We start from the raw sequence: 458,980 nt of genomic DNA, 5'->3' as shown, positions 1-458,980 counted from the left end.
TCGGAGTGTTTCGGTGGTTATAGCGTCAGGGAAACGCCCGGTCCCATTCCGAACCCGGAAGCTAAGCCTGACAGCGCCGATGGTACTGCAACCGAAGGGTTGTGGGAGAGTAGGACACCGCCGAACTCAACCAAAGGAAAGGCCCCGGTCGAGAACCCAACGGTTCTCCCGGGGCCTTTTCGCACGCCCGAAAACCCGAGCTCCGCCCTCGATCACGCGAGATCCGGCCCCGATCACGCGAGTCACGGGGCCGGTCACGCGAGATCGGCCTACGAAGCCGGCCGGCGGAGCAGGTAGGTGTCCATGATCCAGCCGTGGCGTTCGCGGGCTGACGCGCGGGTCGACCGGATCTCCGCGGCCAGCGCCGGGGTCAGAGGGCCCGAGATCAGGATCTCGTGGGGCGTACCCACGTACGCGCCCCAGAAGATTTCGAGACCGGACGACGTGAAGCGGTCGAACGTCGTGTGGGCGTCCAGGAGGACGAAGACGTCGTCCACGTCGGAGGGCCAGCCCGAAGCGAGCCGGCGGCCCGTGGTCAGCTGGACCGCCCGGCCGATCTGGTTCATCGTCGTGCGGTGACGGGCCACCAGGGCCGAGATGCTGCTGATCCCCGGCACCACCTCGTACTCGAACTCGACGTTCCCCCGCGCCAGCACCGCCTCGATCAACGCGATCGTGCTGTCGTACAGCGACGGGTCGCCCCACACCAGGAACGCCCCCACCTCGGACGGCCCCAGCGACGACTGGATCAGCGACTCGTACACCGACGCCCGCGCCTCGTGCCAGTCGGCCACCGCCGCGCGGTAGTCCGCCGGGGTGCGGTCGCGCGGCGGGTCGGGCGCCACCACGACCCGGTACGAGCGCGTCACGAACCGGTCCAGGATCTCCTGCCGCGCCCGCACCAGATCGGCCTTCTCGGACCCCTTGTCGAGCACGAAGAAGACGTCGACGCGGTTGAGGCGGTCGATCGCCTGGACCGTGAGGTGCTCCGGGTCGCCCGCACCGATCCCGATCGCGTAGAGCTTGCGCATTCCGCGAGTCTGGCCGCCCCCGATGGAGAACCCCTACCCCCGATGGGTATAAAGGAAGGAGACGAAAGGAGCGGGAAATGGCCGAAACGACCTACACCGTCGAGGGCATGACCTGCGGGCACTGCGCCACCTCGGTCCGCGAGGAGGTCTCCGAGCTCGCGGGCGTCCGGCAGGTCGACGTCGACGTCGAGAGCGGCCGCGTGACCGTGACCAGCGACACGCCCTTGACCACCGACGCGGTCGCCGCCGCCGTCACCGAGGCCGGCTATCGCCTGGTCGCGTGAGCGCCCCCACCGCGGCCCGCGTCGAGCTCGCCATCGGCGGGATGACGTGCGCCTCCTGCGCCGCCCGCGTCGAGCGCAAGCTCAACAAGGTCGACGGCGTCACCGCGACGGTCAACTACGCCACCGAAAAGGCGCAGGTCAGCTACCCCAGCCGGCTATCGGTCGACGACCTCAGGGCCGTCGTCGAAGCCGCCGGCTACTCCGCGCGCCTCCCGGAGCCGCAGGTGCGGGAGGCGGAGACGCCGCGCAAGCGTTTGCTCCTCTCCGCCACGCTCACCGTCCCGCTGATCGCGCTCGCGATGGTCCCGGCCTGGCAGTTCCCGGGCTGGGCGTGGGTCGCGCTCGCGCTCGCCGCCCCGGTCGTGACCTGGGGCGCCTGGCCCTTCCACCGCGCCGCCGCGGTCAACCTGCGGCACGCGACCGCCACGATGGACACGCTGATCTCGCTCGGCGTCGTCGCTTCCGTGGCCTGGTCGCTGTACGCCCTCGTCTTCGGCGGGGGCCACCACCACCTGTACTTCGAGGTCGCCGCCGCCGTCACCACGTTCATCCTGGCCGGCCGCTACTTCGAGACGCGGGCGAAGCGCCGCGCCGGCGCCGCCCTGCGCGCGCTCATGGATCTCGGTGCGAGGGACGTCACCGTGCTGCGTGACGGCGAGGAGCACCTGGTCCCCGTGGCCGGTCTTCACGTAGGAGACGTCTTCGTCGTCCGGCCCGGCGAGAAATTCGCCACCGACGGCGTGATCACCGAAGGCGGCTCCGCGGTCGACACGAGCATGCTCACCGGCGAGCCGGTGCCGGTGGAGGTCGGCCCGGGCGACGCGGTCACCGGCGCCACCGTCAACGTCGGCGGGCGGCTGGTCGTGCGGGCCACCCGCGTCGGCGACGACACGCGGCTGGCGCAGATGGCGCGGCTCGTCGAGGCCGCCCAGAACGGCAAGGCCGAGGTCCAGCGGCTCGCCGACCGCGTCTCGGCGGTGTTCGTCCCGCTGGTCGTCCTCGCCGCGCTGGCCACGCTGGTGGTCTGGCTCGCCACCGGCGGACGCCCGGACCAGGCGTTCACCTCCGCGGTCGCCGTGCTGATCATCGCCTGCCCGTGCGCGCTCGGCCTTGCGACTCCGACGGCGCTGCTGGTCGGCACCGGCCGCGGTGCCCAGCTCGGCATCCTCATCAAGGGACCCGAGGTGCTCGAGTCCACCCGCCGCGTCGACACCGTCGTCCTGGACAAGACCGGCACCGTCACCACCGGCCGGATGACGCTGGTCGAGGGCGACGGCGAGGCGCTGCGGCTGGCGGGCGCCGTCGAGGCCGCTTCCGAGCACCCGATCGGCCGGGCCATCGCGGAGGCGGCGAAGGAGCGCTTCGGCACGCTTCCCGTGGTCACGGACTTCCGCAGCACGCCGGGCGTCGGCGTGACCGGCGTGGTCGAAGGACGCGCCGTCAGCGTCGGGCGCGCCGAGGGCGGCGCGGCGACGACCGTCGGCGTGACCTGGGACGGCGAGGTCCGCGGACGGCTGGTCGTCGCCGACACGATCAAGCCGACGTCCGCGCGGGCGGTCGCCGAGCTGCGCGAACTCGGCCTGACGCCGGTGCTGCTGACCGGCGACAACGCCGGCGCGGCGCACGCTGTCGCCGCCCAGGCCGGGATCGACGAGGTCGTCGCCGAGGTCATGCCGGAGGAGAAGGTCGCGGTCGTCAAGCGCCTGCAGGCCGAGGGCCGGGTCGTGGCGATGGTCGGCGACGGCGTCAACGACGCGGCCGCGCTCGCCCAGGCCGACCTGGGCCTCGCGATGGGCACCGGCACGGACGCGGCGATCGAGGCGAGCGACCTGACGCTCGTGCGCGGCGACCTGCGCGTCGCCGCCGACGCGATCCGGCTGGCCCGGCGCACGCTGGCGACGATCAAGGGCAACCTGTTCTGGGCGTTCGCCTACAACGTGGCGGCGCTCCCACTGGCCGCGCTCGGCCTGCTCGACCCGATGATCGCGGGGGCGGCGATGGCGTGCTCGTCGGCGTTCGTGGTCAGCAACAGCCTCCGCCTGCGCCGGTTCCGCTGACACCCCGGGAGGGTATAGTCGGCGGCAGGGAAGCCGACAACGGGGACAGGTGGGCGATGACGGGTTACGGCAGCGAGCGGGACGCCTATCTGAAGCGCCTGCGCCGGATCGAGGGGCAGATCCGCGGGTTGCAGCGGATGGTCGAGCAGGACAAGTACTGCATCGACATCCTCACCCAGGTCTCCGCGGCGACGAAGGCGCTGCAGTCGTTCTCGCTGGAGCTGCTGGACGAACACCTGGCGACGTGCGTGGTCCAAGCCGCCGCGGCGGGCGGCGAGGAAGCGGACTTGAAGGTGCGCGAAGCCTCGGACGCGATCGCGCGGCTGGTGCGTTCCTAGCGCACCAGCACCGCCAGCGTGAGGCCACCGGCGTTGGTCGTGAAGTGCACGATCACCGACGCCAGCACGCCCCGGCCCGTGTGCCGCCACCAGTGCAGGAAGATCCCCGCCGCGCCCGCGGCCGCCATGGCCAGCACCTGCAGCACCACCGCCGGTGTCGAGCCGAACACCGCGTGAACGGCCGCATTGCGGCCGATCGCCAGCGCCGGGAGCGCGTGCCACAGGCCGAACAGCGCCGCCGCGGCCAGGATCGGGCGCCAGCGCCACCGCTCGTCGCTCGCGCCGAACAGCGCGGGCAGCACCCCGCGGAACGCCACTTCTTCGATCAGCACCGTGCCGAACAGGATGCGGCCGCAGGTCAGCCACAGCAGCTGGCCGAAGTCCGGGTCGCCCACCCGGCCGTCCTGGTACACCGTGCGCAGCGCGGGCACCGCCAGCGCGACGCCGAACACGACGGCGACCAGCGCCGCTCCGGCCAGGCCGGTCAACGCGGGACGGCGGAGGTGGCGCAACCCCAGGTCACCCCAGGTGCACCCGGCCGCGCGGGCCAGTGCCACCAGCACCACCGCGGCCACCAGGCCGCACAGCGGGTACGCCCAGCCCGGCAGCACGCGGTTGGCCAGGGTGGTCGACGCCGCCAGCGTCACCACCGCCGCGGCCACGACCGGCGCGCGCCGGACCGCAGCGGCGTGCGTCAACCGACCGCCAGGTCGCCGGCCGGTGACCGGCGCTGGACCGGCACCCTCTTGGACATCGGCAACGTCGCTTCGGGGTCGAACGGGCCCGGACGTTCGTCCAGCGCCACCGCCGCGTCGGCCAGCAGCGCGCGGCAGCCGGTCAGGCTCGCCTGGAGCTTGTCGCGGACTTCCTGCAACGCCGTGACCTCGCGTTGGGCCGCCTCGACCAGCGTTTCGCCTTGGCGGGTGGCTTCGCTGATGAGCTGGGCGGCCTGCTCCCGTGCGGAGGCGAGTTCGCTTTCGCCGGTTGCGACGAGCGTTTCGCCTTGTCGCTTGGCGTCGCTGACCAGTTGAGCGGCCTGCTCACGCGCCGAGGCGAGCTCACTTTCTCCGGTCGCGACGAGCGTTTCGCATTGCCGCTTGGCGTCGCTGACCAGCTGAGCGGCCTGCTCGCGAGCCGACGCGAGTTCGCTTTCGCCGGTGGCGACGAGCGTTTCGCATTGCCGCTTCGCGTCGCCGACCAGCCGGGCTGCCTGCTCCCGCGCCGAAACGAGCTCGCTCCGGCCGGTCGCGACCAGCTGGGCGGCCTTCGCCCGGGCGGCGGCCTCCTGCTCGGCCAGCTCGCGCATCGCGTCGGCGCGCCGGACCGTCATCGCGCGTGTGTGGTCCTCTTCCAGCTGGGCTCGGCGGTGTGCCGCCGTCTCGTCCAGCTCGCGGCGGCGCTGCTCGGCCGCGCGCACGAACTCCTCGTGCTCGGCGCGCTGCCGCTCGCGCTCCGCCTCGGCCTCGGCGACCAGCCCGCGTTCCTTCTCGGTCAGCCGGACGGCCTCCGCTTCGGCTTCGCGGCGGATCCGCTCGGCCGTTTCCCTTGCCTGCGCGGTGATTTCCGTCGCTTCCTCGCGGGTCAGCTCGATCATCCGGCGCGAGCGCTCCTGCAGCGCGTCCGCCGGGATCGGGGTCATGCTGATCCGGTCGATCTTCACGCGGAGCTCACGGTTCTCCTCGGCGAGCACGGCCCCGCGCCGGCGCGCCGCGTCGCGTTCGGCGGTGAGTCTGCTGATCTCGGCCTCGGCCCACGCGACGTACTCGGTGACCTGTGCGCGCTGGAAACCGCGCCACGCCAGGTCGAACTCGGGCTGGGTGTGCGCCACGTCCTCGCCGCCGCCGGGGGCCATGCCTCACCTCCGAATTGGATGGTTTCTCCCCGGCCGCGCGTTTTCGTTGCGGCACCGGGGAATTTTCACGTCCACCCCAGTGTGCCGCAAACTCGCCGCCGCGCGCCCCCCGGGCGGGCGATCATTCGTCGAACGGTTCCCCGCGGCCGGTGGACGTGCTCCGGACGCCGGGCAGTTCCGCCAGTTCCCCGGCGAGGTCGTAGAGATCACCGCGCCCCTCCAGGCGCAGCGTCACGACCGCGATCCGTTGCCCCTCTTCGGAAAGCTGCTCGTGGTCGACGTCGACGTGGTGCACCGACCAGCCGCGCCCGGTGCAGGCGGCCAGCGCCGCGCGCAGGACGCCGTGCCCGTCGAGGTAGCTCAGCCGGACCACCGGTGGCTCGCGCCGGTGCCGCGCGACGAACCGCTGCAGCGGCGGCAGGCCGCGCGTCACGACGAAGTGCCCGACCGTCGTACCCGCGGCGAGCACCGGCAGCCCGGCGCCGCACGCGGTGCCGACGGCGGCGGTGACCCAGATCGTCGCCGCCGTGGTCAGCCCGCGCACCGCGTCGCGGCGGACGAAGATCAGGCCGCCGCCGACGAAGCCGATCCCGGACACGATCTGCGCGGCGATCCGCGACGGGTCGAGCGAAACGTGGTCGAGGCCGAGCAGGTCGGCGAAGCCGTACTTCGAGACCAGCATGAACACGGCCGAGCCGACGCCGACCAGTGCGTGCGTGCGCAGGCCGGCGGCCTTCATGCCGGCTTCGCGCTCGAGCCCGATGGCGACGCTCAGCACGAGCGCGAGCAGCACCGGCGGCAGCAGCTCCCACTGCGCCGGCGTGGACCACAGCGTGGGCAAGGTCACGACCTCCAGGTGTCCCGGTGGCGGCAACCGGGAAGAACCGCGGGGCCCGCCACCAGGTCATACTGGGCCCGACGCACCGATCGTGCCAGGGTGAGGTGGAACGGGTGACAGCGGCGCCGGACTTCGTGGCCTACCCGGAAGTGCGCCGCGCCGTCCGCGCGCTGCTCGAGGGGCGGCCGGGCACGTACCGCCGCCCGGTCCCGGCGTGTCCGGAGTGGACCGTCACCGACCTGCTCGGCCACCTCACCGCCATCGCCTCGCGCGTCCTCGCGCGCCACGGCGGCACCCCGCCGGCCCCGGCCGGGACGGTGCCGGAGCTCCTCGACCGCTGGGACGACCTCGGCGAGGAGCTCGACCGGCGGCTCGCCGAGGCGGGCGGGCGCAGCGGCGAGGTCATGGTGATGGACGCCTACACGCACGAACTCGACTTGCGCGCGGCACTGGGGGTGCCGCCGCCGGTGGAGCACCTGGCCTGGGCGCCGAGCTTCGACGTGCTGGTCCGCGGCTTCTCCGCCTCGGTGGCGGGCCGCGGGCTCCCCGCCGTCGACCTGCGGACGACGGGCGGATCGAGGTGGACGGCGGGCACGGGCCGGCCGAAGGTGTCGGTCACGGCCCCGGCGCACGACCTGTACCGGGCATTGGCGGGCCGGCGCTCGCCGGCCCAGCTGGCGGCCCTGGAGTGGAGCGCCGCACCGGAGCCGTGGCTGGCCGCGTTCACCTGGGGACCGTTCACCCCGCCCACGCACCCCGGCGTGTGAGCGGGCCAGGAGGAGTGCCGCTCAGCCGCCCGGTGCGGTGACCGTCAGCAGCGCCGCCAGGGCCAGGACGACCACGCTCAGCAGCACCTCCACCGCCACCGCTTGACGCAGTTTTCGCAGGTCGGTCGTGATCGTCGTGCCGCTGCTCGGGCCCGGGACCGCCAGGCCACGCTGCACCACCCGGCGGGACCGGCTCGCCACCGCCAGCAGCAGCGCGAACCCGGCCGCCTTCAGCAGCACCAGCAAGCCGAACTTGGTCGTCCACAGCGACGTCAGCGACGGCATGATGCGGATCGCCAGCACCGCGCCGCTGACGGCGATCGCCGCCACCGAGCTCGCCGCGATGCGGGAGAAGCGGGTCGCGACCGGGCCGAGGTCTTCGTCCGGGGCCGGGCGGTACAGGCACAGGGCCAGCTGGACCAGGCCGCCCGCCCAGACCGCGATCGCGCCGAAGTGCACCAGGTCCGCGCCGACCGAGAAGAACAGCACCGGGTCCGTGACCGGGTGGCCGGTCGCCGAGAACGTCAGGAGCAGGACGAACCCGGTCACCACGGCGAGGTTTTCGTGGCGGGACCGCAGCCGGTCCGGCAGGTCCGGGCGCAGCAGCCGCGGCACCAGCAGCGCGAACGCCGCCACCGCGGCCAGCCGCAGGAGGAGCAGCTTCCCGTACGCCACGCGCAGGGTGTCCGCCAGCAGGCCGGTGTCGAACACCGCCTCGATGTTCCGGCCGGCCGCGTACGGCCCCTGCAGCACGAACGCGGCCACGGCCGTCACCGCCACCAGCCCGGCGCCGGCGGTCAGCAGGCGACGGGCCCGTCGGTCGGTGCGGGCCGCCGGGCGGCACAGCACCACGAACGCCAAGCCGCCGAGGAGCACGACGCCGAGGTAGGCCAGCCAGCGGGCCGCGGTCGCCGTCGCGTCGACCACCGGGTCGGTGCCCGTCGCCGCCGACACCGCGCCGGCCGACGTCACCAGCGGCCCGGCGCCCACCACGAACGCCAGGGTGCCGCGCACCGGGTGGGAGTCGGCCGAGACGAAGGCGTACTCGACGAGGTAGCTGCCGTCCGGCAGGTCCGGCCGCAGCCGGACGCCGACCTGCTCCGCCACGGCACCGGGCTGGAACACCGGCCCGGAGTCCACCTGCCGTCCTTCGAGGTCGACGACCTTGATCGACCTGGGCTGGATCCCGATGTTCTCCGACAGGGTGATCGACACCAGCGACGGCGCCGCGGTCAGGCGGGCGCCGTCCGCCGGGGTCGAGGAGGTGATTTCGACGTGCGCCGACGCCGGGGCGGCGGTGACGAGCAGCCAGCCGGCGAGCAGTGCCAGCAGCGCCAGCGCCCGCTTCACGACGCGGCGAGCGCGGGGTGCCTCGGCACACCGCAGAAGCAGCCGGTCAGCTCGCGCTCGGCGGCCGAAGCCCGCCGGTGCAGCACGACCGCGACGATCATCGGGATGGTGACGATCGTGTTGTAGAACAGGTGCAGTTCCACCCGCGGCACCAGGAGCTGGATGATGCTGGTGGGCACCTTCTGCCCGGCCAGCCGCCAGCCGCTCTGCGCCTGGATGAACAGCAGCAGGTGCTCGATGTGGTGCCAGAACTGGATGCCCAGCGCGAGGTTCCACCACTGCCGCGACCGGCCCGCGAACCCGCGCCGGAGGGCCCAGAGGAACACCAGCATGACGAGCGCGTAGCCGTAGTGCAGCCATTCCTGCGAAATGAGCCAGGGGAACGGCATCCCGAGCACACCGCGGGCGCGGGAGGTCGGCCAGCCGAGACCGTAGATCTGGATCGCCTGCACGACGTGCTCGGCCCAGTGCGCCAGCACGATGACCATGAACACCGCGAGGGCGCGGTGGTGGTGGCGGCTGTTGAGCCCGCCGAGGAACCCGCCCGGCCGGGCGATTTCGGACGTCGACATGCTGACCCCAGGGTTCGTGAAAACGGCAATCGGTGTGTGTCGACGATATCCGCCCGCGGTCGGCCGCAGATTACTCCAGAATGCTGATTCCGGAGCGGGAATTGCGGCACCCGGCGGATTGCGCGCGGTTCCGCGTCGTCCCGCCCCGGAACGGAGCGCGGATCAGTGGAGCGTGAGGCCGGTCGAGCGTTCCGGCGCCGGCGGGATGTGGAACAGCTTGGTGAACACGTCGAGGTGGGCGGGGTCGCCCTCCAGCCGCACCTTGCCGCCGTCGATCGCGTCCTGGGCCGACAGGCTGCCGGTGAACAGGTCGAACAACGCCGGTCCCTGCGGTTCGATCACCAGGTCGGCGTCGGGCAGCGCGCCGGCGGACGCCTTGAGCGCGCCGTCGTCGACCATCGCGTGCACGATCATCTCGCCGCCGAGGTGGTGCAGCTCGTAGTTGAGGCGGACGCCCGCGGCGGCTTCCTCCTGGAAGGTCGCGTACAGCGAGATGATCGCCGTGTCCAGCGTGAACGCGTCGTCCGGCTTCGGGTAGCTCAGCGACCGCGCGCCCCACAGGCCGAGGTCGAGCACGATCTGGTCGAGTTCGCCGCCGTACTCGGTGAGTTCGTAGACGACGCCGGCGTCCAGCTGCGACAGGACCCGGCGCCGGATGACACCCGCTTCCTCGAGCTCGTTGAGGCGCGAGGTCAGGATGCTCACCGGGATCCGCGGGAGGGTCCGCTGCAGGTCCGTGAACCGCTTCGGGCTGAGCATGAGGTCACGCACGACGAGCAGCGACCACCGCTCACCGACGATCTCGAGTGCCCGGGCGAGGCCGCAGAACTGTCCGTAGGTGCGAGCAGATGTTGGCATACTCGGGTCCTCACTTGTGTCGGAGTGCCGGCCGCGGAGCGGTCCGATTCGCGCAGGGCCGCGAGTTCGGTTACGGTGCGCCGTGCCGCGCGGGCGTCGCTGTCTACGGTGACGGTTGCCCGCTGCGCCCGGCCAGTGAGCCGTGCACTCCCACCCCGTGCGTTTCCCAGGTCCGGCCGTGCGTTTCGCACGTTTTCGTCGTGCGCACGGCACTGGCCGCGAGGTCACCGGGGGGAGCAGGATTCGGATTTCCCGTCCTGCCCACCCGGTGACCGACAGGAGAGCGCATGCGCAATTCAGCGGTGGACGCGAGGGTTCCGGACAACGAGGGCGACTCCGCGGCGGCGATCGCCCCGGCTCCCGCCTTCCGGCGGCACCTGCGGGCGGAGGTGCGGGCGGGCAAGGGCGCGTACCTGTTTTCCGAGCAGGGCGTCATCGCGATGCGCGGCGCCAAGATCGAGTCGCTGGCGGCGTTGCTGGACGGCACGCACGACCTCGAGCGGCTGCTGCGCGGCCGTCCCGGCGGGATGGCGCCGGAGGAGGTCGCCGCGCTGCTGACGCAGCTGGTCGACGCCGGGCTGGTGACGATGCGCAGCCGGCCCGCCGAACCACGCGTCGGTGACGAGCGCGCGCTGGCCTACTGGGACGCCTGTGGCGTCGACGCCGACGTCGTCGCCGCGCGGCAGGGCACCGTGCGGCTGGTCGCGGTGGGCGACACCGCCGACGGTGTCGACCGCGGCGCGGTCGAACGGGCACTGGACGGCGCCGGCCTCGAGGTGGTGCCCCCGGACGCCGGCCCGGCCGAGCTGACGGTGGTGCTGTGCGCGGACTACCTCGACCCGCAGCTGGCCCGGATCGACGCGGAGCACCGGCGGGCCGGGCGGCCGTGGCTGCTGGCGCGCCCGTTCGGGGCCCAGGTGTGGATCGGGCCGCTGCTGCAGCCCGACGGCGCCTGCTGGCACTGCCTGACGCACCGGCTGTGGGGCCACCGGCACGCCGAGGCGTGCGTCCAGCAGGAGCTCGGCCACGCCGGTCCGGCCCGCCGCCCGATCTCGGCGCTGCCGCCGCTCACGGCGGCCGCGGCGCACCTCATCGCGCTGGAGGCGGCCAAGTGGGTGGCCGGGTACCGCCACCGCGGCCAGCAGTGCGTGTGGACGCTCGACACGCTCGACCTGCAGGGCAGGTTGCACGAGCTGCGCCGCCGCCCGCAGTGCCCCCGCTGCGGCGACCCGTGGCTGGTGGCGTGGCGTTCGATGCGCCCGGTCGTGCTGCAGCCGGCCCGGAAGGCGACCACCGGGGGCGGCGGACACCGCACGGCGACGCCGGCGCAGATGCTCGAACGGCACCGGCACCTGGTCAGCCCGGTCACCGGGATCATCAAGGAGATCCAGCCGGACCCGGCCGCGCCCTGGTTCGCCAACGCCTACCGCTCCGGGCCCAACCTCGCCAGGGGCGTCACCGGGATGGCCGGGTTGCGCGCCGGGCTGCGGTGCGAGAACGGCGGCAAGGGCGTCAGCCCGCTCGACGCCGAGGTCGGCGCGCTCTGCGAGGCCGCGGAACGGTTCTCCGGCAACTTCCAGGGCGACGAACTGCGGATCCGCGGGTCCTACGACGAACTGGGCGAGGAAACCCTCCACCCCAACGAGTGCATGCTCTTCGCGGACCGGCAGTACGCCGAGCGCGCGGTCTGGAACCGCGAGCACGCGGACTTCCAGCACGTCGGCGAACCGTTCGACTGCACCGCCCGGATCGACTGGACGCCGGTGTGGTCGCAGTCCGGCCGCCGCCGCCTGCTGCCGACTTCCTACCTGTACTACGGCACCCCGCGGGAGGGGTCGGCGCGCGGCGTGCTCGCCGACTCCAACGGCGCCGCGGCCGGCAGCAGCCTGGAGGACGCGATCCTGCAGGGCGCGCTCGAGCTCGTCGAGCGCGACGCGGTCGCGCTGTGGTGGTACAACCGCACGCCGGTGCCCGGCGTCGACCTCGCGTCCTTCGCCGACCCGTGGCTGCCGGAAATGACCCGGAACTACACGGCGATCGGCCGCGAGCTGTGGGTCCTCGACGTGACGTCGGACCTGGGTGTCCCGGTGGCCGCCGCGGTGTCCCGGCGGATCGACAGCCCGCACGAGGACATCATGCTCGGCTTCGGCGCGCACCTCGACCCGCGGATCGCGGTGCGCCGCGCGGTGACCGAGCTCAACCAGATGCTGCCCATCGTGCAGGTCGCCGGCCACGGCCTCGAAGACCCGGACGCGCGCCGCTGGCTCGCGCACGCCACCGTCGCGAACCAGCCGTACCTGCGGCCCGCGGCGGGACAGCGGATGCGGACCGCCGCGGACTTCCCGTTCGTCAGCCGGGCCGACGTCCGCGACGACGTCGAGGCACTGGGCCGGGTGTTCGGCCGCGCCGGGCTGGACCTGCTGGTGCTCGACCAGACCCGGCCGGACGTCGGGATCCCGGTGGTCAAGGTGCTCGCGCCGGGGCTCCGCCCGTTCTGGGCCCGGTTCGCGCCGGGACGGCTCTTCGACGTCCCGGTCCGCTTGGGCCGGCTCGACGCGCCGACCCCGTACGAGCGGCTCAACCCGTTCCCGATGTTCCTGTGAGGCGCCCGCGGGCGCGGTGTTCGCTGTTCGCTTGAGGAGTTGGCCTTGCCTGCTGACCGCCCGGAAGGGATCCCGGAGACCGTCCGGCTCTGGTCCCTCACCGAAGACACCTTGCTGGAGGCGGGCGACGACGACACGGTCGTCGCGATCACCTGGTGGGGCGAGTACGAGCTGGCGGGGATCCCCCGCCCGGTCCGCGAGTCGCTGAGCCGGATGGTGCTCGGGCCGGTGTCGATGGGCAACCTGGCGTCGTCGGTCAGCGGCGGCGCGGAAGCCTGGGCGGCCCCGCTGCGCAAGGTGCTCAACCGGCTGTCCGGCTCGGTCGTGCATTCGCTGGCGCTCAACGACGGCCGCGGGCCGGTGCTCTCGGCGATCCCGGTGACCCAGTTCCCGGTCTTCCCGGCCGGTCCGGTGCCCGCCGGACGGCTGATCAAGCTGTCCCGGTTCTCGGCGATGCGCCCGGACGACGGCGGCCTGCTGCTCGAGTCGCCCCGCGCCCGGTACCGGGTCGCGCTGCTGCGGCCGCCCGCCATGACCGTGGCGTCGTCGCTGGCCGGTCCGGTGACGGTCGCGCAGGTCGCCGAGGCCACCGGGCTGGCCGAGCCGCTCGTCGCCGACGTCGTGGGGTTCCTGGTGGCCGCGGGTGTGGTGCTGGTGGCCGACGACTGGGCGTCGTTCGCCGAGGACACCGACGCGGAACTGGCCGTCTGGTCGCCGGAGGACCTGCGGTTCCACACCCGCAGCCGGACGTGGCAGAAGGGCCCGCCGCCGGACCGCGAGGCCCGCCGGGCGGGCGCGGAACCGCCGGTGGTCAAGCAGATCACCGCCGGCCCCACCTTCCCGCTCCGCCGGCCCGACCAGGCGGCGATCGACGCGACCGATCCGCCGCTGAGCACCCTCCTCGAGCACGACCACACGTGCCCGGAGGTCACCGAGCGCGCGTTGTCCGCCGAACAGGTCGGCGAGCTGCTCTACCGCGCGGCGCGGGTCAAGTCGGTCGGGCCGGCCTACCTGCCCGGCGGCCCCGGCCACGAGGCGTCGCAGCGGCCGTACTTCAGCGTCGCCTGCCTGTACGAGCTCGAAATCTACGTCGGGATCAACCGGTGCGCGGGACTGGCCAGGGGGATCTACCACTACGACCCGCTGTGGCACGCGCTGACGCTGATCAACGACGACATGGGCGTCCTGGACGGCATGCTCGACCTGGCGATGATCGGCGCCGGCAGCCGCCGCCGGCCCTCGGTGCTGCTGACGATGACCGCCCGGATGTCCCGGGTCGCCTGGGTGCTCGGCAACGCCGCGTACGCGACGACCCTGGTGCACGTGGGCGCCCTCCAGCAGGTCCTCTACCTGGCGGCCAAGGCGATGGGGCTGACCGCGCACGCCGTCCCGGTCGACGCCGGTGATCGGGTGGACCGCTCCTTGAAACTGGAGTGGCCGGCGGAGGTGAGCGTCGGGGAGTGCGTGCTGGACTTCCCGATCGCCCGGTAGGGCCGGTCCTCGAAGCCGGCGGGGTGCCGCCGGCGCGGGCCGGAGCGGACGCCCCCGCCGGAGCAGCCCTTGTCCGCCGCGGCCGGGCTGGTGCGGTGGCGGGCTCTTCGTCCCATCAGACGCGAGGAAGGGCACCATCGGCCCACCCCGGCGCGGCCACCGGACGATTTCGGTACGAGCCCCGGCGGAGCGGCCCGCCCGGAACGTCCTGTCCTGTTACCTTTGTAACCACTGGGGCATGGGGGCTTGCCGGGAGGGTGCCGTGGTTCGGCCGCTGCGCATTCGCGGTGCAGGGTTCCGGGGACGGGACGACGGGCAGGTCTCTCCGTTCAAGCGGGAGCGGCCGGGTATCCGCGCGCTCGTGCTCGGCGCGCAGGCGGCGGGGGCGGGTGGCGTGGCGCTGCTGGCGTTCCTGCCCGTGCTGATCGGCGGCGGGTCGTGGTTCGCGCGGCTGGCCGCGCTGGCCTGCGCGGTGGCCCTGTCGGGCGGGCACCTGGCCTGGTTCGCCTACGGCAGCGTGGCCCGTCCCGCGCTGGTCCTCGTCGTCCAGGCCGCGCTGAGCTTCGGGCCGTTGCTGCAGTTCGGCGGCTCGTGGAGCCCGGCGATCGGGTTCTTCGCCGGCGGGCTGCTGCTGGTGCACCCACCGGCGAAGGCGGTGGCCGGCGCGCTGCCGGCGTGCGCCGTCGCCGGGCTCGTGACGGCCTGGCCCGGTGCCTCGGTGGAGACCGGCGTGGCGGCCGCGGTGACCGCCGGGGTCGCCGCCCTCACCCTGTTCGGGCTGGGCACGGCCGCGCGGCTGGTGGACGAACGGGACGACGAAGTGCGCGAGCTGAAGCGGCAGTCCATCGCCGAAGAGCGCAAGCGGTTCTCCCGCGACCTGCACGACCTGCTGGGACTCAGCCTTTCGGCGATCACCCTCAAGGGTGAACTCGTCGACCGGCTGCTGGCCACCCGGCCCACGCAGGCGAAGGAGGAGCTGGCCGAGCTGCTGGTGATGTCGCGGCGCGCGCTGGCCGACGTTCGCACGATCGCCGCCGGGTACCGCCAGTTGTCGCTCGAGGAGGAGTGCCGGGCCGCGGCCGACGTGCTGAGCGCGGCCGGGACCCGCGTGACCGTGGCCCGCTCCGGTGTCGACGACCTGCCGCCGCGGGTGGCCACCACGCTGGTGACGGCGCTGCGCGAAGGCGTCACGAACGTGGTCCGCCACAGCACCGCGAGCTGGTGCGCGTTTTCGGTGAGCGCCGAGGACGGGACGGCGTGGCTGGAGATCGTCAACGACGGGGCGACCGGCGCGGCCGACGGCGGCGTGGACGCCGGCTCGGGGCTGCGCAACCTGCGTGACCGCCTCGACGTCCTGAACGGCACGCTGACGGCCGAAGCGGGGCCCGACGGCACCCACCGGCTGCTGGTGGCGATCCCGCTGGGACACGGCGCGGTCTAGGCGTCCGGTCGTCCGGAAGCGCTTTCTCGACGGCGGTGGCGGACGTCCCGGGCGGCCCCGCGGATCAGAGCCACTCGGCCTCGGTGGCGATGCGGATGGCGTGGACCCGGTTGCGGGCGTTCAGCTTCGTCACGACGGACGCCAGGTAGTTGCGGACCGTGCCGGCCGAGAGGAACAGCTCGGAGGCGATGTCGGAAACCGTGCGCCCCTTCGCGGCCAGACCCAGGATCTCGACCTCGCGCGGGGTCAGGGGGCAGTCGTCGGTCTCCCAGGCGGCCAGGGCCAGCTCGCTGTCGATGACCCGGCGGCCGATGGCGACCGACCGCACGGCGTTCGCGAGCTTGTCCGACGGCGCGTCCTTCAGCAGGAAGCCGTTCACCTTGGCGTCCAGCGCCCGGCGCACCGTGCCCGGGCGGCCGAGGCTGGTCAGGATGAGCGTGTGGCAGGCGGGCAGGCTTTCGTGGATCTCGATCGCCGCGGACAGCCCGTCCTTGCCCGGCAGGTCGATGTCGATGATCGCGACGTCGGGCTGGGCCGCCTTCGCGGCCGGCAGGATCTGGTCGCCCGAGGACACCTCGGCCACCACTTCGATGTCCGACTCGAGGTTCAGGAGGGCGACCAGGGCGCCGCGGACCATGTGCATGTCCTCCGCCAGCAATACCTTGATCACGACCGTACCTCGCACCCCAGTTCGGCGACCCCCGAACGGCAATTGTACGCCATGGCGTGCCGGTGCCGGTGTTTCCGCACGATGACGACCGCGGTAATACCGAATTTCCCGGCGCACCACCGGAGTTCTGCCGGTGCGGCAATGCGGCCCGGCAATGCCGGCCGGTGCGCCGAATGGCTGCTTGCCACCCGAACCGGTGAGTCCGCCGCCCGTGGATTAACGGACGGCGGATTCGGCGGGCCGCAATTGCCCGCTCAGCTCGCCAGCGGGCGGGAGACGGCGGCCTGGCGCAGGTCGGGCAGCGCCAGCAGGACGGGCGGGTCGAAGCCGTGCCGCGGCCGCAGCCGGACGTCGGCCAGGCTCGCGGCGACGCCACGGTGGACGGTCACCGGACCGGTGAGGCCGGTGAACGGCCGCAGCCCGTGGTTGTCGAGCGGGGTGGTCCCGTAGGCGTGCGTCAGCGCGTACCAGGAGCCCTGCGGGACGTCGGCCAGCGCGTACGGTCCCGGTCCGGGCAGGATCGCGTACCGGGCCGGCGCGCCCTCGGCGATCCGGGCGGCGAAGAGCCCGACGAACACCGGGCCGATGTCGGCGGGGCAGGAGACGCGCAGCTGCCCCCGCACGGTGGCGCCGGAGCCCGGTGCCTGCCGGTCGGCGATCCGCGGCGCCGTGCCGTGCAGGTGGCGGTACCCGGAGGGCGAGACGCCGACGCTGCCGCTGAACCGCGCGCTGAACGTGCCGACGCTGTTGTAGCCGACCTGGTGGCTGATGTCGGCCACCGAGATCACGGTCGTGGCCAGCAGGCGTTTGGCCTCCGCCAGCCGCAGGGCCGACAGGAACCGCCCCGGTGACAGTCCGGTGACCCGCAGGAACACCCGGGTGAAGTGGAACTTGCTGAACATGGCCGCGCGGGCGAGGTCGTCGATCGTGAGCCGCTCGCCCAGGTTGTCTCGCATGGTCACGATGGCGCGTGCCACGGCTTGCCGGACGATCTCATCCATGGTGGCCGTCCCCTCCAGTCGACGGTGCGGAATTTGATTCCGCCTAAGACTGTAGGTCCGCGGGCGTCTACTTCTTAAGTGCTCTGTGCACCGGCGCGGATGGATTTCACCGATGGTCGACATGCGTTTTGCACATGCGTGATTAGCCGGGTGTCGAACGGGGTATTCCGGCATGTGACGAATGCACACGGCCCTCGTCGACGGCAGCGTACCGCGGTCAGCTGATCGCGCGCGGTGACGAAACGGCCGTGATTTGCCGGGCTCCACCGGCTTGTTAGCCCGTTCGGAGCCGGTCATTAAAACCTACGGACCATTTGTAAACCACAGCTTCACGGTGATGCGGGCACTGGTTGTCAACGGGTTGCCGGGCGACGATTTACGGCACCTGAAGCTTTTATCTTCGCCACTGGGGAGTACAAATGTCCGAGCAGGTTTCCGCGAACGTACGCGCTCTTTTTTCCGCAATGGGTGTCTCGTGCTCCGGTGCTGAGGCGGCCGGGGTTCTGGTCATCGACCGGTTCGAGCACTGGAGCAATCCGGCCGGCGGCCCGTCCCGTCCCTGTGCCACCACCATCACGCGCATCGACGAAGCCTGGCTCGACGCGGCCTGAGGCTCACCAGGTCGTTGCCGCCGGTGCGCTGGTCACCGGCGGGGCGGTCGGTCCGGTGGTGACCGGCTCGGCGACCGCGGCGGATCGGCTGCCGCGGTACCCCGGACGCCGGCCGTTGCCCGGCCGGGTGGCCCAGTACGACAGGTAGTCACACGATCGCCGGTTGATGGTTTTTAACCGCCGTCTTACTTTCCGTCCGCGCATTCGACGTGGCAAGCACCGAATGCTGCCCGGATGGTGCAACCGATTCGACGAACACAATGTCAGAATCGACTTCTGGGGAATCGTGAGCACGGAGGCACCTGTGATCAGAGTGCTCGTTGCCGAGGACATGCACATCGTGCGGGGCGCATTGGTGGCACTGCTCCGGCTGGAACCCGACATCGACGTCGTCGCCGAGGTCGCCTCCGGCCTCGAGATCCTCCCGGTCGCCCGCGCCGAGCAGGCGCAGGTGGCCATCATCGACATCGACCTGCCCGGCAAGGACGGCCTGACCGCGGCCGGTGAGCTGCACGGACAACTGCCGGGGTGCCGGACCCTCATCCTCACCAGCCTGGGCCGCCCGGGGACGCTGCGGCGCGCCCTGGACGCCCGGGTCGGCGGGTTCCTGCTCAAGGACGCCCCGCCCGACAAGCTCGCGAACGCCGTGCGGGGCGTGCACGCCGGCCGCCGGATGGTCGACGGCGACCTGGCGCTGGCCGCCTGGGACTCGGCCGACTGCCCGCTGACCTGCCGGGAACTCGACGTGCTGCGCTCCACGGCGCAGGGGTACGGGACGGTGGACGTCGCCGCACGGCTCTACCTGTCCGCGGGCACGGTCCGCAACTACCTCACGACCGTCGTCGCCAAGCTCAACGCCCGCAACCGGGTGGACGCCATCCGCATCGCGGAGGAGGCCGGCTGGCTGTGACGGCCGACGGTCCGGACCGCAGTGCCGGTCCGGACTCCGCCGTCAGACCGGTACGGCTGCGCGCAGCCGGAAGCGGCCGTCCGGCTCCACCCCCGCGGTGAGTTCGCCGCCGAGGTCGGCGACGCGGTGGGAGAGGTTGCCGGTGCCGGTGCCGGGTGATGTGTCGCGCGGTACCGCTCGGCGGTCGGCCGGGCAGTTGCTCTGCCGGTGCCTCGGAGGCCGCCCGCTCGACGCCGTCGTTGACGATGCCGAGGCTGACTCCGTCGTCAGACCGGTACGGCCGCGCGTAGCCGGAACCGGCCGTCCGGCTCCACCCCTGCGGTGAGTTCGCCGCCGAGGTCGGCGACGCGGTGGGAGAGGTTGCCGATGCCGGTGCCGGGGGAAGTGTCGCGCGGTACCGGACGGTGGACCGCCGGCGGTCGGCCGGGCAGTTGCTCCGCCGGTGCCCCGGAGCCCGCCCGCTCGACGCCGTCGTTCACGATGTCGAGGCTGACTCCGCCGTCCGTGCGGCGCAGCGCGATCTCGCAGCTTTCGACGTTGCTGTGCCTGAGCACGTTCGTGACCCCTTCGCGCAGCACGACGGCCAGGACCGTCCGCACCGGCGACGGCAGCTCGTCGTCGAGCATCTCCATGCGCACGCGGACGTCCGCCGCCGTCAGCACGGACCGGGCCGTCCGGGACTCGCTGTCCAGCGACAGCTCGCGGTAGCCGCTGGCCACGGAACGGACGTCCGACAGCGCCTGGTGCGTCAGCCCCAGCACCTCACGCAGCTCCTCCGCCGCGCGGTTCCGGTCGACCGGCAGCATCCGGGCGGTCAGCTCGCTCTTGAGGGCGATCGCCGACAGGCTCATCCCGAGCAGGTCGTGCAGGTCGCGGGCGAAGCGCAGGCGCTCTTCGGCGACCGCCATCTCGGCCAGCCGCCGCCGGGTGCTGTCCAGCTCCGCGACCAGCCGGACCAGCCAGAGCAGGCTGAACACGATCACGCTGGCGATGATCGTGCCGGTGGTGTAGAAGATCGCGCTCTCGAGGCCGAGCTCGCCCACGTGCTGCATCCAGGCGTAGAAGGCGACGTTCAACGCGAAGAACGGCCAGCCGGCCGCCGGGGGCATGACCAGCAGCGCGCTGCCGATCAGCAGCGCGGGCATGGAGACCCAGTGGTCCTGCAGCGCCAGCAGCGGCAGGTAGATCAGGCACGCCTGGACGAACAGCATGCCGTAGCTCTGCGCCGAGCGCAGCCGGGTGGTGGGCCGGTCGAAGTAGGAGAACTGCAGGACCAGCAGGCCGACGACCGCCCCGGCGTTCAGGGCGATCTCCCAGGCCGCCGTGGTGATCAGCATCGCGTGCACGACCGCGACGACGCCCATCAGGCCGAACACCGCGGGCAGCAGCCTGCCGACCCACTTGGACTCCGCCCGCGACTGGCGGCCGACGTCGTCGACCGTGGTCTCCGGTGCGGTGACCACCGGCAGTTCCACGTGCAGCCGGAACCGGCCGTCCGCGGCGGTGCCGATGTGCACCCGGCCGCCGAGCGCCTTCACCTCGTCGGGCAGCCGGGTCAGCAGCTTCCCGGACTCCGGTGGCAGGTCGCCTGCCGTCACGCCGTCGTTGACGATGTCGAGGGACACCGTGCCGCCCTGCTGGCGGACGTCGATCTCGCAGTGTTCGACGTCGCTGTACCGGAGCACGTTCGTGACGCCTTCGCGCAGCACCTTGGCCAGCAGCGTCCGGGCCTGGACCGGCAGGTCGGACTGGTCGAGGTGGACCTTGACGGCGATGTCCGACGCAGCCAGCAGCGACTCGGCGGTCCGCGACTCCCGGGTCAGGGAGAGCTCGCGGTACCCGTGGGACACCGCACGCACGTCGGTGAGCGTGCGCTGCGCCGTCGCGGTGATCTCGGCGAGCTCGGCCTTGGTGCCTTCGTCCGACCTCCGCAGGAGGCGGGACGCGAGCTCGCCCTTGAGCGCGATCTCGGACAGGCTGATGCCGAGCAGGTCGTGCAGGTCCCTGGCGAAGGCCAGCCGTTGTTCGGCGACCGCGTGCCGGGCGAGCTCGGTGCGGGCCCGGTGCAGCTCGCTGACCATCCGGACCAGGCGGGCGAGCAGGTAGAAGACCAGGCCGTACAAGACCGTCGCGACGGCCGTGTAGACGGTGGTCAGCAGGGTGTCGTACAGGCTGTAGAGCCAGGCGGTGGTGACGGTGACGAGCGCGAACAACGGCCAGGCCAGCAGGGGGCGCAGTGTCAGCAGCCCGCTGGCGGCGACGAAGGTCGGCATCGCCAGCCACGGCGCGCCGAAGGTCAGGACGGGCACGTAGGCCAGCAGCGCCAGGACGACCAGCAGCACCTGGCTCGTCGTCGAGTGCAGCCGGGTGGTGGCCCGGCTGAAGTGGAACAGCTGGATGGCCAGGATGGCGGTCGCCGCCGCGATGCCGTAGGCGCCGGTGACCAGGCCGACCGGGGTCGCCAGGATCGCGCTGTACGCGCCGGTCACGCAGAAACCCGCGATGACCACGGCGATGACGGCGCCGGCCAGCCGGGAAGCCAGCCGCGGGCGCCGGTCGATCCCGGTGGTACCGCGGGGTTCCGCGGTGGCGGACAGCTCCGTGGCAGGCTCGAGCGTGGCGACCGGAGACATCAGTGTCGACCCCCTGGCGTCTCGACGGTAACCGGGCGCCCCAGCGGCCCGGCCGACGTGTGTGCGTGGCGATCCTAACTCACAAAAGGTGCGTTGCCGTGGGCCGAAAAGAGGCGAAACCGCGCGTGACCGGGCGGAACCGGCGGCGGGGACGGCGAGGAACGCGGAATCAGCAGTGGCCGGGTTCCGTCCCGAGGCGGTCGGGGACGCCGAGCAGGCGCAGGAAGTCCAGCCGGGTCAACGCGACCGATCCGGTGTGCACGACGGAACCGGGCTGCTGCCGGAAGAAGCTGAGCCCCGCCTCGGCGAACTCCCAGGAGTCGCCGCCCGCCGTGCCGGGCAGCCGCCGGGACGCCGGGAAGTCTTCGGCGAACGCGCTGCCGGCCGCCGAATACGTGGGCAGGCTGCGGCCGAAGTGCCTGCGGTACCGCTCGAGCTTGGCGTAGGGCGCACGGGAAACGAGCACCAGGCGCAGGCCCGGGTCGTGCAACGCCGCGGCGACGTCGGCGACCGGCACGACGTCGTCGGGGCCGCTGTGGTCGGGCATGGCGTGGTGCACCGCCAGCAGTGGCCTGCCCTCGAAGAGCTCGCTCAGCGAAACCCGGCCTCGCGGGCCTTCGAACAGGTACGTGAACCCGGCGACGACACGGGGGCGCTCGAGTTCCGGCACGGTCAGCTCCATCAGACTGGCCTCCCTGGCTGTGGTTCCCCTGCGGATTGTGGGCCGCATCGGGGAGCCGGCCCAGCATCCGGCCCGGGTACCGCAAGCTGGGAGACGCCCCGGGGCCGCCGTGCCGGGTCGCGCCGCCGACCCTAGGCTCTGCCCATGGCACGCTATTTCGACCTGCACCCGGACAACCCCCAGAAGCGGGCGCTCGGCCAGGTCGTCGAGATCCTGCGGAACGACGGGCTGATCGCCTACCCGACCGACTCGTGCTTCGCACTCGGGTGCCGGCCGGGCAACCGCGACGGGCTCGACCGCATCCGGTCCATCCGCAAGCTGGACCACCGCCACCACTTCACGCTGGTCTGCCAGGACTTCGCCCAGCTCGGGCAGTTCGTGCACGTCGACAACGCGGTCTTCCGCGCGATCAAGGCGACGACGCCGGGCAGCTACACGTTCATCCTGCCGGCCACCAAGGAGGTGCCGCGGCGGCTGATGCACGAGAAGAAGAAGACCGTCGGCGTGCGCATCCCCGACCACCGCGTCACCCAGGCCCTGCTGGCCGAACTCGGCGAGCCGCTGCTGTCGAGCACGCTGCTGCTGCCGGGCGAGGGCGAGCCGATGACGCAGGGCTGGGAGATCAAGGAAGAGCTGGACAACCAGCTCGAAGCGGTGCTCGACTCCGGGGACTGCGGTGTCGAGCCGACCACCGTCGTCGACTTCTCCTCCGGGGAGGCGGAGATCCTGCGCGTCGGCGCGGGTGATCCGGCGCCGTTCGAGTAGGCGCTCAGCGTTCCAGCAGTTCCAGCCAATCGGCGGTGTGCCTGCCGGAGAACACCAGCGAAAGGTCTTCGGCGAAGCGGCGGCCGGTCACCAGCAGGCAGAAGTCCTCGGCCGGACCGGTGACGCGGTCGGTCGCGCCCGCCGGGCCGAAGTTCCACCGCGTCCCCGACGGCGCGGCCAGTTCGAACCGGAACAGCTTGGCCGGCGGCGTCAGCTGGTGGCGCCGGTAGGCGTGGTCGCGGGTCCGGACGCCGTAGTAGGCGACGTGCCCGATGGCGTCGTCGCGGCGGACCGGGACGCCGAGCGCGTCGGCGACGTCCTGGCCGCAGGCGAACAGTTCGGTCAGCGCGGCCGCGGCGAGCACCGACGGGCGCAGCGGGCCGTCGCTCCACGGCAGCAGCAGCTCGGCCGGGGCCGAGGCGAGCAGGGCGTTGGCCTTCCGCTGTTCGATCAGCCAGGTCACGACCGCCTCGTCGAGCGAGGTGTAGGAGATCTGCGGGGTGACGCCGAACGCGTCCGGCTTCTCGGCGCTGAGCGCGATCAGCCGCGCGGTCGACGTGAGCCGGGCGAAGGGCGCGGTGAGGCCGGGACCGCCGTCGTGGCCACCGGCCAGGTCGGCCAGCGCTTCGGTCTCGGTCTGCAGGTCCGTGAACACGTCGGCCACCGGTCCGCACCTCCTGGTTCCGCGTCCGCCCCGCTCCAGGCTGGCAGCCGGCGGCGGGGTGGCTCCACTCCGCGCTTGCGCCGTGGTCGGCTATGTTCGGCCCCGGACGCGGCGAGGGTGGTCGAAGGGAGCCCGGACGTGAAGTACCTGCTGGCGATGTACCTGGACCCCGAGGTGATGGCGAACCTCTCCGAGGCCGAGATGAACACCATCATGACCGGGCACCAGGACTTCATCCGGACGATCCGGGAGTCCGGCGAGATGATCAGCACGCAGGCGCTCGGTGCGGTCGGCGACAGCAGCGTCGTGCGCGTGCGCGGCGGCCTGCCCGCCGTCACCGACGGCCCGTTCCTGGAGACGAAGGAGTTCCTGGCCGGGTACTACCTCGTCGAGTGCGCGAGCAAGGAGCGCGCGGTCGAGCTCGCGGCGATGATTCCCGACGCCGCCGTCGAGGGGCTCGGCATCGAGGTCCGCGAGGTGGTCTTCTTCGCCGGCGCCGAACCGGAAGCGCCCATGGCGTGACCGCGGTCGCCGAGGTGCTGCGGCCGCTCGTGCCGCAGGTGCTGGGCGTGCTGGTCCGCCGGTACGGCCAGTTCGACGCCTGCGAGGACGCCGTGCAGGAGGCGCTCCTGGCGGCGAGCGAGCAGTGGCCCGCCGAAGGCGTCCCGGACAACCCGCGCAGCTGGCTGGTCACGGTCGCCACCCGGCGGCTCACCGACCACTGGCGCAGCGAAAGCGCGCGACGGCGGCGCGAGGAGTCGATCGCCGTGCGCGAGCCGGTGACGGTCGTCGCCGGGCCCGGCGAGGAGCGGCCGCCGGCCGAAGACGACACGCTGTCGCTGCTGTTCCTGTGCTGCCACCCCGAGGTGTCGCCGCCGTCGCAGGTCGCGCTGACGCTGCGCGCGGTCGGCGGCCTGACCACCGCGCAGATCGCACACGCGTTCCTGGTGCCCGAGGCGACGATGACCCGGCGCATCACGCGCGCGAAGGAGCGCATCGCCGCGGCGGGGTCGACGTTCAGCGAGCCGTCGCCGTCGGACTTCCCGGCGCGGCTGCGGGTGGTGCTCCAGGTGCTGTACCTCATCTTCAACGAGGGGTACACGGCGACGTCGGGGGAGAACCTGCTGCGCGAGGAGCTGGCCGCGGAGGCGATCCGGCTGGCCCGTGCGGTGCACGCGCTGCGGCCCGGCGAGGGCGAGGTGACGGGCCTGCTCGCGCTGATGCTCCTGACCCACGCGCGGCGGGCCGCCCGCACCGGCCCGGACGGCGAGCTGGTGCCGCTGCCGGAGCAGGACCGGGGCCGCTGGGACGCGGCGATGATCGCCGAGGGGGTCGCGCTGGTCCGGTCGGCGCTGGGCCACGGCCCGGTGGGGCCGTACCAGGTCCAGGCGGCGATCGCGGCCCTGCACGACGAAGCGCCCAGCACGGAGCGGACCGACTGGCGGCAGATCGCGGAGCTCTACGGCGTGCTCGGCGAGCTGATGCCGGGCCCGGTGGTGACGATGAACCGGGCGGTGGCGATCGCCCAGGTGGCGGGTCCCGACGCCGGCCTCGCGGTCCTGGACGGGATCGACGCCGAGCTGGACGTGGCCCGCCGGATCGACGCGGTCCGGGCCCACCTGCTGGAGGACGCGGGCCGGGCCGCGGAGGCGCGGGAGCACTACCTGAAGGCGGCGATGCGGACACAGAGCGGCCCGGAGCGGCGGTACCTGGAGGCGCAGGCGGCACGGGTCGAGGCGCGGTTGCCCCGGTCCTGAGGAGGGCACTTTCACGTGAAAGTGCCCCCGGCCCGATCGGGCCGAGGGTGGCCGGGCCTGCCGCGGCAGGCCCGGGCCCCGCCTCAGCGGACCACGATGCCGGTCGCCGGCTCCGGGGCCGCCGGGACGTGGAACAGCTGCGCGAACAGCTCGAGGTCCGCCGACTCGCCCTCGATGCCGAGCTTGCCCGTGCGGACCGCCTCGGCGGCGGTGAGCTGGCCGCTCATCAGGTCCAGCAGCGCGGCGTTGTGGCCGGTCCGGATCACCAGCTCGGCGCCGGGGAAGCGGCCTTCGCCCACCTTGACCGCGCCGTCCTCGACGAGGGCGTGCACCGTCATGCGGTCGTCGTAGCGGATCTCGAAGGTGATCTGGACGCCTTCGGCCTGCTCCGGGCGGAAGGTCGTGTAGAGCGACAGGATCGCCGCGTCCAGGGTGACCACGTCGTCGGCGGCCGGCTTGCTCAGCGAGCGGGCGCCCCAGAGGCCGAGGTCCAGCAGGATGTGGTCGAGTTCGCTGCCGTACTGGGTCAGCTCGTAGACCAGGCCCGCGTCGAACTCGGCGCGGACGCGGCGGCGGATCACGCCGGTGGCCTCCAGCTCGTTGAGCCGGGCGGACAAGATGGACGGCGGGATCTTCGGCAGGCCGGCCTGCAGCTCGTCGTAGCGCTTCGCGCCGAGCACCAGGTCCCGGATGATCAGCAGCGACCAGCGCTCGCCGATGATCTCGAGCGCGCGGGCGACGCCGCAGAACTGGCCGTAGGCGCGGGTGTGCGGAGTGGGCATCGAACTTCCTCGCTTCTTCTTCGGGGCGGTGCAGTGGCCCGGCGGAACGCCGGAAGGCAGCGGGCGGCTCAGCGGTGGTCGCCCTCGGAGATCAGGTCTCGGTGCAGCAACTGCAGGTCGTCACACGGTTCGACGCCGAGCTCGCCGGCCAGCCGCGTGCGGAGCGTGCGGTAGACGGCCATCGCGTCGGACCGCCGTCCGCTGCGGCCGAGCGCGCGCATCAGCTGCCCGTGCAGGGTTTCGTCGAGGGGGCTGCCGGTGGTCAGCGAACGCAGCTCGCCGATCAGCTCGCGGTGCCGCCCGCTGACGATCTCCGCTTCGATCCGCAGGTGCAGGACGCTGCGCCGCAGCTCGAGCAGCTCGGTCCGGTACGCGGACAGCACCGGTCCACAGTGGATGTTCGCCAGCGGCGGTCCGGTCCAGAGGTCGAGCGCGGTGCGGCAGGCTTCGGCGGCACCGGTGTGGTCGCCGGCGCCCTGGCGCTCGTACCCGGCCTGCTGCAGCCGCACGAACCGGTGGATGTCCACTTGGGACGGATCGATGTTGAACGTGTAGCCAGACTGCTTGGTCACCAGCAGCTTCTCGGCGTCGTCGGCGAGGTCGTGCTCGACGATGCACCGGCGGAGGTGGTAGACGTAGGTGTGCAGCGTGGTCCGCACCGTCCGGGGCGGGTTGTCCGACCACAGCTCCCGGATCAGGGTGTCGATGTGTACCATCTTGCCCGGGCGCATCACGAGCACGGCGAGCAGGGAAAGCACTTTCGGTGCGCTCGGCGCGTAATCGACGCCGTCGCGCAGCACTTCCAGTGGGCCGAGCACGCTGAAGTGGACGGCGCCGTCGGCCGGCTCGTCGGTTCGCTGCGGTTCGGAGTACATGGCTGGCCTCCAGCATCGTCAAAACGCGTCCTCGCGCTCCCCAGGTCATGCCGCGCGGGGTCGGTGGACGGCGCCGAACTCCGGGCTCTATCCGAATGTGACAGGAAGTCGTCCCGGCGGCCAGTGAGCCGCCCACCGGACCCGGCGTGCATCGCTCCCGTCCCGGCGTGCGTTCCGCAGGTTCCGCGGGTGCGGATCGCACCCGCCGCCATCTGGTGGAGCCCGCTCCTCGCCCGGAAGGGGTGTCCCCGGATCGGACCAGACGCGCGTCCCGCGGGACCGCCGACGATCTTGGCGGCAGGCGTCCGGCACACCGCACCCGGGCGTTCCGCACGAGCCGGCCGGGTGAACCACCCGGCGGCTACCGGGTGTCCCGCGGACGGGTGAATTGGAGCGTGGCACTTCTCCATCGCGCGTCAATCGATCTCCGAGAAACGGCGTCTTCCCTGGCAGCAGGAGAACCGCCACAAGGGGATTCGAGGTTGGACTGATGATGTTGCGGTCAATTGCGGCTGTCGGGGACGACAGCGCGTTCGACGCCCAGGCTCGCGAGCCGGCCCTCGAGCGAGTGGACAGGTCGGCCCGGCCCGCTGTGCTGCAGGCGATCTCGACGATCCGGGAGCGGTACTTCGAACCGATCACCCTCGCCGCACTGGCCTCCGAAGTGTTCGTCAGCCGGTTCCACTTCTCCCGGATGTTCACCGACGCCACCGGCGTGACACCCGGGCGGTTCATCACCGCGGTGCGCCTCTTCGAGGCCAAGCGCCTGTTGCTGACCACGTCGCTGAACGTCTCCGACATCGTGTGCACCGTCGGCTACAGCAGCGTCGGCACCTTCACCAGCCGCTTTTCGCGGGCGGTCGGGATGACCCCGACGCAGTACCGGGAACCGCAGGTCGCCGAGCTGCTGGTGGCGATCTCCCCGACGCTGCGGCGGCTCCCGCCGTTGCGGACGCTGCGCGCGGCCGGCCGCAGCTGCGCGTCGCTGCAGGCGGGTTCGGGCGAGCTGGTGATCCAGCTGGACCTGCCCGGTGGCGCGGCACCGGCGGACACGCTGGTCGGGCTGTTCGCCGACCCGGTGCCCCAGTGCGGGCCGGTCGCCTTCAGCGGCATGGCGAACATGAACTCCGGCGAGCTGACCATCCACGGCGCGCCGGCGGGCCACTGGACCGCGATCGCGGTCGCGCAGCACCAGCCGGGCACCGCGGGGCCGCGGTTCTCGATCGCCCAAGCGCCGGTGTACGTGGCGGCGGAAGGCCGTTCGAACGCCCGGATCGCGTTGCGCGCCCCGGCGCCGACCGACGCGCCGATCGCGATCACGCTCGCTTCGAAGCAGTCGCCATACACCCAGCGCATGCTCGCCGCCTCGCGGCCGCACCTGCGCGCCGTCGCTTGATCCGCCGATCCGCCACGAGCCGAGGGACGAAACGACGATGGCCACGTTAGCCGGAGTTCTGCGCAAGCGTTTTCTCGCTCCACCACTGGGCTCGGTCGGGTTCGCCGAACGCGGCTTCCCGGTCACCCGCACCGACGCGACGGCCCGGCTGGAGGCGGTGCCGCAGGCGGTGGTGTGCGGGTTCGAATGGGCCATCGAAGGCGCACCGCTCTGGGAGCTCGAGCGCCGGCTCGCCCTGATCGAACCGGAACAGCGCGGGTTCGCCTACGAAGGCGCGACGATGGGCTACACCATCCTCGACGCGATGCCCGGCGGCGGCCGCGACCGCACGCGCGAGCTGCTGGAGGGGCCCGCGCGCCCGTACATCTTCCTGACCTACATCGGGATCGGGTTCGCGATGGCGCGGCTGCCGCGGCCGCTGTGGAAGAACATCCTGCCCGAGCTGACCGGGGTGGCCTACCACCCGACGATGAGCTGGCTCGCCGTCGACGGCTACGGGTTCGACCGGGCCTACTTCGACACGGAGAAGTGGGTCGGCGAGCAGGCCGAGCCGGTGCCCTACCCGTGGGACGGCCGGCCCGAGTACTTCGCCCGCGCCTTCGACCAGGGGGTCGGCCGGGCGCTGTGGTTCATCCACGGCGGCGACCCGGCCGCGGCCGCCGCCGCGGTCGGGCGGTTCGCCGAACACCGCCGGGCGGACCTCTGGAGCGGGGTCGGGCTCGCCTCGACGTTCGCCGGCGGGGCCGACCAACGGGGCCTCGGGGTCCTGCGGCGCGCGGCGGGCGAGTACCACGACCAGCTCGCCTTGGGCGTGGTCTTCGCGGTCAAGGCGCGCACCTACGCCGCCTACGTGCCCGCGCACACGCACCTCGCCGCCGAGGTGCTCACCGGGCTTTCCGTGGCCGAGCTGCGGAACATCTCCGACCGGACCGAAGCCGCCGTCGGCGACGACGGAACGCTCCCGCTGTACGAGGTCTGGCGCACGCGGATCCGGGCCGAATTCTCCTCCGGAACACAGCGCCTGGCGAGCTGAACCGCCGGTCCGCGGCCCGGCGGCAAACGTGGAGTAGAGCTTCCGGTGCGGAATCTGTGACCGTGGAACCATCGGCAAAAGAATACGCGACCCGTAAGGGGGAAGTGCGTGGGCGACGGTTGGCGCGCGTTGAGGCGCCGCATCCTGACACCGGACGTCTCCGAGACGTCGCTGGACAAGCGTGGTTTCCACAAGAAGAGCCCGCAGGCTCAGGAATTGCTGGAAACGGTGGGCGAAAAGTTCCTGCTCGGCTACGCACACGCCGTGGAAGCGCGGACCCCCGCCCAGTGCGAGGAATGGCTGGGTCGCATTCCGGAACAGTTCCGCGGATTTGCATACGAAGGCGCGGGAATGGGTTACGCGATGCTCGACGGCCTGCCGTTCGGCGGCCGCCGGCACATCGACGACTTCGTGGCCGGTCCCGGCGGCACGAGCCAGCACTACATCGTCCTGGTCGGCGTCGGCTGGGCGATGGCGCGGCTGCCGCGGTTCGCCTGGCCCAAGGCCGACCGGTTCGACCCGCTGCTGCGCTGGCTGGTGCTCGACGGCTACGGCTTCCACCAGGCGTACTTCAAGACCGGGAAGTACGTGCGGCAGCAGTACCAGGAGCCGGGTTTCCCGTGGCCGTCGCGCGAGTACAGCCGCTACTCGCTGCGGGCCATGGACCAGGGCATCGGCCGGGCGCTGTGGTTCATCTGCGGCACCGACGTCGACCTGGTGACGAAGACGATCGCCGGGTTTGACCCGGCCCGCCACGGTGACCTGTACGCCGGGGTCGGCCTGGCGTCGACGTACGCGTGCGGCGTCGACGAAGCCGAACTGACCGAACTCGCCGAGCGCGCGGGCGAGCACCGCGGTCAGCTCGCCCAGGGCAGCGCCTTCGCGGCCGACGCCCGGGTGCGCGGCGGCGTGCTGATCCCCCAGACGGAGGTCGCCACCCGGGCGATCTGCGGGCTGCCCGCCGAGCGCGCGGCGGCGATCACCCAGGAAGTGCGCCCGGCGGAGGTCGTCGACGGCGAGGTCCCGGCATTCGAAGCCTGGCGGCAGCGGATCGCCGGCGAAGTGCTGACCCATGGAGGAGTGAACAAATGACCGCGACCACACGCTGGCTGCGTCGGCAGCTCGCGGGCCTCGTGGCGATCGCGCTGGTGCTGACGTTGTTCTTCGTCGCGCGCCTGCCGAGCGTCTCGGCCGCCGAGCAGGACCAGCTGGCAGGCAAGTTCCAGTTCACCCCGATGACGATCGCGCTGCCGGCGGCGGCGAAGTCGCAGTACGTCCGGACGCTGAACAAGCAGTACGAGCACATTTCGGCCTGGATGTCCTCGACCGGTGCCGCCATCGCGATGAACGACCTCGACGGCGACGGCCTGGCCAACGACCTGTGCCTGGTCGACCCGCGCAGCGACCAGGTGGTCGTCACGCCGACGCCGGGCAAGGGCCAGGAGCGCTACGCCCCGTTCGCGCTCGACCCGGCGCCGCTGCCGACGTGGCAGTACATGGCCCCGATGGGCTGCGTCCCCGGTGACTTCAACGAAGACGGCCGGATGGACGTCCTGGTCTACTACTGGGGCCGCACCCCGGTGGTGTTCCTGCAGAAGGCCGGCGCCACCAAGCTCTCGCCCGCGGCCTACGAGCCGGCCGAGCTGGTGCCGGGCGACAAGCGCGGACCCGACGGCGAGTACAACGGCCCGCTGTGGAACAGCAACGCGGCCACCATCGGCGACTTCGACGGCGACGGGCACGTGGACGTCTTCGTCGGCAACTACTTCCCGGACAGCAAGGTCCTGGACCCGAACGCCGACGGCGGCATCACGATGAACCAGTCGATGTCGCACGCGAAGAACGGCGGCGGCAAGTACCTCTACCGCTCGACGGGCGGCACCGGGGGCACGCACCCGACCGCGTCCTTCGCCGACGCCTCGGACGCGATCCCGGCCGACGACCGCTCCGGCTGGACGCTGGGCGCGAGCGCCACCGACATCGACGCCGACGGCCTGCCCGAGCTCTACATCGCCAACGACTTCGGGCACGACCACCTGCTCTACAACAAGTCAACGGCGGGGCACGTGGCCTTCGGCGAGGTCACCAGCGTCCGCGGGGTCACCGAACCGAAGTCGAAGGTGCTCGGCAACGACTCCTTCAAGGGCATGGGCGTCGACTTCGGCGACTTCAACCACGACGGGCTCTACGACATCTTCGTCAGCAACATCACGACGTCGTGGGGTGTCGAGGAGTCGAACCTCCAGTTCGTCAACACCGCCAAGGACCTCACGGACCTGCGCACCCAGCTGAAGGACGGCGTGGCCCCGTTCCACGACGAGAGCGGTGACACGCGCACGGCGTGGTCCGGCTGGGGCTGGGACCCCAAGATCGAGGACTTCAACAACAGCGGTGACGTCCAGATCGCCCAGGCCACCGGGTTCATCAAGGGGCAGATCAACCGCTGGCCGCAGCTGCAGGAGCTGGCGGTGGCCAACGACGGCGTGACGTCCAACCCGTTCTGGTGGCCGAACGCCCGGCCTGGCGACGACCTCGCCGGCGACCAGACGCTGCACTTCTTCGTGAAGCGCTCGGACGGCACCTACGTCGACCTGGCGCCGAAGCTCGGCCTGGCCGTGCCGGTGCCCACCCGCGGCATCGGTGTCGGTGACGCCGACGGCGACGGCCTGCCCGAGTTCGCCGTCGCGCGGCAGTGGGAACAGCCGGTCTTCTACCACAACGACAGCCCGAAGAGCGGCAAGTTCCTGCAGCTGAAGCTGAGCACCGATGCCCCCGTGGCGCCGGGCCCGCTGCCGTCGGCCGGTTCGCCGGCGATCGGCGCCGAGGTCACGGTGACCGCCGCGGACGGCAAGAAGTACGTGGGCCGCGTCGACGGCAGCAGCGGGCACTCCGGCCGCCGCAGCTTCGACGTCCAGATCGGGCTGGGCGAGGGCGTCTCCGGTCCGCTGGCCGTGCACCTGCAGTGGCGGGACCGCACCGGGCAGCTGCGCACGCAGGACCTGCAGCTCGCCCCCGGCTGCCACATGTTCCAGCTCGGTTCCCAGGCGAAGGAAGAGATGTGACGTCATGGCGACGCCCATAACGACCAAAGTGGACAGTGCCCCGCCGAAGCGGACCAACAAGGTCATCACGGCCCTGCGCCGCTTCGCCATCTCGATCACGATCTTCAACATCCTCGGCTACACCGTGCTCGGCTTCGAGCAGCCGTGGCTGTACCCCTTCATCGCCGTGGGGACCGCGTACACCACGGAGATCCTGCTGGAGATCATCAACGCCCGGGTCACCCACCGCGAGGTCCGCTTCCGCGGCAACGGGTTCCGGGGCCTGGTCGAGTTCCTGTTCCCCGCGCACATCAGCGGTCTCGCGCTGAACATGCTGACCTACGTCAACGACCACGTCTGGGCCATGATCTTCGGCGTGGTCGTCGCCGTCGGCGCGAAGTGGGTGCTGCAGGCGCCGGTGTACGGCCGGATGCGGCACTACATGAACCCGTCGAACTTCGGCATCACGATCATGCTGCTGGTGTTCCCGTGGGTCAACATGACGCCGCCGTACCACTTCTCGGAAAAGGTCGACACCTGGGTCGGCTGGCTGATCGTGGCGGTCATCCTGGTTTCGGGCACGGTGCTCAACTCGCTGCTGACCGGCCGGATGTGGCTGATCTTCGGCTGGTTGTCGTTCTTCGTCATCCAGGCCTTCCTGCGCGGCGCGCTCTTCGGCACGGCCATCCCGGGGGCGCTGGCGATGGGCACCGGGATCGCGTTCGTGCTCTACACGAACTACATGGTGACCGACCCGGGCACGTCACCGTCGAAGCCGTTTTCGCAGTTCGCCTTCGGCGGCGGGATCGCGCTGATGTACGGGTTCTTCACCGCCGCCCACATCGCCTACGGGCTGTTCTTCGCCACCGCTTCGGTGTGCCTGATCCGCGGGTTGTACCTGTGGGGCCTGCACTTCTCGAACAAGGCGCGGATCAAGTTCGAGGCCGAGCAGGCGGCGCAGAAGGTGCAGCTCGCCGCGGCACCGCCGGCCGGCCCGGCCGGCGACGAAAAGCCCCTGGCCGCTTGAGCGTCCTGCGGAAAACAGTCTGGTGAGGAGGTAGGCCGGTGGCAAGCGAAGAAGAGGTCCAGGTGCTGACCCTGGAGGCGTACGCCGACACGATCGTGCCGGGGGAGAAGCGGTACCCGGAGGACCACGCGGTGGCCGGGGCCGCACCGGGCCCCGGCGCGGTCGCGGCGGGTGCGCTGGAACTGCTCAACTACGACGCCACCGGCATCACCGCCGGCCTGCCCTACCTGGTGCAGTCGCTGAACGACCACGCGAAGTCGTACGCGGGCGAGGTCGAGCTGGAGCTCGACAGCGACGTCCCGCCGTTCGTCGCGTTGCCGTACGCGCACCGGCGGGCCCTGGTGACCCGGCTGACCAAGCCGGGGCACCCGGAGAAGGAGGGGTGGGTGAGCCTGGCCCTGTTCTGCAACATGGCCTTCGACACCGCCCCGCACCGGCACACCAAGGAGGCGCTCGAGAACGGGCACCCCGGGCTGCTCGCGCTCGGCTACCGGCTCCCGGACGCCGACGGGCTGTGGCGGTTCCCGAAGTTCTCCTACGGCCGCAAGCTGGCCGATCTCCATCCCGACACCACACCTTCGGGGAGCCCGGCATGAGCGCGATCGAAAAAACCGACGTCGTCATCGTCGGGAGCGGCTTCGGCGGTTCGATCCCGGCGTACCACCTCGCCGCGGGCGGCGCCAAGGTGGTCGTGCTCGAACGCGGGCCGTGGCTGGCCGCGGAGGACTTCGAACACGACTACCTGCTGGGCTCCTCCTACACGCGGGTGTTCGACTTCGTCGCCGGCGAGGGCATGAGCGTGCTCGGCGGCAACTGCGTCGGCGGCGGCAGCGTCGTCTACTTCGCCGCGATGCCGCGGGCGCCGAAGTTCGTCTTCGACCGCCACGGCAGCATCGGCCGCCGGATGTGGCCGGCCGAGATCAGCCGGGACTCCCTCGAGCCGTGGTACGACCGGGTGGACGAGTCGATCCCGGTGTCCAAACAGGACTGGAACGACGTCTCGTACGCGGGCGGGCTGTGGGCCGCGGCCTGCAACCACTCGGGCCGCACGGCGAACCCGGCCCCGGTCGCGGTGGACAACGACCGGTGCACCAACTGCAACTTCCAGATGGCGGGCTGCCGGTTCGACGCCAAGCGGTCGATGCTGACCAACTACCTGCCGGCCGCGCTGGCGCACGGCGCGCAGATCCGGCCGCTGCACGAGGTCGAGCGGCTGGAGCGCACCGAGGACGGTGGCTACCGCGTCCACTTCGACCTGATCGACGAAGAGGACTACCGGATCCACACCGGGTCCGGCGTGCTCGAGGCGAAGATCGTCATCATCGCCGCGGGGGCCGGGGCGACCCCGGTCATCCTGCAGCGGTCCGAGGCGGACCTCGGCAAGATGCCGCACGGCGTCGGCCGGTACTTCTCCGGCAACGGCGAGCGGCTGAACACCGCGATCATCGACGAGGACCGGGTGCGCGAGGTGCTCGGGCTGTCCCGTGAGGACGGTGCCGTCTACGCGGCCAACCACATCGGCAAGGGCCCGACGGTGGCGAACTGGGACAAGCTCGACGGCTCGCTGCCGGAGTACGAGCGGTACTCGCTGGAGCAGCTGTACTTCCCGCCCGGCCTCGGCACGATCCTCGCGCAGGCACCGGGCGGCGAGGAGCCGCGGTGGTTCGGCGCGGAGAAGAAGCAGATCCTCGAGAAGTGGGCCAACTGGCTGACGATCTTCCTCATGACCGAGGACGACAACGAGGGCGTCTTCGGCACCCCGCCGCCGACCGGCAACGCCTACCGCATCTCGCAGCAGATGCTCGGGCGCGGGCCGCTGCGCTACGAGCCCACCGAGAACACCCTGCGCGGCTGGGCACTGGCCGACGCCGACTGCAAGGCCATCATCGAAAAGGACGGCCTGGCGAAGGTCTCGCCGTGGACCAACGACGTCGTCGGCGCGTACACCGTGCACCCGCTGGCGTCCTGCCGGATCGGGGACGACCCGGCGACGTCCGCGCTGCACCCCAGCCACGAGCTGCGCGACCACGCGGGCATCTTCGTGACCGACAGCGCGTCGGTGCCCGGTGCGCTGACGGTGAACCCGGCCATGACGATCGCCGCGCTGGCCGAGCGGGCCGTGCCCGGGATCGTCCGGGCGCTGCAGGAGCGCGGGGTCGACGTCAAGTACGGCGCTCCGGCGCCGGACGGTTCCATCACCGGCCGCCGTGCGGTGTCCAAGCTGGACCTGGTGGCCGGCAGCTGAACGAGGGGCCGGGTGCACCGCACCCGGCACGAGAAGACCCCGGTCGTCGCGGGACGTGCCGACCGGGAGGCAGATCGGGCGCCGGGGCCGCGCAGCCCCGGGACAACCGACCCCGAGTCCGGGTCCGGCCGCCGCCCCGGTGCACCCGATCCGCCGTCCCCCGGTGGCCGCGGTGGCGGTACCCCCGCCCCGCGGCCACCGCGGGCAGACCAGGCACATCCGATGTTCGAGAGGACGGCACAGGTGACTGACACGACGGGCGTGATCGCCGACTTGACCGCCGAGGCCGCCGCGGTCGACGAGCTCGTGGCGCGCCTCGCCGAAGCGGAGTGGGAGACGCCGACGCCCGCGCCGGGCTGGCGCGTGCGCGAGCAGATCGCCCACCTGACGTTCATCCTCCGCATCGCCGGGCTGGCCGCGGCCCAGCCGGAGACCTTCGTCGCGCTGACGAAGTCGCTGACCGGCGGGCTCGACGTGGCCGTCAACGCGGCGCTGAAGGAGTTCGAGCACGACCCGGCCGAGGTGCTGCTGACGAAGTGGCGGGCCGACCGCGACCAGGCCATCAAGGCCCTTGCCGCGGTGCCGGGCGACCAGCTCGTGCCGTGGCTGGTGCGGCCGCTGCCGCCGTACGTGCTCGCGTGCGCCGGGATGATGGAGCTGTTCGGGCACGGCCAGGACATCGCGGACGCGCTCGGCGTGCGCCCGGAGCGCACGGACCGGCTGGCCCACCTCGTCGGCTTCGCCGTCCGCGTCCGGGACTTCGGCTACGAAGCGCACGGGCTGACGCCGCCGGAGACCGAGTTCCGGTTCGAGATCACCGGGCCGTCGGGCGCGGTCTGGGCCTTCGGGCCCGAGGACTCGCCCGAGCGGATCACCGGCTCCGCGGAGGACTTCTGCCTGCTGGTCACCCGGCGGCGGCACCGCGACGACCTCGACCTGCGGGCCGAGGGGGCACTGGCCGACGCGTGGCTCGACATCGCGCAGGCCTACCGCGGCCCGGCCGGCGAAGGACGGCGGCCGGGACAGTTCGCCGACTGACCAGCGTCTGTCCATTGTGGAACATGAGTTGTCGCTGCGTGCGGACAAAGTGGCCGCGGGCATGGAGAAAGAAGACGTGACCGGCGAGCGGAGCCATGCTGGACCCGGATCGGTTACCGGGACCGTGATATCCGGGGGCTCCGCCACCCGGGACCCCCGAAAGAAACAAGAGCCAGTGGGAGTGCGTTGGCATGAGCGGTGAGCGGATTTCGATCGTGGGTATCGGCCTCCGGTATCCGGACGCAAGTTCCCCGGAGGAGCTCTGGGAGAACGTGCTGGCCGGTCGCCGGGCCTTCCGTCGGCTGCCCGACGAGCGGATGAACCGGGCGGACTACTACTCGCCCGACCCGAAGGCGCCGGACCGGTTCTACGCCCAGAACGCGGCGGTGCTGCGCGACTACGAGTTCGACCGGGTCGCCCACAAGGTCGCGGGCAGCACCTTCCGCGCCACCGACACGACGCACTGGCTCGCCCTCGACGTCGCCGAGCAGGCGCTCGCCGACGCCGGCTTCCCCGAGGGCGAAGGGGCGCCGAAGACGGCGACCGGCGTCGTCATCGGCAACAGCCTGACCGGCGAGTTCTCCCGCGCCAACGTGCTGCGGCTGCGCTGGCCCTACGTCCGGCGCACGGTCGCCGCGGCGCTGGCCGGGCGCGGCTGGGCCGACGACGAGACCGCGGACTTCCTGCGGGAGCTCGAGGTCCAGTACAAGGAGCCGTTCCCCGAGATCAACGAGGACACCCTCGCCGGCGGCCTGGCGAACACCATCGCCGGGCGCGTCTGCAACCACTTCGACTTCGCCGGTGGCGGCTACACCGTGGACGGCGCCTGCTCGTCCTCGCTGCTGTCGGTGGTCAGCGCCGCGAACGCGCTGGCCCAGGGCGACCTCGACGTCGGCATCGCCGGCGGTGTCGACCTTTCGATCGACCCGTTCGAGGTGATCGGCTTCGCCAAGACCGGCGCGCTGGCCAAGCGCGAGATGAAGGTCTACGACGCCGACTCGAACGGCTTCTGGCCGGGCGAAGGCTCCGGCATGCTCGTGCTGATGCGCGAAGCCGACGCGATCGAGCAGGGCAAGCGGATCTACGCCACGGTCGCCGGCTGGGGCATCTCCTCCGACGGCAAGGGCGGCATCACGCGGCCGGAAGCCGCCGGGCACCAGCTCGCCCTGAAGCGCGCCTACACCCGCGCGGGTTACGGCGTCGAAACCGTGTCCTACTTCGAGGGCCACGGCACCGGCACCGCGCTCGGCGACGCCACGGAGATCGAGGCGCTGTCCACCGCGCGCCGGGAGGCGGACCCGCTGGCCAAGCCGGCGGCGCTGTCCACGATCAAGGGCAACATCGGGCACACCAAGGCCGCGGCCGGCGTCGCCGGGCTGATCAAGGCCACGCTGTCGGTCTACCACCAGGTGATCCCGCCCGCGACCGGGCACTACGTGCCGCACGAGTCGCTGACCGGTGACTCCGCCCGGATGTTCGTGCCCCGCGAGGCCACGCTGTGGCCGTCGGACCAGCCGGTGCGCGCCGGCGTGTCCGCGATGGGCTTCGGCGGGATCAACTCGCACGTCACGGTGGCCGAGGCGCCGAACGCGGCGCGCCGCGCCGACCTCGACGAGCGCTCCCGCACCCTGGTGGCCGGCCGCCAGGACGCCGAGCTGCTGCTGTTCGACGCCGACGACGTCGCCACCCTGCGCGGCCGGATCGCCGCACTGCTCGAGCTGGTGCCGAAGCTGTCCTTCGCCGAGCTGACCGACCTGGCCGGCTCGCTGGCCGGGGAGCTCTCGGGCAAGCCGGTGCGGGCCGCCGTCGTCGCCGCCAACCCGGAGCAGGCCGAGCGGAAGCTGACCCGGCTGCTCGAACTGCTCGAGGAGGGCCCGTCGGTCTTCGACGCCGCCGACGGCGTCTTCGCGAGCTCACGCCCGTCCGCGCCGAAGATCGGGTTCTTGTTCCCCGGTCAGGGTTCCGGCCGGGGCGGCGAGAGCGCGCTGCGCCGCCGGTTCGCCGCGGCCGCCGAAATCCACGACGCCGCGGGGCTGCCGGTCACCGCCGACCAGGTCGCCACCGAGGTGGCGCAGCCGCGGATCGTCACCGGGTCGCTCGCCGGGCTGCGTGTGCTGCGCGCGTTCGGCATCGAAGCCGACTCGGCCACCGGGCACAGCCTCGGCGAGCTGACCGCCCTGCACTGGGCCGGCGCGGTCGGCGAGCGGGACGTGCTGCAGCTGGCGAAGATCCGCGGCAAGGTGATGGCGACCGAGGTCGGCCCGGGCACCGGCGCGATGGCCAGCGTCGCGGCCTCGCCCGGCCGGACCGAGGAGCTCGGCCTGGGCTCGGACGTCGTCATCGCCGGCTACAACGCACCGCAGCAGACGGTGATCTCCGGGCCGGCCGCGTCGGTCGACCGGGTGGTCGACCGGGCGAAGGCCCAGGGTGTCAGCGCGGGCCGGATCAAGGTGTCGCACGCCTTCCACTCCCCGGAGGTCGAGCCGGCGGCGACGGCGATGATCGAACGGCTCGCCGAGTTCTCCTTCGCGCGGCTCGAGCGTCCGGTGGTCTCCACGGTGACCGGCGACGTCCTGCACGCGGCGGAGAACCTGCCGGAGCTGCTGCGCGACCAGATCGTGCTGCCGGTCCGGTTCCGCGAAGCGGCGGCGAAGGTCGCCGAGCGCAGCGACCTGGTGATCGAGGTCGGCCCCGGCCGGGTGCTGAGCGGGCTGTTCGAGGAGATCGCGCCGGACACGCCGGTGCTGGCGCTGGACACCGACAACGCCTCGCTCGCCGGGGTGCTGCGGGTGCTGGGCGCGGCGTTCGCGCTGGGCGCGCCGGTCACCGCCGAGCGGCTGTTCGCCGGCCGCGTGGTCCGGGAACTGCCGGCCGACGGCGTCTTCCGCTTCCTCGCCAGCCCCTGCGAGGCGGCGCCGGCGATCGACGCCGACCTCGCCGCCGAGCTGGCCGCGGAGCGGGCTCAGGCCACCGAGGCCGAGGTCGACGGCACCGCCGACAGCGGGAGCACGCTCGACCTGCTCCGCAAGCTCGCCGCCGAGCGCGTCGAGCTGCCGCTGGAGTCCGTCACCGCCGACACCCACCCGCTCGACGACCTGCACCTGTCGTCGATCACCGTGGGCCAGCTGGTCAACGACGTCACCCGCGCGCTGGGCCGCCCGGCGCTGGAGGGCATGCCGAACTTCGCCACGGTCTGCCTCGGCGAGCTCGCCGAGATGATCGACGAACTGGCGCAGACGGCGAAGCCGGACGACAACGCGGGCAAGGGCGAGGCGCCCGGGATCGGGCCGTGGGTCCGCCCGTTCGCCGTCGAGTACCTGCCCGCGGCCCGCCCGGCCGCGGACCTCACCACGGGTACCGGTTCGGCGGAGTGGCAGCTCTTCGCCACGCCGCGCAACCAGCTCGCCGAGCCGCTGCGCGCGGCGCTCGCCCGCAGCGGCGCCGGCGACGGCGTGCTGCTGTGCCTGCCTGCCGACTGCGATTCGAGCCACGTCGGGTTGTTCCTCGACGCGGCCCGGACTCTGCTGTCCGCGCCCAACGGCACGCGGTTCGTCGTGGTGCACCACGGTTACGGCGCTTCCGGCCTGGCGAAGACGCTGCGGCTGGAAGACCCCTCGGCGAAGACCACGATCGTCGACCTGGCCGACCCGACGCCCACCGACCCGGCGGCGATCGAGGCGGCGGTGGCGGCGGTCGTCGCCGAGGTCGCCGCGACGACGGACTTCACCGAAGCCCGCTACGACGGCCAAGGCGGCCGCACGGTCCCGCGGCTGGTCGGCCTCCCGGCCGCGCCGGCCGGGCCGAGCCCGGAGACCCTCGACCGCACCGACGTCCTGCTGGTCACCGGCGGTGGCAAGGGCATCACCGCGGAGAGCGCGCTGGCGCTGGCCAAGGACTCCGGCGCGAAGCTCGCCCTCCTCGGCCGCAGCGATCCCGAGCAGGACGCCGAACTGGCGGAGAACCTCGACCGCATGGAGGCGGCCGGCGTCCGGTACCGCTACGAGCGGGCCGACGTCACCAACGCGACGCAGGTCGCCGAGGCCGTCGCCCGGATGCAGGCCGACCTCGGCCCGGTCACCGCGGTGATGCACGGCGCGGGCCGCAACGAGCCGGCCGCGTTGTTCAGCCTGACCGAAGACACCTTCCGCAAGACGCTCGCGCCGAAGATCGGCGGCCTCAACGCCGTGCTGGCCGCGGTCGACAAGACCCGCATCAAGCTGCTGGTCACCTTCGGCAGCATCATCGGCCGCGCGGGCCTGCGCGGTGAGGCGCACTACTCCACGGCGAACGACTGGCTGACCGAGGCAACCCTGCGCTTCGGCCGCGAGTACCCGCAGGCGCGGGCGATCGCGCTGGAGTGGTCGGTCTGGTCCGGGGCCGGCATGGGCGAGAAGCTCGGCGTGGTCACCGCCCTGCAGCGCGACGGCATCACGCCGATCCCGCTCGACGACGGCATCGCCATCCTGCGCCGCCTGCTGTCGGACCCGGCCACCCCGCCGGTGCTGGTGATCTGCGGCCGGATGAACGGCCTGCCGACGCTGCCGATCCAGCGGCGCGAGCTGCCGCTGACCCGGTTCATCGACCGGGCGGTCGTGCACTACCCCGGCGTCGAGCTGATCACCGAGGCCGAGCTGTCCGCGGGCAGCGACCCGTACCTGGTCGACCACCTGCTCGACGGCCAGCTGCTCTTCCCGGCGGTGCTGGGCATGGAGGCGATGACCCAGGCCGCGACGGCCACGCTCGGCCGCGGCGGGACGCCGGTGCTCGAGAACGTCGAGTTCCTGCGGCCGATCATCGTCTCGCCCGGCCGGTCGACGACGATCCGGCTGGCCGCGCTGGCCCGGGACGCCGACACGGTGGACGTCGTCCTCCGCAGCGACGAGACCGGCTTCAGCGCCGACCACTTCCGCGCCCGGCTGAACTTCGCCCGCCCGGCGGAGCTCGGTGAAGCGGTGCGGCGGGACGTCCCGCTGCCGCCGGTCCCGGTGGAGCCGATCAGCGAGCTCTACGGCACGGTCCTGTTCCAGGGCAAGCGGTTCCAGCGGGTCGTCGGCTACCGGCGGGCCAGTGCCCGGCACGCCGTCGCCGAGATCGCGACCACCGCGAACGTCAACTGGTTCGCGCCGTTCCTGCCGCAGGAGCAGCTGCTCGCCGACCCGGGCACCCGGGACGCGATGATGCACGCGATCCAGTGCTGCATCCCCGACGCGACCCTGCTGCCGCAGAGCATCGAGAAGCTGTACCTGGCCGAGCCGGGGGCCCAGCACGACGAGTACGTCCTGCTCGACGCCCGCGAGCGGTACCAGGACGACGACAGCTACGTCTACGACCTCGACGTCCGCAACCCGGACGGCACCCTGGTCGAACGCTGGCAAGGGCTGATGCTGCGCGCGGTCCGCAAGCGCGACGGCGCGGGCCCGTGGGTCCCGTCGATGCTCGGCTCCCACGTGGAGCGGGCGTGCGAGCGGCTGCTCGGCGGGACGCGGTCCGTGGTCGTCGAGCCGGACCCGGTGGGCAGCCCGGCCGAAGGCATCGCCGAACGGCGGGCCCAGACCGCGCTGGCCGCGAGCCGGAGCCTCGACCGCCCGGTCGAGATCCGCTACCGCCCGGACGGCAAGCCGGAATCGGACGGCGTCGAGGTGAGCGCGTCGCACACGGCGCAGCTGACCCTGGCCGTCACCGGCCGCGGGCAGCTGACCTGCGACATCGAGACCGCGATCGAGCGGACCGACGAGGACTGGGCCGGGCTGCTCGGCGAGGAGCTCGTCGCCGTCGGCCGGCTGCTGGCCGCGGACACCGGAGAGCCGCTCGCGGTGGCCAACACGCGGGTGTGGAGCGCGCTGGAGTGCGTCCGCAAGACCGGGCTGATGACCCAGGCGCTCACCGTCCGCCGGGTCGAGCCCGACGGCTGGGCCCTGCTCGCCTCCGGCAGCGCCCTGATCGCGACCTGGTCGACCACGGTCAACGACCGGCCGGACCCCGTGGTCTTCGCCGTGCTCCAGGCAGAGGGGAACTGAGATGACCGACTACTACGAGATCCGCCACACGGTCGGCTTCGAAGAGACCAACATGGTGGGCAACGTCTACTACGTCAACTACGTCCGGTGGCAGGGGCGCTGCCGCGAGATGTTCCTCGTGGAGAAGGCTCCGGCCGTCCTGGAGGACATCCGCGGCGACCTGAAGCTCTACACGCTGCGGGTCGAGTGCGAGTTCTTCGCCGAGATCACCGGGTTCGACCAGCTGTCCATCCGGATGCGCCTGGAACAGCTGACCCAGACCCAGCTGCAGTTCACGTTCGACTACGTGCACCTGCACCCGGACGGTGAGCGGCTGGTGGCGCGCGGGCGGCAGCGGATCGCGTGCATGCGCGGCCCGAACAACGCGACCGTGCCGTCCCGGGTGCCCGAGGCGCTGCTGGAGGCCCTGAAGCCGTACACGGTGGCTTCGGCGCTCAACGGCAAGGGAGCGTGAAGTGGCCCAAGCAGGAGGCAACTCCGTCGAACGGCGGCCGCTGAAACGGCTGCCGAAGCCGGCGGGCCGGCCCGAATTGTCGCCGCAACCCGCGCTGCGGCAGGTGATGGCGCGGTTCGCGACGGGCGTCACGGTCCTCACCGTCGGCGGCGAGGGCGCCCACGCCATGACGGCGAACGCGTTCACGTCGGTGTCGCTGGACCCGCCGCTGGTGCTCTGCTGCGTGTCGAAAGCGGCCCGGATGCACTCGTCGATCGTCGCGGCGGGCTCGTTCGCGGTGAACATCCTCGCGTCCGACCAGCAGGCCCTGTCGAAGTACTTCGCCGACTGGCGGCGTCCGGACGGCATGGCCCAGTTCGAATCGGTGAACTGCACCTTCGGCGCGCAGACCGGCGCGCCGCTGCTCACCGGCGCGCTGGCCTGGCTCGAGTGCGAGGTGGCGCAGGTGCTCCAGGGCGGTGACCACTCGATCTTCCTCGGCCGGGTGGTCGCGGCCAACTCCGGGCCCGGCGAGCAGGCGCTCGTGTTCTACGGCGGTGGCTACCACGACGTGGACGCCCGGGCCCGGGCGGCGTGAGGACGTCCCACACGAGGAAGGGCGGCCCCGGACGAGCCGGGGCCGCGTCGACGGAGGAGGTTTGCCCGTGACCGCCAGTGAAGCAAGGCGCCCGGAGGCCGGCGCGGCGCCGGTGCGGTTCGTGCCCGCGGCGAACCCGCCGGACGAGGTGATCACCCACCCGATGCCGCGGCTCGGCCGGGGCATCGTGTGGTCGGACATCGTCGCCGAGATCGAGCGCGACCGGGAAGAGCGGATGAGGGATGCCGCGTGAGCGGTCCCGCCGGCCGCGGTGCCCAGCGCGCGGACGGGACGGACGTGGTACCCGTCCCGGCCGAGCTCCGCGCCGGGCGCCGCCGGCTCGGCCGGGGCGGGGAAACCGGCGACGCGCAGGTGATCGCCCTCGCCGCGGCCGCCGAGGCCGCGCCCGCGCCGCCGCCCGGCATGCCGCTGCTGCGGCAGCGGCGGCGTGAGCTGCGCGGGCACATCGCCGACGGGAAGCTCGACGCGGTGCGGCGCCAGCATTCGCTGGGCAAGCTCACCGCGCGGGAACGGCTCGCGCTGCTGCTGGACGAAGACTCCTTCCTGGAGCTCGAGCCGTACCGCCGTCACCAGGCCACCGGGCCCGGGCTGGCGGCCAACCGGCCGTACACCGACGGCGTCGTCACCGGCTCCGGCACCATCGACGGCCGCCGCGTGTTCGTCTACGCCCAGGACTTCACGCTCTTCGGCGGGTCCTTGGGGCAGGCGCACGCGGCGAAGATCCAGAAGGTGCTCGACCTCGCGGTGGCCAACGGCGCCCCGGTGATCGGCCTGAACGACAGCGGGGGCGCGCGCATCCAGGAAGGCGTGCTCGCGCTCGACGGCTACGGCGGGATCTTCCGCCGCCAGGTCGACGCCTCCGGCGTCGTCCCGCAGATCAGCGTGATCCTCGGGCCGTGCGCCGGGGGCGCCGCCTACTCGCCGGCGCTGGCGGACTTCACGTTCATGGTGCGCGACACCGCGCGGATGTACCTGACCGGCCCCGACGTCGTCGAAGCCGTGACCGGGCGGCGCGTCAGCCACGAGGAACTCGGCGGGGCCGACGTCCACGGGTCGCATTCCGGCGTCGCCACCGTCGTGCACGACGACGAGCAGGAGTGCCTCGCCGACGTCCGGCACCTGGTTTCCCTGCTGCCGTCGAACTACCTCGAGCCACCGCCGGTGACCGCCCCGACCGGCGCGGCCGACGACTACCGGCCGAAGCTGGCGGACATCGTCCCGGCCGAGCCGAACCAGCCGTACGACATGCGGGACGTGTTCGCCGAAATCGCCGACGACGAAGAGTTCTTCGAGCTGCACGCGGGCTGGGCCCGCAACGTGCTGTGCGCGCTCGCCCGCGTCGACGGCCGGGTCGTCGGGCTCGTCGGGAACCAGCCGGTGGTGTTCGCCGGGGTGCTCGACGGGCCGGCGTCGCAGAAGGCCGCCCGGTTCGTGCGGTTCTGCGACGCCTTCGGCATCCCGCTGGTCAGCCTGGTCGACGTGCCGGGGTTCCTGCCGGGTGTCGAGCAGGAGCGCGCCGGGATCATCCGGCAGGGCGCGCAGCTGCTGCACGCCTACTGCGAAGCGACGGTGCCGCGGATCCAGGTCATCCTGCGGAAGGCCTACGGCGGCGCGTACATCGTGATGGACTCGCGGTCCATCGGGTGCGACCTGTCGCTGGCCTGGCCGACGAACCAGATCGCGGTGATGGGGGCCGAGGGCGCGGTCAACGTGCTGCACCGGCGGGACCTCGCGGCCGCGGCGGACCCGGCGGCGTTGCGCGCCCGGCTCGTCGCGGAGTACACGGAGGAGTACCTCAACCCGCAGTACGCCGCCGAGCGCGGCCTGGTCGACGACATCATCGACCCGGCCGACACCCGGGCGGCGATCGCGCGTGGGCTGGCGATGTTGCGGGACAAGCGCCGTCCCGGGCCGGCTCGCAAGCACGGCAACCTGCCGATCTGACGGGGTGGCGGTGATGGAGGACCTGGTCGTGGTCGTGCGGGGTGGCGCGGATGACGTGAGCCTGGCGGCGCTGGTGACGGTGCTGGCCGGGCTTGCGGCTGCTGCGGTGCCTTCGCCGGTGGTCGTGCGTTCGGTGTGGGCCGGGGAGACCTGGGGGAATGGGCGCGGTGCCTGGCGGCGGTCGGGGCTGCCGCGGTGATCCGACCCTCTGGGTACGCGCGCTGACTGTCTGGGTACGCCAGCCGACCCTGTGGGTACGCGGGCCGACCCTCTGGGTACGCGGGCCGACCCTCTGGGCACGCCAGCCGACTGTTTTGGTGTGTCGGCTGACTTTCTTGGGACGTGGGCTGACTTTTTTGTTGTGTGGGCTGACTTTTTGGAGGCTGCCGCCACCCCGAAGCCTAATTGTGACTACGGCCGGCGGCATGTTGTCAAGGCGGGAAAGCGTGCCTTGACAACATGTCGCCGGCCGTGTTCTGGCTTCGGATCGGGGTTGCGGGGGGTCTGGGTGGTCGTGTGGTTCCGTTCCGTTGTCGGCTGCCGGTGGGGGTCGTGTGGTTCCGTCCCGTTGTCGGCTGCCGGTGGGGAGTTGTCGTGTGGTCCGTCTCGTTGCCGGCTGCCGGCTGCCGGCTGCCGGCTGCCGGCTGCCGGCTGCCGGTGGGGTGGATGGGTGGGTTCGGCTTTCGGCTGCCGGTGGGTTCTTGGTCAGGGTGAACTCGCGTGTCGTGGGACCACGTTGTCCGCTCCGGCACGCGAGTTCACCCGGTCTGGTGCTTGCTCACGCGGGGTCCAGGCTGCCCGCCAGCCATGTGCTGACGCGGCGGGCTGCCGCCATGCTTGCCCATGCCGCCAGCTCCACCAGCGTTGCGTCGGCGGGGGCCTCGGCCGTGGCGCGGAAGGCGTCCACCAAACCCTCGTCGACCTGGTAGGACGCCAGTGCGATCGCCAGGGCGAGGCGGCCGGCTGGGCGGTCGGCCTCGGCGAGCCCGGCCACTGCCTCTTCCAGCCAGGCGCGGCTCAGGCCCGGTGGCTGCCCGTCCCATGTGGACAGCCGGTCCTGCAGCAACGTGCGTACGGCGGGAGGCACCGAACGGGCTCCCGCGGCCTCCGTTGCCGCGTAGGCGCGGGCGAATGCGTCGGCCACCGTTGCGTTCGGCCTGGCCCAGCCCAGGTCCTGCGGCAGGGGTGCCTCCGGCAGCAGCTTCAGCGAGTCGCCCGGTTGCGGGCCCGGTCCGGACGGCGGCCGCAGGACGCCGCCGAGTACGCGTCGGGCCTGGGGCTTGGCCGACTCCGGTACGTGGGACGGGAACGGTGAGTCGCGCAGGAACACGTTCACCATGCGGTTGTAGTACTGGAACGCCACGGCCACCCCGATCAGCTCGGGCGCCTGCGCCGGCGGGAACGGCGGTGCGTCCGCCGCTCCCGCCGCGGACGCGCGCGCCCAGTTCTCGAGTGCCTCGCGGTCTCCGTCGGGGCCGGCCGGGATCGCCGCCAGCGTCATGCCGTGGACGTCGACGCAGTACGGGCAGCTGTTGGCCGCCGACACCCCGGTCGCCACCGCCTCCTTCGCGGCGCGGCCGGCCACTCCCTGCGCCAGCAGGGTTTCCCGCAGGACCGACCACGCGGCGGCCATCGCCTCCGGGGCCGCCGAGTGCAGTGCGACCGGCGGGGCGAGCATGCTGAAGTCGCGCTCCACCTGCCGGTACACCTCGGCGACCAGGCCCGTGGCGCGGCGGCGGGGCACGACCCCGACGTACCGGGTGTCCCGCAGCGAACGGCGTACGGCGAACCGGACCAGTCCGGCGACCATCGCGGGCTCCCTCACCGCGCCGCGCGGGCGACGACCGCGCCCACGACGAAGTCGGGGTACTCCTCGGCGATCGCGTCCACGTCCGGGAGCACCGTCACGTCGGCGAGGCCGGCCGCTTCGAACGTCGCGCGCCAGGCCGCCGGGGTCAGGAAACCGTGCGTCGGGCGCTTCACCGGGTCGGTGATGACGTCGGTGAAGCTGTCCAGGAAGTCGAAGATGATCTCGGCGTGGATCGGCCGCGCCAGCTTCGTCGGACGCACGCACTCCGACACGACGACCGCGCCGCCCGGCTTCAGCGCCTTCGCCGCCTCGGCCACGACGAAGTCGAGGTCGGGCGCCACGTGGAAGCAGTTGACCGCGTACACCGCGTCGAACGTGCCGGGCTCGACGCCCTGCGCCTGCCACGGCAGGGTCATGTCGATGCGGGCCGACTCGACCGTCGTCGTCGGGGACGCGGCCGCCGCGGCCGCCTTCTCGCCGTGGCGGGCGAACGTCTCGGCGACCTCGGTGAACCGGTAGCGCTTGACGTCGGAGCCGAGCGTGCGCAGCACCTGCTCGGCGCCGCTGCCGCAGCCGCCGCCGATCTCGAGGATCTCGATCCCGCCCTCGGGCACGAGCCGGGACAGCGCTTCCGCGCCCACCTTGTTGTTGATCGAGTACAGCAGGTTGTCGTTGGAGAAGTACTTGAGCCACAACGGGAGCTGCGCGGGCGCGAAGAGGATCTCGTCGCCCGTCGCCTCGCCGGCGAAGAACTTCTTCGCCTCGTCGACCAGCGTCTGCAGGATCCGGGTGGCCACCGCGGCCCCCGGCTCGCGCGCGGCGAGCTCGGCGGCGACGTCGTCGAACACCGGGACGGTCGCCGGGCCCGGGACGTACCGGCCGCCCGCGCGGGTGAAGATCCCCGAGTCCGACAGCTTCTCGTAGAGGAAGTGCAGCGGGATCGTCCGGCGCCAGGGGATCGACAGGTCCCGCTTGGCCTGCTGCACCGAAATGCCGTCGGCGGACGGCAGGGCACCGATCGACCCGAGGATCCGGTACGCCGTCGCGTCCACCAGGCGGGCGAACGTCTCGTTGGCCGCCAGGAACCGGAACGGGAAGTGCGCGCGGACGCCTTCGTCGGCGATGGCGGCGCGCAGCTTCGCGAAGTCGGCGGCCTTCGGGTGCTCTTCGGGACGGCCGTAGGGGTGCTCCGCCTGATCACTCATGGTTTTCACTCACTTTCGCGACGTCGGATGAGGTCAGGCCGCGCGACGGCCGGCGTCCGGGAACGAACGGACGGTCAGGGGGAGCCCGCCGCCGAGGCGCAGCGACATCATCGGCTCTGGCACGACGGTCCGGCCGGGCACGGCCTCGAAGCGCAGATCGCGCAGCAGCGTGGAAATGATGAAGGTGGCCTCCATCATCCCCAGGTGGTTGCCGACGCAGAACCGGGGACCGGCGCCGAACGGGATGTGGGCGTACCGCGGCCGGTCGACGGGCACGTCCGGGTCGAACCGCTCCGGGTCGAACCGGTCCGGCTCCGGCCAGTACCGCGGGTGCCGGTGCAGGGTGTACGGGCAGATCAGCACTTCGGCGCCGGCCGGCACGTGGTAGCCGCCGACCTCGTCGTCGGCGACCGCCCGGCGCGGCAGGATCCACACCGGCGGGTTCAGCCGCATGGCCTCCTGCAGCACCATGTGCGTGTAGCGCAGGCGCGTGAGGTCCGCGTACTCCGGACGGCGGTCGCCGTAGACCGCGAGCGCCTCCTCGTGCAGCCGGTCCCGGACCTCCGGGTGCCTGCTCACGTGGTCCAGCGTCCAGCCGACGGTGCTGGCCGTGGTCTCGTGCCCGGCCAGCAGCAGCGTCACCAGCTCGTCGCGCATGCGGCGGTCGGCGACCCGCTTGTCGGTCTCCTTGGCGGTGGAGGCGATGAGCCGGGTCAGCACGTCGTCGCCGGCCGCGGACGGCTGGGTCTTGCGCCGCTCGACGAGGACCCCGACGACCTCCTGCAGGTGGTCGCGCGCCGACCGGAACGCCCGCTGCCCCTTCAGCGGCAGCCACCGCGGCACCAGGCCCAGGGTTTCCATCTCGAACATGGCCTGGTCCTGGACGGCCTCGAAGGAGTGCTCGACGCTGTCGAACTCGCCGAGGTCGGTGTCCAGCAGGGTGCTGCCGAGCACGCCCAGGGTGAGCGCGGTGACCTCGGTCAGCACGTCCACCGGCCGGCCGGTGTCCCGGTGCGCCCGGAGCCGCCCGGCGAGGCCGAGCGCCTCGTCGATGATCACGTCGGCCTGCGCGGCGATCCGCTTGTGCTGGAACACCGGCTGGATGGTGCGCCGCTGCTCCTTCCACAGCGCGCCCTCCGACGTCAGCAGCCCGTCGCCCAGCGCGCGCTTGGCCTCGGTGTACCCGATGCCCTTGTGGTAGTTGGCCGCGTTGTCCGCGAGCACGTGCTTGGCGTGGTCCGGGTGGTTGAAGATGTAGAGCGTCTTCGGGCCGATCGCCACCCGGACCGCGTCGCCGTACTCGCGGACCGCCTCGTTCATCAGGCCCAGCCGGTCCGCGCGCAGCTTGCGCAGGATGCCCGGGGCGGCCCGGCGCGGCGGCCCCGGCGGGACGCGGCGGACGGCGCCGGTCATGCCGCGGAGGTCGTGCCGGAGACGGGCCGGGGGCGCCGCTCGGACCGGCCGCGCCGGACCGGCGTGCCGTCCTCGGTGGACAGAGCGGCGCTCGACGCGGCGTCCTGGTGCACCCGGGCCGCGGAGAGCCGATTGGGGAGCGCTGCGACGGCCGCCTGGTCGGCGGCAGGCACCTCGGTCGTGGTCATGGTGCTTCCTTTCGGCGCGAGCGAGAAGAAACCGCGGGCGGCGGACGGAAAACCGGCCCCGAACGCGGACACTCGTCTCCCAGCCGGCCCCTCCACGTTCGCACCGGCGCTCCGCCACCCACGTCTCCCGCAGTGCGGAGTGCGTCTCGTTCAGGCGGCCGTTCCTCGCGCCCGCGCCGCCGCGGCCGGGCCGGCCAGCCGCGAGCCGGCCAGCCGCTCCCGGGCCGAGGCGTGGGTGCTGTGGCCGGAATGCACCGCGACGTAGCGGATTTCGCCGTCGATCAGCACTTCGAGCCCGGTCCGCTCGCCGGAGGCGAACGGACCGCCGCACACCGCGCAGGTGCGCTGGCGGGCGGCCGCGCCGGCCGGGGTCTGCGGGTGCGGGGCGGGCTTCTCGGTCATGGGGCACCTCCTGTGCGGACGCCGGTGCTGCCACCGGGCGGTGTGCGGAACTCCGGTCCGGCCAGTGCACACCGCACGGCTTCGGTGGGACGTCTTGTGCGCTGCGCATACTTGCGGTACGGCGGGCCGCACGGTCGGAGATGCTCCCGCCGCCGCGGCCGGGCCAGACTGGAGGCTGTGTGGGCCGGGGTGTCACCGAGCCCGGCGCGGACCAGGCCCGCGACCCGTCCCGGGTTCCCGACGCCACGTCTGATGGGGAGGCCCGGCTGATGGCGATGCGCCTCCAGCTCACCGAGGGATCCGAGTTGCTCGAAGCGTGGGCCGAATCGGCGTCACAGGCCGAGCGGAACGTCATGTACGAAGCATTGTTCGCGGTCGGCGACGGTTCCGCGTTCCTGATCTACGACATTTTCGGCGATCCGCGGGACCGGAGCAATTTCATTGTCTCGGTAAAACCGAATCTGGTGCTGAAAGTGCTTTTGCGGCGTGCGGATTCTTCGTTCGAGATCCGCTACCTCGGCGCCCCGGACGACGGCCGCGACGACGCCGCGGAGGCCGCCGGACCGGCCCGCGAGGAGCCGAGCAGCTCCGAAGGCCCCTAGTCCGAACGGGGTAGTGCGGGCGTGGCGACGAGGGCGCGCCGCCGATCGTGTATTCCTCACCTTGACGTCTCTCGCGGCATGTGAAAGCCTTTTTGCGTTTGCTGGTCAGCCCGCATAACTGGGGTCTTCAACATAGGAGGCTGCACCATGTCATCACCAGAATTGCCGGGGTTGGACGTCTCCGGCCGCGTACGGGCCCGCGACATTCAGATGACCGGTGTGGCCGATCTGGGCCGCCGGGTGTTGATGATCACCGGCGCGATCGACACGACCGATCACGACGTCGCGGTCAACGTGACCCTGCCCGAGCCCGGGCGCTGGCAGGTCATCAAGGCCGAAACGAACCTCACCGACCGGACCTGGGTCGCCATGCAGGCGGTGCTGGACGAGGACTCGACCTTCGTCGACAGCCCCGCCTCCGCGGTGATGTCCCCGCAGTTCGCGAAGAGCTTCATGACGCCGGACCAGCGGCGGCTCACCTTCTACGACGGCGAAGTGCGCCCGGGCGAGTCGGTGCTCAAGATGTATTCGATGGAGACCAGCGGCCGCAAGCCGGGGTACTTCTACTCCCGCTACAGCCCGATCGCCACCGACAGCGCCGAGCAGTCGCAGGCGACGCTCGAACAGCTGGTCAGCGACGGGATGCAGCAGCGCCCGGTGATCGAGCTGATCGTGCCGATCACCGTCGTCGACTGAGCCCGGCAGGGGCCTCGTGATCAAGTTCGTGCCGGAGCCGCACCTGCTCGAATCACCTCGCGGCCGCGACTGGCCGCGCCTGACCGCACCGGTCTTCCCGGGTGCGGCCCCCGGGAACGCGGCCGACGTCGTCATCGTCGGGGCCGGCCCGGCGGGGCTCGCGGTCGCTTCCGCTCTGTGGCACCACGGCGTCCGCGACGTCGTGGTGCTCGACCGGACCGGCCGCCCCTGCGGGCGGTTCTTCGACCGGATCGACCGCCTCGGCCAGCGCGTGCTGCGCTCGCCGTACGAGCACCACCCCGGCGTCGAGGGGTTCCGCGACTGCGAGCTGCTGGACTTCGCCCGGCTGCACTGGTCGCGGTTGACCCGCACCGAGCGGCGGGAGATCCGGATGGCGCAGGCCGGCCACCGCTCGGTCGTGCCGGTCGACGTCTTCGATGCCTACTGCGACCACCTGGTGACCAGCCACCACGTCGCGGAGAAGACGTGGCAGGCGTCCGTGCGCGAAGTGCTGCCGACGGCGGACGTGGTGACGGTGCGCGCGAACCGGTTCACCGTCACCGCGCAGCACGCCGTGCTCTGCCTCGGCGAAGAGCGCCGCCCGGCCCCCGAAGCCTGGTGGGGCGGGGGCACGCCGCCGCGCGGAGTGTCCTATTGGGACGAACCGGTGCCCGCGGGCGGGCAGCGGCAGATCGTCGTCGGCGCGGGGCTGACGGCGGCGCACCTGATCGCCGGTGCGCTCGAGGCGGGCCGCCGGGTGCACTGGGTGGTCCGGGAAACCGGCGAGCGCTACCAGTGCGCCGACGTCAATTCGTCCTTCTTCCGGCCGGAGGGCCGGGCCCGCTTCGACGGTGTCGACCGGGCCGGCCGGCTGGAGCTGATGCGCCGCTACCGGCGGGCCTCGATCATGTTCGAGTTCCGGCCGCTGCTGCAGCAGGCCGAGGCCGACGGGCGGCTGGTCGTCCACCGCGGCGAGTCGGTGAAGGAGATCGGCGAGGGCGTGGTCTGCCGGCTGGAGAGCGGCCGCCTGGTCGAGGCGGACACCGCTGTGCTGGCCCTCGGGACGACCCCGTCGAGCGGCGCCGGGCTGCTGCCGCCGGACCTGGTGGGCGAGCGGGACGGCTGGCCGGACCTCGACGAGCGGACGCTCCGCTACACCCGCGCGCCCCGCGTTTCGGTGGTCGGCGCGACGGCCGGCCTGATGCTCGGCCCGGCCGCGCGCAACATCGACGGCCACCGCGTGGCGACGGCGCGGGTGGCGGCGGCGGTTGCGCACAGCCTGCGGCATGATCGCGTTCCGGTGGTGGCCGGTGTCTGAGGTGTGCAGCGTGGACGGGCATCGGGTGGTGGCCGCGGCGGTCGCGCACAACATCGACGGCCACTTCCCGGTGGGGACCGGTCCGGCGGCCGGGCGGTTGCTCGGCCGGGCCGCGTGCAACATCGACGGCCACCGCGTGGCGACGGCGCGGGTGGCGGCGGCGGTCGCGCATAGCCTGCGGCATGATCGCGTTCCGGTGGTGGCCGGTGTCTGACACGCGGTTCGCCCTGCCCGCGATCGACGACCCGGGCTCGACCGAGGTCGGGGTCATCCTGCTCGGCCTCGACGCCGAGCGCCTGCTGGCCGGCGTCGGGTTCGCCCGGCTCGCCGACGACCCGGCCCTCGTGACGCAGGCGGTCGACCAGGCCCGGCACGGCGTGGCCGGGTTCGGGCTGGCCGGCCTGGTCGCGGCCGGCTGCGCGCGCTGGTGCGCCGTCCGGGACGCCATCGGTGATGCGCCCGGCACGTCGTCCCCCGCCGCGCTGCGGGGGGCGTGGGCCGAGGCCGCCGGGCGCGTTGCCACCGCCGTTCCCGAGGCCGGCCCGGCCTCGGTCGCCTACTTGACCGCCTGTTCGCTGCGTCGCGGGGAAGTCGACCGGCTGGCGGGTGGAGACGGGGAGCCCGATGTCGTACCTGAAGTCCCTGCCCGCTGAAACCCGGCTGCTGCACGTCTTCGAGGCCTACCCCGGCCCGGCGCGGCCGCTGCTGGACCTGCACGAGCAGGTGATGCGCGCCGAGTCCCCGTTCACCCCCGGCGAGCGCGAGCTGATCGCGGCGTACGTGTCCGGCGTGAACAGCTGCGGCTACTGCCACGGGATCCACACGATCACCGCGGAGGCGTTCGGCGTCCCCGAAGGCCTGCTCGCCGCCGCGGTGCTCGACCTCGACACCGCCCCGGTGGACGACAAGTTCCGGCCGGTGCTGGCCTACGTCGGCAAGCTCACCCGGACGCCGTCCCGGATCACCGGTGCGGACGCCGAGGCCGTGTTCGCCGCGGGCTGGGACGACCGGGCCCTGCACGACGCCATCCAGGTGTGCGCGCTGTTCAACTTCATGAACCGCGTCGTGGAGGGCATCGGCCTGCGTGCCGACGACGCCTACGCGACGACGTCCGGTCTGCGGCTGCGCGAGATCGGGTACGCGGGCCTGGCGCAGTTGCTTCCGCCGGCGAGCTGAACCGCCTGTCCCGCAGGCGTTCCGCACGGTGTGCGCAACCGTGAGGACGCTGGTTGCCGCCGCCCGGCCGGATGCTCGATCCGGCAGCAGACCCGCCGGCGTCCGCCGGCCGGTCGAAGCGGAGCGGTGGAGGGTGCGGGACTTATGGTCATCGTCATGGCTGTCGATGCCACGGCCGGGGACGTCGAAGCGATCGTCGACCGGGTGACGGCGGCGGGCGGCGAAGCCTTCGTCAGCCGGGGGGTGAGCCGGATGGTCATCGGGCTGGTCGGCGAGATCGACCGGCTCGAAGCCCTCAACCTCGGCGGGATGCGGGGGGTGCGCAGCGTCACCCGGATCTCCGCCAAGTACAAGCTGGTGAGCCTGGAACACCACCCGGAACGGTCCACGGTGCACGTCCGCGGCGTGCCGATCGGCCCGGACACCGTCACCCTGATCGCCGGTCCGTGCGCGGTGGAGACCCCGGAGCAGACCCTGGAAGCGGCGCGGATGGCCCAGGCCGCGGGCGCGACGCTGCTGCGCGGTGGCGCGTTCAAGCCGCGTTCGTCGCCGTATGCGTTCCAGGGGCTCGGTGAGCTCGGCCTGAAGATCCTCGCCGACGTGCGGGCCGAGACCGGCCTGCCGGTGGTCACCGAGGTGGTCGCGGCGCACGACGTCGAAATGGTCGCCGGGTACGCCGACATGCTCCAGATCGGCACCCGGAACATGCAGAACTTCGGGCTGCTGCAGGCCGTGGGCGAGGCGGGCAAGCCGGTGCTGCTCAAACGCGGGATGAGCGCCACCATCGAGGAGTGGCTGATGGCCGCGGAGTACATCGCCCAGCGCGGCAACCTCGACATCGTGCTGTGCGAACGGGGGATCCGCACGTTCGAGACCGCCACCCGCAACACCCTCGACATCTCCGCCGTGCCCGTGGTCCAGCGGCTCTCGCACCTGCCGGTGATGATCGACCCGTCCCACTCCGGCGGGCGGCGCGATCTCGTGCTGCCGCTCTCGCGCGCGGCGGTCGCGGTGGGGGCCGACGGCGTGCTCGTCGACGTCCACCCGCACCCCGAAGAGGCCCGGTGCGACGGCCCGCAGGCGCTGGTCGCCGACGACCTGCGCGTCCTGCAGCGCTCCCTGGAGGACCTCGCCGCCGTGCTCGGCCGGAAGCCGCCGACGTGGTGGAACCGGCGGCTGCTGGCCGGGTGAGGAACCCGCCGGTCCCAGGTTCGCACGCTCGAATGTTCCGCACCGGCCGGAATTCCGGCTAACTTGCGGTGACAGTTCCCCTCGATACCCGCGGAGATGTCGTGACGATCAAGCCGAAGCACACGATGTACCAGACCACCGTGCTCGACGCCGAGCCGGACGCGGTGTGGGCCGAGGTCCGCAACGTCCTGAACCTGGTGAAGATCCTGTTCGGGGACACGGTGGGAAACCTGCAGTGGGTCGAGGACGGGACGCCGGACCGGGTGCCGGCGCGCTACGAGTTCCTGATGCTGCAGAACCAGGGTCTCGTGCAGCAGGAGGTCGTCGGCCGCAACGAGGTGGAGCGGTCGCTGACCTACCGCACGGTGGCCCCGGTGCTGTGCCTCTACGACTACGTCGCCACCTACCGCGTTTTCCCGGTGACCAACGACCCCGGCCGCAGCTTCCTGGAGTACCGCCGGGAGTTCATGGTCACCGACGACGCCGCGCCCGAGATCGTCGAGGCGCTGATGTCCATGATGGACAACCAGATCAGCGTCGTGCGGGACTACTTCGCCGCTCCTCGGCAGTAGCACGCGCATGTCGAACACAGTGGACAGTGGTACGCCGTCCGGTGCGGTGCCCTTCCTGGACGTCACCGCGCCCGGGTTCGGCTTCGGCACCCCGGAGGTGGCCGAGGCGCAGGCGAAGAACTGGTACGCGGAAAGCCCGGTGGGCCTCCTCGTCCTGCGGTACGCCGAGGGGCACGCACTGCTGCGCGATCAGCGGCTCGACCACAACGGCAAGCGCTTCATGGAGATGAACGGCGTCACCGGCGGGCCGATCCACGACTGGTTCGTCCCGATGATCATGAACCACGACGGGGCGCACCACCGCCGCCTGCGCGGCCTGGTGGGCAAGGCGTTCACGCCGAAGACGATCGCCGGGCTGCGCCCGTTCATCCGGACCCGGGCCGAAAAGCTGGCCGGGGACCTCGCCGCGGCGGGGGAGTGCGAGTTCATCGAGGACTTCGCCAACCCGCTGCCGCTCGCGGTGATGAGCGAGATGCTCGGCGTGCCGCCCGAGGACCACGACGTCTTCCACACCTGGACGACGGACGTCGGCCTGGTCTTCAGCATCGCGCTCGGCGGCGACGTCGTGGCCCGCGTGGAGGCCGCTCTCGTCGGCCTCGGCGAGTACATCGACGCGCTGGTGGCGCGGAAGTCGGCCGAACCGGCCGGCGACCTCATCTCCGCGCTGGTCGCCGCCCAGCGGGACGACCCGCTGGTCAGCCCGGCCGAGCTGCGGAACCTCATCGTCACCACGGTGTTCGCCGCACACGACACGACCCGCCACCAGCTCGCCAACGCGATGGTCGCGTTCGCCCGGCACCCGGACCAGTGGCGGCTGCTGGGCCGCCGCCCGGAGCTGGCGGACCAGGCGGTCGACGAGGTGATGCGCTGGCTGCCGTCGTCGCCGACGATCTACCGGTTCGCCGCGGAGGACTTCGAGTACCAGGGCCTGCCCATCGCCAAGGACACGTTCCTGACGGTGTGCGTGACGGCCGCCCAGCGCGACCCCCGGGTCTTCTCGGGCGCCTCGGCCTTCGACATCGAGGTGCCGTGCGAGGCCCCGCTCCTGCAGTTCGGCGCGGGACCGCACCACTGCCTCGGCATCGCGCTCGCCAAAGCCGAACTGGCCGAGGCCCTGCCCGCGCTCGCCACCCGGCTGGGTCCCCCGGCCGTCGACGGCCCGTTGACCTGGCGTCCCCCGATCGGCATCCACGGGCCGAACTCGCTCCCCCTGCGCTTCGGCTGAAGCCACGACGACAACGGCACGCCCGCCGTCCTGCACACGCAGGGCGGCGGGCGCAGTCGTTTGCACCGTGGCTCGAGGACATCGGTGGCGCACAGACGAACGGTCCCGCACCCCGGCCGGGGTACGGGACCGTTCGCCGCCGGGCTCAGCGCAGCTGGATGCCGGTGCCGTCGAGGGCGGACAGGAACTCGCCCTTGGCGATGGCGGCGGCCACCCGCTCGATGTCGTCGGCCATGTAGCGGTCCTGCTCCAGCGTCGGCACCAGCGACCGGATCTTGTCGTAGGTCAGCCGCGAGGCCGGGCTGAGTCCCGCGTGGCGCCCGGACACGTCGACCGCCTGCGCCGCGGACAGGAACTCGACCGCGAGGATGTAGTTGTTGTTCGACAGCACCCGTCGCGCGTTGCGGCCGGCGATCAGGCCCATGCTGACCACGTCCTGGTTGTCACCGTTGGACGGGACGCTCTGGGTGCTGGCCGGGCCGATGGTCCGGTTCTCCGCGACCAGCGCGGTGGCCGGGTACTGCGCGCCCGCGAACCCGCAGTTGAGGCCCGGGTCGGCGGCCACGAGGAACTCGGGCAGGCCGGACAGGTACCGGTTGAGCAACCGGTTGGTGCGGCGCTCGGAGAACACGCCGAGCTGGGTGAGGGCGATCGTCACGAAGTCCAGCACGAACGCGACCGGCTGGCCGTGGAAGTTCGCGCCGTGGAAGATTTCCTTGCCCTCGAAGAACAGCGGGTTGTCGTTCGAGGAGTTGAGCTCGGTCTCGATCGTCTCCGCCGCGTGGTACAGGGTGTTCCGCACCGCGCCGACGACCTGCGGGATCGCGCGCAGCGTGTAGGCCTTCTGCAGGTAGACGTCGGTGCGCGAGACGTCACCGTCGCTCTGCTGCTCCTTGGCCTGGCGGCGCAGGTCGGCGTGCTCGACCGCGAGCGCGCTGCCGCGCAGCAGTTCCCGCATGTTGGCCGCGTTGTCGATCTGGCCGCGGTGCGGCCGGGCGAGGTCGTGGCCCTCGGCCTGGAACGGGCTGGTGGAGCCCTGCATCGTCTCGACGACCAGCGCGGTGACCAGCTCCGCCTGGCGCACCTGGTCCAGCGCGCGGCCGACCACGAGCGCGCCGAGGCCGGTCATCGCGGAGGTGCCGTTGATCAGCGCCAGGCCCTCCTTGAACTTCAGGTCGAGCGGGGTGATGCCGTGGCCGGCCAGCACCGGGCCGGTGCCCGTCTTGCCGCCTTCGCTCAGCACGTAGCCCTCGCCGATGACCGTGGACGCGATGTGCGCGAGCGGGCCGAGGTCGCCGCTCGCCCCCAGCGAGCCGATCTCCGGGATGGCCGGGACGATCCCGAGGTTGAGGTAGAGCGCGAGCCGCTCGAGCAGCTCGGGCCGCACCGCGGAGTAGCCCTTGGCCAGTGCGTTGAGCCGGGCGGCCAGGATCGCGCGGGCCTCGTCTTCGGCGAAGATCGGGCCGACGCCCGCGCTGTGGCTGCGGACCAGGTTCGTCTGCAGCTCGGTCTCCTTGGAGACGTCGACCAGCATGTAGATCATCTCGCCGTAGCCGGTCGTGACGCCGTAGACGGGGACGCCGTCCCGGACCGTGTCCTCGAAGATCACCCGGCTGCGCGCGGCCCGGTCCAGGGCGGAGGCCGCCACCTTCACCGGTGCCCGGTCCTCCGCGACCCGCCGGATGCCTGCGATGTCGAGTTTGTAGCCGTCGAACTCCAGCGACGGCGTCGTGCTGTCAACAGGGGCCACGCTTCTCACCCAATCCTGGTTTCGGGAACTGCTTGTACTCTCACTCGGCGAACCGGCCCGGGCCGAAAGGCCCGTGATCGTGGGGTCGGCAAGGAACTCCCGCAGCGGCACCTCGATGCCCACCCGCTCGCGAACCCGGCCGAGCAGAACGGGTACGAGGAGAGAGTGGCCGCCGGCGGTGAAGAAGCTTTCGTCCGCGCCCGCCGGTGCGGCGCCGAGCACGCCGGACCAGACCGCGGCGAGCGTCTCGTCCACAGTGGACGCAGGCGTCCCGGCCGGCGCCGCCGTGGTGGCGGCGGGCACCGGCAGCCGGCGGCGGTCCACCTTGCCGCCGAGGTTGCGGGGCAGCCCGAGCACGGTGTGGAACGACAGGGGGTACTTCGACCGGCCGAACCTCGCCCGCACCGCGGCGCGCCAGTCCGCGGCGGAGCCGAGCGCCGCCCCCGTCTCGTCCCGCGCGGGCACGATGTGGGCGACCAGGCGGGTCACCAGCCCGTCCGCGCCCGCGACCGCGGTGACGGCGCACTCGGCGACGGACTCGCACTCGGTGAGCGCGGTCTCGAGGTCGGTGAGCTCGACCCGGACGCCCTGGAACTTCACCTGCGAGTCCCGGCGGCCGATGAACTCCAGCGAGCCGTCCCACCGGAGGCGGCCGAGGTCACCGGTCCGGTAGCAGCGGACGGGGGCGATGCCGTGCGCCGCCGGATCGGCGGGCGGTTCGAACGCCGCGCGCTCGCCGGCCGCCGCACCGGTGTACCCGGTCGTGACGTGCGGGCTCAGGACGACGATGTGCCCGGTGACCCCGTTCGGGCACGGGCGGTCCCGGTCGTCGAGCACGAGGACCTGCCGGCCCGGGATCGGCCGTCCGATCGGGACGACCCCCGCCGTCTCGCCCGTGACCTCGTGCCAGGTGGCCAGGATCGTCTCGGTGGGTCCGTAGAGGTTGACCAGCCGGGCCCGCGGCAGCACCGCGCGCGCCGCGTTCGCGAGCGCGCCCGGCAGCGCCTCGCCGGCCAGCAGGAGGTGGTCGATGGCGGTGAGGGAGCCGGCCGCGTCGGCGGCCGTGACGGCCTTGAGGATCTCCCTGGCGAAGGTGGGCACGGTCTGGAAGGCCGTGATCCCTTCGGTGGCCAGCCAGCCGACGATCTTTTCCGGGTGCGCCCGGATCCGGTCGGGCACCAGGCACAGCGTCGCGCCCGCGGTGAGGGCGGCGAAGGTCTCGATCAGGCCGGCGTCGTAGCCGGCGGCGGCCCACTGCGCGAGCCGGGAACCCGGGCCGATGCCGAACTCGCCGGCGAACCAGCCCACGAACTGGGCGAGGCTCGCGTGGGTGGTGGGGATCCCCTTGGGCCGTCCGGTCGAGCCGGAGGTGTAGGCGACGTAGGCGCGGGCGTCCGGCCGGGCGCGCACGGGGACCGCCGCGCCGGGCTCGCCGAGGTCGCCGGTGTCCAGCACCCGGCCGCCCAGGTCGTCGCGGAACCACCGGGCGAGGTCGTCCGCTCCCGCGTCGCCGCGCACCAGCAGGCAGACCGGCCGCAGTTCGGCGAGGACGGCCCGGCCGCGCTCTCCCGCGTCGCCGGTGCCGAGGCACACCAGGTGCGCACCCGCGTCGAGGACCCCGAGCAGCGCCGCGACCTGGTGCGGTCCCTGGGGCAGCCGCACCGCGACCGCGGCGCCGTCGGGGTGGTGGCGCCGCAGCGCTCTGGTGACCGCGCCCGCGGCCGCGACCAGTTCGCCGTAACTCACCGTGGCACCGCCGAAGGACACGGCCGGTGCGTCCGGGTGCGCTTCGGCGAACGCGTGTACCCGTGCGCTCACGCTGGTCCCGCGGGCCGCCTCGGTGGTCAGGTCCGCGGCGCGGGTGGCGGCGCGGAGCCGGTCCGCCGGCACGAGCGGCAGTTCGCCGACCGGCCGGGCCGGCCGGTCGAGCGCGGCGGTGAGCAGCGTGTGGAGCTGGTCGAGGAGCCGGCGGGCGGTGCCCGGGTCGAACAGGCTCGCGCGGTAGGCGAGCGAACCGGCGACGGCGTCGCCGGCCCGGTGGACGGTCAGCGTCAGGTCGGCCGTGACCGTCGTGCGGTCCACCGCGACGGCGCGGACCTCGGTGCCGGCCAGGCGCAGCACCGGCCGCGCCGCGGGTACCAGCACGGCGTCCACCAGCGGCGTCCGGAGCGGGTCGCGGTCGGTGCACACCGCCCGCACCACCCGGTCGAACGGGACGTCCGCGTGGGCGCGGGCGGTGCGCGCGGTGGCCGCGACCCGGCGCAGGTGCGCATCGAACGCCGGCTCGTCCGCGAAGCCGGCACCGAGCACGACGAGGTTCTCGAACACGCCGACCTGCCCGGCGTCACCGGGCCGGCGGAGGTCGACCGGCACGCCGACCGACACGCGGTCCGCGCCGCTCAGCCGGTGCAGCAGCACCTGGAACGCGGCGAGCAGCACGACGTCGTCCGTGGTGTCCTCGGCCGCGGCGAGGGCGGAGACCGCGGTGCCGACGCCGTCCCACGCGAACTCCAGGACGCCGCCCGGGCCCGCGGGGCCGTCCCGCTCCGGCCGATCGGCCGGCAGGTTCAGCGGCGGAGGCGGCGGGGTCAGCGCCGAAGTCCACCAGTCGAGTGCGCGGCGCGCCTCCGGTGCCTCGGCGTGCGCCCGCTGCCACCGCGCGAAGTCCGTGTACCCCTGGGCGGGCAGCGGCGGCAGGGCCGGCCGCACGCCCGCGACGATCGCGGTGTAGCACGCGGACAGCTCGTCGAGCAGGATGGCCGCGGACCCGTGGTCCACGACGGCGCGCTGGGCGTCCAGCACCAGCAGGTGCTCGGCGGGACCGCGGGCGACGGCGGTGAGCCGGACGAGCGGCCCGGTGCCGAGCTCCGTGGTCTCCGGCGCCGCGTCGGCCACGACCCGCAGTTCGGTGGTCGCCTCGGTGCTGACCTGCCGCAGCGGGACGCCGTCGGGTGCGGGCAGCGTCGTGCGCAGTGCTTCGTGCCGGTGGGCGAGGACGCGCCACGCGTCCCGCAGGGCCCCGAGGTCGAGCGGGCCGGTGACCCGGTGGGCGAGCCGGATCGCGGGACCGTGACCGTCCACCTGCGACAGGTACCACCAGCCGTCCTGTGCGGGCGAGGTGACGGAACGGGAGACGTCCGGGTCGAGCGCCATCTTCTTCACCCGGCCCTCCGTCTCGTGTGCTCGCGGCGTTGATCAAGGATCCACAGTTCCGTACGATTCAGGATCACACTCGCCGGATGGCCGCCGCATCTCCTGTCATGCGCCGAGGTTGTCTCGCGGATTGCTTGCGGCACAACAGGAAAAGAATGGCCGGGCCGCATCGCGACCCGGCCGTTCGTCCACATTGGACTTTTGACGCTCAGCGGTACGGCTTGCGAGCCGCGATGATCACGTAGCCGACCTGGTCCTTGCGGGGAGCGAAGAAGCCGTGGTGCTGCTCGGCGAACTCGCTGAGCGCCGCCTCGCCGAACTTGGCGGCGATCTCCTGGCGGCGGACCAGCGCGGCCTCGATGTACTTCGCCTTGCGGCCGAGCACCCGGGGCCCGCACTGGGTGAACTCCTCGATCTGGAAACCGGCGGCACGCAGGTGCTCGCACCACTGCTCGAGACTCGGCAGCCTGCTCAGCCGCAGCGTCTCCATGAACTTCGCCAACCGGTCCGGCGGGCCGGGCGCACCGGCGCTGAAGTCCGAGAAGGACAGCCGCCCGCCCGGCCGCAGCACCCGGTACAGCTCCCGGATCACCTGGGCCAGGTCCGGCGCGTTCTGCAGCGACTCGAGCGCGAGCACGGCGTCGAACGTGCCTTCCGGGTACTCCAGCGCCATGAAGTCGCCGTACTCGAAGGTCACCAAGTCGCCGGCCTCGCTCGCCCGCGCGCGTTCGGTGGCCCGGTCGACCTCGAACCGGCTGACGGTGACGCCGGTGACCCGGGCGCCGAACCGTTCGGCCATGCCGATCGCGGTCGTGCCGGGGCCGCAGCCGGCGTCGAGCACCGACTCGCCGGGCCGCAGCCCGAGCGTGTCGGTGACCTTCCTGGTGATCCGGCCGACCGCCTCGGCCAGCGGAGCACTGTCCTCGCGGTCGTAGAAGTACCACATGTGCAGCTGGCCATCGCGGAACTCGTCGCCGATGGGGGAACGCTCGTCGTAGTGCTTGCCGATCTCGGCCGCTTCGGCGGCGTCGTCACCCATTGCGGTCATTCGGCACCTCTAACGCTTCCGTCTAGTCCGGGGACAACACTGACTTCTTCAGCACCTGCTGGAACTGGGACACCATGGTCCGCACGGTGCTCGCCTCGAAGAGGTTGCTGTTGAACTGCATCTGGCCGATCATCTCGTTGCCGGCCGGGTCGATGTCGAGTGTCCACAAAGCACCGTCGGGGATGTCCGTGCTCACCTCGGCCGGCAGCAGGCGCTTGCGGATCTCGGAGTACTCCAGGTCGCCGACCCGCTGCGCGGCCATCACGAACGGGAACTGGAAGACCTGGAACGCGACCACCGCGGCGTCGTCGGCGGCGTAGGGGGCGCCGAGCTCCGGCGCGTCCGACAGGAGCCGGAGGAACGGGATCTGCCGGGTGAGCGCGCTGATGCAGGTCTTGCGCGTCCGCTCGACGACCTCCCGGAAGCTGCCGCAGCCGGTCAGGTCCGTCCGCAGCGGAACGAGGTTGAAGAACGAGCCGATCGTCTCCTCGAACCGGGCCTGGCCGCGGCCCGACATGATCGTGGTGACGGTGATGTCGTCGGTCCCGGTGATCTCCCGCAGCAGCACCTTGTAGGCCGCCAGCAGCACCATGAACGGGGAGCTGCGCATCGACCGCGCCAGCTCCAGCGTCGCGGCCGTCACGTCCGGGTCGACCAGGTAGCGCTCCACCGAGGTGTTCTTCGGCAGGTCGTCGGAGCGGCGGAAGTCGGTCGGGACCGCGGTGATCTGGGCGCCGGCGAGCTTGTCCAGCCAGAACTCGCTCGGCTTGGCCAGCGCCTCGTCGGTGGTGGTGGTCGCCTCCCAGCGCGTGTACTCCTGGTACTGCCTGACCTCCGGCAGGTCGGGTGCGCGGTGCTCGCTCCTGGCCGCGTAGCACTCCGCGAGCTCCTTGATGATCAGCTGCATCGACCAGCCGTCGGAGACCGTGTGGTGGGCGATGAGCGCGAGCACCGAGTCGTGCTCGTCGAACCGGCCGAGCACGGCGCGCAGCAGCGGCAGCTCCCGGATGCTGTACTCGTCGGCCTCGACCTCGATCAGCAGTTCCTCGGCGGCCCGGTCCCGGTTGTCCGGCGCGACGCCGGTGAGGTCGCGCACGACCAGCTCCGGCGAGCTCGGCTCGTGGATCCGCTGGTGCTTGGGCTCGGCGTCCCGGACCACCTCGGTGCGCAGCACCTCGTTGCGGGCGACCACGTCGTCCAGCGCGCCCTGCAGCAGGCCGAGGTCGACGGCGCCACGGACGCGCCAGCCGTACACGATGTGGTAGCGGGGGCCGAAGGGACCCTCGTCGTCGCCCTTGTCGAACATGCACATGAATTCTTGGTTGACCGAAAGCGGGATCCGGCCCGCGCCCGCAGTCTCGTCTCTCATCGCTCCACCGTTCGGTTCCGCTTGGACAGGCTCACGCCGGGTACGGGCTCACCGTGACCGGAATGCCGTTGAACACCGCGTTGCCGGACGGAACGTCCACGACGAACTCGTCGGTCAGCGCGTTCGCGTTGACGCCGGAGGTCGCCACCGCGACCCGCTGCCGTCCGCCGGCGTGCCCCCACCCGTGCGGCAGGCTCACCACGCCGGGCCTGATCGCGTCGTCGGTCTCGACGTCGACGACCAGCTCGCCCCTGGCCGAGCGCACGACCGCGCGGTCGCCGAGCCCGAACTTCGCCACGTCGGCCGGGTTGACGCGCAGCGTGCAGCGGTTGCTGCCGCCGACGAGCGACTCGACGTTGTGCAGCCAGCTGTTGCTGGAGCGCAGCTGGCGCCGCCCGACCAGCACGACCTCCGGCGCGGGCGCGGCGAGGTGCGCGCGGAGCCGCGCGAGGTCGTCGACGATGGCCGGCGGGGCGAGCTCGACCCGCCCGGACGCCGTGCACAGGATCTCCTTGAGCCGCGGCTCGAGCGGGCCGAGGTCGATCCCGTGCGGGTTCGCCTTGAGCTCGGCCAGCGACAGGCCGTGGCCGCCGAACTTGAGCAGCACGTCCAGGAGCAGCTCCGGGCCGCTGTCGCCCTCCAGCGTGGCCCGCAGGACCGCCGGGTCCATGCCCGCCACCGGCGAGCCGGGCATCTGGACGGCGCCCTCGAGCAGCTGGCCGATGATCATCTCGTCGACACCGGCCGGATCGGCCGCCGCGCCGGCGCCGGCCGCGATCAGCGTCAGCCGGCCCATGATCTCGGCTTCGGACCGCTGGCCGGGGTCCAGCGGCAGCACCGGAGGGGAGTACCGGGCGTAGTTGCGGACCGTGACCATCGAGAGCAGGAAGTCGTAGTGCGGCATCTGCGTGATGCGTGGCGGCGGCAGGATCACGTTGGCGTGCTTGGTGGTCTCGTTGAGGTACGGGTCGACGCAGACCATGAAGTCGAGGTCCTCGAGCGCCCGGTCGAGCCGGGGGCCGTTGGGCGCGGCGAGCACCGGGTTGGCCGCGAGCGTGATCAACGCCCGGATCTGCCCTTCGCCCGGGGTCTCGATCTCGTCGGCCAGCGTGGCGGCGGGCAGCTCGCCGAGCGCCTCCGGCAGGCCGCGGACCCGGCTGTGGAAGTTCCCGGTCCGGAAGGGCTGGCCGGTGCGGTACACCTCGAGCGTCGCCGGCCGGGCGAACATGGCGCCGCCGGTCGAGTCCAGGTTGCCGGTCAGGACGTTGATCACTTCGACGAGCCAGTGCGCCAGCGTGCCGAACTCGACCGTCGAGGCGCCGATGCGGGCGTACACGACAGCCGTCGGCGCCGCCGCCAGCTCACGGGCGATCCGGACGATGTCCTCGGCCGGCACTCCGCAGATCCGTTCCGCGACCGGTGCGGGGAACTCCGCGGCCAGCTCACGCAGCTCGCCGAGGCCGTTGACGTCCAGCGTGACGGTGGCCAGGTCCTCGGTGAGCAGCGTGTCGACGATGGCGAGCAGCAGGCAGGGGTCGGTGCCCGGCCGGATGGCGAGGTGGTCGTCGGCGAACGCGGCGGTCCTGGTGCGGCGCGGGTCGACCACGACGAACTTGCCGCCGCGCGCACGCAGCTCCTTGAGGCGGCGGGGGTAGTCGGGTGCCGCGGCCAGCGATCCGTTCGACTCCAGCGGGTTCGCGCCGATGATCAGCAGGTAGTCGGTGCGGTCGAGGTCGGGCACCGAGATGGCGAACGGGTCGCCGTACACGTGCCCGACGGCCACGTGCTTCGGCATGTGGTCGAGCGTGCCGGACGAGTAGACGTTGCGGGTGTTCAGCGACTGGATCAGCGGCATCCGGTACAGGAAGCCGGCCATGGTGTGGTAGGTCGGGTTGCCGAAGAAGACGGCGACGGCGTCGCGGCCGTGCGCCTCGGTGACGCCGGTGAAGCCGCGCTCGACCTCGGCGAACGCCTCGTCCCACGAGACTTCGCGCCACTGTTCGCCGGTGCGGACCATCGGCCGGCGCAGGCGGTCGGGGTCCTCGTCGATCCGGCCGAGGCTGGCGCCCTTCGGGCAGATGAAGCCCTTCGAGAACGGGTCCTCGCCGTCGCCCTTGACGTTCGTGACGTGCCCGGCGTCGTCGAGGGTCAGCCGCAGCCCGCAGACGGCCTGGCAGAGCGGACAGGTGCGGTGCGCGGTGGTCATCGAAACTCCAGGATGGTTGCGTGCGGTGCCGGCCGCGCTCGTCGGAACCGGTTGCCGGAGCGGAGGTCCGATCGGGTGCACGACCACTGGTGGTCCCGGCGTTCGGCACGGCCGGGACCACCCGGGTCCTTCATGTCCAGTGTGGACAGTGGCCGATCATCCGGCCTTGTGCGCCACGACGAGCACGTAGCCGATCTCCTTCAGCCGTCCGGCCGGGTCGCGGACGACGTCGAGCAGCGGGATGATCTCCTCGGAGTAGCGGGCGACCAGCTCGTCGTACCGCTCGTTCACCGTCTCGTTCATCCGCAGCCCGGTGCGGTGGGTCTGGGCGCTGATGTCCTTCAGCTCCCGCAGCTCCAGGCCCGAACTGGCGATCACCTCGCGGTACTCGTGCTCCAGCAGGAACGGGCTGAACGCGTTCGTCGCCTCGTGCTCGCGCACCAGCGCGAGGTCGTGCTCGTTCGGCTGGGCGTTGAGGTAGATGTCGCCGATGACGACCCGGCCGCCCGGCTTGAGCACCCGGTTGACCTCCTTGAGGGCCGCCAGCCGGTCCAGGTGCGGCAGCGTCTCGAACACCCACACGATGTCGAACGAGTCGTCGGCGTAGGGCATGGCGAGGGCGTCGGCCGTGTCGAACGTGATCCGGTCGGCGAGACCGAGCTCGGCCGACCGGCGGTTGGCCTCGTTCACCTGGGCGGCGTTGTTCGACAGGCCGACGACCGTCACCGTCGGCGACTGCCCGGCCAGCCGGAAGACCGGCAGGCCGATGCTGCAGCCGACGTCGAGCAGCCGGGCGCCGTCGGTGTCCCCGGACCGTTCGATGACCAGGTCGGTCAGCTTGTCGCACGCTTCCCGGTTGGAGCTTTGATCCTCGTCGGAATCCCAGTAGCCGTGGTGGAAGTTCTCGTCCCACAGCTCGGCGAAGATCTCGTTGACGACGTCGTAGTACTGGTCGGTCTCTTCGGCGTCCGGTATCCCGTGGTCGTTGCTCATGTCAGCTCCGTAACTGGTCGGGCGACGACCGTCAGGCGGCCTTGGGCGCGGCCGGCGTGTAGATGTCCTCGAACACCGGCTCGACGCCCGCCGGCGCCTGGTAGACGTAGGGCTGCTGGCTCTCCTTCGACGGCCCGCGCAGCGACTTCAGCAGCACGCGGAGGATGAAGCCGGGCTTCATCAGCGACTCCTGCGGCGCCATCAGGCCGGCCACCTGGTAGTACTTGGCGGTGATGTCGCGGTCGTGGGTGGCGGCGATCTGGATCTTCTTCAGGAACCAGTTGGCGAACTTCAGCTTGAGCGGCCGTTCGCCCTTCACCCCGGGGAAGCTCAGGTCGACGGTGTTGGTCAGGTCCCACGACGCGTCGATGGCGTCCGCCGCCAGATCGCGGAAGTAGTCCAGCGGCACCGGAGCCGCGCCGCTGTGCAGGTGCTGGCGCATGGTCATCGCGCACAGCGCCGCGACGCTCATGCCCTGGGCGTACACCGGGTTGAAGCAGGTGATCGCGTCGCCGGTGACCAGCAGGTTGTCCGGGAAGCGGGTCAGCTTCTGGTAGTGGCGGCGCAGGGTGGTCGGGAACCGGTACAGCACCGGCTTGTCGACGGGGTCGGCGTAGCGGAGCGTCTCGTAGACGTCCTTGGCCGGCAACGACTTGAGCCACCGGTAGAGGCCGTCCTGGTCGGCGGGCGGGTGGTCGCCGAGCAGACCGTAGGTGGTCAGCTCAAGCTGGCCGTCGCTGGTCTTGAAGAAGACGTTTCCCCGGGGGTTGGCCGGGAACGCGATCTGGTTGATGGCCACGTCGCCCTGGAAGGGGTCCGCGCCGGGACGCAGCTTGTAGTGCTGCGTCACGTAGACCAGGTCGATCTTCTTGCGCTCTTCCTCCGGGCGCTCGTAGCCGAGCTGCTCCAGCCAGACCGGGGTCCGCGAGCCGCGCCCGGTCGCGTCGACGACGAGGTCGGCGTCGATGACCTGGTCGCTCTTCGAGCCGCGGGCCTGGACCCGGGCGCCGATGACCTTGGTCTTGTCCGGCGTCGTGACGATGCCGACGATGTCGTGCTGCTCGACGAAGACCACGTTGGGCAGCGCCTGGACCCGCTCACGGATGTAGAACTCCAGCACCGGCCGGAGCACGCCGAGGGTGATCAGGTCGCCGTCCTTCTGCGCGAGCCGGTTGCCCTGGGCGTACCAGCGGCAGCTGCCGGACAGGTCACCCTTCGGGATGCCGTCGTCGACCAGCTGCTGGACGATACCGGGGAACAGCTCCTCCATGATGTGCACGCCCCTGGCGAGCAGGCCGTTCGCCTGGTAGCTCAGCGGCAGGGTCTTGCGTGGTCCCCTCAGGCCGACGATCTTGTCGCGGTCCACGATCCGGACCTCGTCGTAGGCGTCCGCGAGTACCCTGGCCGCGAACAACCCGGCAATGCTGCCACCGAGCACCACCGCGCGGGTCCCAGACTCCTGGGCCATCGCGGTCACCTCCTTGTTACGTGGGTTGACATTCCGGAACGGGCGATGGCTCGAGGCCGTCACGCCGGGAAGGAGCTCACCAGGCCGCCGTCGACGCCGAGGTCCTGACCGGTGATGAAGGAGGCGCGCTCGGACAGCAGGAAAGCCACCGCCTCGGCGACGTCCTCGGGCTTGCCGAGCCGGCCGAGCGGGTGGAGGCCGCGGATCATCTCGCGGGCCTGTTCGACCGGAGCCACCTCGTCGAACATGTCGGTCTCGATGAACCCGGGGCTGACGGCGTTGACGCGGATGCCCCGGCCGGCCAGATCGGCGGCGAGCGAGCGGGTCAGGTTCGTCACGGCGGCCTTCGTCGCGGCGTACACCGACGCCGGTGCCATGCCGCGGTGGGCGAGGCAGGTGCCGTTGACCACCACGGCGCCGCCGCCGTCGAACAGGGTCAGCGCTTTCTGGATGGTGAAGAACGCGCCCTTGAAATTGATGCCGACCACGCGGTCGAAATCGGTTTCGGTGACCAGGGCGCTCGGGGCGGAAAAAGACACGCCCGCGTTCGCGAAAATGCCGTCCAGGCGGCCGAAGCCGTGCCGGATGCGGCCGATCAGTTCGTCGATGTCCTCGGTGCGCGACACGTCGGCCGCCACGGCCAGCACCCGTGCCCCGGTGGGGTCGAGCTCCTTCGCCGCGGCGTCGATCTTTTCGACGCGGCGACCGGCGAGGACCACGTTGGCCCCGAACTCGACCAGTTGCCTCGCGGTGGCGAGACCGATACCGCTCCCACCGCCGGTAATGAGGACGGTTTTGCCGTCGAATTCAGCCATGCAGCCAGCCTCACACCCGCCGACCTGCACTTCATCTCCCGCATTGCGGTTCGGAAGCGCGGTGGACGAATGTGAGGCCGGCCGCGGCTCAGCGCACCACGCGGAACGTCAGGTGGGTGACCGCGGGGGAGCTGACCACCGCGGCCTGCTCCAGCCGGACGTCGGGGCCGAGGTTGGCGAACAGCCGCTGCCCGCCGCCGGTGAACGCCGGCACGACGTGGATGGTCACCTCGTCGACCAGGCCGGCCTTGAGGAACTGCTGGGGGACGTCCGCACCGCCCATGATGCGGACATCCTTGTCACCGGCGGTCTTCGTGGCCAGGTCGTGGGCGCTCTGGATGTTGTCGACGAACGTGAACGGCTTGCCTTCCGCGAGGCCGTCCTCGTGGACGCTGTGCGACACGACGAAGACCGGCGTCTTGCCGTGCGGCCCGCCGTCGCCCCAGTACTTGAGGCTGTTGTCGTAGGTCCGCCGCCCGCAGATCAGGGCGCCGAGGTTCTTCTCGGACTCGTCGATCAGGCGCGTGTCCTCCTCGGTGCTGTGCAGGTACCAGTCGTGCAGCACGTCACCGCCCGCGCCGAGGCCGTCTTCCGGGTTGTCGTTCGGACCGGTGACGTACCCGTCCAATGACACCGAGATATCAATGACTACTCGTCCCACTGCGCTTCTCCAGTTTCGTGGTGATGGGGTCGCGTCGGCCGTTCAGGAGGTGGCGGCGCAACCCCTTCGACGTCACGACACGTTACTCGTAAGTGCGAATGGCGTACCGCCGACGTGACCGTACTTCCCCTGTTCGTGAGGTGCTGCGAACGGAACTGAGCAATTTCGGAGAAATCCCGGCTCGCCGTCGCGGGTCATGGCGTCGGTGACGCCGGAACGGCGATCGCGACCGCATCCGTGAAGAATCGCCGGGCAGCCGCCGGCGGCACAATGGGATTTCCGCGAGCGAGGTCTCATCGAGAGGATGTCCGATGGCCGAACCGGAGCACGGTCCCGCCGGTGGCGACGGCCCGTCCAGTGCTGGAACGCGTCCGCTCAACGGCGCCGAGTACCTGGAGAGCCTGCGCGACGACCGCGAGATCTACCTCTACGGCGAACGCGTCAAGGACGTCACCGCGCACCCCGCGTTCCACAACCCGGCCAGGATGGTGGCCAGGCTCTACGACGCGTTGCACGACCCGGCGACCAAGGACGTCCTGACCTGTCCGACCGACACCGGCAGCGGCGGGTACACCCACCGCTTCTTCACCACCCCGCACAGCGCCGAGGACCTCGTCGCCGACCAGAAGGCCATCGCGGCGTGGTCGCGGATGAGCTACGGCTGGATGGGCCGCAGCCCCGACTACAAGGCGGCTTTCCTCGGCACGCTCGGCGCGAACGCCGACTTCTACGCGCCGTACCAGGACAATGCGCGGCGCTGGTACAAGGAGTCGCAGGAGAAGGTCCTCTACTGGAACCACGCGATCGTGCACCCGCCGGTGGACCGCAACCGCCCGCCGGACGAGGTGGCCGACGTGTTCGTCCACGTGGAGAAGGAAACCGACAGCGGACTGGTCGGCAGCGGCGCCAAGGTGGTGGCCACCGGGTCGGCGTTGACGCACTACAACTTCATCGCCCACTACGGCCTGCCGATCAAGGACCGCAAGTTCGCGCTGGTCGCCACCATCCCGATGGGCGCGGCCGGCATGAAGCTGATCTGCCGGCCGTCGTACGCGGCGACGGCCGCGGTGATGGGCAGCCCGTTCGACTACCCGCTCTCGTCCCGGCTCGACGAGAACGACACGATCCTCGTGCTGGACAAGGTGCTCATCCCGTGGGAGAACGTGTTCATCTACGGGAACCTCGGCAAGGTGCAGCTGTTCACCGGCCGGTCCGGCTTCCCGGAGCGGTTCACCTTCCACGGCTGCACCCGCCTCGCGGTGAAGCTCGAGTTCATCGCCGGGCTGCTGGCCAAGGCCGTGGAAGTGACCGGTGTCAAGGACTTCCGCGGCGTGCAGACCCGGCTCGGCGAGGTGCTGGCCTGGCGCAACCTGTTCTGGGGGCTGTCCGACGCCGCCGCGCGCAACCCGGTGCCGTGGACCGGAGGAGCCGTGCTGCCCAATCCCGCCTACGGGCTGGCGTACCGGTGGTTCATGCAGATCGGGTACCCGAGGGTCAAGGAGATCATCGAGCAGGACATCGCCAGCGGCCTGATCTACCTCAACTCCGGCGCGGACGACTTCAAGAACCCGGAGATCCGGCCGTACCTCGACAAGTACGTCCGCGGGTCCGGCGGCATCGAGGCGGTCGAGCGGGTCAAGCTGATGAAGCTGCTGTGGGACGCCGTGGGCACCGAGTTCGGCGGCCGCCACGAACTGTACGAGCGCAACTACGCCGGCAGCCACGAGAGCACCCGCATCGAGCTGCTCTCCGCGCAGCTCGCCAGCGGTGAGGTCGACGGGTACAAGGCGTTCGCCGAGCAGTGCATGGCCGAGTACGACTTGGACGGTTGGACGGTGCCCGACTTGTCCTCGTTCGAGCACCTGCGAGACCTCCGCAACGGCATGCTCAACGGCTGACGGCTCCGCCGCGCGCCACCGAGCAATCTGGAACAAGACACCGGTCCACCGCGGTGGAATCTTGTGCAGTACATCACAAATCGTCGCTTATCACTGGGGATCAGATGCTGAACAGGCGAAAACTGCTGGTTGCCGGGGGTGCCGCCGTCGGCGGCGCCTTAATCCTCCCGAAGGGCCTCAAGAACCCGTCCGCCTCGGCGACCGGCCTCGGCCCGATCGGCGACCCGCACGGGCACCAGTTCTACGGCAGCACGGCGCGTCCGCACGTGAAGGGGGCCGCGTTCAGCGTGCCGATGCCCGTGCCGCGGGTGCTGACCCCGTTCAAGGGCGACCCGGACGTCGACTTCTACCGGGTGCCGATCAGACCGGCGAACGTCGAGATCCTGCCCGGCGTGCAGAGCCCGCTGCTGACCTTCGACGGCGGCCTCGTCGGCCCCACGATCAAGGCCAGGACCGGTCGGCCGGTGTCGGTCACGTTCACCAACCAGCTTTCCGAGGCGGCCAACGTGCACCTGCACGGCGGCCACGTCCTGCCCCAGGACGACGGGCACCCGATGGACGTCATCGCCCCCGGTGCCTCGCGCAGCTACTCGTACCCGAACACCCAGCAGGGCGCCACGCTGTGGTACCACGACCACAGCCACCACACCGAGGCGCGGCACGTCTACCACGGCCTGCACGGCTTCTACCTCATCGAGGACCCGGCCGAACAGAGCCTCGGCCTGCCGAGCGGGCAGTACGACGTGCCGATCATGCTGCGTGACGTGCTGATCGACGAGACCGGCAACCTGGTGGACGGCGCCGAGCCCGACCAGGTGAACACGTTGCTGGCCAACGGGAAGCCGCAGCCCTACTTCCAGGTCGCGGCGCGCAAGTACCGCTTCCGGCTGCTGAACTCGGCGATCCACCGCCAGTTCAACCTGAACCTCGGCGGCGTCCAGATGCTCCAGATCGCCACGGACGGCGGCCTGTTGCCGGCGCCGGTGCCGCGCACGGAGATCGAGCTCACCGCGGCCGAGCGCGTGGAGATCGTCGTGGACTTCTCCCGCTTCCCGGTCGGCACCCAGATCGTCATGAACGACACCATCGGCCCGGTGCTCCGGTTCGACGTCGTGCGCACGGCCCTCGACACCAGCCGGGTGCCCAGCACGCTGCGTCCGCTGCCGGCCCTGCCGCCCGCGACGGTCACCCGTGACATCCGGCTGTCCTTCGACGTCTCCGGCCCGGTCCCGGTCGGTCTGGTCAACGGCAAGCCCTACGACCCGACGCGCGTCGACATCCAGATCAAGCGCGGCACCACCGAGATCTGGAACGTGACGAACGCGGACCCGATCGAGTTCGACGCTGCGCACAACTTCCACATGCACCTCGTGCAGTTCCGCGTGCTGTCGAGGGACGGCGGCCCGCCGACGGTGAACGACATGGGGCGCAAGGACACCGTGTCGCTGCCGCCGACCAAGTCGGTGCAGCTGCAGGCCACCTTCGGCGACTACCTGGGCCGCTACGCCTACCACTGCCACTTCCTGGAGCACTCGGCGCTGGGCATGATGGGGCAGATGGAGATCGTGGCCTAGCGCCGTCGTTCGCGACCGAAGTCCGGCGGGGTGCCGGCGTCCATCGACGCCGGCACCCCTTTCGCTTTGCGCACCGCCGCGATGACGGTGCGCCCGCCCGGCGCCACCCCGCGTGAGCACCGCTTTTCCCGTGCCGCCGCTAGCGCACGCAGGGAGGGGACGGGGTGGGGGACCGGTGTGACGATGGGACCGGGCGTTACGCCCGGGTTCACCGACTGGAGCAACGGATGAGCCGACGAGGCGACCCCCGCGCCCACGCCGTGCTGTCGGCGGCCCACTTTCCCGGCGCGCGCGATGTCCTGCGTCTCCCATCCTGCAAGGAGCAACAATGACACTCAACATCGAGGACGTCGACGAACTCAAGGCGCCGGAACCGGAGCGGCCGCGGACTCCGCGGGCCGAAGCTCCGTCGAAGCCGTTCTGGCGGCGCCCGTGGATCCTGCCGCTGTTCGCCATCACCGCGTTCTGGCTGTACATGCAGATCGAGCCGGTCGCCGGGGTGCCGGAGGACCAGCTGCAGATTCCGCCGCACGAGAACTTCCCCGCCTACTACCCGCTGCTGATCACGCACATGTCCTTCGGCACGCTGACGGTGCTGACGGTGTGCCTGCAGCTGTGGCCGTGGCTGCGGATCAACCACCCGAAGTGGCACCGGGTGAGCGGGCGGCTCTACATCGTCGGCGCGGTGGTCGCCGCGATCTCGGGTCTCATCATCGTGTGGTGGGCGCCGATCCCGGGTCAGCTCGGCGGTGCGGCCATGCTGCTGTTCTGGCTCGGCATCACCACCGCCGCGTACGTGACGGTGCGCCGCGGGAACTACGTGCTGCACCGCCGGTTCATGCTGTACAGCTTCGCCGTGCCGGCCAACAACTTCCTCGCCTTCTTCACGTACCTCGCGATCGACAAGTTCCAGATCCAGATCGACTTCGCGTACTTCCTGGAATACGCGCGCTGGGTGCCGTGGGTCCTCAACCTGATGCTCATCCAGGCCTGGCTCTACCACACCGAAAAGCGCCCGGTGACGGGGCCGTCCGCCGTGCGCCCGCGGCGCTGACCGGCACCGGAATGTTTTGCTCGACTGGAGGATATGATGCGCCGAAGCCGGTTACTCGCCGCGACCTCGTTCGCCGCTGCCGTTTCGCTCGCCCTGGTCGCTTCCGGCGCGGCCGCCGGCGCGCCGGCGAGCGGCCGGAAGATCGTCATCAACACCCTGTTCTCGATCTACGACTTCCCCGGCCTCGACACCACGCTGATCAAGCGCGGCAAGGAGTTCGAGAAGGCGCACCCGCAGTACGAGGTGAACGTGAAGTTCGCCTACTACCAGCGGTTGCCGGAGGACGTGGAGAAGGCGGCGCTGGCGGGGGAGACGCCCGCCATCGCCTCCTACAACATCTCCGGCACCCAGTACGCGCTGGACACGCTGGACCAGAACGGCAAGCCGGCGTTCACTTCGGTGAACAAGGCGATCGCCGGCCGCAAGAAGATCCTCGGTGAACCGGTCGTCGTCGACGACCTGGTGCCCGCCGGCCGCCGGTACTACAGCAGATCCGGCGACCTGTTCGCCCTGCCGCTGAGCCTGTCGACGCTGCAGCTGTACGTCAACAAGACACTGCTGGACAAGGCCGGTGTCAAGACGGTGCCGCGCACCTACGCCGAGATGAGCGCGGCCTGCGCGGCGCTCAAGAAGGTTCCCGGCGGCCCGAAGAGCTGTATGGCCCTGGCGAACGAGGGCAAGCTGTACATGCAGGCGCTGGCGCAGCAGGGCGTGAACTTCGCCAACAACGACAACGGGCGCTCCGGGCGGGCGACGACCGTCGCCCTGAACTCGCCCGCTCTCGTCGACTACGCCACGTGGTGGCAGCAGATGCACCGCGACGGGAACTTCCTCTACTCCGGGCAGATGGAGGACTGGGGCGGCACCTTCGGGGCGTTCGCCTCGCAGGAGGTGGCGTTCACGGTCACCTCGTCGTTCGCGATCAACTACGGCGTCGACGCGGCGAAGGCGGCGAACTTCGAGTTCGTGGTCGCTCCCTCCCCGGCCAAGCAAGTGCCCTACGCGGGCGCGTGGCTCGGTGGTGAAGGCATGTACCTCGCCGCCGGGCTCGACGACGCGACCCGGGACGGCGCGCTCGCGTTCATGCAGTTCGTGGACAACCCGAAGAACGGCGCCGAATGGCACCGGGCCTACGGTTCGTCCCCGGTGACCAACGGCGCCTACAAGGAGCTGAAGGCCGAGGGTTACTACAAGGACCACCCGCAGCACCTGGCGACCGTCGAGCAGATCAACGCGACGACGGCCGTCCCGGGTGGACAGAGCCCGCTGGTCGGTGGTTTCGCGGGGATCCAGCAGGCGCTGATGCGCGCCGTCGACGACATCCTCGAGAAGAACGCCAACCCGTGGCAGCGGTTGACCCGGGCGGACTCCATCGCCCAGGAGCTGCTGACCGACTACAACGACCACTGCGTCGGACCGGGTCTGCGCCCGACGACCTGTTTCCTCCTGGACAGCTGACGCTGACGACGTTTTAAGGGCCGGCCGGGACAACTCCCGGCCGGCCCTCACGTGTCTCCGGCGACCATCCGGCTGCCCCGTCGTCAACCGTTCGGGGCGGGGGAGCGCACCTTGAAAGATGCTCCCGTGCGCCGGCAGAGAGGACTCTGTGGCAATAAGTGCACGAAGAGCAACGAAGTGGACGCGAAGCGATCGTGCTCGTGCGTGGCCACGATCACCAGAGGAATGAAGGGATCAGCAAGTGACCACCCTTGATGACGCACCGACGAAGGCCGGGAGGCGGGAGTGGCTCGGGCTGGCAGTGCTGGCGTTGCCCACTTTCATCGTGGCCATCGACCTTTTCGTGCTGCTGCTCGCCCTGCCGCACCTGGCGTCCGATTTGCACGCAGGCGCGAACCAGCAGCTGTGGATCACCGACATCTACGGTTTCGTGCTGGCCGGCTTCCTCGTGACGATGGGCACGCTCGGTGACCGCATCGGCCGTCGCAAGCTGCTGATCATCGGTTCGCTGGCGTTCGGCATCGGGTCGGTCGCGTGCGCGTACGCGCCCAACCCGGAGACCCTGATCGTGGCGCGGGCGGTGCTGGGCGTCGCCGGTGCGACGCTGATGCCGTCGACGATGGCGCTGATCGCCACCCTGTTCACGAACCCGAAGCAGATGGCCACCGCGTTCGGCATCTGGGCGGCGACCTTCACCCTCGGCGCGATCTTCGGCCCGGTCATCGGCGGGGTCATGCTGGCCCACTTCTGGTGGGGTTCGGTGTTCCTGCTCGGCGTTCCGATCATGCTGGCGCTGGTGATCGTCGGTCCGAAGCTGCTGCCCGAGTTCAAGAATCCGGCGGCAGGCAAGATCGACCCGACCAGTGTGGTGTTCTCCCTGCTGGCGTTGCTGCCGACGATCTACGGCATCAAGCAGCTGGCCAAGGACGGCTTCGAGCTGTTCCCGACCGCGTCGCTGCTGATCGGCATCGGGTTCGGCGTCGCGTTCGTCCGCAGGCAGAACCGCATCGAGAGCCCGCTGCTGGACATGAGCCTGCTCCGCAACCGCACCATCGGCGGCAGCATCGTGGGCATGCTCTGCTACACCAGCTTCGGTGGCGGCCTGCTGATGCTGATGCTGCTGTACTTCCAGCTGGTCGGCGGCCTTTCGTCGGTCCAGGCCGGCGCCGCGCTGGTGCCCGGCATGATCACCGGTGCGATCGGCTTCCAGGTGATGCCCAAGCTGGCCGCGCGGTTCCGCCCCTCCTACGTGATGGCGGGCGGCATGATCGCCGCGGCGATGGCGTTCGTCACCATGACCCAGATCGACGCCAATTCCGGGAACGCGCCCCTGATCATCGCGTTCGCGGCGTCGTCACTGGTCGGTGTGGCGATGCCGGGGCTCGGCGCCAACCTGATCGTCGGGTCGGCTCCGCCGGAGCAGGCCGGGTCGGCGGGCTCCCTCGCCCAGATGGCCAACGAGTTCGGGTCGACGCTGGGCCTGGCCATCTACGGCACCATCGGCGCCGCGGTCTACCGGGCCGTGGTCGAGCTGCCGCCCGGGCTGCCGGCCGGCACGGCCGCCGAGGCCGGCGACAGCGTCTCCGGAGCGGCCGCGTCGGCGGCCGCGCTTTCCCCGCAGGCGGCCGACGCGCTGATGGCCCCGGCCAGGCAGGCGTTCGTGACCGGGCTGAACACGGTGGCCACCATCGGCATCGCCGTGCTCCTGGCGGCCGCGGCCTTCGTCGGCATCCGGATGCGGCACGTGCCTCCGTTCGGTCAGGCGGAGGCCGTACCGGCCGAGTCCTGACACTTCCCGGACAGCGGCGGCGGGTTGCCACAGCGGCAGCCCGCCGCCGCTGTCGTGCGTCGCCGACGCCGGCGCGGCGGTTCCGCACAGCGCGAGACGCGGTCCGCTGCGGGCCGGAGCCACGATGGAGCGGTGAGTCCGTCGGCTCCGTTCCTCGAGTCACTGTCCCTTCCGGACGGTTGACCCATCGGCAGGACAGTGGAGGAAGTGCATGAGCAGCAATATCGCGCAGAAGATCGAGGAGATCTGGCGGGCTGTGCTCACCGTGCCGGCCGGGCAGGAGGACGCCACCTTCTTCGAATTGGGCGGCGAGTCCATCTCCGCGGTCCGGATCGCCTCCCGGATCGAGGAGGAGCTCGACATCTGGATCGACGTCGGCGACTTGTTCGAGGACGACCCGAACCTCGCGACGCTCATCCGGAGCGCGACCGCCAAGGCCGAGGACGCGTCGGCGGCCTGACGGTGACGCAGAAAGGAAACACGATGAACTCCCAAGCCAGGGCCCGGGCGGTCGTCCTCGGTGGCAGCATCGCCGGCACGCTCGCGGCGCGCGTTCTGTCCGAGTCCTACCAGGACGTCGTGGTCGTCGACCGGGACAAGGTGCTCGGCGTGCGCGTGGCCCGCAAGGGTGCGCCGCACGCCCACCACGCCCACGGCCTGCACGCCAGGGGCCACCTGATCCTCGAGGACCTGTTCCCCGGCCTCACCGACGAAGTCGTCGCGGCGGGCGCGTTCACCACCGACCTCGGCCGGATCAGGTGGATCTTCAACGGCAGGCGGGTGCAGCCGGCCGACACCGGGCTCGTGACGGTGGCCCCGTCCCGGCCGGTGCTCGAGAACCACGTGCGGAACCGGGTCGCGGCGCTGCCGAACGTCACCTACCTCGAGGAGCACGACATCCTCCGCCTGGTGACCACCGGCGACCACCGGCGGGTCACCGGTGTCGTGGTGCGCCGGCAGGCCGACGACACCGAGGTCGTGCTCGACGCGGACGTGGTCGTCGACACCACCGGCCGCGGTTCGCGCACCCCGGCGTGGCTCGACGAACTCGGCTACGACCGCCCGGAGGAGGAGCGGGTCAAGGTCGGCCTCGCCTACACCACGCGACACTACCGCGTCGGCCCCGAGTCGTTCCGCGGCGCGCAGTCGATCGTCCCGGTGGCCTCGCCGGCCCATCCCCGCGGCGCTTTCTTCGGCCAGCTCGGCGGCGGCGTCTGCGTCCTGTCGCTGACCGGGGTCCTCGGCGACCACCCGCCGACCGACCCGGCGGGCTTCCTGGAGTTCGCGCGGACGCTGCCGGTGCCCGACGTCTACGACGCGGTGCGGGACGCACCCGCGCTGGAGGATCCGGTGAGCTTCCGGTTCCCGGCGAGCGTGCGCCGCCGCTACGAGCGGCTGACGCGGTTCCCGGACGGCCTGCTCGTCCTCGGCGACGCGTTCTGCAGCTTCAACCCGGTCTACGGTCAGGGCATGACCGTCGCCGCGCTCGAGGTGCTGGCGCTGCGGGAGCTGCTGCGGGCCGGCGACGTCACGCCGCTGCCGTTCTTCGCCGCCATCTCGAAGGTCATCAACGCGCCGTGGGACATTTCGGTCGGCGGCGACCTGGCCTACCCCGGCGTCGAAGGACCCCGGCCCGCCAAGGTCAAGATCGCCAACGCCTACATGGCGCGGCTGCAGTACGCGGCGACCAAGGACCCGAAGGTGACCGAGGCGTTCATGCGGGTGGCCGGCCTGATCGACCCGCCCGAGGCGTTGTTCAAGCCGGGGACCGTGCGGCGGGTGCTGCGCCACGCGTTCCGCACCCCGGAGCCGGGCCCGTCCTGGCTCGACACCGCGCCGCCGGCCGGCGCGGGGCCGAAGGATCTGCCGAAAGCTGCCTGACCCACGACAAAGGCCGGGTCACCTCGATCGAGGTGACCCGGCCTTCGCGTGCGGCTCAGTACTCGATGACGGCGCGGAAGCGCACCTCGCCCTTGCTGACCTTCTCGACGGCCTCGGCGATGTCCTCCTTGGCGAAGGTCTCCACGAGCGGGGTGACCTTGCCGCTCGCGGCGATGTCGAGCGCCTCACGGAGGAACTCGGGGCCGTTGTGCGTCGCGCCGAGCACCTTCTGGTCCAGCGCGAAGAACGGGTGCGTCGCCGCGCTGGGAATGCCGAACGCGTTCTGCCCGTCGATGCCGGCGAGCACGAGCCTCCCGCCGACGCGGAGCCCGGCGAGCGACTCCGCCGCGGCGACGTGGGACGGGTTCGTGGCGATGATGACGTCGGCCCCGCCCGCTTCACGCAGCTGCCCGCCGTCGGCGACGACCAGGTCCGCGCCGAGTTCGCGGGCGAGGTCGTGCTTGTCCGGCGACGTCGTGATCGCGACGGTCTCGAAGCCGCACGCCTTCGCGTACTGCACGGCGAGGTGGCCGAGCGCGCCGATGCCCGCCACGGCGATCCGTTCGTGCGGCTTCACCTCGGCCGCCCGGATGGCCGACCAGCTGGTGTAGCCGGCGCAGAGCACCGGCGCGGCCAGCACGTCGCTCAGGGCGTCGGGGATGCGGACGGTCTGGTCCGCGGCCACGACCAGGTACTCGGCCTGGCCGCCCTGGACGGTGAAGCCGGTCGAGACGGGCGCGGCGCACAGGAGCGCGGCCGTGCCGCTCACCGGCCTGCCGAGCCGGCAGTAGTCGCACCGCCCGCAGGTGCCCCGGATCCAGGTGACGCCGACGCGGTCGCCGACCGCGCGGGAAGTGACGCCCGCGCCGGTTTCCACGACCTCGCCGACCGGTTCGTGGCCGGGGATGGCCGGGGAGATGGCCGGGAACGGGATGAAACCCTTGGAGGCGGCGACGTCGTTGCCGCACAGCCCGGACGCCCGCACCCTGATCAGCACCTCGCCGGGGCCCGGCGCCGGGGTCGGCACGTCCTGGAGCACCCACTCGGCGTTCACTTCCGGAATGACCGTTGCCTTCATCCGACCTCCTAGTTCGAGAACCCGGGAGCAGACCGACACGGCGTCCCGGCCGCCTCGGGGTACGGGGGTCTTCCGGCACGCGAGCCCGTCAGGCGACGCACCCATCATCACCACACCGGCGTAGGAATGGGTCTTTCACCGTGCGGATCCGGGCACGGGCCGGTGGCGCCTCAGCGCGAGTGCACAACAGCAGGCCACGGAGCACGCTGGAAGAGGTCGGCGGGCAAAGCCGCGAGGAAGAATGCACAAGACATCGAAATGTTGTCTGTCGCGTTGGCATTTCGCACAACGCCGGATTCGTGGGTTGGCGGTCACCAACCAGACGCCGACGAGTCACAGCGTAACACAACTTGGCAGCGCGTGACTAATCGGCGACGGACAGTTCGTGAGAAATGGAGACACGCCAGATGGACAGAACGACGAAGGGTGACGGGGGTCCGTTACGCACCGGATCCCGGCCGGCGCAGCTGCGGTCGCTGACGGGCATGCGGTTCATCGCCGCGTTCATGGTCTTCGCCTTCCACACCGGGTTCATCGGCATGTACCCCGGTGTGCAGGCCACGATGAACAAGGTCCTGTGGCAGGCGGGCTTCCTCGGCGTGGGCTTCTTCTTCCTGCTCAGCGGGTTCGTGCTGACCTGGTCGTTCCGGCCCTCCGACACGACGCGCGCCTTCTGGCGCCGGCGGATCTTCAAGATCTTCCCCAACCACCTGACCACCTTCATCGCCGCGGCCCTGCTGCTGGCGTTCGTGGACGACGTCGTCCTCAACGGACGGGACGCGATCCTCAACGTCTTCCTGCTCCAGGCGTGGGCGCCGGACATGAACGTCCGGGGCAACTACAACGGCGTGGCGTGGTCGCTGTCCTGCGAGCTGCTGTTCTACATCTCCTTCCCGCTCGTGGTGCGGTGGATCGGCAAGATCCGGCCGAACCGGCTGTGGGCCTGGGTCGGCGCCCTCGTGGCGGTCATCTTCACCATCCCCTTCCTGACCACGCTGTTCCCGTCGGCGCCGCTGCTGGACTACTCCGACGTGACCGACCTGGAGATCTGGAGCATCTACCAGGCTCCGCTGCCGCGCATGCTGGACTTCACCGTCGGCATCCTGCTGGCCCGCATCGTCCTGACCGGGCAACGGCTTCCGCTCGGCCGGGCGGGCTCGGCCGTGCTGGTCGCCATCGCCTACGGCGCGTCGCAGTTCGTGCCGCACACCTTCGGGCTGGTGGCGCTGATGGTCGTGCCGCTCGGACTGCTCATCGCCGCGACGGCCAAGGCGGACGCGGAGGGCAAGAAGAGCTGGCTCGGCAGCAGGCCGATGGTCTGGCTCGGTGACGTGTCGTTCGCCTTCTACATGTGGCACAGCCTGCTGCTGTGGTACGGCTACATGACGGTGTTCGGCCCGGCCACCACCCTCGGCGGCGCGCTCGCCGAGATGGCGGCGATCTTCGTGGTCACGCTGTTCGTCGCGTGGCTGCAGTACACGCTGGTCGAGCACCCGATCATGCGGCGCTTCTCGGTGTCCAAACGGGACAAGGAGAAGAAGGCGAAGGAGCGCGCGGGCACCGTCGTCGCGATCAAGCCGCCGGACGACGACCGGGCCGCGGCGTAGCCGTCACGGAAAAGGAGAAGCCCTCGCCGGCCGACCGGCGGGGGCTTCGCCACGACACCGCACGTCGAAAGGTGCGGCCGGCGGTGACCGGGCCGGGTCGTGGCCGGACGCGCCCGCCGGGCAATCGGGGAGATGCGCCCGGTGCCGGGCGAATGTGATGATCCGAGGCAGGATTCGGGTGCGCCCGCGCGGAATGGACGGCTTTCGCACAGCATTGCCCCTCGAGAAAAGGATCGCGCAGCGATGACAGTGACGGCGATTAATCCTGCCAACGGATATCCGCTGCCGCCGGAGCCCGATCTCACCCCGGCGGACGTGATCGCGCGGGCCGAGGCGATCGCCCCGACGCTGGTCGCGCGGCAGGCCGAGGTCGAAGAACGGACCTACTACGCGGCGGACGTCCACGAGGCTTTCTCGAAGGCCGGCTTCTACCGGATCCTGGTGCCCCGCCGGTACGGCGGCTACGAGTTCGGCGTCGACACGTTCTTCCAGGTCGTGCGGACGCTCGCACGGGGCTGCCCGTCGACCGGGTGGATGTACTGCCTCGGCGCGGTGCACGCGGTGTTCGCCGCGACCGTGTTCCCGGAGCGGGTGCAGGAAGAGATCTTCTCCGGCGGTGACTTCATCGCGCCGTCGACGGTGCTGCCGTGCGGCACCGCGGAGCGCCACCCCGACGGCGGCTGGGTCGTCGACGGCACGTGGGGCTACTGCTCCGGCGCGCCGTACGCCACCCACTTCATCGGCCACACGCTGGTCGCGCCCGAGGAGGGCGACGAGCCGGAGGTGCTGCTGTTCGTCGTGTCGAGCGACCAGTTCCGCCGGCTCGACGACTGGGGCAGGCAACTCGGCCTCAAGGGCAGTGGCTCGCACAGCCTCGTGATCGACAACGCGCACGTGCCCGACGACCAGACGCTGCCGATCCACCAGAGCCAGTACCAGGTCACCCAGGACACGCCGGGCGTGCGGCTGCACATCAACCCGCAGTACGGCGGCGGCCCGGTCAGCTTCGCCTTCCTCGAGGCGGCCTTCCTCGCGGTCGGCATCGCCCAGGGCGCGCTGGACGAGTACGAGCACCTGATGCGCACCCGCACCACCATGTACCCGCCGATCGTCAGCCGGGCGGCGGACCCGGACTTCCAGCGCTGGTACGGAGAAGCCACCGGCAAGCTGGCGACCGCGGAGGCCGCCGTCGCCGGGACGGTGTCCCGGTGGCAGGACCTGTGCGCGGAGGGGCCGCAGGCGTTCACCGCCGAGCAGGACTGGCGCATCGCCACCATGTGCCGCGAGGTGATCCGCCTGAGCTGGGCGGCGGTCGAGCAGCACGTGTTCCCGACCGCCGGTTCGAGCGCGGTGACCAGGGGCCAGCGCATCGAACGGGTGTGGCGGGACCTGTCCACGCTGCAGAGCCACGCCGGCATCGCCGTCGCGATGAACACGATGGTCAACCGTGAGCTCGCCAAGGCGCGGTTCGGCCTCGAAGACCACCACTGACTCGCGTAATCCGTCGCCTCGGACCGGAACCGCAAGTCCGGAGACGCACCGGCCCCTCCGCCCGGGAGAGGCTCGAACCGAAGACCTGCGGATGCCGGCCGAGCTTCGCGACCAGTTGTCCGTTCTCGTCCGCTTCCGTTGCTTGGAGGATATCTTGGCTACCACGATCCCCGCGCGCGAGGAACTCGTGCGCAAGGCGTCGGATCTGATCCCGCTCCTGCGCAAGCACGCGTCCTGGGCGGAGGAGAACCGGCGGCTGCACGACGAGTCCATCGAGGCGCTCGCCGACGCCGGTGTGTTCAAGTTCCGCCGCCCCAAGCACTACGGCGGGTACGAAGTGGACAGCCAGACGTTGTTCGAGGTCGGCACCGCACTCGGGCAGGGGTGCGGCTCCACCTCGTGGGTGGCGTCGGTGTACTGGATCCCGACCTGGATGGCCTGCCAGTTCCCCGACCAGGTGCAGGACGAGGTGTTCTCGACGCCGGACGTGCGGGTGTGCGGGACGCTCAGCCCGTCGGCGATGGCCAAGCCGGTCGACGGCGGCATCCTCGTGAACGGCAAGTGGGGCTTCATCAGCGGAGCGCACCACGCGCAGTGGCAGGAGATCATCGCCATCCTGGTCCCGCCGGACGGCGAGCCGTACCCGGTGATGGCGCTGGTGCCGCTGTCGGACCTGCTGGTCATCGACGACTGGCACACGTCGGGCCTGCGGGGCACCGGCAGTGTCAGCACGGTGGCGCGGGACCTGTTCATCCCGGCGGAGCGCGTCCTGCCGCTGCCGGCCGTGCTGCAGGGCCAGATCGCCTCCAAGCGCAACGCGTCGTCGCCGGTCTACCGCGCGCCGCTGCTGCCGGTGGCTTCCGCGGCGTCGGTCGGCACGCTGGTCGGCATGGCCAAGGGCGCCCAGCACGCGTTCATGAGCCGGATGCCGGAGCGCAAGATCACCTACACCGCCTACGAGAGCCAGCGCCACGCGCCGATCACCCACTTCCAGGTGGCCGAGGCGGCGAACAAGACCGACGAGGCGGAGTTCCACGCGCAGCGCCTCGCGAAGCTGGTCGACACCAAGGCGGAAGAGGGCACCGAGTGGAAGCTCGAGGAGCGCGCCCGCTCGCGTGCCGACGTCGGCGCCACCGTCCGGCTGGCCAAGGAGGCGATCGACATCTACGCCACGGCGAGCGGCGGGTCCTCCATCTACAGCGGGATCCCGATCCAGCGGATCAACCGGGACATCCAGGCGGTCAACCAGCACGCGCTCATGCACCCGAACACCAACGCCGAGCTCTACGGCCGGGTGCTGTGCGGGCTCGAACCCAACACCCTCTACATCTGATCCGGTTCGTCGACCACCAGAGAGGAATTCCAGTATGACCACCGATTCGGACGCAGCCGCGATCGCCGCGCTGACCCAGCGCATGGTGGCCGGGTGGGCCTACGGGGAGGCGGACACGATCGCCGGCCTGTTCGTCGAGGACGGCACCCTGATCCTGCCCGGCGTGTTCTGCAACGGCAAGGAGGAGGTCTGCTCCTACTTCGCCGACGCGTTCGAGGGCCGCTACAAGGACACCCAGGTCGTCGGCAAGCCGATCAGCATCCGGGTGCTCGGGCCGGACGTCGCGATCCTGCTGAGCCACGGCGGCGTGCTGGAGAAGGGCGAGACCGAGGTCTCCGAGAGCAGCGCGATCCGGGCGTCCTGGCTGGTCGTCCGGCACGACGGCGAGTGGCGGCTGGCCGCGTACCAGAACAGCCCGCGCCACGACGCGAGCGCGACCCGCGGGAGCGCCGCCGACCGCGCCGCCTGACAGCGGGAAGCGGAGCACGGGGCCGTTGTCCGTCGACCGGGCAACGGCCCGTTCGGCGTGTCGACGGCCCGCGATGCTGGTCTGGTCGGGTGCTTCCGCTCCGCCACCTCCGAAGCCGACGGGTCAGGCGGAGGTCACCTCTTCGAGCCGCCCGGCGAGGAACGCTCGTTCCGCGTCGTTGCCGGCGAGGTCCAGTGCCGTGCGGTACGCGGCCGCCGCTTCGGCGGAGCGGCCCAGCCGCCGCAGCAGGTCGGCCTTCGCCGCGGCCAGGTAGTGGTAGCCGTCGAGCCTGCCGTCCTCCTCCAGGGCCCGCACCTCGCGCAGCGCTGCCCCGGGACCGTCCACCATGGACACCGCGACGGCGCGGTTGAGGGCCACCACCGGAGACGGCCAGACCTGCAGCAGCTGGTCGTAGCGCACCACGATCTGCGCCCAGTCGGTCTCGGCGTAGCTCGGTGCCCGCGCGTGCACGGACGCGATGGCCGCCTGCAGCACGAACTTCCCCGGCCGGCCCGCTCGCATCGCGTCGAGGACCAGCCGGTGGCCCTCGGCGATGGCGGCCCGGTCCCACCGCGAACGGTCCTGCTCTTCCAGCAGGAGGATCCGGCCACCGGCGTCGGTGCGGGTGGCGCGCCGGGCGTCGGTGAGCAGGAGCAGCGCGAGCAGTCCCCAGACCGCGCGTTCGTCCGGCATGAGGTCGCGCAGCAGCCGGGCGAGGCCCAGCGCGCGGTCGACGAGGTCCTCGCGCACCAGCGCGTCCCCGGACGGCGCGGTGTGCCCGGTGGTGAACAGGAGGTGGATGACGGTGAGCACCGCGTCCAGCCGGTCCGGCAGCTCGCTCGCCGCCGGGACGCGGGAGGCGGCACCCACGGCGGAGATCTTCTCTTCCGCCCGCCTGATCCGGGCGGCCACCGTCGCTTCCGGTACGAGGAACGCACGCGCGATGTCGCCGGTACCGACTCCGCACACCAGCCGCAGCGTCAACGCGATCTGCGCCTCGCGCGGCAGCACCGGGTGGCAGCAGGTGAAGATCAGCCGCAGCCGGTCGTCCATCTCGCTTCGCGGCATCGGTGCTTCCCTCACTCCGGCGGCCCGCACACGGTGTTCACGTTAGCGCGCTGCCGTCGCCGGACCGGGAAAGCGCGCACGCCGGGAGAAGGTGCCCGAACTCCGCCGGCGATCGAACGCCGGGGCCGTTGCCGAGCGCGGCGGTGGCGGCGGAGTCCTGGTCGGACGGTCCACACGGGACTCATCGGGTCGAGCGGAGCCGCACTGCGCGAGAAGCCAGTCACTCGGTCGCGAAGCTACGGTGTGTCCAGGCGGTGCCCGGGCCGGGCACCGCCGAAGTCCGAAATGGACTTCCCGTGGGGGAGCTGGGGTGACTGGTTGGCGCGCGACCGTGGTCGCCGCGCGCCCGGCTGGGTTGGAGAGCATTGTGCCGTATTCGCGTTCGCTGCTCGGCTGTCTGGCCGACTTCGCCCGCAACCGGCCGGAGTCGACCGCGCTGGTGATGGGCGGCGACCGGGTGTCGTACGCCGAACTGTGCGCCATGACGATGTCGGCCTACAACGGGCTCGCGGCGCTGCAGCTGCCGTCCGACGCCCGCGTCGCGCTGCACGCCGCGAAGACTCCGCGCACCGTCGCGCTGATCGTCGCCTGCCTGCTCGCGCGCCGCCCGTTCATGCTGCCGTCCACCGAACTCGGTGCGACGGCGCTGGAAGAGCTGCTGGAGAAAGCGGACTGCACCGACGTGCTGACCGCGGAGCCCGCCGCGGGCGTCGGGGGGCTGCGGGTGCACAAGATCGACACGACCGCCGTCCCGCCGGACGGTGACCTCGCCGGGCTCGACGGCATCACCGGTCCCGACGTCAGCCCGGACGCGACGTCGTTCATCTTCACGACGTCCGGCTCCACCGGGCTGCCGAAGGTGGTGCCGCTGAGCTTCCAGGCGGTGGAACGGTTCACCGAGTGGGCGGTCACCAAGTTCCGCCTCCGGCCGGGCACCGTGGTGCTGAACTACGCGCCGTTCAACTTCGACCTGTGCCTGCTCGACCTGCGCGCCACCTTCAAGGCCGGCGGTACGACGGTGCTGGTCGAGCCCGAGCGGGCGACCAACGGCAAGCACCTCGCCGAGCTGATCCGCACCGAGGCCGTCGAGGTCGTCCAGTCCGTCCCGATGCTCTACCGGCTCCTGGCCGACGCCCACGACGGCGAGCCGTTCGAGACGGTGACGCACGTGATCGTGACGGGCGACAAGATGCCGGCGAAGCTGCTGCCGGAGCTGCCGCGGCTGTTCCCGAACGCCCGGTTCTACAACATCTACGGTGCCACCGAGACCAACGACAGCTTCATCCACGAGATCATCGGCGACCCGGCCGCCGCGGGCCCGCTGCCGATCGGCCGACCGCTGCCCGGCGTCGCCGCGCTCGTGCTCGACGCCGACGACGTTGTCGTCGACGGCCCGGCCACCGGTGAGCTGCTCGTGTCCACGCCGTTCCAGACGGCCGGGTACGCCGTCGGCGGCGGGGCGGACAAGTTCGTCGAACGCGCCGACGGCCGTGTCTACTTCCGCTCGGGTGACCTCGTCCACCGCGACGCCGACGGCGTGTTCACCCTCGTGGGGCGCACCGACTCCCAGGTCAAGGTCCGCGGCGTGCGGGTCAACCTCGAGGAGATCGAGCAGGTCCTGCTCGGGCACGAGCGGATCGCCGGCGCGGCGGTGGTCGCGGTGCCCGACGACGTCGCCGGGCTCGTCATCCACGCGGTCGTCCGCCGCGACACGACCGAGCCGCTCGGAGTGCTCGCGCTGCGGCAGTTCTGCGGTCAGCGGCTGGCGCGGGCCGCGCTGCCCACCACGATCCGCGTGGTCGACGACCCGCTGCCGACGACGTCGACGGGCAAGACCGACCGCAAAGCCGTCATCCGAGACCTGTTGAACGGGAGCTGACATGAGCAGTGCCGACCGGATCAAGCAGTACGTCCTCGACGAGTTCCTGCCGGGGGTCGCCCCGGAGGAGCTGGAGGCCGACTACGACCTGCGCGCCAACGGCGTGATCGACAGCCTGGGCCTCCTGCGCGTGGTCACCTGGCTGGAGGCCACGTTCGAGATCCCGATGGAAGAGGTCGAGATCGTCGAGCAGGACTTCACCTCCCTCACCTCGATCACCCGGTTCGTCGAGCTGCACTCGGCGGCCGGCCGGTCCGGCTCGGACCAGCTCGGAAAGGCGGCCTGAACGATGATCATCCGCAAGCTTTCGGAGACCGAAGGCGTCGAGTGGGGCAACGGCCTGAGCCACCGCTTCCTCACGCTTCGGGACGGCATGGGCTACACCGTCACCCACACCGTCGTGCGGGCCGGCACCGACTCGGCGCTGGAGTACAAGAACCACCTCGAGGCGTGCTACTGCATCGCCGGCAGCGGCAAGGTCATCGACTCCGCGGGTGACGAGCACGTCATCGAGGTCGGCACGATCTACGCCCTCGACAAGCACGACCCGCACCACCTGATCGCGTCGCCGCACGAGGACATGGTGCTGGTCTGCATGTTCACGCCGGCCCTGATCGGCGACGAATCGCACAACCTCGACGACGAATACTCGAACTACTGAGCCGGAGCTCCCCCGATGCAGCAGTGGACCGACAAGCAACAGGCGCTGCGGGACGGCTACACCGAGGCGTTCCAGGCCTGGGGTGCCGACCACCTCCGGCGCGACCGCGAGGCGGAGTTCCCCGCCGGGCTCTGGCCGGAGATCGGCGCGTCGGGGCTGTTCGGCCTGCCGTTCGGCACCGAGTACGGCGGCGGCGGGCACGACCTGCCGACCACCATGCACGTGCTGGAGGGCCTCGGCTACCACTGCCGCGACGGCGGGCTCGGCTTCTCGATCTCGACGCAGCTGGTCAGCACCGGCGTGCCGATCCACCGGTTCGGCACCGACGAACTGAAGCACCGGCTGCTGCCGAAGGTGTGTGACGGCTCGGTGATCTGCGCGCACGCGATCACCGAGCCGCACGGCGGCTCCGACGCGGCGGCCATGCAGACCACGGCCGAGCTCCGCGGCGACGACTACGTCATCAACGGCAGGAAGTTCTTCATCACCAACGGCCCGGTCGCCGACGTCGTCCTGGTCTACGCCCGGACTTCGCCCGGCACCGGCCCGCTCGGCATCAGCGTGTTCGCCGTCGAGCGGGGCACGCCGGGGTTCGAGACCGGGCCGCCGGTCGACAAGATGGGCCTGCGCACGTCGCCGCTGGGGAACCTGACGTTCACCGACTGCGTGGTGCCCGCGGCGAACATGGTCGGGCGCCGGGGCAAGGGCTTCCTGCTGCTCGACTACGTGATGAAGTGGGAGGTGCTCCTGTCCTTCGCGATCAGTCTGGGGGCCATGGAGTTCCGCCTGGAGCAGAGCATCGACTACGCGAAGACCCGCAAGCAGTTCGGCGCTCCGATCGCTTCCTGCCAGCTGATCGCGGCGAAGATCGTGGAGATGAAGATCGACCTGGAGACCACCCGCAACTGGTTCTACGACACCGCGCGGCGGTTCGAGGCCGGCGAAGACGTGATGGTGGCCGTGGCCATGGCCAAGGTGCTGGCCAGCGAGGCCAACGTCCGGTCGGCGACCAACGCCGTGCAGATCTTCGGCGGCCGCGGCTACCTCAGCGAGTTCGGGATCGAGAAGGAACTGCGCGACGCCACCGGCGGCACGATCTACTCGGGCACGTCGGAGGTCCAGCGGGACAAGGTCGCCAGAATGCTCGGAGTGCGCTGACCAGCGCCGTGAACCGGAAGAAGGACGACATGGTGGCCGAGACGCCTCCGCAAGACCTGCTCGGGGTCACCCCGTTCCTCGACCACGACCACCCGGTCGTGCAGGAGTTCGTCGGGCAGGCGCTCGACGGCACGGAAACCACGCCGACCGAGAAGGCGGTCGCGCTGTACTACGCGGTGCGCGACAAGCTGCACTACGAGGTCTACGGCGCGGCGCTGAGCCGCGCCGGCCTCCAGGCCAGCGCGATCATCGCCCGCGGCCGCGGGTTCTGCGTGCACAAGTCCATCGTGTACGCCGCCGTGTGCCGCGCGGTGGGCGTGCCGAGCCGGATCGCGCTCACCGACGTCCGCAACCACCTGGCGTCGCCGCGCCTGCGCGAGCTGGTCGGCGGCGACGTCTTCCGCTTCCACGCGCTGAACTCGGTGCACCTGGACGGCAAGTGGGTCCGCGCGACCCCGGTGTTCACCAAGCTGCTGTGCCGGCTCTACGGCATCACGCCGCTGGAGTTCGACGGAACGGCCGACAGCATGTCGCACCCGTACGACAGCAAGGGCCGCCGGTACATGGAGTTCCTCCACGACCACGGCGACTTCGACGACTTCCCGTACGAGCTGGTGGTCGACGGCATCCGCGCGGCCCACCCGGCCCTGTTCGCGAGCCGCTACGAGACGGCGGGCGGCTCGCTCGTCGCCGAGGCGGCCGACGAGACCGGGGTCGGCAAGGCGGCGTGATCACCCGGGCACGGAGGGAGATGCGGTCCGCCGTCGCGCGGGAGGACGGTGGACGCACGACCCGGAAGGAGCAGTGATGGTGGATCTGGCGCCCGGTTCCGTCCGGAGCCGGTGGCAGCAGTCGGTGCTCGGCCGGTTCCCCGGCCTGGGCAAGCTCACGGTGAGCAGCCTGCTCTCGGAGACCGCCGACGAGTTCGCCTCCGTCGCCCTGATCTGGATCGTGCTGGTGGAAACCGGCTCCCCGGCGCTGGCCGGCCTCGCGGTGCTCTTCCGCCGTGCTCCGGAAATCGTCTCGGGTCCGCTGCTGGGCGCGTGGTTCGACCGCTGGTCCCCGGTGAAGCTCACCGCGATCGGGTTCGCCATCCGCGGCATCGCGATCGGCGGGATCGCCCTGCTGTCGGTGGTCGGCACGTTCAGCGTCCCCGTGGTGCTCGGCCTGTGCCTCGTCATGGGCGTCACCAACCCGCTGGCCAAGGTCGGCACCCGCGTGATCACGCCGCTGCTCATCCCGCGCCGCGAGCTGCAGGTGGCCAACGGCGTCCTGACCATCGGCGACCAGTTCCCCTACCTCGTCGGCCCGGTCCTCGGCGGCTCGCTCGCGGGCTTCATCGGGATCTGGTCGCTGTTCATCCCGGCGATCATGTGCCTGGTCGCGACGGCGCTGGTGCTCGGCGTGCGGGTGAACCCGGCGCTGGTCGTCGTCCCCGCGTCGCCGTCGCGGTCGCCGAAGAAGAACAGCTTCGTGGCCGGGTTCGGCCCGCTGATCACCGTGCCGGTGGTCCGCGCGATGATGATCCTGACGATCATCTACTTCCTGTCCTACGGCCCGTTGCTGACCGCGATCCCGGTGTTCTCCGAGCAGAACCTCGGCGCCGGCGGCGCGGGCTACGGCGCGATGTGGTCGGCGATGGGCGTCGGCGCGCTGCTGGGCCTGGTGATGGTGCCGCGGCTGGCCCGCTTCCGCCCGGCGGTGGTCAACGCGGTCGGCGCGACGCTGTGGGGCCTGATCCTGCTGCCGCTGGTCTTCGTGCACGCACTGCCGCTCGCGCTGGTGATCATGTTCGTCGGCGGGTTCGTGTGGGCACCGTACGCGTCGACCGAGATCAGCGTCATCCAGAACGCGGTCACGTCCGAGCAGTACGGCGCGGTGTTCGGCGCCCGGCGCTCGGTGATCGTCGCGTCCTCGCCGACCGGCGCCGCACTCGGCGGCCTGCTGCTCGAGCACTTCACCGGCTCGCAGGTGGTCGCGCTGTCGGGCGTCGCCTGCGTCCTCGGCGGTGTGTTGTGCCTGTGCCTGCCGTCGGTCCGCGCGGAGAAGCCGGTGCAGCCCCCGCCGGCGGTGGAACCCGAGCCCGAACCGGAACCGGTCTGAGCCCCTTTCAGGAGTGACCAGCGAAATGGCGCCACGCATCCTGCTCATCGGCGGCAACCCCAAGCACTTCCACGCGGCGAAGGCGGCCGGCCTCGAGGTCGTGTACGTCCAGTTCCCGGCCGAGTTCAAGCCGGAGTACGGCTCGCAGGTGGTGGGCGCGGTCCTCGCGGACTACACCGACTGGGAGACCTTCCGCCCGCTCGCCGAGGCGGCGCACCGGGCGTGGGGCTTCACGGAGGTCGTGTCGCTGACCGAGCCCGGCCTCGACCCGGCGGGCCGGGTCCGCGACCTGCTCGGCCTCGGCGGCCCGTCGTACGAGGTGAGCCACCGGTTCACCGACAAGTACGTGATGCGCCGCAGGCTGGCGGAGGTGGCCGACCCGGACGTCCCGGTGATCGGCGCGGAGGTCATGACGGACAGCGCCGGCCTGACGGCGTTCGGAGCGTGCTACGGCTACCCGTTCATCGTCAAGCCGGGCGCGGGAACGGCGAGCTTCGGCGTCCACCGCGTCGACAGCGCCGCCGACGTTCCCGCGGTGTACGAAGCGGTTTCGAACGAGCGCGACGTTTCCGGCCACCCGTTCCTCGGCCAGTACGACCTCGACGAGTACATCATGGAGGAGTACGTCGACGGAACGCTGTACAGCGCCGAAGCGTTCTCGTTCGCCGGCCGCCACACGGTCCTGGCGATCACGGAGGCGGTGACGCTGCCGGGAACGGTGGTCCACGCGGGCCACGCCGTCCCGGCCCGCCTGTCCGCGGCCGAGGTGGCCGCGGTCGAGCGGATGATCCCGGCGTTCCTGGACGCACTGGGCTACCCGGACGGCCCGAGCCACACGGAGTTCAAGTTCGGCCCCCGCGGCCCGGTGGTGATCGAGTCCCAGAACCGCATCGGCGGCGCGCTGATCAACGAGCTGGTGCACGAGGTCCACGGGGTGGACATGCACGAGCTGACGATGAAGTGGCCGCACGGCCTGGTCGAGCCGGTGTCGCCGGCCCCGCCGGCCGAAGGCGCGGCGGCGAGCTGGCTGGCGGTGGCCCAGCCGGGCGAGATCGTGGAGATAGCGGGAGTGGAAGAGGTGACCTCGGACCCGGCAACGCTGGCCGTGGACCTGGGCGGAGCAGCCGCGGGCGACGTGGTCCGCTCACTGGACGGCTCCTGGGACGGCTTGGGGCACGTAGCGGTCCGAGCCCCGGACACCACGGCGGCGATCGAGTACAGCCGCGCGCGGGTGGCGGACATCAAGGTCCACACCCGCGAGGTGGCCGACTGAACCTGCTTCGTCCGCGAACGGGCTCCCGTGCCGGCACGGGAGCCCGTTCGCGCGAAATCCTCCGGCTGCGCGGGATCCTCCGGCTGCGCGAAATCCTCCGGCCGCGCGAACGAGAACGGGCCCGCCCCCGGCTGGGAGCGGGCCCGGTCGCCGGGTGCGGGGATCACGGCACGCCGACGACTCCGGTGCAGTAGTCCTCGATGTACGTGCGCTTCGCCGCTTCGTCGCGGTCCGAGCGCAGGAAACGGGCCCAGGCGCGGCGCTCGTGGGCCGTGGCGTCCAGCTCCACCACGTTCTGCGTGGCCCGGAACGCGCCGGGCTTCACCGGGTAGCGCTTGAACTCGTCGCCGTCCAGGAAGAAGATGCCCGTCCAGAGCTCGTCCTTGCGCCACAGGCCGACGATCAGGTAGTAACCGCCGTCGTGGTGGAGCATCGCGTAGCCGAGTTCGTTCTGGAACTCCAGTTCGCCCGCCTCCGCCTGGTCGCGCAGGTACTGCCGCGCCTGTTCGCTGATCGACGGCGCGGCCTCTTCGCCGGCCTCGCGGATGTCGTACCACTTCAGGTACGCCCCCGGCAGCCGCAGGTCTTCGCCCGGGTGGATGCGCTTCTCGACGTGCACCCACTCCGCCGGGATGTCCGCCAGCTCGCCGATTTCCGTGATCGCCTTGGTCACCTGGTCACCTCACCTGTGTAGAGCCCGTTCAGTTCGTACTCACGCAGCTGCTTGTAGTCCCGCTCCACCTGCTCGGGGTCGTCCGCCTCGAGGTAGACGTAACCCACCGAGGTGGCGAGGTCGACCGTCCGCTGCACCCGGCGGCCGGCCGGGGTGGTCAGCACCAGGTCGACGAACGACGGCAGCGCGCGCACCGCCGCGAACCCCGCTTCGTCCGGCACCACGCCGTCGCCCGGGCTGATCAGCGTGACGTAACGCAGGAACGACCGCGGCCGGTACGTCGGCAGCCGCGTCACCCCTTCGGCCACCGCCCGTGCCAGGCACTCGACCTGGTTGGTCCCGATGCACCGCGAGATCACCGACGGCTGGTGCGAACCACCCATCCGTGCCCCGGACTCGACCAGCACCGGCCCGGCCGGGGTGAGCATCACCTCGGTGTGCCCGGCGCCGTTGCGGATCTCGAGCGCGTCCAGGACGCCCAGGGTGTACTCGGCCAGGCCGGCCACCTGCGGGTCCTCGAGCGGCACCGGGTGCTCGTAGTCGTACATCCAGCGATCGCCGTCGATGGCCTGCTTGTGGTAGCGCCACACCTCGACGACGTGGTGCACACCGTCCCGGCTGACCGTGTTGACGAAGTACTCGTCGCCGTGCAGGTATTCCTGCGCCAGCACGGTTTCGTTGCGCGCCCCGTACCGCGTGGTGCTGGCCAGGATCCTCGCGTGCTCGGTGCGCACCTCGGCGGCCGAGCGGCAGATCCGGACGTTGTCGGTGCCGGCGCTGGCCAGCGGCTTCAGCACCACCGGCCAGCTGCCGAGCGCGGCCGCCCACGCGGCGACCTCGTCGCCGGACGGCGAAGCGAACGACGCCGCCGTGGCCAGTCCCGCCTCGCGCACCGCCGCCACCATCTCGTGCTTGTCGCGGCGCGCCCGCGGCCGGGTCATGCCGTTGCCCGGGGTGCCGAGCGCCGCCGACAGCTCGTCGGCGAGCAGCACCCCCGACTCGGTCCCGGCCAGCACGAAGCCGACGTCCAGGCGCCGCAACGCCTCCGCGGTCCCGGTGACGTCGCCTTCGTGCCGGACGTCGGCGGCCGCCGAGCCGGTCAGGTGGATGTCCGGCGCCTCGGACCGGACGAGCACCGTCTCCAGCCCGTGCGCGGCCAGCAGCGCGGGCAGGTGCGCCGCGATGCCGTCCGCGTCGACGACGGCCACCCTCACGACGTGGCCCCGTCCAGCCGCGGGATCGTCGCCGCCGCGAGGTCGAGCGCGGCTTCGTCGACGACCTCGTCTTCGAGCGTGCCGGCGAAGTACTTGTCGTAGGCGACGAGGTCGAAGTGCCCGTGCCCGGACAGTCCGAAGAGGATGGTCCGGCTGACCCCCTCGGCCCGGCACTTGAGGGCTTCGTCGATCGCGCCGCGGATGGCGTGCGTCGACTCCGGGGCCGGCAGGATGCCCTCGCTGCGGGCGAACTGCACGCCCGCCTCGAAGCACCCGGTCTGCCCGACGGCGATCGGCTCGATCAGCTTGTCCTCGACGGCACGGCTGACGAGCGGCCCGATGCCGTGCGCGCGCAGCCCGCCGGCGTGCACGGGCGGCGGGATGAACTCGTGGCCTAGGGTGTGCATCCGGAACAGCGGCCCGAGCCGTCCGGTGTCCGCGTAGTCGTAGGCGATGCTGCCGCGGGTCAGCGTCGGGCACGCGGCGGGCTCGACGGCCAGCACCCGCACCGCGGGGCCGCCGCGCAGCTGCGCGCCGATGAACGGGAACGTGAGCCCGGCGAGGTTGCTGCCGCCGCCGGAGCACCCGACGATGACGTCCGGGTAGTCCCCGGCCAGCTCCATCTGCAGCAGGGCCTCCTGCCCGATGACGGTCTGGTGCAGCAGCACGTGGTTCGCCGCGCTGCCGAGCACGTAGCCGAGCGACGGGTCGGTGGCCGCCGTCTCCAGCGCTTCGGAGGTGGCGATGCCGAGGCTGCCGGGGGAGTCGGGGTCTTTGGCCAGGATGGCCCGTCCCACCGCGGTTTCCGGACTGGGGCTGGGGACGCACTCCGCGCCGTAGGACTCCATCAGCGCCCGGCGGTACGGCTTCTGCTGGAAGCTGACCTTGACCATGAAGACCTTGGCGGTCAGCCCGAACAGCGCGGCCGAGAGGGCCGTCGCGCTGCCCCACTGCCCGGCGCCGGTCTCGGTGATCAGGCCGGTCTTGCCGGCCTGCTTGTTGTAGTACGCCTGCGGGATCCCGGTGTTCGGCTTGTGGCTGCCGGACGGGGCGACGCCCTCGTACTTGTAGTAGATCTTGGCCGGGGTGCCGAGAGCCTGCTCGAGCCGCCGCGCGCGGTAGAGGGGGCTGGGCCGCCACTGGGTGTAGAGCTGCCGCACCGGCTCCGGGATTTCGATGTCCCGCTCGGTGCTCAGTTCCTGGTCGATGAGGGGCTCCGGCATCGTCGCGCCCATCTCGTCGCGAGTCAGCGGTTTCCCGGTCGCCGCGTTGAGCGCGGGCGCCGGCGGGGCACCGGGCAGGTCGGCGGCAATGTTGTACCAGGTGGTCGGAATCTGGGACTCGTCGAGCTGGAACTTCGTTCTCTCCATCGCGGAGCCTCTCGTCTGTGCAGGACCGATCCGGCGCACGCCAGCACCGGCCGGCACGCCCGATGCTGCCGTTCCAGCCCGCTCGCGCACATCTCCCGAAGTGCGCGCTCATCCCGCGGGACGTCATCCGTCCACAGTGGTGGCCCGGCTCAAGCCGCGGTGTCCGTCGGCGGTGCCGGTACGGCCGGCGCCGTCGTCCGGATCGCCCTGAGGGGCGCTTCCGCAGTGCGCGGCGGCGCTTCCCGTTTGGACGAAGGCAGGCCGCCGGGCGCCGGGCGGACCGGTTCGGCGAGTGGTCCGGTCCCGCCGGTGCGTGACCGGTCGGTCAGGTGCCGCAGCTTCGTCAGGTGCCGTTGGACGAGCCCGGCCCGCCGGGCCTCGTCCAGGACGGCGCGGGCGGCGCTGTTGGCGCGGCGGCGCCGGTGCCGTCCGCCGGAATCGTCGGGGTCCACGGTGTCTCCGTCTCCTTCGTCTGGGGTGCCTCGCTCGATCGGGTCGGCGTGTCGCTGTTGCACGCTCGCGCGAGGAGGGTTGCTGGGGGTGATCGCCCGGTTGCGGGAAAGCGCAACCGGCGGATTTGCCACCGGAGGTAACAAGATTGTCTCGACCGGAAATCGGCGGAGAACCGTTGCGCCACTTGGCCGCTCCGGCGATACGACTTCCGGCGCTGCGCACTCGCAGGCCACCGTCCACAGTGGGAGCCGCCACGGTGCCGGCGGCGTGGCGCCCGGTCACGTGGCCAGGGATCGCCGTGCGCGGTCGCGCACGGCGTCTTCCCTGGTGGCGCCCCCGGCAGGACTCGAACCTGCGACCTAGAGATTAGAAGGCTCTTGCTCTATCCAGCTGAGCTACGAGGGCCCGCGCCGACGGCAGCTGCCGGTGACCCGGCACTGGCAGCTTAGTCGTTGCCACCCACTCGATCGTTCGACACCGGCGAATCGTTTCAGGTCTCGTTCGACGGAATTTGTGATTTTCGTGCGCGCGCCGGGGCGACCGGCCTGGTGCTGCCTGAAAGCGGGGGCGATCCCTCCTCCTGTATCCGGGGAAGTGCTGAGCGTGACCGAGTGGGCTTCGCCGCGCGGCCGGAACCTGTAATCTGACCATCAGAAGGCTCTTGCTGTGTTCAGCCAGAACCCTGCTCGCCCGCTCCGCACGCGGCCGGGCAGGCAGCGCCGTGAGCGTCCGCGCGCCGCTGCCTGCCCGCCGCAGCGGGTGGCGAGCCGGTCCTGGACGCCTGCCCGGAACATCCGCGCCCGGCAAGGCGCGAACACCCCCTCCCGACCATGCCCGCAGGGCTGCTGAGCCCCCAGGCGCGCTCCGGACGGAACCAGAGCCCGGAAAGGCCGCCAGTGGGCGTGTGGGGCTTCTCAAGGGCAGCAGCGAAGCCCCACACGCCGGGCGAGCACGCGCCGGACCCCAGGGGGCTCGCCGGGGCGGGCGAGCAGCCGGTGGTCCGGCGTCCGCGGAGCCTCCGGCCTGGTGTCCGTGTGCGTGCCGCCACCCCCGGGCGCCCTCGGCCCGGCCCGGGGGGCGGACCTGACCGAGGGCGGGGGCCCGTGGGCGCGCCCCGCCGCTGAGGCGCGCCCACGGGTGGGGCCGCTTCGGGAAGCGGCCCCGGTCGGGCCCGGCCGCCGCCGCGAGCCGGCTCACCCCTGGAGCGAGCGGCGACGCGGACCCGGGTCATCCGGCTACTCCCAGATCTGGATGCCGCGGACCAGGAACGGCGCGTTCGGGACGTACGTGCCGCCACCCGGGTAGGTGACGAAGTCGCCCTCGGTCGAACATTCCTCGTCCTGGTACACCGTGACATCGCGGGTCATCAGATTCGCGAACGACGACCCGTCGAATCCTTCCGGTAGTGGCAGGCATTCCTCGGTATTGGCCGTGCGCAGGTCGAACCGCTGGATCTGCCCGCCGTAGCCGTCGGACGGCCACACGCAGAACTCGCCCTTGCGGCAGCCGGGATCCGTGCTCGCCTGGGCGGCTCCGACGCTGGTCAGCAGGCCGACCATGGCCAGGACCACGATGTGCGGCAGACGGGAACGAAGACGACGTGAAGACATGGTGGATTTCCCCTTCGGAATCGCGGCCGGGCCGCGGTGGACTGTGATTCCAGATTGGCGGGCGGTGGAAGATTTGTCAGCCCGCAATTTCGATTCTGTGGACAACTGCCCGGCAAGGGAATGGTTGTCCACAGATCCGGGAACGGCCTTGCGGGAAGACGGCGACGGTGCTAGCCGGGGCCCGTGCTGCCGCGCACGACGAGCGAAACCGGCACCTCGACCGGCGCCGGCGCCGAACCGCCGTCCAGCACCGCCAGCGCCAGTTCCCCGGCGATCCGCCCCTTGGTCGCGAGGTCCTGCCGCACCGTGGTCAGCGGCGGCGAAGACCACGGCGACGGCGGGCTGTCGTCGAAGCCGGCCACCGACAGCTCGCCCGGTACGCCGATCCCCAGCTCACGGGCCGCGGCGAGCACCGCCAGCGCGAGCTGGTCGGACATGCACAGCACCGCCGTCGGCCGCGGCGACGCCCCGAGCAGCGCGAACGCCCCCGCCATCGCGCTCTCCGCGCTCAACCCGCCGGCCTCCTCGACGACCACCGGGCACGACCCCAGCTCGTCGAGGTACCCGCCGAGGCGTTCCCGGACGTCGTGGAACGGCGATGCCGCGGCCTCCGCCACGGTCAACCGGCCCCCGCCGGGCCGCACGTGGCTGCACGCGGCGAAGATCCCGAACCGCCGGTGCCCGAGGTCCAGCAGGTGCCGCGCGGCCAGCGCGGCACCGGCCCGGTCCGCGCAGCCGACCAGCGCCGTCCCCGGCAGCAGCGGCTGGTCGACCACCACGAGCGGCAGCCCCCGCGCGCGCACCGCGTCCAGGGCAGGCGCACCGTCGGGCAGCGAATACGCGATCGCGACGTCGGCCTGCGCGGTGCGCACCCGCTCGGCGGGCGGGCCGCCCGGCAGGAGCAGCAACGCGTGCCCGCGCGGGTCGATCACCCGCGTCAGCGCGTCCAGCGTCAGGTACAACGCCGGGTCGGAGAACGCCATCGACAGCGACGTGTCCAGCAGGACCGCGACCGCACCCGTGCGGCTCGTCGCGAGGCTCCGCGCGGTCGGGTCCGGGCCGGGGTAGCCCAGCTCGCCGGCGACCCGCAGCACCTCGTCGCGCAGCCGCGCGGACAGCTGGTCGGGCCGGTTGTAGGCGTTCGACACCGTGGCCCGCGAGACGCCGACGGCCGAAGCGACGTCGTCGAGCGTGGGACGGCGGCGCCGGGTCATCGGCACAGTCTAGTGGACTTTCTGAAGCGCTTCAGTCACGCTGGGAGCACGAGAAGGGGGATGCCATGCGGGACCGGATCGCGGTGTTCACCGTGTTCGCCCTCAACGGCCTCGCGCTGGGCTCGTGGGCCTCGCGCACGCCCGCGCTGACCGCCCAGGTGCACGCCTCGCCGGGGACCTTCGGCCTGGCCCTGCTCGGCGCCAGCGTCGGGATGCTCGCCGCCGCTTCGGTGTCCGGACGGCTGATCGAGCGGGCCGGCGCCCGCGCGGTCGTGGCCGGCAGTACCGCGCTGGCCGCCGGTTCGCTGGTGCTGGTCGGGTGCGCGCCCACCGTGCCGCTGCTGGCCGGGGCGCTGCTGGTGATCGGCGCGAGCGTCGGGATGCTCGACGTCGGGATGAACGTCGCCGGCGTCGCCGTCGAGCGGCGGCTCGGCAAGCCGGTGATGTCGGTGTTCCACGCGGGGTTCAGCTTCGGCGCGCTCGCCGGCTCGCTGGCCGCGGGCCTCGCCGCCGGCCACGGCTGGTCCCCGGCGCGCCACCTCACCGTCGCCGCCGTCGTCGCGGTCATGGTGCTCGTCCTGGTCATCCGCGACGTCCCCGGCATCCGGCCGGAGCACACCGAAGAACCCGTCGCCACGCCGGCGCGGGCGCCGATCCGGCGTCCGGTGCTGTGGCTGCTCGCCGCGGTCGCGCTGTGCTCGGCCATCGCCGAGGGGGCGTCGTCGGACTGGTCCGCGCTGCTGATGACGGTCGAGCGCGGGGTCGGCCAGGGCGCCGCGGCACTGGCGTTCGCGGGGTTCCAGCTGGTCATGGCGCTGAGCCGGCTCGCGGGTCCGCTCGCGCAACGCCGGTTCGGCCCCACCCGCTGCCTCGCCGCGGGTGCCACCCTCGCCGCCGCCGGGCTGGTCGCCGCGGCCACGATCCCGGTGGCCGCCGTCGGGTACGCCGGGTTCGCGCTGGCCGGCGCGGGGCTCGCCGCGTCCTTCCCGCTGGCGCTCAGCCTGGCCGGGGACGCCGGGAAGCGCGGCGACGGCACCGGCGGCGAACGCGAGATCGGGTTCGTCACCGCCGTCGCCTACACCGGCTTCCTCGGCGGTCCGCCGATCGTCGGCGGGATCGCGCAGGCGACGGATTACGACGTGGCGTTCGTCTTCGTCGCGCTCGTCGCGGCGTTGATCCTGCCCGCCGCGGTCGCCGCCCGCCGGTCGCGGCGGCGGGAGGAAGCGGCGGCGATGGTCGGCCGATAGGCGTTCCGCCTGCGAATTCCGTGGCGACATCGGCTTTTCCGCCACGACCCGGGCGTTGACAGTCTCCTGGTGCGCCAGGCAAGCTGAGCCCGTCGGTAAACTGAAATGAATACGGCGACGTTGCCATTTCAGGTCGGCTGATCAAGGTAGGGGCCTTGATCCGGGGAGGACGTCGTGAGGGTTGTGCTGCTCGGCGGCGCGGGGGCGCTCGCCGGCCGGAGCGGGCGGTTCGGCGGGACGGGGCTGACGCTCGTGCGGGACGCCGTGCCGCGGCTGGTGCTGGTGCCGGTCGCCTTCCGGCTGGCGCTGTTCCTGCAGGCCGTGTGGTCCGGCGGTCCGCTGACCGCGCCCGTCCTCTGGATCGCGGTCGCGTTCTACCTCGTCCCGAACCTCCTCGAAGTGGCCTGGGTGTTCCGCCGGGCCACCGGCATCCGGCCGGTCCTGGCCGCCGATACCGCGTACACGCTCGTGACCAGCTTCGCCGCGGCGATCTTCGCGGTGCATTCACCGGCGCTGCCGACCCTGGCCTGGCCGAACATCATGGGCACGGTCATGGTCTGGACCTTGCTGCGCGGCGCGCCCGCCGGGGCCGTCGCGATCGCCGGCGCGCTGCTGCTGCGGTACGGCATGGCCGCGGTGTCGGGCACGTCGGCGCCCGCGACGTGGATCCTGCTCGCCCTGGTCGCGGCCGCGGTGACGGCGCTGGCCATCGTGCTGCTCGTCGCCGGCTCCATGCGGTTCGCCCTCGGGCTGGGTGAGCAGCGCGGCCGGGCCGCCGAGCGGGAACGCCACCGCCGCGACGTCCACGACACCGTCCTGCAGGTGATGGAGTCCCTCGCGCTGCCCGCGCCCGGGGACGCGCTGGATCCGCAGGGCAGCCTCGACCAGGTCCGCCGCACCGCCCGCGCGCACGCCCTGCGCCTGCGGCTGAGCCTCGACGGCGACGCGCCCGCCGAGCCGGGCGGGATCGAACACCGCCTCGGCGCACTGGCCGTGGAGATGACGGCCGACGGCCTCCGCGTCGACCTCGTCGTGCTCGCGAAGCCCGCCGACGTCCCCGAGGCCGTCATCAACGCCCTTCACGACGCAACCCGCGAAGCACTGCGAAACACGTTGAAGCACGCGAAGACGGCGAAGGCCGTGGTGTGCCTCGAACAACGCGAAGGTGTCGTCACGGTGTCCGTGCGCGACCACGGCACCGGCTTCGACCTCGGCGCGCGCCGCGCCGGGTTCGGCATCGAAAACTCGATCCACGCGCGGATGGCCGAAATCGACGGCGCCGCGCGCATCGACTCCGCGCCCGGCCACGGCACCCGCGTGGTGCTGACCGCGCCGCTAAAGCTGGGTTTCCCCGTCGGGTGAGTTCCGCCACTGGGCGAACGGGCGGTCGAGCGTCCACTTGCCGTCCTGCTCTTCGACGACGCGGTATTCGCAGGTCGCCGGGTTGGACAGGGACTCGAACAGCTCGATGCTCCAGCCGAAGAGCCGGCGGCACAGCAGCCGCAGCGTGAGCCCGTGCGAGATGATCAGCACCGTCTCCGGGTGATTTTCCTCGCGCACCCGCAGGTCCGAAAGGAACGCCGCGACGCGGTCGTCGACGTCCGCGCCCGATTCGCCGAACGGCAGCCGGTAGAAGAAGTGCCCGAACTCGTGCCGGCGCGCCTTCTGGATCTCCTGCTCGGCCGGGTCTTGCAGGTTGCCCCAGTCCTGTTCGCGCAGCCGCGGTTCCGGCACCAGCCGCTCGCACGCGGCCTCGATGTCCAGCAGCCGCAACGTCTCCCGGGTGCGCAGGTACGGGCTGACGTACACCGCGGGCCGCGTCCCGCCGAGCAGCTGCTCGATCTCCGGCGCCACCGCGCGGGCCTCCCGCTCGCCCTTGGCCGTCAGCGGCAGCGCGTGGTCGGGGATCCGCGTGTAGGCGAGCTCGTCGACGTTGCCGAGCGACTCGGCGTGCCGCAGCAGGATCATCTTCACGGCGCCCATCCTGCCCGTCACACGGGCCTGACCGGGGCGGGGCATACCCTCAGGGGCGTGTCCGCGACGAAATCCGACGTCCCCACCCGGCGCCGGGCCAGTGTGCTCCCCCTGCTCGTGGTCGGCGTCCTGCTGGCCGCCGTCGTCGCGATCGGCCTGATCGCGCTCACCGGCGGGGCCGGCTACGCCATCGCCGGCCTGCCCGACCCGGGGCTGGTCACCAAGTACGGCATCACGGTCGTGCGCGTGCTGTCCGAGTCCGCGTCGGTGATCTGCGTCGGGTCGCTGCTGCTGGCCGCCTTCCTGGTGCCGCCGCAGAAGTCCGGGACGCTGGGGCCGGAGGGCTACGGCGCCTTGCGCGCGGCCGGGATCGCCGCCTGGGTGTGGTTCGCCGCCGCCCTGCTGTCGGTCGCCTTCACCGCCGCCGACACCGCGGGCAAGCCGTTCGGCGACGTCCTCGACCCGCAGACGCTGCTCGACCTCGTCGGCGCCATCGAACAGCCGAAGGCCTGGCTGTGGACGGCGCTGATCGCGGTCCTCGTCGCGCTCGGCTGCCGGCTCGCGCTGTCCTGGGGCTGGACGTCGGTGCTGTTCGTCCTGGCCGTGGCCGGGCTGGTGCCGGTCGCGGTCACCGGGCACTCCGCCAGCGGCGGCTCGCACGACGTCGCCACCAACAGCCTGCTGTTCCACCTGGTCGCGGCGGCCCTGTGGGTCGGCGGCCTGGTCGCGCTGCTCGCGCTGGGGTACCGGCGCGGGAGCCACCTGAGCCTGGCCGCGCAGCGGTTCTCGAAGCTGGCGCTGGTCTGCTGGATCGTGATGGCGCTCTCCGGCGCGGTCAACGCGCTGGTCCGGATCGGCCTGAACGACCTGTTCACCACCGACTACGGCCTGCTCGTCGTGGCCAAGACGGTCGCGCTGCTGCTGCTCGGCGTCTTCGGCCACCAGCAGCGCGAAAAGGGTGTCGCGAACCTCAAGGACGGCACGGACGGCAAGGGCGGCGCCCAGCTGCTGCGCCTGGCGTCGGTCGAGATCCTGATCATGTTCGTCACCATCGGCATCGCCTCCGGGCTGGCCAGGACGCCACCGCCGGCGGACGCGATCACCCAGCCGTCCACCACCGAGCTGCTGATCGGCTACGACCTCGACGGCGCGCCGACGGTGTGGCGGCTGCTCTTCGACACCCGGTTCGACCTGGTCTACGGCACGCTCGCGCTGGTGCTCGGCGGCCTGTACCTGGCCGGGGTCCGCCGGCTGCTGCGCCGCGGCGACACCTGGCCCGTCGGCCGTACGATCGCCTGGATCGCCGGCTGCGTGGTGCTGCTGATCGCGACGTCGTCGGGGGTCGGCCGGTACGCGCCCGCGATGTTCAGCGTCCACATGGGCAACCACATGCTGCTGTCGATGGTGGCGCCGGTGCTGTTCGTGCTCGGCGGGCCGGTGACGCTCGCGCTGCGCGCCCTGCCGGCCGCGGGCAAGGACGCCCCGCCCGGGCCGCGCGAGTGGCTCGTCGCTTTCGTGCACTCCCCGGTGTCGCGGTTCCTGACCCACCCGGTGGTCGCGCTGCTGCTGTTCGTCGGGTCGTTCTACGCGCTGTACTTCTCCGGCTTGTTCGACAACGCGCTGCAGTACCACTGGGCGCACCTGGTGATGAACGGGCACTTCCTGCTCGCCGGGTACGTCTTCTACTGGCCGGTGATCGGCGTCGACCCGTCGCCGCGGCGGATCCCGTACCTCGGCCGGCTCGGCATGATGTTCGCCGCGATGCCGTTCCACGCGTTCTTCGGCGTGATCCTGATGAGCAAGCAGACGGTGATCGGCCAGTCCTTCTACAGCCAGCTGCACCTGCCGTGGGTCACCGACCTGCTCACCGACCAGCGGCTCGGCGGCGGCATCGCCTGGGCCGCGGGCGAGGTGCCGGTGCTGCTGGTGCTGGTCGCGCTGCTGGTGCAGTGGGCGCGTCAGGACGAGCGCGAGGCGAAGCGGAGTGACCGGCGCGAAGCGGCGACGGGCGACGAAGAGCTGAACGCCTACAACGCGATGTTGAAGAACCTCGCCGAGGGCAAGCGACCCTCGGGTTCCAGTTGAGGTTGAGCCGCTGTCCGGGTGCCGGGAAAACGGCCGTTTCGGTAGCCTCGGCGTGACCTCGGGCTGACTTTCGGTAGTCCGGTGGTGACCGGCGTCGAGCCGCGATCACGTGCGCTCTACGATCGTGGGTATGGCCGAGTTCATCTACACCATGAAGAAGGTGCGCAAGACCGTCGGGGACAAGGTCATCCTCGACGACGTCAGCACCGCGTTCTACCCCGGCGCCAAGATCGGCGTGGTCGGGCCGAACGGTGCCGGTAAGTCCACCGTTCTCAAGATCATGGCGGGGATCGAGCAGGCCAGCAACGGCGAAGCGTTCCTCCAGCCCGGCGCCTCCGTCGGCATCCTCATGCAGGAGCCGGAGCTCAACGAGGAGAAGACGGTCCGGCAGAACGTCGAGGAGGGCCTCGGCGAGATCAAGACCAAGCTCGACCGCTACAACGAGATCGCCGAGCTGATGGCGACCGACTACAGCGACGCGCTGATGGAGGAGATGGGCCAGCTCCAGGAGGAGCTGGACCACGCCGACGCCTGGGAGCTCGACTCGACCGTCGAGCAGGCCATGGACGCGCTCCGCTGCCCGCCGCCGGACGAAGGCGTCTCGCACCTCTCCGGTGGTGAGCGCCGCCGGGTCGCGCTGTGCAAGCTGCTGCTGTCGGCGCCCGACCTGTTGCTCCTCGACGAGCCCACCAACCACCTGGACGCCGAGAGTGTCCTGTGGCTGGAGCAGTTCCTCTCCCGCTACGCCGGCGCCGTCCTCGCCGTCACCCACGACCGGTACTTCCTGGACAATGTGGCCGAGTGGATCATGGAGATCGACCGCGGCCGCGTCGTCGGCTACGAGGGCAACTACTCGACGTACCTGGAGAAGAAGCGCGAGCGCCTCGAGGTCCAGGGCAAGAAGGACCAGAAGCTCGCGAAGCGCCTGAAGACCGAGCTCGAGTGGGTGCGGTCGAACGCCAAGGCGCGCCAGACCAAGTCCCGGTCGCGGCTCGACCGGTACGAGGAGATGGCGGCGGAGGCGGACAAGCACCGCAAGCTCGACTTCGAAGAGATCCAGATCCCGCCGGGCCCGCGGCTGGGCAACATCGTGGTCGAGGTCGAAAAGCTCAAGAAGGGCTTCGACGACCGCGTCCTCATCGACGGCCTGTCGTTCGACCTGCCGCGCAACGGCATCGTCGGTGTGATCGGCCCGAACGGCGTCGGCAAGACGACGCTGTTCAAGACCATCGTCGGGCTCGAGGAGCCGGACGACGGCGTGGTCAAGATCGGCGAGACGGTCAAGCTGTCCTATGTGGACCAGAACCGCGGCGGGATCGACCCGAAGAAGACCGTCTGGCAGGTCGTCTCCGACGAGCTGGACTACATCCACGTCGGGCAGACCGAAATGCCGTCGCGGGCGTACGTCAGCGCGTTCGGCTTCAAGGGCCCGGACCAGCAGAAGCCGGCGGGCGTGCTCTCCGGTGGTGAGCGCAACCGGCTCAACCTGGCGCTGACGCTCAAGCAGGGCGGGAACCTGATCCTGCTCGACGAGCCGACGAACGACCTGGACGTCGAGACGCTGGGCTCGCTGGAGAACGCGCTGGAGCAGTTCCCCGGCTGCGCGGTCGTGATTTCCCACGACCGGTGGTTCCTGGACCGGGTTGCGACGCACATCCTGGCCTGGGAAGGCACGGACGAAGACCCGGCCAAGTGGTTCTGGTTCGAAGGGAACTTCGAAGGGTACGAGAAGAACAAGGTGGAGCGGATGGGCGCCGAGGCTGCCCGCCCGCACCGTGTCACCCACCGCAAGCTGACCCGCGACTGAGGGGGCGGGTTTCCCCGTGGAAGCCAGCAAACAGCACCGGACGGGCCCGCTCTCAGCCGAGAGCGGGCGCTCCGCCAATGCCGGGGGAACCCTCTCCGCAGTCGGCCGGCTGATCGAGCGGGCGGACGCCCTGCACCTGCGGGCGCCCGAGCTCGCGCTCGTCCTCGGTGAACGCGCGGCCGCGCTGGCCGAGGCCGCCAGTGCCGACGAGCAGTGGATCCGCGCCGAGAGCCTGGTCGTGTCCGCACGCGTCCGGCTCGGGATGCGCCCGGCCACGGTCGGGCGCGCGGTCGCGGCGTTGCGCGCGGCGGAGCACGCGGGTTACGGCGACATCGCCGCGCGGCTGCGCATCGACCTCGCCGTCTGCGCTCGCAGCCTGGGCGTGCCGCTGACCGGCCTCGCCGCGTTGCGGCCGGTGCTGACGGCTCCGGTGGTTTCGCCGGTGCACCGCGCGGCCGCGTTGTGCCACCTGGTGGGCTGCCTCGGCCAGCTCGGGCGCAAGTCGGAGCTGGACCGCGTGCTGGTGGAGGCGGACAAGCTCGTCGTCGGCGACGACTCGCTGAGTGCGGACACGCAACTGCTGGTCCGGGCGCTGCTGCGCGTCGGCACGGCGGCGCACCGGCGGCGCCACGGCGACCTGACGGCGGCCGCCGACGCGGCCCGGACCGGCCTCGGCTTCCTGGAGAAGCTCGACAACCCCGCGGACGAGGGCGGCCTCGTCCGCATCCGGCTGGTGCTGCTGCTGGTGAGCACGCTGCTCGACCGCGGCGACACCGAAATGGCGTACGAGATCGCGGAGCCGGTGCTGACCGAGCCGGTGCGCGCGGCGGGCGTCGCCCCGATGGGCTGGCTGCGGCTGGCGGTCGCAACGCGCGTCCACCTGCCCTCGGGCGCGGGCGAAGCGGCGATCGAGCTGGTCCGGGAAGCCGTGGCGAGCACGGACCGGCACGGGCTGTCGTCGATCAGCGCGCGCCTGTGGCTCGAGCTGGCCCAGCTGGAGGAGCGGTTCGGCCAGGCAGAGGAGGCCATCGCGAGCCTGTACCGCTCCCGGGCGGCCGAGCAGCTGCACGCCCGCGCCCGCCGGCAGGCGTGCAACGTCCTGGCCGGCGAGTTCGGCAGCGGCGAGCCGGCGTCGATCGACTTGGACGAGGTGCTGAAGGCGGTCCCGTCACGCCCGGTCCCGGTGGTGGCGGCCGAGCCGGTTTCGGAGCCGGAGCCGCGCACGCCGGCGTGGTCGTTCGGACGCGAGGAAACCCCGGCGCGTCCGTCGGCCCCGGCGTGGTCGTTCGAGCGCCCACGGGCGACGGCGGACGTGGCGGAGACGACGCTGATGCCGGCGATCCGCGACGAACTCGAGCCGGTTCGTCAGCCGGAGTCCCGCGCGGACTCGCGGCCGGCACCGGAGGCCGGTGATGCGCGGCCGGGCCGGCGTTTGGAGCGCGGCCGGGAGGCGGCTGAGGGGCGGTCGGGCCGTTCGGGGCTCGAGCCGGAGTTTCGGTCGGGCCGGGCGGGGCACCGTTCCGAGCGTGAGCCGGAGCCGGTCGAAGGGCGGTCGGGCAGTTCGCGGCTTGTTGAGCGCGGGCGTGAGCCGGAGTCCCGGTCGGAAGCGGCTGAAGTGCGGTCGGGCCGGGAGCAGGAGTTCCGCTCGGGCCGGGAGTTGGATGGCCGTTCCGAGCGTGGGCGCGGGCCGGACTTCGGGTCGGAGTCGGTGGACGTGCGGTCGAGCCGTTCCGGGCGTGAGCCGGAGTTCCGGTCGGAGTCGGCGGAGGTTTGGTCGGGCCGGGATGCAGCGCGCCGTTCGGAGCGTGAGCCGGAGTTTCGGTCGGAGTCGGCCGAGGTGCGGTCGAGCCATGCGGAGCGCCGTTTCGAACGTGAGCCGGACTTTGGTTCGGAGCCGGTGGATGTGCGGGCGGGGCATGCGGAGCGCCGTTCCGGGCTTGAGCCGGACTTTGGGTCGGAGTCGGTGGAGGGCCGGGCGGCGGAGCGCCGTTCCGGGCTTGAGCCGGAGTTTCGGTCGGAGTCGGCTGAGGTGCGGTCGAGCCATGCGGAGCGCCGTTTCGAACGTGAGCCGGACTTTGGGTCGGAGCCGGTCGAGGTGCGGGCGGGGCATGCGGAGCGCCGTTCCGGGCTTGAGCCGGACTTTGGGTCGGAGCCGGTGGAGGGCCGGGCGGCGGAGCGTCGTTTAGAGCGCGGGCCGGACCTCGGGTCGGAGCCGGTGGAGGTGCGGTCGAACCAGGAGGCTGGGCGCCGTTCCAGGCGTGAGCCGGACTTTGGGTCGGAGTCGGTGGAGGTCTCGTCGGGCCGGGAGGCTGGGCGCCGTTTCGAGCGTGAGCCGGAGTCGGCCGAGGTGCGGTCGAACCGGGAGGCCGAGCGCCGCCCCGAGCTTGAGCCGGAGCCGACCGGGATGCGGTCGGACGGCCGCTCCGGAAGCGGGCGTGAGCCGGACTTCCGATCGGAGCCGGCCGAGGTGCAGCCGGACCAGCCGCTCGAGCGCGCCCCCGCCGCGCGCGAAGTGCCGTCGGAACGCCGTCCGGAGGGCGCGCCGAGCGCCGAAAGCGGCAAGACCAAGTTCTCCTGGGCCGCGCTCGCCGAGGCCCGGCTGCGGGAGACCGCCGCCGAGCGGGAGTCGGCGCCCACCCGGGTCACGCCGGCGCTGCCGCTCGCGCCCGAGCCCGCCGCCGAGCGGGAGCCGTGGGAGCCGGAAGAGCGGCAGCCGCAACCGTCGACGCGTCACGACGCCGAGCACGGCTCGGTGGCCGCCCGGTCGGTGCTGGACCGCCTGGGCATCTCCGCGTCCGGGGGAGCCGGCGGCCGTCGGCGGGCGGAAGACGCCGACAGCCCGCGCGCCGCGGAACCGGCCCGTCCCGAACCCGAGCTCGCACCCCCGCCGCGACCGGAGGACGAGCCGCCATCGGTGCCGGACTACCGCGACGAAGCCGAGCCGTGGCTGCCGCGGCTGCGGATGCCCCCGTCGCTGGAGCCGATGGAGGATTTCGGCCACTGGACGCCGGCGACGGCCCCGTTCCCGGAGAGCTACGCCCGCGCGATAGCGGAGGACGAGCCGCCCCCGGACGCCGGCCTCGCCGACCTGCTCGCCCGAGCGCTGGCCGAGCACCAGGCAGGCACGGCCAGCGCGGCAGCGCTGGTCAAGCAGCTCGGCCCGAAGGACACGGGCCGCCGCAACGGCCACGGCCGCAACGGCCACGGCGCAGAGGTCCCGGACTCCCGCGGCCACGGCTCCCGCGACTGACCCACACCCAGCGGCTCACGACTGAGCCGCGCCGGGCTCGCCCCTGAGCTGAGGCTAGTTCCGACGGCGGCCCGGCCAGCTCGCGACTGAACCGCCTCGGGCTCGCGAGGCGGGCGGCCGGGAATCCCCGGCCTGAGTGGTCCGGCGCAGGCCGTTTCCACGCTACCGACGGGTGGAGACACCTTCGATGGGTGGCCAAGCCACAACCCCCGCGCGGGGGCGCCCCCCCGTCTTCCACACTACCGGCGACCACCGACAGTTTTCCCGCCCCAGCAACCTCCCACCCGACCCCACCCCCACGGTTCACCCCAACGAGCACCCCGTCGGCGAAACCCGCCGATCCATCGCCGACCTGCCCACCCCTCGCCACAGTGGCATCCATCGCACCCCGACGTCGCCGACCGGCCGACAGCGTTCGCCGAACGGCTTCCGGCCCGATCAACTGAACCGATCACGTTGACCTCGACCCGCGCAACACCCCCCCGAGCACGGCTGGTCAGGGCCGCGTACCACCGCGCTACGCAACCCGTCAGTAGCTTGACCGATCCCGCGATTTCCAGGCCCAGAAAGGGTTTTCGGGTCTCGCGGAACCCCTGGGTCTTCATGTGATCCGCCGTCGCGGCGCATTAGTGTGGGGTGGCCGGCTCAACGTCGAACCGGCGCGGTGCCACCTCACGCAAACTGGAGTGTTGTCTCACATGAGCTCGACCGGAGTCTCGTCCCTACCCGGAACCGGAGCCGACGCCGAACCCGAATTCGGTGCCCCGCGCTCCCCGGCCAGCCCGGAGCAGATCAGGGACGACCTGATCGACGCCGCGGCCGGGCTGGCGCCGGAGATCGGTGAGCTCATCCGGCTCTACTACCGGCACATCCCGCCCGAAGAGATCGTCGGCGACGAGCCCGTCAACCTGGTCGGCGCCGTCCGGTCGCACCTGCAGCTGGCCAAGTCGCGGATGCCCGGCCGCCCGGCCGTGCGGCTGCTGAACCCGACCGTCGCCGAAGACGGCTGGGCGCGGGAAGCCACCGTCGTGCAGGTCGTCACCGATGACATGCCCTACCTCGTCGACTCCATCGCCGCCGAATTCGCCCGCGACGGCGTGCAGGTGCAGCGGATCGTTCACCCCATCGTGGTGGTCAGCCGCGACCTCACCGGCGAACTCCTCGAAGTCCACCCCGATGCCGACCCGGCCGAGCCGCCCGCGAACTCGGCCGCCGAGTCGTGGATGTACATCGAGATCGACTTCGTCACCGACCGCAACCGCGCCCGCGAGCTCGACAACCGGCTCTCCAGCGTGCTGGGCGACGTCCGCGAGGTCGTCGAAGACGCCGACAAGATGGCCCAGACCGCCTGCCAGCTCGCGAGCGAACTGGAGACCGACCCGCCACAGCTGCCCGAGGACGAGGTCGCCGAGGGCGCCCGCCTGCTGCGCTGGCTGGCCGACGGCCACTTCACCTTCCTCGGGTACCGCCGCTACGAGATCGTCGACAACCCGCACCCGGACTCGGACGAGCCCGCGCTGCGCGCCGTCCTGGCCTCCGGCCTCGGCGTGCTCCGCCAGGACAGCCTCGCCGCCCGCGGCCTCACCGCCGGCCCGGACACCGCCACCACCGCCCTCGCGCCGAAGCTGCTGGTGCTGACCCAGGCGAGCGCGCCTTCGACCGTGCACCGGCCGGTCTACCCGTACTACGTCGGGGTGAAGACCTTCGACACCGAGGGCAACGTCACCGGCGAACACCGCTTCCTCGGCATGTTCACGACGACCGCGCTGCACGAGAACGTCCTGGACATCCCGGTCGTCTGCAAGCGCGTGCGCGAGGTCATCCACCGCGCCGGCTTCCCGATCGAATCGTTCTCCGGCCAGCGGATGCTCGAAATCCTGCAGAACTGGCCGCGCGCCGACCTGTTCTCGGCCGACACGGACTCGCTCTACTCGACGACGACCGGCGCGATCACCCTGGCCGACCGCCGCCGGCTGCGGCTGTTCCTGCGCCGCGACCCCTACGGCCGCTTCTACTCCTGCCTCGTCTACCTCCCGCGCGACCGGTACACCACGCGCTCGCGGCTGGCGATGCAGGAAGTCCTGCTCGAAGAGCTCGAAGGCACTCAGCTCGAATACAGCGCGCGGATCGGCGAGACCGTCCTCGCGCAGGTGCACTTCGTCGTCCACACCGACCCGGCGCGCCGGCTCGACCCGGACACGCTGAAGATCCAGGACCGGCTGAACAACGCCGTCCGCACCTGGGACGACCGGATGGTCGAGGCGGTACTCGACGAACGCCGGGAGCGCGCCGACGGCGGCGTCGCGGTCGGGATCGTCGGCGAGGAATCGGCCACCGAGCAGGGCCAGCGCTTCGCGATGGTCTTCCCCGAGGGCTACAAAGAGGACTTCACCGCCGAAGAGGCCCTCGGCGACCTCCGCTCGCTGGACTCGCTGACCGACGAAGGCGACCTCGCGCTGTCGTTCTACCGGCCGGCCGACGCCGGCCCGGGGGAGCGGCGCTTCAAGCTCTACTTGCGCGGCGAGGGCGTCACGCTCTCGAAGGTGCTCCCGGTGCTGCAGGCCATGGGCGTCGAGGTGGTCGACGAGCGGCCGTACGAGCTGCACCGCGAGGACGGCGGCGCGTGCTGGATCTACGACTTCGGCCTGCGCGTCGACCAGAAGATGCTCGACGAGTCCGACGAGGACGCCGTCGACGAGTTGCGCGGGCGCTTCCAGGACGCCTTCGAGGCCGCCTGGCGCGGTGACGCCGAGGTCGACGGCCTCAACGGGCTCGTCCTGCGCGGCGGGCTCACCTGGCGCCAGGCCGCCGTGCTGCGCGCCTACTCGCGCTACCTGCGCCAGGCCGGCAGCGCGTTCTCGCAGGACTACATCCAGAACACGCTGCTGAACCACACGCAGATCGCGACCAAGCTCCTGCGGCTGTTCGAGGCCCGCTTCGACCCGAAGCTCGCCGACGCCGACCGCGAGGCCGCCACGGAGGCACTGGTCTCCGAGCTGAACGCGATGATCGACGAGGTCACCAGCCTCGACGAGGACCGCATCCTGCGCCGCCTGATGGCCGTTATCCGGGCCACCCTGCGGACGAACTACCACGTCATGGGCACCGACGGGCGGCCGCGGACGTTCCTGGCGATCAAGCTCGACCCGGCCGGCGTGCCCGACCTGCCCGAACCGCGGCCGAAGTTCGAGATCTTCGTCTACTCGCCGCGCGTCGAGGGCGTGCACCTGCGCTTCGGCGAGGTCGCGCGCGGTGGCCTGCGCTGGTCCGACCGGCGCGAGGACTTCCGCACCGAAATCCTCGGCCTGGTCAAGGCGCAGGCGGTGAAGAACGCGGTGATCGTGCCGGTCGGCGCGAAGGGCGGCTTCGTCGTCAAGCGCCCGCCGGCCCCCAGCGGCGACGCGAGCATCGACCGCGACGCCCAGCTCAACGAGGGCATCGCCTGCTACCGCATGTTCATCTCCGGCCTGCTCGACCTGACCGACAACCGCATCGAGGGCAAGACCGTGCCCGCGCCGGGCGTCGTCCGGCACGACGCCGACGACTCCTACCTGGTCGTCGCGGCCGACAAGGGCACCGCGAAGTTCTCCGACATCGCCAACGAGGTCTCCGCGCAGTACGGCTTCTGGCTGGGCGACGCCTTCGCCTCCGGCGGCTCGGTCGGCTACGACCACAAGGCCATGGGCATCACCGCCAAGGGCGCCTGGGAGAGCGTCAAGCGGCACTTCCGCGAGCTGGGCAAGGACACCCAGACCGAGGACTTCACCGTCGTCGGCATCGGCGACATGATGGGCGACGTCTTCGGCAACGGCATGCTGCTGAGCGAGCACATCCGCCTGGTCGCGGCGTTCAACCACATGCACGTCTTCCTCGACCCGGACCCCGACGCGGCGACGTCGTACGCCGAGCGGCGGCGGCTGTTCGACCTGCCGCGCAGCTCCTGGGACGACTACGACCGCTCGCTGATCAGCGAAGGCGGCGGGATCTACCCGCGCACGGCGAAGTCGATCCCGATCAGCCCGCAGGTCCGCACGGCGCTCGGCCTCGAGGACATCGTCACCGCGCTGGCGCCGATGGACCTGATCCAGGCGATCCTGCTGGCGCCGGTCGAGCTGCTGTGGAACGGCGGCATCGGCACCTACGTCAAGGCGGAGACCGAGAGCCACGCCGCGGCCGGCGACAAGGCCAACGACGCCATCCGCGTCGACGGCAAGCAGCTGCGCGTCAAGGTCTTCGGCGAGGGCGGCAACCTCGGCCTGACCCAGCTGGGCCGGATCGAGTTCGCGCGGAACGGCGGCAAGATCAACACCGACGCGCTCGACAACTCCGCCGGCGTCGACTGCTCCGACCACGAGGTCAACATCAAGATCCTGCTCGACCACCTCGTGCAGACCGGCAAGCTGGAGCGCGAACAGCGTAACGAGCTGCTGGAGGAGATGACCGACGAGGTCGGCGCCCTGGTGCTCGAGGACAACTACCGGCAGAACGCTGTGCTCGGCGTGAGCCGGGCGCACGCCGCGCCGATGGTGTCGGTGCACGCGCGCCAGGTGCAGGCGCTGGTCTCCGCCGGCGCCTTCGACCGCAAGCTCGAAGCGCTGCCCAGCAACTCGGAGTTCCGCGAGCTGGAGAAGGCGGGCAAGGGCCTCACCTCGCCGGAGCTCGCGACGCTGCTGGCCCACGTCAAGCTGGACTTGAAGGACGAGCTGCTGGCCAGCGACCTGCCCGACTCCAAGGTCTTCGCCGCGCGGCTGCCGGAGTACTTCCCGAAGCCGCTGTGCGAGCGGTTCCCGGACGCGATCGGCGAGCACCCGCTGCACCGCCAGATCATCACCACGATGATCGCCAACGAAGTGGTCGACGGCGGCGGCATCTCGTTCGTCTACCGCCTGATGGAGGAGATGAACGCCACGGCGACGGACGCGGTGCGCGCGTACGCGGTCGTGACGCAGGTGTTCGACCTGCCCGCGCTGTGGCAGGAGATCGACGCGCTCGACAACGTCGTGCACACCGACGTCGCCGACGCGATGGTGCTGGAGACGCGGCGGCTGCTCGACCGGGCCGCGCGCTGGTTCCTCACCAACCGGCCGCAGCCGCTGGCCCCGCTGTCGGAGATCAAGCGCTTCCGCCGGGTGCTCGACAAGCTGGTGCCCAAGCTCGGCGACCTGTTGCGCGGCCGCGAGGCCGAGTCCGTGCAGAAGCACATCGACGAGCTGATCGCCGCGAACGTGCCCGAGGGCCTCGCGCGCCGGGTGTCGCTGCTGCTGCACACCTACGGCCTGCTCGACGTCACCGAGGTGGCCGAGCTCGCCGAGCAGCAGATCGGCGTGGACGCCGTGCACAGCCCGGCCGAGACCGCAGAGCTGTACTACGCGCTCTCGGCGCACCTGGACATCGACCAGATGCTCACCGAGATCAGCAAGCTCGAACGCGGCAACCGCTGGCACGCGCTCGCCCGGCTTTCGCTGCGCGACGACGTCTACAGTTCGCTGCGGGCGATCACGCTGGACGCGTTGCGCCACAGCGATCCCGGGTCGTCCGGGGACGCCAAGATCGCGCAGTGGGAGAAGACGAACGCCTCCCGGCTGCAGCGGGCGCGCGTCGCGCTCGACGAGATCACCAAGTCCGGCCGGCTCGACCTGGCGACGCTTTCGGTGGCGGCCCGCCAGATCCGGAGCACGGTGCGGTGACCTACGTTGCGCACGTCCGCCCGCGCTGGACGGACATGGACGTCTACGGCCACATCAACCACGCGAAGCTGGTGACGCTGCTGGAAGAGGCCCGCATTCCGCTGCTGTTCGAGGCGGCGGTCGAGGCGGGGCTGGAGCAGCTGCCGAAGGGCATCGTCGTGGTGCGGCTGGAAGTGGCCTACAAGGCGCCGATCGTGGTGTCCGGGCAGCAGCTGCGGATCGAGATCGACCTGACCGAGCTGCGCGCGGCGAGCTTCACGCTGGCCTACCGCGTCCGCGGCGGCCCTTCTTCGGACGACCGCGTGGCGGTCACGGCGGAGACGGTGCTGGCGCCGTACGACACGGTCGAGCTGCGGCCGCGTAGGCTCACCCCGGCCGAGTCGGAGTTTCTGAAGCAGGGGTTCGCGGATGCCTGAGTTGTTCGTGCCGGACGCGGCCGACCGGGAGACCCTCGGCGCGTTCGTCGCCCGCGCGGTCCGGCTGGACGGCCAGACGGCCGTCCGGCTGCGTCAACGCGGCGACGGCGTGGTCGAGGCCTGGACGGCGACGCCGTTCGAGTGCCTGGCCACCCGCGCCGTGGCCGGCGACGTGACCCCCGGCGACGTCACGGTGTCCGGCAACGAGCTGCTGGCGGCGCTGACCGTGGCGGGCGGCCCCCGGATGGACCCGGGCCCGGCCCGCGACCTGCTCTGGCACGGCGAGCTGCCGCCGCCGGGCCGCTGGCCGCTGGTCGACGAGCTCCCGGCGCGGGTGGTGTCCGAGCTGGCGGACCGCGGGGTGACGCTGGCCAGGGACAACGTGGGCCCGCACGGCACGCCGCCGGCGTCCCTGATGGACCAGGCGGTCCTGACGGTGACCGGCGGGTCGGTCGAGGTCAAGGTCCAGATGCGCTGCCTGTTCGCGATGTCGGGCATGGGTTTCGTGGATTCGGACGTTTCCGGCGACGTCGTCCGCGTGACGGCGACGGACTCGTGGCTGCGCCTGGACGCCCGTTACGGCGCGATCGTCCGGCGCCGCCACGCGCTCCTGCCGCTGCTGTTCTGACGAAGTCCTTACGGCGGCCGCCGGTGCCGCCCATCGGTGGCAGTCTGGAGTCATGAGCCCGGACGAAGACCCGACCGCGGACTTCCTCGACGACGTGCGCGCCGAGGAGACCCCGTGGCGCCGGGACCGTCCGGCGGGCGCGCGGGAGACGCCGCCCGCGGAGAGACCTGAGAGGTGGGGCCGCACGCGAGCGGCGGGCCGGGCGGCCGCCCAAGCGGCGCCCTACCTCCAGGCCGCCGCCCTGGTGGCGTGGCTGGCCAGCGGCGCCTTCGACGACGGCTCGGGATCGGGCGACCAGTCCGGCTGACCGCGCGCACCGCACACGCCTCGCCCTCGCAAGGCCCGCCCTCCCTGGGGGCTGCCCCCGCTTCCAGCGTATCGGCGGCCACCGACAGAAAAGGCCGCCCGAAAGGCCCCTACCCGGAGTTATCCACACCCAACACAGGCTGTGGAAGCCTCACACCAGCCAAGCGGCCGAATCCGCAGGCAGCTTCCCCCCAACGAGCGGACTGCTCGACAACAACACCTCACCCGGCGGCAAGGCGATCGGCGAAGCGGAAGTATTCAAAGCACAAACCAACCCACCCCCACGCCGCCGGAAGGCGAAGCACCCCGCCGGTGCCCCGTACCACTCGAGCTCGTCCCCGCTGAACGCCGGATGCGTCTTCCGCAACTCGATCGCGGCCCGGTACAGCGAAAGCGTCGAGTCCGCGTCCTCGATCTGCTTCTCCACCGTCAACCCCGCCCACGAAGCCGGCATCGGCAGCCACGTGCGCGGGTTCCGCGAAAAACCGAACGGCGGCAGGTCGCCCTCCCACGGCAGCGGGACCCGCGAGACGTCCCGGCCGAACTCGGCTCCGCTCGTCTTCGCCCGCGGATCCGCCATGTCCGAAGGCGACAGCGAAACATTCGCCAGCCCCAATTCCTCGCCGTTGTACAGGTACACCGCGCCCGGCAGGGCCAGCTCCACCAGTGCCATCGCCCGCGCGCGCCGGACCCCCGTGTCGCCGCCGCCGTAGCGGGTGACCTGGCGCCAGACGTCGTGGTTGCCCAGCGTCCAGGTCGCCGGGGCGCCCGTGCGGGCCGGGACCGCCAGGGACCGCTCGATGGCCGTGCGCATGGCGTCGGCGTCGAAGTGGGTCAGCACCAGCCGGAAGTTGAACGCCAGGTGCAGCTCGTCCGGCCGCAGGTAGCGCGACAGCCGTTCCTCGTCGGTCACCCAGATCTCGCCGACCGCCATCGCGTCCGGGAACTCGTCGAGCACCTTGCGGATCATCTGGTGGATCTCGTGGACGCCGTCGTGGTCCCACCGCGGGTCGTAGTAGTGGTTCGGTCCGATGCCGTTCGCGCGCGGGTCCATGTCCGGCAGGCCGGGTGGCTTGGCCATGCCGTGGGCGACGTCGATGCGGAAGCCGTCGACGCCGCGTTCGAGCCAGAACCGCAGGGTGCGCTCGAGGTCGGCGGCGACCTCCGGGTTGGCCCAGTTCAGGTCCGGCTGCTGCGGCGCGAACAGGTGCAGGTACCACTGGCCGTCCGGCACCCGGGTCCAGGCCGGGCCGCCGAACGCGCTGACCCAGTTGTTCGGCGGGTCCTCGCCCCGGGGGCCGACGCCGTCGCGGAAGACGTACCGGTCGCGCTCCGGGCTGCCCGGTGCGGCGGCCATCGCCGACTTGAACCAGGCGTGCTGGTTGCTGGTGTGGTTCGGGACCACGTCGACGGTGACCTTGATGCCCCGCTTGTGCGCTTCGGTGAGCAGCACGTCGAAGTCCCCGAGGGTGCCGAACATCGGGTCGACGTCGCGCGGGTCGGCGATGTCGTAGCCGTGGTCGGCCATCGGGGAGCGGTAGAACGGCGTCAGCCACAGCGCGTCGACGCCCAGCAGCTCCAGGTAACCGAGCCGGGAGTGGATGCCTTCCAGGTCTCCGACGCCGTCACCGTCCGAGTCGGCGAACGAGCGCACGTAGACCTGGTAGAAGACGGCATCGCGCCACCAGGCTGGCTCTCTCATACGAAGCTGTTCATCATGCTGTGCGCAGCCATCTCCAGGTAGGCCCAGAGCTGCCCGCGGTACGGCTCTTCCAGGTTCTCTTCGTCGACGGCGATCCGGATGCACCGCAGCCAGGCGTCCCGCTCGATCGGCCCGATCTTGAACGGCCCGTGCCGCATCCGCAGCCGCGGGTGCCCGCGCTGGTCGGAGTAGGTGTGCGGGCCGCCCCAGTACTGGATGAGGAACAGCCGGAAGCGCTCCTCGGCCGGCCCGAGGTCCTCTTCGGGGTAGAGCGGACGCAGGACCTCGTCGCGCGCGACCTCCTCGTAGAAGCGCCCGACGATGCGGCGGAACGTCGGTTCGCCACCGATCGCTTCGTAGAGGTTCGCCGGTTCGCTCACTGCAGACACGCCTTCCATTTTGCCCCTGGGGTCCGGGTTCCCCGACGCCCGGTCCGCTCATGCCGGATGGTCGCAAACCCGTTTCCCAGCGTAACCGTGCCCGCCACGGCGACCGTCCGCGAAGACCGGCCGCTCGGTCACTTCTTGTCGGCGACCGCCGGAGCCGCGGGCGGGAACAGCCGGCCGAGCGGCGGTTCGAAGCCCGCCTCCTCCAGGGCCGCCAGCAGCTGCGCGCGCAGGGCCCGCTGCACCGCCCACTGCTTGCCCGGGCGCACCTTCACCGTCAGCCGCAGCTGGATGCCTTCCGGTGTGACGCTTTCCACACCCAGCATCTCCGGCGGCTCGAGGACGTTGTCCTTCAGCGCGTCACCCTCTGTGGCCGCGGAGGCCGCGTCGGCGAGCACCGTCGCCGCGCGCTCGACGTCGGCGGTGTAGCCGAGGGGGACGTCGACGACCGCGACCGCGAAGCCCTGGCTCGAGTTGCCGACGCGCAGCACCTCACCGTTGCGGACGTACCAGACCGTGCCCTTGACGTCACGCAGCGTGGTGATCCGGAGGCCGACGGACTCGACCGTGCCGGAGGCCTCGCCGACGTCCACGACGTCGCCGACGCCGTACTGGTCCTCGACCATCATGAAGATGCCGGACAGGAAGTCCTTGACCAGGTTCTGCGCGCCGAACCCGATCGCGACGCCGATGATGCCGGCCGAGGCGATGATCGGGCCCAGGTTGATGCCGAGTTCGCCCAGCACGAGGATGAACGCCAGGCCGTAGATCAGGAACGTCGCCATCGACTTCAGCACCGAGCCGATGGTCATGGCGCGCTGGCGGCGCCGTTCGATGACGGCCGCGCCGAGCACCTCCGGGGCGCGCTCGCGCAGGGGGCGCAGCAGCGACGGGAGCTTGCCGCCGGACTTCGGCAGCGTCGTGACGCGGTTGATCAGCCTCCTGACGAGCAAGCGGACCACGAACGCGATCACGATGATCATCAGGATCTTGACCGGCTTGGTGATCAGCCAGTTCGCCGAGCCCGCGAGCCACTCGTTGTGCGTCACGGCGAACACCTGGGCGCAGAACGTGCTGGGGTCCTTCAGGCACGGCGGGGGGTCGGCGGGGAGCAGGGGGAGCACGGCGGTTCGTTCATCCTTCCGATCGGGTCGGCTGCCCCAACGGCGAGTGGATGTTGGGTCGCGCGGATGTGACACGTCTTGTAACACACGTGCGCTGGGGGCCTGTTCTGTGGTCGACTATGCCTACGCCCCTGGAGGTGGTCGAGTGCCAGACCGACAACCCAGCCCCCGCGGCGCCTCCGGCCGAGCCACGGCCGACGAGGCGCCAGAGGTGGTTCTGCGTGCCTATCCGGGGGGTTCCGCATCCGGCGGAACCGTCCCGGCCGGGCCGGGGACCCGCCCAGGGGGAGTGACCCGCCCGCCCGGACAGCGTAGTAGAGGCCGGGATCCGGCCGCCCCGGCCTGGGGCCGACGCCGGGTGCTCCTGCTCAACGCCACCTTCGAGCCGCTGACGGCGCTGCCGCTGCGGCGCGCCGTCGTGCTCGTGATGTGCGGCAAGGCCGAAGTGGTCCACGGTGACCCCGGCGGCACCGAACTGCATTCGGCGAAGGTGTCGTTGCCGGTGCCCTCGGTGATCCGCCTCAGCACGTACGTACGCGTACCGTATCGGGCCCAGGTGCCGCTGACCCGCGCGGGTCTCATGCACCGCGACCGGTACCGCTGCGCCTACTGCGGAGGGCGGGCCGAGACGATCGACCACGTCCTCCCGCGCAGCCGGGGTGGCCCCCACAGCTGGACGAACTGCGTCGCCTGCTGCGCCAAGTGCAACCACCGCAAGGCGGACCGGCTGCTCTCGGAGATCGGCTGGCGGTTGCGCGTGGTCCCGCGCGCCCCGCACGGTCCGCACTGGCGGCTGCTCGCCCACTCCAAGGAGGCCGACCCGCTCTGGCGGCCGTACCTCGGCTCCGCAGCCTGATCGTGGCGGCGGCACGGGTCGCGAAGCCCGCGGACGACCCCGCCTGAGGCGGCTGAGGGAGCCTGGACAAGCCGGCGCCCCGGCTGCCTTGCGGCGGCCGGGGCGAGCCGGGTGCTTGCGCGAAGTGCTCAGGTAGTGCGCGGCCCTGGAGTACGGGGTCAGGCGGCGAGCGTGTAGTCGCTCTGGCAGGTGACGCGGGTGCCCATGGTGACGCGCGTGCCGCGGGTGACCCGGGTGCCTCGCGTGACGCGGGTGCCGCAGGTGACTCGCGTGCCGGCCGTCACACGCGTGCCCATCGTGACGCGGGTGCCACGCGTGACCCGGGTCCCTCGGGTGACTCGCGTGCCCGCCGTCACCCGGGTGCCCGCCGTGACGCGCGTTCCCGCCGTGACACGTGTACCGCGAGTGACACGTGTACCCCGGGTAACCCTTGTGCCCGCCGTCACACGCGTTCCGGGGACGAATTCGATGTCGCTCAGTGACGACAAGGTCTCGGTGATCGCCTGTGCGGGCGTGTGGACGCTGTTCATGGCAAGGCCTCCTGGGACCGGTGCGTTACCTGCTGGGGCTGAGGAGCGGGGCGCAAGGCCCGTACAGGTGAAAAAGCTACGAGGATTTCAAGGCCCGGACAAGACGACAGCGGCGGGTGCGGCCGCCTGTACGTTGAGTTGCAACCTTTCGGCCCGACGGTCTTCGCCCCAACGTGCCAGTGCCCGCGAGCCAAGCGGCGGACGGCACTCGGCTTACGACGAACGGTCGAGTGCGCCGCGCGCGGTGGGCGCGGAGGTCATCCGATACGCTCAGCGCCGTGAACGTTGTCGAGACGATCGTGGTCTTCGCCGTGATCCCGCTGGCCATCTACGGCCTCGCCGGGCTGCTGACGCTCCGGCGCAGGTCCGGCGGTGCCTCGCGGCCCCGGTCCGGCCAGGCCTGGGAGTACCCGGCCATGTGGTGGAGCGCCAACCCGGAAGGTGCCGGCACCGCGCACGGGCACGCCGGTACCGAGAACAGCGCGCCCGAGGGCGCCCCGACCGCGGCGGGAGGCGCTCGTGGCAACTGGTGAGCTGACGAAGCGCGTCGACGAGTCCGAACTGGGCTACGGCGAGGCACTGATGGCGAGCGGCCGCGTGTCCGCGGCCAGGATGTACGAGCCGGAGGCGCCGTCCGGGCCGTTCAACACGCGGCAGCTGGCCCGCCTCGACGAGGCGCTGACGTTCGCGAGCCGGGAAACCGGCCTGGACTTCAGCCTGTACCTCGGCGAGCTGGGGGCGGAAAGCCGCGCGACGGCGGAGCGGCTGCACGCGACGACGGCGAACCCGGCGAACGCGGTGCTGATCGCGGTTTCCCCGGGCGAGCGGCTGATCGAGATCGTCACGGGCCGCACGGCGCACCTGCGCCTGCCGGACCGCGGCGCCAAGCTCGCGGTGGCGAGCATGGTGGCGTCGTTCAAGGAGGGCGATCTGGTGCGTGGGCTGGTGAACGGCCTGGTGAACGCGCTGCGGATGCTTTCGGACCAGGCTGGTCCGGCGCCTCGGTAGGTTTCTGACGTGAGGCGGCTCCGTACCTTGGTGCGGGGCCGTTTTCGCGCGCCTGCCGACCATGGCGACCCCGAACCGGCTGGAACTCGAGCTAGGTTTTCCGCCTGGCCGCCCGGCGCACTCCGGCCTTGAGCTTGCGCCCGGCGAACAACGCCGGCCACGCCGCCGCGATCCCGGCGCCGAGCGGGAGCCCGCTCTGCCAGGCCGGCGCCCCGAGGGCGACCGGCTGCGCCGACTCCTGCGGGTTGTGGTCGGTGATGCCGCCCCAGCGGCTCGGCGGCAGGACGATGATCCGCGCCTTGCCGATGATGTTGTCCACCGGAACCGCGCCGTTCACGCCGCCACCACCCTGGAACCGGGAGTCGAGGGAGTTGTTGCGGTTGTCGCCCATGACCCACACCATCCCGGCCGGGACCTTGACTCGGGCGAAGGGGTGTTCCGCCTGGTCCGACGGGTCTTCCCAGTGGACGTAGGGCTCATCGAGCCCCTTGCCGTCCACCACGACCCGGCCCTGCTTGTCACAGCATTCGACGGTCTGGCCGCCGACCGCGATCACGCGCTTGACGAAGTCGCGCTCGTCCGGCGGCGCGAAGCCGACCAGCGAACCGAGACCGCGCAGGCCGCGGACGACGATGTTGCCCGACTCCTGCGGCGCGACCTCGTTGTTCACCCACGGCGGCGGGCCCTCGAACACCACCACGTCACCTGGGGAAGGCTCGGTGAAGTCGTAGGTGACGCGGTCGACGAGGATCCGGTCGCCGGTGCACCCGGGGCACCCGTGCAGGGTGGCCTCCATCGATCCTGACGGGATCATGAAGACCTTCGCCAGGAATGTCTGGATCAGGATCGTGAGCACCAGGGCGATCACGAGCAGGATCGGCAGTTCCTTCCAGAACGACCGTTTCTTGGCGGGTTTGGCTCGGCGACCGGATCTGCCGCGCTCCTCGGAGCGGGACAGCCGGGGCTTGTCTTCCTCGGAGAGGTCGGGGTCATTCCCGGCAGCGTTCTGGGACGCGGGCTCGGCCACTTCGTCAGGCTACCGGTCGGAGTCGGCGCGGAGCCGGGTGAGCTCTGTCGGAAGGGAGGTGTGGCCGGTTCGGCTGCCTGGTTGGTGGGCTGCCGGATGACCTCGCTTGCCGAGCCGGTGGCGGGCCGTGCGTCAAGCACGGCCCGCCACTCGAAACTCATGCCTGTGCGTCGAAGTCCCGTGCCGCCAACGCCCGCACGATTCCCGCCCGGCCCTCTGACACCAAGCGGCGCAACGCCTGCGGGTGCTCGCCCGCCAGCCACTCGTCCGAGGCCGTCACCGTCTCCGGGGCCACCGCCCACGACGGGTACAGGCCGATCGCCATCGGCTGGGCCCGCTCGCTGGACCGTCGCTGCCACACCTCGTCGATGACCTCGAAGTACTTGGCCACGTACTCGCCCAGCAGCGCCTTTTGGCCCGGGTGCGAGAAGCCCGAAATCAGCGAGTCGCTCACCGCGTTCGGCAGCTCGTCGTCGTACACCGCTCGCTGCCACGCGTCGGCCTTGGCCTCCGCCGTCGGGCGCAGCGCTCGGGCGCGCTCTGCCTGACGACGGCCCGTTGCCGTGTTGTCGCGGGCCAGCTCGGCGTCGATCTCCGTTGCGTCCGCCTTGCCGTGGGCCACCAGTGCGTGCAGCAGGCGCCAGCGCAGGTCCGTGTCCACCGTCAGGCCCTCGAGCGGGGCCGACTCGTCGAGCCAGCCGGCCAGCACCGCCAGCAGGTCCGCGTCCAGCACCGAGCCGGCCAGCGAGTTCACGAACGCCAGCTGGTGGTCCGACCCCGGCTCCGCGGCCCGGACCAGCTCCAGAAGCCGCGCGGTGAACGCCGGCCAGCCCGTCGAGGTCGCCCACTCCTGCTCCGCGTAGGAGTTCAACGCCGTCTGGGCCTGCAGCAGCAGCCGCTGGACCACGCCGACCTCGGTCTCCGTGTGGATTCCGCGCTGCACCAGCGTGACGAAGTCGCGGGCCTTCAGCTCGGCTTCGCGGGTCATCTCCCACGCCGCCGACCAGCACAGCGTGCGGGGGAGCGGCTCGGTGATGTCGGCGATGCGGTCGATCAGCGTCGTCAGCGACGCCGGGTCGAGGCGCATCGTGCAGTACGTGAGGTCGTCGTCGTTGACCAGCACCAGCTTGCCCGCGGGCCGGCCGACCAGGTCCGGGACCTCGGTGCGCTCGCCGTCGACGTCCAGCTCGACCCGCTGGGTGCGGACGATCTTGCCGTCCTGCTCGTCGTAGACGCCGACCGCGACGCGGTGCGTGCGCAGCTCACCGGCGCCCGGCTTGGCCCCGGACTGCACGACGGCGAACGACGTGAAGCTGCCGTCCGCGCCGACCTCGTACCGCGGGCTCAGCGAGTTCAGCCCGGTGGTCTCCAGCCACTGCGCGCTCCACCACGACAGGTCGCGCCCGGACGCCTCCTCCAGCGCGCCCAGCAGGTCGGCCAGCGTCGCGTTGCCCCAGGCGTGCTTGCCGAAGTACACCTTCAGGCCGTCGAGGAAGTGGTCCAGCCCCACGTAGGAGACGAGCTGCTTGAGGACACTCGCGCCCTTGGCGTAGGTGATGCCGTCGAAGTTGACCTCGACCGCGTGGAGGTCGACGATGTCGGCCGCGATCGGGTGCGTCGAGGGCAGCTGGTCCTGCCGGTAGGCCCACGACTTCTCGATGTTGGCGAAGCTGGTCCACGCGTTCTTGTACTCGGTGGCCTCGGCCTGGGCCAGCACGCTCGCGAAGGTCGCGAACGACTCGTTCAGCCACAGGTCGTCCCACCAGCGCATGGTGACCAGGTCGCCGAACCACATGTGCGCCATCTCGTGCAGCAGCGTCTCGGCGCGCCGCTCGTAGGCGTAGCGGGTGACGCGGCTGCGGAAGACGTAGTCCTCCAGGAACGTCACCGCGCCGGCGTTCTCCATCGCGCCCGCGTTGAACTCCGGCACGAACAGCTGGTCGTACTTGGAGAACGGGTAGGGCGTGCCGAACTTCTCGTGGTAGAAGCCGAAGCCCTGCTTGGTTTCGGTGAACAGCCGGTCGGCGTCCATGTGCTCGGCCAGCGACGCGCGGCAGTAGATGCCGAGCGGGATGGTCTTGTGGTCGTCGGTGTACTCGTCACGCCACTCGGCGTACGGGCCGGCGACCAGCGCGACGAGGTAGGTCGAGATCCGCTCGGACTCCTTGAAGACCGTGCGGACGGCGCCTTCCGGCGTCTCCTCCGCGGACTCGACGATCGCGTTGGACACGACCTTCCAGTCCTTCGGCGCGATGACCGTGAGCCGGTAGACCGACTTCAGGTCCGGCTGGTCGAAGCAGGCGAACATGCGCTTGGCGTCGGCCGTCTCGAACTGCGTGTACAGGTAGACGCCGTCGTCGACCGGGTCGACGAACCGGTGCAGGCCTTCGCCGGTGTTCATGTACCGGCAGTCGGCGGTCACCGTGAGCTCGTTGGACTCGGCCAGCCCGGCCAGCGCGATGCCCTTGTCCTCGACGTACGCGCTGACGTCGACGTCCGCGCCGTTCAGGGTGGCCGAGTGCACGCGGTCGGCGACGATGTCGACCCACGTCGATTCGCCGGCCCGGGCGCTGGAGAACCGGACGGTCGTCGTCGACGCGAAGGTCTTCTCCCCGGGTCCGCCGTGGCCGTCGGTCAGATCGAGCTCGATGTCGTAACCGGTGACGTCGAGCAGATCCGCGCGCAGCTTGGCTTGATCACGGGTCAGGTTGGGGGCGGGCACAGGCACCTCTGGTCGTTGGTATCGGTTTTCAACTCCCCGCATCCAATCATGGGGACGGGGTGGCGGGCGATAAGGGAACAACCCCGCGTTTCCCGGTGTTGGCTCGTCCTGTGGGGGTCCGCCCACATCGAGACGGAACTCAGGAGTGCCCGCATGACCGCTGCCGAGCAGCCCACGAAGGTCGATTTCTACTTCGACCCGATCTGCCCGTTCGCGTGGATCACCTCCCGCTGGATCCTGGAGGTGGAGAAGCACCGCAACCTGGACCTGCACTTCCGGATCATGAGCCTGGCGGTGCTGAACGACGGCCGGGATGGGCTGCCCGAGCAGTACAAGGAGCTGCTGGCCAAGGGCTGGGGTCCGGTGCGCGTGGCCGTGGCGCTGTCGCAGCTCAAGGGCGAAGAGGTGCTGCGCGAGTACTACACCGAATTCGGCACCCGGTACCACAACCAGGGCCTCAAGGACTACGACACGGTCATCAAGGAGGCGCTGGCCACGATCGGCGCGCCGGCCGAGCTGGCCGAGGCCGCTCACTCGACCGAGTACGACGAGGCGCTGAAGAAGAGCCACCACGAGGGCATGGACCCGGTCGGCCAGGACGTCGGCACCCCGACGATCCACATCGACGGAGTGGCGTTCTTCGGCCCGGTCCTGAGCTCGATCCCGCGCGGTGAGGACGCCCTGAAGGTGTTCGACGGCGCCGTCGCGCTGGCGAGCTACCCGGACTTCTTCGAGCTCAAGCGCACCCGTACCGGTGAGCTGAACTTCGACTAGGGGAGCCAGGCGAAGGGGCGGTGGCGCAGAGGGCCACCGCCCCTTCGCCGTTCACGGCGTCGCGAGGGCGGCGAGGGTGACGTCGCCGGGGTAGGGGGACGCGGCCACGGCGGCGGCCTCGGTCGTCTCGCCGCGGCCCATCGCGGCCTTGAGCGCGATCAGCTCGTGCAGGCCGTGCCGGTGGTAGCGGACGAAGCCGGCGTCGACCGGGTCGCCGTGACCGGGCACGATCACCCGCGGCTGCAGCGCGAGGAGCCGGTCGAACGTGTCCGGCCAGGCGGTCAGGTCCGAGCCCGCGCTGAAGGAGAACGCGCTGAAGCCGTGTTCGGCGTTCTCGACGACGTCCCCGGCGAAGAGCACGTCCGCGTCCGGCACGTGCACGACGACGTCGTGGTCGGTGTGGGCGCGGCCGGGGTGCAGCAGGACCGCCGAGCGGCCGCCGAGGTCGAGCTCGGTGCGGTCGGTGAACAGGTGATCCGGCAGCACGAACGTGGTGCGCGCGATGGCGTCGGCGACGCCGGCCTTGCCCTGTTCGCGGTAGTAGGCGATCCACTGGTCCCGGGCGGCCTCGGCGGTCTCGGCCAGCTCGGCGCGGCAGCCCTCGTGGGCCCAGACGGCGCACGGGCCGAAGGCCTCGGTGCCCCAGGCGTGGTCGAAGTGCGCGTGCGTGTACACCACCGCCCACGGCAGCGGCGTCAGCTCCCGGACCGCCGCGGCGAGCTCGGCGCCCTGCTCGAGGTCGCCGCGCGTGTCGACGACCAGGCAGCGCTCCGCGCCCACCACCAGCCCGACGGTCAGGTCCAGCTCCTCGTAGCGGCGGGCGTGCACGCTTTCGGCGAGCTCGATCCAGCGGCCGGTCATGCCAGTACTCCTCCGGTCAGGACGGGAGCGGCGTCGCTCACGTCGGTTTGAGTGGCCAGCACGACGTCGCCGTCGTGGCCGGCTTCGCGCAGCTCGCGCGCCGAAACGCAGGCCGCCAGGGCCGTGACGTCGGCGGACCGCGCGGCGAGCGCGGCTTCGGCGGACAGCGACAGCCCCTGCTCGGCCAGTGCGGCGGCGATCGCCCCGGCGCCGACCTGGTCCTCGACGCAGGGCCGCAGCGGCCCGAACGTTTCGCCGTCACCGAAAACGTTCACGCCCCAGCGTTCCCCGGCCGCGATGAGCCCGACCGGGCCGCCGAGCGAAGCGGCCTTCGCCGCGACGGCGGTGGCGTTGCGCAGACAACCCGCGAGCACGTGCGCTCCGGTCGCCGCGGCGGCGTCGCACAGCGTCGCGCCGTTGGGCGAAGGGAGCGCGAGGAGGGTGCCGGGAGGGATTTCCGTCACAGAAGACGGCCGCAGGGTGAAACCGCCCTCGCCGGCGATGACCGCCCCCGCGGCCCGCGCCGCCGCGATGCCGCGCTCGTCGCGCCACCGCACCGGCAGGACGCGGCCGCCGCGGCCGACCACGAGATCCGTGGTCGTGCCGAAGGAAAGCACGTCGACGACCACCAGCACCGCGCATTCCCGGCCCAGCGCCGCGACGCCTTCGGCGCCCCACTCGAGCCGCACGTCGCTGCCGGACTGCTCCCAGATGCCCACCCCCGGAGCATGCCCGACACCGGCCGTGGTGGCAGACTCCTGACCGTGCGTGTCTACTTGGGATCCGACCATGCCGGTTTCGAGCTGAAGAACCACCTGGTGGCTCACCTGGAGAAGCAGGGCCACGAAGTCACCGACATCGGTCCGCAGGTCTACGACGCGGAGGACGACTACCCGGCGTACTGCGTCGAGACGGCGCTGCGGGTGGTGGCCGACGAGGGCAGCCGCGGCATCGTCGTCGGCGGCTCGGGCAACGGCGAGCAGATCGCCGCGAACAAGGTCCCCGGTGCCCGGGCCGGCCTGGCCTGGAGCGTCGAGACCGCCAAGCTGTGCCGGGAGCACAACCACGCCCAGCTGATCGGCGTCGGCGCCCGGATGCACACCGCCGAGGAGGCGACCGAGATCGTCGAGGCGTTCCTGGCGACGGAGGTCTCGCCGGAGGAGCGGCACGCCCGCCGCGTCCAGCAGCTGCTCGACTACGAGCGCACCGGGACCCCGCCGGCGTTGCCGGAGGCCTGATGCCCGAGGGGCACACGCTCCACCGGCTCGCGCGGCTGCACAAGCGCCGGTTCGCCGGCGCACCGGTCGAGGTGAGCAGCCCACAGGGCCGGTTCGCCGCCGAAGCGTCCCGTTTGGACGGTCGGGTGTTCGTCGGCGCCGAGGCGTACGGCAAGCACCTGTTCCACGACTACGGCCCGCACGGCGTGGTGCACATCCACCTGGGGCTCTACGGCACCTTCGGGGAAGCCCCGCTGCCCGCGCCCGAGCCGGTGGGCCAGGTCCGGCTGCGGCTGGCCGGCCGGACGCACTGGACGGACCTGCGCGGGCCGACGAAGTGCGAGCTGCTGGACGTCGCCCAGGCCGACGCGATCAAGGCCCGGCTCGGTCCCGACCCGCTGCGCCGCGACGCGAAACCGGAGCTGGCCTGGGCGCGGATTTCGCGGTCCAAGACCTCGATCGCGGCGCTGCTGATGGACCAGGCGGTGCTGGCCGGGGTCGGGAACGTGTACCGCGCCGAGGTGCTGTTCCGCCACGGCGTCGCGCCGCTCACCCCGGGCCGGTCACTCGATCGGGCGCTGTGGGACGCGATCTGGGCCGACCTGGTGACCCTGATGCGCGACGGCGTCCGCGTCGGCCGCATCGACACGGTCCGCCCGGAACACCTGCCGGAAGCGATGGGTCGCGCGGCCCGGGTGGACCGCCACGGCGGCGAGGTCTACGTCTACCGGCGCACGGGTGAGCCGTGCCTGGTGTGCGGGACACCGGTGGCGCACTCGGAGCTGGTGGGCCGCAACCTCTACTGGTGCCCCCGCTGCCAAACCGCCTGAAGCGCCCCAATGTGGCCTTCGGTGCTCCATCCATGCCCCCGCCGCCACCCTCAACGGAGGCGCTCCGCGCCGCAGTGCTGATTCAACGCACCCAATGTGGCCTTCGGTGCGTGAGACGCACCCAATGTGGCCTTCGGTGCGTGAGACGCACCGAAGGCCGCCTTGGGGCGCTTGAAATCAGGGGTCAGAAGTCGAAGCCGCCGCCGTCGAAGCCACCCCCGTCGAAACCCCCGCCGTCGAAGCCGCCGCCGCCCCAGTCGCCGCCGCCGGAGTCTCCGCCCCAGTCACCGCCGCCGTCGCCGCCGTCACCGGTGAAGTCGTCGCCGCCGCCCACGTCGCCGGAGTCGAGGGCGTCCTGCTGGCCCGCGTCGTAGCCGGACTCCCAGGCCGAGGCGCTCGCGATGCCGCTCATGCCGGAGAACATCGCGCTGAACAGGAACATCGACCCGAGGCCCCAGGCACCGGCCACGAGCGCCGGCTTCCACCACGGCTCGCTGTACCAGCCCTGCGGCACCGGACGGCCCGCGACGCGGCCGCCGGGGTAGTAGTACGGCGTGTCCTGGCCGGGGTCCGGCGAGGCGGAGTAGTGCTGGCCCTCGACGTCGACGTCACGGCGTTCGGTGACCTTGCCGGCGCGCTCGCGCTCGGCCTCCTCCGGCAGCTGCGGGCCGGGGTCCATGCCCATCGCGACCCGCGCGGCGCGGACGTAGTAAAGGCCTTCGAGGGCGGTGTCCTTGACCAGCCGGGCCTGTTCGACCGTGCGGGCCTGCTCCAGCTGCGAACCGGCGGCGTTGTAGCGCTCGCTCGCGTCGGCCATCGCCTGCTGCGACGCGGTGTCCGTGCCGTTGAGGTTGAGGACCTGGCCGCCGAGCCGCTCGACCAGGCGGCGGGCGTCGGCCTTGGCGTCGTCCAGCTCCCGCTGCCGGGCCGCGGCGCGCTGCCGCGAGAAATAGAGGCCGCCACCGACGATCACGACGACGAGCACGATCAGGAAGATCGCGGTGCCCATGGACCACTCCTGGAAGTTCGGGGCTCGGTGACCGGTGGTCACCTTGTGAAACGGACAACGCGGACGCTACGCGGTGGGTTCCCGGAGCGTGACCGGGCCCACCGCGAGCCCTGGCCGAGCAAACTAGAACACGTTATAGTTCAGCTATGAAGTTCACCCTGTCGATCGCGATGAACCCCCTCGATCAGCTGGGCGAGCTCGCCCGGGCCGCCGAAGAGGCCGGCTTCGCCTCCATCGCCCTGCCCGACTCGCTCTTCTACGCCGAAACGGTGGACACGGACTACCCGTACACCCCCGACGGCAGCCGGTTCTGGACCGCGGAGACGCCCTGGGTGGACCCGCTCGTCGCGACGGCGTCGATGGGCGCGGTGACCAGCCGCATCCACTTCTACACGTCGGTGCTCAAACTCGGCTCGCGCAACCCGGTCCTGCTGGCCCGCCAGGTCGGCTCGGCGGCGGTGCTCACCGGCGGCCGGTTCGGCCTCGGGCTCGGCGTCGGCTGGCTGCCCCAGGAGTTCGAGTACTGCGGCGTGCCGTTCGAGCGGCGCGGCAAGCGCGTCGACGAGGCCATCGACGTGCTTCGGCTCATCCTCGACGGCGGGATGGTCGAGTACCACGGCGAGTTCTACGACTTCGACAAAATTCAGATGAGCCCGGCGCCGCCCTCGCGCGTGCCCTTCTACATCGGCGGCCACACCGAAGTCGCGCTCAAGCGCGCCGCCCGGGTCGCCGACGGCTGGTCGTCGGCGATGATGAAGCTCGACGAGCTGCGCGACACGATCGCGCGGCTCAAGGAGCTGCTGGCCGAGCAGGGCCGCGCCGACGTCCCGTTCGAGTACCAGGCCGTCTGCATCGACCGCTTCGGCCTCGACGGCTACCGCGAGCAGGCCGAGGTGGGCGTCACCGACGTCATCACGATGCCGTGGGTGTTCGACGGCGTCGGGTTCGACGCGCCGGTCGAGCCCAAGCTCGAAGCGATCCGCAAGTTCGGGGCCGAGATCATCGCGAAGTTCGAGGAGTGACTGCCGTGGGCGTGCAGGTCAGCTGGGACACCGAGCAGGAGCAGCCGGCGGCGCGGCGCGCGGCGTTCGCCTCGATGACGGCGGTGGCCGCGGGCGACAAGGAGGGCTGGCTGGCCCTGTTCGCCCCGGACGCCGTGGTCGAGGACCCGGTCGGCCCGTCGTTCTTCGACGAGGCGGGCAAGGGCCACCACGGCCGCGACGGCATCGGCGCCTTCTGGGACAAGACGATCGCGAACGTCGAAAGCTTCGAGTTCACCATCCGGGACTCCCACGCGGGCGGCGACGAGGTGGCCAACGTCGGCACGATCACGACGTTCCTGCCGGGCGGCTACCGCGTGGACACCGACGGGGTGTTCGTCTACCGCGTCGGCGAGGACGGGCTGATCCGGTCGGTGCGCGCGTTCTGGGAGACCGAACGCGCGATGGCCACGGCACGCCAGGTGTAGGACGGCCGAGCGGGCTCAGGCCGGCCGGGCCTTGCTGCTCAAGTAGGCCAGCACCGCCAGCACGCGCCGGTTGTCGTCCCCGTGCTGGGCCAGGTCCAGCTTCGTGAAGATGCTCGCCGTGTGCTTGCCGACCGCGGCCTCGCTGATCGTCAGCCGCTGGGCGATGGCCGCGTTCGACCGGCCCTCCGCCATCAGCTCCAGCACCTGGCGCTCGCGGGGCGTCAACGCGTCCAGCGGGCCGCGGCGGGCTCGGCTCGCGAGGAGCTTCGTGATGACCTCGGGGTCCATCGCCGTCCCGCCCGCCGCCACCATGCGCAGTGCGTCGACGAACTGGCCCGCGTTCAGCACCCGGTCCTTCAGCAGGTAGCCGATCGCGCCCGCGCCGTCCGCCAGCAGCTCGCGGGCGTACGTCTGCTCGACGTGCTGGGACAGCACCAGCACCGGCAGACCCGGCCGGCGGCGGCGAGCTTCCAGGGCCGCCTTGATCCCCTCGTCGCTGAAGCCCGGCGGGAGGCGCACGTCCACCACCGCGACGTCCGGTGCTTCGTCGTCGATCGCCTTCAGCAGCTCCGTCGCGTTGCCCACCGCGCCCACCACGGTGAACCCGTGGGCTTCCAGCAGTCGCGTCATCCCGTCTCGAAGCAGGTAGAGATCCTCCGCGAGGACTACGCGCACGAATCGCTCCTGGGACTCCGGGCCGGGCTGGGCGACGCCAACCGTACCGGGTTCCTCGCGCGGTCCCGGACCGCTGCGGTCCTTCCCTCAGGCGGCCGGACCAGCGGGTCAGGAAGCGGGCTCGAGGTGCCGCTCGAGCTCGTCGGCCGCGCGCACCGCGCCACCGGCGGCGCGCACCCGCGCGCCCATCGCCGCGACGGCGGACCGCACGCGCTCGTCGGCCGCCGTCGTCTCGACGGCGTCGCGCAGCAGCTCCGGTGTCGGTTCCCGGCCGGCCAGGTTCGTGCCGAGGCCGAGTTCCGCGACCCGGTTCGCCACGGCGGCCTGTTCGACGCTCTGCGGCAGCGCCACCATCGGCGTGTCGAAGTGCAGTGCCTCCATCGTCCCGCCCATGCCCGCGTGGGTGACGAAGGCCGAGGCGTGCTCCAGCACCGTCAGCTGCGGCAGGTGCGCGTGCGCCTCGATGTTCGGGGGCAGCTCCCCGAGCGAAGCGGGGTCGAGGCCGCCGATCGACAGCACGACGTGCCACTCGGAGCCGGCGAACGCCGTCACGGCGGCTCGGAAGAACTCCGGCCGGTCGTTGAACGCCGTGCCGAGCGACACCAGCAGCACCGGCCCGCCGTCCGACGGCGGCTGCCATTCGCCCTGGAACCTCCGGTCGCCCAGGCACGGGCCGACGAACGCGAAGCGGTCGTCGAACGTGTCGCCTTCGTACTGGAACTCCCTGGCCACGAACGCGAGCGCGAACTCCTCGCGGCCGACGGCGAAGTCCGCCGGCGAGATCGCCGGGACGCCGTGGGCCCGCGTCAGCTCGGCGAGCTTCTCCCGGAACGCGACGCGGGCGGGGTGTGCTTCGCTGAAACCGTTTTCCTCGTCGAGGAACTTCGCCAGCGACCAGTGGTCGTTGTAGGCGAAGGACGGGAACAGCTCCACGGCGGGCACGCCCCACTTCGCCGCCAGCACCCGTCCGGTCGCGTACACGGTCCGGTCGTACAGGACCAGATCCGGTGCGTCGGCGGCGAAACCGATCTCGAACGCCGGGATGGTCGCCGCGCTTTCCACGACCAGCACCAGCGGCAGCCACGCGGCGAAGTCGGCGGGCGGGTCCTCGGTGCGCGGCTTCGGCGTCAAGGAGGACTCGTACCGCAGCACCCGCGCCCCGGTCGGGGCCACGAGGTGCGCGAACCGGTCCGTCGTGGCGAAGGTGACGCGGTGCCCGCGGCGGACCAGTTCGGCGACGACGTCCAGCGTCGGCATCACGTGCCCGTACGCGGGGATGGTCAGCAGTGCGATGTGTGCCATGGGAAAGCTCCTCGGAGTGCGGTGGTCGGCCGGAGGCCCTCAGGCACGCAGGTCGTGCTTGCGGCTGTAGCAGGCCATGAAGCCGATGAGCCCGCCGAGGACCACGATCCACTGCACGGTCGTCACCAGGTTGATGTCGTCGAGCGGCAAGGTGTAGGCGAGCACGACGCGGACGACCGCGTCCACGATCATGCCGACGCCGAAGACCACCGTCAGCAGGCGCAGCCCGTGGCGCATCCGCGGTTCGGTGTCCCAGCGGCGCTCCCACACCTCCGCACCGGCACCGCCGCGCTTGGTGCGGGCGATGCTGACCCCGGCGTGCAGGAAGAACGGTTTTTCGAAGAACAGCGTGAGCAGCATCCAGACGCCGAACGCGGCGGTGAGCCAGCCGTCCTTGGCGAAGAAGAAACGGGCGTCGCCGGAAACGAGCGAGACCGCGGTGCCGACGACCACCATCGTCACCGTGAAGAGACCGAGCCCGTCGATCTTGCGGTAGCGGGCGAAGACGTACCCGGTGCGGACGACCGGGACGATGCCGCCGACGATCGCGGCGGTCAACAGCGGAACGCCGTTCTGGCGCAGGATGTAGTAGACGGCGAGCGGGACGATCAGGTCGAAGGCCGCGGAAGCGAACAGTGCCAGTCGCGGATTGCGCGGTTCGGCCCGGGTACGTCGAAAGCTGGTTTCGTTCATTTCTGCTCCTGATTGGATGACGAATTCTTTCGCTGACGCCATTCGCTGATTTCGTGGCGCTGCTGAGGAGAACGGTAATGTCCGGTGGCCGTCCGCGTGAGCCGGTTGGGCCGAGTACGGGGGTATGGCTTCCCATACCCCCGTCAGGGGGCTTGGTCACCCTGGAGACGAGGGGGATGCGAAGTGCCGGGCGGGAAGTATGCTCGGCCGATGTCGACGATTCCGCGGCGCAGCGCCTCCGCCGTCCGGCGGGGTGTCGCCGGAATGGCGCGGCTGGTCGTTTTCGTGCTGTTCGCGGTGGTGCAGGTCGGCGTGCTCACCCTGCCGGCGCTGTTCCGGCTGCCGGAATACGTCGCCGCCGCGGGACTCACCGTCCTGGTCGCCATTCCGGCGTGCCGCCTGCTGCCGGTGCTTTTCCGCTACTGGGCACCGGCGCTCTACGGCCGCGGCATCGAATCGCCGTACCTGCCGTTGCCGTCGCTCGAACGCACCGAGAACGGCTGGTACTGGAACGGCTACGACTTCCACAAGTTCCGCTGGATCGCCCTGGCCCAGCGACGCGGCCGCTGGTTCTTCACCGACCCGGCCACCTGGCGGGACCTCGGCTGGCTGGTGGTCAACCCGCTCTCGGGCGGCCTGCTGGCGGCCGTCCCGGTCGCGCTCGCCGGGTTCGGGGCGTTCCTGCTCGCTGCGCCGCTGACCGCGCCGCACCTGACGGCCGGGGCGTGGTACTTCCCGCTGCCGGTGGACACCCCGGCCGGACTCGCCGCGACGGTCGCCGCCGGAGGGGTCCTGCTCGTGCTGGGACTGGTGGCCGCGCCCGGCGCGGTCGGCCTGCACGAGGCCTGGACGCGGTGGCTGCTGGCGCCCGACGAGCGGGCGCTGCTGGCCCGGCGCGTGGAGCGGCTGTTCGCCACGCGGGCCGCGGCGATCGACGCCCAAGCCGCGGAGCTGCGGCGGATCGAGCGCGACCTGCACGACGGCGCCCAGGCGCGGCTGATCGCGATCGGTATCTCGCTCGGCACCGCGGAGATGCTGCTCGACACCGACCTCGACGAGGTCCGGCGGCAGCTGGCCGGCGCGCGAGAGCTGTCCGCCGCGGCGTTGCGGGAGCTGCGCGGGCTCGTGCACGGCATCCAGCCGCCGATGCTCGCCGACCGCGGTCTCGGCGCCGCGCTCGAAGACCTCGCGATGGACGCCCCGGTGCCCACCGACGTCGAAGTCGGACTGGTCGGCCGTCCCGACGCGGCCCTGGAGTCCGCGGTCTACTTCTCGGTGGCCGAACTGCTGGCCAACGCGGCCAAGCACGCGGCCGCCAAGCGCGTGCGGGTCAGCGTGACCCAGCGGCCGGGCGCGCTGCAGGTCGTCGTCGCCGACGACGGCAAGGGCGGCGCCGATCCCGGCCGCGGAACCGGGCTGGCCGGCGTCCAGCGGCGGGTCGCGGCGTTCGACGGCGTGGTCGAGTGCGTCAGCCCGCCGGGCGGCCCGACCGAAATCACCATTGTCATTCCGGGTGTCCTGCCGTCGGGATGACGGGGATCGGCACGCAACTGCCTGCCTCGTGCCGGTGACCGGGATGATCCGACGTCATATCTGATGTTTCGTGCATCAAGCCTTGACGGCTCGATCGGAAGGAACTTTTACTGACCGGAGGTCCGCCACCCTCACCTCCGGGAGCACGCATTCCTCACTCCGGCGCACCGCGAGCGCGGCCGCCGCGCTCACGATCGCGGCCAGCGGTCTCGTCCTGGGCGCGCCCACGGCGTCGGCCCTCGAAAACGGTCTGCTGCGCACACCGCCGATGGGCTTCAACAACTGGAATTCGACGCAGTGCCGCGCCGAATTCGACGAGGCGATGATCAAGGGCATCGCGGACACCTTCGTCAGCAAGGGCTTGAAGGACGCCGGCTACACCTACGTGAACATCGACGACTGCTGGGCGCTGCCGTCGCGCAATTCGGCGGGGGACCTGGTGCCCGACCCGGCGCGGTTCCCGAACGGCATCAAGGCCCTCGCCGGCTACGTCCACGCGAAGGGCCTCAAGTTCGGGATCTACACCAGTGCCGGCACGAAGACCTGCAACAAGGCCGGCTTCCCCGGCGCGCTGGGCCACGAGCAGCAGGACGCGAACCTCTTCGCCTCCTGGGGCGTCGACTACCTGAAGTACGACTTCTGAAACCGTGGCGCACCGACCTGGGGACTTTCGGCGTGCCGGGCGTTTGACCTGCTTCTTTAGGCTGGTTGGGTCCGGTTGCGTCCGGTTAGGTCCGGTCGTCCCACGGCCTGATGACGGCCTGGCGGCCTGGGCCTGCTCGGTCCAGCGGGCTACCTGGTAGCGGCTGAACAGTGCTGTCTGATTGGGGCTGATTTGGCGGCTGGCGGGCTTGATCGTCACTGTCGGCTCCCTGGGACTGAGGTGGTGGGCTGTCTGCCCCCGTCTTCCTCGTCCCTGCCACGCGTTAGCACCGGTGTGGTGGTGTCAAGGGTGAGCGGAGCTCATCGCGCAGCGACGCCGCAGGCGCCCTTGATAGCGCCGCGCCGGTGTTAAAGGATCAACGGCGAGGTTGCGGGCCACCTGCCGGTGATGAGTCGTTGTGCGATTTCGGAGAGCGGTGCGCGGTGAACGGTCCGAGTGCCCACGCCTCAGGCTGGAGAATGGGTGTCGTGGGGTTGAGGTTCGGCGGCGGCGCGCGCACGGGCCGCGACCGCTCGGCGGGCTCGCCCGGCGGCCGGCCGGAGCGGAGCGGGAGGCCGGTCCGCCATGGGGCGGAGCCCGCCGAACGGAAGGTGACTCCTGCGCGCCGCCGCAGGCGGCGCCTTGATCCCATAGAGCCAAATTCGGCAGCAGGTTGCGGGTGGGTAAGCACCGGTGCGCGTTTTGGCGCGGCGTGAAATATCGCACATGTGTTCGATTGCGTGGATGGCGAGCTGGCCGGTAAGGGCCGTAGCGCACTTTTAGTGCGAGGTGGTACTCTATGTACTGATCTGTTGAGTGATTGGAGAGCTGTCATGTTCGCACTTGCTGTGCGGTTCTATTTGCGCGACGAGGAAGCCGCCCAGGGCTTTGACGAATTGGTCGACGAAACTGCACCGAGTATCCGCGACAAAGAGCCGGGAACGCTGATTTACGCGGTGCACAAAGTAAAGGATGCTCCTCTCTCGCGAGTGTTTTACGAGCTTTACGAAAGTCGTGAAGCGTTTGACGCGCATGAGCAAAGCGAGCACACAAAGAAGTTCCTGGCGGAACGCGAACAGTATCTGACGGGTGTTCGAGTGGAGTTCTTGGACCCGCCGACCGGCAAGGGGTTCTAATGACGGTCCCCACCGATGCGAACTCGCTGGGGAGACGAGTTGCAACGTTTCGTTCTCGAAAGGGGCTTTCGCAAAAGGAGCTGGGTGCCCGTATATCTCGCTCCGAGAGTTGGGTTAGTCAGGTTGAACGGGGGGCTCGACGTGTTGATCGCATGTCGGTTTTGGAGACTTTGGCCGAAGCCCTGGAAGTCCCTCTAGCTGAACTTGCCCCGGATGAGGGCGTCGTGGCAGCAATGGCTACTCGGCCGCGTGCGGCGAGTAGCTTGAGTTTGGCGTTGTCTTCCAGTGATGCTCTGCAGGCAGTGCTGTCCGACAAGGCGCCCGTTGATGTCGATGGACTTGGCGCGCGGGCGGAAGAGGCGTGGGATTACGCGCATGGTTCCGAATATGAAAACTTGTCCGATCTCCTCGGGTCGTTGATCCCGGAGCTTGAGTATGCGGTGCGTAAAACCACGGGGATCGATCGTCGCCGTGTGTGCATCGCAAAAGCTAAGGCTTATCACGCTGCGGCTGGCGTCCTTTCGAAACTTGGCGAACCGGGCGCAGCGTGGGTTGCGGTCGACCGTTCAATTGCTGCCGCCGAAGACGCTGACGATCCACTGTTGATGGCCGCTGGCGCATTTCGGCTGGCAATTGTATTTCAGAATTCCCGGCGCCCCGATCTTGCGGCACAATCGGCGCGGACAGCGGTGAATGCGTTGGGGCGGCTAATTGAAGCTGGTGAGCCTGAGGCTATTGCGCTCCGCGGTGCGCTATACCTGCAATTGGCCGTTGCTGCTGCGCGGATCAATGATGCGGATGAAGCATATGATAATTTGGATAGTGCGCGGGAGGCCGCGAAATCCCTGGGCGTGGACCGCAACGATTACAACACGGAGTTCGGCCCGACAAACGTGTTGCTGCACGAGGTGAACGTTGCCGTTGAGTTGGGCGACGCCGGTCGTGCCCTGAGGGTGGCCGCGAAGGCTGACGTATCGAACCTATCGCCCGAGCGGCAGGCGCGCTTGTTGATCGACGTGGCGCGGGCGCACGCGCAGAGGCGCAACGCTGACGGTGTGAACGACGCGCTTCGTCGTGCACTCGACGTCGCACCGGAGCAGGTGACCACGCATCCGGCAGTGCAAGAGCTGCTTGCCGATGCCCTGCGCAGCGACTACGGCAACACGCCTGACCTGCGGGAACTGTCTGAAGCTATCGGCTCGAAGGGGCTGCCTCAGCAACGACGCGACGCCTAACCCGCACTTTTTCTGCGGTACCCGCACCTTTAGTGTTTACACGCACTAAGAGTGCGGGTACTCTCATCTGCGAGCCCGGCTGATGGGCTTGCTAGATGACACGCAGTGAAGGGCTACTAACAGATGGCTATCGACAAGGGTCACAGGTTCGCGGTGCCGTTCGACGAGGCGTTCCCGCAGGGGCTTGTCATGGTGGGCGAGGTGTCGCCGGACAACGAGTACCAGTCGAGGGAAGACAAGGCGGCGGGGCGTCCGGTGCGGCAGCGCGTGGACGAAGTCACGGGTAAGCGGCAGTGGAAGTTTTTGGCAACTGACCTGGGGGAGACTCGCGCGAAGCGGGCGTCGTTCGAGGTGACGTTGCTGGCCGACGTTCAGCCGGTGCCGTCTTCGGCGGAGGTGATGCCGGGAATGCGTCCGGTGGAGCTGGAAGGGTTGACGGCAGAGCCGAAGGTGGCTGGTCAGGGCGAGTACAAGTACCAGTCCTATGTGTACCGGGCGACGGGTTTCGCGGCTGCCGGGTCGGGTGCGGCGGGTAAGTCGTCGCGTTCGGGATCGTCGGCGTCGGGTGCTGATAATCCCAAGGCGGCGTAGGGATGTTGACGGTGGCGACTTCGGATGAGGCGAGTCCGGCTTCGTATGAGCGTCTGACGACCGAGTGGGAGCGTGCGTACGCCGATTACCGGGTGGCGTATGCGGTTGCTGCGGAGACTCCGGGACGGCCGGATCTGGCGCAAGGCGTGTCCTACGCGGCTCGGCGGGTCGCTCGGTGCTGGCATGAGCTGTCGCGGGTGCCGGGGCTGGAGTACTGGGTCGTGGCGGCGTTGGCGGCGGCCTCAGAAGGGATGACAGAGGTAGCGCAGGAATGGGCGGTGCTGGCTGGTCATCCGGCCGGCCAGTCTCCGGCGGAGCAGACCATCACGGGCTTGGTTCCGGTGCTGCCTGTGCAGGGGCATCGGGTTCATCCTTCGCCGGTGCGGCGGCCTCGACCTCGGCCCCGTGGACAGGGTGCGTGATGGCGGCGGTGGAGCCAGTGGAGCCGGTGCGGTTCGACGATGTGGACGCCGGGGTGTTCGTGCCGGTCGGGGTCCTGCTGCGGCGGATGCGTGACCTGAAGGGTTGGAAACAGAGGGATCTCGCGCAGCACTCGGGGTTCTCGCTGTCGTTCGTGGCCGGGCTGGAAGGCGGCTCACGCTCGGTGCGGCGGGTCCCGATAATCATGCGGCTGGCGGACGTGCTGAGTGTTCCGCGTGAGCAGTTGTTCGCCTGGGTCGTGGCTGAGATCGAACACCACGAGAAGGTGTTGAGGGGTGACGGGAAATGAGCCGGAAGGCGGCCAAAGCAGCGAAGCCGCTGTACCCGGTGAAGCTGAGCGACGCCCAGGCGGACATCTTTTCGCGGATGCCGCGCAAGGAATCGCCGCTGTCGGAGTGGGTGGAGTTCCACCGTCACAACGCGCGGATGTTCAAGGCGGTTTCGGAGACGGACCCGGATCACAAGTGGGAGGCGCTGGCCAATCATGGGATTCAGTTGCGGTGTGTGGAGCGGCTGACGAAGCGTCCGGAGTGGAGCGAGGACTACACCAACGGATCGAGTGAGCCGGATTCCGCGGAAACCGAGACGGGCAGCGCGAACAACGGGAAGGGGAAGTGATGGAGTCCGGCTGGCCGGAGCTTGATCCGCGGATCGCGCCGGGGCTGGTCCCGGACGTTCAGTATATGCCGCGGGTGGCGCCGTTCCGGTTCGGGTTGTGGCTGCAGGGGATGTGTGCGGATCGTGACGTGAGCGTGCGGGAGCTGGCGGAGCGGGCGGGAGTGCCGCTGCGGAGGCTCAAGCGCGTGTGCCTCGGTCATGAGCCGGTGCGGTCGCTGGCTGATGTGGCCGCGTTGGCAGATGCTCTGGGCGTGGGTCGGGACGTGGCGGCGCTGGTGGCCGTGCGGGACTACATGGAGGGGCGCAATGGGTGGCCACAGGCAATTCGGAACTAGCACCGAAGACGCGGTGCGGATGATGTGGGCGGTGATCGGCCGCCCCCATGAGAAGGTGCCGGACACCCGGCTGTCCGGTGGGTGGTTGCGCTACATGCGCGCGAGGAAACGCATGTCGGTTACCAAAGTTGCCGCCAAGGTCGGCGTGGGGAGTGCATACCTGCGGAGTGTCGAGCTCGGCCGGCGGGCGTTGGTGTCGGTGGAGTTGGTCGCGCGGCTGGCGGAGGCAATCGGGGTGTCGCCGGAGGTGCTGGTCATGCGGGTGGTCTACGACTTCCGCCCCCTCGACGACCGCCACTCGAACAAACGACCATCCGAGGGTGACAGGCCGGAGGTGAACGGCCGGGAGTGATCGACTGATCGAAAACTTAATATCGGGAACTGTTCGCACGTGGGGACGTGTGATGGATAAACGCGTCCCTGCGTGCATTCTTCGACCGCTTTATTTGTACGCGCAGAACCGGCCCACCTGGGGCCTGGAAACCTTTACGGGCCGGTTCTGCGCCTGTCCACTGGAGTTCGTGAACAATGCAAACGATAAACGATGACAGTCAATGGCAGTCAACCGGGGTCACCCGGATGCGCTGCACAGAATGTAAGAAGTTCGCTCGGCTGCTGCCGGGTGAGGACCGGTGCGGGCCGTGCATGGGGATGTTGCCGCTGGTCCTGACGCTGCCCACCGCTGGTGTGCGGGGTGGTGCCCGATGAGCGCACACGCGGTGATGACGCTCGTGCTCGGCGCTGGCGGCCTGGCGGTGGTGCTGTGGGTGCTGGCCAAAGTCGGACGTGCCTTGGCCGGGATCGTGGAGGCGCTGGCCGCGATTGCGGTGGTCGGGATGGCGTTGTGGGGCCTGGTTCGCGTGGTGGGCTGGGTTGTTCGGCAACTGGTGACGCACTGGCGAACCTGTTTGACCCTGGTAGCCGGTTGGGCCTGGTGCCGGTACCTCGGCTGGGTCTCGCTCGTGGTGACCCTCGGCGTCCTGGTCATGGTTCAGCTCGTGTGGTGGCGCCTGGACGCGGTCGGCTATGACCAATGGTGCGGCCGGTGGTTACGCGGCTGGTGGCTGCGGTGGGCGCTGTATGGCCGCAAGCTCGGCGGGTGGCTGACTGCCTGCGGGCTGGTGGTGCGGGACGCGGCGGTGCCGGTGGATGTGACGGTGTCGCTGGTGGGTCGTCGGCGCAACGCGGTGTCGCGCAGTGATCGGGCGGCGGCGGTGGCGGTGCCGCGCCTGCTGTCGGTGCGGTCGGGGGCGTCGTGGGATGAGGTGCGGGTGCGGCTGGTGGCCGGCCAGACCCCGGAGGAGTTCGACGACGCCGCCCGTGCGCTGGCCGTGGCCCGCAAGGTGACCCGGTGCCAGATTCGGGAGCTGGAGCCGGATGTGGTGTCGATCGACTTTATGCGCCGGGATCTGCTGGCGGACCCGGTGGCGTGTCTGCCGGTGCCGGATCTGGTGGCCGTCGACGGCACGGGGGTGGATCTGCGGGCGGTCTATGCGGGGTCGACCGAGTACGGCAAGCCGTGGCGGCTCCCGCTCGTGGGTACCGGTTCTCACACGCTGGTGGCGGGGGCGACCGGGTCGGGGAAAAACTCGGTGATGTGGTGCCCGCTGGTGGCGGCGGCGTCGGCGATCCGGGCCGGAGTGATCCGCTGTTCGGGGATCGACCCGAAGGCGATGGAGCTGTCCTACGGGCGCGGGATCTTCGCCCGTTACGGCCAGTCGGGCAGGGATGCCCTTGCGGTGTTGGATGCGTTGCTGGATGAGCTGGAGCGGCGTAAGGCGGAGTTCGCGGGGCTGACCCGTCAGGTCCCGATCTCGACGGAGTGGCCGGTGGAGCTGCTGGAGTTCGACGAGATCGGGGCGCTGACCCGCTACACCGACCGCAAGACCCGGGACCTGATCGTGGAGAAGCTGGCCGTGCTCACCACCCAGGGCCGGGCGCTGGGGTTCACGGTGCGCGGCTATGTGCAGGAGCCGACCAAGGACACGGTGCCGGTGCGGGAGCTGCTGCCCCGCCGGATCGCGATGCGGCTGACTTCCAAGACTCAGGTTCCGATGGTCCTGGGTGACGGGGCGTTCGAGCGTGGCGCGTGGGCGAACCGGATCCCGGAGGACGCGGCCGGGGTCGGCTACGTGTGGGGCGAGGGCATCCGCGAACCCCTGCGTGTCCGCGCCGGGTGGGTGCCGGACCAGACGATCAAGGCGCTGGAGCACTACGTCACCAACGGCGGCGCTCAGGTCGTCAACCTGGCCGATCGACGCGCGAACGAGAGGGGGTCGGCGTGACCACCACGATGAGCGAAGGGCAGCAGGATCGGCTGGCCCCCTCGGTTGAGCGCATCCGCGGTGCTCTGGCGGCGGAGGTGGTGAAGGCGACGGCGGAAAAGCACGGGGTGTGTGTGCGTCCCTTCACCATGGAAGTCGGCGACACTGAAACCGGGGAGATCCGGTATGTGCCGGTGCCGTGCGGGTCCACTGTGGAATCGGTCTGCTTGCCGTGTGCGCGGAAGGCGAAAGCGTTGCGGCAGGCCCAATGCCGCGAGGGCTGGCACCTGACCGAAGAGCCGGTGATCACCCGCGAGACGCCTTCGGAGACGCAAACGGAGCTGCTGACCTTCCGGGCCGATCTCGCGGCGCATTACCGGGAGGTGATGGCGGTCGGGGACCAGGCGGAGGCGGAGGAACTGCGCGCCGAAGTGGCGACCGTGGACGCGGAGTTGCGGGCGTCGGGGATGACGGGGCGGCTGCCCGCTCTCGACGTTCCGGAGCGGAAGGCGGTGAAGCGGTCGACCAAGCGGCGGCAGGACGCCCCGAACCTGCCCCGGCGTAAGGTGGCCAAGACGACGGTGGGGCGGGAGTTCGCGGGGAAGTTCCGGCCGTCGATGTTCGCCACGCTGACGTGCGACACCTATGGCCCGGTCCGTCCGGATGGGTCGCCGGTGAGCCCGGCCACCTACGATTACCGGCGGGCGGCGCGGGATGCGGTGCACTTTGCCGCGCTGGTGGATCGGTGGTACCAGAACCTCCGTCGGGTCGTCGGGTGGGACGTGCAGTACTTCGCCACGGTCGAACCGCAGAAACGGGCTGCTCCGCATCTGCACGCGGCGCTGCGCGGGGCGATCTCGCACGAGACCATCCGGCTGGTCACCGCGGCTACCTATCATCAGGTGTGGTGGCCTGCGCATGACGAACTGGTCTACACGGACCGCAAACCGTTGTGGGATCCGGACAGGCGTTCCTTTGTGGACCCGGAGACGCGGGAGCCGTTGACGGCGTGGGATGACGCGGTGGCGGCGGTGGAGACTCCGGCGCATGTGGTGCGGTTCGGGGCGCAGGTGCACTCCAAGGGCATCTTGGGCGGTACGGAGGAAGCCGGGCGGCACATCGGCTACTTGACCAAGTATCTGACGAAGTCCACCGGTGAGGTGGTGGAGGCGGACACGGCGGCGCAGCGGGATCACCACGACATGTTGCACGCGCACTTGTCGGTGACGCCGTGCTCGCCCCGGTGCGCGGTGTGGCTGCTGTACGGCATCAACCCGAAGGGCGCGAACAGCAAGACCACGCCGGGGCACTGCAAGGGGCGGGCGCATCGCCGGTCCACCCTCGGGCTGCCCGGCCGGCGGGTGCTGGTCTCGCGCAAGTGGTCGGGGAAGACGGTGGCCGATCACAAGGCCGACCGCCGGGCGTTCGTGCTCTCGGCGCTGGCTGCCTACGGGATCAGCAAGCCGGAACCGGCGGCGGACCGGTTCGTGTGGCGCAAGGTCGAACCCGGGGACACCCACTGCCCGCCCCGGGATCACCTGGTTATGCGGGCGATCTCGGAGCGGATCACCTGGCAGGCCGAATACGCCGCCGCGATGCTCGCCGCGCAGGGGCCGCCAGGGGAAGAAAGTTCGGCAACTGCGGTTCGGGAGGCTGCTTGACCCAACGGGGAGGGGAGGTCACGGGGATGACGGTGCGAATCCGGGTGGTGGAACTGGAAGGACTGTGGGGGCCGGAGGAACTGGGGGCGTTCCTCGGCATCCCGGAAAAGACGCTGCGGGACTGGCGGCTGAAGAACTACGGGCCGCCGTTCATCAAGCTGGGCAAGCACGTGCGTTACGACCCGGTCGCCGTGCGGGCGTGGATCGCGGACGTGGGCCGTGACGGCGGGGACGATGTTTCGGCAATTCCGACGATGCGAGAAGGGTAGGGCGCGTGGGTCATATTCAGGACCGGTGGTTTCGGGACCAGGTCGACCCGGCCACCGGTGAGGTTGTGCTGAACAAGCGGAACAAGCCGGTTCAGGAACGAACCGACCTCTATGGAAAGGGGCTGCGGTACAAGGTCCGGTACCTGGACCCGGACAAGGTCGAGCGGTCCAAGTCGTTCCCGGACGGGAGACTGACCGAAGCGCAGAAGTATCTGACGAAGATGGAAAACGCCGTCTATGACGGCACCTACGCCGATCCGAAAGCAGGAGAGGTCCAGTTCGGCAAGTACGCGTGGGAGGTGCTGGCCGGCCGATCCCGGGACGAGTCGACCGTAGCCACGGTCAAGGACCGGATGGACGGCCAGGTCATTCCGTTCCTAGGCCGGAAGCTACTGCGGTCGTTCACCACTCCGGAACTGATCCGGAAGTGGTTGGCGTGGATGGCCGAACAGGACAACCCGGTGTCGGTGAACTACCAGCGGCAGGTGTTCGACCTCGTGTCGTCGATCCTGGATGCTGCGGTCGCTGACGGGAAGATCAAGAAGAATCCGTGTCGGGACAAGTCGATCAAGGCGCCGGTGCCGGTGGCGCGGAAGGTGACGCCGTGGAAGGAATCGCGGCGTCACCGTGTTGAGCTGGCGTTGCCTGCCCGGTACAAGCCGTGCGCGACGCTCGGGGCCGGACTCGGGCTGCGGCAGGGGGAGATCTTCGCGTTCAGCCCGGACAACATCGATCGGGAGCGGATGGAGTACCACTGCACGCGTCAGATGGTGACGGTGAACGGGGTGCGGAAGTTCAAACTGCCCAAGGGACACAAGACGCGGGTAATCCCGCTCGGGTACGGCGTGCTGAACACGATCGACGCCTATATGGAGAAGTTCCCGCCGACGGCGGTCACGCTTCCCTGGGCAGAACAGGACGCGAAAGAGTTCGACACGGTCAACGTGCTCATGGTCAACAGTGATGGGGAGCTGTACACCCGGCAGGCATTCAACAACGTCATTTGGCGGCCGACGTTCAAGCGGGCCAAACTGTCCTATGAGGACCGTGAGGACGGGATGCACGCGATGCGGCACCTGTTCGCCTCGGCCATGCTCGAACGCGGCGTTTCGCTCAAGGAGCTGGCGGCGTTCCTCGGCCACGCGTCGGAGGCGTTCACGCTCAAGGTGTACACCCACCTCATGCCCTCCAGCCACGACCGTGCCCGCGCAGCGATCGATGACCTGATCAAGCCCCGTCGCAAGCCTCAGGCCGCCGGAGAGACGGCCTGACGGCCTGGTGACGGCCTGGCCTACTGATACCCCATCCAGGCAGGCCGAGATCCCCAGGTCATAGCGCATTTCGGTTTCATTCGTACGACAACTGCAACAACCAGGGCGTGGACGCGCAGCAGCGCTACGAGGCAATGCGTGACGCGCTCGCGAAGTCGGGCCGCCCGATCGCGTACTCGATCTGCGAGTGGGGCCAGAACCAGCCGTGGACGTGGGCGGCGCCGGTCGGGAACCTGTGGCGCACCACGGGCGACATCTCCGACAAGTGGTCGAGCATGATTTCGAAAGCGCAGACCAACCGCAGCCTCGCGCAGTACGCGGGCCCCGGCCACTGGAACGACCCGGACATGCTGGAGGTCGGCAACGGCGGCATGACGGCGGCCGAGTACCGCACGCACTTCAGCCTGTGGGCGATGATGGCCGCGCCGCTGCTGATCGGCAGTGACCTGCGCAAGGTGTCGGACGACAACCTCGCGATCTTGGAGAACACCGACGTCATCGCCCTCGACCAGGACCCGCTCGGCAAGCAGGCGAGCGTGCTGAGCGCGAACGCGGGCCTGGTCGTGTACAGCAAGGTGCTGGCGAACGGCGACCGCGCGGTGGCGCTGTCCAACGAGACGGCCGCGACGGCGACGATCGGCACGACCGCGTCCGCCACGGGGATCGGCAGCGCGTCCTCCTACGCGCTGAAAGACCTGTGGAGCAAGGCGATCCGGACGACGTCCGGCACGATCAGCGCGTCGGTGCCTTCGCACGCGACGGTGCTGTACCGCGTGTCCCGCGCCGGAGGCGCGACGCGCTACGAAGCCGAGTCCGCCACGCTGTCGGCGGGCGGCACCATCGACGCCAACCACGCGGGCTTCTCCGGAACCGGCTTCGCGAACGGCGCCAACGCCGTCGGCAGCTACGTCGAATGGCCGGTGACGGGCCCGGTGTCGGCGCTGGCGTTCGGTTACGCGAACGGCACCACGGCGGCGCGCCCGGTGGACCTCTCGGTGGACGGCACGGTGGTGGCCGCCGGCGTGCCGTTCCCAGGGACCGGCGCTTGGACGACGTGGCGCACGGTGACCAGGGCGTTGTCGTTGCCGGCGGGCCCGCACACGATCCGCCTGACCGCGACGACGGCCGACGGCCCGGCCAACCTCGATTACCTGGACGTCTCGCCGTAGCAGCCGTGCCGCGGGGAGAAGCTACTTGGCGGAGCTGCGTTCGTCGTAGCTCCGCCGGGCCGCGTCGACCTTCTCGAGGTTGCCGGACCATTCGGACAGGCTGGCGAACAGCGGGCCGAGGCTCCGGCCGAGCTCGCTGATCTCGTACTCGACGCGCGGCGGGACCTCGGCGTGGTAGGTCCTGGTGATCAGGCCGTCCCGCTCCAGTTGCCGCAGCCGCTGGGTAAGCACCTTCGGCGTGATGGTGGTGATGCGGCGCTGCAGTTCGACGAACCGCTGACGGCCGTATTCGTGCAGGGCCCACAGGATCGGCGTGGTCCAGCGGCTGAACACGATGTCCACCACCGGGGCGATCGGGCACGCCTGTTCGGGTGTGGTCTCGGTCACTTCGCCGCCTCCCGCCAATACTTTCCTCTAGGTACCTACTATACCGGCGAAGGTACCGTCGTTCCCATGATCATGGTTGTGGGAGCGACGGGAAACGTCGGAGAACCGCTGGTGCGGCTGCTGGCCGAGGCGGGGGAAGCGGTGACGGCGGTGTCCCGCCGGATCGCGGCGGCACCGCCGGGAGTCGTTGTGCGGCAAGGAGATCTGGCATCGCTGTCCTTTGCCGGAGCGGCGGCGGCGTTCTTGATGGTGCCGCCGGGCTTCGAGGGTTCGCTCGAGCCGGTGCTCGGCCGGGCGCGCGAGGCCGGCGTCGAGCGGGTGGTGCTGCTGTCCTCGCAGGGCGTCGGAACGGGACGGCACCCGGCGGTGTCCGAGGCGGCGGTGCGGTCGTCGGGTCTGAAGTGGACGGTGCTGCGCCCGGCCGGGTTCGCGTCGAACGCCCTCCAGTGGGCGGAAAGCGTGCGGGTCGCGCGCGAGGTCGCCGCACCCTTCGGCGATGTCGCGCTGCCGGTGGTCGACCCGGAGGACATCGCCGCGGTGGCGGCGGCCGCGCTGCTGGACGCGTCGCACGAGGGCCGCACCTACGTCCTGACCGGCCCGTCGCCGGTGTCCCCGCGCGACCAGGCGGCGGCGATCGGCGAAGCGGTGGGCGAGCCGGTGCGGTTCGTGCCGCGGACGCGGGAGGAAGCGCGGTCCGTCATGTCGGCCTTCATGCCTCCGGAGGTCGTGGAAACGACCCTGGACATCCTCGGCTCGCCGACACCGTCGGAGCAGCAGGTGAGTCCGGACGTCTCGCGCGTTCTGGGCCGCCCCGCGCGTCCGTTCGCCGAATGGGCGTCCCGCTTCGCGGAGGCGTTCAAGTGACGCAGCTGGCCTACCGCTCGTCGGGCACCGGCGCGCCGGTGGTGTTGCTCCACGGCAACCCGACGTCGTCGTACCTGTGGCGCAACGTGATGCCGTCCCTGCCGGGGTGGCGCCTGGCGCCGGACTTGATCGGCATGGGCGGTTCCCCGCGGCCGGACATCGCTTACACGTTCGAGGACCACGCCCGCCACCTGGACTCGTGGTTCGACGCCTTGGAGCTGGACGACGTGGTGCTGATCGGCCACGACTGGGGTGGCGCGCTGGCGGCGGACTGGGCGTCCCGCCACCCGGCGCGGGTCCGGGCGTTGGCGTTCACCGAAGCGGTGCTGAAGCCGATGACGTGGGAGGAGTTCCCGCCGGCGGGCGCGGAGGTGTTCCGCGCGATCAAGAGTGCGGGCGAGTTCCCGGCCGAGTTCCTTTCCGGCCTTCCGCCGGAGTACGCGACGACGTTCGACCGCCCGCTGCTGCAGTGGGCCCGTTCGATGCCGCTGGGTGGCTCGCCGACCTCGGTGGTGGCGCGGATCGAGGCGTTCGGCCGCTGGCTGGGATCGTCGCCGTCGGTGCCGAAGCTCCTGGTGACGTTCGAGCCGGGCTTCGACACGATGCTGACCCCACCGGTGGTGGCGTGGTGCGCGGCGAACTTCGCGGCACTGGAGGTGGTGCGGCGTCCGGAGCGGGCGGGGCACCACACCCCGGAGGACCAGCCGGCGGCCCTGGCGGAGACGTTGGCGAGCTGGCTCTCGCGTTGGGGTTTCGGCGCCTCAGCCTGAGTCGGCCGCTTTGTCGCACGGGCTGACGCGGTAGAGCCGGAACGAGCCGCCCTCGTCGAGCTGGCGGAACCCGGCCGACGGGGCCGGGTAGGCGGTGCCGTCCCACAGGTTGCCCCGGGCGCGGTCGTTGGTCAGCAGGTACCGCACCTCCAGGCGGTTGACGATCTCGCACACGCGGGGGTCGCTCGCCGCCTGGTTGAGGTGCTGGGCCAGGTACACCTGGTCCGCCGTCAGCCGGCCCAGGTTGAGCTGCGGGAACAGGACCTGGCGGCGGGTCAGGGCCATCACCGCCGGACTGCCGTTGTACGGCATCTGGGCCACGATCGTGCCGGGTTCGGTCAGCCGGCCGATCCGCGTGAACAAGGCGTGTTCCTCCTCGTTCACCAGCGGGGTGGCTTTCGGGTAGGCGGCCAGGACCCGGTCGCGGTGGTCGGCGTGGTGCAGTCCGGCGGTCACCAGCAGCAGGCCGAGCGCCGCGACGACCGGAGCTGCCCAGGTCAGCGCGCGTCGCCTGCGCAGGAGGACGTCCGGCGCGAGCCCGGCGCGGACCGCCGAAACGACCGCGAGCACGCCGAGCACCGCGAGCGGGACGCCGGTGATCGGGAGCATGGCGGCGAGCCGGTGGGAGTCGGTGTACCAGAAGCCGGTGAAGATCCGGCGGGTCGCTCCCGGCACTCCGGCGGCCAGCACGTACAGACCGCCGGAAACGGCGTGCCCGGCCACCAGCCACCGGCGGCAGCGCTGCCGGAAGCACGACACCGCCCCCACCACGACCAGCACGGCGAGGACCCAGCCCGCGCCGTGGTGGTTCGTCGCGCCGGTCAGCACCTCACCGAGCGCCTGCGACGGCGACTCGAAGGGAGCCGAGTCCGCGGTCATCGGTCCCGCGAACACCCCGAGCTTGACGACGACCAGCCAGTACGCCGGCGCGGCGAGCACGATGGGCGCGGCGAACAGGGCGGCCTGCCGCCGCCGGCCGGCCCGGTACCGCCGGACAGCGGCCCGCGCGAGGCCGAAGACGGTCGCGGGGAGCACGATCGCGGCCAGGCTGATCACCGCGTTCGGGTGCGCGATGGCGATCGCGGTCAGCACCACCGGCGCCAGCAGCCACGCCCGGCCGCGGCCGATCACGTCGTCCCGCGCCAGCCCGGCCATCGACACCACGACCGCGACGCCGGCCGGGACCAGCGAGAGCCCCAGCAGGTTGGGCCACAGGATGCCCCAGCCGAGCAGTTCCCAGGGGAACGCGCCGAACGCGACGCTCAGCAGGCCGGCGAGGGCCAGCGCCGATCGCGACGGGCCGGCCAGCTGCCGCATCAGGAGGACGCAGCCGAGCGGCCAGACGACCAGCGCGATGGTGACCGACAGGATGTTCGCCGTGGCCGGCACCGAGCTGCCGGTGACCATGGCCAGGAGCGAGCCGAGGTCGTGCCAGGCCGCCGGGTAGAAACCGCGGACGCGGCCGGGCACGCCGAGCGTGTCGATCCGGAACGTCGACGCCACACCGGTGTTCAGGATGTTGGCGACGGCGTTGTAGTGGAACGACGAGTCGTCGGTCTTGAGCAGTTCCTCGGGACTGCCGATCGCCGCCCGGACGGTGAGCACCCCGAGCCCCAGCGCGGCGACGAGCCCGCCCGCGGCCGCCGCGACGACCGGCAGGCCGTCTCCGGGCGCGGGCCGCGGCAGCCGTCTCCGAAGCGTCAGGACGACGCACCCGGTGACGGCCGTCGCCCCGGCGAACACGAGGAGCACCAGCGGCACCGACCACCGGACGCCGAGTTTCGCCGCGCCGATCGCCGTCACCGCCACCAACGCCACGACGACGACCGGGGCGACCGCCACCATCGCCAGCCGCCGCAGCCCGAGCAGGTAGGTGAGCGGGAGTCCGGGCAGGACGAGCAGCATTGCGCAGAGCACCATCGTGGGCGCGGCGCCGAGCCACGACATGGTCGAACCCCCTCGTGCGAAACCCGCGAACCGCCGGGAAGCGGCGTGTTCCGGTGGCGTAATCGCCGGTGATCCGGCAAAGGTTACACCGGCGGTGTCCATTGTCGAATCCGCGGTAGAACGCTTCGAAGACACCGGTTTCCGCTGTACCAATTGGTCACTGAATCGGGTGACTCCAGCCGACACAGGCGGCGCTACAGGGGCCCGCCATGCCACCGGATGCGTTGCGTGCTGCGAAGAAGCCGCCAAAATACCGCAACAAACCCGACCGACAACCGCGCCATCCCCAACCGGATCAACGAGCACAATGGTCACCAGTCAGGCTGCACCAACGAATACCCGAGCGTCACCAGCCGCCACGCGGTGCAATGTCCCTCAACTTCATCGCCGCGCCCAAAGCCATCTCCAGCGAGCAGCGGCCGAACACAAAGCGCATCACCACAATGGCTACCCGCTGACGACCAAATCACCACAACCCCACCCAGTCGAAGAACGGCAGAGCTCCCAACCGGCGGCAGAAGGCACCGTGGGGGGTCCGGGGGGCTCGGCCCCCCGGGTACAACGACATCCCGACCCCGGTTCGCGCCCTCCGCGAACAGGGGTCCCCAAGTCGGGATGACAGGATTTGAACCTGCGACCCTTCGCTCCCAAAGCGAATGCGCTACCAAGCTGCGCCACATCCCGGCACTCCCCGAGGGGGGTGTGTGGTCAGCCTAGCGGGTCACGCTAAGCTGGCCACGCACCCGGGTACCTCCGGGGGCACGCGGGTGTAGCTCAATGGTAGAGCCCTAGTCTTCCAAACTAGCTACGCGGGTTCGATTCCCGTCACCCGCTCCACTGCTCACCGGGCCGGCGTCGCGCGCCGAAGCGGCGTCGGCTTCCAGTGAGGCCGCTATGACGTCCAGCAGCTTGTCCGTGTCCACCGGCTTCGTGATGTAGTCGTCAGCGCCGCTGGCCAGCGTCCGGGCCCGGTCCTCCGCCGTGGCTTTGGCTGTGACCGCGATCACCGGCAGGTCCGCGTTCGCCGCCTCGGCTCGGATGGCCGCGATCGTGGCGTTGCCGTCCAGTTCCGGCATCATCACGTCCATCAGGACCAGCGCCGTGTCCTCGTTGCGCTCCAACGCGCGGATGCCGTCGACGCCCGTCTCCGCGTAGATCACCTCCAGGCCCGCCTGTTCCAGGACCGCCGCCAGGGCGAACACGTTCCGGAGGTCGTCGTCGACGATCAGGACCTTTTCGCCGTGGAAGCGCTTCGGGGTCACGTCCGGGGCCGCCACCAGGACCGTGCTCGGCACGGGCGGCAGCCGCCGCGACGACAGGGCCGTCAGGGCCGGGTCGACCAGGTTGCTCGCCGCCACCGGGAGGTACAGCGTGAACGTCGAGCCGACGCCCGGTTCGCTCACCACCCGCAGCTCGCCGCCCAGGAGCTCCGTGAGCTGCTGGCTGATGTTCAAGCCCAGGCCCGTGCCGCCGTACTTGCGGCTCGTCGTGCCGTCCGCTTGGCGGAACGCCTCGAAGATGACCGCCAGCTTCTCCTCCGGGATCCCGATCCCGGTGTCCTCCACCGCGAACGCGATGATGCCCGGCGCATTGCGGAGCGACTCCTGCTCGACCTCCGCCGGGTCCGCCGCCCGGATGTGCAGCCGGACGCTGCCCTCGTCGGTGAACTTCGCCGCGTTCGACAGCAGATTTCGGAGGATCTGCTGCAGCCGGTGCTCGTCCGTGTGGACGCTCCCGGGCACCGGCGGGTCGATGTGGACGGCGAACTCCAGGCCCTTGTCCGCCGTCAGCGGGCGGCACAGCGACTCGACGTAGTCCACCAGCTCCGGCAGCGTGATGTCGGACATCTGCATGTCCAGCCGGCCCGCCTCCACCTTCGCCAGGTCGAGGATGTCGTTGATCAGCTGCTGCAGGTCCGACCCGGCCGCGTAGATCGTCTTCGCGAACTGGATCTGCTTCTCCGTCAGGTTCCCTTCCGGGTTCTCCGACAGCAGCTTCGCCAGGATCAACGCGCTGTTCAGCGGCGTCCGCAGCTCGTGGGACATGTTCGCCATGAACTCGGTCTTGTACTGCGACGCCACCGTCAGCTGCCCGGCCCGCTCCTCGAGCTCCTGGCGCGCCTGCTCGATCTCGCTGTTCTTGACCTCGATGTCGCGGTTCTGCTGGGCCAGCAGCGCCGCCTTCTCGGCGAGCTCGGTGTTCGACCGCCGCAGCTCGCCCTGCTGGGCCTGCAGCTGCTCCGACCGCGCCCGCAGCTCCTGCGCCAGCCGCTGCGACTCCGTCAGCAGCGCCTCGGTCCGGGAGTTCGACAGGATCGTGTTCACGTTGACGCCGATGGTGTGCCGCAGCTGCTCCAGCAGGTCCTGGTGCACCGTGCTGAACTCGTTCACCGACGCCAGCTCCAGCACCCCGAGCACCTCGCCCTGGAACAGCACCGGCAGCACGATCAGGTTCACCGGCGCCGCCGAGCCGAGCCCGGACGAGATCAGCGCGTACTCCGGCGGGGCGTTGTGGACCAGGATCGTCCGCTGGTCGACGGCGGCCTGGCCGATCAGCGACTCGCCCATGGTGAACCGCAGGCCCGCGCGGGACTGCGCGAGCCCGTACGCGGCGATGCACTCGAGCACCGTGCCGTCGCGGTCGTCGTCGCGGGCCAGGAAGAACGCGCCCTGCTGGGCCCGGACCAGCGGGGCCAGCTCGGACAGGATCAGCGCCGCGACCGACGCCAGGTCGCGGTGGCCCTGCATCCGCCCCGACAGCTGCGCGAGGTTCGTCTTCAGCCAGTCCTGCTCGCGGTTGGTCCTCGTCGTCTCCTTGAGGTTCGCGATCATCTGGTTGATGTTGTCCTTGAGCTCGGCGACCTCGCCGGACGCGTCGACCGTGATGTGCCGGGTCAGGTCGCCGGCCGTCACCGCCGTGGCCACCTGCGCGATCGCGCGGACCTGCGTGGTCAGGTTCCCGGCCAGCTGGTTCACGCTCTCGGTGAGCCGCTGCCAGGTGCCGGACACGCCGTCGACCTCGGCCTGGCCGCCCAGCTTGCCCTCGGTGCCGACCTCGCGCGCCACGCGCGTGACCTCGGAGGCGAACGCCGAGAGCTGGTCGACCATCGTGTTCATCGTGGTCTTGAGCTCGAGGATCTCGCCGCGGGCGTCGACGTCGATCTTCTTGGTCAGGTCGCCCTTCGCGACCGCCGTCGTCACCTGCGAGATGTTGCGCACCTGGCTGGTCAGGTTGTGCGCCATGAAGTTGACGTTCTCGGTCAGGTCCTTCCAGGTCCCGGCGACGCCGGGGACCCGGGCCTGACCGCCGAGGATGCCTTCGGTGCCGACTTCGCGGGCGACGCGGGTGACCTCGTCGGCGAACGCGCGCAGCGTCTCGACCATCCCGTTCAGCGTCTCGGCCAGCGCCGCGACCTCGCCCTGGGCCTCGATCCGGATCTTCTTCGACAGGTCGCCGTTGGCCACCGCGCTCGCCACGGTGGCGATGTTGCGCACCTGGTCGGTCAGGTTGTCGGCCATGACGTTGACGTTGTCCGTGAGGTCCTTCCACGTGCCCGCGACGCCGCGGACCCGCGCCTGGCCGCCGAGGATGCCTTCGGTACCGACCTCGCGCGCCACTCGGGTGACTTCGTCCGCGAAGGCGGACAGCTGGTCCACCATCGTGTTCAGCGTCGTCTTGAGCTCGAGGATCTCGCCGCGCGCGTCGACGGTGATCTTCTGCGTCAGGTCGCCCTTCGCGACCGCCGCCGTCACCGTGGCGATGTTCCGGACCTGGTCGGTCAGGTTGTTCGCCATCGAGTTGACGTTGTCGGTGAGGTCCTTCCAGGTCCCGGCGACGCCGGGCACGGTGGCCTGGCCGCCGAGCTTGCCCTCGGTGCCGACCTCGCGCGCCACTCGGGTGACTTCGTCCGCGAACGCGGACAGCTGATCCACCATCGTGTTCAGCGTCGTCTTGAGTTCCAGGATCTCGCCGCGGGCGTCCACCGCGATCTTCTGCGTCAGGTCGCCGCGCGCGACGGCCGTGGCGACCTGGGCGATGTTGCGGACCTGGGTGGTCAGGTTGTTGGCCATGAAGTTCACCGAGCCGGTGAGGTCGCGCCACGTCCCGGCGACGCCGGGGACCTGCGCCTGCCCGCCCAGCTGACCCTCGGTGCCCACCTCGCGCGCCACCCGGGTGACTTCGTCGGCGAACGCGGACAGCTGGTCCACCATGGTGTTCATGGTCGTCTTGAGCTCGAAGAACTCACCGCGGGCGTCGACGGTGATCTTCTGGGTCAGGTCGCCCTTCGCCACGGCCGTGGTCACGTGCGAGATGTTGCGGACCTGGTCGGTGAGGTTGTCGGCCATCTGGTTCACCGAGTCGGTGAGGCTGCGCCACGTCCCGGCCGCGCCGGGCACCTCGGCCTGCCCGCCGAGCTTGCCCTCGCTGCCGACCTCGCGCGCCACGCGGGTGACTTCGCCGGCGAACGCCGAGAGCTGGTCGACCATCGTGTTCAGCGTGTTCTTCAGCTGCAGGATCTCGCCGCGGGCGTCGACGTCGATCTTCTTCGTCAGGTCGCCGTTGGCCACCGCGGTCGCGACCTGCGAGATGCCGCGGACCTGGTCGGTCAGGTTGTCGGCCATCAGGTTGACCGAGTCGGTCAGGTCCCGCCACGTCCCGGCGACGCCCGGCACCTGCGCCTGGCCGCCGAGCTTGCCGTCCGAACCGACCTCGCGCGAGACGCGGGTGACCTCGTCGGCGAACGCCGAGAGCTGGTCGACCATCGTGTTGATGGTGTTCTTGAGCTCGAGGATCTCGCCGCGGGCGTCGACGTTGATCTTCTGGGTCAGGTCGCCGCGGGCGACGGCGGTGGTGACCTGGGCGATGTTGCGGACCTGCTCGGTGAGGTTGTCGGCCATGAAGTTGACCGAGTCGGTCAGGTCGCGCCAGGTGCCCGACACGCCCGGGACGACGGCCTGGCCACCGAGACGTCCCTCACCCGCGATCTCGCGGGAGAGCCGGGTCACTTCGGCGGCGAAGCGCGACAGCTGCGCGATGAGGCTGTTGACCGTCTTCGCGAGCGTGGCGTACGCACCCCGCAGCGGGCGTCCGTCCAGCGTCAGCGACATCGGCTGGGAGAGGTCGCCGTCGGCGACGCCGCCGAGCACCCGCTCCAGCTCGATCGCCGGCCGCGTGAGGTCTTCGACCAGGCCGTTCACCGCGTCGACGGCGGTGGTCCAGCCACCCGGGCCGACCTGGCCGTCGAGCCGCTCGCTGAGCCTGCCTTCCTGCCCGACCGCCGCGCGGACCCGCAGCAGCTCGCTGACCAGCCGCTGGTTGCGCTCCGCGATGTCGTTGAACGCGACCGCGAGCTGCGCCGAGATGCCGTCGCCGTGCGGGACGAGCCGCCGGCGGAAGTTGCCGTCCCCGAGATCCCGCACCGCCACGAGCACCCGCTCCAGCGCGGCCGCTTCGCTCTGGGATTCCGTTGTCATGTGTGCCGACCCTCTCCACCACGCATGCGCCAGCCATGGTCGTCGACCCAGCGTGCCATGCTTCGCCCTACACTTCGAGCCAGCCCGCCCGCTCACGCGGTAGCCGTGCGACAGCAGTCCGGAGGCAGGAGGTCCGTGCATGGTGTCACGTCCGGCCCCGGCCTCGGCAGCCCTGCCGCCGATGACCGGTGACGGCGGGCCGCCGGGCATCGACGCCTTCACCAAAGCGGCCCTCGAAGACGTCCGCGACGCGGTGTTCCTGCAGGACAGCGCCGGTGTGGTCCGCTGGGCGAACCCGGCCGCGCGGGCGCTGACGGGCGACGTCGAACCCCACCTGAACTCGGCCACGGAGACCTCCGGGCACGTCGACTTCGCGGGCCGTCGACGGCCCGCGCGCATCCGCGCCCTGCCCGGTGGTTGGCACGCCTGGACCGTGTCCGCGGACGACGTCCCGCGACGGCACGTGGGCGAGTTCCTGGCCGAGGCCGGCCCCCGGCTGGCCGCCGCGCGGGGGCGGCACGGCACCGCGCGGGTGATCGCCGAGCTCGCCGCGTCCGCGCTGGCCGAGACCGTCTTCGTGCTGCTGCCGACCACCCGCGGCCGGTGGGAGTGGTGGAGCTGCGAGCGCCCGGCCGCACAGGGCCACGGCCGGATCCGGCGGGTGCCCGCCCAGGCCGCGCCGGTGCTGGCGGCCACGTTCGGGGCCACCGGGCCGCCCCGGCAGGCCCCCGTGCCCGCACCCGAGGTCGCCACGCTGCCGTCGGTCGTCGCCGACCGGTTCGAAGGGCACGCCGACGTCTCGGTCGTCTCGCTCGGGCCGAGCGCGAGCGCCGAGGTCACCGGCGCCCTCCTGCTGGGCCGCCGCGGCGACGCCGAGTTCGGCGCCGAGCAGGCCCGCGCGGTGGCCGGGTTCGCGGTGGCGGCGGGGGTGGCGCTGGCCAACGCCCAGCGCTACGCCCGGCAGGAAGAGGCGACCCGCGGCCTGGAGACGACGCTGCGCCCGATCGACCCGCCGGAGCTCGACGGCGCCCGGTTCGAGACGTGGTACGAGCCCGCGGGCGGGGTCCTCACCGTCGGCGGGGACTTCTTCGACGTGCTGCCCCACGACGACGGCAGCGCCTTCCTGGTGCTCGGCGACGTCTGCGGAAAGGGCCCGGAAGCGGCGGCGCTGACCGGCCGGGTCCGGCACGCGCTGACCGCGCTCGCCATGGTCGAGCGCGACGGCCGCACGCTGCTGCGGCTGCTCAACGAACTGCTCATCGCCGGCGGCAGCAGCCGCTTCGCCACGCTGGTGCTCGGCACGGCCCGGCCGTCCGACGGCGGCGTCGGCCTGACGCTGGCCTCCGGCGGCCACCCCGCGCCGCTGATCGTCCGCCGGTCCGGGGTGGTCGAGGAGGTCACCGTGCCGGGCACGCTGGTCGGCATCTCGCCGCAGGCCCGGTTCGCCGAGGCGGAGGTGCGGCTGGGGCCCGGCGACGTCTGCCTGCTCTACACCGACGGGATCACCGAGGCCCGCAACCGCCACGACCAGACGGAACTCTTCGGAGACGACCGGTTGCGCGCGGTGCTCACGGCGGCGGCGGGACAGCCGGCGCGCGAGGTCGTGCGGCGGCTGCGCCAAGCCGTGCGCGACTGGCTCGGCAACTCCGCGCACGACGACATCGCTGTGCTCGCCGTGGAATGTGAAGACTGATTGCATTGTCCACTGTGGACTTTGTTTGACGCCTGGCCGAGGGGGTAATTACCCCGGTGCATTCAGTTTCCGACGACAGGAGCCCCATGGCGAACGCACTGCAAGGACGCCGGGTCGCGATCCTGGCCGCGGACGGCGTCGAACAGGTCGAGCTGGAGAAGCCGCGGCAGGCCGTCCTCGACGAGGGCGCGACGGTCGAGCTGGTCTCGCTGGACACCGGGGAGATCCAGGCGATGAACGGCGACATCGACAAGGGCGACACGTTCCCGGTCGACCGGAAGGTCGCCGATGTCGAAATCGGCGATTTCGACGCGCTGCTGCTGCCCGGCGGCACGATGAACCCCGACAACCTGCGCACGGATCCCGCCGCGGTCAAGTTCGTCGGTGATTTCGTGCGCGCCGGCAAACCGGTCGGCGTGATCTGCCACGGACCGTGGACGCTCGTCGAAGCGGATGTCGTGCGTGGCCGCACGTTGACGTCGTACCCGAGCATCCGGACGGACCTGCGTAACGCCGGCGCCACGGTCGTCGACGAAGAGGTAGTGGTGGACAACGGACTGGTTTCCAGCCGCAACCCGGACGACCTGCCGGCTTTCTGCCGGGCGGTCGTCCAGGAATTCACCGCCTGAGTTTTCCACCCGTTCGTGTTCGTTAAGTCCGGCTTAAATCTGTTGGCTTCCCGCACCGCGGCGGAGGACGCTGAGGGTGTGCCGAGGACCGCCCGTGGAGAGGAGGTGAACGCGATGACTGTGCACGCCAGGCGCTACGGCCGCTGGTGCCGTGAACACTTCGACGCGACCGCCGCCGAGGGCGTTCCCGCACCCCGCGGCGGTGATCCCGCCGGCGCGGCGCTGCCGGAACCCGAGCCGGAACCCGTCCAACCGGTGGCCGAGCAGCAGCCCCAGCTCTGATGACGAAGAAGGACTCCCCGGGTGGGGAGGCCTTCTTCGTGTCCGGGAAGTCAGCGGTAGCTGCGCCGGTACCAGACCCGGCGCGGGCCGGGGACGCCGATGCGCGTGATGACGTCGGTCAGGATGGCGCCGATGACGAGCCAGATGACGGCGGCGAGGCCGTCGTTGAGGAACGTCCGCAGCCCCTCGGAGTCCGGCGTGAAGAGGTTCCGCAGGCCGAGCGAAACGCCCGCCGACCACTGCGAAATCAGGTGGGCGAAGCCGTTCGCCGAGTTCGCCCCGCCGAGCACCAGCACGATGTGCAGGGCCAGGACCAGCGCGAACACCGCGCAGACGAGGTGGATGAGGGCGTTGACCGTGCGCACGGCCCGGATGCGCGGGTGGGTGCGCTCCACGATCTCTTCGGCGGGTGCGGGCTCGTACGGCGTTTCGTACGGCTCCGGGGGCGGGGGATACGGCATCGTCGGCGCCGTCCTTTCGACTGTCCGATGTGGACGTATCTGGGCGAACAGGAACAACACGAGGAGTACCCGTCACCCGCCCGAGCGAACCGCGCACTCCGTAAACTTCCCTGCTAACACACGGACGGGGTAGTTTGCGGAATCATGAGGCCGGATGTGCTCTCCGTCGAGCAGGTCGCCGCGAAGCTCGGCCTGCACGTCCGGACGGTCCGGAACTACGTGCGGGACGGGCGGCTGAAGGCGGTCCGGATCGGCAAGCAGTACCGCATCACGGCCGCGGACCTGGCGGCCTTCACCGGCCTGCCGGCCGCCGAGCGGACCGCCGAGCTGTCGGCGGTCGCGGAGATCGCCGGTGCCGACCGCGCGACGGCCGACCGGATCGCGGCCGTGGCCGCGGCCTCGGCGAACGGGCGGCTGCGCGTCGAGACCATCCACGACGGCGAGCGCGCCACGGTGAAGATCATCGTGCTCGGTGACCTGGCCGCGGCCGCCGACCTGCTGCGCCGGATCGCCTCGGTCGCGGAGGGTCCGGGCTGATCGTGCTCCCGGCCGGGCCGCCGGGCACCCACACCGGGACGCGCCGAGCGGTCGACGTCCTCGGCGGTGCCGGACCGCTCCTCGATCGGGCGGCCTCGCCGACGCGGGACCGGCCGATGCGGGAAAAGGACGTGGCCGGTTCCGCCACCCGGCCGGGCGCACGGCGCTGAGCCGGGCGGCGCAACCGGTGTCCGGGTGGGCAACCCCCGCACCCCGCGGGGCGTCAGGTGATCATGACAACTCCCCGGCGCTGTGCGCTGCTGGTGTCCGTCCTCGCCCTCCTGGCCGCGTTCGCCTCGCCCGCGACCGCTTCGACCGTGGTCCCGTCCGGGTTCCGGCCCGCGTCGACGAGCTGGACCGGGCCGGAGACCGGGTACGTCCTCGGGTACCGGCCGTGCGCCGGGACGTGGTGCCCGGTGCTGCTGGGCACCACCGACGCCGGCCGCCACTGGCGGCGGCTGGGCGCGCCGCCGGTGTCGCTGCCGGACAACCACAACCACGTCGCCCTGCGGGTCTTCGGCGACGGCCTCGCCTACGTCAGCGACGGCGTCCACGTGCGCGTGACGCGCGACGGCGGGACGACCTGGCAGCCGGTCGCACTGACCGGGGCCCGGGAGCCCTACTACCTGTCGAAGATCGCCGAGACCGGCGGCCGCGTCTTCGCCGTGCTGACCACCTACGGCGACGGCCGCGGCTCGACCCTGCTGTATTCGGGCACCGCCGGCTCGCCGGCGCTGGCCCCGGTGCCCGGGTTCGCGGTCACCGGCGGGCTCACCTACGGCGACCTGGCCGTCGGCGGCGGCCTGCAGGTCGCGCTCGGCGCGGACTACGGCACCGAGCAGTACTGGACCTCCCGCGACGGTGCCCGGTTCACCCCGGCCGATCCGCCGTGCCCGGAGGGTTCGGTCGCCTCGCTCGCCGGCGTGCGCGAACGCCAGGTCGTGGCGTTGTGCAGCGGCAGTCCCGGCTCGCCGCAGCCCGGCTCGACCGAGCGGCAGCTGCGGCACGCGGCGCAGCTCGGCGCGCGGTTCAGCGAGGACGGCCCGGCGCCGTTCGACGGCATCAACCAGGGCTTCGACGCGGCCTCGCCGACGTCGGCGACGGTCGCGGCCGTGGGCGGCGGTGTCGGCTTCCTGCACCACACGGCCGACGGCGGGCGCACCTGGACGACGCTCGCGCTGTCCGAGCGCGGCTTGGCGCTGACCGATCTCGACTTCCCCGGCGGTGGCACCGGCGTCGTCGTCGACGGGCAGCCGGACGCGGACGGTGGCTCCGCCGTGTACCGGACCACGGACGGGGGAAGCACCTGGCGTGCCCTCCTGTTCGGGTAGTTCTCCCTGGCAGGTAAGGCCCTCGTGCCCGGTTCACTTGGTGCACCGCATGTCGTAATCTGAGCACTGTCCGTCGCCGGACACGGTGAGCGCACCCGGGCAGGGGTGTCGTCACCACGCGCAGAGTGGGAGAGCAGCCGATGACGCCTGGCGACCTGCGGTCCGGAACCGGGGGCGGTGCGGCCGCGCTCGATTTCAGCAAGGCGAGCCTGGCCCGGCTGTCCGACGCGCTCCTCGGCGGGCACGACCACTACGAGGTGGACCGCGAAGCGATGCGGCGGCTGCTGGCCATCGCGCCGGGTGCCCGCGCGATGGCGAAGGAACACCGCGACTGGCTCGTGCGCGCGGTGCGGTTCCTGGCCGGCAAACGCGGCATCGACCAGTTCCTCGACCTGGGTTCCGGCATGCCGACGTCGGAGAACACCCACGAGGTGGCGCAGCGGTACAACCCGGACGCGCAGGTGGTGTACGTCGACAACGACCCGGTCGTGCAGGTGCACGGCCGGGCCCTGCTCGAAGAGAACTACCTGACCCACGTGTCGGGCGCGGACCTGACGCGGCCGGCCGAAGTCCTGGCCGACGACGTCGTCCAGGAGCACCTCGACTTCTCGCGGCCGGTGGCGCTGATCCTCACCTCGATCGTGCACCACATCGACGACTACGACCGCGCGAAGGGGATCGTCGCCCAGTACGTCGACGCGCTCGCCCCCGGGTCGTTCCTGCTGCTCACGCACAACTTCGACCCGGAAGAGGACTCCCCGCGCCAGGAACTGGCGCGGCTGCTGGAGACCAGCTTCCAGGGCACCGGGCTGGGCAGCGTCCACCGCACGCGCGAGCAGATCGCCGGGTTCTTCGACGGCACCGAGCTGCTCCGGCCGGGGCTGGTCTACCTGCACGAATGGTGGCCGGACGGTCCGCGCCTGCACCAGCTGGGCGAACTGAACTTCCTGACGCTGGGCGGAGTCGCCCGCAAGCGCTGAGCCCTGCCGGAGCGCCCCAAGGCCGCCTTGGGGCGCTCCGGTCCGGGTCCGGGTCAGGCGGCGTTGAAGGTGTCCGGGTCGGGGCCGGTGCGCTCGCCGCGGTCCAGCGGCGTCAGCGACTCCATCTCCTCCTCCGTCAGGGTGAACCCGAACAGGTCGAAGTTCTCCTCGATCCGGGACGGCGTGACGGACTTCGGGATCACGACGTTGCCCAGCTGCAGGTGCCAGCGCAGCACGATCTGCGCGGGCGTGCGGCTGTGCTGCACCGCCAGCTCGGCCACGATCGGGTCGCCCAGCAGGCTGCCGCCCTTGGCCAGCGGGCTCCACGCCTCGGTCGCGATGCCGTGCTTCGCGTCGAACTCGCGGAGTTCGCGCTGCTGCAGGTACGGGTGCAGCTCGACCTGGTTGACGGCGGGCGCGACCTCGGCGGCGTCGAGCAGGCGCTCGAGGTGCGCGGGCTGGAAGTTGGAGACGCCGATCGCGCGGACGCGGCCGTCCTGGTGCAGCTTCTCGAACGCCTTCCAGGTGTCGAGGTACTTCTCGCGCGCCGGGGTCGGCCAGTGGATCAGGTAGAGGTCCAGCTGCTCCAGGCCCAGCTTCCGCATGCTCTCGTCGAACGCCTTGAGCGTCGAGTCGTAGCCCTGGGCCGAGTTCCACAGCTTCGTGGTGACGAACAGCTCGTCGCGGGCGATGCCGGACTCGGCGATCGCCTGGCCGACACCCTTTTCGTTGCCGTAGACGGCGGCGGTGTCGATGCTGCGGTAGCCCGCTTCCAGTGCGGCCTTCACGGCGGTGGCGGTCTCGTCGTCCGGGACCTGGAACACGCCGTAGCCGAGTTGCGGCATCCGGACGCCGTTGTTGAGTTCGATCACGGGCACGCTGGTCACGAGGGGTCCTTTCGGTGGGTGGTTCATCGGGCGAGTACCCGTTCCCCGGCGTCGAAACTTGCCGGGGCCTTGCGGTCGAGCAGGCCGGAGAAGAGCGCCACGGCGAGGCCCGCCGCGGCGAGCCCGGCGCCGATCCAGTTGGGGGCGGTGTAGCCGAAGCCGGCGTCGATGGCCTGGCCGCCGAGCCACGCGCCGCCGGCGTTGCCGAGGTTGAACGCGGCGATGTTCGCCGCCGAGGCCAGCGCCGGGGCGCCTTCGGCCTTGGCCAGCACGCGGGCCTGCAGCGGCGGCACGGTGGCGAACCCGGCCGCGCCGAACAACACGATGGTGATCGCGGCGGACACCTTCGCGTGCGCGGTGAACACGAACACCACCAGCACGAGCGCCAGCGCGGCGAGGATGACGTAGAGGCTGGGCATCAGCCTGCGGTCCGCAGCCTTGCCGCCGAGCAGGTTACCCGCGAACAACCCGGCGCCGAACAGCACGAGCAGCCAGGTGACGGCGCCGCTCGAGAAGCCGGCGACCTCGGTCATCATCGGGGCGATGTAGGTGAAGGACGCGAACACCCCGGCGAAGCCGAGCGCGGTCATCACCAGCGCGAGCCACACCTGCGGGCGGCGGAACACCGCGAGTTCGCCGCGCAGGCCGGCGCCCGGCTCGGGGTCCTGGCGCGGCACCAGTGCGAGGATGCCGATCGCCCCGGCGACGCCGAGGGCGCTGACCACCCAGAACGTCGAGCGCCAGCCGAAGGCCTGGCCGAGCGCGGTGCCGGCGGGCACGCCGAGCACGTTCGCCACGGTCAGCCCGGTGAACATCAGCGCGATGGCGCCGGCCCGCTTGGCCGGGGCGACCAGCGCCGCGGCGACGACCGAGCCGACGCCGAAGAACGCGCCGTGGCTCAGCGCCGCGACGACCCGGCCGGTCATCAGCAGGCCGTAGCTCGGCGCGAGGGCCGAGAGCACGTTGCCCGCGATGAACAGGCCCATCAGCGCGACCAGCACGGTCTTGCGCGGCACCCGCGAGGCGAGGGCGGTGAGCACGGGCGCCCCGACGACGACGCCGAGCGCGTAGCCGGAGATGAGCAGGCCTGCGGACGGGATCGAGACGCCGAAGTCGGCCGCGACCTCGGGCAGCAGGCCCATGATCACGAACTCGGTGGTGCCGATCCCGAAAGCGCTGATCGCCAGTGCGAGCAGGGCGGCGGGCATGGACTTCCTTCTTCCCGGAGTAGACTGATTACGGGCGTTGGCAACTACGAGCGTCCGAGATAGTTGCAGGCGCCGTATATTGCACACGCTTGATAGTGCCGCGCCGCGAGTGGCGGCCGCAAGCCGGGGAGTGGTGAACCGTGTCACTGGACGACGACGCCGTCGAAGCCCGCGCGCAGGGTTGGCGGACGCTGGCCGCGCTGCACGCGCGGATCGAAGACCGGCTGCAGCGCGCCCTCGAGCGCGACCACGAGCTCTCGGTCAGCGAGTTCACGGTCCTGGACGTGCTGGCCCGCCAGGACGGCTTCCACCTGCGGATGAACCAGCTCGCGAACGCCGTCGTGCTGAGCCAGTCCGCGACGACGAGGCTGGTCACGCGGCTGGAGAGCCGCGGGCTCCTGGCCCGCTACCTGTGCGCGGACGACCGCCGGGGGATCTACACCGAGGTGACGCCGGCGGGACAGGCGTTGCTGACGGTGGCGCGCCCGACGCACGACGCTGCGCTGGCCGAGGCGCTGGCGGAGGCGGAGGCGCTGCCGGAGCTGGCTCCGCTGGTCGGGGCGCTCGGCGCGCTCAGCTTCCGCGGGACGGCCCCGGCGTGACCGGCGTGCCGGGACCTCCCGTGCGGGTGCTGGTGTTCTCCAAGACGGCCGGGTACCGGCACGACTCGATCCCGGCCGGCGTCGAAGCGATCCGCGAACTGGGGTCGGCGCACGGGTTCGAGGTCACGGCGACCGAGGACGCGTCGGTGTTCACGACGCTCTCCGCGACCGCGGTCGTGTTCCTGTCGACCAGCGGCGAGGTGCTGGACGCGGCGCAGCAGGCGGCGTTCGAGTCCTATGTGGAGGGTGGCGGCGGTTACGTCGGCGTCCACGGCGCCGCCGACACCGGGTACGACTGGCCCTGGTACGGACAGCTGGTGGGCGCCTGGTTCGACCGCCACCCGGAAATCCAGCCGGCCCGGTTCGTCACCGAGGACGCCACCCATCCGGCGACCGCGCACCTGCCGCCCGTGTGGACCCGCACCGACGAGCTGTACGACTTCCGCGCCAACCCGCGTGGCCGGGTGCGGGTGCTGCAGTCGCTGGACGAATCCAGCTACACCGGCGGCGGGATGGGCGCGGACCACCCCATCACGTGGTGCCACCCGCAGGGCCGCGGCCGGGCGTTCTACACCGGGCTCGGCCACCCGCCCGAGTCCTACGCCGACCCGGCCTTCCGCGCCCTCTTGCTGGGCGCGATCCGCTACGCCGCGGGAGAAGTCCCCGCGGCGTAGCGGAGGCCGGTCAGCGGACGCCGAGCAGGTGCTCCAGGGCGAGCTGGTTCAGCCGGGTGAAGTGGTAGCCGCGCGCGGCCGCCGCGTCGAGGTCGAACTCGTCGTTCAGGACGTCGTCGAACGTCTCGCCCGGGGCCAGCGTCGGCGTCGACAGGTCGGGGACTCGCGAGGCCGCCAGCGCCTCGACGACCTCCGGGTCCGACCGGAACCTCGCCGACTTCTCCTTGAGGATCAGGTACGTCCGCATGTTCGCCGCGGCCGACACCCAGACGTCCTCGGCGTCCTCGGTGCGCAGCGGCTTGTAGTCGAAGTGCCGCGGGCCGTCGTAGCCGCCGTTCTCCAGCAGGTCGACCAGGAAGAACGCGCTCTTCAGGTCGCCGTGGCCGAAGATCAGGTCCTGGTCGTACTTCGGGCCGTGCTGGCCGTTGAGGTCGATGTGGAACAGCTTGCCCTGCCAGAGGGCCTGCGAGATGCCGTGCACGAAGTTCAGCCCGGCCATCTGCTCGTGCCCGACCTCGGGGTTGAGCCCGAACAGCTCCGGGCGCGCGAGCTGCGAGATGAAGCCCAGCGCGTGCCCGATCGTCGGCAGCAGGATGTCACCGCGCGGCTCGTTCGGCTTCGGCTCCAGCGCGAAGCGCAGCGAGTAGCCCTTCTCGACGACGTAGTCGGCGAGCAGGTCGAGGCCTTCCTTGTAGCGGTCCAGCGCCGCGCGGACGTCCTTCGCCGCGTCCGACTCGGCGCCTTCGCGGCCGCCCCAGACGACGTAGGTCTCCGCACCCAGCTCGGCGGCCAGGTCGACGTTCCGGCGCACCTTCCGCAGCGCGTACCGGCGGACGTCACGGTCGTTGCTGGTCAGGCCGCCGTCCTTGAACACCGGGTGGGTGAACAGGTTCGTCGTCGCCATCGGGACCTTGAGGCCGGTCTCGGCGAGCGCCTTGCGGAACCGCTCGATCGCCTTTTCGCGGTCCGGCTCGGTGGCCAGGAGGTCGTCGTCGTGGAAGGTCACGCCGTAGGCGCCGAGCTCCGCGAGCCGGTGCACGCTCTCGACCGGGTCCAGCGCGGCCCGCGTCGCGACCCCGAACGGATCGTTGGCGGGCCAGCCCACGGTCCAGAGGCCGAAGGTGAACTTGTCGGCCGGCTGGGGAGCGTAGTCGCTCATGACTGTCCCTTCATTTAGTTCACGTTGTAGACTAAATATGCGCCGCGGTGGTCCCGGGCGTCAAGAGGGCCCGGTTACAGTCTTCGCGGGAGGACACGATGACGCAGGCCGTGCGGCACGAGGGAATGCGCGCCCGCAACCTCGAGGTCGTGCTGGGGGCGGTCAGCCGCGGCGGCCCGCTCACCCGGGCCGCGCTCGCCGAGGTCACCGGCCTGACCAAGTCGACCGTGAGCAAGCTCGTCGGCGACCTGGTGGACGCCGGCCTGCTCGCCGAGACCGGCCCGGCGCGGGCGGGCGAACGCGGGCGCCCGGGCGTGGAAGTCGTGCTCAGCGGGGCCCGCGTGGCGGCCCTGGGCCTGGAAATCAACGTCGCCTACCTCGCCGCGCGCGTGCTCGACCTCACCGGCGAGGTCCGCGTCGCCGCCCGCCGCGAACGCGACAACCGCGGATCGCGGCCCAAGAAGGTCATGGGGGAGTTGCAGGAGCTGGCCGCCGACGCGCTCGCCGAGGCCCACCGGCTGGGGCTCGAGGCCGCGGGCGCGGTGCTGGCGGTGTCCGGCCCGGTCGGCGACGGCGTGCTGTTCAGCGCCCCCAACCTCGGCTGGCAGGACGTCCGCCCGGCCGACCTGCTGCGCCTGCCGGTCGCGGTCGAGCTGGACAACGAAGCGAACCTCGCCGCGCTCGGCGAGCTCTGGTACGGCGACGGCGAACGCGACTTCCTCTACGTCTCCGGCGAAATCGGCATCGGTGCCGGCCTGGTGGTGAACGGCGTGCTGTACGCCGGCGCGACGGGCCTGGCCGGTGAACTGGGGCACGTCGTGGTGGCCCCGGACGGCTCGCCGTGCCGCTGCGGCGGCGCCGGCTGCCTGGAGACCTACGCCGGGCAGGAAGCGTTGCTGGCGGCGGGAAAAGCCGTCTCGGTGCCGGCGCTGCTGGCCGCGCTGGAACGCGGCGACGAGACGGCGCTGGCGGCGTGCACGGCGGCCGGGCGCGCCCTCGGCATCGCCCTGACCTCGGCGGTGAACCTGCTGGACCTGGACCGCATCGTGCTGGGCGGGGTGTTCACGCAGCTGTACCCGTGGCTGTCCGGCCCGGTGTCCGAGGTGCTGGCCAAGCGCCTCGGCGGCCTGCGGGGAACGCCCCCGGTCCTGACGGCCTCCCGCCTGGGCGGCGACGCGGCCACCCTCGGCGCGGCCGGCCGGGTCATCCACCGCGTCCTGGCCGATCCGGCCCCGTTCGTCACCCGGGCCCAGGAAGCCTAGACAGCGTGAAGGCCGCCTCGAAGGTTCTCGAGGCGGCCTTCACGGACTTGCCGGACTAGCTCACCGCGGTGATCTGCACCAGCGACGAGCCGACCGTGACACCGGTGTCGGTCTGCACGGTCAGCTGACCGCGCAGGGTCCGGCCCGCGGCCGGGGCGGCGGTGGCCGTCACCGTCGCCGGCACGGTCCACGAGCTGCCCGACGCGCGCGGGGCGTTGGCGTCGGTCACGGCGATCGAACCGAACGCCGGGTTGGTGAACACGTCGAGGTAGTCGTAGGCCGTGGTGCCGCCCGGCACCGCGTACCCGTCGACCAGCGCGACCCACACACCCGGCGCCGGGTTGGGCACGGTCACCGACTCCTCGGAGTCACCGTCCGCGCTGACGCCCGCCTGCACGCAGGAACCGGTCGTGCAGTTGTACAGCACCAGGTCGAGGTCCGTGCCCACCACGGCGGGGCTGCCGATCGTGGCGGTCAGCGACGTCGAGCCCGGCGTCACCGCGATCTGGTACTGCTGCTGCGTGCCTTCGGTGATCGTCGGCCGCTGCGTCTTCGCGCTGCCCAGCGTGGCGCCGGTCAGCTTGCCGGTGAACGTGCCGAGCGTGTTCTGCACGGTGTAGGACCGCGAGATCGGCGTGCCCAGCGTGGCCGAGGCGATGGTGTCCGGGTTCGGCGAGATCGCCGTGCCCAGCACCGAAGCCGACAGCTTGTACGGCGCTTCGTCCACATCGGACGTCCGCCGCGCTTCGACGACGATCTCCCACACGCCCGGCAGCGGGTTGGCGATGGTCCGGCTGGTCGGCGTGCCGCCGGCGCAGCCCGCACCCGCGTCGGGCAGGTAGCACGCGGTCGTCGCGGTGCTGGCCTCGGCCGGGACACCGGTCGGGTCGTACCGCAGGAACCGCACCTGGCCCTTGCCCGGGGCGCCGGCGCCGGCGTCCAGGTCCACCTTCAGCGCGCTGGCGCCCTGCGGCACCCGCACGAAGTAGCTGGTCGCCTGGTTGCGGGCGGCCTTGCCCGCGTTGTCGACCTGGAAACCCTGGCCGGCCACGAACTCCTGCGGCGCGAAGACCGTGTTGAGCGTCTGCACGTCGATGCCGATGGTCAGCGGGTTGTCCAGGTAGAGCAGGGCCGAGTGGACCCCGGCGCTCTTCGGGTTCACCTTCACGTCGAACTTCACCGGCGTGTTGAGCGGCAGCACGACCGTCGAGCCGGAGGAGTACGTGCCGTCGTTGCCGACCCACCGCGCGAAGTACGGCACCGGGTGCGCCGAGCCCGTGGTGCGGGTGATCGTGTACGTGCGGGTGTAGGCCTTGCCGACCGTCACGCCCTCGCGGTCGTGGATGCCCACGCCCGTGTTCGGCTTGGCCAGCAGGCCCGACAGCGCGGTGTGCACCTCGACCGACGTCGAAACGGCGTCCGGCTTCGGGTTCAGTGAAAGCGCCACGAACGCGGCGGGAACGTTGAACAGGCCGGCACCCTGGGCGTACGCGCCGATGCCCGGCACGAACCGCGCGGTCGACTTGATCGCCGCGCGCAGCTGCGCCACCGGCGGCCGCTGGCCGTTGTGCGTCGCCTTGTACGCGCTCACCAGCAGCGCCGCCGCGCCGGTCGCCTGCGGCGCCGCCATCGACGTGCCCTGCAGCATCGCGTAGCCGGCGGGCAGGGTGTAGGTGCCGGGCACCGGGCTCGGCGCCTCCCACCGCGGGACGGTGGCGATGGCCGCGCCGGGCGCGATGATGTCCGGCTTGAAGCCGCCGTCTTCACGCGGGCCGCGCGAGGAGAACGGGTGCAGCGACTCGGCGTTCTTGGTGACCGAGCCGTAGTTCGACAGCCAGGTCTCCTTGGTGATGTAGGAGCCGACCGAGATCGCGTCCGTGGCCACCGACGGGTCGCCGACGGTGTTCGCCCCGGCGCCGCTGTTGCCGGCCGAGATGAAGATCTGGACGTTGTACTCGGCGATCGTGCGGTTGTAGAGCTCCGCACGGGCGTTGTTGCCGTCGTTGAGGGCCGGCAGGCCGCCGATCGAGATGTTGATGACGTCGGCGCCGTGGCTGGCCGCGTAGACGACGCCGTCGATCAGGCCGGAGGAGGTGCAGCCGGAGCTGGTGAGGCAGACCTTGACGGCCAGGACCTTCGCGCCCGGAGCCGCGCCGTCCATCTTGCCGCCGAACAGGTCGTTGCCCGCGGCGATGCCGGCGACGTGCGAGCCGTGCTCGGCACCGGCGATGCCGATGCCGACGTAGCCCGGCTTGTCGGTCTGGACCACGAAGGCCATCCGCTCGGCGATGTCGGTCGCCGGGTTGTCGGTGCCGAAGAAGCCGACGTCGTACTTCTTGTTGTAGTCGGTCATCGGCTTTTCGTCGGTGAAGTCGCCGTTGCCGTTGAGGTCGACGCGGACCTCCTTGGTGGCGCTGTCGAGCAGCACGCCCCAGGAGTCGGCGCGGTCGCCGTCGCGGTTGACGTCACCGCCGGTCTCGCTGTCGGCGGCCCCCAGGTCGCCGGCGGTCTCGCTGAAGAGGCCGAAGGTGTACGGGCCGCCGGTCGCCGGGGCCGTCCACGTCTTGCCGTTCGCGGTGAAGGTGCCGGTGTAGGTCTCGGTGGACTGCTTCACCCAGGTGCCGTCACCGGAGTTGGTGGCGTTGGCGTTGTACCAGTCGACGATCTTGCGTTCGCCGTGGCTGGTGGTGGCCAGCGCGGGGGAGTCGAGGTCGACGCCGGAGTCGAGCACCGCGACCGTGGTGTCCTTGCCGTCCCAGTTGGGCAGGACCTGGCCGAACTGCGCCGCGTAGGTGTCCCCGGTCGGCAGGTACGGGTTGACGCGCGGGGTGTTCTTGCCCGGGGCCGGCTGCGGCAGCGGGGTGGTCGCGCCGTCGGGCTTCGGGTCGTCGCGCTGGATGAGCCCGTCGACGTCGACGGCGTTGACGGACTTGAGCTTCGCGGCCTTTTCGGCCTTGTCCGGCGGGATGCTGACCTTGACGTAGTCGAGCTTCGTGTCGGTGGACTGGACGACCCCACCGAGGGCCTTGAGCTCGTTCACGGCCGTGCCGGTCTGGCCCTTTTCCGCGGCGATCAGCAGCGTGACGTCGGGCTTCCCGGCCTTCTCGGCTTCGGCGACGAGCGCGCGGTCGTGCTCGTCGAGGGTCTTGCCGTCGGCCGCGCCGCTGGTCGGCGGGGCCTGCTGGGCGGAGGCCACCGGGACGGCGACGCCGAGGACGGAGGCGCCGAGTGCGGTGGCGAGGACGGTGATCCCGGCCCGCCGTCTCCAGCGCGATCTGTGCTGTGTCACTGAAACGACCCTTCGTGAAGATGTGCGTCCGAGCAGTACACAGGCCGGGATCTTCGGTAGCAATCAGACAGTTAGCCCATAGACCGCAATTGGTTGCGAGCCAAATGGAGTAATGCACTGCCCGGTTAGGAGGCCACCCGAACCGCGGCTTTCGCGTGAAAGCTGCGCCTTGCTATACGTGCGTGCAGCGGACTATATTCACGTGTAGTCGACTACACGTACGTATAGGACGCTGATGAACGCCGAAGACCTGACCGCGCGGGCCCGGATCCGCGACGCCGCCATCGACCTCTTCACCGAGCGCGGCATGGAGAAGACGTCGATCCTCGACATCGCCCGGGAAGCCGGGGTGTCCGGCGGCCTGATCCGGCACCACTTCGGCTCCAAGGAAGGCCTGCGCCAGGCGTGCGACACGTACGTCTTCGACGAGCTGGTGAAGTTCAAGGAGGAAGTGCTCGCGAAGGGCGCCGCGAACCCGGGGTTCCTGCCGTCGTTCGACGCCCGCCAGCTGCGCTACCGCCGCTACCTGGGCCGCGCGCTGATCGACGGGTCCGAAGCCGCTGCCGCGCAGTTCACCGAGATCGTCGACAGCACCGAGCGCTACTTCCGCGAGGAGGGCTTGGAGATGCCCGATCCACGCGGCGTCGCCGCCGCGCTCGCCGCGATGACCGGCGGGCTGATGATCCTGCAGGACCACGTCGCCCGGGCGCTCGGCGAGGAACCGGGCACGAACGAGGCGATGCTGCGGATGTCGGCGGCCGCCGGGCACCTGTTCCTCAACCCGCTCGCCACCTCCGAAGTCCTCGAAAAGGCCCGCGAAGCGCTGGCCGCCTACCAACGGGAGGAATGAGATGGCCGACGCGATCACCGCCGAAGGCCTCACCAAAGCGTTCGGCCGGACCCGGGCCCTCGACGGGCTCGAGCTGACCGTCCACACCGGCGAGGTGCACGGGTTCCTCGGGCCGAACGGCGCCGGCAAGACCACCACGATCCGCGTGCTGCTGGGGCTGATGCGGGCCGACGGCGGCCGCGCCACCCTGCTCGGCGGGAACCCCTGGACCGACGCCACCGAGCTGCACCGCCGGCTCGCGTACGTCCCCGGCGACGTCACGCTCTGGCCGAACCTCACCGGCGGCGAGGTCATCGACCTGCTCGGCCGGCTGCGCGGCGGCCTCGACACCGCTCGCCGCGCGGAGCTCGTCGAGCGCTTCGACCTCGACCCGCGGAAGAAGGGCCGGACGTACTCGAAGGGCAACCGGCAGAAGGTCGCGCTCGTCGCCGCGCTGGCGTCCGATGTGGAGCTGCTGGTCCTCGACGAACCGACGTCCGGGCTGGATCCGCTGATGGAGGAGGTGTTCCGGCAGGTCGTCGCCGAAGAGCGCGAACGCGGCGACCGCACGGTGCTGCTGTCGTCGCACATCCTTTCCGAGGTCGAGGCGCTGTGCGACCGCGTCACGATCGTCCGGGCCGGGCGCACGGTCGAATCCGGGACCCTGGACGAACTGCGGCACCTGGGCCGGATCACCATCGACGCGTCGCTCGCGCACGTCCCGGCGGGACTCGAAGCCTTGCCGGGTGTGCACGACCTGAGCCGGTACGGCTCGCACGTGCACCTGTCGGTCGACCAGCCCGCGCTCGACGACGTCATGCGGCACCTCGCCGAGGCGGGGCTGCGGAGCCTGGTGAGCCGTCCGCCGACGCTCGAAGAGCTGTTCCTGCGGCACTACCGCCACGACGAGCCGGCCGGAGCGGCGCGGTGACCGGGACCGGGGCGCTGCTGCGGCTGATCCTGCGCCGGGACCGGTTCCTGGTGCCGGTCTGGATCCTGGGTCTCACGCTCGCGCCCGTCGGCTACCTGTCGTCGATCAAGGCGGCGTACCCGGATGCCGCGGCGCGGCAGCACTTCTTCGACGTCAACGCTTCGAGCGCGACCTTCGTCGTGCGAAACGGCCCGCTCTACGGCTCGTCGACCGGCAACCTGCTGGCGTGGCAGTGCGGGTTCGTCCCGGTCGTCGCGGCGTTGATCGCGCTGCTCACCGTGGTGCGGCACACCAGGACCGAGGAGGAAGCGGGCCGCCGTGAGCTCACCGGGGCGACGGTCGTCGGCCGCCACGCCGGGCTGGTCGCGGCGGTGCTCGCCGCCTGCGGTGCGTGCCTGGCGTTCGGCTTGCTCGCCGCGGCCGGCCTCGCCGCGCAAGGCGTCCCGGTGGCGGGCGCGCTGGCGCTCGGGGCCGGCTTCGCCGTGGCGGGCTGGGTGTTCGCGGGGGTGGGTGCCGTCGCCGCGCAGCTCACCTGGGGTGCGGGCGGCGCACGGGGGTTCGGCATCGGGGCGCTGGTGCTGGCGTTCCTGCTGCGCGCGGCGGGTGACAGCAGCGGCTCGGCGGCGTGGCTCGCGTGGCTGTCGCCGATCGGCTGGGCGCACCGGCTGCGGCCGTTCGCCGGGGAACAGTGGTGGGTCCTGGCGTTGGGTGTCTTCGCCACCGGCTTCCTGGTTGCCGTGGGGGTGGCGCTCTCCGCTCGTCGCGACCTGGGGGCGGCGCTGCTGCCGGCGCGTCCCGGGCGGCCGGCGGCGAAGGCGTCGCTGCGCTCGCCGTTGACGCTGGCCTGGCGGCTGCAGCGGGGTTCTCTGCTGGTCTGGACCGCGTGCCTGGCGCTCGTCGGGCTGCTGATGGGCGGCGTCGCGCAGAACGTCGCGGACGTGCTGCGGGACAACCGGAAGATCGCGGACGTGTTCTCGCGCGTGGGCGGCGGCGGTGCGGTGGTGGACGCGTACCTGGCGGGCACGATGACGTTGTTCGGCCTGGCCGCGGCGAGTTATGCGGTGCAGGCGACGCTGAAGCTGCGTGCGGAGGAGGCGGCGGGCCGCGCGGAACCCCTGCTGGCGACGGCGGTCGGCCGCATCGGCTGGGCACTGGCGCACCTGACGTTCGCCTTCGCCGGCTCGGCGTTCGTGCTGGCGGTGACGGGCTGGGCGACGGGCCTGGCGTACGGGAGCGGTTTCGGCCTGGTGCCCGCGGCACTGGCCCAGCTGCCGGCGGTGTGGGTCCTGACGGGCCTGGCGGTGTTGCTGACCGGCTGCTTCCCGCGCTTCGCGGCGGCGGCTTGGGGGCTGCTGGCGGCGTTTTTGGTGCTGTCGCTGGTGGGTTCGGCGCTGCAGTGGAACGACGTGGTGCTGGGGATCTCGCCGTTCCAGCACCTGCCGCGGCTGCCGGGCGGAACGTTCACGGCGGCCCCGGCCCTGTGGCTGGCGGCGATCGCGGCGGCGACCGGAGCGGCAGGCCTGTTCGCTTTGCGGCGCAGGGACATCCCGGTGGGATGAGACTCGCACGCGACCACGGCGGGGGTCCAGGGGGCTTGCCCCCTGGCGGGGGTGCGGGGGTTCGACCCCCGGAAACACCGCGAGGCGAGGCCGGTGCGCGCTTTTCGCGCACAGGCCTCGCCCCGAGGCTCGCGTGGCAACCGAGGGAGTCGAACCCTGCGCGGCTTGTGAAGGCGGCGCTCCTGACCGGCCCTGACCCTTCGGCGGGCGACGGCTGCCTTGTATTTCAACAGTAACCGGTACCCGGATATTTCCCATCTCAAGCCGTGCTTCACCCGGACGGGTCGGGCTGGCAAGGTGGTCCGCATGGATGATCTCCTGCTGCGCCGCGTCCGGCCGGGGCTCGGCGGCGACCTCGCCGACGTCCGCGTGAACGACGGGCGGATCACCTCGATCACCGAGCCGGGGTCGACCGGGTTCGCCGCGCGGGTCGTCGACGGGCACGGCGGGACGCTGCTGCCGGGACTGGTCGACGCGCACGTCCACCTCGTGCAGTGGGCGACGTCCCGGCGGCGCATCCCCCTGGACGCGGCGCGCTCGGCGGGGGAGGCGATCGAGCTGCTGCTCGCGCACCTGCTGGCGACGCCGGCGCCGCAGACGGAACTCGTCGTGGGCGCGGGGTTCCGCGACGCGCTGTGGCCCGACCGGCCGCACAAGGACCTCCTGCAGCGGGCGCTGCCCGGGCGTGCGGTGGCGTTGTTCGCCGCGGACCTGCACACGCTGTGGCTGAGCCCGGCGGCGCTGAAGCTGATCGGCCGCGACCACCCGACGGGCGTGCTGCTGGAGGGCGACTGCATGAGCGCGACGGCCCAGCTCCCGACGGCGGCGATCGACGTCCAGGACCGCTGGGTCGCGGAAGCGGTTTCCGCGGCGGCCGCGCGCGGCGTGACGCAGCTCGTGGACTACGAGTACGCGGACACAGTGGCGGACTGGACCCGCCGCGGCGCCCCGGCGGCGCGGATCTCGTGCGTGATCGCCAAGCACCTGCTGGACCGGACCATCGAACGCGGCCTCCGCACCGGCGACGTCCTCCCGGATTCGGGCGGGCGGCTGACAGTGGGGCCGTTCAAGCTCTTCGTGGACGGCTCGCTCAACACCCGCACGGCCTACTGCCACGACCCGTACCCCGGCGTCGATTCGCCGGGCTCGCTGGAACTGCCGCCGTCGGAGCTGATCCCGTTGATGCAGCGCGCGTTCGACCACGGGCTCCTGCCGGCGGTGCACGCGATCGGCGACCGGGCGAACACGATCGCGCTGGACGCGTTCGAGGAGATCGGCTGCCCGGGCCGCATCGAGCACGCACAGCTGCTGTCATCGGCGGACGTCCCGCGGTTCGCCGAGCTGGGCGTGATCGCGGCGGTCCAGCCGTCCCACCAGCCCGACGACCGCGACGTCGCGGACCGCCACTGGCACGGCCGCACGGAGCGGGCGTTCCCGTACCGGTCGCTGCTGGAGTCGGGCGCCCGCCTGGAGTTCGGCTCGGACGCCCCGGTGGCCCCGCTGGACCCGTGGGACGGAATGGCATCGGCGATTTCCCGGACGGACGACGACCGCCCGCCGTGGCACCCGGAACAGGCGATCCCGTTCACCGACGCACTGGCGTCGTCATCCGGCGGCCGCCGCGGCGTGGTGGTGGGCGACGTGGCGGACCTGGTGGTGACGGCGACGGACCCGTCGGCGCTGTCCCCGGCGGACCTGCGCAACATCCCGGTGACGGCCACGATCGTCGACGGCCACGTGACCCACCAGGTCTGATCCACACCCGCCCCAAGCGCCCCAAAGTGGCCTTCGGTGCGTGAGACGCACCCAAGGCGGCCTTCGGTGCGTCTGACGCACCGAAGGCCGCCTTGGGGCGCTTGAGTCCGGGCACCGCGAACGGAGGATTCCGGACGAAAATGACCGGAATCCTCCGTTCGCGGGGGACCGCGGCAAGAATTTGTCGGACGTGGTGGCCATCATCGCCGGCATGCAAAGACCAACCTGGACCAAACACCCGCTTGTCACGGGCCGCTCGGACAGCCCGGACGTCGTGCGAGTCGCCGAACTCGAAGAGATCGGCATGCCCCGCAGCAGCATCTACCGGCGATGTCTACCCGGCGGGCCATGGCGTCGGCTGTTGCCTGGCGTGATCCTGCTGCACCCGTCGGAACCCACTGATGAGCAACGGCTGAGAGCCGGTCTGTTGCGAGGCGGTGAGGACTCCATGATCACGGGCCTTTGGGCTCTGCGCCGGCATGGCCTGCGTGAAGTGCCTGCTCCGAGCGATGTCCACCTTCTGGTGCCGCATGAACGCGAGGTCACCAGTGCGGGCTTCGCTGTCGTGGAGCGCACTACCCGGCTACCGAACGCCGTAAGTCGCGACGGCTTGCCGATCGCGCCCGTCCACCGGGCCGTGCTGGACGGCGCCCGTCGTATCCGGGACTTCGACACCGTGCAGGGAATGCTCGCCGAAGCGGTGCAGCGACGGAAGTGCACTCCGGAACAACTCGATCGTGAGCTGTGTCGTGGCAGCCAGCGCGGTTCCGCGATCCCGCGGCGGGCACTCCAAGCGCTCCTTGCCGGCGCGGAATCGGTGGCCGAAGGTGACGCCTGGGAGATCTGGAAGCTTTCGGGTCTGCCGCCGGCCGAATGGAACGTCAACGTCTTCGATCAGCACGGCCGCTTCGTCTCGAAGCCGGACGCATGGTGTGAAGACGTGGCGTTCGCCTGGGAGATCGACTCGCGCAAGTATCACGAGGGCGGGAATCACTACGCGTCGACGCTGGCCCGCAACGCGCGATATTCGGCGGCGGGGATCGTGTGTCTGCAGACGCTTCCGAGTCGCCTCCGGACCGAACCCCGGGCGGTGATCGCCGAACTGCGCGACACGTACGCCGCAGCCTGCGCTCGCCCACGTCCGCCGGTCACCTCCCGTCCCTGACCCCGAGCGCCCCAATGTGGCCTTCGGTGCGTCTGACGCAACCAAGGCCACATTGGGGCGCTTGCGGCCGGGGGCTTGATTTGTCCACCGGACAACGGAAAAGATCCCACCGTGCATGTGACAACGTTGTCAGGAGGACACGGATGAGGCGGTTCACCTCACCAGCGAGGACGCGCGTCCTGGCCACCCTGCTCGCCGCGGCCACCACGATGGCCCTCGCGACGCCGGCCGAAGCGGAAGCCCGGTTCGCCGGCGATCCCACCACCCTCGTCGACACCTCGATCGGCAACAACGGCGACGGCACCACCTTCCCCGGCGCCACCACGCCCTTCGGGATGGTCCAGCTCAGCCCGGACACCCAGCTCAAGAAGTACGCGTCCTACGACTACGCGCAGGACACCACGCTCGGCTTCAGCCACACCCACCTCTCCGGCGTCGGCTGCCAGACCATGGGCAACTTCCGGTTCATGCCGACCACCGGCGCCGTCACCACGAGCGATCCCGCGAAGTACGGCGCCAAGTTCAGTCACGCCGACGAAGTCCGCCAGCCCGGGTACTACGGCGTCAAGCTCGCCAACGGCATCGAAGCCGAGCTCACCGCCACCCAGCGCACCGGCCAGCACCGCTACACCTTCCCGGCCAGTACCAGCGAAAACGTCCTCATCGAGGTCGGTGAGAGCAACGGCTACACCTACGCCGGCGACGTCCACGTCGTCGGGGACGACACCGTCGAAGGCTGGCTGCAGGGCGGCAACTTCTGCTGGGAGACGCAGAAGGAGCGGTACAAGGACTTCTTCAGCGCCAAGTTCGACCGCAAGTTCACGAGCTTCGGCACCTGGACCGACGACACGCTGACGCCGAACCGGCGTGACGCGAAGCTCGGCTCGCAGCGCACCGGCGCCTGGCTCACCTTCGGAACGGACAAGAACCAGGTCGGTGCCTCCGTCGGCCTCTCCTACACCTCCGTCGACGGCGCCCGGCTCAACCGGACCGCCGAGCAGCCGAAGTCGTTCGACAAGGCGCGCAAAGCCGCCCGCGACACGTGGCGCGACGAGCTCGACCGGATGCGCGTCGCCGGCGGGACCACCGCCGACCAGCGGACGTACTACAGCGCGCTCTACCGGTCGCTCCTGCACCCGTCCGTCGGGTCCGATGTGGACGGCGCGTACCGCGGCTTCGACGACGCCGTGCACCGCAGCCGCGACACCTACTACCAGATGTTCTCGCTGTGGGACACCTACCGCTCGCAGAACCAGCTGGTCGCGCTGCTGCACCCGGACAAGGCCGCGGACATGACCAAGTCCGTCCTCAAGATCTACCAGGACGGCGGCTGGGTCCCGCGCTGGGCGCTGGCCGGCGGCGAAACGAACGTGATGAGCGGCGACCCCGTCACGCCGTGGGTGGTCGACAACTACCGCCGCGGCCTGCTCGACGACAAGACCGCGCGTCAGCTGTTCGACGCGCTGTGGCGCAACGCCAACGAGGTGCCGGCGGACCAGTCGGTCTTCCGCGGCCGCGACGGCAACCCGACCTACGTGCAGAACGGCTGGATCGGCTACCAGGACCTGCCGGGCTACACCTACGGCGACACGCGCCAGGCCGGTTCGGCGACCCTCGAGTACGCCCTCGCCGACTGCGCCCTGTCGACCATGGCGTCCGGCCTCGGCTACCGCGAAAAGGCGGCGACGCTGCGGGCCCGCTGCGGCAACTTTGCCAAGCTGTGGGACACGAGTGTCGAATCCCACGGGTTCACCGGCTTCCCGCGCACCCGCGCGGCGGACGGCACGGGCGTCGGCGACCCCGATCCCGCGCAGTCCGTCGGCTTCCACGAGGGCACGCCGTGGCAGTACCAGTGGCTGGCCCAGCAGGACACCGCGAAGCTGTTCGGCCTGATGGGCGGCCCGGCGCAGGCGGAGAAGCGGCTCGACACGTTCTTCGACACGCCGCTGCTGCTCACCGACCCGGCGAAGGCGGCCAAAGACTCCTGGGTCCACGGCGCGTACGACTACCACAACAACTTCGCGTTCAACCCGAACAACGAGCCCGACCTGCACGCGCCCTGGATGTACAGCTGGACGGGTGCGCCGTGGAAGACGTCGGCCGTACTGCGGGCGGCGCGCACGCTGTTCACGGACACGCCGTACGGCATGCCGGGCAACGACGACCTCGGTACCATCTCGTCATGGCTCGTCTTCGGCATGACGGGCGTCTTCGAAGCCCAGCCGGGATCGGGGACGTACCTGCTCAGCACGCCGATGTTCGAGAAGGTCGAGATCCACCCGGACGGCGGCCGCAAGATCGAGATCGAGGCCCCGGGCGCGAGCGCGGCGAAGCTGCAGTACACAAAGGACGTCCGGATCGGACACGGGAGCTACGGCCGCAGCTGGATCTCCCACGCGGATCTGTTGCGCGCGGGGAAGATCCGCTTCTCCTTGAGTGACACGCCCACGGCGTGGGGCACGCAGGCGGCGCCGCCCGCGGTGTAGCCCGAGGTGACCTTCCCGCCGCCCCCGGCGAATTCCTGACCCGGCCGGACACCGACCTTTCGCGTGTTGGTGTCCGCCGGGCGGGACAGTTTCAATGGAACTCATGTTGAGGTGGCAGCAAGCGGAGGGAAAGCGGCACGCGCTCGACGGCGTGTTCCCGCCGCGTCCGGAGGAACGGTTCGTGGCTTTGTGCGGGGAAGAAGTGACCGTCGCGGTGCGCGACGTTCCGCAGCTCGGCGGTCATTGGTTCGACCCGACCTGCACCGAATGCGAGGCGGCGTGGCTCGCGCGGTGCTGACCGATGCCGATCGGGACCTGCGGCTGCTGGAGCGCATCCGCGACCTGCACGCCTCGCTCGCCCCCGACGTGGCGTGGCTGGCCAGGACGGTCGGGGAGGAGGCGCCGCGGCCCGACATCCTCCGCGACCTCGGGGAGCGCCTCGCCGACCTCGGCGCGGACCTCATCGCCCGAGCTGACGAGCTCGACGCCGAGGTCCGCGCCGGCCTCCCGGAGGACGGCTAGCTCCCCGAAGCGGGCGCGCGGCGGCGCGCCCTCGCCGTCGCCCACCAGGTCGGCCCGCACCCCCTCCGGTGCGGGCCGATCTTCCTCGCCCTCTGCGGCGCGGCTTGTTTCCCGTTCTACGGGAAGGACCCGACACTGCGGACAGTGCGCTACGAACGGTGCGAAAAGTGCCTCACGCGGTCAGCAACGCCGATAGCCGAGCTCGGTAACGCTGGGCCCGTGGGTCCGGGAACCGTCCGAACAGGGTGAGTGCCTCCCGGCGGCTCGCATCGGCTTCCGGCCGTTCGCCGACGTCGGCCAGCGCGGCGCCGAGATGGTCGAGAGCGAGCGCGAGCAGCCAGTTCTCGTCCAGCTCGCGCAGCATCGCAGCCGCCCGGCGACAGAACTGCACGGACTCTTCGGGTCGCCCCATCGCCCGGTACGCCACCCCGGTCGCATCCAGGGCTTCCGCCTCACGGGCGCGGTCACCGAGTTGCCGTTGGAGCGCTGCCGAACGCTGGAACGTCTCGAGGGCTTCGGCTGGTTGGCCGAGATCGATCTGCACGCGGCCCGCTTCGAGCAGCCAGAACGCTTCGCGCGCCGCGTTCTCGTCGGTTCGCGCGATCGTCACCGCGGCACGGATGTACTCGTCCGCCTGTGCGGGCTGGTCCAACTCGCGGTTCGCGCGGCTGAGACCCCGTAGAGCGTCGCCTTCGCCGCCGCGATCGCCCAGCCGGCGAAACCGGGTCAGCGCGGCAGTCAGCGCTTGCTGCGCCCGGTCGAACGATTCGAGTTCGAGATCGACGTTGGCGACGTTGTTGGTCGCCACGGCCAGCCAGTACGGCTCTTCGAGCGTCTCGGCCAGCGTCGCCACCCGGTCGAACAACTCGCGGGCGGCAAGCAAGTCACGCGCACGCAGCCGGGCGAGCCCGAGTGCGTTGGCCGAGTTCAATTCGCCGCGCGTGTCGCCGAGTTCGTGGCGCAAGCGCAACGCGGCCGACTGCAACCGGATCCCGTACTGCCGGTCGAAGTGCTGGGTGTGCGCTTTGCCCAGGCTCTCCAGCACTTCCGCTTCCGCGACGCGGTTCCCGAGCCGGCGGACGACCCGCAGCGCGGTGGTGCTGGTTTCGATCCAGTCGTCGAAGTGGTTGTGCTCGGCGTAGACCGGGTACAACGCGACGGGAAGCTGCCACGTGAGGTCGGACTGCTCCAGGTCGTCGGCCGTGCGCACGGCGCGGACGAGCGTCTCGCGCTCTTGCCGGTACCAGGCGAGCGCGCTCGCCCGGTCGGAGAACCGCGGCGGGATGACGTCCGGCTCGAGCGCGGCCGGGATCCACGGCAACGTGCCGGAGCCGACCTGGTCTCGCAGGCCGAGAGCGCCGTGGAGGTACCACAGCAGCACCCGGCGCGCGGCGGCCAACGTCGTGTCGGCGTCCTCGTCGGCGCGGGCCTGGTCACTGGCGTACATCCGGAGCAGGTCGTGGAACTCGTACTGATCGGCCTGGGGCTGTTCGAGCAGGTGCGCACCGACCAGGTTGTCCAGGATCCGCCGGGTGCCGGCGGGCGACCGGCCGGCGAGGGCGGCGGCGGCGCCGAGCGAAAACCCCGCGCCCGGGTGGAGACCGAGCAGGCGGAACATCCGGCTCGCTTCGGCGGTCAGCGCCCGGTACGACCAGGCGAAAACGGTGCGGATCGCGTCGGACTCGTCGTCGTCATCGGCCGTCAGTTCGTCCCACAGCGCGGATTCCTCACGCAGTTCCGAGATGAGATCCCGCAGCGGCAGCCACGGCCGGTTGATCGCTCGTTCGGCGGCGATCCGCAGCGCCAGGGGGAGCCGCGCGCACAACCCGGCCAGTTCGGCGACGTCCGCGGTGTCGTCCTGGTCGCGGTAGCCGGAGGTGATGCGCTGGATCAACTCGGTCGCCTCGGTCTCCGTGAGGACCCGCAAGCTGAGCCGGTGGGCGCCGTCACGGGCCACGAGCCCCGTCAGGCTGCTCCGGCTGGTCACGAGCACGAGGCACTCGCTGTTGCCGGGGAGCAACGGCCGGACCTGGCCGACCGTCGCGGCGTTGTCCAGCACCACGAGCACGCGCCGGCCGGACAGGAGCGACCGGAACAGCGCGCCTCGCGATTCGAGGTCGGCCGGCACCGCCGCGCCGGGGGTGCCGAGCGCGTGGAGGAAGCGCTCGAGCACCTCGTGGGGCGTGATCGGCGGCCCGGGGTCGTAGCCGCGGAGGTTGACGTACAGCTGGCCGTCCGGGAACCGGTCGCGGATCCGGTGGGCCCAGTGCACCGCCAGGGAGGTCTTGCCGACGCCCGCCGTGCCGACGACGACGATCGCCGCACCGGAGGCGGCGCTGTCGTCGACGAGCTGGTCGAGCCGCGCCAGGTCGTCGATCCGGTTCACGAAACCGCGCACGTCGGCGGGCAGCTGGCGGGGAACGGGGCCCGGCGGCTCGTCCCGGGCCGTCGGCGGGTTCACCACGCCGGGTCAGGTCGACGCCCGGCGACCTTCCTGGCGAAGAACGTGGCGAGGTCTTCGCCGTGGTCGTAGAGGTGCCGGACGGTCGCTGTCCAGCGGCGGATCAGCTCGCGGTCCTCGGATCTGAGCGCGCCCTCCAATTCACCGTTTTCGGAGTACAGGACCTGGTAAATGACCTTTCCGCCGAGGATGAACAGCTCCGGCAGCACTTCCTCGCGTTCGGCGTCCGCCACGGCGTCACCACCGATCACCCTGATCTTTCCGCCTACCTGCCGCCGCACGTGCAGCGAGTTCAGCTCCCAGAGCAAATACGGGCTGATCGGTTCTTCCACGACCCGCGCTCGCCGCACCGCGAACCCGTGCCGGGCGATGCGGTTTTCGTAGTCGGCGATTTTCTGCCTGCGCTCCTCCAAGAGCTGCAAGGCCCTGGGCCAATCGCCCGCGTTGAAGGCGTCCCAGCTCGTGTCGTCGCTCTCGACGAAGTGCTGTTGCCGCTCGAGCTTCCAGCACCCGCCGGCGTCGCTGCGCCAGAAGTTCTCGGCGTGGTCGGCGAGGTACTCGTCCGGTGTCAGCCGATCACCGGGCAGGGTGACGAGGGGTTTATGCATCGGGGATGTCCCCCTTGGCCGTGCGCATCATGATGCCCGGAATGACGACCAGCCGCTCGTCGGCACCGATGCTTACACCGTCGGGTAATCGCGTCGCATAGCCCGACGTGAGGTCGCGGCCGATGATCGCCACGTCCCCGTTCGAAAGTTCCCAGATATCCGGGCAGGTGGGGTCGTTGTTGGTCCGGTCGAGTTCGATCGCGGACTTCCCGAGACGACGTTTGAACGATGCGTTCGGATCGGCTTCCCACAGACGCGGCATCGCACGCTCCCCTTCTTTCGCCGGCGAACGGAAATTACAGCATAGAGATGATCTTGGTCCGTTGGCAATGAATTGGGCGCCAATTCGAGGCTCTGACCACTAAATGTCCCCTGTTCGGGCGGCTGTGCCCGGGCGTGCGAACGCTCCGTGGTTGGGGCAGAGTGGGCACCGGAAGGAGGGCCGAATGTCCGAGACGAAACCGACGGTGACCGAGCGGTTCTTCCGGATCGCGATCGCGATCAAGGGCCTCGACGGCGCCCTGCAGGTGGTCGGGGCCCTGATCCTCGCGTTCGTCCCGGCGGCGACCGTCAGCGGGTTCACCCACGCGGTCATCACCCGCGACCTGCTCGGCGACCCGTCGGGCACGCTGGCGCGCCACCTGGAGTTGGCCACGGAGAACTTCCTCCACGGCGACACGAAGACGTTCGCGGTGGCGTACCTGCTGGCCCACGGCCTGATCAAGCTCGGCCTGGTGTGGGCGCTGGCCCGCAAGATCGTCCGCGCCTACCCGGTCGCGGCGATCATCCTGGCCGCGTTCGTGGTGTACGAGATCTTCCGCGCGGTGCACACCCACTCGATCGCGCTGCCGTTCTTCGCCGCGCTCGACGTCGTGATCATCGTCCTCGTGCTGCGGGAGTACCGGCAGCTCAAGCGCGGTTAGGCCGCACGCCGAGGACGCACGCCACCGGCGGGTCGAGGTCGAGCAGCTCGGTCCGGAGATCTTCGAACCCGGCTTCGGTGAGCAACCCGGCCAGCTCGGCGCCGGCGCGGCCGCGGAAGTGGCCGCGGACGCGCCGGGGCAGCGGGGCTGCGACACCAGCGCGATCCGGCCACCGGGCCGTAGCAGCCGGGCGATATCGCGAAGCCGGGCCGCCGCGTCGGGCCACATGCCGACCGTGTTGACCGCCAGCGCGGCGTCAAACGGCTCAGTGCGGAGGGCCAGGTCTTCGACCGGCGTGCAGAACAGGTGCACCCGGCCGGCCCGGACGGCGGCCCGGTTGCGGCGGCGGGCCTGGCGGATCATGACCGGGGAGTGATCGACGCCGACCACCGTGCCCCGGGTTGCGCGGGCGGCCAAGGCGGCGAGCGCCACCCCCGGACCGCACCCGGCTTCGAGCACGCGGTCGGTCGGGCGGACATCGAGCAGCCCGGCTGCCCACCGGTTGCGCGCCACGTTGGACGAGCGGTGGCCCATGACCCAGCCGGCGACGTGCCCGGCGGCCCCCGTCGGCCGGTGGAACTGCGCCGGGCCGCCGTGCCGGCCCCACCATCGCAGGCCGCGGTCCAGCATCTTCTCCGTGATTCCCATGAAGGCAGCGAAGCACTTAAAGTCGGCATCAAGTCAAGACCGGAACGGCCGTCCTACCTCGGGCCGGGTTCACGCGGCGACGGGAAACCGGACCGTGGTGCTGTCGACCTCCAGGGGTTCGACGTAGAGGGCGGTCGCGTTGTCCGAGCCGCCGCGGGACAGGGCTGCGTCGACCAGTTCGGCCGCCCCCGTGCCCGGCTGGGCCAGTACCGCGCGGATGCCGCTGCCGGTGAGCGGTTTGTGGACGCCGTCGCTGGTCAGCAGCAGGCCCGTCGTGGCCGACTCAGTCGTGCCGATTTCGTGGACTCCGGCCGTGCGGACGCTCGTGGTGACGACGTGCTCCATCCGCGGCGTCACCGGCTGGTGGCGGGCGCGGAAGAACTCCGCGAGGGTGTGGTCGGTGGTCAGGCGGCTCAGCGTGGTGCCGTCCCAGGCGTACGCGCGGGCGTCGCCGACCCAGGCGATGCGGTACCCGCCGGGCCCGGCCGGCATGGCGACGACGAGCACGGCGTCCCCGAGGGTCTGCTCGCGCACCGCCCGCTGGGCGGCGAGCACCGCCGCCACCGGTCCTTTGTGGACCGAGGTGCGCGCGGCGGCCGCGGCGGCGATCCGGGCGGCGCGCGCGGCGGCCGGATCGTCCCCGACTCCGTCGGCCAAGGCGAACGCGATGCCGGACCCACCGGCGGGGGCGTACGCCGCGACGGCGTCGGCGTTGAGCGAGCGCGGCCCCTGCGCGCTCGCGGTGTGCCAGCGCGGGTAACCCGGACGTGTCGTGATCATCGCGGCCTCCTCAGCACCTCTGCCACCCATGATCCGCGCCGAACCTAAGCGGCGGCTGAGACTTTCCGGTCGACGTAAGATCATTCGGTGGACGACAGCAAGGCGAGGACGGGACTCCGCGCACGAAACACGTCACGACGAACGTGGCGCTCGAGGTGTCCGGCTCGTCCGCGTCGGGCAGCGCGTACTTCACGGTGCTGCAAGCGGTTCCCGGGTTGCCGCTGCAGACGATCGCGGCGGGCCGGTACGAGGACCGCTTCACCCGAGACGAGGGCGGTTGGCGGTTCGCCGAACGCCGGGTGACGGTGGACCTCGTCGGGGACGTCAGTCACCACCTGCGCACCACGAAGAGGCCGTGAGCGAACCCACGGCCCCTTCGCGGAACTTTCAGCTCTGCAGGTCGTAAACCGTCTGCCCGTCGACCGTCGTCGCGGTGAAGGTGGCCGTCACCCACTCCGTGATGTCCGACGAACCGCCGCCGGGACCGCCGCCGCGGCCACCCTCGATGTAGTACTTCACCTCGCCGGCAGCCACGTACGCCTTGAACTCCGCCAGCGTCGGCGCCGGGTCCGAGCCGCTCCAGCCGCCGATGCCGATCACCGCCTTGCCGCTCGCCAGTTCCAGTGAAGCCGCGCTCTGCGAACCCGTGGTCGCCGCGGCCCACTTCGTCGTCGTCTTCGCCAGCAGCGAACCGATCGCGCCCGAAGCGGAATCGCCGCCACCGAAGCCGCCGCCAAAGCTGCCACCGAAACCGCCACCGAAACCGCCACCGAAACCGCCGCCGACGCCGCCACCGAAGCCGTCCGACGTCGGGCCGGAAGCCGGGATCGAGCCGCCGTGCGCCACCGAAGCCGTCTCGACGCCGTAAGCCGCCGACGACACGCCGATCGTCAAGACGACCGCCGTCGCCACGACCGCCACCACGCGGCGGGACGCCGGCACGCCCATCGCCAGCACCGTGCCCACCAGCACCCCGAGCACCGCGACGATCCAGCGCAACGCCGGGAACCACTCCGGTGTCCGGTCCAGCAGGATGAACGACCACACCGCCGTCACCACGACCATCCCGGCCAGCACCGCCCGCGGCGCCAGGTGCGCCCGGCCCTGCCACAGCGCGCGGCCGGAGATCGCGACCAGCGCGGCGATCGCCGGGGCCAGCGCCACCGAGTAGTACGGGTGCACGGTGCCGCTCATGAAGCTGAACACCAGCGCCGTCACCACCAGCCAGCCGCCCCACAGCACCAGCGCCGCCCGGGTGGGGTCCGTCCGCGGCGCCCGGCGCGTGAACCAGAGCCCGGCGACCAGACCGAGCAACGCCGCCGGCAGCAGCCACGAAATCTCCGTGCCGAAGCTGGCGCCGAACATCCGGAACAGGCCCGTCGACCCGCCGAAGCCGGTGTTGCCGCCCATGCCGCCGCCGTTGCCTTCGCCGCCGAAGATGCGACCCAAACCGTTGTAGCCCAACGCGAGTTCGAGCAGGCTGTTCCCCTCGGACCCGCCGATGTAGGGCCGCGACGACGCCGGCCACAGGTCCACCAGCGCGATGAACCAGCCCGCCGAGACGACCAGCGCCACCACCGCGCCGCCGAGGTGCAGCAGCCGCTTGCCGAGCGACGCCGGCGCCGCGATCAGGTACACCAGGCCGAACGCCGGCAGCACCAGGAACGCCTGCAGCATCTTCGTCAGGAAGCCGAACCCGATCGCGACTCCGGCCAGCGCCAGCCACCGCGGGCTCGCCTTTTCCGTGGCGCGGACGACGAAGTACGCGCCCGCCACCATCAACAGCACCAGCAGCGCGTCCGGGTTGTCGAAGCGGAACATGAGCGCCGCGACCGGCGTCACGGCCAGCACCGCGCCGGCCAGCAGCCCGGCGGCCGGACCGGAAGCCCGCTTCACCGTCAGGTAGAGGATCCCGACGGACGCAACGCCCATCAGCGCTTGCGGCGCCAGCACGGTGAAGCTCGAAAAGCCGAAGATCCGGGCGAACGCCGTGTCCACCCACAGGGCCGCGGGCGGTTTGTCGACAGTCAGCACGTTGCCCGAGTCCAGCGACCCGAACAGCCACGCCTTCCAGCTCTGCGTCCCGGACTGGACGGCGGCGGCGTAGAACGAGTTGCCGTAGCCGGAGGCGGTCAGGTTCCAGAAGTACAGCACCGCGGTCGCGGCCAGCAGCCCGGACACCGCCGGACGCACCCAGCGCGGTGGTGCGTGCGCGGCGGACTCCTTGCGGTGCCGGGGTTCGGAAACCGAGGCGGGCAGGACGGCGGTCATCAGTACTCCTTCGGGGTGGTCGCCTGGCGGCGGGGGTGGAACACCCAGCCGCGCAGGAGCAGGAACCGGAGCACCGTGGCGGCGAGGTTCGCCAGCACGAGCACGGTGATCTCCAGGACCAGGCCGGGGGTGGTGGATCCGTTGAGCAGGGCCAGCGAGCCGCTGGTCAGCGCGAGCCCGAGGCCGAAGACGAGCAGCCCTTCGAACTGGTGCCGCCCGGCGCCGGCGCGGCCGCGGATGCCGAACGTGAGCCGCCGGTTCAGCGCCGTGTTCCCGATCGCCGTCACCAGCAGCGCGGCGAAGTTCGCCGGCTGCGCGCCGACGACCGTGCGCAGCAGCAGGAACAGCACGAGGTAGGCGAGGGTGCTGCTGACGCCGATCGCGGCGAACCGCACCAGCTGCGTCACCAGCCGCGGCGGCACACCCGGCGCGTCCACCCCGATCGGCTGCCTGCCGAGCTGCTCGCGCAGCCGGCTGATCGGGATCTCCCCGGTGAACGTCGCTTTCGTGACGCGGGCGATGCCCTTGAGGTCCTCGGTGGCGGTGCGCACGATGTTGACCGACGAGTCCGGGTCGTCGACCCAGTCGACGGGCACCTCGTGGATCCGCAGTCCGGCGCGCTGGGCCAGGACGAGCAGCTCGGTGTCGAAGAACCAGCCGGTGTCCACGACGTGCGGCAGCAGCTCGCGGGCGACGTCGGCGCGGATGGCCTTGAAGCCGCACTGCGCGTCGCTGAACTTCGCGGCGAGCGTCGAGCGCAGGATCAGGTTGTAGCAACGGGAAATGAACTCGCGCTTCGGCCCGCGCACCACTCGCGCCCCCCGGGCGAGCCTGCTGCCGATGGCCAGATCGGAGTGCCCGGACAGCAGCGGCGCGACGAGCGGGCCGAGCGCCGCGAGATCGGTCGAGAGGTCGACGTCCATGTAGGCGAGCACGGCGGCGTCGGAGGCCCGCCAGACGGTGTTGAGCGCCCGGCCGCGGCCCTTCTCGTCGAGGTGGTGAACGGCCACCTCGGGGAACTCCCGGGCGAGCCGTTCGGCCACCTGCAGCGTCGCATCGGTGCTCGCGTTGTCGGCGACGGTGATCCGGTACGGGTAGGAGACGTGCGCGGCCAGGTGGGCGTGCAGCCGGCGGATGCACGGTTCGAGGTCGGCTTCTTCGTTGAACACCGGGATGACGACGTCGAGAACGGGCTGCGGACCGGCCAGGTCGACCGGGCCGGTCCCGGGCCGCGATGCGGGGGCGGTGGCTGTCATGCCCCCACGGTCGCGGCCGCCGCTTTGGTGATCGTGTGTTCTCTCTGTGCGGTTCCTGTGCAGCTCAGCTGTGCGCGCGCAGCGGCACGACGTTGCTCGGCAGGGACGCACGACCCGGCTCGCGCCGCGGAGCCGTCGGGCTGATCGTCAGCGTCACCAGGCTCGCGTACCTCGGGTGCCGGTCGACGTACACCTCGGGCACCGAGCAGGCCGCGGCCAGCACAGTGCGGTGGCGGTGCAGGTGCTCGAACGCCTCGCGGCCGTACAGCGAGACGACGATGTCCCCGCCGCGGGGGCGGCTCCACAGGATGGCCGGCAGGCGGCCGCCGGGCAGCCGCAGCCGGGGGAACACCGCCCGCAGCCGGTGCTGCAGCCGGATGGCGTGGACGCGGGCCCGCACCTGGCGGCGCCGCAGCACCGCCACGCCGAGCACGGCGACGAGGACCGCCGACGCCCACAGCGGACCGGCCCGGAGGGCGAAGGTCACCACGCCGTAGGGGAGCAGTGTCACGGCCAGGATTTCCCACCGCCAGTGGTAGATCCGCAACGGGAAGGTCGGTGGTGCGCTGGTCATTTCCGTGCTCCTTTCGGTCGGACGGCGGCGCAGGGAGCCGCCGAGGTGGCGCAGCAGCCGTCCGGCACCGGCGGCCAGCACGAGGGCGGCGACGATGACCGGCCCGGACGTCATGTCGGGATCCGGGTCTTCGGGGCGGGCTCGGGTTTGACGTCGCGGTCGCGGCCGAGCTGCCAGGTCCACCGCCAGCCGGCCCAGATCGCGACGGCGGAGCCGAGCAGCACGAGGACGAAGGCCTGCCCCACGAGCCCGTCGAGCGGGGCCAGGCGCAGCAGCACCAGCAGCGCCCACACCTGGGACGCGGTGAAGGGGATGACGATGCCGGCCGCGTAGACGCCGCGGCGCCAGCGGCTCCGGCCGGGAGCGGGGGTGTAGGGGTCCATGAAAGCCCTCCTCGAACATGCCGTGGATCCAGGAAACCGCCGGCTCGCCGAGTCCTGTGTGTCAGCTGACACAGAGCGCGGGATTCAGCTCGCCAGTCGTCGAAGTTCGGCCATGCGGTGGACGGTCACCCGTCTTCTGCCGGTGCTGATCACCCCGAGGCGCCGCAGCTCGCGCGTCGCGCGCGCCCAGGACTCCCGCGACATCGCCGCGGTCGTCGCCAGCTCGGCCTGGGTGGCGGGCACGGTGATCCGGATGTCGTCCCCGGACGGCACGCCGTGCTGGACGGCCAGCTGCATCAGCTGCGCGGCCACCCGCCGCGCGGCGGCGCCGCTGCCGACGTCCAGCCACTGGCGGGCCACCGACCGCAGGCGGTCGGAGAGCACGAGCAGCAGCGCCCAGGAGATCCGCGACCGCGTCCGGCACAGCGCGGCGAACCGGTCGCCGGGAACCTCCAGCACGTCGAGGTCGTCCAAGGCCTCGACGGTCGCCGAGCGGGGCAGATCGTCGATGGCGGCGAGCTCCCCGATGACGTCACCGGCCCCGCGCACGCCGACGACGACCTCGCGCCCGTCCGGCGTGCCGTGCACGATCCGCACGTGCCCGGACAGCAGCACGAGCGCGACCCGGGAGGGGTCGCCTTCCCGGCACACGATCTGCCCGCGCCGGTAGGAGCGCCGCGTGCCGGCCTCGGTCACCTCGCGGCGATCGGCCGGGGCGAGCTCGGCCCAGAAGCCGGTCGGTTCCACGGTCCCCACCTCGTTTCGCGCTACGCGGGCATGTCCTCCTGGCGGCGGGCGGCCGCCGGGATGTGGAGCCACCCGCGGAGCCGCTGGCTGCCGACCTTGATCGGCACGGTCTGGAAGTACGCCGTGTGGTCGATCCCCGGGTAGCCGTGCCGGACGACCGACCGGTGCATCTCCGGCGAAATGACGAGCACGAGGGGAGCGGCGGTGATACGCAGCTGCCGCCGGAGCTCGTTCGCGTCGACGAAGCGGCAGACGATGTCGACGTCTTCGCCGTACGGGCCGCGGCTGTCGTAGTGCACCTCGCCGGCGTGCACGGCGACCCGCAGCCGGAAGGCGAGCTCGGGATGGCTTTCGGCGTGCCGCCCGAGCAGCTCCGCCAGGGTCGGGACGACGGTGGTGAGCAGGACCGGTTTCGGCGCCTGGTCGACCGGCCGGACCAGGCACAGCGCGCCGTCGCCGCGGTCGACGAACCCGTCGCGGAACTTCTTGGTGATCCCGCCGGCCAGGAAGGCCTCGTCCAGCAGCTCGAACAGGACGGTGCGGAGCCGGGCCCGAGCCGGGTTGGTCCGCGTCGTCGAGCCTTCGATGTCGACCGCCACCATGGCCCGGTGGACGGGGACGTGTTGCGCTGGAGTATTCATGGCCCGCTCCTGCCTTCAGAATGAAACTGAAGTTCAGTCAAGGATACTGTAAGACGTGGAGCGTCGAGGGATCAACTGAGATGAATCGGTGTTATCTGTTCGGTGCGGGGATGTTCCGCTGAGCGTAACGTTTCAGTCCCAGCTTCGGTGGGCCGCCGATCAGGCCACTAGTGACGGGGAGTAGTATCGGTGCACTCATCGGGAGTACTGAAATTTCCTGAAGGGCGGCCCGCGTCGTGTCCCCAGCCCAGTCGCCCCGGCCCGCCCTCGCCCACCGCCTGCGCGCGCTCCGCGAGACACACTGGCCCGAGGCCGGGATCACCCAGGCTCAGCTCGCCCAGGCGCTCGGCGGGAGCAAACCGCTCAGCATCTCGCTCATCTCGTCGTGGGAGAACACCGACCGGCCGGTCGCACCGCCGAACCGGCGGCTCGAGGCCTACGCGACGCTGTTCGCGACCCGGCGGTCCCTGAGCGGCGCCACCCTGCGTGTCCTTCCCGTCGAGCAGCTGACGGACGAAGAGCGGGCCCAGCGCGACGAGCTCCTCCAGGAACTGATGTGGCTGCGTGAGGGCGGCGGCGGGTTCGTCCCGTCGGCGGCGGCGGACATCTGGACCTTCGACGCGGACCAGAACATCACCATCGTCTGCGCCCGGTTACCGGAGAAGTACCGCGCGCACCTGTCCTACGCGGACCCGGACAGCGCCGACTTCGTCTCGCTGTACACCTACGCCGACCCGGACGCGCTGATCGAGCTGTTCGGGCACATCCGCGCGCGCAACCCGGAGAACAACGTCAAGTTCTGCACCAGCGACGAGCTGGCGGCCGACGACTACACGAGCCACCTCGTCCTGCTCGGCGGCGTCGACTTCAACTCGGTGACCCGGACCGTCATCGAACGGGTGAAGCTTCCGGTGCAGCAGGTCCCCCGGGAGGCCGACGCGGAGCACGGCGGGTTTCTCGTGACGGAAAACGGTGACTCGAAGCTGTTCGAACCGAAGCTCGACAGCCAGGAGCACCTGTTGGAGGACGTCGCCCACTTCTACCGGGACGAAAGTCCGTTCAACCGGAAGCGCACCGTGACCGTGTGCAATGGTATGTACGGTCGTGGCACGCTGGGCGCGGTTCGCGCGCTGACGGACGCGCGTTTTCGCGACCGTAACACCGCGTATGTGCGTGAGCGCTTCGGCGATGTGGAATCCTTCAGCATCATCAGCCGCGTGCCCGTCGTCGGGGGACAGGGGCTGACCCCCGACTGGACCCTCGAGGAGAACCGGTTGCACGAGTGGCCCGAGGCTGCCGGGTGAGCCCGCGGCAGCACGAGTCGCACCAGGACCTCCTGGCGCACTTCGGCACCGAGGACGTTTCCCGCGCGGCGATGGACGCCATCATCATGCCCACCGCGCGTCCGGCTCCCTACCTGCGGCAGGCCATCGCGGCGGCCAAGGCCCAGGACGCGTTCCTGCTCTTCCTGTGCAGCAAGTTGTCGACGATCTCCGGCGCGGTCCTGGAGGCGAAGAACGCCGGGGTCCGCGCGCTCGCCATCGACACCGACCTGCTCAACCCGGGGCTGGTGCCCACCTTCGCCGCGGACGAGATCGTGCGCTTCACCCGGTTCCGGCGGCAGACCGACACGAGCTACAAGCGCAACCTGGGGCTGCTCATCGCGGTGCTCGCCGGCTGGAAGCGAATCCTGTTCCTCGACGACGACATCGAACTGCCGAACCCCGCCGACCTCGGCGTCGCGGCCGGTCTGCTCGGCGAATACCCCGTGGTCGGGCTGGCCAACGCGGGCATGCCGGACAACTCCGTCGTCTGCCACGCGATCCGGGACGCCGGGCAGAAGCAGGACACCTTCATCGGCGGCGGCGCGCTGGCGGTCGGTGAAGCCGCGTTCAGCTCGTTCTTCCCGAACATCTACAACGAAGACTGGTTCTTCCTGCTGGACGGCATGAAACTGCGGCCGTCCGCGACCACGGGCACGGCGATCCAGAAGGACTACGACCCCTACCGGGACGTCCGCCGCGCCCGCGGCGAGGAACTGGGTGACACGCTGGCCGAAGGCGTGTTCGGCCTCTTCGACAGCCACCTGGGCCTGGCCCACGCCGACCGGGCGTACTGGCGGGAGTTCCTCGCCGACCGCCGCCGGATCATCCGGGACACCATCAAGCTGGTGCAGGCCGCGCCGATCGAGGCGGGCCAGCGGACGCGGATGGTCGACTCGCTCAAGGCCGCGATCGGCCGCAGCGAACTGATCAGCCCCCAGCTGTGCGTGCGGTACCTCCGGGCCTGGCAGGAGGACTGCGTGCGCTGGCGGCAGCGGATCACCGACCTCCGGCGCGATCACCACGGCGGTGCCGGGGTCGAGCACGCCGTCGCCGCGCTGGGGATCCCGCTGGAGGCTCAGGCCGGGGTCGACGTCCGGCTCAGCACCGGCGCGAAGCGGCGACCGAGTCTGCCTCGGTCCGCGGCACGGGTGTGATCGGCACCAGGTCCCTGACCAGCACGTAACACGCTTCCTCCTCGGTCAGGACCGTGCCGTCCGGCGTGGTCGTCCGCGCCAGGCAGATGACCTCGCCGTGGCCCCAGTCGCGGTAGCCGAGGTGCTTGTACAGGCGGGCGGCGTCGTGGTTGTCCGTCCGCACCGCGAGCGCGACGCGGTAGCGGCCCTTCTCGAGGAGGCGGCACTCGGCCGCGCGGACCAGTGCCGTGCCGACACCCCGCCGCCGCAGGTCCGGGTGGACCTGCAGGTGCGTGATCAGCGGAACGCCCGGCAGGTGCCGGGAGATGTCGGCCTCTTCCGCCTCCTCCAGCCACAGGTAGACGACGCCGGCGGCCCGGTTCCCCAGCCAGCCCAGGAACAGCACGCCGTCGTTTTTCCGCTGCCGTTCGAAGCGATCGCCGAAGAAAGCGCGGTCACCGAGCGCGGTGGCGAACGGTTCCAGGTCTGCCGAACCGGCCGGCCGTACGTGAGGCTCGGTCATCAGCAGGAACTCCTGTTCGCCTGGGCACCACCAGTGTGCCGGAGTGAGCCGGTTCTTGACCAGGTTGCCCGGGCCCGGACCGGCGTCACACCCTGCTTTCGTCGTGTCTCAGACGGTCGCAGTCAGGTCGTACACCGTTACGCCGTCCACAGTGGACGACTGGTAGTGCCCCGATACCCACTCCGCGATCTGCTCGGCCGCGTCCGAGCCGCTGTTGCCGGCCATCGACACGCCTTCGCCCAGGAAGTAGTGGATCCGGCCGCTCGCCACGTACTGCCGGAACTGCTCCAGCGTCGGGTAGGGGTCGGTGCCGTTGAAGCCGCCCACGGCCAGCACCGGGGCTCCGCTCGCGAGCTGGTAGCCCGCTGCCGCGTTGGACAGCACCGTCGCCGCCGTCCACGTGTACTTCGACGCGTCCTGCTTCAGCAACGCCGTCAGTTCGGCGCCCGGGGTCGTCGTGCTCAGGAGCGCGCCCGGGCCGCCGCCGCGGCCGCCGCCGAAGCCGCCGCGGGGGCCGCCCGGGCCTCCGAAGCGGCCGCCGAAGCCGGATGACGGCCCGGCCGACGGGATTGCTCCGCTGTGCGTCGTGGCCGCCGTCGCCAGCGTGTACGCCCCGGTGCCCGCGAGCACCACGACCAGCGAAAACGCGGCCACGAGCGAAGCCGCCGAGCGGGTCAGGTGCGGGGCGAAGAACAGCGCCACCGCCGCCAGCAGACCGGCCACCAGGACCGTCGGGGCCAGCCACGGGCGCCACGACGAGCCCAGCAGCAGGTACGCCGTCAGCGCCGTCACCGCCACCCCGCCGCTGAGCAGGCCCGCCGCCGCCGGGTGGGCGCGCAGGCGCCACAGCTGGACCGCCGCCGTGCCGGTCAGCGCCGCCACCGCCGGGGCCAGCGCGACCGTGTAGTACGGGTGGATGATCCCGCCCATGTAGCTGAACACCAGCGCCGTCACCAGCAGCCAGCCGCCCCACAGGAGCAACGCCGCCCGGGAGGCGTCCGTGCGCGGGGCCCGGCGGGTGAACCACAGCCCGGCGCCCAGCGCCAGCAGCGCGGCCGGCAGCAGCCAGGCGATCCCGCCCGCCATCTCGCTGCCGAACAGCCGGGTCAGGCCCGTCGAACCCCAGCCGCGCCCGGCGCCGCCGCCGACGCTGCCGACCTCGTCGCCGGTGAGGCGGCCGAAGCCGTTGTAGCCGAAGACCAGCTCCCACAGCGAGTTCGTCTGCGAGCCGCCGATGTACGGCCGGTCCGCGGCCGGCCACAGGGCCACGACGACGAGGTACCAGCCCGCGGCGGCGATCGTCGCGGCGAGCGCGCCGAGCAGGTGCAGCAGCCGTTTGCCGAGCGCCACGGGGGCCGCGACGAGGTAGGCGAGCGCGAACGCGGGCAGCACGAGGAACGCCTGCAGCATCTTCGCCAGGAACCCGAAGCCGACCGCGACCCCGGCCAGCGCCAGCCAGCGCGGGCTCGCCTTCTCGCAGGCGCGCACCACGCAGTACGCCGCCGCCACCAGGAGCAGCACGAGCAGGGCGTCCGGGTTGTCGAACCGGAACATCAGCGCCGCGGCGGGCGTGAGAGCCAGCACCAGGCCCGCGACGAGCCCGGCCGCCGGGCCGGAAGAGCGGCGGACGGTCGCGTACAGCAGCCAGACCGAGCCGACGCCCATCAGCGCCTGCGGCACCAGGATGCTCCACGCGTTCACGCCGAACAGCCGGGCCGACAGGCTCATCACCCACAGGGCGGCCGGGGTCTTGTCGACGGTGATCGCGTTGGCCGCGTCGCTCGAGCCGAAGAACAGCGCCTTCCAGCTCTGCGATCCCGCCTGCGCGGCCGCGGAGTAGAACGCGTTCGCCCAGCCGGAGGCGCCGAGGTCCCAGAGGTAGAGCGCGGCCGTCCCCAGCAGGAGGACGGCCAGGAGCGGGCGGTGCCAGTAACGACGAGCTGGTGCGGTCGGGGATGCGGCGGTCTCGCGGGACGCGAGATCGGCTTCTTTTCGGGGGCTCCGGGTGGCGGAGCCCCCGGCCCGGGGCGAAGCCCCGGATGTCACAGCGCTCATGCCGTCAGCTTCCGGTGCCCAGCTGGGGCCGGCTTGTGTCGATGCTGTGCACGCGCTGTGCGGGCACGGCCACCGGCAGGCGCACGGCGAACTCCGTCCGGCCGGGCCTGCTGTGCACCTCGATCGTGCCGTGGTGGGCCACCACGACGGCGGACGCGATCGCCATCCCCAGCCCGGTGCTGCCGGCGTTGCGCGACCGCGAGGAGTCGCCGCGGGCGAACCGCTCGAAGACGTCCGGCAGCAGGTCCGGCGCGATGCCCGGGCCGTCGTCGGTCACCGTGAGCACGGCGCTGCCGTCGACCGAGCGGGCCAGCGCCGTCACGACCGTGGTGCCCGGCGGGGTGTGCGTGCGGGCGTTCGCCAGCAGGTTGGCCAGCACCTGGTGCAGCCGCTGGACGTCGCCGAACACGAGCACCGGGTCCGGTGGCAGCTCCAGCAGCCAGCGGTGCTGCTGCCCGGCGGCCCTGGCGTCCCCGACGGTGTCGGCGACCAGGCGCGTGAGGTCGACGTCCCGCACGTCCAGCGGCCGGCCCGTGTCGAGGCGGGCGAGCAGCAGCAGGTCCTCGACCAGGGCCGTCATCCGGACGGCCTCGGACTGGATCCGGCCCATCGAGTGGGCGACGTCCGGCGGGACCAGCGCGCTGCCGCGGGCGGCCAGCTCGGCGTAGCCGCGGATCGCGGCCAGCGGCGTGCGCAGCTCGTGGCTGGCGTCCGCGACGAACTGCCGCACCCGGATCTCGCTCTCGTGGCGCGCTTCGAGCGCTTGGGCGACGTGCCCGAGCATCAGGTTCAGGGCCGAGCCGACCTGGCCGACCTCCGTGCGCGGATCGGTGTCGCCCGCCGGGACGCGGATGGACAGCGCCACCTGGCCGCGGTCGAGCGGCAGTTCGCTGACGCGCCCGGCGGTGGCCGCGACGCGGTCGAGCGGGCGCAGCGTGCGGCGGACCGCGAACGCGCCGAGGAAGGCCGCGCCGAGCACGCCCGCCGCGGCGACGCCGAACAGGATCAGCCCGACGGTGAGCAGCGTGTCGGTCACCGGTTTCAGCGGCAGGCCGGTGACCACGACTTCGGACGTCCCGGCGACCGGCAGCGCCATCAGGCGGTACTCGCCGAGGTCGGCGAAGGACAGCGTGTGCGGCCTGCCGTCGGTGGGCACCGAAAGCATGACGGCCTGCTGCTCGGCGGTCAGGTACAGCCGTCCGCCGTGCTCGGCGATGCTGTCGTCGTGGACGAGTTCCCGCCCCGCGAAGGTGGCGCTCACCGTGCCGACGTTCTGCCCGAGCGGGTGCTGGCCCTGGTTCTCCGGCGGCGGACCGCCGTCCAGCGGCGGGGCGTTGCTCGCGAACACCAGGGAGCGGTTCGCCGCGGCCGAGAGCTGCTGGTCGACCTGGCGGGTGAGGAACAGGTCGAGCGCGAACTCGCTGACCACGCCGACGATCAGGCACACCACGGTGAGCAGCACGACCATCGAGCCGGTCAGTTTCGCGCGCAGCGAAAGCCGCCCCCGGCGGGGACGTGACGGGACGGTTCGCGCGGCCATGGACCCAGCGTCCGTCCGCGCGGTGTGTGCCGGTTGTGCGCTGCCTGTGAAGCGGCTGTGGGGGTGCGCCCGCGGTCACAGCGACGGCTGACGGCGGGCACAGTCCGCGCACAGCGAGCGGCTCCACCGTGGATCTCATCCGAACAAGACGTCCAGGAGCGAAACCATGACGACACCGCAGGCACCGTCCACACCGGACCAGACGTGGGGCGCGGCACCCGCACCGGCCCCGAAGCCGGCTCGGTCGCCGGGCCGCAAGATCGCGGCGGGCGCCGTCGCCGCGGTGATCGTGGCCGGCGGGGGAGCGGCGATCTGGGCCGCGTCTTCGTCGGCGGCCACCGGCACGCAGGCCGGACCGGGCGCCCCCGGCGGCACGCCGGGCGGCGGCCTCGGCGCGGCGCTGCACGGCGAGTACGTGTCGTCCGACGGCAACGGCGGCTACGTCACGAAGATCATGCAGACGGGTGAGGTGACGGCGCTGAGCGCGACGTCGCTGACCGCGAAGAGCGACGACGGCTTCTCGAAGACGTACACGATCACGTCCGCCCAGGCGACCGGCCTGGCCACGGGCGACACGGTCACGGTGGTGGCCACGGAGTCCGGCAGCACGGCGACCGCGACGTCGGTGACGGACGGCGAGGCGGGACCGCAAGGCCAGGGCAACCCGCCTTCCGGTGCCCCCACCCGGACCGGCTGACCCGGCGGCCCCGGGGGTCAGCGGCGGTCGTAGTCGACCGCGACCTCCGGGGTCGTCGCGCGCGAGCGGCACGTCAGGATCCGGTTCGCCGCGACGTCGTCCTCGGTCAATGCGTACCGGACGTCCATGTCGACCTGGCCGTGCAGCAGCGTCGCCCGGCACGTGCCGCACGCGCCGCCCGTGCACGAGTACGGCACCTCGTACCCGGCCCGCAGCGCCGCGTCCAGCACCGTCTCCCCGGCCTTGGCCGTGACGCACGTCGTCGTGCCGCCCAGCGTCAGCGCCACCTGCGCCGGCGTGCCCGCCGGGTCGTGCAGGGGTGCCGCGCCGCGGAACAGTTCGAAGTGGACGTTCTCCTCCGGGACGTCCGCGTCGGCCAGGGTCCGGCGGGCCAGCTCCAGCAGGCCGCGCGGCCCGCACAGGAACCACTCGTCGACCTTCGCCGGGTGCAGCCGGTTCTGCAGCAGCGCGCGCAGCCGCGTGCCGTCGAGCCGCCCGCGCTGGTAGCGCACGTGCGAGATCGCCAGCGCCTCGCCGACGGTGTCGAAGTGCCGGGGCCGGTGCGCGTGCAGGTCCGGGTCGCGCTCGTCGGTGCGGTAGTGGACGACGTGCAGCCGTCCGCCGAACCCCTCGGCGAGCGCGCTCAGCTCCGCGGCGAACAACGTCGTCGCACCCGAGGTGTTGACGTACAGCAGCGTCGCCCGGCTGTGCGGCTCGGCCGTCAGCGTGCTGACCAGGATGGACAGCACCGGCGTGATGCCGCTGCCGGCGGCCAGCGCCACGTAGTGCCCGGTCCGCGACGGATCCGGGGTGAGCGTGAACGCGCCCGACGGCGGCAGGACGTCGAGGTGGTCGCCCGCGGCCAGCGCCGTCGTCGCGAAGCCGGAGAACGCGCCGCCGGGCCGCCGCTTCACCGCGATCCGCAGCTCGCCCGTGTCCGCCGGCGCGCAGATCGAGTACGTCCGCCGCACGGAACGGCCGTCGACCACCGCCCGGACCGCCACGTGCTGGCCGGGGGAGAACCGGAACTCCGGCGCCAGGTGCGGCGGGACGTCGAAGGTGATCGCGACGGCGTCCGCGGTCAGCGGCCGGACCTCCCGCACCCGCAGGCGGTGGAACCGGCTCGGGCGCGTGCGGTCCGGTGGCTCGGGGCCGGGCTCGCGGTCGCCGAGGTCGTCGGCCAGCCGCCGCCACGCGCGGTACTCCGCCGGCGTCAGCTCGCGGCCCCACGCCGTGATGATGGGGACGTCGCGGGCGAGGTAGGCGTCCCGGTTGTCCCGCCACGCCCGCAGGTAGCGGTAGAACGGCACGGCGGGGTGCAGGTGGTGCACCAGGTGGTAGTTCTGGAACAGCATCATCGGCGTCATCAGCCACTCCAGCCCCACCCGCACCCGCGTGGTGCCGAACTTGTCGCGCGGCTTCGCGGCGGGCAGGCCGTGGTGCGGCAGCCAGTCGAACCACCACGCGAGCACGGCGAGCCCGATCCGCTGCGGCAGCAGGTAGCCCAGCAGCAGTTCCCGGCCGTGGCCGCAGGCGATCAGCATCGCGGCCGTGGCGGACGCCAGCGACAGCAGCACGATCGTCTCCGCCCGTTCCGGTGCCGGGCGGGTGCGCACGCGGGCGGTGTAGAACCGCGCGTACCAGAGGTCGATGGTGAGCCAGCGGAACGGCAGCGACCACCAGGCTCCCTGCGACGTCCAGGCGTCGGGATCGGTGTGCGAGTCCGCATTCGTGTTGCGGTGGTGTTCACTGTGGATGAACCGGAGCAGCGGAAAGGACGCGTACGCCGCGACGAACGGCATCGCCAGCCGGCCGAGCAGCTCGTTGACCCATGTCAGCTTCCCTGCGGCGTGGTGCGCGGATTCGTGCACCACGGTGAACATGGTGAAGGTGACGATCGCGTGCAGCGGCACGGTGTACACCGGCGGCGCGATCCCGGCCAGCAGGAGCCACGTCGCGGTGGCCCAGAGCGCGGCACCGCCGGTGAACAACAGGAGGGTGGGCACCGAGAGGCGCGGCAGCGGGATGCGGGGCGAGGGCACCGAGCGCGGCGCGGGCACGCCGGCCGACGGCGAGGTTCCGGACGTCCGGGAGCCACGCGGCGAGGTATCCACGACGGGCATCGAGCGGTCTCCTCGGTCGAGAAGCTCCTGGCGAGGCGGGAGTCACCGTAGACAACGCGACGGGGTTTGTAAACGTCGCACCACGCTTCGAAAAAAGGTCTGGGCCAGCCGAACGCAAGCGGCAGGTAAGCTGCGCCTGTGAAGGCCGTCACCCCACCCGCACCCGCGCGCACCCGGGAGCGGCTGCTCGACGCGGCGGCCGAACTCACCGCCGGCGACGGCTGGGCCGCGGTGACGATGGGCAAACTGGCCGCGCACGTCGGCGTCAGCAGGCAGACCGTCTACAACGAACTCGGCTCCAAGGCCGAGCTGGCGGAGGCGTTGCTGCTACGGGAAACCGAGCGCTTCGCCGAGCGCGTGGCCGAGGGCGTCGCCGCCCACCCGGGCCGCCCGGCCGACGGCGTCACCGCCGCGTTCCGCGGAAGCCTCGAAGCGGCCAGGACCAACCCCCTCCTCCTGATCGCCCTCGGCGTCCGGCAGGCCGGCCGCGACGACTTCCTCCCGCTGCTGACCACCCGGCCCGAAGCCGTGCTCGAGCGTTCGGTCGACGCGGTGGCGGCCCTGTTCGCGGGGTCCTATCCGGACGTGGGCCTGACGCGGTCGGAGTGGACGGTGGCGGTCGAGGTCTTCGTCCGGCTGCTGCTGTCCCACCTGGTGCAGCCGAGCGGCTCGGTGGCGCAGGCGAGCGGTCAGCTGCGCTGGGTGATCGGCCGGATCCTGGGAGCCTGACTCCGCGCGGTTCGGCCGGGCTGCCGGGGCCCGGTCCCGCGGGCGGTTCCTCCGCCTGAGCCACGCATCCGGGCCGCCGGAACCGCCGGGCGATCGGCCCGCCGCCGGGGCGCCTGACCTCGCAGGTGGCCCCCGGCCCGGTCACGAACGCCACTGGCCTAGACTCGGATGTCCCGGTCTGCAGGTGACCGGGGGCATTTCCGCAGGATTGCCCACCACCTTCGTTACCGCTCGAGGAGAAGACCTTGAAGAGCACCGTCGAGCAGCTGAGCCCGACGCGAGTCAAGATCAATGTCGAGGTGCCGTTCGACGAGCTCAAGCCGAACTTCGACCGCGCCTACCGCAAGATCGCCCAGCAGGTGCGCATCCCGGGCTTCCGGCCCGGCAAGGCGCCCGCTCGCGTCCTGGAAAGCCGGATCGGGCGTGGCCCGGTGCTCGACGAGGTCGTCAACGAGGCCATCCCGGCCAAGTACATCGAGGCCGTCCGCGCCAACGAGGTCCGCACGCTCGGCAACCCCGAGTTCGACGTGACCAAGCTCGAGGACCGCGACGTCCTCGAGTTCACCGCCGAGGTCGACGTGCGCCCGGAGATCGAGCTGCCCGACCTGGACGGCTTCGCCGTCACCGTCGACGACGTCGAGCTGACCGACGCGGAGGTCGACGAGCAGCTCGACGAGCTGCGCGCCCGCTTCGGCACGCTGACCGGCGTCGAGCGCCCGGCCGAGAACGGCGACTTCGTCTCGATCGACCTGTCCGCCGCCGTCGACGGCGAGGCCGTCGAGGAGGCGAGCACCTCCGGGCTGTCCTACGAGATCGGCTCCGGCCAGCTCGTCGACGGCATCGACGAGGCCATCGTCGGCGCGAACGCCGGCGAGACGAAGACGTTCACCACCCAGCTCGTCGCCGGGGAGCACGCCGGCAAGGACGCCGAGGTGACCGTGACCGTCCAGTCGGTCAAGACGCGCGAGCTGCCCGAGGCCGACGACGAGTTCGCCCAGATGGCCAGCGAGTTCGACACGATCGAAGAGCTGAAGAACGACCTGCGCGAGCGGCTCGGCCGCGTCAAGAAGATGCAGCAGGGCGTCCAGGCCCGCGACAAGGTGCTCGACGAGCTCCTGGAGCGCACCGAGGTCCCGATCCCGGAGAAGGTCCTCGACGCCGAGATCGAGAACCGCAAGCACGACGCGATCCACCCGTTCGACCACGACGAGGCCCAGTTCGCGAAGGCCCTCGAGGCCGAGGGCCGCACGCTCGAGGAGTTCGACGCGGAGACCCGCACCGAGTCGGAGAAGGCCGTCCGCACGCAGCTGCTGCTGGACACCATCGCCGACAAGGAAGAGGTGTCGGTCAACGACGGCGAGCTCACCGAGCGGATCATCTACCAGGCCCAGCGCTTCGGGATCAGCCCGGACGAGTACGTCCAGCGCGCCCAGCAGTCGGGTCAGCTGACCGCGATCTACGCCGACGTGCGCCGCGGCAAGGCCCTCGCCTCGGTCGTCCGCAAGGCCACCGTCACCGACGGCTCCGGCGCCGAGGTCGACCTTTCGGAGCTCTTCGGCACCGACGAGCCGGCAAGCGAGGAGACGCAGGCCACCGACGAGACGGCGAAGACTCCGGCGGAGTGAAGCTGTGAGCGAACTTGGGCGGTGTCAGGCATTCTGCACCGCCCGAGTTCGTTAGGGTCGGATACAAGATCTCAAGCATCTGAAACGACAGCGGCGGCCGTCAGCACCGGGCCGCCGCCGGCGAAAAGGCAGGCAGACGTGACGCAGCACACGCCCGAGGCGCGGACCGGCACCGCAGGGCTCACCCTCACCGACTCGGTGTTCGAGCGGTTGCTCCAGGAGCGCATCGTCGTCCTCGGTTCCGAGGTCAACGACGAGATCGCCAACCGGATCACCGCGCAGCTGTTGCTGCTCGACGCGGACGACGCCGAGTCCGACATCCGCTTCTACATCAACTCGCCGGGTGGTTCGGTCACCGCCGGGTTCGCCATCTACGACACCATGCAGCTGATCCGCCCGGACGTGGCGACCTACGCGATGGGCATGGCGGCTTCGATGGGGCAGTTCCTGCTGTCCTCGGGCACCCCGGGCAAGCGGTACGCCCTCCCGCACGCGCGCATCCTGATGCACCAGCCCTCGGCCGGTGTCGGCGGCACGGCGTCGGACATCGCGATCCAGGCGGACCTGTTCAACAAGTGGAAGCGGGAGCTGGCGCAGATCACCGCGGACCAGACCGGCCAGACGGTCGAGCAGATCATCAAGGACGGCGACCGCGACCGCTGGTTCACCGCGCAGGAGGCGAAGGACTACGGCTTCGTGGACCACGTCCTCACCGCCGACATCGCCCGTCCGGGCTCCCGCTGAGCCCGAAGCACCAAGGAGACTTTCGATGAGCAACTTCAGGCTCCCGGGTGATGACTTCCGGGCTCCGAACATCCCCCAGTCGCGGTACATCCTGCCGTCCTACGTCGAGCGCACCAGCTACGGCGTCAAGGAGTCGAACCCGTACAACAAGCTGTACGAAGAGCGGGTCATCTTCCTCGGCGTGCAGGTGGACGACGCGTCGGCCAACGACGTGATGGCCCAGCTGCTGCACCTCGAGCACGAGGACCCGGACCGCGACATCCTGGTCTACATCAACTCGCCGGGTGGTTCGTTCACCTCGCTGATGGCGATCTACGACACCATGCAGTTCGTCCGCCCGGACATCCAGACGTACTGCCTCGGCCAGGCCGCCTCGGCCGCCGCGGTGCTGCTGGCGGCCGGCACGCCGGGCAAGCGCTACGCGCTGCCGAACTCGCGCGTGCTGATCCACCAGCCGGCCACCGAGGGCACGTACGGCCAGGTCTCGGACCTGGAGATCCAGGCGAACGAGATCCAGCGGGTGCGGCGCCAGATGGAGGTCATCCTGGCCAAGCACACGAACAAGGACCCGGACCAGATCCGGACCGACATCGAGCGCGACAAGATCCTGACGGCCGAGGAGGCCAAGGCGTACGGCATCATCGACGAGGTGCTGCCGTACCGCAAGGCGTCGGCTCTTTGAGATCCGCCAGGCCGGTGTGTGTCGAGAAGACGACACACACCGGCATCCTGGTTTAGGGTCGCCCTCTGACGTGCTCCCGACAGCTCGTGGGTGTTCCCGCTCGCGGCATCGGACGGGTACCGTCAGTGGCAATGCGTGAGGCTCCGCTCGGTCACCCCGTGACCGCGGGTCGCACCGTCGCAACACACGTCAGGCGCGGAAACCCGCGCCGGAGGGGACGAGGTCAACGGCCATGGCACGGATCGGTGACGGCGGAGACCTGCTGAAGTGTTCTTTCTGCGGGAAGAGCCAGAAGCAGGTGAAGAAGCTCATTGCCGGCCCCGGGGTCTACATCTGCGATGAGTGCATCGACCTCTGCAATGAGATCATCGAGGAGGAGCTGGCCGAGGCCGGCGACGTCAAGCTCGACGAGCTGCCCAAGCCCGCCGACATCCACGAGTTCCTCGAGCAGTACATCATCGGGCAGGAAGACGCCAAGCGGACGCTCGCGGTGGCGGTGTACAACCACTACAAGCGCATCCAGGCGGACGACAAGGCCGGGCCGAAGGACTCCAAGGAAGAGTCGGTCGAGCTCGCCAAGTCGAACATCCTGATGCTCGGCCCCACCGGGTGCGGCAAGACCTACCTGGCGCAGACGCTCGCGAAGCTGCTGAACGTGCCGTTCGCCATCGCGGACGCCACGGCGCTGACCGAGGCCGGGTACGTCGGCGAGGACGTCGAAAACATCCTGCTCAAGCTCATCCAGGCGGCGGACTACGACGTCAAGCGGGCCGAGACCGGGATCATCTACATCGACGAGGTCGACAAGATCGCCCGCAAGAGCGAGAACCCGTCGATCACCCGGGACGTCTCCGGCGAGGGTGTGCAGCAGGCGCTGCTGAAGATCCTCGAGGGCACCACCGCCTCGGTGCCGCCGCAGGGCGGCCGCAAGCACCCGCACCAGGAGTTCATCCAGATCGACACGACGAACGTGCTGTTCATCGTGGCCGGCGCGTTCGCCGGGCTGGAGAAGATCATCAACGAGCGGGTCGGCAAGCGCGGCCTCGGCTTCGGCGCGGAGATCCGCACGAAGTCCGAGATCGAGGAGAGCGACGTCTTCTCCGACACGATGCCCGAGGACCTGATCAAGTTCGGGCTGATCCCGGAGTTCATCGGCCGGCTGCCGGTCGTGGCGACGGTGAACCACCTGGACAAGGACTCGCTGGTCAACATCCTGACCCAGCCCCGCAACGCCCTGGTGAAGCAGTACAAGAAGCTCTTCGAGATGGACAACGTCGAGCTGGAGTTCACCAAGACCGCGCTCGAGGCCATCGCCGACCAGGCGGTCCTGCGCGGAACCGGCGCCCGCGGGCTGCGTGCCATCATGGAAGAAGTGCTCCAGCCGGTCATGTACGACATCCCGAGCCGCGACGACGTGGCGAAGGTCGTCATCACCGAGCAGACCGTCCGGGAGAACGTGAACCCGACGATCGTCGCCCGGCAGCCGACGCGGCGCGCGCGCAGCGAGCGCGGCGAGAAGTCCGCCTGAGCCGGGCGTCTCCGGGCCGCCCGGCCCGGAGACCCGACAGGAAAGCTGAATGACTGCTGATTCCTTCCCGGGTTCCGGGGCCGCTCCGGGCGGCGGCGTCCAAGCGCCGCCGCCGCCGGCCCCGGAGCCCGCCGGAACCGCCCCGGCCGCGCCGGTCCTGGGGTTCCGCGAGCTGAGCGAACGCGTGATCGCGTCCGTCGCCGGCCGGTACCCGTGGCTCAACCGCGTCCTGATGGGCGTGCTGGCCGTGTTCACCGGCACCTGCGTCGTCGCTGTCGTGGCCCGGCTGTCGCCGTTGCCGCTGATCCCCGTGCCGCTGTTCGTCGTCGCGGCGTACGCCCTGCGCCAGGCCCGCGGCGTGACCGAGCGCCGTCAGCTGTTCAACTGGGTCCTGCTGTTCGCACTGGCGACCATGGTCGGCTTCTGGCTGATTTCGGTCGTCGGCCGCTGGGTGGAGTGACTTCCCGGCGTTCGCCGCGTTTGGCGTGGGAACCGGCTGGGTAAGCCCACACTGTGGAAGATGCCCTCAGACCGTTTCGGCATCCGGCACTCTTCTATCGCGGCGACACCGAATACCTCGACGGTGTCCTCCCGTTCCTGCTCGAAGGTCTCGACCGGGGTGAACCCGCGGCGGTGGCCGTTCCCGGCCGCAACCTGCTGCTGATCGAGAAGGCCCTGGAAGACCGGGCCGGCGACGTCCGCTTGATCGACATGCACCAGGCGGGGCGCAATCCCGGCGCGATCCTCCCGTCGGTGCTGCACGCCTTCGCCGCCGAGCACGACGGCCCGGTGCGCATCGTCGGCGAGCCGATCTGGGCCGGGCGCACGGACGCGGAGTACCCGGCGTGCGTGGTGCACGAAGCCCTCATCAACACCGCTTTCGCGGGACGTGACCTGGCGGTTCTCTGCCCGTACGACGTCGGGGCGCTGCCCTTGCCGGTGCTGGCCGACGCCGAGCGCACCCACCCCGAGCTGTGGGGCCTGGCCGGTCCGTTCGACAGCCCGCGGTTCGACCCCGACGGCGTCCGAGCGGACTTCACGCGGCCGCTGGAGCCGCCGCCCGCCGCGGTCGAGCGCCGCTTCGACATCGGGCAGCTGGCGTCGCTGCGCGGCTTCACGGAGATCTGGGCGGCCCGGCACGGTCTGCGCCGGCCCCGCCGCGACGACTTCGCGCTGGCGATCGCCGAACTGACGACGAACAGCGTCCTCTACGGCGGCGGCGCCGGCGTGCTGCGCCTGTGGACGGAGGCGGCGGAAGTGGTCGCCGAGGTGAGCGACGACGGCACGATCGCCGAGCCACTGGCCGGCCGCATCCCCCCGGCGGCCACCACCCCGGGCGGCCGCGGTCTCCTGCTGGTCAACCGCCTGTCCGACCTGGTCCGCACGTACTGGGTCCCGGGCCGCACGACCACCCGCATCCACTTCGCCCGCTGACCGACGTCCCCGGAGGGTCGGCCCGCGTACCCGAGGGGTCGGCTTGCGTACCTGGAGGGTCGGCCTGCGTACCTGGAGGGTCGGCCGGTCAGCCGACCGTCCAGGTACGCGAACCGACCCTTCCGGTACGCAAGCCGACCGTCTGGGTACGCGAACCGACCCTTCCGGTACGCGGGCCGACTGTCTGGGTACGCGGGGCGACCGGCTGGGTGCGGGTCAGTCCGTGCGGGGGACGTGCTTGCCGAGGAAGCTCACCAGGCTGGGCACCACCGTGCGGTTGAACGGGTCACCGTGCTTGCCGTGGGCGGTGTGCGCGACCGCCGGGTGCGCCGCCGCGATGTAGCGGCGGGCGCCGGTGATGAACGAGTCCTCCGTGCCGCACCAGATGGCGTTGGCGACGCCCTTGGTCTCGTCGATGTGGCGCAGCGGGTCCAGCGCCGTCCAGTCCTGGATGCCGGTGAAGATGTGGCGCTTGGCCATCTCCGGCCACGACGTGATCAGCGCCGGGGCCAGCGTCGCGACGGCGTCGGGCGGCTGGCGCCGCTCGACCCGGCGGCGCGTGTACACCAGCGCGCCGAACCCGCCCATCGACACGCCCGTACAGGCGAACGGCAGCCCGCTCGGCCCCGCGAAGCCACGGGCCCGCAGCCACTGCGGGACCTCCTCCAGCAGCATCGCCAGCGGGTCGTCGCCCGGGTGCACCTGGTGCCAGTAGTTGTCGCCGCCGTCGACGGCCACGAAGCCGTACGCCGGCACCGCCTTGCGGGCGACGTCGCTGGCGAGCTGCTTCATCGTGCCGGTCGGGGCCGCGCTGCGGGCGTTGCCGTGCAGGCCGTGCAGCATCAGCGACATCGGCAGCCCCTTGGGCGGGGTCTTCGACGGCAGGATGAACACGAGGTCGACCATCCGGCCGCGCGCCGCGGAGTACACCCGCTCGACGCGCGTGCTGCCCAGCTGGGTCGTCGGGTTGGACGACGTCACGCCGAGCGTCCGCTGCATGGCCGGGCTGAACGGGAGCTTGCCGGTCGCGGTGCCGACGGCGAGGCCGGTCACGGCCAGCCCGGACGCGCCCGCGATCAGCACCGACCGGCGGCCGATCCACCGGCGGGCGCCCTGGACCGCGTCGGCGACCCCGCCGGCCGGCTCCGCGTCCTCGTGTTCCTCGTTCATCCCGTTCTCCATCCCCCTGCCCCCTCATCAAGGACGCCGCGCAGCCGCTCCGCGTTCCCTCGCGCCCTCGTTCACCGGGTTATTCGTTCTCACCCTGCCCGGCGTTTCCGGTCCTCGCCCGCCAGGCCGCCCGCGCGGCCTCGGCCGAGCGCCCGGCCTCCTCCACAGTGTCCCCGAGACCCACCGCCATGGTGATCCCGAGGGGGATCAAAATGTGGTCTATGCCCTGTTCACCGGGGCCGAAGTGCCCCGACGCCTCCAGTGTGACGAATCCGTGCAGCGCACTCCAGAGCTGGGCGGCGGCCTGGTACTCGTCGGCGGGCCGGAACCGGCCGGCCGCGATGGCCCGCTCGGTCGCCCGGACGATGTGGGCGAACGCCTCCAGCCCCTCCTGAGCGGCTTCGCGACCCTCCTCGGTCGTCAGGTCCGACAGCGTCGCCCGCTTGCCGCCGGGTGCGGACTGGCCGAACGTCACGGCGAACAGCTGCGGCTGCTCGGCGACCGCCTGCCGGTAGGTGCGGGCCAGGCTGAAGATGTCCGCCACCGGGTCGCCGGTTTCCCCGACCTCGGCCAGCCAGCCGCTGAGCCGCACGAAGCCGGCCCGCGCGACCTCGTCGACGAGCGCGGCCATCCCGCCGAAGTGCGTGTACACCGCCATCGTCGAGACGCCGACCTCCGCGGCCAGCTTGCGGGCCTGCAGGGCCTCGGGCCCGTTCTCGTCGAGCAGCCGGATGGCGGCTTCCACGAGCCGGGCCTTGACGTCGGTCGCGCGCGGTTTGGGGCTCATGCTTGCCAGTATCCCATAACCCTGTTATACCTGGTTCTATAACCGAGTTATGGAAACCGTGGAGGGGTCACATGGGCAACAAGTTCCTCGAGGGCAACTTCGCCCCGGTCAGCCGGGAGCACACGAGCACCGACCTGGCCGTCACGGGCGCGATCCCGGAGTTCCTCGACGGCCGGTACCTGCGCAACGGCCCCAACCCGCTGTCCGAGGTGGACCCGGCGGCCTACCACTGGTTCATGGGCGACGGCATGGTCCACGGCGTGCGGCTGCGCGACGGGAAGGCCGAGTGGTACCGCAACCGGTGGGTCCGCAACCCCGCCGTCGCGGCGGCGCTGGACGGCGAGGACGCGAGCCGGTTCTGCGGGCTGGACGCGCTCGGCGCCAACACGAACGTCATCGGCCACGCGGGGAAGACCCTCGCCCTGGTCGAGGCGGGCGCGCCGATCTACGAGCTGACCGACGAGCTCGACACCGTCGGCCGCTGCGACTTCGACGGCACGCTGCCCGGCGGCTACACCGCGCACCCGAAGCGCGACCCGCGCACCGGCGAGCTGCACGCGGTCTCGTACTTCTTCGGCATGGGGAACAAGGTCCAGTACTCGGTGATCGACGCCGAGGGGCGAGCCCGCCGCACGGTCGACGTCGAGGTCACCGGGTCGCCCATGATGCACGACTTCTCGCTGACCGAGCGCCACGTCGTGTTCTACGACCTGCCGGTCACGTTCGACGCCGAGTCGGCGGTCGCGGCCAGCGTGCCGGCCGCCCTGCGGACGCCGGCGAAGCTCGTCGTCTCGGCCATGGTCGGCAAGGTCCGCGTGCCCGACCCGGTGACCGCGATGATGGCCCGCAAGATCGGCGCGAACGGCGGCCTGCCGTACCGCTGGAACCCGAAGTACCCCGCCCGGATCGGCGTCATGCCGCGCGAGGGCGGCAACGGCGACGTGCGCTGGTTCGAGGTCGAGCCGTGCTACGTCTTCCACCCGCTCAACGCCTACGACGACGGCGACGGCATCGTGCTCGACGTCGTCCGCCACCCGCGGATGTTCGACACGGAACTGCACGGCCCGGGCGAAGGCGGCCCCACGCTGGACCGCTGGACGGTCGACCTGGCCGCGGGCAAGGTGCTGGAGGAACGCCTCGACGACCGCGGCCAGGAGTTCCCGCGCGTCGACGAGCGCCTGGTCGGCCGCCGCCACCGCTACGGCTACGCGATGTCGGCCGACGGCGGCGCGGAACCCGGTGGCTCGCTGTACAAGCACGATTTCCACACGGGCTCCCGCGCCGAGCGCGCGTTCGGCGCGGGCAAGCAGCCGGGCGAATTCGTGTTCGTCCCGCGCCACGACGACGCGCCCGAAGACGACGGCGTCCTGCTGGGGTTCGTGTTCGACCCGGCAACGCGGCGCAGCGACCTGACCATCCTGGACGCGGGCACGCTGGAGACGGTGGCGGCGGTCCACCTCCCGGACCGCGTGCCGAACGGCTTCCACGGCAACTGGGTCGCCTCTGCCTAGGTGCGCTGCCCGGGTGTGCTGCTCAGGTCAGGATGCGGTGGTCGCCGGTGTAGAGGTTCATCGAGTCGCCGCGCAGGAAGCCGACCAGGGTCATGCCGTTCTCCTCGGCCAGCTCCACCGCCAGCGACGACGGCGCCGAGACCGCCGCCAGCAGGCCGATGCCCGCCATCGCGGCCTTCTGCACCAGCTCGAACGACGCGCGCCCGGACACCAGGAGGCCGTGGCCGGGCGCCGGGATGCGGCCTTCGAGGACCGCCCAGCCGAGGACCTTGTCCACCGCGTTGTGCCGGCCGACGTCTTCGCGGACGACCGCCAGCGAACCGTCCGGGGTGAACAGTGCGGCCGCGTGGAGGCCGCCGGTGCTGGCGAACACCTTCTGGCGGGCGCGCAGTGCGTCCGGCAGGCCGGCCAGGGTTTCGCTCTTCACGGTGAAGGCCGCCGAAGCGGGGGAGAAGCGGGTGCGGAGCTTGACCGCGTCGAGCGCGGCCTTGCCGCAGACGCCGCACGACGACGTCGTGTAGAAGTTGCGCTCGACGCCGGTGTCCGGCGGCGGCACGCCGTCCGCCAGCGCGATGTCCAGAACGTTGTAGATGTTGCGGCCCTGGTCGTCGACGCCGTCGCAGTAGCGGGCGACCGCGATGTCCTCGCGGCCGCCGATCACGCCTTCGGACAGCAGGAACCCGTGCGCCAGTTCGACGTCGTGCCCCGGCGTGCGCATCGTGACGGCCAGCGCCCGGCCGCCGACGCGCAGTTCCAGCGGCTCCTCGGCGGCCAGCGCGTCCGGGCGGCGCCGGTCCCCGGTCGCGGAGATCCGCCGCACCGGCCTGCGCACGGTCACCCTGCCCATCGTCCACGCCTTCCGCTGCCGGTGAGTTTGACACTCGCATAGTGCAACACCGGGTATTTAGTAATACATTCCCTCCATCATCCCCACTCTAGGAGAGGGTTCCGATGGCTGTCGGCTTCCTGGACCGTTCCCGGATCGTCGCACCCCCGGGCTGGACGCGCTGGCTGGTTCCGCCGGCGGCCCTTTCGGTACACCTGTCGATCGGGCAGGCCTACGCGTGGAGCGTGTTCAAGACCCCGCTCGAGAAGACGATGCACCTCAACGGGACGCAGAGCTCGCTGCCGTTCCAGCTCGGCATCGTCATGCTCGGGCTGTCCGCCGCGTTCGGCGGCACCCTCGTCGAGAAGAACGGCCCGCGCTGGGCGATGTTCGTGTCGACGTGCTGCTTCGCCAGCGGATTCCTCATCGCGGCCCTCGGCGTGGCGACCGGCCAGTTCTGGCTGGTCGTGCTCGGCTACGGCGGGATCGGCGGGATCGGGCTCGGCATCGGCTACATCTCGCCGGTGTCCACGCTGATCAAGTGGTTCCCGGACCGGCCGGGGATGGCCACCGGCATCGCCATCATGGGCTTCGGCGGCGGCGCGCTGATCGCCTCGCCGTGGTCGTCGTCGATGCTCGGCACCAACCCCACCGCGAGCACCATCGCGACGGCGTTCCTGGTCCACGGCGTCGTCTACGCGGTGTTCATGTCGATGGGCTGGCTGCTCGTGCGCGTGCCGGCCGACGACTGGAAGCCCGCGGGCTGGGAGCCGAAGACCGACCACGGCCGGGCGATGATCAGCACCGCGAACGTCTCGGCCGCCAACGCCATCAAGACGCCGCAGTTCTGGTGCCTGTGGGTCGTCCTGTGCTTCAACGTGACCGCGGGCATCGGCATCCTGGAGAAGGCGTCGCCGATGATCCAGGACTTCTTCAAGGGCACACCGACGCCGGTGGGCGTGGCCGCGGCGGCGGGGTTCGTCGCGCTGCTGTCGCTGTGCAACATGCTCGGCCGGTTCGTCTGGTCGTCCACTTCGGACCTGGTCGGCCGGAAGAACATCTACCGGACGTACCTCGGCGTCGGCGCGGTGCTGTACCTGGTGATCGCGCTGACGCAGAACTCGTCGAAGCTCGTGTTCATCCTGTGCGCGATGGTGATCCTGTCGTTCTACGGCGGCGGCTTCGCCACGGTCCCGGCGTACCTCAAGGACCTGTTCGGCACCTACCAGGTCGGCGCGATCCACGGACGGCTGCTCACCGCGTGGTCGGTGGCCGGCGTGCTCGGCCCGCTGATCGTCAACCGGATCGCGGACACCGAGAAGGCGGCGGGCAAGTCCGGGCCGGACCTCTACCAGCTGTCCTTCTACATCATGATCGGCCTGCTCGTGGTCGGGTTCGTGGCCAACGAACTGGTCCGCCCGGTCAAGGAGAAGTACCACGAGCCGGTTCCCGAGGCCGCGAGGAGTGAGGCGTGATGACCGAACCGTCGGCTAAGACCAACCGGGTCCCGCTGATCGTGCTGGCCTGGGCGTGGGTGGTGATCCCCTTCGGGTACGGCGTCTACCAGCTGTTCCTGAAGCTGGTCCAGCTGTTCGGATGAGCCGGGGAGTGCTCGTCACCGGCGCGTCCCGCGGCATCGGGCGCGCCGTGGCCGAGGCCTTCGCGGCGCGGGGCGACCGGGTCGCCGTCCACTATGGACAGCGAGCCGCGGACGCCGAGGCCACGCTCGGCGCGCTGCCCGGCGACGGGCACCTGCTGATCGGCGGGGACCTCGCCGACCCCGAGGCCGCGCGGCGCATCGCCGACGCGGCCGAAGCCGGGCTCGGCGGGGTCGACGTGCTGGTCAACAACGCCGCCGTCGCGACGTCGGCCGAGACCGCGCACCGCGTCGCCGACGTGTCCTACGCGGACTGGCAGCGGATCTGGCGGCGCACCGTCGACGTCAACCTCCTGGGCGCCGCGAACCTCAGCTACTGCGTGGCCCGGCACCTCATCGGGCGCGGGGCGCCGGGCCGGATCGTCAACGTCGGGTCGCGCGGGGCGTTCAAGGGCGAGCCGGACCACCCCGCGTACGGCGCCAGCAAGGCCGCGCTGCACGCGTTGGGCCAGTCGCTCGCCGTCGCGCTGGCCCCGCACGGGATCGCCGTGACGTCGGTGGCGCCCGGCTTCACCGCCACCGAACGGGTGGCGGACCGGATCGACGACACGTTGCGCGCGCAGAGCCCGTTCGGCCGGGTCGGCACGCCGGCGGAGGTCGCCGCGGCCGTCGTCTACCTGGCTTCGGCGGAAGCCACCTGGGCTTCCGGCGCGATCCTCGACCTCAACGGAGCCTCGCACCTGCGGATGTGACCCGGCTCACCCGTGCAGCGGATCGGCGTGCGCTCGCGTCGAGGGAGCGTGCACGTTCTGGGCAAGATCGCCGTCGCCGGGCTGGCCGTGGTCGTCTTCGGCGGCACGGCGTACGGCTACGCGAACCTCCACGCCCTCGACCAGGTGTCGCGCGACAGCGTCATCGACGCCGGCGGCGAGACGAAGCCGGGCGAGCAGCCGGCCGACGGCTCGCTCGACATCCTGCTCGTCGGCCGGGATTCGCGCGCCGACCAGCAGGGCAACCCGCTGCCCGCGGACGTGCTGCGCGAACTGCGGGTGGGGGCCAACGGCGACGACCTGACCGACACCCTGATCGTGCTGCGCATCCCGAACGGCACCAAGGAGGTGAAGGCGTTCTCCATCCCGCGCGACAGCTACGTTTCGATGCCGGGCGGCGGCCGGGACAAGATCAACGCCGCCTTCGCGCGCGGAAAGGCCGCGGAAGCGCGGCGGCTGCGCAACGCGGGCGAAACCGACAAGGCGAAGATCAACCAGAGCGCGCTCACGGCCGGGCGGCGTGCGACGCGGCAGGCGGTCGAGGACCTCACCGGCGTGAAGATCGACCACTTCGCCGAGGTCAACCTGCTCAGCTTCTACGAGATCAGCAAGGCCGTCGGCGGCGTCGACGTCTGCCTGAAGCGGGCCACGAAGGACGAGAACTCGGGCGCCGACTTCCAGGCCGGGCCGCAGCGCGTCTCGGGCGCGGACGCGCTCGCCTTCGTCCGGCAGCGCGACGGCCTCCCGGGCACCGATCTCGCGCGCGTCCGCCGCCAGCAGGTGTTCCTCGCCGGGCTGGCCCGGCAGGTGCTCTCGGCGGGCACGCTGGCCGATCCGGGGAAGCTGTCGGACCTGATCGACGCGGTCAAGCGCTCGGTCGTGCTGGACGACTCGTGGAACCTCCTCGACTTCGTCGCGCAGATGCGCGGGATCAGCGGCGGCGGGATCCGGTTCGCGACGATCCCGGTCGGCAACGTCGACTACCGGTACGACCCGGCGAACCCCAAGGCGACGGCGGTGCAGGTCGATCCGGCCGCGGTGAAGGCGTTCGCGGCGAGCCTGATCGGGACCGCGGCCCCGGCCCCGGCTCCGGGCCCGAGCCCGGCCGCGTCGGCCGGCGCGGTCAGCGTCGACGTCTCCAACGCGAGCCCGAAGGAAGGTCTCGCGGTCCGCGTGGCGGGTGTCCTGCGGGACAAGGGGTTCACCTCCCGGGCCGCGGGCAACGCGGCCCCGCGGCGGACGTCGGTGGTCCGGTTCGGCCCCGGCCTGGCCGAGCGCGGCGCCGAGGTGGCGAAGCTGCTGGGCGGCTTGGCCACGCAGCAGTCGGCGTCGGTGCCGGCCGGGCACATCGAGGTGGTGCTCGGGACGGTCTACTCCGGCCCCGGTGTGGCGAGCGGCGGCGGCGCTCCCGCGGGTGCCGCGGACGACCCGATCACGTCGAACGGCGTCGTCTGCGTGGACTGACCCCGGCCGCGAATTGCTCGCGGGCGAAGTGTCGGATTTTCCGTCGAATCGCGGAATTGCGCGAGAATTTCCCGCGACGCCGCCGAGACCGGACCACGGTGGACCACCCGGGTCAGTGGTCTTGACGCTGCCGCACTGGTGAGGCAGGGTGCGGTGACCGTCGGCGGATCAAGACCACGTCGCGGCCGGAAAGTTCACCCGATCGGTGCGCGATCCGGAAACTCAATTTCAGGGAATACGGAAAGTCCGGGAATTTATGCGCAGCAGCGTTGCCCGGGGTGGGTGGATCCTGCCCGTCCTCGCGTCAGCCGTTCTTTGTGCCGGGTGCCAGTCGGCGTCCGCTTCGGTGCACTACCCGGGCGCGATCGACGCCTGCCGGCTGCCCGGGCCGAACGCGCAGGCGCAGCTCGCGCCCGCGACCGTCGAGATCCCGCCCGACTCGGTGAAGACCGCCGAGCCGCGGGTCATCCCCGACGACCACGCCAGCGACGGCAACGAGGTCACCACCTGCCGCCGCCTGTTCGCGCGCGACCTCGGCGGCGGGAAGCCCGACCTGCAGGACTACCGGCTCGTCACGATCGCCGTCGTGCGGTTCACGCAGTCCGACGCCGACGAGGCCGCCACCAAGGCGACCCAGCTGATGACCGACGCGCTCGGCGACCACTCGGGCGTCCGGCTCGCCACCGGGGTCGGTGACGAGGCCGGGTTCTCCGAGCAGTGGGCCGCGGTCCGGACCGGGAACGTCGTGCTGGGCCTGGCCATCGCCGACGGCGGGACCGAGGCCGCGCTGATCCCGGCCGCGACGCTGGACAGCGTGCAGGCCGTGGTCACCGACATGACCGGCACCCTGCAGCGCGACTACCAGGGCTGAGGTTCCTCAGGCCCGGGCTTCGAGCCGCACGACGATCGCCTTCGACACCGGCGTGTTCGACCGGTCCGCCACCGAGTCCAGCGGCACCAGGGCGTTCGCCTCCGGGAAGTACGCCGCCGCGCAGCCGCGCGCGGTCGGGTACGCCACCACCCGGAACGCCGGGGCCCGGCGGTCGCCGTCGCGCCACTCCGAGACCAGGTCGACCAGGGCACCGTCGGCCAGGCCGAGCGCGGCGAGGTCGTCCGGGTGGACCAGCACCACGCGGCGGGCGTTCTCGATCCCGCGGTAGCGGTCCGAGAGCCCGTAGATCGTGGTGTTGTACTGGTCGTGGCTGCGCATCGTCTGCAGCAGCAGCCGGCCCTCGGGGACCCGCGGGTACGCCAGCTCCGACACCGTGAAGTTGCCCTTGCCGTTCGCGGTGCCGGTGAACTCGCGGGAGTCGCGCGGGGCGTGCGGCAGCACGAACCCGTCCGGCTCCCGGACGCGGCGGTTGTAGTCGTGGCAGCCCGGCACCACCCGCGAGATCCGGTCGCGGATCAGGTCGTAGTCGGTTTCGAAGGCCCGCCACGGGACGGCGTGGTCCGCGCCGAACAGCGCCCCGGCCAGCCGGCAGACGATGGCCACCTCGGAGAGCAGGTGCTCGCTCGCCGGCTTCAGGCGCCCGCGCGAGGTGTGCACCTGCGACATCGAGTCCTCGACCGTGACGAACTGCTCGCCGCTCGCCTGGACGTCCCGTTCGGTGCGGCCGAGCGTCGGCAGCACGAGCGCGGTACGGCCGTGGACGACGTGCGACCGGTTCAGCTTCGTGGACACGTGCACGGTCAGCGAGCACGAGCGCAGCGCCTTCTCGGTGAGCGCCGAGTCCGGCGTCGCCGCCGCGAAGTTGCCGCCGACGGCGAAGAACACCTTGCCGCGGCCGTCGCGCATCGCCCGGATCGCGTCCACGGTGTCGAAGCCGTGCTCGCGCGGGACCTCGATGCCGAACTCGGCCGCCAGTGCGTCCAGAAAGGACTGCGGCATCTTCTCCCAGATGCCCATCGTCCGGTCGCCCTGGACGTTCGAGTGCCCTCGCACCGGGCACAGGCCGGCGCCCGGCTTGCCGATCATGCCCCGCATCAGCGCGAGGTTCGCGATCTCGGAGATGGTCGGCACGGCGTGCTTGTGCTGCGTGAGCCCCATCGCCCAGCAGTAGATCGTGCGCTCGGAGGAGGCGATCATCCGCGCGACGCGTTCGATCTGCGGGCGCGGCAGGCCGGTCGCGCGCTCGACCTCGGGCCAGTCGATCTCCCGGAGGTGCCCGGCGTAGCCGTCGAAGCCCTCGGTGAGCCGCTCGACGAAGTCGCGGTCGACGATCGTGCCGGGCGCTTCGGCGTCCCAGGCCAGCAGCAGGTGCCCGACGGCCTGGAACAGCGCGAGGTCGCCGCCGAGGCGGATCTGCGCGAATTCGTCCGCCAGCGGCGTGCCCTTGCCGACGACGCCGCGGACGTTCTGCGGGTTCTTGAACCGCATCAGCCCGGCTTCGGGCAGCGGGTTGACGGCGATGACCTTCGCGCCGTTGCCCTTGGCTTCCTCGAGCGCCGAGAGCATCCGCGGGTGGTTGGTGCCCGGGTTCTGCCCGACCACGACGACGAGGTCGGCCCGGTGGATGTCGGCGAGGCTCACCGAGCCCTTGCCGACGCCGGTGGTGGCCGACAGCGCCGCACCCGAGGACTCGTGGCACATGTTGCTGCAGTCGGGCAGGTTGTTGGTGCCGAAGGAGCGCACGAGCAGCTGGTAGAGGAACGCGGCCTCGTTGCTGGTGCGGCCGGAGGTGTAGAAGATCGCTTCGTCCGGGTTACTCAGCGCCTTGAGCTCGCCGGCGACCAGCGCGAACGCGTCGTCCCAGGAGATCGGCTCGTAGTGCGACGCGCCCTCGCGCAGCACGAAGGGTTCGGTGATCCGGCCCTGCTGACCCAGCCAGTAGTCCGTCTTGGTTTCGAGCTCGCCGATCGGGTGTTTGGCGAAGAACTCGCGGTCGACCCGCCGTTTGGTGGCTTCCTCGGCGACGGCTTTGGCGCCGTTCTCGCAGAACTCGGCCAGCTTGCGCTTCTCGCCGTCGGCCTCGCGGGGTTCCGGCCACGCGCAGCCCGGGCAGTCGAAGCCTTCGCGCTGGTTCAGCAGCCGCAGCGCCTTGATCGTCCGCCCGGTGCCCAGCTGTTCGACACTGCGCGCGAGCGACACGGCCACCCCGGGGATCCCGGCGGCCCACCCCTTCGGCTTGCCCACTTCGAGGCGGGTTTCGTCGACGTCCGGCACCGGCGCTTCACGGGTCATGCGCCCATCGTCCGCCTCGAAGATCGCGGGACGCCGGCAGGGTCAGGGCTTCTCGGCCCGCAGCCCGCGGTCGGCGAGGGTGACCACCAGCAGCAGCCCGCTGATCACCACCAGCGCGACCGCCAGCCGGTGCAGACCCGCGGAGTCCGCGTGCGGCCCGTAGCACAGCGCGATCAGCGTCGAGGCCACGATCGCGCCCAGGTACTGGGCCGTGCGGAACAAACCGCTCGCCGTGCCCATCTGCTCCGCCGGGGCTTCGCGGTAGAGCGTCGTCTGGTTCGCGACGCTCGTCAGGCCCTGGGCCAGGCCGAACAGCGCCGCCAGGGCGAGCAGGGCGCCAGCCCAGGTGCCGTCGTGGACCAGCAGCAGCAGTGCCGAACCGCCGGTCAGAGCCACCGCGACCGTCACCAGCCGGGCCTTGATGCCGGACGCGCGACCGGAGAACGCCGCGGCGCAGACGGCCGTGCCCGACATCGGCAGCAGCATCAGCCCGGCGGCTTCCTCGGACAGCTGCCGCGCGGTCTCCAGCCACTGGACGTAGCCGAACATGATCGCGTAGATGGTCATGAAGCTCAGCGCCTGCCGCAGGTAGGTCCGCAGGATCGCGCGGTTGGCCGCGAGCATCCGCAGGTCGAGGAACGGCGTGTCGCGCCGCAGTTCCACCAGCGTGAAGGCGGTTCCGAACGCGGCGACCACGGCGAGCAGCCAGGCGTCGGCGCCGGGGTCCATCAGGAAGAACAGGAGCGCGAGCAGGGTCGCCGAGAACAGCGCGATGCCGAGCACGTCGATCCGGGTGGCGGTGCGGGCGCCGCGGTCGTCCTTCGGCACCCACAGCAGCGCCAGCACCAGCGACAGCCCGGCGAGCGGGATGTTCACCGCGAAGATCGCCGGCCAGCCGAACAGCCCGATCAGCAGCCCGCCCAGCGTCGGGCCGATCACCATCACCGTCTGGGCGGACATCGACAGCACCGACAGCACCCGCGCGGGCACGCCCTGGCCGTGCGCCTCGGCGTGGTGGCGCAGCACGGCCATCGCGGCCGGGAACCCGGCGCACGTGCCGAGGCCCAGCACCACGCGGACGCCGGTCAGCCAGCCGACGGAGATCGGGAGCATGCCCGCGACGCCGGCCACGATCACCAGCGAAGCCCCGCCGAGCAGGACCCGGCGGGCACCGTGGCGGTCCACCAGCAGGCCGACGACCGGCTGCCCGACCGCGGTGGCCAGGTACAGCGCCGAGATCAGCCAGGCGGTCTGGCCGGGGCCGGCGCCGAAGCTCCGCCCGATGGGCACGAGCGCGACGGCGATGAGCGTGGAGTTGATCGGGTTGAGCACCGCGCCGGCCACCAGCGGGGTGACCAGGCGGGCGCCGAACTTGGCGGGAGCGGTGACGGTGGTCGTGAGGAACTCCTTCAGCGTTGCGCGACGCGCTGCAGCAACGGCAGCGCGCGGGTGACGACGTCGAGCTCGGCGGGGGACAGCTCGTCCAGCAGCGCCTGCGCCAGCCATTCGTCGCGGTTGTGCTGGATGCCGCGCACGGTGTCGCGCCCGGCGTAGGACAGGCCGATGACCACCCGGCGCCGGTCGGCGGGGTCGGGTGTGCGGGTGAGGTAGCCCAGCTCGTCGAGGACGCCGAGGGTGGCGGCCATCGACTGCTGCCGCACGTGCTCGGCGGCGGCCAGCTCGCCCTGGGTGGCCGGGCCCTCGCGCAGCAGCCGGTTCAGCACCGCGGACTGCGACGGCGTCAGAATCCCGGCGTTGTCGACTTGGCGCAGCCGGCGGTGCAGCTGCCCGACGACCCCGCGGATCCAGCCGGCGCTCTCGGCGACGTGCGGAGGTACTTCGCCCATACACACAGTCTAACTGTGCAGTCCAGGCTGTGTATTGGGATGTGACCGAACGATCAGTTGCAGCCGTCGAGGGTCGGGACCGGGTACTTCGGGTCGTAGTAGCCCGGCGCGTCCTGATCGCCGGTCGGGGGCGTGGCCGACGGCGGGTTCGCGTAGCCGGGAGCCAGGTAGCCCTCCTTGGCGGCGGCGCAGCCCACCGACGAGAGCGCACTCTGCCCGCCGTCGAGCCACAGGCCCAGCCTGGACTTCGCGGTCCGGGAACCGGTGACCACCGCGTAGGTCTCGTCCACCCGCAGGAAGCTGACGATCTCGTTCGGGCTGGTCAGCGACTTGGGGTGGGGGCTGTCGAAGGCGTAGGCGATGACGTACTTCGCCTCCACGGCCAGTTCGCCGGGGTTGTCGCCGACGCGCGCCGTGAGCGTGCCGAACGTGCGAGGCCCCGCGTCGAGCAGGTGGTAGCCGTCGGCGATCTCGGTCACGTAGGTGTCGAAGCCGCCCTCCTTCGACGGCTTCTCGGTGAGCCGGGGCGCCAGCTGCTCACGCTGCTCGGGGGCGAAGGCGGCGAGGAAGGCGGTCGTGTCGTGGCGGTAGAGCACAGCCGGGTCGAGGTTTGCGGCGCTGATCGCCTGCCGGACCTTCGCGTAGGCCTCCGCGACCGCGTCGGCCTTGAAGGCACCGACGGCAGCCGCGGGTGGCGAGGTGATGCCGTCGAGACCCTTCGGCCAAGCGTCGGCGGGGGTGTGCGCGAACGGCCGGGTCAGGTCGACCGGAGCGACTTCCGGCACCGAAGTCGGGTTCGGCGGCGCGGCGTCCTGGGCGGGCCGCCGGCCGAGCAGCACGATCGCCGTCGTCGTCACCGCGAGGACCAGCAGGAAGGCGGCGAAGCCCCACCAGCGGCGGCCCGGGCGGCGCGCGGCGCGCCGCTGCTGCCTGCGGAACTGCTTGCGGTCCTGCTTCGAGCCCAGCCAGGCGTCGGTCCGCGCGTGCTTGCGCCACTCCGGGTCCGCCAGATCCGGGTGCGAGTCGAGCAGGTTCTCTTCGTCCACGTGCTTCCCCCCAAGGTCGACGCTTGATCATCGACGGTGGCGGGCGAGTGTTACCCGAAGTACGCGAACTCGTTGACGCCGACGCCCTGGAGCTGGTGCACGATGATCGCCGCGGCGACCAGCCCGATCACGACGAGCAGGGCCAGCACGCCCGGCCAGCGGCTCTGCCCCGGCCGCTGGAAGCCGCCCGCGCGGCGCTCGCGCTTGCGGCGCTTCTGCAGGTCCTTCTTCGCGCCCAGCCAGGCGTCCCGCTGGGCGTGCTTCTGCCAGTCCGGGTTCATCAGGTCCGGGTGCGTTTCGAGGCGCCGGTCGTCCGGATCCTGCGGCTGCTGAGGCTCTGCCATCGTCAGAGTGCCTTCCCCCTGGGTGACCCGCCGTGACGGGTTCGTAGACTTGTCCATTGTGACCGAGAACGCTCCGCAGCAGACCACCGACCTTCCGGGTGCCTGGGACCCGGCCGCCGAGGAAGCACCGATGTACGACCGCTGGGTAGCGGCCGGGTACTTCACGGCCGACGCCTCGTCGGGGAAGCCGCCGTTCTCGATCGTACTGCCGCCACCGAACGTCACCGGTTCGCTGCACATGGGCCACGCCCTCAACCACACGCTGATGGACGCGATGAGCCGCCGCCGTCGCATGCAGGGCTACGAGGTGCTGTGGCTGCCGGGCATGGACCACGCCGGCATCGCGACCCAGAACGTCGTCGAGCGCCAGCTGGCCGGCGAGGGCCTGTCGCGCCACGACCTGGGCCGCGAGAAGTTCGTCGAGCGCGTCTGGGAGTGGAAGGCCGAGTACGGCGGCAAGATCCTCGGCCAGATGAAGCGCCTCGGCGACGGCGTCGACTGGTCGCGCGAGCGCTTCACCATGGACGAGAACCTGTCGAAGGCCGTCCAGACGGTGTTCAAGAACTTCTACGACGAGGGCCTGATCTACCGGGCCGAGCGGATCATCAACTGGTGCCCGCGGTGCCAGACGGCGCTTTCGGACATCGAGGTCGACCACAACGACGACGACGGCGAGCTCGTCTCGATCCGCTACGGCGACGGCGACGGCGCGATCGTCGTGGCGACGACCCGCGCGGAGACGATGCTGGGCGACACCGCGGTCGCCGTCCACCCGGACGACGAGCGGTACGCGCACCTGGTCGGCACCGAGGTCGAGCTGCCGCTGACCGGCCGCCGCATCCCGATCGTGGCCGACAAGCACGTCGACCCGGAGTTCGGCACGGGTGCGGTGAAGGTCACCCCGGCGCACGACCCGAACGACTTCGAGATCGGCCGCCGCCACGACCTGCCGATGCTGACGATCATGAACGAGCGCGCGGAGATCACCGCGCCGGGGCCGTTCGAGGGTCTCGACCGCTTCGAGGCGCGTCCGGCGGTGGTCGCCGCCCTGCGCGAGGCCGGCCGGATCGTCGCCGAGAAGCGCCCGTACGTGCACGCGGTCGGGCACTGCTCGCGCTGCGACACGGTCGTCGAGCCGCGGCTGTCGCTGCAGTGGTGGGTCAAGGTCGAGGAGCTGGCCAAGCTGGCCGGCGACGCGGTCCGCGACGGCCGGACGAAGATCCACCCGCCGGAGCTGGGCAAGCGGTACTTCGACTGGGTCGACAACATGCACGACTGGACGATCTCGCGCCAGCTGTGGTGGGGCCACCGCATCCCGGTGTACTACGGCCCGGACGGTGAGGTCGTGTGCGTCGGCCCGGACGAGCAGCCGCCGTCCGGCGAGGGCTGGACGCAGGACCCGGACGTGCTGGACACGTGGTTCTCGTCGGGCCTGTGGCCGATGTCGACGCTGGGCTGGCCGTCGTCTTCTTCGGAAGACTTGGCCAAGTTCTACCCGACCAGCGTGCTCTCGACCGGCTACGACATCCTGTTCTTCTGGGTCGTCCGGATGATGATGTTCGGCGTGCACCAGATGGACGGCAAGCAGCCGTTCGACCACGTGTACCTGCACGGGCTGATCCGCGACGCGAACGGCAAGAAGATGTCGAAGTCGCGCGGCAACGTGATCGACCCGCTGGAGTGGATGGACGCGTACGGCGCGGACGCGACCCGGTTCACCCTGGCCCGCGGCGCGAACCCGGGCGCGGACATGGCACTGGCCGACGAGTGGGCGGCGGGCTCCCGCAACTTCTGCACGAAGCTGTGGAACGCGACGAAGTTCGCGATGATGAACGGCGCTTCGGTCGCTGATCCGTTGCCGCCTTCCGGTGAGCTGACCGAAGCCGACCGCTGGATCCTGGGCCGCCTGGGCGCGCTGGTGTCCGAAGTGGACGGCCTGTTCGAGGACTTCCAGTTCGCCAAGGTGGCCGGGGCGCTCTACCAGTTCACGTGGAACGAGCTGTGCGACTGGTACCTGGAGCTGGCGAAGGTCCAGCTGTACCAAGGGGATTCCTCGCGCGTCTCCGCCACCCGGTCGGTCCTGGGCCACGTGCTGGACACGGTGCTGCGGCTGCTGCACCCGTTCATCCCGTTCATCACGGAGAAGCTCTGGACGGCGTTGACCGGCGGCGCTTCGGTCGTGGTCGCGGCCTGGCCGGCGCCGGTCGAGGGGTACGCGGATGCCGCGGCGGACACCCGGATCGCGGACGTCCAGAAGCTGGTGACGGAGATCCGCCGCTTCCGCGCGGACCAGGGCCTGAAGCCGGGCCAGAAGGTGGCGGCCCGGTTGGCGGGTTACACGGGCGGCCACGAAGAGGCGGTCCGGTCGCTGGTCCGCTTGACGCCGCCTGGTGACGACTTCGCGGCGAGCGCGTCGCTGGAGGTGGCCCTGGCGGACGGCGTGGTGACGGTGGAGCTGGACCTGTCGGGAACGGTCGACGTGGCGGCGGAGCGCAAGAGGCTCCAGAAGGACCTCGCGGCGGCGGAGAAGGAGCTGTCGCAGACGGAGGCCAAGCTGGGCAACGAGGCGTTCATCGCGAAGGCACCCGAGCAGGTGGTGGCGAAGATCAAGACCCGCCGCGAGACGGCGGTGTCGGACATCGACCGCATCACGGCGCGCTTGGCGGCGCTCCCGGCTTCCTGAGGTCGTGGACAGCGGCCCGGGCACTTTCACGTGAAAGTGCCCGGGCTTCGTCGTACCCCTCGGGTAGCGTGGAAAACGGGGGCTGCTCAGCCGGTTTCCGTCTCCCGCGCCGCTTTGATCAACGCCACCAGTTCCGGCGTCAACCGCCGGTTCGAAGGGGTCGCCAGGTACGTCTGCATCCGCGGGGCCGGCTCCCGCAGCGGCCGGAACACCACGCCCGGCACCGGCAGCAGCTTCGCGTGCGCCCGGTAGAACACCGTCCAGTGTGGACGGCCGAATCCGAGCGTTCCCAGCGTGTCCTGCGCCGTCGTGAAGTCCGCGCCCAGCAGTGGCTCGAAGCCCGCTGAGCGGCAGCAGGACACCACCAGGTCGTACAGCGGCCGGTTCCGCGAAGGCGGGCTCAACCGCGCCGGAAGCGACGCCAGCGAAGCGAACGGAACTTCCGGTTCGGCCGCCAGTGGATGGGAAGCCGGCAGGGCGACCCAGACGTCGTCCATCCACAAAGGAGTGAAGTCCAGCCCGGCGGCCGGCTCGCAACCGCGCACGATGGTCGCGTCCAGCGAACCGTCCCGCACCCGCTGCAGCCGCTCGAGAGTCGGCGCGTGGACCAGCTCCAGCGACGCCGAAGGCGCCCGCCGGGCGAACGCGCGCAGGAGCGCGTCCAGCCGGTCGCCCAGACCCTCGCTGGTCCCCAGCCGGACCGGACCGACGGACGGTGCCACCGCTTCCCGGGCGCGCTCGGCCGCCGCCAGCACCGCCCGTGCTTCCGGTAGGAACCGGCGGCCCGCCTCCGTCAGCTCCACCGACCGCGTCGTCCGCGAAAACAACGGCACGCCCAGTGACCGCTCCAGCCGCCGGACCTGCTGGCTCACCGCCGGCTGGCCGATGTGCAGCCGCTCCGCCGCGCGGCCGAAGTGCAGCTCCTCCGTCACCGTCACGAAGTACTTCAGCTGACGCAGCTCCACCGGCCGACCCCATTCATCAGGCTTCGTGATCAGTGTAAGAGCGGATTGCCCATCGAAAGCGGCGGACCGGACGGCTTCCATGGACCCATGCCGATCATGGAAGTCAACGGAATCCGCCTCCACTACGAAGACGCCGGCACCGGCCCGGCCCTGCTGCTCCTGCACGGGTGGGGCACCAGCGGCCGCGTCTGGCAGTCGTGCCTGCCCGATCTCGTGCGCGACCACCGCGTCGTCACCCTCGACTGGCGCGGCTGCGGCCGCTCGGACCACCCCGCCGAGGGCAACACCATCGACGGCGTCACCGAGGACCTCGCGGCCGTGGTCAAGGCGCTGGCCATCAAGCCCACCGTCGTCGGGTCGAGCATCGGCGGCGTCTTCGCCACCGAGCTCGCCCTAGCCCACCCCGAGCTCGTCGAACGCGTCGTCGCCGTCGACAGCCCCGGGTACTGGCCCGGTACCGGCATGCGGGAACTCGTGCAGGACCTGCGGGTTCGGCTCGTCGACGACCGGGCCGGGACGCTGGCGGGCTGGGTGCCCGGCTGGTTCGCGCCGGGCGCCTCCCGCGAACTCGTCGGCTGGACCGTCCGCCAGCTGCTCGACTCGGGTGTCTACATCGACGCCCTGTTCACCGAATGCACCACCTACGACCCGCGGCCCCGGCTGAAGGACCTCGCCGTCCCGATCACCTACCTGCACGGAGAACTCGACGCCCAGATCCCGCTCGAAGTGCCGCGCGCCTGCGCCGCCGAGACGCCCGGCGCCCGCGTGCACGTCCTGGCCGGCTGCGGGCACCTGCCGCACCAGGAAAACCCGCGCGCGTTCACCGCCGCCCTCCGCGAAATCGCCTGAAGGAACCCCCGCCATGCCGAAAGTGACCCTCGACGACGCCGTCGTCCACTACGACCGGACCGGCGACGGTCCCGCCCTGCTCCTGCTGCACGGGACCGCCGCCTCCCGCGAACAGTGGGCACCGCTGACCGCGCAGGCGGCCGGCTTCACCGTCCTCGCCCCGGACTTCCCCGGCTCCGGCCTGACGACCGACGGCGGCGGCCCGCTCACCGTCGAAGTCCTCGCCGCCCAAGCCGAAGCCGTCCTCGACCACGCCGGGATCGAGAAAGCCCACGTCGTCGGGCACTCGCTCGGCGCGGTCGTGGCCGCCCACCTCACCGGCACCCGGCCGGACCGCGTCCGGACCGCGGTCCTGCACGCGGCCTGGCCCGTGACCGACGTCCGGCAGGACGCCGAGTTCCGCTACTGGCTGGACCTGCTCGAAACCGGGACCTTCGCCCGCATGCTCCCGCTGATGGCGTTCGGCCCGCGCTACTGGGCGCAGGCCACCGCGGAGAGCAACGAGCAGCTCGTCAAGACGCTGGAGTCGGTGCTCCAGCCCGGCGCGGACCGCCAGATCGGCGCCGACCGCGCGGTCGACCTGCGGCCGGTGCTCGGCCGGATCACCGCGCCGGTGCTGGTGCTCGGCAGCGCGCACGACCGGATCGTCACCGCCGGCCAGCAGCGCGAGCTGGCGGCGGCCATCCCAGGCGCGCGCGCCGCCGAGATCGACGCGGGGCACGGCGCCCCGGCCGAACTGCCGGGCGAGTTCGCCCGGCTCGTGCTGGACTTCGTCAGCGCAGCGTCTTGAGCACCACCGCGGCCATGCCCGCCATCCCGGCCTGCAGCGGGTGGTAGGCGGCCGCGGCGAAGATGTTCAGGTTCTTGCCGTTGATCCACGCCGACCCGCCGCGGGCGCAGGCGTCGTGTCCGCGGGACGGGCCGAACGTGTCGACGTACTCGGCGTCCGCGCTCGCCGCCGCGTCTTCGAGGGCCGCGTTGAGGTCGCTCTGGACGCGGTTCAGCCAGGCGTAGTCGCCGTCGGCGAACGGGAGGGTGTCCGGGCAGTAGCCGCTCTCCGGCGCGATCCGCGGGTAGCCGACGACCAGCACCCGCGCGCCGGGCGAACGCTGGTGGATCGCGGCCAGCACGGCGCCGATCCGCGGCTGGATGCCGGTGATGGCCGTCGTCACCGTGTCGACGCCGTTGGTCGTGAAGTGCTTCTCGCAGGGGTTGCCCGTCGGGTCGCCGGTCCGCAGTCCCGGGCACGTCGCGAGCAGGCTGCCGAACAGGCCGTAGTCGTTGCCGCCGAGCCCCAGGGTGACCAGGTCGGTGTCGATCCGGAGGGCGTCCAGCTGCGGGGCGTTGGTGCCGTTGAACGGGACCTGCTGGGCCCGGGTCATCGAGCCCGTGTCGGCGCCGGCGCAGCTGACGTCGGTGAACGCGGCGGGCTTGAGCGCGGCCGCCACGACCGACGGGTAATTCGCCGTCGACCGCCCGCAGCCCAGCGGGTCGTACCGCTGGGCCGGGATGAACGGCCCCGAGGTGTACGAGTCGCCGAGCGCGACGTAGTGGTGGAGCTGCCCGGCGGCCGACGCGGCGGCGGTGGCGGTGGTGGCGGTCGTGGTGAGCAGGATGGCTGCCGAGGAGACGGCGACGAGCAGCCGGGTGGTGCGCATGGAGGCCCCGTTCTCGCTGGTGGAACTGCTGCCACCAGATCTAGCGAGCCCGGGCCGCCGACGGGACGGACTTCACCCGCCAGTCGGGTCACCGCCGCTCATGCTCACGGTAAGTGATCAGCGTGCGCCAGAAGAGCAGCGGCCGGACGGTGCTGCCGGGCAGCAGCCGCGCCGACTCGCGGCGCAGCTCGGCCAGCGTCGGGTAGTCGTCGACGACCGGGGCCTTCGGACCCTCTTCGGGGCCGCCGTTCAGCCGTTCGCCGGCGTAGACGACCAGCCGCGCGAGCGCGTTGACCGGGAACGCGGCGAGGGCGCGCGCCCAGTCCACCGGGGTGCTCGGCCGGGCCAGGCCGAGCACCACGAGCACCCCGCCCGGCACCAGCGCGCGGCGCAGCTTGGCGACCGTCTCGAACGGCATGTGGTGCAGCGACGCCAGGCACGAGATGTAGTCGTAGTGCGCCTCGGGCAGCGGGTCGGTGGCGATGTCGGCCTGCCGGTAGACGATCTCGCCGGGGCCCGGCGACCCCAGCCCGGAGGCGGCCTCGACCATCGCCGCCGAGACGTCGACCGCCTCCACCGCCATCCCGGTCGCGGCCAGCCGCCGGGCGAACCGCCCGGTGCCGCAGCCGACGTCCAGCGCGATCCCCGGGCCCGGCGGCAGCAGGTCCAGCAGCAGCGGGTGGTAGTGGTCGTTGTGGTTGAACGGCATGCGTCGAGAGTGCCACCCGGCACGCACGTAGACTCGGAAGGCAAGTGCGAAAACCCCAGGCCGGAGGAGATTCAGTGCCGCAGGATGAGACAGGTCGCAAGCCGGACCTGTCGGATCTCGACAGCTTCGCGGGCGTCGACGAACTGGGGACGTCGGGGTACGAGGAGTCCGACGACCACGACCCGGAACTGGACGTCCGCGACACCGCGTTCGAAGCCGGCGGCGGCTCGCGCGGCGGCATCGGCGGCGTCGGCCAGCTCGGGGACAACCTCGCCACCGGCCCGGTGCCCGACCTCACCGTGCCCGAGGACACCGAGCTGCACGAGCTCGACGACCAGGGCGAGCAGGCCGAGTACGGCGATCCGAACGGCCCCGAAGCCCGGCGCGAGCTGCTGGCCGTCGAGGCCGAGCTGAACCAGCGGTGGCCGGAGACGAAGATCGAGCCGTCGCTGACCCGGATTTCGGCGTTGACCCAGCTGCTGGGCGAGCCGAACCGCGGCTACCCGGTCCTGCACGTCGCCGGCACGAACGGCAAGGGCTCCACGGCCCGGATGATCGACGCGCTGCTGACCCGGATGGGCCTGCGCGTCGGCCGCTACACGAGCCCGCACCTGCAGCTGGTCACCGAGCGGATCGCGCTCGACGGCCGCCCGATCTCCGCCGCGCGCTACGCCGAGCTGTGGCACGACATCGCGCCCTACGTGTCCATGGTGGACGGTGCGTCCGCGGACGGCGTCGAGATGAGCAAGTTCGAAATCCTCACCGGCATGGCGTTCGCCGCCTTCGCCGACGCCCCGGTGGAGGCCGCGGTGCTCGAAGCGGGCCTCGGCGGGGCGTGGGACGCCACGAACGTCGCCGACGCCGACGTCGCCGTCATCACCCCGATCGGCCTCGACCACGTCGAGTACCTCGGGCCAGACGCGGTGAGCGCGGCGCGCGAAAAGGCGGGCATCATCAAGCCCGGCTCGGTCGCGGTGATCGCCGAGCAGGACCCCGACGTCCTGAAGGTGCTGCTGGAGCGCGCGGTCGAGGTCGACGCCGCGGTGGCGCGCGCGGGCAGTGAGTTCGGCGTGCTGGAGAAGGAGGTCGCCGTCGGCGGCCAGCTGCTGAAGCTGCAGGGCCTCGGCGGGGTGTACGACGAGATCTTCCTGCCGCTGCACGGCGCCCACCAGGCCGCGAACGCCGCGCTGGCGCTGGCCGCGGTCGAGGCGTTCTTCGGTGCGGGCAAGGACAGGCAGCTGGTCGTCGAGGCGGTGCGCGAGGCGTTCGCCGAGGTCGAGACGCCGGGACGGCTCGAGCGCGTCCGGTCGGCGCCGACGGTCCTGCTCGACGCGGCGCACAACCCGCACGGTGCTCGCGCGCTGGCGACGACGGTGTCCGAGGAGTTCGCCTTCCGCCGCCTGGTCGCGGTGGTCGGCGTGATGGCCGACAAGGACGCCCACGGCATCCTCGACGCGCTGGAGCCGGTGGTTTCCGACATCGTCGTGACGCGCAACGCGTCCCCGCGGTCGATGCCGCTGGAAGAGCTGAACCAGCTGGCGATCTCGGTGTTCGGCGAAGACCGCGTGGTCGCCGAAACGGACCTGGAGACGGCGATCGAGACGGCGATCGCGCTCGTCGAGACCAATGACGACCCCGAGGAGCCCCTGGCGGGCGGCGGCGTGCTCGTCACCGGCTCGGTGGTCACCGCGGGCGAGGCGCGCACGCTGTTCGGGAAGGAGCCGGCGTGACGTCGCAGCCCCAGGAGAAGCCCAAGCCCAAGCCCAAGGACCCGATGAAGGGGTTCCGGGGCGTGATGTCGGGGACGCTGATCATGGAGGCGATCACGGTCGCCCTCGCGCTGCCGGTGGTGAACAAGCTCGGCGGCGGCATCTCGACGGGCACCGGCTGGACGGTCATCGCGGTCGCGGTCCTGCTGGTCATGACGTGCGGGTTCGTGAAGCGCCCGTGGGCGGTGCCGGTGATCCTCGCGCTGCAGGTGGTGCTCATCGCGCTGGCGTTCTGGCTGCCGGCGATCGCGGTGCTGGGCGTCATCTTCCTGGCCGTCTGGCTGTGGTTGCTGTGGCTGCGCCGGGACGTCGCCCGCCGGATGGCGGCCGGGACGCTGGCCAGCCAGCAGCCCCAGCCGTGACCCGTCAGAGGTAGTCGCCGTCGGCCACGTCGTCGAGCAGTGACGGGTGGCGGGGTGACCAGCCGAGCAGCTCCCGCGTGAAGGCGCTGGAGACGGGCGCGTCGAAGCCGTAGACCGTGGCCATGAACGGGCTCGCGTAGTGCCCGGCGGCCTCCTCCGGCGTCAGGGAGACCACGGGCAGGTCCAGGCCGCGCCCGATCGTCTCGGCGATGCTCCGGAACGGGACGTTCTCCGCGGCCCCGTGCAGCACGCTCCCGGCCGGCGCCTGCTCCAGCGCCAGGCGGAACAACACCGCCGCGTCGAGCCGGTGCACCGCGGGCCACCGATTGCCGCCGTCGCCGACGTACGCGGACTTGCCGGTCTTGCGGGCGGTGTCGACGAGCATGCCGATGAAACCGAAGTCGCCGGGGCCGTGCACCGTGGGCGCGAGCCGGACGACGCTCGCCCGCACCCCGCGCTCGGCGAAGGACAGGCAGGCCCGCTCACCGGCGATCCGGAACGCGGCGAGCCCGGACGAATCGGGTTCGTCCCGCTCGGTGCTCTCCCGGCCGGCGGGCATGACCAGCGTGCCGGACGTGCTGACGAAGGGCTTGTCCGTGTGCTCCAGCGCGCTCCCGAGCGCTTCGATGGCGGCCGTGTCGCGCCGCATCATGTCGTCGGGATCGCTGAAATCGCCGCCGAAGGCCATGTGCAGGACGCCGTCCGCGGCTTCGGCGCCGCGGCGCAGGCTGTCCAGATCGTCGAGCGAGCCGGGGTGCGGGGTGGCGCCGAGCGCGGCCAGCCGGGCGGCGGCCGCCTCCGAGCGCGCCAGGCCGGTGACGGTGTGGCCGGCCGCGATCAGCTCGGCGACGACGGCGGGACCGGTCAGGCCGGAGCCGCCGGTGACGAACACGTGCATGGGACTCTCTCCGGGGTAGTGACAGTGACTGACGCTACTGACTCTACCGCGTAGTGTCAGCCGCTGTCGCTACCGGTAGGCTGACGCCGTGCCACGAAGCGGAGAAGAAGCGCGCCGCCGCCTGCAGCAGGCGGCGTTGGAGCTGTACGCGGAGCGGGGCTTCGACCGGACCACCACGGCCGAGATCGCCGCCCGGGCCGGTGTCACCGAACGCACCTTCTTCCGGCACTTCCCGGACAAGCGCGAGGTGCTGTTCGACGGCGAAGCCGACCTTCGCGCGGACTTGGTCCGGTCGGTGGCCGACGCGCCGGAAGGCCTGCCGCCACTGGAGGTCCTGCTCGGCGCCTTCCGGAAAGCCGGGCGGGTCCTCGCGGCGAACCGGCCGTTCGCGCAACCGCGGCTGGCGGTCATCGCCGCCACTCCGGCGCTGCGGGAGCGCGATCTGGCCAAGGCGGCCGCGATGGCCGACGCCCTCGCCGAGGCATTGCGCGCGCGAGGAGTCGGCGACCGGCTCGCCGCGCTGGCCGCCCACGTCGGCTGGACCACCTTCCACCACGCGGCCGGCGCCTGGATCGGGGAGTCCGCCCGCGGCCTGGACGAGCACCTCGACGAGGCGTTCGCCGCGCTGCGGGCGCTGGCGGCGGAGACGAGCGGCTGAGCGCCCGCCTCCGCCGGGCCGTCAACGCAGCACGACCACCCGCAGGGCGGGGGAGCGCAGGATGTCGGCCTCGCAGAACCGTTCCGCCACCCAGGCACCACGGCTGAAGAGCTTCGTCTGGTCACTGAAGTACGGCGAATTCGGATTGGCCGACTGCGAGTACGTCAGCAACGTCGAGGCGTCCGGGCACCCGCGCCCGCCGAACCCGACCACCTGGATGTAGCTGGAGCCGTGCGCCACCTCGGTGTTGCCGCGCGCGGTGTCCCACTGCGGTGTCACCACGTCGAGCACGCCGAGGAAACCCTGCGCGCCGTGGATCGGGATGCGGTCGCCGTTGCGGGTGACGGACTGGCCGTCGCGCAGCCGCGCGTCCGGGGCGAGTCCCGCCGTCCGCAGCTCCGTGATCGCGTCCCCGAACGCCTTCCGAACGTCGGCGTTCCCGACGTTCAGCGTGTTCGGCGTGGTCACCGGCGCCTTCGGGTCGAACGGCACGGTGAACCGGTCGAGCCCGCCGAGCCGGACGGCGAACCGCTGGAACAGCAGCGAGCCCCGGCTGTCGAGCGTGTACCGGTGGTCCCAGTCCGCCAGCGCGGTGCACGCCGGGCCGACCGGCACCGGACCGGCCGACGACGGCGCCTGCCCGTCCGGGAAGGACGCGCACAGCTTCGCCAGGTCCGCCGCCGCGAGGTCGGCGAACAGGCTGTGGTCGGCGAACAGCACCCGCTTCATCGAGTCCGTGGTGAAGCCGCCCTTTTCGGCCGTGAGCAACGCTTCCCGGGTGCGCGGGTTGCGCTCGGTGGCCTGGTCGCCGACGATCCGCGGGTAGCCGGTGATCGGCGCGCGGGCGTTCGCGAGCCACGCGCTGTCGTTCGTGTTCAGCTCGTAGTCCCGGCGCTGCTGCTGCGGCAGCCTCGACGGCGCGAAGAGCCCCGGCTCCAGCGCGCCCGGGTCGGAACCCCACTGGCACGCCGACTTCCCGCCGTCCAAAATGGCCAGTCCCTCGGCGGGGAACGTCTGCTGCCCCACGAGGGTGCTGCAGGCCGCTGCCTGCTCGTCGGTGACGTGCGGGACGACCTGGATGTCGGCGTAGAGCGCGTTGCCCGCCCGGTCGGCGGCGATGGTGTTGACCCACGGCACACCCTGGGTGCTGCTGAGCGTGCGGACGATGTCGGCCGTGCTGCGGGCCTGGTCGAGTTCGAACCACGTGTTCAACCCACGCAGGTTGGTCGCGTTGGCGTCTCGCAGCGCGTACGCCGACTTCGCCGTCCACGGCACCGCGAACCCGCCGACGTCGTTCAGCACCGGGCCGTACCGCGTCGCCCAGAAGGTCTGGTGGACCGGCTTCAGCGAGCCGTCGGCCTGGCGCACCTGGACCGTGACCTCGCGGGAGGTCATCTTTTCGGCCTTGCCGTCGACCAGGTACGTCGTCGGGTCCCCGGGGCTCAGCGGTACCTCGAACAGGCCGAAGGTGACCGGGGTGGACACGGTGTGCGTCCAGGCCGCGTCCGCGGTGTGCCCGATCATCACGAACGGCATCCCGAGCAGGCTCGCGCCGGCCACGTCGACGCGGCCCGGGATGGTCAGCTGGCTCTGCCAGAACCGCCGTCCGTCGTGCCACGGGTAGTGCGGGTTGCCGAGCAGCACGCTGCCCCGGCCCGCCGCCGTCCCGTCGCTGCCGATGGCGATGCCGTTGCTGCCGAGCCCGCCTTTGCCGAGCCCGTCACGCAGGCTCGCGGACAGCTGCGCGGGCGTGCCCGGGCTCGCGGCCGCCGTGCCGGACGGCGGCGTCGCGAAGAGGCCTTCGGTGACGAAGCCGAGGCCACCGGTGACGGCGATGGCGTAGAAGTGCCGGTAGAAGTCCTGTTCGGTGATCGGCCGGACCCAGTCCGCGCCGCGGCAGGCCGGATCGGTGATCCCGGCCCGGCCGGTGCGGGCCAGGAAGGCGTTGAACCCCTTGACGTAGCCCGAAACGACCTGCCGGACCTCGGGCCGCGGTCCCTGCGGCGCGGGCCGGGCGACCAGCCGGTCGACCACGCCGGAGTCGTTGAGCTGCTGGAAGAACAGGTCGCTGTGCAGGTTGGTCTTCGCCTCGGACAGCGACGGGTAGCCGCCGCCGTCCGGGCCGAAGTACCGCGACCGCTGCGCGCTCACCGTGACGTAGATCTTCGCGAGCTCGCAGACGTTGTCGGTCGCCGCCGCGAACCCGTACCCGTAGCCGAGGCCGGCGAAGTCCTTGGCGACGATGTGCGGGATGCCGTGTTCGGTGTAGCGGAGGACGGCTTTGGTGCCGTCCTCCCCGGCGTTCGCGACCCCCGCGCCGAGTGCCGTGACGGCGAGCGCGGCGGCGAAGACAGCCAGCCCCTTGCGGATCGATGGCATTCGAACCCCCTTGTCGTGATGGCCACGCTACCGACGGCGACGAAGTCCGGACATGGGGGAAACCCCCGGTATTCGTTCACCCGCGCGCAAACCGGCGTTGGCCGCGGCGGGATAGAAACCGCGCATGACCGAACCGACCCACCATTCCCGCCGCACGCTGCTCAAGGCCGGGCTCACCGGCGCTTCCGCCGTCGCGGCCGGTCTCGTCGTGCCCTCGACGGCTTTCGCCGCGGTCCCGCTCGTCCGCCGCGACCGCCCGGTGCTCACCCACGGCGTCCAGTCCGGCGACGTCACGCCCGGTTCGGCGATCGTCTGGTCCCGGGCGGACCGGCCCTCGCGCCTGGTCGTCGAGATCGCGCGCGACCCGTCGTTCCGGCACGCCCGCCGCGTGCCGGGCCCGCCGGCGGGTCCCGACAGCGGCGGCACCGGCCGCGTGCGCGTCCCCGCACTGGCACCGGGCACGGAGTACCACTACCGCGTGACCGCCGAGGCCCTCGACGGGCGCACCACGAGCGAGCCGCTGACCGGCCGGTTCGCCACCGCGCCGGTGGGCCGCCGCGACGCCCGCATCCTGTGGTCCGGTGACGTCGTCGGCCAGAACTGGGGCATCAACCCCGAGCTGGGCGGCATGACGATCTTCTCGGCGATGGCGGCCCGCCGCCCGGACCTGTTCCTGCACAGCGGCGACACGGTGTACTCCGACGGCCCGCTCACCGAAACCGTCGCGCTGCCAGGCGGCCGTACCTGGCGCAACGTCGTCACGCCCGAGAAGTCGAAGGTGGCCGAGACGCTGGACGAGTTCCGCGGCCAGCACGCCTACAACCGCCTCGACGAGAACTTCAAGCGCTTCGCGGCGCGGGTGCCCGCCTATGTCCAGTGGGACGACCACCAAGCGCGTCAACCAACAACACACTATCATCGACTGCCTGCGGGGCGGCAAGCCATCTCGGGCGTGATACTTGCGGGGTGACTGTCGACAACGAGGGCGCCGTCGAACGCGGCGAACCGCCGATCCCAACTAGTCCGCCAGTGATGTCCGCAGCGACGATCTGGATCGGTGGTATCATAGCTGCGCTCGTTGCGGCATTTGCCTTTTGGTTCCTGATTACAAAGTTTGGCGATGGAACGAATGCGCAAGCTGGAAAACTCGATGCTATAAAGACCGCAGGGTCGATTGTGCTTGGCACGGGCGGGTTCGTTGCTCTGCTGCTAGCGGCGCGGCGGCAACGCTACGCAGAAATTGCCGTTAAGCAAGCAAATGAAGTACTTGATCACCAACGCCGCGTCGCGGAGGATACAAGAGAGCATCAGCTTCGCGTCGCTGACGATGCACGTCATGACGCTACGCAGCGTCGTATAATCGAGCTGTATACAAAAGCTGCAGATCAACTAGGTTCAGAGAAGGCGGCGGTTCGGCTCGCAGGCGTTTATGCGCTCGAACGTCTAGGTCAAGAGAATGACGATGCCAGGCTGCGTCAGGCAATCATGAATGTGCTGTGCGCCTATCTTAGGATGCCGCACGAAGTAGTCAAATCCTCTGGCCCATCAATGCTTGGAAAGTGGCCGGCCACGGCTCCTGTGCGACTCGATTTCAAGGAGTTTAGTGTTCTAGAGGCGGTCGATGACGAATCCGCAGTCGAACCTGACGCGACACGGAGGGAGGAGCAGGAGGTTAGAAATGCGGTACAGCGGGTAATATGTTCACATTTGCGGCCAGGTGATAACCGTCAGGATCCAGTTTCGACATTCTGGCCTGATATCGACCTAGACCTATCTGGGGCCAGTCTCGCATCTCTTGACTTTGATGCACGCGTCGTGCGGAATATTGACTGCAGTGGCACGACATTTACTGCACGTGTCGGATTTGGGCGTGCGGTGATCGAGGGGGCTGCAACGTTCAATGGTGCGAAGTTCGCAGGGATTGCTGATTTCACTTCAACTACTTTCAAAGGTTCAGCTGCCTTTGTGGAGGCGAAGTTTGCGGATGTGGCGTTCTTCTTGTCTGCCCACTTTGACGGGCAGGCAAACTTTTATCGCGCGCAGTTCGCATCTCAAGCGACTCTTCAGGGCTGCAACTTCGGCGGTGTCACTTGGTTTGACTCTGTTCAATTTGGCGCGAAGGCGGACTTCATTAACGCAAGATTCTTGGATGACGCCTTTATTGGCGGTGTCGGGTTTCACGAGCTGGCATACTTTGATCGAGCGACTTTTGAAAAGCAAGCATTTTTTCGAGCTACGTTATTTCAAGCTAAAGCCTCTTTTGAAGGTGTAACTTTTAACGTTCCGCCAGAGTTTGAGAAGGCGTGCGCAAAGCTGCCCATCGGAAAGAGGCGGGGCGGTGCTGATGTTTGGCCACCGGGCTGGCGTCTGAGGGATGATGAGAGTTATGGCGTTACCGTCCCGACGTGGGATGGATCATGGGGCTTTTTAGTTCAGGACGAGAGCCGTGATGTGAATCCGGGCAAGATTTCCATGGAATCGCTCACATTCGAACAATGAGACGCTTCGCTTGGTGCCTTAGTCTGGTCCTGTGCTGTTGCTTGCTGGCGGCTGCATGGAACGCTTTCGTGACGTGCTTGGTGGAAAGACCACCAAGCGCGTCAAGCAACAACAGCATACCAGCGGCTACCAGGGAAGACGGTTTGAGAGCGAGGGACCGCCCGGACTCCAATCGTCAGAAGGCTGCCGCATGTCGCCATCTGAGGTAGGTCGACGAGATGTACGAGGTCACCCGCTAGTGGGTTTCCGTCCAACGCTCAGCATGGCGGCTTGTCATCCCCACCAATCGGCTTACGCTGGCACGCTGGAAACGCGCCTGCGAGCTGAGGAGGAGAGCGATGCCATGCCGCGTTCTACGATGCCAGCGGCCACCCGCTGAGATCATCAACCTTGGTCCGTCAGACGGCCCACTGGTAGAAGCAGTCGTCTGCTCAGAACATAAGGCGGCCATGGACGCGGGGGAGCCATGGCTCGTGACCAGCGGCGGACTTACTCCCAGCGACACCGGCGCACCCGACATGATCCTCATGGGCGCCGATCTGGCTGCGCGTGGGCTCTTGACGGTGACGAAAGTCGGGATGATTGGCGACCGCTCGTACTCGGCGACCTTCGGAGGCCACCTGCGGCGGCTGGTAGTTGAAACAAAAGTGTTCGGCGGCAATCAAGAGGAGAAGCTCGAACTGCTCTTGACCTCGGAGAACGTGCAGCATCTCCGCGATCTTCTGGATTGGTGGACGCCGCCCGGTACGTCGGAACCCGATGCCTAAGTCCGCGTCTCAAACAGGGCCGCCGGACCACGAAGTCCTGAACAACTGGTACCCGGGCAAAATCCTCGACAACCCGGCCTACACCGAGAAGCGCGTCGACGTCCTCGCGCCGCGGGCGTACCAGGCCTTCCACGAGTGGCACCCGATCGACTCCCGCCGGGCCGTCGACGGCCGCGTCTACCGCAGCTTCACCTACGGCTCCCGCGTCGAGATCTTCGTCCTCGACATGCGGACCTACCGCAACGCCAACACGGCGGACCAAACCAAGCCGGGCTACATCCTCGGCGACGCCCAGGCCCGCTGGCTGGCCGACGCGCTCGGCCGCAGCACGGCGACCTGGAAAATCGTCCAGGCCGACATGCCGCTGGGCCTGGTCGTCCCGGACGGCACGGCGATCGAAGCCGTGGCCAACAACCGGCCGGGCGCACCCGGCGGCCGCGAGACCGAACTGGCCTGGGTGCTGCGGGAGATCCAGCGCCGCCGCGTCCGCAACGTCGTCTGGCTGACCGCCGACGTCCACTACACCGCCGCCCACCACTACTCGCCCGACCGGGCCGCCTTCCAGGACTTCGACCCGTTCTGGGAGTTCGTGTCGGGCCCCCTGAACGCGGGCGCGTTCGGGCCCAACACCCTGGACCCGACGTTCGGCCCGCGGGCGGAGTTCGTGCACGCCCCACCGGCGGCGAACACGGCCCCGATCGACGGCTTCCAGCACTTCGGCGAGCTGAACGTCGACGGCGCGAGCGGTGACCTGACGGTGGACCTGCGCGACGCCACCGGCGCGTCGCTGTGGTCGAAGACACTGCACCCGCAAGGCCGCTGAGCGGGGTCGGCTAGGCTCGCGCGCACCGAAACCCACTGCCAGTGACATCCGGGGCTTCGCCCCGAGCCGGGGGCTTCGCCACCCGGACCCCCGAAAAAGTATTGAGGAGAAACACCGTCGTGACTGAACGCACGCTGGTCCTGGTCAAGCCCGATGGCGTCGCGCGCGGCCTCGTCGGCGAAGTCATCTCGCGGATCGAGCGCAAGGGCCTCAAGCTCGCCGCGCTCGAGCTGCGGACCGTTCCGCAGGCGCTGGCCGAAGAGCACTACGCCGAGCACAAGGAGCGGCCGTTCTTCGGCGACCTGCTGGAGTTCATCACCTCGGGGCCGCTGGTCGCGCTCGCCGTCGAGGGCCCGCGCGCCATCGCCGCGTTCCGCCAGCTGGCCGGCGGCACCGACCCGGTCGAGAAGGCCACCCCGGGCACCATCCGCGGCGACTTCGCGCTGGAGACCCAGTACAACCTGGTCCACGGTTCGGACTCGCCGGAGTCGGCCGAGCGCGAGCTGAAGCTCTGGTTCCCCGACCTGTGATGCTCGTGAACCGGGGCCACGTCCGCGTGGCCCCGGTTCCCCTTTTCCCGGAGCCTGCATGACGACGATGCCGTTCGCGCCGCGTGACTACCTGCCGGTGCTGGCCGAGCTGACCGGCGCCTTCACCGACAAGCTGCGCACCGCCGACCCGGCCGCCGCGGTGCCCGACTGCGCCGGCTGGAGCGTCGCCGACCTCGCGACGCACCTGGGCAACGTGCACCGCTGGGCGGCGACCGTCGTCCGCACCGGCGAGGTCCAGCCGCAGGACTTCGAACAGCCGGCGGGCGCCGACCTGCCGTCGTGGTACGCCGAAAGCGCACAGCTGCTGCTCGGCGAGCTCGAAGCCGCCGATCCCGCAGCGCCGTGCTGGCACTTCGGCGGCACCGGGAAGACCAAGGCGTTCTGGTTCCGCCGCCAGGTGCACGAAACCGCCGTCCACCTGGCCGACTCGGGGAGCGGGCACGTGCTCGACCCGGCCGTCGCCGCGGACGGGGTCGACGAGGTCCTGACAGTCTGGCTGCCGCGGGTCACCCGCTGGCACCCCGCGCCGTCGCTGGACGCGCCACTCGCGCTGCGCGCCACCGACACCGGCGATGCCTGGACGCTGCACCCGGGGCAGCCACCCGCACTCGGCCCGGCCGTCGAGCCCGCCGCGACCGCCGACGCGACGGCCCGTGATCTCCTGCTGCACCTGTGGAAGCGAACGGCCACCCCGCCGCGCCTGTCCGGCGACACCGCGCTGGCCGGACAGTTCCTCCGGGCGCCCTTCACGGCGTGAGCCGGTAGCTGTTCTAGACCATTCAGGCGGCGTTCACCGGGAAGCCTTCCCCCGGCCGTGCCGCTGCGCTGTGCTGGTGCGACTCGCTCTCACTCGATACTGGGGTACTCGGTGAAGAAGTCACACCTGGCGTTGCCGCTGCTCGCCCTGTTCGCGACGGCGTTCGCCGTCCCGGCCGATCCGCTGAAGGCACCGCTCGGCACGCCGCCGGTCGAGGCCGCGCCCGCCGCGTCCTCGGCCCACGAAGGCCCGAGTGCCTTCGCCGCCGCGGACCCCGACGACGGCCTGGTGACCGGCAGCGCGACCACCGAGGTCGCGCCCGGGCTGAACCTCACGCAGTTCGACCGCTTCGACCCGGCGGGCTGGATCCGCGGCGACACCCTGGCCGTCGACCTCGGCAGCAAGGTCCTGAAGCCGACGTACCTGAGCCCCGGCACGGTCTCCGCGCGCACGCCGCTCTCGCAGCAGCTCGCGCGGGCGGGCGCGGTGGCCGGCGTCAACGGCGACTTCTTCGACATCAGCGCCACCGGCGCGCCGATCGGCGTCGGCATCGACCGCGGGCAGCTGCAGACCGCGCCCGCCGCCGGCCACAACCTCACCGCGTCGATCACCGACGCGGGCAAGGCGCAGCTGGCTTCGGTCTTCCTCGAAGCGACCGTGACGCTGCCCGGTGGCGCGGTGAAGGCGACCAACTTCAACAGCCCGGTCCTCGACAAGGACGCGATCGGCGTCTACACGCCGTTGTGGGGTGCCTCAGGGCGTCAGACGTCGGTCGCCGGTGCTTCTCGCGTGCGCGAAGCCGAACTCCGCGACGGTGTGGTGACCGCCGTGCGCGAGCAGCCCGCGGCCGGTCCGATCGCGGCGGGCACGACGCTGCTGCTGGCTCGCGAAGCCGGTGCGGACGCCCTCGCCGCGCTCAAGCCGGGAGACGCGGTCGGCGTCGCGTACGCGCCGCGCTCGGACGCCGGGAAGATCGCGGTTGCCGTGGGCGGCAACGAAGTCCTCCTCCGCGACGGCGTCGTCCAGCCGGTCGACGACGTCGCGATGCACCCGCGGACCGCGGTCGGCTTTTCCGCCGACGGCCGGAAGATGTGGCTGGCCACGGTGGACGGGCGGCAGGCCGACAGCCGCGGGATGACCGAGCTCCAGCTCGCCCGGCACATGAAGAGCCTCGGCGCCGACGACGCGATCAACCTCGACGGCGGCGGTTCGTCGACGCTCCTGGCGCGCAACGAAGGCGAAGCAGCACCCAGCGTCCGGAATTCGCCGTCCGACGGCGGGGAACGCCTGGTGCCCAACGGGATCGGCTTCGCGACCGTGCCCGGCAGCGGCAGGCTCACCGGGTTCGCGCCGGCGCCCGCGGTGGCAGCCGACGGCGCGAACCGCGTGCTGTCCGGCCTGACCCGGCACCTGGTCCCCGACGGCCACGACGAAACCGGCGCCGCCGTGGCGGCCGAACCGCGCTGGAGCACGTCGGACGTCCGCCGGGCGACCGTGACCCGCGGCGTCGTCACCGGGCACAGCGCGGGCGCCGTCGACGTCGTCGCGCGGTCCGGGCGGGCGGCGGGGAAGACCGCGCTTTCGGTGCTGGGCCGTCCGGTCCGGCTCGGCACGAGCACCGAGCAGGTCGCGCTCTCGGGCGTCGGCGCGCGAAGCACCTTCAAGGTCTACGGCTACGACGCCGACGGTTACGGCACCTGGCTGGAGCCCGACGACGTCAAGCTCGACTACGACCATTCGGTCGTGCGGGTCGAACCGTCCGGCGACGGGTACGCGGTCACGGCGCTGACCTCGTCCGGCGCGTCGGCGATCACCGCGTCGGCGGCCGGTCTGACCACGCACCTGGCCACTTCGGTCGGCACGGTGGCGCAGGTGGCGTCCCCGTTGAACGGCCCGGCGGGCTGGAGCGCCACGGTGTTCCCGGCGGTCGTCGGCGCGGCGCTGTCCGCCGCGCCCGGCCGCGACGGCGGCACCGGGCTCGCGCTGGACTACCGGCTCACCGGCACGACGGCCACGCGCGCGGCCTACGTGACGCCGTCGGCCCCGCTGCCCGTCCCGGACGGCACGCAGAAGATCGGGCTGTGGGTGAACGGCGACGGCAAGGGGGCCTGGCTGCGGGCGGAACTGCGTGACGCGGCGAACGTGGCGTCCATTGTGGACCTTGCGCTCAGCGTGGACTGGACGGGCTGGCGGTACGTCACGGCGGCGGTCCCGGCGGGCCTGCCCGCCGGACAGCGCCTGGCGCGCTTCTACGCCGTCGAGAACGTGCCGGACCAGCAGTACGAGGGCCGGCTGGTGTTCGACGACCTGACCTTCGAGGTGGCGCCGACGACGACCGTGCCCGCCGACCCGGCCCCGCACGACCCGGCGCTGGTCACCGACGGCGTCCTGACCGGCGGCCTGCGGGTCGCGGTGGTCAGCGACGCCCAGTTCACTGCGGACGACCCGGCGGGCCCGCTGGTCGCCCAGGCGCGGCGGGCCCTGCGCGAAGCCGTCGCGGCGAAACCGGACCTGGTCCTGCTCAACGGCGACTTCGTCGACCGCGGCACGGCACCGGACTTCGCGCTGGCCCGGCGGGTGATCGCCGACGAGCTCGACGGCAAGGTGCCCTGGTACTACCTGCCGGGCAACCACGAGGCCGAAGCCGGCAACGGCCTCGCGAACTTCCAGGCCGTCTTCGGCGTGACGCACCGGGTCGTCGACGTCCGCGGCATCCGGCTGGTGCTGCTGGACTCCTCGCGCGGTTCGCTCCGGGCGGGCGGGTTCGACCAGGTCCGGGTGCTGCGTTCGGCGCTGGACTCCGCGGCGGCGGACCGGTTCGTGCGCGGGGTCGTCGTCGCGATGCACCACCCCGTCGAGGACCCGAGCCCGACCGGGAACTCCCAGCTCGGCGACCGCAAGGAAGCGACCCTGCTGACGCAGTGGCTCACCGGGTTCGAGCAGGCGTCCGGCAAGCCGGCCGCCGCCGTGGCCTCGCACGCCGGCGTGTTCTCGCTGTCCCGGGTCGACGGGGTGCCGTACCTGGTCAACGGCAACTCGGGCAAGGCGCCCGCGGCCGCACCGGGCGACGGCGGGTTCGTCGGCTGGACGCTGCTGCGCGTCGACCCGGCCGACCGCGCCCAGCCGGTGCGGTTCGAGACGCGCCCGAACGTCGACTCGCTGACGCTGACCGGGCCGTCGTCGATGGCGCCCGGTGACCGCGGGCAGGTGCGCGCCTCGGTCCGGCAGGGAACGCGGGACGTGCCGGTGGCGTACCCGGTGAGCGCCGACTGGACCGTCGGCCGGGGTGTCGTCTCGTTCGACTCCGCTTCGGGCGTGCTGACGGCGGTGCGCCCCGGGGTCGCGCGGCTGTCCGTGCTGGTCAACGGCGTCTCGCAGACCCTGGTGGTGACGGTCCGCGGCCACTGAGGTCGACGAGTTCGACGTCAGTGCCGTAGGGCGGCCGCGAGTGCTTCGGCCAGGGTCACCGGCGGGCGGCCGATCAGGCGGCGCAAGTCGCCGGAGCCGGTGTACATCTCGCCGCGGTTCATGCCGCGGTCGGCGTCGGCGAGGACCTCCGCCAGCTCGGCGGGCAGGCCCGCGGCGGCCAGCACCTCGGCGAGGCCGGCCACCGGGAGGTCGGCGTAGGTCACCTGCTTCCCGGCCGCAGCGGAGATCGCGGCGGCGAGCTCGGTCAGGGTGAATGATTCGTCGCCGCCGAGCTCGTACACGGCGCCGGTGTGGCCTTCGGTGGTGAGGACGACCGCGGCGGCCTCGGCGTAGTCGGCGCGGGACGCGGCGCTGATCCGCCCGTCGCCGGCGGCGCCGACGACCACGCCGTTCTGCAGGATCTGCGGCAGTTGGCCGGTGTAGTTCTCCAGGTACCAGCCGTTGCGCAGCAGCACGCTGGGGATTCCGCGGTCCCGCAGGTACGCCTCGGTCTCGCCGTGCGTGGCCCCGATGACGGTGGTGGCCGTGTCCGCGTGCGTCGTGCTCGTGTAGGCCACCAGCGACACGCCTGCGGATGCCGCGGCGTCGATCACGCGGCGGTGGTTGGCGACCCGCTCGCCCACGGGGACCGAGGCCGAGATGAGCAGCAGCCGGTCCGCCCCCGCGAATGCCCCGGCCAGGCCGTCGGTGTCCGCGAAGTCGGCGCGGCGCACCGTGATGCCCCGGTCGGCCAGATCCTTGATCCCGGCGGTGTCCCGGCCGGTCGCGATGATGTCCGCGGCCGGGGTCCCGCGCCGCAGCAGTGCCTCGACGGTGAGCCTGCCCAGCTGGCCGGTGGCTCCGGTGACGACGATCGGCATGATGGTCATTCCTTCCTTCCGCGCGTGCCTCGCACGCAGCCGCGGTCCGTCCGCTGCGGGGTGGAACATCAGGATGACCTGGACACTCTCTGCTGGGGAGTAGCCACTTGTTGGTAGGGTACTTACCGCAGCGAAAGCATTGAGGTGAGCCGGATGGCTGCTGTCGAGGATGTGACCGGGCCCATGCCGTCATTCGATCCGTACGAGCGCGGCTGCCCGTCGCGGGACCTGCTCGACCAGATCGGCAGCAAGTGGGCGGTCCTCGTGCTGGGCGAACTCGGCCGGAACGGGACCTCCCGGTTCAGTCGTCTCCGGCAGGCGCTGGCGGGCGTGAGCGAGAAGATGCTCACGCAGACCCTGCGCACCCTGGAACGCGACGGGCTGATCAGCCGGACCGTGTACCCGGAGGTGCCGCCGCACGTGGAGTACGAGCTGACCGCGCTCGGCCGGACGCTGCGGGAACCGCTGAAAGCGCTCACGGAGTGGTCCGTGCTGCACATCGGAGAAGTCATCACCGCTCGCGAACAGTACGACGACCGCACTGAGCGCACCCGGTAGCCGAACCTCGGTAATCCGCTCGGTTTTTGTCGGTGCCCGCTCGTATGGTCGGGGGGTGGACGAATCGGAGGACCGGGAACCGGCGCTGGTGCAGGCCAAAGCACTGGTGAAGCGCTTCGGCGGGTTCGAGGCCGTGCGCGGGATCGACGTCGAGGTGCGGCGCGGGGAGGCGTTCGGCTTCCTCGGCCCCAACGGCGCGGGCAAGTCGTCGACCATGCGGATGATCTCGTGCGTGTCGCCCCGCACCGACGGCGACCTCCGCGTGCTGGGGCTGGACCCGGAGGTGGCCGGGCCGCGGATCCGCGCGCGCCTGGGTGTCGTGCCGCAGCAGGACAACCTGGACGTCGAGCTGACGGTCCGGGAGAACCTGCTGATCTACGGCCGCTACTTCGGGCTGTCGCGGGCGGCGGCGCGGCGCAAGGCGGCCGAGCTGCTGGAGTTCGCCCATCTCACCGACCGGGCCGAAGACAAGGTGGACCCGCTGTCGGGCGGCATGAAACGGCGGCTGACGATCGCCCGCTCGCTGGTCAACGACCCGGAGCTGCTCCTGCTCGACGAGCCGACGACGGGCCTCGACCCGCAGGCGAGGCACCTGTTGTGGGACCGGCTGTTCCGGCTCAAGGCCCAGGGCACGACGCTGATCGTCACGACGCACTACATGGACGAAGCCGAGCAGCTGTGCGACAGGCTGGTGGTGATGGACCACGGCCGCATCGCGGCGGAGGGCTCGCCGGCCGACCTGATCCGGCGGTATTCGACGCGCGAGGTGGTCGAACTGCGGTTCGTGCCGGGGGAGCAGGTCTCGGCGGCGCAGCACGTGGACGGGCTGGCGGAGCGCGTGGAGGTGCTCCCCGACCGGGTCCTGCTGTACAGCGACGACGGCGAGGACACGTTGGAGCACGTCCATTCCCGCGGTGTCCGGCCGCTGTCGAGCCTGGTGCGCCGGAGTTCGCTGGAGGACGTGTTCCTCCGGTTGACCGGCCGGACGTTGGTGGACTGATGGCGACCGTCTCGACCGTTTCGACCGGCCGCGTGGTCGGCAAGTGGCAGGGCGCCTGGCTGCAGGTCGAAGGGCGCTGGACCTGGTACCGCCGCCACTGGGTGTCCACTTTGTACTCGACCGGCCTCCAGCCGGTGCTCTTCCTCGCCGCCATGGGCCTGGGTTTCGGCTCGCAGGTGCGGCCGGGCGCGGTCACCGGCGGCCTGTCGTACCTGCAGTACATCGCGCCCGCCCTGCTGGCCGCCGGGGCCGCGCAGCAGGCGGTCGGCGAGTCGAGCTACCCCGTCCTCTCCGGGTTCAAGTGGCAGAAGGACTACCTGGCCGTCACGGCCACCCCGGTGTCGCCGGGCCAGGTGTTCGGCGGCCACCTGATCTGGTCGGCCCTGCGCCTGACGCTGGCGGGCGCGATCTACGCGTTCGTCGCGCTGTTCTTCGGCGCCTGGACCGGGCCGGGAGTGTTGCTGGTGGTCCTGGCCGGCACGGTCACCGGGCTCGCCTGCACCACGCCGATGTCCGCCCTCGCCGCGCGGACGTTCGACGAAGGCCAGCGGTTCGGGCTGATCTTCCGGTTCGTCGTGATGCCGATGACGTTGTTCTCCGGCACGTTCTTCCCGATCTCCCAGCTGCCGGCCGCGATCCGCTGGCTGGCCTGGCTCTCGCCGCTGTGGCACGGCACCCAGCTGGCCCGCGGCGTGAGCATCGGCGGCGTCGGCGGCTGGACGATGCTCGGCCACTTCGCGGTGCTGACGGCGTTGTTCGCGGCCGGGTGGGTGCTCGCGCACCGGGCCTTCTACCGGAGGCTGGTGGTCTGAGGTGACGACCGTCGAGGCCCGCGCCGGGCTGTTCCTGCGCATCCTCCCGCCCGCGTTGTACGCGGGCCGCGCCCGCATGCTCGTCGAGCGCTCGGTCATGGTGTCCCGCGCCAACTGGCTGCTCTTCCTGGCCGGCGCGGTCGAGCCGTTCCTCTACCTGCTGGCGTTCCAGCTCGGGTTCGGCAAGCTGGTCACCGAGGTGACAGGCCCGGACGGGCACCCGATGGGCTACGTGGCGTTCGTGGCGCCGGCGCTGCTGGCGACGTCGGCGATGAACGGCGCCGTGTTCGAATCGACGTACAACCTGTTCTTCAAGCTGCGCTACGCGAAGCTGTACGACGCGATGCTGGCGACCCCGATCGGCCCGCTGGACGTGGCCCTGGGCGAAATCGGCTGGGCGATCACCCGCGGCGGCATCTACGCGGTGGCGTTCCTCGCGATCGCGGCGGCGATGGGACTGCTGGCGTCCTGGTGGGCCCTGCTGATGGTCCCGGCGGCCCTGCTGGTGGGCCTGGCGTTCTCGGCGATCGGCATGGCACTGGTGACGTTCCTGCGGTCGACGGCCCAGTTCGACTACATCCAGCTGGTCCTGACCCCGATGTTCCTCTTCGCGACGACGTTCTACCCGCTGTCGGTCTACCCGGAGCCGCTGCAGTGGGTGGTCCGCTGCCTCCCGCTGTACCACGCGATCGAGCTGATGCGCGGCCTGGCAACGGGCATCCTCTCGCCCAGCATGCTGGTCAACCTGGCTTACCTGCTGCTACTGGGAGCAGTGGGCCTGTGGGCCTCCACCCGCCGAATCGCCAAACTCCTCCTGACGTGACGTGATTCCTCCTGACGTGACGTGATGCCCCGCCAATCACGCGAGATGCCCCGCCAATCACGCGAGATGCCCCGCCAGTCACGCGAGATCCGCCTTCGATCACGCGAGTCCCGTCTCCAATCACGCGAGATCCGGCTTCGCGCACGGGACACCGCGGGTCAGCGAGCCGGGTCGGGTCCTCCGGCCGGGGCGGCGGGCGCCGGCACGGTCACCAACCCGTGCCCGTAGAACCCGTTGTACCCCTCGTACCCCGCGCAGTAGGCGTCCTGCAGCCCGTCCCCGGTCAGGTCGTAGTCGGCCGGGCACGCCATCGGCGCGGCCCCGGCCTCGAGCGTCCGCCGCAGCTGACGGGGCCCGGCCTCGGGAGCCGCGGACGCCAGCAGCGCCAGCGCCCCCGTGACGTGCGGGGCCGCCATCGACGTCCCGCACAGCGGCGCGTACCCGCCCGGCACCGTCGACAGCACGCACCCGCCGGCCTCGCCGCCCGGCGCCGTGACGTCGATCACGCCGAGCCCGTACGAGCTGTAGCCCGCCTTGACCCGGTCCGGGCCGACGGCCGACACGGCGACGACATCCCGCAGCCCGGCCGGGAGCGCCTCGCAGCCGTTGCCCGGCCCACGGGCTCCCGAACGCGCCGACGGCGTCAGGTCCACCGCTTCGTTCGTCGCCGCCGCGACGTTCAACGTCCCCGCCGAGGTGCTGTACTCCACCGCGCGGGCCAGGACCTCGCGCACCACTCCGCGGTCGTGGCCGCGGATGCACGACAGCGTCCACGGGTTGACGAAGAAACTGCTGTTCGTCAGCCGCATGTGCCGGGCCGCCGCCCACATCAGGCCGCAGACCGCGGCCTCCGGGTCGGCGTAACCCCGGTCGTCGATCACCTTCACCGACGCCACGCTGACCCCGGGCGCCACACCCGTCACGCCGTGCCCGTCGTCGGCCGCCGCGATGATCCCGGCCACGTGCGTGCCGTGCACGGACGTCGTCGGCGCCCACGCCGACGGCGACCGGTCGGGAGCGCCCGTCAGGCAGCCGGCGGAGTCGCCGCGGTCGAGCGCGCCGGTCAGGTCCGGGTGAGCGGGGTCGATGCCGGAGTCGAGGACCCCGACGACGACGTCCCGACGGCCCGCCGGGCTGTCGGGGCCGTGCGCCGCGCCGATCATCCGCATGTCCCACTGCTGCCCGCTCAGGTCCGCGGCGGGCACCTTCGCGGGGTCGGTCGCGGGCAGCGTCGCCCGCACCGGCTGCGGCTTGACGTCGGCGCGCTGCGCGGCCAGCCGCTCGGCCTGCGCGCTGAACGCCCGGTCGAGCCCGATCCGGCCGCCGAAACCCGGGTCGCCCGAGGTGGCGACGGCGACGGCGATCTGCGGGTAGTAGACGGTGGTGGTCCCGCAGGCGTCCTCGATCTCCGCACGGGCCGCGGCCTCGGGGGTGCCGCGGTCGAACGTGACGACGTAGCGCAGGGCCCGCCCGTGGGCGCAGCCGGACTCGCCTGCCGCCGCCGGACCGGCGACGAGGCACCCGGAAAGCAGCAGGACGGCGCACACGGCCGCCCGCAGCGGCCGCGCCAGCAGGGACACCGGACCTCCCACCGGATGCAGGAACCGCGGGTGCCGGTGCGCGAGATCCCGGTCACCCCGAGCCGCACCGTAGCCACCGCGTGCCCGGCGGACAAGCGCTGCGGCGAAGTTCCCCCGGCCGTGGGGTGCGCGGGGGCGGTACGGCGCGCCCGGGTGCCTGCCGTGAGGTACCGAGTACACCGGAGTGGTCACCCGGTGTGGGATACTCGGGGTGGCCGCTGGGCCGCGGGGCGCACGTGAGAGGTGCTGCCTGCGGCGTTGTGGCCCGGTGATGTGCGTGGACTCCCGCGGCGCGTCGCCGCCCGCGAACCGGGCGGCTGGACGACGTGGCGGGCGGCCCGGGGGCCGCGAGTGCCTTACGCACGCCGCCGAGCAGACCTTTGACCGGGTTGCGCGCCACCGGAAGCGGTGGTGCGGCGCCCGGTTGCCGGGCAAGGATTCCCGCCGCTGGTGACCACCACGGCGGAACGAACAGAAGAAAGGGGCCCCTGCGCGGCCGCGTCCCTGCCGGTGAGAACCGGCAGACGCGCCCGGGGGCGGAAGGTGCCACATGTCGAACGCGGAAACACCCGCCGAGCACACCGGCGGGAATCCCGCCACACCCACGAGCGGCCCGCTGGCCGACCTGCCCGCCCGGATCCGGGTGCACGCGCTGGCCAAGCTGCTCGAGTCGCACAGCCGGGACGTCCTCGCGAAGCTCGCCGAGCTGGGCGAAAGCGTCCGCAGCGCGCAGTCGAGCGTCACCAGGGACGTGGCGCTGAAGGTGGCCGAGGCCTTCGCGCCCGGTGAGGCGGAGGAGCCGGCCGCCGCGCCGGAGCCGGCGGCCCAGCAGCCCCAGGAGACCCGCCCGGCGGTGCCCGAGGTGCCGGTCGCCGAGGCCGAGAAGCCACGGCCGCGCCAGAAGACCCGCGCCCACCTGCCGGTGTTCGCCGCGCCGTCGCCGGTGTTCCTGCCGCCGGAGCCGCCCGAGCCCGCGGTCAAGCCGGCCCGCAAGCCCGCCGACCCGTTCGCCGAGCCGCCGTCGCGGCCCGAGCCGAAGGCCGTCGAGGAGGTCGAGGAAGAGGGCGAGGACACCACCCCGGGCCTCGACTCCGGCGCCGACGAAGACGGCGATGACGCCGGCAGCCGCCGTCGCCGTCGCCGGGGCCGTCGCGGCCGTGGCCGCGGCAAGGGCGCCGACGGTGCCGACGAGGCCGCCGAAAACGAGGACGACCAGGCCGAGGAGCAGCCGCGCCGCCGGGGTCGCAACGGCGACGAAAAGCCCGAAGCGGACACCGAAGAGGCCGAGGACGCCGCCGAGACGTCCGACTCGTCTTCCGCGTCCGAGTCCGAGTCCGAGAGCGACGCCGACGAGGGCGAAGGCGGCAGCCGCCGTCGCCGCCGCCGTCGCCGCCGCAAGGGCTCGGACGGCGAAGACGCCGAGACCACCGACGACCCGCCCAACACCGTCACGCACGTCCGCCAGGCGAAGGCCGAGCAGCCCGAGCGCCCGGCGCGCGACGAGGTCCGCAGCGTCCGCGGGTCGACGCGGCTGGAGGCCAAGCGCCAGCGCCGCCGTGACGGCCGCGAGGCGGGCCGCCGCCGCGCCCCGATCCTGTCCGAGGCCGAGTTCCTGGCCCGGCGCGAGTCGGTCGAGCGCACCATGGTCGTCGCCGAGCACGGCGACTCGACGCAGATCGCGGTGCTCGAGGACGGCGTCCTCGTGGAGCACTTCGTGACGCAGTCGGGCTCCGGCTCGATCGTCGGCAACGTCTACCTCGGCCGCGTCCAGAACGTGCTGCCGAGCATGGAGGCCGCGTTCATCGACATCGGCCGCGGCCGCAACGCCGTGCTCTACGCCGGCGAGGTCGACTGGGACGCCGCCGGTCTGGAGGGCAAGGCCCGCAAGATCGAGCAGGCGCTGTCCACCGGCGACTCCGTGCTGGTCCAGGTCACGAAGGACCCGGTCGGGCACAAGGGCGCCCGGCTGACCACGCAGATCTCGCTGCCCGGCCGCTTCCTGGTCTACGTCCCCGCGGGCGGCGCCACCGGCATCTCGCGCAAGCTGCCCGAGAACGAGCGCCGCCGGCTCAAGGACATCCTCAAGCGGATCGTCCCGGAGGACGCGGGCGTCATCATCCGCACCGCCTCCGAGGGCATCGGCGAGGAGGAGCTGGGCCGCGACGTCGACCGCCTGAAGGCGCAGTGGGACGTCATCAAGGAGAAGGCCGCCGCCGGTTCCGGCAAGAAGGGCGGCGCGCCGACCATGCTCTACGAAGAGCCGGACCTGCTGGTCAAGGTGGTGCGCGACCTCTTCACCGAGGACTTCACCAAGCTGGAGATCCAGGGCAACCGGTCCTGGGAGACGATCAACGGCTACGTCAGCCACGTCGCGCCGGAGCTCACCGAGCGCCTCAAGCGCTACACCGGCACCGGCGACGCGTTCGCCGACCACCGGATCGACGAGCAGATCACCAAGGCGCTCGACCGGAAGGTCTGGCTGCCCAGCGGCGGTTACCTGGTCATCGACCGCACCGAGGCGATGACGGTCATCGACGTCAACACAGGCAAGTTCACCGGATCGGGTGGCAACCTCGAGGAGACGGTGACCCGCAACAACCTGGAGTCGGCGGAGGAGATCGTCCGCCAGCTCCGGCTGCGGGACATCGGCGGCATCATCGTCATCGACTTCATCGACATGGTGCTCGAGTCCAACCGCGAGCTGGTGCTGCGCCGCCTCACCGAGTGCCTCGGCCGGGACCGCACGCGCCACCAGGTCGCCGAGGTCACCTCGCTCGGCCTGGTGCAGATGACCCGCAAGAAGATCGGCACGGGCCTGCTGGAGGCGTTCTCGACGCCGTGCGAGCACTGCAAGGGCCGGGGCGTGATCGTCTCGACCGAGGTGCAGCGCACGGCCGGTAACTCGGCGCAGTCGCACGGTGGGAACGGCAATGGCGGTAACAACGGCGGTAACGGCGGTAACGGCGGTGGCGCGGAGAAGAGTTCCCGCCGGTCGCGCGGCCGCGGCCGGGGTGATGAAGCCGCCAAGGTGGAGTCCGAGGGCGCCGCCAAGGCCGAGGTGCACGCGGTCCCGCCACCCGAGAAGCGCGAGTCCATCGCCTCCGCGGTGGCGGCGATGGCGAACGCCTCGAAGGTCGCCAAGGAGCACGACCACGGCGGGCTGAACGGCAACGGGGCCGCCCCGGAGCCGGCCAGGGAGGTCGCGGACGTCCCGGCGACCACGGAGGCCGACGAGACGCCGGTGGCGGCCGAGCCGCCCGTCGAGCCCGCCCAGGAGGTCGCCGGCACCCCGGTGACCACCGAGGCCGACGAGGTGCCGGTGCCGCAGGACGAGGAACCCGAGGTCGAGGTGTCCCCGGCGCCCGAACCGGCCGAGGAGCCGGTCACGGCCGCCGACCCCGAGGTCAGCGTGCCGGAACCGGCCGTGCGCTCCACCCGGCGCCGTCCGCGCCGGGCGGCGTCGCGGCCGGCGGGCCCGCCGGTGCACGCCTCCGACCAGAGCAAGTGAACGACTAGGGGGACCCCGGTGGTAACGCACCGGGGCACCCCACGTAACCTGTAGTACGGCCTGCCACCAGAGCAGGTTGTCTGCGCGAGTCCAGGACCGCCGTTTCCACCAGGCGGGCCGATCGCGTGGAGCCCCCACCCATTGTCGAGTAATGCAGGAGACTTCCGTGTCGGCGTACGCGATCGTCAAGACCGGCGGCAAGCAGTACAAGGTGGCCGTCGGCGACGTCGTCGAGGTCGAGAAGCTCGAGGGCGAGCCGGGCACCGAGCACATCCTCCCCGCCGTTTTGTACGTCGACGGTGGCGATGTCACCACGGACGCTGACGCGCTGGCGAAGGTCTCGGTCACCGGCAAGGTCGTCGAGCAGACCAAGGGTCCGAAGATCCGGATCCACAAGTTCAAGAACAAGACGGGCTACCACAAGCGCCAGGGTCACCGGCAGAAGCTGACCCGCGTCGAGGTCACCGCCATCTCCCTGTAAGGGCTTCTCCGGATCTTCGTTTCAGACTGAGACTTTTCAAAGAAGGGCATTCGCCATGGCTCACAAGAAGGGTGCGTCCAGCTCCCGCAACGGTCGTGACTCGAACGCGCAGCGCCTCGGCGTCAAGCGCTTCGGCGGCCAGGAAGTCAACGCGGGCGAGATCCTGATCCGCCAGCGCGGCACCAAGTTCCACCCCGGCGTGAACGTCGGCCGTGGCGGCGACGACACGCTGTTCGCGCTGGCCGCCGGTGCGGTCCAGTTCGGCGAGAAGCGTGGCCGCAAGACGGTCAACATCGTGCCGTCGGAAGCCTGAGTCTCGGCTTCTGTCTAGACCTCTGACGAGGGGTGGGGCCGGAATATCCGGTGCCACCCCTCGTTTGTTTTGTTCGTAGCGTTTTCAGAAGACACTGTCGTTGAGTGAAGTGAGGCGAAGTCATGGCGTCCCGGTTCGTGGACCGCGCGGTCATCCACCTGACCGCCGGTGACGGGGGCAACGGCTGCGCCTCGGTGCACCGCGAGAAGTTCAAGCCCCTCGGTGGCCCCGACGGCGGCAACGGCGGCAACGGCGGCGACGTGCTGCTGGTCGTCGACCCGAACGTGCACACGCTGCTCGACTTCCACTTCCGCCCGCACGCCAAGGCCGGCAACGGCAAGCTGGGCCAGGGCAGCAACCGCGCCGGCGCGGCGGGGGAGACGCTGGTGATGAAGGTGCCGTCCGGCACCGTCGTGTTCACCGAAGACGGCGAGATGGTCGCCGACCTCATCGGTCCGGGCACCACGTTCGTCGCCGCCCAGGGCGGCCGCGGCGGGCTCGGCAACGCCGCGCTCGCGTCGAAGGCCCGCAAAGCCCCCGGGTTCGCCCTGCTGGGCGAACCGGGCGAGGCGCGCAGCCTGACGCTCGAGCTGCGGTCGGTCGCCGACGTCGGCCTGCTGGGGTTCCCGTCCGCCGGGAAGTCGTCGCTGATCTCGGTGCTGTCCGCGGCCAAGCCGAAGATCGCCGACTACCCGTTCACCACGCTGGTGCCGAACCTCGGCGTCATCACCGGCGGCGACACGGTGTTCACGATGGCCGACGTGCCCGGTCTCATCCCCGGCGCGTCCGAGGGCAAGGGCCTGGGCCTGGACTTCCTCCGCCACATCGAGCGCTGCGCGGTGCTGGTGCACGTCGTCGACTGCGCGACGCTGGAGCCGGGCCGGGACCCGGTGTCCGATGTGGACGCGCTGGAGGCGGAGCTCGCCAAGTACACGCCGAGCCTCGGCGGCAAGCTCGAAGAACGTCCGCGCGTGGTCGTGCTCAACAAGATCGACGTCCCGGAGGCGGCCGAGCTCGCCGAGTTCGTCCGGCCCGACTTCGAGGCCCGCGGCCTGCAGGTTTTCGAGGTGTCGACGGCGTCGCGCAAGGGTTTGCGGGAGCTGACGTTCGCGCTGGCCGCCATCGTGGAGAAGTACCGCGAGGCGCAGCCGGTGCTGGAGCCGGAGAAGATTGTCCTGCGGCCGCTCGCCGTCGACGACTCCGGGTTCACCGTCGAGCTCGACCCCGAGGAAGAGGGCGCCTTCATCGTCCGCGGCCCGCGGCCCGAGCGCTGGATCCGCCAGACCGACTTCAGCAACGACGAGGCCGTCGGCTACCTCGCCGACCGGCTCAACCGCCTCGGCGTCGAGGACGAGCTGGCGAAGCGCGGTGCCCGGCCCGGCAGCCCGGTCACGATCGGCGACGTCCAGTTCGAGTGGCAGCCGTCGACGCCTTCGGTGGCGGTGCACCTGTCCGGGCGCGGTACCGACGTCCGGCTGGAGCGCACCGACCGGATCGGCGCGGCCGAGCGCAAGGAGGCCCGGCGCGTCCGGCGCGCGGGCTCCGGCGACGACTTCGAGGACGAGCTCGAGGACGACTTGGACATCGAGGAGTGAGCGGCACCCGGGAAGCCATCGCCGCCGCACGGCGGCTGGTCGTCAAGGTCGGGTCGTCGGCGCTGACCACCGCGGGCAGCGGGCTGGACGCGGCCCGGCTGGACGCGCTGGTCGACGCGATCGCCGAGCGCGTCGCCCGGGAGACCCAGATCGTCCTGGTGTCCTCGGGCGCGATCGGCGCCGGCCTGGCCCCGCTCTCGCTGGGCAAGCGCCCGCGTGACCTGGCGACGCAGCAGGCGGCGGCGAGCGTCGGGCAGCTGGCGCTCGCGCACGCGTACGCCGAGTCGTTCGGGCGGTACTCGCTGACGGTCGGCCAGGTGCTGCTCACCTCCGACGACGTCGTCCGCCGGTCCCACTACCGCAACGCGCAGCGAACGTTCTCCCGGCTGCTGGCGCTCGGCGCGGTCCCGGTGGTCAACGAGAACGACACGGTGGCCACCGAGGAAATCCGCTTCGGCGACAACGACCGCTTGGCGGCCCTGGTGGCCCACCTGATCGGCGCCGACGCGCTGGTGCTGCTGTCCGATGTGGACGGACTGTACGACGGAGACCCGCGCGACGGCGCAACCCGCAAGCTGACGGAAGTCCTGTCGGAGTCCGATGTGGACGGGATTTCGGTCGGCATGTCCAGCTCCGGCCTCGGCACGGGCGGCATGGTGTCCAAACTGGCCGCAGCCCGCACGGCCGCGGGCGCGGGCATCCCGGTCCTGCTGGCGGCGGCTTCGGAAGCTTCGGCGGCGTTGACGTCCGCGTCCCCGGGCACGGCGTTCGCCCCGGCGGACACCCGCCTGTCGGCCCGCCGGTTCTGGCTGGGCTACGCGGCGGACACGACGGGCAGGCTCCGCCTCGACGACGGCGCGGTGACGGCGGTGGTCCGCCGCCGCCGATCGCTGCTGGCGGCGGGCATCACGGGCGTGGAAGGCGAGTTCCAGGCCGGCGACGTGGTGGACCTGGTGGACGCGAAGGACCGCCCGGTGGCCCGCGGAGTGGTCGCCTTCGACGCGACGGAGCTCCCGGACCTGATCGGCCGCTCGACCCCCGAGCTCCCGGCCGAGCACCGCCGCGAGGTCGTCCACGCCGACGACCTCGTCCCCCTCCGCCGCTGACCCGCACCCCACGGGAACCACGCGTGCGCCAAGGGGAATCACACGTGATTGGAGAGGCATCTCGCGTGTCCAGCGAGGCATCACCGCGATACCCCGCCAATCACGCGAGATCCCTCCCAATCACGAGTGATGCCCCTCCAGTCACGCGAGATCCCCCTCCGATCACGCGAGATCCGGCTTCAATCACGCGAGATCCGGCTTCAATCACGCGAGATCCGGTTCTGATCACGCGGGAGGGGCCGGGCTCAGCCGAGTGAGACCAGGCGGGCTCCGCCGTCGGCCTCCAGGACCGTGCCCGTCAGGTTCGGGTTGGTCGCCGCGAGCGTCACCACTTCCGCCACGTCGTCCGCCGTCGCGATGCGGCGGGCCGGGATGGAAGCCGCCGTCTGCGCGAAGAATCCCTCCCGCACCTCGGCCGGGAAGCCGCTCCACCACGCCGTGTCGACCACACCCGGCGACACCGCGTTCACCCGTTTCGGCGCCAGCTCGACCGCCAGCGGCTTGACCAGCGCCTCGATCGCCGCGTTCAGCGCGCCGATGCCGGCCGTGCCGGCCATCGCCGCCCGGGCCGTGATCGCGCTGAGCAGGGTGATCGACCCGTCCGCGGCCAGGTGCGGCAGCACGGCCTGGATCGTCGCGAGGTGCGCCCAGAACTTCGCGTCGAACGCGCGCCGCAGCACCGCGAGGTCGAGCGACTCGATCGGTCCCATCCCTTCGGCACCGGACAGGCTCACCACCAGCACGTCCACCGTCCCGAGCGAGCCGGCCAGCGCGGCCATCGCCGTGGCGTCGCCGCCGTCGGCCTGGTGCCCGGTGAGTTCCGGATCACTCGAAGCGACGTCGTCCAGGCGTTCCTTGCCGCGCCCGGTGACGTGCACGTCGTACCCCCGCCGCTGCAGCCGCCGCGCGGTCGCCAGGCCGATGCCGGAGGTGCCGCCGGCCACGAGAGCGATGCTCATCTTGATCCCCATTTCGAACCGGTACGTCTCGTATCGAATTCGACGCTACCATCGGTTCCCATGACCGACCAGTCCCGTCCCGGCCGCAAGCGCAGCGAACAGAGCCGGCTGGCGATCCTCGCCGCGACGCTCGAACTGGTCGGCGAGGCCGGCTACGGCGCATTGACCATCGAAGGCATCGCCGCGCGCTCGGGTGTCGGCAAGCAGACGATCTACCGCTGGTGGCCCTCGAAGGCCGACGTCCTGCTCGACGCGCTCGCGACGAAGGCGGACCTGCAGATCCCGGTGCCCGACGCGGGGTCGTTCCGCGCCGACCTGGCGGGCTTCCTCGCCGGCACGTTCGAGCTGGGCGGGAAGTCGCCGGTCGCCGACACCCTCCGGGCGCTGATGGCCCAGGCGCAGATCGACCCGGAGTTCGGCGACCGCTTCCGCGAGGAGTTCCTCTTCCGCCGCCGCGAAGCGCTCGGCGCGCTCGTCGACCGCGCCCGCGAGCGCGGCGAACTCCCGGCCGGCGTGCTGCCCGGCACGGTGATCGACGTCGTCTTCGGCACGCTCTGGTACCGGCTCCTCGCCACGCGCGAACCGGTCGACCGCGGCCTGGCGGACGAATTGGTGACGCTGTTAGCGGATCACGGCGCTTCGACCGCCGAAATCCGGTAGCGCGCCACCGAGGCGTCGAGGATCTGCGCCGCCTGCTCGTCCGACGGCCCGGAGCCGCGGAAGCGCTCCAGGTCTTCGTCGGACTCCCAGCGCTCGTAGACCGTGACCCGCCCGGGATCGAGCAGGTCGGCGCCCAGCGCGTACTCGAGGCAGCCCGGCGCCTCGCGCGCGAGCCGCACCGCTTCGGCACAGCCTTCGAGGTAGGCGTCACGGGCCTCGGGGGCGACCGCGAGCCACCCGGCGACGATGATCACGACGCGATCCGATCCGCCTTGATCGTGAGCAGCAGCCGCGTCTGGTCACGTCCGCCCCACCACGGGTACGGGCCGCCGAGGTAGCGCTGTGCCAGCTTCTCGATGTGCTCGACGGCGCCGTCCTCGGTCGCGTCGACGACCCGCCCGCGGATCGCGTAGTACCGCGACGGCCGCTCGCGGTCGGCGACGTTGAGCGCCACCCGCGGGTCACGCGCGATGTTGCGCTGCTTCTGGTGACCCAGCACGGTGTTGACGAGGATGTGCGTCCCGTCGGTGTCCACCCAGGTCTGGGTGAGCTGGGGCGAGCCGTCGGGCATCAGCGTCGACAGGAAGCAGAGGCTGGGCTCGCGCAGCAGCGCGAGCAGGTCGCCGGGCAGTTCCACAGTGGTCTCCCGCTAGAGCTGGTCGGGCGCTTCGATGCCGAGCAGGGAAAGCCCGAGCGCAAGCGTGTGCGACGTCAGCGTAGTCAACCTCAGCCGCGACGCGCGCATTGCCGGCGAAGACGCCTTCAGCACCGGACACTCCTCGAAGAACCGCGAGAAGGCCACCGCGGTCTCGTACAGGTACGTACAGAGCTTGTGCGGCGCGTACGCGCTTGTCGCCGCCTTCAGTGCTTCGCCGAACCTGAGCAGCTTCAGCGCCAACGCCCGTTCCGCCGGCGCTTCGAGCCGGACCTCGGTCCCGTCGGGGAGGCCGCCCGCCTTCCGGATGATCGACCGCGTCCGCGCGTGCGCGTACTGCAGGTACACCGACGTGTTGCCCTCTTTGGCCAGCATCCGGTCCCAGGCGAAGACGTAGTCGCGCTCGCGGTCACCGGACAGGTCGGCGTACTTGACCGCGCCGATGCCCACCGCACGGGCGACTTCGGCCTGCCCCGGCGCGTCGAGCTCGCTGCGTTCGGCGACGACCGCCGCCGCCTGCGTCACGGCTTCGGTGAGCAGGTCGGCCAGCTTGACGGTCTCGCCGGCCCGGGTCCGCATGGCCTTGCCGTCCGCGCCCAGTACCGTGCCGAAGCCGATGTGCTCGGCGTGCCCGGTCAGCCACCCCGCCGCGCGGCAGGTGGCGAACACCATCGCGAAGTGCTGTGCCTGCGGCGTCCCGACGACGTAGAGCAGGTCGGTCGCGCCGCGCTCGGCCGTCCAGTACCGGACGGTCGCCAGGTCCGTGGCGGCGTACCCGTACCCGCCGTCGCGCTTGCGGACGATCAGCGGCAGCCGGTCGCCTTCGCGGTTGCGGAAGCCTTCGGGGAAGACGCAGATCGCGCCGTCGCTGACTTCGGTCAGGCCGGCTTTCTCGAGGTCGTCGACGACTGCCGCGAGGTACGGGTTGTAGAAGCTTTCGCCGTAGATGTCCGTGCCGGTCAGGGAGATCCCTAGGAGCGCGTAAACCTCGTCGAAGTGCCTTGTCGACTCGTCGACAAGCTCCTGCCAGACGGCGAGGGTGTCTTCGTCGCCGCTCTGCAGCTTGACGACACGGGTGCGGGCCCGCGTCGCGAAGGCCTCGTCGCTGTCGAACTTCCGGCGCGCATCGCGGTAGAAGGCGTCGAGGTCGGCGATCGCGCGCTGCCCGGCAGGGACGTCGAGGAGGTGCTCGATGAGCATGCCGAACGGTGTGCCCCAGTCGCCGAGGTGGTTGTGCGGCAGCACTTCGTGCCCGGCGAACCGCAGCAGGCGGGCGAGCGCGTCGCCGATCACGGACGAACGCAGGTGCCCGACGTGCATCTCCTTGGCCACGTTCGGGCTGCTGTAGTCGAGAGCGATCCGCCGGGGCTCGGTGGTGTCCGGCACGCCGAGACGCGGATCGCCGAGCAATGCGCCGACGCGCGTTTCGAGCCATTCCTTGCGCAGCACGAAGTTGAGGAAGCCGGGTCCGGCGACTTCCGGCGGATCGGCGATCCCGTCGAGCTCGAGCGCGTCGGCAATGAGCCCGGCAACCTCGCGCGGCGGGCGGCCGAGCCGCTTGGCCAGGCTCATCGCGAGGTTGGCCTGGTAGTCGACGCCGTCCCGCGGCGACGCCTGGACCAGCGCCTGCTCCGGCGTCAACGCCACGTCCAGTGCCTGGCCGGCGGCGGTCACCACGCGGCGCGCCAGCTCCTCGGTAACGTCGGCGGTCTGCACGGTGTCCCTCCTTCGGCTCGGTCACGGCGAGCCCGCAGCGTAGCCAGCGTGACCGGCCGATGACGAAGGGTTTACCGCAGCTCGCTGCCCTGCGGCTCGAGGAGCTCGGCGCAGAAGGCAGCGCGTCGAGGCCTCTCCCTTACGCCGTGCTGGCCAGCGCGAACGGCAGGACTGCGGGCGCCCCGGCCCGCCGCAGCAGCCGCGCGGCCAGGGTCATCGTCCAGCCGGTGTCGATGACGTCGTCCACCAGCAGGACCGGCCCGGACGGCAGGATGCCCGCGAGGTCGGCGGGCATGCTCAGCCGCCGCCACAGGTCGGCCAGCCGCTGCGCGCTGTTCGCCTGGCGGGGTGGCGGCCCCTCCGCGTCGAGCGCGCCGAGGAAGTCCAGCCTGCCGACCTCGGCCAGCCGCGTGGCCAGGCTGTACACGAGCTGCGGCCGCGTCGACGACGGCACCGCCACCACCGCCACCGGCCGCTGCGCCCACTGCCACCCGGCCAGCACCTGCACGCACGCCTTGAATACCGAATCCGGCACTTCGGCGTCGACCGCCTGCGGGCCGACGAGCTCCCGCAACCGGTTGCCCCAGCCGACGTCCGTGAGCCGCCCGAGCACCTGGCCCGGCTCGGCCTGGTCTTCGGCGGAGATCCGGCCCGACACCGGAACGTCCAAAGAGGACATCCCGGTGGGCCACTGCTTGCGCGGCGCCACCTCGACACCGGGCCGCTGCAGGCGTTCGCGCGTCGCGTCGACGACCTCGTCCGCGACTGTCGTGTCCCAGTGCTGCCCGGTGCAGTTGTCGCACCGCCCGCACGGCGTCGCCTCGGGGTCGTCGAGCTGACGCCGCAGGTACTCCATCCGGCAGCCTTCGGTGGCGAGGTAGCCGAGCATCGCCTCCTGCTCGCGGTCGCGCGCCTCCGCGACCCGCCGGTACCGCCCGCGGTCGTACTGCCATTCCGCACCCGTGCTCGTCCAGCCGCCCTTCACGCGCCGGACCGCACCGTCGACGTCCAGGACCTTGAGCACCATTTCCAGCCGCGACCGCGAAAGCTCGACCGACGGCTCGAGCGCTGCCGTCGACAGTGGACGATCGGCGTACTCGAGGGTGTTCAGCACCTGCGTCACCCGCAGCTCGTCGGGGAAGGCCAGCGACCCGAAGTACGCCCAGATCGCCTTGTCCTCCTCGCCGGGCAACAGCACGACCTCGGCGCGTTCCACGCCACGCCCGGCGCGGCCGACCTGCTGGTAGTAGGCGATCGGCGACGACGGCGCACCGAGGTGGACGACGAACCCGAGGTCCGGCTTGTCGAACCCCATGCCCAGCGCGGACGTCGCGACCAGCGCCTTGACGCGGTTGCCGAGCAGGTCGTCCTCGGCCGCCTGCCGGTCCGCCGGGTCCGTCTTCCCGGTGTAGGCCGCCACCGGATAACCGCGGTCCTTCAGCAGCGACGCGACGTCGTGCGCCGCCGCCACCGTCAAGCAGTAGATGATCCCCGAACCGGGCAGCTCGGCGAGGTGTTCCGCGAGCCACGCCAGCCGGGCCTGCGACGTCGGCAGCCGGCACACCGACAGCCGCAGGCTCTCCCGGTCGAGGCTGCCGCGCAGCACCAGCGTGTCCGCACCGGTGCCGAGGCCCAGCTGCTCAGCGACGTCGGTCACCACGCGGTCGTTCGCGGTCGCCGTCGTCGCCAGCACCGGCACGCCGTCCGGAAGGTCACCCAGCAGGGTGCGCAGCCGCCGGTAGTCCGGCCGGAAGTCGTGGCCCCAGTCCGAAATGCAGTGCGCTTCGTCGACCACCAGGAGCCCGGTGCTCGCCGTCAGCTTCGGCAGCACGTTGTCGCGGAAGTCCGGGTTGTTCAGCCGTTCGGGGCTCACCAGCAGGACGTCGACCTCGCCGGCCGCGACCGCCGCCTGGACCTGGTCCCACTCCTGCGGGTTCGCGGAGTTCATCGTCGCCGCGTGGATGCCGGCCCGCGCCGCCGCCGAGATCTGGTTGCGCATCAGCGCCAGCAGGGGCGAGACGATCACCGTCGGCCCGCTGCCCTGCTCCCGCAGCAACGCCGTGGCCAGGAAGTACACCGCCGACTTGCCCCACCCGGTGCGCTGCACGACCAGCGCCCGGCGCCGCTGCGCGACCAGGGCCTCGATGGCGGTCCATTGGTCTTCGCGCAGCCTCGCCGAGTCGCCGGCCAGTGCCCGGAGGAGGGTCTCGGCGCGGTCGCGGAGGGCTGAGGTGGTGCTGGTCGTGTCCACGTCCCCACGTCTACCCCATGGCACCGACAGATCGGGAATCGGCGGCGGCACGAACGGACCGTTCGCGACGAATACGGGCCGTTATGTGACCTGAATCACAAGTACGGCCCGGTTGGGCGAGGTGTCCCACAGCACCCGGCTCCCGCGGCGCGCGCTGTATAGGCTCTCCGGTCATGTCACCACGGCGGATCGGGGTCATGGGCGGCACCTTCGACCCCGTGCACCACGGCCACCTCGTCGCGGCCAGCGAGGTCCAGTCCCGGTTCGGGCTCGACGAGGTGATCTTCGTCCCCACCGGCCAGCCGTGGCAGAAGACCGGTCGCGAGGTCACCCGCGCCGAAGACCGCTACCTGATGACGGTGATCGCGACCGCGTCCAACCCGGTCTTCTCCGTCAGCCGCGTCGACATCGACCGCGGCGGCCAGACCTACACCGTCGACACCCTGCGCGACCTGCACGCCGAGTACCCCGAAGACGAGCTGTTCTTCATCACCGGCGCCGACGCGCTCGAGCAGATCCTGACCTGGCACAAGGCCGACGAGCTCTTCGACTTCGCGCACTTCATCGGGGTCACGCGGCCCGGCTACCGGCTCAACTCCCACCACCTGCCCAGCGGCAAGGTGAGCCTCGTCGAGGTCACCGCGATGGCCATTTCGTCCACCGGCTGCCGCGAGCGGGTCGAGCGCGGGGAGCCCGTCTGGTACCTCGTTCCCGACGGCGTCGTCCGCTACATCGCCAAAAAGGACCTGTACCGGAAGAGCGACTGAACCGCTGTCGGTCCCGGCGGGTACCCTTCTCGGGCGAACCCGATCTGGAAAAGGAGCACCGTGGCAGCCACGTCCGAGGCTCGAGAGCTGGCCGTAGCGGCCGCCCACGCGGCGGCGGACAAGAAGGCCAGCGACGTCGTCGTGCTGGACGTGTCCGAACAGCTCGTCATCACCGACGCCTTCGTCATCGCCTCCGCGTCCAACGAGCGCCTGGTCGGCGCGATCGTCGACAACGTCGAGGAAAAACTGCGGGAGAGCGGCCACAAGCCGGTCCGCCGCGAAGGCGCCCGCGAGGGACGCTGGGTGCTGCTCGACTACGTCGACGTGGTCGTGCACGTCCAGCACGTCGAAGAGCGCACGTTCTACGGCCTCGAACGGCTGTGGAAGGACTGTCCCCGCATCGAGGTGGAGGGGCTCGAAGAGCCACCCGCCGACGAGGACCCGGACGTCCCGTGAGCCCGCGGCGGCTGGTGCTCTGGCGGCACGGCGAGACGGACTACAACGCCGCCGGGCGGATGCAGGGTCACCTCGACTCGGCGCTGACCCCGCGCGGCTGGAACCAGGCCCGGTTCGCGGTGCCCGCGCTGGCCCGCTTCTCCCCGGACCTCGTCATCGCCTCCGACCTGCGCCGGGCCACCGACACCGCCACCGTGCTCACCGACGCGATCGGTGTTCCGCTGCGGATCGACAAGCGGCTGCGCGAGACGCACCTCGGCGAGTGGCAGGGCCTGACCGGCGCCGAGGTCGACCAGGCCTACCCCGGTGAGCGCGACCGCTGGCGCACCGACGCGACCTGGGCCCCGCCGGGTGGCGAGAGCCGCGTCGACGTCGCCGACCGCGCGGGCGAAGTGGTCACGGACCTGCAGCAAGCCAACTCCGACGCGGGCGACACCGTGCTGCTGGCCGCGCACGGCGGGCTGATCACCGCGCTGACCGCGCGGCTGCTGGCCCTGCCGGTCGAGACCTGGCCGTCGCTCGGCGGGATTTCGAACTGCCACTGGGTCGAGCTGGGCCGTCGCGACGGCAAGTGGCGGCTGCAGGCCTACAACGCGGGGATGCACGGCTAGCCGATGGGGCCGCGCCTGCTGGTGTTCGGCGATTCGCTGAGCTTCCACGGTCCCGAGGGACCTTGTGCCGCGGACGAGCCGCGGCTGTGGCCCAACGTCGCGGCCGCCGCGCTGGGTGGCACCGCCGACCTGGTCGCGGGCATCGGCTGGAACGCCCGCGACGTCTGGTGGTCGCTGACCGGCGACCCGCGGGTCTGGGCCGACCTGCACCACGTCGACGCGGTCGTGTTCGCGATCGGCAGCATGGACACCCTGCCCTCGCCACTGCCGACCTACCTGCGCACCGGCCTGCGGTACCTGCGGCCGGACCCGGTGCGGCGCGTCGTGCGCAAGGCTTATCTCGCGGCGCAACCGCGTCTGGCCGTAGCGCTGCGCGGGCGACCCGCGGTGCTGCCGGCGAAGCTCACCGTGCACTACCTCGACACGGCCGTGGGCGCGCTGCGCGTCCTGCGGCCCGAGCTGCCGATCTTCGGCTGGCTGCCGTCGGTCCACCGCGCCGCGGCCTACGGCGGCGTGCACACCGCGCGGCCGGCCGCGGCGGCGGCGATGGCGGCGTGGAGCACGCGAGCGGGAGTTCCGTTGCTGGACCTCGAAGCCGTCGTGGGGGAGCACGTGCTCAGCGGCGCGGGCAATCCCGACGGCATGCACTGGGGCTGGCCGGGACACGCCGCGGTGGGGGCGGCGATGTCCGTGTTGCTGGCCTCGGTGGCGGCCCCCGGCCACGTAGGCTGAGGGCGTGTCGGTCGCCGTAGTCACGGATTCCACCGCCCACCTGCCGGAGGGCTTCGCCGAACGGCACGCGGTCCGGGTGGTGCCGCTGCACGTCCTGGTCGACGGCGTGGTTTCCCTCGACGGCGTCGAAACCGGACCGGCGGCGGTCGCGGAGGCGATGAAGCAGCGGAAGATCGTCACGACGTCGCGGCCGACCCCCACCGAATTCGTAAAGGAGTACGAAGCGGCCTTCGCCGAGGGCGCGGACGAGATCGTGTCGGTGCACCTCTCGCGCGAGCTGTCGGGCACCTGGGAAGCGGCGGTGCTCGCGGCGCAGGAAGTCGGGCCGGACCGGGTCCGCGTCGTCGACTCCCGGACCACCGCGATGGGCCTCGGGTTCGCCGCTCTGCACGCGGCTTCGGCCGCATCCGCCGGAGCTTCCGCCGAAGCCGTCGAGGCCGCGGCGGTCACGGCGGCCGGCTGTTCGTCGACGTTGTTCGTCGTGGAAACCCTGGACCACCTGCGCCGCGGCGGCCGGATCGGGCCGGCGGCTGCGTTGCTGGGCACGGCGCTGGCGGTGAAGCCGGTGCTGCACATGTCCGACGGCCGGATCCTGCCGCTGGAGAAGGTCCGCACCATGAACCGGGCGATCGCGCGCCTGGTCGAGCTCGCGGCTCAGGCGGCGGCCGAGGACGACGTCGAGCTCGCCGTCCACCACCTCGCGTCGCCGGAACGGGCGGTCGAGCTGGCGAACCGGCTGGAAGAAGCCGTGCCGCGCTCGGCGGGCTGCGTGGTCTCCGAGCTGGGCGCGGTGATCGGGGCGCACACGGGCCCCGGGGTACTGGGCGTGGTCGTCCAGCGGACGGTCCCGCCCCGGAGCTGACCCGCCAGTATGCCACCGCAGTACGACGGAACCGGCTGCTCACGGGCCCGGCCCGGCAATCCATCCACAACACCCCGGTTGTCCACAGGACGCGGCGCCGCCCCTGTCGGACCCTCCCCGCGGGCCCTAACGTCGATCGTGTGTTCGAGCAGTCCGCCCGGAACCCGGGCTCATCCGTCAACGACCGGCTCTCCTGGCTGGCCGACCAGCTCTCACCCGACGCGAGCACGGTCGGCCCCGGCGGCCGGCTGATCCGACGCTGGCTGCCGGGCGCGCCGGCCGGCCCCGGCCGCCGCCGGTGGGCACTCGCCGGCGTCCTCACCGCGGTGGTGGTGATCATCCTCGGCACGGTCGCACTGCTGGGCGGCGGCCGCCCGGCACCCGAGCCGCCACCGGCGCTGCCCGCAGCGAAACCGGTCGCCGAGGCACGCGCGGCGCCCGCGGCGGGTCTGGTGGTCAGCGTGATCGGACGCGTCCGCTCGCCGGGCTTGATCACGGTCCCGCAGGGCGCCCGGGTGGCGGACGTGCTGCGCGCGGCAGGCGGCCCCGAGCCGGGAGCGGACCTGAGCACGCTGAACCTGGCCCGCAAGGTGACCGACGGCGAGCAGCTGGCGGTGGGCATCCCGGCGGCGGCACCGGACCCGGGCGCCCCGGCAGCAGGCGGAAAGGTCGACCTCAACACGGCCACCCCGGATCAGCTGGACACGTTGCCGGGAGTCGGCGAGGTGATGGCCAAGCGCATCGTCCAGTGGCGCACGGACCACGGCGGGTTCAGCAGAGTCGAGCAGCTGCGAGACGTCGACGGGATCGGGGAGAGCAAGTTCGAGAAGCTGCGGGAGCAGGTGACGGTCGGATGAGCACTTTCCCCCTCGACCAGCAACTCCTCGGCCGCCCCGGCAGTACAACCCCAGGAATACCCCGGCCCACTGCGGTCCCCGCGGAGCCTGGTCGGATGAGCACCTTCGCGCGAACAGCGGCTTGGATGGCTTTGGCCGGCGTGAGCGGTGCGGCATCCCGCAGACCCACGGCCCAGGTCGAGCCGGTGACCAGCGGGCGTATCCACGACCGCCTGCTTCAGTCGCGTGGCGGTGGCGGCCCCATGAGCGCTGACCCTGTTCTCGATACCCGGCAGGACATGCGGCTGGTCCCGGCGGCCATGACGTGTTGGCTGGCGGCGTTGGCCGGCTTGCTGCTCGGCTGGTGGATCGCGGTCGTGACCGGATTCGGCTCGGTGGTGTCGGCCCGATGAGCACTCAACCGATTCTCGATACCCGGCAGGACATGCGGCTGGTCCCGGCAGCCATGGCGTGCTGGCTGGCAGCGTTGGCCGGCTTGCTGCTCGGCTGGTGGACCGCCGTCGCCATCGGACTCGCCTCGGCGATACTCGCCGGCCTGGTGCTCTGGCGCGCCCGCGGCCGACCCCGGGCGCGGGACACAGCAGCAGCCCTCCTGATCCTCGGCCTGCTCACCGCCGGACCCCTCGCCTGGCGAATCCGGGACGCCCAGCGCGACGAGCTCCGCGTCTCCGCCGACCAAGGCCTCCCGGCGGCGCTGCGAGTCGTCGTCGCGGAACGGCCAAAGCCCGTACGCAGCGCGGGCTACGCCGACCGACAAGCCGGTGCCCGGTCAGTGGTCCTCACGGCCGACGTGCGCACCGCGTCGGTCGACGGACGGCCGGTCCCGACCTCCGGCCGAGTCCTGCTGCTGGCGCCGGTCGCGCAGTGGGCGTCGCTCCTGCCGGGTCAAGAGGTCGCCGCCACGGGCCGGCTGATGCCTCCGCGCGGCTCGGACCTGACCGTGGCCGTCCTCTCGGTCCGCGGCCCGCCGGGCGCACCCGGCCCGGCGCCGTGGTGGCAACAGGCGGCGGCCGTGCTGCGCACCGGTCTGCACGACCTCTGCCAGGTCCTGCCGGAGGAGCCCGCCGGTCTACTGCCGGGGCTGGTGCTGGGCGACACGAGCGCGTTGTCGCCCCGCGTCGAGCAGGAGTTCACCGCTGCGGGCCTCACGCACCTCACCGCGGTCAGCGGCGGCAACCTCGCGGTCGTCTGCGGGGCGGTGCTGCTCCTGCTGCGCCTGCTCCGGCTCGGTCCCCGGCTGTCGGCCGCGGCCGCCGGCGCGTGCCTGGCGGGCTTCCTCGTCCTGGTCGGCCCGGAGCCCAGCGTCCTGCGGGCCGGGGTCATGGCGGCCGTGGCCCTGCTGGCCCTGGCGTTGGGACGGCGGGGTTCGGCGTTGCCCGCGCTGGCCTTCGCGGTGTGCGTGCTGGTGGTGGCGGATCCGGCGATGGCCACGGACTTCGGCTTCGCGCTGTCTGTGTGCGCCACCGGTGGGCTGGTCCTGCTCGCGCCCCGCTGGGCGAGCGCCCTGGTCCGTCGCGGCGTCCCACCGGGGTTCGCGGAAGGGCTGGCGGTCCCGCTGGCCGCCTTCCTGGTGACGGCGCCAGTGCTCGCGGGCATGGCCGGCTCGGTGAGCCTGGTTTCGGTGCTGACCAACGTCCTCGCCGCACCCGTGGTGGCGCCGGCGACCGTGCTCGGCGTGCTGGCGACGGTCACCGGCCCGTGGTGGCCGGGTGCCGGAAACGTCTTCGTGCACCTGGCCGATCCGGAAGCGCGGTGGCTGATCACCGTGGCCCGCTACGGCGCCAGGGCGCCGGGCGCGGTCATCGCGTGGCCCGGTGGCTGGGTGGGCGGTCTGCTGGCCGCCGGCGTCCTCGTGGTGCTGGCGCTCGCGGTCCGGCACCGGCGGGTGCGGGTGCTGATGGCGCTGCTCGTCGTCGGCGGGCTGCTGGTGTTCGTACCGGTCCGGGTGCTGGCGCCGGCGTGGCCGCCGCGGAACTGGGCGATGGTCGAGTGCGACGTCGGCCAAGGCGACGCGGTCGTGCTGGCGACCGCCGATCCCGGGCGGGCGGTCGTCGTGGACACCGGGCCCGAGCCGGGGCCGGTCGACGAGTGCCTGCACCGGCTGGGGGTCGACCGGATCCCGCTGCTGGTGCTGAGCCACCTGCACGCCGACCACATCGGCGGCCTCGCCTCGGTCTTCGACGGCCGTGCGGTCGGCGCGATCGCCCTCGGCCCGGGCCGGTCGCCGGCGTGGGCGTGGCGGCAGGTCGCTGCGGAAGCCGCCCGGCAGGCGGTGCCGCTGGTCGAGCTGAACCCCGGCGAGCGGCTGGACTGGCCCGGCCTGGCGCTCGACGTCCTGGGGCCGCGGTACGTCCCGGCCCGGGCGGTCGAGCAGCCGGACGGCACGACGATCAACAACAGTTCGGTGGTGCTGCGGGCGAACACCCCCGCGGGCCGGATCCTACTGACCGGCGACGTCGAACTGGCCGCGCAGTCGGACCTGCTGGCCGACATCGGAGATCTGAGAGCGGAGGTGTTGAAGGTGCCCCACCACGGCAGCCGTTACTCGCTGCCGGCGTTCCTCGCGGCGGTGGCCCCACGGGTAGCGATGGTCAGCGTGGGCGCAGGAAACAGTTACGGGCATCCAAGCAAGTCCACATTGGACACTTTGGCAGCGCTGGGTGCGCGGGTGACCCGCACCGACGTGGACGGCGACACCGCGGTGGTTGCCGGAACGGCGATAGCCCGCCGCGGCGAGCCCCGCGGGCCGCCGCGGCGCTGAGCGCCCGGGGCGGGCCGAACGCCCGCCCCGGGCGGCGGCTCAGTAGCCGAGCGCCTTGTTCACGGCCGCGGCCGAGGGCGGCAGGGTGGCCTTCGGGCCGACGTGGTTCTCGATCGCGTCGAGGGTCTTGAGGCCGTCGCCGGTGATCAGCAGCACCGTCTCGGCGTCCGGGTCCAGCTTGCCCGTCTCGACCAGCTTCTTCGCCGTGGCGACGGTGACCCCGCCCGCCGTCTCGGTGAAGATGCCCTCGGTGCGGGCCAGCAGGCGGATGCCCTCGACGACCTCTTCGTCGGAGACGTCCTCGATCGCGCCGCCGGTGCGGTTGACGATGTCGAGCACGTACGGGCCGTCGGCCGGGTTGCCGATCGCCAGCGAGCGGGCGATCGTGTCCGGCTTCACCGGCTGGACCACGTCGTGGCCCTCGCGGAACGCGGCCGACACCGGCGAGCAGCCGGTGGCCTGCGCGCCGAACACCTTGTACGGGCTGGCGTCCACCAGGCCGAGCTGGCCCAGCTCGCGGAAACCCTTGTCCACCTTGGTCAACTGCGAACCGGAGGCGATCGGGACGACGATCTGCGGCGGGATGCGCCAGCCGAGCTGCTCGGCGACCTCGAAGGCCAGCGTCTTCGAGCCCTCCGAGTAGTACGGCCGGACGTTCACGTTGACGAACGCCCACTTCGGGTGCTCGCCGGCGAGTTCGGTGGCGAGGCGGTTGACGTCGTCGTAGTTGCCGTCGATGGCGAGGAGGTCGCCGTCGTACACCGCGGTGGTGAGGATCTTGGCGCGCTCGAGGGTCTTCGGGATCAGCACGACCGACCGCCAGCCGGCGCGGGCCGCCGCGGCGGCCGTCGCGTTGGCCAGGTTGCCGGTCGACGGACACGCGAGCACCTCGAACCCGAACTCGCGGGCCGCGGCCAGCGCGACGGCGACGACGCGGTCCTTGAAAGAGTGCGTCGGGTTGCCGGTGTCGTCCTTGACCCACACGCGCTTGAGGCCGAGTTCCTTGGCGAGGCGGTCGGCGCGGACCAGCCGCGTCGCGCCCGGCTCGGTGTTCGGGATCTCTTCGACGTTGGAGGGAACGGGAAGGAGCTTCTTGTAGCGCCAGATGTTCTTGGGGCCGGCCTCGATGTCTTCGCGGCGGACGCGGCCGAAGTCGTAGGCGACCTCGAGCGGCGAGAAGTCTTCGGCGGAGACGAATTCCGGGGCGAGCGGCTGCCGGTGGCCCTCTTCCTTCGACACCAGTTCGACGGCGGGACCGAGATCCGGGGTCTTGGTGGTGGAGGTCGTGCCGAGGGTGGCGGTCATCGCGAGGTTCCTTTCCTCATCTGTCCCGCCGAAGCGGGCCGGAATTGGCACCGTGGTCGTCAGCTATCCCGCGATCGCGGGATGACAGGCTGTACGCCGGTTGCCGGGGCTTCGTCGGGCCGTTCCCTCTGCCCCTCTGGATGAGCGGTATTCGGTTGTCGGTGCGCGCACGCCGGATCTCCCGGGGCGGGCTGCCTCGGCTACACCGTACGACATCGCGCTCGCACCGTGCCACGGTGGCCGCCCGACATCACCGGAGCGGGGGCACGGAAGCGCAAGTGAGAAGATTCCCGGGTGACCGCGCAAGCCACCGCCCCGGCCCCGCTGCAGCTGGTGCTGGGGGAGGAAGAACTGCTGATCGAGCGGGCCGTCCGCGAGACGCTCGCCGCCGCCCGCGAGACGGACGCGACCGCGGAGCTCACCCGGGTCCGGGTGTCCGATCTCACAGCCCCCGAGCTGGCCGAACTCGTCAGCCCGTCGCTGTTCAGCGAAGGGCGGGTGATCGTCCTCGAGTCGGCGCAGGACATCTCGCAGGAACTCGCCGACGCCGTCACGGCGTACCTGAAGGACCCGGCGGACGGGGTCGTGCTCATCGTCGTGCACACCGGCGGCGGGCGCAGCAAGGCGGGCAAGTCGCTCCCGGCGGTGCTGAAGAAGGCCGGCGCCGAGATCACCGAGTGCCCGAAACTGACCAAGCCGGCCGAGCGCGAGCAGTTCGTGCGCCACGAGGTGCGCCGGGTGGGCGGCAAGATCGACCCGGCGGGTGTGGCCGCCCTGCTCGACGCAGTGGGCTCCGACCTGCGGGAACTGTCCTCGGCGGCCACGCAGCTGGTCGCGGACACGGGCGGGGCGGTCGACGCCGACGCGGTCCGCCGCTACCACCGCGGCCGCGCCGACGTGACGGGCTTCGCGGTCGCGGAGAAGGCGGTCGGCGGCGACCGCGCGGCGGCGCTGGAGTCATTGCGCTGGGCGATGCAGCTGGGCGTCCCGCACGTCCTGGTCGCCGACGCGCTGGCCGACGCCGTCCGCACGATCGCCCGGGTCTCCGGCGCGGGCCGCGGCAACCCGAACCAGCTGGCGGGCGAGCTCGGCATGCCGCCGTGGAAGATCCGCAAGGCGCAGGGCCAGTCCCGCGGCTGGAACCCCGACGGCCTGGCCACGGCGATGCGCGTGGTCGCGCGCCTGAACGCCGAGGTCAAGGGCGTGGCGGCGGACCCGGGCTACGCCCTGGAGCGCGCGGTCCTCGAGGTGGCGGCAGCCAAGGGCGACCGCTGACCGTCGAGGGTGTCGGCGGACCCGGGCTATGCGCGGCGCAGGCGACGCTGATCGCTCCGCGGCGCCGAGTCGGGCAGCATCGCGGCCGGGGTGTACGGCGGCAAGCGGTGCTCAAGCTGGCGGCGGCCAAGCACGACCGCTGGTCGCCACGGGCGGCGCCGAGTCGGGCAGCATCGCGGCCGGGGTGTACGGCGGCGGACCCGGGCTACGCGCGGCGCGGGCGACGCTGACCACCGCGAGCGGCGCTGAGCCGAGCAGCATCGCGCCCGGGATGTACGGCGGCAAGCGATGCTCAAGCTGGTGGCAGCCAAGGGCGACCGATGATCACCGCGAGCGGCGCCGACCCGACCACATCGGCCGCGCACTCGAGCCCCGGACACGAAGAAGGCCCCGGCCGAAGCCGGGGCCTTCCCAGAAATCAACCAGCTCAGAGCGCGTTGACGCGCTTCGCGAGCGCCGACTTCTTGTTGGCGGCCTGGTTGGCGTGGATGACGCCCTTCGAGACGGCCTTGTCCAGCTTCTGGGCGGCGTCGCGCTGCAGCTCGACGGCCTTGGCCTTGTCGCCGGCCTCGGCGGCTTCGCGGACCTTGCGGATCGCGGTCTTCACCGAGGACCGGATCGCCTGGTTGCGCTGACGCGCCTTCTCGTTCGTCGTGATGCGCTTGATCTGCGACTTGATGTTGGCCATAGGGCAACTCCTGTTTCACTCGGTGAGATCGCCGCCGCGCTGAAGTGGCCCCGCGGAACGCGGGTTTCCTCCATGACGGAATGCCGCACGGGCAGCGAGCGTCCACTTTAACAGCCGGGCCGGAGCCGGGAGTACGGTGGGTGACGGTAGTGCCTAGGGTTCCGTCGCCGGTCCGCGTTCCAGCACCCCCACAACCAGGGCCGGCGGGGCTGGTCCGAGCGGCACCGTCGGCGGGCCCGGACGGCCGGTCGTTCATCTGAGGGGGCAAAAGCCTGGAGGACCCGGTTTTCGCGCGCGCGAAAACCCGAAGGGGTCCCGTGAACGCCACCGCCTTGTCCTTCGTCCTCGTCGCCGCCGTCGTGCACGCCGCCTGGAACCTCGCCGCCAAGCGGATCTCCTCCGGGGGCACGCAGTTCGTCTGGCTCTACTACACCGTCTCCGCCGTCTTCCTGCTGCCGGTGACCGTCGTGCTGCTCGTCGCCGAGCCCCACCGTCCACAGTGGAGCTGGCTGCTCGCCGCCGTGGTCACCGCCGTCCTGCACGTCGCTTACGGCGTCGTGCTGCAGCGCGGGTACCGCGTCGGCGACCTCTCCGTCGTCTACCCCGTCGCGCGCGGGACCGGGCCCTTGCTGTCGGTGCTGGCCGCCGTCGTCCTGCTCGGGGAACACCCCGGCCCGCTGGGCCTGCTCGGCGCCTTCCTGGTCGTCGCCGGGGTGCTGGTGATCAGCACCGGGCGCCAGGCGAAGGACCCGCAAGCGGTGAAGGCCGGCGTCTTCTACGGCTTGCTGACCGGCGCGGTCATCGCCGGCTACACGCTCTGGGACGCGCACTCGGTGACCGGCCTCGGCGTGCCGCCGGTCGTCTACTTCGGCCTCGGCTCGGTCCTGCAGAGCGTCCTGCTCCTCCCGCGCGCACTGGCCGACCGGGCCGAAGTGACGCGGATCTGGCGCGACCAGCGCCGCGAGGTCCTCGTCGTCGCCGTCCTGTCGCCGATCGCCTACATCCTGGTGCTCTTCGCCCTCACCATGGCGCCGGTCAGCCTGGTCGCGCCCGCCCGGGAGCTGAGCATCGTCATCGGTGGGATCGCCGCGTGGCTGGTGCTGGGCGAGCGGGACGCCGTCCGGCGGCTCGTGGGGTCGGTGATCGTGTTGTCCGGCATCGCGGCGATTGCGGCCGCCTGAGCCCGTCCGGTAGGGATGGGCGGATGGAGATCCTGAAGAGCCGGCTGCTGATCCGCCCGCGTGACGCCGCCGCGTCCACGGCGTTCTACCGCGACACCCTCGGCCTGGCCGTGGAGCGGGAGTTCCCCGGGGGCACGGTCTTCTTCCTCGGCCACGGCTCGCTGGAGGTCTCCGGTTCCGGGGAGACGGGCGCCTCACCCGATCTGGTGCTCTGGCTGCAGGTCCGTGACCTCGCCGGCACCCTCGCCGACCTCAAGGCCAAGGGCCTGGAGCCGGTGCGGGACGCGCAGCGCGAGCCGTGGGGCCTCGACGAGGCCTGGATCGCCGATCCGGACGGCACGCGCATCGTGCTGGTCGAGGTGCCCGAGGGCCACCCGATCCGCACGGACACCCGCTAGGCGGGCTTGACCGCGCGCAGCTGCGCGGCGAGCGCGGTGAACCCCGGCGGCTCCCAGGTCCAGGTCTGCAGGTCGGCGAAGCCCGCGGCGGCCGCTTCGTCGGCCAGGACGTGCCTGCTCACCGGTAGCCACTTCTCGTGCGCGGACAGCAGCAGCCGGCCACCCGGGCGCAGCACGCGGAACAGCTCGGCGAAGCCGGCCGCGCGGTCCTCCCACAGCATGACGTTGTTCACGCTCAGCACGACGTCCACGGACCCGTCGGGCTCGCCGGTGTGCGCCGCCGACCCTTCGCGCAGCTCGGCGCGGTCGCCGCAGCGCTCGTGGCACAGGGTGAGCATCTCGGGGGAGGGGTCGACGCCGACGGCTCGCCCGGCCAGGCGCGCGGCGGCCGCCAGGCCGACGCCGGGGCCGGGCCCGACGACCAGGACGGTCTCGTCCGGCTCGATCTTCGCCAGGTCGACGACGCGGTGTTCGGTGGCGGCGTTGCCGCGGGCCATGACCCAGCCGCCGAGGCGGCCGAGCGCGCCGGAGGGGTGACCGAACGTCCGGTCGAGTACGCGGGCGAACCCGCTGGTCTCCGGCTGGGGAGGGGGTGCCGGCTGGTGCTCAGTGCTCATACTTCGAGGGCACCACGGATCGCGGAACCCCGCATCGGGGATGACCCCCACCCGCACCCGGAGGGCCATGGGAACATAGAGGTGGCCATCCCCGACTTTCCGAGGACTCATTCGAGTGACGACGTTCGCCGACACCACCTTCACGCCGCCGGAGCTCATCCGGAACTTCTGCATCATCGCGCACATCGACCACGGCAAGTCGACCCTGGCCGACCGCATGCTGCAGCTCACCGGCGTGGTGGAAGAACGCGCCATGCGGGCCCAGTACCTCGACCGGATGGACATCGAGCGCGAGCGCGGCATCACGATCAAGGCGCAGAACGTCCGGCTGCCCTGGCAGGTCGACGGGCAGGACCACGTCCTGCACATGATCGACACGCCCGGCCACGTCGACTTCACCTACGAGGTCTCCCGCGCCCTGGAGGCGTGCGAAGGCGCGATCCTGCTGGTCGACGCCGCGCAGGGGATCGAGGCCCAGACGCTGGCCAACCTCTACCTCGCGCTGGAGAACAACCTCCAGATCATCCCGGTGCTGAACAAGATCGACCTGCCGTCGGCCGACCCCGACAAGTACGCGGGTGAGCTCGCCCACATCATCGGCTGCGAGCCCGAGGAGGTCCTGCGGGTCTCGGCCAAGACCGGCATGGGCGTCGGCGAGCTGCTGGACGAGGTCGTCAAGCAGGTCCCGGCTCCGCAGGGCGACGCCGACGCGCCGGCCCGCGCGATGATCTTCGACTCGGTCTACGACACCTACCGCGGTGTCGTCACCTACATCCGGGTGGTCGACGGCAGGATCACCCCGCGCGAGCGGATCCGGATGATGTCCACCGGCGCGACCCACGAGCTCCTCGAGGTCGGGATCATCTCGCCGGAGCCCAAGCCGAGCAAGGGCCTCGGCGTCGGCGAGGTCGGGTACCTGATCACCGGCGTGAAGGACGTCCGCCAGTCGAAGGTCGGCGACACCGTGACGGCGGAACGCCACGGCGCGAAGGAGCCGCTGGCCGGCTACCGCGAGCCGAAGCCGATGGTCTACTCGGGCCTGTACCCGGTCGACGGCTCCGACTACCCCGAGCTGCGCGAGGCCCTGGACAAGCTCCAGCTGAACGACGCGGCGCTGGCGTACGAGCCGGAGACGTCGGTGGCGCTGGGCTTCGGCTTCCGCTGCGGCTTCCTCGGCCTGCTGCACCTGGAGATCACCCGCGACCGGCTCGAGCGCGAGTTCGGCCTCGATCTGATCTCGACGGCGCCGAACGTCATCTACCGGGTGGTGCTGGAGGACCGCAGCGAGGTGGTCGTGACCAACCCGTCCGACTGGCCGACCGGGTTGAAGATCGCCGAGGTGCACGAGCCGGTGTCGAAGGTCAGCATCCTCGCGCCGTCGGAGTTCGTCGGCACGATCATGGAGCTGTGCCAGGCCAAGCGCGGCACCCTGCTCGGCATGGACTACCTGTCCGAGGACCGCGTCGAGCTGCGCTACAACATTCCGCTGGCGGAAATCATCTTCGATTTCTTCGACACGTTGAAGTCGCGTACGCGCGGTTATGCGTCTCTCGATTACGAAGAGGCGGGCGAGCAGATCTCGGAACTGGTCAAGGTGGACATCCTGCTGCAGGGCGAAACCGTGGACGCGTTCTCGGCGATCGTGCACAAGGATGCCGCCTACGGCTACGGCAACCGGATGGCGACGCGGCTGCGCGAGCTGATCCCGCGCCAGCAGTTCGAAGTCCCGATCCAGGCGGCGGTCGGTTCCCGCATCATCGCCCGCGAGACGATCCGCGCCATCCGCAAGGACGTCCTCGCGAAGTGCTACGGCGGTGACATCTCGCGGAAGCGCAAGCTGCTGGAGAAGCAGAAGGAAGGCAAGAAGCGGATGAAGACCGTCGGCCGGGTCGAGGTGCCGCAGGAGGCCTTCGTCGCCGCACTGTCCACTGAGGACTCCGGCAAGAAGAAGTAACTGTTCTGTCGATGTGACAGTGGCGCCCATATTCACGCGGTGGCGTGAATATGGGCGCCGAACTCGTGTTCGACGTGGTTTCTGTCGGTGCTCTCTGGTTTCCTCTGGTGTGAAGAGCGAAAGGAGAGCACCATGACGGTCATGGCTGACATCGAGCATCCCGCCGATTCGGGCCCCCTGACGGTGCAGGACCTCGAGGGGATGCCGGACGATGGCCGACGTTACGAACTCATCGACGGGGTGCTCATCGTGAGCCCCGCGCCCGGTCGAAGACACCAGAAGGTCGTGATGATGCTCGCGAGGGTTCTCGAGGACGCATCCCCGGCTGAGTACGACGTGCTCGTCGCGCCGTTCGCGGTGCACTCGGGTGACAAGATCGAGCTCCAGCCGGACGTCCTGGTTGGCTTGGACGAGGACTTCACGGACAAGGACCTCCCGGCGCCACCAGTGCTGGCGGTCGAGGTGCTGTCGCCCAGCACGGCGCTCTACGACCTGAATCTCAAGAAGGCGGCCTACGAACGGCTCGGGACCGGCAGCTACTGGGTGATCGATCCGGAGGAACCCGAGCTCACCGTGTTCGAGCTGGACGAGGAGGGTCACTACCACCAGGTGGCCAAGGCGGCGGGCGACGAGGTCTTCGAGGCAGAGCGGCCCTTCTCGGTGCGGATCGTGCCACGGGAGCTGCTGGGCAGGCTGGCCTGACCCCTCCTCAGCGGTCCCGGAGCCGGGGTGCGCCGCGGAGCTGGGCGTGCAGCTGCCGGTGGCGCAGCTCCTTGCGGAGCCGGTCGAGCACCGCGTCGAACAGGGCCGGCGGGAGGATCGCCGTCTGCTCGAACTGCCTCCGTTGCGGCGGCGCCGGCTCGAGTTTGCCTCGCGGTGCGTAACGCTGCACCGAGCTTTCGATGCCGCCGCCGGTGACCAGGTCGACCCAGAGGGCGTCGCGCAGGTAGCCGTCGCCGAAGCGGGCCGAACGGCGGACCGTCACTTCCGCGATCTCCGGCCAGGGCACTAGGCGTGTGCTGAGCGTGCCTGCGGGCAGGCGGAGGCCCTCGTTGCCGATCGTGAGGTCGCGCAGGCCCTCGAAGCCGCGCTTGAGGTCGCGGGCGCGGGAGACGCGGTAGGCGACGACAGCGGCGAGCACGGTCGCCGCGTAGGCGCCGCCGATCAGCCACGGCGAGAGGCCGCGCACGAGCCCGGTGGCGAGTGTCGCGCCGAACCCGGCGTCGGCGAGGACGAGCAAGCCGACGAGGACCTTGACCGGCGTGGTGACGCGGGGCGGGGACTCGGACAACGGGACGGCTCCTGAGGCGGGATGGGTCAGGGATTGCCGATTATCCGGTCCGCCCGGATGAACACCGCGACCCGTCGCTCTTCGGCCATGACGCGGTCGTACTCGGCCCAGTCGTCATGGGTGCCGGTGGCGGCGGTGAAGACGTCCCGCAGCAGCTGCGGCAGGCCGGCGGGGTCGAAGCCGGGATCGGGATCGTCGGGCCCGATGAGGTGGGTGGCCCCGGTGACCGACAGCCAGTTCCAGCCGCGCCGGAAGGTGAGGGTGGCGTGCCCGGCCCGCCGCAACAGCCCGAGCTTGTGCGCCCGCCCGACGGCGACGTAGGCGACCCCCGGGGCCCCGGTCACCGGATCGTCGAAGACCCCGGCATTGACGACCGAGGCGTGCACGGTCCCATCGGCCCGCGTCGTGGCGACGGTGGCGAGGCCGTGCTCCTGCAGCGACAGGGTCCGAACCTGCTCCAGATCAGCGCTCATGGGCCCAACCTAGCCCGTCGAACCGGCTCTGTGCCCGGTTCTCACGAGCCGGGGTGGGCCCGGCTCCGCGGGCCCACCCCGTCGCGAACTAGCCGCGGTCGATCACTCGGTGGGCGTTGGCGAGCCGTGCGTGCCGGGCCTTCGCGAGTGCCTCGAACTCGCCGGTGCGGTCGTCGATCGTCCGCCGCTGGTAGGCGGTCTCGACCGCCAGCCACGTTCCGGGTAGCCCCGTCCGGGTGCGGCACGCCAGGTCCGCCTGGGCGGCCGCGATCTCCTCCGGCGTCGGCTCGGGAGCGCTCCACCGGACGTCGTCGTTGGCCGCCCACACGTCGGTGTACCGCCGGCCCGACTCCGCCATGCACCCGCGCCACCCGGCCATCGCGCGCTGCACCCGCTCGTCGGCCTGCGCGGCGAGGTACACCTCCCGGTCGAGCTGGGCGAACGCCTCGCCCGGCATCGCCGCGGGCACGCCTTCCTCCAACCGCCGCCGGGCTTCGCCCAGGCAGCCGCCTTCGGGTACCGGCTGCCCGCCCACCGCCGACGCACCCTTGCCGGTGTAGACCATCAGCACGTCCAGCGGGGGCTGCGGCTTCGCCGGCCGGTCCGGCGGCTGGGCGGCGTGGTAGCCGAGCCGGGCGACCTCGGCGGCGTCCACGATCCCGTACCTCCCGGCCGCCGCCGGCCGGGAGGTGTCCACCGCGTCGTCCGCCGGCGGTGCCCAGCGGTGGCCGAACCGGGCCAGGCAGTCGCGGGCCAGCAGTGAGGTGGCCCGCTCGATCACGTTGACCTCGGCGGCGGGGTGCCGGTAGGCGTCGAACGGCAGCACGATGTCCGCGCCCGACGCGACCGTCCGCACCGGCCCGAGGGCCGGGGGCCCGGAGCCGGGGTCACCGCTCGCCGCCAGGGCGACGCCGCCGGCGAGCGCCGCCAAGGCGACCGCCAGGACGATCCGCGTCGGGTTCACCGCGAACCCCCTTCCCGGTCCGCGCTCACCCGTAGTAGGTGCCGCAGGCGATGTTGAAGTGGTGGGAGTTCATCACGTCGTTGGCCACCCAGCCGTCGTGCGTGTCGCCGGAAAGCCGGACGTCGGCGAAGTTCCGGACCGTGCCGCTCGAGCGGATGGTGAAGCACGATCCGCGGTACTGCGAGTTGTAGTAGACCGCGATCGGGGAATTGGTGTCCATGTTCTCCATGGAGCTGACGTTGTTGTACGTGCCGTCGCCCGCCCACAACGGGATGCTGGTGCCCGTGTACCGCAGGCTGCCCCAGTTGGCCTGGCTGTTGAAGTTCTCGAACTTGTAGCCGCCCAAGTTCGAGTTGGAGTACATGCACGCGTACTGGGCCCGGCACGTGGCCTGCGCGGTGCCGGCCGTGCCGAGCGCGGTGCCCGCCGCGACGACCACGGCGGCCACGACTGCGGTTGCTGTCTTCATAATTCCCCTCTCGCCGAGCAGCCGGTCGGTTCCGGTGCTCGGGAGGGGAACTCGTCACGCGGCGGAGCGGTTGAGGCGGCCGCGGCCGATTCACCTGAACGGTCGAAACGGGCCGGGCCCGCGGGCCCGGCCCGTCAGCTCAGCAGGTGCCGTTGTCGGTCCACACTCCCCACTGGCCCGTCGTTCCCGGCTCCTCGCCCTGCGTCCACCACTTCGCCGTCCACTTGTGGCCGTTGTGGGACACCACGTTCCCGCCCGTGTACACCTGCGTCGCGCTCCACTCCGGGTCCGTGCACGTGCCCGGGTTCGTCGTTCCGCCCGTGTCCCAGGCCACCTGCGTCGACCGGTAGAAGTTGATGCCCTGGGCCGCCCAGCGCGGGGCCTGGGCGCCCAGGCGGGTGCGGAACGCCGTCCAGTCGTGCGTCGACCACGGGGACCAGCCCAGCTCCGCGTGGGCCGGCAACCGGGGGAACGCCAGGTAGTCCACATCGGACGGCGTCACCACCGTTTCCGACCACAGCGGGGATTCCACGCCGCGGACGGCCGCTTCGCCCACGCCCGACAGGTACGCTCCCGGGTTCCAGTTGTACGCGTCCTGGACCTCGATGTAGCCCGCCCACGACAAGCCGATCGGGGTCGAGCTGTTGTACTTCATGTCCAGGTACGCCTTGTTCGCCGGCGACAGGATCACCTTGCTGCCGCGGGAAACCGCCGTCGAGACGCCCGCGTCCGACGTGGTCGTGCCCCAGAACTGCGGGGTGGCCGACGTCGGCAGGGACGCCTTCGCGATGTCGTGCCAGCCCACCACCGACTTGCCCGTGGCCGCCACCAGGGGCAGGACCTTGTTGACGAACGTCAGGTAGTCGGCCGACGACGTCGACGAAGCCTCGTCGCCGCCGATGTGGAGGTACGGGCCCGGGGTCAGCGCCGCCAGTTCGCGCAGGACGTCCGCGATGAACGTGTACGTGATGTCCTTCGAGATGCACAGCGAGCTGTACCCGACCTCGGTGTCCGTGCGCAACGCCGGAGCCACTCCGTTGCAGTTCAGCTCCGCGTACGACGCCAGCGCCGCGTTCACGTGCCCCGGCATGTCGATCTCCGGGATGATCGTGATGTGCCGCGATGCCGCGTAGTTCACGATGTCCGTGTACTGCGCCTTCGTGTAAAACCCACCTGCGCCGCCGCCGACCTGGGTGCTGCCGCCGACCGTCGTCAGGCGCGGCCAGCTGTCGATCTGGATGCGCCAGCCCTGGTCGTCCGCCAGGTGCAGGTGCAGGTTGTTGATCTTGTACTGGGCCAGCTGGTCGAGGTACCGCTTGACCGTCGACACCGGGTGGAAGTGCCGGGCGACGTCGAGCATCGCGCCGCGGTAGCCGAAGCGCGGGTAGTCGACGATCGTCGCCCCCGGGATGCTCCACGGCCCGGGTTGCGCGGACGAACTCTCGATCCGGCCCGGCAGCAGTTGCCGCAGCGTCTGGACGCCCGCGAAGAGGCCGTCCGCGGTGGTCGCCCGCAGCGTGACCGAGGACGCCGTCGACACCAGCTGGTAGCCCTGCGCGCCGACGGACGCGGGCGCGCCGCTCAGCAGCAGTGCGATGCTGTCGGACGGCACGGACGCCGGCGCGTCGGACACCGGCAGCGCGAAGCCGGTCGACGGCCGCAGCACGCCGGCCAGGTAGTCGCCGACCTGTCGAGCCGCCGCCGAACCGGCTTCGGTGACGATGGAAGTCGTCGAGACCAGCGGGAACGCGACGCCGGCCGCCGGGGTCACCGAGACCGGCACCGGCACGATCGACTGCAACGCGGGCGTGGCCGCCGCGGCCGGCGTGACCTGGGTACTGGCGCCCGCCAGGGCCAGCACGGCGAGCGCGCGGCCGAGGCGCGTCAAGGTTTTCTCCACCGGGGACCTCCTGGCGTGAAGGGCGCGACCTCGCCGTCGCGCCTGCCGGGATCGTCGCACTTCCGGCGGCCATGGTCTAGACCAGTCTGGGTGGTTAAGCTCGCGCGGTGACGCGGGACTTCGTGCCGGGATCGCCGTTCGCGCTGCTCTCGGAGGCCGAAACGGCCGCCTGGTACGCCTACATGAAGGTGCACCTGCGGCTGGAGTACGAGCTGAACCGGCAGCTGCGCGCCGACAGCGGGATCTCGCTCGCCGACTACCACGTGCTGGTCGCGCTGACGAGCGAGCCCGGCGGCCGGATGCGGGTCACCGACCTCGCGATCCGCATCGGCTGGGAACGCAGCCGGCTGTCGCACCACCTCAAGCGGATGCGGGACCGCGGGCTGGTCGAGACCGGGACCGCCGCCGACGACCGCCGGGCGACCGAGGTCGCGCTGTCGGAAGCGGGCTGGGAGACCCTGCGGCGGGCCGCGCCGGACCACGTCGGCTTCGTGCGCGAAGCGTTCCTCGACGCGCTCGGGCCGGACGAGCAGGCGCAGCTGACGACGCTGCTCGAACGCGTCTACGACACGCTCGTCGAAAAAGGCAGCTTGCCTCGGCCGAACGACCATCCCTGACACTTACGTGACATGTCACGTAATATGGCGGCGGACCCGAGGAGGACGCGCATGGCGACGGTGGCCGAGCTGATGGAAGCCAATCTGCTCAAGGTGTTCAACGAGCGCGACGACGAGCGCCGCGCGAAGGCGATCGCCGAGACGTACGCGGCCGACATCGAGTTCGCCGACCCGGACGGGGTCACGAGCGGCCACGAAGAGCTGAACGCCAAGGCCCGCGGGCTGCTCGAACAGTCACCCGGCTTCGTGTTCTCGCCCGACGGCCCGGTGCTCGTCAACCACGACCTGGGCCACCTCGCCTGGCAGCTCGGCCCCGAAGGTGCGCCGCCGGTCGCCCGGGGGATCGACATCGCGCTGGTCGAAGACGGCGTGATCAAGAAGCTCTACACGCTGTTGCGGCCCGCCTGAGTACTACGCTCGGTGGCATGTTCGACGAGCTGACGTTCCCGGTCGTCGCCGCGCCGATGGCCGGCGGTCCCACCACCCCGGAGCTGGTCGCCGCGGTGTCCGAGGCCGGTGGCTTCGGCTTCCTCTCCGCCGGCATGCTCACGCCCGCGGCGCTGACCGCGCAGGTCGACCGCACCGCCGAGCTCACCGGACGGCCGTTCGGCGTCAACCTCTTCGTCCCGCAACCGGACACCGGCGCCGACATCTCGGGCCACCAGGCCCGGCTGGCCGAGTTCGCCCGCGAGTACGACGTCGAGCTCGGCGAACCGAAGTGGGACGACGACCACTACCCCGCGAAGCTCGACATCGTGCTCGAGAAGCGTGTTCCCGTGGTGTCGTTCACCTTCGGCCCGCCGACGCCGTCGGACGTGGTGCGCCTGAAGGACGCCGGCAGCACGGTCGTCATCACCGTCACCACGCCGGAGGCCGCCCACCGGGCCGCCGACCTCGGTGCCGACGCGCTCGTCGTCCAGGGTTTCGAGGCCGGCGGCCACCGGAGCCTGTTCACCGACGACCCGCACCTGCCCGGCGGCGGCGCGGAATACGGCGTGCTCGCGCTGCTGCGGCTCGTCGCCGCCCGGGTCGACCTGCCGCTGATCGCGGCCGGCGGGCTGGTGCACGGCGCCGACGTCGCGGCCGTGCTCGCCGCCGGGGCCGTGGCTGCCCAGCTGGGCACCGTCTTCCTGCGCGCGGACGAAGCCGGGACGTCGGAGGCGCACCGCAAGGCCCTCGCCCTCGCCGAGCGCGAGACGGCGTTCACCCGCGCGTTCAGCGGCCGCCCGGCGCGCGGGCTGGTCAACAGGTTCATGGACGCGCTGTCCGAGGGCGCGCCCGCCGCCTACCCGCAGCTCAACCACCTGGCCGGGCCGGTGCGCAAGGCGTCGGCGAAGGCGGGCGACCCGGAGGCGATCTCGCTGTGGGCGGGGCAGACCTACCCGCTCGCCTACGACGCCTCGGCCGCGGTGATCATCGAGCGGCTGAAGGTCGAGGCGCGCGAAGCCGCCGCGCGCCTCGACCGGATCCGCTAGCGCTCCCGGTTCAGGAGCGAGTGCCGCCGGCTGTACAGGAAGTAGATGAGCAGGCCGATGACGAACCAGCCGGCGAACCGCAGCCAGGTCGCCGGCTGCAGGAACGTGATCAGCCAGATCGAGAACACGATCCCGATCGCGGGCACCACCGGCATGCCCGGTGTCTTGAACGTCCGCGGCAGGTCCGGCTGCTTGTAGCGCAGCACGATCACCGCGACGCAGACGACGACGAACGCCAGGAGGATGCCGATGTTCGTCAGCTCGGCGGCTTCGGCGATCGGCAGCAGCCCGGCGATGATCGCGGACGCGCCGCCGAGGATCCACGTCATCCGGCTCGGCACCTGGCGCTTCGGGTTCGTCTTGCCGAACCACGGCGGCAGCAGGCCGTCGCGGCTCATCGAGTAGCCGACGCGGGTGGCGCCCATCAGGAAGGTGAACAGCACGGTGAGGATGCCGATGATCGCGCCGATCGCGATCACCGTGGCCAGCCCGGACAGGCCGACCGACTTGAACGCCGTCGAGAAGCCGCTCTTCGGGTCGATTTCGGTGTACTTCTGCATGCCGGTCAGCACCAGGCAGGCCAGCACGTACAGCACCATCGAGATGGCCAGCGAGTAGAGGATCGCCTTCGGCATGTGCCGCTGCGCGTCCTTGGACTCCTCGGCCGCGGTCGACATGGCGTCGTAGCCGAAGACGGCGAAGAACACGGTCGCCGCGCCGGTCACCGCGCCGCCGAAACCGGCGGGGGCGAACGGCGTGTAGTTGCCGGTCTTGACGTAGAAGAAGCCGACCAGGATGACCACCAGCACGATCAGGACCTTGATCCCGACCATCGCCGTCTCGAAGCGGGCGGCGCTGCGGATGCCGCGGTTGAGCAGGTACGCGATCAGCAGGCACAGCAGCGCGGCGAACAGGTCGACCTTGTGGCCGGGCCCGGTGCCGGGCGCGCCGAGCATCCACGCGGGCAGGTCGAGGCCGAGCTGACCGAGCAGGAAGCTGAAGTAGCCGGAGATGCCGATCGCCACCACCGCGACGATCGCGGTGTACTCCAGCAGCAGGTCCCAGCCGATGAACCAGCCGACGATCTCGCCGAGCACCGCGTAGCCGTAGGTGTAGGCCGAGCCCGCCTTCGGGATCAGGCCGGCGAACTCCGCGTAGGAGAACGCCGCCGCGGCGCTGGCGACACCGGCGATGAGGAACGAAATCAGCACGGCCGGGCCGACGCCGGGGATGCCCGCCGCGGAGTCGCCGTGCGCGACGCTGCCGGCGAGGGCGAAGATCCCGGCGCCGATGATGCCGCCGATGCCGATGGCGGTCAGCTGCCACAGCCCCAGGGTGCGTTGCAGGCCGCCGCTTTCCGGCGTGTCCTGGATCTGGTCGATCGGCTTGCGCCGGAAGATGCCGGAGCCGGCACCCGCTGGAGCGGACATCATCGTCTCCCGAAACGGTCGGTTGGAGGGCCCGGATCACGGGCCTTCGCGGAACCTACCGCCATCCGCGCGTGAAGACAGCGTGAGCCGCTCAGCCCGCCGCGGTGTCTTCGCTCACGGCCTGCGGTGCCGTCGCCGCCGCCCGCTTGGCCTGCGTCGTCCGGACCGCGCCCGCCGCGAAGTAGGTGAGCAGCTCGGCGATCTCCACCGGGTCGTCCAGCTGCGGGCAGTGCCCCCAGTCCTCGCGGACCAGCAGCCTGCTGTGCGGGACGAGCGTATGCAGCTGCCGCCCGGACGCGGCGGTGACGAGCTTGTCCTTGCCGCACGCGACGACCAGCAGCGGGACCTCGACCGAGTCGAGGCGGTAGGCGTCGGCGAGCTCGGCGACGAGCTGCCGGGCCTCCTCCAGCCGGCTCTTGGTCGCCCGGTAGTCCGGGAAGAGCGCGGTGAAGCGCTGCACCTGCACGGCGTCGGCCACGCTCGAGTCGGCGTACAACAGCCGCGGGACGAGCTGCTCGGCGACCTTGCGCACCAGGAACCCCGGCACCGGGACGGGCAGGGACGAGTACAGCCGCAGCGGCAGCGGGTACCGCGCGACCGCGCGGATCAGCCACGAGTCGACGAAACCCGGCGCCGCGATGGACACCACCCCGCAGATCGGCAGCCGGCTGTTCTGCGCCGCGCGCAGGCTCATCGTGCCGCCGAGGGAGTTGCCGGCCAGCACGACCGAGCCGAGCACGGCCTGTTCGCGGACGACGGCGGTGGTGAACGCGTCGAGCTGCGGGAGCATCGGGCCCGGCCGCAGCGGCTGGGCGTCGCCGAACCCGGGCAGATCGACCGCGACCGCCGGGATCCCGGCGGCCGCGAGCTGCTCGAGGGCGGGGCGCCAGGTGTCGGCGCTGTCGCAGTAGCCGTGCAGGAGCACCAGCCGCGGGGCCGATGGCTTGACGTGCGGCGCGGCCGCCCGGCGACGCAGGGAGCGCCGGGGGACCTCCGGCTCGGGGGCGGTGTCGCCGACCTCGAGCACGCGGGTGCGGACGCCGGCGTAGCGCCGGAAGGAGACCCGGATCGGCGTCTCGTCACTGGGCCGGCCGCCCGGTTCAGCCGGCGCGGGCCGCTTCGTCGCGGTCATGACTACAGATTACCTGGCCGCAGTGGGCTTTTGGTCGAATTTCGGTGCTAACGACCAGGTCTCGAAGTGAAGACGTCAAAAATTCACGAGGTGGCCGAGCCGGGCGGAACCGGTGATCCGCCCAGCTCAAGCGGGGTCTAGCGGGTGAAGACGATCTTGCCGGCGGTGTCCCCGTCGAGCATCGCGCGGAAGCCCTTGGGCGCCTCGGAAAACGGCAGTTCCGCGCCGATCTGCGGCCGGACGCCGGTCAGGTCCAGGTAGGCGAGCAGGTCCGCGAGCTCGTCGCGGGTGCCCATGGTCGAGCCGGCGACGCGCAGCTGGAGGAAGAAGACGCGCTGCAGTTCCGCGTGCGCGTCCGGGCCGCTGGTCGAGCCCGAGACCACGATGATCCCGCCCGGCTTGAGCGACTTGACCGAGTGCGACCAGGTGGCCTTGCCGACCGTCTCGAAGACGGCGTCGACGCGTTCGGGCAGCCGCGCACCCGACTCGAACGTCCCGTGCGCGCCGAGGCTCTCGGCCAGCGCGCGCTTCTCTTCGGTGCGGCCGGTGACCCAGACGCGGAACCCGGCCGCGCGGCCGAGCTGGACCAGCGCCGTCGAGACACCGCCGGAAGCGCCCTGCACGAGCATCGTCTGGCCCGGTCGCAGCCCGGACTTCACGAACAGCATCCGGTAGGCGGTCAGCCAGGCCGTGCCCATGGTGGCGGCTTCGGCGAAGCTGAGCGCGGCCGGCTTCGGGACGACGTTGCGGGCGGGCACGACGACCTGGTCGGCGAAGGTGCCCTGGTGCTTCTCGGTGAGCAGCGTGCGCTTCGGGTCGAGGGTGTCGTCGCCCTGCCAGCCCGGCGCGTTGATCACCGAGTGGATGACGACCTCGGAGCCGTCGTCGAGGGTGCCGGCACCGTCGCAGCCGAGGATCATCGGGAACTGCTCCGGCTTGATCCCGACGCCGCGCAGCGTCCAGAGGTCGTGCATGTTGAGGCTGGCCGCCTTGACGTGCACGCGGACCCAGCCGTCGGGCACTTCGGGTTCGGGGCGCTCGCCGACGACGAGCGACTCCAGCGGGCTGTCGGCGTTGGGTTCCTGCGCGTAGACGGCGAACATGTCCAGCAACGTACCGCCCCAGAGGCGCGTCGGCAGCAGACCGCGCGTAGGCTCACACCGTGTTCAACGGGCTTGCCGACTGGTGGGACGGGGTCGAGCTGTGGCTCGCCCAGGCCTGGTTCCCGGTGCAGTTCGTGCTGGTCATGGTGGTCGTCGTGCCGCTGTGCCTCGCCGCCGCGTGGGTGCTCGACAAGGTGGTCGGGCTGTTCGCCCGCCGGCTGGCTCCGGGGAGTGACGACGAGTCCGCCGACGGGTCGGCATAGGCTCGCGAACCATGTTCAACCGAAGGCGGATCACCGCCGCGCTGATCGGGCTCCTCGTGCTGGTGCTGGGGGGCTGGCTGGTCAAGGACGTCGTCAGTGGCGGCTCGTCGTCGCCCGCCCCGAGCGCCTCGTCGAGTGCGAAGAGCAGCACGCCCGCGAAGGGCGGCGCCGCCGTGCCGGGCGCGGACTCCGGGTTGCCGGTGAAGGCGCTTTCCGCGCTGCCGCCGCAGGCGTCGGACACGTGGAAGCTGATCGAAGCGGGCGGCCCGTACCCGTACCCGCGCAACGACGACGTCGTGTTCGAGAACCGCGAGAAGCGCTTGCCCGCCAAGAAGTCCGGCTATTACCACGAGTACACGGTGAAGACGCCCGGCAGCGCCGACCGCGGTGCACGGCGGATGATCACCGGGCAGGCGCACGAGCTGTTCTACACCGGCGACCACTACGCGTCGTTCGTCGTCGTGGACCCGGCCCGATGAGCGCGGGCGAGCAGGCGAAAGCGGCCGCGGAGGAGGCTTTCGCCCGGGGCGCGTACCCGCACCTGGTGAACTCCCGGCCCACCGTCGACAAGGCCGGCACGCTCGAGGCCTTCGCCGAGGCACTGTCCTTTCCGGACTACTTCGGCCACAACCTCGACGCGCTCTACGACTGCCTCACCGACCTGTCGTGGCTGCCGCCGGGCGAGCACGTGCTGATCTGGCCGGGCTCGGACGCGCTGCGCAAGGCCGAGCCCAAGACGTACCTGGCCATCCGCAGCGTGCTGTCGGACGCCCAGCGCGCGCTGGGCCCGAACGGCCGCAGCGCCGGTTCGTGGCGGCTCACGGTCGTGCTGCCGGACGCCTGATCGACGTCCCCGCGCGTTTGACCGTCCGGATCACCGGCGCGCTTTCGAGGGTCTGCACGCCGGGGATCCCGGCGACGCGCTCGGTGAGGTAGCGGTAGAGGTCGCCGCCGTCGCGGCAGGTGACCATGGCTGTCAGGTTCGTCGTGCCGGTGGTGGCGACGGCGAACGACGTCTCGGGGTGGCTCGCCAGCGTCTCGCCCGCCGCGGCCAGGTGCGCGGGCGAAACCGTCAGCCACAGCCGCGTCTCGGACCGGAAGCCGAGGCGGGACGGCGAGACGTCGAGGTGGTAGGTCAGCGTGCCGTGCCGCCGCAGCACGTCCATGCGGCGGCGCACGGCGCTGTCGGACCAGCCCGTCGCTTTCGCCAGCGCGGTGTAGCTCGCCCGGCCGTCGACGGCCAGCGCGTCGAGGAGCGGCTGGTCGCCGGGGTCCGGCGGGAGGCCGGGGCCGGTGGGTGCCGGCGGCCGCAGCCGGCCGACCTGCGCGGAGGAGAGGCAGTGCAGCGCGCCCCACCCGTCCGGGAGCGCGAACGTGTGCAGCAGTTCGTGCGCCGAGACCGCGGTGACGCGGTGGGCGCGCGGCAGTTTGTGCAGCAGCAGGTCGTCGCGGCCCGCCGTGTCCGGCGCGTGGACGGTGCAGGAGATCTCGGTCCCGCCGGAGAGCAGGTGGACCCAGGAGACGTCGGGGCGGCCGGCGAGCGCGTCCGCGACGGCGGCGCCCGCGTCCGGCGTCGTCCGCAGCCGCAGCGTCCACGTCGTGTAACCGGCTTCGCCGCCGCGGACCGCGCCGGTGACCCGCACGACGCCGGCGGTCCGCAGCCGCTGGTAGCGGCGGGCCACGGTGTTCTCCGAGGCGCCGAGCACCTGGCCGAGCGTGCGCATCGGCGCGCGGCCGTCGAGCTGCAGCGCGTGGAGCAGGCCGCGGTCGACGTCGTCGAGCGTGACGGTTTCCATGCCCTCAGCGTAGGTGATGACGGTATCCGGCGGACTTGTCGACTCTTCTGGTGGTGTTCGGCGCACCGGCCGCAGCCTTCGGGGCACACGAAGGGAGTTTCGATGCGCAAGTGGTGGCCGTTGGCCGTGGTCTGCGGCGGCTCGTTCCTGTTCCTGCTGGACACCACCGTCGTCACGGTGGCGCTGCCCCGGATCGGGGCCGGCCTGGCGGCGTCGACCGGGCAGCTGCAGTGGGTGCCGGACGTCTACACGCTCGTCCTGGCGGTGCTGATGCTCGCGGCGGGCTCGCTCGCCGACCGCGTCGGCCTGCGGCGGGTGTTCCTCGGCGGCCTCGCGGTGTTCGGCCTGGGCGCCCTGGCCTGCGGGTTCGCCGCGGACATCGGGACGTTGATCGCCGCCCGCGGGGTGCAGGCGGTCGGCGGCTCGGCGTTGGCCGTGACGGGCTTCGCGTTGCTGACCGCGTGCTACGAGGGGCGGGCGCGGGGGACGGCGATCAGCGTCTTCTTCGCGGTGAACGGGCTCGGCGCGGCGGCGGGCCCGGTCGTCGGCGGGGTGCTGACCGAGTACTCCGGCTGGCCGGCGATCTTCTTCGTCAACGTGCCGCCCGCGGTGGCGACGGCGGTGTTCGCGCTGCGGGCGTTGCCGCGGGACACCCCGGTCCGCCGTGGCCGGTTCGACGTGGCAGGCGCGGTGTGGTTCGCGGTCTTCGCCGCGAGCCTGGTGCACGGCCTGACCCTGGGCGGCTCGGGACCGGTCGCGGTGGGCGCGCTGGTGGTGTCGGCGATCGCACTGGTCGGGTTCGTGGTCGTGGAACGGCGCCGGGCCGAGCCGGTGCTCGACCTGCGGCTGCTGCGCGACGGCGGGTTCTCGACGCTCATCGCCTGCGTGGCGGCATCGACGCTGACGTTCGCGGCGCTGGTCTACATCTCGCTGTGGCTCGGGCTTTCGCGGTCACCGGTCGCGGCCGGGTTCGCGCTGGCGCCGCTCGCGGTGACGTCGTTCCTGACTTCGACGCTGCTCGGCAAGGCGCTGCACCGGTTCCCGCCGCGGGTCCTGCTCGGGACCGGGGTGCTGGTGGGCGCGCTCGGCTGCTTGTCGCTGCTGGTCGTGGCGATCCCGCTCGGGCTGGCGGTGACCGGCGTCGGCGTGGGCGTCGCGGGTCCGGCGACGGGCGCGGCGATCGCCGCCGCGGCGCCGCCCGGGCGAGCCGGGATGGCCGCGGGGATCCTCACGACGACCCGGCAGTTCGGGCAGACGCTCGGGGTCGCGGTGCTCGGGATCGCTTACCAGGCCGGGGGTTTGCCGCCGGTGTACGTCGTCGCCGCGGGGTGCGGCGGGGTGACGGGCCTGCTCGCGCTGCTGCCGCGCCAGCGGGCCCGCGTCCCGGCTTAGTCCTGCGGGACCCAGTTCGGCTTGCGCTTCTGGGCGAAGGCCAGGATGCCCTCCTGGCCTTCCTCGCTCGCGAAGAACCTGGCCGAAAGGCCGAGCATCTCGTCGAAGCCGTCCGACGGCGTGGCCGGGCGGGGGCGGCTCAGCAGCGCCTTCGTCTCGGCCAGCGCCTTCGGTCCGCCCGCGGCCAGCGCCTTGACGTACCGGGCGACCTCGCCGTCGAGGTCCTCGGTCGCCGAGTTCAGCAGGCCGATCTCCACGGCCCGGCGGGCGTCGAACGTGTCGCCGGTCAGGAACAGCTCGTGCGCCGCGCGGGGGTTGAGGCGCGGGAGGACGGTCAGCGAGATGATCGCCGGGACCACGCCGATGCGGACTTCGGAGAAGGCGAACGTCGCGCCCGGCACGGCCACGGCGATGTCGCACGCGGCCACCATGCCGATGCCGCCGGCGCGGGCCGGGCCGGCCAGGCGCGCGACGACCGGCTTCGGGCTGGTCCACAGCTGGTCGAGGATCTTCGGGAACTCGTTCACGCCCTGGTTGCCCGCGCCGGCCCCGCGGGCCTCCTTCAGGTCCATCCCCGCGCAGAACACCGGCCCGGTGTGGGTCAGCACGACCACGCGCACGGCGTCGTCGGCGGCGGCCCGGGTCAGCGAGTCCGAGAGTTCGCGGCGCAGCTGCGCGGAAAGCGCGTTGCGGTTGTGCGGGGAGTCCAGGGTGATCGTGGCGGTGCCGCCCACCACGTCGTAGTGCACCAGTTCGTCAGCCATGTCCGACACCCTTGCACATCGACCCCGCACCGCCGGTGTTACGCGGGGCACAGCCAATCAGCCTCACCCCGCCGAGCGGCGGCGGCCGGGGAGAAGTGCTGCTTCAGCGTGAACGCCTGCGGCGTCGGTCCGTGGACCCGCAGGTGCTTGATCTTCGTCTCGGCCTCCGCGGTGGTCGGCCGGTGGCCCGCGGGCACCCACCACAGCGCGGTCATCACGTCCTGGACGCGGTGGAACCACTCGCGGCGGCGCTTGAGGACAGCCAAGTGCTCGCCGGAGAACACGAAGTCCGCCAGCGCTTCCACCGACGTCCACACGGACATGTTGACCAGGATCCCCGACGTGCCCCGCACGTCCCACTCGAAGGCGCGGATCGAGGTGGCGTCACCGTCCTCGGTCTGCAGGCGCCAGACGAAGCCCGGCGCGCGGTCGGCGATCGCGTTCACCGGCTCCAACGCGTCGACGAAGTCGCGGAAGGACTCGTCATCGAGCGGTGCCTTCATCCGGCTGATGTTGACTTGGGCGAGTTCGAAGTTCCCCATGGGGTCACCCTACGGGTGTCACGCGGGCTGGCGGAGCAGTCCGCTGACGGCGCACGCGTACCGGGCGACGACCACGTCGGCCACTCGCGGGTCGTCCGCCAGCGGCTCCGCGATGAACGCCTGCGGATCCGCCTCGCGGGCCAGGCGGGCGATCCGGTCCGGCAGCAGACCCGGGGCCAGGAACCACGACGCGACGACCAGGTGCCGCGCGCCCCGCGTCCGCAACGCTGCCGCCGCGGCGGGGATGTCCGGCTGGGCGGCGGAAGCGAACGCCTCGCTCACCGGGACACCCAGGCGCTCCTCCCAGCGGGAAGCCAGCGAAGCGACGACGGCGTTGGCGGCGGCATTCGACGAGCCGACCGCGCTGACGATGACCCCCGTCCCGCGGCGCTGGGGCGCGGCCCCCAGCCGGTCCAGGGCCACCGCCTCCAGGGCCGGGTCGGCGCCGAGGACGTCGGACGTCCGCACCACGAAACCCGGGCACGACGACACGACGTCCTCGATCAGCGCCGGCAGGTCGACGCGGGCGTGGAACGCGCTGCCCAGCAGGAGCGGCACGACCACCGCCGTCCGGTGGCCCACGGCGTACAGCGACCGCAGCACGTCCGTGACGAGCGGTTCCGAAAGGTCCAAAAAGGACTCGTGCACCGCGGTGCCCGGTGCCCGGGTGCGCACGACGTCGACGAGCGCCCGCACGGTCGCCGCCGAGCGGGGGTCACGACTGCCGTGCGCGACGGCGACCAGCGGGGTCACGAGAAGCGCTCACCCACCAGCCCGGCGGCCAGGGTGTCGCCGTCCTTCGGGTCGATCACCAGGAACGCGCCGGTGCGCGGGCTGACGCCGTAGTCGTCGACGCCCAGCTCCTCGGCCAGCCGCAGGGAGACGCGGCCGATGTCGTTGAGCTCCAGCGTCGACGGCGAATCCACACTGGACAGCGTCTGCTCGTCGAAGCGGGCGTGCAACTCGTCCACCAGCGCCTGCACCGTGCGGGTGCCGTGCTTGACCAGCAGGCGCGCCCCCGGCTTCAGCGGCTTGGACGACAGCCAGCAGAGCGTGCCGGTGATCTCGTCGGTGACCCGCGGCGGCGCGTCCGCGGCCGCGATCAGGTCGCCGCGGGAGATGTCGATGTCGTCGGTGAGCAGCAGCGTCACCGACGTGCCGGCGCCGGCTTCCTCGAGCGGGCCGTCCGCGGTGTCGATGCGCTCGACGCGGCTGCGGATGCCCTGCGGCAGCACGACGACCTCGTCGCCGGGGCGGACCGTGCCCGCCGCGATCTGGCCCGCGTAGCCGCGGTAATCCGGGTGTTCGGGCGTGCGCGGGCGGATCACGTACTGCACCGGGAACCGCAGCGCCGAGTCGTGCGGGTCGGGCGCGACCGGCACGTCTTCCAGGTGCTCCAGCAGGCTGGGGCCGGTGTACCACGGCGTCCGCTCGGAGCGGGTCGCGACGTTGTCGCCCTCCAGCGCCGACACCGGGATCGCGAGCACCGAGCCCCGCGCGTACCCCAGGGAAAGAGCGTGCTCGGCGAACTCCTCGGCGATCACCGTGAAGGTGGTCTCGTCGTAACCGACCAGGTCGATCTTGTTCACCGCCAGCACCAGCTGCGGCACCCCGAGCAGGGCCAGCACGGCCGCGTGCCGCCGCGTCTGCTCGATCACGCCCTTGCGCGCGTCGACCAGCAGCACGGCCAGCTGCGCGGTGGACGCGCCGGTCACCGTGTTGCGCGTGTACTGCACGTGCCCCGGCGTGTCGGCCAGCACGAACGACCGCTTCGGCGTGGCGAAGTACCGGTAGGCGACGTCGATGGTGATGCCCTGCTCGCGTTCCGAGCGCAGGCCGTCGACGAGCAGCGACAGGTCCGGTGTGGACAGTCCTTTGTCGACGGACGCGCGGGTGACCGCGTCGAGCTGGTCGGCGAGCACCGACTTCGTGTCGTACAGCAGCCGGCCGACCAGGGTCGACTTGCCGTCGTCGACGCTGCCGGCGGTGGCCAGGCGAAGCAGCGAACTCATCAGAAGTACCCCTCACGCTTGCGGTCTTCCATGGCCGCCTCGGACATCCGGTCGTCGGCCCGGGTCGCGCCGCGCTCGGTGAGGCGCGAGGCCGACACCTCGGCGATGACCTCCTCGACGGTGGCCGCGGTGGATTCGATCGCGCCGGTGCACGAGCCGTCGCCGACGGTCCGGTAGCGGACGGTCAGCTCCCGGACCTCTTCGCCGGGCCGCGGACCGCCCCACGGGCCCTCGGCCAGCAGCATCCCGTCGCGCAGGTACACCTCGCGCCGGTGCGCGTAGTAGATCGACGGCAGTTCGACCTTCTCGCGGGCGATGTAGTTCCAGACGTCGGCCTCGGTCCAGTTGGACAGCGGGAAGACGCGGACCTGCTCGCCCGGGCGGTGCCTGCCGTTGTAGAGGTTCCACAGCTCGGGCCGCTGACGCCGCGGCTCCCACTGGCCGAAGGCGTTGCGGAGGCTGAAGATCCGCTCCTTGGCGCGGGCGCGTTCCTCGTCGCGGCGGCCGCCGCCGAACACGGCGTCGAACTTGTTCTCCGCGATCGTGTCGAGCAGCGGCGTGGTCTGCAGCGGGTTGCGCATGCCGTCCGCACGCTCTTCGAGCCGGCCGTCGTCGATCCAGTCCTGCACCTTCGCGACGACCAGCCGCAGGCCGTGCCGCTCGACGACGCGGTCCCGGAACTCGATGACCTCGTCGAAGTTGTGCCCGGTGTCCACGTGCAGCAGCGGGAACGGCACCGGCGCCGGCCAGAACGCCTTGATCGCCAGGTGCAGCAGCAGCGTCGAGTCCTTGCCGCCGGAGAAGAGGATCACCGGCCGGTCGAACTCGCCGGCCACCTCCCGGAAGATGTGGATGGCCTCAGATTCGAGCGCCGCGAGGTTGTCCTGCGCCGCGTCGGTTGCGGGTTCCAATGTTGTCATGCGTCCCTCGGTGTCTGACATCAGCCGTGCAGTCCGCACTCGGTCTTGCTCTGCCCCGCCCACCGGCCGCTGCGCGGGTCCTGCCCCGGCTCGACGCGAGCCGTGCAGGGCGCGCAGCCGATCGACAGGTAGCCGATCGAAACCAGCGGGTTTTCGAGGATGCCGTGCTCGCGGATGTAGCCGTTGAACTCGTCGTCGGTCCACGCCGCGATCGGGTTGACCTTGACCAGGCCGTTGCGGTCGTCCCAGGTGACGATCGGGGTGTTCGCGCGGGTCGGGGCGTCCACCCGGCGGACGCCGGTGACCCACGCGGAGTAGTTGGCAAGGGTCTTGCGCAGCGGCACGACCTTGCGCAGGTTGCAGCACAGCGTCGGGTCGCGGTCGTGCAGCTTCGGGCCGTGTTCGGCGTCCTGCTCGGCGACGCTCTGCTCGGCCTGGGCGTTCACGATGCGGACGTCCGGGTACACCGTCTGCACGGCGTCGCGCGTGCCGATCGTCTCCGGGAAGTGGTACCCGGTCTCGAGGAACAGAACGTCCACATCGGACTTCACCTTGGTGGCGAGGTCGATCAGCACGGCGTCCTGCATGTTGGACGCGACGATGAAGTCGTCACCGAACGTCTCGACGGTCCAGCGCAGCGCTTCTTCCGCGGTCGCGTCGGCGAGCTCCTGCGAAGCGCGCTCGGCGAGGGTCTTGTAGTCGGCGGTGGCGGTCATCGGGAAACCTCCGGAAGGGACAGGCCGAGGAACTTGACCGAGAAAACCCGGCGACAGCCGGAACACAGCCAGCCGCCGTTCTCTTCCGGGCGCAGGTCCTCGTCGCCGCAATACGGGCAGTAGAACGGGGCCGCGCGCTCGTCGGTGCTCACTGGCGCCTCCGCGGGGAAGAGTGCGTCGGCGCTGTCACTGCAGCGCACTTTCCTCGGCCCGCGCGGCCCACTGCGCGAACCGTTCGCCGGGCTCGCGCCCCGCCGCGTAGTTGCGCACGACCCGCTCGACGTACCCGGTCAGCTCGCCGGAAGTCACCTTGTGGCCGCGCAGCTTCCGGCCGAACCCGGCGTCGAGGCCGAGGCCGCCGCCCAGGTGCACCTGGAAGCCTTCGACCTGGTTGCCGTCGGCGTCGGTGACGATCTGGCCCTTGAGCCCGATGTCGGCGGTCTGGATCCGCGCGCAGGAGTTGGGGCACCCGTTGAGGTGCACGCTGACCGGCGTCTCCAGGCCGTCCTGGATGTCGGCGAGGGACTTCTCCAGGTCGGCGACGAGCTGCTGCGCGCGGGCCTTCGTCTCGACGATGGCGAGCTTGCAGAACTCCAGCCCGGTGCACGCCATCACGCCGCGGCGCCACGGCGACGGCTTGGTCTCCAGCCCGAGCTCGGCCAGTTCGGCTTCGAGCATGGCGACCTGGGCCTCGGGGACGTCGAGCACGACGACCTTCTGCTGCGGGGTCAGCCGCACCCGGCGCGAGCCCGCCCGCTCGGCGGCCTTCGCGACGGCGACCAGCGTGCCGCCGGACGACCGGCCGGCGATCGGCGCCGCGCCGACGTAGAAGTTGCCGTCGACCTGCGGGTGCACGCCGACGTGGTCGATCGGGACGGCGGGGTCGGCCGGCGGCGGGCCGTCGATCAGCTCGCGCTTGAGGTACTCGTCCTGCAGCACCTGCCGGAACTTTTCCGCGCCCCAGTCCTTGACCAGGAACTTGAGCCGGGCCCGCGAGCGCAGCCGCCGGTAGCCGTAGTCGCGGAAGATCGAGATGACGCCTTCCCAGACGTCCGGGACCTCGTCCAGCGGGACCCAGGCGCCGAGGCGCTGCCCGAGCATCGGGTTGGTGGACAGGCCGCCGCCGACCCAGACGTCGAAACCGGGCCCGTGCTCGGGGTGGTCGACACCGACGAAGGCGACGTCGTGGATCTCGTGCGCCACGTCGGGCTGGCCGGAGATGGCGGTCTTGAACTTGCGCGGCAGGTTCGCGAACTCCGGCTTGCCGATGTAGCGGCGCTTGATCTCCTCGAGCGCGGGCGTGCCGTCGATCACCTCGTCCGCCGAGATGCCGGCGACCGGCGAGCCGAGCATGACGCGCGGGCTGTCGCCGCACGCCTCCATCGTCGTCATCCCGGCGTCTTCCAGCTTGGCCCAGATCGCCGGGACGTCCTCGATCCGGATCCAGTGGTACTGGATGTTCTGCCGGTCGGTGATGTCGGCGGTGTCGCGCGCGTACGCCTGCGAAATCTCGCCGAGCACGCTCAGCTGGGCGGTGGTCAGTGCACCGCCGTCGATCCGGACGCGCAGCATGAAGTAGCGGTCGTCGAGCTCTTCGGGCTCCAGCGTCGCGGTGCGGCCGCCGTCGATCCCCGGCTTGCGCTGGGTGTAGAGGCCGAACCAGCGGAACCGGCCGCGCAGGTCACCCGGGTCGATCGCGTCGAACCCGCGGTGGGCGTAGATGTTCTCGATGCGCGCCCGGACGTTGAGCGGGTGATCGTCCTTCTTCGACCGCTCGTTCGGGTTCAGCGGCTCCCGGTAGCCGAGCGCCCACTGGCCTTCGCCGCGCTTCTGCTTGGCCCGGGCGGGGCGGGCGGGGGTTTGGGGCGTGGCCATGGCGGCGTCCTCCGGGAGACGGGTGGTGGCGGCGGAGGACCACCGGCTCGCGGGGGTCCTCCCGCGCCGGCTGTCCAGGTTCGTGGCAGGTGGTGGCGATCGGGGAGTCAGCGAACGGGTACGCAGAGGGCGCTGGCGACCCGCAGGAGGTCGACGTGGCGGCGGGCCACGAGGAGAACACCGGCATGAGTCACGACGTCAGCGTGCCACGCGTCCACAATGTGGTCCAGGCCTGCCCGGATGGTGGGAGAAGGGTCACTCACCTGCGGAAACCATGTCAACCACCTCGGGCTGCCCACAGTTGCGCCGGTAAACCACTACAGATAAAGTACTTCAAACACAGTGGTTCGAAGAGGGGAACTGGGGATGCAGGTCAAGGGTTTCGGGGCGGGCTACCTGGTCGGCGACGTGGCGGCGACCACGCGCTTCTACGCGGACGTGATCGGCCTGCCGGTCACCGTGGAACTCGACTGGTTCGCCAGCGTCAACGCCGGTGCGCCGGGGTTCGAAATCAGCTTCGTGCAGCGCGGGCACGAGTCGATCCCGCCCGGCTACCGCGCGCAGGAGGTGTCCGGGCTGTCGTTCGGGCTCGTCGTCGAGGACGCCCACGCGGAGGCGAAGCGCCTGGAAGAGGCGGGCGTCGAGCTGGTGGCCCCGGTCGTCGACGAGGTCTACGGGCAGCGGCACTTCTACGTCGCCGACCCGAACGGCGTGCTGCTGGACGTCATCGAGATGATCGCGCCCGACCCGGAGTGGGCCGCGGCGAACCTCCCGGCGTCGTAACGGGTGCTGACCCGAACAGCCCCTTGAGGCCACCCAGCGTGGCGGGGTGGACAATTCGAGTGTGCCCCAGCTGCGTCCCGACCCCGCCACACCGATCGATCCGGCGTTGCCGGAGAGCGCGCTGGCGGGGCTCGGCAGCAGAGCGTTCGGGGTGTACGTGCACGTCCCGTTCTGCGCCACCCGCTGCGGGTACTGCGACTTCAACACCTACACCGCCGGCGAGCTGGACACGGGCTCGTCGCCGCAGTCCTGGCTCGACGGGCTGCGCCGCGAGCTGGAGCTCGCCGCGCGCGTGCTCGTCGTGCCGCCGGCCGCCGACACGGTGTTCGTCGGCGGCGGCACGCCGTCGCTGCTCGGCGCGGACGGGCTGCGATCGGTGCTCGACGCCGTCCGCGACGTCTTCGGGCTGGCACCCGGTGCTGAGGTGACGACGGAGTCGAACCCGGAATCGACGTCGCCGGAGTTCTTCGCGGGAATCCGCGAAGCCGGCTACACGCGGGTGTCGCTGGGCATGCAGTCGGCCGCGCCGCACGTGCTGAAGATCCTCGACCGCGTGCACACCCCGGGCCGCCCGGGCCAGGCCGCCGCCGAAGCGCGCGCGGCCGGGTTCGACCACGTGAACCTCGACGTGATCTACGGCACGCCCGGCGAGCGTCCCGACGACCTCCTCGCGACGCTCGACGCCGTGCTGGCCGCCGGGGTCGACCACGTCTCGGCGTACGCGCTGATCGTCGAGGAAGGCACGGCGCTGGCCCGCCGCGTCCGCCGCGGCGAGCTGCCCGCGCCGGACGACGACGTGCTGGCCGCGGACTACGAGATGATCGACGCCACGCTGTCCTCGGCGGGGCTGCGCTGGTACGAGGTGTCGAACTGGGCGGCCTCCGACGACGCCCGCTGCCGCCACAACCTCGGCTACTGGCGCGGGGACGACTGGTGGGGCGCCGGTCCGGGCGCGCACAGCCACGTCGGCGGGGTGCGCTGGTGGAACGTCAAGCACCCGGCCCGGTACGCCGCACTGCTCGCCGAGGGGAACTCGCCCGCGGGCGGGCGGGAGGTCCTGACCGACGACGACCAGCACCTCGAGCGGATCATGCTCGAGCTGCGCGTCGCGGACGGGCTTCCGCTCGACGTGCTGGACGAACCGGGGCTGGCCGAGGCGCGCGCGGCGGCGGCCGAGGGGCTGCTGGATCCGTCCGCATTGGACTCCCGGGGCCGGGCGGTGCTCACCGACCGCGGCCGGCTGCTGGCCGACGGGGTGGTCCGGCGCCTCGCCGGCTAGGGATTAAAACCGGGGACCGGGTGGTTGCTTGTATTGAGCAACGACTTAGAGGAGGCCCCCATGGCGCGCGCGATCAGGTTCGACGAGTACGGCGACGTGGAGGTCCTGCGGGTCGAGGACGTCCCGCGGCCGGTGCCCGGACCGGGTCAGGTGCTCGTCGAGGTCCGCGCCGCGGGGATCAACCCGGGCGAGGCGTCCATCCGGAAGGGACTGCTCCACGAGCGGTACCCGGCGACGTTCCCCTCGGGCCAGGGCAGTGACTTCGCGGGAGTGGTCGTGTCACTCGGCGAAGGCGTCTCGGACGTCGTCGTCGGCGACGAGGTGATCGGGTTCGTCGACACGCGGTCGAGCCACGCCGACTTCGTCGTCGCGGAGGCCGCGAACCTCACGCCGCGGCCCGAAGGCGTTTCGTGGGAGGTCGCCGGCTCGCTGTTCGTGGCCGGCACCACCGCGTACGCCGCGGTGGCCGCGGTGTGCCCGCGCGAAGGGGAGACGGTCGTCGTCTCGGGAGCCGCGGGTGGCGTGGGCTCGCTCGCGGTGCAGCTGGCCAAGCTGGCCGGCGCGACGGTGATCGGCCTGGCCGGCGAGGCGAACCACGAGTGGTTGCGCGAACTCGGCGTCATCCCGGTGTCCTACGGCGACGGCGTGCTGGAGCGGATCCGCGAAGCCGCGCCCTCCGGCGTGCACGCGTTCGTCGACACCTTCGGCTCCGGCTACGTCGAACTGGCCCTGCACCTGGGCATCCACCCGGGCCGGATCGACACGATCATCGATTTCGCCGCGGCGCAGAAGTACAACGTGAAGGCCGACGGCAACGCGGCCGCCGCGTCGGCCGACGTGCTGCGCGAGCTGGGCCTGCTGCTGGACAAGGGATTGCTGACGCTGCCGATCGCCCGCGTCTACCCGCTGGACGAGGTCCGGGACGCCTACCGCGAGCTGGAACAGCGGCACACGCGCGGCAAGATCGTGCTGCGGCCCTAGTTCTTCACCAGCACCTTCAGGCCGGCGAGGTACGTCTCGAGCGCGAACTCGAGGCGTTCCTCCGCCGTCTCGGCGGAGAAGAACTCGCCGACGTGCAGCAGGTTGGGGAACGACTCGGCGGGCAGTGACCGCATGTACGCCACCATCTGCTTGCCGCGTTCGCCGACTTCGGCCTGGTCGATCTCGCCCCAGGTCCAGCCGCTCGCTTCGTAGGCGTACGCCTTGGCGTACAGCGCCAACGCGTCGCCCGCGAAGGTCGCCTGCTTGAGGGTCAACCCGCCCGCGCGAAGCAGAGCGAGGGTCGCTTCGCCCAGCTTCAGCGAGTTGGGCGTGACCGGCACGGGGATGTCCCACGCGATGCGCGCGATGCCGCGGTGTGCGGCCATCACCCGGATCTGGCTGCGGACGAGGTCCTTGACCTGTTCGTCCCAGCGCGCCGGATCCGGTTCGGGGACCTGGATGTCGGCGAGCACGGCGTCGAGCATCAGCTCCGCCAGCTCGTCCTTGTTGGCGACGTGCGCGTACAGCGACGCAGGTCCGGTCTCCAGCTCCTGCGCGATCCGCCGCATGGTGACCGCGTCGAACCCCTCGTCGTCCAGGACGATCAAGGCCGCTCGCACGATCGAGGCCTGGGAGAGGGCGGGTTTCGCGGCGCGGCGGCGGGGAGCGCTGCGCCACGGCGGCGGGGGAACGGTCACCCGAACACTGTACTTGACGCGAACGTCGTTCGAGAGTAGAACGGTGTTCGTAGGACGAACGCCGTTCGAAGGGGGATGGTCATGACTGCCGAAGCCGAGGTCCGTGGGGTGCTCGAGCGGCTCACCGACGCGTGGAACGCCGGTGATGCCGCCGCGTACGGGCGGCTGTTCACCGAAGACGCGGATTACGTCACGTTCTTCGGGGCGAACTTCTCCGGGCGGGAAGCGATCGAGAGTTCGCACCGGGCGTTGTTCGAGGGGCCGTTGCGGGGCTCGAAGCTGACCGGGCAGCTCGGGGCGTCGGCGAAAGTGCGGTTCGTGCGGCCCGACGTCGCCGTGGTCGTCGTCGGCGGCGGCTCGTCGCTGAACGGGGCCGAGACGACCGATGCCGGGCGTGAGTCGACCGTGTCGTTCGTCCTCGTCCGGGAGGGAGAGGAGTGGCTGATCACGGCGTTCCAGAACACGCGGGTTTCGGATCCGCGCGGGTGAAAACGCTTGCGGAAGCGTCCGGGGTGGTGGCGCGACCGCCGGAGGAGGTGTTCGAACGGCTGCGGCTGAAGCTGAGCAGTGGCCACCCGATGCGGATGGATGTCGACAGTGCACGCGGGTTCGTCGCGGTCCAGGGCGGCTGGTGGTACCGCGGCGAGTACCGCGTCACGGCCGATCCGGCCGGGGCGCGCGTAGAGCACCGGGTCGTCAACGCCGCGTCCTGGGGGCGCTGGGGCGTGCCGTTGGCGAACCGGTTCTTCGTCGGGTTCCGGGGGAAAGTGGCGACGGGGTTCGGGAGGTTGCTGGAAGATCTGGGTACACCGGAGTAGCCGCGCGCCGATTCCGGCGCGTAGGGTGACTTAGGTAAGCCTTAGTGACGGTTGGAGTGGTCGATGGCTGAAGCACCCCGGCGGTCCGGGCGTCCCGCGGTGCGGCTGCGGGTGCTGCGGACCGAGCGGCTGACCCCGCACATGATCCGGATCGTCGCGGGCGGCGAAGGGATCGCGGCGTTCACGCCGAACGAGTTCACCGACGCCTACGTGAAGGTGCTGTTCAAGGTGCCCGGCGTCGAGTACCCGGAGCCGTTCGACGTGCAGGAGTGCCGGGCCACGATGCCGCGGGAGCACTGGCCGCGGCAGCGCTCCTACACCGTCCGCGGGTTCGACCCGGAGGCCGGGGAGCTGGTGCTGGACTTCGTCCACCACGGCGACGAGGGCATCGCCGGTCCGTGGGCCGCGTCGGCCCAGCCGGGTGACGAGTTGCTGGTGCTGGGCCCGGGCGGTGCGTATGCGCCCGGCGCCGAGGCGGACTGGCACCTGCTGGCCGGGGACGAGAGCGCGCTGCCGGCCATCGCGTCTTCGCTCGAAGCGCTGCCGGCCGGGGTTCCGGCGCACGCGGTGATCCTCGTCGACAACGCGGACGAGCAGCAGCCGCTGGTCACGAAGGCGGACGCGCAGATCACCTGGCTGCACCGGGCGTCCGGCGGCGACGTCGCCGCGGCGGTGCGCGCGCTGCCGTGGCGTGAAGGCGTGGTCCAGGCGTTCGTCCACGGCGAAGCCGGGTTCGTGCGCGAGCTGCGGCGCTACCTGCTCGAGGAGCGCGGGGTGCGGCGCGAGCTGCTGTCCGTTTCGGGCTACTGGCGCGAAGGCAAGAACGACGAAGCGTGGCGCGAGGAGAAGGCGGCCGAGCGGGCGCGGGAGAAGTAACGAGCCGGCCGAAAGCAGGCCGTCCTCACGGCGCGAAACCGTGGCCACCGAGGGATTCGGCGGTGACTGTGGTCGGCTTGGTGCTCATCGGCACAGTAGCCTCGCCGCATGGCGGATTTCGAAGTGGACGTCGACCCGGCCGAGGCCGGCTTCGACGCGACGCGGCTGGCCCGGATCGACGCGCATTTCGACCGGTACGTCGAGGACGGCCGGTTGCCGGGCTGGCTCGCGGTGGTGAGCAGGCACGGGCGCATCGTCCACGTGGGGCGCGGCGGGCACCGGGACGTCGAAGCGGCGCTGCCGGTCGAGACGGACACGCTGTGGCGGATCTTCTCGATGACCAAGCCGATCACCTCGGTGGCGGTGATGATGCTCGCCGAAGAGGGCCTGCTGGAGCTGGACGACCCGATCTCGCGGTGGCTGCCGGAGTTCGAGTCGCCGCGGGTGTACGTCAAGGGCTCGGCACTGGCGCCGTCGACCGAGCCGGCGCGTTCGCCGATCCGCGTGTGGCACCTGCTGACGCACACGGCGGGCCTGACGTACGGCTTCCACCACGGCCACCCGGTGGACGCGATCTACCGCGCGGCGGGCTTCGAGTGGGGCACCCCGCCGGGCCTCGACCTGGCCGCCTGCACGGAGAAGTGGGCCTCGCTGCCCCTGCTGTTCCAGCCGGGCGCGGAGTGGAACTATTCGGTGGCCACGGACGTGCTCGGCCGCCTTGTCGAGGTGGTGTCCGGCCTGTCGCTGGACGAGTTCTTCGCGTCACGCATCTTCGCGCCGCTGAGCATGACGGACACGGGTTTCGTGGCAGCATCCCCGGACCGCCTGGCGGCGATGTACGTCCGCAACCCGGCATCGGGCCGCGCAACCCGCAACGACGCCTTCGGCCGCCTGGGCACCACGGCCCCGGACTGCCTCTCCGGCGGCGGAGGCCTGGTGTCCTCGGCCCCGGACTACTGGCGGTTCACCGAAATGCTCCTCCGCGGCGGCGAACTGGAGGGAGCGAGGCTGCTGTCCCCGCGCACGGTGGCCCCGATGGCCAGCAACCACCTGCCGGGCCACGTGGACCTGGAGCAGTTCGGCCGCCCGTTGTTCGCCGAAATGCCCTTCGACGGCCACGGTTTCGGCCTGGGCTTCTCGGTCCTGGAGGACCCGGTGAAGGCCCGAACCCCGTCCTCAGCAGGCGAGTACGCCTGGGGCGGCGCAGCATCGACGGCGTTCTGGGTGGACCCGGACGAGGACCTGACGGTGGGCTTCTACACGCAACTGCTGCCGTCGAGCACCTACCGGCTGCGCCCCCAGCTGAGGCAGCTGGTTTACCAAGCACTGGTGGACTGAGCCGGATCTGCTCTTACCAAGGGGCGAAGTAGGACAACGACGGCATTTTCTTCGCTTCCAGCTTACGACGGTCCTTCAGCACTATGCGCAGTGCGTGCAGCGGACTGCGGCGGGTGGGATGGACGACCTCGATCCACTCCTGCCCGCCGTACTCGGCGAAAATGCGGAGCATCGATCGGAGATGCGTGAGCTGGAACCCGATCGAGAACGGTGTGAGCTCGGCTCCCGTGTCCTCGCCGTGCAGAAAGAGCGAGTGAAGGTCCGCGCCTCGCTCTTCCAGATGCGCGACCGCCGCTCGGGCGGCGCGGCGCAGCGGGCTCGTCTCGATCCAGCGGGATTCGATGAGTTCGCTGATGGTGGGATCAACCACCGCCTTGTCCACCAGCGTCAACTGCTCAACGGTGACGACTTCGTCTTCGACGAGGCCGGCAACCTCCTCCCGCACCGGGCGGGGAATCCACTCGTCGAGTCCATCGAAGCACGGAAGCATCCCGTGACGCGGTGCTCGGCCGGCGGCGGGATCGGCGGGTATCGCGTGGAGGCGTTCCAGCGCGGTGTCGATGGATTCCCCACGTTGCCAGAGAAGAGTCATGGGGATGTCCTCATAGCTCTGCGGCTCGAAGATGATCGACACACTCCGGCTGTTCCCGCGCAGTGCTTTGTTGAAGACCACGTAAGGGTTCTTGCCGTAGGACATGCAGTGCACGAAGTGGCTGGTCCAGCGTCTGTCGCGGCTGAAATCCACCGCGATGTCCACGTCGGCGGGCTCCAATGCGCCACGGGCGTACGAGCCGAAGACGTAGATGGACTGGACGAGCGGCACGGGCCACTCGTCCGATGCCAAGTTGTGGAGCAATCCCTCAACCAGCGCAGTCGCTCGGCTGCGTTTCATCCGACTCCGCTCGTTGAGACAGTGCCAAGACCTGACCGTTCTACCGGACGCTGGTGGGCTGTGCCGGTGTGAGCGCTTCAAGCGTTGCGGCCTGCGGGCGTGTGCCAGTGAGATACCTGGCCACAGTGGTCCTCAAGTGGTCGGCGTGCTGGTAGATGTCCTCGACCGTGGTGATCGGCAAGCGGGTTTCGACCTTGTTCTCGTCGAACACGCCGAGGTACTTCTTCGAACGGTTGAACCACAACCGGGCAATCGGCTTGCGGTTGTTGTCGTCCAGGAGAACGCCGAAGTACGTTTGGGTATCGCGTGCGGCGATCCGCGAAGCAGGCACCTCGGCGCAGACGATGGCGCGGACGATCCGGTAGCCCTCGAGCTCCTCCTCGGTCGTGACGACCCGTTCGTTTTCCTCGAGCAGACCGGTTTCGCCGGTCGGAGCCGGTTCTTGCTGCTCCGGTTGGACGACGCTCCCGCTCGACACGCTCACGTAGGAGTCGGGACCGCCGAGCGCGTTCTTCAACCGGTCGTTGACCTGCTCGTTCAAGAACTGACGGGTGGCTTTGGCCACCAGAGGGCCGAACTGGTCGCGGACCCTCTGCGTGAACGCGCCCTCGTACACCCTCGTGGTGAGGAACTTGACCCAGTCGTCCTCCGGTTCCTTGAACTGGGCGGCGAGAATGCGTTTCAACTGCCCGATGTACTTCAGCTCGCCTGCGGCACTGATGACCGAGTCGAGGTCGAAGGACTCTTTCGTGAGTTTGGCCAGTTCGGGCAGCAGGGTGTCGTCGATGTCGGCGAAATCCAGGACAAGGAACGGCTTGGCGTCCATCCGGTTCGGCGCGTCGAGATCGGTGTAGAACTCGTAGACCTGGCCGTTCGTCAGGATGGCGATCCTGGCGTTGGTCACGGCGAAGTAGCGGAACAGCTGGGAAGCGTGTTCGATCCGAAGTGGATCGTTGATCTTCTTGGCCTCGACCAGGACCTGCACCTGACCGTTGTGCACGATCGCGTAATCGATCTTCTCGCCCCGCTTCGTGCCCACGTCGGCGGTGAACTCGGGAATCACCTCGGCCGGGTTGAACACGTCGTAACCGAGGACAGTGCTGATGAACGGCATGACGAAGGCGTTCTTCGTCGCCTCTTCGGTCTCGATGCCCTCCTTGTGCTTGCGGATCTTCAGGGCGAGTGCTTGCGCGCGCTCCGCGATGTCCATGCCGGTGCCGTTCTGTGCGGGAACTGGTCCGGATGCCGAAGTGTGCCTCGTCGTCCGGCTACTGGTGCGATATCTGGATCGGTGACTCCGTTCCTTCTGTTACTGCCCCGCACGAGCAAAAATCAGGAATAAATCAACCGACGTCCCGTCCAGATGGCCAACACTTGACCAAGTCGGAGCGTGCGGGCCCTACGCGGTGAGCTTCGGGATGATCTGCGACCCGTACGACGCCAGCGTCGCTTCGCGGTCGTCGTGCATCAGGTACAGGGAGAACTGGTCCACGCCCAGCTCTGCCAGCTCCTGCAGCCGCTCGACGTGGGATGACGGCGGGCCGAGCAGGCAGAAGCGGTCCACGATCTCGTCCGGGACGAACTCCGTCGACGGGTTGCCCGCCTTGCCGTGGTGGCTGTAGTCGTAGCCTTCGCGCTCGCGGATGTAGTCCGTCAGCTCCCGCGGTACCGCGCCCGACGAGCCGTACCGCGCCACCAGGTCCGCCACGTGGTTGCCGACCATTCCGCCGAACCAGCGCAGCTGTTCGCGCTGGTGCGGCAGGTCTTCGCCGACGTACGCCGGTGCTGCGACGCAGATCGTGATGCCGGCCGGGTCGCGGCCGGCCGCTCGGGCCGCGTCGCGGACCGCGCCGATCGTCCAGCGGGCGATCGCCGGGTCCGCGCACTGCAGGATGAAGCCGTCCGCGTGCTCGCCGACCGTCTGCAGCGCCTTCGGCCCGTAGCCGGCCATCCACATCTCGAGCTGCCCGTTCCGGACCCACGGGATGCGCACGGTCTTGTCGCGAAGAACCGCCTCGCGCCCCTCGGCCAGGTCCTTGACCACGCGCATGCAGTCGCGCACGGTGGCCAGCGTGGACGGCGGTTTGCCGACCACCCGGTGCGCCGAGTCGCCGCGGCCGATGCCGCAGACCGTCCGGTTGCCGTACATGTCGTTCAGCGTGGCGAACGTCGACGCCATCACCGACCAGTCCCGCGTCCCGGGACTGGTCACCATCGGTCCCACGACGAGCGAAGAAGTTGCGGCCAGCACAGCCGAGTAGATGACGAACGGCTCCTGCCACAGTACGCAGGAGTCAAACGTCCAGCCGTAGCGGAACCCGCAGTCCTCGGCGTCCTTCATCAGCCGCACGACGTCCCGCGCGGGCGGGTCCGTCTGCAGCACGATCCCGAAGTCCATGGCCCGCTCCTAGTTCAGGTACTGGTTCAGCGACCGGGACAGGAACTTGCCGTGCGACGTCGACCCGGTGAACCCGTCCGGCGAAACGATCACGCGCCCACGCGAAAGCACCGTGTGCACCCGGCCGGTGATCTCGAACCCTTCGTACGCCGAGTAGTCCACGTTCATGTGGTGCGTCGAAGCCGACAGCGTCTGCCGAGCGGAAGGGTCGTAGATCACGATGTCCGCGTCCGAACCCGCCGCGATCACTCCCTTCCTGGGGTACAGCCCGAACATCCGCGCCGGCGTCGCCGAGCACGTCTCCACCCAGCGACCCAACGTCAGCTGACCCGCGACGACGCCCTGGTGCAGCAGGTCCATCCGGTGCTCGACCCCCGGTATCCCGTTCGGGATGGCCCGGAAGTCACCGCGCCCCAGCTCCTTCTGGTCCTTGAAGCAGAAGGGGCAGTGGTCGGTGGACACCACGGACAGGTCGTTCGTCCGCAGCCCGCGCCACAGGTCCGCCTGGTGCGACTTCTCCCGCAGCGGCGGCGAAGCCACGTACTTCGCGCCCTCGAAGTCCGGCTTCGCCAGGTCCTCGATGGACAGGTAGAGGTACTGCGGGCACGTCTCGGCGAAGACGTTCTGACCGTCGTTACGCGCTTCCGCCACCGCCGCCAGCGCTTGCGACGCCGACAGGTGCACGATGTACAACGGTGCTCCGGTCACCTTCGCGAGCTGGATCGCCCGCGATGTCGCTTCTCCCTCCAGTTCCGGCGGCCGGGTGAGGCCGTGCTGCACCGGATCGATGTGGCCCGCGGCGAAGGCCTGCGCCGCCAGCTGGTCGATCGCGATGCCGTTTTCGGCGTGCATCATGATCGTAGCGCCGATTTCGCGGGCTTTCTGCATCGCCAGCAGGATTTCCCCGTCCGTGGAGTAGAACACCCCCGGATAGGCCATGAACATCTTGAAGCTGCCGACGCCGCCGTCGATGCAGGCTTCCATCTCCTTCAGCGACTGGTCGTTGACGTCGGAGACGATCATGTGGAAGCCGTAGTCGATCGCGCAGTTGCCGTCCCCCTTGGCGTGCCAGTTGTCCAAAGTGGACAGAAGAGATGTGCCCTTCGCCTGCACGGCGAAGTCGATGATCGTCGTCGTGCCGCCCCACGCGGCCGCCGTCGTCCCGGTCGGGAACGTGTCCACCGAATGGGTGCCGCCGAACGGCATCTCCATGTGGGTGTGCGCGTCGATGCCGCCGGGCAGCACGTACTTCCCGGTGGCGTCGATCGTCTCGTCGCCGGTCAGCGTCCCGGGCGCCCCGACGACGGCGATGGTTTCGCCGTCGACGAGGACGTCCGCCAAGAACGCGCCCGAAGGCGAAACGACCTGACCGCCCGTGATGAGCGTGGTCATCAGGCCTCCGCGAGCGGGCCGTAGGTGTCCGGACGGCGGTCGCGGTAGAACGCCCAGGTGTTCCGGACTTCCTCCAGCAGTGACATGTCGAGGTCGCGCACCACAACCTCGTCGTCGGTGTCGGAGGCGGCGCCGTCGATCAGCTGCCCGCGCGGGTCGGCGAAGTACGTCTGACCGTAGAAGTCGTTGTCGCCCAGCGGTTCCACACCCACGCGGTTGATCGCGCCGACGAAGTACTCGTTCGCGACCGCCGCCGCCGGCTGCTCCAGCTTCCACAGGTACTGCGACAGGCTGCGGCTGGTCGCCGACGGGTTGAACACGATCTTCGCCCCGGCCAGGCCGAGCGCGCGCCAGCCCTCCGGGAAGTGCCGCTCGTAGCAGATGTAGACGCCGATGCGGCCCACCGCCGTGTCGAACACCGGGTAACCGAGGTTGCCGGGCCGGAAGTAGAACTTCTCCCAGAACCCCTTGACCTGCGGGATGTGGTTCTTGCGGTACTTGCCGAGGTAGGTGCCGTCGGCGTCGATCACCGCGGCGGTGTTGTAGTAGACGCCCGGCTGCTCGACCTCGTACATCGGCACGATCAGCACGATGCCGTGGCGCTCGGCCACCTCCTGCATGAGCTGGGTCGTCGGGCCGTCGGGGATGGCCTCGGTGTAGGAGTAGTAGTCGGCGTCCTGCACCTGGCAGAAGTACGGCCCGTAGAACAGCTCCTGGAGGCAGACGACCTGCGCGCCCTGGGAAGCGGCGGTGGCGATGTGGTCGACCGCCGCCTTGATCATGGACTCCTTGTCACCCGTCCACCGCTGCTGGATCAATCCGGCTCGAACCACGCTCACTGATCTCCTCCTTCGTTGTTGACAAGGGCAGGGACAGGGCGGCGAAGACGACGAACGCGCCGACCAGGCCGATCACCCAGTTGTAGTCGTAAAGAGGCTTGAGGAAGGGGATGATGCCGTCGGCGGGGAACGGCTTGCCGTCGGCGCTGTAGGCGCCGCCGACCGCCAGCAGCGCTCCCACCAGCGTGGCGACCAGCGCCCGCCAGTTCCAGCCTCCGCTGAACCAATACACCCCATCGGGTGCGTAGAGGTCCTTCAGCCGCAGCTTCGTGCGGTGGACGACCCAGTACCCGGCCACGAGGACCCCGGCGACCGCGCCGAGCAGGCCGCCGTAGAAGCCGAGCCAGGCGAAGATGTAGATGTTCGGGTCGGAGTACAGCCGCCACGGCTGGATGAGGACGCCGATGACGCCGGTGATCCCGCCGCCGACCGCGAACGTGATCTTCTTCGGGAACGCGTTCGAGAAGTCGTAGGACGGGCTGACGACGTTGGCCGCGAGGTTGGCCGAGATCGTGGCCAGCACCAGCGCGACCAGCGCGACGACGACCACGACCGGGCTGGTGAACTTGTCGGCCAGCTGCGCCGGGTCCCAGATGTCCTGGCCGTAGAGCACGTGCCCGCCCGACGTGGTCAGGATGGCCACGATCGCGATGAACGTCATCGTCGTCGGCAGGCCGAGGACCTGGCCGCGGACCTGCTTGCGCTGGCTGCCGCCGAAGCGGGTGAAGTCCGGCATGTTCAGCGACAGCGTCGACCAGAACGCGATCATCGCCATCAACGACGGCGCGAACACCTTCCAGAAGTCCGGGCCCCAGCCGAGCTTGCCGCCGTCGGACAGGATCGGGCCGAGCCCGCCCGCCTTGACCAGCACGTACCCGAGCATGATGAGGAAGCCGACGGACACCAGCGGCGCCGTCCAGTTCTCGAACCGGCGGACGGCCTCCATGCCGCGCCAGATGATGAGCATCTGGCCGATCCAGAAGACCACGAAGGACAGCCACAGCGTCCAGTGCTGCCCGGCGACGACGGCGGAATCGCGCCACCACGAGCCGAGCAGCCGGCCGAGGATGACGTAGATGGCCTCGCCGCCGACCCACGTCTGGATGCCGAACCAGCCGCACGCGATGAACGCGCGCAGCAGCGCGGCCAGGTTGGCGCCGCGCAGGCCGTAGAACGCGCGGGCGAACACCGGGAACGGGATGCCGTACTTCGTGCCGGCGTGGCTGTTGAGCAGCATCGGGGCCAGCACGACGAGGTTGCCGATCGTGATCGTGAGCAGCGCCTGCACCCAGTTCATGCCGAGCGCGATCAGCGACGCGGCCAGGGCGTAGCTGGGGATGTTGTGCGCCATCCCCATCCAGAGCGCGAAGTAGTTGTAGGTGGTCCAGGTCCGCTTTTCGACGGGGACGGGGGCCAGTTCCTCGTTGAAGAACCGGCTGCCTTCGAGAGACCGGACGGCGGTGGGGTCGAGTTCGACCCGGCCGTCGTCGTGCACGCGCTGGTCTGCGGGTGTCGGCGCCATTGCGGCATCCTGCGCGCCACGTCAGGGCCGGGGCAACGGCAGACTGTTCACTCTTGCGCGATCAAGAGTGCAGTCTGTCGATTGCGCGAAGCGGCCCCGGAGTGCATGACCTGCGTCACACATCCGGCCGTCACGAACCGGCAAAGAGGGTGAAACGTCTCCAAAGGATCTTCACACTTCATGCGGACCGTCTCCACCGGGGGTGCTTAGGGTCGTGGGCATGGAACTGGGTGGGCGGCGGGTGCTCGTCGTCGAGGACGACGTCACGATCGCCGCGTCGATCGCGGCCCGGCTGCGGGCCGAGGGGTTCACCGTCGACGTCGTCCACGACGGCCCGGCCGCCGTCGAGGCGGATGCCTCGGGCGAGCCCGACCTCGTGGTGCTGGACGTGATGCTGCCGGGGTTCGACGGCCTGGAGGTCTGCCGCCGCATCCAGGGCCGGCGCCCGGTGCCGGTGCTGATGCTGACCGCGCGCGCCGACGAGACGGACCTGCTGGTCGGGCTGGGCGTCGGCGCCGACGACTACCTCACGAAACCGTTTTCGATGCGCGTGCTGACGGCCCGGGTGCACGCGCTGCTGCGGCGGGTCGAGCGGTCGGCGTCGGTCGTGGGCACGCGGATCGTGCTCGGTGACCTCGAGATCGACGTCGACCAGCGGCGCGTCGCCCGGGCGGGGGTCGCGGCGCAGCTGACGCCGATCGAGTTCGACCTGCTCGTGCACTTCGCGCGGCGGCCGCGGGTGGTGCAGCCGCGCGAACGGCTGCTGTCGGAGGTGTGGGACTGGGACGTCCACGGCACGTCCGCGGGCACGCGGGCGGTGGACAGCCACATCAAGGCGCTGCGGCGCAAGCTCGGCGCCGACCTGATCCGGACCGTGCACGGCGTCGGCTACGCGCTGGAGGCGGGCTCGTGAACCTCGTACCGCGGCCGCTCGACCGGATCCGCTCGATCAAGCTGAAGCTGGCGATCCTGATGGTGGCGTCCGGCGGGGTGGCGTTCGCGTTCTTCAACTGGCAGATCGGCTGGCTGCCGCCGAAGACGACGATCACCGCGATGGTGCTCGCGCTGGTGTTGTCGCAGGTGCTGGCCCACGGTATGACGCGGCCGCTGCGCGAGATGACGGCGGCGGCGCGGGCGATGGCGAAGGGCGACTACAGCCGCCGGATCCGCGCGACGACCCGCGACGAGGTCGGTTCGCTGGCCCGCGCGTTCAACCAGATGGCGGGCGACCTCGGCGACGCGGACCGGCAGCGCCGGGAGCTGATCGCGAACGTCTCCCACGAGCTGCGGACGCCGATCACGGCGTTGAACGGCGTGCTGGAGAACCTGGTCGACGGGGTGGAGGACCCCGATCCGGCCACGTTGAAGACGGCGCTGCAGCAGACCGAGCGCCTGGCGACGCTGGTGGACGAGCTGCTGGACCTGTCCCGCCTGGACGCGGGGGCCATGCCGCTCCAGCTGACGTCGTTTTCGCTGTGGTCGCTGCTGTCGGAGGTCGTGGGGGAGGTGGCGTTCGCGGGCCGCGGGGTGACGTTCGAGGTGTCGGTGTCCCCGGAGGGCGCGGTGGTGACGGCGGACCGCGGCCGGCTGTTCCAGGTGGTGGCGAACCTGCTGGAGAACGCGGCCCGCCACGGCCCGGCGGGCGGTCAGGTCCGGGTGGTGGCGCAGGTGCGGCCGGACGAAGTGCGCATCGACGTGTGCGACGAAGGGCCGGGGATCGCACCGGCGGACCGGGAGCGGGTGTTCGAGCGGTTCACCCGGGGTGAGCGGCCGTCGGGCGGGGGGACGGGGCTGGGGCTGGCGATCGCCCGGTGGGCGGTGGAACTGCACGGGGGGACGATCGAGGTGGTCGACCCGTCGCCGGGGACGGGCAGCCGGATCCGGGTGAGCCTGCCGGCTTAGGGCTGGTCGGTGTTGGCGCCCGGAGTGGGTGCGGGCGGGTGGATTTGCTAACGGGAAGGTGTGGGGATGCCGAAGAGCGGTTTTGGCCGGGACGGGGAGCGGGTGCCGCGGGGGAAGCGGGCGGTGCGGGACGCGGGGGTGGGGTCGGCGGGAGGGGAGTCGGGCGCGGGGGCGGGTGTGCCGCGGGGGAAGCGGGTGGGCGCGGCCGGGGCGGCGCAGGCGGGGGAAGTTCGGGGAAGCACAGGAACTTTTGCCGCGCCGGGCGCCTCGGTCGCGGGCGGTGGCGTGGCTGTTGCCGCTCCGCCTGTTCTCCTGCTGCCGCTGCCGCCGCCGAAGTCCGCTGTTGTTCCGTTGCCCGCGGCCGTTCTCCCCGCTTCGGGGATCGCCGGGCTGGCCGGGGCGCTTCTGGTGCCCGTCGATCGGCCCGGGGTCGGGTGGCTGCTGTCCGGGCTGACGGTCTTCGGTGCGGTTGTCGTCGCCGATCGGCGTTCGCGGGATGGGGCGCCGAGCGCCTTCACCTGGCGCAATGCCGCGTGGGCCGCCCTCGCGCTCGCGCTGCTCGCCATGGGGAGCGTGCGGGCGTCGGGGTGGCTGTTCGTCCTCTGCGTGCTCGCCGCCGTCGTCAGCGGGTCGTTGGCCGTCGTCGGGGAGCGGACCGTGCACTCCGTCCTCTACGACATGCTCGCCGTCCCGATCGAGGCCGTGCGGGCGATCCCGTGGGTCGGGCGTGGGGCCGGGCGCTTCACCACCCGCCGTGACGGCGTCGCGCGGCGGATCGCGCTCGCCGTGCTGGCCGCCGCCGCGCTCGTCGGGGTCTTCGTGCCGCTGCTGGCCAGTGCCGACGCCGCCTTCGCCGCCGTCGTCAGCGCGCTGATCCCCGATCTCAGCGTCGCGACGCTCGTGCGGTGGTGCTCGGTCTTCGCCGTCGTCACGCTGGTTGCCGCCGGCCTGCTACTTCCTCGCCGCGCCGGCGCCGCGGGCGTCGGCGGAACGTCCACACCGGACTCGGTACGGTCTGGAGTGGACGGTCCCGCTCGTGGTGCTGATCCTGGTGTTCGCGGCTTTCGTCGGGGTGCGGCTGGTCGTGCTGTTCGGCGGCACCGGATACGTCCTGCGCACCAGCAACCTGACGTCGGCGGAGTACGCCCGCGGCGGCTTCTGGCAGCTGTGCGCGGTCACGGTGCTGACCTTGGCGATCGTCGCCGCGGCGCTGCGGTGGGCGCCGAACGCGACGAAGGCCGACCGGCTCCGGCAGCGCGTCCTGCTCGGGACGCTGAGCGCGCTGACCCTGGTGCTCGTCGGCTCGGCGTTGAGTCGCATGTGGACGTACCAGCAGGCGTACGGCTTCACCGTCTTGAGGCTGCTGGTCGAGGTCTGCGAACTCTGGTTCGGCGCGCTGTTCGTGCTGGTCATCGCGGCGCTGGTCCGGCTGCGCTCGGCGTGGCTGCCCCGCGCGGCGATCGGCACGGCCGCGGCGGCGCTGCTCGTGCTGGCCGTCCTCGACCCGGAACGCCTGATCGCCGACGCCAACCTCGACCGCGCGGCGGCCGGCAAGCCCCTGGACGACCGCTACCTGGCCCGCTTTTCGGCCGACGTGGTCCCGGTGGTCTCGGCCCGCCTGCCGGAACCGCTGCGCACGTGCGTGCTGCGGCAGGTGCTGCGCAACGACGCCCCGGACGGCTGGCCGACGTGGAACCTCAGCCGATCGGCGGCGCGTGAGGTGAAGTTCGGCCCAGTGCCGGGCTGCGGCTGAACCGGACCGGCGAGTAGCGCGTGGTTAAGGGATACCGGAAGCCACCGGGCCGTCGTGGGGGCGGCCCGGCGGCTTCCGCGCGCTCAAGCAGGGTTAGTGCTTTCGGGTGGTAACGCAGAGTGCTTTCATCGCGTGGTTTGCTGTCGCGGATCTGCGACAGGCGCTCACGCCTCCAGTTCGGTGAGGACCGCCTCGATGAGGTCGGCGGAGTCCTGCTCGCTCAACGCCAGCGAGGCCAGGATCTTGGTGGCTTTCCGGTAATCGGCCACGTTGAGCTCGTCGTAGAGATATCCGCTGCCCCGATAGTGCTCCATGTAGACGATGGAGGGCAGGTCGGCGTAGCCGAAGATGATGAACGGCCCGTACTGCCCCGGGTGGTAGCCGATGCCGTTCGGGACGATCTGCAGCGAAACGGTCCGCAGCCGCATCGCCGAGAGCAGGTGGCGAAGCTGCTCGGCCATCACTGCGGGACCACCGATGTTCTGGCGCAGCACAGCTTCGCTGAGCAGGATCTGGCACTGCAAAGGGTTCCGGCCGGTCAGCCGCTCGCGACGAGCGAACCTAACCCGCACCGCGTGCTCGACATGGGAAGCGGGGTGAGTCGTCTTGGCGAAGATGGCTCGGGTGTAAGAGGGGGTCTGAAGCATGCCGGGAACCAGCCCGGGACTCCAGTCGACCATGCTGGTGGCTGACCGCTCGTAGTCGATGTAGGTGGTCAGCAGCGTGGGGCCATCCAAGACCGACTGGATGAGCCAGTTGGGGTCGTTGGCGTAGCGGGCAAGGTTGAGCAGCCGCGCGCGTTCGGCGGGCTCCACCCGTAGCACTCCGAGGATGGTGGCGAGCTCATCGATCTTCGGTACTCGCTTGCCGCTTTCCCAGCTGGAGATGTTCTGCGGCGGCACATCTATCAACCGGCCCAGCTCGCGGACCTTCAGATTCCGCGCCTGCCTGGCTCTCTTCATCCCGAAACCCAGCGCGCGGGCCCGGGGCGTGGCGATCGGTGGTGGCATGGGCACAGCCTGCCGGGGAGCAGGCCGTGCCCGATCGGGCGATGGTGTTCAGCTGTCGCAGTGCTGCGTCAAAAGGCTGCGTCAGAAGGCGAAGACCCCGTCGGAATTGCGGTCGGCTTCGCACCGGTTCGCGTACGTCGTCTGGAACGACACCGGTTTTCCGTGCCAGGTGCCGATCGCCGTCGCTTCGACCGGGGCGTAGATCAGCGTGCACGCCTGGTGCCGCGCGGTGATCCGCGAAAAGTCGCCGTCGACGTCCGACAGTACCGCGCACGCCTTGTCGTGCTTGGGGTGCGTGCCGCCCGCCGGGTCGCACGTCAGGACCACCGAGCCGATGCGGTTGGCGGTGTCGTGGGTGGTCAGCTGCAGCGTCGAGGCCGGGGGTTGCGCCGGTGCGAGACAGCTGAGGCTCAGCAAGCAGGCTGCTAGGGGGATCAAGGCCATATCGGTGTCATCGGCCGTCCGGGGCCGATCACTGTGCTGCACGTCCGGGTGAGTTTTCTTCGCTCGTCCGGGTGAGGTCCCACGCCAGCAGAGCGACGTACAGCGACAACATCGACTCCGGGTCCTCCAGCCGCACCCCCAAGACCTGCTCGATTCGGGCGAGCTGCTGGTAGTACGCCGTCCGGGAGGTGTGCGCCGCCGCGGCGGCCGCCGACTTGTTGCCGCCCTGCTCGCAGTAGTGCCGCAACGCCTGCACCAGGCGGCTGCCCGTCGCGGCGTCGCGCTGCAGCAGCGGGCCCAGCTCGCGGAAGGCGAACGCCGTCACGCGCTCGTCGCCGGCCAGCAGGTGCAGCAGGCCGCGCAGGCGGACGTCGGACAGGCGGTGCACCACCCGTTCGGTGCCCGTGCCCAGCGCCGCGGCCGCGACCTGGCTCGCTTCCAGCAACGTCCGGCGGGCTTCGGCCGGGGACGTCACCGTCGTGCCCACCGCGAGCACGCCCGGCGCGCTGCCGCGGGCGTCGTGGACGTCGGTGGCGAGGCGGTGCAGGACGGCGTCGGCGTTCGCCTCCGGGGACAGCGCGATCAGCGCGCGCACGCCGAGGTCGTCCGTCGCCACCAGCGCCGACACCTTCGCGCGGCGCGCCGCCAGCACCGTCGCCTCGGCCAGTTCGCGCAGCACCGGCGGCGTCGACAGTGCCGGGCGCGCGGTCTCGGTCAGCCGCGGCCGGACGGCCAGCCCGACCAGCTGCCGTCCGGGCAGCGGCACCGCCAGGGCCGAGGCGCGGGCCAGCAGCTCGGCCGTCGGCGCGGGCGAGGCGAGCAGCTCGGCGAGCACCGCGCGGTGGGCCTGGCGCTCGAGACCGTCGGAATCCTTGGCGACCAGCCGGTGCACGGCCAGCGCGGACGCGGCGCGCTCGGCGACCACCCGGTGGCGGTGCGGCGGCTGGTCGGCGCAGACGACGATCAGCCGCCCCCAGTCGTGCCCGCGCGCGCCGACCACGGTCACCAGCCAGCCCGAACCCGGGTGGTACCCGGTCCGCTCGCCGACCTGGACCACCCGCGACCGGGCCGGCCAGCCGGTGAGCAGCTCGGCCGGGTCGGTGCCGGCCGCGTCGTAGGCGAGAACCTCGTGCGAGAGCGTCTCCAGCACCACCGGCTGCTCGGTGAGCCGGGCGACTTCCCCCAGGACGACGCCGGGTTCGGCGCCCGCGACCGTCAGCGCGGTGAACGTCTCGTGGACGCGCTCGGCGGCGCGCAGCTCGGCGACCTGGGCGTCGACGATCTGGCCGTTGACCGCTTCGGTGACGCTCACGAACCGCGTCTCGCGCGAGAGCGTGACCAGGGGCAGGCCGTGCTCCTCCGCCGCTCCCACCAGGGCGGCGGGCAGCTTGTCGCTCCAGTGCCGGACCAGCTCGACCACGACGCCGGCGGCGCCGACCCCGGCCAGGTCGGCGACGTACCGGGCGAGCGCCGGGCCGTCGTCGGGCAGGGCGACGCCGGTGGTGAGCACCAGCTCGCCGCCGCGCAGCAGGTGCGCGATGTCGGCCACCTCGGCGACGTGCGCCCAGCGCACCGGCGCGTCCAGCCCGGCGGCGCCGGCGACGACGTGCGGACGGCCCTGGCGCAGCACCGGCAGCGCGAGGACCTCGGCGACGGTCGGGTACATGGCTCCTCGAATGATCGGCAGGGACAGACTGTACGGCCGCGACTGCGAGTCCGTACACGTTGCCGATGGCCTGGCGCGGCACCGGCCCGGAGACTCGGGTCGGACGTTGCCGCCAGCGAAGGAGTGCCCGCCGTGACCGACCGCATCAGCCACTGGATCGACGGCAAGCCGTTCGGCGGGACCGCCACGCGGTCCGGCGAGGTCTTCGACCCGGCCACCGGGCAGGTCCGGGCGCACGTCGACTTCGCAGGCGAGGCCGAGGTCGAGGCCGCCGTCGCCGCGGCCAAGGCGGCGCTGCCGGGCTGGCGCGGGACGTCGCTGGCCGGGCGGACGCGGGTGCTGTTCGCCTTCCGCGAGCTGCTGTCCGCCCGCAAGCACGAGCTGGCGAAGATCATCACGAGCGAGCACGGCAAGGTCGAGTCCGATGCGGCGGGCGAGATCGCCCGCGCGATCGAGAACGTCGAGTTCGCCTGCGGCGCCGCCCAGCTGCTCAAGGGCGGGTTCAGCGAGAACGCCTCCACCGGCGTCGACGTCCATTCCCTCGCCCAGCCGCTGGGCGTGGTCGGGGTGATCTCACCGTTCAACTTCCCGGCCATGGTGCCGCTGTGGTTCGTGCCCAACGCGCTGGCCTGCGGGAACACCGTCGTGCTGAAGCCGAGCGAGAAGGACCCGTCGGCGGCGGTGTTCATCGCGGAGCTGTTCGCCGAAGCCGGGTTGCCCGCGGGCGCGCTGAACGTGCTGCACGGCGACAAGGTCGCGGTCGACGGGCTCCTCTCGCACGCCGACGTCAAGGCGATGTCGTTCGTCGGGTCGACGCCGATCGCGCGGTACGTCTACGAAACCGGCACCCGGCACGGCAAGCGCGTCCAGGCGCTCGGCGGGGCGAAGAACCACATGGTGGTGCTGCCGGACGCGGACCTCGACCTGGCCGCCGACGCCGCGGTGTCGGCCGGCTTCGGCTCGGCGGGGGAGCGGTGCATGGCGGTGTCGGTGGTCGTGGCCGTCGACCCGGTGGGTGACGCGCTCGTGGCGAAGATCACCGAGCGGATGGCGAGGTTGAAGGTCGGCGACGGCCGCGACCCTTCGTCGGAGATGGGCCCGCTCGTGACGGCGGCGCACCACGCCCGCGTGTCGTCCTATGTGGACGCCGGCGTGTCGGAAGGCGCCGCGCTGGTCGTCGACGGCCGGGGCATCGAGGTCGCCGGGGAGGGCTTCTGGCTCGGGCCGACGCTGTTCGACCACGTCCGCCCGTCGATGTCGATCTACACGGACGAGATCTTCGGGCCGGTGCTGTCGGTGGCGCGCACGGCTTCGTACGACGAGGCGCTGGCGTTGATCAACGCCAACCCGTACGGCAACGGAGTGGCGATCTTCACCGGCGACGGGGCGGCCGCGCGGCAGTTCTCCAGCGACGTCGAGGTCGGGATGGTCGGGGTCAACGTCCCGATCCCGGTCCCGGTCGGGTACTACTCGTTCGGCGGCTGGAAGGACTCGCTGTTCGGCGACAGCCACGCGTACGGCCCGGAGGGGTTCCACTTCTTCACGCGGACGAAGGTCGTGACGACGCGCTGGCCGGACCGGTCGCACGCGGGTGTGAACCTGGGCTTCCCGCACAACTCCTGAGCTTCGGAATCCATCTCGGCCGACCAGGGGACGGCCGTTCACCGGCTAGGACGGGAGCTCCGCGACGACGACCATCCGCCGGTGGTGCGCAGTCAGGGGCGCCCCGTCTTCGCCGAAGCCCGCCACCTCGGCGAAGCCCGCGGCGAGGAGCCAGTCACGCAGTTCCGGGAAGCCGAACAACCGCTTGACGAAGCGCGTCCGCCGGGCCCGGCCGTCGCGGACGACCGTGCGTTCCGCTTCGAGCCGTCCGGTCAGCGCGTCCAGCCGGTAGCGGTCGACGAGCAGATCGCCGTCGTCTCGCGCGGCCACGACTCGCGAGGGCGCGAACGCGGCGAGGAAAGCGGGGAGGTTGTCCAGGTCCATCGCGAGCCGGCCACCGGGCCGCAGCGCGACGGCGATGCCGCGCAGGACGTCGCGGTTGGTGCTGTCGTCGAAGTACCCGAAGGCGGTGGACCAGTTGACGACCCTGTCGAACCGGGCTGTCCACGGCAGCCGGCGCATGTCGCCCGCCACGTATTCGACGTCGATACCCGCTGCGGCCGCGTGGGCGCGGGCCCGGTCCAGGAAGACCGCCGAGGAGTCCAGGCCCGTGACCCGGCAGCCGCGTGCGGCCAAGCGGTGCGCGAGGTCGCCGTGTCCGCAGGCGAGGTCCAGCACTCGCAGGCCCGGGCGCAGGTCCAGCAGCCGCCACGTCAGCTCGGCGGCGGCATCGCCCCCGAGTGCACCGGCCGGCCGGCCCGCTCGCGCTGATGAGGCGAAGAAGTGCAGGTAGTCCTCGTCGTACATCCCGGCGGCGTCGAACAAGTCAGCCATGGGGAAGAACGGTAGTGGGCGGGGGGCGGCTCGCCGATCGGGGAGGTTCCGCGGCTCACAGCGTTTCCGGGAATCGTCCGGGGTACTCCGGGGGTTCACCCTCCGAACACCCCGGACGACGATGGGACGAACCATGAGCGCGAAGAACTCCGGCACCTTCACCATCGGCGGCGACCTCCTGGTCACCCGTCTCGGGTACGGCGCCATGCAGCTCACCGGGCCGGGCGTGTGGGGCGATCCGAAGGACCCCGACGAGGCCGTGCGCGTGCTGCGGCGGGCCGTCGAGCTGGGCGTGAACCTGATCGACACCGCCGACGCCTACGGCCCGTTCGTCGCCGACCTGCTGATCAAGAAGGCCCTGCACCCCTACGCCGACGACCTGGTCATCGCGACCAAGGCCGGGTTCACGCGCACGGGGCCGGGCCAGTGGGTGCCGGTCGGGCGGCCCGAGTACCTGCGTCAGCAGGTCGAGCTGAGCCTGCGCCACCTCGGCGTCGACCGGATCGACCTGCTGCAGCTGCACCGGATCGACCCGAAGGTCCCGCTGGCCGAGCAGGTCGGTGAGCTGAAGAAACTGCAGGACGAGGGCAAGATCCGGCACATCGGCCTGTCCGAGGTCGAAGTCGGCGACCTCGTCGAGGCGCAGAAGACCGCGGAGATCGTCTCCGTGCAGAACCTGTTCAACCTGGCCAACCGGGACGCCGAACCGCTGCTGGAGCACGCCACCGAGCACGGCATCGCGTTCATCCCGTGGTTCCCGCTGGCCACCGGCGCCCTCGCGGGTGCCGACAGCCCGCTGACCGCGCTCGCGAAGGAGCACGACGCCTCGCCGTCGCAGCTCGCGCTCGCGTGGCTGCTCAAGCGGTCGCCGGTCGTGCTGCCGATCCCGGGTACGTCGTCGGTCGCGCACCTCGAGGACAACGTCGCCGCCGCGGACATCGAGCTGACCGACGCCGAGTTCGAGGCCCTCAGCCAGGCCGTCTAAGCCGGGAGGACGTTGATCAGCCGCTTGGACCGCGGCGCGATCAGGACGGTGTTGACCCGGTCCGGCCGGATCCGCTCGCGGAGCCTGCGCTCCAGCGGGTAGGTCCGGCCGCCGGCGCGGAGGCTGAACGACTCCAGGCTCTTGAACCCCTCCGGGCTGCGGTGCAGGCCGATCGGGTACTCGTCGGTGAGGCGGGCGCTGTCGAAGTCGTGCGTCCAGCCGGTGACCGCGGTCAGGCGGCCGCCGAAGGCGTCGGCCAGCCGTCGCCAGCAGACGAACGCGAACCAGCCGGTGATCGCCAAGAGCGGGACCACGGTGCCCAGCACCTCGCCCGCGTTCTCCGCCACCAGGGCGAGGCTCACCGCCACCACCAGACCGGCGACGACGAGCGCCGCCGCCGCCCAGAAGTTCAGATCGAGCAGCGCGCCGCGCTGCGCGGGGTGGAGCCGGCCGGTGCGGTTGGCCAGCTCCACCTCGGGCCGGTCGTTCACTCGGGGTGCTCCTTTTCGTAGGCCTCCTGGGCCTCCCGGTAGCGGTCGTACTGTTCGTTCTCCTGGCGGCGGCCTTCGGTCGCCACGCCGATGGTGTCGGCGGTGTTCCAGTGCACCTTCTCGTCCGGGTCGAGGAGCTTGTGCTGGTTCAGGACGCTGCGGCCCTCCTCGGAGTACCGGCCCGGCCCTTCCAGCTTCTCGCGACCCGGAACGCGCTCCTTGGCGGCGTCGCTCCAGTCCTTCGCCGTCTCTTCGGCGGACTTCGCCTCCTTGCCCGCCTCCTTGAGCTCCCCGGCTCTGCGCTCGATGCCCGCCGCCGTCTCGACGCTGCGGTCCACGATTCGGTCGGCCGCCTTGCCCGCCTTCTTCAGCGCGTTCGCCGCCCCCTCCAGGGCCGCCTTCGACTTGCCCGCGCCCTTCGCCAGGCCCTCCAGCTTCTCGACGATCTTCGCGATCCGCGTGCTGATCTTCTCCGCCAGCACCCCGCCCTCGATCACCGTGTCGGCGATGAACGCCGCGATCGTGCCGCCGAAGGTGCACCAGGACGCCGCCAGCGCGGCCAGCGCCTTGACGATCAGCTCACCGACGAACGACGAGATCATGTCGCGGATCAGCCCGCGCTCGGTGCCGACCAGCGCCGCACCGATGTTCATCGCCGTCGACGCGCCTTCGGCGTGGGACGCGGCGCCGCGCAGGACGCCGACGTAGCTCTCGGCCGTGCGCTGGTAGGCCTCCGCGGACCCGCAGTCGCTGAACGACTCGCTGACCCCCTTCGCCTTCTGCTCGTACGCCTCGGCCGTTTCGGTGAGCTGCTTCGCGATGTTCGTCCAGGTCACGGCCTTGGCCGTGATCGACTCGGGTTTGCCGGCGAGCTTGTCGAGACCGTCCTTGAGGAAGCTGATGTGCTCGATCAGCCAGCCGACACCGGCACTGGCCAGGGTCCCGAGCGGATCCATCGCCGCGCCGAGCAGGTCGAGGGCGTCGGTGCCGACGTCCATGGCGAGGTTGCCCCAGTCGCCGTTGCGAGCGTCGGTGAGCGTCGCGGCGGCGTCGTTGAAGATGCCCGCGCCGCCGGTCTGGGCGCCGACGTTGGCCAGCTCGCCCTTCGAGCCGTCACCCATGCCGCTCCAGAAGCCGCCCGGCGCCTCCGCCGTCGCGACCAGCGAGTTCTCCGTCATGCGGGCAGCTCCTTGCCGATGCCTTCGAGCAGGCACTTCGTCCGGTGCTCGTGCTCGCTGAACGTCGTGTGCGCGGTCTTGACCCGGTCGGCGACCTCGTGGCCGGCCTCGACCGCCGCGGCGAGGAAGCCGTCGGCCGTGGTCAGCCACGCCTGGATGGGCAGCGCGAAGACCTGCCCGACCAGCCCGAACGCATCGAAGTCGAGGGCTTGGGCGGTGCCGGCGGCGTCGAGCGCCTGCTGGACCTTGGCGGCGATCTCGCGGACCTCGTCCTCGTGCCCGCCGAGGACGTCGAAGTCGACCCTCATCGCGATCAGAGCTCCCGGCGCAGGATCGGGCCGCCGAAGTCGTCGTCGGACGGCGGTTTCCGGCGCTGTTCTCCGGTGCGTTCTTCGGGGACTTCGGGCACCGGAATCTGTTCCCGGAGGAATTCCATGGCCTCGCTGCGCTCGCCGATCACCGGCGCCATGATGCCGGTGAGCTGCTGCGCCGCGTCGAGCTGAGCCCGGCGGGCGGTGGCCAGGACGGCCTGGGCCAGCCGGGTCCGCGGCAGCTCGTCCGCGCGCGGGCCGAAGGCGAGTTCCTGCAGCGCACCGGCGGTGTTGACGGTGACCGTGACGGCCCCGTCGGCACTCGTGGCGGTCGCCGAGACGCGCTCGAGCCGCGCCTTCGCTTCGGCCGCGCGCCGGGCGATTTCGGGCATACCGGCCGAAGCCGGGTCAAAATTGTTCACGGCGACCTCGGGAGTCGGGGAAACGGGCCTGGCTGAGAGGGAGCAAACCGGTTTTCGGTTCCCGGTTCAAGCCGGAAAATCAAAAGAAAAGAATGCCTGGGTTCCGGTTTAACGGCGCTTTACCCCGCGCGGATCGCCCGCGTTGAGCGCGACCGGCTCAGGCTTCCGTAAACTCGGACCCAGCAGCGAGCGAGGTAGGTGAGGAACCGGTGGCCAACGCGGAGGAGCGCCGCTTCGAAGTGCTGCGCGCGATCGTGGCCGACTACGTGTCCAACCAGGAACCGGTCGGCTCCAAGGCGATCGTCGAGCGGCACAACCTGGGTGTGTCGAGCGCCACCGTGCGCAACGACATGGCGACGCTGGAAGAAGAGGGCTACATCACCCAGCCGCACACCAGTGCCGGCCGGGTCCCGACCGACAAGGGCTACCGCCTCTTCGTCGACCGGCTCTCCGAGATCAAGCCGCTGAGCACGGCCGAGCGCCGGGCCATCACGACCTTCCTCGACAGCGGCACGGACCTCGACGACGTCCTCAAGCGCTCGGTCCGCCTGCTCGCGCAGCTGACCCGGCAGGTCGCCGTCGTCCAGTACCCGATGCTGACCAACGCCAAGGTCCGGCACCTCGAAGTGGTGCCGCTCACCCCGGCGCGGCTGATGCTGGTGCTGATCACCGACAACGGGCGCGTCGACCAGCGCACGGTCGACATCGGCGACGTCCTCACCGAGGACGACGTGGCCCGGCTGCGCACCGTGCTCAACGCGGCCATGGCCGGACGGCGGCTCAACGACGCCGCGGCGCGCGTCGCCGAGCTGCCCGACAAGTCGCCGGGCGAACTGCGGGACGCGCTCATCCGCATCACCACCGTGCTGGTCGAGTCGCTGGCCGAACACCCCGAAGAACGCCTGGTGCTCGGCGGTACCGCGAACCTCACGCGCAACGTCGCCGACTTCCCCGGTTCGCTGCGCCAGGTGCTCGAGGCGCTCGAGGAACAGGTCGTCGTCCTCAAGCTCCTGGCCGCCGCGCGCAACCCCGGTGCGATCACCGTGCGCATCGGTGAGGAAAATGAAGACGAGCAGATGCGCAGCACCTCGGTCGTCTCGATCGGCTACGGCCGCGACGACGTCGTGCTCGGTGGCATGGGAGTCGTCGGCCCGACCCGGATGGACTATCCGGGCACGATCGCCGCGGTGCGCGCGGTCGCCAACTACGTGGGGCAGATCCTGGCCGGCCGCTGAGCCGGGCAGAGCAGAAGGAGAAGCAGAGACGGTGGCGAGGGACTACTACGGCATCCTCGGGGTGGCCAAGAACGCGAGCGATCAGGAGATCAAGCGCGCGTACCGGAAGCTGGCCCGGGAGCTGCACCCCGACGTCAACCCGTCGGAAGACGCGCAGCACAAGTTCGGCGAGGTCACGACGGCCTACGAGGTGCTGTCCGACCCGCAGAAGCGCAAGATCGTCGACCTCGGCGGCGACCCGATGGACGGCGGCGCGCGCGGCGGCGGTGGCGGCGACCCGTTCGCCGGCTTCGGCGGCCTCGGCGACATCATGGACGCCTTCTTCGGCGCGGCCGGCGGTGGCGGCGGGCGCGGGCGCGGCCCGCGCAGCCGCGTCCAGCCGGGCTCCGACGCGCTGATCCGGCTCGGGCTCACCCTCGAGGAGTGCGCCACCGGGGTCGACAAGGAGATCGCCGTCGACACGGCCATCGTCTGCGACCTCTGCCGCGGCGCCGGCACGGCCGAGGGCACCTCGGTCAAGACCTGCGACACCTGCGGCGGCGCCGGCGAGGTCCAGTCCGTCCAGCGGTCCTTCCTCGGCCAGGTCGTCACCGCCCGCCCCTGCCCGGTCTGCCGCGGCTTCGGCGAGGTCATCCCCGACCCCTGCCGCCAGTGCGGCGGCGACGGCCGCATCCGCGCCCGCCGCAACGTCACCGCGAAGATCCCGCCGGGCGTCGGCGACGGCATGCGCATCCGGCTGTCCGGCCAGGGCGAGGTCGGCCCCGGCGGCGGCCCGGCCGGCGACCTGTACGTCGAAATCGACGAAACCCCGCACGAGGTCTTCGTCCGGCAGGGCCACGACCTGCACTGCAACTTCCGGATCCCGATGACCACGGCCGCGCTCGGCGCCACGGTGCCGATCTCGACCCTCGTCGACGGCGACTACGAACTCGACGTCGAACCGGGCACCCAGCCCAACGCCGAGCTCGTCCTGACCGGCAAGGGCATGCCGCGGCTGCGGTCCTCCGGCCGCGTCGACGGCCGCGGCGACCTGCACGTCCACATCGACGTCGTCGTCCCGACCAAGCTCGACGAAGCCCAGCGCGAACTCCTCGTCGAGCTCGCCCAGCAGCGCGGCGAAGAGGTCCCGACCCTGGCGTCCAACGGCACCAAGCACGGCGGGCTGTTCTCGAAGCTGCGCGCCAAGAACCACCGCTGACCGTGCCCGACACCACCCTGCCGGTCTTCCTCGCCGCCTCGGTCCCGGCTTCGGGCCACGCGGTCCTCGACGGCGAGGAAGCCCGGCACGCGGCCACCGTCCGCCGCCTGCGAGCCGGGGAACGGCTGGTCCTCTCCGACGGCGCCGGCGCGATGGCCCGCTGCGTCGTCGACTCCGTGCAGGCCGGGCGGGACGCTTCGCTCACGCTGACGGTCGAGTCGTACTGGACCGAGGAGCCGCCCGCGCTGCGGGTCCTCCTCGCGCAGGCGCTGGCCAAGGGCGACCGCGGCGAACTCGCCGTCGAACTCGCCACCGAAGCCGGCGTCGACGCGATCGTGCCGTGGCGAGCGGCCCGCAGCGTCGCCAAGTGGGAAGACGGCGGCCGCGGAGAGAAGGCCCTCGCCCGGTGGCGGGCCACGGCCCGGGCAGCGGCGAAACAGGCTCGGCGCGCGCACGTGCCGGACGTCACCGAGCCGGTGACCACGGGGGAGCTGGCCGGGCTGGTTCCGACGATGTCGCTGGCCATCGTGCTCGAATCCGACGTCCCCGACCGGCTCACCGACCTCCCCCTGCCCGACGCGGGAGACGTGTTGCTGATCGTGGGACCCGAGGGCGGGATCACGGACGAGGAACTCCAGGAGTTGCGCGACGCGGGCGCCCGAGCCGTCCGCCTCGGCACCACCGTCCTGCGGACCTCCACCGCCGCCGCCGTCGCACTGGGAGCCCTCGGCGCCTTGAGCACCCGCTGGCAGTAGATCACCAAAAAACCCGGGCACATTTTGCGCCCAGTTATGGCGCGATCACGCTCCGACCGGTTACTCTCATTTACTAACGCACCGACCATCGGCTCGGTGCGCACTGGGAAGAAAGACTCCGCCGGGCACCTCCCCCCTCGGTCCGGCGGCCGCCGCGGCCGCGGTGAGGCGACCCCCAGGCTTCACCGCCGCCGCGGCATCCCGGGTTCTCCTGTCGATAAGGTGCTCGCATGAGCGAAACCGAGGCCGACACCCTCTTCGAACGGATCATCGGTGGGGAGATCCCTGCTGATGTCGTCTATCAGGATGAGACCACCTTTGCCTTCCGGGACATTCAGCCGCAGGCTCGGGTTCACGTGCTTGTTGTGCCTCGGAAGCGGTACCGGAACGTGGGGGAGCTCGCTGCTGCCGATCCGCAGCTTCTGAGTGATGTCATTGCTACTGCTCGTAAGGTTGCCGAGCTCGAGGGGATCCTCGAGAGCGGGTACCGCGTTGTCTTCAACACCGACTCGGATGCCGGGCAGACCGTCTTCCACGTGCACGCCCACGTTCTGGGCGGGGAGCCGCTGGGGTTGTTCGGGGCTCCGGAGGAGGACTAGGGAAACCGGCCTGCGTCTTGTCGGGGGGTGCCAGTAGCATCGGTGGGGTCCGTTCTCCCTCACCGAGAAAGCAGGCCTGAGGCCACGTGGCCGGAACCGTACCGGGTGGTGCCGCCCGACCCGACGTCCCCGGGGACGTCGCCAAGACCGAGGATGCCTCCGCCCAGGCTGCGCAGTCCCGGTTCCCCATTCCCGACGCCGCCGCGCTCAGCCTGCTCGGCTCCCGCGACGAGAACCTGCGCGTCGCCGAGGAGCTCCTCGCTGCCGACGTGCACGTGCGCGGCAACGAGGTCACGCTGACCGGCGCGCCCGCCGACGTCGCCTTCGCCGAACGCGTCTTCGCCGAACTCGTGCAGCTCGCCACCGGCGGGCAGCAGGTCGGGCCCGACACCGTCCGGCGCACCGTCGGCATGCTCTCCACCGGTGACGCCTCGCCGGCCGAGGTCCTCAGCCTCAACATCGTCTCCCGCCGCGGCAAGACGATCCGGCCCAAGACGCTCAACCAGAAGCGGTACGTCGACGCCATCGACAAGCACACCGTCGTCTTCGGCATCGGCCCCGCCGGCACCGGCAAGACCTACCTCGCCATGGCGAAAGCCGTCCAGGCGCTGCAGGCCAAGCAGGTCACCCGCATCGTGCTGACCCGCCCGGCCGTCGAAGCCGGCGAGCGCCTCGGCTACCTGCCCGGCACCCTCAACGAGAAGATCGACCCCTACCTGCGGCCCCTCTACGACGCGCTGCACGACATGGTCGAGCCCGAGTCGATCCCCCGGCTCATGCAGGCCGGCACGATCGAGATCGCGCCGCTGGCCTACATGCGCGGCCGCACGCTGAACGACGCCTTCATCATCCTCGACGAGGCCCAGAACACCACGCCCGAGCAGATGAAGATGTTCCTCACCCGGCTCGGCTTCGGCTCCAAGATCGTCGTCACCGGCGACATCACCCAGGTCGACCTGCCCAGCGGGCAGCGCAGCGGCCTGCGCGTGGTCCGCGACATCCTCACCGGCGTCGAGGACCTCCACTTCGCCGAGCTCACCAGCCAGGACGTCGTCCGGCACCGGCTCGTCGCGAGCATCGTCGACGCCTACGAGAAGTGGCAGGCCGTGCAGGACGCCCAGCAGAACGACGGCTGGAAGGGCAACCGGCGGTGAGCATCGAAATCGCCAACGAGTCCGGCGTCGACGTCGACGAGACGTCCATCGTCTCCGCCGCCCGCTACGCCCTCGACAAGATGGAGGTCAGCCCGCTCGCCGAGCTGTCCATCCTGCTCGTCACCCTCGACGTGATGGAAGACCTGCACGAACGCTGGATGGACCTCCCGGGCCCCACCGACGTCATGGCCTTCCCGATGGACGAGCTCGACTCCTCCCGCCGCCCCGACGCGCCCGACGCGTCACCGGCGCTGCTCGGCGACATCGTGCTCTGCCCGGCGTTCGCCAAGGACCAGGCCAAGACCGCCGGGCACGCGCTGATCGACGAGCTGCACCTGCTCACCGTGCACGGCTGCCTCCACCTCCTCGGCTACGACCACGCCGAACCCGCCGAGGAGCGCGAGATGTTCGCCCTCCAGAAGCGCATCCTCGGCGAGTACCAGGACGCCGTCGCGGCCCTGGAGAAGCGGGACGCCCAGCGCAACACCGACGACCGCGTCCTCGGCATCGCCGGCCTCGACGCCCCCACGGTCCCCGCCGAGCCGCCCGCCGGGGAAACGCCCTAGGCGTCAGCCATGGAACAGCTCTTCTTCGCGATCGCGCTCGTGCTCCTGGCGGGCGTGTTCGCGGCGGCGGACGCCGCGATCAGCACCGTCTCGCAGGCCCGGGCCGAAGGCCTCGCCCGGCTCGGGCTGCCCGGCGCCCGGCAGCTCGCCGCCGTCGTCGCCGAACGACGTCGTCACATCAACCTGCTGCTCCTGCTCCGGCTCGGCTGCGAACTCACCGCCACCGTGCTCGTCACGGTCTTCGTCGGCACCCGGCTGGCGCCGCTGGGCGTCGCCGTGCTGGTCACCGCGGTCGTCATGGTCGTCGTCAGCTACGTCCTGATCGGCGTCGGCCCCCGCACCCTCGGCCGCCAGCACCCCTACCGCATCGGCCGGTACGTCGCCGGGCCCGTCCGCGTCCTCGGCTCGGTCCTCGGGCCGCTGTCGCGGCTGCTCATCCGCGTCGGTAACGCCATCACCCCCGGCCAGGGCTTCCGCGAAGGCCCGTTCACCTCCGAGGTCGAGCTGCGCGAACTCGTCGACCTCGCCCAGGAACGCGGCGTCGTCGAGGACTCCGAACGCGAGATGATCCACTCGGTGTTCGAGCTCGGTGACACCGTCGCCCGCGAGGTGATGGTGCCGCGCACCGAGATCGTCTGGATCGAGCGCACCAAGACCGTCCGGCAGGCCCTCGCCCTCGCGCTGCGCACCGGCTTCACCCGGCTGCCGGTGATCGACGAGTCCGTCGACGACATCGTCGGCGTCGTCAACATCAAGGACCTCATGACCGGCTACCTCGACCCCGACGGGCCGAGCACCGTCGTCGACTCCGTCATGAACCCCGCCTCCTTCGTGCCCGACTCGAAACGGCTCGACGAGCTGCTCAAGGAGATGCAGCGCTCGCACAACCACATGGCGATCGCCGTCGACGAGTACGGCGGCACCGCGGGCCTGCTCACCATCGAGGACGTCCTGGAGGAGATCGTCGGCGAGATCACCGACGAATCCGACGGCGACGAACGCCCCGAGGTCGAAGAACTCGACGACGGCGCCGTCCGCGTCTCGTCCCGGATGAGCATCGACGACCTGGGCGAACTGTTCGGCATCGACCTCGAAGACCACGACGTGGAGACCGTGGGCGGGCTGCTCGCGGAACGACTGGGTAGGGTCCCGCTGCCGGGGGCCGAAGCCGAGGTCGCCGGCCTTCGGCTGTTCGCCGAAGGGGGCAAGGACCGGCGCGGCCGCATGCGGATCACATCCGTGGTCGTGCACCCGGCCGACGCCGAAGCGATGACGGACCCCGTCGACCGGACGCGCCGCCGCACCCGCGTGCCCCACACCGACGAACGCGACAGGAGCGTCGAACATGCCTGACCTCGAGGCGGAGGACCGGAAGCTGGTCACCCTCGCCCGGTCCTCGCGCGCCCGCACCCAGGCCGCCGAAGGCGCCGCGGTCCGCGACACCGACGGGCGCACGTACGCCGCCGCCACGGTCGACCAGCCGTCGTTCAAGCTCACCGCGCTGCAGGCCGCGGTCGCCGCCGCGGTGTCCAGCGGCGCCGAAGGCATCGAAGCCGCCGCCGTCGTCAGCGGCGAAGGGCTGCTCAAGGAGGCGTCCGTGCACGCGGTACGCGACCTCGCCGAGCGCGCCCCGATCTTCCTCGCCGCCCCGGACGGCGAAGTCCTCAAGGTGCTGGACCGATGAGCGAACACCGTTCCGGCTTCGCCTGCTTCGTCGGACGTCCCAACGCCGGCAAGTCGACGCTGACCAACGCCCTCGTCGGCACCAAGGTCGCGATCACCTCCAGCAAGCCGCAGACCACCCGGCACGCCATCCGCGGGATCGTCCACCGCGAGGACGCGCAGCTCGTCCTCATCGACACACCCGGCCTGCACCGCCCGCGCACCCTGCTCGGGGAGCGGCTCAACGACATCGTGCACACGACGTGGTCCGAAGTGGACGTCGTCGGCTTCTGCGTCCCGGCGAACGAAAAGATCGGGCCCGGCGACAAGTTCATCGCCGCCGAGCTGCAGAAGATCGCCAAGCGGACCCCGGTGCTCGGCATCGTCACCAAAACGGACCTCGTGCAGCCCCAGCAGGTGGCCGAACAACTGCTCGCGCTGCAGCAGGTGATGGACTTCGCCGAGCTCGTGCCGGTGTCCGCAGTGGACGGCTTCCAGGTCGGCACGCTGGCCGACCTGCTGGTCCAGCGGCTGCCCGAGGGCCCGCAGCTGTACCCGGGCGGCGAGCTCACCGACGAGCCCGAGCAGACACTGGTCGCGGAGCTGATCCGCGAGGCGGCGCTGGAAGGCGTCCGCGACGAGCTGCCGCACTCGATCGCCGTCACCGTCGAGGAGATGCTGCCCCGCGAAGGCCGCGACGACCTCATCGACGTGCACGCGTTCCTCTTCGTGGAACGGCCCAGCCAGAAGGGGATCATCCTGGGGCACAAGGGCGAACGGCTGCGCGAGGTCGGCGCCGCCGCCCGCCGGAACATCGAGCGGCTGCTCGGCTCGAAGGTCTACCTCGACCTGCACATCAAGGTGGCCAAGGAGTGGCAGCGCGACCCCCGTCAGTTACGCCGGCTCGGTTTCTGACGCCGCCGGCGAGCGCCGCCCGAATTCCTGGTCTCGATTCGGTCGCGACCGGGCGAAACGCGGGGCGCGAGATGATCTCGCCCCCTACAGTCGCGCTTCGACCACACCGCGGCCGATCGGGGCGGCGGCGGATCCGGTGGTCGTTTGTGGAGCACGACGAAGGGGAACGACCGACCATGACCGACAGCCAGGGCATGCCCAACTACCCCGGCGACCAGCCGAACCAGTACGGCGGCCAGCCGAACTACCCCGGCGGGCAGCCGGGCGGCTACCAGCCGGGCCCGCCCCCGAGCAACAACCTCGTGTGGGCGATCCTCACCACGATCCTGTGCTGCCTCCCGTTCGGCATCGTGTCGATCGTCCAGGCCGCCAAGGTGAACGGGCTGTGGGCGCAGGGCCAGACCGCGGCCGCGCAGGAGGCCGCCGACTCGGCGAAGAAGTGGGCCATCATCGCCGCGGTGACCGGCGTCGTCCTCAACGTCCTGTGGATCATCCTGCTCGTCACGGGCGCGTTCACGTTCGGCACCACGACGTCGCCATACTGATCTAGCCGAGCAGCAGGAGGATCCCGGTGACCGACCAGTACCCGCCGCCGTACCCGCCCCCGGGCGGGCCGGGTTACGGCTACGGCTACCCGCCGCCGAACTACGGGCCGCCGCCGGACAACAACCTCGTGTGGGCCATCCTGAGCACCGTGCTGTGCTGCCTGCCCCTGGGCATCGTCGCGATCGTCAAGGCCAACCAGGTGCACACGCTGTGGTTCCAGGGTTTCCCCGCCGAGGCGCAGAAGGCGGCCGCCGACGCCCGCAAGTGGGCGATGTGGTCGGCCATCTCGACCGGGATCCTCCTGCTGCTCTACGTCATCTTCTTCGTCGTGCTGGCGGGTGTCGGCCTCTTCTCGGTGGGGCGCTGATGACCACGACGACCGTCTACACGGGACTCCCGGCCCGCGGGACGCGCGAGAAGCTGCGGGCGCTCGCTCCGCCGCTGGCCGTCGTCGCCGGGGCCGGCGTGTGCTGCGTGGCCGTCTGGATCGGCGACCCGACCACCCCGGGCGGGTTCCTGCCCGTCTGCCCGACGAAGGCGATGTTCGGCATCGACTGCCCGGGCTGCGGCGGCATGCGCATGGCCTACAGCGTGCTGCACGGGAACATCCCGGCGGCCCTGCACTACAACGCCGTGTCGTTCGTCTTCATGCTGCTGTTCGTGTGGAGCATGGCGGCGTGGACCCTCGGGCGCCTGCGCGGCCGCGCGATGAACAGCTGGCTCCACTGGCGGTGGACGCCGCTGGCGTTTTCCGTCGTGTTCGTCGTCTGGTTCGTCGTTCGCAACCTGCCGTTCGCCCCGTTCACGGGCCTGCACGTCTGAATTTCCGGCGGAGCGGAACCGGCCGGCCACGCACCGCGTCCGACCGGCGGGTGGTTCACCCGGACAGCTGAAGCCTGGGCGTCGCGGGCGAAGGCGAACCGAGTACGCTCCCGCGGACCGGACCGACGAGGGCGGATCCGTTTCCGCGTGTCGGGGAAGTGACCAGCGAGGGGAAGACCCGATGACCGATCCCTACGGGCAGCAGTCTTTCGGGCAGCAGCCCGGTGGCCGGCAGCCGTTCGGCCAGCCGCAGCCGGGGCAGGCGCCGTACGGGCAGCCCGCGCCCTACGGCCAGCCCGCCCCGTTCGGCCAGCCCGCGCCGTACGGCCAGCAGGGCAACCCGTTCGGGCCGCCGCGCAACTACGCGAACTGGGGACAGCGCGCCCTCGGCTGGCTCGTCGACATGGGACCGATCGTCCTGCTCTACCTGATCCTGATTCCGGTCGCGATCACCGGGAGCAGTGCCTTCTCGGTCCTGTCCCTGCTCGCCTCGCTCGCGTGGATCGGCTGGTCCGTCTACAACCGGTGGATCCAGCAGGGCAACACCGGCCAGTCGCTCGGCAAGCGGATCGCGAAGATCAAGCTCGTCCGCGAGGACACCGGGCAGCCGATCGGCCCCGGCATGGCGTTCGTGCGCGATCTCGCCCACTTCGTCGACAGCGTCATCTGCTACCTCGGCTGGCTGTGGCCGCTGTGGGACGAAAAGCACCAGACCCTCTCGGACAAGATCATCGGCACCGTCGTGGTCAACGCCGACGACGCGGCCGCGGCGCCCGGCCAGCCGGGCGCGCAGGGCTTCGCCGGCGGCTTCCCGCCGCCGGGCCAGTACGGCCAGCCGTCCTCCGGCGGTTTCCCGCAGCAGCCCGGGTCCGGCGGCTTCCCGCAGCAGCCGGCGTCCGGTGGCTTCCCGCAGCAGCCCGCGGCAGGTGGCTTCGGCCAGCCGCCGTCCGGTGGCTTCGAGCAGCAGCCCGCGCCGGGTGGCTTCGGCCAGCCGCAGCCGGGCGGGTTCGGCCAGCCGCCGTCCTCCGGCGGCTTCGCGGCGCAGCCCCCGCAGCCGGGTGGCTTCGGCCAGCAGCCGCTCGCCCCGCCCCCGGGCGGCAGTGCGTTCGACGAGCAGGCGGAGCGCACCCAGATGCTGCGCCCGGGCGGCGGGAGCGGTTCCGACGAGCAGGCCGAGCGCACGCAGATGCTGCGGCCGGACGCCCAGGACCAGTCCGAGGCGACCCAGAAGATCCAGCCGGGCCAGTTCGGCCAGCCGCCGAACGAGCAGCGCTGACCCGCTCCTCCCGCGCCACCGCCGGTGTCTCCCGGCGGACGTTCACGAATAGTTGGGGTACCACGTCATGACCAATCCCTACGGCCAGCAGCAGCCCTACGGCCAGCAGCCGCAGCAGCCGGGCTACGGCCCGCCGTCCGGCGGCATGCCCGCGCCCTACGGGCAGCAGGCGCCGTACGGGCAGCAGGCGCCGTACGGACAGCCCGTGCCGTACGGCCAGCCGCCCACCGGCGGTTTCGGCGGCCCCGGCTACGGCGGCGGGCCCGGTGGCGACCTCAACGCCATCAAGGACTACAAGGGCTGGGCGATCGCCTCGCTGTTCCTCGGCGGCGTCATCCTCGGGATCTTCGCGATCATGAAGTCCAACGAGGTCGGCACGTACAAGATGCAGGGCAACTACCTGATGGCGGAGCAGGCGTCGCGGACGACCAAGACGCTCTGCCTGGTCTCCTCGATCCTGGGTGGCCTCGGCTGCGTCATCGCGCTGTTCGCGGTGATCATCCCGCTGATCGCGTTCAGCGCGTCCTGCGGCCGCTACTGCTGAACCCGGGTCGGTCCACCCCGGCATCACCCCGAAGTGGGACGATGTCGGGGTGGTGAACCTCTACCGCGACACCGGGGTGGTGTTGCGCACGCACAAGCTGGGTGAGGCCGACCGGATCGTCACCCTGCTGACCCGGCGGCACGGCAAGGTCCGTGCCGTGGCGAAGGGCGTGCGGCGCACGTCGTCGCGCTTCGGGGCGCGGCTGGAGCCGTTCGGCCACGTGGACGTGCAGTTCTACACCGGGCGCACGCTCGACGTCATCACCCAGGTCGAGACGGTCGACGCGTTCCAGCTGCCGCTGGTCGCCGACTACCAGGCCTACACCGCGGCCAGCGCGATCGCCGAAACCGCGGACCGGCTCTCGGCCGAAGAGGGCGAGCCGGTGCTCAAGCTGTACCTCCTGGTCGTCGGGGCGCTGCGGGCGCTGGCCGACGGGCAGCGCGATTGCTCACTGGTGCTCGATGCGTTCTTCCTCCGCGCGATGTCGTACGCCGGCTGGGCGCCCGCGCTCACCGAGTGCGCCCGCTGCGGCCTGCCGGGCCCGCACGTCGCGTTCAGCGTCTCCGCCGGCGGCTCGATGTGCCAGGACTGCCGCGTCCCGGGGTCCGTGCACCCCGCCCCCGAGGTCCTGGACCTGCTGACCGCTCTGCTGCACGGCGAGTGGACGCTGGCCGAGTCGACCCTGCCCGGCACCCGCCGGGACGCGAGCGGCCTGGTCGCGGCGCACCTGCAGTGGCACCTCGAGCGGCAGCTGCGGTCGTTGCCCCTGGTCGAGCGACGCGCCCGGGAGGCGGTGACACCCACGGCCGGGGGCTCCGCCGGCCGAACCCCTGACAGGCAGGTGGTGCCCGGCCAGTAGGGTCGGGCCTGATCGGTTTCACCCAGCCAGGGAGGGTCGCAGTGCTGCGCAGGGGACGCGAGAACAAGGCGTCGCGGTACGAGCTGCGGGCCCCGGATCCGCACCCGTCGGGCGCGAAGCCGCCGGAAATCCCGCGTGAGCTGGTGCCCAAGCACGTCGCGCTGGTCATGGACGGCAACGGCCGCTGGGCCAACCAGCGCGGGCTGCCGCGGATCGAGGGCCACAAGCGCGGCGAAGCGGTGATGATCGACGTCGCCAGCGGGGCCGTCGAGCTGGGCGTCAAGTGGCTGTCGGTGTACGCCTTCTCGACCGAGAACTGGAAGCGCAGCCCCGAAGAGGTGCGCTTCCTGATGGGCTTCAACCGCGACACCATCCGCCGCCAGGTCGACTACCTCGGCTCGATCGGCGTGCGCATCCGCTGGGCGGGTCGGCGCCCGAAGCTCTGGGCGTCGGTGATCAAGGAGCTGCAGGCGGCCGAGGAGAAGACCAAGCACAACACGGCGCTGAACATGACCATGTGCGTCAACTACGGCGGCCGCGCCGAGCTGGGTGACGCGATGCAGCGGATCGCCCAGGACGTCGCCGCCGGGAAGCTGAACCCGGACAAGGTGAACGAGAAGACCATCGGGAAGTACCTGTACCAGCCGGACATGCCGGACGTGGACCTGTTCCTGCGGCCTTCGGGGGAGCAGCGGACGTCGAACTTCCTGCTGTGGCAGTCGGCCTACGCCGAGATGGTCTACCAGGACACGCTGTTCCCGGACTTCGACCGGACCCACCTGTGGCGGGCCTGCCTGGAATTCGCGAAGCGGGATCGCCGCTTCGGCGGCGCCGTCGACCAAGCGGCTTCTTCGTGAGCGCCACCGAAGCGGTCGAAACCGCGGAGCTGCTGACCCGGGCCCGGGAAGCCCTGGAGCGCTACCTCGAGGTCCACGTCGACGACGACGGGGCGCTGACGTTCGCCCACGGCGGCGTCCCGTGCGTGATCCAGGCGACCAGGCTCGGCGAAGGCCTCACCGTGCTCACCCTGACGTGCGTGGTCGGCTGGGACCTCGCGGACGCGCCGGAGCTGTCGATCGCCGTCGCCGAGCGGGCGGGGCAGGGGCTGTTCGGGACGCTCGGGGTCGGGCATTCGGACAACGGCGCCGACGTGACGCTGCGGTACGCGTTCCCGGCGGCCGGGCTCGACGCGGCCGCGCTCGGGACGTTGCTGATGCTCGTGGTGTCGACGGCTTCGCAGCTGCGGACCGATCTGCCCGGAATCGTCCCCGGCGACTGACCCGATCGGGGTGGATTTCCGCCGCGAACGGAGAATTCCGTACCGAAACGGACCGTCATCCTCCGTTCGCGGCCCGTGCGGGTCCCGTCCTGTCGGACGGTCCTGGCATCATCGCCGTCGTGAACATCGTTTCCGACACCGAGGCCGAGCCCGGCCGGCGCACGCGCCGGTTCCGGATCAGCTCGGTCGAAGTGCTGTGCGCGATCCTGCTGGTCGCGATCCTCGCGCAGAGCAGGCTGCAGCAGCTGTTCGACGTGCCCGCGTTGCGCACCGGCTCGACCGTGTTCGTCGCCGTCTGCGTGCAGGCGCTGCCGTTCCTCGTGCTGGGCGTGCTGATCAGCGGGGCCATCGCCGCGTTCGTACCCCCGCGCGTGCTGGAGAAGGTGCTGCCGCGGCAGGCCGGGGCGGCCGTCGGCGTCGCCGGGCTGGCCGGGGTCGCGCTGCCGGGGTGTGAATGCGCCTCGGTGCCGGTGGCGCGGCGGCTGATGGGGCAGGGCGTGGCGCCGGCCGCGGCGCTGACGTTCCTGCTCGCGGCGCCGGCGGTGAACCCGGTGGTGCTGGTGGCGACCGCGGTCGCGTTCCCGGGGAAGCCGGAGATGGTGCTGGCGCGGTTCGCCGGTTCGCTCGCCACGGCGATGGTGATGGGCTGGCTGTGGGCCCGCTGGGGCAAGCTCGAGTGGATCACCGAGCGGGCACTGCGGCGTCTCCCGGACGTCGCGGGCGGACGGCGGTGGCGGGTGTTCGCCGAGACCGCGCGCACGGATCTGGTGGAGGCGGGCGGTTTCCTGGTGCTGGGGGCGTTGCTCTCGTCGGCGCTGAACGTGCTGGTGCCGGCTCGCTGGTTCGGCGTGCTGGGTGATCAGCTGGTGCTCGGCGTGGTGGTGATGGCGGTGCTCGCGGTGGTGCTGGCGCTGTGCAGCGAGGCGGACGCGTTCGTCGCGGCGTCGCTGACGGCGTTGCCGCTGCTGCCGAAGCTGGTGTTCCTCGTGGTCGGGCCGGCGATCGACGTCAAGCTGTTCGCGTTGCAGGCGGGCACGTTCGGCCGGTCGTTCGCGGTGCGGTTCGCGCCGGTGACGTTCGTGGTCGCGGTGGCCTGCGCGCTCGCGGCCGGGTTCCTGGTGATCGCGTGAAACGGGAAACGCAGAACATCCTGCTGATCCTGCTCGGCGGGGCGCTGGTGAAGATCGCGGTGAACGGCGACTACCTGCGGTACGTCAAACCGGCGCAGCAGCCGTGGATCATCGCGGGCGGCGTGGTGATGGTGCTGCTGGGCGCGGTCGCGATCGTCCGCGACCTCGTCGCGGCCCGGCCGGCCGCGGCCGGCGAGCACGACGGCCACGCGCACTCGGCGCGCCCCGCGTGGCTGCTGCTGGTGCCGGTGCTGGCGGTGTTCCTCGTGGCACCACCGGCGTTGGGCGCGGACTCGGTGATCCGCACGGAGGCCCGCGCCCCGGCGAGCGCGGCGGCGGCGAACGCGGTGGCGTTCCCGCCCCTGCCGCCCGGCAACGTGGTTCCGTTGCCGCTGAACGAGTTCGTCAGCCGAGCGGGCTGGGACGCGGCCGGCACCCTGAACGGGCGCACGGTTTCGCTGACCGGGTTCGTGGTGCACACCGACGGCAGCACGTTGCTGGCCCGCTTGGTGATCAGCTGCTGCGCGGCGGACGCGTTCCCGGTGACGGTCCGCCTCCGCGGCGGCGGCGCCGACCACCTCGCGAGTGACGCTTGGATCCAGGTGACGGGCCAGGTGGTCCCGGGCACAGCCACGAAGGACAACAGCTACACCCCCGACTTCGCGCCGGTTTCACTAACGCCGGTCCCCACCCCGAAGGACCCCTACGAGTACTGACCTTCCGCACCCACCCGGTCGGCCCGCGTACCCACAGGGTCGGCCCGCGTACCCACAGGGTCGGCCCGCGTACCCACAGGGTCGGCCCGTACCCACAGGGTCGGCCCGCGTACCTGGAGCGTCGGCTTGCGTACTCGAACGGTCGGTTGGCGTACCCGCACGGTCGGATGAACGCGACCGGCGCCGGAAGGCGAACCGACCCTCTGGGTACGCAAGCCGACCGTCCAGGTACGCAGGCCGACTCTCTGGGTACGCGGGCCGACCGTGTAGGTACGCAGGCCGCGCCGCCGTCGGTCAACCTCGATGAGCAGGTCCCGCAGCCGCCGGTGCGGGACCACCCCGCCGCGCTAGTGCTCGCCGCAGGTGCCGGTGATCTCCACGGTGTGCGAGATCTCCGAAAAGCCGTGCTCGGCCGCGATCTTCTCCGCCCAGCGCTCCACCGCCGGGCCCTCGACCTCGACCGTGCGGCCGCACAGGCGGCACACCAGGTGATGGTGGTGGTGCGCCGAACACCGGCGGTAGATCGCCTCGCCCGAATCCGTGCGCAGGACGTCGATCTCGCCCGCCTCCGACAGCGACTGCAACGTGCGGTACACCGTCGTCAGGCCGATGCCGTCGCCGCGCTTGCGCAGCTCGTCGTGCAGTTCCTGGGCCGAACGGAAGTCGTCGATCGTGCTCAGCAGCTCGACGACCGCGGCCCGCTGCCGGGTGGAGCGGCGCCCGGGGACCGGGGCCTGGCTGCGCGACGCGGCGGTGCTCATCACTTTCCTTCCTGCACGTGGGCGACGGCGTCGACCACGATGTGCGCCAGGTGGTCGTCGGCGAGCCGGTAGACGACCTCGCGGCCGCGGCGCTCGCCCTGGACCACCCCGGCCGTCTTCAGCACCCGCAGGTGCTGGCTGATCAGCGGCTGGGCGACGTCGAGGGCGTCGACCAGCTCGTGCACGCAGCGGTCGGCCGCCCGCAGCTGGAGCACGATCGCGATCCGGACCGGCGCCGCGAGCGCGCGCAGCAGGTCACCGGCGTCGGTGAGCACCGACTGCGCGGGGCGGGCGGCCGTCGCTTCGGCCGCCGGGGTGCAGTCCGCGAGCCCCGGCTGGGCGCCACTGCCGGTCACCGTCGCCATTCCCGCCTCCACGCTGCTCGTCGCACCGTCTGCGACCATGAATTCCGTAGTCATTGCCGATAACGGTGCCGCCCATCCTAGTGTTCCCTCGTCCGAGACCCCGCCGCGGCGCCGAGCTGCGGGGTACGGCTGGTTGTATTACCCCGAACGGGTGAGTTCGTGGGATATTGGCCCTGCGGCTTCGCATGTCGTGGCCGACGGTGCAAGGTTGTCGCGGAGCGTTTTCGCCGTGGCCCGGACGCCGGCGACCCGCCCGAGCAGAGCAGTGGGGGAGACATGACGCGTTTCGTGACGAAGGCAGCCGTCCTGACGGCCGCGGTGTTCCCGCTGGTCAGCATGGGTGTGGCCGGCGCGCAGACCCAGGCGGTCGACGAGAAGACCGGTCCGGTTTCGTTCGCGAACATCGCTTCCGTGCGCATCGGGGCGGACGGCCAGCGCGGCGGCGCCCTGATCACCGAAACGCAACGTTCGCCGCTGCTGCCCGGCCAGTCCAAGCTCGGCGCGGACCGCGTTTCGGTCCCCAAGGACGACGGCGAGCGCGCCACCTTCGGCGGCCACTACCGGATCGACCTCGGCCGTTACAGCGCGTCACAGAACCCGTACCCACCGGGTGTCCCGAGCCGCGACCACGACGTCTTCGCCGCGCTGCAGGCCACGACCGTGCCCACCGCCGCCGCGGAGACGAACTACGCGCTGCAGGACAACTGGCAGGGCGGCACCAAGCCGTCCGACAACACCGTGCTCGTGCTGGAGGGCGCCAAGACGTCGGTCGAGTGCGCCTCCCCGGCGAAGCTCTCCTCGGCCACCACGGTCGCCCGGTTGTGGGTGCGCCAGGCCGGCGGCGGCCTCGGCATCGTGCCGGTGCCCGGCGGCACCGCCGGCCTGCAGCTGAAGAACCTGCGGCTCGGCCCGCCCGGCGACATCGCGAACGCCGACCGGGCGACCACCGTCTCCGACCTCGCGCTGACCCGCATCACCGCCTTCGACCAGCTGATCCGCCAGGACGGCTGGCGCGCGGGCGACTTCACCGCCGTCGCCGGCTGGCGGGTCGAGATCACCACGCACGTCAAGGACGCGCAGGGTGCCGCGCTGCCGGACGTCAAGACGAACATCGTGCTCGGCGGGGTCAGCTGCTCGATCCCGAAGGGGTTCGCCGCGAAGGCCGCCGGTCCCGCGGGCGGCACGACCGCGACGCAGGCCGCCGTGCCGACCCAGGTCCCGGCCGGTTACCTGGGCGCGGCCGCACCGGCCACCGGCAGTGACGGCTCGCGCGTCCCGCTCGGCCTGGGCCTGCTCTTCGGCGGGGTGTTCTTCGCCGCCGTCGCGCTGTTGCTGGGCCGGCGGCGCAAGACCGGGTCGGGCTAGGTGCTGCGCACCGCGTTGGCCGCGGTCTCGGCGGCACTGGCGGTGGCTGCCTTCGCGGCCGGGATCATCGTGCTGACCTGGCTGCCGCCGGCGGCGACGCCGGTGGCCGCAGCCCCGCCGCCCGGCACGCTGCCGGGCGAGAACGCGGCCCCGGCCGTGCTCCCCGCGGACAGCGAGTCCGCCGCCCAGCAGCGGCCGGGCACCGTCCGGCTGCCCGGCGGCGCCACCGCGCGCCTGGTCCGCACCGAACTGACCGGCACCGGCGTGCTGCCGATCCCGCGCGGCCTCGGCGACGCCGCCTGGTGGGGCGCCAAGCTGGGCGCGGCCCAGGGGGCGGCGCTGCTGTCCGGGCACGTGAACTGGGAGGGCCGGCGCGGGCCGTTCGACGAGCTGTGGCGGATGCGGGCCGGCGACGAGGTCAGCGTCGTCGACGCCCGCGGCGGCCGGTGGGTCTACCGCGTCGACGACGTCGTGACGCTGCCGAAGGAGGCGCTGCCGTCCCAGGCCGCCCGGTGGTTCGGGCAGGACGGCCCGCACCGGCTGGTGCTGGTGACCTGCGGCGGCGACTACGTCGGCGGCACCGCGGGCTACGACGAGAACCGCCTGGTCACGGCCTCGCTGGTGACGCGCCCCACCGGCTGATCGAGTTCGCTGCAACCTCCTTCGCCGCCTCCGGCATGTCTGTCCGTGCACTCGTCACGACAGCGAAGGAGCACAAGCACATGCAGGAGCGGAACCCGGCGGAGCCGAAGAAGGGCTCCGGCCGCTGGTGGATCGTCGGCGTCGCCGGGGCGTTCGTGGTCGCGGCGCTGGTCGCGACCCTGCTCGTGTTCACCGGAAAGGATGAAGCCGCCGTCGCGAACGGCACCGGTGCGCCCGTGCCGGCCGCGAACCAGCCGGCCTCCCCGGGCCCGGCGCAGGACAGCGGCCGGGCCCCGGCGCAGCTGGCCCTGCCCGGCGGCGGCACCGCGAAGCTGGTCCAGGAGGACCTCGACGCCGCCGGCGCGCTGAAGATCCCGGAGGGCCTCGACGAGGCCGCCTGGTGGGGCGCGAAGCTGGGTGCCGGCCACGGTGTCGCGCTGCTGTCCGGGCACGTGAACTGGAAGGGCAGGAAGGGGCCGTTCACCGAGCTCTGGCAGGTCAAGGCCGGCCAGGAGGTCAAGCTGACCGACGCCGCGGGCGGTGCGTGGGTGTACCGGATCGACAAGACGGAGACGGTGCACAAGACCGATCTCGCCGGCCGGTCCGAGCAGCTGTTCGACCCGGACGGCCCGCACAAGCTGCTGCTCGTCACCTGCGGCGGCGAGTACGTCGGCGGCAGCGAGGGGTACGAGGACAACCGCGTCGTGACGGCGTCGCTGGTGTCGCGGCCGTAGGCTCACCTGGGCGGAAAGCGGTGGGCCCCGGCGGATACCCTTGACGTTCTAGTCCGATGACCGTCCCCGCAAGCTTTCCGGAGCGTGGAGTGCCCACGAACACCATTGAAACCGTAGTCAGCCTGTGCAAACGCCGGGGTTTCGTCTTCGCCAGCGGCGAAATCTACGGCGGTACCCGCTCGGCGTGGGACTACGGACCGCTCGGGGTCGAGCTCAAGGACAACATCAAGCGCCAGTGGTGGAAGACCGTGGTCCAGGGCCGTGACGACGTCGTCGGCCTCGACTCCTCGGTGATCCTGCCGCGCGAGGTCTGGGTCGCGTCCGGGCACGTCAACGTGTTCACCGACCCGCTGATCGAGTGCCTGTCGTGCCACAAGCGGTTCCGCGCCGACCAGCTCGCCGAGGAGTTCGCGGCGCGCACCGGCAAGGAGACCAGCGAGGACGACCTGTCCGAGGTGCCGTGCCCGAACTGCGGCACGCGCGGCAAGTACACCGCGCCGCGGGACTTCAACATGATGCTGAAGACCTACCTCGGCCCGGTGGAGTCCGAAGAGGGCCTGGCCTACCTCCGCCCGGAGACCGCGCAGGGCATCTTCGTCAACTTCTCCAACGTCCAGACGACGTCGCGGAAGAAGCCGCCGTTCGGCATCGGCCAGATCGGCAAGTCCTTCCGCAACGAGATCACGCCGGGCAACTTCATCTTCCGGACGCGCGAGTTCGAGCAGATGGAGATGGAGTTCTTCGTCGAGCCGGGCGAGGACGAGCGCTGGCACCAGTACTGGATCGACGAGCGCACGAAGTGGTACACCGACCTCGGCATCAAGGCCGAGAACCTGCGCCACTACGAGCACCCGAAGGAAAAGCTCTCGCACTACGCGAAGCGCACCGTCGACATCGAGTACCGGTTCGCGTTCAACGCCGGGCAGGAGTGGGGCGAGCTCGAGGGCATCGCCAACCGCACCGACTTCGACCTGACCACGCACTCGAACCACTCGGGCCAGGACCTGTCGTTCTTCGACCAGGCGTCGGGCCAGCGGTACCGGCCGTTCGTCATCGAGCCGGCGGCAGGTGTCGGCCGGTCGATGATGGCCTTCATGATCGACGCCTACCACGAGGAAGAGGTGCCGAACGCCAAGGGCGGCACCGACACCCGCGTGGTGCTCAAGCTCGACCCGCGGCTGTCGCCGTTCAAGGTCGCGGTGCTGCCGCTCTCGCGCAACGCCGACCTGACGCCGAAGGCCAAGGAGGTCGCCGCGACGCTCCGGAAGTACTGGAACGTCGACTTCGACGACGCCCAGGCGATCGGCCGCCGCTACCGCCGCCAGGACGAGATCGGCACCCCGTACTGCGTCACGGTCGACTTCGACTCGCTCGAGGACCAGGCGGTGACCGTCCGCGAGCGCGACACGATGTCGCAGGAGCGGATCGCGATCGACAAGCTCGAGTCCTACCTGGCGGCCCGCCTCATCGGCTGCTGACCCGCGGGTTCCGAGCGCCCCAAGGCGGCCTTCGGTGCGTCACACGCACCGAAGGCCGCCTTGGGTGCGTCACACGCACCGAAGGCCACATTGGGACGCTTGGGGCCGGTACCCCTGACACCTGTCACGGTCAGGTCGTGACGCACGGTCTGGGGACCCGGGCCGCCCGGGCGGCAGCCTGGGGGCATGCGAGAAACAGACACCCAGGCGGTGGCGGCGGGGGCCGCGATCCACCTCACCGGCCTGCGCAAGCACTACGGCGATGTCCACGCCGTCGACGGCGTCGACCTGACGATCGCCCCGGGCGAGGTCGTCGCCCTGCTCGGGCCGAACGGCGCCGGCAAGTCCACCACCGTCGACATGATCCTCGGGCTGACCAGCCCCGGTGCCGGCGATGTCCGCGTATTCGGCCGCACGCCGCTCGACGCCGTCCGCGCCGGGCTCATCGGGGCGATGCTGCAGGGCGGTGCCCTGATGGACGACCTGACCGTCGGGGAAACCGTCGGCATGGTCGCGGCCCTGCACCGGCGGCCGATGCCGGTGGCCGAAGCCCTGCGCGCCGCCGGGGTCGAGGAGCTGGCCGGCCGCCGCGCCAACAAGCTCTCCGGTGGGCAGAAGCAGCGCGTGCGGTTCGCCGTCGCCCTCGTGAGCAACCCCGACCTGCTGATCCTCGACGAGCCGACCGCGGCGATGGACGTCGGCACCCGGCGCGAGTTCTGGCAGTCGATGTACTCCTTCACCGAATCCGGGCGCACGGTCCTGTTCGCCACGCACTACCTCGAAGAGGCCGAGGAGTTCGCCGACCGGGTGGTGCTGATGCGCCGCGGCCGGGTCGTCGCCGACGGGTCCGTCGCCGAGGTCCGCGCGCTGGCCGGGGGCCGCACCCTGCGCGCGGCCGTCCCGGGGGCCACCGAGGCGGTCATCGCCGCGCTGCCCGCCGTCAAGGAGTTCGAACTGCGCGGCGACCGCGTCGCCATCTCCACCGCCGACTCCGACGCCACGCTGTGGGCGCTCAAAGCCGCGGTCCCGGCCGTGCACGACGTCGAAATCAGCGCCGTCGGCCTCGAAGGCGCCTTCCTCTCCCTGACCGCCGACGAGACCCCGGAGCCCGTGCGATGAACGCCACCTACCTGTTCACCGAGATCCGCCGGAACTTCCGGGCGCCGCGGTTCCTCGTCTTCGTCGTCGCTTTCCCGGTCATGATGTTCCTGTTGCAGGCCAACGTCTTCACGAAGGCGAGCGACCCGGACCACACCAAGATCGCCGCCGTCATCATGATCAACATGATGACGTTCGGGACGTTCGCCGCGGCCAACACCAGCGGCGGGCGCCTCGCGCTGGAACGCGCGCTCGGCTGGCAGCGGCAGCTGCGGCTGACCCCGCTGACCGGGTTCGGCTACCTCGGCGGCAAGGCGCTGTCCGGGATGCTCGTCGGGCTGCCCGCGCTGGTCCTGGTGCCCCTGCTGGCCGTGACCGTCGAGGGCGTGACCCTGGACGCCGCCGGGTGGGTCCGGGTGCTGGCCGGCGTCTGGCTCGGCACGCTCCCGCTGGTGCTGCTCGGCCTGCTGATCGGGCAGTTCGGCACCCCGGACTCGATGCAGCCGATCAGCATGATCGTCACCCTCGGCATGGGCTTCCTCGGTGGCCTCTGGATCCCGCTCGAAGGCATGCCGGCGTGGATGCACGACGTCGCCCAGATCATGCCGACGTACTGGGTGCTGCAGGTCGCGCGGCCCGCGGTGACCAGCGACATGGTGGTCTCGCTGCCCCACGCCGTCGGTGTGCTCGGGGCCTGGACGGTCGTGCTCGGGGCGCTGGTGATCAGGCGTTACCGTAAGGACAGCGCCCGCGTCTGAGGGCCGGAGAAGGGCGAACGACGATGGCGAAGGCCGAGGGCGCGGACCACCGGTTCGGGCTGAACACGCGGGAAGCCTGGTGGGCGGACCCGCCCCCCGGCCCGCAAGGTGGCGGGCCGGACAAGCTGCGGTGGCCGATCTTCGCGATCGGATTCACCCTGCCTTACCTGATCCCGGTGTCGAAGACGCTGCTGAAGGCGGAGTCGGTGACCCCGCTGGTGATCGTGATGTGGTTGCTCGTCTACGGCTACGCGCTCTCGTACGCGCTCTTCCCGCTCGCGTTCGAGCGGCGCCGGCCCGCCCGGTTCGCCTACGGCGCCGGGATGCTCGCCCTCGGCCTCGCGGTGGTCGCCGTGGTCGGCGCCAACCCGTTCGTCCTGCTGTACGGCACCGCCGCGGTGGTCTTCCTGATCCCGCCGGCGTGGGTGGTGATCTTCGACGGCGCGGCGCTGGCGCTGGGGGCCGTGGTCCTGCTGCTGAGCGGCCGGTTCCTGGACAACTACGGCGACCTGATCACCGTCGCGTCGGTGACGTTGGCGATGTTCTTCATGTCCAGCCTGATCCGGGCGGTCCGCCGGCTGGAGGCGGCCAACCAGGAGATCGCCACGCTGGCCGTGGCGAACGAGCGGGAACGGCTGGCCCGCGACCTGCACGACCTGCTCGGGCACAGCCTCACCACGATCACGGTCAAGGCGGGGCTGGCCCGGCGGGTGCTGGAAAGCGCCGGCGACATCCCCCGCGCGGTCGAGGAGATCCGGGAGGTCGAAAGCCTGACCCGCAGCGCGCTCTCCGACGTCCGGGCGACCGTGTCGGCGAACCGCGAGGTGTCGCTGTCGGTGGAGCTCGTCGGCGCCCGGGCGGCGCTGCGGGCCGCGGAAATCGACGCCGACCTGCCGCACGCCGTCGACAACGTCCGGCCGGAGTTCCAGAACACCTTCGGGTACGTGCTGCGCGAAGCCGTCACGAACGTGCTGCGGCACTCCGGGGCCGAGCGGGTGCGCGTGCGGCTGGGCGGCAACTGGCTGGAGATCGAGGACGACGGCACCGCCACCGACGTCGTCGCGGGCAACGGCCTGCGCGGGCTAGCCGAGCGGCTGACCGCGGCCGGGGGCACGTTGCGGACGTCCGTGCGGCCCGGGGGAGGATTGCTGGTGCGGGCGGAGATCCCGCGCCCCGAACCGAGCCCGGCCACCCCGGCCGTGCGCGCCGAACCCGCGGGAGGACTCGCTTGATCCGGGTGCTGCTGGCCGACGACCAGGCCATGGTCCGCGGGGCCCTGGCCACCGTGCTGGGCCTCGAAACCGACATCGAGGTGGTCGGGCAGGTCGGCTCCGGCGACGAAGTCGTGGCCGCCGCGCGGGAGACCAAGCCCGACGTCGCCCTGCTGGACGTCCAGATGCCGGGCAAGGACGGCCTGGCCGCGGCGGCCGACCTGCGGGCCGCGCTCCCGTCGTGCCGCGTGATCATCTGCACGACGTTCGGGCGTCCCGGCTACCTCGCCCGCGCGATGGCGGCGGGCGCGGCCGGGTTCGTCGTCAAGGACGCGCCGCCGGAACAGCTGGTCGAGGCCGTCCGCCGGGTCCACAGTGGACTGCGCGTGGTGGATCCGGCGCTGGCCGCGGAGTCGCTCGCCACCGGCGCCAGCCCGCTCACCGGGCGGGAGCGGGACGTCCTGCGGGAGGCCAAGGACGGCGCCACGGTGGCCGACGTGGCCCGCGCCCTGCACCTCTCGGAAGGCACCGTCCGCAACCACCTGTCGGCCGCGATCGGCAAGACCGGGGCGCGGACGCGGGCCGAAGCGGTGCGGGTCGCGGAGGAGCGTGGCTGGCTCTGAGCCGGTTCTGAAAGGATGGGCCGGGTGGGTACCGCTGAACGCAGCAAACCGTCGCTCGCGAGCTGGGCGCGCCGGATCGCGCTCGGCACGGTCCTCGTGCTGCTGGCGCTCGTCGGCGGCACGGCGTTCCGGGTCTGGCAGGTCGCCCGCGAAAACGACCGGACGCCCGCCGACGTCATCGTGGTGCTGGGCGCGGCCCAGTACAACGGCAAGCCGTCGGACATCTACGCCGCCCGGCTGGTGAAGGCCAAGCAGCTGTACGACGCCGGCGTCGCGAAGACGATCGTCACGGCGGGCGGCAAGAAGGCCGAGGACAACTACACCGAGGCCCGGGCCGGCCAGCTCTGGCTGACCCGGCGCGGCGTGCCGGCGTCGGCGACGCTCGCCGTCGGCGAAGGCAGCGACACGCTGCGGAGCCTGCGTGCGGTCGCCCTGCAGGTCGAGGCCCGCGGGTGGCGGACGGCGGTGCTGGTCAGCGACCCGTGGCACTCCTTCCGCGCCCGGACCATGGCCGCCGACCTGGGACTGGAGTCGTGGACGGCGCCGACGCACAGCGGCCCGATCGTCCAGGAGCGCGTCACCCAGGTGCGGTACATCGTCCGCGAGACGGGCGCGCTGCTGTACTACCGGCTGACGAAGACGCCCGCGGACGACCTCTTCGCGACCTTCCTGGGCTGAATCTTGTCGGTGGGCCCGTTTACGCTGGTCACGTGGACTACACCGAGCACGACACCGCCCGCCTGCTGCCGGAGCCGGCCAAGGGCGCCGCGCTGCCCGGCGCGCGGGCGGACGGGCGCAGCGCCTTCTCCCGCGACCGGGCCCGCGTGCTGCACTCCGCGGCGCTGCGGCGGCTGGCCGGCAAGACCCAGGTGGTCGGGCCGGGGGAGGGCGCCGAGGTCACCGGCGTCCCGCGCACGCGGCTGACGCACTCCCTGGAGGTCGCCCAGATCGGCCGGGGCATCGCCGACGAGCTGGGCGCCGACCCGGACCTGGTCGACACCGCCGGGCTGGCGCACGACATCGGGCACCCGCCGTTCGGGCACAACGGCGAGCGCGCGCTCGACGAGGTGGCCGGCGCGTGCGGCGGGTTCGAGGGCAACGCGCAGACGCTGCGCATCCTCACCCGGCTGGAGCCCAAGCTGCTGTCCCCCGAAGGCGACCCGGTGGGGCTGAACCTGACCCGCGCGTGCCTGGACGCGAGCACGAAGTACCCGTGGCCGCGCCGGCCGGGGCAGGCGAAGTACGGCGTGTACGGCGACGACGCCGGAGTGTTCGAGTGGTTCCGGGAGGGGGCCCCGGCAGCGCAGCGGTGCCTGGAAGCGCAGATCATGGACTGGGCCGACGACGTCGCGTACTCGGTGCACGACGTCGAGGACGGGGTGCTGGCCGGCCGGATCAGGCTGCGCGTGCTCGCCCACCCGGACGAACGCGCGGCCGTCGCCGAGGCCGCCGCCAAGCACTTCTCGGCGCAGTCGGTGTCCACTTTGGAGGATGCGGCGGCGGAACTGCTGGCGCTGCCGGTGGTGTCGGCCCTCGTGTCCGCCGAGCCGGACGGGTCGCCGGGCGCGCAGGTCGCGTTGAAGAGGCTGACGAGCGAGCTGGTCGGCCGCTTCAGCACGGCGGCGGTCACCGGCACGCGCGAAGAGTTCGGCGAGGGGCCGCTGAACCGCTACCGGGCGAACCTGTGCGTCCCGGAGCAGGTGGCGGCGGAGGTGGCGCTGCTGAAGGCGCTGGCCCTGCGGTACGTGATGAGCGACCGCCGACGGCTGGTGATGCAGGAAGGCCAGCGCGAGCTGCTGATCGAGCTGGTCCACGCCCTCGCCCAGCGAGCCCCGGAGTCCCTGGACCCGCTGTTCGTCCCGGCCTGGAACGCGGCGGTGGACGACGCGGGCCTGCTCCGCGTGGTGGTCGACCAGGTCGCTTCGCTCACCGACGCCCAGGCCCACGCCTGGCACAGCTGGCACGTAACCCGCCACCACCGCTAAGGGGCATCACGCGTGACTGGCGGGGCATCACGGCTGATGCCCGCCCAATCACACGTGATGCCCGCTCAATCACGGGTGATGCCCCTCGGAGCACGGGAAATGCCTCTTGGCGCACGGCCGGTCCGAGCGAAAGTTTCGCCGGTTTTGTCATCCTCGGGTGGAGTTGCGCGTGGGGGGCCGGTGGGGTGGCCCGTTCCGGTACTCTCGCCCGCATGGCCACGGACAGCCACCTCCGGTTCGCCCTCGCCGTCCATTCGGCCCTCGGTGCCGGGGGCGGGAACACCTGCTTTTCGCCGTATTCGGTGGCCAGTGCGCTGACCCTCGCCGCGCGCGCCGCCCGGGGGCGGACCCGGGAGGAGCTCGTCGCGCTGCTCGGTGAGCCCGGCGAACAGACCGTCCTGCTGCGGGACGCCGCCCGGCTCACCGAAGAGTCCCACAGCAAGGAGCAGCCCGCGCTGGCCGTCGCCAACACGCTGTGGGCGGACGACCGGCTCCCGCTCGAGGACGCCTTCAAGGCCGAACTGGCCGAGTGGCCCGGGGCCGCCGTCGCGAGCGCACCCTTCGAAACGCAGCCCGAAGCCGCCCGCGCGCTCATCAACGACGACGTCGGGCGCACCACGCGCGGCCTGATCCCGGAGCTGCTGCCGCCCGGCTCGATCGACGCCGACGTCGCCGCCGTGCTCGTCAACGCCCTCTACCTGAAAGCCGCCTGGAAACTGCCGTTCCGCGAGGCCAACACCAGCGATCAGCCGTTCCACGCGGCGTCCGGCACCCGGGACGTGCCGACCATGTGGCTCGGCGAAAACCTCGGCTACGCCCGCGCCGGCGGCTGGCAGGCGGTGCAGCTGGCCGCGGCCGGTGGCCTGCAGGCCGTCGTGCTGCTGCCCGACGGCGACCTCGCCGAGGCGGAAAGCGGGCTCGACCACGCGAAGCTGACGGACCTGCTCGGCAAGGTCCGCTTCAAGCGGGTGGAACTCGCGCTCCCCAAGATCTCGCTCGACGTCCCCAGCACGCTCACCGGCGTGCTGCGCGACCTCGGCGTGCGCACGCTGTTCACCGACCGAGCCGACCTGACCGGGCTCTCGCCGGATCCGCGGCTGACCGTGTCGGAGGTGCTGCACCAGGCCGTGCTGCGCGTCGACGAACAGGGCTTCGAGGGGGCCGCGGCCACCGCGCTGACCATGCGCCTGACCTCGATGATGATCGACGACCCGGTCGCCGTCACGGTCGACCGGCCGTTCCTGCTGCTGGTCCGGCACGCCGGCACCGGGGCGCTCTACTTCCTCGCCAGGGTGGTCGAACCGTGAGCTTGAAGTCCGAAGCCGTCCCCGAGCTGGTGCCGCCCGCTCCCGAACCGCCCGCAGGCCCGAAGCGCTGGGCGTGGCCGGATTCCGCGATCGCCGGCGGGTTCCTGCTGTTCACGATCCTGCTCTACAACGGGCTCTGGTTCGTCCTCGAGCGCGGCTACCTCTGGAACGGCGCGGCCGACCAGAGCCAGTGGGAGTGGTACTCGACGGTCGTCGCGAAGGCCGTCCTGCACTTCCAGAACCCGTTCACCACGGACCTGCAGAACTACCCGCTCGGCGTCAACATGGCCGCGAACGCGGCGATGTTCGGCCTGAACATCCCGCTCGCCCCGATCACCCTGACCTTCGGCGCGACGCTGACCTGGGCGATCGTGCTGACCGCGGGCCTCGCCGGCACCGCGACCGGCTGGTACTGGGTGTTCTCCCGCCACCTGGTGCCGAACCGCACGGCGGCCGCGATCGGCGGCGCGTTCTGCGGCTTCGCGCCGCCGATGATCTCGCACGGCAACGCGCACCCGAACTTCGTCGTGCTGTTCGTACTGCCGTTCATCGCGCTCAAGACCATCCAGATCGCGCACGGCGAACGCCCGGTGCGCAACGGCATCGTGCTCGGCCTGCTCGTCGCGTGGCAGATCCTGCTCGGCGAAGAACCGCTGATGATCTTCGCGCTCACGTTCCTCGTGTTCGCGATCGCCTACCTGATCCCGCACCGCGCGGAGATCCGCGGGATGCTGGCGCCGCTGGCGAAGGGCGTCGGGATCGGCGCGGTCGTCGCGCTGCTCATCGCCGGATTCCCGTTGTACTGGCAGTTCTTCGGCCCGCAGAGCTTCCACTCGCTGCTGCACGGCCCGGCGGGCAACGACACGGCGGCGTTCACGCGCTTCGCGACGCAGTCGATCGCCGGCGCGCCCGAAGCGGCCGCGGACGTCTCGATGAACCGCACCGAGGAGAACGCGTTCTTCGGCTGGCCGCTGATCGTGCTCGTGGTGGTGCTGACGATCTGGCTGTGGCGCGACGTCGTTTCCCGTGCGCTGGCGATCACGATGTACGTGATGGCCCTGCTTTCGCTCGGCGTCGAGATCACGGTGGCCCACGACGACACCGGCGTCGCCGGCCCGTGGAAGTGGCTGGGCCAGCTGCCGCTGCTGGATTCGCTGCTCGAATCGCGGCTGGCGATGGGCTGCATCCCGCTGGTGGGCGGGTTGCTGGCGATCGCGACGCACCGCGTCTGGACGGCGGCGGCCCAGCAGCCGGCGCCGGAAGACGGCAAGCCCGCGTTCCCGCTGCGGATGATCTGGATCGGCGCGGTGGTGGCGGTGCTGCTCCCGATCGCACCGACGGAACTGGTGACGCACCAGCGTCCGCTGTCGCCACCGTTCTTCGCCGACGGGATCTGGCGCCAGTACATCGCGCCCGGCGGTTCGCTGGTGCCCGTGCCGCTGCCGAGCACCGGGGAAGCCGAGCCGCTGCACTGGCAGGTCGACGCGGGCCTCGGCTACCCGATGCCGGAGGGCTACTTCGTCGGCCCGACGTCCCCGGACGACCGCCGCGGCCGCTACGGCGCCGTCCCGCGGCCGACGTCGGACCTGTTCGCGCAGGTGGAACGCACCGGCCAGGCCGCGGAGGTCACCGAGGTCGACCGCACCCAGGCCCTGGCGGACCTGCGGTACTGGAACGCGGACGTGCTGGTGGTCGGGCCGCGCCAGAACCAGGAAGCCCTGAAGTCCACAGTGGAACTGCTGCTGCGGAAGCCGGCGGAGTTCATCGGCGGCGTGTGGATCTGGGACGTCCGGGCGCTGACGTCATGACCACTGTGGACGAACAGGGCCGCCCCGAGCCGCCCCTCGACGGCGACGAAACCACGACGCTCGTCGGTTTCCTGGACTTCCACCGCGCGACGCTGGCCTGGAAGTGCGCGGAGCTGGACGCAGACGCCCTGCGCGCGACGCACCCGCCGTCCACGATGACGCTGGGCGGGCTGCTCAAGCACTTGGCCTACGTGGAGGACTACTGGTTCTCCTACATCCTGGCCGCCCGCCCGCGCACGGCCCCGTTCGACACGGTCGACTGGACGGCCACGCCGGATTGGGACTGGGACTCCGCCGCGGAGGACTCCCCGGACCAGCTGCGCGACCTGTGGGCGGCCACGGTCGAAAGCTCGAGGGCTTTGGTGACGGAAGCGCTGTCGGCCGGCGACCTCACGCAGCGGGCCAGCCGCCCGCGGCGGGACGGCAGCAAGCCGACGCTGCGCTGGATCCTGGTGCACATGGTGGAGGAGTACAGCCGCCACAACGGCCACGCGGATCTGCTCCGCGAGTCGATCGACGGCCGCACGGGGGAGTAGCCGGTTATCGTGGCGGGGGTGGAAACCTCCTGGTACCCCGAACTCGAGGCCGAAGGCACGCTGCTGGCGGTGTTCCGGCGCCTGCTCTGCCCGGACGTGCCCCTCGAAGAGATGAAGTCGTGGCCGGGTCGCAACGTGGTCCTGAACCGGCCCGATCGGTCCGTCAACGTCACTCTCGGCTACACGGAGCGAAGGTTCCTCCTGCAGTTTTGGCTGCGGGGAGCGTACGTGGCGTCCGGCAGCACCGCCGATCTCGCCGCCGCCGCGGAAGCCGCCCGCGACTGGGCGGCGGGCGCCACGACGGCCGAAATGACCACGGCGTGGCCGTTCACCGAGTTCGGTGCGTGGGCGCGGGCGTGCGAACGGGGCGAAGGCATCGAGTACAAGTGGCGGCAGCTGCACGCCCACCGGGACGAGGCTCCCCAGCTGGTGCCGCTGAGCCGGTTCATCGAGCGGGCCGCGGCCGAACCACGGCTGCGGGCGTGGTTCCCGTTCACCAGTCATTTCACGCTCGGCTTCCGCCGGACCCCTGGCCGGGCTCCCGCTGCCGGCGTCTGGGTGACCGCGGTCCGAGACGGCGGGTTCGAGGTGCAGGGACCGGATCGTGAGACCGTCGTGGTCCCGGACGTCGAAACGACTGTCGCGCGAGTGCTCGCCTTGCTCGACGGCTGACGCCGCGGTCAGGGGCCGCAAAGCCGGGTTCCCCTGGCCAACCGAGGCGGTTGCGCACTGCGGCTAGAGCCGCAGGCCCACGAGTTTGACCAGGAACCGGTCGAGCTGCTCGACCGCGGGCGGCCACGGCAGGTCGGGCTCGTTGATCCGCTGCGCCAACATGCCGTTGACGGCGGTCCGCAGGTCGATGGCGACGGTCGCCGCGTCGCCGGCCGGGGCCGCGCCCGCGTCCATGCAGCGCTGGACCGCTTCGACCGTGCGGGCCACCATCACCTCCTTGAACGGCATCCCGTGCCGCCGGTGGACCTTGCTCTCGTGCAGCACCTTGTAGAGCCCGGAGTGCTCCTGCGCCCACGTCGCCTGGGCCAGGATCCGGGCGCGCAGCGCGGCCGCCGGGCCGGGAGCGGCGGCCGCGGCCTCGTCGCCGACGCCGACGAGCTGCTCGTGGCAGCGTTGCATCGCGGCCAGCACGAGCGCGTCGCGGTCGGGGAAGTGCAGGTAGACCGACGTTGCCGCGATCGACACCTCGCGGGCGACGGCCCGCAGCGACAACGCCTCGTCGTCGGCCAGCTCCTCGAGCATCCGGACGGCGGCCGTGACGATCTCTTCGCGCAGCAGTTCGCCCTTGCCGCGGGCGTTCGGGCGGCGTCTGGTCTCTTCCATCGTCGCCCAGTGTAGCTGGACACCCTTTGCGCTACAGGTGTAGCGTTATTCGCACTACAGCTGTAGCGCTATGAACGTTCAGCAACTTGAGGGAGCACGAACTTGACCACCGCCGAAACACCCACGAGCCTCGACCGGCTCGCCGCGCTCGACCCGGTGTTCGCCCAGATGACCGGCGCCAGCGCGAAGTTCGTCCGCGCGATCCCGGAACTGACCGACCGCGAGAAGACCTTCCTGTGCGTCACCGCCGACGTCTGCCAGGCGAGCCTCGGCCTGGCGTTCGCCGCGCACGTCAAGGCCGGCCTGGCCGCCGGGGTGTCCACCGCGGACGTCCGCGAACTGCTGCGGTTCGTCTCGTTCGACTGCGGCTACCACGCCGCGGTCGCCGGCATCGAGCGGATCGCCGAGCTGGAGGCGGAACTCGGCCTGCCGCGGCCGGACGCCGAACTGCTGGCCCCGGAACTGGTGTCGACCGGGCCGGACGCGGCACCCAGCCCGCTGCCGGACGCGGTGCGAGCCCGGCTGGCCGAACTCGACCCGCACTTCGCCGGCTACTTCGACCTGCAGTCGCGGATGCGCACCGGCCACGGGCCGGGCACGCTCACCGAGCGCGAGCGCGGCCTGGTCAGCCTCAGCGTCGACGTCCACTACCAGACGCTGGCCGACACGTTCCGCACGCACGTCGGGCGCGCGCTGCGCGGTGGCGCGTCGCCGGAGGACGTCCGCGCGGCCCTGCGGTTCAACGCCCAGTTCGGCGTCACCCGGGCCTGGCACGCCTGGGAAGCGCTGAACGCGATCCTGGCCTAACCGAGGACCTCGTCCGCGAGCCGGCTCAGGTAGCCGGCGAACCGCTCGCGGTCCTCGGCGGGCCAGTGGCCCACCAGCGCTTCGAACGCTTGGCGCTGGTGGGCCCGCGAAGCGTCGAGGAACTCCTTCGCGGTGTCGGTGAGTGTCAGGACTGCGCGTCGCGCGTCGCGGGTCGACGTCGAGCGCACGACGAAGCCGTCTCGGGCCGCTTCGCTCACCATCCGGCTGGCCACCGAGCGGTCGATGCCCAGCTGGCGGGCCACGTCGGCGACGGTCACCTCGTCGACGGCCGCGCCGTCGACCGCCTGGATGACGAACAGGTTCGGCACCGTCCACGAGGGCGGCGCGTCGGCGGCGAAGCGCTCGACGACGTCCGGGGCCCACTGGCGCGCCCAGTGGCGCACCAGGCGGAAGAGAGCCGGGCCGCCGTCACTTGATGTGTGCACAAGGCACGTTATAACGTGTGCTTTATGCACGCATCTCGGAACCTCGCCTACGTCGGGCTCCTACTCGGCATGGCCATGGCCCAGCTGGACGGCCTGGTCCTCACCGCGGCCCTGCCGTCGATCGGCGCCGACCTGCACGCCCGCACGGGGCTCGTCGCGGTCACCGCCGCCGGGCTGCTGACCCTGACCGTCGCGACGCCGCTGCACGGCAGGCTCGGTGACCTCTACGGCCGCCGGGTGTGCGTCGCCGGGTCGGTCGTCGTCTTCGCCGCCGCTTCCGCCTGGTGCGCCGCCGCACCGGACCTCGGCTCGCTGATCGCCGCCCGCGCGCTGCAGGGGCTCGGCGGCAGCGGCCTGATCGTCACGGCGATGAGCGCGCTCGGCGAGCTGTTCGACCGCGACGAGCTGCTGCGCCGCCAGGGCTGGCAGACCGCCGTCTTCGCCGCCGCCACGCTCGGCGGCCCGCCACTGGGCGGCCTGCTCGCGGCGGGCCCCGGCTGGCGGTGGATCTTCCTGGTCAACCTGCCGCTGAGCGGGCCCGCCCTGGTGCTCGGCCTCCGCGGGTTGCCGGGGAAACGGCGTCAGGGCAAGGAGAAGTTCGACGTCGCGGGCAGCGTGCTGCTGACCGTCGCAGGCGCCGCCGTCGTCGCGCTCGGCACGGCCGGCGCGCTCGCCCGCAGTCCACTGTGGACGCCGGTGCTGCTCGCCACGGCCGGCCTGGCGGGCTTGCTGTTCGTCCGGCGGCAGCGCCGCACCCCGAGCCCGCTGATCTCGCCGAAGGTGTTCGCCGACGCCGTCCTCAAGCGCGCGGTGGTGGTCAACGGCCTGGCGGGTGCCGCGCTCTACGGGACCTTCAGCTACGTCGCGCTGGTCGCCGCCATGGGGGCGGGCGCGGCGGGCACCGGGCTGCTGCTCGTCGCCATGACCGCCGGGCAGCTCGTGCTGTCGGCGTCCTTCGCCGCGCTGGCCCGGCGGCACCCGGACATGACGGCGTGGGGCCGGTCCGCCTGCCTGCTCGGCACCGCGGGACTGGCCGCGATCGCCGTCGCCGCCGCGGCCGGGAGCACCCCCTGGCTCCTGGTCCCGGGCCTGTTCGCGATCGGCGCGGCCTTCGCCGTCTGCACCGCCGCCTACACCGTGCTCGGCCAGACCCGCGCCGACCGGGCGCTGCTGGGCGTCACGCTGGGGTCGCTGACCTTCGCCCGGCAGGCCGGCGGCCTGGCCGGGGCCGCGGTGTTCGGCTGGCTCGCGCTCGCCACGACCGGCGGGCTGGCCGCACCGGGCCTGACGGTCGTCTTCGCCGCGGCCGCGGCGACGATGCTCGTGGCGTGGCTCACTTCGCCGGTTGTCACGTCGGCCCCCGCCGTCTCGTCCAGCTCGTAGCCGCCAGACGAAGGAGACCGAAATGCCGCGCATCCCCGCCAAGAAGACGTCCGAGGCCGGGCTGTTCCTCAAGCTCGTCTACCGGATCGCCGGCCGCCGCTTCGGCGCGGTGCCCGAGCCGATGGCCGTCACCGCGCACCACCCCGGCCTGCTGCGGACCTACGTGGTCCACGAACTGCTCGCCGAGCGGGCGTCGAAGAAGCTGCCGCCGAACGTGCGGGAGCTCGCCGTCTACCGGGTCGCGACGCGGATCGGCTGCTCGTGGTGCGTGGACTTCGGCACGATGCTGCAGAAGCACGACGGCCTCGACATCGAGCGGCTCACGAAGATCGACGACTACGCCACCTCGCCCGCGTTCAGCCACCAGGAGCGGCTCGCGATCGCCTACGCCGACGCGATGTCGGCGGACCGGGTGACGGTGACCGACGAGCAGGTCGCCGAGCTCGAGCGCGAATTCGGCCGCGAAGGCGTGCTCGAACTGACTTACCAGATCGCGCTGGAGAACTCCCGCGCCCGGATGAACAGCGCGCTCGGCGTCGTGGACCAGGGTTTCACCTCCGGCGACGCCTGCCGGGTCCCGCTCCCGTAGGACCCCGCGAACCCGACCCCGGTGGGACGCGCCACCGGGGTCCGGCGCGGGACCGTTCTGCGCATGCACCTCGTCGCCAGTGAACGGATCAAGCTCTTCAGCATCGCCACGCCCTGGGTGTGCGGCCTCTTCGCGGTGGTCGCCATGGTCTTTCCCGCCGTGATCACCGCGCTCGGTGCCGGCGAATCGCGCCTGCCGCCGACCGTCGCGAGCACGCAGTTCGGCTACCAGCTCGCCCTGGTCGCCGTGCTGGTGCTGGCCGCGCTCGCGGTGACGAGCGAGTACCACTCCGGCACGATCCACGGCACCTTCCAGGCCGTGCCGAGCCGGACGCCGGTGCTGCTGGCCAAGGCCGCGCTCGTCGCCGGCTACGCCTTCCTGCTCGGCGAAGCGGGCGCGTTCGCGGCCTGGCTGGCGGCCCGGATCCTCGCACCGGACGCGGACCTGGCCCTGGACAGCGCCGCGGACTGGCGGATCGTCGCCGGCACCGGGCCGGTGTTCGCGCTGGCCGCCGTCTGCGGCGTCGCCGTCGGCCTGCTCCTGCGGCACACCGCCGGCGCGGTCGCGCTGCTCGTCGGCTACCCGCTGATGGCGGAGAACGTCGTGCAGCTGATCCCGCGGGCCGGGCAGGTGATCCACCGGTGGCTGCCGCTGAACGTCGTCACCAAGTTCCTCGCCGGGAGCGGCGAGGCGAACGCGGGCCGGGACGGCGGCAACGCCGCGGTCCTGTCCGACTCGCCGCTGAGCCCCGGCTGGGCGCTGGCCTACTTCGCTGCCTTCGCCGCCGTCCTGCTGGCCGCCGGCATCACGAAGGCGAAGCGGCGGGACGCGTGATCCGCGCCAGCTTGTCCGGGTTGACGAGGTCGTAGATCGCCGCGACCTTCCCGTCGCGGACGGTGAACGACTGGACGTGCTCGTCGAGGGTGAGGAAGCCGTCCTCGCCCGGCTGCGGCGCGAGGTACACGCCCAGATCGCCGTTGACGAGCACCGGCGTGCCGCCGGCGAGCACCCCGGGCGCGTACATGCGGGTGAGGCCGATGAAGAACCGGGCGATCTTGTCCGGGCCCAGGATGAGCTGGCGGGCGGTGCGGCCCTTGCCGTTCGAGTCGCCGATGAGCACGACGTCCGGGGCCAGCAGCTCTGTCATCGCCCGGACGTCGCCCGCCTGCAGGGCGATCAGGAACTTCTCGAGCAGCTTCGCCTGGTCCTCGAGCGGGACGCGTGGGGCCGGATCGGCGTCGGCGAGGGCCTTGCGGCCCCGGGAGGCGTACTGGCGGGCGGCGTCGGCCGAGACGCCGAGCGCGTCCGCGATCTCCGCGAACGGCACCGAGAAGGCGTCGTGCAGCACGAAGGCGACGCGCTGCTCCGGCGTCAGCTTGTCGAGGACGACCAGCGCGGCCATCCGCAGGCCGTCGTCGCGCACCGCGATGTCGAGCGGGTCCTCGCTGACCGGCTGCCCGAACGGGGTGACGACCGGCTCCGGCAGCCAGTTGCCGACGTACCTCTCGCGTTGCGCGGCGGCCGACTTGAGCCGGTCGAGGCAGATCCGGCCGACGACCGTCGTCAGCCAGCCCCGCAGGTCGCGGATCGCCGCGCGGCCCGCGTCGTCCAGGCCGGCCAGTCGCAGCCAGGACTCCTGGACCGCGTCCTCGGCGTCGGCGCGCGTGCCGGTCAGCCGGTAGGCCACCCCGATCAGGTGGCTGCGGTGCGCGGCGAACTCCGCGGCGAGGGTGTCCTGGGCGGTGGGCGTGGAGGCCATGCCCCGAGTGTGCCGCAACGGGCGAGACTAGAGTGGGTCGCGTGGCAGGACGGATTCGGGAGAGCGACATCGCGGAGGTGCGCGAGCGGAACCGGATCGACGAGGTCGTCGGGGAGTACGTGGCGCTGCGCCGCGCCGGTGGGGGCAGCCTGAAGGGCCTGTGCCCGTTCCACAACGAGAAGACCCCGTCGTTCAACGTCCGCCCGGCGCACGGGACCTTCCACTGCTTCGGCTGTGGCGAGGGCGGCGACGTGATCAAGTTCGTCCAGAAGATCGACCTGATCTCGTTCGTCGAGGCCGTCGAGCGGCTGGCCGACCGGGTCGGCATCCGGCTCACCTACGAGGGCGGCGGCGCGACGATCCAGCGCGACCGCGGCAGCCGCAGCCGGCTGATCGAGGCCCACCGCGCAGCCCAGGAGTTCTACGCCGAGCAGCTGGTCACCGACGAGGCGCGCCCGGCGCGCGACTTCCTGTCCGAGCGCGGGTTCGACGCCGCGATGGCGAAGACGTTCGGCTGCGGGTACGCCCCCGGCGGCTGGGACAAGCTGACGAAGTTCCTGCTCAACCGCGGTTTCGAGGTCAAGGAGCTGCTCACGGCGGGGCTGTCCAAGGAGGGGCAGCGCGGCCCGATGGACCGGTTCCACCGGCGGCTGGTCTGGCCGATCCGCGACGTCGGCAACGAAGTCGTCGGCTTCGGCGCGCGGCGGCTGTTCGACGACGACCGGATCTCGGCGAAGTACCTCAACACCGCCGAGTCGCCGATCTACAAGAAGTCCCAGGTCATGTTCGGCCTCGACCTCGCCAAGCGCGAGATCGCGAAGCGGCACCAGGTCGTCGTGGTCGAGGGCTACACCGACGTGATGGCCATGCACGCCTCGGGCGTGCCGACGGCGGTGGCGTCGTCGGGCACGGCGTTCGGCGAAGACCACATGAAGGTGCTTCGCCGGCTGATGATGGACGACGACGCCTTCCGCGGCGAAGTGATCTTCACCTTCGACGGCGACGAAGCGGGCCAGAAGGCGGCGTTGAAGGCGTTCGAAGGCGACCAGACGTTCGCCGGCCAGACGTACATCGCGGTGGCGCCGGACGGCATGGACCCCTGCGAGCTGCGGCTGGCCAAGGGCGACAGCGCGGTGAAGGACCTGGTCGCGCGGCGGACGCCGCTGTTCGAGTTCGTCATCCGCAGCACGCTGAAGAACTACGACCTCGACTCGGTCGACGGCCAGGTCGCGGCCCTGCAGAAGACCGTGCCGATGGTGGCGTCGATCAAGGACCGCGCGGCCCGCGACGGCTACGCGTCCAAGCTCGCCTGGTGGGTGGGCTGGCAGGACGTCGCGCAGGTCGTCAACCGCGTCCGCGGGGCCGCGGGCGCGACGGACAAGCGCGGCGGAGCACCCCTCAAGCAGCCGGCGCGGGCCCAGGCGGCACCGCCCGCGCCCACCCAGGACGTCGCCCGCCCGGCGCCGAAGGACCCGCGGTTCGCCGTGCAGCGCGAGGCGCTGAAGGCGGCGCTGCAGCAGCCCGCGATCGCCGGGCCGGAGTACGACGCGCTGCCGCTGGAGGCGTTCACGCACCCGGTGTACGTCGCCGTCCACGAAGCCGTTCTGAAGGCGGGCGGCGCGGGTTCGGGCTTGACCGGGCCGGCCCTGCTGGACGCGGCCGCCCCGCACTGTCCGGAAGGGACGGTCCGGCGGGTGTTGTCCGAGCTGGCCGTGGAACCGTTGCAGGCCAAGGACGAGGTCGACTCGCGGTACATCTCGTCGATCCTCGCGCGGCTGCAGGAGAGCCTCGTCGGGCGGCAGATCGCGGAGATCAAGGGCAAGCTGCAGCGGCTGTCGCCGGTCGAAGCGCCGGACGACTACCGCGCGCTGTTCGGCGACCTCGTCGCGCTGGAGCAGTACAAGAAGTCGCTGGGCGAGCAGGCCGCCGCCGGCGCGTGGAGCTGAGATGGGCTTCCTGCGCCGGTTGCTGGGCGACCGCACGCCCGACGGGTTCGCCGGTGCCCTTTCCCCTGGCGAAGAGGTCGTCGACAGCGCCCCGGTCGAGGGTGGTGGCCACCTGGTGGTGACGGCGCTGGGCCTGTGGGTCCCGTCCGGCGACGGCGCCCGCCGCGTCGGCTGGCACCTGATCGCCAAGGCGGCCTGGGCGGACGGCGTGTTCACGCTGACGGAGTCGTCCGAGGTGGGCACGGCGGGTGCGGCGGTCGTCCTGGCCGACCTCCCGCCGGTGCGCTTCCGGCTGCCGTCGCCGGGCAAGGTGCCGCGCGAGGCCTACCAGCGCGTCGAAGGCTCGATCCGGTCGCGGCACCGGCAGGAGATCGGTGCCGGGGGAGCGTGGTTCGTCCAGCGCAAGGTGCCCGGCCGCGACGGCACGGTGCTGCAGGTCCGGCCGGACCCCGGCACTGACCCGGCGCTGGTCGAGGCCATCGCCGAGCAGGTCGCCGCGAAGCTGGTCAACCCGGCGCAGTAGCAGTACGCTCGTACTCAGTACAAGCGTACTGCTAACTGGGAGGCGACCGTGTGGGACCCGGGCAAGTACCTCGACTACGCCGACCTGCGGGCCCGGCCGTTCCACGACCTGGTCTCGCGCATCGGGGCATCGGCACCGCGGCGCGTCGTCGACCTCGGCTGCGGCCCGGGCAACCTGACGGTGTCCCTGCGCGACCGCTGGCCGTCGGCGGCCCTGGAGTGCAGCGACAGTTCACCCGAAATGGTGGCCGCGGCCCGCTCACGCGGGCTCGACGCGGCGCTGCTCGACGTCCGCGACTGGACGCCGGCACCGGACACCGACGTCGTGGTGTCGAACGCCGTCCTGCAGTGGGTCCCCGACCACGGGCCGCTGCTGCGCCGCTGGGCGGCGGCGCTGCCCGCGGGCGCCTACCTGGCGGTGCAGGTCCCGGGCAACTTCAACGCGCCTTCCCACGCGCTGACGCGCGAACTGGCGGCGTCCCCGGCCTGGGCGTCCCGCCTGGCCGAGGTGGTCCTGCGCGAGGACGACGCGGTGTCGACGCCGCTGGAGTACGCGAACCTCCTGACCGACGCGGGCTGCGTCGTCGACGCGTGGGAGACGACGTACGCGCAGCCCCTCCAGGGCCCTTCGCCGGTGCTGGAGTGGATCACCGGCACAGCGTTGCGCCCGATCCGCGCAGCGCTGTCCGACGCCGAGTGGGAGGAGTTCCGCGCGGCCCTGTCCCCGCGGCTCGACGAGGCCTACCCGGCCCGCCCCGACGGCGTCACGTGGTTCGAGTTCCGCCGGGTGTTCTTCGTGGCCCGCATCAGCGCTTGAGCTTCTCCCCGATCTTGGCCCGAGCGACTCCGGCGGCGCCCTGGACCATGGGGTGGTCGACGACCCGGCGGTAGGTGCGCACGAGCTGCTCGTACCGCCCCCGGCCTGCCTTGGCGCCCAGTACGTACCCCAGGCCTGCCCCCAGCAGGAACTTCTTCATCCGAGTCCACGCCTTCCGTCGTTAGGTCGTCCGACTGTCCATTGTCCAGGAAAACCGGCCGGGCGGGGGCGGTTGCGCTAAGTGGGGGGTGGTGTGAGGGGTCACGGAGGCATGGGCTAAAGTTCTTCTCGTCGGTCGGAGAGGCCGGCACCGGAAGTGAGCGACATTCCCCTGTAGCTCAACTGGCAGAGCATTCGGCTGTTAACCGGAGGGTTCTTGGTTCGAGTCCAAGCGGGGGAGCTGTCAGACGAGAAAGCCCAGGCCAACGGCCTGGGCTTCTCTGCGTTGTAGGGCAGTGGCGCCTGGAGGGAGGATTTAGTGATTAAAAACTCCGGCAAGGTGTCGCCGCTGCGGACATCAGCACTTCGGCGTTCCGGGCGGTATACTCGCTGCTTCCGTACAGGCACCCGCGATCGCAGGGGTGTTGGGCAAGTTGGTCGAGGAGGCGTTCGGCCGCCAATCGCTCGCGCTGCTGACCACTCTCAACGCGGAGTGCGCCAGCGCAGACGAGCTCACCGAGTCCACTACCGCGGCGTTCCAGCAGCACCCAGACCTACGCGATCATCACCAGCTTCCCGGGATCTGGCCGGACGCTCAGCGGGAGTGGAAGTCTTGCCTGCGCGACCCGCTTGGCCGACGCCCGGCTGACACGCCACACGCCACGCCTCTGAGCAGCACCAAGCTCACTCGATCGCCTCGGGTCACGGTGATCGGCAGCGAGCTGAGCCTGCGCAGGCGACCCGTGGCGTCCGCGTCCGAGCCTTCGGCGAGTCCTGGTCCCCGGTGTGCGCGCGGGCCGCCGCGCGTGCTCGCCCGCCAGGCACCTCTCGATGAAGACGAGGTGCGAACGGGCGGTGTCCCATCCCGATCCGAGGGGGGCACCGCTGCAGGTCCTTCAGTCGTTCAGCAGAGGTCGATGCCGGGGATCCGGCCGGCGTAGCCGGTGTTGACGTAGTAACCGCGGACGCGTGGAACAAGCGGGTCGGTCACGACTGGACGCCCTACCTCGCGGCCAAGGACGACGACTCTGCGCACTCTCGTGGTCATGGTTCGTCAGCGCGTCGCCGCACTTACGGAACGCGGGTGCCGGCGCCCAGTGTCCAGCGCTGATTGGCTCCGCCGTTGCAGGCCCACAGTTGGATGCCTGATCCATGGGGATTCACTGCTCCGGAGACGTCGAGGCAGAGTCCGGACTGGACGCCGGTGATCGTGCCGTCGGAGTTGGTGTTCCACTGCTGGTTGGCGCCGCCATTGCAGTCGTAGAGCTCGACCTGCGTGCCGGAGACCGTTCCGCTGGCGTGTGCGTCGAAGCACTTGTTCAGGACTTTGAGGGTCTTGGCCGAGGTGCTGTAGGCGACCTTTTGGTTCTCGCCGCCGTTGCAGTCCCACACCACGAGCTGCGTGCCGTTCACGGTCGTGCCGCCGGGAGAGTCGGCGCAGCGGCCGGAGTTGGCGCTCGTGAGCGGGCCGCCCAGCGTTGTGTTGCCCGCACTGGGGGTGACCTTGAACAGCGCTGATTCGTGGCTTTGCAGGCTGCGCGAGACCGAGTTGCTGGATGTGCCCGCGTCCGCTCTGGCCCACAGGTTTCGGACCGTGGCGTTGCCGGTGAAGCCGAGGTCGGCCCAGCTGGCGATGATCGTGGCGGTTGTGTCGCCGAGGTTGAACATGGCTACCGTGTAGCTGCCGTCCGAGTTCTTCGGCGAACGCCAGACCTGCTACTGGGTGGTCTGGGATACCGGGGTGGCTGGACGACCGCCGTCCCGGTCGACGGCGAGGACCTCGTCGTTCTTCAGCATTCCGAGGTCGCCGGCGTCGAAGTTGGTCATGTCCACACCGAGCAGCAGCGGGGCCTTGGAGATCGCCCACAGGGTGAGCTGACTCTGCTGCTCGGCCGGCGTGAGGCCGGTGGCCGCGCCGTTGCCGACCTCCAGCGAGTCGGGGTCGTTCCACGCACCTGGACCGGCGTAGGGCGCCCACTTCGGCAGGTCGGCCCAGCGCGACGGATCATCCCCCAGTGGGTCAGGGCCGAGCAGTAGCACACGATGTCGCCACTGATCCGCCAGCTGTTGGCGTACTGCCGCCAGGTGTCGACGTTGCCGAAGTCCAGCGTGTTGGACAGCCCGTAGTGAATGGTCCGCCCGGTTTGACGCAGCGCGTCCGACCAGTGTTTGACGTCGTCATGGTCGCTGGTGTGCACGCCGTCGATCTTGATGTAGTCGACGCCGTAGGAGGCGAAGAGGTTGGCCCACGAGTTCAGGAATGCCTGCGCCGCGGCTGGGTTCTTGTTGTAGTCGATGAAGTACATGACGTTGCCGAAGCCGCCGTAGTTCGACTCGTACCGGCTGGTGTCGGAGACGATGTCGCGGGCGTGGAAGGAGGTCCCTTGGATCGGGGTGTCCTGGTTGTACGCGGCGACCGGGATTCCGGGGGTCACGTACATGCCGAACTTCTCGCCGAGGCCGTGGACGTAGTCCCCGAGGGCCTTCATGCCGCTCGGGAACTTGGCGGTGTCGACCGCCCAGTGCCCGTACTGGTCGACGGTGGTGCCGGGATTGAGGATGTAGTAGTCGTCGAGATTGACGTATTGGAAGCCCTTGGCCACCAGGCCGGCGTCCGACATGCCTTTCGCTTGCGCCTTCACGTTGGCTTCGGTGGGGCTGCGTATCAGGAAGCTCCAACTGCTCCACCCGGCCGGCGGTGTCCGGGATGCACCGTTATCGGAGGCCAGTGCCAGTGACGCCGTTGTGAGGTTCGAGAGCGACAGCGACGCTGCCAACGCAATTGGCGCGAACAGTTCAAATTTTCGCATGATCCTCCTCGAAGTAGCAATTATCGACTCGTCTCGACAAATGGTCGCAAATCAATGCGCCTGTCAGAGCCGTCGAGTAAGAATTGTCATTTCAGGCGTCCGTCACGTCACGCTGTTGACGTCGACGTGCTGCTGTCACGAATTGCTTCGGGAACCGAACTCTGCTGCCTCTGGATCACATGGACCCGCATTGCTGTGTGGATCCGGTGGCGTTGACGCGGAGAGCGCCGCCGCTGGTGTTCGTGCTGTTGCTGATGCAGTAGCCGTTGACAGTCTGGAAGCCGGTGTCGTAGGCGCTATCGCTGCCGCGCTGTGCCGTGAAGTGGTCGAAGGCCACTGGACCGCCGCCGTAGGTGATGACCGCGGGACGGTGGTCGTTGGTCGCGAACTTCACCGACGAGCGGTTGAAGTGGATGTTGTCGGCGTTGTGGAGGTACCACCCGTACGAGGGCCGGGTGCCGACGCTGGTGGGGTCGTAGGCGGTGGCGTTATCGCTGGGAGGTGCCGTGGCGATGGCCGCGCTGCCGCCTGGGACGGTGATGTTGACGTTGGTGAAGGTCACTCCGTTGATGTGGTTGTTGCCGGATTTGCCCCACAGGGTCGGAGTGGCGCTGGGGTTGCTGCCGGTTGCAGTGATGTTGTCGTAGGTGATGTTGCTGATGTGGCCGACGCCGGGGTTGTTGCCGCAGCGTTTTCTGGTTCCAATCTTCTGGAAGATCGGTGAGTGGACGCCGGTCACGGTGATATCGCGGTAGTGGACGTCGGAGATGGTGGCGCCGTCCATGGAGACCATGCCGAGGCCCGATTTGTTCGCTCCGGTGATCTTGATGCCTTGGAACTGGTAGTCGCTGAAATCGCCGCAGGTTTCGGAGTCGAACATCAGCGCGTTGCAGCACCGGGCCGAGAGTGTCGAGTTGGTCACCGTGACGTGTCCGTTGAGGAGTTTGGCGCCGAGGGCGTAGTCGCTCGTGAAGACCAGCGCGTCGTCGTTGGCGGAGATGTTCGCGTCGGTGACGGTGACGTTGGTGGTGGAGATGATGTTCCAGCCGTCCTGGTCGCTGGCTGTGTCGATGGTCAGATGGTCGGAGACGACGTGTTGCAGCCGTTGATCAGTGCGGCGAAGTGGCCGCCGCGGCGTAGTGTGATTCCGCTGAGGGTCAGGTTCGTACAGCGAGTCAGGGAGATGATCTTGTCTGCTTCGCCCGCGCCCGGATTTCTGGTGGCGGTGACCAGGTAACCTCCGCCGTCGATGGTGCCGGAGCCGGTGAAAGCGATGTTGGTCACGTTGTCGCCGTAGAACATGGCGTCGTGGAAGTGGCTGTGTCCGTAGTCCTGGTATCTGTCGTTGGGGTTGGGTTCGGCGGCGTCGTAGGTGTTGGCGACCGACCCCAGGACAGTGGATCCGGCGTCGAGCTGGATTGTCACGTTGCTTTTGAGGTGGACGGTGTTCTTCGATTTGTAGGCGCCAGCGGGGAATTCCACCGTGCCACCGCCTGCGGAGTTCGCCGCGGTGATGGCCTTGGCGATGGCGGGGCTGTCGTTGACGTGCCGTCGCCCACGGCTCCGTAGTCCCCGACGTTGAACACGGCCGCCGCGGCGTTCGATGGCGGGCCTGCCAGGCTGCCGACATCCGCGGCGGTCGCCCTGAACAGGCTGGTGACCGCCGCAACGACGACGCCTAACAGGGTGCTGGTGCGGTTGATGCGTCCTCACCTCGTTGTGGGGGACTTGGGTCGGCTCTGGCGCCGCGGCGGCGATGCGAGTTTGTCGCCGCGGCGGCAGAGCGGTGTGGTGCAGGGTCTCGCCGCGGCCGTTGATCTGTTGCGGCTTGTCAGCCGAGGGCGACGTGGAAGATCCTCTCGTTGCTGTTGTTCGGAATGCTGTCCTTGTCGCCGTTGTTGCTCGTGGTCAGCCACAACCCCCCCGTCAGGGGCCGGCTCGACGGTGCGCAGCCGGCCGTAGAAGCTGGTCATCTTCGCGTCGACGTAGCCGCGGGTGATCGCCGGGCTTTTGCTCGGCGCATCGGCCCCGGCCTACTGGGTGGTGCAGGTCATCGCGGCCACCGGTGGGTTCTTCGGCGGCTTCGAGCACCACGGCTGGCGACCGGGGCTGGTCCGCGGCGTCACCGGCGGCCTGCTCTACGGCGCGGCACTCCTCGCCGTCCGCGCCCTGACCGGCTGGACCGACACGGTCGACCTGGGCGGCGTTCCCGGTCTCCTCGTCGTCATCACGGCTCTCGCCGGTGCCGTGGCCGGTGCGCTCGGAGGGGCGATGCGCGCCCGGCGCTGATCCTTTTCACGCGGCAGGAGTCCAGGAATGGTCCAGCAACTCAACCCGCTCACTCATGATGTCGGTGGCACCACGCTCACGGCGGTGACCGCCGGACCCGAACGGCCGACCGACCGGCCCTTGATCGTCGCCTTGCACGGTGACACCTACACCGCGCGCTACGGTGACGTCGCAGGCTCGCGGCATGGGTCGTTTCTGGACGTTGCCGCCACCATCGGGCACCAAGTGGTGGCTTTCGACCGGCCCGGTGACGGCGGCAGCACCTCGCTCGACACCGCGGTCAGCACTTTCGAACCGCACGCCGAACTGCTGAGTGCAGCCGTCACCGCTGTGGCGGCGGACGCGGGCAGCCGCGAGGTGTTCCTGGTCGGTCATTCGATCGGCGGGCTGATCGCCTTGAGGATCGCGGCGAGCCGGCCGGGCTTCCCCCTCATCGGCGTTTCGGCGACCTCGAGCGGCGCGGCCGAAGCGCTGGGTTCCCTGGCGCCGGAGGTGCGTGTCCCGGTCCACTGTGCACTGGCGGAGTCCGACGCGCTCTGGGACAGCAACCCGGAGAAGGCCGAAACGTTCGCGGCGATGTTCACCTCCGCGCCGTTCGTGAGCGTAACCCGCGGTACCGGCCACAGCCACGCGCTGCACCTGCGTCAGCTGGCGTTCGCCGCCGAGTGCGCCGCCTGGGCCCGGAACGGCGTCGAGAGCGTGCGTTGATCCCGCTGGCGGGATCAACGCACGGTCCCGGTGGCCCGGGTTCAGCCGTCGGCGAGTGCGGACTGTTCCGATGCGGCTCGGAGGATCCAGTTGTGGAACTCCACCGCGAAGTGCTCGAGGTGGTGCTGGATCACCGTCGGGCCGCAGGAGGCCGGGAGGGTCACCGAAAGGTCGACGGTGAATCCATCCGCCACGTCGGTGAACGAGTTGGTGATACCGCCGACGACGGTGCCGTCCTCGAGCACTATGCGCGAGCGGCGGCCGTTCGCCGGGCCGGGGTCGGCCGCCGCCTCGTCCCACTCGCGCATGAAGAACGAGCAGACGTGGTCGCCGAGGGTCTCGACGATGTTGACCCGGCCGCCGCCCGCGTGGATGGAGTAGTGCTCCGGGTGTCCGGCGAGCAGGACGTCCTCCCGCCCGAACGCCTGGGACAGCCAGCTCGTGAACTGTGCCGCGGTGATGCCGTGCGCGTGCAGCGTCGTCGTGCCGGTCGTCTCCTCGCCGGCCGAGCGCGCGACCTGGTCACGCAGGTAGGCCTCGCCCGCGGCGATCTCGTCGGCAAGGAGGTCGAGGAGGCGCTCGCGGCCGAGCTTGGCCTTGAGCAGCGCGAGGGCGCGCTGGGCAGCGCGGACCTCGAACCGCGCGATGGCGCTGTCGTCCTGGTCGGCCGCCAGCCGGACCCGGGCTGTCGTGGCCTGGCTCTGGACGGGCAGTTGCAGGTAGGAGGCGTGCTCGCCGCCGGTGTGGATGACGTGCTCTCCGTGGTTGGCGCCGGTGTACTCCTGGATGCCGGGCATCAGGGTGCCCAGGAGGTTGCGGGAGCTGACGACGAAGCGCAGTTGCTCGCCCGCGCGGAAGGTCAGTCCGATCGGGAGCAGGTCGATCTCGACGTCGACGATCTCGCCAAGGGAGAGGAGTTCGACCCGGTCGAAGCTGTGGGCCGGAACGTCCTCTGTGGACAGTTTCTCGTCCAGGTGCCGGGCCGAGACGCGCAGCCGTCCGTCCGATCCTTTGTAGCGCAGGATCGACGCGCCGTGGTCGGTGAGGTCGTGGACCACCGCGGCGCGGTTGGGGACGGTGAAGGCCTGCAGGGGTGTGCCGTGGGCGTCGAGCTTCTGCGCGAGGACGAACAGGTCCATGTCGTCGGCGTCGCGGGCCTCGACCCACAGGTGCGCCTTCGGGTAGCCGACGAGCACGGCGTCCTCGTCGAAGCGCGCAAGGAAGGACACCGCGGCCGGGTTGGCGGCGACCGGGTAGGAGACGGCGGCCTCGCCGGTGGGGACGGTGGTCGTCAGCGTGCGGGTGCGGCCGTCGAGGTAGTACTTGGTCGCGGTGACGTCGGCCGGGGGGAAGGTGTCCGCGGGGAGGTTGACCCGGTCACCGCCCTGGAGGTCGAGGACGGAGTAGCGGACCCGGGGTGTGTGCTCCCAGCCGTTGTCGACGTCCTTGAGGTAGTGGTCGAAGAAGCGGCGCAGGTCCTCGACGTTGGCTTCGTCGTAGTAGTCGGGCCATTCCTGGGTGTTGTGGACGCGCAGCCACTTGTCGGGGCTGGCCATCCGGCGCCAGGCCCGGAACGTGCCGGCGGTGTGCAGGGTGTTGGAGTAGCTGGCCACGACGTAGGCGGGCACGGTGATCCGGTCGAAGTCGGGAACCTTGTGCGCCCAGAAGTCGTCCGCAAGCGGGTGCAGCTCGGCCTCGGTGACAAGGTCCTCCTTGCGGTTCTTGCCGAAGAAGCTGCCCTCCTGGAGCTGGCGGGCGAACCCGGTGTCGGGCATCCCGCCGCGCAGCACCAGGTCGCGGTAGACGTCGCTGACGCCCTCCCACGGGTTGATCGCCGCCAGGTGCGGCGGCTGCTCGGCGGCGGTGAACCACTGGGAGACCGCGAGGTAGGACGTGCCGCTCATCCCGACCTTGCCGGTGCACCATTCCTGCTGCGCCAGCCACTCGATGAGGTCGTAGCAGTCCCGGCCCTCCTGGCGGTCCCACAGGACGCTGTCGCCCTCGGAGTCGACGACGCCCCGGATGTCGGGGTTGCAGATCGCGTAGCCGCGAGCGCACCAGTACGCGGGGTCCGGGCCTTCGAACTTCTCCAGCCCCGACACGATCCCGTTGTCGAGGCCGACCATGCCGAAAACGCCCATGACGCTCGGCGAAGAACCCTGTCCCTTGCCGTAGGGGCTCCACGCCACGAGCACCGGGACGGGCTCGGTGCCGACCGGGCGGAACACGTCGACGTGGATGGTCACCCCGTCACGCAGCTGCACCGCGACGTCCTTCTCGAAGACGACGTCGACCGGCAGAGGGCGGAACGGCGGGGCGAGGCGGAAGCCGGCCTCGAGGATCCGGGTGCCCGGCTCGAACGGCGTCAGCACCCCGGTCCGGGCGGGCGGCAGCGGCTGGGACGGCACGAACACCTTCTGGTCATTGCTCACGACGGGCTCCTTTCGCTCGGGCACGTCCTGGTGCCGCGGTCTTGCCTGTTTCGACCGTACGGCCGACCCGAGAAAAACTCAACGCTTGTGGAGAAAATGCCGTGGCCGTTACACTCGTCCGGATGACCGCCCAGGAGGAGGCGCCGGCGACGAGGGCCCGTCGCGGCCGCAAGCCCGGACCCGGCAGCACCCGGCAGGCCGTGCTCGACGCGGCGAGAGCGCGGTTCGCCCGTGACGGCTTCGCGGGGACCACGATCCGCCGGATCGCCGCCGACGCCGGGGTGGACGCCTCCCAGGTGATGCAGTTCTTCCGCTCGAAAGACGACCTCTTCGCCGCCGTCATGGCCGTCCCCGCGTCCGCGCTGGACCGGTTCGACACCGCGTTCGAGGGGCCGGACGAGCACCTCGGCGAACGCGTGGTGCGCGCCTACCTCAGGGCGTGGGAGGGCAGCGCCGAGGAGTCCGAACCCCTGATGGCGATGCTGCGGGGCGCGGTCGGCAACGAGAACGCCCGCGTGCAGCTGCGCGAGTTCATCCAGTCCCGGTTGCTGCACGGCGCCGGTGGCGGTGGCGACGCGATGCTGCGCGCCGGCCTGGCCGCCGCGATGCTGGTCGGCATCGTCACCAGCAGGCGGATCATCGGGGTGCCCGTGATCGCCGCTGCCGACACCGAACAGATCGTCGCGACCGTCGGCCCCGCGATCCAGCAGGTCCTGACCGGCTGACGGGTTCACCCGGCGTCCAGCCACGCGCGGATCTCCGCGTCGTGCTCGCCCAGCGCCGGCGGAGCGGTGTGGGTCCGCGCGACCTCGGTGCCGTCGAGGCTCGCCATCCGCAGCGGCGGTCCCGGCAGCTGGATCCTGCCGAGGACGGGGTGGTCGACGTCGATGACCAGACCTTGGCTGAGGGTCTGCTCCCAGGTGTAGACCTCGTCCAGGGTGCGCACCTTTCCCGACGGGACACCGGCCTCGGCGAGCCGGCGGAGCCAGTCCGCGGAAGTGCGCTCACTCAGCCGGTTTTCCAGGACGGCGGTCAGCTCGTCGCGGTACAGGACCCGGTGGCGGGCTGTCGCGAAACGGGGATCCGTCGGGTCGAGGCCGGTGGTCAGCGCGACAGCACGCCACTGGTGGTCGTTGCCGACCGCGATCTGGATGGTGCCGTCCCGGGTCGCGAACGCTCCATAAGGGACGATCGTGGGGTGCTGGTTGCCCATTGCGCGGGCCACCTCACCGGCCACCGTCCAGCGGGTGCCCTGGAACGCGTGGGCGCCGACGATCGCCGCCAGCAATGACGTCCGCACGACGGTGCCCCGGCCGGTGTCCGCCCGCTCGGCCAGCGCCGACACGACCCCGAAGGCGCCGTACATCCCGGCGAGCAGGTCGCCGATCGGTACCCCGACCTTCGTGGGTTCGTCCGGGCCCGGCCCTGTCAGGGACATCAGCCCGGCCTCGCCCTGGGCGATCTGGTCGTACCCGGCCCGCCCGCCCTCGGGCCCGTCGTGGCCGAACCCGCTGATCGACAGCAGGACCAGGCGAGGATTGAGCTCGTTGAGGCGGTCGAGGCCGAAGCCGAGGCGCTCCAGCGCGCCGGGCCGGAAGTTCTCGACGAGGACGTCGGCCCGCTCGACGAGCCGCTCGAGATCGCGCCGCCCGGCGTCGGACTTGAGGTCGAGCTGGATCGACTCCTTGTTGCGGTTCGCCGACAGGAAATAGGTGGAGACCGGGTCGTCCGGCGGTACCACGAACGGCGGGCCCCAGTGCCGCGATTCGTCACCGACCCCTGGTGCCTCCACCTTGATGACCCGGGCGCCCATGTCGCTCAGCATCATCGTCGCGTGGGGCCCGGCCAGGGCACGGCTGAGGTCGACGACGAGGACGCCGGACAGCGGTCCGGCCGTGGCGCTCACTGCTCGTTCCCGGCATGCCGATGGTCGTTGGCCACAATCGGGTTGCGCAGGGTGCCGAGCCGCTCGACCTCGACTTCGACCTCGTCGCCGGGGTGCAGCAGCCACGGCGGTGTGCGGGCGTAGCCGACGCCGGCCGGCGTTCCCGTCGCCAGCAGGTCTCCGGGTCGGAGCGTGAACGTGTGGGAGATCAGCGAGAGGGTTTCGCCTACTGTGTAGGCCATTTCGGCGGTGGAACCGTCCTGGACCAGCTCGCCGTTGACTCGGGTCCGGACGCGGAGGCCGTCGCGCAGGTCGCCGACCTCGGCGGCCGGGACCATCGGGCCGAGCGGCCCGGAGTTGTCGCCGTTCTTGCCGAGGATCCACTGGCTGGTGAGCTTCTGGGCCCGTCGTGACGTCACGTCGTTGAACGTCGAGTAGCCGACGACGCCGGCCAGCGCCTGATCGGGTGTGGCGTCGACGAGCGTCGACCCGACGTAGGCCATGACCTCGCCCTCCCAGTCGATGCCTTCTTCGTTGGCGGGGACGGGGATCGGGGCGCCTGCGACGGTGAGCGATGCCGTCCAGCGGGCGAACAGCGATGGGTAGGGCGGCAGGTCCTGATCGCGGAAGCTGCCTTCGGCCACGTGCTTGAGGTAGTTCAGCCCGATGCAGATCACCCGCGCACCGGGCAGCACGGGCGGAACCTGCTGCACGTCGGCGAGCGCGACGGCCGGTCCGTCCGGAACCTGTGACAGGAAGCCGGTGGCGTCGGTCCAGAATTCGTCCAGCCTGGCCACGACGGTGGCCTTGGCGCCGTCGTCGGACAGGGACGCGACCTCGACCGGTTCGTCGGCGCGGCGGATCCCCACGATCCTCATCGGTGTGCCTCCTCGTGGTGGGTGCCGTGCGGGGTGTGGAGGTGGTGCTGCATGAGGAGGTCGGCGGCGAAGTCGTTGGAGGGGTCGCGCCAGACGCTGTGCACGTGGTTGGCGTTGTCCTCGGCGTTGTCGAACTCGATGAGGGTGGCGCCGCCCTGGATGCGGAAGTAGTGCGGTTGGTCGATGGTGGTGCCGCCGGCCCACGCGAAGTGCAGCTCGTCGACTCCGCCGGCGGCCGCGATGCGGTCCATCTCGGCATTGACCAGTCCGGGGCGGGCGCGGTGCACGAACTTCGCCAGCAGGTCGTCGAAGCAGGTCCGCTGGGTGGCGGAGAGGTCGCCGACGCGGAGGCCGCGGGGGTGGGCGCGGAAGTAGGCGAGTGCCTTGCGGTCGTCGTCGGTGATCATCGCGTCGCGGCGGCCGACGCCGTGGTAGGCCGGGTACTCGACGTCACCGATGTGGGGCACGGTGCGGGTGACGAAGTCCGCCGGGGGCTTGTCGTGGATGACCGCTTGCGCCCGCTGGCCGGGGGTGAGGCCGTCGAGCAGGAGGAAGGCGGCGTCCTCCTCCTCGCCGAGGATGCGGAACGGGCCGATGCGCGCCGGCTCGGCGCCCAGCAGGAACGGCGTGGCGTTGACCAGGTCGCCGTCGACGACGGTGACGTTGATCGACAGGTGGTGCCCGACCAGCCGGAAGCCCCAGGTGGTGTCGGGTTGCGGCTGGCCGAAGAAGGTCAGGAAGTAGCCGCGGGCGTCGCGGAACGTGGCGGCGACGTGGCCGAAGACCGGGAGGTTGAGCTCGCGCAGCACGTGTTCGTTGCTCATCACCTGGACCACGCGTGCGTAGGCGGGCAGCGACATCGACTCGGCGATGAGCCGGTGCGCCAGTACCTCCTGGTGGCGGTCCAGCTCGCCGAGGGGGAGGCCGTGCCGGCCGGACTCGGGCAGGAAGTTCCAGTGGGTGCGGCCGGGGTCGGTGTGCGGCAGCAGCACCCGGGCCCGCTGGTCGCCGGTGAGGCTGTCGAACAGGCCGATCGCGGCGAAGGTGACCACGGTCGCGTCGAAGGAGCCGCCGGCGTGGGGGCGGTGTTCGGCCGGTAGCTCGGTGTGCGCCGGGAGATCGGTCATCAGGCGGCCGGCCGGATGACGAGCATGCTGGCCGGCAGCTTGCTGCGGTTGACCACCTCACGGCGGGTGCCGGCGGTGAAGTGGACGGAGTCGTACGGGTGGAGGGTGGCTTCCTCGCCGTCGCTGACCATCACCAGCTCGCCGCTGACGAGGACGTACACGGTCTCGACCGGCTGCTCGCTCATTGCCGCCCGTCCGTCGGGCAGGTAGTGCGACAGCACGACGGTCACGTCCTTCGTCGGGGTCGACGCGCCGCCTTGGAGGCGCACCGGCCCGACACCGGTGTGGCCGGGTGGATCGAAGCGTTCGGCGTCGGCGAGCCGGGTGACGCGCATGGTCATCGCAGGTGTTTCCCTTCATCGGGGTGGGGCTGCAGCGCGCGGCGCAGCTGTGAGACGAGGCGTGGGATGTCGGTGTGGTCGCCGGCGCCGAAGATGTAGAAGTCCGGCCGGGCGAGGAATGCGGTGCAGCCGTGCCGGGTGAACCAGCGTTCGTAGGCGCCGTCGAGGTCGCGCATCGGGCCTGCCGGGGACAGGTCGGTGATGCTGCCGCCGATCTTGCGGAACCACGACGCGGCTTCCTCGTCGAGCAGCTCTCCCGGATCGCCCGCCCGGCTCACGAGCTGCCAGTCGCCGCCGACGACGTCGTCGAACAGGCCGGACCGGCCGGCGACCGCGACCCGTCCCTGCGGCGCCAGCCGCCCCTCGACACCTCCGCTGGGGACGGTGATCGACGGCGTGCCCAATCGAGGGTGCGGCGGTTCCACCGCGGTGGCCGCTTGCCGCTTCAGCTCGGTGTCCCGGGCGGCGGCGCGGGTGGGGTCCAGCTCGCAGATGACGCGGCCGGCCGCGACCGCTTCGTCGATGATCTCCCGGACGTGGCCGGCTCGTTCCGGGCCGTAGGTGTCCAGCACACGCGGGTCCGCCAGGCCGGCGTGCACCATGCCCAGGCGCCAGCCCAGCGCGCGGGCGTCGCGGAGCCCGGCGCACAAGCCCTGGCCGAGGAACGGGGGCATGAGGTGCGCGGCGTCGCCGGCCAGGAAAGCGTTGCCCACCCGCCAAGTCCGCGCCCACCGGCCACGGAAGGTGTAGACGGCGTGCCGTTCCAGCTCGGCGTTGTCGGGGGTGACTCCCCACGGGGCCATCAGTCGCCAGGCTGTGGCCTCCTGGGCCAGCTCGTCGACCGGCATGTCGTCGCGGCGCATGAATTCGAAGCGGCGGCGGCCTGGTCCGCTGTTGACCGCGGTGGCCGGCTGGCGCGGATCGCAGTACTGGACGACGAAGGCGTCCCACGTCTCTTCGCGCAGCGGCCGGTAGTCGACGACCAGCCAGTCGGCCTCGAAGCCCGAGTCGCCGACGTCGACCGCGAGCTGGGTGCGCACCGGGCTGTTCGCGCCGTCGGCGCCGACGAGCCATCGGCTGCGGACGGTGGCCGTCACCGCGGGCTCGGTGGTGGAAACGAGCTGCGTCGATACGGCTCCGGCGTCCTGGGCCAAGGCGGAGAACGCCCAGCCGCGGTGCACGGTCACGCCCGCAGTGGCTTCGGCGGTCTTTTCGAGGACCGCTTCGAGGTCGGGTTGGTGGAAGCCGTTGGTGTTGGCCCACCCGGATTCGGCCGGCCGGTTCCAGTCGATCGAGCGCAGCAGTTCGCCGTCGCCGTTGCGGAACTGGTAGCCGCCGCGGGCACCCTGCGACGGTGTGAAGAGATCGGCGTGGCCGGCCATGAGCCCGGCGGCCTGCAGGATGCGCAGTGCCTCGTGGTCGATCGTGCAGGCGCGGGGGAGCGGGTACCGCTGCGGCCAGCGTTCGACGACCGCGACCCGCATTCCCGCTTGCCCCAACAGGATCGCGGTGAGCAGGCCGACGGGGCCACCGCCGACGACGAGACAGTCGGCCTCGGGAGCGGGGAGCGTGGTCATGCCAGGTCTCCGTTAGGGACGACGACGCACTTGGCGTGCGGCGAGCCGGACTGCGCCCGCCACGCGGCCGGTAGCTCGTCGAGGGGGAAGACGTGGGTCGCCAGCTGCAGGCCTCCGCGCGAGATTTCGGCCCACAGCCAGGTCAGCGCCTGATATTTGTCCATTAAGGACAGGTGCAGGCCGGCAAAACCGGACAGGACCAGCTGCTTGCCGCGCATCGACCCCGCCGGAACCCGCGCCGTCGGACCGGCGAGGTTGCCGATGTTGACGAGCCGCGCCCGGGGCGCGCAAACCTGCAGGGCGGCCTCCAAGGGCAAGCCGTAGATCCCGTCCAGGACGACGTCCACCGGTCCCGCCGCGGCGAGGAGCCGGGCAGCCAGGTCGTCCCGGCTTTCGCCGGGCTGCAGGGCGACGACGGCGTCCGCGCCGAGATCGAGCACGCGCTGCAGCGCGGCGTGGTCCCGGCCGACGCCGATCACCCGCCCCGCGCCCACCTGCCGGGCGATCTGCACCGCGAGCTGACCCACGGCGCCGGTGGCGCCCAGCACCAGTACCGTCTCGCCGCGTCGAACACCGGCGATCTCCACCAGCGGCAGGTAGGCCGCGGTGCCCGCGTTGCCGACCGCGGCGGCCAGGACCGGATCGATGCCGTGGGGGAGCGGGAGCACGTCCGCGTCGGCGACGAGGACCCGGTCGGCGAACGCTCCCGGTGTGTCCGGTGCGGCGTGGCATTCCGCGTACACCCAGGTGCCGGGCTCGTGCGCGTCGGATTCGAGCACGACGCCCACGCACTCGCTGCCCGGGACGTAGGGGGCATCGTGGCGGACGGAGTGGAACGTCCCGGAAGCGATGAGCAGGTCCAGCGGGTTCAGCGGGGCCGCGGCCACCGCGATCAGCGTCGTGCCGGGCGTTCGGCGCGGCAGCATCGCCGAGCCCAGGCGAGGCTCGGCAGCCGGGGCGTCGATCAGGATCGCGCGCATGGCCGGTCAGCCGGCCTGGGGTGCGGCGGTCCGGTTGAGGGTGGTGATCCCGGCGAAGTCGTGGGGCTGGATGCCGGCCATGAGGCGCCCGTAGTTCTCCGAAAGCGCTTCCAGGTTCAGCGCGCCGTGCAGGGTGACCACGCGCGCGTCGCGCCAGGCCCGCTGGATGTGTTCGAAGTCCATGATCGCGGTCGAACCGGAGTTGCGCTGGAGCAGCTCGATCGCCTCGGCACACCACTTGGCGGCGTAGGCGGTCTCGGCGAGGACGCGCGCGCTGAAGTGCTGCAGGTACTCCGGCGACGCGGGCGTACCGGCGGCGGCGATCTCGCCAAGCCGGTCGGTCTCGGCCGCGTTGGCCTGCGCCATCAGCGTCGCCGACCGGATCTTGCTGTGCACTTCGGTGAGCATGAGGTGCGTCAGCGGCGCCTCGAGCTGGTTCTTGTACGTCGTGCCGCGGATCGGCCGGCCGGCGGAGCGCTCGAGGAACCGGGCCAGTGCGCCCTGGGCGATCCCGATCGACATGCCGGCCATGAGGCTGAACGCCCAGCCGAGCGACGGGGCCTTCCACAGCGATCCGGCCAGGCCGTTGTCCAGCGTGCCGGCCACGACGTCGCGGAAGTCGACGACGCGGTGGGCGGGGACGAACAGCTCGTCGGCCGAGAGGGTGACGGAGACGCTGCCCGTGGCGCGCATTCCGGCGACTTGCCAGTCGTCGAGGAACCGCAGCTCGTCGCGGGGGACTTGGACCCCGACCAGGTAGTGGCCGTCGCCGTCGTCGGCCAGGCAGCCCAGGTTCGTGTACGGCGCCCACAGCGCGTCGCTGCCGAACGTCCAGGGGCCGCCGGAGATGATCCAGCCGTCGTCGACCCGCTTCGCGCGCCCCCGTGTCGCCGGGAAGTGGCTCGATCCGGCTACGCGGGGCCCGACCCACGCGGGGCCGTAGACCTCTTCCACGACCTTGGCGCCCGAGCCGGCCGGGATCCAGTTCGTCGAGGCCGCCACCCACACCGTCCACCCGGCCGAGCCGTCCCACGACGACACCTCGGTGACGACGTCGAGCTGGTCCCGGACCGAGAACTCGGCACCGCCGAACTCCGTGGGACTGGCGATGTCGAAGGCACCGGTGGCGTCGAGCGCGGCGATCGTCTCGTCGGAGTGGCGGCCGGCGCGTTCCGCTTCCAGCGCGGCGGCGCGCAGGGCCGGACCGAGCTCGCGCACCTTTTCCAGGACAGCGGCGAGGGTGGCGGGCCGGTCGTCGGTGACGAGCATCGTGGTCTCCGTGTCGGGTCGGTCGTTCAGGGGGTGGTGCGCCGTCGCCGTCACCGGGTCGCCTTGATCGCGTTGAGGTAGGCGACCCGGCCGGCTTCGGCGTGCTCGCGCAGGACGTTGAGCTTCATGTCGGGCCGGTGTTCGGCGTTCGGCTTGGGCACGAACGGGTTGCCGGTCCAGGACGTCAGCCGGCAGACGCGTCGCCGGATGCGCCAGCCGGCCCCGGTGCGGACGAGCTCGTCGTCGTACCACCCGGTGCCCGTCCACGTGGGACCGGCTTCGGCCGCTTCGCGGATGAGCAGCCAGTTTCCGTAGCTGAACGCGTTGGCGCGATCGCCGTCGACGTGGACCAGCTGCCCCATCATCGTGTGCTGGTGGCTGTCCAGCGTCTCGTGGAACTCGGCGAAGGACCGCTTGAAGTTCTCCAGACCGACCCACGCGTTGCCGGCCGGGCCGAACTCGGCGGTCACGTCCTCGGAGAAGACGAGGTCGAACAGGTCCCAGGCGTGCGCGTCCAGCGCGAACCCGTACAGGTTGAGCAGCTCGATGATCGCTGCCTTGTCCTCGGTGTCAGCCACGCTGCTGGTCTCCATCTCGCCTGTGAAATGTCACTGAATGCTTGTGTCATGTCTAGACTGGGCGAACCGGGGTGTCAAGACGCAATCTCGACTCGCCCGCCGGTAGTCTGACGGGCCCAGTGGCCTTCCAGTGCACGCAACAACTCGACGGGGTGACCTGGTGACCGACGTGTCCGACTCCCGCGTCTCGCTGAACGAGACCGCCTACCGCCGGCTGAAGGACGACATCATCGCCTGCCGCCTGGCCCCTGGTCAGCGGCTTACGGAGAAGCAGCTGGCGGCCGACACGGGCTTCAGCACCGCGCCCCTGCGCGACGCCCTGACCCGCCTCGACCACGAAGGCTTGATCCGCACCGTGCCCCGCAAGGGCTACCAGGTGACGCCGCTGACGCCGAAGTCCATCGACGATCTCTTCGTCGTCTGGGGGATCGTGGGACCCGAGCTGATCCGGCTCGGCCTGCGCCAGGCCGGTGAAGCTCGGCTCGCCGCGGCACGAGCGGCGTTCGACGAGCTGGACGCGGTGGCCGAGGAGCAGGGCGGATCACCGTCGGCTCTGCTCGACATCGACGTGGTCAACCGGACTTTCGCGATCCTGGCCGAGGCGTCGGGCAACACCTACCTGATCACCTTCTTCCAGCGGCTCATGGGTGACATGAGCCGTATCCGAGCGCTGCTGCTGACCTCGGATCACACGAGCGCCGCGACGGCGCCGGCCGACCACTGGGTGCGCCACATCCTCGACGAGCGTGACGTGGACAAGGCCGCCGAGCACGCCAGGCGCTACATCGAAGACGTTCACCAGCACGTGCTCCGGGCCGTCGTCAGGTGGCCCTCGGTGATGAGCAGTGAGGTCAGTGTCCTGCCGCCGCGGTGAGGCGTTGCTTGACACAACGCGTGTCCGTGCTTCTAACATGTCACAAACCTTTGCTCGACATGTTAGAGCTGCGGACTGGAGCGCACGATGACCGACGCCGGCACCGCGACGATCGACCCCGCACTGTTCCGCGAGACGCTCGGGCACTACCCGACCGGGGTAGCCGTCGTCACCGCGGTGTCCGAGACCGGCATCCCGGAAGGGATGGTCGTCGGAACGTTCACCTCGGTCTCCCTGGATCCGCCTCTGATCGCCTTCTTTCCCGCCAAGGGCTCGAGAAGCTTCGCGCGGTTCAGGGACGCCGCCAGCTTCTGCGTCAACGTGCTGGCCTCCGATCAGGAACCGCTGTGTCGCCGGATGGCGACCGGTGGCGCGGCCAAGTTCGACGGCGTGCGCTGGCGGCCGGGACCACTCGGGTCACCCGTCCTCGAGGGCGCGGTGTCCTGGATCGAGTGCACGTTCGAGGACGTGCGCGAGGCGGGTGACCACTACATCGTTCTCGGGCGCGTGCAAGAGCTCGGCGTCGCCCGGTCGACCTTGCCGTTGCTGTTCTTCCAAGGCGGGTACGGGAAGTTTTCGACCGGATCGTTCATCGCCGCGCCGGATCCGGAGCTGATCCAGGCAGCGCAGCTGGCCCAGACGATCCGATCGGAGGTGGAGGACTTGAGCATCGCCTTCGCTGTCGACTGCAGCGTCCTCGTCAAGATCGGCAGCGACGCGGTGCAGGTGCTCACCGCCAATGGCGGGCGAGCGTCCGAGACCGTTCCGCTCGGACATCGGCAACCCATCATCCCGCCACTCGGCGCCGTGTTCATGGCGAATGCGACACCCACGGAGATCGAGGCCTGGTTGCAGCGGTCGCCTGACGACAGCCGGGACCGTCGCACCCTCCACGGCAGGCTGCTCGACGTAGTGCGTGATCGTGGCTACTCGCTCCTGGCTGCCGAGCCGGAGCTGCTGCAGCGTCATCAAGCTGTGCTGACCGAATTCGAGCGGTCCGACCGGCTCCCTCGACAGGAACGGGACGTGCGGCAGGCGACCGCCGACCTCGCCGACTTGTTCTGCCCCGACCTCGACGCCGGCCGACGCTACGACCTCGCATCGATCGTGGTGCCGATCTCCACGACGGCAGACCTGCCCCCGATGGCGCTGCGGATGACCGGGATGCCGAAATCCGCGCCGACCGAACAGGTCGAGGCCTGGATCGACGGCTTGAGGCGAGTGGCCGCTGCGGCGGCTATGGCCGGCACTCGTGGCTGACCGGAACTTTCAGCGGCCGCGGGGATCGCGGAACGCCGGTCGCAGCGACTTCGTCACCCGTAGCAGCTCGTCGAGCATGACGGTGGCAGCTTCCTCCATCGGCGGGTCGGAGGCGACCTCGCCGCCGGTCGTGAGCTTCTGCATCGCGAACGGGACGTTGATCGACTCGAAGATCGGGACCATCCGCAGGGTCGTGACGACCTGCTTCAGCTGCTGAACCGCCCGTGTACCGGCGCCGATGCCGCCGTAACTGAGGAAGCTGACCGCCTTGTCCGCCCACTCCCGGTGCAGGAAGTCGATCGCGTTCTTCAACATCGGAAAACGCCGCCGTCGCGGCCGGGAGTTGGGTGGCGGCCAGTAGCGTGGCCTGTTCATGGGGCAGATCGCCGGCGAAGACCGCGGGGAACTTCGTGGGGTCGTGCGGCCCGTGGGGTAGGTGAACTGCTGCAGGGCAGGGTTGAGTGCGCTGTCGGCCGAGTTCTTCTCGACGGTGGACAGGACCTCTGCGGTGTCGGTGGCGAAGGCGTTGACATACACCAACGCCCGTACATTGGTGGCCTTGGTGGCTGCGGTGCTGATCACCGCGCCGCCGTAGGAATGCCCGACGAGCACCACCGGCCCCTTGATCTGGCCCAGCAGACTCGCCAGGTAGGCCGAGTCCGCGGCCAGTCCGCGCAGGCCCAGCGCTGGCGCGACGACGGGGTAGCCCTGCTTCTGCAGTCGTGTCACGACGCCGCTCCAACTTGAGGCGTCGGCGAAGGCCCCGTGTACCAAGACCACCGTGGGCCGCGACTTGGTCGACGACGATGTGGCGGTCGGGGACGGCTGGGTCGCGGCGGAGGCGGCGTTCGGGCGAGCGCATCCGGCCAGGCCGACCGTGGCGAGGAGGACAGCGAGGACGGCCAGGCCTCCGGCGCACAATCCGCGCCGGCGTGTCCTCGGAGGTACGAGCATGACAACTCCTGATGTCGGGATCTCGATGCCCGCTGTGTGGATAGTTCGGACCGACGTGAGATACCGGCCTGCGGCGGGTCGCCGGTGTGGGTTCGGCGGTGTGCCGTGCAGCGGCTGGGACCTCCACCTGGCCTCAAGTCGAACAGCGCACCGATCGCGGTTGTGCGACGCTGGGGCTTCGAAAGATGACAAAACGGACCGAAGATGGCTCGGGGGCCGGCTGTCGAGACCGCGGCCATGCCACCCTAAAGACGTCAGCCGGGCCGTCGAAACATCCCTACACTCGTAGGGTTAGGTAGCCACCGCTGCGCCGAGCCATACTCGAGTCCATGACCACCAAGTCGGAGCTCGGACGGTTCCTGCAGACACGCCGGGCGCAGTTGCAGCCCGCGGACGTCGGACTGCCGATGTATGACGAGCGGCGGCGGGTGCCAGGACTGCGCCGCGATGAGCTGGCACCGCACGGAGGGGTGCCGCGGACAGCCCGCGCCGGCCGAATATCAGGAACACAGGTGTTCCGGAGTCTTGTGCGATCTTGTCGCAGTATGCATACTGCTTGCGATCAGATAACTGGGCGGCCGACGAGCGCACAGGACGCAACGGAGGACGACATTGCCGTCACCTAGGACGGTCGGCCCGTCGCTCTGGTGGCCCCGCCCGAAGCAGCGAACGACGTCGGGCGTTCGCCGCAGCGCCGTCATTTGGTTCTTCACACGCGTCTCAGTTGGAGCACCGTTAAGCGAGAAGGCGAAACGATGGGCCAGGTAGCCCGAAAGACCACAGGAAGACGCGATTGCGTCCGAGCGTCCACAGTCGGCGTCGCTGCCGCCGCGACCTTTCCCTTAACGCCCAGAATCGCACATTCCGCCGTGCCGCCGTTGACATGCGCAAGACGTATGTGAACCCAGTTACCTCTGCCTGACATCGAGGTTCACAACTGTCCGAGCGGGAGTCTCTCACCGACGCCGTAATCGCAGATTCAATGGCGACGTTGCTGATTCTCGTCAAGGAGGCCAGGCCAAGGCGGACGGTCGCAATATTCTCGATGATCCGAGATCGAGTCTCACCTCAGTGGGGAGAACAAGTCAGACGATGGCCGACGTTTCGGCATGCAACTGCGACCTACCATTTACCTTACTGTTCGGAGGCAAGGGAACGACCACCGGGCACTCTATTCGACGAAAGATTAACCGGAACTGAGAATACCATGAGATGTATCTCGAGGGTCCTCGCCCGGGTGGCAGTTCAACCGATCGCGGCAAGTATCAGCTGACCATAACCGATTCACCCCGACCCAATTGGGATAAGCTTCAACGCCGGTAATGTCCAGTTCTTCCTTGATGACGGGTCGGTAGAAATGTATGCGCGCCAATCTGGCGACTGCAAACATTTCGTTAACAACGCATCGTTGATCTGAGAAAACAAGAAGAATCCCGAACCCGTGATCCGCCAAACGGCGACAGCGGGTTGCGCGTGAGCTGCTGGCGCTGGTACCAACTTAGTTGACATATGTTCGTCAGAAAAGTTATGGTTCCGTCAGATTTGCGGTGTCAGCCCGGACCGATCCAACCGGACAAATCACGGCTTCCAGTAATCCTATATCTACCTTGACTGACGTCCTTATTGCCTTTATTTCGAGACCCTGTCCGCGGTGCCAGCTACTGCACGCGCGATTGACTGAATGAGCCAAAGGGAGTCGGGGATGCCCGAGCAGTATCCGCTGGAGCCGTCGAAGAGTGACATGAACGCGATGGGCCGGCTGGTGCTCGACCATGTCGTGGAAGTTCTCGAGAGCGTCGGCGAACGGCCGGTTCGAAACATGCCGACTGGGGCGGACCTCCGCAGAATCAGCGAGGATTTCCTGACAGCGCCGCCGCAGGAGGCCGGCGAATTGGTCAATCTTCTGGCTCGACTGAGGCGTGCCACTTTAGCTGCGGAGGAGAAGGGAAGCCCGGGTAATTTCTCCTATATGCCTAGCGGGGGTCTTTTCTCCTCAGCGCTGGGTGAGTTCTATGCTCGCGGCACCAACAGGTACGGAGGGGTCGCTTTCGCCTCGCCAGGGCTGATCGCACTGGAAGAGAGCGTCGTGAGGTGGCTGGCTCAGAATGTCAGCGGTCTACCGGCTGGCAGTGGTGGCTTTCTCACCACTGGCGGTTCCATGGCGAACTTCTCAGCGCTCTTCACTGCACGTGAAACCCTTCTCGGTCCCGATATCGGGTCGGGCACGGCATATGTCACCCGCCACACCCACCACTCGGTTGTGAAGGCTGCACGACTAGCCGGGATCCGGAAGGAGAATGTCCGCGAAGTGCCCTGCGGCGGCGATCTGACGATGGACGTCGATCAGGCTCGGTCAATGATCAAAGTTGATAAGGAGGCCGGTCTCAGGCCCTTCCTCATCGTCGGTACCGCAGGCACCACTGACACTGGTGCGATCGACCCTCTGACAGACATTGCTACTGTCGCGGCTGAGCATGATCTTTGGTTCCATGTCGACGGTGCATACGGTGGTCTGTTCCGCCTTACCGATCGCGGCCGGAATCGACTCGCTGGCGTGGATCTCGCCGATTCGGTCACTCTTGATCCCCACAAGTCGCTCTTTCTGGCGTTCGGCACCGGAGCTCTCCTGGTGCGTGATCCCGGCCGACTCCATACGGCTCATAACGAAAGAGGTAGTTATCAGCAAGACTACCTGACCAGTGATGGACTGCCCGACTATTCGAGTATAGGCCCGGAACTCAGTCGCGAGGTACGCGGACTGAGAGTGTGGTTTCCGCTGCACCTTCATGGCGTCACCGCCTTCCGGGCGGTACTCGACGAGAAACTTGATCTAGCCCAGTCTGTCTACGATGAATTGAGTCAGTTCCCGTTATTGGAACTGCCGTGGCGACCCCAGTTGAGTACCGTGGTGTTCCGCGTCAGCTCCGGTACAGGAGACGTCAACCAGGCTACACGTCGACTGCTTGATCGCATCAACGCTGACGGCCGCTTCTGTCTGTCCAGTACCAGAATAAACGGACACGAAACCGTCAGGATATGCATACTCGCTCATCGTACTCATCGCGATCACGTCGCTGAACTCGTATCAACTATCAAGTCATGCGTAGACACGTCCTCGCCCAAATCGCGCTTCCGTTAAGTGATCTTGGGACGGAACCGACACACTCCGGCGCGCCGCGAGGACTACCTGGCCGTCATCTGGGAGCGAATAGGCTGATGGAATCGACACACCCTGGTATGTCTCGCGAGGACTACCTGGCCGTCATGAAGAAATCTTTCGACACCGCGTACCGGACCCGCGGTGATCTGTGGACCGGTGAGCCTGCTATGCGCCACCTCGTCGGCCTGCTCACCGTCCGTCTCGCACCGGATAGCCACGTCCTGGATGTCGGCGCGGGCCGCCTCCGGGACACCGAGGTACTCCTTGAGGCGGGACTCCGCGTCACCGCATTGGATCTGATGCGGCAGGAGGAGTGGAACCGGGTCGGCGAGCGATGGGGCGACAGGGTGCGATTCGAGGTCGGGGACGCACGCGACCTGTCCGCCGACGCCGAATACGACGCGGTCCTCGACAACGGGTCGCTCCACCACCAGCTCCCTGAGGGCTACCCGGACTACCTGGGGGCGCTGCGGCGCAGCCTAAGGCCAGGTGGCTTGTTCGCCGTCAGCCTTTTCGCCCGGCCAGAGCAGGAAACCGAAGGCACGCTGCTTGTTCTGGAGGACGGCCGCTTTTCCCGCGTATTCACCGTCGACGAATCACGCGCCCTTCTCGCTGAGAACGGATTCACCGTAACCACCACACGACGGGTCGAACGAGACATGCACGGCTGGGCCTACCTGCTCGTCCTCGCCCGCAGCACACGGGACTGACAGCAGCGCACCGCTAGAGAGTGGGGTGCGCTCGAGGCAAGAGACCCGCAGGCGCAGTGCGCAGCGTTCCGGGCCTGACAGACCAACGGAGTCGGTGATGAGTGCAGAACGAGAGAACATTCTTTTCGTCGACCGGGCTGGCTATGACTTCTACCGATTGCCGACCGGAGAACCAGTACTTGACCCGGAGCGGTACCGGGTCACTCTGGTGACGCCGAACGAATTCAGTGGGCAAGCCCGATACGGCGAGTGCGCAGAGGTCCTTTGTCTCGACGTCAACGACCACATCCTGCTCGACGCGCTCATCGACGCCCTGCACCGGCGACGCCCCTTCGACCGCCTTCTCGCGTGCAGCGAGGGGCTCATGCTGCCGATGGCCTCCCTCCGGAAGCGCCTCGGCATTCCCGGTCCGGTGCCGGAGGAGATTCTGCCCTACCGCGACAAATCGATCATGAAGTCCATTGCCCGCCGCGCCGGCCTGCCAGTGGCCGACTGGCTGCCGGTCGACCGCGCCGCCGACGCACATGACCTCCTGACCACGTACGGAACGGTGGTCATCAAGCCGCGCGCCGGATTCGGTTCGGCAGGTGTCCACATCGTGTCCTCCGCCGATGAGTTGCGGGCACTGGACGACGACCCCGCACTCGACCTGTCGAACCACCAAGCCGAACAGTTCATCGACGCCCCCATGGTGCACATCGACGCCCTCGTCAGGGGAGGTAAGCCGCACACCGTAGTGCCGTCCCGTTATCTGACCTCGACACTCTCCTTCATCCGCGGCCTGCCGGTGCTGAGCGTCACCGTGGACGAGCCCCGCCTGGTCGCCGCGTGCGAGACACTCTTAGCTCAGGTGGCGGGGGCGTTTGGCGCCAAGGACAGCGTCCTGCACCTGGAGGCGTTTGTCCTGGACGACGACCACCTAGTCTTCAGCGAGGTAGCCTGCCGCCCGGGCGGGAGCAACCTGCAGGCATTGGTCGCCGCCGTCCGCGGCGTGAGCCTGCACGAAGCCACGGTCCGGCTCTCCCTGGGCGAAGCGCCTACCACAACGTACCCAATCCGCTGCCGCGCCGCGGGACATGCGATCCTCTACGGCCGACAAGGCCTGGTCGCCGCAGTGGACGACCAAGCCGTTCCGACCGAGTGGATCGTGGAGCGCCGGCTGCTGGTCGCACCCGACGGCCGCTTCCGACCGGTAGGCATGGTCGGTGGCGGTGTAGCTGAGTATGTGCTGCTCGGTAACTCCACCGAGGAAGTCGCGTACCGCATACGGTACGTCGCAGACCAGGTCACCATCAGCTACGAGGACGGGAATGAAGTCTGATGCCGCCGCGCCAGGGCGGAAGTTCTCTCCAGCGAAATGTTGGCCGCCTAGAGTCGAGGTGGTGGTCCGGATCGGAGTACGAGGGGTCTGGATCACTGTTGATCGACGTCGAGAATGACACCTACCCGATCGGGAGATGTGCGCCTGGCTGGGCGTGTACACCCGGGCCGCCACGAGCGAAAAGACCAGGCCCCCTCGCTGGCGGCCCAGCGACGCGAACGACTCGCGGCGATGATCACGGCGACCTTCCAAGCCAACTACGGCACCTACGGCTACCGGCGCATCCACGCCGTGCTCGTCCTCTCGGACGAACAGAAGTCCGACGAGCTGGTCCGGGTGCTGATGCTCGAGCCACGCTGGTGGCCCGCAAACCGCAGCCGGGGCGGCCGGCTACTCCCGAGCCGACCGGTCCCACCACATTCGCGACCTGGTCAGCCGAAAACTGGCCGCTGCCCGGCAGCACGCTGGCCGACGACATCACCCACACCCCGCCGGTGAAGGCTAGGTGTATCTGACATGGCGATCGACTGCTGCTCAATAATCGTGACCGGCTGCTCCATGGCCGGTCTTTACGCGACCTCTCTCATGCGACAATCCGCCGACCGCATCGGGAATCCACTGGGCCCATTGCAATGACAAATTCTCTGTGGTTCATTTGAAAGCGATTTGGTTCAACATGTGACGTTCGCCACGGACATGGAAGCCTGCACAGCTATTGCGCACTGAATTGAAGAATTTTATAGTCGACAACGTGTTCAGTTAGAAATTGACACAAGATGACATTAGATGTCCGCGGCGAGTATCTGAACAGATAACGCGACATGAATTAGTCGCCAAGAACCCTGTCCGCAACTCGAAGCGGCTTAGTAGATTGCTAGCTCTCAATGTAGTAATGAATCATCGTACACGAATTCGCTCGGCCACATCATCGTCATCATGAGCCCTATGGGAAGCCCGTGATTCAGGAGGTATTAGTGACTACATCTGGACATAACGGTCCGATCAGCGGGGTCGCGACGAACCGGAACAATTACGTCCTGTCGGCGGGGTACGACAACCGCGTGATCCTATGGGAGCACCGTGAACGCCGTGCTGTTTCGCGCGCCTGGCACGATCACCTCGCCAACAGCTGTTCGTTCTCCCCGGACGGACGTCTAGCGCTGTCGGCATCCAGTGACCACACGGTACGTCTGTGGACGATCCCCGACCTCAAGCTGGCCGCCGTCCTGACCGGGCACGAGGACGACGTCGAGATGGCCGTGTTCCACCCGACCCGTCCGCTCGTCGCCACCGCGAGCCGTGATCACCGCGTGCGGGTGTTCGGCTTCGACGGTGCGCTCGTGGTCACGATGACCGGCCACGAAGCCGACGTCATCTCCGTGCAGTGGAACACCGAAGGCGACGAACTGGTCTCCTCCAGCGACGATGGCACGATCCGCCGGTGGTCGCTGGAGACCGGTGCGCAGCTGGAGGAGCTCGACATGGCCGGGGTCGAGACCGACACCATCGCCGTCGCCCCGGACGGGCGGATTTTCGCCGGGGACGACGACGGCCGGCTCACCGCGATCGCCGGCGATCGCCGCGAAACCGTGAGTGCGCACGAAGCCGGGATCAAGCGCCTGGTGCTCGACAGCGCCGAACCGCTGCTGGTGAGCCTGAGCTACGACCGCACGATGCGGTTGTGGGACGTCGCGGGCGACCGGCCCGAGCCGGTGGCCACCGCCACGCTGCCGGACGACGTGTGGCCCCGCTCGTGCGCGTTCCTCGATTCGCAGACGCTGGTGTTCGCGACCTTCGGCGCGAGCTACCGCACCTACGACGTCACCGAAGGACGCTGGCACGACGAGCAGGTGGCAGCGACGCCCGGGGTCAACGCCGTGGCCGAGATCGACGGCCACGTGTTGTCGGTCGGCGACGCCGGCCGGGTGATCGACGCCGAGCACGGCGAGGTCGTGGGCGAGGTCGGCAGCCTCGCGAACTTCCTGACACCACTGGGGGACCTGGTGCTGACCGGCGGACAGCTGGGCCGCGTCTTCGACGCCCGCACCGGTCGCGTCCTGCACCAGCACCGCTCCCCGCTCAACTGCGGCGTCCGCTTCGAGCGCGACGGCCGGGAGCACGCGCTGATCGGCACCTACACCGGCGAGGGCCTCGTCTTCACAACCGACGGCGACGGCATCCGGCTCGTCGCCGAGCTGCGCTTGCACGACAATGCTGTCAAGGCCGTCGCGGTGTCCGGGGGCACGCTGTTCTCCGTGGCCGCCGACGCAGGCGCCACCTGGGTGGCCACCGCCACGCTCGAGGTCGTCGCGCGCGTTGCGGACGGGCACACCAAGATCGCCAACGGGTGCACGGGCCTGGGCGACGAGCAGCGCTTCGCCAGCGTGAGCCGGGATCTGCAGCTGCGCATCTGGGACGTCGGCCAGTGCACCCTCACCACGCCGACCCCGCACGACCACTCAGTCAAGTGCGTCGCCGCCTCCCCCGACGGGCGGCTCGTAGCCACCGCCAGCTACAACGGCTTCGCCGCGGTGTACGACCGCGCCACCGACTCGTGGCCGGTCCAGGTACGGCTGAGCATGACCGGCATCTCCTCCCTCGCTTACAGCGAGCGCCGCGGGGAGTTCCTGGCCGGTTCCTACGACGGCACTGTGCACACGCTGTCCGCGCTCGACGCCTCGGCGAAGGCGCAACCGCTCAAGGGGCTGGCGGGCGTCGTGCGCTGAGCCTCCTGCCCGCCCGTCCCCGGCCGGCCCGGGTCCCGCACGATCGGCAGGACCCGGGCTGCCCAGCCCCGGAAGGACCGAACATGACTGCCACCATCCGGCAACGCGTGCCGATCGCGCTGAGCCGGGCCGAAGGCCGCACCGCGCAATTGGCGACGTTCCGCGGGCTCGCGGACGAGGGCGAGCACTTCGCCTGCGTCATCGGGCCGCTGCCCGCCGTACCCTTGGTGCGGGTGCACAGCGAGTGCGTGACCGGCGACGTACTCGGCTCGACGCGCTGCGATTGCGGACCGCAGCTCGACGAGGCGATGAAGCAGCTCGCCGCCGAGGGCGGGATCCTGCTCTACCTGCGCCAGGAGGGCCGCGGAATCGGCCTCTACAACAAGATCGACACCTACCACCTGCAGGACCGGCAGATCGACACGTTTCGCGCGAACGAGCTGATCGGCCGCGGTGCCGACGAGCGTCGCTACGACGTGGCCGCGCAAATGCTGCAGGCACTCGGAGCGAACCGCGTTGAACTACTGACGAACAATCCGGACAAAGTCGCCCAGCTGCGCTCGCATGGCGTCGAGGTCGTCGCCGAGCGAACCACCTCGGTGCACCTGACGGCGGCCAACGCGCAATACCTCAAGGCCAAACGCGAGTACGGGCACGAACTGCACAGCACCGAGCTGGGCACGGCGCCCCCTCGCTCGGCCACGGCATGACCACCGCCGAGCTCACGGTGCGCCCGCACGTCCTCGTGTCCGCCGCGATATCGCTCGACGGGCGGCTCGACGACGCCTCCCCGCATCGGCTGCTGCTGTCCGACCCCACTGACCTGGATCGCGTGGACGAAGTCCGGGCCGGTGCCGACGCCATCCTCGTCGGTGCCGGAACCGTCCGGGCCGATGATCCACACCTGCTCGTGCGCAGCGCTGTCCGGCGGCGGGCGCGCGTCGCGGCGGGGCGCCCGCCGTCACCGCTGCGGGTCGTGCTGACCGGCAGCGGAGCGCTCGACCCGCGGGCGAACGTGTTCCGCACCGGCACCGACCTCGGGGACACGCTCGTACTCACGTTCGCGGGGGCGGCAGGTGCGCTCCACGGCGCGTTCGGCCCCTCGGTGGAAGTGACGAGCCCCGGAGAGGAACTGACGCCGCACGCCGTGCTCGGCGACCTCGCGGGCCGCGGAGTGGTGCGGCTGATGGTGGAGGGCGGCGGCACCACGCTCACCTCGTTCTTCGCGGCCGACCTGGTCGACGAGGTCCAGCTGGTGGTGGCGCCGTTCTTCGTGGGGGACCACGACGCCCCGCCGTTCGTGCGGTCCGGCCGGTTCCCGCAGGGTCCGGACTCTCCCATGACCCTCGTCGAGGCACGGCCGCTGGGTGACCACGTGCTGGTGCGCTACCGGGCGGGTGCTGTGGACCGGCGGTGGCTGGCCGAGGCGTGCGCGCTCGCCGAGCGGTGCCCTCCGTCGGCGTCGGCGTTTTCGGTCGGTGCCGTGGTCGTCTCCCGCGAGGGCGAGGTGATCGCCACGGCGTACTCCCGCCGCGATCTGCCGGCCGACCACGCCGAAGAGGCCGCGCTGCGCTCTCTACGTCACGACCCGCGCGTGGCCGGCGCCACGCTCTACAGCTCGCTCGAACCGTGCAGCAACCGCGCGTCGAGCCCGATCTCCTGCGCGCAGCACATCCTCGATGCCGGGATCGCCCGCGTGGTGACTGCGTGGCGGGAGCCGCCGACGTTCACCCGCGGCGACGGTGTCGCGCGGCTACGGGCCGCCGGCGTGGACGTCGTGGAGCTGCCCGAACTGGGCGAGCTCGCCCGGCGCCCCAACCACCACCTGCCGATCGGCGCCGGACGCCTGCCCGCGTGACGTGAAAGGAGCACTCGCATGCCGTGCCCGACGGGCCCTTCCATGAGCAACCCCAACGAACTCGACGACCGTCCCGCCATGGGGCTGCCCGCGGAGTTCCTCGACCGGCTGCCCGCCGGGCTGCCCGCCGCCGTCCGCGACCTGGTGGCCGACCCGGCCCAACTGGCGCTGCGGGTCGAGGACCGGCGGCTGCCGCTCGCCGCACGGCTCGCGGCCGGGCAGCTGCTGGCGCTGACCGGCGACCCGCGGATCAGGCCCGACGATCCCCAGCTGGTGCACGTACCCGGCGGCAGGTTCCGGATGGGGGCTACCGAAAGAGAGGTCGACGAAGCAGCCCGGCTGTACGCCCACGTCGGGGTCACGCGAGAGTGGCTGAGCAAGGAACTGCCCGCGCACGAGCGCGAAGTACCCGACGTGGCAATCATGCGCTACCCGGTCACCAACCTGGAGTGGCGCCGGTTCCTGCTGGAAACCGACGGCACGCCACCGGATTCGTGGCGCTTCGGCGCCTTTCCCGTCCACGCGGCGAACCATCCCGTGTGGACGGTCGAACCGCAGGAGGCCGAGGCCTACGCCGCGTGGCTTTCCGCCCGCACCGGCCGCCGGTTCCGCCTGCCGACCGAGGTCGAGTGGGAGTTCGTGGCCGGCGGCGGCGCTGAGGAGCCACGTCGTGAATACCCTTGGGGCGACACGCCACCGGGACCGGAGCACGCCAACGTGATCGAGCACGGGCCGATCACCACTACTCCGGTCGGCTGTTTCCCCGCTGGGGCGAGCGCGCACGGTGTGCTCGACCTGGGTGGCAACGTCGAGGAGTACGTCGCCAACGACTACCGGCCCTACCCGGGCGCGGAGCACGTTGCCGACGATCTCGCCCGCCGCACCGGCGGTTACCGCATCGCGCGTGGCGGCGGTTTCACGCGCTTCGGCGATCTGACCCGCACCCGGCGGCGCCACGGCCGCTTCCCGAGGGACCTCTACGCCATGGGCTTTCGCCTTGTCGAAGCCACCGAGCAGATCGGAAGGCAAGTATGACCACGGTGCTTCCCGGCTACGAGCTGATCACCGAAGCGATCGCCGTCAACACCGAGAAGTCGCTGTCCCATCCGCACTTTTCAAGCATCGAGACCCGCGCGCTGACCCGGCTGCCGAAGCTGAGGCGGTTGCAGCTCGGACTCGGCGGAACGCCGCTGGTCCCGGTGGCCGCCGGCCGCGGCCGGGTCTGGCTGAAGGTCGAGGGGACCAACATCACCGGCACGGTCAAGGCGCGCACGGCATACGCGCTGCTGTGCGACGCGGTCGCCGCGTGCGAGGGCGACCCGGCCGGTCTGCGCCTGGTCGAGTACACCGGCGGCGGGATGGGGCTGGCGCTCGCAGAGTACTGCGCTGAGCTCGGTCTCGATCTACATCTGGTTTTCCCGCACGGCAGTGCGGTTTCCGGTCACGAACGCGCGCGATCGCTGGGCGTGGACGTCACGGTCGCGGCGCCGGGTTCCGGGTTCCTGGGCGCGATGGAGGCCGCCGCGCGGATCGCCGAGGCCGAGGACCGGACGTTCCTGCTGCAGCACTGCGCGCCCGTCGCTGCAGCGATGCACGAGGAGCGGACGGGTGCCGAGATCGCGCGCGGCCTGAACGCCGCTGGTGCCGCGCCCACCGCCGTGGTGGCGGCGTGCGGGACCGGAGGCACGCTGCTCGGAGTCACTCGGGCGCTGCGCACGGCGTGGCCGGACGTCAAGCCCGTGGCCGTGTTCCCGGCCGAGGCGCCCTACGGCGACCAAGCGCCCCCGACACGCACCAAGCGCATGGGCGGTACCGGCGGCCTCGGTTACGGGATCCGGCAGCCGCTGTTGATCGGGGATGACCACGAGATCGACTTCCGCGTGGTCTCCTACCCCCGTTCGCTGGCCGCGATGACCGAGCTGCGGCGGCAGACCGACCTCGCCGCGTGCAGTAGTGGCGCCGCGGCGTGGCACGTCGCGGCCGAACTGGCGGCTCGCGGCGGTGACGTGGTGGCCGTCGTGGCCGCCCGGGGAACTGTGGAGGAGTGGGATGACGCGCACGCCTGAGATCGGCTACTCCGCCCACCGGGACCGGGTAGCCGGGTCGTTCGGCCGGTTCTGCCGCGGACGTTCTGGTCCGGCACCGGGATGAGCTCGTACGTCGGCGCGGAACGTCGGGCCGAGGTGCGCCACCGCATCGATCTCACCCAAACCCCCTCACCATCCGTTTCGAGGAGCCGGAAACATGATCCTTGGACTGCTGGGTAGCGCCTCCGCCACCTCCGGCACGCGGCGCGCCCTCGAAGAGCTGGGTCGTCGCGTCCGCTCGGCCGGCCGCGACTTCGAATACGTCGACCTCGCCGTCGAGTACCGCGAGTTGCACGACGTCTCCGCCTACATCGAACCCCCCGCGCCCGGGAGCCAGGCCGAGGCGATCCGCCGCCGGGTCAGCGGTAGCGACGCGATCATCCTCGCCACTCCCGTGCATCACGGCTCGTTCAGCGGGCTGCTCAAGAACGCGCTCGACCAGCTCGACGACGCAGGGTTCGCAGGCCGCCCAGTCGGTCTGCTCGCGCATGGCTCCACCGCCACGGGCACGGTCGGCGCGGCCGACGCGCTGCGGCCCGTGGTCCGCGCGCTCGGCGGGTGGGCCTCCCCGACATCGGTCGGTGTGGCAACCGCCGACTTGACCAGCGGCCCCGGCGGCGGACTGAGCCCCGCGGTCGCCGAGCGGATGGAGAAACTGGTCGGGGATCTGCTCTGGTTTCCGACCAGGGCCAGGGTGGTAGCTGCGCGATGACCACCACGGCCGCACCCCGTCCACACCCCACTGCGGCTTCGGCAAACGGTGGCCCCCGTCCGCCCAAGCTGCACGAGCAGTGGCTGGAGGACCTCGACGCCGTCGTCGCGCGCGACCCGTCCTGCCCAGGCCGAGCGCGGGCGCTGCTACACCTGCCGTGGTGGGCGCTCGCGGTACACCGCGTCGCGCACCGCTGGTACACAGGCGGGAAGCCGTTGTCCGCGGTGCTGCTCAGCACCCTTGCCCGGATCGTCACCGGCGTGGAGGTGCGACCGGGCGCCACGATCGGCCGCCGCTTCTTCATCGACCACGGCGCCGCCGTGGTCATCGGCGACACCGCCGTGGTCGGGGACGACGTGACGATCTACCAGCACGTCACGCTCGGCTCACGCGGCTGGTGGGACCCGACGAGCCGCCAGAGCCGCCGCCACCCCCGCATCGGCGACCGCGTGCGGATCGGCGTCGGCACGTCGGTGCTGGGTCCGGTCACCGTCGCGTCCGACACCGTGCTGCGTGCCCATTCTCTGGTGCTCACCGACTTCCCGGCCCCCGCTGGAAGCCCTGGCGATGACTGAAGACATCCGAAGCCCGTCAGCCGAGACCATTCTCACGGGCCCGCCCAAGCGGATCTACTTCATCTGCTTCGGCGACGCCTTCGCCCTCGGCATCTACCTCACGCTAGTGCCGGTGTTCTTCGGCCGCGCGATCGCGCTCGGCGACATACGTACGGGCGCGGTGCTGGCTGTCGCCGGCGCCACGTCGATCGTCGGTGCGTTGCCGATCGGCCGCTTGGCCAATCGAGTCGGCAACCGGGACGCGCTGCGCGTCCTGTTCGTACTGCGCGCGCTGTCCTTCCTCGGGCTGGCAGCGGTCGGCGACTTTATCGGCGCCATGGTCGCTGCCGGGCTGTCGGGGCTGCTGAACCGGGGGGTGAACCCGGTGATCCAGTCGGTCGGGCTCGGCTCCGGCCACCGCGGTGGTGAGCCGGACTCCACTGAAGTGCGGACACTTGCACGCCTTCAATCGCTGCGCAACGCGGGAATCGGTGCCGGCGCGATTCCGGCTTCGGTCGTGTTGAGCCTCGAGGTCTCGGCGTTCCGGTGGGTGTTCGTGCTCGCTGCGGTGTCCGTGACCATCTGCGGAATCCTGTCGTGGGGGCTGCCGCGTGGGAAGCCGAGGGGCCAGCCGGTCCCGCAGCTCGCGGCGCTGCGCGACCCGAAGTTCGCCTCCATCACGGTGATCTACGCGTTCCTGTCGATCCCGTCGCTGTTGCTGCAGGTTGGGCTGCCGCTGTGGATCGTGCAGCGCACGCACGCACCGTCGTGGAGCGTCGGCCTCATTCAGGTCGTGAATACCATTTTGGTGGTACTGCTGCAAATCGCGGCCAGCCGCGGCAGCGAACGGTACGCGCGGGCACGGAGTCTTGTCGCCGTCGGTGCGTTGCTGGCGGCCGTCGCGACTGCCCTCATCCCGGCGCTGGCTTGGCCCGCCGCGGCGACCGGGGCGGTAGCCGTGCTGCTCGCGGTGGTACTGCTGTTCACGATCTCCGAGATCGCAACCACCTCGGGCACCATGGCGGTGGCGCTCACCCGGATGCCGCGCGACGGCAATGTGACGCACCTCGCGACGTTCAGCCTCGGCTTCGGTGTAGCGACGGTCGCCGGGCCACCGATCGCCACCATAGCCGTCGCCGCTGGCACACCCGGCTGGCTGCTGATGGCTACCGGGTTCCTCGTCGTATCCGTCCTGAGTACGCGACTACGGCCTGCCGCGCGGACAGCCGGTCAGCCAGGCCGAGAGCAATAACCGCGTCGACCCGGGACGTGCTCTCCGCGCGCGTAGTACAAGTGCTCGGAGGGCGGGGGTGTCGCCCGGGGTGACCGAACCGTCCCGCTCCAGACCAGGCACCTCGTCGGGCTCGGGTCCCGGCGCGGTCATGAGCTCGCCGCCGGAATGTCCGTCAAGGGCTGAGCCGGCATCGCGATCACCTGTTCTCCGGGAGGGACAGGCCAGTGGCCGCGGATGCGGTCCCGGGCGGGGTCGGCCGGTGCATGGGTTCCCGGCGTGGCTGCCACCGCGCACGGGTGAGCACGGCCAGCCGGGCCAGCGGGCCGACCAGCCGGTCGTAGAGCTGTGCAGGAGCCGGAACCCCGCGATGATGACCGGGTTGCCCGGACCGACCGGGACGGACACGTGCCGGCGGGGACGGTCGGCCAGCCGCGTAATCGCCTCGGCCACCCGTTCCGGGGCCAGCACCGGCCACGGGGCCGCACGGCGTGCCCTGTGTAGTTGGCCGCCTGGTAGTACATGTGCGTGTTGATTACTGCCGGGGCCCGCAGTGCAGACCGACACCTCCCGCTCGTCCCGGGTCTCCTGCTGCAGCGTGCGCAGCAGAGCTCGCTGGCCCATTTTAGGGCCGCGTAAGCGCCTATCTGGAGCACCGTGACCGAGCCCAACAACGAGTTGACCCCGATGAACGTCCCCGCGTGCTGCGCGCGCAGCACCGGCAGCACCGCGCGCGCCAGGTGCAGCGTGCCGTGCACGGCGGTGTCGACGACGGTGGTGAACACGCGTCAACCGGCATCGTCTCCACGCTGCCGTATCCCCACCGCCGGGGTGTGCACGACGACGTCCAATCGGCCGTGCCGATCCAGGATCCCGGCGGCGAGCCGTCCGCTGCTACCACTGCTTTCTTAAAGCTTTCACTGAAACAGTGTCGAGTTCGGAGACTGCCGCCGAGCAGGTCGCCTCGCGAAGGGTGCCACCCCAACCGCCGCGGAAAAACTCGGGCATCAGTACTCGCTGGAGACCGGCCAGGTGTCGTCGTGCAGCAGGCGCTTGAGGATCTTGCCCGTCGCGTTGCGCGGGAGGTCCGGCACGAAGTACACGTCGCGCGGCACGGCGAACCGGGCCAGCCGCTGGTGGATGTAGGCGCGGATGTCCTCCGCGTGCAGCGAGGCGCCGCGCCGCGGGACGACGTACGCCGCCAGCCGCTGGCCCCACTCCGCGTCCGCCACGCCGACCACCGCCGCGTCGTGCACGCCGGGCAGCGCCACCAGCGCTTCTTCCACCGGGCGGGGGAACACGTTCTCGCCGCCGGACACGATCATCTCGTCGGCCCGGCCGGTGACGAACAGGCGGCCCGCCGCGTCCAGGTAGCCGACGTCGCCGGTGGCCATCAGGTCCGCCGCGCGCGCCGGCTCCTTGCCGTTCGTGTAGCCGTCGAACAGCATGTCGTTGCCGACGAAGATCTGGCCTTCGCCGCCGGGCGGGACCGGCTTGCGGTCCTCGTCGAGGATCGCGACGCGCGTGCCGAGCGGGCAGCGCCCGGCGGTGCTCGGCGCCGCGCGCAGGTCGGCCGGGCCGGCGATGCTCGCCCAGGAGACCTCGGTCGAGCCGTAGAAGTTGTAGAGGACGTCCCCGAAGGTGTCCATGAACTGCGTGACGAACGAGCCGGACATCGCCGAGCCGCTGCTCGCGACGATCCGCAGCGACGACAGGTCGTAGCGCGCGCGGACCCGCTCGGGCAGGTCCATGATGCGCTGCAGCATGATCGGCACGGCGAACAGCGCGTCGCACTTCTGCTCGGCGATCGCGCGAAGTGTTTCCTCGGCGTCGAACTTGCGGATCAGCGCGAGCGACGCCCGCAGCGCCATGCCGAGCTGCATCGCGGCCAGGCCCCAGCTGTGGAACAGCGGTGCGGCGACGAGGATCCGGTCGCCGGCGCGCAGCGGGATGCGGTCGAGGATCGCCGCGGCCGTGCCCATGCCCTTGGGCGTGGGGCGGCGCGCGCCCTTCGGCGTCCCGGAGGTCCCGGAGGTGAGCACGACCACGCGGCCCGGCCGGTCGACGGGCTTGGGCGGGTCGGCGGGGGCGGCGTGGATCAGCTCGTCGACGGTCGGGTAGCCGGTTTCGGCGTCCGGCCAGGTGCTGATCCGGGCGAACTCGCCCGGGACGTTCGCGATGGTCTGCGCGAACTCGTCGTCGGCGAGCACGGCGGCCGGCTGGTGCTCGGCGAGCACGTCCTTGACCGAGGCCGCGGACAGGCCGGTGTTGAGCAGGATCAGGTCGGCGCCGAGCTTGCTGGCGGCGACGAACGACTCGACCATCGCGGCGTGGTTGCGGCACATCAGCGCGATCCGGTCGCGTTCGCCGACGCCGAGCTCGCTCAGCCCGTTCGCGAGCCGGTCGCTGCGCTCCTGGACCTGTTTGAAGGTGCGCGTGCTGCGCTCGTCGTGCAGGGCGGGCTCGTCCGGGACGCGGGCCGCCGCGGCCTGGTAACCGCCCGCGACCGTGGCGCCCCACTGGGCGAGGGAGTTCAGCTGGCGCGCCAGCTTGTCCGGCCGTCCGGCGCTGAGCACGCCGGCGCGCAGCAGGATGCTCGTGGTGCGCAGCTTGGTGGCCTTGGTTCCCTCGAGCCCGGGCTCCGGGGCGGCTTGGTCGGATAGACGCAGCTCAAGCCGTCTGGCCACGGCCTGCAGTCTTTTCTTGGCGGACGACATCAGGGCGGCGTGCGTCGGCGGAAGCATCATCCGCAGGAGCAGCTCGGTCTTGCCGCCGGCCAGCGGTCTCAGCTCGACGGAGACCCACGTGCCTTCGTCGGGGACGCCGCACCACACGACGTGCTCGCCCGGCCGGTACACGGCGGCCCGGACTTGCGCCTCCAGCATCGGTCCGCGGTCGGTGACGATCCGGATCACACCCTTCGGCCCGCGCCCGCGCGAAGCCGGCTCTTGCATCTCGCACCAGCTGATCTCCGGCACGAATCGCGGATACCACTCCGGTGTTCCGACGATCTGCCACACCACGTCAGGCGTGTGCCCGACCACGGCGCTCGCCTCGACCACGTCGTCACGCATCGTCTGTCCTTACGCTGTGTTGCCGAACACACGTTCAGGTCACGGAAGCGTCACGCTAGCAGCGAATGGCGGAATGTCGGTAGTCCTAACGGCTTACTACTGGAAAGTAGTAAGCACTGGCGATAGATGTTCCTGTTGTTCAGTAGCGGCAGCCGCTCCGGTTATGGTGAGAAGGAGCCGTCGAGTGCGTGTTGGGTGCGCCCCTCCAAACTGTGGAGGTTGTGCGCGAACAAAAGCACCTCGTGGGCTTCCGGAGGATGAGCATTGAAGCCGGGTTGCGAATGCCTTCGGTCGCGGTTCCGAAGGGAATCGGCGTTCATGCCTTACGCCGATTCTGGTGAGAATGTTCTCGGCGGCTCTGCGTGAGGTGCTTCTTCAGGTGCGGGTCGAGCCGAACTGTATCCAGCTGCACGTCGGTCAGTCCGTGAGCGAACCCGACTTCTTCGTTCTGTCGGAGGGGTGGCGTGACCTATCTGGGGATCAGCGATGGCGCCTATGCCCGGCATGTGCCGTCGTGCTACTCACGCTGATTGAACCGACGTAAGGCCTCGGCGGCTTTGGATGGTGAACGGCTGCGCGGTCCCGGCGGACCTGAGCAACCCGCGCCGACCGCTCGGTGGACATGTATGGGGTCATCCAGTTCGATCGGTGGTGCCGCCGCTACAACGGTGTAGGCATCCCGCGTGTCAGCGTCGTCTGTCGGTTTGCGCCCGAAGCGCCGGGCTGGCACGCGCGGCCGTACCGGAATCATCGTATGTCGCTTCAGGCGCACCAGCGGCAAGTGTGTCCGGCGTCGGGACACCACACCGGCGGCCGAGCCGCGGGCGAAGCTGTCACGCCGCGGGCGACGGCGGGTGCTGGAAGTTATCGCGGTCCGGCACCTGATCGTCGCTCGGGGTGCCGAAGCACCCGGGTGGCGTATAACAACGCCACCGCCGCCGTCCTGGCCGGAGTCCAGCGGCTGCTCGCCAAAAAACGAGCGCCGGTCCGGCGGCAGAGCGAGAGGGCGTCGGCGCTCTGGCGGAAGGTTCTCCCGTTGCGGGTGGTCACGTCGTCGTGATCGGGATGCTGAACAGCGCGGTGAGCGTGTCCGTGCGCAGGTGCACCGGAATCCCATCGTCGTCCAGGCGCGGGCAGTTGGGCCGGACGTTTTCGACCTCGGCTTGCCGCGGTGCCGGCGGCTGGTGCAGGACATGGACCCGGTAGTCCACGGAGACCAGGTGGCGGGTGCGGGCACAGGTGTCGAAAGAGGGCAGGCGTGGCCCCGCTCGATGTCGAGCCAGCCGGGCCGCGGCCAGGGCGCCGGAGGGGCTGGTGGTTATGGCTCTGTAGCCGATATCGCCGAGGTGCAGCTCGTAACGACTCGGTGTCGGTGGACGTCGAGAAGCGACCGCGTATGACGCCGCCGAGAGCCGACGACCCTGGCCGTGAGCTCAGTGCGATTCCGATCTGGACTACGTCGGGGCCATACTTCGACGAGATGGTTTGTTGCGCGGCCGGATTGAACCGTTGGCGTCGAGCCCGGCTCTCGGGCTCCAGCGCGAGGACGTCGCCCGCTTCGTCGAAGCCGCCGAAGCGCAGGAGGACGCTCCACTGCTCGTTCTACGGACTGTCCCGGCGCAAACGACTGCTCGACTGCCGGCGGAGCCGAGAGCGCGGCCGCGCCGGTATCTCGTTATCGACCACGCCTCGTACGCCCGGCAACGACACAGCGCAGTCTTCGCCGACGTACACCGCAAAGACCTCGATCTACCCTTATCGGCCTTTCAAGTCACGTTTCGAATGTGCCGATCAACCACCAGGTGACTGTTGTGACTGTTTTAGGCGCACTGGGTAGGTCCAGTCACCCCCTCTGTGCTGTTCACGGGTCACGCTTGACACCGACATGCCCCGGCTTCATCATTGATGAAGTAAGTGCATGATGGTGAACGGGCCAAAGTTACCGACGGGAGGCTGTGGCGTCCCGCCGATCCTTGCGCTCCGCGAGGTCAGATCGCTGCGTCCTCGGGATTAGGGGGTCCGTAATTCGGTTTCTCGTGCCCGCACATCGGCGACGTCGCCGGAATCGTAAAACGAACGCCTTACTAAATCGTATTGAACAGACATTCCGCCACAGCGAGTGCGGCAAACCCCCAGCCCACCGTTACCGCAATGGGTTCCGGCCCGTCCGCTACCGAAAGGAAGAACGTGGGAACTCGTATCGGTCATGCCCTATCGCTTCCCGCCCGCCGGTCAAAAACTTTCACCGTCGTGAGCATCGCGGCCGCCTCGATGCTGGTCATGGCGTTGGCTGTCGCGTCGGTGCCTGCTGAGGCTGTGGCCGGCGCCCGTGACGCGCAGGCATCGGAGGGCTCAGGCGGTGCCGAAGCACGATGCGCGGTGTTGGCGGCCAGCGGCGGGGACAACTTCGAGTCCCTCAAGGGCGCAACGACATTCATCACTTCGGCGACGATCACGACCAGCGGCACCGGAAGTCAGGCGGTGACCCAGTGCACTGTCAACGGGTACGTCACACCTTCGGATACTTTCATCGTTCAGCTTCCCGTGTCCGGCTGGAATCAAATGCTGGAAGCGAACGGAAGTCATGGTCTTGGCGGTGCCTACTATCTCAATGAGTGTGCGCCATTCTTAGGGAAGGGTTACGCAACGGTCGCGAACAGCCTGGGGCATGTCGAACCCGGCCTGAACGGGGGTTTTGCATACGACAACCCTCAAGCTGACATCGATTTTGCCTATCGTGCGACTCATGTGACCACGGTGGCAGCCAAGGCGATCGTCCATGCCTTCTACGGAACGGTGCCGCGCGAGTCGTACTTCAGTGGTTGCTCGGAAGGCGGGCGCCAAGGGCTCGTCGAGGCGGCGCGGTATCCCACTGACTTCAACGGCATCATCGCCGGGCCGGCGTTCCCGGAGTGGTCGACAGTGATCGGGTACGACGGCGTCTACACGGATGTGGTCAACCGGGACGTCAACGGCCACGTGATCCTCACGACCGACAAACTTCCCATCCTCCACGAGGCCGCGCTTCGAGCGTGCGGCGCCACCGACGGCACCATCACTGATCCCGAAAAATGTCATTTTGACCCGGCGGTCGCGCAGTGTCCGCCGGCGGACCCGAACGGCGCCGGCTGCCTCAGTGCCGCTCAGGTGGGAGTGGCCCGGCTGTTCTACGGGCCGGTGCGCAACTCGCGTGGCCAGGCAATCACCTCGTACGGGAGCAATGAGCCTGGCTCCGAGCTGAAATGGACCTCTCGGATCAACAATGCGGGTGGGCCCTCGCTCGAGGGTGGAATCGGCCTTCAGTTCGACCGTTATCTTGGCTTTTCCCGTGATCCCGGTCCAACTTTCCAAGAGAACAGCTTCAATTTCGATACCGATCCCGCCAGGCTCGCGGCGCTGGCATCTCAGTACAACGCCAGTCCAAACCTTGCGGCCTTCCGCAAGGCGGGTGGCAAGCTGATCATGTGGAGCGGTTGGGCCGACGAGGCCATGCCACCTGCTGCCACGGTGCAGTTCTATAAGGCCATCGAAGCCGATGCCGGAGGTGCGGCGGCGGCCCAGAGTTTCGTGAGACTGTTCATGGTCCCCGGGGAGTACCACTGCGTCGGCGGCAGTGGTCCGCAGCTGGCCAGTGACAGTTTCGCCGATCTGCTCAACGCATGGGTCACCGACGGTCAGTCTCCCCAGACGGTCGTAGCTGTCCAGTCCAAGGTCGACGGCCAGGTTGCGGCGACCCGGAAGATCCATCCGTACCCGGTTCGTCCTGAGCAACAGGAAACCCAGGGATGACCGTGATTTCGCTTCGGATTCCCAAAAATTGTTGTTTCTGAAGGGTGTGGGGGAGGGTAGGCCGATGAAATGGTGGCGGCTCGCGAAACCGGCCGACCCGCTGCCGTTGCGGCGTTGGTCAACCGTCTTCCGGCGTGGGCGCGGAGGCGGTTGACCGACCATAGTGCCTCGCGCGCCGTCTCAGGACCGGGAGGGGAATGTCCCTTATAACTCTTCCCAGTCGGCGAACGACAGGCGGAACGGGCGACTCGAGGGTTCGCACCGCTGTGGTGGCAGCACTCCGCCAGCCTCGCTGTACCACCGCCAGGCGACAGTCTTCGACGCGCTGACCTCCGCGGCCGCGACGTCGATAATCTCACCTCGCCGGATCCCCGCCCAGAAAGAGCGCTGAACCGTCGCCGATATCGCCGGACGTCCCAACACAAAACCCTCGTCATGACGGGGTGTTGCGCTGACTCCTTGAACCTAAGCCGCGATGAAGTCCCTGTACCTTGTGACCCGCAGCCTGGACCCGACCGGGACAGGCCGCGCCCGATGGACGATGCGCTGGAAGTCTGTGATCACCGCCTTCGCCGTCACGTTCGGTGACCGCTGGCCGGGAGCCGAAACCTACTGCTCAACAACGCCGGAAACACCACGGGATGGACCCCGAACAGAACCAACCTGCCCGGGACTGCTGCACGTGGCCGCCGGCTCAATCAACTGCGGCTTCGAGGGCGGGAGCCCCGGCCCGAGGTGCTCGCACAGGCCGGACGAGGAACTACGGTCCGGCCGGGTGGTTTGGTTCGTCCGGAGCGCCGCGGATGAGCAAAGACGCGGTGTGAGCGACGTGATCGCGCAGCAGTTCCTGGGCGCGGTCGGCGTCACGGGAGATGGCCGCTTCGAGGATGTGCCGGTGCTCAGTGGCGAGATCGCGGTCCGGTTCGGTGCCGAAAGACACCGACCACTGCAGATAGAGTTCCGCCTCCTGGCGCAGGGATCGAGCAGTATCGACCAGGCGCTGGTTGCTGCATCCGGCCAGCAGGGTCGCGTGGAACGCACTGTGCGCGGCGGACCATTCGTCGCTGGGGTGGTCCGGGTCGTCGGAGTGCTTGAACGCGGTGCGTTCCAGCAGGTGGTGGGCGGCCATGGCTTGGGCCTCCCAGTGCACGCTTCCCTCCAGGATGGACAGGCGCAGTACCAGTGACTCGATCTCGACCCGGGCCTGGGTCAGTTCGGCCAGGTCGCGGTGCGACAACGGGGTGACGAGGTAGCCCTGATGTGGCCGCGTGGTCACCAAGCCGTCGGCGGTCAGTCGGGTGAGAGCTTCACGGGCCGCGCCGACGCTGGTCTGGTACCGCTCGGACAGGAGCGGAAACTTGAGCCGCTCGCCGGGGGCCAGCCGCCCGCCGAGGATGTCTGCGCGCAGTCGCTGGTAGACAGCCTCCGTTCTGGTCGTCCCGGCACTTCCGCTCATGGCGACAGACTAGCGAGTTGCGACTATCAATCCAACTTTCGAAAGTTTATTGACAAGTCGAACCTCGGCGGCGTAGAACAGATCGGCCGCGTGACGTGCGGTACATGGGCCCATCCGGGCGACCAGGGGCGGCGGTCCGCCGCATCGAAGACACGCTTTCAGTTCGCAAACGACCGGAGGCCGCTGATGTCCTCTCCTGCTGCCGCGACACCGCCTGTCGCGCGGTCCGTGTGGCTCGTCGTCGCTCTCGGCTTCGGCGCGATCGTGTTCGAAGGCTACGACTTGATCGTGTACGGCTCGGTGGTTCCCGCCCTGCTGGCGCATCCCGGGTGGAGCATGTCCGCCGGCCAGGCCGGCGCGATCGGCAGCTACGCGCTGCTGGGCATGTTCCTCGGGGCGCCGGCATCGGGGTGGCTGACCGACCGGTTCGGGCGCCGCCGCTTGTTCATCGGTCTGCTCGTGTGGTTTTCGGTGATGATGGTGCTTGTCGCACTTGCCCCGACACCGGGCTTGCTCGGCTTGTTCCGGTTCCTGGCCGGACTGGGTTTCGGCGGGATCCCGCCGACCGCGATCGCCCTGGTCGTGGAGCTCGCGCCGGCGGGCCGCAAGCTCTACTACAACTCGGTGATGCTGTCCGGGTTCCCGGTCGGCGGCGTGGTCGCAGCGGTCGCCTCCATCACACTGCTGGGACCGATCGGGTTCCGCGGGCTGTTCGCGCTCGGTGCGGTGCCGTTGGTGACCCTGGTGCCGCTGGCGTGGTGGGTGCTGCCGGAGTCCGCTCGGTTGGCTTCGGCCGGCCGGCCGGCCGAAAGCGGCAGAATTCGCGAGCTCGTCCGCGGCCGGATGGCGGTCGCCACCGTCCTGTTCGCGATCGCGAACTTCTGCGGCTTTCTCCTGGTGTTCGGGCTCAACACGTGGCTGCCGCAGCTGATGCGCGGTGCCGGCTACGACCTGGGGTCGGCTCTGACGTTCCTGCTGCTGCTCAACATCGGGTCGGTGGTCGGCGGCCTGGCCGGTGCCGCTGTCTCGGATCGCTTCGGCGGACGCGTGGTGGCGACCACGCTGTTCGTGCTCGCCGCCGCGGCCATGCTGCTGTTGACCTCCCCGCATTCCCCGACTCTGACTTCGGTCCTGGTCTTCGTGGCCGGTGCGATGGTTGTCGGCAGCCAGTCGGTCTTGTGGGGTTACGTCGCCATGCACTACGACACCGCGGCCCGCGCCACCGCTCTGGGGGTCACCTCGGGGATCGGGCGGCTGGGCGCGGCGGCGGGTCCGGCGATCGGCGGGCTGCTCGTCGCGTCCGGGGTCGGGCTGGCGGGCAACGTCCTGGTGTTCGCCGCGGCCGCCGTGGTCGGCGGGGTGAGCAGTGTCCTGGTCCCGCGTCGCGTGGCGGCGACGTCGATGTCGGCGGCGATACAGCAGCCGGAATCGGACCCCGTTCCTTAGCCGGTCGGGGACCTGGCTCGATCCGCTGGTCGCCGCGCGCGGTTACAGCGGGGCCGGCTTTCCTGGACGGAGCCGGTCTGGCCGACACGGTGAGGGAGGACATCGCGCACCGGACGGCGGAGCAGCTGCTGGGTCCGCCGCAAGATCTGAAGTTCGTTGACTGAATCGAATTTGCGAGTCGTGGAGAGCAGCCTTGAACCGGCGCTGACGGTGGAGGGCCAGGGTCCGGGGCCGGCTGGACCGGCCCCAGACCCTGGGTTTTGAACAAGATGACCGTTGGGTTATCCGCGGTGCCACTTCTGGTTCGCGCCGCCGGTGCAGTCCCACAGGACCAAGGGTGCTCCGTCGTTGCCGTTCCAGCCTTGGATGTCGACGCACTTGTTCGCCTGCGGGTTCACGAGATCACCGGCCGCGCTCAGGACGAACTGCTGGGCGGCGTTACCGCTGCACGTGACGATCTGGATGACTGCGCCGTTCTCGGTCGAGCCCCAGGCGACGTCCATACACATGTTGTTTTGCGTCCGCAGTGTTCCGCCCGTGTAGGTCCAGTCCTGGGCGATGGTGTTGTTGCAGCCGTAGGTCTGCAGGTGGACGCCGTCGGCGAAGTTCTGCGACGGGACGTCGATGCACTTGCCGTTCCAGTTGCTGATGATCCGGCTGCCCGACTGCGGGGGCGGGTTCGTCCCGCCGCCGGTGAAGCTGTTCAGGGTGATGCCCGCGGCGCGGGGGCTGCCGTCGTTGACCAGGGATTCGAAGTTACCGACGTCGTCGAAGGCGAACGCGTAGGCCTTGCCGTCGGCCATGTTCGCGTGCACTAGGCGCGCGTACTGGTTTGTCGGGTTGTTCTTGTAGAAGTCGGCTGCGTTGGTGCTCGGCTGGGTGTCGATCGTGCCCAGGGTGCCGCGGTTGAGGGCGGCGCACAGCGTTCGGGAGATCGGGCCGACGACCTGGTCGTTCGGGGCGGCCAGCGCGCCGTCACAACCCCAGACGTTCGCCGAGGACGGTTTGGTGAACGACGCCACCTGCTGTCCGGCGCCGTTGGTGAAGTTCATGACGTTGCCGGTGTTGCGGCCGAAGTACTTGGTGTTCGGTTGGTCCGCGAACGGCACGACGGTCAGCACCTTGCCGGTGTAGGCGTTCCACGCCGAGTTGATGTACGGATCGAGGTACGTGCTGCTGAGCTGGCCGGCGTCGGCTGCTTTGCCGGGAGCGAGGACGCGCAGGACTGTGCCGTCGGAGCGCGTGTAGACCGAGCCGCCCCAGCCTGTCTGCGCCTTGATGCCGTTGATGACGTTGTCTCGGCCGTTCGCGACGAGCGTGCCGGTCGTGTTCACCGCGCCGGAGCCGGTCGTAACGCTCACCGTGTGCGGGATGGCGAACATGTCGACTTGGGAGCTGTTCAGCCAGAGACCGGCGTCGTTGTAGGTGAACTCGCTCCAGTCGAACAGGATGTCGCGGTTCGAGTCGCCGGCGGCCCACGGTGCCGGCTGGACCAGGCCGTCGGGCGTGAGGAAGAAGTTGAGACGCCGGCCCATCGAGAAGTACACGCGTCCGGAGATGTTGCGCGGCACCTGGATCGTCGTGCTGCCGCCGTTCCCCGGACCGGCGATGGAGACGTCGGGTGCTGGTATCGGGGGATTGCCGCCGCCGCTCCACGCGGTGAAGGTGCCTCCGGCGTTGACGTACCCGAGCCGGCCAGTGCTCAAGTTCACGCCGAGCACGTACAGGTAGAGAGCGTCGCCGCGACCGGTGTTGTTGGTGATGGACAACGGCAGGAGTGCTGGACCGGAGGCGGCGGCGGGGGCGGTGCCCCCCATTATGACCGTCGCCGCGACCGCCGCGAGCGCGGCGATGATCGCGGTCAATCTTCTTCGGTTTCGCACCGGCGACTCCTTTGTCCGGGGTGGGTGCTCCGTGCTTCGAACTCCGCAGGCTGGGCGTGAAACCCTTGCCTGCGCGCGAGACGTCACTGGTTGCTAACTCCTCGGAACTGTGGAGCGGGCCGAAGAGGCTGCACAGACGGTGATCGTCGAGGGAGCGGGATCCGACGGTAGAGCCGGCCACCGCGCCAGTCAATGGTCTAGACGTGCGGCTGTCCTCCCGGGCAATCGTGTTGCCCGTGCGGCCGCGATGCAATTTGCGCGTCGGCCATGGACGCCGGAGACTGTCTGGCCGATCAGGAACATGGGCGTTCACGATCGCGTGTACCGGCAGTCCCGCTACTGCGAACCGTCAGCCTGAGGGCATCTGCTGACGAGCTCTCAAGTGTGGCGTGCTTGTCCACCGCGAGCTCGTCGCCTATAGGTCGACAGCTCCGCCCGGTTGAGCTGTCGGCGATTGACCAACAATCTGGAACGTAAGCGTTCCCGACTCTTGTGCGATCGCCAGGTGATCCGCATACTGCAGACGGCTACGTGATCGAACTCAGTGACGAGCGACACCGCGACCGGAGGATGACATGGCCGTCGGCCGAGACAGGAGTCTGGACGCAACATTCGTGTCCGTGACGAGCGCGAGGTACGAGCGCGGGCCGGCCGCCGGGCGCTACGGCGGCCGAGGGTGCTTCGGTCAGATGATCGTTTACCGATAGTCTGCGGTGGTCGGCACGCTTGCGTTCTCCGGTTGAACGCCTTCGCTGTCAACGCATTGAAAAATCGCGTAGAAAAGGTCGTGCCCGAACTGTCCTGGCTGGAATAACGACTGTCCGGCCGGTGACGAGTGGCTCTCGGGCGGTGTGGCGTTGCACGCATAGAACAATCAACCAGTGTTTTCGGGCTGCCTTCTGAAATTCCGCTAGCACAATTAGATGTAGCCGAGTGGTGGTTGTCAGCTGTTTCTGTCTCGTTGTGACAGTGACAACCCGGGCCGCGTCACCATAGAATAGCTGTTGTCGGAAAATTTCCGGCAGCTATTTCGTGACCGCGTCGAACAACGGTGGCGCCATTCCTAGATGGACACCCGCCACTCCTGAAGCTCCGGAGGGGCCGTCGCGTCAAACGGACCGGCGGTCTCTCCGGGACCAGCAGCACCCTTCATCGCACACACCGGAAGATCGGCTCAGCCACATGAAAAAGATCAAGCAGTTCGTGGCCGGGTGCGCGACGCTCGCGCTCGCAGCGGCGGGTATCACGACGCTCGCACCGTCCGCGCAGGCAGCCGCGTTGCCCTCGCCCGACTACGTCTTCCAGGCTTGGAACGACAGTTTCCTCGTCCAGGCCAACGGCGAAACCTACTACACGAACCAGCTGAAAAGCATCGGCACCCAACGTTCCGGCTCCTGGATCGCGGCTCTGAACATTCAGGTGGCGCAGGATGTCTACGAGCGCACGCACAGCGCAGCCGACCGCCAGCGGGTCCGCGACCTGATCGGCACCTTCCTCAAGTACGAAGGCACCAACTGGACTTCGTGGGCCACCTGGAACGACGATCTGGCGTGGATGATCACAACCGTCGTGCGCGGATACCTGGCCACCGGGGACCAGTCGTTGCTCAACCTCGCGGCCGACCAGTGGAACAAGACCTACAACCGCGGGTGGACCGGCGACGGCGGCGGCGGCATCTGGGAGGAAATGAATTCCAAGTACAGCAAGTGCTCGCTGAGCAACAACCCGATGGTCAGTACTGCGGTATCGCTATACCAGGTCACCGGGGACGGCGCCTACCTTACCAAGGCGACGGCGATCTACGACTGGGTCAAGAGCAAGCTTGTCAACGCCACAACCGGCGTGGTCAACGAGTGCATCGCCTTCCCGAACGGGCCGGGCGGCCCGACCGAGCTGCAGGCCTCCGACAACGCGTACAACGCGGGCTCGTTCATCGAAGCCGCTGACTTCCTGTACCGGGTGACCGGAAACGCCGGATACCGGGCCGACGCCCAGCGGACAGCGGACCACTTCCTTAACACGGTGCCGATCGTGTCGAACAACGCCGGCCGCGGTTCTTCGTACCAGTACTGGCTCTTCAAGGGCATCAGTGACTTCTGCACCGACACGAACACGTGCGGCAGGTACGACGCCTACATGCGCTCCAACGCAGCTCAGGCCTGGCGCATGCGCAACGGTGCCAACCTCACCTGGAACGAGTGGACGAAGCCGACGAACGAAGCCAATCCGGACGCGTTCGAGATGAACGGCATGGTCGGCCTGTTCCAGGTCCTGCCGACGTCCGACCCTTCGCCGTTCAGTGGCAGCTACAAACTCGAGAACGTCGCCAGCGGCATGTCACTCGGAGTGCAGGGTGGATCCACCGCCAACGCGGCTCCGATCGTTCAGAACCCGGACAACGGGTCCACGAGCGCGTCCTGGACCTTCGAACTGCGCACCAATGGGTACTACCAGATCAAGAACGCCGGAAGCGGGCAGGTGCTCAACGTCGCCGGCGAGTCCGGCAAACTGGGAGCGGCGATCGTTCAGTGGCCAGCCGGCAACCTTTCGGCAGGAAACGACCTGTGGATGCCGGTGGCCAACCCGGACGGTACCTGGTCGTTCTACAACCGCAACAGCAAGCTGGCTCTCGACGACCCGGCCGGCAGCACGGCCGCGGGGACGCAGTTCGCGCAGTGGGCACCGAATGACTCGGCTGGCCAGAAGTTCCGGGTGGTCTCCCGGGCCACCGGGGGCGGCCCCTTCGACGGCTCCGGCCCGGTGCGCTCCGGCGTCGCCGGGAAATGCCTGGACGTCAACGCCGGGAGCAACGCCGACGGCACCGCCGTGCAGATGTGGGGGTGCAACGGCACCGCGGCGCAGTCGTGGAAGGTGAACTCCGACGGCACGCTCCGAGCTCTGGGCAAGTGCCTCGACGTCGCAGGCTACGGCACCGCGAACGGAACCCCGGTGACGCTCTGGGACTGCACTGGCGGCGACAACCAGCAGTGGCAGCCTTACAACGGCGGATATCGCAACCCGTTGTCCGGACGCTGTCTCGACGACCCCGGTTCGTCCAGCACTGACGGAACCCGGGTAGCGCTTTGGGATTGCAACGGCACCGCCGGACAGCGCTGGTCGCTGCCCGGCGCCTGAGGCGATGACCAAGCGGCAATCGCGCCTTCGACCCTGTCACGGCAAATCAGGAAAGGACTCTTCGTGAACGTGCGAAAACTGGGCAAGACGGCCCAAGCGTCGTTGGTACTGGGTGTTGCGATCTCGGCGGCTTGCGTGGCGCCGACGGCAGCTGGCGCGACGGTGTTGGACTCCGTGGCCCAAGTCCAATCCAAGGTCGTCGAGGCTTCGCCGGCACGCCAGCTCCTGGGCTGGGTGAGCAGCGACGCGTACTTCGAAGCGAGCGCGCCGGCCGCGGGGGTCTTTGCCCTCGAGTACGACCTCGAGGGTACTGCGTTCTTCGATACCTATGTCGACGACGTCGAACTGGGCTACGTGGGTGGTTCGGCAGGCGTTCACCGGACGCGTCCGCTGTCGCTCACCGCTGGTGGTCACGTGGTGCATGTTGTCGGCCCGGAAGGCTCGGGAACGGCGTCGGTGTATCTGATCAAGCTCCGATAGCTCGCTGTCGGTGCTCGATGGCTGTCTCGGACGGAATCGGAGGTTCGTAAGCTCGCCGGCAGGTTGCTGGCCCGTAGGCGGGACAAGCAACCTGCCGGTGGGCTTCAGGTCGTGTGGTTGCCCAACGATGGTCCGCTGCGGCAGCAGCTTCGGTTGTCGCCGGCGTTGCAGTTGCAGAGCTCGCTGTGTCACTGCTGCGTAGAGGTCGATCAGGACACCGTCGGGTCTCGGAGCAGGACTGATTGGTTACCCCACGGCATCAAGGTCGGCGGCTGCACCACCGCGATGCTCTCGCCGAACTCGTCCTGCAACCGACTGAAGAGGGCGTTCACGTCGTCCACCAAGAACTCGACGATGACGCTGTGGTTGGCGGCTGCCCGCGGCGCCTTCTCGTCGATGAACGCGACCCGTCGCGGGTGGCTGAGCGCGAACGTCGCGGACGGCGTGGTCAGCTCGACAAAGTCGTCGATCAACGGGTGCGGTGCCCGTGTCACCACCTCGTGGAACCGGACCATGCGGTGGAGGTCTTCGGTGATGACGCGCACCGAGGCGAACTGGACGGCGTTCGGGGTGGTCATGGCCACGGCGCTGGACCCGATGCAGGTCAAACTCTGCCCCTTATCGCGGCAATGCTGTCGAGGTGGTGAAACCGACGGCTCGTGTCCTGGCCCTGCTCGCGTTGCTCCAAGTCGGCGTCACCCTACCCGTCGCCGAACTTGCCGGGGAACGTGCCGTTGACGACCGTACGGTGCGCCGGTCAAGTGGCCCGGTTCGCGAACCGGGTTGATCGTATATCAGAGTCTGGAACGTGAACGTTCCAGACTCTTGTGCCGCCACGGGGCCTACTTCATACTGCTCGTTCGAGTTCACTGATGAGCCCGCCCCGGAGACGACATGGCCCCCGATGACCGCCGGCAGACCACACTGGCTCCGCCACCGACGACGAGGGCTGGATGGGTGCTCGCACTGCTGTTCGCGGCAAACCTGCTCAACTTCTACGACCGCACGATCCCGGCGATCGTCGTTGAGCCCATCAAAGCCGAATTCGGTTTGTCCGACGCGGAAATCGGCCTGGTCAGCGCCGCATTCACGGTCGTCTACGCCCTCTTCGGGATTCCACTGGGGAGGCTGGCCGACCGCTCTTCCCGCCGGGTGGTCCTCGCCGTCGGGCTGGCGGTGTGGAGCGTGCTCACGGCGGTCACGGGTCTCGTCGGGGGTTTCGTGACCCTTGTCGCGGTCAGGCTGCTGCTCGGCGTCGGTGAGGCCAGCTTCGCTCCGGCGGCCAACTCCCTTGTGGCCGACCTCTACCCTTCGGACCGGCGGGCTCGCGCGACCGGCCGCTGGCAACTGGGGCTTCCCGCTGGGCTCGTTCTCGCGTTCTTCACAGTCGGTGCGATCACCGACGCATTTGGCAGCTGGCGGGCGGCGTTCTTCGCCGCCGCTTTGCCCGGTCTGGTCGTCGCTGGATTGCTGGCGTTCATCCGCGAGCCGGCGCGCGGCGCATCCGAGGTCGCGCCGGTGGCCACCGCGCAGGTGAATACACCGTTCCGGAGCCTGCTGCGCGTGCGCACCCTGTGGTGGCTGGTGCTCGCGGGTGTCGGTGCACAGATCGCTTCCTACGCGGTTGCGACGTTCAGCGTGCCGTTGTTTCAGCGGTACTTCCACACCAGCTTGGCTACCGGAGGGGCTCTCACCGGCATCACGATCGGGCTGACCGGCTTGGGGGGACTGATCCTCGGCGGCCGCATCGCCGATCGCGCCAGCCGGCGCTCGTCCGCGGCCCGTGTCCTCACCGGCGCATACGGGCTGCTGGCAGCTGTGCCGCTGACCGCGTCGGCCTTCGTCGTTGCCGCCGATCTGCCGGTCGTTTTCGTCGTCGTCTTCTCGGCGGGCTGGCTGCTGCAGTACCTGTATTTCACCGCCGCGTACCCGGCGGTGGCAGATGTGGTCGAACCGCGGCTGCGCGGGACAGCCATGGCCGTCTATTTGGCTGCGTCGTATCTGCTCGGAGGTGCACTCGGCCCATTGGTCGCGGGCGCCTTGTCCGACCACTTCGCCGCCTCACGGGCCTTGAGCGTCGAAGCTGCAGCCGCGCACGGTCTGCACCTGAGCCTGGCGATCGTCATCCCCGTCGGCTTGCTGGTCGGCGCAGCCGGTCTCTTCGGTGCCGCTCGGTGCGTCACCCGAGACCGGACGCGGATGCGCAGCTCCCTGCGGGCAGCGAGATGACCGCCGGAAGGCGCTGACTTCCGGCTCTCCACACCGTCACCATGTAGATGTCCGACGGGCCGGCAACATTGCGCCCGGTCGGGTGTGCCAGTGAATTCATGCCTGGAGAACGACATGCAGAAGAGGTTGACGCACATCCTGATCGGGGCGGCGTTGTCCGGCTCCGCCGTGGCAGGATGCTCGAGCGCGCCCGATGGTTCCAACGATACAATCAACGTTCTCATGGTCGACAACCCGCAGATGTCGGACCTGAAAATACTGGCCAACGACTTCACGCGAACAACGGGTATCAAGGTCAACTTCACGGTACTGCCCGAGAACCAGGTCGGTGATGTGGCGAGCAAAGAATTCTCCACACAGGCCGGCAAGTACGACGTGACTTCGATCAGCAACTTCGAGGTGCCCTATTACGCCGAGCGTGGCTGGCTCGAGCCGCTCGGTCGGTACATCGAACAAGACGCGCAGTTCGACCAGGAAGACATCCTCCGGCCCATTGCCGCATCGCCGACGGCACGGGATGGGCTGGTCTACGCCGAACCGTTCTACGGTGAGTCGTCTTTCCTGATGTACCGGCAGGACATCCTGGCCGAGGCCGGAATCCGCATGCGCCCCACGCCGACGTGGCAGGAGGTCGCCGACATAGCTGAGCGCGTCGATGGGGCGAGGCCGGGTATGCGGGGTATCTGCCTGCGGGGCCTTCCGGGGTGGGGTGAAATGATCGCGCCGCTCACCACTGTCGTCAACACTTTTGGCGGCACCTGGTTCACAAAGGACTGGCAAGCTTCGGTGGATTCCGCAGAGTTCACCGAGGCGACCAAATTTTACGTGGATTTGATCAAGAAACACGGAGAACTTGATCCTGAGCGTGCCGGATACAGTGAATGCCTTGACAGCGTGCTGAAGGGCAAAGTGGCGATGTGGTACGACTCGACGGCCGCTGCCGGGCAGTTGGAGGCCGAGGGCAGCCAGGTCCGCAGCCTGATGGGGTATGTGCCCGCTCCCGTCATGCAGCCAAAGGCGTCAGGCTGGCTCTACACGTGGGCCTGGGGTATCGAGAAGGCCGGCACGCGTAAAGACCTCGCCTGGAAGTTCGTCTCGTGGTCCTCGAGCAAGCACTACGAAGATCTGGTTGGCGCGACGCTCGGCTGGGAAAAAGTTCCTGCGGGGAAGCGGGAGTCGACCTACTCGAATCCGCAGTACCTGTCCAGTGCGGGGTCCTTCGCGCAGCAGACAGAACTTGCGATCCTTTCGGCGGAGCCGAAAAATCCCGGAATGCAGCCTCGGCCTACCATCGGTATTCAGTTTGTCGATATCCCGGAGTTCGTCGATCTTGGCAACAAGGTTTCACAAGACTTGAGCAAAGTTCTCACTGGTGACATGAAAGTGGGAGAGGTACTTGCCGCCGGTCAGGAGTTGGCTCAATCCGTGGCGGTCAAGTACAGGAAGTAGCAGGAGCAGGTTGGGTCACGCTTGGTCGAGCCGGGGGTAGAGCACCTCCTTGACCAGCAGGAGGATCGCCGCGGCGACGGGGATGGCGACCAGCGCCCCGATCACGCCGAGCAGCGCGCCACCGAGGAGAACGGCGACCACGGTGACCAGTGCGGGCACCTTCAGCACGTTCCCGATGATCTTCGGCACCAGCAGGTAGTCCTCGAGGAGCCGGTAGACGATGAAGAACCCGACCGTCGCCAGGCACACCGGCAGGGAGACGGTCAGCGCGACGAGGCTCACCAGGACGCCGCCGATCACGGAGCCGATCACCGGGATCAGGTCGAGCACCGCGACCGCGATCGCCAGGAGCGCGGCGTACGGGACGCCGAAGATCAGCAGCCAGACCAGGGTGAGGGCGCCGGCGATGACGGAGACGGCCAGGTTGCCCAGGACGTAGCCGCCGACCTTGGAGAAGATGTCGTCGCCGATGAGGATCGCCCGCGGCCGGCGGGAGTGCGGGATGAGCCGGTACATCGTGGCGCGGATGCGGGGCAGGTCGGCCACGAAGTAGATGGTCAGGACGACCACGATCAGCATGTCGGTCACGACGTTGAAGACCGCTTTGCCGGCGCCCAGGACACCGCTGGTGAGGCCGGCGCCGGAGCTGAACGCCGACTCGATCGCCTGCTGCAGGTGGAAGCGTTCGTTGAGCCGGCCCAGGAAGGTGTTGTGGTCTTGGGCTTCGCGGAGGTACTCGGGGGCTTGCTTGACCAGCGCGGTGGCCTGCTCGACGATCACGGGAATCACCGCGGCGAGGAAGCCGCCGACGGCACCGAAGGCGACGACGAACACCGTGGTGACGGCGAGCCAGCGCGGGAAGCGGTGGCTGACCAGCCACGAGACCGCGGGTTCCGCGCCGATGGCGAGGAACAGGGCCAACCCGACGAGAACGAGGATCTGCTCGGCGCCGGCGAGGAGCTGGATCAGGCCGTAGGTGACGGCGACGCCGGCCGCGGCGGTCATGCCGATGAAGAACGGCGACCGGCGGTCGATCCGCTTGCCGATCCCGCCCAGCGGCCGTTCGGGAGTGCTGATCTCCGCGGCTTCGGCTTCGGCCTCGGCGATCGTGCCTTCTTCGTCGTCGCTGTGCGGCTGTCCCACCAGCGGGTGGTGTCCTTCGGCGGCGGGATCGGAGGGGGAGGTCATGGGACACCGCGCTGTCTCGCACCTGGGGGTGCGTGGAGGAAGGCCGGCGCGGCCCGTGGTGACGGATCCGCGCGCGTGGGTGATCGGCTGTGTGTTCAACCGGAGGCAGGGTATCCAGTCGGACCGGGCTTGAACCGGCCGCCGGGCCGGCTGTTGTTTTCGAAGGCAGTCAGCCGAGGTTCTGGCACCGCCGTCTTGACCCATGACCGGTCGTGCTGGTCAGCGAGATCGCCTCGCCATCCCGTTCGCAGCGGCCGTGATGGGGGTTCTGGCGGTCGCAGGGCCGCGCAATGCGGTCCGAGCAGAGCAGTCTGGCTGTCCCGGCTCGACGCGCAGCGACTGAAGCAGGCGCGGCAATTGCCCGCTCTCACCCCAGATGAGCGCGACCGGTCGCGACATCCCATTCGGCTGGTATCGACCAGGGTCGTTCGGCTCTGGTCGATACCTCGTGTCCTGGCCATTCTTGATGGACGTTGTCCGGCACTGCGGGTATCCCCCCGATCCGCCGCCGGTCGGCCAGGCCTGCCGGGCGCACGATGCACCCGGCAGGCCGCCGTACCGGTAGCCGACCACCGTGCGAGCGCGAGCAAAGAATCCCTTGTTATGCGTTTTGCCGAGAACTGGCACCGTCGCTTGAGGCTTGATCGGCGCGCAGCTGGTGAATCGGTGCCCGGTCTTCTGCGTTCGGGGTGGTGAGCTGGGCCAGGAGGGTGAGAGCCGCACGCGAGGTGGAGTCCGGTTCGGTGGTGACGATGACGATCCGCTGCCCACGTCCGTGGGGGAGCGGCATCGCCTGTTGGATGACGTCCACCGGTCCGACCAACGGGTGGCGCATCCGGTGCGTCGCGATGTCCCAGTCCCGGACCCGGTGCTCCGACCACAACGCGGTGAACTCCTTGCTGTGCATGACGAGTTCGCCGATCAGGGAGGCCAACATCGGGTCGTCCGGGTACTGACCAACGGCGAAGCGCAGCTTCCCCACGACGTCGCGGGCCTTCTTCAGCCAGTCGTCGTAGAGGTCGCGGACGTGAGCGTCGAAGAACACCAGGCGCGCGGTGTTCGGGCGCCGGCCCGGCTGGTCGGGACTCCGCGGGTCGAGGTGACTGGCGAACAACGCGTGTCCGGTGCGGTTCCAAGCGAGTATGTCGCTGTAGCGGCCGAGGACGACGGCCGGGGTGTCGCCGAGGGAACTGAGCAGCTGCCTGGTCGCCGAGGTCACCCGTTCCGGTGCCGGCCGACGCGGGCCGTTGTTGCCGCTCTTCCGCGCGGCGCCGGCGAGGTCGTGCAGGTGTCGCCGCTCGGTCTCGTCCAGCCGCAGTGCACGGGCGAGCGCGTCGAGCACCTCGGGGGAAGCGTTGAGGGACTGGCCCTGCTCGAGCCGGGTGTAGTACGACTCGCTCACTCCGGCCAGTTGGGCCAGCTCATCGCGGCGCAGTCCTGGCACCCGCCGCCGCTCGTCGTACATCGGCAGTCCGACGTCCGCGGGCTGCAACTGCGCCCGGCGTGTCTGCAGGAACCGTCCGAGCTCCGACTTGGTGGTCATGGACTCGAGTATGGCTCGACGTCGCGGCGACGACCTGACCCTGTGAGTGTAGGGCAGCCTCGGGACCGTCACTGCTCGAAGCCCCAGCGCCGCACGGCGAAGCCCGGCCCGGCCTCGGCAACCTCCACGGCGAGGCCGCCGCCCAGGTGCGCGGGGAACACCAACGCGTGTTGCCCGGCAGCCCGGGCGAGCAGGCGCCGACGGGTCGCTGCGGCGGTCGGCGGATCCTCGCAGAAACAGCTGCTCAGATCCGGCGCCACGATCTGAATCGGGTTGTGCAGGAGGTCACCGACGAACACGGCGTGGTCGCGACCGGACTCGAGAGACAGGATCGCGGAGCCCGGTGTGTGGCCGGGCGCGGCTTCGAGGCGGAGTCCGGGTCCCAGCTCCAGGCCTCCTTTCCACAAGCGAAGCTGCCCGGCCTTCTCGACCGGCCGGATGCTGTCGGCGAAGACGCCCTCGTTGGCCGCGGCGAGGCGCGGCCGGTGTCCGCCCTCCGGATGCCAGTACTCGAAGTCCGCCCGGGCCAGCAGATAGGTGGCGTTCGGGAAGGTCGGCACCCAGTTGCCGTCGACGAGCCGGGTGTTCCAGCCGACGTGATCGGCGTGCAAGTGTGTGAGGACGACGGTGGTCACGTCTTCCGGGGCGACGCCGGCGGACCGCAGCCGGGTGAGGAAGTCGGTGTCGAGCCGGTCGAACGCGGGGGTCCCCGGCCGCGGCTTGTGGTTGCCGACACCCGTGTCGACGAGGATCGTCTCGTCGGCGGTGCGGAGGACCCAGGTCTGCACACAGGTCTGGAGGAGATCGGTGGCCGGGTCCCAGAAAGCGGGTGCCAGCCAGTCCTGGTGCGCCTGCCAGGTGGTGCGGTCGAGGCCCGGGAACATCGCCTCCGGTGGCCGGGTCGCGCCGGTGTACTCCAGGACCTGGGTGACGTCGACGGACCCCAGTGTCAAAGTCTGGTTCATGAGGTTGACCCTCTCGTGAAGTCCCGGCCGGGCTCAATGGTGCGGGTGCCGCGCCGAGGGAGCAGGGCGAGATGACGGCCGACTCCCTCGGCACGGGCTCACACCGTCGCGGTCAGGGTCACGTCGATGTTGCCTCGGGTGGCGTTGGAGTAGGGGCACACCTGGTGGGTGGCGGCCACGAGCTTGTCTGCTGTGGCCTGGTCCAGTCCGGGCAGGTGCACCGCCAGCCCGACCGCGAGCGTGAAGCCGCCGGTGTCCAGTGCGAGCAGGCTCACCGAGGACGTCACGGTCGACCCGGCGACGGCGACCTTCTCTTCGCGGGCGATCACCTGTAGTCCATTGTGGAAGCAGGCGGCGTACCCGGCCGCGAACAGCTGCTCGGGATTGGTCTTGTTGCCGCCGGGACCGCCCAGCTCCTTGGGGATCGCGAGCACCTCGTCGAGCACGCCGTCAGCGGTGCGGACCTCGCCGTTGCGGCCGTCGCCAGTCGAGATGGCCTGGGTGCTGTAGAGCGCGGACATGTTCTTCTCCTTCGGTTCACAATGGCGAGATTTCTGGCTGAAGATCAGCGCAGATGTTCGTGGAGCCGAGTGTGGATCAGTGCCGCGCCGGCTGCCTGACCCTGCGAGTGTAGGGCTGCTCGTGGTGAAGGTGATCCCGCCAGGGGCAGGCTGTCCACCGCCGGGCGACGCAGAATCACCTCAGCACGCCACACCGCTGTCTGAATCAAGGAAACAGCGACGCACTGTTTCGTGATTCCAGCCACCGCGGCGATGTCCATCGCTTCGCACCGAGTGAGAGGTCACTGATGAATCTGCGTTTCTCCGGCATGAGGGCCGTCTTCGTCGCCGCACTGGTCGCCACGCCGTTGTCGCTGGGATCCGTCGCCTACGCCGGGCCCGCCGGACAGCTCGCAGGGAACCACCAGGCCTCGCGGTGTGCGCTCACGACGATCGCCGTCGCCGCACCCGAGGTGTTCCCGCACTCCGCCGACTACGACCCCCGGACCGGAACCTTCCTGGTGGGGTCCCTGAAGAAGGGCACGGTTACCGTCGTCGACCGCAACGGAAGCGCACGAACCCTGGTCGACGACCCCACTCTGGTGTCCGTTCAGGGGGTCCGCATCGACCGCGTGCGCAACCGGGTGCTGATCACCGATGTCGACCTCGGAACCGCCGACACCACCAGCACCGCCGGACCGCTGAAAGTCGCCGGCGTAGGCAGCTACGACCTGCGCACCGGTCAGCGGCAGTGGTATGCCGACCTGACCGCCGTCGCGCCCGGCAACACGTCGCACCTGGCTGCCGACGTGGCGGTCGACTCCGACGGCACCGCCTACGTCGTCGACACCCAGAGCCCCACCCTGTTCCGGGTCTCCCGCACCGGCCGGCCATCGGTCCTGCTGACCAGCCCGCTGCTCACCGGCACCCCCGGCCTCGGCGTCCCTGGCGTCCTGCCCGACATCGCCGCCAGCTCGGTCGCTCTGGTGCCCGGTGGCCTGCTCATCGTCGCCAAGGGCGACGGCACCTTGGTCCGGGTGCCGATCCGCCACCCCGATCAGGTCTCCGCCGTCGCGCTCGACACCAGCCTGGTCCCGCTTGCGGCGTCGCTGCGGGTCCTGCCGGACGGTTCGATCGCCGCGGTCAGCAGCGGCCTGCTCACCCGGAAACCCGCGGTGGTGCAACGCGTTCGTCCCGACCTGTCCTGGCGCAGCGCGAAGGTCACCGTGACCGACACGGTGCCCGACCCGATCACCAGCGGCATCACCGCCGGACCGTACGGCGCTACCTACACCCTCAGCGGCGGCCTCGCGGACCTGCTCCAGCACAAACCCAACGCCGGCTTCACCCTGCGCCAGGTTCGCGTCAGCTGACCCACGCCCGCACGCCGGCCGGGCGCGGAACCGATCCCGCCCGGCCGGCCGTGTGCCGCATCGAATCCACATCGGAGTCAACGTGAGCACGAGCATCTCCCTGACCACACGAGTCGCCGGCGGGCTGGTGCGCGGAGCGGCCACCTCGACGGGTGTCGTCTTCCACTCGATTCCCTACGCGGCAGCGCCCACCGGACCACGGCGATTCGCGCCTCCCGCGGCCGCCGCGTCCTGGACAGGAACTCGCGACGCGTCTTTCACCGGGCCGAGCGCCCCGGCGCCACGTCGGGACTTCGGCAGCTTGGACCTGTCCCCGATCCTCGGCTCGGGACAGGACACCGGCGGCGACTACCTCACCGCGACGGTCAGCACACCCGATCCTCACGCCGGTGGCCTGCCGGTGCTGGTATTCGTGCACGGCGGCGGCCTGACCGCCGGCACCGGAGCCGCCGGCGTGTACGACGGTAGGTCCTTCACCCGCGACGGGGTCGTGCTGGTCACGCTGAACTACCGGCTCGGCGCGAGTGGCTGGCTCGACGTCCCCGACGCCGCCGCCAACCGGGGACTCCTCGACGTGCTCGCCGGTCTGCGCTGGGTCGCCGAGAACATCAGCTCCTTCGGCGGTGATCCAGACCGCGTGACCGTCGCGGGCCAGTCCGCCGGCGCGATGATCGTCGCCGCACTCCTGGCCTGCCCCGCGGCCGAGGGACTGTTCCGGCGGGCGATCAGCCAGAGCGGTACCGGGGACTGCGCGTTCGAGCCCGGCCAAGCGGCCCTGGCGACGCGAGGAATCTCGCTGCTGCTCGGCAGGGAAGCCACCGCGGCGTCGGTGGCCGACCTGACCGATGTCCAGCTCGCCGAGCTGTCCATCGCGTTGCCGCCGCTCGACCATGCCGCACACGGCTTCCTCGACACCGCGGTGGGGGCCAGCCCGTTCAAACCGGTGATCGACGGCGTGCTGCTGACCGGGCAGCCGGCCGACACCCTCCGTCCTGGGCTTGCCACCGATCTGCTGATCGGAAGCACCGCTGAGGAGGCCAACCTCTACACCATCCCCAACGGCCTGAGCGACACAGCCGGCGAAGCCGACCTTCTTGCCGCAGCTCGACGTCGCTTCCCCGACCCGGAAGGCCGCCTGGCCGGCTACCGCGACCTGTTCCCGGACGAGTCCCCCGGTCAGCTGCTGTCCAGAGTCATCACCGACGCTTTCGTCGCCGGCAGCCGCCGCTTGGCCGCAGCGCACGTCGTCCGTTCCCGGGGCAGCACGTTCTCCTACGAGTTCCGGTGGGCCTCAGCCGCCTGCGAGGGCCGGCTGGGAGCGTGCCACTGCATCGAGCTCCCATTCGTGTTCGAGCAGCTCGCGTTGCCGTCGTTGCGGGGACCGCGCGGTCTGCTCGGGCCCGGGGAGCCGGACACCACCCTGGCGGCCGAGACTCATGAGGCATGGGTCCGATTCGTCAAGACCGGTCATCCTGGCTGGGCACCGAACAGCCGTCACCTCCTCGGCGAACGGGACGACTGATCATCGCTACCGGCCGGCGGAGGCAGCGTCAGGCGGGGGCACCGCACGGCGTGCCCGGTGTCGATCGACAAGGTGGTTGGCCATGATCACCACGGCCAACAATGTCAAGCCGATCGGCAACCCATAGCGTTGCTCGGCGACGATCCGGACTGCGGCAGCGATGGCCAGCAGGAGCCCGGCGACGAACCACGGCCACTGCTGGAGCCGCGCTGTCACCGGCGAGGTCGGGCCAGGTGCGTGATCGGAATGGTCGGCATCGGTCATCTTGATCTCCATGGGAAGTCCTCGTCAATGACTGCTGGGGAAGCGTCACTCAGGATGCGCTGCCCGGCTGGGTCCATTTCTGTCCCGGGCTGCCGTTGCAGTCCCAGAGCTCGAGCTGGGTGCCGTTGGTGGCCGAGCCGCCCGGGTCATCGACACAGCGCCCGGAAGCGGGGTTGAGGTAACCCCCGTTGGACGGCACCCACTGCTGGTTCCGGATGCCGGCGCAGTCGGACAGCTGCAGTTTCGTTCCTCCGGCGGTCCCTCCCGCAGCGCTCTCCAGGCATTTGCCCAGCGAACGCAACGAATGGTCGGAGTACACCGTCCATTGCTGGTTCGGCGCGGCGCCGGCGCAATCCCAGATGATCACCGGTGTTCCGTTGGCGACATTGCCGCCCTGGACGTCCGCGCACTTGCCCGCGATCCCGGACTTGACGGCTCCCGAGCTGCCGGGTGCGGGGGTGAATCCGGGTGTCGACCACCCTTGGTTGCTGCTGCCGTTGCAGTCCCACAGCTGCACCTGGACGCCGTTGGCGGTGTTGTTTCCCGGAACGTCCAGGCACCGGCCGGAGAGCGGATTGCGGTACGAGCCGTCGTAGGGCCGCCACTGCTGGTTCGCCGCGCCGGTGCAGCTCCAGAGCAGGACTTTGGTGCCGTTGGCTGTTCCGGCACCTTCCGCGTCGAGGCACTTGCCGAAAGCCCGTAACGAGCCATCGGTGTAGGAGCTCCACTGCTGCGCCGCGCTCGAATTGCAGTCGTAGAGCGTGACCGGAGTTCCATCGGCGGTACCTCCCGCCTGGACGTCCAGGCACTTGCCGGCCAGGCTGGAACGCACCGCCCCGGTGGCGACGACCGCTGTAGGTATGGGGCCGGTCGACCACGGGGCGGTGATGTTCCAGCTGGTGTCGCTCATGAAATGGGCGGTGGTGTCCTGTGGGGCCGGTGACCTCCCGGCGCCGTCTTGTCCGACCCAGACGGATCCGTTGGCGAGCCGCAAGAACTTGCCCGGCCGGGACCAGGAGAGCAGGGACGTGCCACTGCCGGAGTTGCCGGGGATGGGACAGAAGGTGGCGTTCCCGGCGAAGGTCGAGGTGCCGTCGTTGTCGGCTCTGACGACCTGCGCGCTGGTCTGTCGCAGGAAGCTTCCCGGATAGTTGTGGGACTCGAACGAGATGCACGAACCGCCGGCCAGGCCGGTGCGGACGGTGAAGGTCGCGTCCTGCTTGTCCAGGTCGGAGCTTTCGCTGGTGATGGTGGAAGCGACGGCCACGCCGTTCTGGTGCCGGACGTACCGGTCGGTGGAACCGTCGGTGGTGGCCTGGATTGACACGCTTCCGTTGGTCGGCAAGGAAACGCGCTGCCCGGCCAGGTTTTGTGACGCCGCGATCAGGCTCTGGTTCGCGGTCCGCACGGCCGACGGGTCGATCTTGACGACTTGCCGGTCGTAGGTGGCGAAGCCGTTGCTCTCGGTTTCGACGTCGTAGGGTTCGGTGTACACGGCGGCGTTGAGGCCCTTGTGGACCATCAGCCCGGTCAGGGCCTTCGCCATGCCGAGGAACCTGTTGGTCAGCGTGGTGGCGTCCGGTTCCATTTCGTAGCCGAAGCCGCGCCCCACCTCGAATTCGTGGCCGCTGACGATGAGCCCGAGCCCGCCGTACTCGCCGAGGACGTTGGCCCGGACACCCGTCGGTGGCGGCGAGTCGGGTCCGGTGTAGGTGTGGTAGTCCCAGACGTCACCGTTGCCGCCGTCGGAAGCACCACAGCAGTTCACTCCGCTCATGTTGTCCACCAGGCGGCTGGGGTCCCAGCTTCTGATGGTGTTCGCGACGCCGGCGGGATCGAACGAGCCCCACCCTTCGTTCTGGTCGATCCACATGACGATCGACGGCGAGCTGAGGTGCTGGCTGACGAGGTTGTGGAACTCGCTCAGCCACTGGTTCTGCGCGGCCGCGTCAGGTGAGTTGATCATCGCCGGCATGTCCTGCCACACCAGCATCCCCAGTTTGTCCGCCCAGTAATACCAGCGCTGCGGCTCCACCTTGATGTGCTTGCGGATCAGGTTGAACCCCCAGCTCTTCTGCTGCTGGATGTCGGACCTGAGCGCGTCATCGGTCGGGGCGGTGTAGATGCCGTCGGGCCAGAACCCCTGGTCGAGCATGCCGGTCTGGAACAAGAAGTTGCCGTTCAGGACGATGCGGGGTACGCCGTCGACCGTCTTCAGGCCGATCGAACGCATGCCGAAGTAGCCGCCGACCGCGTCACCGCCGCCGGCGCCGGTCAGCGTCACCGAGATGCTGTAGAGGAACGGGTCGTCGGGGCTCCACCAGCGCGGGCTCGGGATCGGCAAGTGGATCCGGCTGCCGATGCCGCCGGAGGCCGTGGCCACGACCGCTCCGCCGTCGGGCAGCGACGCGGCCACCTGCACGCCTTGACCGCCGGTACCGGCGCCACGCACGACAACGTCGAGAGCTTGGCCGGGAACGTCCGGGACCATCTCCAGGCTCGTGATGTGGGCAGGAGCGACCGGCTCGAGCCAGACGGTCTGCCAGATCCCCGAGGTGGCCGAGTAGAAGATCCCACCCGGTGAGGTGCGCTGCTTGCCGACCGCGCCGCTGCCCGCGTCGGTGGGGTCGTAGACGCCGACGATGAGTTCGTTGGAGCCGGCGTGCAGGTAAGGCGTGATGTCGAACTGGAACGCGTCGTAGCCACCGGTGTGCGAACCGGCCTGGCTGCCGTTGACGTACACCGTCGCCTGCTGGTCGACCGCGCCGAAGTTGAGCAGCGTGCGACGTCCGTTCCAGGCGGACGGCACGGTGAAGGACCTGCGGTACCACATCCGGTCCAGATGACGCTGGATGCCCGACAGCGCCGACTCCGCCGGGTAGGGAACGTTGATCCGCTCCGGCAGCGTCTGGTTCACCGGAGGTGCCTGGCCGGCGGAGGCGGCGCCGAACTGCCATTCACCGTTGAGGCTCTGCCAATCCGCACGGGTCAGCTGCGGCCGGGGGTATTCCGGCAACGGGTTGGCGATGTTCGCGGTGGCCGCGGCCGTCCACGGCGTCGTCATCGGCGCCGGTCTGACGGGGGCCGCGACGCTGGGAGGTGCCCCGGTCGTGAGGGTCACCGCCGTAGCGGTGACGACCACGCCCGCCAGGGCAGCCAGCCGGCGTAACCGGGGCCGTGCGGCCGGGAAGGAACGCGCTCTGGTCAACGGCACGGGATGCTCCTCTGCGTGGCTGACAGCTGACGGGCATGGCGGCGTGGGCACCGGCCGGGCTCAGGTGGGCACGGTCCAGCGCTGGTTGGCGCCGCCGGTGCAGGTCCAGATCACCAGCTGGGTGCCCGGCGTGGTGGACGAGCCGGGATCGTCGAGGCACCGGCCCGACTGCGGGTTGAGCACCGAGCCGTCACCGCGCGGCTGCCAGGTCTGCGCAGCAGTGCCGTTGCAGTCGTACAGCTGAACCGGCGTGCCGTCGGTCGTGCCGCTCGCCGTGACGTCCAGGCACTTGCCGAGCGCTTCCAGGGTGCCGCCTTGGGCGGTCCAGCTCTGCGCGCCGCTGCCGTTGCAGGTGTAGATCTGGACCGGGGTGCCATTCGCCGTGGCGGCGGCGCGGACGTCCGCGCACAGGTTCTGGTAGCCGACGATCGGCGCGGACCCGCCGAGCGTGACGCTGCCGGTGAGCCGGATGTCACGCGAGGACGCGCCGATCTGGATCTGGTAGGTGCCGGCGGTCCGGGTCCAGTAGCCGCCGGTCCAGGCCTGGAAGCTGCGGGCGTCGAGGGTGGTGGTGACCCGCTGGGTCTGGCCCGGGTTCAGCGTGACCTTGCCGAAGCCCCGCAGGTTTTTCGCCGGTTCGCCGGTGCCCGCCGGCTGTCCGACGTAGACCTGGGCAACTTCGGAGCCGGTGCGGGAGCCGGTGTTGGTGACGTCGAAGGCCACCGTGACGCCGCCCGCGGCAGGGGAGCTGACGGTCAGGTTGGCGTACCGGAAGGTGGTGTAGGACAGGCCGAACCCGAACGGGAACAGCGGTGCGATGTCGTGGCGGTCGTACCAGCGGTACCCGACGTCGATGCCCTCGGAGTACTGCACGGTGCCGTTCTGCCCCGGCCACTGGGCGGCGGTGTGTGCCGGGACATCGGCGAGCGAGGCGGGAAACGTGACCGGCAGCTTGCCGGACGGGTTGACGTCACCGAAGAGGATCGACGCAAGTGCGTTGCCGTACTCCTGGCCGGGGTACCAGCTCTCGATGATGCCGCGCACCGAGCCTGCCCACGGCATGGTCACCGCGGAACCGCTGTTCACCACGACGACGGTGTTCGGGTTGACGGCCGCGACGTCGGCGACGAGCTGGTTCTGCTCGGCGGCCAGGGAGAGGTCGGGCAGATCGGCGCCTTCGGCCTCGAAGCGGCCGACGACCACGACAGCCAGGTTCGCGGCGCGGGCCGCGGCGACCGCCTGGTCGTGCGCGGTAGCGCTGCCGGTCACCCGCCAGGTCTGGGCCGGAGTGGTGTTGCAGGTGTAGAGCTGCAGCTGGACGCCGTTGGCGGGATTGGCGGCGGGCACGTCGAGGCACTTGCCGGACGCCGGGTTGACCAGGGCACCGCCGGAGACGGTCCACTTCTGCGCGCCAGTGCCGTTGCAGTCGTACAGCTCGATCTTCGTGCCGTCCGCGGTGGCGCCGCCGGTGACGTCCAGGCACTTGCCGAGCGCCCGTACGGTGCCGTCCGCGGCGGCGGTCCACGTCTGGGCGGAGCTGCTGTTGCAGTCGTAGAGCTGGACAGCAGTGCCGTTGGCGTCGTTCGCGGCGGCGACGTCCACGCACTTGCCCGCCAGGCCGACGATCGGTCCGGACGCGGTGCCGGAGGCGTAGGTGACCGTGGCGGCGGAGCCGGCGCGGGCCTGGATGCCCCGGAAGGGGCTGACCGCGCCACTGGGGTTGACGCCCGCGCTGCCGCCACCCTGGTACAGCGGGGCAGCGTCGCCGCCGCTGCCGAGCACGGCGATCGACTTGGCGGCGGACGTGATCGGCAGTGTCGCGTTCGTGTTCTTCAGCAGCACTGTGCCTGCGGCGGCCACCTGGCGGGTCACGGCGGTATGCGCGGCGGAGGTGACCGGGGTGGTGAGGGTGCCGGTCTGGGCGTGGTCGAAGAGCCCACGCCGGAACATCGAGGTGAGGATGCGCCGGACGTGGTCGTCGATGGTGGCCTGCGAGACCTGGCCGTCGTTCACGGCGGTGGTGAGCGCGGCGCCGTAGTACCGGCTGTCGGGCATCTCCAGGTCGAGGCCGTTGTTTGCCGAGGCCACGGTTGAGTGGGTGGCGCCCCAATCGGCGGTGATGAACCCGCCGAAGCCCCACTCGTTCTTCAGTATCGCGTTCTGCAGTGGGCCGTTTTCGCAGGCGAACGGGCCGTTGATGGCGGAGTAGGAGCACATGACGGAGTCGGCGCCGCCGGTCTTGACCGACGTTTCGAACGCGGGGAGGTAGATCTCCCGTTCGGCGCGGTCGCTGACGATCGCGTTGTCGGCGCTGCTGTTGCGGTTGGTCTCCTGGTTGTAGACCGCGTAGTGCTTGACCTGCGCCATCGGGCCCTGGCTCTGGATGCCCTGGATGTCCGCGGCGCTCAGCTGCCCGGTCAGGTACGGATCCTCGCCGAACGACTCGAAGGCCCGGCCCCACCGCGGGTCCCGGACGATGTTGATGGTCGGGCCGAGCTCGACGTTGGTGCCCTTGCCCCACTGCTCGGCGCCCAGTGTTTCGCCGTACTGCCGCATCAGGGCGGTGTCCCAGCTCGCGGCGCCGGCGACGGGGGCGGCGAGCTGGGTGACGCCGGTGACGCCGTCGCCGACCCCGGCGGGTCCGTCCTGCAAGTGCAGCGCGGGGATGCCGAGCCGGGGGTTGGCGTCGACGCAGCCGACGTAGCCACACGACGTGCCGCCGTGCAGCATCGTCAGCTTCTCGGCGGGGTCATGGCCGCCAGGAGTTCGGCGGCGCGTTGTTCGGGTGTCTGGGCGGTGTTCATCCACGGCTGGACGGCCGCTTGCGCGTCTTGCTCGCCGCCGGCGGCGAGCAAGAGGGCGACGGCAGCGACCAGTGAACGGAATCTGCGGGGAGGAGACGTGCGCATGGTGCCTTCCTCAGGCGTCGTCGAGCACGGGATCCGGGGTCAGCCGGCGGCGTTGAGCAGGTCGAGGACGCTCTGCTGGCAGCCGCAGTCGCTGCTGCCGGGGCCGCCGGCCCAGTGCGGGCCGTACTGGTCGAGAGCGTTGCGGTCCTTGGCGTACGCGGTATCTGCCCAGCTGCGCAGCCTCGTGGTGTAGGGGTGGTCGCCCAGCTGGGAGCTGAGCTTGCCCAGGCCACGCACGTAGGCGCCCTTGAAACCGGGGCCGTCACCGGTGCAGCCGTCGCCTTCGCCCGGCTCCCGCAGCACCCCGCCGGTCTGCAGTTTGACGCTCGAGGCGTCGGCCAGGCCCCGGGCGGTGTCGAGCAGTGAGGTGTCGCCGATGGCCCGGTACAGCTCGGTCAGGCCGCCCAGCACCACGCCCTGGTTGTAGGTCCAGGTGGGCTGGCCGTTGTTGGCGCAGGAGTCGGTCAGGCCGTCGTTGATCAGGTGGTCACCGTTGATCATCCCGCTGCCTTTGAACCAGCTCCACTCGTTCTCCGCCCGGGTGAGGTAGGTGGTGTCGCCGGGGATGCGGTTGTGCAGGGCCGAGGTGAGCTGCAGGAACAGTTCGTTGGTGATGGCGTTCTTGTAGGTGCCGGTGGTGCTCCACCGAACTCCGCCACCGCAGGTGCTGGTCCAGTTGGCGAACATGTGGTCGGCGTCGGCGCGGGCGGTGGTCAGGTAGCGGCTGTCGCCGGTCAGGTCGTAGGCGTCCACCCACGCCAGGCCCCACCAGCCGGTGTCGTCGAGGTACTCGTTGGTGAAGTTGCCGCCCTGGGCGCCGAGGTTCTTGTCGTAGGTGTCGGCGATCGCGTACCGGTAGCTGCCCATACCGCTGACCCGGGCGTTGTCGATGACGGCGGTCAGCGCGTTGGCGCTGGTCCACCAGCCGGTGCCGCCGAAGAGCTTGGACCCGCGGTCGTAGGACATCATCAGCGCCGTGGCCGCCGCGGTGCGCCGGTCGCCGGCGTTCCAGGTGGTCCGGGCCCACGCGGTGCACGCAACCGCGGTGCCACCGGTGGCCTGGCCGCAGGCCCGTAGGGCCCCGACCCCCTGGGCGTTCCAGTCGTCGACGTTGTACATCTGGGTCCGCCAGCCACCGCTGCCGGCGGGGGTGCGGGTGTCGCCGAGCTTGCTGCCCGAGCTCGAGGTCCGACCGCCGTCCATCGACCGGTCGAGCCAGACCTCGTCCCCGGCGGCGCCGTTGTCGATCGATGCCCAGCCCATCGCGTCGGTGTCGTCGAAGTGCAGCGCCACGGAGCGGCCGGAGACCGCGGCGGTGACGGGGATCCGGTCCTGCGGGCTCTGCGAAGGGTCCCGGGGTTCGCAGTAGTTGTTGCAGATCACCACGGCGGCCGTGTTCGTGGACGAGGTGGCGGGTGGGCTCGTCGGCTTGGCGGCTGCGCCGACCGTCAGCGTCGTCGTCACCGAGAGAACCGCGGTCAGCAACGTTCTGCTCTTCATGAGGGTGCTCTCCAGCTCACGGTGATCAGGATTTCGGCGGGGACCAGGTCCGTGCGGGTGCAGTCGACCGGTCCGCTTGTGCGGTTCAGGCGGCGTCGGCCGTCCACTTCTGGTTCGGGCCACCGTTGCAGTCCCACAGGACGAGCTGGGTGCCGTCGACGGCGGAGGAGGCCGGGTCGTCCAGGCAGCGGCCCGATGTGGGGTTGCGGTAGCCGCCGTTGTAGGGCTGCCACTGCTGGTTGCTACCTCCGTGGCAGTCCCAGATCGCCACCGGGGTTCCGTTCGCGGTGCCGTAGCCGGTGGCGTCGAGGCACTTGCCCAAGGCCTGCATGGTTCCGTCGGGGAAGTTGCTCCAGAGCTGCGCGATGGTGCCGTTGCAGCCCCAGATCTGCGCGATGGTGCCGTTGGCGTTGCTGCCGGCGTTGACGTCCAGGCACTTGCCCGCGATGCCTGACCGCACCGGGCGTCCGGCCGTGCCCGGTGGCTGGATCCAGCCGGCGCTGTCGGCCGCCTGGATGCCGGCGTTGAACGCGTCGGCCATCTTGCGGTAGCCGTTGTCGTTGGGGTGCAACGCATCGGACAGGTCGGTGGTGTTCAGCGCGCTCATGTCGACGTAGCGGACGTGCCGGCCCGCGGCCTGTTCCTGTTGGACGATGCCGGGGATGGCGGCGTTGAAGGGCCCGCGCAGCGGCTCTTCGGTGGAGCTGGTGGAGATGATCACCGAGCCGACCAGGACGGTCGCGTCGGGTGCGTCGCGGGTGATCTGGTCGATCAGGGCGTGCAGCCGGTCCGGCGCCGTGGGCACCTGGTACTGCTGCCCGAGGTCGTTGGTGCCGATTTCCAGCGTGACGACGTTGGGCCGGTACCGGGCGAGGGTGTAGTCGGCGATGCCGGCGATCTGGTCGATGCGCCAGCCGGAGTGGCCTTCGTTGTCGGGATCGGCCATGGTGCCGTTGCGGCCGCTGCCGACCATGTCGACCGCGTGTCCTTCGGCCCGGAGCTGGTCGGAGAGGAAAGCCCGATAGCTGTTGCCAGTGCTGCTGCCGATTCCACAGGTGATCGAGTCACCCAGTGGCAGTACCCGCAGTGTCGATGCCGCTGCCGCGGCGGCGGCAGGTCTGCTCGCCGCGTCGGCCGTCGCCGGCAGGGCGGCGGTACACGCGAGTGCCGTGATCGTGACGCAGGCGGCTTTGAACCCGTTCATCATCCATCCTCGTGTTCGCGGTGGGCGGAGAATTCTCAGGTGGACAGTCCCCATTGCTGGTTGGCGGCTCCGGTGCAGTTCCAGATCTCGACCTGGGTGCCCCAGGCGGTGGACCACCCGGGTACGTCCAGGCACCGGGCTGACTGCGGGTTGTACAGCGATCCGTCCGCACGTGGCACCCACACCTGCGCGCCGGTGCCGTTGCAGTCGTAGAGACTCACCGGGGTGCCGTTGGCGGTGCCGCCGCCGTTGACGTCGAGGCACTTTCCGAGGACGTGCAAGGTGTTGCCGGTCCGGTCGGCGGTCCACTGCTGAGCGGGACTGCCGTTGCAGGGCCAGAGCTGGATCGGGGTGGCGTTCGCGCTGCTCGCGTTGCGCACGTCCAGGCACAGTCCCGCGTAGCCGCTGACGGCGCTGGGCTGGTGGTCGGACATGGTGATCTCGAGCGAGTGGCTGCCGCTCAGGGTGGCGGGCAGGAAGTGATCGGACTGGGCGACGCCGTCGACCTTGAAGGAGGAGATGACGTTGCCGGAACCGCGCAGGGTGACGTCGAGGTTCGCGGCTCGGTAGCGCAGGCCGGACAGGGTCACGTCGCCCCAACCCCAGGGCAGTGTCGGTGTCCAGGTGATGCCGTCCGGGGTGAGGTTCATCCCGAACAGGCCGTCGTACACCATCCGCAGGTAGGCCGTCGCCGACCAGGTCTGGTCCCGCACCGGGCCCCAGTGACCACCGGTCTGCCAGCCGCCGTCCGGGGCGCCGGAGAGGAAGTTGTAGATCTCGTAGAAGCCGCCGCTGGTGTTGGCGAGGGCGGCAAGCGTGGTGACCTCGGTGGCGAAGCGGGCCTGGTTGCCGGTTCTGGCGGCGGCTTCGGCCCAGTAGCCTTGGATCATCGGCCAGACGCTGACGTTGTGCCGGCCGGGCCGGCTGTCGTCGTAGCGGGGGAAATGCGGGTAAACGTCCACGATGCCGTGGGGCTGGACGTGGGCGTTCTGCATGATCGACCTTGCCTGGTCGGTGCTCGCGATGCCGAAGAGGACGGCGAAGGAAAGGCCGGTGCCCTCTTCGGACGGATCCAGCGCGCCGGACGGGCCGCCGTCACCGTTGTGGATCAGGTAACCGTAGGTGCCTTTGGCGGGGATCCAGAAGTGCTGGTTGATGCTCGACTTCAGGGCGTCCGCCGCCGCGTTCTGGGCCGTGACTTCGGCGGCGGGCCGGGCGAGGGCGGATGCCATCAGGGCCGCGCTGCGGAATGCCGAGTAGTACAGCGTGTTGGTGCTCAACGTCATGAGCTTGTCGGTCGGGTAGGAGCCGACGTAGCCGCCTTTGCTTTCGGTGGCGTCAGCCGGCGGGGCGGGGTAGCCCGCGATGCCGTCGTTGAAGAACGACGGGCCCTGGAACAGGCCGTACGTGGAATCGAAGCTCGCACTCCTGCGTGCGTTCAGGGTGTTGACGGCGGTCTGGTACGCGTTGGCCAGGAAGGTTCGATCGCCGGTGGCCAGGTAGTGGTTCCAGGCGGCGGTCAACCACACGACCTGGTCCCACAACTGGTTGTCCTGCTGGAGGATCAGCTGACCGTCGGCCTGCCTGCGCACCACCGACCACAGGGTGTTCGCGGCGGTGGCGGGATCGAGCAGGCTCCCTGCGTTCCACGAGTTGACCGACGCGTCCCTGGTCCACGGCTGCGGGTATTCGGCGCCCGCGCGCAGGAACGTTCCCGGAGGATCGGTCAGCAGGCCCGACTGGTTGTACACGGCCGGGTCGTAGCGGACGGTGTTGACGTCGAGCAGATTGGTCAGCGCCTTCGTGTATGCGGCGCCCAACGTCGACTGCGTGCTCGCGTCGGCGAATCGCAGGGCGGGTCGGCTCGCCGCGGAGGCGGATCGAGCGATCTGTGACGGTTCGTCGAGGGGGGAAGCGGAAACCACACCGGGTGCGGCCGAAGCGGTCAAGACGAGACAACAGGCGATCAGGAGCAGGCGCCGGATACTGACACGGCGATGTGTTTGCATGGAGATCTCCAAGCTCGACAACGTTGTCGGTCGAGGCGCATGTGGGAGAGCGCTTTCCAAACTAGTTTCACCCCCTCCTGCCGACGGTGTCAATCGTCGCCGTGCATCTGGTCCAGACCTGACAAAAAGCCTGTCCTGGAAAAGGAATGCGCTGTGCGGACGAAAGGCGAAACGCTCGAAAGAGCTATTTCCGCGCGCCCGTGACCACGGCGGGAGCGGCGGTGTTGCGCCGTTCCCGCCGTGGCGGGGGAGCGGGGCCGCTAGCTACGCGACCACTTCTGGTTGGCCGCGCCGTTGCACGTCCAGATGACGAACGGGGTGCCGTTGGCCGTCCCGTGACCGGTCACATCCAGGCACTTGCCGGATCCGATATTGACGACCGCGCCACTGGCCTGGACGCGCCATTGCTGCGTGGCGGCCCCGGTGCAGTCGTAGATCTGGACCGTGGTCCCGTCGGCAGTGCCGCCGCCGGCGGTCTCGAGGCATTTGGTGTCGAACACCTTGAGCTGGTTGGTCGTGGTCGAGGTCCAGGCCTGGTTGTTGCCGTTGTTGCAGTCCCACAGCGCCGGAATGGTGCCGTTGGCCTGGTTCGCCGCGGGGACGTCGGCGCACTTGCCCGACTCCTGGGCCTTGAGGATGCCGACGGTGTCGGCACGCGCCCACTTCTGGTTCGCGCCGCCGTAGCAGCCCCAGAGCACCAGGGCCGTCCCGTTGACCGTGCCGTGCCCGGTCGCGTCGAGGCACTTGCCCGATCCGCTGTTGACGACCGAACCGTCGGCGTTGACCGCCCACTGCTGGGCGGAGGTGTTGTTGCAGTCGTAGATCTGGACGGGGGTCCCGTCGGCGGTCCCGCCGCCGCGGGCGTCGAGGCACTTGGTGCCGTAGACCATCAGTTGTTTGGCGGGAGTCGCGGTCCAGCTCTGGTTGGCGCCGCCGGTGCAGTCCCAGAGCGCGACGGCGGTGCCGTTGGCCTGGCTGGCGGCTGGGACGTCGGCGCACAGCCCCGACTCCTGGCCCTTGAGGATGCCACCGAAGTTGCCGTCCGGGTTCGGGGTGACGCTGAAGTTGTCGAACAGGTTCGTCTGGTAGCCGACAACCCCGACCCCGACGAGCCCGGTGGTGAACGCCGTGTCGGTGACGGTACCGAGCGTGGCACCGTCGAGGGTCGCGGTGATCCGGTTGCCGCTGAAGCCGAGCTTGATGTTGTGCCAGGTGTTGAGGCCCAACGCCGCGTGGGAACCGGAGGCGAGGGTGGTGAGGACCCCGCCGCTGCTGTTCTTCGCGATGGACCACGCGCCATTGTCGGCGATCCGCAGCTGGTAGGCGGCCTGGTGGCTCTGCGGCCGGTTCTGGGTGTTGGCCCGGCCGAGCAGGGTCACGGTGCCGGCCTGCTGCATGTCGACGTCGGTGCTGACCGTGTAGTTGCTCCACTGTGGATCGCCGACGAGGGTGAAGGCGTCGCTGTCGTCCTGCCAGTTGATCGGCCGGACCGGGGCGACCTGCTGCAGGCACTGCCCGCCGCGCCCGGCCGCGCACGGGCGGACCTCGAACGAGCCCTGCATGTCGGAGAAATACTTCGCGGCGCTGCGGGAACTGTAGCCGTCGAAGTTGTCCGAGTAGGGCAGACCCAGGTTTCCGGCCGGGGGACTGGTCGCGGTGCCCTTGCCCTGGCCGGTGGTCGTGGTGACCGTGTAGATCCGGTTCGGCTGCAGGGTCAGGGAATACGTCCCCGACGCCGGGGTGATATCAGCCTGCTTCACGAAGTAGTCGGCGGGGTTCGACGAACCGAGGTCGGTGGACCAGACGTGGACGGTGCCGCTGTTGAGCCCGCCCGATGCGGTGACGTTCACGGTCTGTGCGGCCGTGGCGCCCGTGGTTTCGTAGATGGTCGAGTAGTCGGTGCCGTTGGTGGACTTCAGGGAGATGTAGCTGCCGTTGGCCCGGTTCCCGCCGAGGTATCCGCTGGCTGAGCCGGTGAGGAACTTCCAGCCGGGCTGGGTGAACTGGGCCACCTGCGCGTTGGCCCACAGGTTCTTCCCGAGCTGGTAGGCGCCCGACCACGGCGTGTTCGCGGTCGCCAGCCCGACGGTGTTGTAGGGCAGGTTCGAGTACAGCGCGGCGATCAGCGGCCAGTTCATGAAGCCGGTCATCTGGCCGTCGAGGTAGCCGCGGGTGATGGTGCGGATGTAGGCGGCCGAACCGGTGTTGAAGTCCTGGGAGCCGAACTCGCTGGCCCACAGCGGTTTTCCGGTGGCGACGGCGTTCGCGGTCGAGGAGCAGCTGGTCGCGTCGGAGAGGTAGCCGCACGGGTAGTGCGAGCCGACGACGCCGACCGCGTTGTTGAAGGCGGGATCGGCGAGCATGTCGTCGGCGGTGTTCCAGCCGCTGTCGTCGCCGACGATCTGCACGGAACCGTAGCCGCGGGAGTTCAGCGCCGCGCGCAGGTTCTTGTACCAGGTCTTGTCGTGGCCGCGTTCGTTCCAGCCGCCGAGGTAGCTGATCGTCAGTCCGTGCTGCTTCGCGCAGTCGAGCCAGGAAATGTCGTAGTCGATCATGTCCTGGGACCAGAAGTTCCCGCCGCCGATCCAGCCCGGCGCGGCCCAGGGCAGCGCCACCAGCTTGATACCGGGATTGCGGGCGACGGCCTGTTCACCGAGCCAGAATTCGTAGCCCGCGTTGCAGTTGATGTCACCACGCACGTGCTGGTGGCTCGGTTCGGAGCCGTCGGTGGAGTTCGCGTCCCCGCCGATCTCCAGTTTCAGCAGCTGCACGGCGGCGCCGTAGCCGGGTTTGAACAGGTAGTCGAGGATCTGTGCTCGCTGGGCCGGCGGGTAGTCGATCAGCAGGCGGGAGTTGCCGCCGCCGCCGCTGATCGCGCCGACGCCGTCGAAGGTGCGGCCGGTGCTGCCGCCGTTGACGGCGATCGTGGTGGCCGCCCCGGCGGGTGCGGCGGTCACCACCAGTGCCGCGGTGGCGAGCAGGGCGGACAAGAGCAGGAAGAGCAGCCGGCGGAGCGTGGAACCGCGGCGTTGCGGACGCATGGACGATCTCCTTCGGAACTTCATCGGGGGAGGGGACGGAAGGGTGCTCAAGACGACGGCAGGGTCCACTGCTGGTTGGTGCCACCGGTGCAGTCCCAGATGACCAGTTGCGTGCCGTCGGTCGTGCTGGTGCCGGGATCGTCGAGGCATTTGCCGGACGCTGGGTTCACGAGCGTTCCGTTCGCGGGCGCCCACTGCTGGTTGGCGCCGCCGGTGCAGTCCCACAGCACGACCGCGGTGCCGTTGGCGGTGCCGCCGCCGGTGACGTCGACGCAGCGGTTGTAGAGGCGCAGGGTGCCGTCGCCGGGAATGTGGACCGACTGCGCGGACGAGCCGTTGCAGGTCCAGATCTGGATCCGGTTCCCGTTGGTCCTGGCCGCGGTGTTGTCGTCCAGGCACTTGCCCGCGCCGACCGAGGTGACGGCTCCGGTCCGGGTCTTCGGCAGGGTCCAGCGCTGGTTGGCGGCACCGGTGCAGTCCCAGATCACCAGCTGCGTCCCGTTGGCGGTAGTGCCGCCGGGATCGTCGAGGCAGCGCCCTGAGGCCGGGTTGCGCAGCGCACCGGTACCGGGCTGGGAGACCCATTGCTGCCCGTTGCCGAGGTTGCAGTCCCAGAGCTGCACCGGGGTGTTGTCGGCGGTGCCACCGGCGCTGATGTCGAGGCACTTGCCGAACAGCATCACGGTGCCGTCACCGGGCACGGTCCAGCGCTGCGCGGCGGTGTTGTTGCAGTCGTAGATCTGCGCGTGAGTGCCGTTGGCGCTGCTGCCGCCCGCATCATCGAGGCACTTCCCGGCGATCCCCGAAGTGATCGGACCGGTCGGGCCGATGACCGTGGCCGGCGGCTGCGCGCCGCCATCACCTCCGTAGGACGGCGGCGCCGACGAAGCGCCGCTGGCCCACGACGTGTTGGCGCTCGTGCCCAGCGCCAGGTTCAGCGTGCCGCCGTTGAGCGCGAAACCGGACGGTACGTAGGCGTTGTTCCACGTCGCGCCGTTAAGGGCGGCGCTCTGCACGTAGGGCGCGTCGGCCGAGGCCTGGGGAGCGTTGACGGTCATCGTCGCGCCGTTGCCGAGGGTGACGGCGACCGAGGGGAACAGGGGGCTGCCGACGACCAGGTCCGAGGTGCCCGGCGTCATCGGGAACAGGCCCATCGCCGACCACACGTACCAGGCGCTCATCGTGCCGAGGTCGTCGTTGCCGACGCTCCAGTTCGCCGGCGAGTTCGGCCACATCTGGTTCTGGACCTGCCGGACGATCCGCTGCGTCTTCCACGGCTGCCCGAGGTAGGCGTACTCCCACGGCAGCTCGATCGAGGGCTCGTTGCCGAGGTCGGCGTGCGTCCCACCCGCGCCGTGCAGGTCCGACAGAACACTGTCGAGGTAACCGGTCAGCTTCGCGGTGCCGCCCATCGCGTCGGCCAGGCCGCGGACGTTGAACGGGACCATGCCGGTGTACTGCCACGAGGTGCCTTCGACGAACTGGTCACCGCTGGCTGGGTCGAACCCGCCGCGCCACGCCCCGTTCTTCAGCTTGGGCTGCATGAAGCCGGTGGCCGGGTTGAGGCTGTTGCGCCAGTTCTGGGCCCGGTTGACGAATTGGCTTTTCGTCGTGGTGTCGCCGAGTGCCCCGGCGAACGCGCCGATCGCGAAGTCCGTCGTCGAGTACTCCAGCAGCGTCGCGACCGAACCGTAGAACCCGTATGGGTACTGGGCATCGGACGGCAGGTAGCCGTAGTTGGACAGGTACTCCAGTCCGGTCCGGATCGCGTTGGGGACGGTGCCCTGCGCCACCATGGCCTTCTTCGCTGCCGCAGTGTCGAAGTTGCGGCCGCCGAAGGCGTAGTAGTCGGCGATGATGCTGGGCGCGGAGTCGCCGTTCATGACCTGGGTGTCGTATTCGTTGAGCGACCACTTCGGCAGCGTGCCGCCCTGGGCGTAGTCGTTGACCAGCGACTGGGCACTGTCGCCGGCTTGCCGTGGCGCCACTAGGGCCATCAGCTGCGCTTGCGAGCGGTAGATGTCCCATCCGGAGAAGTTGCCGTACTGCGCGCCCTGGCCGCCGGAGACGGTGTGCACCTGGTGGTCGAACCCCCGGTAGCGCCCGTCGGCGTCGCTGACCACGTTGGGGTGCAGCAGCGCGTGGTAGAGCGCGGTGTAGAACACCGTCTGCTGGTCGGTGCTGCCGCCGGTGATTTGGACCCGGCGCAGCAACGCGTTCCATGAATCCTTGGTCGCCTGCCGGGTTCCGGCGAAGTCCCAGCCGCCGTTTTCCGCCGTGAGGTTGGCCCGGGCGCCGTCGGCCGAGACGTAGGACAGGCCGACCTTCGCCTGCACGGTGCGGTTGGCCGAGGCGTCGAAGGTTACCGAACCGCCGTTGGTGAACGTGCCGTTCGAGCTGAACGGCCGGTCGAACAGCATCGTGAAGTACAGGGTGTAGGTGGGGCTCGAGGCGCAGAAGTGCCCGGAGGTCACCGAGCCGCGGACTTCGGTCGGGCTCACCGCGGTGAAGCTGATGCCGGTGGTGGAGGTGGCGGCGGCGCCGAGCTTGAACAGCAGGTTCGCCTGGCCGGTCGCCGGGAACGTGAAGCGCGCCATGCCGGTGCGGGTCGTCGCGGTGAGCTCCGTTTTGACGCCGTTGCCGAGGGCGACGGTGTAGGCGCCCGCGCTCGCCGATTCCGAACTGTGGGAGAAGCCTGCGGTCGCCGAGCCGTCGACGGCGCCGACGGTCGGCAGGATCGGTACGTCGGCCATCGCGTTGCAGCCCGGGCCCGACAGGTGCGTCAAGCTGAACCCGGTGATGGTGCTGTCGCTGTAGGCGTAATTGCCCCCGGGCGGCCGTGAAGGCGTGTCGGGACTCCATTGCACCATCCCGAACGGCGCGTCCGCGCCGGGGAAGGTGTTGCCTTCGTGGGACGTGCCCAGGAAGGGGTTGACCAGTGCCGCGGGATCCGCCACCGCGGTGGCGGCAGCGGCGGGAGGGGCTGCTGTGGCGGTCAGCGAGCCGAGCAGGAGTGAGGACAGGACGAAGAGACGACCCCAATGTCTTCTCATTGCGTCTCCAATATCGAAAGGCCGCGGTTCCGGGCAACGACGCTGTGGGGAGTAGCCGGGTGTTTCCCTGGGCCGTCGTCGAATAGCCCAACGGATGTACCCCGCATTGCTCCGGTGGTGCGCGGGCGTTCGGGCAGCTGGTGTGCCATCGTTGTCGAACGTCCGTGATAAACAGCACAGTGCCGTGCCGTCGCAAAGTCAAGATCGTGCCGTGATGCTGTCCTGTTATTGGTCTCGTTTACGGATGCAACAAGCTGCACCAATCGGTGCTTCGCCGTTTACCTCTGGCGGCATCTGTGCCAGGAGACCTGATACAACAGGAATCTCGAACGCCACCCCGGGCATCACGAATAAGCGCTGGAAATCCACGGCTGGCAACGGGGCGTTGCGGCTGGAGGGAATTCGACTCGGGGTTCCGACTGATATCCCGATGATTGAGTCGTCCCGGAGAAACGCGAAACCGCCTCGGTCGGTGGTCTGGGCGAAGAAAGCCGCGACCTCAGCGACGGGAGGACTGATCCGGTCCGGGCTGTCTCCGTCTGCGGTGCAGCCGGGTGGGTCTGCCGCCGGTCATCGGGGTCATGTCGTCTCCGGCGCGCTCGTCAGTGAACTCGAACCAGCAGTATGGGGGAGGTGTGGCCCACGGCACAAGAGTCTGGAACGCATACGTTCTACATTGTGCGCGTGAACATGCGGTCAGGCGTTAGGGTGGCTCGTCGGATCGAGGCGAGGACGGGGACATGAGTGACCGGGCGGGGAAGGGTGAGCGTGGCGAGACCTACGCCGGGCAGTCACGGCAGGAGCGCACCGCCGATCGACGCGACCGGATCACGGAGGCGGCGTTGGAGCTGTTCGCCTCACGCAGCTACGACGACGTGACGGTGTCCGATGTCTGCGCGAAGGCGAAAGTGGCGAAACGCTACTTCTACGAGCACTTCGCCGACCGCGCGGACCTGCTGATCACCGTCCATCGCGAACAGAACGACTGGCTGCTGGCCGGTGTCTCCGCGGCGGCGCCGGCCCGGTCCGCCAACCTCGAAGAGCTGCTGCGGCCGATGATGCAAGCCCTGGTCACCCTGCTGCACGAGAACCCGAGGCGAGCCCGGGTCATCTACATCAACGCCCCGCGCATGGAGCTACGACGGCGTGGCCTGCTCCGCACCGACGCCGAGGTCTTCGGGCGGCTGATCCGCCGCGCAGTCGGCCGGCAACGCGACCGGCTCCGGCTCGAGCGGACCTTGCTGGCCCTCGTCGCGGGCGTCAGCGAAGTCGTCATCGACTGGATCAGCCGCGGCATGGCCGACTCGCCTGACGAGTTGGCCGACCACCTCGCCCACGTCGCTCATTCTTTGCTGGCTCCCCTGGTATAGGCACCGGCGCGCCGGGGCGAAGCATCCGACGACCCCAGTGCCGAACTGGAACGTACGCGTGTCACCGGCCCGCCGGTGGTCACACCGGGCACGGCGCTCAGTCGTCTTGGTGGCGTATCCGGATCTTGACGTGGGCGGCGTCGGAGCTTAAGTTGTAAAACGAACGTTACAGATAGACGAATAGTTGAGCCCAAGCACGTCGAGACACGCTCCGGCCCGAGAAGCAGAGGTTGAGTCCTACGGTCGGTTCGACCGGAACCTCTCCGCCTGCATCCGTCGTGGCCATCACTCACGACAGGACTTCTTCATGGCATCACCTCGATCCTCGGCCGCCTCCGCCCGCCCCGGGGGCTCCGGCCTGCTGGCCGGCCGCACCGTGTCGCGCGTCGGCTACGGTGCGATGCAGCTATCCCGCCTGCGTGCGGACCGCGACGCGGGCGTGGCCATCCTCCGCCGCGCGGTCGAACTCGGCGTGGACCACATCGACACCGCGAACTTCTACGGCGGCGGCTTCGTCAACGGGCTGATCCGCGACGCGATCCGGCCCGAGGACGATGTCACCGTCGTGAGCAAGGTCGGAGCCGCGGCCAACCCCGGCGGTCCGCGGCCCCTGCGGCTCGCCCAGCGTCCCGAGGAACTGCGGGCAGAGGTGGAGGCCAACCTGGCCGGTCTCGGCGTCGACCAGCTCGCGGTGGTGAACCTGCGTCGCGCGGACGCCGGCCCAGGACTGCGCCCCGAGGGCGGCCAGGTGGTCGATCTCGACGATCAGCTCGCCGTGCTGACCAGCCTGCGCGACGAGGGCAAGATCGGCGCCATCGGCCTCAGCAGCGTCAGCCTGGACGTGCTGCGTCGCGCCCTGTCCGCCGGCCCGGTCTGCGTGCAGAATGCCTACAGCCTGGTGGCTCGCGACGACGAGGAGATGCTGGAACTCTGCCTCGCCGAAGGCATTGCCTGGGTGCCCTACTTCCCGCTGGGCGGCGCCATCCCCGGCCTGCCGAAGGTCACCGACGAGCCCGCCGTGATCGCCGCCGCGGAGGCCGCCGGCTGCACCCCCGCACAGATTGGCCTGGCCTGGATCCTGAGGCACGCCCCGCACACCCTCCTCATCCCCGGTACCGCGGACGCGGGGCACCTTGAGGCGAACGTCGACGCCGGTGCGGTGGAGCTGGACGACAAAACCCTCGCGGACCTGGACGCGATCTCGGCCCGTGCCGGCCGCGGACGGGACCGGACATGACCGAAGCGCTGGTGCTGGGAGGCGGAGGCGTCGCAGGAGTGGCCTGGACGACCGGCTTGCTGACGGGGCTGGCCGAATCCGGCCAGGACGTCAGCGGGGCCGAGCTGATCGTCGGGACCTCGGCGGGCGCGACCGTCGCCGCGCAGCTGGGGAGCGGGTTGAGCTTGGCCGACCTCTACGCCCGGCAGGTCGAACCGCAGTTGCAGGCCGCCGAGCTCATGGTCGAGGTGGATCTGGCAACCCTCCGTTCGGCGATGGCGGCCGCTGTGCGGAACGCGATGTCCGCGCGGGAGATCCGGCGCGCGGTGGGTGGGCTCGCGCTGGAGGCGGGCACCGTGCCGGAATCCGAGCGACGCGCGGTGATCGAGTCGCGCTTGCCGTCCCACAGGTGGCCGGCGCGAGCGGTGAAGATCGTCGCGGTGGACGCCGGGAGCGGGGAGCCGCGCGTGTTCGACGGTACGTCGGGAGTGAGCCTGGTCGACGCCGTCGCGGCGAGCTGCGCCGTGCCCGGCGTGTGGCCCCCCGTGACGATCGGCGGGCGCCGGTACATCGATGGCGGCGTGCGGTCCCACACGAACGCCGACTACGCCGCCGGAGCGGCCCGAGTCCTGGTGATCGCACCGTTGGGACCGGCAGCACTGTTGCCGAGCGAGAAGCCGTTGGCGCAGACCGTCGAGGAACTGCAGGCGGATGGATCCGAGGTCGCGGTCGTCGAACCGGACGAAGCGGCGCGCCTGGCGATCGGCGGGAACGCACTGGACCCCTCCACGCGCGAACCGGCCGCCGAGGCCGGGCGCGCCCAGGGCCGCCGTCTGAAGGTCAAGTGGAAGAAAGCCTGAGCTGGAAGTGTGTGGAGTGGGGCGGTGACGCGTAGAGGTCCGCGGTTCGGCGGCGGTATCGCGCGGTGGCCCCACCAGAGTGTCCCGCAGGATCCGATTTTCCGCGTCCTGTCGGAGCGTTCTCGCCCGGATCGCGGGTTCGCGGCTCCCGTGGCATCCTGAGTCGCTTCTTCCCGAGCCAGCAGGAGCACGCTATGTCGCCCACCGCAGGATCCGACTTACCTGCCTCTGCCGTGACCGGCATCCGGCTGCGACCGATGGTGCACGTACAGGACATGGGCAGCTCGGTGGCGTTCTATGAGCAGCTCGGAGCTCACGTCGTGCACGGCAGCCGGGACGGAGACTGGGTCCTGCTGGAACTGGCGGGCTCCCGGTTCGGGCTGCTGGGGCACCCGCCCAATCCCCAGCAGAACGAGGGCCGAGTAGAGCTGAACTTCCAAGCTGAACAGCCGCTGCACGAGGTGGAACGGCAGCTGCGCGCGGCAGGGATGACGGTGACCCAGCCGGTCACCGAAACCGGCTTCGGCCGGCAACTGCAGCTCACCACGCCCGACGGTCTTCTGATCAAGATCGACGAGCTGCGGCCCGGCCGATTCGCCTGATCATCTCGGCTCGCTCCGCTATCTCGGAACTTCGAAGACCAAGGCGGGGAAGCCCCGACCGGGACGCCAGGGCGTCCGCCGGCCGCTTCCTCAGAAAATCGCGAGCGGGTTGACCGGCACTCCGCTCGCCCCCTGGACGGGCATCGCTCCCAGCGTGAACAGGAAGTCATGGCGGCCCAGTTCGCTGCACACGGCAGCCAGCGCGGACACGTCCGCGTTGTCGACCAGGGGCAGACCCAGCCGCGCGAGCCCGACTCCGTGCAGCACCGGCGGTTTCCCGGCGCCCGGGGGGAGATCGCCGATATCACTGGCCAGCACGCTGATCTCCTGCTCGGCCATCCACCGGACCGCGTCCGGTGTCATCGCCGGCAACGGTTCGGCCAGGTCCCGGTGGACGACCCAGCCGCCGCGCACCACCAGAGCGTCGCCGGACTGGACGCGGACACCGGCCCGCTGCGCGGCGGTGCCGAGATCCGCGGCCGTCACCTCATGGCCCGGCGCGAGCCGGCCGCCCGGCGCCAGGTCGAGGAATACTCCGGCGGTGGTGATCCCGGCGGCGAAGGGTGTCGTCGATCCGTGCCGCAGGGTGCCCTGGGCCACCGCGTCGTCGACCGCGACACCGGGGTAGACCTGGCCGTCCACCGGGAAGTGCGCCAGCGCGTCGACGTGCGTCAACGCGACGTGGTGGGTGTTCACGACGAGGACGTCGGACAGGGCCCTCGCCGGTGACCCGGTGAAGTAGAGCAACTGCTGCACCGGCGCCGGCATCGGGGCGAGCCCGTGCGGCACCGGGCCGCCCCCGGCAAGGGTCACCGCGGCGACGGGGTGCGCGAGCGACACCCCGCGCCCGGTGCGGACCGACGCCGCGCCCCGGGCTCGCGCCTGGTCGGTGATGAAGTTCAGCGTTCCGTATTCGTCGCGCTCGCCCCAACGGCCCCAATTGCCCGGCATGTCCGTCGAGGCGGCGGTCGGCTGATCGTTCACGAGGCACCTTCCGGCGCGAGGCGCGGGAACAGCTGCTCGGCGTTGCCGCGGTTGAGAGCGTGCCGCTGCTCGTCGGTCAGCTCGAACGCGTCGAGCCGTTCGGTGAATTGACGGGATTGCTCCGGGCGGAACTCGTAGGGCCAGTCGGAGCCGAAGGTGAGGTGCCCGGGGTCGGCGAAGGCCAGCAGCGAAGGGAGCGCGTACGGGCTCCCGGTCAGCGCTGTGTCGTAGTAGAACGTCTTCAGCTGGGCCACGGTGTCGGCCTCGTCGGTCTCCCGGGAAATCATGCTGGCGATCCGGGTGGCGGCGTAGGGGACGTAGCCGCCACCGTGGGAGAGGAGGATGCGCAGCCGGGGGTAGCGGCGCGGGCAGTCGTGCTTGACGAGGTTCACCGCCGCGCGGGTGCTGTCGGCCAGGAAGTCGACGACCCCCGAGGTGATTCCCTCGACCGCCGGCCCCGGCAGGGCGGCGGGGTGGACGAAGAGCACGGTTTCCCGCTCGTCGAGCAGCTGCATCAGCGGATCCCACCGCGGCGAGCCGACGTAGGTGCCGTCGACGTTGCCGAACAGGATGACGCCGTCGGCGCCCAGGTCGTCCAGCGCATACCGGGCCTCCTCCAAGGAGGCGTCGAGGTCGGGCAGCGCCAGCGTCGCGAAGAAGCCGAAGTGTCCGGGGTCCTCGCGCCGCAGCTCTCCGCAGAACTCGTTGACCGCGCGCGCCCGCCGGCGTACTTGCGCGGGATCGTCGCCCGGCCCCCAGCGGACGCTGGGGTTGGGTACCGACAGGATCGCGGTGCCGATGCCGATCGCGTCCATGGCCGCCAGCGCGGATTCCGCATGCCAGTCGATCAGCGCCCCCTGGTAGTCAGGGTTTGCCTTGAGCCAGGCCAGGTACTCCGGAGGCACCACATGGGTGTGGGTGTCGATGCGCCCGCGCACCTGCTCCGGTACCGGCGGCGCGTTGGTCACCGCGTGCTCGACAACGGCCATGACGATCTCCTTCGGTGTGATGTGTCCAGGACCGCGCGGTCAGGGCGCCGCGCGGGATTGCGCCTGCTCGGCCAGCCGGATCAGCGCGTCGGCGAGCTGCGCCAGCGTCTCCGAGTGCGCCGTCGAGCCGGCCTGCGCGGCCAGGAAGGCACCCTCGAACGTGGCCGCGGCGATGTCGACCAGCCGGTCCGCGGTCTCGACGGCCGCCGGACCCCCGGGCTCCGCGAAGCAGAGGGCCAGCGCGTCGCGCAAACCTTCGCGCTGTTGCTGCCGCAGCCGGGCGACGGCGGCATTCGCCTCACCGGTCGGTGCGCTGAGCAGCAGAATGGTCTGCAGGCGCAGAAACCCGGGTGACTCTTCGATGATGCGGGCAGCGCGCTGCAGCACCCAGGTCACCCGCTCTCGAGGGGACCCCTCTCGAGGAACGTCGTCCAGGGACGTCTCCGCCGCGAAGCGAGCCGCCCCCCGCTCCATCACGGCCTTGAGCACGCCTTCCTTCGAGCCGAAGTGCCAGTAGATGGAACTGGCCGGCAGTCCCGAAGCACTCGCCAGCGCGGAGATGCTGGTGCCGTCGTAGCCGCGTGCGGCCATCAGCTCGCTGGCCGCGTCGAGGATGTCCTCTCGCGAGCGGTCGCCCTGCAGCTGGCGCCGGTTTTTCGCAGGTGGTGAACTCATTGCCGCAGCTTACGGAGAGGACCGGCGCCCACCACCCGAGCGCCGTTCACGACGCTCCATCCGCGGAGGTGACCGACCGGATCCGCAGTAACCGCAGGATCGCGGTCCTGCGCGTGGCAGGCGTGCCCCGCCAGGCGGCGAGGCCGACGGCGAGCAGGAGGGCTGCGCCGTTGAACAGGTCGGGGGTCCAGATGGGCAGGCCGGCCAGTTGGAGGCCTTTGACTCCGACGGCGAGGACGTAGGCGGCCACGACGGTGCCCCAGATGTTGAACCGGCCTCCGCGGAACTGGGTGGAGCCGAGGAACACCGCGGCGATGACGGGGAGCAGGAATCCGGGTCCGATGGTGGGGTCTCCGGCCGAGAGCTGGGCGGTCTCCAGCAACCCCGCTCCCGCCGCGACCACACCGCCGGTGATCAAGGCGTAAAGCAGGACGCGGGAGGTACGGACGCCGGTGAGCGCGGCGGCGTGCGGATTGCCGCCGGTGGCGTAGATCTGTCGGCCCAGCGGGGTGCGTTCCAGGACATACCACAGGAGGATGGCGACGACGATCATGATCCAGAACGGATAAGCCAGGCCGAGGAACTGGCCGGTGGCGATCCGGGAGAAGCCCTCAGGAAGGCCGACGATCTGCTCGCTGCCCGACAGCCAGGCGATCACGGCGGTCAGCAGCGAGGACACGCCCAGGGTGGCGATGAACGACGGAATCCTCGCGCGGGTGATCATCAGCCACGAGAGAATCCCGACCGCAGCTCCCGCTGCGAGCGACAACATCACTGCCACCGGTGTCGGCAGGTGGCCGATCAGCAGCCAGGCGGTGACGATGGCGCCCAGTCCGACCTCGGTTCCGATCGCCAGGTCCACCACGCCTGCGGCGATCGGCACCACCAAGCCCACCGCGACCAGGCACGTGATGGCCTGATCCGACAGCAACGACCGCCAAGTGCCGGCAGTCAGAAAGGAGTCGGGCACCCACAGCGAGAACACCACGACCATGACCGCCAGCAGGTACAACGCCGCCACGTTCCGAAAAGCCACCGCCCCCCGCAACCGCGCCGGCCAACGCCCACCCGCCACCTTTGGCGGGATGCGGTCCGAGGCTCGGGCGGTGGTGATGCGGGCGGCGAGGTCGGCACGGCGGATGCGCCGTCGGCTCCAAGCCGCCGGGGTGCTGCCACGCAGGAGCCGGAGGACGGCCTCGCGCCGGGTCCCGACCGGTCTGCGCCAGGCGGCGAGGCCGACGGCGAGTAGGAGGGCTGCGCCGTTGAAGAGGTCGGGGGTCCAGATGGGTAGGCCGGCCAGTTGGAGGCCTTTGACGCCGACGGCGAGGACGTAGGCGGCGGCGACGGTGCCGCAGATGTTGAACCGGCCTCCGCGGAATTGGGTGGAGCCGAGGAAGACTGCGGCGATGACGGGGAGCAGGAAGCCTGGTCCGATGGTGGGGTCTCCGGCTGAGAGCTGGGCGGTCTCGAGTACTCCGGCTCCCGCGGCGACCACGCCGCCGGTGATCAGTGCGCCGAGGATGATCCGCGAGGTGCGGATGCCGGCCAGCGCTGCCGCCTCACTGGATCCGCCCATTGCGTCGACATTGCCGCCGGTGGCGTAGATGCGTCGGCCGAGTGGGGTGTGTTCCAGGACGTACCACAGCAGGGTGGAGACGGTGATCATGATCCAGAAGGGGTAGGTCAGGCCGAGGAACTGGCCGGTGGCGATCCGGGAGAAGCCGGTGGGGAGGCCGATGATCTGTTCGCTGTTCGACAGCCAGGCGATCACGGCGGTCAGCAGTGAGGAGACGCCCAGGGTGGCGATGAACGAGGGGATCCTGGCGCGGGTGATCATGAGCCAGGAGAACACTCCGACTCCGGCTCCTGCCGTCAGTGACAGCAGTACCGCTACCGGTGTCGGCAGGTGGCCGATCAGCAGCCAGGCGGCCACGATCGCGCCCAGTCCGACCTCGGTTCCGATCGCCAGGTCCACCACGCCTGCGGCGATGGGTACCACGAGACCGACCGCGACCAGGCAGGTGATGGCCTGGTCCGAGAGCAGTGATCGCCAGGTGCCGGCGGTCAGGAAGGAGTCGGGTACCCACAGCGAGAACACCACGACCATGACTGCCAGCAGATACAACGCGGCGATGTTGCGGAAAGCCACCGCCTTTCGCAACCGCACCGGCCAACGTCCACCCACCAGCTCCGGCAGCGTTTCACCCGGGGCCTTTCCGGGCGTCGCGACGTTCATGGCCTTGTTCTCCTCGCTGCATTTGCTCGCTGCACTCTCGGGTCCTGCGCCCTGGAGGGTTCGTACACCGACGGCCGCTTCACTTCCGGACACCGCACGGTCAGGCACCGCGCTCACCTCCCCGGTCCTCGCCGCGGACCGCGCCGGCGACTGCCAGCAGGTCCAGTTCGTCCCGCACCAGGCGGGCCTCGGTCAGTTCAGCCCGGGGTACTTCGCTGACCACGCGGCCTTCCCTGAGAACCAGCACCCGGTCGCACAGGGTCACCAGTTCCTTGGTGTCGGACGAGCACAGCAGCACCGCGGTGCCCTCGCCGCGGGCAGCGAGGATCAGCTCGTAGATGGCTGCCTTCGCGCCGACGTCGACGCCCTGGGTGGGCTCGTCGAGCAGCAGCACCCGGGGCCGGACCCGCAGCCACTTGGCCAGCACGACCTTCTGCTGGTTGCCGCCGGAGAACAGCTGCAACCGCCGCTCGGGGTCGGCCGGGCGCAGCCCGACCGTGTCCATCCAGGCACGGGTCTCGGCCCGCTCGGACCGGGTGTCGAGGCGGCCGAACGCGCGCCGCAGCGGTCGCATCGCCGGCAGCGTCAGGTTTTCCCGGACGGTCATCCCCATCACCGCGCCACCCCGTCGGCGGTCGGCCGGGACATAGGCCATTCCGGCCTCGATCGCCGCCATCGTGTCGTCGGCGGCCAGTTCCTCCCCGGTGACCTCCACCCGGCCCCCGGACCGGTGCGCGGCACCGAACAGCATGGGCCCCAGGTGCTCCCTGCCCGATCCCAGGATGCCGCCGATACCCACGATCTCCCCGGCTCGCAGGGTCAACGAGAAGTCGTTGATCCCCTCGCCGCTGATCCCGGCGACCTCCAGCACCGGTGGGCCCGGAGCGGCCTGCCTGGTCCTCGACAGGTCGGCCACGGCCCGGCCGGCGATCAGGGCGACGATGGCATCGTGGTCCAGGCGGTCAGTGGGCTCTTCCGCCACCACCTTCCCGTTCCGCAGGACGATCACGCGGTCGGCCAGCTCGAGTACTTCGTCCAGGCGGTGGGAGATGAAGACCACTCCCGCGCCGGAGGCCGCGACCCGCCGGACCGCCTCGAAAAGCAGCTGCACCTCGTCGCCGTGCAGCGCCGTTGTCGGCTCGTCCAGGATCAGCACGTTGTCCGGGCGGGTCCAGCCGTCCATCGCCCGGGCGATGGCCACGATCGCCCGCTGCGCCGGGGACAGCCGGCCGACGGGAAGGGTCACGTCGAAGCCGGGGCCGAACCGGGCGATCAGCTCTTGGGCGCGTCGCCGCTCCGCTGCCCCGTGCACCGGGGCCAGGCTCCGGCCCGGGGAGGTGCGGCGCAGCCCCAGGTTTTCGACCGTGGTCAGGATGTCGGCCAGCCCGAGGTCCTGGTGGATGAAGTGCAGCTCCTCCCGCGCCGAGAGCCCCGACACCAGTCGGCCCTCGGCATCGCGGACCTCCACGACTGATCCCGGATCAGCGGAGTGGACTCCTGCGAGGATTTTCACCAGCGTCGACTTCCCGGACCCGTTGTGGCCGAGGACCGCGACGATCTCACCGGAGCGGACTTCCAAGGCCACGTCGTCGAGTGCCTTCAGCCCAGGGAACGTTTTCGACATACCGCGCACGCGCAGCAGCGGTACGGATTCGGTGTCCACGGGTCATCCCGCCGGGTGCCACAGCGTGGCGAACCGCTGCTGGTAGTCCGGGTAGGCGGACCAGCCCCGAGACGGGTCGAAGGTGATGTCCTGCTGTCCGAGCAGCTGGATCGGCACCTCGCCGGCCTGCTCGGAGGCTGTCGGCTGGTCACCCTCGACCAGCCGCGCCGAGGCGTCGACAGCGGTCCACACGGCGATCGGGAAGTCGACGGCCAGACCGGCCGTCATGCCGCCGTCCTTGATGTCCTGCAGGCCTCCCGGCTGGGGCGCGTAGCCGAGGGTCGTGACCGACAGACCGGCCGCCTTCATCGCGGTCGGCAGACCGGCGGCCACCTCGGCGCTCGCGAACACCGCCACGTCGGTTTTGGGATGCGACTGCAGGTCGGTGACGACCGTGCGGGCGGAGGTGGTACCCAACGTGGCGACGTTGATCTGTACCGCCCGGACTGCGCATCCCGCGCAGTACTTCCGCATCTCCTCTTCGAAAGCCTGTTGCTGCTTGGTGGAGAAGTCGATCGCGGGCACGCCGTAGAACACGACGTCGGCCTTGGCACCCTTGTTCGCGATGACCCAGTCGGCCATCAGCTTCCCCGCCGTCTGGGTCGTCTGCAGACCGATGTAGTTGAAGGTGACGCCGTACGGTGCGGTGTCCCGCGCGACCGAGATCGTGACGACCTTGATGCCGGCCGCGGACAGGTCCTTGAGCGCACCGCCGAACACGTTCGGGTCGATGCCGGAGATCACCACGACGGCCGGCTTGAGGGTGAGGACGCTGGAGACCGCGGCCTGCATGGACTGTGCGGTGGTGCCGGCGCTCACCGCGGTCAGGGTGCCCCCGACCTCCTTGACCGCGGGCGCCAGCAGCTTGGCTGTGAATCCGCACGCGGCGGTTCCGCACTGCAGGAAGGCGAACTTCGTTCCGGCCGGCAGTGGCTTGCTGAGTGGCTGCGTCACCGGAAACGCGCCGGAGTGACCGGTGTAAGGCGCGACAGCCGCCTTCGCCGCCGCCAGGTCGGCTCCCTGTGCCGATGCCCCGGACGAGGTCGAGCCTGACCCGCAGGCCGTGACCGAGAGAGCCATCACCGTCGCCGCACCCGCCGCTGCCGCTCGTAGCGCGGTGCTGTGCCTCCAGTGTCCGCCGGCACTCGTGGGTGCCGACCGGGTCGGCGTGGTTTTCCCCGTGGACCTGGATGCGCGGGACCGTGAAGGCGGGACGCTGCCGCGCCTCAGGTAACCGATCTTCGCGAGCAGCACTCGACTCTCCTGTCGTCAGTGACACGTTGTCGTTTTGCCACGGTGCGGGCCTCGGGCCCTTCGCTCCTCGAACCGCCGGCCCTGGTGGCTTGCGCAGCGGACACGCACGTCCAATGCCAGGCGGGAGGGGGGTCGACATGCGGCGGGCTCGCTGACCCAGCCCACCGCCTTGCTTCTGTGGCGGTCGTTACATACAGCGGTAGAGTGAAGCTAAGGGAGTGGTCAGACCCTGTCAAGGGCGGTGTGCGTGCCCACGGGATGCGGGGGGATCGCGCGCCGCAAGACGCGACCGCCGCCCTCGTGGCCTTCGGGCCAGCCTTGACACCAGCGTGTCCAAGGTTCAGCATTCGTGAATCTAATGCATAGAGGTGAACGCTGGAGCCTGGCGGGCAGCGGGAACGGCGTCGCCGGTCTTGCGCACACCGGACGCTTCCCCGGCGTGGTCCTCGCCGGCATGCCCTCATCGGAGGAGACAAGAAGATGACTGAGCACATCGCGGTGCGGCATTTCATCGGTGGTGAACGAGTCGGTTCCGCCCGGACCTCGAACAGCATCAACCCGGCGACCGGCGAGGTCATCGGCACCTACGCCGACGCGGACAAGGCGGACGGGCAAGCGGCGATCGACGCCGCCCGCAGCGCCTTCCTCGGCAGCGATTGGCGGCTGGACGCGATGCGCCGGGCCACCGCGCTGAGTCACCTGGCCGACGCTTACGCCGACCGGATGGATGACGTGGTCGCCACGCTCTGCCGGGAGAACGGCAAGCTGCCGGGCGAGGCCGCGTTCGAGGCGCACTTCATCGTCCGGGCCCTGCGCTTCGCCTCGGGGCTCGCGCTGCACACTTTCGGCCGCGTGAGTGACACCCAGCCCGGCCGGCAGGCCATGACGATCCGCCAGCCGGTCGGCGTCGCGGGGCTGATCGCCCCGTGGAACTCGCCGGCGTACCTCTCGATCCGGGCTCTGGCCCCGGCCCTCGCGGCCGGCTGCACCACAGTGCTCAAACTGCCCGGCCAGGCCGCCCAGTCCGGCCACCTGGCGGCGGAGATCTTCGCCGGCGTGCCGGAACTGCCGGCCGGCGTGGTCAACGTCGTCATCGAGTCCGGCTCCGAGGTCGCCGAACTGCTGGTGGAGTCGCCCCAGGTGCCGGTGATCAGCTACACCGGCAGCACCGCGACCGGCCGGATCATCGCCCGGAACGCCGCGGAGAACTTCAAGCGGGTGGGGCTGGAGCTGGGCGGCAAGACGCCCCACCTGGTCTTCGCGGATGCCGATCTCGACCTGGTCCTGCCGACCGTGGTGGCCTCCTCGACCGTGTTCGCCGGGCAGTTCTGCATGACCGGGAGCCGGGTGCTCGTGCAGCGCGAAATCGCCGACGAGTTCACTCAGCAGCTGGCCGAGCGGCTCGAGGCGGTCAAGCCCGGCCCGGCGTCGGATCCAGCCAGCCAGATCGGGCCGATGATCGACACCGCGTCGGTCGCGCGCGTCGACGCCGCCGTCGAAGAAGCCATCGCGGCGGGCGCGAAGCCGATCGTCCGCGGCGGCCCGAGCACCGACCCGGCCCTGGCGGGCGGCGCCTTCTACCACCCGACGCTGTTGTCGGTGGAGGACTCCTCGCTGGCGATCGTGCAGGAGGAAACCTTCGGGCC

General features: G+C 70.8%; 411 protein-coding genes, 4 tRNA genes, 1 rRNA gene, 10 pseudogenes and 1 riboswitch (1 of these 427 cut by a window edge). Of the genes and pseudogenes, 250 read left to right on the top strand and 176 right to left on the bottom strand.

Annotated features, from left to right (window positions below):
* Positions 1–9 precede the first annotated feature (9 nt).
* Positions 10–126: ribosomal RNA gene (gene rrf, locus ACLJPY_RS18245) — 5S ribosomal RNA — on the top strand.
* Between the two features lie 143 nt (positions 127–269).
* Here the strand turns inward: rrf and cobF are convergent.
* Positions 270–1,031 (bottom strand): precorrin-6A synthase (deacetylating), encoded by a 762-nt coding sequence (gene cobF, locus ACLJPY_RS18240; RefSeq protein ID WP_410589906.1) that lies wholly within the window; start codon positions 1,029–1,031, stop codon positions 270–272.
* Positions 1,032–1,108: 77 nt separating this feature from the next.
* Between cobF and ACLJPY_RS18235 the strand changes: the two genes are divergently transcribed.
* Genes ACLJPY_RS18235 through ACLJPY_RS18225 form a run of 3 tightly spaced genes read left to right on the top strand, consistent with a single transcriptional unit; the run spans position 1,109 to position 3,710 of the window.
* Positions 1,109–1,315, top strand: coding sequence for a heavy-metal-associated domain-containing protein (locus tag ACLJPY_RS18235; protein ID WP_410589905.1), 207 nt, complete (start codon positions 1,109–1,111; stop codon positions 1,313–1,315).
* Positions 1,312–3,372 carry a heavy metal translocating P-type ATPase gene (locus tag ACLJPY_RS18230; RefSeq protein ID WP_410589904.1) on the top strand — a complete coding sequence of 687 codons (2,061 nt, stop codon included), beginning with the start codon at positions 1,312–1,314 and terminating at the stop codon, positions 3,370–3,372. The genes ACLJPY_RS18235 and ACLJPY_RS18230 overlap by 4 nt, the downstream gene beginning before the upstream one ends.
* A 56-nt stretch (positions 3,373–3,428) precedes the next feature.
* Positions 3,429–3,710, top strand: a complete 282-nt coding sequence (locus ACLJPY_RS18225; RefSeq protein WP_043785431.1) for a metal-sensitive transcriptional regulator — start codon at positions 3,429–3,431, stop codon at positions 3,708–3,710.
* On the opposite strand, the gene ACLJPY_RS18220 is transcribed toward ACLJPY_RS18225, so the two are convergent.
* The 3 genes from ACLJPY_RS18220 to ACLJPY_RS18210 form a co-directional block, all read right to left on the bottom strand.
* Entirely contained in the window at positions 3,707–4,408 is a 702-nt protein-coding gene (locus ACLJPY_RS18220) for a type II CAAX prenyl endopeptidase Rce1 family protein (protein ID WP_410589903.1), read from the bottom strand. The two genes, ACLJPY_RS18225 and ACLJPY_RS18220, sit on opposite strands and share 4 nt — an antisense overlap.
* Positions 4,405–5,562 carry a M protein gene (locus tag ACLJPY_RS18215; protein ID WP_410589902.1) on the bottom strand — a complete coding sequence of 386 codons (1,158 nt, stop codon included), beginning with the start codon at positions 5,560–5,562 and terminating at the stop codon, positions 4,405–4,407. Before ACLJPY_RS18215 ends, ACLJPY_RS18220 begins: the two co-directional genes overlap by 4 nt.
* Positions 5,563–5,683: 121 nt before the next feature.
* Positions 5,684–6,403, bottom strand: coding sequence for an MgtC/SapB family protein (locus ACLJPY_RS18210; RefSeq protein ID WP_410589901.1), 720 nt, complete (start codon positions 6,401–6,403; stop codon positions 5,684–5,686).
* Positions 6,404–6,513: 110 nt separating this feature from the next.
* Between ACLJPY_RS18210 and ACLJPY_RS18205 the strand changes: the two genes are divergently transcribed.
* Positions 6,514–7,167 (top strand): maleylpyruvate isomerase family mycothiol-dependent enzyme, encoded by a 654-nt coding sequence (locus ACLJPY_RS18205; protein ID WP_410589899.1) that lies wholly within the window; start codon positions 6,514–6,516, stop codon positions 7,165–7,167.
* 21 nt (positions 7,168–7,188) lie between these two features.
* Here the strand turns inward: ACLJPY_RS18205 and ACLJPY_RS18200 are convergent, their stop codons facing one another.
* The 3 genes from ACLJPY_RS18200 to ACLJPY_RS18190 all read right to left on the bottom strand — a co-directional run bounded on the left by ACLJPY_RS18200 (position 7,189) and on the right by ACLJPY_RS18190 (position 9,947).
* On the bottom strand, positions 7,189–8,517 hold the full coding sequence (locus tag ACLJPY_RS18200) for a copper resistance CopC/CopD family protein (protein ID WP_410589897.1): 1,329 nt from the start codon (positions 8,515–8,517) through the stop codon (positions 7,189–7,191).
* Positions 8,514–9,089 (bottom strand): hypothetical protein, encoded by a 576-nt coding sequence (locus tag ACLJPY_RS18195; RefSeq protein ID WP_410589895.1) that lies wholly within the window; start codon positions 9,087–9,089, stop codon positions 8,514–8,516. Before ACLJPY_RS18195 ends, ACLJPY_RS18200 begins: the two co-directional genes overlap by 4 nt.
* 162 nt (positions 9,090–9,251) lie before the next feature.
* Complete coding sequence (locus ACLJPY_RS18190; RefSeq protein ID WP_410589894.1) at positions 9,252–9,947, bottom strand: winged helix-turn-helix transcriptional regulator; 696 nt, start codon at positions 9,945–9,947, stop codon at positions 9,252–9,254.
* A 287-nt stretch (positions 9,948–10,234) separates the two neighbouring features.
* Here ACLJPY_RS18190 and ACLJPY_RS18185 point away from each other — a divergent pair, with 287 nt between their 5' ends.
* From ACLJPY_RS18185 to ACLJPY_RS18175, 3 genes are all read left to right on the top strand, one after another.
* On the top strand, positions 10,235–12,550 hold the full coding sequence (locus tag ACLJPY_RS18185) for a TOMM precursor leader peptide-binding protein (RefSeq protein ID WP_410589893.1): 2,316 nt from the start codon (positions 10,235–10,237) through the stop codon (positions 12,548–12,550).
* Positions 12,551–12,595: 45 nt separating this feature from the next.
* Positions 12,596–14,041, top strand: a complete 1,446-nt coding sequence (locus ACLJPY_RS18180; RefSeq protein WP_410589892.1) for a SagB/ThcOx family dehydrogenase — start codon at positions 12,596–12,598, stop codon at positions 14,039–14,041.
* Positions 14,042–14,303: 262 nt separating this feature from the next.
* The gene (locus ACLJPY_RS18175) at positions 14,304–15,482 is read left to right on the top strand and encodes a sensor histidine kinase (protein ID WP_410589890.1); all 1,179 of its coding nucleotides are present in this window, start codon (positions 14,304–14,306) and stop codon (positions 15,480–15,482) included.
* Positions 15,483–15,546: 64 nt separating this feature from the next.
* On the opposite strand, the gene ACLJPY_RS18170 is transcribed toward ACLJPY_RS18175, so the two are convergent.
* Positions 15,547–16,152: a DNA-binding response regulator gene (locus tag ACLJPY_RS18170; protein WP_410589888.1), complete on the bottom strand. Its 606-nt coding sequence runs from the start codon at positions 16,150–16,152 to the stop codon at positions 15,547–15,549.
* 254 nt (positions 16,153–16,406) lie between these two features.
* A complete protein-coding gene (locus tag ACLJPY_RS18165) occupies positions 16,407–17,153 on the bottom strand; it encodes a helix-turn-helix domain-containing protein (protein WP_410589886.1) in 747 nt (248 codons plus the stop codon).
* A gap of 419 nt (positions 17,154–17,572) precedes the next feature.
* On the opposite strand from ACLJPY_RS18165, the gene ACLJPY_RS18160 reads away from it, so the two are divergent.
* Together ACLJPY_RS18160 and ACLJPY_RS18155 are read left to right on the top strand one after the other, a co-directional pair.
* Positions 17,573–17,764, top strand: a complete 192-nt coding sequence (locus ACLJPY_RS18160) for a hypothetical protein (RefSeq protein ID WP_410589884.1) — start codon at positions 17,573–17,575, stop codon at positions 17,762–17,764.
* Positions 17,765–18,068: 304 nt separating this feature from the next.
* Positions 18,069–18,674, top strand: coding sequence for a DNA-binding response regulator (locus tag ACLJPY_RS18155; RefSeq protein WP_410589883.1), 606 nt, complete (start codon positions 18,069–18,071; stop codon positions 18,672–18,674).
* Between the two features lie 266 nt (positions 18,675–18,940).
* On the opposite strand, the gene ACLJPY_RS18150 is transcribed toward ACLJPY_RS18155, so the two are convergent.
* The gene (locus tag ACLJPY_RS18150; protein ID WP_410589881.1) at positions 18,941–21,307 is read right to left on the bottom strand and encodes a sensor histidine kinase; all 2,367 of its coding nucleotides are present in this window, start codon (positions 21,305–21,307) and stop codon (positions 18,941–18,943) included.
* Positions 21,308–21,476: 169 nt separating this feature from the next.
* On the bottom strand, positions 21,477–21,989 hold the full coding sequence (locus tag ACLJPY_RS18145) for a DUF899 family protein (protein WP_410589879.1): 513 nt from the start codon (positions 21,987–21,989) through the stop codon (positions 21,477–21,479).
* Positions 21,990–22,133: 144 nt separating this feature from the next.
* On the opposite strand from ACLJPY_RS18145, the gene ACLJPY_RS18140 reads away from it, so the two are divergent.
* Complete coding sequence (locus ACLJPY_RS18140; RefSeq protein ID WP_410589877.1) at positions 22,134–22,754, top strand: L-threonylcarbamoyladenylate synthase; 621 nt, start codon at positions 22,134–22,136, stop codon at positions 22,752–22,754.
* 4 nt (positions 22,755–22,758) lie between these two features.
* Here the strand turns inward: ACLJPY_RS18140 and ACLJPY_RS18135 are convergent, their stop codons facing one another.
* Complete coding sequence (locus ACLJPY_RS18135; protein ID WP_410589876.1) at positions 22,759–23,418, bottom strand: maleylpyruvate isomerase family mycothiol-dependent enzyme; 660 nt, start codon at positions 23,416–23,418, stop codon at positions 22,759–22,761.
* Positions 23,419–23,556: 138 nt separating this feature from the next.
* Between ACLJPY_RS18135 and ACLJPY_RS18130 the strand changes: the two genes are divergently transcribed.
* Both ACLJPY_RS18130 and ACLJPY_RS18125 read left to right on the top strand, forming a co-directional pair.
* The gene (locus ACLJPY_RS18130; protein ID WP_410589874.1) at positions 23,557–23,940 is read left to right on the top strand and encodes a YciI family protein; all 384 of its coding nucleotides are present in this window, start codon (positions 23,557–23,559) and stop codon (positions 23,938–23,940) included.
* Positions 23,937–25,175, top strand: coding sequence for an RNA polymerase sigma factor (locus ACLJPY_RS18125; RefSeq protein WP_410589872.1), 1,239 nt, complete (start codon positions 23,937–23,939; stop codon positions 25,173–25,175). The genes ACLJPY_RS18130 and ACLJPY_RS18125 overlap by 4 nt, the downstream gene beginning before the upstream one ends.
* An 83-nt stretch (positions 25,176–25,258) precedes the next feature.
* Here ACLJPY_RS18125 and ACLJPY_RS18120 read toward each other — a convergent pair whose 3' ends face one another.
* Positions 25,259–25,957, bottom strand: coding sequence for a winged helix-turn-helix transcriptional regulator (locus tag ACLJPY_RS18120; RefSeq protein WP_410589870.1), 699 nt, complete (start codon positions 25,955–25,957; stop codon positions 25,259–25,261).
* Positions 25,958–26,025: 68 nt separating this feature from the next.
* Positions 26,026–26,832: an AfsR/SARP family transcriptional regulator gene (locus tag ACLJPY_RS18115; RefSeq protein ID WP_410589868.1), complete on the bottom strand. Its 807-nt coding sequence runs from the start codon at positions 26,830–26,832 to the stop codon at positions 26,026–26,028.
* 490 nt (positions 26,833–27,322) lie between these two features.
* On the opposite strand from ACLJPY_RS18115, the gene ACLJPY_RS18110 reads away from it, so the two are divergent.
* The 14 genes from ACLJPY_RS18110 (at position 27,323) to ACLJPY_RS18045 (ending at position 45,824) form a co-directional block, all read left to right on the top strand.
* Positions 27,323–28,228: a helix-turn-helix transcriptional regulator gene (locus tag ACLJPY_RS18110; RefSeq protein ID WP_410589866.1), complete on the top strand. Its 906-nt coding sequence runs from the start codon at positions 27,323–27,325 to the stop codon at positions 28,226–28,228.
* 37 nt (positions 28,229–28,265) lie between these two features.
* Positions 28,266–29,261 carry a DUF1702 family protein gene (locus ACLJPY_RS18105; protein ID WP_410589865.1) on the top strand — a complete coding sequence of 332 codons (996 nt, stop codon included), beginning with the start codon at positions 28,266–28,268 and terminating at the stop codon, positions 29,259–29,261.
* Positions 29,262–29,369: 108 nt separating this feature from the next.
* Positions 29,370–30,353, top strand: a complete 984-nt coding sequence (locus ACLJPY_RS18100) for a DUF1702 family protein (protein WP_410589863.1) — start codon at positions 29,370–29,372, stop codon at positions 30,351–30,353.
* Entirely contained in the window at positions 30,350–32,323 is a 1,974-nt protein-coding gene (locus tag ACLJPY_RS18095) for a CRTAC1 family protein (RefSeq protein WP_410589861.1), read from the top strand. Before ACLJPY_RS18100 ends, ACLJPY_RS18095 begins: the two co-directional genes overlap by 4 nt.
* Positions 32,324–32,327: 4 nt before the next feature.
* Positions 32,328–33,329: an enediyne biosynthesis protein gene (locus ACLJPY_RS18090; RefSeq protein ID WP_410589860.1), complete on the top strand. Its 1,002-nt coding sequence runs from the start codon at positions 32,328–32,330 to the stop codon at positions 33,327–33,329.
* A 38-nt stretch (positions 33,330–33,367) separates the two neighbouring features.
* On the top strand, positions 33,368–33,925 hold the full coding sequence (locus tag ACLJPY_RS18085; RefSeq protein ID WP_410589858.1) for a DUF5987 family protein: 558 nt from the start codon (positions 33,368–33,370) through the stop codon (positions 33,923–33,925).
* Positions 33,922–35,574 carry a GMC family oxidoreductase N-terminal domain-containing protein gene (locus ACLJPY_RS18080; protein ID WP_410589856.1) on the top strand — a complete coding sequence of 551 codons (1,653 nt, stop codon included), beginning with the start codon at positions 33,922–33,924 and terminating at the stop codon, positions 35,572–35,574. The genes ACLJPY_RS18085 and ACLJPY_RS18080 overlap by 4 nt, the downstream gene beginning before the upstream one ends.
* A gap of 243 nt (positions 35,575–35,817) precedes the next feature.
* Complete coding sequence (locus ACLJPY_RS18075) at positions 35,818–36,612, top strand: TIGR03084 family metal-binding protein (RefSeq protein WP_410589855.1); 795 nt, start codon at positions 35,818–35,820, stop codon at positions 36,610–36,612.
* A 191-nt stretch (positions 36,613–36,803) separates the two neighbouring features.
* Entirely contained in the window at positions 36,804–42,629 is a 5,826-nt protein-coding gene (locus tag ACLJPY_RS18070; protein WP_410589853.1) for a type I polyketide synthase, read from the top strand.
* 1 nt (position 42,630) lies between these two features.
* Positions 42,631–43,083 carry an acyl-CoA thioesterase gene (locus tag ACLJPY_RS18065; protein WP_410589852.1) on the top strand — a complete coding sequence of 151 codons (453 nt, stop codon included), beginning with the start codon at positions 42,631–42,633 and terminating at the stop codon, positions 43,081–43,083.
* Position 43,084: 1 nt separating this feature from the next.
* Positions 43,085–43,660: a flavin reductase family protein gene (locus ACLJPY_RS18060; RefSeq protein WP_410589851.1), complete on the top strand. Its 576-nt coding sequence runs from the start codon at positions 43,085–43,087 to the stop codon at positions 43,658–43,660.
* A gap of 67 nt (positions 43,661–43,727) precedes the next feature.
* Positions 43,728–43,913 carry a DUF6222 family protein gene (locus tag ACLJPY_RS18055; RefSeq protein ID WP_410589849.1) on the top strand — a complete coding sequence of 62 codons (186 nt, stop codon included), beginning with the start codon at positions 43,728–43,730 and terminating at the stop codon, positions 43,911–43,913.
* A gap of 170 nt (positions 43,914–44,083) precedes the next feature.
* Entirely contained in the window at positions 44,084–45,625 is a 1,542-nt protein-coding gene (locus ACLJPY_RS18050) for an acyl-CoA carboxylase subunit beta (protein WP_410589934.1), read from the top strand.
* 13 nt (positions 45,626–45,638) lie between these two features.
* Positions 45,639–45,824: an acyl-CoA carboxylase epsilon subunit gene (locus ACLJPY_RS18045; protein ID WP_410589847.1), complete on the top strand. Its 186-nt coding sequence runs from the start codon at positions 45,639–45,641 to the stop codon at positions 45,822–45,824.
* 579 nt (positions 45,825–46,403) lie between these two features.
* Here ACLJPY_RS18045 and ACLJPY_RS18040 read toward each other — a convergent pair.
* The 5 genes from ACLJPY_RS18040 to ACLJPY_RS18020 form a co-directional block, all read right to left on the bottom strand.
* Complete coding sequence (locus tag ACLJPY_RS18040) at positions 46,404–47,435, bottom strand: carboxymuconolactone decarboxylase family protein (RefSeq protein ID WP_410589846.1); 1,032 nt, start codon at positions 47,433–47,435, stop codon at positions 46,404–46,406.
* 11 nt (positions 47,436–47,446) lie between these two features.
* A complete protein-coding gene (locus tag ACLJPY_RS18035; protein ID WP_410589844.1) occupies positions 47,447–48,640 on the bottom strand; it encodes a class I SAM-dependent methyltransferase in 1,194 nt (397 codons plus the stop codon).
* 33 nt (positions 48,641–48,673) lie between these two features.
* Positions 48,674–50,053 carry a cytochrome P450 gene (locus ACLJPY_RS18030; protein ID WP_410589842.1) on the bottom strand — a complete coding sequence of 460 codons (1,380 nt, stop codon included), beginning with the start codon at positions 50,051–50,053 and terminating at the stop codon, positions 48,674–48,676.
* The gene (locus ACLJPY_RS18025; RefSeq protein ID WP_410589840.1) at positions 50,050–50,241 is read right to left on the bottom strand and encodes a hypothetical protein; all 192 of its coding nucleotides are present in this window, start codon (positions 50,239–50,241) and stop codon (positions 50,050–50,052) included. Before ACLJPY_RS18025 ends, ACLJPY_RS18030 begins: the two co-directional genes overlap by 4 nt.
* Positions 50,242–50,391: 150 nt before the next feature.
* The gene (locus ACLJPY_RS18020) at positions 50,392–50,643 is read right to left on the bottom strand and encodes a hypothetical protein (RefSeq protein ID WP_410589838.1); all 252 of its coding nucleotides are present in this window, start codon (positions 50,641–50,643) and stop codon (positions 50,392–50,394) included.
* A 269-nt stretch (positions 50,644–50,912) separates the two neighbouring features.
* Here ACLJPY_RS18020 and ACLJPY_RS18015 point away from each other — a divergent pair, with 269 nt between their 5' ends.
* From ACLJPY_RS18015 to ACLJPY_RS17975, 9 genes are all read left to right on the top strand, one after another.
* A complete protein-coding gene (locus ACLJPY_RS18015; protein WP_410589837.1) occupies positions 50,913–51,245 on the top strand; it encodes a DUF6235 family protein in 333 nt (110 codons plus the stop codon).
* Between the two features lie 210 nt (positions 51,246–51,455).
* Positions 51,456–51,941, top strand: coding sequence for a DUF6423 family protein (locus ACLJPY_RS18010; protein WP_410589932.1), 486 nt, complete (start codon positions 51,456–51,458; stop codon positions 51,939–51,941).
* Between the two features lie 16 nt (positions 51,942–51,957).
* Complete coding sequence (locus tag ACLJPY_RS18005) at positions 51,958–53,259, top strand: NAD(P)-binding protein (RefSeq protein ID WP_410589835.1); 1,302 nt, start codon at positions 51,958–51,960, stop codon at positions 53,257–53,259.
* 10 nt (positions 53,260–53,269) lie between these two features.
* Entirely contained in the window at positions 53,270–53,473 is a 204-nt protein-coding gene (locus ACLJPY_RS18000) for a hypothetical protein (protein WP_410589834.1), read from the top strand.
* Positions 53,466–53,912, top strand: a complete 447-nt coding sequence (locus ACLJPY_RS17995) for a DUF6187 family protein (RefSeq protein WP_410589832.1) — start codon at positions 53,466–53,468, stop codon at positions 53,910–53,912. Before ACLJPY_RS18000 ends, ACLJPY_RS17995 begins: the two co-directional genes overlap by 8 nt.
* Positions 53,884–54,435, top strand: a complete 552-nt coding sequence (locus ACLJPY_RS17990; RefSeq protein ID WP_410589831.1) for a carboxymuconolactone decarboxylase family protein — start codon at positions 53,884–53,886, stop codon at positions 54,433–54,435. Before ACLJPY_RS17995 ends, ACLJPY_RS17990 begins: the two co-directional genes overlap by 29 nt.
* A 156-nt stretch (positions 54,436–54,591) precedes the next feature.
* On the top strand, positions 54,592–55,626 hold the full coding sequence (gene aroF / locus ACLJPY_RS17985) for a 3-deoxy-7-phosphoheptulonate synthase (RefSeq protein ID WP_410589830.1): 1,035 nt from the start codon (positions 54,592–54,594) through the stop codon (positions 55,624–55,626).
* 101 nt (positions 55,627–55,727) lie between these two features.
* A complete protein-coding gene (locus ACLJPY_RS17980; protein WP_410589828.1) occupies positions 55,728–56,198 on the top strand; it encodes an SRPBCC family protein in 471 nt (156 codons plus the stop codon).
* Positions 56,199–56,205: 7 nt separating this feature from the next.
* Complete coding sequence (locus ACLJPY_RS17975; RefSeq protein ID WP_410589827.1) at positions 56,206–57,423, top strand: cytochrome P450; 1,218 nt, start codon at positions 56,206–56,208, stop codon at positions 57,421–57,423.
* A 145-nt stretch (positions 57,424–57,568) separates the two neighbouring features.
* On the opposite strand, the gene cmdF is transcribed toward ACLJPY_RS17975, so the two are convergent.
* From cmdF to ACLJPY_RS17935, 8 genes are all read right to left on the bottom strand, one after another.
* On the bottom strand, positions 57,569–62,326 hold the full coding sequence (gene cmdF, locus ACLJPY_RS17970; protein ID WP_410589930.1) for a tyrosine 2,3-aminomutase: 4,758 nt from the start codon (positions 62,324–62,326) through the stop codon (positions 57,569–57,571).
* 208 nt (positions 62,327–62,534) lie between these two features.
* Positions 62,535–63,374, bottom strand: coding sequence for a class I SAM-dependent methyltransferase (locus tag ACLJPY_RS17965; protein ID WP_410589826.1), 840 nt, complete (start codon positions 63,372–63,374; stop codon positions 62,535–62,537).
* 22 nt (positions 63,375–63,396) lie between these two features.
* A complete protein-coding gene (locus ACLJPY_RS17960) occupies positions 63,397–64,743 on the bottom strand; it encodes a condensation domain-containing protein (protein WP_410589825.1) in 1,347 nt (448 codons plus the stop codon).
* Positions 64,744–64,774: 31 nt separating this feature from the next.
* The gene (locus tag ACLJPY_RS17955) at positions 64,775–66,949 is read right to left on the bottom strand and encodes a molybdopterin-dependent oxidoreductase (protein ID WP_410589824.1); all 2,175 of its coding nucleotides are present in this window, start codon (positions 66,947–66,949) and stop codon (positions 64,775–64,777) included.
* Positions 66,950–67,105: 156 nt separating this feature from the next.
* Positions 67,106–67,942, bottom strand: coding sequence for an SAM-dependent methyltransferase (locus tag ACLJPY_RS17950; protein WP_410589823.1), 837 nt, complete (start codon positions 67,940–67,942; stop codon positions 67,106–67,108).
* 31 nt (positions 67,943–67,973) lie between these two features.
* Positions 67,974–69,410, bottom strand: coding sequence for an FAD-dependent oxidoreductase (locus tag ACLJPY_RS17945; RefSeq protein ID WP_410589821.1), 1,437 nt, complete (start codon positions 69,408–69,410; stop codon positions 67,974–67,976).
* Between the two features lie 59 nt (positions 69,411–69,469).
* On the bottom strand, positions 69,470–70,255 hold the full coding sequence (locus tag ACLJPY_RS17940) for an SDR family NAD(P)-dependent oxidoreductase (RefSeq protein WP_410589819.1): 786 nt from the start codon (positions 70,253–70,255) through the stop codon (positions 69,470–69,472).
* Positions 70,256–70,313: 58 nt separating this feature from the next.
* Positions 70,314–70,886: a dihydrofolate reductase family protein gene (locus tag ACLJPY_RS17935; RefSeq protein ID WP_410589817.1), complete on the bottom strand. Its 573-nt coding sequence runs from the start codon at positions 70,884–70,886 to the stop codon at positions 70,314–70,316.
* A gap of 311 nt (positions 70,887–71,197) precedes the next feature.
* On the opposite strand from ACLJPY_RS17935, the gene ACLJPY_RS17930 reads away from it, so the two are divergent.
* From ACLJPY_RS17930 to ACLJPY_RS17900, 7 genes are all read left to right on the top strand, one after another.
* On the top strand, positions 71,198–72,784 hold the full coding sequence (locus ACLJPY_RS17930) for a 4-hydroxyphenylacetate 3-hydroxylase family protein (protein ID WP_410589816.1): 1,587 nt from the start codon (positions 71,198–71,200) through the stop codon (positions 72,782–72,784).
* Between the two features lie 104 nt (positions 72,785–72,888).
* Positions 72,889–74,358, top strand: coding sequence for a multicopper oxidase family protein (locus tag ACLJPY_RS17925; protein ID WP_410589815.1), 1,470 nt, complete (start codon positions 72,889–72,891; stop codon positions 74,356–74,358).
* 328 nt (positions 74,359–74,686) lie between these two features.
* Positions 74,687–75,412 carry a DUF2306 domain-containing protein gene (locus tag ACLJPY_RS17920; RefSeq protein ID WP_410589813.1) on the top strand — a complete coding sequence of 242 codons (726 nt, stop codon included), beginning with the start codon at positions 74,687–74,689 and terminating at the stop codon, positions 75,410–75,412.
* A gap of 33 nt (positions 75,413–75,445) precedes the next feature.
* Positions 75,446–76,870, top strand: coding sequence for an extracellular solute-binding protein (locus ACLJPY_RS17915; protein WP_410589811.1), 1,425 nt, complete (start codon positions 75,446–75,448; stop codon positions 76,868–76,870).
* Positions 76,871–77,111: 241 nt separating this feature from the next.
* Positions 77,112–78,659 carry an MFS transporter gene (locus tag ACLJPY_RS17910; RefSeq protein WP_410589809.1) on the top strand — a complete coding sequence of 516 codons (1,548 nt, stop codon included), beginning with the start codon at positions 77,112–77,114 and terminating at the stop codon, positions 78,657–78,659.
* Between the two features lie 211 nt (positions 78,660–78,870).
* Positions 78,871–79,119, top strand: a complete 249-nt coding sequence (locus tag ACLJPY_RS17905; RefSeq protein WP_410589808.1) for a phosphopantetheine-binding protein — start codon at positions 78,871–78,873, stop codon at positions 79,117–79,119.
* A gap of 23 nt (positions 79,120–79,142) precedes the next feature.
* On the top strand, positions 79,143–80,540 hold the full coding sequence (locus tag ACLJPY_RS17900) for an FAD-dependent oxidoreductase (RefSeq protein ID WP_410589806.1): 1,398 nt from the start codon (positions 79,143–79,145) through the stop codon (positions 80,538–80,540).
* Positions 80,541–80,595: 55 nt separating this feature from the next.
* Here the strand turns inward: ACLJPY_RS17900 and ACLJPY_RS17895 are convergent, their stop codons facing one another.
* Positions 80,596–81,618 (bottom strand): alcohol dehydrogenase catalytic domain-containing protein, encoded by a 1,023-nt coding sequence (locus tag ACLJPY_RS17895; protein WP_410589805.1) that lies wholly within the window; start codon positions 81,616–81,618, stop codon positions 80,596–80,598.
* Positions 81,619–82,025: 407 nt separating this feature from the next.
* Between ACLJPY_RS17895 and ACLJPY_RS17890 the strand changes: the two genes are divergently transcribed.
* The 4 genes from ACLJPY_RS17890 (at position 82,026) to ACLJPY_RS17875 (ending at position 86,518) form a co-directional block, all read left to right on the top strand.
* Entirely contained in the window at positions 82,026–83,225 is a 1,200-nt protein-coding gene (locus tag ACLJPY_RS17890) for an acyltransferase family protein (protein WP_410589804.1), read from the top strand.
* Positions 83,226–83,468: 243 nt separating this feature from the next.
* Complete coding sequence (locus ACLJPY_RS17885; RefSeq protein ID WP_410589803.1) at positions 83,469–84,716, top strand: acyl-CoA dehydrogenase family protein; 1,248 nt, start codon at positions 83,469–83,471, stop codon at positions 84,714–84,716.
* A gap of 154 nt (positions 84,717–84,870) precedes the next feature.
* Positions 84,871–86,049 (top strand): acyl-CoA dehydrogenase family protein, encoded by a 1,179-nt coding sequence (locus tag ACLJPY_RS17880; protein ID WP_410589801.1) that lies wholly within the window; start codon positions 84,871–84,873, stop codon positions 86,047–86,049.
* Between the two features lie 34 nt (positions 86,050–86,083).
* The gene (locus tag ACLJPY_RS17875) at positions 86,084–86,518 is read left to right on the top strand and encodes an SgcJ/EcaC family oxidoreductase (RefSeq protein WP_410589799.1); all 435 of its coding nucleotides are present in this window, start codon (positions 86,084–86,086) and stop codon (positions 86,516–86,518) included.
* A 123-nt stretch (positions 86,519–86,641) separates the two neighbouring features.
* On the opposite strand, the gene ACLJPY_RS17870 is transcribed toward ACLJPY_RS17875, so the two are convergent.
* Positions 86,642–87,586: an RNA polymerase sigma factor gene (locus ACLJPY_RS17870; RefSeq protein WP_410589798.1), complete on the bottom strand. Its 945-nt coding sequence runs from the start codon at positions 87,584–87,586 to the stop codon at positions 86,642–86,644.
* A 310-nt stretch (positions 87,587–87,896) separates the two neighbouring features.
* Between ACLJPY_RS17870 and ACLJPY_RS17865 the strand changes: the two genes are divergently transcribed.
* The 7 genes from ACLJPY_RS17865 (at position 87,897) to ACLJPY_RS17835 (ending at position 94,660) form a co-directional block, all read left to right on the top strand.
* Positions 87,897–89,465 carry an AMP-binding protein gene (locus tag ACLJPY_RS17865; protein ID WP_410589796.1) on the top strand — a complete coding sequence of 523 codons (1,569 nt, stop codon included), beginning with the start codon at positions 87,897–87,899 and terminating at the stop codon, positions 89,463–89,465.
* Between the two features lies 1 nt (position 89,466).
* Positions 89,467–89,751 (top strand): phosphopantetheine-binding protein, encoded by a 285-nt coding sequence (locus tag ACLJPY_RS17860; RefSeq protein ID WP_410589794.1) that lies wholly within the window; start codon positions 89,467–89,469, stop codon positions 89,749–89,751.
* A gap of 3 nt (positions 89,752–89,754) precedes the next feature.
* Positions 89,755–90,126: an ectoine synthase gene (locus tag ACLJPY_RS17855; protein ID WP_410589792.1), complete on the top strand. Its 372-nt coding sequence runs from the start codon at positions 89,755–89,757 to the stop codon at positions 90,124–90,126.
* 15 nt (positions 90,127–90,141) lie between these two features.
* The gene (locus tag ACLJPY_RS17850; RefSeq protein WP_410589791.1) at positions 90,142–91,284 is read left to right on the top strand and encodes an acyl-CoA dehydrogenase family protein; all 1,143 of its coding nucleotides are present in this window, start codon (positions 90,142–90,144) and stop codon (positions 91,282–91,284) included.
* An 8-nt stretch (positions 91,285–91,292) separates the two neighbouring features.
* Positions 91,293–92,015, top strand: a complete 723-nt coding sequence (locus ACLJPY_RS17845; protein ID WP_410589790.1) for a transglutaminase-like domain-containing protein — start codon at positions 91,293–91,295, stop codon at positions 92,013–92,015.
* Positions 92,016–92,091: 76 nt separating this feature from the next.
* Positions 92,092–93,387 (top strand): MFS transporter, encoded by a 1,296-nt coding sequence (locus ACLJPY_RS17840; RefSeq protein ID WP_410589788.1) that lies wholly within the window; start codon positions 92,092–92,094, stop codon positions 93,385–93,387.
* 25 nt (positions 93,388–93,412) lie between these two features.
* Positions 93,413–94,660, top strand: a complete 1,248-nt coding sequence (locus ACLJPY_RS17835) for an ATP-grasp domain-containing protein (protein ID WP_410589786.1) — start codon at positions 93,413–93,415, stop codon at positions 94,658–94,660.
* 163 nt (positions 94,661–94,823) lie between these two features.
* Here ACLJPY_RS17835 and ACLJPY_RS17830 read toward each other — a convergent pair whose 3' ends face one another.
* The 7 genes from ACLJPY_RS17830 to ACLJPY_RS17800 form a co-directional block, all read right to left on the bottom strand.
* A complete protein-coding gene (locus ACLJPY_RS17830) occupies positions 94,824–95,333 on the bottom strand; it encodes a hypothetical protein (protein ID WP_410589785.1) in 510 nt (169 codons plus the stop codon).
* Positions 95,330–96,547, bottom strand: a complete 1,218-nt coding sequence (locus tag ACLJPY_RS17825; RefSeq protein ID WP_410589784.1) for an ATP-grasp domain-containing protein — start codon at positions 96,545–96,547, stop codon at positions 95,330–95,332. Before ACLJPY_RS17825 ends, ACLJPY_RS17830 begins: the two co-directional genes overlap by 4 nt.
* Positions 96,544–97,917 carry a TrpB-like pyridoxal phosphate-dependent enzyme gene (locus ACLJPY_RS17820; RefSeq protein WP_410589783.1) on the bottom strand — a complete coding sequence of 458 codons (1,374 nt, stop codon included), beginning with the start codon at positions 97,915–97,917 and terminating at the stop codon, positions 96,544–96,546. The genes ACLJPY_RS17825 and ACLJPY_RS17820 overlap by 4 nt, the downstream gene beginning before the upstream one ends.
* Before the next feature lie 149 nt (positions 97,918–98,066).
* Positions 98,067–98,369: a hypothetical protein gene (locus ACLJPY_RS17815; protein WP_410589782.1), complete on the bottom strand. Its 303-nt coding sequence runs from the start codon at positions 98,367–98,369 to the stop codon at positions 98,067–98,069.
* 329 nt (positions 98,370–98,698) lie between these two features.
* Positions 98,699–98,775: transfer RNA gene (locus tag ACLJPY_RS17810), tRNA-Arg, on the bottom strand.
* Between the two features lie 830 nt (positions 98,776–99,605).
* Positions 99,606–99,980, bottom strand: coding sequence for a peptidase inhibitor family I36 protein (locus tag ACLJPY_RS17805; protein WP_410589781.1), 375 nt, complete (start codon positions 99,978–99,980; stop codon positions 99,606–99,608).
* A 170-nt stretch (positions 99,981–100,150) separates the two neighbouring features.
* Positions 100,151–101,194 carry a LacI family DNA-binding transcriptional regulator gene (locus ACLJPY_RS17800; protein WP_410589780.1) on the bottom strand — a complete coding sequence of 348 codons (1,044 nt, stop codon included), beginning with the start codon at positions 101,192–101,194 and terminating at the stop codon, positions 100,151–100,153.
* A gap of 65 nt (positions 101,195–101,259) precedes the next feature.
* Here ACLJPY_RS17800 and ACLJPY_RS17795 point away from each other — a divergent pair, with 65 nt between their 5' ends.
* Together ACLJPY_RS17795 and ACLJPY_RS17790 are read left to right on the top strand one after the other, a co-directional pair.
* A complete protein-coding gene (locus tag ACLJPY_RS17795; RefSeq protein WP_410589779.1) occupies positions 101,260–102,441 on the top strand; it encodes an MFS transporter in 1,182 nt (393 codons plus the stop codon).
* A 183-nt stretch (positions 102,442–102,624) separates the two neighbouring features.
* Positions 102,625–103,803: a sensor histidine kinase gene (locus ACLJPY_RS17790; RefSeq protein ID WP_410589929.1), complete on the top strand. Its 1,179-nt coding sequence runs from the start codon at positions 102,625–102,627 to the stop codon at positions 103,801–103,803.
* On the opposite strand, the gene ACLJPY_RS17785 is transcribed toward ACLJPY_RS17790, so the two are convergent.
* The gene (locus tag ACLJPY_RS17785) at positions 103,777–104,415 is read right to left on the bottom strand and encodes a histidine phosphatase family protein (protein ID WP_410589778.1); all 639 of its coding nucleotides are present in this window, start codon (positions 104,413–104,415) and stop codon (positions 103,777–103,779) included. The two genes, ACLJPY_RS17790 and ACLJPY_RS17785, sit on opposite strands and share 27 nt — an antisense overlap.
* Positions 104,416–104,472: 57 nt before the next feature.
* Here ACLJPY_RS17785 and ACLJPY_RS17780 point away from each other — a divergent pair, with 57 nt between their 5' ends.
* The 7 genes from ACLJPY_RS17780 to ACLJPY_RS17750 all read left to right on the top strand — a co-directional run bounded on the left by ACLJPY_RS17780 (position 104,473) and on the right by ACLJPY_RS17750 (position 118,595).
* Positions 104,473–106,500: a cytochrome c oxidase assembly protein gene (locus tag ACLJPY_RS17780; protein ID WP_410589777.1), complete on the top strand. Its 2,028-nt coding sequence runs from the start codon at positions 104,473–104,475 to the stop codon at positions 106,498–106,500.
* 130 nt (positions 106,501–106,630) lie between these two features.
* The gene (gene ettA, locus ACLJPY_RS17775) at positions 106,631–108,307 is read left to right on the top strand and encodes an energy-dependent translational throttle protein EttA (protein WP_410589775.1); all 1,677 of its coding nucleotides are present in this window, start codon (positions 106,631–106,633) and stop codon (positions 108,305–108,307) included.
* Positions 108,308–108,323: 16 nt separating this feature from the next.
* Positions 108,324–111,557: a hypothetical protein gene (locus ACLJPY_RS17770; protein WP_410589774.1), complete on the top strand. Its 3,234-nt coding sequence runs from the start codon at positions 108,324–108,326 to the stop codon at positions 111,555–111,557.
* A 698-nt stretch (positions 111,558–112,255) separates the two neighbouring features.
* A complete protein-coding gene (locus ACLJPY_RS17765) occupies positions 112,256–117,244 on the top strand; it encodes an NAD-glutamate dehydrogenase (protein ID WP_410589772.1) in 4,989 nt (1,662 codons plus the stop codon).
* Positions 117,241–117,660 (top strand): acyl-CoA thioesterase, encoded by a 420-nt coding sequence (locus ACLJPY_RS17760; RefSeq protein WP_410589771.1) that lies wholly within the window; start codon positions 117,241–117,243, stop codon positions 117,658–117,660. The genes ACLJPY_RS17765 and ACLJPY_RS17760 overlap by 4 nt, the downstream gene beginning before the upstream one ends.
* A complete protein-coding gene (locus ACLJPY_RS17755) occupies positions 117,653–118,288 on the top strand; it encodes a hypothetical protein (RefSeq protein ID WP_410589770.1) in 636 nt (211 codons plus the stop codon). The genes ACLJPY_RS17760 and ACLJPY_RS17755 overlap by 8 nt, the downstream gene beginning before the upstream one ends.
* A gap of 52 nt (positions 118,289–118,340) precedes the next feature.
* Entirely contained in the window at positions 118,341–118,595 is a 255-nt protein-coding gene (locus ACLJPY_RS17750) for a hypothetical protein (RefSeq protein ID WP_410589769.1), read from the top strand.
* Positions 118,596–118,745: 150 nt separating this feature from the next.
* Here the strand turns inward: ACLJPY_RS17750 and ACLJPY_RS17745 are convergent, their stop codons facing one another.
* From ACLJPY_RS17745 to ACLJPY_RS17735, 3 genes are all read right to left on the bottom strand, one after another.
* Complete coding sequence (locus ACLJPY_RS17745; RefSeq protein ID WP_410589768.1) at positions 118,746–120,296, bottom strand: glycoside hydrolase family 13 protein; 1,551 nt, start codon at positions 120,294–120,296, stop codon at positions 118,746–118,748.
* Positions 120,293–120,694 carry a globin gene (locus tag ACLJPY_RS17740; protein WP_410589767.1) on the bottom strand — a complete coding sequence of 134 codons (402 nt, stop codon included), beginning with the start codon at positions 120,692–120,694 and terminating at the stop codon, positions 120,293–120,295. The genes ACLJPY_RS17745 and ACLJPY_RS17740 overlap by 4 nt, the downstream gene beginning before the upstream one ends.
* 119 nt (positions 120,695–120,813) lie before the next feature.
* A complete protein-coding gene (locus ACLJPY_RS17735; protein WP_410589766.1) occupies positions 120,814–121,806 on the bottom strand; it encodes a mechanosensitive ion channel family protein in 993 nt (330 codons plus the stop codon).
* A gap of 358 nt (positions 121,807–122,164) precedes the next feature.
* On the opposite strand from ACLJPY_RS17735, the gene ACLJPY_RS17730 reads away from it, so the two are divergent.
* Positions 122,165–122,662, top strand: coding sequence for an HNH endonuclease (locus ACLJPY_RS17730; protein WP_410589764.1), 498 nt, complete (start codon positions 122,165–122,167; stop codon positions 122,660–122,662).
* A gap of 158 nt (positions 122,663–122,820) precedes the next feature.
* On the opposite strand, the gene ACLJPY_RS17725 is transcribed toward ACLJPY_RS17730, so the two are convergent.
* Positions 122,821–123,192, bottom strand: coding sequence for a hypothetical protein (locus ACLJPY_RS17725; protein ID WP_410589763.1), 372 nt, complete (start codon positions 123,190–123,192; stop codon positions 122,821–122,823).
* Between the two features lie 278 nt (positions 123,193–123,470).
* Here ACLJPY_RS17725 and ACLJPY_RS17720 point away from each other — a divergent pair, with 278 nt between their 5' ends.
* Both ACLJPY_RS17720 and ACLJPY_RS17715 read left to right on the top strand, forming a co-directional pair.
* On the top strand, positions 123,471–123,725 hold the full coding sequence (locus ACLJPY_RS17720) for a hypothetical protein (protein ID WP_410589761.1): 255 nt from the start codon (positions 123,471–123,473) through the stop codon (positions 123,723–123,725).
* Positions 123,712–124,200 carry a DUF5130 family protein gene (locus ACLJPY_RS17715; RefSeq protein ID WP_410589760.1) on the top strand — a complete coding sequence of 163 codons (489 nt, stop codon included), beginning with the start codon at positions 123,712–123,714 and terminating at the stop codon, positions 124,198–124,200. Before ACLJPY_RS17720 ends, ACLJPY_RS17715 begins: the two co-directional genes overlap by 14 nt.
* 91 nt (positions 124,201–124,291) lie before the next feature.
* On the opposite strand, the gene lepB is transcribed toward ACLJPY_RS17715, so the two are convergent.
* Together lepB and pepN are read right to left on the bottom strand one after the other, a co-directional pair.
* The gene (lepB, locus tag ACLJPY_RS17710; RefSeq protein WP_410589759.1) at positions 124,292–125,227 is read right to left on the bottom strand and encodes a signal peptidase I; all 936 of its coding nucleotides are present in this window, start codon (positions 125,225–125,227) and stop codon (positions 124,292–124,294) included.
* A 157-nt stretch (positions 125,228–125,384) separates the two neighbouring features.
* Positions 125,385–127,949, bottom strand: a complete 2,565-nt coding sequence (gene pepN / locus ACLJPY_RS17705) for an aminopeptidase N (protein ID WP_410589928.1) — start codon at positions 127,947–127,949, stop codon at positions 125,385–125,387.
* Between the two features lie 153 nt (positions 127,950–128,102).
* On the opposite strand from pepN, the gene ACLJPY_RS17700 reads away from it, so the two are divergent.
* Positions 128,103–128,723, top strand: a complete 621-nt coding sequence (locus ACLJPY_RS17700) for a DsbA family protein (RefSeq protein ID WP_410589758.1) — start codon at positions 128,103–128,105, stop codon at positions 128,721–128,723.
* 51 nt (positions 128,724–128,774) lie between these two features.
* On the opposite strand, the gene ACLJPY_RS17695 is transcribed toward ACLJPY_RS17700, so the two are convergent.
* The gene (locus ACLJPY_RS17695; RefSeq protein ID WP_410589756.1) at positions 128,775–129,584 is read right to left on the bottom strand and encodes an MBL fold metallo-hydrolase; all 810 of its coding nucleotides are present in this window, start codon (positions 129,582–129,584) and stop codon (positions 128,775–128,777) included.
* Positions 129,581–130,303, bottom strand: a complete 723-nt coding sequence (locus ACLJPY_RS17690; protein ID WP_410589754.1) for a 2-phosphosulfolactate phosphatase — start codon at positions 130,301–130,303, stop codon at positions 129,581–129,583. Before ACLJPY_RS17690 ends, ACLJPY_RS17695 begins: the two co-directional genes overlap by 4 nt.
* Before the next feature lie 45 nt (positions 130,304–130,348).
* Between ACLJPY_RS17690 and ACLJPY_RS17685 the strand changes: the two genes are divergently transcribed.
* Complete coding sequence (locus tag ACLJPY_RS17685; protein ID WP_410589753.1) at positions 130,349–130,822, top strand: ribose-5-phosphate isomerase; 474 nt, start codon at positions 130,349–130,351, stop codon at positions 130,820–130,822.
* Entirely contained in the window at positions 130,822–131,631 is an 810-nt protein-coding gene (locus ACLJPY_RS17680; RefSeq protein ID WP_410589752.1) for an Fpg/Nei family DNA glycosylase, read from the top strand. Before ACLJPY_RS17685 ends, ACLJPY_RS17680 begins: the two co-directional genes overlap by 1 nt.
* 184 nt (positions 131,632–131,815) lie before the next feature.
* Here ACLJPY_RS17680 and ACLJPY_RS17675 read toward each other — a convergent pair whose 3' ends face one another.
* The gene (locus ACLJPY_RS17675; protein ID WP_410589750.1) at positions 131,816–132,640 is read right to left on the bottom strand and encodes a hypothetical protein; all 825 of its coding nucleotides are present in this window, start codon (positions 132,638–132,640) and stop codon (positions 131,816–131,818) included.
* 146 nt (positions 132,641–132,786) lie between these two features.
* Between ACLJPY_RS17675 and ACLJPY_RS17670 the strand changes: the two genes are divergently transcribed.
* Together ACLJPY_RS17670 and ACLJPY_RS17665 are read left to right on the top strand one after the other, a co-directional pair.
* Complete coding sequence (locus ACLJPY_RS17670; protein ID WP_410589748.1) at positions 132,787–133,662, top strand: TIGR03619 family F420-dependent LLM class oxidoreductase; 876 nt, start codon at positions 132,787–132,789, stop codon at positions 133,660–133,662.
* Between the two features lie 5 nt (positions 133,663–133,667).
* Positions 133,668–134,108, top strand: coding sequence for a nuclear transport factor 2 family protein (locus ACLJPY_RS17665; RefSeq protein ID WP_410589746.1), 441 nt, complete (start codon positions 133,668–133,670; stop codon positions 134,106–134,108).
* A 15-nt stretch (positions 134,109–134,123) separates the two neighbouring features.
* On the opposite strand, the gene ACLJPY_RS17660 is transcribed toward ACLJPY_RS17665, so the two are convergent.
* From ACLJPY_RS17660 to ACLJPY_RS17650, 3 genes are all read right to left on the bottom strand, one after another.
* Positions 134,124–134,783, bottom strand: a complete 660-nt coding sequence (locus ACLJPY_RS17660) for a response regulator (protein WP_410589744.1) — start codon at positions 134,781–134,783, stop codon at positions 134,124–134,126.
* Positions 134,784–134,891: 108 nt separating this feature from the next.
* Positions 134,892–136,085 carry a macrolide family glycosyltransferase gene (locus ACLJPY_RS17655; RefSeq protein ID WP_410589742.1) on the bottom strand — a complete coding sequence of 398 codons (1,194 nt, stop codon included), beginning with the start codon at positions 136,083–136,085 and terminating at the stop codon, positions 134,892–134,894.
* A gap of 39 nt (positions 136,086–136,124) precedes the next feature.
* Positions 136,125–136,778 (bottom strand): VC0807 family protein, encoded by a 654-nt coding sequence (locus tag ACLJPY_RS17650; RefSeq protein WP_410589740.1) that lies wholly within the window; start codon positions 136,776–136,778, stop codon positions 136,125–136,127.
* A gap of 210 nt (positions 136,779–136,988) precedes the next feature.
* On the opposite strand from ACLJPY_RS17650, the gene ACLJPY_RS17645 reads away from it, so the two are divergent.
* The 14 genes and pseudogenes from ACLJPY_RS17645 to ACLJPY_RS17580 form a co-directional block, all read left to right on the top strand.
* Complete coding sequence (locus ACLJPY_RS17645; RefSeq protein ID WP_410589738.1) at positions 136,989–138,311, top strand: histidine kinase; 1,323 nt, start codon at positions 136,989–136,991, stop codon at positions 138,309–138,311.
* Positions 138,312–138,579: 268 nt separating this feature from the next.
* Positions 138,580–138,948: pseudogene (locus ACLJPY_RS17640) on the top strand (glycoside hydrolase family 27 protein); the annotation flags it as partial.
* 839 nt (positions 138,949–139,787) lie between these two features.
* Entirely contained in the window at positions 139,788–140,090 is a 303-nt protein-coding gene (locus ACLJPY_RS17635; RefSeq protein WP_410589736.1) for a putative quinol monooxygenase, read from the top strand.
* A complete protein-coding gene (locus ACLJPY_RS17630) occupies positions 140,090–141,325 on the top strand; it encodes a helix-turn-helix domain-containing protein (RefSeq protein WP_410589735.1) in 1,236 nt (411 codons plus the stop codon). The genes ACLJPY_RS17635 and ACLJPY_RS17630 overlap by 1 nt, the downstream gene beginning before the upstream one ends.
* 123 nt (positions 141,326–141,448) lie before the next feature.
* Complete coding sequence (locus ACLJPY_RS17625) at positions 141,449–141,916, top strand: hypothetical protein (RefSeq protein WP_410589733.1); 468 nt, start codon at positions 141,449–141,451, stop codon at positions 141,914–141,916.
* Positions 141,917–142,337: 421 nt separating this feature from the next.
* Positions 142,338–142,646, top strand: coding sequence for a helix-turn-helix domain-containing protein (locus ACLJPY_RS17620; RefSeq protein WP_410589732.1), 309 nt, complete (start codon positions 142,338–142,340; stop codon positions 142,644–142,646).
* Entirely contained in the window at positions 142,643–142,975 is a 333-nt protein-coding gene (locus tag ACLJPY_RS17615) for an AMED_5909 family protein (RefSeq protein ID WP_410589731.1), read from the top strand. Before ACLJPY_RS17620 ends, ACLJPY_RS17615 begins: the two co-directional genes overlap by 4 nt.
* Positions 142,975–143,310: a helix-turn-helix domain-containing protein gene (locus ACLJPY_RS17610; protein ID WP_410589729.1), complete on the top strand. Its 336-nt coding sequence runs from the start codon at positions 142,975–142,977 to the stop codon at positions 143,308–143,310. Before ACLJPY_RS17615 ends, ACLJPY_RS17610 begins: the two co-directional genes overlap by 1 nt.
* Positions 143,282–143,662 carry a helix-turn-helix domain-containing protein gene (locus tag ACLJPY_RS17605; protein WP_410589728.1) on the top strand — a complete coding sequence of 127 codons (381 nt, stop codon included), beginning with the start codon at positions 143,282–143,284 and terminating at the stop codon, positions 143,660–143,662. Before ACLJPY_RS17610 ends, ACLJPY_RS17605 begins: the two co-directional genes overlap by 29 nt.
* Positions 143,663–144,014: 352 nt before the next feature.
* Positions 144,015–145,595 (top strand): FtsK/SpoIIIE domain-containing protein, encoded by a 1,581-nt coding sequence (locus ACLJPY_RS17600; RefSeq protein WP_410589726.1) that lies wholly within the window; start codon positions 144,015–144,017, stop codon positions 145,593–145,595.
* Between the two features lie 8 nt (positions 145,596–145,603).
* A complete protein-coding gene (locus ACLJPY_RS17595; RefSeq protein WP_410589926.1) occupies positions 145,604–147,235 on the top strand; it encodes a replication initiator in 1,632 nt (543 codons plus the stop codon).
* A gap of 26 nt (positions 147,236–147,261) precedes the next feature.
* Positions 147,262–147,504: a helix-turn-helix transcriptional regulator gene (locus ACLJPY_RS17590; protein WP_410589725.1), complete on the top strand. Its 243-nt coding sequence runs from the start codon at positions 147,262–147,264 to the stop codon at positions 147,502–147,504.
* Between the two features lie 5 nt (positions 147,505–147,509).
* The gene (locus ACLJPY_RS17585) at positions 147,510–148,775 is read left to right on the top strand and encodes a tyrosine-type recombinase/integrase (RefSeq protein ID WP_410589723.1); all 1,266 of its coding nucleotides are present in this window, start codon (positions 147,510–147,512) and stop codon (positions 148,773–148,775) included.
* 83 nt (positions 148,776–148,858) lie between these two features.
* Positions 148,859–149,944 (top strand): annotated as a pseudogene (locus ACLJPY_RS17580) (carbohydrate-binding protein); the annotation flags it as partial.
* Between the two features lie 21 nt (positions 149,945–149,965).
* Here ACLJPY_RS17580 and ACLJPY_RS17575 read toward each other — a convergent pair.
* Positions 149,966–150,331, bottom strand: a complete 366-nt coding sequence (locus ACLJPY_RS17575; protein WP_410589721.1) for a winged helix-turn-helix transcriptional regulator — start codon at positions 150,329–150,331, stop codon at positions 149,966–149,968.
* 66 nt (positions 150,332–150,397) lie between these two features.
* Here ACLJPY_RS17575 and ACLJPY_RS17570 point away from each other — a divergent pair, with 66 nt between their 5' ends.
* Both ACLJPY_RS17570 and ACLJPY_RS17565 read left to right on the top strand, forming a co-directional pair.
* Positions 150,398–151,195: an NAD(P)H-binding protein gene (locus ACLJPY_RS17570; RefSeq protein WP_410589720.1), complete on the top strand. Its 798-nt coding sequence runs from the start codon at positions 150,398–150,400 to the stop codon at positions 151,193–151,195.
* On the top strand, positions 151,192–151,965 hold the full coding sequence (locus ACLJPY_RS17565) for an alpha/beta fold hydrolase (protein ID WP_410589718.1): 774 nt from the start codon (positions 151,192–151,194) through the stop codon (positions 151,963–151,965). The genes ACLJPY_RS17570 and ACLJPY_RS17565 overlap by 4 nt, the downstream gene beginning before the upstream one ends.
* Here the strand turns inward: ACLJPY_RS17565 and ACLJPY_RS17560 are convergent.
* Positions 151,957–153,912: a DUF6541 family protein gene (locus tag ACLJPY_RS17560; protein WP_410589717.1), complete on the bottom strand. Its 1,956-nt coding sequence runs from the start codon at positions 153,910–153,912 to the stop codon at positions 151,957–151,959. The two genes, ACLJPY_RS17565 and ACLJPY_RS17560, sit on opposite strands and share 9 nt — an antisense overlap.
* Positions 153,913–154,522: 610 nt before the next feature.
* Positions 154,523–154,596 (bottom strand) — tRNA-Pro (locus ACLJPY_RS17555).
* Positions 154,597–154,675: 79 nt separating this feature from the next.
* Here ACLJPY_RS17555 and ACLJPY_RS17550 point away from each other — a divergent pair.
* Positions 154,676–154,749 (top strand) — tRNA-Gly (locus ACLJPY_RS17550).
* Here ACLJPY_RS17550 and ACLJPY_RS17545 read toward each other — a convergent pair.
* Entirely contained in the window at positions 154,701–159,386 is a 4,686-nt protein-coding gene (locus ACLJPY_RS17545; protein ID WP_410589925.1) for a HAMP domain-containing protein, read from the bottom strand. The two genes, ACLJPY_RS17550 and ACLJPY_RS17545, sit on opposite strands and share 49 nt — an antisense overlap.
* A gap of 139 nt (positions 159,387–159,525) precedes the next feature.
* On the opposite strand from ACLJPY_RS17545, the gene ACLJPY_RS17540 reads away from it, so the two are divergent.
* From ACLJPY_RS17540 to ACLJPY_RS17530, 3 genes are all read left to right on the top strand, one after another.
* Complete coding sequence (locus ACLJPY_RS17540; protein WP_410589715.1) at positions 159,526–161,079, top strand: SpoIIE family protein phosphatase; 1,554 nt, start codon at positions 159,526–159,528, stop codon at positions 161,077–161,079.
* An 86-nt stretch (positions 161,080–161,165) separates the two neighbouring features.
* Entirely contained in the window at positions 161,166–161,708 is a 543-nt protein-coding gene (locus tag ACLJPY_RS17535) for a type 1 glutamine amidotransferase domain-containing protein (RefSeq protein WP_410589714.1), read from the top strand.
* Between the two features lie 114 nt (positions 161,709–161,822).
* Entirely contained in the window at positions 161,823–161,990 is a 168-nt protein-coding gene (locus ACLJPY_RS17530; protein WP_410589713.1) for a hypothetical protein, read from the top strand.
* A 50-nt stretch (positions 161,991–162,040) separates the two neighbouring features.
* On the opposite strand, the gene ACLJPY_RS17525 is transcribed toward ACLJPY_RS17530, so the two are convergent.
* Entirely contained in the window at positions 162,041–162,451 is a 411-nt protein-coding gene (locus tag ACLJPY_RS17525; RefSeq protein ID WP_410589711.1) for a hypothetical protein, read from the bottom strand.
* A gap of 144 nt (positions 162,452–162,595) precedes the next feature.
* On the opposite strand from ACLJPY_RS17525, the gene ACLJPY_RS17520 reads away from it, so the two are divergent.
* From ACLJPY_RS17520 to ACLJPY_RS17510, 3 genes are all read left to right on the top strand, one after another.
* Entirely contained in the window at positions 162,596–162,988 is a 393-nt protein-coding gene (locus ACLJPY_RS17520) for a helix-turn-helix domain-containing protein (protein ID WP_410589710.1), read from the top strand.
* Positions 162,989–163,221: 233 nt separating this feature from the next.
* Complete coding sequence (locus tag ACLJPY_RS17515) at positions 163,222–164,319, top strand: hypothetical protein (RefSeq protein ID WP_410589709.1); 1,098 nt, start codon at positions 163,222–163,224, stop codon at positions 164,317–164,319.
* 140 nt (positions 164,320–164,459) lie between these two features.
* On the top strand, positions 164,460–165,299 hold the full coding sequence (locus tag ACLJPY_RS17510; protein ID WP_410589707.1) for an SAM-dependent methyltransferase: 840 nt from the start codon (positions 164,460–164,462) through the stop codon (positions 165,297–165,299).
* Positions 165,300–165,352: 53 nt separating this feature from the next.
* On the opposite strand, the gene ACLJPY_RS17505 is transcribed toward ACLJPY_RS17510, so the two are convergent.
* Positions 165,353–166,186 carry an aldo/keto reductase gene (locus ACLJPY_RS17505; protein ID WP_410589706.1) on the bottom strand — a complete coding sequence of 278 codons (834 nt, stop codon included), beginning with the start codon at positions 166,184–166,186 and terminating at the stop codon, positions 165,353–165,355.
* 23 nt (positions 166,187–166,209) lie between these two features.
* Complete coding sequence (locus ACLJPY_RS17500; RefSeq protein ID WP_410589705.1) at positions 166,210–167,394, bottom strand: MFS transporter; 1,185 nt, start codon at positions 167,392–167,394, stop codon at positions 166,210–166,212.
* Between the two features lie 140 nt (positions 167,395–167,534).
* On the opposite strand from ACLJPY_RS17500, the gene ACLJPY_RS17495 reads away from it, so the two are divergent.
* Together ACLJPY_RS17495 and ACLJPY_RS17490 are read left to right on the top strand one after the other, a co-directional pair.
* Complete coding sequence (locus tag ACLJPY_RS17495) at positions 167,535–167,996, top strand: MarR family winged helix-turn-helix transcriptional regulator (protein WP_410589704.1); 462 nt, start codon at positions 167,535–167,537, stop codon at positions 167,994–167,996.
* 5 nt (positions 167,997–168,001) lie between these two features.
* Complete coding sequence (locus ACLJPY_RS17490; RefSeq protein WP_410589703.1) at positions 168,002–168,670, top strand: ThuA domain-containing protein; 669 nt, start codon at positions 168,002–168,004, stop codon at positions 168,668–168,670.
* Between the two features lie 10 nt (positions 168,671–168,680).
* On the opposite strand, the gene xylA is transcribed toward ACLJPY_RS17490, so the two are convergent.
* Entirely contained in the window at positions 168,681–169,829 is a 1,149-nt protein-coding gene (xylA, locus tag ACLJPY_RS17485; RefSeq protein ID WP_410589701.1) for a xylose isomerase, read from the bottom strand.
* A 98-nt stretch (positions 169,830–169,927) separates the two neighbouring features.
* Here xylA and ACLJPY_RS17480 point away from each other — a divergent pair, with 98 nt between their 5' ends.
* Complete coding sequence (locus ACLJPY_RS17480) at positions 169,928–171,091, top strand: ROK family protein (RefSeq protein ID WP_410589700.1); 1,164 nt, start codon at positions 169,928–169,930, stop codon at positions 171,089–171,091.
* A gap of 55 nt (positions 171,092–171,146) precedes the next feature.
* Here ACLJPY_RS17480 and ACLJPY_RS17475 read toward each other — a convergent pair whose 3' ends face one another.
* The gene (locus ACLJPY_RS17475; RefSeq protein ID WP_410589699.1) at positions 171,147–174,380 is read right to left on the bottom strand and encodes a S8 family serine peptidase; all 3,234 of its coding nucleotides are present in this window, start codon (positions 174,378–174,380) and stop codon (positions 171,147–171,149) included.
* Between the two features lie 235 nt (positions 174,381–174,615).
* Between ACLJPY_RS17475 and ACLJPY_RS17470 the strand changes: the two genes are divergently transcribed.
* From ACLJPY_RS17470 to ACLJPY_RS17435, 8 genes are all read left to right on the top strand, one after another.
* Positions 174,616–175,230 (top strand): TetR/AcrR family transcriptional regulator, encoded by a 615-nt coding sequence (locus ACLJPY_RS17470; protein ID WP_410589698.1) that lies wholly within the window; start codon positions 174,616–174,618, stop codon positions 175,228–175,230.
* Position 175,231: 1 nt separating this feature from the next.
* Entirely contained in the window at positions 175,232–176,140 is a 909-nt protein-coding gene (locus ACLJPY_RS17465) for an ATP-binding cassette domain-containing protein (protein ID WP_410589697.1), read from the top strand.
* A complete protein-coding gene (locus ACLJPY_RS17460; RefSeq protein WP_410589696.1) occupies positions 176,137–177,699 on the top strand; it encodes an ABC transporter permease in 1,563 nt (520 codons plus the stop codon). Before ACLJPY_RS17465 ends, ACLJPY_RS17460 begins: the two co-directional genes overlap by 4 nt.
* 306 nt (positions 177,700–178,005) lie before the next feature.
* A complete protein-coding gene (locus ACLJPY_RS17455; protein ID WP_410589695.1) occupies positions 178,006–179,454 on the top strand; it encodes an amidohydrolase in 1,449 nt (482 codons plus the stop codon).
* 379 nt (positions 179,455–179,833) lie between these two features.
* Positions 179,834–180,619: a hypothetical protein gene (locus tag ACLJPY_RS17450; protein WP_410589924.1), complete on the top strand. Its 786-nt coding sequence runs from the start codon at positions 179,834–179,836 to the stop codon at positions 180,617–180,619.
* Between the two features lie 143 nt (positions 180,620–180,762).
* On the top strand, positions 180,763–183,105 hold the full coding sequence (locus tag ACLJPY_RS17445) for a GH92 family glycosyl hydrolase (RefSeq protein WP_410589694.1): 2,343 nt from the start codon (positions 180,763–180,765) through the stop codon (positions 183,103–183,105).
* A 103-nt stretch (positions 183,106–183,208) separates the two neighbouring features.
* A complete protein-coding gene (locus tag ACLJPY_RS17440; protein WP_410589692.1) occupies positions 183,209–183,403 on the top strand; it encodes a zinc finger protein in 195 nt (64 codons plus the stop codon).
* Complete coding sequence (locus ACLJPY_RS17435; protein WP_410589691.1) at positions 183,385–183,627, top strand: hypothetical protein; 243 nt, start codon at positions 183,385–183,387, stop codon at positions 183,625–183,627. Before ACLJPY_RS17440 ends, ACLJPY_RS17435 begins: the two co-directional genes overlap by 19 nt.
* 172 nt (positions 183,628–183,799) lie before the next feature.
* Here the strand turns inward: ACLJPY_RS17435 and ACLJPY_RS17430 are convergent, their stop codons facing one another.
* The 3 genes from ACLJPY_RS17430 to ACLJPY_RS17420 are packed head-to-tail and all read right to left on the bottom strand — an operon-like array spanning position 183,800 to position 186,958.
* Positions 183,800–186,091 (bottom strand): ATP-binding protein, encoded by a 2,292-nt coding sequence (locus ACLJPY_RS17430; protein ID WP_410589690.1) that lies wholly within the window; start codon positions 186,089–186,091, stop codon positions 183,800–183,802.
* Positions 186,085–186,696: a DUF6879 family protein gene (locus ACLJPY_RS17425; protein WP_410589689.1), complete on the bottom strand. Its 612-nt coding sequence runs from the start codon at positions 186,694–186,696 to the stop codon at positions 186,085–186,087. The genes ACLJPY_RS17430 and ACLJPY_RS17425 overlap by 7 nt, the downstream gene beginning before the upstream one ends.
* Entirely contained in the window at positions 186,689–186,958 is a 270-nt protein-coding gene (locus ACLJPY_RS17420) for a hypothetical protein (protein WP_410589688.1), read from the bottom strand. The genes ACLJPY_RS17425 and ACLJPY_RS17420 overlap by 8 nt, the downstream gene beginning before the upstream one ends.
* A 184-nt stretch (positions 186,959–187,142) precedes the next feature.
* Here ACLJPY_RS17420 and ACLJPY_RS17415 point away from each other — a divergent pair, with 184 nt between their 5' ends.
* Entirely contained in the window at positions 187,143–187,619 is a 477-nt protein-coding gene (locus ACLJPY_RS17415) for a DUF2127 domain-containing protein (RefSeq protein ID WP_410589687.1), read from the top strand.
* On the opposite strand, the gene ACLJPY_RS17410 is transcribed toward ACLJPY_RS17415, so the two are convergent.
* From ACLJPY_RS17410 to ACLJPY_RS17400, 3 genes and pseudogenes are all read right to left on the bottom strand, one after another.
* Positions 187,606–187,845: a hypothetical protein gene (locus ACLJPY_RS17410; RefSeq protein WP_410589686.1), complete on the bottom strand. Its 240-nt coding sequence runs from the start codon at positions 187,843–187,845 to the stop codon at positions 187,606–187,608. The two genes, ACLJPY_RS17415 and ACLJPY_RS17410, sit on opposite strands and share 14 nt — an antisense overlap.
* Positions 187,758–188,153: pseudogene (locus tag ACLJPY_RS17405) on the bottom strand (class I SAM-dependent methyltransferase); the annotation flags it as partial. The gene ACLJPY_RS17410 and the pseudogene ACLJPY_RS17405, both read right to left, overlap by 88 nt.
* 183 nt (positions 188,154–188,336) lie before the next feature.
* Positions 188,337–189,047 (bottom strand): PP2C family protein-serine/threonine phosphatase, encoded by a 711-nt coding sequence (locus tag ACLJPY_RS17400; RefSeq protein ID WP_410589685.1) that lies wholly within the window; start codon positions 189,045–189,047, stop codon positions 188,337–188,339.
* 116 nt (positions 189,048–189,163) lie between these two features.
* Here ACLJPY_RS17400 and ACLJPY_RS17395 point away from each other — a divergent pair.
* Positions 189,164–189,406, top strand: a pseudogene (locus ACLJPY_RS17395) (nuclear transport factor 2 family protein); the annotation flags it as partial.
* A 28-nt stretch (positions 189,407–189,434) separates the two neighbouring features.
* On the opposite strand, the gene ACLJPY_RS17390 reads toward ACLJPY_RS17395, so the two are convergent.
* The 6 genes from ACLJPY_RS17390 to ACLJPY_RS17365 all read right to left on the bottom strand — a co-directional run bounded on the left by ACLJPY_RS17390 (position 189,435) and on the right by ACLJPY_RS17365 (position 194,919).
* Positions 189,435–191,318 carry a glycosyltransferase family 39 protein gene (locus ACLJPY_RS17390; RefSeq protein WP_410589683.1) on the bottom strand — a complete coding sequence of 628 codons (1,884 nt, stop codon included), beginning with the start codon at positions 191,316–191,318 and terminating at the stop codon, positions 189,435–189,437.
* Positions 191,318–192,574, bottom strand: coding sequence for a glycosyltransferase (locus tag ACLJPY_RS17385; RefSeq protein ID WP_410589682.1), 1,257 nt, complete (start codon positions 192,572–192,574; stop codon positions 191,318–191,320). Before ACLJPY_RS17385 ends, ACLJPY_RS17390 begins: the two co-directional genes overlap by 1 nt.
* Before the next feature lie 64 nt (positions 192,575–192,638).
* A complete protein-coding gene (locus tag ACLJPY_RS17380; protein WP_410589681.1) occupies positions 192,639–193,262 on the bottom strand; it encodes a hypothetical protein in 624 nt (207 codons plus the stop codon).
* Positions 193,259–193,531: a hypothetical protein gene (locus tag ACLJPY_RS17375; RefSeq protein ID WP_410589679.1), complete on the bottom strand. Its 273-nt coding sequence runs from the start codon at positions 193,529–193,531 to the stop codon at positions 193,259–193,261. Before ACLJPY_RS17375 ends, ACLJPY_RS17380 begins: the two co-directional genes overlap by 4 nt.
* Before the next feature lie 84 nt (positions 193,532–193,615).
* Complete coding sequence (locus tag ACLJPY_RS17370) at positions 193,616–194,278, bottom strand: Crp/Fnr family transcriptional regulator (RefSeq protein WP_410589677.1); 663 nt, start codon at positions 194,276–194,278, stop codon at positions 193,616–193,618.
* Positions 194,279–194,298: 20 nt separating this feature from the next.
* Positions 194,299–194,919, bottom strand: a complete 621-nt coding sequence (locus ACLJPY_RS17365; RefSeq protein ID WP_410589676.1) for a hypothetical protein — start codon at positions 194,917–194,919, stop codon at positions 194,299–194,301.
* Positions 194,920–195,155: 236 nt separating this feature from the next.
* Here ACLJPY_RS17365 and ACLJPY_RS17360 point away from each other — a divergent pair, with 236 nt between their 5' ends.
* Positions 195,156–196,223, top strand: a complete 1,068-nt coding sequence (locus ACLJPY_RS17360; RefSeq protein WP_410589675.1) for a helix-turn-helix domain-containing protein — start codon at positions 195,156–195,158, stop codon at positions 196,221–196,223.
* A complete protein-coding gene (locus ACLJPY_RS17355; protein ID WP_410589674.1) occupies positions 196,220–197,398 on the top strand; it encodes a hypothetical protein in 1,179 nt (392 codons plus the stop codon). The genes ACLJPY_RS17360 and ACLJPY_RS17355 overlap by 4 nt, the downstream gene beginning before the upstream one ends.
* Here the strand turns inward: ACLJPY_RS17355 and ACLJPY_RS17350 are convergent.
* From ACLJPY_RS17350 to ACLJPY_RS17340, 3 genes are all read right to left on the bottom strand, one after another.
* Positions 197,343–197,900 (bottom strand): GNAT family N-acetyltransferase, encoded by a 558-nt coding sequence (locus ACLJPY_RS17350; RefSeq protein WP_410589673.1) that lies wholly within the window; start codon positions 197,898–197,900, stop codon positions 197,343–197,345. The two genes, ACLJPY_RS17355 and ACLJPY_RS17350, sit on opposite strands and share 56 nt — an antisense overlap.
* Positions 197,901–198,008: 108 nt before the next feature.
* Entirely contained in the window at positions 198,009–199,955 is a 1,947-nt protein-coding gene (locus ACLJPY_RS17345) for a glycosyltransferase family 39 protein (RefSeq protein WP_410589672.1), read from the bottom strand.
* 4 nt (positions 199,956–199,959) lie between these two features.
* Positions 199,960–201,495, bottom strand: coding sequence for a sensor histidine kinase (locus ACLJPY_RS17340; protein WP_410589671.1), 1,536 nt, complete (start codon positions 201,493–201,495; stop codon positions 199,960–199,962).
* Between the two features lie 166 nt (positions 201,496–201,661).
* Between ACLJPY_RS17340 and ACLJPY_RS17335 the strand changes: the two genes are divergently transcribed.
* Positions 201,662–202,192, top strand: a complete 531-nt coding sequence (locus ACLJPY_RS17335) for a hypothetical protein (protein WP_410589670.1) — start codon at positions 201,662–201,664, stop codon at positions 202,190–202,192.
* Between the two features lie 17 nt (positions 202,193–202,209).
* Here ACLJPY_RS17335 and ACLJPY_RS17330 read toward each other — a convergent pair whose 3' ends face one another.
* Positions 202,210–204,315, bottom strand: a complete 2,106-nt coding sequence (locus ACLJPY_RS17330) for a fatty acid desaturase (protein WP_410589669.1) — start codon at positions 204,313–204,315, stop codon at positions 202,210–202,212.
* A gap of 138 nt (positions 204,316–204,453) precedes the next feature.
* Here ACLJPY_RS17330 and ACLJPY_RS17325 point away from each other — a divergent pair, with 138 nt between their 5' ends.
* The 7 genes from ACLJPY_RS17325 to ACLJPY_RS17295 all read left to right on the top strand — a co-directional run bounded on the left by ACLJPY_RS17325 (position 204,454) and on the right by ACLJPY_RS17295 (position 211,057).
* On the top strand, positions 204,454–205,044 hold the full coding sequence (locus ACLJPY_RS17325; protein WP_410589668.1) for a TetR family transcriptional regulator: 591 nt from the start codon (positions 204,454–204,456) through the stop codon (positions 205,042–205,044).
* A 245-nt stretch (positions 205,045–205,289) separates the two neighbouring features.
* Complete coding sequence (gene tig / locus ACLJPY_RS17320; RefSeq protein ID WP_410589667.1) at positions 205,290–206,669, top strand: trigger factor; 1,380 nt, start codon at positions 205,290–205,292, stop codon at positions 206,667–206,669.
* Between the two features lie 138 nt (positions 206,670–206,807).
* The gene (locus ACLJPY_RS17315; protein ID WP_013228512.1) at positions 206,808–207,413 is read left to right on the top strand and encodes a ClpP family protease; all 606 of its coding nucleotides are present in this window, start codon (positions 206,808–206,810) and stop codon (positions 207,411–207,413) included.
* 25 nt (positions 207,414–207,438) lie between these two features.
* Complete coding sequence (locus tag ACLJPY_RS17310; RefSeq protein WP_410589665.1) at positions 207,439–208,095, top strand: ATP-dependent Clp protease proteolytic subunit; 657 nt, start codon at positions 207,439–207,441, stop codon at positions 208,093–208,095.
* 232 nt (positions 208,096–208,327) lie between these two features.
* Positions 208,328–209,623 carry an ATP-dependent Clp protease ATP-binding subunit ClpX gene (gene clpX, locus ACLJPY_RS17305; RefSeq protein WP_004562779.1) on the top strand — a complete coding sequence of 432 codons (1,296 nt, stop codon included), beginning with the start codon at positions 208,328–208,330 and terminating at the stop codon, positions 209,621–209,623.
* Between the two features lie 49 nt (positions 209,624–209,672).
* Positions 209,673–210,083 carry a hypothetical protein gene (locus ACLJPY_RS17300; protein WP_410589663.1) on the top strand — a complete coding sequence of 137 codons (411 nt, stop codon included), beginning with the start codon at positions 209,673–209,675 and terminating at the stop codon, positions 210,081–210,083.
* Positions 210,084–210,136: 53 nt separating this feature from the next.
* Entirely contained in the window at positions 210,137–211,057 is a 921-nt protein-coding gene (locus ACLJPY_RS17295) for an anti-sigma factor RsbA family regulatory protein (protein WP_410589662.1), read from the top strand.
* A gap of 216 nt (positions 211,058–211,273) precedes the next feature.
* Here ACLJPY_RS17295 and ACLJPY_RS17290 read toward each other — a convergent pair whose 3' ends face one another.
* Both ACLJPY_RS17290 and ACLJPY_RS17285 read right to left on the bottom strand, forming a co-directional pair.
* Positions 211,274–212,227 carry an alpha/beta hydrolase gene (locus ACLJPY_RS17290; protein WP_410589660.1) on the bottom strand — a complete coding sequence of 318 codons (954 nt, stop codon included), beginning with the start codon at positions 212,225–212,227 and terminating at the stop codon, positions 211,274–211,276.
* 79 nt (positions 212,228–212,306) lie between these two features.
* A complete protein-coding gene (locus ACLJPY_RS17285) occupies positions 212,307–213,014 on the bottom strand; it encodes a TetR/AcrR family transcriptional regulator (protein ID WP_410589659.1) in 708 nt (235 codons plus the stop codon).
* 71 nt (positions 213,015–213,085) lie between these two features.
* Here ACLJPY_RS17285 and ACLJPY_RS17280 point away from each other — a divergent pair, with 71 nt between their 5' ends.
* Positions 213,086–214,525 carry a carotenoid oxygenase family protein gene (locus ACLJPY_RS17280; RefSeq protein ID WP_410589658.1) on the top strand — a complete coding sequence of 480 codons (1,440 nt, stop codon included), beginning with the start codon at positions 213,086–213,088 and terminating at the stop codon, positions 214,523–214,525.
* Positions 214,526–214,547: 22 nt separating this feature from the next.
* On the opposite strand, the gene fdhD is transcribed toward ACLJPY_RS17280, so the two are convergent.
* On the bottom strand, positions 214,548–215,372 hold the full coding sequence (fdhD, locus tag ACLJPY_RS17275) for a formate dehydrogenase accessory sulfurtransferase FdhD (RefSeq protein WP_410589656.1): 825 nt from the start codon (positions 215,370–215,372) through the stop codon (positions 214,548–214,550).
* 104 nt (positions 215,373–215,476) lie between these two features.
* Between fdhD and ACLJPY_RS17270 the strand changes: the two genes are divergently transcribed.
* From ACLJPY_RS17270 to ACLJPY_RS17250, 5 genes are all read left to right on the top strand, one after another.
* Positions 215,477–216,826, top strand: coding sequence for an OFA family MFS transporter (locus tag ACLJPY_RS17270; protein WP_410589654.1), 1,350 nt, complete (start codon positions 215,477–215,479; stop codon positions 216,824–216,826).
* Positions 216,826–216,951, top strand: coding sequence for a hypothetical protein (locus ACLJPY_RS17265; RefSeq protein ID WP_410589652.1), 126 nt, complete (start codon positions 216,826–216,828; stop codon positions 216,949–216,951). The genes ACLJPY_RS17270 and ACLJPY_RS17265 overlap by 1 nt, the downstream gene beginning before the upstream one ends.
* Entirely contained in the window at positions 216,948–217,700 is a 753-nt protein-coding gene (locus ACLJPY_RS17260; RefSeq protein ID WP_410589650.1) for an SDR family NAD(P)-dependent oxidoreductase, read from the top strand. The genes ACLJPY_RS17265 and ACLJPY_RS17260 overlap by 4 nt, the downstream gene beginning before the upstream one ends.
* 48 nt (positions 217,701–217,748) lie before the next feature.
* Positions 217,749–219,182, top strand: a complete 1,434-nt coding sequence (locus ACLJPY_RS17255) for an LCP family protein (RefSeq protein ID WP_410589648.1) — start codon at positions 217,749–217,751, stop codon at positions 219,180–219,182.
* A gap of 346 nt (positions 219,183–219,528) precedes the next feature.
* On the top strand, positions 219,529–220,053 hold the full coding sequence (locus ACLJPY_RS17250; protein ID WP_410589647.1) for a hypothetical protein: 525 nt from the start codon (positions 219,529–219,531) through the stop codon (positions 220,051–220,053).
* A 6-nt stretch (positions 220,054–220,059) separates the two neighbouring features.
* Here the strand turns inward: ACLJPY_RS17250 and ACLJPY_RS17245 are convergent, their stop codons facing one another.
* From ACLJPY_RS17245 to ACLJPY_RS17225, 5 genes are all read right to left on the bottom strand, one after another.
* Positions 220,060–222,366, bottom strand: coding sequence for an FdhF/YdeP family oxidoreductase (locus tag ACLJPY_RS17245; RefSeq protein ID WP_410589645.1), 2,307 nt, complete (start codon positions 222,364–222,366; stop codon positions 220,060–220,062).
* Positions 222,367–222,408: 42 nt separating this feature from the next.
* Complete coding sequence (locus ACLJPY_RS17240; protein ID WP_410589643.1) at positions 222,409–223,710, bottom strand: MFS transporter; 1,302 nt, start codon at positions 223,708–223,710, stop codon at positions 222,409–222,411.
* 65 nt (positions 223,711–223,775) lie between these two features.
* Positions 223,776–224,213 carry a MarR family winged helix-turn-helix transcriptional regulator gene (locus ACLJPY_RS17235; protein WP_410589641.1) on the bottom strand — a complete coding sequence of 146 codons (438 nt, stop codon included), beginning with the start codon at positions 224,211–224,213 and terminating at the stop codon, positions 223,776–223,778.
* Between the two features lie 53 nt (positions 224,214–224,266).
* Positions 224,267–225,259 carry a hypothetical protein gene (locus ACLJPY_RS17230; protein WP_410589639.1) on the bottom strand — a complete coding sequence of 331 codons (993 nt, stop codon included), beginning with the start codon at positions 225,257–225,259 and terminating at the stop codon, positions 224,267–224,269.
* Positions 225,260–225,309: 50 nt separating this feature from the next.
* Entirely contained in the window at positions 225,310–225,603 is a 294-nt protein-coding gene (locus ACLJPY_RS17225) for a hypothetical protein (protein ID WP_410589637.1), read from the bottom strand.
* Between the two features lie 58 nt (positions 225,604–225,661).
* Between ACLJPY_RS17225 and ACLJPY_RS17220 the strand changes: the two genes are divergently transcribed.
* Positions 225,662–228,286, top strand: a complete 2,625-nt coding sequence (locus ACLJPY_RS17220; protein ID WP_410589636.1) for a valine--tRNA ligase — start codon at positions 225,662–225,664, stop codon at positions 228,284–228,286.
* Positions 228,287–228,372: 86 nt separating this feature from the next.
* On the opposite strand, the gene ACLJPY_RS17215 is transcribed toward ACLJPY_RS17220, so the two are convergent.
* Positions 228,373–229,251: a LysR family transcriptional regulator gene (locus ACLJPY_RS17215; protein ID WP_410589635.1), complete on the bottom strand. Its 879-nt coding sequence runs from the start codon at positions 229,249–229,251 to the stop codon at positions 228,373–228,375.
* Between the two features lie 87 nt (positions 229,252–229,338).
* On the opposite strand from ACLJPY_RS17215, the gene ACLJPY_RS17210 reads away from it, so the two are divergent.
* Positions 229,339–230,100, top strand: a complete 762-nt coding sequence (locus tag ACLJPY_RS17210; protein ID WP_410589634.1) for an alpha/beta fold hydrolase — start codon at positions 229,339–229,341, stop codon at positions 230,098–230,100.
* Positions 230,101–230,113: 13 nt separating this feature from the next.
* Positions 230,114–230,890 (top strand): alpha/beta fold hydrolase, encoded by a 777-nt coding sequence (locus ACLJPY_RS17205; protein WP_410589632.1) that lies wholly within the window; start codon positions 230,114–230,116, stop codon positions 230,888–230,890.
* On the opposite strand, the gene ACLJPY_RS17200 is transcribed toward ACLJPY_RS17205, so the two are convergent.
* Positions 230,874–231,758, bottom strand: coding sequence for an SGNH/GDSL hydrolase family protein (locus tag ACLJPY_RS17200; protein WP_410589630.1), 885 nt, complete (start codon positions 231,756–231,758; stop codon positions 230,874–230,876). The genes ACLJPY_RS17205 and ACLJPY_RS17200 overlap by 17 nt on opposite strands.
* A gap of 88 nt (positions 231,759–231,846) precedes the next feature.
* Complete coding sequence (locus ACLJPY_RS17195; RefSeq protein ID WP_410589628.1) at positions 231,847–232,467, bottom strand: class I SAM-dependent methyltransferase; 621 nt, start codon at positions 232,465–232,467, stop codon at positions 231,847–231,849.
* A gap of 74 nt (positions 232,468–232,541) precedes the next feature.
* On the opposite strand from ACLJPY_RS17195, the gene folC reads away from it, so the two are divergent.
* Positions 232,542–234,197: a bifunctional tetrahydrofolate synthase/dihydrofolate synthase gene (gene folC, locus ACLJPY_RS17190; protein ID WP_410589626.1), complete on the top strand. Its 1,656-nt coding sequence runs from the start codon at positions 232,542–232,544 to the stop codon at positions 234,195–234,197.
* A 44-nt stretch (positions 234,198–234,241) separates the two neighbouring features.
* Complete coding sequence (locus tag ACLJPY_RS17185) at positions 234,242–234,598, top strand: DUF4233 domain-containing protein (protein ID WP_410589922.1); 357 nt, start codon at positions 234,242–234,244, stop codon at positions 234,596–234,598.
* A 4-nt stretch (positions 234,599–234,602) separates the two neighbouring features.
* Here ACLJPY_RS17185 and ACLJPY_RS17180 read toward each other — a convergent pair whose 3' ends face one another.
* Positions 234,603–235,496 (bottom strand): SDR family oxidoreductase, encoded by an 894-nt coding sequence (locus ACLJPY_RS17180; protein ID WP_410589624.1) that lies wholly within the window; start codon positions 235,494–235,496, stop codon positions 234,603–234,605.
* 88 nt (positions 235,497–235,584) lie between these two features.
* Here ACLJPY_RS17180 and ACLJPY_RS17175 point away from each other — a divergent pair, with 88 nt between their 5' ends.
* Complete coding sequence (locus ACLJPY_RS17175) at positions 235,585–236,154, top strand: TetR family transcriptional regulator (RefSeq protein WP_410589623.1); 570 nt, start codon at positions 235,585–235,587, stop codon at positions 236,152–236,154.
* Positions 236,155–236,175: 21 nt separating this feature from the next.
* Here ACLJPY_RS17175 and ACLJPY_RS17170 read toward each other — a convergent pair whose 3' ends face one another.
* A complete protein-coding gene (locus tag ACLJPY_RS17170; protein WP_410589622.1) occupies positions 236,176–238,533 on the bottom strand; it encodes a penicillin acylase family protein in 2,358 nt (785 codons plus the stop codon).
* 124 nt (positions 238,534–238,657) lie between these two features.
* On the opposite strand from ACLJPY_RS17170, the pseudogene ACLJPY_RS17165 reads away from it, so the two are divergent.
* The 7 genes and pseudogenes from ACLJPY_RS17165 to ACLJPY_RS17135 all read left to right on the top strand — a co-directional run.
* Positions 238,658–239,425: pseudogene (locus tag ACLJPY_RS17165) on the top strand (alkaline phosphatase D family protein); the annotation flags it as partial.
* A gap of 74 nt (positions 239,426–239,499) precedes the next feature.
* Positions 239,500–241,032: a pentapeptide repeat-containing protein gene (locus ACLJPY_RS17160; RefSeq protein ID WP_410589621.1), complete on the top strand. Its 1,533-nt coding sequence runs from the start codon at positions 239,500–239,502 to the stop codon at positions 241,030–241,032.
* A gap of 473 nt (positions 241,033–241,505) precedes the next feature.
* Complete coding sequence (locus ACLJPY_RS17155; protein WP_410589620.1) at positions 241,506–241,799, top strand: hypothetical protein; 294 nt, start codon at positions 241,506–241,508, stop codon at positions 241,797–241,799.
* Positions 241,800–241,824: 25 nt separating this feature from the next.
* Positions 241,825–242,622: pseudogene (locus ACLJPY_RS17150) on the top strand (alkaline phosphatase D family protein); the annotation flags it as partial.
* 119 nt (positions 242,623–242,741) lie between these two features.
* Positions 242,742–243,152 carry a nucleoside-diphosphate kinase gene (gene ndk / locus ACLJPY_RS17145; RefSeq protein WP_206793083.1) on the top strand — a complete coding sequence of 137 codons (411 nt, stop codon included), beginning with the start codon at positions 242,742–242,744 and terminating at the stop codon, positions 243,150–243,152.
* 58 nt (positions 243,153–243,210) lie between these two features.
* On the top strand, positions 243,211–243,930 hold the full coding sequence (locus tag ACLJPY_RS17140; protein ID WP_410589618.1) for a maleylpyruvate isomerase family mycothiol-dependent enzyme: 720 nt from the start codon (positions 243,211–243,213) through the stop codon (positions 243,928–243,930).
* A 111-nt stretch (positions 243,931–244,041) separates the two neighbouring features.
* Positions 244,042–247,338 carry a phosphodiester glycosidase family protein gene (locus ACLJPY_RS17135; RefSeq protein WP_410589617.1) on the top strand — a complete coding sequence of 1,099 codons (3,297 nt, stop codon included), beginning with the start codon at positions 244,042–244,044 and terminating at the stop codon, positions 247,336–247,338.
* 17 nt (positions 247,339–247,355) lie between these two features.
* On the opposite strand, the gene ACLJPY_RS17130 is transcribed toward ACLJPY_RS17135, so the two are convergent.
* Positions 247,356–248,228: an SDR family oxidoreductase gene (locus ACLJPY_RS17130; RefSeq protein WP_410589615.1), complete on the bottom strand. Its 873-nt coding sequence runs from the start codon at positions 248,226–248,228 to the stop codon at positions 247,356–247,358.
* 144 nt (positions 248,229–248,372) lie between these two features.
* Here ACLJPY_RS17130 and ACLJPY_RS17125 point away from each other — a divergent pair, with 144 nt between their 5' ends.
* From ACLJPY_RS17125 to ACLJPY_RS17110, 4 genes are read left to right on the top strand one after another with little or no spacing between them, the layout of a single operon-like run.
* On the top strand, positions 248,373–248,777 hold the full coding sequence (locus ACLJPY_RS17125) for a winged helix-turn-helix transcriptional regulator (RefSeq protein ID WP_410589614.1): 405 nt from the start codon (positions 248,373–248,375) through the stop codon (positions 248,775–248,777).
* A gap of 55 nt (positions 248,778–248,832) precedes the next feature.
* Complete coding sequence (locus ACLJPY_RS17120) at positions 248,833–249,777, top strand: ABC transporter ATP-binding protein (RefSeq protein ID WP_410589613.1); 945 nt, start codon at positions 248,833–248,835, stop codon at positions 249,775–249,777.
* A complete protein-coding gene (locus ACLJPY_RS17115) occupies positions 249,777–250,589 on the top strand; it encodes an ABC transporter permease (protein WP_410589612.1) in 813 nt (270 codons plus the stop codon). Before ACLJPY_RS17120 ends, ACLJPY_RS17115 begins: the two co-directional genes overlap by 1 nt.
* 1 nt (position 250,590) lies before the next feature.
* Positions 250,591–251,412 carry an ABC transporter permease gene (locus ACLJPY_RS17110; RefSeq protein ID WP_410589610.1) on the top strand — a complete coding sequence of 274 codons (822 nt, stop codon included), beginning with the start codon at positions 250,591–250,593 and terminating at the stop codon, positions 251,410–251,412.
* Between the two features lie 158 nt (positions 251,413–251,570).
* On the opposite strand, the gene ACLJPY_RS17105 is transcribed toward ACLJPY_RS17110, so the two are convergent.
* The gene (locus tag ACLJPY_RS17105; RefSeq protein ID WP_410589609.1) at positions 251,571–252,992 is read right to left on the bottom strand and encodes a S8 family peptidase; all 1,422 of its coding nucleotides are present in this window, start codon (positions 252,990–252,992) and stop codon (positions 251,571–251,573) included.
* A gap of 550 nt (positions 252,993–253,542) precedes the next feature.
* Between ACLJPY_RS17105 and ACLJPY_RS17100 the strand changes: the two genes are divergently transcribed.
* The 5 genes from ACLJPY_RS17100 (at position 253,543) to proB (ending at position 259,995) form a co-directional block, all read left to right on the top strand.
* Positions 253,543–256,500: a translation initiation factor IF-2 N-terminal domain-containing protein gene (locus ACLJPY_RS17100; protein ID WP_410589607.1), complete on the top strand. Its 2,958-nt coding sequence runs from the start codon at positions 253,543–253,545 to the stop codon at positions 256,498–256,500.
* Between the two features lie 166 nt (positions 256,501–256,666).
* Positions 256,667–256,981: a 50S ribosomal protein L21 gene (rplU, locus tag ACLJPY_RS17095; RefSeq protein ID WP_003067132.1), complete on the top strand. Its 315-nt coding sequence runs from the start codon at positions 256,667–256,669 to the stop codon at positions 256,979–256,981.
* Positions 256,982–257,036: 55 nt separating this feature from the next.
* Positions 257,037–257,294: a 50S ribosomal protein L27 gene (gene rpmA / locus ACLJPY_RS17090; protein WP_086846674.1), complete on the top strand. Its 258-nt coding sequence runs from the start codon at positions 257,037–257,039 to the stop codon at positions 257,292–257,294.
* A 122-nt stretch (positions 257,295–257,416) separates the two neighbouring features.
* On the top strand, positions 257,417–258,889 hold the full coding sequence (obgE, locus tag ACLJPY_RS17085; protein WP_410589605.1) for a GTPase ObgE: 1,473 nt from the start codon (positions 257,417–257,419) through the stop codon (positions 258,887–258,889).
* Positions 258,886–259,995, top strand: a complete 1,110-nt coding sequence (gene proB / locus ACLJPY_RS17080; RefSeq protein WP_410589603.1) for a glutamate 5-kinase — start codon at positions 258,886–258,888, stop codon at positions 259,993–259,995. The genes obgE and proB overlap by 4 nt, the downstream gene beginning before the upstream one ends.
* 245 nt (positions 259,996–260,240) lie before the next feature.
* Here the strand turns inward: proB and ACLJPY_RS17075 are convergent, their stop codons facing one another.
* Positions 260,241–260,954 carry an SDR family oxidoreductase gene (locus ACLJPY_RS17075; RefSeq protein ID WP_410589601.1) on the bottom strand — a complete coding sequence of 238 codons (714 nt, stop codon included), beginning with the start codon at positions 260,952–260,954 and terminating at the stop codon, positions 260,241–260,243.
* 60 nt (positions 260,955–261,014) lie between these two features.
* Between ACLJPY_RS17075 and ACLJPY_RS17070 the strand changes: the two genes are divergently transcribed.
* Positions 261,015–261,614, top strand: coding sequence for a TetR/AcrR family transcriptional regulator (locus ACLJPY_RS17070; protein ID WP_410589600.1), 600 nt, complete (start codon positions 261,015–261,017; stop codon positions 261,612–261,614).
* Here ACLJPY_RS17070 and ACLJPY_RS17065 read toward each other — a convergent pair.
* The 4 genes from ACLJPY_RS17065 to ACLJPY_RS17050 all read right to left on the bottom strand — a co-directional run bounded on the left by ACLJPY_RS17065 (position 261,584) and on the right by ACLJPY_RS17050 (position 266,236).
* Positions 261,584–261,868 (bottom strand): putative quinol monooxygenase, encoded by a 285-nt coding sequence (locus ACLJPY_RS17065; protein WP_410589598.1) that lies wholly within the window; start codon positions 261,866–261,868, stop codon positions 261,584–261,586. The genes ACLJPY_RS17070 and ACLJPY_RS17065 overlap by 31 nt on opposite strands.
* Positions 261,865–262,251, bottom strand: coding sequence for a PPOX class F420-dependent oxidoreductase (locus ACLJPY_RS17060; protein ID WP_410589596.1), 387 nt, complete (start codon positions 262,249–262,251; stop codon positions 261,865–261,867). The genes ACLJPY_RS17065 and ACLJPY_RS17060 overlap by 4 nt, the downstream gene beginning before the upstream one ends.
* 12 nt (positions 262,252–262,263) lie before the next feature.
* Positions 262,264–263,985, bottom strand: coding sequence for an arginine--tRNA ligase (gene argS / locus ACLJPY_RS17055; protein ID WP_410589595.1), 1,722 nt, complete (start codon positions 263,983–263,985; stop codon positions 262,264–262,266).
* 139 nt (positions 263,986–264,124) lie between these two features.
* Positions 264,125–266,236, bottom strand: coding sequence for a RecQ family ATP-dependent DNA helicase (locus tag ACLJPY_RS17050; RefSeq protein ID WP_410589593.1), 2,112 nt, complete (start codon positions 266,234–266,236; stop codon positions 264,125–264,127).
* A 197-nt stretch (positions 266,237–266,433) separates the two neighbouring features.
* On the opposite strand from ACLJPY_RS17050, the gene nadD reads away from it, so the two are divergent.
* The 8 genes from nadD (at position 266,434) to ACLJPY_RS17010 (ending at position 273,282) form a co-directional block, all read left to right on the top strand.
* Complete coding sequence (gene nadD / locus ACLJPY_RS17045) at positions 266,434–267,003, top strand: nicotinate-nucleotide adenylyltransferase (RefSeq protein WP_410589921.1); 570 nt, start codon at positions 266,434–266,436, stop codon at positions 267,001–267,003.
* 60 nt (positions 267,004–267,063) lie between these two features.
* Positions 267,064–267,459 (top strand): ribosome silencing factor, encoded by a 396-nt coding sequence (rsfS, locus tag ACLJPY_RS17040; RefSeq protein ID WP_378196849.1) that lies wholly within the window; start codon positions 267,064–267,066, stop codon positions 267,457–267,459.
* Positions 267,456–268,070: a histidine phosphatase family protein gene (locus ACLJPY_RS17035; RefSeq protein ID WP_410589591.1), complete on the top strand. Its 615-nt coding sequence runs from the start codon at positions 267,456–267,458 to the stop codon at positions 268,068–268,070. Before rsfS ends, ACLJPY_RS17035 begins: the two co-directional genes overlap by 4 nt.
* Positions 268,071–268,073: 3 nt before the next feature.
* On the top strand, positions 268,074–268,802 hold the full coding sequence (octT, locus tag ACLJPY_RS17030) for a diglucosylglycerate octanoyltransferase (protein WP_410589589.1): 729 nt from the start codon (positions 268,074–268,076) through the stop codon (positions 268,800–268,802).
* 4 nt (positions 268,803–268,806) lie between these two features.
* The gene (locus ACLJPY_RS17025) at positions 268,807–269,664 is read left to right on the top strand and encodes a DegV family protein (RefSeq protein ID WP_410589587.1); all 858 of its coding nucleotides are present in this window, start codon (positions 268,807–268,809) and stop codon (positions 269,662–269,664) included.
* Between the two features lie 140 nt (positions 269,665–269,804).
* Entirely contained in the window at positions 269,805–270,521 is a 717-nt protein-coding gene (locus ACLJPY_RS17020; protein ID WP_410589586.1) for a helix-hairpin-helix domain-containing protein, read from the top strand.
* Between the two features lie 95 nt (positions 270,522–270,616).
* On the top strand, positions 270,617–270,913 hold the full coding sequence (locus ACLJPY_RS17015; protein WP_410589584.1) for a hypothetical protein: 297 nt from the start codon (positions 270,617–270,619) through the stop codon (positions 270,911–270,913).
* Positions 270,910–273,282 carry a ComEC/Rec2 family competence protein gene (locus ACLJPY_RS17010; RefSeq protein WP_410589583.1) on the top strand — a complete coding sequence of 791 codons (2,373 nt, stop codon included), beginning with the start codon at positions 270,910–270,912 and terminating at the stop codon, positions 273,280–273,282. Before ACLJPY_RS17015 ends, ACLJPY_RS17010 begins: the two co-directional genes overlap by 4 nt.
* 39 nt (positions 273,283–273,321) lie before the next feature.
* Here ACLJPY_RS17010 and thrC read toward each other — a convergent pair whose 3' ends face one another.
* Positions 273,322–274,587: a threonine synthase gene (gene thrC, locus ACLJPY_RS17005; protein ID WP_043777688.1), complete on the bottom strand. Its 1,266-nt coding sequence runs from the start codon at positions 274,585–274,587 to the stop codon at positions 273,322–273,324.
* Between the two features lie 13 nt (positions 274,588–274,600).
* Positions 274,601–274,734, bottom strand: a riboswitch (SAM riboswitch).
* 147 nt (positions 274,735–274,881) lie between these two features.
* On the opposite strand from thrC, the gene holA reads away from it, so the two are divergent.
* Positions 274,882–275,862, top strand: a complete 981-nt coding sequence (gene holA, locus ACLJPY_RS17000) for a DNA polymerase III subunit delta (RefSeq protein WP_410589581.1) — start codon at positions 274,882–274,884, stop codon at positions 275,860–275,862.
* A gap of 427 nt (positions 275,863–276,289) precedes the next feature.
* On the opposite strand, the gene rpsT is transcribed toward holA, so the two are convergent.
* The gene (gene rpsT / locus ACLJPY_RS16995) at positions 276,290–276,550 is read right to left on the bottom strand and encodes a 30S ribosomal protein S20 (RefSeq protein ID WP_013228460.1); all 261 of its coding nucleotides are present in this window, start codon (positions 276,548–276,550) and stop codon (positions 276,290–276,292) included.
* 317 nt (positions 276,551–276,867) lie between these two features.
* Here rpsT and ACLJPY_RS16990 point away from each other — a divergent pair, with 317 nt between their 5' ends.
* Both ACLJPY_RS16990 and ACLJPY_RS16985 read left to right on the top strand, forming a co-directional pair.
* On the top strand, positions 276,868–277,731 hold the full coding sequence (locus ACLJPY_RS16990) for a DMT family transporter (RefSeq protein WP_410589579.1): 864 nt from the start codon (positions 276,868–276,870) through the stop codon (positions 277,729–277,731).
* Positions 277,732–277,754: 23 nt separating this feature from the next.
* Complete coding sequence (locus ACLJPY_RS16985; protein ID WP_410589577.1) at positions 277,755–278,129, top strand: VOC family protein; 375 nt, start codon at positions 277,755–277,757, stop codon at positions 278,127–278,129.
* Here the strand turns inward: ACLJPY_RS16985 and ACLJPY_RS16980 are convergent.
* Positions 278,126–278,746: a class I SAM-dependent methyltransferase gene (locus ACLJPY_RS16980; protein WP_410589576.1), complete on the bottom strand. Its 621-nt coding sequence runs from the start codon at positions 278,744–278,746 to the stop codon at positions 278,126–278,128. The two genes, ACLJPY_RS16985 and ACLJPY_RS16980, sit on opposite strands and share 4 nt — an antisense overlap.
* Positions 278,747–278,861: 115 nt before the next feature.
* Between ACLJPY_RS16980 and lepA the strand changes: the two genes are divergently transcribed.
* Together lepA and ACLJPY_RS16970 are read left to right on the top strand one after the other, a co-directional pair.
* Positions 278,862–280,700: a translation elongation factor 4 gene (lepA, locus tag ACLJPY_RS16975; protein WP_410589574.1), complete on the top strand. Its 1,839-nt coding sequence runs from the start codon at positions 278,862–278,864 to the stop codon at positions 280,698–280,700.
* A 132-nt stretch (positions 280,701–280,832) separates the two neighbouring features.
* Complete coding sequence (locus tag ACLJPY_RS16970; RefSeq protein ID WP_410589573.1) at positions 280,833–281,402, top strand: Uma2 family endonuclease; 570 nt, start codon at positions 280,833–280,835, stop codon at positions 281,400–281,402.
* 7 nt (positions 281,403–281,409) lie between these two features.
* Here ACLJPY_RS16970 and ACLJPY_RS16965 read toward each other — a convergent pair whose 3' ends face one another.
* The 5 genes from ACLJPY_RS16965 to ACLJPY_RS16945 form a co-directional block, all read right to left on the bottom strand.
* Positions 281,410–281,991, bottom strand: a complete 582-nt coding sequence (locus ACLJPY_RS16965) for a hypothetical protein (protein ID WP_410589572.1) — start codon at positions 281,989–281,991, stop codon at positions 281,410–281,412.
* A 26-nt stretch (positions 281,992–282,017) separates the two neighbouring features.
* Positions 282,018–282,464 (bottom strand): pyridoxamine 5'-phosphate oxidase family protein, encoded by a 447-nt coding sequence (locus ACLJPY_RS16960; RefSeq protein ID WP_410589570.1) that lies wholly within the window; start codon positions 282,462–282,464, stop codon positions 282,018–282,020.
* Positions 282,465–282,552: 88 nt separating this feature from the next.
* Complete coding sequence (locus tag ACLJPY_RS16955) at positions 282,553–283,428, bottom strand: hypothetical protein (protein WP_410589568.1); 876 nt, start codon at positions 283,426–283,428, stop codon at positions 282,553–282,555.
* Positions 283,429–283,453: 25 nt separating this feature from the next.
* Positions 283,454–283,897, bottom strand: coding sequence for a peptidase inhibitor family I36 protein (locus ACLJPY_RS16950; RefSeq protein ID WP_410589567.1), 444 nt, complete (start codon positions 283,895–283,897; stop codon positions 283,454–283,456).
* Between the two features lie 139 nt (positions 283,898–284,036).
* On the bottom strand, positions 284,037–285,797 hold the full coding sequence (locus ACLJPY_RS16945) for a family 20 glycosylhydrolase (protein WP_410589566.1): 1,761 nt from the start codon (positions 285,795–285,797) through the stop codon (positions 284,037–284,039).
* Positions 285,798–285,904: 107 nt separating this feature from the next.
* Between ACLJPY_RS16945 and ACLJPY_RS16940 the strand changes: the two genes are divergently transcribed.
* The 3 genes from ACLJPY_RS16940 to ACLJPY_RS16930 are packed head-to-tail and all read left to right on the top strand — an operon-like array spanning position 285,905 to position 287,889.
* A complete protein-coding gene (locus ACLJPY_RS16940; RefSeq protein WP_410589564.1) occupies positions 285,905–286,414 on the top strand; it encodes a MarR family winged helix-turn-helix transcriptional regulator in 510 nt (169 codons plus the stop codon).
* A 51-nt stretch (positions 286,415–286,465) separates the two neighbouring features.
* On the top strand, positions 286,466–286,822 hold the full coding sequence (locus ACLJPY_RS16935; protein WP_410589562.1) for a nuclear transport factor 2 family protein: 357 nt from the start codon (positions 286,466–286,468) through the stop codon (positions 286,820–286,822).
* A gap of 17 nt (positions 286,823–286,839) precedes the next feature.
* Complete coding sequence (locus tag ACLJPY_RS16930; protein ID WP_410589560.1) at positions 286,840–287,889, top strand: NAD(P)H-dependent flavin oxidoreductase; 1,050 nt, start codon at positions 286,840–286,842, stop codon at positions 287,887–287,889.
* Here ACLJPY_RS16930 and ACLJPY_RS16925 read toward each other — a convergent pair.
* The 3 genes from ACLJPY_RS16925 to ACLJPY_RS16915 all read right to left on the bottom strand — a co-directional run bounded on the left by ACLJPY_RS16925 (position 287,886) and on the right by ACLJPY_RS16915 (position 291,554).
* Positions 287,886–289,319: an amino acid permease gene (locus ACLJPY_RS16925; protein ID WP_410589559.1), complete on the bottom strand. Its 1,434-nt coding sequence runs from the start codon at positions 289,317–289,319 to the stop codon at positions 287,886–287,888. The two genes, ACLJPY_RS16930 and ACLJPY_RS16925, sit on opposite strands and share 4 nt — an antisense overlap.
* A 91-nt stretch (positions 289,320–289,410) precedes the next feature.
* Positions 289,411–290,451, bottom strand: coding sequence for an alpha/beta fold hydrolase (locus ACLJPY_RS16920; protein ID WP_410589557.1), 1,041 nt, complete (start codon positions 290,449–290,451; stop codon positions 289,411–289,413).
* A 137-nt stretch (positions 290,452–290,588) separates the two neighbouring features.
* A complete protein-coding gene (locus ACLJPY_RS16915) occupies positions 290,589–291,554 on the bottom strand; it encodes a quinone oxidoreductase family protein (protein WP_410589555.1) in 966 nt (321 codons plus the stop codon).
* A gap of 59 nt (positions 291,555–291,613) precedes the next feature.
* Here ACLJPY_RS16915 and ACLJPY_RS16910 point away from each other — a divergent pair, with 59 nt between their 5' ends.
* From ACLJPY_RS16910 to ACLJPY_RS16900, 3 genes are read left to right on the top strand one after another with little or no spacing between them, the layout of a single operon-like run.
* The gene (locus tag ACLJPY_RS16910) at positions 291,614–291,817 is read left to right on the top strand and encodes a hypothetical protein (protein WP_410569455.1); all 204 of its coding nucleotides are present in this window, start codon (positions 291,614–291,616) and stop codon (positions 291,815–291,817) included.
* A gap of 11 nt (positions 291,818–291,828) precedes the next feature.
* A complete protein-coding gene (locus ACLJPY_RS16905; protein ID WP_410589554.1) occupies positions 291,829–292,296 on the top strand; it encodes a ribonuclease domain-containing protein in 468 nt (155 codons plus the stop codon).
* Positions 292,293–292,661, top strand: a complete 369-nt coding sequence (locus ACLJPY_RS16900) for a barstar family protein (protein ID WP_410589552.1) — start codon at positions 292,293–292,295, stop codon at positions 292,659–292,661. The genes ACLJPY_RS16905 and ACLJPY_RS16900 overlap by 4 nt, the downstream gene beginning before the upstream one ends.
* Here the strand turns inward: ACLJPY_RS16900 and ACLJPY_RS16895 are convergent.
* On the bottom strand, positions 292,636–293,613 hold the full coding sequence (locus ACLJPY_RS16895) for an Lrp/AsnC family transcriptional regulator (protein ID WP_410589550.1): 978 nt from the start codon (positions 293,611–293,613) through the stop codon (positions 292,636–292,638). The two genes, ACLJPY_RS16900 and ACLJPY_RS16895, sit on opposite strands and share 26 nt — an antisense overlap.
* A 102-nt stretch (positions 293,614–293,715) precedes the next feature.
* Between ACLJPY_RS16895 and ACLJPY_RS16890 the strand changes: the two genes are divergently transcribed.
* Entirely contained in the window at positions 293,716–295,005 is a 1,290-nt protein-coding gene (locus ACLJPY_RS16890) for an MFS transporter (RefSeq protein ID WP_410589548.1), read from the top strand.
* On the opposite strand, the gene ACLJPY_RS16885 is transcribed toward ACLJPY_RS16890, so the two are convergent.
* The 9 genes from ACLJPY_RS16885 to ACLJPY_RS16845 form a co-directional block, all read right to left on the bottom strand.
* Positions 295,002–295,769, bottom strand: coding sequence for an enoyl-CoA hydratase family protein (locus tag ACLJPY_RS16885; protein ID WP_410589546.1), 768 nt, complete (start codon positions 295,767–295,769; stop codon positions 295,002–295,004). The genes ACLJPY_RS16890 and ACLJPY_RS16885 overlap by 4 nt on opposite strands.
* A 38-nt stretch (positions 295,770–295,807) precedes the next feature.
* Positions 295,808–296,311 carry a DUF3291 domain-containing protein gene (locus ACLJPY_RS16880; RefSeq protein ID WP_410589544.1) on the bottom strand — a complete coding sequence of 168 codons (504 nt, stop codon included), beginning with the start codon at positions 296,309–296,311 and terminating at the stop codon, positions 295,808–295,810.
* 18 nt (positions 296,312–296,329) lie between these two features.
* Positions 296,330–297,064 (bottom strand): sirohydrochlorin chelatase, encoded by a 735-nt coding sequence (locus ACLJPY_RS16875; protein ID WP_410589542.1) that lies wholly within the window; start codon positions 297,062–297,064, stop codon positions 296,330–296,332.
* Positions 297,061–298,323 (bottom strand): sulfate adenylyltransferase subunit 1, encoded by a 1,263-nt coding sequence (locus ACLJPY_RS16870; RefSeq protein ID WP_410589540.1) that lies wholly within the window; start codon positions 298,321–298,323, stop codon positions 297,061–297,063. The genes ACLJPY_RS16875 and ACLJPY_RS16870 overlap by 4 nt, the downstream gene beginning before the upstream one ends.
* Complete coding sequence (gene cysD, locus ACLJPY_RS16865; RefSeq protein WP_410589538.1) at positions 298,323–299,243, bottom strand: sulfate adenylyltransferase subunit CysD; 921 nt, start codon at positions 299,241–299,243, stop codon at positions 298,323–298,325. Before cysD ends, ACLJPY_RS16870 begins: the two co-directional genes overlap by 1 nt.
* Before the next feature lie 20 nt (positions 299,244–299,263).
* On the bottom strand, positions 299,264–299,959 hold the full coding sequence (locus tag ACLJPY_RS16860; RefSeq protein WP_410589536.1) for a phosphoadenylyl-sulfate reductase: 696 nt from the start codon (positions 299,957–299,959) through the stop codon (positions 299,264–299,266).
* Entirely contained in the window at positions 299,956–300,111 is a 156-nt protein-coding gene (locus tag ACLJPY_RS16855; protein ID WP_410589534.1) for an Insertion element protein, read from the bottom strand. Before ACLJPY_RS16855 ends, ACLJPY_RS16860 begins: the two co-directional genes overlap by 4 nt.
* A 34-nt stretch (positions 300,112–300,145) precedes the next feature.
* Entirely contained in the window at positions 300,146–301,834 is a 1,689-nt protein-coding gene (locus ACLJPY_RS16850) for a nitrite/sulfite reductase (RefSeq protein WP_410589532.1), read from the bottom strand.
* 107 nt (positions 301,835–301,941) lie between these two features.
* A complete protein-coding gene (locus tag ACLJPY_RS16845) occupies positions 301,942–302,028 on the bottom strand; it encodes a putative leader peptide (protein WP_350310667.1) in 87 nt (28 codons plus the stop codon).
* 172 nt (positions 302,029–302,200) lie between these two features.
* Here ACLJPY_RS16845 and ACLJPY_RS16840 point away from each other — a divergent pair, with 172 nt between their 5' ends.
* From ACLJPY_RS16840 to ACLJPY_RS16830, 3 genes are all read left to right on the top strand, one after another.
* Positions 302,201–302,617: a VOC family protein gene (locus ACLJPY_RS16840; RefSeq protein ID WP_410589530.1), complete on the top strand. Its 417-nt coding sequence runs from the start codon at positions 302,201–302,203 to the stop codon at positions 302,615–302,617.
* 61 nt (positions 302,618–302,678) lie between these two features.
* Positions 302,679–303,896, top strand: a complete 1,218-nt coding sequence (gene hemW, locus ACLJPY_RS16835) for a radical SAM family heme chaperone HemW (RefSeq protein ID WP_410589528.1) — start codon at positions 302,679–302,681, stop codon at positions 303,894–303,896.
* Positions 303,897–303,956: 60 nt separating this feature from the next.
* Entirely contained in the window at positions 303,957–304,877 is a 921-nt protein-coding gene (locus ACLJPY_RS16830) for an NADP-dependent oxidoreductase (protein WP_410589526.1), read from the top strand.
* Here ACLJPY_RS16830 and ACLJPY_RS16825 read toward each other — a convergent pair.
* Entirely contained in the window at positions 304,874–305,575 is a 702-nt protein-coding gene (locus ACLJPY_RS16825; protein ID WP_410589524.1) for a TetR/AcrR family transcriptional regulator, read from the bottom strand. The genes ACLJPY_RS16830 and ACLJPY_RS16825 overlap by 4 nt on opposite strands.
* An 81-nt stretch (positions 305,576–305,656) precedes the next feature.
* Between ACLJPY_RS16825 and ACLJPY_RS16820 the strand changes: the two genes are divergently transcribed.
* The 4 genes from ACLJPY_RS16820 to ACLJPY_RS16805 all read left to right on the top strand — a co-directional run bounded on the left by ACLJPY_RS16820 (position 305,657) and on the right by ACLJPY_RS16805 (position 308,607).
* A complete protein-coding gene (locus ACLJPY_RS16820; RefSeq protein WP_410589522.1) occupies positions 305,657–306,064 on the top strand; it encodes an SgcJ/EcaC family oxidoreductase in 408 nt (135 codons plus the stop codon).
* Entirely contained in the window at positions 306,061–306,393 is a 333-nt protein-coding gene (locus ACLJPY_RS16815; protein ID WP_410589520.1) for a hypothetical protein, read from the top strand. The genes ACLJPY_RS16820 and ACLJPY_RS16815 overlap by 4 nt, the downstream gene beginning before the upstream one ends.
* A 63-nt stretch (positions 306,394–306,456) precedes the next feature.
* The gene (locus tag ACLJPY_RS16810; RefSeq protein ID WP_410589518.1) at positions 306,457–307,269 is read left to right on the top strand and encodes a siderophore-interacting protein; all 813 of its coding nucleotides are present in this window, start codon (positions 306,457–306,459) and stop codon (positions 307,267–307,269) included.
* Between the two features lie 108 nt (positions 307,270–307,377).
* On the top strand, positions 307,378–308,607 hold the full coding sequence (locus ACLJPY_RS16805) for a serine hydrolase domain-containing protein (RefSeq protein WP_410589516.1): 1,230 nt from the start codon (positions 307,378–307,380) through the stop codon (positions 308,605–308,607).
* Positions 308,608–308,620: 13 nt separating this feature from the next.
* On the opposite strand, the gene ACLJPY_RS16800 is transcribed toward ACLJPY_RS16805, so the two are convergent.
* The 6 genes from ACLJPY_RS16800 to ACLJPY_RS16775 all read right to left on the bottom strand — a co-directional run bounded on the left by ACLJPY_RS16800 (position 308,621) and on the right by ACLJPY_RS16775 (position 315,650).
* Positions 308,621–309,430, bottom strand: coding sequence for a nucleotidyltransferase domain-containing protein (locus tag ACLJPY_RS16800; RefSeq protein WP_410589514.1), 810 nt, complete (start codon positions 309,428–309,430; stop codon positions 308,621–308,623).
* Positions 309,431–309,539: 109 nt separating this feature from the next.
* Positions 309,540–310,709 carry a type I restriction endonuclease gene (locus ACLJPY_RS16795; RefSeq protein ID WP_410589512.1) on the bottom strand — a complete coding sequence of 390 codons (1,170 nt, stop codon included), beginning with the start codon at positions 310,707–310,709 and terminating at the stop codon, positions 309,540–309,542.
* Positions 310,710–310,898: 189 nt separating this feature from the next.
* A complete protein-coding gene (locus ACLJPY_RS16790; protein ID WP_410589510.1) occupies positions 310,899–311,897 on the bottom strand; it encodes a TIGR03842 family LLM class F420-dependent oxidoreductase in 999 nt (332 codons plus the stop codon).
* Positions 311,898–311,906: 9 nt separating this feature from the next.
* On the bottom strand, positions 311,907–313,289 hold the full coding sequence (hydA, locus tag ACLJPY_RS16785) for a dihydropyrimidinase (protein WP_410589509.1): 1,383 nt from the start codon (positions 313,287–313,289) through the stop codon (positions 311,907–311,909).
* The gene (locus ACLJPY_RS16780; protein ID WP_410589920.1) at positions 313,289–314,071 is read right to left on the bottom strand and encodes a nitrilase-related carbon-nitrogen hydrolase; all 783 of its coding nucleotides are present in this window, start codon (positions 314,069–314,071) and stop codon (positions 313,289–313,291) included. The genes hydA and ACLJPY_RS16780 overlap by 1 nt, the downstream gene beginning before the upstream one ends.
* Before the next feature lie 10 nt (positions 314,072–314,081).
* Positions 314,082–315,650 carry an NCS1 family nucleobase:cation symporter-1 gene (locus tag ACLJPY_RS16775; RefSeq protein ID WP_410589507.1) on the bottom strand — a complete coding sequence of 523 codons (1,569 nt, stop codon included), beginning with the start codon at positions 315,648–315,650 and terminating at the stop codon, positions 314,082–314,084.
* A gap of 241 nt (positions 315,651–315,891) precedes the next feature.
* Between ACLJPY_RS16775 and ACLJPY_RS16770 the strand changes: the two genes are divergently transcribed.
* The 3 genes and pseudogenes from ACLJPY_RS16770 (at position 315,892) to ACLJPY_RS16760 (ending at position 319,305) form a co-directional block, all read left to right on the top strand.
* Positions 315,892–316,563: a response regulator transcription factor gene (locus ACLJPY_RS16770; protein ID WP_410569690.1), complete on the top strand. Its 672-nt coding sequence runs from the start codon at positions 315,892–315,894 to the stop codon at positions 316,561–316,563.
* Positions 316,560–317,552, top strand: a complete 993-nt coding sequence (locus tag ACLJPY_RS16765; RefSeq protein WP_410589505.1) for an ATP-binding protein — start codon at positions 316,560–316,562, stop codon at positions 317,550–317,552. Before ACLJPY_RS16770 ends, ACLJPY_RS16765 begins: the two co-directional genes overlap by 4 nt.
* Before the next feature lie 285 nt (positions 317,553–317,837).
* Positions 317,838–319,305: pseudogene (locus ACLJPY_RS16760) on the top strand (DUF4153 domain-containing protein).
* Positions 319,306–319,469: 164 nt separating this feature from the next.
* Here ACLJPY_RS16760 and ACLJPY_RS16755 read toward each other — a convergent pair.
* The 3 genes from ACLJPY_RS16755 to ACLJPY_RS16745 all read right to left on the bottom strand — a co-directional run bounded on the left by ACLJPY_RS16755 (position 319,470) and on the right by ACLJPY_RS16745 (position 322,425).
* Entirely contained in the window at positions 319,470–320,315 is an 846-nt protein-coding gene (locus tag ACLJPY_RS16755) for a helix-turn-helix domain-containing protein (RefSeq protein WP_410589503.1), read from the bottom strand.
* Positions 320,316–320,396: 81 nt separating this feature from the next.
* Positions 320,397–320,732, bottom strand: coding sequence for an SSI family serine proteinase inhibitor (locus ACLJPY_RS16750; protein WP_410589502.1), 336 nt, complete (start codon positions 320,730–320,732; stop codon positions 320,397–320,399).
* 55 nt (positions 320,733–320,787) lie between these two features.
* Positions 320,788–322,425: a PucR family transcriptional regulator gene (locus ACLJPY_RS16745; protein ID WP_410589501.1), complete on the bottom strand. Its 1,638-nt coding sequence runs from the start codon at positions 322,423–322,425 to the stop codon at positions 320,788–320,790.
* Between the two features lie 132 nt (positions 322,426–322,557).
* Between ACLJPY_RS16745 and ACLJPY_RS16740 the strand changes: the two genes are divergently transcribed.
* Positions 322,558–324,048 (top strand): CoA-acylating methylmalonate-semialdehyde dehydrogenase, encoded by a 1,491-nt coding sequence (locus ACLJPY_RS16740; RefSeq protein ID WP_410589499.1) that lies wholly within the window; start codon positions 322,558–322,560, stop codon positions 324,046–324,048.
* Positions 324,049–324,093: 45 nt separating this feature from the next.
* Here the strand turns inward: ACLJPY_RS16740 and ACLJPY_RS16735 are convergent, their stop codons facing one another.
* Positions 324,094–324,861 (bottom strand): SAM-dependent methyltransferase, encoded by a 768-nt coding sequence (locus ACLJPY_RS16735; protein ID WP_410589497.1) that lies wholly within the window; start codon positions 324,859–324,861, stop codon positions 324,094–324,096.
* Positions 324,862–324,994: 133 nt separating this feature from the next.
* Between ACLJPY_RS16735 and ACLJPY_RS16730 the strand changes: the two genes are divergently transcribed.
* Positions 324,995–325,846, top strand: coding sequence for an aldo/keto reductase (locus ACLJPY_RS16730; RefSeq protein WP_410589495.1), 852 nt, complete (start codon positions 324,995–324,997; stop codon positions 325,844–325,846).
* Here ACLJPY_RS16730 and ACLJPY_RS16725 read toward each other — a convergent pair.
* The 4 genes from ACLJPY_RS16725 to ACLJPY_RS16710 are packed head-to-tail and all read right to left on the bottom strand — an operon-like array spanning position 325,843 to position 328,218.
* Positions 325,843–326,337: a hypothetical protein gene (locus tag ACLJPY_RS16725; protein ID WP_410589493.1), complete on the bottom strand. Its 495-nt coding sequence runs from the start codon at positions 326,335–326,337 to the stop codon at positions 325,843–325,845. The genes ACLJPY_RS16730 and ACLJPY_RS16725 overlap by 4 nt on opposite strands.
* Positions 326,334–327,515 carry a hypothetical protein gene (locus tag ACLJPY_RS16720; RefSeq protein ID WP_410589492.1) on the bottom strand — a complete coding sequence of 394 codons (1,182 nt, stop codon included), beginning with the start codon at positions 327,513–327,515 and terminating at the stop codon, positions 326,334–326,336. The genes ACLJPY_RS16725 and ACLJPY_RS16720 overlap by 4 nt, the downstream gene beginning before the upstream one ends.
* Positions 327,512–327,823, bottom strand: coding sequence for a type VII secretion target (locus ACLJPY_RS16715; RefSeq protein WP_410589490.1), 312 nt, complete (start codon positions 327,821–327,823; stop codon positions 327,512–327,514). Before ACLJPY_RS16715 ends, ACLJPY_RS16720 begins: the two co-directional genes overlap by 4 nt.
* A gap of 5 nt (positions 327,824–327,828) precedes the next feature.
* Positions 327,829–328,218 carry a YbaB/EbfC family nucleoid-associated protein gene (locus ACLJPY_RS16710; protein ID WP_410589488.1) on the bottom strand — a complete coding sequence of 130 codons (390 nt, stop codon included), beginning with the start codon at positions 328,216–328,218 and terminating at the stop codon, positions 327,829–327,831.
* 239 nt (positions 328,219–328,457) lie between these two features.
* On the opposite strand from ACLJPY_RS16710, the gene hrcA reads away from it, so the two are divergent.
* The 19 genes from hrcA (at position 328,458) to ACLJPY_RS16615 (ending at position 343,504) form a co-directional block, all read left to right on the top strand.
* The gene (hrcA, locus tag ACLJPY_RS16705; protein ID WP_410589487.1) at positions 328,458–329,483 is read left to right on the top strand and encodes a heat-inducible transcriptional repressor HrcA; all 1,026 of its coding nucleotides are present in this window, start codon (positions 328,458–328,460) and stop codon (positions 329,481–329,483) included.
* 31 nt (positions 329,484–329,514) lie between these two features.
* Positions 329,515–330,681 (top strand): molecular chaperone DnaJ, encoded by a 1,167-nt coding sequence (gene dnaJ, locus ACLJPY_RS16700; RefSeq protein WP_410589486.1) that lies wholly within the window; start codon positions 329,515–329,517, stop codon positions 330,679–330,681.
* Positions 330,682–330,683: 2 nt separating this feature from the next.
* Positions 330,684–331,436, top strand: a complete 753-nt coding sequence (locus ACLJPY_RS16695; protein ID WP_410589484.1) for a 16S rRNA (uracil(1498)-N(3))-methyltransferase — start codon at positions 330,684–330,686, stop codon at positions 331,434–331,436.
* A gap of 230 nt (positions 331,437–331,666) precedes the next feature.
* Positions 331,667–332,035, top strand: a complete 369-nt coding sequence (locus ACLJPY_RS16690; RefSeq protein WP_410589483.1) for a histidine triad nucleotide-binding protein — start codon at positions 331,667–331,669, stop codon at positions 332,033–332,035.
* 86 nt (positions 332,036–332,121) lie between these two features.
* The gene (locus ACLJPY_RS16685; RefSeq protein WP_410589482.1) at positions 332,122–333,189 is read left to right on the top strand and encodes a PhoH family protein; all 1,068 of its coding nucleotides are present in this window, start codon (positions 332,122–332,124) and stop codon (positions 333,187–333,189) included.
* Positions 333,186–333,755: an rRNA maturation RNase YbeY gene (gene ybeY, locus ACLJPY_RS16680; protein WP_410589480.1), complete on the top strand. Its 570-nt coding sequence runs from the start codon at positions 333,186–333,188 to the stop codon at positions 333,753–333,755. Before ACLJPY_RS16685 ends, ybeY begins: the two co-directional genes overlap by 4 nt.
* 9 nt (positions 333,756–333,764) lie before the next feature.
* Complete coding sequence (locus ACLJPY_RS16675) at positions 333,765–335,108, top strand: hemolysin family protein (protein ID WP_410589478.1); 1,344 nt, start codon at positions 333,765–333,767, stop codon at positions 335,106–335,108.
* Entirely contained in the window at positions 335,101–335,439 is a 339-nt protein-coding gene (locus ACLJPY_RS16670; RefSeq protein ID WP_410589477.1) for a cytidine deaminase, read from the top strand. The genes ACLJPY_RS16675 and ACLJPY_RS16670 overlap by 8 nt, the downstream gene beginning before the upstream one ends.
* Positions 335,436–336,332, top strand: coding sequence for a GTPase Era (gene era / locus ACLJPY_RS16665; RefSeq protein WP_410589475.1), 897 nt, complete (start codon positions 335,436–335,438; stop codon positions 336,330–336,332). The genes ACLJPY_RS16670 and era overlap by 4 nt, the downstream gene beginning before the upstream one ends.
* Before the next feature lie 176 nt (positions 336,333–336,508).
* Positions 336,509–336,877 (top strand): CD225/dispanin family protein, encoded by a 369-nt coding sequence (locus ACLJPY_RS16660; protein ID WP_410589473.1) that lies wholly within the window; start codon positions 336,509–336,511, stop codon positions 336,875–336,877.
* Positions 336,878–336,903: 26 nt separating this feature from the next.
* A complete protein-coding gene (locus tag ACLJPY_RS16655) occupies positions 336,904–337,245 on the top strand; it encodes a CD225/dispanin family protein (RefSeq protein WP_410589472.1) in 342 nt (113 codons plus the stop codon).
* On the top strand, positions 337,245–337,700 hold the full coding sequence (locus ACLJPY_RS16650) for a DUF2752 domain-containing protein (protein ID WP_410589470.1): 456 nt from the start codon (positions 337,245–337,247) through the stop codon (positions 337,698–337,700). The genes ACLJPY_RS16655 and ACLJPY_RS16650 overlap by 1 nt, the downstream gene beginning before the upstream one ends.
* A gap of 181 nt (positions 337,701–337,881) precedes the next feature.
* Positions 337,882–338,976, top strand: a complete 1,095-nt coding sequence (locus ACLJPY_RS16645; RefSeq protein WP_410589469.1) for an RDD family protein — start codon at positions 337,882–337,884, stop codon at positions 338,974–338,976.
* A 67-nt stretch (positions 338,977–339,043) separates the two neighbouring features.
* Positions 339,044–339,520 carry a CD225/dispanin family protein gene (locus ACLJPY_RS16640; RefSeq protein WP_410589468.1) on the top strand — a complete coding sequence of 159 codons (477 nt, stop codon included), beginning with the start codon at positions 339,044–339,046 and terminating at the stop codon, positions 339,518–339,520.
* Positions 339,521–339,569: 49 nt separating this feature from the next.
* Positions 339,570–340,379: a DNA repair protein RecO gene (gene recO / locus ACLJPY_RS16635; protein WP_410589467.1), complete on the top strand. Its 810-nt coding sequence runs from the start codon at positions 339,570–339,572 to the stop codon at positions 340,377–340,379.
* A 41-nt stretch (positions 340,380–340,420) separates the two neighbouring features.
* Positions 340,421–341,236: an isoprenyl transferase gene (locus tag ACLJPY_RS16630; protein ID WP_325153876.1), complete on the top strand. Its 816-nt coding sequence runs from the start codon at positions 340,421–340,423 to the stop codon at positions 341,234–341,236.
* The gene (locus ACLJPY_RS16625; RefSeq protein ID WP_410589466.1) at positions 341,233–341,658 is read left to right on the top strand and encodes a YbjN domain-containing protein; all 426 of its coding nucleotides are present in this window, start codon (positions 341,233–341,235) and stop codon (positions 341,656–341,658) included. Before ACLJPY_RS16630 ends, ACLJPY_RS16625 begins: the two co-directional genes overlap by 4 nt.
* A gap of 125 nt (positions 341,659–341,783) precedes the next feature.
* On the top strand, positions 341,784–342,788 hold the full coding sequence (locus ACLJPY_RS16620) for a permease (RefSeq protein WP_410589918.1): 1,005 nt from the start codon (positions 341,784–341,786) through the stop codon (positions 342,786–342,788).
* The gene (locus ACLJPY_RS16615; RefSeq protein WP_410589464.1) at positions 342,785–343,504 is read left to right on the top strand and encodes a TIGR03943 family putative permease subunit; all 720 of its coding nucleotides are present in this window, start codon (positions 342,785–342,787) and stop codon (positions 343,502–343,504) included. Before ACLJPY_RS16620 ends, ACLJPY_RS16615 begins: the two co-directional genes overlap by 4 nt.
* A 347-nt stretch (positions 343,505–343,851) precedes the next feature.
* Here the strand turns inward: ACLJPY_RS16615 and ACLJPY_RS16610 are convergent, their stop codons facing one another.
* Both ACLJPY_RS16610 and ACLJPY_RS16605 read right to left on the bottom strand, forming a co-directional pair.
* Entirely contained in the window at positions 343,852–344,265 is a 414-nt protein-coding gene (locus ACLJPY_RS16610) for a Fur family transcriptional regulator (RefSeq protein WP_410589462.1), read from the bottom strand.
* The gene (locus ACLJPY_RS16605; protein WP_410589461.1) at positions 344,265–344,630 is read right to left on the bottom strand and encodes an ArsR/SmtB family transcription factor; all 366 of its coding nucleotides are present in this window, start codon (positions 344,628–344,630) and stop codon (positions 344,265–344,267) included. The genes ACLJPY_RS16610 and ACLJPY_RS16605 overlap by 1 nt, the downstream gene beginning before the upstream one ends.
* 276 nt (positions 344,631–344,906) lie before the next feature.
* Here ACLJPY_RS16605 and ACLJPY_RS16600 point away from each other — a divergent pair, with 276 nt between their 5' ends.
* The 14 genes from ACLJPY_RS16600 (at position 344,907) to ACLJPY_RS16535 (ending at position 358,847) form a co-directional block, all read left to right on the top strand.
* Positions 344,907–345,995 (top strand): hypothetical protein, encoded by a 1,089-nt coding sequence (locus tag ACLJPY_RS16600; RefSeq protein WP_410589459.1) that lies wholly within the window; start codon positions 344,907–344,909, stop codon positions 345,993–345,995.
* Positions 345,996–346,637, top strand: a complete 642-nt coding sequence (locus ACLJPY_RS16595) for a class F sortase (protein ID WP_410589457.1) — start codon at positions 345,996–345,998, stop codon at positions 346,635–346,637.
* 80 nt (positions 346,638–346,717) lie between these two features.
* Positions 346,718–347,371: a class F sortase gene (locus ACLJPY_RS16590; protein ID WP_410589455.1), complete on the top strand. Its 654-nt coding sequence runs from the start codon at positions 346,718–346,720 to the stop codon at positions 347,369–347,371.
* 89 nt (positions 347,372–347,460) lie between these two features.
* Entirely contained in the window at positions 347,461–348,849 is a 1,389-nt protein-coding gene (locus tag ACLJPY_RS16585) for a glycine--tRNA ligase (protein WP_410589453.1), read from the top strand.
* 186 nt (positions 348,850–349,035) lie between these two features.
* Positions 349,036–349,968 carry an ABC transporter ATP-binding protein gene (locus ACLJPY_RS16580; RefSeq protein WP_410589451.1) on the top strand — a complete coding sequence of 311 codons (933 nt, stop codon included), beginning with the start codon at positions 349,036–349,038 and terminating at the stop codon, positions 349,966–349,968.
* On the top strand, positions 349,965–350,705 hold the full coding sequence (locus tag ACLJPY_RS16575; RefSeq protein ID WP_410589449.1) for an ABC transporter permease: 741 nt from the start codon (positions 349,965–349,967) through the stop codon (positions 350,703–350,705). Before ACLJPY_RS16580 ends, ACLJPY_RS16575 begins: the two co-directional genes overlap by 4 nt.
* Positions 350,706–350,728: 23 nt before the next feature.
* Positions 350,729–351,937, top strand: a complete 1,209-nt coding sequence (locus tag ACLJPY_RS16570) for a sensor histidine kinase (RefSeq protein WP_410589448.1) — start codon at positions 350,729–350,731, stop codon at positions 351,935–351,937.
* Positions 351,934–352,539, top strand: a complete 606-nt coding sequence (locus ACLJPY_RS16565; RefSeq protein WP_410589446.1) for a response regulator — start codon at positions 351,934–351,936, stop codon at positions 352,537–352,539. Before ACLJPY_RS16570 ends, ACLJPY_RS16565 begins: the two co-directional genes overlap by 4 nt.
* A gap of 24 nt (positions 352,540–352,563) precedes the next feature.
* On the top strand, positions 352,564–353,217 hold the full coding sequence (locus ACLJPY_RS16560; RefSeq protein WP_410589444.1) for a YdcF family protein: 654 nt from the start codon (positions 352,564–352,566) through the stop codon (positions 353,215–353,217).
* Positions 353,218–353,249: 32 nt separating this feature from the next.
* Positions 353,250–354,524 carry a deoxyguanosinetriphosphate triphosphohydrolase gene (locus tag ACLJPY_RS16555; RefSeq protein WP_410589443.1) on the top strand — a complete coding sequence of 425 codons (1,275 nt, stop codon included), beginning with the start codon at positions 353,250–353,252 and terminating at the stop codon, positions 354,522–354,524.
* Between the two features lie 212 nt (positions 354,525–354,736).
* Positions 354,737–355,831 carry a serpin family protein gene (locus tag ACLJPY_RS16550; protein ID WP_410589441.1) on the top strand — a complete coding sequence of 365 codons (1,095 nt, stop codon included), beginning with the start codon at positions 354,737–354,739 and terminating at the stop codon, positions 355,829–355,831.
* Positions 355,828–357,639: a glycosyl transferase gene (locus ACLJPY_RS16545; protein WP_410589439.1), complete on the top strand. Its 1,812-nt coding sequence runs from the start codon at positions 355,828–355,830 to the stop codon at positions 357,637–357,639. Before ACLJPY_RS16550 ends, ACLJPY_RS16545 begins: the two co-directional genes overlap by 4 nt.
* Positions 357,636–358,175: a DinB family protein gene (locus ACLJPY_RS16540; RefSeq protein ID WP_410589437.1), complete on the top strand. Its 540-nt coding sequence runs from the start codon at positions 357,636–357,638 to the stop codon at positions 358,173–358,175. The genes ACLJPY_RS16545 and ACLJPY_RS16540 overlap by 4 nt, the downstream gene beginning before the upstream one ends.
* A gap of 18 nt (positions 358,176–358,193) precedes the next feature.
* Positions 358,194–358,847, top strand: coding sequence for a DUF6193 family natural product biosynthesis protein (locus ACLJPY_RS16535; RefSeq protein ID WP_410589435.1), 654 nt, complete (start codon positions 358,194–358,196; stop codon positions 358,845–358,847).
* 63 nt (positions 358,848–358,910) lie between these two features.
* Here the strand turns inward: ACLJPY_RS16535 and ACLJPY_RS16530 are convergent, their stop codons facing one another.
* Positions 358,911–359,510 carry a TetR/AcrR family transcriptional regulator gene (locus ACLJPY_RS16530; RefSeq protein ID WP_410589434.1) on the bottom strand — a complete coding sequence of 200 codons (600 nt, stop codon included), beginning with the start codon at positions 359,508–359,510 and terminating at the stop codon, positions 358,911–358,913.
* Positions 359,511–359,612: 102 nt separating this feature from the next.
* Between ACLJPY_RS16530 and ACLJPY_RS16525 the strand changes: the two genes are divergently transcribed.
* On the top strand, positions 359,613–360,317 hold the full coding sequence (locus ACLJPY_RS16525) for a carboxymuconolactone decarboxylase family protein (RefSeq protein WP_410589432.1): 705 nt from the start codon (positions 359,613–359,615) through the stop codon (positions 360,315–360,317).
* On the opposite strand, the gene ACLJPY_RS16520 is transcribed toward ACLJPY_RS16525, so the two are convergent.
* Positions 360,314–360,763 carry a MarR family winged helix-turn-helix transcriptional regulator gene (locus ACLJPY_RS16520; RefSeq protein WP_410589431.1) on the bottom strand — a complete coding sequence of 150 codons (450 nt, stop codon included), beginning with the start codon at positions 360,761–360,763 and terminating at the stop codon, positions 360,314–360,316. The genes ACLJPY_RS16525 and ACLJPY_RS16520 overlap by 4 nt on opposite strands.
* Positions 360,764–360,787: 24 nt before the next feature.
* Between ACLJPY_RS16520 and ACLJPY_RS16515 the strand changes: the two genes are divergently transcribed.
* From ACLJPY_RS16515 to ACLJPY_RS16505, 3 genes are all read left to right on the top strand, one after another.
* Entirely contained in the window at positions 360,788–362,146 is a 1,359-nt protein-coding gene (locus ACLJPY_RS16515; protein ID WP_410589429.1) for an MFS transporter, read from the top strand.
* A 22-nt stretch (positions 362,147–362,168) separates the two neighbouring features.
* Positions 362,169–362,735, top strand: coding sequence for a carboxymuconolactone decarboxylase family protein (locus tag ACLJPY_RS16510; RefSeq protein WP_410589427.1), 567 nt, complete (start codon positions 362,169–362,171; stop codon positions 362,733–362,735).
* A gap of 63 nt (positions 362,736–362,798) precedes the next feature.
* Positions 362,799–363,569: a hypothetical protein gene (locus ACLJPY_RS16505; protein WP_410589425.1), complete on the top strand. Its 771-nt coding sequence runs from the start codon at positions 362,799–362,801 to the stop codon at positions 363,567–363,569.
* On the opposite strand, the gene ACLJPY_RS16500 is transcribed toward ACLJPY_RS16505, so the two are convergent.
* A complete protein-coding gene (locus ACLJPY_RS16500; RefSeq protein ID WP_410589423.1) occupies positions 363,541–364,494 on the bottom strand; it encodes a sigma-70 family RNA polymerase sigma factor in 954 nt (317 codons plus the stop codon). The two genes, ACLJPY_RS16505 and ACLJPY_RS16500, sit on opposite strands and share 29 nt — an antisense overlap.
* A 41-nt stretch (positions 364,495–364,535) precedes the next feature.
* On the opposite strand from ACLJPY_RS16500, the gene dnaG reads away from it, so the two are divergent.
* The 3 genes from dnaG to ACLJPY_RS16485 are packed head-to-tail and all read left to right on the top strand — an operon-like array spanning position 364,536 to position 367,779.
* Positions 364,536–366,440: a DNA primase gene (dnaG, locus tag ACLJPY_RS16495; protein WP_410589421.1), complete on the top strand. Its 1,905-nt coding sequence runs from the start codon at positions 364,536–364,538 to the stop codon at positions 366,438–366,440.
* A gap of 1 nt (position 366,441) precedes the next feature.
* Positions 366,442–366,963, top strand: a complete 522-nt coding sequence (locus ACLJPY_RS16490) for a hypothetical protein (RefSeq protein WP_410589420.1) — start codon at positions 366,442–366,444, stop codon at positions 366,961–366,963.
* Positions 366,964–367,011: 48 nt separating this feature from the next.
* Positions 367,012–367,779: a trans-aconitate 2-methyltransferase gene (locus tag ACLJPY_RS16485; protein WP_410589419.1), complete on the top strand. Its 768-nt coding sequence runs from the start codon at positions 367,012–367,014 to the stop codon at positions 367,777–367,779.
* On the opposite strand, the gene ACLJPY_RS16480 is transcribed toward ACLJPY_RS16485, so the two are convergent.
* Positions 367,769–367,939, bottom strand: coding sequence for a hypothetical protein (locus ACLJPY_RS16480; RefSeq protein WP_003097798.1), 171 nt, complete (start codon positions 367,937–367,939; stop codon positions 367,769–367,771). The two genes, ACLJPY_RS16485 and ACLJPY_RS16480, sit on opposite strands and share 11 nt — an antisense overlap.
* 167 nt (positions 367,940–368,106) lie before the next feature.
* Between ACLJPY_RS16480 and ACLJPY_RS16475 the strand changes: the two genes are divergently transcribed.
* Positions 368,107–368,179: transfer RNA gene (locus ACLJPY_RS16475), tRNA-Asn, on the top strand.
* Between the two features lie 830 nt (positions 368,180–369,009).
* On the opposite strand, the gene ACLJPY_RS16470 is transcribed toward ACLJPY_RS16475, so the two are convergent.
* From ACLJPY_RS16470 to ACLJPY_RS16445, 6 genes and pseudogenes are all read right to left on the bottom strand, one after another.
* Positions 369,010–369,414, bottom strand: a complete 405-nt coding sequence (locus ACLJPY_RS16470; protein WP_410589917.1) for an RICIN domain-containing protein — start codon at positions 369,412–369,414, stop codon at positions 369,010–369,012.
* Between the two features lie 36 nt (positions 369,415–369,450).
* Positions 369,451–369,642, bottom strand: a pseudogene (locus tag ACLJPY_RS16465) (glycoside hydrolase family 27 protein); the annotation flags it as partial.
* A gap of 12 nt (positions 369,643–369,654) precedes the next feature.
* The gene (locus ACLJPY_RS16460) at positions 369,655–369,978 is read right to left on the bottom strand and encodes a hypothetical protein (protein WP_410589417.1); all 324 of its coding nucleotides are present in this window, start codon (positions 369,976–369,978) and stop codon (positions 369,655–369,657) included.
* 11 nt (positions 369,979–369,989) lie between these two features.
* Positions 369,990–370,748, bottom strand: a pseudogene (locus ACLJPY_RS16455) (TIM-barrel domain-containing protein); the annotation flags it as partial.
* 175 nt (positions 370,749–370,923) lie between these two features.
* The gene (locus ACLJPY_RS16450) at positions 370,924–371,784 is read right to left on the bottom strand and encodes a glycosyl hydrolase family 28 protein (protein WP_410589916.1); all 861 of its coding nucleotides are present in this window, start codon (positions 371,782–371,784) and stop codon (positions 370,924–370,926) included.
* Positions 371,785–371,822: 38 nt separating this feature from the next.
* Positions 371,823–372,230, bottom strand: a complete 408-nt coding sequence (locus ACLJPY_RS16445; protein ID WP_410589914.1) for a glycosyl hydrolase family 28 protein — start codon at positions 372,228–372,230, stop codon at positions 371,823–371,825.
* 513 nt (positions 372,231–372,743) lie between these two features.
* Here ACLJPY_RS16445 and ACLJPY_RS16440 point away from each other — a divergent pair.
* Positions 372,744–373,037 carry a hypothetical protein gene (locus ACLJPY_RS16440; protein WP_410589416.1) on the top strand — a complete coding sequence of 98 codons (294 nt, stop codon included), beginning with the start codon at positions 372,744–372,746 and terminating at the stop codon, positions 373,035–373,037.
* A gap of 27 nt (positions 373,038–373,064) precedes the next feature.
* Positions 373,065–373,745 carry an alpha/beta hydrolase gene (locus ACLJPY_RS16435; RefSeq protein ID WP_410589414.1) on the top strand — a complete coding sequence of 227 codons (681 nt, stop codon included), beginning with the start codon at positions 373,065–373,067 and terminating at the stop codon, positions 373,743–373,745.
* 41 nt (positions 373,746–373,786) lie between these two features.
* Here ACLJPY_RS16435 and ACLJPY_RS16430 read toward each other — a convergent pair whose 3' ends face one another.
* A complete protein-coding gene (locus tag ACLJPY_RS16430) occupies positions 373,787–376,177 on the bottom strand; it encodes a CocE/NonD family hydrolase (RefSeq protein WP_410589412.1) in 2,391 nt (796 codons plus the stop codon).
* Between the two features lie 122 nt (positions 376,178–376,299).
* Between ACLJPY_RS16430 and ACLJPY_RS16425 the strand changes: the two genes are divergently transcribed.
* Positions 376,300–376,902: a TetR family transcriptional regulator gene (locus ACLJPY_RS16425; protein ID WP_410589411.1), complete on the top strand. Its 603-nt coding sequence runs from the start codon at positions 376,300–376,302 to the stop codon at positions 376,900–376,902.
* A 5-nt stretch (positions 376,903–376,907) separates the two neighbouring features.
* Here the strand turns inward: ACLJPY_RS16425 and ACLJPY_RS16420 are convergent, their stop codons facing one another.
* The 8 genes from ACLJPY_RS16420 to ACLJPY_RS16385 are packed head-to-tail and all read right to left on the bottom strand — an operon-like array spanning position 376,908 to position 384,812.
* Positions 376,908–378,083, bottom strand: coding sequence for a CaiB/BaiF CoA transferase family protein (locus ACLJPY_RS16420; protein ID WP_410589410.1), 1,176 nt, complete (start codon positions 378,081–378,083; stop codon positions 376,908–376,910).
* Complete coding sequence (locus ACLJPY_RS16415; protein WP_410589408.1) at positions 378,080–378,940, bottom strand: fumarylacetoacetate hydrolase family protein; 861 nt, start codon at positions 378,938–378,940, stop codon at positions 378,080–378,082. Before ACLJPY_RS16415 ends, ACLJPY_RS16420 begins: the two co-directional genes overlap by 4 nt.
* Positions 378,937–380,067, bottom strand: a complete 1,131-nt coding sequence (locus tag ACLJPY_RS16410; protein WP_410589406.1) for a DUF3500 domain-containing protein — start codon at positions 380,065–380,067, stop codon at positions 378,937–378,939. The genes ACLJPY_RS16415 and ACLJPY_RS16410 overlap by 4 nt, the downstream gene beginning before the upstream one ends.
* Positions 380,067–380,408, bottom strand: coding sequence for a cupin domain-containing protein (locus tag ACLJPY_RS16405; RefSeq protein WP_410589405.1), 342 nt, complete (start codon positions 380,406–380,408; stop codon positions 380,067–380,069). Before ACLJPY_RS16405 ends, ACLJPY_RS16410 begins: the two co-directional genes overlap by 1 nt.
* Positions 380,405–381,985 (bottom strand): bifunctional 3-(3-hydroxy-phenyl)propionate/3-hydroxycinnamic acid hydroxylase, encoded by a 1,581-nt coding sequence (locus tag ACLJPY_RS16400; RefSeq protein ID WP_410589404.1) that lies wholly within the window; start codon positions 381,983–381,985, stop codon positions 380,405–380,407. The genes ACLJPY_RS16405 and ACLJPY_RS16400 overlap by 4 nt, the downstream gene beginning before the upstream one ends.
* On the bottom strand, positions 381,982–382,965 hold the full coding sequence (locus ACLJPY_RS16395; RefSeq protein WP_410589402.1) for a quinone oxidoreductase family protein: 984 nt from the start codon (positions 382,963–382,965) through the stop codon (positions 381,982–381,984). Before ACLJPY_RS16395 ends, ACLJPY_RS16400 begins: the two co-directional genes overlap by 4 nt.
* Before the next feature lie 6 nt (positions 382,966–382,971).
* Positions 382,972–384,234: a hypothetical protein gene (locus tag ACLJPY_RS16390; RefSeq protein ID WP_410589400.1), complete on the bottom strand. Its 1,263-nt coding sequence runs from the start codon at positions 384,232–384,234 to the stop codon at positions 382,972–382,974.
* Between the two features lie 50 nt (positions 384,235–384,284).
* Positions 384,285–384,812, bottom strand: coding sequence for a nuclear transport factor 2 family protein (locus ACLJPY_RS16385; RefSeq protein WP_410589398.1), 528 nt, complete (start codon positions 384,810–384,812; stop codon positions 384,285–384,287).
* A gap of 160 nt (positions 384,813–384,972) precedes the next feature.
* Between ACLJPY_RS16385 and ACLJPY_RS16380 the strand changes: the two genes are divergently transcribed.
* Positions 384,973–385,686, top strand: a complete 714-nt coding sequence (locus tag ACLJPY_RS16380; RefSeq protein ID WP_410589397.1) for a GntR family transcriptional regulator — start codon at positions 384,973–384,975, stop codon at positions 385,684–385,686.
* A gap of 87 nt (positions 385,687–385,773) precedes the next feature.
* A complete protein-coding gene (locus tag ACLJPY_RS16375) occupies positions 385,774–386,946 on the top strand; it encodes a flavin reductase (protein ID WP_410589396.1) in 1,173 nt (390 codons plus the stop codon).
* Positions 386,947–386,955: 9 nt separating this feature from the next.
* On the opposite strand, the gene ACLJPY_RS16370 is transcribed toward ACLJPY_RS16375, so the two are convergent.
* Complete coding sequence (locus ACLJPY_RS16370; protein ID WP_410589394.1) at positions 386,956–387,900, bottom strand: alpha/beta fold hydrolase; 945 nt, start codon at positions 387,898–387,900, stop codon at positions 386,956–386,958.
* A gap of 1,702 nt (positions 387,901–389,602) precedes the next feature.
* Here ACLJPY_RS16370 and ACLJPY_RS16365 point away from each other — a divergent pair.
* The 11 genes from ACLJPY_RS16365 (at position 389,603) to ACLJPY_RS16315 (ending at position 402,280) form a co-directional block, all read left to right on the top strand.
* Positions 389,603–391,039 (top strand): pyridoxal phosphate-dependent decarboxylase family protein, encoded by a 1,437-nt coding sequence (locus ACLJPY_RS16365; protein WP_410589392.1) that lies wholly within the window; start codon positions 389,603–389,605, stop codon positions 391,037–391,039.
* A 98-nt stretch (positions 391,040–391,137) separates the two neighbouring features.
* A complete protein-coding gene (locus ACLJPY_RS16360) occupies positions 391,138–391,770 on the top strand; it encodes an SAM-dependent methyltransferase (RefSeq protein WP_410589391.1) in 633 nt (210 codons plus the stop codon).
* Between the two features lie 97 nt (positions 391,771–391,867).
* Positions 391,868–393,091 (top strand): acetyl-CoA carboxylase biotin carboxylase subunit family protein, encoded by a 1,224-nt coding sequence (locus ACLJPY_RS16355; protein WP_410589389.1) that lies wholly within the window; start codon positions 391,868–391,870, stop codon positions 393,089–393,091.
* A gap of 956 nt (positions 393,092–394,047) precedes the next feature.
* Positions 394,048–395,817: a WD40 repeat domain-containing protein gene (locus ACLJPY_RS16350; RefSeq protein ID WP_410589387.1), complete on the top strand. Its 1,770-nt coding sequence runs from the start codon at positions 394,048–394,050 to the stop codon at positions 395,815–395,817.
* A 107-nt stretch (positions 395,818–395,924) separates the two neighbouring features.
* Positions 395,925–396,527, top strand: a complete 603-nt coding sequence (gene ribA / locus ACLJPY_RS16345) for a GTP cyclohydrolase II RibA (RefSeq protein ID WP_410589386.1) — start codon at positions 395,925–395,927, stop codon at positions 396,525–396,527.
* Complete coding sequence (locus ACLJPY_RS16340) at positions 396,524–397,675, top strand: dihydrofolate reductase family protein (protein ID WP_410589384.1); 1,152 nt, start codon at positions 396,524–396,526, stop codon at positions 397,673–397,675. Before ribA ends, ACLJPY_RS16340 begins: the two co-directional genes overlap by 4 nt.
* 42 nt (positions 397,676–397,717) lie before the next feature.
* Positions 397,718–398,710, top strand: a complete 993-nt coding sequence (locus ACLJPY_RS16335) for a formylglycine-generating enzyme family protein (protein WP_410589382.1) — start codon at positions 397,718–397,720, stop codon at positions 398,708–398,710.
* Positions 398,707–399,741, top strand: coding sequence for a pyridoxal-phosphate dependent enzyme (locus ACLJPY_RS16330; RefSeq protein WP_410589380.1), 1,035 nt, complete (start codon positions 398,707–398,709; stop codon positions 399,739–399,741). Before ACLJPY_RS16335 ends, ACLJPY_RS16330 begins: the two co-directional genes overlap by 4 nt.
* A gap of 178 nt (positions 399,742–399,919) precedes the next feature.
* A complete protein-coding gene (locus ACLJPY_RS16325; protein WP_410589379.1) occupies positions 399,920–400,474 on the top strand; it encodes an NADPH-dependent FMN reductase in 555 nt (184 codons plus the stop codon).
* Positions 400,471–401,049 (top strand): serine O-acetyltransferase, encoded by a 579-nt coding sequence (locus tag ACLJPY_RS16320; RefSeq protein ID WP_410589378.1) that lies wholly within the window; start codon positions 400,471–400,473, stop codon positions 401,047–401,049. Before ACLJPY_RS16325 ends, ACLJPY_RS16320 begins: the two co-directional genes overlap by 4 nt.
* Positions 401,042–402,280 carry an MFS transporter gene (locus tag ACLJPY_RS16315; RefSeq protein WP_410589376.1) on the top strand — a complete coding sequence of 413 codons (1,239 nt, stop codon included), beginning with the start codon at positions 401,042–401,044 and terminating at the stop codon, positions 402,278–402,280. Before ACLJPY_RS16320 ends, ACLJPY_RS16315 begins: the two co-directional genes overlap by 8 nt.
* Positions 402,281–402,408: 128 nt before the next feature.
* Here ACLJPY_RS16315 and ACLJPY_RS16310 read toward each other — a convergent pair whose 3' ends face one another.
* Together ACLJPY_RS16310 and ACLJPY_RS16305 are read right to left on the bottom strand one after the other, a co-directional pair.
* Positions 402,409–403,044, bottom strand: a complete 636-nt coding sequence (locus ACLJPY_RS16310; protein WP_410589374.1) for an SDR family NAD(P)-dependent oxidoreductase — start codon at positions 403,042–403,044, stop codon at positions 402,409–402,411.
* A 222-nt stretch (positions 403,045–403,266) separates the two neighbouring features.
* Positions 403,267–405,333 carry an AMP-binding protein gene (locus ACLJPY_RS16305; RefSeq protein WP_410589373.1) on the bottom strand — a complete coding sequence of 689 codons (2,067 nt, stop codon included), beginning with the start codon at positions 405,331–405,333 and terminating at the stop codon, positions 403,267–403,269.
* Between the two features lie 343 nt (positions 405,334–405,676).
* Here ACLJPY_RS16305 and ACLJPY_RS16300 point away from each other — a divergent pair, with 343 nt between their 5' ends.
* Positions 405,677–405,877: a putative quinol monooxygenase gene (locus ACLJPY_RS16300; protein WP_410589913.1), complete on the top strand. Its 201-nt coding sequence runs from the start codon at positions 405,677–405,679 to the stop codon at positions 405,875–405,877.
* 502 nt (positions 405,878–406,379) lie between these two features.
* Here the strand turns inward: ACLJPY_RS16300 and ACLJPY_RS16295 are convergent.
* A complete protein-coding gene (locus ACLJPY_RS16295) occupies positions 406,380–406,544 on the bottom strand; it encodes a hypothetical protein (protein WP_410589371.1) in 165 nt (54 codons plus the stop codon).
* A 1,039-nt stretch (positions 406,545–407,583) separates the two neighbouring features.
* Here ACLJPY_RS16295 and ACLJPY_RS16290 point away from each other — a divergent pair.
* Together ACLJPY_RS16290 and ACLJPY_RS16285 are read left to right on the top strand one after the other, a co-directional pair.
* A complete protein-coding gene (locus ACLJPY_RS16290) occupies positions 407,584–409,122 on the top strand; it encodes a tannase/feruloyl esterase family alpha/beta hydrolase (protein ID WP_410589370.1) in 1,539 nt (512 codons plus the stop codon).
* 469 nt (positions 409,123–409,591) lie between these two features.
* Positions 409,592–409,735: pseudogene (locus tag ACLJPY_RS16285) on the top strand (IS256 family transposase); the annotation flags it as partial.
* A gap of 147 nt (positions 409,736–409,882) precedes the next feature.
* Here ACLJPY_RS16285 and ACLJPY_RS16280 read toward each other — a convergent pair.
* Positions 409,883–410,578, bottom strand: coding sequence for a GntR family transcriptional regulator (locus tag ACLJPY_RS16280; RefSeq protein ID WP_410589368.1), 696 nt, complete (start codon positions 410,576–410,578; stop codon positions 409,883–409,885).
* 186 nt (positions 410,579–410,764) lie between these two features.
* Here ACLJPY_RS16280 and ACLJPY_RS16275 point away from each other — a divergent pair, with 186 nt between their 5' ends.
* Positions 410,765–412,024, top strand: coding sequence for an MFS transporter (locus ACLJPY_RS16275; protein WP_410589367.1), 1,260 nt, complete (start codon positions 410,765–410,767; stop codon positions 412,022–412,024).
* Between the two features lie 281 nt (positions 412,025–412,305).
* Here ACLJPY_RS16275 and ACLJPY_RS16270 read toward each other — a convergent pair whose 3' ends face one another.
* Positions 412,306–413,907 carry a beta-1,3-glucanase family protein gene (locus ACLJPY_RS16270; protein WP_410589365.1) on the bottom strand — a complete coding sequence of 534 codons (1,602 nt, stop codon included), beginning with the start codon at positions 413,905–413,907 and terminating at the stop codon, positions 412,306–412,308.
* A 1,182-nt stretch (positions 413,908–415,089) separates the two neighbouring features.
* Here ACLJPY_RS16270 and ACLJPY_RS16265 point away from each other — a divergent pair.
* Positions 415,090–417,042, top strand: a complete 1,953-nt coding sequence (locus ACLJPY_RS16265; RefSeq protein WP_410589363.1) for an RICIN domain-containing protein — start codon at positions 415,090–415,092, stop codon at positions 417,040–417,042.
* Positions 417,043–417,105: 63 nt separating this feature from the next.
* Positions 417,106–417,522: a hypothetical protein gene (locus ACLJPY_RS16260; protein ID WP_410589362.1), complete on the top strand. Its 417-nt coding sequence runs from the start codon at positions 417,106–417,108 to the stop codon at positions 417,520–417,522.
* Between the two features lie 209 nt (positions 417,523–417,731).
* Here ACLJPY_RS16260 and ACLJPY_RS16255 read toward each other — a convergent pair whose 3' ends face one another.
* Positions 417,732–418,100, bottom strand: a complete 369-nt coding sequence (locus ACLJPY_RS16255; protein ID WP_410589360.1) for a VOC family protein — start codon at positions 418,098–418,100, stop codon at positions 417,732–417,734.
* Between the two features lie 379 nt (positions 418,101–418,479).
* Between ACLJPY_RS16255 and ACLJPY_RS16250 the strand changes: the two genes are divergently transcribed.
* On the top strand, positions 418,480–419,751 hold the full coding sequence (locus ACLJPY_RS16250; RefSeq protein WP_410589358.1) for a spinster family MFS transporter: 1,272 nt from the start codon (positions 418,480–418,482) through the stop codon (positions 419,749–419,751).
* A gap of 114 nt (positions 419,752–419,865) precedes the next feature.
* Positions 419,866–421,200 carry an ABC transporter substrate-binding protein gene (locus tag ACLJPY_RS16245; RefSeq protein ID WP_410589356.1) on the top strand — a complete coding sequence of 445 codons (1,335 nt, stop codon included), beginning with the start codon at positions 419,866–419,868 and terminating at the stop codon, positions 421,198–421,200.
* A 15-nt stretch (positions 421,201–421,215) separates the two neighbouring features.
* Here ACLJPY_RS16245 and ACLJPY_RS16240 read toward each other — a convergent pair whose 3' ends face one another.
* From ACLJPY_RS16240 to ACLJPY_RS16225, 4 genes are all read right to left on the bottom strand, one after another.
* Positions 421,216–422,343, bottom strand: coding sequence for an AI-2E family transporter (locus ACLJPY_RS16240; protein WP_410589911.1), 1,128 nt, complete (start codon positions 422,341–422,343; stop codon positions 421,216–421,218).
* A gap of 646 nt (positions 422,344–422,989) precedes the next feature.
* Entirely contained in the window at positions 422,990–423,931 is a 942-nt protein-coding gene (locus tag ACLJPY_RS16235; protein WP_410589354.1) for a helix-turn-helix transcriptional regulator, read from the bottom strand.
* Positions 423,932–423,999: 68 nt separating this feature from the next.
* On the bottom strand, positions 424,000–424,896 hold the full coding sequence (locus ACLJPY_RS16230; protein WP_410589352.1) for an MBL fold metallo-hydrolase: 897 nt from the start codon (positions 424,894–424,896) through the stop codon (positions 424,000–424,002).
* Positions 424,897–424,994: 98 nt separating this feature from the next.
* Positions 424,995–425,417 (bottom strand): organic hydroperoxide resistance protein, encoded by a 423-nt coding sequence (locus ACLJPY_RS16225; protein ID WP_410589350.1) that lies wholly within the window; start codon positions 425,415–425,417, stop codon positions 424,995–424,997.
* A gap of 308 nt (positions 425,418–425,725) precedes the next feature.
* Here ACLJPY_RS16225 and ACLJPY_RS16220 point away from each other — a divergent pair, with 308 nt between their 5' ends.
* Positions 425,726–426,769: a hypothetical protein gene (locus tag ACLJPY_RS16220; protein ID WP_410589348.1), complete on the top strand. Its 1,044-nt coding sequence runs from the start codon at positions 425,726–425,728 to the stop codon at positions 426,767–426,769.
* A gap of 82 nt (positions 426,770–426,851) precedes the next feature.
* Positions 426,852–428,291, top strand: a complete 1,440-nt coding sequence (locus tag ACLJPY_RS16215) for a carboxylesterase/lipase family protein (protein WP_410589346.1) — start codon at positions 426,852–426,854, stop codon at positions 428,289–428,291.
* A 6-nt stretch (positions 428,292–428,297) separates the two neighbouring features.
* Here the strand turns inward: ACLJPY_RS16215 and ACLJPY_RS16210 are convergent, their stop codons facing one another.
* The 8 genes from ACLJPY_RS16210 to ACLJPY_RS16175 form a co-directional block, all read right to left on the bottom strand.
* On the bottom strand, positions 428,298–428,567 hold the full coding sequence (locus ACLJPY_RS16210; protein WP_410589344.1) for a hypothetical protein: 270 nt from the start codon (positions 428,565–428,567) through the stop codon (positions 428,298–428,300).
* 37 nt (positions 428,568–428,604) lie between these two features.
* Positions 428,605–431,619: a ricin-type beta-trefoil lectin domain protein gene (locus ACLJPY_RS16205; RefSeq protein WP_410589342.1), complete on the bottom strand. Its 3,015-nt coding sequence runs from the start codon at positions 431,617–431,619 to the stop codon at positions 428,605–428,607.
* A 210-nt stretch (positions 431,620–431,829) separates the two neighbouring features.
* Positions 431,830–434,499, bottom strand: coding sequence for a glycoside hydrolase family 3 C-terminal domain-containing protein (locus ACLJPY_RS16200; RefSeq protein ID WP_410589341.1), 2,670 nt, complete (start codon positions 434,497–434,499; stop codon positions 431,830–431,832).
* Between the two features lie 218 nt (positions 434,500–434,717).
* A complete protein-coding gene (locus ACLJPY_RS16195; RefSeq protein WP_410589339.1) occupies positions 434,718–436,178 on the bottom strand; it encodes a glycoside hydrolase family 76 protein in 1,461 nt (486 codons plus the stop codon).
* Positions 436,179–436,263: 85 nt separating this feature from the next.
* The gene (locus ACLJPY_RS16190) at positions 436,264–437,382 is read right to left on the bottom strand and encodes a ricin-type beta-trefoil lectin domain protein (protein WP_410589337.1); all 1,119 of its coding nucleotides are present in this window, start codon (positions 437,380–437,382) and stop codon (positions 436,264–436,266) included.
* Positions 437,383–437,417: 35 nt separating this feature from the next.
* Positions 437,418–439,202, bottom strand: a complete 1,785-nt coding sequence (locus tag ACLJPY_RS16185; RefSeq protein ID WP_410589335.1) for a ricin-type beta-trefoil lectin domain protein — start codon at positions 439,200–439,202, stop codon at positions 437,418–437,420.
* 449 nt (positions 439,203–439,651) lie between these two features.
* Positions 439,652–442,432 (bottom strand): ricin-type beta-trefoil lectin domain protein, encoded by a 2,781-nt coding sequence (locus ACLJPY_RS16180; protein WP_410589334.1) that lies wholly within the window; start codon positions 442,430–442,432, stop codon positions 439,652–439,654.
* Positions 442,433–442,479: 47 nt separating this feature from the next.
* On the bottom strand, positions 442,480–445,485 hold the full coding sequence (locus ACLJPY_RS16175; RefSeq protein WP_410589333.1) for a lectin: 3,006 nt from the start codon (positions 445,483–445,485) through the stop codon (positions 442,480–442,482).
* Between the two features lie 740 nt (positions 445,486–446,225).
* Between ACLJPY_RS16175 and ACLJPY_RS16170 the strand changes: the two genes are divergently transcribed.
* The 4 genes from ACLJPY_RS16170 (at position 446,226) to ACLJPY_RS16155 (ending at position 449,533) form a co-directional block, all read left to right on the top strand.
* Positions 446,226–446,855, top strand: coding sequence for a TetR/AcrR family transcriptional regulator (locus ACLJPY_RS16170; RefSeq protein ID WP_410589331.1), 630 nt, complete (start codon positions 446,226–446,228; stop codon positions 446,853–446,855).
* Between the two features lie 307 nt (positions 446,856–447,162).
* A complete protein-coding gene (locus ACLJPY_RS16165; RefSeq protein WP_410589329.1) occupies positions 447,163–448,092 on the top strand; it encodes an aldo/keto reductase in 930 nt (309 codons plus the stop codon).
* Complete coding sequence (locus ACLJPY_RS16160; RefSeq protein WP_410589327.1) at positions 448,089–448,931, top strand: patatin-like phospholipase family protein; 843 nt, start codon at positions 448,089–448,091, stop codon at positions 448,929–448,931. Before ACLJPY_RS16165 ends, ACLJPY_RS16160 begins: the two co-directional genes overlap by 4 nt.
* 233 nt (positions 448,932–449,164) lie before the next feature.
* Complete coding sequence (locus ACLJPY_RS16155; RefSeq protein ID WP_410589325.1) at positions 449,165–449,533, top strand: VOC family protein; 369 nt, start codon at positions 449,165–449,167, stop codon at positions 449,531–449,533.
* 90 nt (positions 449,534–449,623) lie between these two features.
* On the opposite strand, the gene ACLJPY_RS16150 is transcribed toward ACLJPY_RS16155, so the two are convergent.
* From ACLJPY_RS16150 to ACLJPY_RS16125, 6 genes are all read right to left on the bottom strand, one after another.
* Complete coding sequence (locus ACLJPY_RS16150; RefSeq protein ID WP_410589323.1) at positions 449,624–450,517, bottom strand: cyclase family protein; 894 nt, start codon at positions 450,515–450,517, stop codon at positions 449,624–449,626.
* Complete coding sequence (locus ACLJPY_RS16145; protein WP_410589321.1) at positions 450,514–451,506, bottom strand: amidohydrolase family protein; 993 nt, start codon at positions 451,504–451,506, stop codon at positions 450,514–450,516. The genes ACLJPY_RS16150 and ACLJPY_RS16145 overlap by 4 nt, the downstream gene beginning before the upstream one ends.
* A 39-nt stretch (positions 451,507–451,545) precedes the next feature.
* Positions 451,546–452,181, bottom strand: coding sequence for a TetR/AcrR family transcriptional regulator (locus ACLJPY_RS16140; protein ID WP_410589319.1), 636 nt, complete (start codon positions 452,179–452,181; stop codon positions 451,546–451,548).
* 46 nt (positions 452,182–452,227) lie between these two features.
* The gene (locus ACLJPY_RS16135; protein ID WP_410589318.1) at positions 452,228–454,417 is read right to left on the bottom strand and encodes an ABC transporter permease; all 2,190 of its coding nucleotides are present in this window, start codon (positions 454,415–454,417) and stop codon (positions 452,228–452,230) included.
* 100 nt (positions 454,418–454,517) lie between these two features.
* Entirely contained in the window at positions 454,518–456,080 is a 1,563-nt protein-coding gene (locus ACLJPY_RS16130; RefSeq protein ID WP_410589316.1) for a sugar ABC transporter ATP-binding protein, read from the bottom strand.
* 3 nt (positions 456,081–456,083) lie between these two features.
* Positions 456,084–457,034: a sugar ABC transporter substrate-binding protein gene (locus ACLJPY_RS16125; protein ID WP_410589314.1), complete on the bottom strand. Its 951-nt coding sequence runs from the start codon at positions 457,032–457,034 to the stop codon at positions 456,084–456,086.
* 780 nt (positions 457,035–457,814) lie between these two features.
* On the opposite strand from ACLJPY_RS16125, the gene ACLJPY_RS16120 reads away from it, so the two are divergent.
* On the top strand, positions 457,815–458,980 hold the 5' portion of the coding sequence (locus tag ACLJPY_RS16120; protein WP_410589312.1) for an aldehyde dehydrogenase family protein. It continues 295 nt past the right edge of the window; the window shows 1,166 of its 1,461 coding nt (coding positions 1–1,166); it begins with the start codon at positions 457,815–457,817; its stop codon lies off the right edge, out of view.

The sequence above is a fragment of the Amycolatopsis sp. lyj-23 genome, from assembly GCF_046549135.1.
Lineage (GTDB): Bacteria > Actinomycetota > Actinomycetes > Mycobacteriales > Pseudonocardiaceae > Amycolatopsis.
The sequence above is the reverse complement of the archived record's forward strand: the minus strand, read 5'-3'. Positions and strand labels throughout refer to the sequence as shown.

Coding starts and splice junctions, on each gene's coding strand:
- ACLJPY_RS17465 (WP_410589697.1), top strand. CDS start 175,232: ATGGCCGACGCGATCACCGCCGAAGGCCTCACCAAAGCGTTCGGCCGG.
- ACLJPY_RS16950 (WP_410589567.1), bottom strand. CDS start 283,897: ATGAAGACAGCAACCGCAGTCGTGGCCGCCGTGGTCGTCGCGGCGGGC.
- ACLJPY_RS17765 (WP_410589772.1), top strand. CDS start 112,256: ATGAGCTCGACCGGAGTCTCGTCCCTACCCGGAACCGGAGCCGACGCC.
- cobF (WP_410589906.1), bottom strand. CDS start 1,031: ATGCGCAAGCTCTACGCGATCGGGATCGGTGCGGGCGACCCGGAGCAC.
- ACLJPY_RS17310 (WP_410589665.1), top strand. CDS start 207,439: ATGAGCAACTTCAGGCTCCCGGGTGATGACTTCCGGGCTCCGAACATC.
- ACLJPY_RS18090 (WP_410589860.1), top strand. CDS start 32,328: ATGGCGACGCCCATAACGACCAAAGTGGACAGTGCCCCGCCGAAGCGG.
- ACLJPY_RS16275 (WP_410589367.1), top strand. CDS start 410,765: ATGTCCTCTCCTGCTGCCGCGACACCGCCTGTCGCGCGGTCCGTGTGG.
- ACLJPY_RS17975 (WP_410589827.1), top strand. CDS start 56,206: ATGTCGAACACAGTGGACAGTGGTACGCCGTCCGGTGCGGTGCCCTTC.
- ACLJPY_RS17805 (WP_410589781.1), bottom strand. CDS start 99,980: ATGTCTTCACGTCGTCTTCGTTCCCGTCTGCCGCACATCGTGGTCCTG.
- ACLJPY_RS16195 (WP_410589339.1), bottom strand. CDS start 436,178: ATGAAGAGCAGAACGTTGCTGACCGCGGTTCTCTCGGTGACGACGACG.
- ACLJPY_RS18185 (WP_410589893.1), top strand. CDS start 10,235: ATGCGCAATTCAGCGGTGGACGCGAGGGTTCCGGACAACGAGGGCGAC.
- ACLJPY_RS16530 (WP_410589434.1), bottom strand. CDS start 359,510: ATGGAAGAGACCAGACGCCGCCCGAACGCCCGCGGCAAGGGCGAACTG.
- ACLJPY_RS16690 (WP_410589483.1), top strand. CDS start 331,667: ATGAGCGAAACCGAGGCCGACACCCTCTTCGAACGGATCATCGGTGGG.
- ACLJPY_RS16175 (WP_410589333.1), bottom strand. CDS start 445,485: ATGAGAAGACATTGGGGTCGTCTCTTCGTCCTGTCCTCACTCCTGCTC.
- ACLJPY_RS17875 (WP_410589799.1), top strand. CDS start 86,084: ATGACCACCGATTCGGACGCAGCCGCGATCGCCGCGCTGACCCAGCGC.
- ACLJPY_RS17890 (WP_410589804.1), top strand. CDS start 82,026: ATGGACAGAACGACGAAGGGTGACGGGGGTCCGTTACGCACCGGATCC.
- ACLJPY_RS17290 (WP_410589660.1), bottom strand. CDS start 212,227: ATGAACGAGGAACACGAGGACGCGGAGCCGGCCGGCGGGGTCGCCGAC.
- ACLJPY_RS17445 (WP_410589694.1), top strand. CDS start 180,763: ATGAGGCGGTTCACCTCACCAGCGAGGACGCGCGTCCTGGCCACCCTG.
- ACLJPY_RS17015 (WP_410589584.1), top strand. CDS start 270,617: ATGAGCACCTTCGCGCGAACAGCGGCTTGGATGGCTTTGGCCGGCGTG.
- ACLJPY_RS16650 (WP_410589470.1), top strand. CDS start 337,245: ATGACCACGACGACCGTCTACACGGGACTCCCGGCCCGCGGGACGCGC.
- ACLJPY_RS16575 (WP_410589449.1), top strand. CDS start 349,965: ATGAACGCCACCTACCTGTTCACCGAGATCCGCCGGAACTTCCGGGCG.
- ACLJPY_RS16640 (WP_410589468.1), top strand. CDS start 339,044: ATGACCAATCCCTACGGCCAGCAGCAGCCCTACGGCCAGCAGCCGCAG.
- ACLJPY_RS17900 (WP_410589806.1), top strand. CDS start 79,143: ATGAACTCCCAAGCCAGGGCCCGGGCGGTCGTCCTCGGTGGCAGCATC.
- cysD (WP_410589538.1), bottom strand. CDS start 299,243: ATGACAACATTGGAACCCGCAACCGACGCGGCGCAGGACAACCTCGCG.
- ACLJPY_RS17185 (WP_410589922.1), top strand. CDS start 234,242: ATGAAGGGGTTCCGGGGCGTGATGTCGGGGACGCTGATCATGGAGGCG.
- ACLJPY_RS16365 (WP_410589392.1), top strand. CDS start 389,603: ATGCCCGAGCAGTATCCGCTGGAGCCGTCGAAGAGTGACATGAACGCG.
- ACLJPY_RS16605 (WP_410589461.1), bottom strand. CDS start 344,630: ATGGCGACGGTGACCGGCAGTGGCGCCCAGCCGGGGCTCGCGGACTGC.
- ACLJPY_RS16895 (WP_410589550.1), bottom strand. CDS start 293,613: ATGGAAACCGTCACGCTCGACGACGTCGACCGCGGCCTGCTCCACGCG.
- ACLJPY_RS17525 (WP_410589711.1), bottom strand. CDS start 162,451: ATGCCGTATCCCCCGCCCCCGGAGCCGTACGAAACGCCGTACGAGCCC.
- ACLJPY_RS18145 (WP_410589879.1), bottom strand. CDS start 21,989: ATGGAGCTGACCGTGCCGGAACTCGAGCGCCCCCGTGTCGTCGCCGGG.
- ACLJPY_RS16730 (WP_410589495.1), top strand. CDS start 324,995: ATGAGCGCGAAGAACTCCGGCACCTTCACCATCGGCGGCGACCTCCTG.
- ACLJPY_RS16415 (WP_410589408.1), bottom strand. CDS start 378,940: ATGAGGATCGTGGGGATCCGCCGCGCCGACGAACCGGTCGAGGTCGCG.
- ACLJPY_RS17530 (WP_410589713.1), top strand. CDS start 161,823: ATGACTGTGCACGCCAGGCGCTACGGCCGCTGGTGCCGTGAACACTTC.
- ACLJPY_RS16145 (WP_410589321.1), bottom strand. CDS start 451,506: ATGGCCGTTGTCGAGCACGCGGTGACCAACGCGCCGCCGGTACCGGAG.
- ACLJPY_RS17390 (WP_410589683.1), bottom strand. CDS start 191,318: ATGACCGCCGTCCTGCCCGCCTCGGTTTCCGAACCCCGGCACCGCAAG.
- ACLJPY_RS16395 (WP_410589402.1), bottom strand. CDS start 382,965: ATGCGCGCGATCCTGATCGACGCCCCGGCTGCCGAGCCTCGCCTGGGC.
- ACLJPY_RS17270 (WP_410589654.1), top strand. CDS start 215,477: ATGGCTGTCGGCTTCCTGGACCGTTCCCGGATCGTCGCACCCCCGGGC.
- xylA (WP_410589701.1), bottom strand. CDS start 169,829: ATGAGCGACTACGCTCCCCAGCCGGCCGACAAGTTCACCTTCGGCCTC.
- ACLJPY_RS16280 (WP_410589368.1), bottom strand. CDS start 410,578: ATGAGCGGAAGTGCCGGGACGACCAGAACGGAGGCTGTCTACCAGCGA.
- ACLJPY_RS16880 (WP_410589544.1), bottom strand. CDS start 296,311: ATGGGGAACTTCGAACTCGCCCAAGTCAACATCAGCCGGATGAAGGCA.
- ACLJPY_RS16645 (WP_410589469.1), top strand. CDS start 337,882: ATGACCGATCCCTACGGGCAGCAGTCTTTCGGGCAGCAGCCCGGTGGC.
- ACLJPY_RS16980 (WP_410589576.1), bottom strand. CDS start 278,746: ATGAGCACTGAGCACCAGCCGGCACCCCCTCCCCAGCCGGAGACCAGC.
- ACLJPY_RS17620 (WP_410589732.1), top strand. CDS start 142,338: ATGGCGGCGGTGGAGCCAGTGGAGCCGGTGCGGTTCGACGATGTGGAC.
- rpsT (WP_013228460.1), bottom strand. CDS start 276,550: ATGGCCAACATCAAGTCGCAGATCAAGCGCATCACGACGAACGAGAAG.
- ACLJPY_RS18115 (WP_410589868.1), bottom strand. CDS start 26,832: ATGTACTCCGAACCGCAGCGAACCGACGAGCCGGCCGACGGCGCCGTC.
- ACLJPY_RS16660 (WP_410589473.1), top strand. CDS start 336,509: ATGACCGACAGCCAGGGCATGCCCAACTACCCCGGCGACCAGCCGAAC.
- ACLJPY_RS17515 (WP_410589709.1), top strand. CDS start 163,222: ATGACAACTCCCCGGCGCTGTGCGCTGCTGGTGTCCGTCCTCGCCCTC.
- ACLJPY_RS17480 (WP_410589700.1), top strand. CDS start 169,928: ATGACGCAGGCCGTGCGGCACGAGGGAATGCGCGCCCGCAACCTCGAG.
- ACLJPY_RS16230 (WP_410589352.1), bottom strand. CDS start 424,896: ATGAACCAGACTTTGACACTGGGGTCCGTCGACGTCACCCAGGTCCTG.
- ACLJPY_RS16325 (WP_410589379.1), top strand. CDS start 399,920: ATGATCCTTGGACTGCTGGGTAGCGCCTCCGCCACCTCCGGCACGCGG.
- ACLJPY_RS16590 (WP_410589455.1), top strand. CDS start 346,718: ATGCAGGAGCGGAACCCGGCGGAGCCGAAGAAGGGCTCCGGCCGCTGG.
- ACLJPY_RS17140 (WP_410589618.1), top strand. CDS start 243,211: ATGACGACGATGCCGTTCGCGCCGCGTGACTACCTGCCGGTGCTGGCC.
- ACLJPY_RS16330 (WP_410589380.1), top strand. CDS start 398,707: ATGACCACGGTGCTTCCCGGCTACGAGCTGATCACCGAAGCGATCGCC.
- ACLJPY_RS17860 (WP_410589794.1), top strand. CDS start 89,467: ATGAGCAGTGCCGACCGGATCAAGCAGTACGTCCTCGACGAGTTCCTG.
- ACLJPY_RS17795 (WP_410589779.1), top strand. CDS start 101,260: ATGCGGGACCGGATCGCGGTGTTCACCGTGTTCGCCCTCAACGGCCTC.
- ACLJPY_RS16255 (WP_410589360.1), bottom strand. CDS start 418,100: ATGACCACCCCGAACGCCGTCCAGTTCGCCTCGGTGCGCGTCATCACC.
- ACLJPY_RS17895 (WP_410589805.1), bottom strand. CDS start 81,618: ATGAAGGCAACGGTCATTCCGGAAGTGAACGCCGAGTGGGTGCTCCAG.
- ACLJPY_RS16135 (WP_410589318.1), bottom strand. CDS start 454,417: ATGAACGTCGCGACGCCCGGAAAGGCCCCGGGTGAAACGCTGCCGGAG.
- ACLJPY_RS17990 (WP_410589831.1), top strand. CDS start 53,884: ATGTCGTACCTGAAGTCCCTGCCCGCTGAAACCCGGCTGCTGCACGTC.
- ACLJPY_RS18025 (WP_410589840.1), bottom strand. CDS start 50,241: ATGACCACGACCGAGGTGCCTGCCGCCGACCAGGCGGCCGTCGCAGCG.
- ACLJPY_RS18030 (WP_410589842.1), bottom strand. CDS start 50,053: ATGACCGGCGCCGTCCGCCGCGTCCCGCCGGGGCCGCCGCGCCGGGCC.
- ACLJPY_RS17600 (WP_410589726.1), top strand. CDS start 144,015: ATGAGCGCACACGCGGTGATGACGCTCGTGCTCGGCGCTGGCGGCCTG.
- ACLJPY_RS17330 (WP_410589669.1), bottom strand. CDS start 204,315: ATGCCCGTCGTGGATACCTCGCCGCGTGGCTCCCGGACGTCCGGAACC.
- ACLJPY_RS16205 (WP_410589342.1), bottom strand. CDS start 431,619: ATGACGACGCCGTGGACGGCCGCGGCCACCGCGAACATCGCCAACCCG.
- ACLJPY_RS16610 (WP_410589462.1), bottom strand. CDS start 344,265: ATGAGCACCGCCGCGTCGCGCAGCCAGGCCCCGGTCCCCGGGCGCCGC.
- ACLJPY_RS17345 (WP_410589672.1), bottom strand. CDS start 199,955: ATGAGCGCTGTGACATCCGGGGCTTCGCCCCGGGCCGGGGGCTCCGCC.
- ACLJPY_RS17520 (WP_410589710.1), top strand. CDS start 162,596: ATGAGGCCGGATGTGCTCTCCGTCGAGCAGGTCGCCGCGAAGCTCGGC.
- ACLJPY_RS17615 (WP_410589731.1), top strand. CDS start 142,643: ATGAGCCGGAAGGCGGCCAAAGCAGCGAAGCCGCTGTACCCGGTGAAG.
- ACLJPY_RS16300 (WP_410589913.1), top strand. CDS start 405,677: ATGTTCTCGGCGGCTCTGCGTGAGGTGCTTCTTCAGGTGCGGGTCGAG.
- ACLJPY_RS17955 (WP_410589824.1), bottom strand. CDS start 66,949: ATGACCACCGCGCACCGCACCTGTCCGCTCTGCCAGGCCGTCTGCGGG.
- ACLJPY_RS16400 (WP_410589404.1), bottom strand. CDS start 381,985: ATGACCACGCTCCCCGCTCCCGAGGCCGACTGTCTCGTCGTCGGCGGT.
- ACLJPY_RS18105 (WP_410589865.1), top strand. CDS start 28,266: ATGGCCACGTTAGCCGGAGTTCTGCGCAAGCGTTTTCTCGCTCCACCA.
- ACLJPY_RS18040 (WP_410589846.1), bottom strand. CDS start 47,435: ATGGTCGCCGGACTGGTCCGGTTCGCCGTACGCCGTTCGCTGCGGGAC.
- ACLJPY_RS17570 (WP_410589720.1), top strand. CDS start 150,398: ATGATCATGGTTGTGGGAGCGACGGGAAACGTCGGAGAACCGCTGGTG.
- ACLJPY_RS16340 (WP_410589384.1), top strand. CDS start 396,524: ATGACCACCGCCGAGCTCACGGTGCGCCCGCACGTCCTCGTGTCCGCC.
- ACLJPY_RS17205 (WP_410589632.1), top strand. CDS start 230,114: ATGCCGAAAGTGACCCTCGACGACGCCGTCGTCCACTACGACCGGACC.
- ACLJPY_RS17885 (WP_410589803.1), top strand. CDS start 83,469: ATGACAGTGACGGCGATTAATCCTGCCAACGGATATCCGCTGCCGCCG.
- ACLJPY_RS18035 (WP_410589844.1), bottom strand. CDS start 48,640: ATGAGTGATCAGGCGGAGCACCCCTACGGCCGTCCCGAAGAGCACCCG.
- ACLJPY_RS16425 (WP_410589411.1), top strand. CDS start 376,300: ATGACCGCCCAGGAGGAGGCGCCGGCGACGAGGGCCCGTCGCGGCCGC.
- ACLJPY_RS16745 (WP_410589501.1), bottom strand. CDS start 322,425: ATGTACCCGACCGTCGCCGAGGTCCTCGCGCTGCCGGTGCTGCGCCAG.
- ACLJPY_RS17630 (WP_410589735.1), top strand. CDS start 140,090: ATGACGGTCCCCACCGATGCGAACTCGCTGGGGAGACGAGTTGCAACG.
- ACLJPY_RS17835 (WP_410589786.1), top strand. CDS start 93,413: ATGGCGCCACGCATCCTGCTCATCGGCGGCAACCCCAAGCACTTCCAC.
- ACLJPY_RS16925 (WP_410589559.1), bottom strand. CDS start 289,319: ATGTCCGCTCCAGCGGGTGCCGGCTCCGGCATCTTCCGGCGCAAGCCG.
- ACLJPY_RS17400 (WP_410589685.1), bottom strand. CDS start 189,047: ATGATCACGACACGTCCGGGTTACCCGCGCTGGCACACCGCGAGCGCG.
- ACLJPY_RS18140 (WP_410589877.1), top strand. CDS start 22,134: ATGGCACGCTATTTCGACCTGCACCCGGACAACCCCCAGAAGCGGGCG.
- ACLJPY_RS17855 (WP_410589792.1), top strand. CDS start 89,755: ATGATCATCCGCAAGCTTTCGGAGACCGAAGGCGTCGAGTGGGGCAAC.
- ACLJPY_RS16720 (WP_410589492.1), bottom strand. CDS start 327,515: ATGACGGAGAACTCGCTGGTCGCGACGGCGGAGGCGCCGGGCGGCTTC.
- ACLJPY_RS16915 (WP_410589555.1), bottom strand. CDS start 291,554: ATGTTCGCCGTCTACGCGCAGGAACCCAACGCCGACAGCCCGCTGGAG.
- ACLJPY_RS17960 (WP_410589825.1), bottom strand. CDS start 64,743: ATGAGAGACGAGACTGCGGGCGCGGGCCGGATCCCGCTTTCGGTCAAC.
- ACLJPY_RS17915 (WP_410589811.1), top strand. CDS start 75,446: ATGATGCGCCGAAGCCGGTTACTCGCCGCGACCTCGTTCGCCGCTGCC.
- ACLJPY_RS17755 (WP_410589770.1), top strand. CDS start 117,653: ATGCCTGAGTTGTTCGTGCCGGACGCGGCCGACCGGGAGACCCTCGGC.
- ACLJPY_RS17170 (WP_410589622.1), bottom strand. CDS start 238,533: ATGCCATCGATCCGCAAGGGGCTGGCTGTCTTCGCCGCCGCGCTCGCC.
- ACLJPY_RS17200 (WP_410589630.1), bottom strand. CDS start 231,758: ATGCGCACCACCCGGCTGCTCGTCGCCGTCTCCTCGGCAGCCATCCTG.
- ACLJPY_RS18015 (WP_410589837.1), top strand. CDS start 50,913: ATGGCGATGCGCCTCCAGCTCACCGAGGGATCCGAGTTGCTCGAAGCG.
- ACLJPY_RS16820 (WP_410589522.1), top strand. CDS start 305,657: ATGACTGCCGAAGCCGAGGTCCGTGGGGTGCTCGAGCGGCTCACCGAC.
- ACLJPY_RS17965 (WP_410589826.1), bottom strand. CDS start 63,374: ATGACCGCAATGGGTGACGACGCCGCCGAAGCGGCCGAGATCGGCAAG.
- ACLJPY_RS16600 (WP_410589459.1), top strand. CDS start 344,907: ATGACGCGTTTCGTGACGAAGGCAGCCGTCCTGACGGCCGCGGTGTTC.
- ACLJPY_RS16245 (WP_410589356.1), top strand. CDS start 419,866: ATGCAGAAGAGGTTGACGCACATCCTGATCGGGGCGGCGTTGTCCGGC.
- clpX (WP_004562779.1), top strand. CDS start 208,328: ATGGCACGGATCGGTGACGGCGGAGACCTGCTGAAGTGTTCTTTCTGC.
- ACLJPY_RS17070 (WP_410589600.1), top strand. CDS start 261,015: ATGACCGACCAGTCCCGTCCCGGCCGCAAGCGCAGCGAACAGAGCCGG.
- ACLJPY_RS17385 (WP_410589682.1), bottom strand. CDS start 192,574: ATGACAGCCACCGCCCCCGCATCGCGGCCCGGGACCGGCCCGGTCGAC.
- ACLJPY_RS16905 (WP_410589554.1), top strand. CDS start 291,829: ATGTTCAACCGAAGGCGGATCACCGCCGCGCTGATCGGGCTCCTCGTG.
- ACLJPY_RS18165 (WP_410589886.1), bottom strand. CDS start 17,153: ATGGATGAGATCGTCCGGCAAGCCGTGGCACGCGCCATCGTGACCATG.
- ACLJPY_RS17340 (WP_410589671.1), bottom strand. CDS start 201,495: ATGGCCGCGCGAACCGTCCCGTCACGTCCCCGCCGGGGGCGGCTTTCG.
- rpmA (WP_086846674.1), top strand. CDS start 257,037: ATGGCTCACAAGAAGGGTGCGTCCAGCTCCCGCAACGGTCGTGACTCG.
- ACLJPY_RS18010 (WP_410589932.1), top strand. CDS start 51,456: ATGACCGGTGTGGCCGATCTGGGCCGCCGGGTGTTGATGATCACCGGC.
- ACLJPY_RS17545 (WP_410589925.1), bottom strand. CDS start 159,386: ATGACAACGGAATCCCAGAGCGAAGCGGCCGCGCTGGAGCGGGTGCTC.
- ACLJPY_RS17335 (WP_410589670.1), top strand. CDS start 201,662: ATGACGACACCGCAGGCACCGTCCACACCGGACCAGACGTGGGGCGCG.
- ACLJPY_RS16375 (WP_410589396.1), top strand. CDS start 385,774: ATGACCGACGCCGGCACCGCGACGATCGACCCCGCACTGTTCCGCGAG.
- ACLJPY_RS17905 (WP_410589808.1), top strand. CDS start 78,871: ATGAGCAGCAATATCGCGCAGAAGATCGAGGAGATCTGGCGGGCTGTG.
- ACLJPY_RS17425 (WP_410589689.1), bottom strand. CDS start 186,696: ATGCATAAACCCCTCGTCACCCTGCCCGGTGATCGGCTGACACCGGAC.
- ACLJPY_RS16970 (WP_410589573.1), top strand. CDS start 280,833: ATGACGGTCATGGCTGACATCGAGCATCCCGCCGATTCGGGCCCCCTG.
- ACLJPY_RS17625 (WP_410589733.1), top strand. CDS start 141,449: ATGGCTATCGACAAGGGTCACAGGTTCGCGGTGCCGTTCGACGAGGCG.
- ACLJPY_RS16570 (WP_410589448.1), top strand. CDS start 350,729: ATGGCGAAGGCCGAGGGCGCGGACCACCGGTTCGGGCTGAACACGCGG.
- ACLJPY_RS17285 (WP_410589659.1), bottom strand. CDS start 213,014: ATGAGCCCCAAACCGCGCGCGACCGACGTCAAGGCCCGGCTCGTGGAA.
- ACLJPY_RS16960 (WP_410589570.1), bottom strand. CDS start 282,464: ATGAGCGCTGATCTGGAGCAGGTTCGGACCCTGTCGCTGCAGGAGCAC.
- ACLJPY_RS17010 (WP_410589583.1), top strand. CDS start 270,910: ATGAGCACTCAACCGATTCTCGATACCCGGCAGGACATGCGGCTGGTC.
- ACLJPY_RS17700 (WP_410589758.1), top strand. CDS start 128,103: ATGACCGCTGCCGAGCAGCCCACGAAGGTCGATTTCTACTTCGACCCG.
- ACLJPY_RS17100 (WP_410589607.1), top strand. CDS start 253,543: ATGTCGAACGCGGAAACACCCGCCGAGCACACCGGCGGGAATCCCGCC.
- ACLJPY_RS16390 (WP_410589400.1), bottom strand. CDS start 384,234: ATGCTCGTCACCGACGACCGGCCCGCCACCCTCGCCGCTGTCCTGGAA.
- ACLJPY_RS16480 (WP_003097798.1), bottom strand. CDS start 367,939: ATGAAGAAGTTCCTGCTGGGGGCAGGCCTGGGGTACGTACTGGGCGCC.
- ACLJPY_RS17925 (WP_410589815.1), top strand. CDS start 72,889: ATGCTGAACAGGCGAAAACTGCTGGTTGCCGGGGGTGCCGCCGTCGGC.
- ACLJPY_RS18150 (WP_410589881.1), bottom strand. CDS start 21,307: ATGTCTCCGGTCGCCACGCTCGAGCCTGCCACGGAGCTGTCCGCCACC.
- ACLJPY_RS17590 (WP_410589725.1), top strand. CDS start 147,262: ATGACGGTGCGAATCCGGGTGGTGGAACTGGAAGGACTGTGGGGGCCG.
- ACLJPY_RS16510 (WP_410589427.1), top strand. CDS start 362,169: ATGCCGCGCATCCCCGCCAAGAAGACGTCCGAGGCCGGGCTGTTCCTC.
- ACLJPY_RS17945 (WP_410589821.1), bottom strand. CDS start 69,410: ATGGCCCAGGAGTCTGGGACCCGCGCGGTGGTGCTCGGTGGCAGCATT.
- ACLJPY_RS17210 (WP_410589634.1), top strand. CDS start 229,339: ATGCCGATCATGGAAGTCAACGGAATCCGCCTCCACTACGAAGACGCC.
- ACLJPY_RS17440 (WP_410589692.1), top strand. CDS start 183,209: ATGTTGAGGTGGCAGCAAGCGGAGGGAAAGCGGCACGCGCTCGACGGC.
- ACLJPY_RS16890 (WP_410589548.1), top strand. CDS start 293,716: ATGCGCAAGTGGTGGCCGTTGGCCGTGGTCTGCGGCGGCTCGTTCCTG.
- ACLJPY_RS16985 (WP_410589577.1), top strand. CDS start 277,755: ATGGAGATCCTGAAGAGCCGGCTGCTGATCCGCCCGCGTGACGCCGCC.
- ACLJPY_RS16370 (WP_410589394.1), bottom strand. CDS start 387,900: ATGCTCGTACCTCCGAGGACACGCCGGCGCGGATTGTGCGCCGGAGGC.
- ACLJPY_RS16670 (WP_410589477.1), top strand. CDS start 335,101: ATGCCTGACCTCGAGGCGGAGGACCGGAAGCTGGTCACCCTCGCCCGG.
- ACLJPY_RS17350 (WP_410589673.1), bottom strand. CDS start 197,900: ATGACCGAGCCTCACGTACGGCCGGCCGGTTCGGCAGACCTGGAACCG.
- ACLJPY_RS17225 (WP_410589637.1), bottom strand. CDS start 225,603: ATGGCAGAGCCTCAGCAGCCGCAGGATCCGGACGACCGGCGCCTCGAA.
- octT (WP_410589589.1), top strand. CDS start 268,074: ATGGGGCCGCGCCTGCTGGTGTTCGGCGATTCGCTGAGCTTCCACGGT.
- ACLJPY_RS17500 (WP_410589705.1), bottom strand. CDS start 167,394: ATGCCCGCCGCCCTGCTCGCACTGGCGATCAGCGCTTTCGGGATCGGC.
- ACLJPY_RS16710 (WP_410589488.1), bottom strand. CDS start 328,218: ATGCCCGAAATCGCCCGGCGCGCGGCCGAAGCGAAGGCGCGGCTCGAG.
- ACLJPY_RS16410 (WP_410589406.1), bottom strand. CDS start 380,067: ATGACCGATCTCCCGGCGCACACCGAGCTACCGGCCGAACACCGCCCC.
- ACLJPY_RS17840 (WP_410589788.1), top strand. CDS start 92,092: ATGGTGGATCTGGCGCCCGGTTCCGTCCGGAGCCGGTGGCAGCAGTCG.
- hydA (WP_410589509.1), bottom strand. CDS start 313,289: ATGACCACGCTCATCACGGGCGGTCAGGTCGTTTCGCCTTCGGGCGCG.
- ACLJPY_RS16500 (WP_410589423.1), bottom strand. CDS start 364,494: ATGGCCTCCACGCCCACCGCCCAGGACACCCTCGCCGCGGAGTTCGCC.
- ACLJPY_RS17280 (WP_410589658.1), top strand. CDS start 213,086: ATGGGCAACAAGTTCCTCGAGGGCAACTTCGCCCCGGTCAGCCGGGAG.
- ACLJPY_RS18110 (WP_410589866.1), top strand. CDS start 27,323: ATGATGTTGCGGTCAATTGCGGCTGTCGGGGACGACAGCGCGTTCGAC.
- ACLJPY_RS18080 (WP_410589856.1), top strand. CDS start 33,922: ATGAGCGCGATCGAAAAAACCGACGTCGTCATCGTCGGGAGCGGCTTC.
- ACLJPY_RS16355 (WP_410589389.1), top strand. CDS start 391,868: ATGAGTGCAGAACGAGAGAACATTCTTTTCGTCGACCGGGCTGGCTAT.
- ACLJPY_RS18045 (WP_410589847.1), top strand. CDS start 45,639: ATGGAGGACCTGGTCGTGGTCGTGCGGGGTGGCGCGGATGACGTGAGC.
- ACLJPY_RS16885 (WP_410589546.1), bottom strand. CDS start 295,769: ATGGCTGACGAACTGGTGCACTACGACGTGGTGGGCGGCACCGCCACG.
- ACLJPY_RS17820 (WP_410589783.1), bottom strand. CDS start 97,917: ATGGAGAGAACGAAGTTCCAGCTCGACGAGTCCCAGATTCCGACCACC.
- ACLJPY_RS17670 (WP_410589748.1), top strand. CDS start 132,787: ATGAAGTTCACCCTGTCGATCGCGATGAACCCCCTCGATCAGCTGGGC.
- ACLJPY_RS17930 (WP_410589816.1), top strand. CDS start 71,198: ATGGCCGAACCGGAGCACGGTCCCGCCGGTGGCGACGGCCCGTCCAGT.
- ACLJPY_RS16360 (WP_410589391.1), top strand. CDS start 391,138: ATGTCTCGCGAGGACTACCTGGCCGTCATGAAGAAATCTTTCGACACC.
- ACLJPY_RS16335 (WP_410589382.1), top strand. CDS start 397,718: ATGAGCAACCCCAACGAACTCGACGACCGTCCCGCCATGGGGCTGCCC.
- ACLJPY_RS17695 (WP_410589756.1), bottom strand. CDS start 129,584: ATGACCGGCCGCTGGATCGAGCTCGCCGAAAGCGTGCACGCCCGCCGC.
- ACLJPY_RS16755 (WP_410589503.1), bottom strand. CDS start 320,315: ATGCCACCACCGATCGCCACGCCCCGGGCCCGCGCGCTGGGTTTCGGG.
- ACLJPY_RS17510 (WP_410589707.1), top strand. CDS start 164,460: ATGACGCCTGGCGACCTGCGGTCCGGAACCGGGGGCGGTGCGGCCGCG.
- ACLJPY_RS17675 (WP_410589750.1), bottom strand. CDS start 132,640: ATGGGCACCGCGATCTTCCTGATCGTGCTCGTCGTCGTGATCGTCGGT.
- ACLJPY_RS18215 (WP_410589902.1), bottom strand. CDS start 5,562: ATGGCCCCCGGCGGCGGCGAGGACGTGGCGCACACCCAGCCCGAGTTC.
- ACLJPY_RS16305 (WP_410589373.1), bottom strand. CDS start 405,333: ATGCGTGACGACGTGGTCGAGGCGAGCGCCGTGGTCGGGCACACGCCT.
- fdhD (WP_410589656.1), bottom strand. CDS start 215,372: ATGGGCAGGGTGACCGTGCGCAGGCCGGTGCGGCGGATCTCCGCGACC.
- ACLJPY_RS17725 (WP_410589763.1), bottom strand. CDS start 123,192: ATGAACAGCGTCCACACGCCCGCACAGGCGATCACCGAGACCTTGTCG.
- ACLJPY_RS17800 (WP_410589780.1), bottom strand. CDS start 101,194: ATGACCCGGCGCCGCCGTCCCACGCTCGACGACGTCGCTTCGGCCGTC.
- ACLJPY_RS17535 (WP_410589714.1), top strand. CDS start 161,166: ATGGCGAACGCACTGCAAGGACGCCGGGTCGCGATCCTGGCCGCGGAC.
- ACLJPY_RS17125 (WP_410589614.1), top strand. CDS start 248,373: ATGGCTGCTGTCGAGGATGTGACCGGGCCCATGCCGTCATTCGATCCG.
- ACLJPY_RS16320 (WP_410589378.1), top strand. CDS start 400,471: ATGACCACCACGGCCGCACCCCGTCCACACCCCACTGCGGCTTCGGCA.
- ACLJPY_RS18065 (WP_410589852.1), top strand. CDS start 42,631: ATGACCGACTACTACGAGATCCGCCACACGGTCGGCTTCGAAGAGACC.
- ACLJPY_RS16190 (WP_410589337.1), bottom strand. CDS start 437,382: ATGAACGGGTTCAAAGCCGCCTGCGTCACGATCACGGCACTCGCGTGT.
- ACLJPY_RS17245 (WP_410589645.1), bottom strand. CDS start 222,366: ATGACCCGTGAAGCGCCGGTGCCGGACGTCGACGAAACCCGCCTCGAA.
- ACLJPY_RS16920 (WP_410589557.1), bottom strand. CDS start 290,451: ATGACCGCGACGAAGCGGCCCGCGCCGGCTGAACCGGGCGGCCGGCCC.
- ACLJPY_RS17750 (WP_410589769.1), top strand. CDS start 118,341: ATGAGCCCGGACGAAGACCCGACCGCGGACTTCCTCGACGACGTGCGC.
- ACLJPY_RS17420 (WP_410589688.1), bottom strand. CDS start 186,958: ATGCCGCGTCTGTGGGAAGCCGATCCGAACGCATCGTTCAAACGTCGT.
- ACLJPY_RS16810 (WP_410589518.1), top strand. CDS start 306,457: ATGGCTGAAGCACCCCGGCGGTCCGGGCGTCCCGCGGTGCGGCTGCGG.
- ACLJPY_RS17650 (WP_410589740.1), bottom strand. CDS start 136,778: ATGAACGAAACCAGCTTTCGACGTACCCGGGCCGAACCGCGCAATCCG.
- ACLJPY_RS17470 (WP_410589698.1), top strand. CDS start 174,616: ATGAACGCCGAAGACCTGACCGCGCGGGCCCGGATCCGCGACGCCGCC.
- ACLJPY_RS18070 (WP_410589853.1), top strand. CDS start 36,804: ATGAGCGGTGAGCGGATTTCGATCGTGGGTATCGGCCTCCGGTATCCG.
- ACLJPY_RS16860 (WP_410589536.1), bottom strand. CDS start 299,959: ATGACCGCCACCGCCGACTACAAGACCCTCGCCGAGCGCGCTTCGCAG.
- ACLJPY_RS17740 (WP_410589767.1), bottom strand. CDS start 120,694: ATGGAAGGCGTGTCTGCAGTGAGCGAACCGGCGAACCTCTACGAAGCG.
- thrC (WP_043777688.1), bottom strand. CDS start 274,587: ATGACCGCCACCCTCGGCACGACCTCCACCACCAAGACCCCGGATCTC.
- ACLJPY_RS18120 (WP_410589870.1), bottom strand. CDS start 25,957: ATGCCCACTCCGCACACCCGCGCCTACGGCCAGTTCTGCGGCGTCGCC.
- ACLJPY_RS16830 (WP_410589526.1), top strand. CDS start 303,957: ATGGCGCGCGCGATCAGGTTCGACGAGTACGGCGACGTGGAGGTCCTG.
- ACLJPY_RS16715 (WP_410589490.1), bottom strand. CDS start 327,823: ATGAGGGTCGACTTCGACGTCCTCGGCGGGCACGAGGACGAGGTCCGC.
- ACLJPY_RS16580 (WP_410589451.1), top strand. CDS start 349,036: ATGCGAGAAACAGACACCCAGGCGGTGGCGGCGGGGGCCGCGATCCAC.
- ACLJPY_RS16435 (WP_410589414.1), top strand. CDS start 373,065: ATGGTCCAGCAACTCAACCCGCTCACTCATGATGTCGGTGGCACCACG.
- ACLJPY_RS17540 (WP_410589715.1), top strand. CDS start 159,526: ATGGTGTCACGTCCGGCCCCGGCCTCGGCAGCCCTGCCGCCGATGACC.
- ACLJPY_RS18160 (WP_410589884.1), top strand. CDS start 17,573: ATGTCCGAGCAGGTTTCCGCGAACGTACGCGCTCTTTTTTCCGCAATG.
- aroF (WP_410589830.1), top strand. CDS start 54,592: ATGGCTGTCGATGCCACGGCCGGGGACGTCGAAGCGATCGTCGACCGG.
- ettA (WP_410589775.1), top strand. CDS start 106,631: ATGGCCGAGTTCATCTACACCATGAAGAAGGTGCGCAAGACCGTCGGG.
- ACLJPY_RS18095 (WP_410589861.1), top strand. CDS start 30,350: ATGACCGCGACCACACGCTGGCTGCGTCGGCAGCTCGCGGGCCTCGTG.
- ACLJPY_RS17180 (WP_410589624.1), bottom strand. CDS start 235,496: ATGCACGTGTTCGTCACCGGCGGCTCCGGCCTGACCGGTCCCGCCGTC.
- ACLJPY_RS18190 (WP_410589894.1), bottom strand. CDS start 9,947: ATGCCAACATCTGCTCGCACCTACGGACAGTTCTGCGGCCTCGCCCGG.
- ACLJPY_RS17455 (WP_410589695.1), top strand. CDS start 178,006: ATGGATGATCTCCTGCTGCGCCGCGTCCGGCCGGGGCTCGGCGGCGAC.
- ACLJPY_RS17920 (WP_410589813.1), top strand. CDS start 74,687: ATGACACTCAACATCGAGGACGTCGACGAACTCAAGGCGCCGGAACCG.
- ACLJPY_RS18225 (WP_043785431.1), top strand. CDS start 3,429: ATGACGGGTTACGGCAGCGAGCGGGACGCCTATCTGAAGCGCCTGCGC.
- ACLJPY_RS16200 (WP_410589341.1), bottom strand. CDS start 434,499: ATGCTGCACGGCGGCACGTCGTGTGGCTACGTCGGCTGCGTCGACGCC.
- ACLJPY_RS17365 (WP_410589676.1), bottom strand. CDS start 194,919: ATGAATACTCCAGCGCAACACGTCCCCGTCCACCGGGCCATGGTGGCG.
- ACLJPY_RS17655 (WP_410589742.1), bottom strand. CDS start 136,085: ATGGCACACATCGCACTGCTGACCATCCCCGCGTACGGGCACGTGATG.
- ACLJPY_RS17375 (WP_410589679.1), bottom strand. CDS start 193,531: ATGGACCCCTACACCCCCGCTCCCGGCCGGAGCCGCTGGCGCCGCGGC.
- ACLJPY_RS17850 (WP_410589791.1), top strand. CDS start 90,142: ATGCAGCAGTGGACCGACAAGCAACAGGCGCTGCGGGACGGCTACACC.
- ACLJPY_RS17265 (WP_410589652.1), top strand. CDS start 216,826: ATGACCGAACCGTCGGCTAAGACCAACCGGGTCCCGCTGATCGTGCTG.
- ACLJPY_RS16775 (WP_410589507.1), bottom strand. CDS start 315,650: ATGGCGCCGACACCCGCAGACCAGCGCGTGCACGACGACGGCCGGGTC.
- ACLJPY_RS16935 (WP_410589562.1), top strand. CDS start 286,466: ATGGCGACGGTGGCCGAGCTGATGGAAGCCAATCTGCTCAAGGTGTTC.
- ACLJPY_RS16850 (WP_410589532.1), bottom strand. CDS start 301,834: ATGGCCACGCCCCAAACCCCCGCCCGCCCCGCCCGGGCCAAGCAGAAG.
- ACLJPY_RS17610 (WP_410589729.1), top strand. CDS start 142,975: ATGGAGTCCGGCTGGCCGGAGCTTGATCCGCGGATCGCGCCGGGGCTG.
- ACLJPY_RS16265 (WP_410589363.1), top strand. CDS start 415,090: ATGAAAAAGATCAAGCAGTTCGTGGCCGGGTGCGCGACGCTCGCGCTC.
- ACLJPY_RS16505 (WP_410589425.1), top strand. CDS start 362,799: ATGCACCTCGTCGCCAGTGAACGGATCAAGCTCTTCAGCATCGCCACG.
- ACLJPY_RS17115 (WP_410589612.1), top strand. CDS start 249,777: ATGGCGACCGTCTCGACCGTTTCGACCGGCCGCGTGGTCGGCAAGTGG.
- ACLJPY_RS17415 (WP_410589687.1), top strand. CDS start 187,143: ATGTCCGAGACGAAACCGACGGTGACCGAGCGGTTCTTCCGGATCGCG.
- ACLJPY_RS16210 (WP_410589344.1), bottom strand. CDS start 428,567: ATGGAGATCAAGATGACCGATGCCGACCATTCCGATCACGCACCTGGC.
- ACLJPY_RS17645 (WP_410589738.1), top strand. CDS start 136,989: ATGTCGACGATTCCGCGGCGCAGCGCCTCCGCCGTCCGGCGGGGTGTC.
- cmdF (WP_410589930.1), bottom strand. CDS start 62,326: ATGGCGCTCGACCCGGACGTCTCCCGTTCCGTCACCTCGCCCGCACAG.
- ACLJPY_RS16180 (WP_410589334.1), bottom strand. CDS start 442,432: ATGCGTCCGCAACGCCGCGGTTCCACGCTCCGCCGGCTGCTCTTCCTG.
- ACLJPY_RS16780 (WP_410589920.1), bottom strand. CDS start 314,071: ATGATCAAGGCGGCGGTCGACCACATCGCCACCGCCGCTTCCCAGGGC.
- ACLJPY_RS16515 (WP_410589429.1), top strand. CDS start 360,788: ATGCACGCATCTCGGAACCTCGCCTACGTCGGGCTCCTACTCGGCATG.
- ACLJPY_RS17195 (WP_410589628.1), bottom strand. CDS start 232,467: ATGCCGTTCAACCACAACGACCACTACCACCCGCTGCTGCTGGACCTG.
- nadD (WP_410589921.1), top strand. CDS start 266,434: ATGGGCGGCACCTTCGACCCCGTGCACCACGGCCACCTCGTCGCGGCC.
- ACLJPY_RS16550 (WP_410589441.1), top strand. CDS start 354,737: ATGGCCACGGACAGCCACCTCCGGTTCGCCCTCGCCGTCCATTCGGCC.
- ACLJPY_RS17870 (WP_410589798.1), bottom strand. CDS start 87,586: ATGCCGCGAAGCGAGATGGACGACCGGCTGCGGCTGATCTTCACCTGC.
- ACLJPY_RS16140 (WP_410589319.1), bottom strand. CDS start 452,181: ATGAGTTCACCACCTGCGAAAAACCGGCGCCAGCTGCAGGGCGACCGC.
- ACLJPY_RS16160 (WP_410589327.1), top strand. CDS start 448,089: ATGACCGAAGCGCTGGTGCTGGGAGGCGGAGGCGTCGCAGGAGTGGCC.
- ACLJPY_RS17260 (WP_410589650.1), top strand. CDS start 216,948: ATGAGCCGGGGAGTGCTCGTCACCGGCGCGTCCCGCGGCATCGGGCGC.
- ACLJPY_RS17745 (WP_410589768.1), bottom strand. CDS start 120,296: ATGAGAGAGCCAGCCTGGTGGCGCGATGCCGTCTTCTACCAGGTCTAC.
- ACLJPY_RS18195 (WP_410589895.1), bottom strand. CDS start 9,089: ATGTCGACGTCCGAAATCGCCCGGCCGGGCGGGTTCCTCGGCGGGCTC.
- ACLJPY_RS16900 (WP_410589552.1), top strand. CDS start 292,293: ATGAGCGCGGGCGAGCAGGCGAAAGCGGCCGCGGAGGAGGCTTTCGCC.
- ACLJPY_RS16315 (WP_410589376.1), top strand. CDS start 401,042: ATGACTGAAGACATCCGAAGCCCGTCAGCCGAGACCATTCTCACGGGC.
- ACLJPY_RS16790 (WP_410589510.1), bottom strand. CDS start 311,897: ATGGACTTCGGGATCGTGCTGCAGACGGACCCGCCCGCGCGGGACGTC.
- ACLJPY_RS17635 (WP_410589736.1), top strand. CDS start 139,788: ATGTTCGCACTTGCTGTGCGGTTCTATTTGCGCGACGAGGAAGCCGCC.
- obgE (WP_410589605.1), top strand. CDS start 257,417: ATGGCGTCCCGGTTCGTGGACCGCGCGGTCATCCACCTGACCGCCGGT.
- ACLJPY_RS16840 (WP_410589530.1), top strand. CDS start 302,201: ATGCAGGTCAAGGGTTTCGGGGCGGGCTACCTGGTCGGCGACGTGGCG.
- ACLJPY_RS16220 (WP_410589348.1), top strand. CDS start 425,726: ATGAGGGCCGTCTTCGTCGCCGCACTGGTCGCCACGCCGTTGTCGCTG.
- ACLJPY_RS16870 (WP_410589540.1), bottom strand. CDS start 298,323: ATGAGTTCGCTGCTTCGCCTGGCCACCGCCGGCAGCGTCGACGACGGC.
- ACLJPY_RS16165 (WP_410589329.1), top strand. CDS start 447,163: ATGGCATCACCTCGATCCTCGGCCGCCTCCGCCCGCCCCGGGGGCTCC.
- ACLJPY_RS16540 (WP_410589437.1), top strand. CDS start 357,636: ATGACCACTGTGGACGAACAGGGCCGCCCCGAGCCGCCCCTCGACGGC.
- ACLJPY_RS18235 (WP_410589905.1), top strand. CDS start 1,109: ATGGCCGAAACGACCTACACCGTCGAGGGCATGACCTGCGGGCACTGC.
- era (WP_410589475.1), top strand. CDS start 335,436: ATGAGCGAACACCGTTCCGGCTTCGCCTGCTTCGTCGGACGTCCCAAC.
- ACLJPY_RS16490 (WP_410589420.1), top strand. CDS start 366,442: ATGGGCTTCCTGCGCCGGTTGCTGGGCGACCGCACGCCCGACGGGTTC.
- ACLJPY_RS17680 (WP_410589752.1), top strand. CDS start 130,822: ATGCCCGAGGGGCACACGCTCCACCGGCTCGCGCGGCTGCACAAGCGC.
- ACLJPY_RS16735 (WP_410589497.1), bottom strand. CDS start 324,861: ATGGCTGACTTGTTCGACGCCGCCGGGATGTACGACGAGGACTACCTG.
- ACLJPY_RS18050 (WP_410589934.1), top strand. CDS start 44,084: ATGCCGCTGCTGCGGCAGCGGCGGCGTGAGCTGCGCGGGCACATCGCC.
- ACLJPY_RS16805 (WP_410589516.1), top strand. CDS start 307,378: ATGGCGGATTTCGAAGTGGACGTCGACCCGGCCGAGGCCGGCTTCGAC.
- ACLJPY_RS17950 (WP_410589823.1), bottom strand. CDS start 67,942: ATGAGCAACGACCACGGGATACCGGACGCCGAAGAGACCGACCAGTAC.
- ACLJPY_RS17380 (WP_410589681.1), bottom strand. CDS start 193,262: ATGACGTCCGGGCCGGTCATCGTCGCCGCCCTCGTGCTGGCCGCCGGT.
- ACLJPY_RS17560 (WP_410589717.1), bottom strand. CDS start 153,912: ATGTCGTGGCTCGGCGCCGCGCCCACGATGGTGCTCTGCGCAATGCTG.
- ACLJPY_RS16675 (WP_410589478.1), top strand. CDS start 333,765: ATGGAACAGCTCTTCTTCGCGATCGCGCTCGTGCTCCTGGCGGGCGTG.
- ACLJPY_RS17075 (WP_410589601.1), bottom strand. CDS start 260,954: ATGAGCATCGCTCTCGTGGCCGGCGGCACCTCCGGCATCGGCCTGGCG.
- ACLJPY_RS16225 (WP_410589350.1), bottom strand. CDS start 425,417: ATGTCCGCGCTCTACAGCACCCAGGCCATCTCGACTGGCGACGGCCGC.
- ACLJPY_RS17130 (WP_410589615.1), bottom strand. CDS start 248,228: ATGACCATCATGCCGATCGTCGTCACCGGAGCCACCGGCCAGCTGGGC.
- ACLJPY_RS17605 (WP_410589728.1), top strand. CDS start 143,282: ATGGGTGGCCACAGGCAATTCGGAACTAGCACCGAAGACGCGGTGCGG.
- ACLJPY_RS17235 (WP_410589641.1), bottom strand. CDS start 224,213: ATGGGCGAAGTACCTCCGCACGTCGCCGAGAGCGCCGGCTGGATCCGC.
- ACLJPY_RS16930 (WP_410589560.1), top strand. CDS start 286,840: ATGTTCGACGAGCTGACGTTCCCGGTCGTCGCCGCGCCGATGGCCGGC.
- ACLJPY_RS17595 (WP_410589926.1), top strand. CDS start 145,604: ATGAGCGAAGGGCAGCAGGATCGGCTGGCCCCCTCGGTTGAGCGCATC.
- ACLJPY_RS18020 (WP_410589838.1), bottom strand. CDS start 50,643: ATGACCGAGAAGCCCGCCCCGCACCCGCAGACCCCGGCCGGCGCGGCC.
- ACLJPY_RS16405 (WP_410589405.1), bottom strand. CDS start 380,408: ATGACCATGCGCGTCACCCGGCTCGCCGACGCCGAACGCTTCGATCCA.
- ACLJPY_RS17300 (WP_410589663.1), top strand. CDS start 209,673: ATGACTGCTGATTCCTTCCCGGGTTCCGGGGCCGCTCCGGGCGGCGGC.
- ACLJPY_RS16795 (WP_410589512.1), bottom strand. CDS start 310,709: ATGGACATCGCGGAGCGCGCGCAAGCACTCGCCCTGAAGATCCGCAAG.
- ACLJPY_RS16170 (WP_410589331.1), top strand. CDS start 446,226: ATGAGTGACCGGGCGGGGAAGGGTGAGCGTGGCGAGACCTACGCCGGG.
- ACLJPY_RS16235 (WP_410589354.1), bottom strand. CDS start 423,931: ATGACCACCAAGTCGGAGCTCGGACGGTTCCTGCAGACACGCCGGGCG.